At 68.6% G+C, this 449,600-nt stretch carries 435 protein-coding genes, 5 tRNA genes and 2 pseudogenes (1 of these 442 running past the window's edge); 158 read left to right on the top strand and 284 right to left on the bottom strand.

Annotated elements, in window-relative coordinates; genetic code table 11:
* Positions 1-426: 426 nt before the first annotated feature.
* Positions 427-1,710, bottom strand: a complete 1,284-nt coding sequence (gene tyrS / locus ACYVIO_RS00005) for a tyrosine--tRNA ligase (protein ID WP_460648548.1) — start codon at positions 1,708-1,710, stop codon at positions 427-429.
* An 88-nt stretch (positions 1,711-1,798) separates the two neighbouring features.
* A complete protein-coding gene (locus ACYVIO_RS00010) occupies positions 1,799-2,836 on the bottom strand; it encodes an App1 family protein (protein WP_460648549.1) in 1,038 nt (345 codons plus the stop codon).
* A gap of 75 nt (positions 2,837-2,911) precedes the next feature.
* Here ACYVIO_RS00010 and ACYVIO_RS00015 point away from each other — a divergent pair, with 75 nt between their 5' ends.
* The gene (locus ACYVIO_RS00015) at positions 2,912-3,859 is read left to right on the top strand and encodes an LLM class flavin-dependent oxidoreductase (RefSeq protein ID WP_460648550.1); all 948 of its coding nucleotides are present in this window, start codon (positions 2,912-2,914) and stop codon (positions 3,857-3,859) included.
* 354 nt (positions 3,860-4,213) lie between these two features.
* On the top strand, positions 4,214-4,759 hold the full coding sequence (locus ACYVIO_RS00020; RefSeq protein ID WP_460648551.1) for a phosphotransferase enzyme family protein: 546 nt from the start codon (positions 4,214-4,216) through the stop codon (positions 4,757-4,759).
* Between the two features lie 34 nt (positions 4,760-4,793).
* Here ACYVIO_RS00020 and ACYVIO_RS00025 read toward each other — a convergent pair whose 3' ends face one another.
* From ACYVIO_RS00025 to ACYVIO_RS00065, 9 genes are all read right to left on the bottom strand, one after another.
* Positions 4,794-5,531 (bottom strand): alpha/beta hydrolase family protein, encoded by a 738-nt coding sequence (locus ACYVIO_RS00025; RefSeq protein ID WP_460648552.1) that lies wholly within the window; start codon positions 5,529-5,531, stop codon positions 4,794-4,796.
* On the bottom strand, positions 5,528-5,968 hold the full coding sequence (locus tag ACYVIO_RS00030) for a GNAT family N-acetyltransferase (RefSeq protein ID WP_460648553.1): 441 nt from the start codon (positions 5,966-5,968) through the stop codon (positions 5,528-5,530). Before ACYVIO_RS00030 ends, ACYVIO_RS00025 begins: the two co-directional genes overlap by 4 nt.
* Positions 5,969-6,032: 64 nt before the next feature.
* Positions 6,033-7,085: a tRNA (adenosine(37)-N6)-threonylcarbamoyltransferase complex transferase subunit TsaD gene (gene tsaD / locus ACYVIO_RS00035; RefSeq protein ID WP_460648554.1), complete on the bottom strand. Its 1,053-nt coding sequence runs from the start codon at positions 7,083-7,085 to the stop codon at positions 6,033-6,035.
* Positions 7,082-7,603 (bottom strand): GNAT family N-acetyltransferase, encoded by a 522-nt coding sequence (locus tag ACYVIO_RS00040; RefSeq protein ID WP_460648555.1) that lies wholly within the window; start codon positions 7,601-7,603, stop codon positions 7,082-7,084. The genes tsaD and ACYVIO_RS00040 overlap by 4 nt, the downstream gene beginning before the upstream one ends.
* Positions 7,600-8,301 (bottom strand): tRNA (adenosine(37)-N6)-threonylcarbamoyltransferase complex dimerization subunit type 1 TsaB, encoded by a 702-nt coding sequence (gene tsaB, locus ACYVIO_RS00045; RefSeq protein ID WP_460648556.1) that lies wholly within the window; start codon positions 8,299-8,301, stop codon positions 7,600-7,602. The genes ACYVIO_RS00040 and tsaB overlap by 4 nt, the downstream gene beginning before the upstream one ends.
* Before the next feature lie 2 nt (positions 8,302-8,303).
* Positions 8,304-9,233: a tRNA (adenosine(37)-N6)-threonylcarbamoyltransferase complex ATPase subunit type 1 TsaE gene (gene tsaE, locus ACYVIO_RS00050; protein WP_460648557.1), complete on the bottom strand. Its 930-nt coding sequence runs from the start codon at positions 9,231-9,233 to the stop codon at positions 8,304-8,306.
* Positions 9,230-10,339 (bottom strand): alpha/beta fold hydrolase, encoded by a 1,110-nt coding sequence (locus ACYVIO_RS00055; protein WP_460648558.1) that lies wholly within the window; start codon positions 10,337-10,339, stop codon positions 9,230-9,232. Before ACYVIO_RS00055 ends, tsaE begins: the two co-directional genes overlap by 4 nt.
* Complete coding sequence (alr, locus tag ACYVIO_RS00060) at positions 10,339-11,466, bottom strand: alanine racemase (RefSeq protein ID WP_460648559.1); 1,128 nt, start codon at positions 11,464-11,466, stop codon at positions 10,339-10,341. The genes ACYVIO_RS00055 and alr overlap by 1 nt, the downstream gene beginning before the upstream one ends.
* Before the next feature lie 39 nt (positions 11,467-11,505).
* Positions 11,506-12,147, bottom strand: a complete 642-nt coding sequence (locus tag ACYVIO_RS00065; protein WP_460648560.1) for an HAD family hydrolase — start codon at positions 12,145-12,147, stop codon at positions 11,506-11,508.
* 112 nt (positions 12,148-12,259) lie between these two features.
* Between ACYVIO_RS00065 and ACYVIO_RS00070 the strand changes: the two genes are divergently transcribed.
* Entirely contained in the window at positions 12,260-13,027 is a 768-nt protein-coding gene (locus ACYVIO_RS00070) for an META domain-containing protein (protein ID WP_460648561.1), read from the top strand.
* Here ACYVIO_RS00070 and ACYVIO_RS00075 read toward each other — a convergent pair whose 3' ends face one another.
* The 3 genes from ACYVIO_RS00075 to ACYVIO_RS00085 are packed head-to-tail and all read right to left on the bottom strand — an operon-like array spanning position 13,028 to position 17,887.
* Positions 13,028-16,051 carry a sugar-binding protein gene (locus ACYVIO_RS00075; protein WP_460648562.1) on the bottom strand — a complete coding sequence of 1,008 codons (3,024 nt, stop codon included), beginning with the start codon at positions 16,049-16,051 and terminating at the stop codon, positions 13,028-13,030. It abuts the gene before it with no gap.
* Between the two features lie 59 nt (positions 16,052-16,110).
* Positions 16,111-17,535 (bottom strand): NAD(P)H-hydrate dehydratase, encoded by a 1,425-nt coding sequence (locus tag ACYVIO_RS00080; protein WP_460648563.1) that lies wholly within the window; start codon positions 17,533-17,535, stop codon positions 16,111-16,113.
* A 1-nt stretch (position 17,536) separates the two neighbouring features.
* The gene (locus ACYVIO_RS00085) at positions 17,537-17,887 is read right to left on the bottom strand and encodes a holo-ACP synthase (protein ID WP_460648564.1); all 351 of its coding nucleotides are present in this window, start codon (positions 17,885-17,887) and stop codon (positions 17,537-17,539) included.
* A 108-nt stretch (positions 17,888-17,995) separates the two neighbouring features.
* Between ACYVIO_RS00085 and coaA the strand changes: the two genes are divergently transcribed.
* Positions 17,996-18,964, top strand: coding sequence for a type I pantothenate kinase (gene coaA / locus ACYVIO_RS00090; protein ID WP_460648565.1), 969 nt, complete (start codon positions 17,996-17,998; stop codon positions 18,962-18,964).
* 239 nt (positions 18,965-19,203) lie between these two features.
* Here the strand turns inward: coaA and ACYVIO_RS00095 are convergent, their stop codons facing one another.
* The 6 genes from ACYVIO_RS00095 to ACYVIO_RS00120 all read right to left on the bottom strand — a co-directional run bounded on the left by ACYVIO_RS00095 (position 19,204) and on the right by ACYVIO_RS00120 (position 26,745).
* Positions 19,204-20,397, bottom strand: coding sequence for an MFS transporter (locus ACYVIO_RS00095; protein WP_460648566.1), 1,194 nt, complete (start codon positions 20,395-20,397; stop codon positions 19,204-19,206).
* A gap of 81 nt (positions 20,398-20,478) precedes the next feature.
* Positions 20,479-21,762, bottom strand: a complete 1,284-nt coding sequence (locus ACYVIO_RS00100; protein ID WP_460648567.1) for an aminotransferase-like domain-containing protein — start codon at positions 21,760-21,762, stop codon at positions 20,479-20,481.
* Positions 21,755-23,275: an alpha-hydroxy acid oxidase gene (locus ACYVIO_RS00105; RefSeq protein WP_460648568.1), complete on the bottom strand. Its 1,521-nt coding sequence runs from the start codon at positions 23,273-23,275 to the stop codon at positions 21,755-21,757. The genes ACYVIO_RS00100 and ACYVIO_RS00105 overlap by 8 nt, the downstream gene beginning before the upstream one ends.
* Complete coding sequence (locus ACYVIO_RS00110; RefSeq protein WP_460648569.1) at positions 23,265-24,158, bottom strand: alpha/beta hydrolase; 894 nt, start codon at positions 24,156-24,158, stop codon at positions 23,265-23,267. Before ACYVIO_RS00110 ends, ACYVIO_RS00105 begins: the two co-directional genes overlap by 11 nt.
* A 16-nt stretch (positions 24,159-24,174) precedes the next feature.
* Complete coding sequence (locus ACYVIO_RS00115; RefSeq protein WP_460648570.1) at positions 24,175-25,434, bottom strand: cytochrome P450; 1,260 nt, start codon at positions 25,432-25,434, stop codon at positions 24,175-24,177.
* Between the two features lie 6 nt (positions 25,435-25,440).
* Positions 25,441-26,745, bottom strand: coding sequence for an SGNH/GDSL hydrolase family protein (locus ACYVIO_RS00120; RefSeq protein ID WP_460648571.1), 1,305 nt, complete (start codon positions 26,743-26,745; stop codon positions 25,441-25,443).
* 193 nt (positions 26,746-26,938) lie between these two features.
* Here ACYVIO_RS00120 and ACYVIO_RS00125 point away from each other — a divergent pair, with 193 nt between their 5' ends.
* The 4 genes from ACYVIO_RS00125 to ACYVIO_RS00140 are packed head-to-tail and all read left to right on the top strand — an operon-like array spanning position 26,939 to position 31,424.
* Positions 26,939-28,492, top strand: a complete 1,554-nt coding sequence (locus ACYVIO_RS00125) for a class I adenylate-forming enzyme family protein (RefSeq protein WP_460648572.1) — start codon at positions 26,939-26,941, stop codon at positions 28,490-28,492.
* The gene (locus tag ACYVIO_RS00130) at positions 28,489-29,751 is read left to right on the top strand and encodes an MFS transporter (protein WP_460648573.1); all 1,263 of its coding nucleotides are present in this window, start codon (positions 28,489-28,491) and stop codon (positions 29,749-29,751) included. Before ACYVIO_RS00125 ends, ACYVIO_RS00130 begins: the two co-directional genes overlap by 4 nt.
* A complete protein-coding gene (locus ACYVIO_RS00135) occupies positions 29,748-30,449 on the top strand; it encodes an SGNH/GDSL hydrolase family protein (RefSeq protein WP_460648574.1) in 702 nt (233 codons plus the stop codon). The genes ACYVIO_RS00130 and ACYVIO_RS00135 overlap by 4 nt, the downstream gene beginning before the upstream one ends.
* Positions 30,450-31,424 carry a methyltransferase gene (locus ACYVIO_RS00140; protein ID WP_460648575.1) on the top strand — a complete coding sequence of 325 codons (975 nt, stop codon included), beginning with the start codon at positions 30,450-30,452 and terminating at the stop codon, positions 31,422-31,424. It begins immediately after the preceding gene.
* A 5-nt stretch (positions 31,425-31,429) separates the two neighbouring features.
* On the opposite strand, the gene ACYVIO_RS00145 is transcribed toward ACYVIO_RS00140, so the two are convergent.
* From ACYVIO_RS00145 to ACYVIO_RS00205, 13 genes are all read right to left on the bottom strand, one after another.
* Positions 31,430-32,791 (bottom strand): hypothetical protein, encoded by a 1,362-nt coding sequence (locus tag ACYVIO_RS00145; protein ID WP_460648576.1) that lies wholly within the window; start codon positions 32,789-32,791, stop codon positions 31,430-31,432.
* Positions 32,782-34,140 carry an ATP-grasp domain-containing protein gene (locus ACYVIO_RS00150; protein ID WP_460648577.1) on the bottom strand — a complete coding sequence of 453 codons (1,359 nt, stop codon included), beginning with the start codon at positions 34,138-34,140 and terminating at the stop codon, positions 32,782-32,784. The genes ACYVIO_RS00145 and ACYVIO_RS00150 overlap by 10 nt, the downstream gene beginning before the upstream one ends.
* Positions 34,141-35,106: an alpha-ketoacid dehydrogenase subunit beta gene (locus ACYVIO_RS00155; protein ID WP_460648578.1), complete on the bottom strand. Its 966-nt coding sequence runs from the start codon at positions 35,104-35,106 to the stop codon at positions 34,141-34,143.
* Positions 35,106-36,056, bottom strand: coding sequence for a thiamine pyrophosphate-dependent dehydrogenase E1 component subunit alpha (locus tag ACYVIO_RS00160; RefSeq protein WP_460648579.1), 951 nt, complete (start codon positions 36,054-36,056; stop codon positions 35,106-35,108). Before ACYVIO_RS00160 ends, ACYVIO_RS00155 begins: the two co-directional genes overlap by 1 nt.
* Before the next feature lies 1 nt (position 36,057).
* The gene (locus ACYVIO_RS00165; protein WP_460648580.1) at positions 36,058-36,843 is read right to left on the bottom strand and encodes a DUF3050 domain-containing protein; all 786 of its coding nucleotides are present in this window, start codon (positions 36,841-36,843) and stop codon (positions 36,058-36,060) included.
* 14 nt (positions 36,844-36,857) lie between these two features.
* Positions 36,858-37,766, bottom strand: a complete 909-nt coding sequence (locus tag ACYVIO_RS00170) for a phytanoyl-CoA dioxygenase family protein (protein WP_460648581.1) — start codon at positions 37,764-37,766, stop codon at positions 36,858-36,860.
* On the bottom strand, positions 37,763-38,836 hold the full coding sequence (gene hppD / locus ACYVIO_RS00175) for a 4-hydroxyphenylpyruvate dioxygenase (RefSeq protein ID WP_460648582.1): 1,074 nt from the start codon (positions 38,834-38,836) through the stop codon (positions 37,763-37,765). The genes ACYVIO_RS00170 and hppD overlap by 4 nt, the downstream gene beginning before the upstream one ends.
* 9 nt (positions 38,837-38,845) lie before the next feature.
* Positions 38,846-40,075, bottom strand: coding sequence for a beta-ketoacyl-[acyl-carrier-protein] synthase family protein (locus tag ACYVIO_RS00180; RefSeq protein WP_460648583.1), 1,230 nt, complete (start codon positions 40,073-40,075; stop codon positions 38,846-38,848).
* 71 nt (positions 40,076-40,146) lie between these two features.
* Positions 40,147-41,772, bottom strand: a complete 1,626-nt coding sequence (locus tag ACYVIO_RS00185; RefSeq protein WP_460648584.1) for a class I adenylate-forming enzyme family protein — start codon at positions 41,770-41,772, stop codon at positions 40,147-40,149.
* Positions 41,769-42,275, bottom strand: a complete 507-nt coding sequence (locus tag ACYVIO_RS00190; protein ID WP_460648585.1) for a beta-ketoacyl synthase chain length factor — start codon at positions 42,273-42,275, stop codon at positions 41,769-41,771. Before ACYVIO_RS00190 ends, ACYVIO_RS00185 begins: the two co-directional genes overlap by 4 nt.
* A complete protein-coding gene (locus ACYVIO_RS00195; RefSeq protein WP_460648586.1) occupies positions 42,272-43,264 on the bottom strand; it encodes a beta-ketoacyl-[acyl-carrier-protein] synthase family protein in 993 nt (330 codons plus the stop codon). Before ACYVIO_RS00195 ends, ACYVIO_RS00190 begins: the two co-directional genes overlap by 4 nt.
* Positions 43,265-43,367: 103 nt before the next feature.
* Positions 43,368-43,616, bottom strand: coding sequence for an acyl carrier protein (locus ACYVIO_RS00200; protein WP_460648587.1), 249 nt, complete (start codon positions 43,614-43,616; stop codon positions 43,368-43,370).
* Positions 43,616-43,870 carry an acyl carrier protein gene (locus ACYVIO_RS00205; protein WP_344181445.1) on the bottom strand — a complete coding sequence of 85 codons (255 nt, stop codon included), beginning with the start codon at positions 43,868-43,870 and terminating at the stop codon, positions 43,616-43,618. The genes ACYVIO_RS00200 and ACYVIO_RS00205 overlap by 1 nt, the downstream gene beginning before the upstream one ends.
* 224 nt (positions 43,871-44,094) lie before the next feature.
* Between ACYVIO_RS00205 and ACYVIO_RS00210 the strand changes: the two genes are divergently transcribed.
* Positions 44,095-44,613 carry a 4'-phosphopantetheinyl transferase family protein gene (locus tag ACYVIO_RS00210; RefSeq protein WP_460652041.1) on the top strand — a complete coding sequence of 173 codons (519 nt, stop codon included), beginning with the start codon at positions 44,095-44,097 and terminating at the stop codon, positions 44,611-44,613.
* Here the strand turns inward: ACYVIO_RS00210 and ACYVIO_RS00215 are convergent.
* The 13 genes from ACYVIO_RS00215 to ACYVIO_RS00275 form a co-directional block, all read right to left on the bottom strand.
* Positions 44,544-45,944, bottom strand: a complete 1,401-nt coding sequence (locus tag ACYVIO_RS00215) for a class I adenylate-forming enzyme family protein (protein WP_460648588.1) — start codon at positions 45,942-45,944, stop codon at positions 44,544-44,546. The genes ACYVIO_RS00210 and ACYVIO_RS00215 overlap by 70 nt on opposite strands.
* 237 nt (positions 45,945-46,181) lie before the next feature.
* The gene (locus ACYVIO_RS00220; RefSeq protein WP_460648589.1) at positions 46,182-47,210 is read right to left on the bottom strand and encodes a GNAT family N-acetyltransferase; all 1,029 of its coding nucleotides are present in this window, start codon (positions 47,208-47,210) and stop codon (positions 46,182-46,184) included.
* Between the two features lie 42 nt (positions 47,211-47,252).
* Positions 47,253-48,143 (bottom strand): N-acetylmuramic acid 6-phosphate etherase, encoded by an 891-nt coding sequence (gene murQ / locus ACYVIO_RS00225; protein WP_460652042.1) that lies wholly within the window; start codon positions 48,141-48,143, stop codon positions 47,253-47,255.
* A gap of 35 nt (positions 48,144-48,178) precedes the next feature.
* Positions 48,179-49,081, bottom strand: coding sequence for a MurR/RpiR family transcriptional regulator (locus ACYVIO_RS00230; RefSeq protein ID WP_460648590.1), 903 nt, complete (start codon positions 49,079-49,081; stop codon positions 48,179-48,181).
* 35 nt (positions 49,082-49,116) lie between these two features.
* Complete coding sequence (locus ACYVIO_RS00235; protein WP_460648591.1) at positions 49,117-50,802, bottom strand: serine hydrolase domain-containing protein; 1,686 nt, start codon at positions 50,800-50,802, stop codon at positions 49,117-49,119.
* Positions 50,803-50,840: 38 nt separating this feature from the next.
* Complete coding sequence (locus ACYVIO_RS00240; protein ID WP_460648592.1) at positions 50,841-52,133, bottom strand: exo-beta-N-acetylmuramidase NamZ family protein; 1,293 nt, start codon at positions 52,131-52,133, stop codon at positions 50,841-50,843.
* Between the two features lie 25 nt (positions 52,134-52,158).
* Positions 52,159-54,702 carry a glycoside hydrolase family 3 N-terminal domain-containing protein gene (locus tag ACYVIO_RS00245; protein WP_460648593.1) on the bottom strand — a complete coding sequence of 848 codons (2,544 nt, stop codon included), beginning with the start codon at positions 54,700-54,702 and terminating at the stop codon, positions 52,159-52,161.
* 5 nt (positions 54,703-54,707) lie between these two features.
* Positions 54,708-56,510: a glycoside hydrolase family 3 protein gene (locus tag ACYVIO_RS00250; RefSeq protein WP_460648594.1), complete on the bottom strand. Its 1,803-nt coding sequence runs from the start codon at positions 56,508-56,510 to the stop codon at positions 54,708-54,710.
* 61 nt (positions 56,511-56,571) lie between these two features.
* Entirely contained in the window at positions 56,572-57,660 is a 1,089-nt protein-coding gene (locus ACYVIO_RS00255) for a Gfo/Idh/MocA family protein (protein ID WP_460648595.1), read from the bottom strand.
* Entirely contained in the window at positions 57,653-58,429 is a 777-nt protein-coding gene (locus ACYVIO_RS00260) for a ThuA domain-containing protein (protein ID WP_460648596.1), read from the bottom strand. Before ACYVIO_RS00260 ends, ACYVIO_RS00255 begins: the two co-directional genes overlap by 8 nt.
* 19 nt (positions 58,430-58,448) lie before the next feature.
* Positions 58,449-59,264, bottom strand: coding sequence for a carbohydrate ABC transporter permease (locus ACYVIO_RS00265; protein ID WP_460648597.1), 816 nt, complete (start codon positions 59,262-59,264; stop codon positions 58,449-58,451).
* 9 nt (positions 59,265-59,273) lie between these two features.
* Positions 59,274-60,218, bottom strand: a complete 945-nt coding sequence (locus ACYVIO_RS00270; protein WP_460648598.1) for a carbohydrate ABC transporter permease — start codon at positions 60,216-60,218, stop codon at positions 59,274-59,276.
* Between the two features lie 5 nt (positions 60,219-60,223).
* Positions 60,224-61,450 carry an ABC transporter substrate-binding protein gene (locus ACYVIO_RS00275; RefSeq protein WP_460648599.1) on the bottom strand — a complete coding sequence of 409 codons (1,227 nt, stop codon included), beginning with the start codon at positions 61,448-61,450 and terminating at the stop codon, positions 60,224-60,226.
* A 159-nt stretch (positions 61,451-61,609) separates the two neighbouring features.
* On the opposite strand from ACYVIO_RS00275, the gene ACYVIO_RS00280 reads away from it, so the two are divergent.
* Positions 61,610-62,623, top strand: coding sequence for a LacI family DNA-binding transcriptional regulator (locus ACYVIO_RS00280; RefSeq protein WP_460648600.1), 1,014 nt, complete (start codon positions 61,610-61,612; stop codon positions 62,621-62,623).
* 1 nt (position 62,624) lies between these two features.
* Here ACYVIO_RS00280 and ACYVIO_RS00285 read toward each other — a convergent pair whose 3' ends face one another.
* The 5 genes from ACYVIO_RS00285 to rplM are packed head-to-tail and all read right to left on the bottom strand — an operon-like array spanning position 62,625 to position 66,299.
* Positions 62,625-63,434 carry an endonuclease/exonuclease/phosphatase family protein gene (locus ACYVIO_RS00285; RefSeq protein WP_460648601.1) on the bottom strand — a complete coding sequence of 270 codons (810 nt, stop codon included), beginning with the start codon at positions 63,432-63,434 and terminating at the stop codon, positions 62,625-62,627.
* Positions 63,435-63,494: 60 nt separating this feature from the next.
* Entirely contained in the window at positions 63,495-63,905 is a 411-nt protein-coding gene (locus tag ACYVIO_RS00290) for a glutaredoxin domain-containing protein (protein WP_460648602.1), read from the bottom strand.
* Between the two features lie 38 nt (positions 63,906-63,943).
* Positions 63,944-65,290 (bottom strand): phosphoglucosamine mutase, encoded by a 1,347-nt coding sequence (glmM, locus tag ACYVIO_RS00295; RefSeq protein ID WP_460648603.1) that lies wholly within the window; start codon positions 65,288-65,290, stop codon positions 63,944-63,946.
* A 7-nt stretch (positions 65,291-65,297) separates the two neighbouring features.
* A complete protein-coding gene (gene rpsI, locus ACYVIO_RS00300; protein ID WP_460648604.1) occupies positions 65,298-65,819 on the bottom strand; it encodes a 30S ribosomal protein S9 in 522 nt (173 codons plus the stop codon).
* A gap of 36 nt (positions 65,820-65,855) precedes the next feature.
* On the bottom strand, positions 65,856-66,299 hold the full coding sequence (rplM, locus tag ACYVIO_RS00305; RefSeq protein ID WP_344181488.1) for a 50S ribosomal protein L13: 444 nt from the start codon (positions 66,297-66,299) through the stop codon (positions 65,856-65,858).
* 280 nt (positions 66,300-66,579) lie between these two features.
* On the opposite strand from rplM, the gene ACYVIO_RS00310 reads away from it, so the two are divergent.
* Positions 66,580-67,866 (top strand): citrate synthase, encoded by a 1,287-nt coding sequence (locus ACYVIO_RS00310; RefSeq protein ID WP_460648605.1) that lies wholly within the window; start codon positions 66,580-66,582, stop codon positions 67,864-67,866.
* A 173-nt stretch (positions 67,867-68,039) separates the two neighbouring features.
* Here ACYVIO_RS00310 and ACYVIO_RS00315 read toward each other — a convergent pair whose 3' ends face one another.
* Positions 68,040-68,495: a nuclear transport factor 2 family protein gene (locus tag ACYVIO_RS00315; RefSeq protein ID WP_460648606.1), complete on the bottom strand. Its 456-nt coding sequence runs from the start codon at positions 68,493-68,495 to the stop codon at positions 68,040-68,042.
* Between the two features lie 124 nt (positions 68,496-68,619).
* On the opposite strand from ACYVIO_RS00315, the gene ACYVIO_RS00320 reads away from it, so the two are divergent.
* Together ACYVIO_RS00320 and ACYVIO_RS00325 are read left to right on the top strand one after the other, a co-directional pair.
* Complete coding sequence (locus ACYVIO_RS00320; protein ID WP_460648607.1) at positions 68,620-69,168, top strand: TetR/AcrR family transcriptional regulator; 549 nt, start codon at positions 68,620-68,622, stop codon at positions 69,166-69,168.
* Positions 69,169-69,203: 35 nt separating this feature from the next.
* Complete coding sequence (locus tag ACYVIO_RS00325) at positions 69,204-70,199, top strand: glycoside hydrolase family 18 protein (RefSeq protein WP_460648608.1); 996 nt, start codon at positions 69,204-69,206, stop codon at positions 70,197-70,199.
* On the opposite strand, the gene ACYVIO_RS00330 is transcribed toward ACYVIO_RS00325, so the two are convergent.
* A complete protein-coding gene (locus ACYVIO_RS00330) occupies positions 70,196-71,878 on the bottom strand; it encodes an ABC-F family ATP-binding cassette domain-containing protein (protein ID WP_460648609.1) in 1,683 nt (560 codons plus the stop codon). The genes ACYVIO_RS00325 and ACYVIO_RS00330 overlap by 4 nt on opposite strands.
* A 139-nt stretch (positions 71,879-72,017) precedes the next feature.
* Between ACYVIO_RS00330 and ACYVIO_RS00335 the strand changes: the two genes are divergently transcribed.
* Positions 72,018-73,193: a hypothetical protein gene (locus tag ACYVIO_RS00335; RefSeq protein ID WP_460648610.1), complete on the top strand. Its 1,176-nt coding sequence runs from the start codon at positions 72,018-72,020 to the stop codon at positions 73,191-73,193.
* 1 nt (position 73,194) lies between these two features.
* Here the strand turns inward: ACYVIO_RS00335 and ACYVIO_RS00340 are convergent, their stop codons facing one another.
* The 12 genes from ACYVIO_RS00340 to ACYVIO_RS00395 form a co-directional block, all read right to left on the bottom strand.
* Complete coding sequence (locus ACYVIO_RS00340) at positions 73,195-73,959, bottom strand: hypothetical protein (protein WP_460648611.1); 765 nt, start codon at positions 73,957-73,959, stop codon at positions 73,195-73,197.
* Positions 73,952-74,482 carry a SigE family RNA polymerase sigma factor gene (locus ACYVIO_RS00345; protein WP_460648612.1) on the bottom strand — a complete coding sequence of 177 codons (531 nt, stop codon included), beginning with the start codon at positions 74,480-74,482 and terminating at the stop codon, positions 73,952-73,954. The genes ACYVIO_RS00340 and ACYVIO_RS00345 overlap by 8 nt, the downstream gene beginning before the upstream one ends.
* Before the next feature lie 4 nt (positions 74,483-74,486).
* On the bottom strand, positions 74,487-75,110 hold the full coding sequence (locus tag ACYVIO_RS00350) for a class I SAM-dependent methyltransferase (RefSeq protein WP_460648613.1): 624 nt from the start codon (positions 75,108-75,110) through the stop codon (positions 74,487-74,489).
* Positions 75,103-75,915, bottom strand: a complete 813-nt coding sequence (gene truA, locus ACYVIO_RS00355; protein ID WP_460648614.1) for a tRNA pseudouridine(38-40) synthase TruA — start codon at positions 75,913-75,915, stop codon at positions 75,103-75,105. The genes ACYVIO_RS00350 and truA overlap by 8 nt, the downstream gene beginning before the upstream one ends.
* A 67-nt stretch (positions 75,916-75,982) precedes the next feature.
* Positions 75,983-76,684 (bottom strand): 50S ribosomal protein L17, sunset domain variant, encoded by a 702-nt coding sequence (gene rplQ, locus ACYVIO_RS00360; protein ID WP_460648615.1) that lies wholly within the window; start codon positions 76,682-76,684, stop codon positions 75,983-75,985.
* Positions 76,685-76,751: 67 nt separating this feature from the next.
* Positions 76,752-77,777: a DNA-directed RNA polymerase subunit alpha gene (locus tag ACYVIO_RS00365; RefSeq protein WP_012923657.1), complete on the bottom strand. Its 1,026-nt coding sequence runs from the start codon at positions 77,775-77,777 to the stop codon at positions 76,752-76,754.
* Between the two features lie 103 nt (positions 77,778-77,880).
* The gene (gene rpsD, locus ACYVIO_RS00370; RefSeq protein WP_184798727.1) at positions 77,881-78,489 is read right to left on the bottom strand and encodes a 30S ribosomal protein S4; all 609 of its coding nucleotides are present in this window, start codon (positions 78,487-78,489) and stop codon (positions 77,881-77,883) included.
* A gap of 24 nt (positions 78,490-78,513) precedes the next feature.
* The gene (gene rpsK, locus ACYVIO_RS00375) at positions 78,514-78,921 is read right to left on the bottom strand and encodes a 30S ribosomal protein S11 (RefSeq protein ID WP_012923659.1); all 408 of its coding nucleotides are present in this window, start codon (positions 78,919-78,921) and stop codon (positions 78,514-78,516) included.
* Positions 78,922-78,959: 38 nt separating this feature from the next.
* Positions 78,960-79,331, bottom strand: coding sequence for a 30S ribosomal protein S13 (gene rpsM / locus ACYVIO_RS00380; RefSeq protein WP_184798729.1), 372 nt, complete (start codon positions 79,329-79,331; stop codon positions 78,960-78,962).
* 198 nt (positions 79,332-79,529) lie between these two features.
* The gene (rpmJ, locus tag ACYVIO_RS00385; RefSeq protein ID WP_008361054.1) at positions 79,530-79,643 is read right to left on the bottom strand and encodes a 50S ribosomal protein L36; all 114 of its coding nucleotides are present in this window, start codon (positions 79,641-79,643) and stop codon (positions 79,530-79,532) included.
* 30 nt (positions 79,644-79,673) lie between these two features.
* Positions 79,674-79,895 (bottom strand): translation initiation factor IF-1, encoded by a 222-nt coding sequence (gene infA, locus ACYVIO_RS00390; RefSeq protein WP_012923661.1) that lies wholly within the window; start codon positions 79,893-79,895, stop codon positions 79,674-79,676.
* A gap of 147 nt (positions 79,896-80,042) precedes the next feature.
* Entirely contained in the window at positions 80,043-80,375 is a 333-nt protein-coding gene (locus ACYVIO_RS00395; RefSeq protein WP_460648616.1) for a winged helix-turn-helix transcriptional regulator, read from the bottom strand.
* Between the two features lie 80 nt (positions 80,376-80,455).
* Between ACYVIO_RS00395 and ACYVIO_RS00400 the strand changes: the two genes are divergently transcribed.
* Positions 80,456-81,322: an NAD(P)-dependent oxidoreductase gene (locus ACYVIO_RS00400; RefSeq protein ID WP_460648617.1), complete on the top strand. Its 867-nt coding sequence runs from the start codon at positions 80,456-80,458 to the stop codon at positions 81,320-81,322.
* On the opposite strand, the gene ACYVIO_RS00405 is transcribed toward ACYVIO_RS00400, so the two are convergent.
* The 30 genes from ACYVIO_RS00405 to rpsL all read right to left on the bottom strand — a co-directional run bounded on the left by ACYVIO_RS00405 (position 81,306) and on the right by rpsL (position 100,111).
* Positions 81,306-82,106 (bottom strand): hypothetical protein, encoded by an 801-nt coding sequence (locus tag ACYVIO_RS00405; RefSeq protein WP_460648618.1) that lies wholly within the window; start codon positions 82,104-82,106, stop codon positions 81,306-81,308. The two genes, ACYVIO_RS00400 and ACYVIO_RS00405, sit on opposite strands and share 17 nt — an antisense overlap.
* Positions 82,103-82,555, bottom strand: a complete 453-nt coding sequence (locus tag ACYVIO_RS00410; RefSeq protein WP_460648619.1) for a DUF1707 SHOCT-like domain-containing protein — start codon at positions 82,553-82,555, stop codon at positions 82,103-82,105. The genes ACYVIO_RS00405 and ACYVIO_RS00410 overlap by 4 nt, the downstream gene beginning before the upstream one ends.
* 100 nt (positions 82,556-82,655) lie before the next feature.
* Complete coding sequence (gene map, locus ACYVIO_RS00415; protein WP_460648620.1) at positions 82,656-83,480, bottom strand: type I methionyl aminopeptidase; 825 nt, start codon at positions 83,478-83,480, stop codon at positions 82,656-82,658.
* A gap of 97 nt (positions 83,481-83,577) precedes the next feature.
* A complete protein-coding gene (locus ACYVIO_RS00420; protein ID WP_344181519.1) occupies positions 83,578-84,150 on the bottom strand; it encodes an adenylate kinase in 573 nt (190 codons plus the stop codon).
* Positions 84,150-85,451 carry a preprotein translocase subunit SecY gene (gene secY, locus ACYVIO_RS00425; protein ID WP_460648621.1) on the bottom strand — a complete coding sequence of 434 codons (1,302 nt, stop codon included), beginning with the start codon at positions 85,449-85,451 and terminating at the stop codon, positions 84,150-84,152. Before secY ends, ACYVIO_RS00420 begins: the two co-directional genes overlap by 1 nt.
* A gap of 132 nt (positions 85,452-85,583) precedes the next feature.
* On the bottom strand, positions 85,584-86,024 hold the full coding sequence (gene rplO / locus ACYVIO_RS00430; RefSeq protein ID WP_460648622.1) for a 50S ribosomal protein L15: 441 nt from the start codon (positions 86,022-86,024) through the stop codon (positions 85,584-85,586).
* A gap of 1 nt (position 86,025) precedes the next feature.
* Complete coding sequence (gene rpmD, locus ACYVIO_RS00435; RefSeq protein WP_184798746.1) at positions 86,026-86,208, bottom strand: 50S ribosomal protein L30; 183 nt, start codon at positions 86,206-86,208, stop codon at positions 86,026-86,028.
* Positions 86,208-86,807: a 30S ribosomal protein S5 gene (gene rpsE, locus ACYVIO_RS00440; RefSeq protein ID WP_184798748.1), complete on the bottom strand. Its 600-nt coding sequence runs from the start codon at positions 86,805-86,807 to the stop codon at positions 86,208-86,210. The genes rpmD and rpsE overlap by 1 nt, the downstream gene beginning before the upstream one ends.
* A 31-nt stretch (positions 86,808-86,838) precedes the next feature.
* Positions 86,839-87,222: a 50S ribosomal protein L18 gene (gene rplR, locus ACYVIO_RS00445; RefSeq protein ID WP_460648623.1), complete on the bottom strand. Its 384-nt coding sequence runs from the start codon at positions 87,220-87,222 to the stop codon at positions 86,839-86,841.
* Positions 87,223-87,224: 2 nt separating this feature from the next.
* The gene (gene rplF / locus ACYVIO_RS00450; protein ID WP_460648624.1) at positions 87,225-87,767 is read right to left on the bottom strand and encodes a 50S ribosomal protein L6; all 543 of its coding nucleotides are present in this window, start codon (positions 87,765-87,767) and stop codon (positions 87,225-87,227) included.
* Between the two features lie 27 nt (positions 87,768-87,794).
* Positions 87,795-88,202: a 30S ribosomal protein S8 gene (gene rpsH / locus ACYVIO_RS00455; RefSeq protein WP_077019240.1), complete on the bottom strand. Its 408-nt coding sequence runs from the start codon at positions 88,200-88,202 to the stop codon at positions 87,795-87,797.
* Positions 88,203-88,296: 94 nt separating this feature from the next.
* Positions 88,297-88,482, bottom strand: coding sequence for a type Z 30S ribosomal protein S14 (locus ACYVIO_RS00460; RefSeq protein ID WP_012923674.1), 186 nt, complete (start codon positions 88,480-88,482; stop codon positions 88,297-88,299).
* A gap of 1 nt (position 88,483) precedes the next feature.
* Entirely contained in the window at positions 88,484-89,056 is a 573-nt protein-coding gene (rplE, locus tag ACYVIO_RS00465) for a 50S ribosomal protein L5 (RefSeq protein WP_460648625.1), read from the bottom strand.
* Positions 89,056-89,463 (bottom strand): 50S ribosomal protein L24, encoded by a 408-nt coding sequence (gene rplX, locus ACYVIO_RS00470; protein WP_344181535.1) that lies wholly within the window; start codon positions 89,461-89,463, stop codon positions 89,056-89,058. The genes rplE and rplX overlap by 1 nt, the downstream gene beginning before the upstream one ends.
* 1 nt (position 89,464) lies before the next feature.
* Positions 89,465-89,833: a 50S ribosomal protein L14 gene (gene rplN, locus ACYVIO_RS00475; protein WP_077019238.1), complete on the bottom strand. Its 369-nt coding sequence runs from the start codon at positions 89,831-89,833 to the stop codon at positions 89,465-89,467.
* 106 nt (positions 89,834-89,939) lie between these two features.
* On the bottom strand, positions 89,940-90,236 hold the full coding sequence (rpsQ, locus tag ACYVIO_RS00480) for a 30S ribosomal protein S17 (RefSeq protein WP_184798760.1): 297 nt from the start codon (positions 90,234-90,236) through the stop codon (positions 89,940-89,942).
* On the bottom strand, positions 90,233-90,529 hold the full coding sequence (gene rpmC / locus ACYVIO_RS00485) for a 50S ribosomal protein L29 (protein WP_184798762.1): 297 nt from the start codon (positions 90,527-90,529) through the stop codon (positions 90,233-90,235). The genes rpsQ and rpmC overlap by 4 nt, the downstream gene beginning before the upstream one ends.
* Entirely contained in the window at positions 90,529-90,948 is a 420-nt protein-coding gene (rplP, locus tag ACYVIO_RS00490; protein ID WP_344181539.1) for a 50S ribosomal protein L16, read from the bottom strand. The genes rpmC and rplP overlap by 1 nt, the downstream gene beginning before the upstream one ends.
* Positions 90,949-90,951: 3 nt before the next feature.
* Positions 90,952-91,806, bottom strand: coding sequence for a 30S ribosomal protein S3 (gene rpsC / locus ACYVIO_RS00495; RefSeq protein WP_460648626.1), 855 nt, complete (start codon positions 91,804-91,806; stop codon positions 90,952-90,954).
* Entirely contained in the window at positions 91,806-92,282 is a 477-nt protein-coding gene (rplV, locus tag ACYVIO_RS00500; RefSeq protein ID WP_460648627.1) for a 50S ribosomal protein L22, read from the bottom strand. Before rplV ends, rpsC begins: the two co-directional genes overlap by 1 nt.
* Before the next feature lie 51 nt (positions 92,283-92,333).
* On the bottom strand, positions 92,334-92,615 hold the full coding sequence (rpsS, locus tag ACYVIO_RS00505; protein ID WP_077019233.1) for a 30S ribosomal protein S19: 282 nt from the start codon (positions 92,613-92,615) through the stop codon (positions 92,334-92,336).
* Positions 92,616-92,632: 17 nt separating this feature from the next.
* On the bottom strand, positions 92,633-93,466 hold the full coding sequence (gene rplB / locus ACYVIO_RS00510; protein WP_460648628.1) for a 50S ribosomal protein L2: 834 nt from the start codon (positions 93,464-93,466) through the stop codon (positions 92,633-92,635).
* Positions 93,466-93,771, bottom strand: coding sequence for a 50S ribosomal protein L23 (gene rplW, locus ACYVIO_RS00515; protein ID WP_184798772.1), 306 nt, complete (start codon positions 93,769-93,771; stop codon positions 93,466-93,468). The genes rplB and rplW overlap by 1 nt, the downstream gene beginning before the upstream one ends.
* Positions 93,768-94,463, bottom strand: a complete 696-nt coding sequence (gene rplD / locus ACYVIO_RS00520; RefSeq protein ID WP_460648629.1) for a 50S ribosomal protein L4 — start codon at positions 94,461-94,463, stop codon at positions 93,768-93,770. The genes rplW and rplD overlap by 4 nt, the downstream gene beginning before the upstream one ends.
* Positions 94,460-95,116: a 50S ribosomal protein L3 gene (gene rplC, locus ACYVIO_RS00525; protein WP_425828843.1), complete on the bottom strand. Its 657-nt coding sequence runs from the start codon at positions 95,114-95,116 to the stop codon at positions 94,460-94,462. The genes rplD and rplC overlap by 4 nt, the downstream gene beginning before the upstream one ends.
* A 14-nt stretch (positions 95,117-95,130) precedes the next feature.
* Positions 95,131-95,439 carry a 30S ribosomal protein S10 gene (gene rpsJ, locus ACYVIO_RS00530; RefSeq protein WP_012923688.1) on the bottom strand — a complete coding sequence of 103 codons (309 nt, stop codon included), beginning with the start codon at positions 95,437-95,439 and terminating at the stop codon, positions 95,131-95,133.
* A gap of 379 nt (positions 95,440-95,818) precedes the next feature.
* Positions 95,819-97,012 carry an elongation factor Tu gene (gene tuf / locus ACYVIO_RS00535; protein WP_425828839.1) on the bottom strand — a complete coding sequence of 398 codons (1,194 nt, stop codon included), beginning with the start codon at positions 97,010-97,012 and terminating at the stop codon, positions 95,819-95,821.
* A 72-nt stretch (positions 97,013-97,084) separates the two neighbouring features.
* Entirely contained in the window at positions 97,085-99,196 is a 2,112-nt protein-coding gene (gene fusA / locus ACYVIO_RS00540) for an elongation factor G (RefSeq protein ID WP_460648630.1), read from the bottom strand.
* A 70-nt stretch (positions 99,197-99,266) separates the two neighbouring features.
* Positions 99,267-99,737: a 30S ribosomal protein S7 gene (rpsG, locus tag ACYVIO_RS00545; protein ID WP_184798782.1), complete on the bottom strand. Its 471-nt coding sequence runs from the start codon at positions 99,735-99,737 to the stop codon at positions 99,267-99,269.
* Entirely contained in the window at positions 99,737-100,111 is a 375-nt protein-coding gene (rpsL, locus tag ACYVIO_RS00550; RefSeq protein ID WP_012923692.1) for a 30S ribosomal protein S12, read from the bottom strand. The genes rpsG and rpsL overlap by 1 nt, the downstream gene beginning before the upstream one ends.
* 458 nt (positions 100,112-100,569) lie before the next feature.
* On the opposite strand from rpsL, the gene ACYVIO_RS00555 reads away from it, so the two are divergent.
* Together ACYVIO_RS00555 and ACYVIO_RS00560 are read left to right on the top strand one after the other, a co-directional pair.
* Positions 100,570-102,345 carry a DUF1800 domain-containing protein gene (locus ACYVIO_RS00555; RefSeq protein WP_460648631.1) on the top strand — a complete coding sequence of 592 codons (1,776 nt, stop codon included), beginning with the start codon at positions 100,570-100,572 and terminating at the stop codon, positions 102,343-102,345.
* A gap of 60 nt (positions 102,346-102,405) precedes the next feature.
* Positions 102,406-103,773: a DUF1501 domain-containing protein gene (locus ACYVIO_RS00560; protein WP_460648632.1), complete on the top strand. Its 1,368-nt coding sequence runs from the start codon at positions 102,406-102,408 to the stop codon at positions 103,771-103,773.
* Positions 103,774-103,842: 69 nt separating this feature from the next.
* On the opposite strand, the gene ACYVIO_RS00565 is transcribed toward ACYVIO_RS00560, so the two are convergent.
* The 14 genes from ACYVIO_RS00565 to ACYVIO_RS00630 all read right to left on the bottom strand — a co-directional run bounded on the left by ACYVIO_RS00565 (position 103,843) and on the right by ACYVIO_RS00630 (position 123,746).
* On the bottom strand, positions 103,843-105,126 hold the full coding sequence (locus ACYVIO_RS00565) for a nuclear transport factor 2 family protein (protein ID WP_460648633.1): 1,284 nt from the start codon (positions 105,124-105,126) through the stop codon (positions 103,843-103,845).
* A 212-nt stretch (positions 105,127-105,338) separates the two neighbouring features.
* The gene (locus ACYVIO_RS00570; protein ID WP_460648634.1) at positions 105,339-109,199 is read right to left on the bottom strand and encodes a DNA-directed RNA polymerase subunit beta'; all 3,861 of its coding nucleotides are present in this window, start codon (positions 109,197-109,199) and stop codon (positions 105,339-105,341) included.
* A gap of 68 nt (positions 109,200-109,267) precedes the next feature.
* Positions 109,268-112,753: a DNA-directed RNA polymerase subunit beta gene (gene rpoB, locus ACYVIO_RS00575; protein ID WP_425828828.1), complete on the bottom strand. Its 3,486-nt coding sequence runs from the start codon at positions 112,751-112,753 to the stop codon at positions 109,268-109,270.
* 255 nt (positions 112,754-113,008) lie between these two features.
* Positions 113,009-113,635 (bottom strand): hypothetical protein, encoded by a 627-nt coding sequence (locus ACYVIO_RS00580; protein ID WP_460648635.1) that lies wholly within the window; start codon positions 113,633-113,635, stop codon positions 113,009-113,011.
* Entirely contained in the window at positions 113,635-114,129 is a 495-nt protein-coding gene (locus ACYVIO_RS00585; RefSeq protein WP_460648636.1) for a hypothetical protein, read from the bottom strand. The genes ACYVIO_RS00580 and ACYVIO_RS00585 overlap by 1 nt, the downstream gene beginning before the upstream one ends.
* Complete coding sequence (locus ACYVIO_RS00590) at positions 114,126-115,418, bottom strand: MCE family protein (protein ID WP_460648637.1); 1,293 nt, start codon at positions 115,416-115,418, stop codon at positions 114,126-114,128. The genes ACYVIO_RS00585 and ACYVIO_RS00590 overlap by 4 nt, the downstream gene beginning before the upstream one ends.
* Complete coding sequence (locus ACYVIO_RS00595) at positions 115,415-116,650, bottom strand: MCE family protein (protein WP_460648638.1); 1,236 nt, start codon at positions 116,648-116,650, stop codon at positions 115,415-115,417. The genes ACYVIO_RS00590 and ACYVIO_RS00595 overlap by 4 nt, the downstream gene beginning before the upstream one ends.
* Positions 116,647-117,846 carry an MCE family protein gene (locus ACYVIO_RS00600; RefSeq protein WP_460648639.1) on the bottom strand — a complete coding sequence of 400 codons (1,200 nt, stop codon included), beginning with the start codon at positions 117,844-117,846 and terminating at the stop codon, positions 116,647-116,649. The genes ACYVIO_RS00595 and ACYVIO_RS00600 overlap by 4 nt, the downstream gene beginning before the upstream one ends.
* Positions 117,843-118,856: an MCE family protein gene (locus tag ACYVIO_RS00605; protein ID WP_460648640.1), complete on the bottom strand. Its 1,014-nt coding sequence runs from the start codon at positions 118,854-118,856 to the stop codon at positions 117,843-117,845. Before ACYVIO_RS00605 ends, ACYVIO_RS00600 begins: the two co-directional genes overlap by 4 nt.
* Complete coding sequence (locus tag ACYVIO_RS00610) at positions 118,853-119,887, bottom strand: MCE family protein (protein ID WP_460648641.1); 1,035 nt, start codon at positions 119,885-119,887, stop codon at positions 118,853-118,855. The genes ACYVIO_RS00605 and ACYVIO_RS00610 overlap by 4 nt, the downstream gene beginning before the upstream one ends.
* On the bottom strand, positions 119,884-121,203 hold the full coding sequence (locus ACYVIO_RS00615; protein ID WP_460648642.1) for an MCE family protein: 1,320 nt from the start codon (positions 121,201-121,203) through the stop codon (positions 119,884-119,886). The genes ACYVIO_RS00610 and ACYVIO_RS00615 overlap by 4 nt, the downstream gene beginning before the upstream one ends.
* Positions 121,200-122,027 (bottom strand): ABC transporter permease, encoded by an 828-nt coding sequence (locus ACYVIO_RS00620; protein WP_184798811.1) that lies wholly within the window; start codon positions 122,025-122,027, stop codon positions 121,200-121,202. Before ACYVIO_RS00620 ends, ACYVIO_RS00615 begins: the two co-directional genes overlap by 4 nt.
* 1 nt (position 122,028) lies before the next feature.
* On the bottom strand, positions 122,029-122,802 hold the full coding sequence (locus tag ACYVIO_RS00625) for an MlaE family ABC transporter permease (RefSeq protein ID WP_460648643.1): 774 nt from the start codon (positions 122,800-122,802) through the stop codon (positions 122,029-122,031).
* The gene (locus ACYVIO_RS00630; RefSeq protein ID WP_460648644.1) at positions 122,799-123,746 is read right to left on the bottom strand and encodes an ABC transporter ATP-binding protein; all 948 of its coding nucleotides are present in this window, start codon (positions 123,744-123,746) and stop codon (positions 122,799-122,801) included. The genes ACYVIO_RS00625 and ACYVIO_RS00630 overlap by 4 nt, the downstream gene beginning before the upstream one ends.
* A gap of 256 nt (positions 123,747-124,002) precedes the next feature.
* On the opposite strand from ACYVIO_RS00630, the gene ACYVIO_RS00635 reads away from it, so the two are divergent.
* Positions 124,003-125,247: an acyltransferase family protein gene (locus ACYVIO_RS00635; protein WP_460648645.1), complete on the top strand. Its 1,245-nt coding sequence runs from the start codon at positions 124,003-124,005 to the stop codon at positions 125,245-125,247.
* Positions 125,244-125,978, top strand: coding sequence for an acyltransferase family protein (locus ACYVIO_RS00640; protein WP_460648646.1), 735 nt, complete (start codon positions 125,244-125,246; stop codon positions 125,976-125,978). The genes ACYVIO_RS00635 and ACYVIO_RS00640 overlap by 4 nt, the downstream gene beginning before the upstream one ends.
* A gap of 70 nt (positions 125,979-126,048) precedes the next feature.
* Here ACYVIO_RS00640 and rplL read toward each other — a convergent pair whose 3' ends face one another.
* From rplL to ACYVIO_RS00670, 6 genes are all read right to left on the bottom strand, one after another.
* Complete coding sequence (rplL, locus tag ACYVIO_RS00645) at positions 126,049-126,435, bottom strand: 50S ribosomal protein L7/L12 (RefSeq protein ID WP_460648647.1); 387 nt, start codon at positions 126,433-126,435, stop codon at positions 126,049-126,051.
* Between the two features lie 67 nt (positions 126,436-126,502).
* The gene (rplJ, locus tag ACYVIO_RS00650; RefSeq protein WP_425828798.1) at positions 126,503-127,126 is read right to left on the bottom strand and encodes a 50S ribosomal protein L10; all 624 of its coding nucleotides are present in this window, start codon (positions 127,124-127,126) and stop codon (positions 126,503-126,505) included.
* Positions 127,127-127,363: 237 nt separating this feature from the next.
* A complete protein-coding gene (locus ACYVIO_RS00655; protein ID WP_460648648.1) occupies positions 127,364-128,551 on the bottom strand; it encodes an MFS transporter in 1,188 nt (395 codons plus the stop codon).
* Positions 128,552-128,602: 51 nt separating this feature from the next.
* Positions 128,603-129,007, bottom strand: a complete 405-nt coding sequence (locus tag ACYVIO_RS00660; protein WP_460648649.1) for a RidA family protein — start codon at positions 129,005-129,007, stop codon at positions 128,603-128,605.
* A 15-nt stretch (positions 129,008-129,022) separates the two neighbouring features.
* On the bottom strand, positions 129,023-129,757 hold the full coding sequence (locus ACYVIO_RS00665; RefSeq protein ID WP_460648650.1) for an IclR family transcriptional regulator: 735 nt from the start codon (positions 129,755-129,757) through the stop codon (positions 129,023-129,025).
* Positions 129,754-130,782, bottom strand: coding sequence for a sugar kinase (locus ACYVIO_RS00670; protein ID WP_460648651.1), 1,029 nt, complete (start codon positions 130,780-130,782; stop codon positions 129,754-129,756). Before ACYVIO_RS00670 ends, ACYVIO_RS00665 begins: the two co-directional genes overlap by 4 nt.
* 146 nt (positions 130,783-130,928) lie before the next feature.
* Here ACYVIO_RS00670 and ACYVIO_RS00675 point away from each other — a divergent pair, with 146 nt between their 5' ends.
* The 4 genes from ACYVIO_RS00675 (at position 130,929) to ACYVIO_RS00690 (ending at position 136,106) form a co-directional block, all read left to right on the top strand.
* Positions 130,929-132,239 carry a type III PLP-dependent enzyme domain-containing protein gene (locus ACYVIO_RS00675; RefSeq protein WP_460648652.1) on the top strand — a complete coding sequence of 437 codons (1,311 nt, stop codon included), beginning with the start codon at positions 130,929-130,931 and terminating at the stop codon, positions 132,237-132,239.
* A complete protein-coding gene (locus ACYVIO_RS00680) occupies positions 132,239-133,822 on the top strand; it encodes an N-acyl-D-amino-acid deacylase family protein (RefSeq protein WP_460648653.1) in 1,584 nt (527 codons plus the stop codon). The genes ACYVIO_RS00675 and ACYVIO_RS00680 overlap by 1 nt, the downstream gene beginning before the upstream one ends.
* Positions 133,823-134,013: 191 nt before the next feature.
* Positions 134,014-134,643, top strand: coding sequence for a bifunctional 4-hydroxy-2-oxoglutarate aldolase/2-dehydro-3-deoxy-phosphogluconate aldolase (locus tag ACYVIO_RS00685; protein ID WP_460648654.1), 630 nt, complete (start codon positions 134,014-134,016; stop codon positions 134,641-134,643).
* A gap of 74 nt (positions 134,644-134,717) precedes the next feature.
* The gene (locus ACYVIO_RS00690) at positions 134,718-136,106 is read left to right on the top strand and encodes a GntP family permease (protein WP_460648655.1); all 1,389 of its coding nucleotides are present in this window, start codon (positions 134,718-134,720) and stop codon (positions 136,104-136,106) included.
* On the opposite strand, the gene ACYVIO_RS00695 is transcribed toward ACYVIO_RS00690, so the two are convergent.
* Together ACYVIO_RS00695 and srmL are read right to left on the bottom strand one after the other, a co-directional pair.
* Positions 136,099-137,313, bottom strand: coding sequence for an MFS transporter (locus tag ACYVIO_RS00695; protein WP_460648656.1), 1,215 nt, complete (start codon positions 137,311-137,313; stop codon positions 136,099-136,101). The two genes, ACYVIO_RS00690 and ACYVIO_RS00695, sit on opposite strands and share 8 nt — an antisense overlap.
* A gap of 72 nt (positions 137,314-137,385) precedes the next feature.
* Entirely contained in the window at positions 137,386-138,504 is a 1,119-nt protein-coding gene (srmL, locus tag ACYVIO_RS00700) for a PheS-related mystery ligase SrmL (protein WP_460648657.1), read from the bottom strand.
* A 216-nt stretch (positions 138,505-138,720) separates the two neighbouring features.
* Here srmL and ACYVIO_RS00705 point away from each other — a divergent pair, with 216 nt between their 5' ends.
* Together ACYVIO_RS00705 and ACYVIO_RS00710 are read left to right on the top strand one after the other, a co-directional pair.
* Positions 138,721-139,785, top strand: a complete 1,065-nt coding sequence (locus ACYVIO_RS00705; RefSeq protein WP_460648658.1) for an alpha-hydroxy acid oxidase — start codon at positions 138,721-138,723, stop codon at positions 139,783-139,785.
* Positions 139,786-139,802: 17 nt separating this feature from the next.
* Positions 139,803-140,648: a methionyl-tRNA formyltransferase gene (locus tag ACYVIO_RS00710; RefSeq protein WP_460652043.1), complete on the top strand. Its 846-nt coding sequence runs from the start codon at positions 139,803-139,805 to the stop codon at positions 140,646-140,648.
* 63 nt (positions 140,649-140,711) lie between these two features.
* Here ACYVIO_RS00710 and rplA read toward each other — a convergent pair whose 3' ends face one another.
* The 5 genes from rplA to ACYVIO_RS00735 all read right to left on the bottom strand — a co-directional run bounded on the left by rplA (position 140,712) and on the right by ACYVIO_RS00735 (position 143,622).
* Complete coding sequence (gene rplA, locus ACYVIO_RS00715) at positions 140,712-141,431, bottom strand: 50S ribosomal protein L1 (RefSeq protein WP_460648659.1); 720 nt, start codon at positions 141,429-141,431, stop codon at positions 140,712-140,714.
* Between the two features lie 109 nt (positions 141,432-141,540).
* Positions 141,541-141,972: a 50S ribosomal protein L11 gene (rplK, locus tag ACYVIO_RS00720; RefSeq protein WP_184798850.1), complete on the bottom strand. Its 432-nt coding sequence runs from the start codon at positions 141,970-141,972 to the stop codon at positions 141,541-141,543.
* A gap of 9 nt (positions 141,973-141,981) precedes the next feature.
* Positions 141,982-142,851 carry a transcription termination/antitermination protein NusG gene (gene nusG / locus ACYVIO_RS00725; RefSeq protein WP_460652044.1) on the bottom strand — a complete coding sequence of 290 codons (870 nt, stop codon included), beginning with the start codon at positions 142,849-142,851 and terminating at the stop codon, positions 141,982-141,984.
* A gap of 400 nt (positions 142,852-143,251) precedes the next feature.
* Positions 143,252-143,494 (bottom strand): preprotein translocase subunit SecE, encoded by a 243-nt coding sequence (gene secE / locus ACYVIO_RS00730; protein WP_020388149.1) that lies wholly within the window; start codon positions 143,492-143,494, stop codon positions 143,252-143,254.
* Between the two features lie 55 nt (positions 143,495-143,549).
* Positions 143,550-143,622: transfer RNA gene (locus ACYVIO_RS00735), tRNA-Trp, on the bottom strand.
* Positions 143,623-143,903: 281 nt separating this feature from the next.
* Here ACYVIO_RS00735 and ACYVIO_RS00740 point away from each other — a divergent pair.
* From ACYVIO_RS00740 to ACYVIO_RS00750, 3 genes are all read left to right on the top strand, one after another.
* Positions 143,904-145,097: a pyridoxal phosphate-dependent aminotransferase gene (locus tag ACYVIO_RS00740; RefSeq protein ID WP_460648660.1), complete on the top strand. Its 1,194-nt coding sequence runs from the start codon at positions 143,904-143,906 to the stop codon at positions 145,095-145,097.
* Positions 145,098-145,216: 119 nt separating this feature from the next.
* Positions 145,217-146,272, top strand: a complete 1,056-nt coding sequence (locus ACYVIO_RS00745; RefSeq protein WP_460648661.1) for an adenosine deaminase — start codon at positions 145,217-145,219, stop codon at positions 146,270-146,272.
* Positions 146,273-146,348: 76 nt separating this feature from the next.
* On the top strand, positions 146,349-147,722 hold the full coding sequence (locus tag ACYVIO_RS00750; RefSeq protein ID WP_460648662.1) for a TrpB-like pyridoxal phosphate-dependent enzyme: 1,374 nt from the start codon (positions 146,349-146,351) through the stop codon (positions 147,720-147,722).
* A 3-nt stretch (positions 147,723-147,725) separates the two neighbouring features.
* Here ACYVIO_RS00750 and ACYVIO_RS00755 read toward each other — a convergent pair whose 3' ends face one another.
* Positions 147,726-148,235 (bottom strand): hypothetical protein, encoded by a 510-nt coding sequence (locus ACYVIO_RS00755; RefSeq protein ID WP_460648663.1) that lies wholly within the window; start codon positions 148,233-148,235, stop codon positions 147,726-147,728.
* Between the two features lie 34 nt (positions 148,236-148,269).
* Between ACYVIO_RS00755 and ACYVIO_RS00760 the strand changes: the two genes are divergently transcribed.
* Together ACYVIO_RS00760 and ACYVIO_RS00765 are read left to right on the top strand one after the other, a co-directional pair.
* Complete coding sequence (locus ACYVIO_RS00760) at positions 148,270-148,719, top strand: hypothetical protein (protein WP_460648664.1); 450 nt, start codon at positions 148,270-148,272, stop codon at positions 148,717-148,719.
* A 1,722-nt stretch (positions 148,720-150,441) separates the two neighbouring features.
* Entirely contained in the window at positions 150,442-151,770 is a 1,329-nt protein-coding gene (locus ACYVIO_RS00765) for a hypothetical protein (protein WP_460648665.1), read from the top strand.
* Positions 151,771-153,316: 1,546 nt separating this feature from the next.
* Here the strand turns inward: ACYVIO_RS00765 and ACYVIO_RS00770 are convergent.
* Genes ACYVIO_RS00770 through ACYVIO_RS00795 form a run of 6 tightly spaced genes read right to left on the bottom strand, consistent with a single transcriptional unit; the run spans position 153,317 to position 160,857 of the window.
* A complete protein-coding gene (locus ACYVIO_RS00770; RefSeq protein ID WP_460648666.1) occupies positions 153,317-155,533 on the bottom strand; it encodes an FAD-dependent oxidoreductase in 2,217 nt (738 codons plus the stop codon).
* An 11-nt stretch (positions 155,534-155,544) separates the two neighbouring features.
* Positions 155,545-156,432, bottom strand: coding sequence for a MurR/RpiR family transcriptional regulator (locus tag ACYVIO_RS00775; RefSeq protein WP_460648667.1), 888 nt, complete (start codon positions 156,430-156,432; stop codon positions 155,545-155,547).
* Between the two features lie 10 nt (positions 156,433-156,442).
* Positions 156,443-157,816, bottom strand: a complete 1,374-nt coding sequence (locus ACYVIO_RS00780; RefSeq protein WP_460648668.1) for a hypothetical protein — start codon at positions 157,814-157,816, stop codon at positions 156,443-156,445.
* 11 nt (positions 157,817-157,827) lie between these two features.
* On the bottom strand, positions 157,828-158,643 hold the full coding sequence (locus ACYVIO_RS00785) for a carbohydrate ABC transporter permease (RefSeq protein WP_460648669.1): 816 nt from the start codon (positions 158,641-158,643) through the stop codon (positions 157,828-157,830).
* Entirely contained in the window at positions 158,636-159,565 is a 930-nt protein-coding gene (locus ACYVIO_RS00790) for a carbohydrate ABC transporter permease (protein ID WP_460648670.1), read from the bottom strand. The genes ACYVIO_RS00785 and ACYVIO_RS00790 overlap by 8 nt, the downstream gene beginning before the upstream one ends.
* Positions 159,565-160,857, bottom strand: a complete 1,293-nt coding sequence (locus ACYVIO_RS00795) for an ABC transporter substrate-binding protein (protein WP_460648671.1) — start codon at positions 160,855-160,857, stop codon at positions 159,565-159,567. Before ACYVIO_RS00795 ends, ACYVIO_RS00790 begins: the two co-directional genes overlap by 1 nt.
* A 219-nt stretch (positions 160,858-161,076) precedes the next feature.
* Here ACYVIO_RS00795 and ACYVIO_RS00800 point away from each other — a divergent pair, with 219 nt between their 5' ends.
* The 3 genes from ACYVIO_RS00800 (at position 161,077) to ACYVIO_RS00810 (ending at position 162,658) form a co-directional block, all read left to right on the top strand.
* Positions 161,077-161,412, top strand: coding sequence for a helix-turn-helix domain-containing protein (locus tag ACYVIO_RS00800; RefSeq protein ID WP_460648672.1), 336 nt, complete (start codon positions 161,077-161,079; stop codon positions 161,410-161,412).
* Positions 161,409-162,209 carry a hypothetical protein gene (locus ACYVIO_RS00805; protein WP_460648673.1) on the top strand — a complete coding sequence of 267 codons (801 nt, stop codon included), beginning with the start codon at positions 161,409-161,411 and terminating at the stop codon, positions 162,207-162,209. Before ACYVIO_RS00800 ends, ACYVIO_RS00805 begins: the two co-directional genes overlap by 4 nt.
* Positions 162,210-162,274: 65 nt before the next feature.
* Positions 162,275-162,658, top strand: a complete 384-nt coding sequence (locus tag ACYVIO_RS00810; protein WP_460648674.1) for a pyridoxamine 5'-phosphate oxidase family protein — start codon at positions 162,275-162,277, stop codon at positions 162,656-162,658.
* A gap of 19 nt (positions 162,659-162,677) precedes the next feature.
* Here the strand turns inward: ACYVIO_RS00810 and ACYVIO_RS00815 are convergent, their stop codons facing one another.
* Genes ACYVIO_RS00815 through ACYVIO_RS00825 form a run of 3 tightly spaced genes read right to left on the bottom strand, consistent with a single transcriptional unit; the run spans position 162,678 to position 164,538 of the window.
* Positions 162,678-163,715, bottom strand: coding sequence for a UDP-N-acetylmuramate dehydrogenase (locus ACYVIO_RS00815; RefSeq protein WP_460648675.1), 1,038 nt, complete (start codon positions 163,713-163,715; stop codon positions 162,678-162,680).
* A complete protein-coding gene (locus ACYVIO_RS00820) occupies positions 163,712-164,119 on the bottom strand; it encodes a MaoC/PaaZ C-terminal domain-containing protein (protein WP_460648676.1) in 408 nt (135 codons plus the stop codon). Before ACYVIO_RS00820 ends, ACYVIO_RS00815 begins: the two co-directional genes overlap by 4 nt.
* Positions 164,116-164,538, bottom strand: coding sequence for an FAS1-like dehydratase domain-containing protein (locus tag ACYVIO_RS00825; RefSeq protein WP_460648677.1), 423 nt, complete (start codon positions 164,536-164,538; stop codon positions 164,116-164,118). The genes ACYVIO_RS00820 and ACYVIO_RS00825 overlap by 4 nt, the downstream gene beginning before the upstream one ends.
* A gap of 91 nt (positions 164,539-164,629) precedes the next feature.
* On the opposite strand from ACYVIO_RS00825, the gene ACYVIO_RS00830 reads away from it, so the two are divergent.
* Positions 164,630-165,376, top strand: a complete 747-nt coding sequence (locus ACYVIO_RS00830; protein WP_460648678.1) for a (2Fe-2S)-binding protein — start codon at positions 164,630-164,632, stop codon at positions 165,374-165,376.
* A gap of 84 nt (positions 165,377-165,460) precedes the next feature.
* On the opposite strand, the gene rpmG is transcribed toward ACYVIO_RS00830, so the two are convergent.
* From rpmG to ACYVIO_RS00900, 14 genes are all read right to left on the bottom strand, one after another.
* A complete protein-coding gene (gene rpmG / locus ACYVIO_RS00835) occupies positions 165,461-165,628 on the bottom strand; it encodes a 50S ribosomal protein L33 (protein WP_012923742.1) in 168 nt (55 codons plus the stop codon).
* 63 nt (positions 165,629-165,691) lie between these two features.
* Positions 165,692-165,768, bottom strand: a tRNA-Met gene (locus ACYVIO_RS00840).
* Positions 165,769-165,818: 50 nt separating this feature from the next.
* Positions 165,819-165,891 (bottom strand) — tRNA-Thr (locus tag ACYVIO_RS00845).
* A 136-nt stretch (positions 165,892-166,027) separates the two neighbouring features.
* Positions 166,028-167,071 carry an LLM class flavin-dependent oxidoreductase gene (locus tag ACYVIO_RS00850; protein WP_460648679.1) on the bottom strand — a complete coding sequence of 348 codons (1,044 nt, stop codon included), beginning with the start codon at positions 167,069-167,071 and terminating at the stop codon, positions 166,028-166,030.
* Complete coding sequence (locus ACYVIO_RS00855) at positions 167,068-167,832, bottom strand: DUF1684 domain-containing protein (protein WP_460648680.1); 765 nt, start codon at positions 167,830-167,832, stop codon at positions 167,068-167,070. The genes ACYVIO_RS00850 and ACYVIO_RS00855 overlap by 4 nt, the downstream gene beginning before the upstream one ends.
* Positions 167,829-168,938: an LLM class flavin-dependent oxidoreductase gene (locus ACYVIO_RS00860; protein WP_460648681.1), complete on the bottom strand. Its 1,110-nt coding sequence runs from the start codon at positions 168,936-168,938 to the stop codon at positions 167,829-167,831. The genes ACYVIO_RS00855 and ACYVIO_RS00860 overlap by 4 nt, the downstream gene beginning before the upstream one ends.
* A complete protein-coding gene (locus ACYVIO_RS00865; protein ID WP_460652045.1) occupies positions 168,928-170,883 on the bottom strand; it encodes an FAD/NAD(P)-binding protein in 1,956 nt (651 codons plus the stop codon). Before ACYVIO_RS00865 ends, ACYVIO_RS00860 begins: the two co-directional genes overlap by 11 nt.
* A 281-nt stretch (positions 170,884-171,164) precedes the next feature.
* Positions 171,165-172,481, bottom strand: coding sequence for an NtaA/DmoA family FMN-dependent monooxygenase (locus ACYVIO_RS00870; RefSeq protein WP_460648682.1), 1,317 nt, complete (start codon positions 172,479-172,481; stop codon positions 171,165-171,167).
* Positions 172,478-173,593, bottom strand: a complete 1,116-nt coding sequence (locus ACYVIO_RS00875) for an LLM class flavin-dependent oxidoreductase (protein WP_460648683.1) — start codon at positions 173,591-173,593, stop codon at positions 172,478-172,480. The genes ACYVIO_RS00870 and ACYVIO_RS00875 overlap by 4 nt, the downstream gene beginning before the upstream one ends.
* Positions 173,590-174,645 carry an NADPH-dependent FMN reductase gene (gene ssuE, locus ACYVIO_RS00880; protein WP_460648684.1) on the bottom strand — a complete coding sequence of 352 codons (1,056 nt, stop codon included), beginning with the start codon at positions 174,643-174,645 and terminating at the stop codon, positions 173,590-173,592. The genes ACYVIO_RS00875 and ssuE overlap by 4 nt, the downstream gene beginning before the upstream one ends.
* A gap of 12 nt (positions 174,646-174,657) precedes the next feature.
* Entirely contained in the window at positions 174,658-175,629 is a 972-nt protein-coding gene (locus tag ACYVIO_RS00885) for an ABC transporter substrate-binding protein (RefSeq protein WP_460648685.1), read from the bottom strand.
* Positions 175,630-175,639: 10 nt separating this feature from the next.
* On the bottom strand, positions 175,640-176,581 hold the full coding sequence (locus ACYVIO_RS00890) for an ABC transporter substrate-binding protein (protein WP_460648686.1): 942 nt from the start codon (positions 176,579-176,581) through the stop codon (positions 175,640-175,642).
* Complete coding sequence (locus tag ACYVIO_RS00895) at positions 176,581-177,333, bottom strand: amino acid ABC transporter ATP-binding protein (RefSeq protein ID WP_460652046.1); 753 nt, start codon at positions 177,331-177,333, stop codon at positions 176,581-176,583. Before ACYVIO_RS00895 ends, ACYVIO_RS00890 begins: the two co-directional genes overlap by 1 nt.
* A 5-nt stretch (positions 177,334-177,338) precedes the next feature.
* The gene (locus ACYVIO_RS00900) at positions 177,339-178,316 is read right to left on the bottom strand and encodes an amino acid ABC transporter permease (RefSeq protein WP_460648687.1); all 978 of its coding nucleotides are present in this window, start codon (positions 178,314-178,316) and stop codon (positions 177,339-177,341) included.
* 511 nt (positions 178,317-178,827) lie between these two features.
* Between ACYVIO_RS00900 and ACYVIO_RS00905 the strand changes: the two genes are divergently transcribed.
* On the top strand, positions 178,828-179,691 hold the full coding sequence (locus ACYVIO_RS00905) for a M23 family metallopeptidase (RefSeq protein WP_460648688.1): 864 nt from the start codon (positions 178,828-178,830) through the stop codon (positions 179,689-179,691).
* On the opposite strand, the gene ACYVIO_RS00910 is transcribed toward ACYVIO_RS00905, so the two are convergent.
* Genes ACYVIO_RS00910 through ACYVIO_RS00920 form a run of 3 tightly spaced genes read right to left on the bottom strand, consistent with a single transcriptional unit; the run spans position 179,688 to position 181,961 of the window.
* A complete protein-coding gene (locus ACYVIO_RS00910) occupies positions 179,688-180,182 on the bottom strand; it encodes a GNAT family N-acetyltransferase (protein WP_460648689.1) in 495 nt (164 codons plus the stop codon). The genes ACYVIO_RS00905 and ACYVIO_RS00910 overlap by 4 nt on opposite strands.
* A 25-nt stretch (positions 180,183-180,207) precedes the next feature.
* The gene (locus ACYVIO_RS00915; RefSeq protein WP_460648690.1) at positions 180,208-181,302 is read right to left on the bottom strand and encodes a sensor histidine kinase; all 1,095 of its coding nucleotides are present in this window, start codon (positions 181,300-181,302) and stop codon (positions 180,208-180,210) included.
* The gene (locus tag ACYVIO_RS00920) at positions 181,299-181,961 is read right to left on the bottom strand and encodes a response regulator transcription factor (RefSeq protein WP_460648691.1); all 663 of its coding nucleotides are present in this window, start codon (positions 181,959-181,961) and stop codon (positions 181,299-181,301) included. The genes ACYVIO_RS00915 and ACYVIO_RS00920 overlap by 4 nt, the downstream gene beginning before the upstream one ends.
* A gap of 88 nt (positions 181,962-182,049) precedes the next feature.
* Here ACYVIO_RS00920 and ACYVIO_RS00925 point away from each other — a divergent pair, with 88 nt between their 5' ends.
* On the top strand, positions 182,050-182,670 hold the full coding sequence (locus tag ACYVIO_RS00925) for a M15 family metallopeptidase (protein ID WP_460648692.1): 621 nt from the start codon (positions 182,050-182,052) through the stop codon (positions 182,668-182,670).
* Here ACYVIO_RS00925 and ACYVIO_RS00930 read toward each other — a convergent pair.
* Positions 182,667-183,191, bottom strand: a complete 525-nt coding sequence (locus tag ACYVIO_RS00930) for a GNAT family N-acetyltransferase (RefSeq protein WP_460648693.1) — start codon at positions 183,189-183,191, stop codon at positions 182,667-182,669. The genes ACYVIO_RS00925 and ACYVIO_RS00930 overlap by 4 nt on opposite strands.
* A gap of 39 nt (positions 183,192-183,230) precedes the next feature.
* Here ACYVIO_RS00930 and ACYVIO_RS00935 point away from each other — a divergent pair, with 39 nt between their 5' ends.
* Both ACYVIO_RS00935 and ACYVIO_RS00940 read left to right on the top strand, forming a co-directional pair.
* Complete coding sequence (locus ACYVIO_RS00935) at positions 183,231-183,800, top strand: helix-turn-helix domain-containing protein (RefSeq protein ID WP_460648694.1); 570 nt, start codon at positions 183,231-183,233, stop codon at positions 183,798-183,800.
* A 29-nt stretch (positions 183,801-183,829) separates the two neighbouring features.
* Entirely contained in the window at positions 183,830-185,086 is a 1,257-nt protein-coding gene (locus tag ACYVIO_RS00940; RefSeq protein ID WP_460648695.1) for a TerC family protein, read from the top strand.
* Between the two features lie 264 nt (positions 185,087-185,350).
* On the opposite strand, the gene ACYVIO_RS00945 is transcribed toward ACYVIO_RS00940, so the two are convergent.
* The 10 genes from ACYVIO_RS00945 to ACYVIO_RS00990 form a co-directional block, all read right to left on the bottom strand.
* On the bottom strand, positions 185,351-186,184 hold the full coding sequence (locus ACYVIO_RS00945; protein WP_460648696.1) for an alpha/beta fold hydrolase: 834 nt from the start codon (positions 186,182-186,184) through the stop codon (positions 185,351-185,353).
* A 27-nt stretch (positions 186,185-186,211) separates the two neighbouring features.
* Positions 186,212-186,634: a DoxX family protein gene (locus ACYVIO_RS00950; protein ID WP_460648697.1), complete on the bottom strand. Its 423-nt coding sequence runs from the start codon at positions 186,632-186,634 to the stop codon at positions 186,212-186,214.
* Between the two features lie 103 nt (positions 186,635-186,737).
* A complete protein-coding gene (locus tag ACYVIO_RS00955; RefSeq protein ID WP_460648698.1) occupies positions 186,738-187,583 on the bottom strand; it encodes an ABC transporter permease in 846 nt (281 codons plus the stop codon).
* The gene (locus tag ACYVIO_RS00960; RefSeq protein WP_460648699.1) at positions 187,580-188,545 is read right to left on the bottom strand and encodes an ATP-binding cassette domain-containing protein; all 966 of its coding nucleotides are present in this window, start codon (positions 188,543-188,545) and stop codon (positions 187,580-187,582) included. The genes ACYVIO_RS00955 and ACYVIO_RS00960 overlap by 4 nt, the downstream gene beginning before the upstream one ends.
* A 104-nt stretch (positions 188,546-188,649) precedes the next feature.
* Positions 188,650-189,243, bottom strand: a complete 594-nt coding sequence (locus tag ACYVIO_RS00965) for a PadR family transcriptional regulator (RefSeq protein WP_460648700.1) — start codon at positions 189,241-189,243, stop codon at positions 188,650-188,652.
* A 194-nt stretch (positions 189,244-189,437) separates the two neighbouring features.
* On the bottom strand, positions 189,438-189,941 hold the full coding sequence (locus ACYVIO_RS00970) for a YdcF family protein (RefSeq protein ID WP_460648701.1): 504 nt from the start codon (positions 189,939-189,941) through the stop codon (positions 189,438-189,440).
* Between the two features lie 227 nt (positions 189,942-190,168).
* Positions 190,169-191,002 carry a carbohydrate ABC transporter permease gene (locus tag ACYVIO_RS00975; protein ID WP_460648702.1) on the bottom strand — a complete coding sequence of 278 codons (834 nt, stop codon included), beginning with the start codon at positions 191,000-191,002 and terminating at the stop codon, positions 190,169-190,171.
* A gap of 2 nt (positions 191,003-191,004) precedes the next feature.
* Complete coding sequence (locus ACYVIO_RS00980; RefSeq protein ID WP_460648703.1) at positions 191,005-191,883, bottom strand: carbohydrate ABC transporter permease; 879 nt, start codon at positions 191,881-191,883, stop codon at positions 191,005-191,007.
* Positions 191,880-193,181 (bottom strand): extracellular solute-binding protein, encoded by a 1,302-nt coding sequence (locus ACYVIO_RS00985; RefSeq protein ID WP_460648704.1) that lies wholly within the window; start codon positions 193,179-193,181, stop codon positions 191,880-191,882. Before ACYVIO_RS00985 ends, ACYVIO_RS00980 begins: the two co-directional genes overlap by 4 nt.
* A gap of 2 nt (positions 193,182-193,183) precedes the next feature.
* Positions 193,184-195,007: a glycoside hydrolase family 127 protein gene (locus ACYVIO_RS00990; protein ID WP_460648705.1), complete on the bottom strand. Its 1,824-nt coding sequence runs from the start codon at positions 195,005-195,007 to the stop codon at positions 193,184-193,186.
* 137 nt (positions 195,008-195,144) lie between these two features.
* On the opposite strand from ACYVIO_RS00990, the gene ACYVIO_RS00995 reads away from it, so the two are divergent.
* Genes ACYVIO_RS00995 through ACYVIO_RS01010 form a run of 4 tightly spaced genes read left to right on the top strand, consistent with a single transcriptional unit; the run spans position 195,145 to position 197,777 of the window.
* Positions 195,145-196,140 (top strand): LacI family DNA-binding transcriptional regulator, encoded by a 996-nt coding sequence (locus ACYVIO_RS00995; RefSeq protein ID WP_460648706.1) that lies wholly within the window; start codon positions 195,145-195,147, stop codon positions 196,138-196,140.
* A gap of 51 nt (positions 196,141-196,191) precedes the next feature.
* The gene (locus ACYVIO_RS01000) at positions 196,192-196,533 is read left to right on the top strand and encodes a VOC family protein (RefSeq protein WP_460652047.1); all 342 of its coding nucleotides are present in this window, start codon (positions 196,192-196,194) and stop codon (positions 196,531-196,533) included.
* Between the two features lie 16 nt (positions 196,534-196,549).
* On the top strand, positions 196,550-197,389 hold the full coding sequence (locus ACYVIO_RS01005; protein WP_460648707.1) for a TrmH family RNA methyltransferase: 840 nt from the start codon (positions 196,550-196,552) through the stop codon (positions 197,387-197,389).
* 10 nt (positions 197,390-197,399) lie between these two features.
* Positions 197,400-197,777 carry a VOC family protein gene (locus ACYVIO_RS01010; protein WP_460648708.1) on the top strand — a complete coding sequence of 126 codons (378 nt, stop codon included), beginning with the start codon at positions 197,400-197,402 and terminating at the stop codon, positions 197,775-197,777.
* Between the two features lie 48 nt (positions 197,778-197,825).
* On the opposite strand, the gene ACYVIO_RS01015 is transcribed toward ACYVIO_RS01010, so the two are convergent.
* Both ACYVIO_RS01015 and ACYVIO_RS01020 read right to left on the bottom strand, forming a co-directional pair.
* Complete coding sequence (locus ACYVIO_RS01015) at positions 197,826-198,860, bottom strand: hypothetical protein (protein WP_460648709.1); 1,035 nt, start codon at positions 198,858-198,860, stop codon at positions 197,826-197,828.
* Positions 198,861-199,029: 169 nt separating this feature from the next.
* Positions 199,030-199,881, bottom strand: a complete 852-nt coding sequence (locus ACYVIO_RS01020; RefSeq protein WP_460648710.1) for a class I SAM-dependent methyltransferase — start codon at positions 199,879-199,881, stop codon at positions 199,030-199,032.
* A 131-nt stretch (positions 199,882-200,012) separates the two neighbouring features.
* Here ACYVIO_RS01020 and ACYVIO_RS01025 point away from each other — a divergent pair, with 131 nt between their 5' ends.
* The 3 genes from ACYVIO_RS01025 to ACYVIO_RS01035 all read left to right on the top strand — a co-directional run bounded on the left by ACYVIO_RS01025 (position 200,013) and on the right by ACYVIO_RS01035 (position 202,256).
* A complete protein-coding gene (locus ACYVIO_RS01025) occupies positions 200,013-200,558 on the top strand; it encodes an AAA family ATPase (protein ID WP_460648711.1) in 546 nt (181 codons plus the stop codon).
* Between the two features lie 84 nt (positions 200,559-200,642).
* Positions 200,643-201,341, top strand: coding sequence for an RraA family protein (locus tag ACYVIO_RS01030; protein WP_460648712.1), 699 nt, complete (start codon positions 200,643-200,645; stop codon positions 201,339-201,341).
* 9 nt (positions 201,342-201,350) lie between these two features.
* Positions 201,351-202,256: an aldo/keto reductase gene (locus ACYVIO_RS01035; RefSeq protein ID WP_460648713.1), complete on the top strand. Its 906-nt coding sequence runs from the start codon at positions 201,351-201,353 to the stop codon at positions 202,254-202,256.
* A gap of 114 nt (positions 202,257-202,370) precedes the next feature.
* Here ACYVIO_RS01035 and ACYVIO_RS01040 read toward each other — a convergent pair whose 3' ends face one another.
* Positions 202,371-203,264 carry an LLM class flavin-dependent oxidoreductase gene (locus tag ACYVIO_RS01040; protein WP_460648714.1) on the bottom strand — a complete coding sequence of 298 codons (894 nt, stop codon included), beginning with the start codon at positions 203,262-203,264 and terminating at the stop codon, positions 202,371-202,373.
* 93 nt (positions 203,265-203,357) lie between these two features.
* Here ACYVIO_RS01040 and ACYVIO_RS01045 point away from each other — a divergent pair, with 93 nt between their 5' ends.
* The 5 genes from ACYVIO_RS01045 to ACYVIO_RS01065 all read left to right on the top strand — a co-directional run bounded on the left by ACYVIO_RS01045 (position 203,358) and on the right by ACYVIO_RS01065 (position 208,244).
* On the top strand, positions 203,358-203,774 hold the full coding sequence (locus tag ACYVIO_RS01045; protein ID WP_460648715.1) for a MarR family winged helix-turn-helix transcriptional regulator: 417 nt from the start codon (positions 203,358-203,360) through the stop codon (positions 203,772-203,774).
* A gap of 55 nt (positions 203,775-203,829) precedes the next feature.
* Complete coding sequence (locus ACYVIO_RS01050) at positions 203,830-204,399, top strand: TetR/AcrR family transcriptional regulator (RefSeq protein ID WP_460648716.1); 570 nt, start codon at positions 203,830-203,832, stop codon at positions 204,397-204,399.
* On the top strand, positions 204,396-205,895 hold the full coding sequence (locus ACYVIO_RS01055) for an MFS transporter (protein ID WP_460648717.1): 1,500 nt from the start codon (positions 204,396-204,398) through the stop codon (positions 205,893-205,895). Before ACYVIO_RS01050 ends, ACYVIO_RS01055 begins: the two co-directional genes overlap by 4 nt.
* 39 nt (positions 205,896-205,934) lie before the next feature.
* Positions 205,935-206,876 (top strand): hypothetical protein, encoded by a 942-nt coding sequence (locus ACYVIO_RS01060; RefSeq protein WP_460648718.1) that lies wholly within the window; start codon positions 205,935-205,937, stop codon positions 206,874-206,876.
* A gap of 78 nt (positions 206,877-206,954) precedes the next feature.
* Complete coding sequence (locus ACYVIO_RS01065) at positions 206,955-208,244, top strand: hypothetical protein (RefSeq protein WP_460648719.1); 1,290 nt, start codon at positions 206,955-206,957, stop codon at positions 208,242-208,244.
* A gap of 78 nt (positions 208,245-208,322) precedes the next feature.
* Here ACYVIO_RS01065 and ACYVIO_RS01070 read toward each other — a convergent pair whose 3' ends face one another.
* Positions 208,323-209,495 carry a hypothetical protein gene (locus ACYVIO_RS01070; protein ID WP_460648720.1) on the bottom strand — a complete coding sequence of 391 codons (1,173 nt, stop codon included), beginning with the start codon at positions 209,493-209,495 and terminating at the stop codon, positions 208,323-208,325.
* Positions 209,496-209,595: 100 nt separating this feature from the next.
* Here ACYVIO_RS01070 and ACYVIO_RS01075 point away from each other — a divergent pair, with 100 nt between their 5' ends.
* Complete coding sequence (locus tag ACYVIO_RS01075; RefSeq protein WP_460648721.1) at positions 209,596-210,540, top strand: hypothetical protein; 945 nt, start codon at positions 209,596-209,598, stop codon at positions 210,538-210,540.
* Positions 210,541-210,546: 6 nt separating this feature from the next.
* On the opposite strand, the gene ACYVIO_RS01080 is transcribed toward ACYVIO_RS01075, so the two are convergent.
* Both ACYVIO_RS01080 and ACYVIO_RS01085 read right to left on the bottom strand, forming a co-directional pair.
* A complete protein-coding gene (locus tag ACYVIO_RS01080) occupies positions 210,547-210,918 on the bottom strand; it encodes a nuclear transport factor 2 family protein (protein WP_460648722.1) in 372 nt (123 codons plus the stop codon).
* Positions 210,919-211,025: 107 nt separating this feature from the next.
* Positions 211,026-211,103: transfer RNA gene (locus tag ACYVIO_RS01085), tRNA-Tyr, on the bottom strand.
* Positions 211,104-211,345: 242 nt separating this feature from the next.
* On the opposite strand from ACYVIO_RS01085, the gene ACYVIO_RS01090 reads away from it, so the two are divergent.
* Positions 211,346-212,119, top strand: a complete 774-nt coding sequence (locus ACYVIO_RS01090; RefSeq protein WP_460648723.1) for a hypothetical protein — start codon at positions 211,346-211,348, stop codon at positions 212,117-212,119.
* Here ACYVIO_RS01090 and ACYVIO_RS01095 read toward each other — a convergent pair.
* The 4 genes from ACYVIO_RS01095 to ACYVIO_RS01110 all read right to left on the bottom strand — a co-directional run bounded on the left by ACYVIO_RS01095 (position 212,116) and on the right by ACYVIO_RS01110 (position 215,375).
* Entirely contained in the window at positions 212,116-212,964 is an 849-nt protein-coding gene (locus ACYVIO_RS01095; RefSeq protein WP_460648724.1) for a hypothetical protein, read from the bottom strand. The genes ACYVIO_RS01090 and ACYVIO_RS01095 overlap by 4 nt on opposite strands.
* Positions 212,965-213,105: 141 nt before the next feature.
* Positions 213,106-213,603, bottom strand: a complete 498-nt coding sequence (locus ACYVIO_RS01100) for a hypothetical protein (protein ID WP_460648725.1) — start codon at positions 213,601-213,603, stop codon at positions 213,106-213,108.
* A gap of 48 nt (positions 213,604-213,651) precedes the next feature.
* Positions 213,652-214,185: a flavoprotein gene (locus ACYVIO_RS01105; protein ID WP_460648726.1), complete on the bottom strand. Its 534-nt coding sequence runs from the start codon at positions 214,183-214,185 to the stop codon at positions 213,652-213,654.
* On the bottom strand, positions 214,182-215,375 hold the full coding sequence (locus ACYVIO_RS01110; protein WP_460648727.1) for a helix-turn-helix domain-containing protein: 1,194 nt from the start codon (positions 215,373-215,375) through the stop codon (positions 214,182-214,184). Before ACYVIO_RS01110 ends, ACYVIO_RS01105 begins: the two co-directional genes overlap by 4 nt.
* Before the next feature lie 534 nt (positions 215,376-215,909).
* On the opposite strand from ACYVIO_RS01110, the gene ACYVIO_RS01115 reads away from it, so the two are divergent.
* The 16 genes from ACYVIO_RS01115 to ACYVIO_RS01190 all read left to right on the top strand — a co-directional run bounded on the left by ACYVIO_RS01115 (position 215,910) and on the right by ACYVIO_RS01190 (position 227,342).
* Entirely contained in the window at positions 215,910-216,155 is a 246-nt protein-coding gene (locus tag ACYVIO_RS01115; RefSeq protein WP_460648728.1) for a DUF6284 family protein, read from the top strand.
* A complete protein-coding gene (locus tag ACYVIO_RS01120; RefSeq protein ID WP_460648729.1) occupies positions 216,155-216,319 on the top strand; it encodes a hypothetical protein in 165 nt (54 codons plus the stop codon). The genes ACYVIO_RS01115 and ACYVIO_RS01120 overlap by 1 nt, the downstream gene beginning before the upstream one ends.
* On the top strand, positions 216,316-216,564 hold the full coding sequence (locus ACYVIO_RS01125) for a hypothetical protein (protein ID WP_460648730.1): 249 nt from the start codon (positions 216,316-216,318) through the stop codon (positions 216,562-216,564). Before ACYVIO_RS01120 ends, ACYVIO_RS01125 begins: the two co-directional genes overlap by 4 nt.
* The gene (locus ACYVIO_RS01130) at positions 216,561-217,529 is read left to right on the top strand and encodes a hypothetical protein (protein WP_460648731.1); all 969 of its coding nucleotides are present in this window, start codon (positions 216,561-216,563) and stop codon (positions 217,527-217,529) included. The genes ACYVIO_RS01125 and ACYVIO_RS01130 overlap by 4 nt, the downstream gene beginning before the upstream one ends.
* Positions 217,529-217,771 carry a hypothetical protein gene (locus tag ACYVIO_RS01135; RefSeq protein ID WP_460648732.1) on the top strand — a complete coding sequence of 81 codons (243 nt, stop codon included), beginning with the start codon at positions 217,529-217,531 and terminating at the stop codon, positions 217,769-217,771. The genes ACYVIO_RS01130 and ACYVIO_RS01135 overlap by 1 nt, the downstream gene beginning before the upstream one ends.
* A gap of 4 nt (positions 217,772-217,775) precedes the next feature.
* Entirely contained in the window at positions 217,776-219,350 is a 1,575-nt protein-coding gene (locus ACYVIO_RS01140; protein WP_460648733.1) for a DNA cytosine methyltransferase, read from the top strand.
* On the top strand, positions 219,347-219,586 hold the full coding sequence (locus ACYVIO_RS01145) for a hypothetical protein (protein WP_460648734.1): 240 nt from the start codon (positions 219,347-219,349) through the stop codon (positions 219,584-219,586). Before ACYVIO_RS01140 ends, ACYVIO_RS01145 begins: the two co-directional genes overlap by 4 nt.
* Complete coding sequence (locus ACYVIO_RS01150) at positions 219,583-221,868, top strand: cell division protein FtsK (RefSeq protein ID WP_460648735.1); 2,286 nt, start codon at positions 219,583-219,585, stop codon at positions 221,866-221,868. The genes ACYVIO_RS01145 and ACYVIO_RS01150 overlap by 4 nt, the downstream gene beginning before the upstream one ends.
* Positions 221,869-222,116: 248 nt before the next feature.
* Entirely contained in the window at positions 222,117-222,431 is a 315-nt protein-coding gene (locus tag ACYVIO_RS01155; protein ID WP_460648736.1) for a hypothetical protein, read from the top strand.
* A gap of 24 nt (positions 222,432-222,455) precedes the next feature.
* Entirely contained in the window at positions 222,456-222,608 is a 153-nt protein-coding gene (locus ACYVIO_RS01160; protein WP_460648737.1) for a hypothetical protein, read from the top strand.
* A 48-nt stretch (positions 222,609-222,656) separates the two neighbouring features.
* Positions 222,657-222,980 (top strand): hypothetical protein, encoded by a 324-nt coding sequence (locus tag ACYVIO_RS01165; RefSeq protein ID WP_460648738.1) that lies wholly within the window; start codon positions 222,657-222,659, stop codon positions 222,978-222,980.
* Entirely contained in the window at positions 222,977-223,324 is a 348-nt protein-coding gene (locus ACYVIO_RS01170; protein ID WP_460648739.1) for a hypothetical protein, read from the top strand. Before ACYVIO_RS01165 ends, ACYVIO_RS01170 begins: the two co-directional genes overlap by 4 nt.
* Before the next feature lie 174 nt (positions 223,325-223,498).
* A complete protein-coding gene (locus tag ACYVIO_RS01175) occupies positions 223,499-223,975 on the top strand; it encodes a DUF2742 domain-containing protein (protein ID WP_460648740.1) in 477 nt (158 codons plus the stop codon).
* 137 nt (positions 223,976-224,112) lie between these two features.
* On the top strand, positions 224,113-225,636 hold the full coding sequence (locus ACYVIO_RS01180; RefSeq protein WP_460648741.1) for a YfjI family protein: 1,524 nt from the start codon (positions 224,113-224,115) through the stop codon (positions 225,634-225,636).
* A gap of 69 nt (positions 225,637-225,705) precedes the next feature.
* A complete protein-coding gene (locus tag ACYVIO_RS01185; RefSeq protein ID WP_460648742.1) occupies positions 225,706-225,906 on the top strand; it encodes a helix-turn-helix transcriptional regulator in 201 nt (66 codons plus the stop codon).
* Complete coding sequence (locus ACYVIO_RS01190) at positions 225,903-227,342, top strand: tyrosine-type recombinase/integrase (protein WP_460648743.1); 1,440 nt, start codon at positions 225,903-225,905, stop codon at positions 227,340-227,342. Before ACYVIO_RS01185 ends, ACYVIO_RS01190 begins: the two co-directional genes overlap by 4 nt.
* Before the next feature lie 121 nt (positions 227,343-227,463).
* On the opposite strand, the gene ACYVIO_RS01195 is transcribed toward ACYVIO_RS01190, so the two are convergent.
* Positions 227,464-227,546, bottom strand: a tRNA-Tyr gene (locus ACYVIO_RS01195).
* Between the two features lie 98 nt (positions 227,547-227,644).
* Here ACYVIO_RS01195 and ACYVIO_RS01200 point away from each other — a divergent pair.
* A complete protein-coding gene (locus ACYVIO_RS01200; RefSeq protein WP_460648744.1) occupies positions 227,645-228,136 on the top strand; it encodes a YajQ family cyclic di-GMP-binding protein in 492 nt (163 codons plus the stop codon).
* A 65-nt stretch (positions 228,137-228,201) separates the two neighbouring features.
* The gene (locus ACYVIO_RS01205) at positions 228,202-229,266 is read left to right on the top strand and encodes a phosphotransferase enzyme family protein (RefSeq protein ID WP_460648745.1); all 1,065 of its coding nucleotides are present in this window, start codon (positions 228,202-228,204) and stop codon (positions 229,264-229,266) included.
* Here ACYVIO_RS01205 and ACYVIO_RS01210 read toward each other — a convergent pair.
* Positions 229,165-229,887: a hypothetical protein gene (locus tag ACYVIO_RS01210; RefSeq protein ID WP_460648746.1), complete on the bottom strand. Its 723-nt coding sequence runs from the start codon at positions 229,885-229,887 to the stop codon at positions 229,165-229,167. The genes ACYVIO_RS01205 and ACYVIO_RS01210 overlap by 102 nt on opposite strands.
* 10 nt (positions 229,888-229,897) lie before the next feature.
* Positions 229,898-230,683 carry a helix-turn-helix domain-containing protein gene (locus tag ACYVIO_RS01215; RefSeq protein WP_460648747.1) on the bottom strand — a complete coding sequence of 262 codons (786 nt, stop codon included), beginning with the start codon at positions 230,681-230,683 and terminating at the stop codon, positions 229,898-229,900.
* A gap of 111 nt (positions 230,684-230,794) precedes the next feature.
* Between ACYVIO_RS01215 and ACYVIO_RS01220 the strand changes: the two genes are divergently transcribed.
* Entirely contained in the window at positions 230,795-231,655 is an 861-nt protein-coding gene (locus ACYVIO_RS01220; RefSeq protein WP_460648748.1) for a phytanoyl-CoA dioxygenase family protein, read from the top strand.
* On the top strand, positions 231,655-231,963 hold the full coding sequence (locus ACYVIO_RS01225; protein WP_460648749.1) for a hypothetical protein: 309 nt from the start codon (positions 231,655-231,657) through the stop codon (positions 231,961-231,963). Before ACYVIO_RS01220 ends, ACYVIO_RS01225 begins: the two co-directional genes overlap by 1 nt.
* On the opposite strand, the gene ACYVIO_RS01230 is transcribed toward ACYVIO_RS01225, so the two are convergent.
* The 3 genes from ACYVIO_RS01230 to ACYVIO_RS01240 form a co-directional block, all read right to left on the bottom strand.
* The gene (locus ACYVIO_RS01230; RefSeq protein WP_460648750.1) at positions 231,953-233,266 is read right to left on the bottom strand and encodes a hypothetical protein; all 1,314 of its coding nucleotides are present in this window, start codon (positions 233,264-233,266) and stop codon (positions 231,953-231,955) included. The two genes, ACYVIO_RS01225 and ACYVIO_RS01230, sit on opposite strands and share 11 nt — an antisense overlap.
* 9 nt (positions 233,267-233,275) lie before the next feature.
* Positions 233,276-234,373, bottom strand: a complete 1,098-nt coding sequence (locus tag ACYVIO_RS01235) for a glycoside hydrolase family 172 protein (protein ID WP_460648751.1) — start codon at positions 234,371-234,373, stop codon at positions 233,276-233,278.
* Between the two features lie 132 nt (positions 234,374-234,505).
* Complete coding sequence (locus ACYVIO_RS01240; RefSeq protein WP_460648752.1) at positions 234,506-235,525, bottom strand: lactonase family protein; 1,020 nt, start codon at positions 235,523-235,525, stop codon at positions 234,506-234,508.
* Positions 235,526-235,718: 193 nt separating this feature from the next.
* Between ACYVIO_RS01240 and ACYVIO_RS01245 the strand changes: the two genes are divergently transcribed.
* On the top strand, positions 235,719-236,594 hold the full coding sequence (locus tag ACYVIO_RS01245) for an arylamine N-acetyltransferase family protein (protein WP_460648753.1): 876 nt from the start codon (positions 235,719-235,721) through the stop codon (positions 236,592-236,594).
* Here ACYVIO_RS01245 and ACYVIO_RS01250 read toward each other — a convergent pair.
* The 3 genes from ACYVIO_RS01250 to ACYVIO_RS01260 are packed head-to-tail and all read right to left on the bottom strand — an operon-like array spanning position 236,591 to position 238,424.
* Positions 236,591-237,535 (bottom strand): aminoglycoside 6-adenylyltransferase, encoded by a 945-nt coding sequence (locus ACYVIO_RS01250; protein WP_460648754.1) that lies wholly within the window; start codon positions 237,533-237,535, stop codon positions 236,591-236,593. The two genes, ACYVIO_RS01245 and ACYVIO_RS01250, sit on opposite strands and share 4 nt — an antisense overlap.
* Positions 237,532-238,047, bottom strand: a complete 516-nt coding sequence (locus tag ACYVIO_RS01255) for a GNAT family N-acetyltransferase (RefSeq protein WP_460648755.1) — start codon at positions 238,045-238,047, stop codon at positions 237,532-237,534. The genes ACYVIO_RS01250 and ACYVIO_RS01255 overlap by 4 nt, the downstream gene beginning before the upstream one ends.
* Complete coding sequence (locus tag ACYVIO_RS01260; RefSeq protein ID WP_460648756.1) at positions 238,044-238,424, bottom strand: hypothetical protein; 381 nt, start codon at positions 238,422-238,424, stop codon at positions 238,044-238,046. The genes ACYVIO_RS01255 and ACYVIO_RS01260 overlap by 4 nt, the downstream gene beginning before the upstream one ends.
* Positions 238,425-238,493: 69 nt before the next feature.
* Between ACYVIO_RS01260 and ACYVIO_RS01265 the strand changes: the two genes are divergently transcribed.
* Both ACYVIO_RS01265 and ACYVIO_RS01270 read left to right on the top strand, forming a co-directional pair.
* A complete protein-coding gene (locus tag ACYVIO_RS01265) occupies positions 238,494-239,006 on the top strand; it encodes a helix-turn-helix domain-containing protein (protein ID WP_460648757.1) in 513 nt (170 codons plus the stop codon).
* A gap of 10 nt (positions 239,007-239,016) precedes the next feature.
* Positions 239,017-239,631, top strand: a complete 615-nt coding sequence (locus tag ACYVIO_RS01270; RefSeq protein ID WP_460648758.1) for a hypothetical protein — start codon at positions 239,017-239,019, stop codon at positions 239,629-239,631.
* A 13-nt stretch (positions 239,632-239,644) separates the two neighbouring features.
* Here ACYVIO_RS01270 and ACYVIO_RS01275 read toward each other — a convergent pair whose 3' ends face one another.
* The 13 genes and pseudogenes from ACYVIO_RS01275 to ACYVIO_RS01335 form a co-directional block, all read right to left on the bottom strand.
* The gene (locus ACYVIO_RS01275) at positions 239,645-241,096 is read right to left on the bottom strand and encodes an NADH-quinone oxidoreductase subunit N (RefSeq protein ID WP_460648759.1); all 1,452 of its coding nucleotides are present in this window, start codon (positions 241,094-241,096) and stop codon (positions 239,645-239,647) included.
* Positions 241,093-242,652: a complex I subunit 4 family protein gene (locus ACYVIO_RS01280; protein WP_460648760.1), complete on the bottom strand. Its 1,560-nt coding sequence runs from the start codon at positions 242,650-242,652 to the stop codon at positions 241,093-241,095. The genes ACYVIO_RS01275 and ACYVIO_RS01280 overlap by 4 nt, the downstream gene beginning before the upstream one ends.
* Positions 242,649-244,412 carry an NADH-quinone oxidoreductase subunit 5 family protein gene (locus ACYVIO_RS01285; RefSeq protein WP_460648761.1) on the bottom strand — a complete coding sequence of 588 codons (1,764 nt, stop codon included), beginning with the start codon at positions 244,410-244,412 and terminating at the stop codon, positions 242,649-242,651. The genes ACYVIO_RS01280 and ACYVIO_RS01285 overlap by 4 nt, the downstream gene beginning before the upstream one ends.
* A complete protein-coding gene (gene nuoK, locus ACYVIO_RS01290; protein WP_460648762.1) occupies positions 244,409-244,723 on the bottom strand; it encodes an NADH-quinone oxidoreductase subunit NuoK in 315 nt (104 codons plus the stop codon). The genes ACYVIO_RS01285 and nuoK (ACYVIO_RS01290) overlap by 4 nt, the downstream gene beginning before the upstream one ends.
* Positions 244,723-245,223: an NADH-quinone oxidoreductase subunit J family protein gene (locus tag ACYVIO_RS01295; RefSeq protein ID WP_460648763.1), complete on the bottom strand. Its 501-nt coding sequence runs from the start codon at positions 245,221-245,223 to the stop codon at positions 244,723-244,725. The genes nuoK (ACYVIO_RS01290) and ACYVIO_RS01295 overlap by 1 nt, the downstream gene beginning before the upstream one ends.
* Positions 245,224-245,372: 149 nt before the next feature.
* Positions 245,373-245,588: pseudogene (locus ACYVIO_RS01300) on the bottom strand (4Fe-4S binding protein); the annotation flags it as partial.
* Positions 245,589-245,795: 207 nt separating this feature from the next.
* Positions 245,796-246,545 (bottom strand): methylenetetrahydrofolate reductase, encoded by a 750-nt coding sequence (locus tag ACYVIO_RS01305; protein WP_460648764.1) that lies wholly within the window; start codon positions 246,543-246,545, stop codon positions 245,796-245,798.
* A gap of 10 nt (positions 246,546-246,555) precedes the next feature.
* Positions 246,556-249,306 (bottom strand): X2-like carbohydrate binding domain-containing protein, encoded by a 2,751-nt coding sequence (locus ACYVIO_RS01310; RefSeq protein ID WP_460648765.1) that lies wholly within the window; start codon positions 249,304-249,306, stop codon positions 246,556-246,558.
* Between the two features lie 60 nt (positions 249,307-249,366).
* Complete coding sequence (locus ACYVIO_RS01315) at positions 249,367-250,866, bottom strand: alkaline phosphatase family protein (RefSeq protein WP_460648766.1); 1,500 nt, start codon at positions 250,864-250,866, stop codon at positions 249,367-249,369.
* Positions 250,867-250,953: 87 nt separating this feature from the next.
* Positions 250,954-252,147, bottom strand: a complete 1,194-nt coding sequence (locus tag ACYVIO_RS01320; protein WP_460648767.1) for an RNA polymerase sigma factor — start codon at positions 252,145-252,147, stop codon at positions 250,954-250,956.
* Positions 252,137-252,481: a YciI family protein gene (locus ACYVIO_RS01325; RefSeq protein ID WP_460648768.1), complete on the bottom strand. Its 345-nt coding sequence runs from the start codon at positions 252,479-252,481 to the stop codon at positions 252,137-252,139. The genes ACYVIO_RS01320 and ACYVIO_RS01325 overlap by 11 nt, the downstream gene beginning before the upstream one ends.
* Positions 252,482-252,523: 42 nt before the next feature.
* Complete coding sequence (locus tag ACYVIO_RS01330; protein ID WP_460648769.1) at positions 252,524-253,729, bottom strand: sensor histidine kinase; 1,206 nt, start codon at positions 253,727-253,729, stop codon at positions 252,524-252,526.
* Complete coding sequence (locus ACYVIO_RS01335; RefSeq protein WP_460648770.1) at positions 253,726-254,382, bottom strand: response regulator transcription factor; 657 nt, start codon at positions 254,380-254,382, stop codon at positions 253,726-253,728. The genes ACYVIO_RS01330 and ACYVIO_RS01335 overlap by 4 nt, the downstream gene beginning before the upstream one ends.
* Positions 254,383-254,514: 132 nt before the next feature.
* On the opposite strand from ACYVIO_RS01335, the gene ACYVIO_RS01340 reads away from it, so the two are divergent.
* From ACYVIO_RS01340 to ACYVIO_RS01355, 4 genes are all read left to right on the top strand, one after another.
* Positions 254,515-255,039, top strand: a complete 525-nt coding sequence (locus tag ACYVIO_RS01340) for a hypothetical protein (RefSeq protein ID WP_460648771.1) — start codon at positions 254,515-254,517, stop codon at positions 255,037-255,039.
* Positions 255,036-256,085, top strand: coding sequence for an efflux RND transporter periplasmic adaptor subunit (locus tag ACYVIO_RS01345; RefSeq protein WP_460648772.1), 1,050 nt, complete (start codon positions 255,036-255,038; stop codon positions 256,083-256,085). The genes ACYVIO_RS01340 and ACYVIO_RS01345 overlap by 4 nt, the downstream gene beginning before the upstream one ends.
* A complete protein-coding gene (locus tag ACYVIO_RS01350; RefSeq protein WP_460648773.1) occupies positions 256,082-256,744 on the top strand; it encodes an ABC transporter ATP-binding protein in 663 nt (220 codons plus the stop codon). The genes ACYVIO_RS01345 and ACYVIO_RS01350 overlap by 4 nt, the downstream gene beginning before the upstream one ends.
* Before the next feature lie 287 nt (positions 256,745-257,031).
* Positions 257,032-258,153, top strand: a complete 1,122-nt coding sequence (locus ACYVIO_RS01355) for an ABC transporter permease (protein WP_460648774.1) — start codon at positions 257,032-257,034, stop codon at positions 258,151-258,153.
* A 15-nt stretch (positions 258,154-258,168) separates the two neighbouring features.
* Here ACYVIO_RS01355 and ACYVIO_RS01360 read toward each other — a convergent pair whose 3' ends face one another.
* Entirely contained in the window at positions 258,169-259,119 is a 951-nt protein-coding gene (locus tag ACYVIO_RS01360) for a complex I subunit 1/NuoH family protein (protein ID WP_460648775.1), read from the bottom strand.
* Positions 259,120-259,200: 81 nt separating this feature from the next.
* On the opposite strand from ACYVIO_RS01360, the gene ACYVIO_RS01365 reads away from it, so the two are divergent.
* Positions 259,201-260,391, top strand: coding sequence for an NAD(P)H-binding protein (locus ACYVIO_RS01365; protein WP_460648776.1), 1,191 nt, complete (start codon positions 259,201-259,203; stop codon positions 260,389-260,391).
* Here ACYVIO_RS01365 and ACYVIO_RS01370 read toward each other — a convergent pair whose 3' ends face one another.
* The 3 genes from ACYVIO_RS01370 to ACYVIO_RS01380 form a co-directional block, all read right to left on the bottom strand.
* On the bottom strand, positions 260,392-261,246 hold the full coding sequence (locus ACYVIO_RS01370; RefSeq protein ID WP_460648777.1) for an NADH-quinone oxidoreductase subunit C: 855 nt from the start codon (positions 261,244-261,246) through the stop codon (positions 260,392-260,394).
* Positions 261,243-261,806 carry an NADH-quinone oxidoreductase subunit B gene (locus tag ACYVIO_RS01375; RefSeq protein WP_460648778.1) on the bottom strand — a complete coding sequence of 188 codons (564 nt, stop codon included), beginning with the start codon at positions 261,804-261,806 and terminating at the stop codon, positions 261,243-261,245. Before ACYVIO_RS01375 ends, ACYVIO_RS01370 begins: the two co-directional genes overlap by 4 nt.
* Before the next feature lie 134 nt (positions 261,807-261,940).
* A complete protein-coding gene (locus ACYVIO_RS01380; protein ID WP_460648779.1) occupies positions 261,941-262,687 on the bottom strand; it encodes an SDR family NAD(P)-dependent oxidoreductase in 747 nt (248 codons plus the stop codon).
* Positions 262,688-262,963: 276 nt separating this feature from the next.
* Between ACYVIO_RS01380 and ACYVIO_RS01385 the strand changes: the two genes are divergently transcribed.
* From ACYVIO_RS01385 to ACYVIO_RS01425, 9 genes are all read left to right on the top strand, one after another.
* A complete protein-coding gene (locus ACYVIO_RS01385; protein ID WP_460648780.1) occupies positions 262,964-264,430 on the top strand; it encodes a purine-cytosine permease family protein in 1,467 nt (488 codons plus the stop codon).
* A 1-nt stretch (position 264,431) separates the two neighbouring features.
* Positions 264,432-264,977, top strand: a complete 546-nt coding sequence (locus ACYVIO_RS01390; protein ID WP_460648781.1) for a cysteine hydrolase family protein — start codon at positions 264,432-264,434, stop codon at positions 264,975-264,977.
* Positions 264,974-265,693 (top strand): GntR family transcriptional regulator, encoded by a 720-nt coding sequence (locus ACYVIO_RS01395; protein WP_460648782.1) that lies wholly within the window; start codon positions 264,974-264,976, stop codon positions 265,691-265,693. Before ACYVIO_RS01390 ends, ACYVIO_RS01395 begins: the two co-directional genes overlap by 4 nt.
* Positions 265,694-265,748: 55 nt before the next feature.
* Entirely contained in the window at positions 265,749-266,792 is a 1,044-nt protein-coding gene (locus tag ACYVIO_RS01400; RefSeq protein WP_460648783.1) for an ADP-ribosylglycohydrolase family protein, read from the top strand.
* Positions 266,789-267,643, top strand: a complete 855-nt coding sequence (locus tag ACYVIO_RS01405; RefSeq protein ID WP_460648784.1) for a PfkB family carbohydrate kinase — start codon at positions 266,789-266,791, stop codon at positions 267,641-267,643. Before ACYVIO_RS01400 ends, ACYVIO_RS01405 begins: the two co-directional genes overlap by 4 nt.
* A gap of 147 nt (positions 267,644-267,790) precedes the next feature.
* Entirely contained in the window at positions 267,791-267,952 is a 162-nt protein-coding gene (locus ACYVIO_RS01410) for a hypothetical protein (protein WP_460648785.1), read from the top strand.
* A 305-nt stretch (positions 267,953-268,257) separates the two neighbouring features.
* Positions 268,258-268,389: a hypothetical protein gene (locus ACYVIO_RS01415; RefSeq protein ID WP_273482244.1), complete on the top strand. Its 132-nt coding sequence runs from the start codon at positions 268,258-268,260 to the stop codon at positions 268,387-268,389.
* A 14-nt stretch (positions 268,390-268,403) separates the two neighbouring features.
* Positions 268,404-268,571, top strand: a complete 168-nt coding sequence (locus tag ACYVIO_RS01420; protein WP_460648786.1) for a hypothetical protein — start codon at positions 268,404-268,406, stop codon at positions 268,569-268,571.
* Positions 268,572-268,741: 170 nt separating this feature from the next.
* Positions 268,742-271,657, top strand: coding sequence for a helix-turn-helix transcriptional regulator (locus tag ACYVIO_RS01425; RefSeq protein WP_460648787.1), 2,916 nt, complete (start codon positions 268,742-268,744; stop codon positions 271,655-271,657).
* 4 nt (positions 271,658-271,661) lie between these two features.
* On the opposite strand, the gene ACYVIO_RS01430 is transcribed toward ACYVIO_RS01425, so the two are convergent.
* A complete protein-coding gene (locus tag ACYVIO_RS01430; protein ID WP_460648788.1) occupies positions 271,662-271,937 on the bottom strand; it encodes a hypothetical protein in 276 nt (91 codons plus the stop codon).
* Between the two features lie 249 nt (positions 271,938-272,186).
* Between ACYVIO_RS01430 and ACYVIO_RS01435 the strand changes: the two genes are divergently transcribed.
* Positions 272,187-273,086: an ornithine cyclodeaminase family protein gene (locus ACYVIO_RS01435; RefSeq protein ID WP_460648789.1), complete on the top strand. Its 900-nt coding sequence runs from the start codon at positions 272,187-272,189 to the stop codon at positions 273,084-273,086.
* Here ACYVIO_RS01435 and ACYVIO_RS01440 read toward each other — a convergent pair.
* The 3 genes from ACYVIO_RS01440 to ACYVIO_RS01450 are packed head-to-tail and all read right to left on the bottom strand — an operon-like array spanning position 273,083 to position 274,873.
* Positions 273,083-273,658, bottom strand: coding sequence for an SMI1/KNR4 family protein (locus ACYVIO_RS01440; RefSeq protein ID WP_460648790.1), 576 nt, complete (start codon positions 273,656-273,658; stop codon positions 273,083-273,085). The two genes, ACYVIO_RS01435 and ACYVIO_RS01440, sit on opposite strands and share 4 nt — an antisense overlap.
* Positions 273,659-273,687: 29 nt before the next feature.
* The gene (locus ACYVIO_RS01445; RefSeq protein WP_460648791.1) at positions 273,688-274,044 is read right to left on the bottom strand and encodes an NADH-quinone oxidoreductase subunit A; all 357 of its coding nucleotides are present in this window, start codon (positions 274,042-274,044) and stop codon (positions 273,688-273,690) included.
* 10 nt (positions 274,045-274,054) lie between these two features.
* A complete protein-coding gene (locus tag ACYVIO_RS01450) occupies positions 274,055-274,873 on the bottom strand; it encodes a hypothetical protein (protein ID WP_460648792.1) in 819 nt (272 codons plus the stop codon).
* Between the two features lie 276 nt (positions 274,874-275,149).
* On the opposite strand from ACYVIO_RS01450, the gene ACYVIO_RS01455 reads away from it, so the two are divergent.
* Positions 275,150-277,093 (top strand): 2-oxoacid:acceptor oxidoreductase subunit alpha, encoded by a 1,944-nt coding sequence (locus ACYVIO_RS01455; RefSeq protein WP_460652048.1) that lies wholly within the window; start codon positions 275,150-275,152, stop codon positions 277,091-277,093.
* On the top strand, positions 277,090-278,169 hold the full coding sequence (locus tag ACYVIO_RS01460; RefSeq protein ID WP_460648793.1) for a 2-oxoacid:ferredoxin oxidoreductase subunit beta: 1,080 nt from the start codon (positions 277,090-277,092) through the stop codon (positions 278,167-278,169). The genes ACYVIO_RS01455 and ACYVIO_RS01460 overlap by 4 nt, the downstream gene beginning before the upstream one ends.
* On the opposite strand, the gene ACYVIO_RS01465 is transcribed toward ACYVIO_RS01460, so the two are convergent.
* The 4 genes from ACYVIO_RS01465 to ACYVIO_RS01480 form a co-directional block, all read right to left on the bottom strand.
* Positions 278,166-278,357, bottom strand: coding sequence for a helix-hairpin-helix domain-containing protein (locus ACYVIO_RS01465; RefSeq protein ID WP_460648794.1), 192 nt, complete (start codon positions 278,355-278,357; stop codon positions 278,166-278,168). The two genes, ACYVIO_RS01460 and ACYVIO_RS01465, sit on opposite strands and share 4 nt — an antisense overlap.
* 7 nt (positions 278,358-278,364) lie before the next feature.
* Positions 278,365-279,612, bottom strand: a complete 1,248-nt coding sequence (locus tag ACYVIO_RS01470; RefSeq protein WP_460648795.1) for a DUF445 domain-containing protein — start codon at positions 279,610-279,612, stop codon at positions 278,365-278,367.
* Between the two features lie 409 nt (positions 279,613-280,021).
* Positions 280,022-281,233 carry an MFS transporter gene (locus tag ACYVIO_RS01475; protein WP_460648796.1) on the bottom strand — a complete coding sequence of 404 codons (1,212 nt, stop codon included), beginning with the start codon at positions 281,231-281,233 and terminating at the stop codon, positions 280,022-280,024.
* A complete protein-coding gene (locus ACYVIO_RS01480) occupies positions 281,230-282,195 on the bottom strand; it encodes a hypothetical protein (RefSeq protein WP_460648797.1) in 966 nt (321 codons plus the stop codon). The genes ACYVIO_RS01475 and ACYVIO_RS01480 overlap by 4 nt, the downstream gene beginning before the upstream one ends.
* A 78-nt stretch (positions 282,196-282,273) precedes the next feature.
* On the opposite strand from ACYVIO_RS01480, the gene ACYVIO_RS01485 reads away from it, so the two are divergent.
* Positions 282,274-283,440, top strand: coding sequence for an alpha-hydroxy-acid oxidizing protein (locus ACYVIO_RS01485; protein ID WP_460648798.1), 1,167 nt, complete (start codon positions 282,274-282,276; stop codon positions 283,438-283,440).
* On the top strand, positions 283,437-284,093 hold the full coding sequence (locus ACYVIO_RS01490) for an HAD family hydrolase (RefSeq protein WP_460648799.1): 657 nt from the start codon (positions 283,437-283,439) through the stop codon (positions 284,091-284,093). The genes ACYVIO_RS01485 and ACYVIO_RS01490 overlap by 4 nt, the downstream gene beginning before the upstream one ends.
* Here the strand turns inward: ACYVIO_RS01490 and ACYVIO_RS01495 are convergent.
* Complete coding sequence (locus ACYVIO_RS01495; RefSeq protein ID WP_460648800.1) at positions 284,090-284,857, bottom strand: D-Ala-D-Ala carboxypeptidase family metallohydrolase; 768 nt, start codon at positions 284,855-284,857, stop codon at positions 284,090-284,092. The two genes, ACYVIO_RS01490 and ACYVIO_RS01495, sit on opposite strands and share 4 nt — an antisense overlap.
* Positions 284,858-285,072: 215 nt before the next feature.
* Between ACYVIO_RS01495 and ACYVIO_RS01500 the strand changes: the two genes are divergently transcribed.
* The 4 genes from ACYVIO_RS01500 to ACYVIO_RS01515 are packed head-to-tail and all read left to right on the top strand — an operon-like array spanning position 285,073 to position 288,658.
* Entirely contained in the window at positions 285,073-285,645 is a 573-nt protein-coding gene (locus tag ACYVIO_RS01500) for a SigE family RNA polymerase sigma factor (protein ID WP_460648801.1), read from the top strand.
* A complete protein-coding gene (locus ACYVIO_RS01505) occupies positions 285,642-287,057 on the top strand; it encodes a hypothetical protein (RefSeq protein WP_460648802.1) in 1,416 nt (471 codons plus the stop codon). The genes ACYVIO_RS01500 and ACYVIO_RS01505 overlap by 4 nt, the downstream gene beginning before the upstream one ends.
* A gap of 42 nt (positions 287,058-287,099) precedes the next feature.
* Positions 287,100-287,600, top strand: a complete 501-nt coding sequence (locus ACYVIO_RS01510; RefSeq protein ID WP_460648803.1) for a SigE family RNA polymerase sigma factor — start codon at positions 287,100-287,102, stop codon at positions 287,598-287,600.
* Positions 287,597-288,658 (top strand): hypothetical protein, encoded by a 1,062-nt coding sequence (locus tag ACYVIO_RS01515; protein ID WP_460648804.1) that lies wholly within the window; start codon positions 287,597-287,599, stop codon positions 288,656-288,658. Before ACYVIO_RS01510 ends, ACYVIO_RS01515 begins: the two co-directional genes overlap by 4 nt.
* A 1-nt stretch (position 288,659) precedes the next feature.
* Here the strand turns inward: ACYVIO_RS01515 and ACYVIO_RS01520 are convergent, their stop codons facing one another.
* Entirely contained in the window at positions 288,660-289,412 is a 753-nt protein-coding gene (locus tag ACYVIO_RS01520; RefSeq protein WP_460648805.1) for a sugar phosphate isomerase/epimerase family protein, read from the bottom strand.
* 117 nt (positions 289,413-289,529) lie between these two features.
* On the opposite strand from ACYVIO_RS01520, the gene rarD reads away from it, so the two are divergent.
* Entirely contained in the window at positions 289,530-290,438 is a 909-nt protein-coding gene (gene rarD / locus ACYVIO_RS01525; protein ID WP_460648806.1) for an EamA family transporter RarD, read from the top strand.
* 86 nt (positions 290,439-290,524) lie between these two features.
* Positions 290,525-292,594 (top strand): PhoX family protein, encoded by a 2,070-nt coding sequence (locus tag ACYVIO_RS01530; protein ID WP_460648807.1) that lies wholly within the window; start codon positions 290,525-290,527, stop codon positions 292,592-292,594.
* Between the two features lie 76 nt (positions 292,595-292,670).
* Here the strand turns inward: ACYVIO_RS01530 and ACYVIO_RS01535 are convergent, their stop codons facing one another.
* Positions 292,671-293,426 carry a DUF899 family protein gene (locus ACYVIO_RS01535; RefSeq protein WP_460648808.1) on the bottom strand — a complete coding sequence of 252 codons (756 nt, stop codon included), beginning with the start codon at positions 293,424-293,426 and terminating at the stop codon, positions 292,671-292,673.
* 45 nt (positions 293,427-293,471) lie between these two features.
* Between ACYVIO_RS01535 and ACYVIO_RS01540 the strand changes: the two genes are divergently transcribed.
* From ACYVIO_RS01540 to ACYVIO_RS01550, 3 genes are all read left to right on the top strand, one after another.
* On the top strand, positions 293,472-293,954 hold the full coding sequence (locus ACYVIO_RS01540) for an RrF2 family transcriptional regulator (RefSeq protein ID WP_460648809.1): 483 nt from the start codon (positions 293,472-293,474) through the stop codon (positions 293,952-293,954).
* A 76-nt stretch (positions 293,955-294,030) separates the two neighbouring features.
* Entirely contained in the window at positions 294,031-294,492 is a 462-nt protein-coding gene (locus ACYVIO_RS01545; RefSeq protein ID WP_460648810.1) for a cupin domain-containing protein, read from the top strand.
* 66 nt (positions 294,493-294,558) lie between these two features.
* Complete coding sequence (locus ACYVIO_RS01550; RefSeq protein ID WP_460648811.1) at positions 294,559-295,197, top strand: AAA family ATPase; 639 nt, start codon at positions 294,559-294,561, stop codon at positions 295,195-295,197.
* On the opposite strand, the gene ACYVIO_RS01555 is transcribed toward ACYVIO_RS01550, so the two are convergent.
* The 17 genes from ACYVIO_RS01555 to ACYVIO_RS01635 all read right to left on the bottom strand — a co-directional run bounded on the left by ACYVIO_RS01555 (position 295,181) and on the right by ACYVIO_RS01635 (position 314,011).
* Positions 295,181-296,203: a polyprenyl synthetase family protein gene (locus ACYVIO_RS01555; protein ID WP_460648812.1), complete on the bottom strand. Its 1,023-nt coding sequence runs from the start codon at positions 296,201-296,203 to the stop codon at positions 295,181-295,183. The genes ACYVIO_RS01550 and ACYVIO_RS01555 overlap by 17 nt on opposite strands.
* A complete protein-coding gene (gene nuoN / locus ACYVIO_RS01560; RefSeq protein WP_460648813.1) occupies positions 296,200-297,801 on the bottom strand; it encodes an NADH-quinone oxidoreductase subunit NuoN in 1,602 nt (533 codons plus the stop codon). Before nuoN ends, ACYVIO_RS01555 begins: the two co-directional genes overlap by 4 nt.
* Positions 297,798-299,321 (bottom strand): NADH-quinone oxidoreductase subunit M, encoded by a 1,524-nt coding sequence (locus ACYVIO_RS01565; RefSeq protein WP_460648814.1) that lies wholly within the window; start codon positions 299,319-299,321, stop codon positions 297,798-297,800. Before ACYVIO_RS01565 ends, nuoN begins: the two co-directional genes overlap by 4 nt.
* A complete protein-coding gene (nuoL, locus tag ACYVIO_RS01570; RefSeq protein WP_460648815.1) occupies positions 299,318-301,189 on the bottom strand; it encodes an NADH-quinone oxidoreductase subunit L in 1,872 nt (623 codons plus the stop codon). Before nuoL ends, ACYVIO_RS01565 begins: the two co-directional genes overlap by 4 nt.
* An 11-nt stretch (positions 301,190-301,200) precedes the next feature.
* Positions 301,201-301,500: an NADH-quinone oxidoreductase subunit NuoK gene (gene nuoK, locus ACYVIO_RS01575; RefSeq protein ID WP_077019076.1), complete on the bottom strand. Its 300-nt coding sequence runs from the start codon at positions 301,498-301,500 to the stop codon at positions 301,201-301,203.
* The gene (locus ACYVIO_RS01580) at positions 301,497-302,342 is read right to left on the bottom strand and encodes an NADH-quinone oxidoreductase subunit J (protein WP_460648816.1); all 846 of its coding nucleotides are present in this window, start codon (positions 302,340-302,342) and stop codon (positions 301,497-301,499) included. Before ACYVIO_RS01580 ends, nuoK (ACYVIO_RS01575) begins: the two co-directional genes overlap by 4 nt.
* Positions 302,339-302,887 (bottom strand): NADH-quinone oxidoreductase subunit NuoI, encoded by a 549-nt coding sequence (gene nuoI, locus ACYVIO_RS01585; protein ID WP_460648817.1) that lies wholly within the window; start codon positions 302,885-302,887, stop codon positions 302,339-302,341. The genes ACYVIO_RS01580 and nuoI overlap by 4 nt, the downstream gene beginning before the upstream one ends.
* Positions 302,880-304,211: an NADH-quinone oxidoreductase subunit NuoH gene (nuoH, locus tag ACYVIO_RS01590; protein WP_460648818.1), complete on the bottom strand. Its 1,332-nt coding sequence runs from the start codon at positions 304,209-304,211 to the stop codon at positions 302,880-302,882. The genes nuoI and nuoH overlap by 8 nt, the downstream gene beginning before the upstream one ends.
* Positions 304,208-306,637 carry an NADH-quinone oxidoreductase subunit G gene (locus ACYVIO_RS01595; RefSeq protein WP_460648819.1) on the bottom strand — a complete coding sequence of 810 codons (2,430 nt, stop codon included), beginning with the start codon at positions 306,635-306,637 and terminating at the stop codon, positions 304,208-304,210. Before ACYVIO_RS01595 ends, nuoH begins: the two co-directional genes overlap by 4 nt.
* Positions 306,634-307,935 carry an NADH-quinone oxidoreductase subunit NuoF gene (nuoF, locus tag ACYVIO_RS01600; protein ID WP_460648820.1) on the bottom strand — a complete coding sequence of 434 codons (1,302 nt, stop codon included), beginning with the start codon at positions 307,933-307,935 and terminating at the stop codon, positions 306,634-306,636. Before nuoF ends, ACYVIO_RS01595 begins: the two co-directional genes overlap by 4 nt.
* A gap of 2 nt (positions 307,936-307,937) precedes the next feature.
* The gene (nuoE, locus tag ACYVIO_RS01605; protein ID WP_460648821.1) at positions 307,938-308,771 is read right to left on the bottom strand and encodes an NADH-quinone oxidoreductase subunit NuoE; all 834 of its coding nucleotides are present in this window, start codon (positions 308,769-308,771) and stop codon (positions 307,938-307,940) included.
* The gene (locus tag ACYVIO_RS01610; protein WP_460648822.1) at positions 308,772-310,109 is read right to left on the bottom strand and encodes an NADH-quinone oxidoreductase subunit D; all 1,338 of its coding nucleotides are present in this window, start codon (positions 310,107-310,109) and stop codon (positions 308,772-308,774) included.
* Positions 310,109-310,816, bottom strand: coding sequence for an NADH-quinone oxidoreductase subunit C (locus ACYVIO_RS01615; RefSeq protein ID WP_460648823.1), 708 nt, complete (start codon positions 310,814-310,816; stop codon positions 310,109-310,111). The genes ACYVIO_RS01610 and ACYVIO_RS01615 overlap by 1 nt, the downstream gene beginning before the upstream one ends.
* A complete protein-coding gene (locus ACYVIO_RS01620; protein ID WP_184799101.1) occupies positions 310,813-311,367 on the bottom strand; it encodes a NuoB/complex I 20 kDa subunit family protein in 555 nt (184 codons plus the stop codon). Before ACYVIO_RS01620 ends, ACYVIO_RS01615 begins: the two co-directional genes overlap by 4 nt.
* 3 nt (positions 311,368-311,370) lie before the next feature.
* A complete protein-coding gene (locus ACYVIO_RS01625; RefSeq protein WP_184799103.1) occupies positions 311,371-311,730 on the bottom strand; it encodes an NADH-quinone oxidoreductase subunit A in 360 nt (119 codons plus the stop codon).
* 109 nt (positions 311,731-311,839) lie between these two features.
* Positions 311,840-313,153, bottom strand: coding sequence for a geranylgeranyl reductase family protein (locus ACYVIO_RS01630; RefSeq protein WP_184799105.1), 1,314 nt, complete (start codon positions 313,151-313,153; stop codon positions 311,840-311,842).
* A 159-nt stretch (positions 313,154-313,312) separates the two neighbouring features.
* Positions 313,313-314,011 carry a demethylmenaquinone methyltransferase gene (locus ACYVIO_RS01635; protein ID WP_460648824.1) on the bottom strand — a complete coding sequence of 233 codons (699 nt, stop codon included), beginning with the start codon at positions 314,009-314,011 and terminating at the stop codon, positions 313,313-313,315.
* A gap of 210 nt (positions 314,012-314,221) precedes the next feature.
* Here ACYVIO_RS01635 and ACYVIO_RS01640 point away from each other — a divergent pair, with 210 nt between their 5' ends.
* The 6 genes from ACYVIO_RS01640 (at position 314,222) to ACYVIO_RS01665 (ending at position 320,088) form a co-directional block, all read left to right on the top strand.
* On the top strand, positions 314,222-315,493 hold the full coding sequence (locus tag ACYVIO_RS01640) for an isochorismate synthase (RefSeq protein WP_460648825.1): 1,272 nt from the start codon (positions 314,222-314,224) through the stop codon (positions 315,491-315,493).
* A gap of 359 nt (positions 315,494-315,852) precedes the next feature.
* Entirely contained in the window at positions 315,853-316,473 is a 621-nt protein-coding gene (locus ACYVIO_RS01645; RefSeq protein WP_460648826.1) for an MBL fold metallo-hydrolase, read from the top strand.
* 67 nt (positions 316,474-316,540) lie between these two features.
* Complete coding sequence (locus ACYVIO_RS01650) at positions 316,541-317,464, top strand: ABC transporter ATP-binding protein (protein WP_460648827.1); 924 nt, start codon at positions 316,541-316,543, stop codon at positions 317,462-317,464.
* Positions 317,461-318,228 carry an ABC transporter permease gene (locus ACYVIO_RS01655; RefSeq protein ID WP_460648828.1) on the top strand — a complete coding sequence of 256 codons (768 nt, stop codon included), beginning with the start codon at positions 317,461-317,463 and terminating at the stop codon, positions 318,226-318,228. Before ACYVIO_RS01650 ends, ACYVIO_RS01655 begins: the two co-directional genes overlap by 4 nt.
* A gap of 13 nt (positions 318,229-318,241) precedes the next feature.
* Positions 318,242-319,471 carry a sensor histidine kinase gene (locus ACYVIO_RS01660; RefSeq protein WP_460648829.1) on the top strand — a complete coding sequence of 410 codons (1,230 nt, stop codon included), beginning with the start codon at positions 318,242-318,244 and terminating at the stop codon, positions 319,469-319,471.
* Positions 319,468-320,088 carry a response regulator gene (locus ACYVIO_RS01665; protein WP_460648830.1) on the top strand — a complete coding sequence of 207 codons (621 nt, stop codon included), beginning with the start codon at positions 319,468-319,470 and terminating at the stop codon, positions 320,086-320,088. Before ACYVIO_RS01660 ends, ACYVIO_RS01665 begins: the two co-directional genes overlap by 4 nt.
* Positions 320,089-320,409: 321 nt before the next feature.
* On the opposite strand, the gene ACYVIO_RS01670 is transcribed toward ACYVIO_RS01665, so the two are convergent.
* Together ACYVIO_RS01670 and ACYVIO_RS01675 are read right to left on the bottom strand one after the other, a co-directional pair.
* Positions 320,410-321,249 carry a GNAT family N-acetyltransferase gene (locus tag ACYVIO_RS01670; protein ID WP_460648831.1) on the bottom strand — a complete coding sequence of 280 codons (840 nt, stop codon included), beginning with the start codon at positions 321,247-321,249 and terminating at the stop codon, positions 320,410-320,412.
* The gene (locus ACYVIO_RS01675; protein WP_460648832.1) at positions 321,246-322,076 is read right to left on the bottom strand and encodes a GNAT family N-acetyltransferase; all 831 of its coding nucleotides are present in this window, start codon (positions 322,074-322,076) and stop codon (positions 321,246-321,248) included. Before ACYVIO_RS01675 ends, ACYVIO_RS01670 begins: the two co-directional genes overlap by 4 nt.
* 54 nt (positions 322,077-322,130) lie before the next feature.
* On the opposite strand from ACYVIO_RS01675, the gene ACYVIO_RS01680 reads away from it, so the two are divergent.
* Positions 322,131-322,757 (top strand): PadR family transcriptional regulator, encoded by a 627-nt coding sequence (locus ACYVIO_RS01680; protein WP_460648833.1) that lies wholly within the window; start codon positions 322,131-322,133, stop codon positions 322,755-322,757.
* Positions 322,758-322,862: 105 nt separating this feature from the next.
* On the opposite strand, the gene ACYVIO_RS01685 is transcribed toward ACYVIO_RS01680, so the two are convergent.
* Positions 322,863-323,606, bottom strand: a complete 744-nt coding sequence (locus tag ACYVIO_RS01685; RefSeq protein WP_460648834.1) for a barstar family protein — start codon at positions 323,604-323,606, stop codon at positions 322,863-322,865.
* A 346-nt stretch (positions 323,607-323,952) separates the two neighbouring features.
* Between ACYVIO_RS01685 and ACYVIO_RS01690 the strand changes: the two genes are divergently transcribed.
* Positions 323,953-324,279, top strand: coding sequence for a hypothetical protein (locus ACYVIO_RS01690; protein ID WP_460648835.1), 327 nt, complete (start codon positions 323,953-323,955; stop codon positions 324,277-324,279).
* Positions 324,280-324,376: 97 nt separating this feature from the next.
* Here ACYVIO_RS01690 and ACYVIO_RS01695 read toward each other — a convergent pair whose 3' ends face one another.
* From ACYVIO_RS01695 to ACYVIO_RS01705, 3 genes are read right to left on the bottom strand one after another with little or no spacing between them, the layout of a single operon-like run.
* Positions 324,377-324,844 carry a hypothetical protein gene (locus ACYVIO_RS01695; protein WP_460648836.1) on the bottom strand — a complete coding sequence of 156 codons (468 nt, stop codon included), beginning with the start codon at positions 324,842-324,844 and terminating at the stop codon, positions 324,377-324,379.
* Positions 324,845-331,588 (bottom strand): polymorphic toxin-type HINT domain-containing protein, encoded by a 6,744-nt coding sequence (locus tag ACYVIO_RS01700; RefSeq protein ID WP_460648837.1) that lies wholly within the window; start codon positions 331,586-331,588, stop codon positions 324,845-324,847. It abuts the gene before it with no gap.
* The gene (locus ACYVIO_RS01705; RefSeq protein ID WP_460648838.1) at positions 331,588-334,365 is read right to left on the bottom strand and encodes a LamG-like jellyroll fold domain-containing protein; all 2,778 of its coding nucleotides are present in this window, start codon (positions 334,363-334,365) and stop codon (positions 331,588-331,590) included. Before ACYVIO_RS01705 ends, ACYVIO_RS01700 begins: the two co-directional genes overlap by 1 nt.
* A gap of 255 nt (positions 334,366-334,620) precedes the next feature.
* On the opposite strand from ACYVIO_RS01705, the gene ACYVIO_RS01710 reads away from it, so the two are divergent.
* The 3 genes from ACYVIO_RS01710 (at position 334,621) to mptB (ending at position 338,042) form a co-directional block, all read left to right on the top strand.
* Complete coding sequence (locus ACYVIO_RS01710; RefSeq protein ID WP_460648839.1) at positions 334,621-335,709, top strand: ABC transporter ATP-binding protein; 1,089 nt, start codon at positions 334,621-334,623, stop codon at positions 335,707-335,709.
* Complete coding sequence (locus tag ACYVIO_RS01715) at positions 335,706-336,470, top strand: ABC transporter permease (RefSeq protein ID WP_460648840.1); 765 nt, start codon at positions 335,706-335,708, stop codon at positions 336,468-336,470. Before ACYVIO_RS01710 ends, ACYVIO_RS01715 begins: the two co-directional genes overlap by 4 nt.
* Before the next feature lie 90 nt (positions 336,471-336,560).
* Positions 336,561-338,042, top strand: a complete 1,482-nt coding sequence (gene mptB / locus ACYVIO_RS01720) for a polyprenol phosphomannose-dependent alpha 1,6 mannosyltransferase MptB (protein WP_460648841.1) — start codon at positions 336,561-336,563, stop codon at positions 338,040-338,042.
* Here mptB and menD read toward each other — a convergent pair.
* Genes menD through menE form a run of 3 tightly spaced genes read right to left on the bottom strand, consistent with a single transcriptional unit; the run spans position 337,945 to position 341,593 of the window.
* On the bottom strand, positions 337,945-339,573 hold the full coding sequence (gene menD / locus ACYVIO_RS01725) for a 2-succinyl-5-enolpyruvyl-6-hydroxy-3-cyclohexene-1-carboxylic-acid synthase (RefSeq protein WP_460648842.1): 1,629 nt from the start codon (positions 339,571-339,573) through the stop codon (positions 337,945-337,947). The two genes, mptB and menD, sit on opposite strands and share 98 nt — an antisense overlap.
* Entirely contained in the window at positions 339,570-340,511 is a 942-nt protein-coding gene (locus tag ACYVIO_RS01730; RefSeq protein WP_460648843.1) for an o-succinylbenzoate synthase, read from the bottom strand. Before ACYVIO_RS01730 ends, menD begins: the two co-directional genes overlap by 4 nt.
* Positions 340,508-341,593 carry an o-succinylbenzoate--CoA ligase gene (menE, locus tag ACYVIO_RS01735; RefSeq protein ID WP_460648844.1) on the bottom strand — a complete coding sequence of 362 codons (1,086 nt, stop codon included), beginning with the start codon at positions 341,591-341,593 and terminating at the stop codon, positions 340,508-340,510. Before menE ends, ACYVIO_RS01730 begins: the two co-directional genes overlap by 4 nt.
* Positions 341,594-341,654: 61 nt before the next feature.
* Here menE and ACYVIO_RS01740 point away from each other — a divergent pair, with 61 nt between their 5' ends.
* Entirely contained in the window at positions 341,655-342,527 is an 873-nt protein-coding gene (locus ACYVIO_RS01740) for a 1,4-dihydroxy-2-naphthoate polyprenyltransferase (RefSeq protein ID WP_460648845.1), read from the top strand.
* A gap of 44 nt (positions 342,528-342,571) precedes the next feature.
* Here the strand turns inward: ACYVIO_RS01740 and cds1 are convergent, their stop codons facing one another.
* Positions 342,572-343,681, bottom strand: coding sequence for an L-cysteine desulfhydrase Cds1 (gene cds1, locus ACYVIO_RS01745; RefSeq protein ID WP_460648846.1), 1,110 nt, complete (start codon positions 343,679-343,681; stop codon positions 342,572-342,574).
* Positions 343,682-343,761: 80 nt separating this feature from the next.
* Between cds1 and ACYVIO_RS01750 the strand changes: the two genes are divergently transcribed.
* The 7 genes from ACYVIO_RS01750 (at position 343,762) to ACYVIO_RS01780 (ending at position 348,710) form a co-directional block, all read left to right on the top strand.
* Positions 343,762-344,118, top strand: a complete 357-nt coding sequence (locus tag ACYVIO_RS01750) for a hypothetical protein (RefSeq protein WP_460648847.1) — start codon at positions 343,762-343,764, stop codon at positions 344,116-344,118.
* The gene (locus tag ACYVIO_RS01755) at positions 344,115-345,131 is read left to right on the top strand and encodes a M48 family metallopeptidase (protein ID WP_460648848.1); all 1,017 of its coding nucleotides are present in this window, start codon (positions 344,115-344,117) and stop codon (positions 345,129-345,131) included. Before ACYVIO_RS01750 ends, ACYVIO_RS01755 begins: the two co-directional genes overlap by 4 nt.
* 1 nt (position 345,132) lies before the next feature.
* A complete protein-coding gene (locus tag ACYVIO_RS01760) occupies positions 345,133-345,627 on the top strand; it encodes a hypothetical protein (protein WP_460648849.1) in 495 nt (164 codons plus the stop codon).
* A gap of 62 nt (positions 345,628-345,689) precedes the next feature.
* Positions 345,690-346,172 (top strand): GNAT family N-acetyltransferase, encoded by a 483-nt coding sequence (locus ACYVIO_RS01765; RefSeq protein WP_460648850.1) that lies wholly within the window; start codon positions 345,690-345,692, stop codon positions 346,170-346,172.
* Positions 346,173-346,232: 60 nt separating this feature from the next.
* Positions 346,233-347,114, top strand: a complete 882-nt coding sequence (gene hemF, locus ACYVIO_RS01770) for an oxygen-dependent coproporphyrinogen oxidase (RefSeq protein ID WP_460648851.1) — start codon at positions 346,233-346,235, stop codon at positions 347,112-347,114.
* A 41-nt stretch (positions 347,115-347,155) separates the two neighbouring features.
* Positions 347,156-348,310, top strand: a complete 1,155-nt coding sequence (locus ACYVIO_RS01775) for an SGNH/GDSL hydrolase family protein (protein ID WP_460648852.1) — start codon at positions 347,156-347,158, stop codon at positions 348,308-348,310.
* Positions 348,311-348,395: 85 nt separating this feature from the next.
* Positions 348,396-348,710 carry a hypothetical protein gene (locus ACYVIO_RS01780; protein ID WP_460648853.1) on the top strand — a complete coding sequence of 105 codons (315 nt, stop codon included), beginning with the start codon at positions 348,396-348,398 and terminating at the stop codon, positions 348,708-348,710.
* Positions 348,711-348,829: 119 nt separating this feature from the next.
* Here the strand turns inward: ACYVIO_RS01780 and ACYVIO_RS01785 are convergent, their stop codons facing one another.
* From ACYVIO_RS01785 to hemL, 9 genes are all read right to left on the bottom strand, one after another.
* On the bottom strand, positions 348,830-350,395 hold the full coding sequence (locus ACYVIO_RS01785) for an MFS transporter (RefSeq protein WP_460648854.1): 1,566 nt from the start codon (positions 350,393-350,395) through the stop codon (positions 348,830-348,832).
* A 60-nt stretch (positions 350,396-350,455) separates the two neighbouring features.
* Positions 350,456-351,067, bottom strand: a complete 612-nt coding sequence (locus ACYVIO_RS01790) for a TetR/AcrR family transcriptional regulator (protein ID WP_460648855.1) — start codon at positions 351,065-351,067, stop codon at positions 350,456-350,458.
* 209 nt (positions 351,068-351,276) lie between these two features.
* Positions 351,277-351,528 (bottom strand): DUF4229 domain-containing protein, encoded by a 252-nt coding sequence (locus ACYVIO_RS01795; RefSeq protein ID WP_460648856.1) that lies wholly within the window; start codon positions 351,526-351,528, stop codon positions 351,277-351,279.
* 12 nt (positions 351,529-351,540) lie between these two features.
* The gene (ccsB, locus tag ACYVIO_RS01800; RefSeq protein ID WP_460648857.1) at positions 351,541-352,506 is read right to left on the bottom strand and encodes a c-type cytochrome biogenesis protein CcsB; all 966 of its coding nucleotides are present in this window, start codon (positions 352,504-352,506) and stop codon (positions 351,541-351,543) included.
* Entirely contained in the window at positions 352,503-354,059 is a 1,557-nt protein-coding gene (gene resB / locus ACYVIO_RS01805) for a cytochrome c biogenesis protein ResB (protein WP_460652049.1), read from the bottom strand. The genes ccsB and resB overlap by 4 nt, the downstream gene beginning before the upstream one ends.
* Positions 354,060-354,099: 40 nt before the next feature.
* Positions 354,100-354,843 carry a cytochrome c biogenesis CcdA family protein gene (locus tag ACYVIO_RS01810; RefSeq protein ID WP_460648858.1) on the bottom strand — a complete coding sequence of 248 codons (744 nt, stop codon included), beginning with the start codon at positions 354,841-354,843 and terminating at the stop codon, positions 354,100-354,102.
* Positions 354,843-355,409, bottom strand: coding sequence for a TlpA family protein disulfide reductase (locus ACYVIO_RS01815; protein WP_460648859.1), 567 nt, complete (start codon positions 355,407-355,409; stop codon positions 354,843-354,845). The genes ACYVIO_RS01810 and ACYVIO_RS01815 overlap by 1 nt, the downstream gene beginning before the upstream one ends.
* The gene (locus ACYVIO_RS01820) at positions 355,409-356,032 is read right to left on the bottom strand and encodes a histidine phosphatase family protein (protein WP_460652050.1); all 624 of its coding nucleotides are present in this window, start codon (positions 356,030-356,032) and stop codon (positions 355,409-355,411) included. The genes ACYVIO_RS01815 and ACYVIO_RS01820 overlap by 1 nt, the downstream gene beginning before the upstream one ends.
* A gap of 58 nt (positions 356,033-356,090) precedes the next feature.
* Entirely contained in the window at positions 356,091-357,413 is a 1,323-nt protein-coding gene (gene hemL, locus ACYVIO_RS01825) for a glutamate-1-semialdehyde 2,1-aminomutase (protein WP_460648860.1), read from the bottom strand.
* A gap of 235 nt (positions 357,414-357,648) precedes the next feature.
* On the opposite strand from hemL, the gene ACYVIO_RS01830 reads away from it, so the two are divergent.
* The gene (locus ACYVIO_RS01830) at positions 357,649-359,016 is read left to right on the top strand and encodes a lytic transglycosylase domain-containing protein (protein WP_460648861.1); all 1,368 of its coding nucleotides are present in this window, start codon (positions 357,649-357,651) and stop codon (positions 359,014-359,016) included.
* A 123-nt stretch (positions 359,017-359,139) separates the two neighbouring features.
* Here the strand turns inward: ACYVIO_RS01830 and ACYVIO_RS01835 are convergent, their stop codons facing one another.
* A complete protein-coding gene (locus tag ACYVIO_RS01835; RefSeq protein WP_460648862.1) occupies positions 359,140-362,811 on the bottom strand; it encodes a S8 family serine peptidase in 3,672 nt (1,223 codons plus the stop codon).
* Positions 362,812-363,131: 320 nt separating this feature from the next.
* The gene (locus ACYVIO_RS01840; RefSeq protein ID WP_460648863.1) at positions 363,132-364,094 is read right to left on the bottom strand and encodes an LLM class F420-dependent oxidoreductase; all 963 of its coding nucleotides are present in this window, start codon (positions 364,092-364,094) and stop codon (positions 363,132-363,134) included.
* Positions 364,095-364,221: 127 nt separating this feature from the next.
* Between ACYVIO_RS01840 and ACYVIO_RS01845 the strand changes: the two genes are divergently transcribed.
* Positions 364,222-364,911 (top strand): hypothetical protein, encoded by a 690-nt coding sequence (locus ACYVIO_RS01845; RefSeq protein WP_460648864.1) that lies wholly within the window; start codon positions 364,222-364,224, stop codon positions 364,909-364,911.
* 271 nt (positions 364,912-365,182) lie between these two features.
* Entirely contained in the window at positions 365,183-368,248 is a 3,066-nt protein-coding gene (locus ACYVIO_RS01850) for a glycoside hydrolase family 3 N-terminal domain-containing protein (RefSeq protein WP_460648865.1), read from the top strand.
* A gap of 53 nt (positions 368,249-368,301) precedes the next feature.
* Here the strand turns inward: ACYVIO_RS01850 and ACYVIO_RS01855 are convergent, their stop codons facing one another.
* The 3 genes from ACYVIO_RS01855 to ACYVIO_RS01865 all read right to left on the bottom strand — a co-directional run bounded on the left by ACYVIO_RS01855 (position 368,302) and on the right by ACYVIO_RS01865 (position 372,117).
* Positions 368,302-370,458, bottom strand: coding sequence for an MMPL family transporter (locus ACYVIO_RS01855; RefSeq protein ID WP_460648866.1), 2,157 nt, complete (start codon positions 370,456-370,458; stop codon positions 368,302-368,304).
* A gap of 131 nt (positions 370,459-370,589) precedes the next feature.
* Positions 370,590-371,510: a GlxA family transcriptional regulator gene (locus ACYVIO_RS01860; protein ID WP_460648867.1), complete on the bottom strand. Its 921-nt coding sequence runs from the start codon at positions 371,508-371,510 to the stop codon at positions 370,590-370,592.
* Between the two features lie 7 nt (positions 371,511-371,517).
* The gene (locus tag ACYVIO_RS01865) at positions 371,518-372,117 is read right to left on the bottom strand and encodes a cysteine hydrolase family protein (RefSeq protein ID WP_460648868.1); all 600 of its coding nucleotides are present in this window, start codon (positions 372,115-372,117) and stop codon (positions 371,518-371,520) included.
* 349 nt (positions 372,118-372,466) lie between these two features.
* Between ACYVIO_RS01865 and ACYVIO_RS01870 the strand changes: the two genes are divergently transcribed.
* Complete coding sequence (locus tag ACYVIO_RS01870) at positions 372,467-373,552, top strand: aldose epimerase family protein (protein ID WP_460648869.1); 1,086 nt, start codon at positions 372,467-372,469, stop codon at positions 373,550-373,552.
* Between the two features lie 135 nt (positions 373,553-373,687).
* Positions 373,688-375,172, top strand: a complete 1,485-nt coding sequence (locus ACYVIO_RS01875) for an alpha/beta hydrolase (protein ID WP_460648870.1) — start codon at positions 373,688-373,690, stop codon at positions 375,170-375,172.
* Positions 375,173-375,175: 3 nt separating this feature from the next.
* Here ACYVIO_RS01875 and ACYVIO_RS01880 read toward each other — a convergent pair whose 3' ends face one another.
* Positions 375,176-376,351: an FAD-dependent monooxygenase gene (locus ACYVIO_RS01880; protein WP_460648871.1), complete on the bottom strand. Its 1,176-nt coding sequence runs from the start codon at positions 376,349-376,351 to the stop codon at positions 375,176-375,178.
* A 106-nt stretch (positions 376,352-376,457) separates the two neighbouring features.
* Between ACYVIO_RS01880 and ACYVIO_RS01885 the strand changes: the two genes are divergently transcribed.
* The gene (locus ACYVIO_RS01885) at positions 376,458-377,147 is read left to right on the top strand and encodes a TetR/AcrR family transcriptional regulator (RefSeq protein ID WP_460648872.1); all 690 of its coding nucleotides are present in this window, start codon (positions 376,458-376,460) and stop codon (positions 377,145-377,147) included.
* 37 nt (positions 377,148-377,184) lie between these two features.
* A complete protein-coding gene (locus ACYVIO_RS01890; protein WP_460648873.1) occupies positions 377,185-377,709 on the top strand; it encodes a GrpB family protein in 525 nt (174 codons plus the stop codon).
* Here ACYVIO_RS01890 and ACYVIO_RS01895 read toward each other — a convergent pair.
* On the bottom strand, positions 377,704-378,078 hold the full coding sequence (locus ACYVIO_RS01895) for a MerR family transcriptional regulator (protein WP_460648874.1): 375 nt from the start codon (positions 378,076-378,078) through the stop codon (positions 377,704-377,706). The genes ACYVIO_RS01890 and ACYVIO_RS01895 overlap by 6 nt on opposite strands.
* Positions 378,079-378,131: 53 nt before the next feature.
* On the opposite strand from ACYVIO_RS01895, the gene ACYVIO_RS01900 reads away from it, so the two are divergent.
* Both ACYVIO_RS01900 and ACYVIO_RS01905 read left to right on the top strand, forming a co-directional pair.
* Entirely contained in the window at positions 378,132-379,013 is an 882-nt protein-coding gene (locus tag ACYVIO_RS01900; RefSeq protein ID WP_460648875.1) for an NAD(P)-dependent oxidoreductase, read from the top strand.
* 106 nt (positions 379,014-379,119) lie between these two features.
* Positions 379,120-380,322 (top strand): cytochrome P450, encoded by a 1,203-nt coding sequence (locus ACYVIO_RS01905; RefSeq protein ID WP_460648876.1) that lies wholly within the window; start codon positions 379,120-379,122, stop codon positions 380,320-380,322.
* Between the two features lie 102 nt (positions 380,323-380,424).
* On the opposite strand, the gene ACYVIO_RS01910 is transcribed toward ACYVIO_RS01905, so the two are convergent.
* Positions 380,425-381,834, bottom strand: a complete 1,410-nt coding sequence (locus ACYVIO_RS01910; protein WP_460648877.1) for a hypothetical protein — start codon at positions 381,832-381,834, stop codon at positions 380,425-380,427.
* 286 nt (positions 381,835-382,120) lie between these two features.
* Between ACYVIO_RS01910 and ACYVIO_RS01915 the strand changes: the two genes are divergently transcribed.
* Both ACYVIO_RS01915 and ACYVIO_RS01920 read left to right on the top strand, forming a co-directional pair.
* Complete coding sequence (locus ACYVIO_RS01915; protein WP_460648878.1) at positions 382,121-383,029, top strand: phosphotransferase enzyme family protein; 909 nt, start codon at positions 382,121-382,123, stop codon at positions 383,027-383,029.
* A 164-nt stretch (positions 383,030-383,193) separates the two neighbouring features.
* Positions 383,194-383,859, top strand: a complete 666-nt coding sequence (locus tag ACYVIO_RS01920) for a hypothetical protein (protein WP_460648879.1) — start codon at positions 383,194-383,196, stop codon at positions 383,857-383,859.
* Positions 383,860-384,025: 166 nt separating this feature from the next.
* Here the strand turns inward: ACYVIO_RS01920 and ACYVIO_RS01925 are convergent, their stop codons facing one another.
* From ACYVIO_RS01925 to ACYVIO_RS01940, 4 genes are read right to left on the bottom strand one after another with little or no spacing between them, the layout of a single operon-like run.
* Positions 384,026-385,330, bottom strand: a complete 1,305-nt coding sequence (locus ACYVIO_RS01925; protein ID WP_460648880.1) for a Gfo/Idh/MocA family protein — start codon at positions 385,328-385,330, stop codon at positions 384,026-384,028.
* A gap of 22 nt (positions 385,331-385,352) precedes the next feature.
* Entirely contained in the window at positions 385,353-386,687 is a 1,335-nt protein-coding gene (locus tag ACYVIO_RS01930) for an ABC transporter substrate-binding protein (RefSeq protein WP_460648881.1), read from the bottom strand.
* A 39-nt stretch (positions 386,688-386,726) separates the two neighbouring features.
* Positions 386,727-387,611, bottom strand: coding sequence for a carbohydrate ABC transporter permease (locus ACYVIO_RS01935; RefSeq protein WP_460648882.1), 885 nt, complete (start codon positions 387,609-387,611; stop codon positions 386,727-386,729).
* On the bottom strand, positions 387,601-388,482 hold the full coding sequence (locus ACYVIO_RS01940; protein ID WP_460648883.1) for a carbohydrate ABC transporter permease: 882 nt from the start codon (positions 388,480-388,482) through the stop codon (positions 387,601-387,603). The genes ACYVIO_RS01935 and ACYVIO_RS01940 overlap by 11 nt, the downstream gene beginning before the upstream one ends.
* Positions 388,483-388,685: 203 nt before the next feature.
* Between ACYVIO_RS01940 and ACYVIO_RS01945 the strand changes: the two genes are divergently transcribed.
* From ACYVIO_RS01945 to ACYVIO_RS01985, 9 genes are all read left to right on the top strand, one after another.
* Positions 388,686-390,437: a hypothetical protein gene (locus ACYVIO_RS01945; RefSeq protein WP_460648884.1), complete on the top strand. Its 1,752-nt coding sequence runs from the start codon at positions 388,686-388,688 to the stop codon at positions 390,435-390,437.
* Between the two features lie 99 nt (positions 390,438-390,536).
* Positions 390,537-391,550 carry a LacI family DNA-binding transcriptional regulator gene (locus ACYVIO_RS01950; RefSeq protein ID WP_460648885.1) on the top strand — a complete coding sequence of 338 codons (1,014 nt, stop codon included), beginning with the start codon at positions 390,537-390,539 and terminating at the stop codon, positions 391,548-391,550.
* 3 nt (positions 391,551-391,553) lie between these two features.
* Positions 391,554-393,149, top strand: coding sequence for an FAD-dependent oxidoreductase (locus tag ACYVIO_RS01955; protein ID WP_460648886.1), 1,596 nt, complete (start codon positions 391,554-391,556; stop codon positions 393,147-393,149).
* Between the two features lie 24 nt (positions 393,150-393,173).
* Positions 393,174-394,424, top strand: a complete 1,251-nt coding sequence (locus ACYVIO_RS01960) for an ABC transporter substrate-binding protein (RefSeq protein ID WP_460648887.1) — start codon at positions 393,174-393,176, stop codon at positions 394,422-394,424.
* A complete protein-coding gene (locus ACYVIO_RS01965) occupies positions 394,421-395,359 on the top strand; it encodes a carbohydrate ABC transporter permease (protein WP_460648888.1) in 939 nt (312 codons plus the stop codon). Before ACYVIO_RS01960 ends, ACYVIO_RS01965 begins: the two co-directional genes overlap by 4 nt.
* A complete protein-coding gene (locus ACYVIO_RS01970) occupies positions 395,349-396,179 on the top strand; it encodes a carbohydrate ABC transporter permease (RefSeq protein ID WP_460648889.1) in 831 nt (276 codons plus the stop codon). The genes ACYVIO_RS01965 and ACYVIO_RS01970 overlap by 11 nt, the downstream gene beginning before the upstream one ends.
* A gap of 79 nt (positions 396,180-396,258) precedes the next feature.
* Complete coding sequence (locus tag ACYVIO_RS01975; RefSeq protein ID WP_460648890.1) at positions 396,259-396,726, top strand: STAS domain-containing protein; 468 nt, start codon at positions 396,259-396,261, stop codon at positions 396,724-396,726.
* Between the two features lie 53 nt (positions 396,727-396,779).
* A complete protein-coding gene (locus ACYVIO_RS01980) occupies positions 396,780-397,313 on the top strand; it encodes a hypothetical protein (RefSeq protein ID WP_460648891.1) in 534 nt (177 codons plus the stop codon).
* Positions 397,314-397,365: 52 nt separating this feature from the next.
* Positions 397,366-397,890 carry a dihydrofolate reductase family protein gene (locus ACYVIO_RS01985; RefSeq protein WP_460648892.1) on the top strand — a complete coding sequence of 175 codons (525 nt, stop codon included), beginning with the start codon at positions 397,366-397,368 and terminating at the stop codon, positions 397,888-397,890.
* A 15-nt stretch (positions 397,891-397,905) separates the two neighbouring features.
* Here the strand turns inward: ACYVIO_RS01985 and ACYVIO_RS01990 are convergent, their stop codons facing one another.
* The gene (locus ACYVIO_RS01990) at positions 397,906-398,769 is read right to left on the bottom strand and encodes a hypothetical protein (RefSeq protein WP_460648893.1); all 864 of its coding nucleotides are present in this window, start codon (positions 398,767-398,769) and stop codon (positions 397,906-397,908) included.
* A 140-nt stretch (positions 398,770-398,909) separates the two neighbouring features.
* Between ACYVIO_RS01990 and ACYVIO_RS01995 the strand changes: the two genes are divergently transcribed.
* From ACYVIO_RS01995 to ACYVIO_RS02010, 4 genes are all read left to right on the top strand, one after another.
* On the top strand, positions 398,910-399,674 hold the full coding sequence (locus ACYVIO_RS01995; protein ID WP_460648894.1) for an SDR family NAD(P)-dependent oxidoreductase: 765 nt from the start codon (positions 398,910-398,912) through the stop codon (positions 399,672-399,674).
* A 99-nt stretch (positions 399,675-399,773) separates the two neighbouring features.
* Positions 399,774-401,012, top strand: a complete 1,239-nt coding sequence (locus ACYVIO_RS02000) for an MFS transporter (protein WP_460648895.1) — start codon at positions 399,774-399,776, stop codon at positions 401,010-401,012.
* A gap of 46 nt (positions 401,013-401,058) precedes the next feature.
* Positions 401,059-401,934 carry an aldo/keto reductase gene (locus tag ACYVIO_RS02005; protein ID WP_460648896.1) on the top strand — a complete coding sequence of 292 codons (876 nt, stop codon included), beginning with the start codon at positions 401,059-401,061 and terminating at the stop codon, positions 401,932-401,934.
* 176 nt (positions 401,935-402,110) lie between these two features.
* On the top strand, positions 402,111-402,323 hold the full coding sequence (locus tag ACYVIO_RS02010; RefSeq protein ID WP_460652051.1) for a flavodoxin family protein: 213 nt from the start codon (positions 402,111-402,113) through the stop codon (positions 402,321-402,323).
* A gap of 553 nt (positions 402,324-402,876) precedes the next feature.
* Here ACYVIO_RS02010 and ACYVIO_RS02015 read toward each other — a convergent pair.
* The 3 genes and pseudogenes from ACYVIO_RS02015 to ACYVIO_RS02025 all read right to left on the bottom strand — a co-directional run.
* Positions 402,877-403,125 (bottom strand): annotated as a pseudogene (locus ACYVIO_RS02015) (hypothetical protein); the annotation flags it as partial.
* A complete protein-coding gene (locus tag ACYVIO_RS02020; protein WP_460648897.1) occupies positions 403,067-404,035 on the bottom strand; it encodes an aldo/keto reductase in 969 nt (322 codons plus the stop codon). The gene ACYVIO_RS02020 and the pseudogene ACYVIO_RS02015, both read right to left, overlap by 59 nt.
* Before the next feature lie 5 nt (positions 404,036-404,040).
* Positions 404,041-404,391: a carboxymuconolactone decarboxylase family protein gene (locus ACYVIO_RS02025; protein ID WP_460648898.1), complete on the bottom strand. Its 351-nt coding sequence runs from the start codon at positions 404,389-404,391 to the stop codon at positions 404,041-404,043.
* A 101-nt stretch (positions 404,392-404,492) separates the two neighbouring features.
* Between ACYVIO_RS02025 and ACYVIO_RS02030 the strand changes: the two genes are divergently transcribed.
* On the top strand, positions 404,493-405,365 hold the full coding sequence (locus tag ACYVIO_RS02030; RefSeq protein WP_460648899.1) for a helix-turn-helix transcriptional regulator: 873 nt from the start codon (positions 404,493-404,495) through the stop codon (positions 405,363-405,365).
* 25 nt (positions 405,366-405,390) lie between these two features.
* Here the strand turns inward: ACYVIO_RS02030 and ACYVIO_RS02035 are convergent, their stop codons facing one another.
* The 9 genes from ACYVIO_RS02035 to ACYVIO_RS02075 form a co-directional block, all read right to left on the bottom strand.
* Positions 405,391-405,645: a hypothetical protein gene (locus tag ACYVIO_RS02035; protein WP_460648900.1), complete on the bottom strand. Its 255-nt coding sequence runs from the start codon at positions 405,643-405,645 to the stop codon at positions 405,391-405,393.
* 207 nt (positions 405,646-405,852) lie between these two features.
* A complete protein-coding gene (locus ACYVIO_RS02040; RefSeq protein ID WP_460648901.1) occupies positions 405,853-406,707 on the bottom strand; it encodes a phosphotransferase family protein in 855 nt (284 codons plus the stop codon).
* A gap of 412 nt (positions 406,708-407,119) precedes the next feature.
* The gene (hemB, locus tag ACYVIO_RS02045; protein ID WP_460648902.1) at positions 407,120-408,106 is read right to left on the bottom strand and encodes a porphobilinogen synthase; all 987 of its coding nucleotides are present in this window, start codon (positions 408,104-408,106) and stop codon (positions 407,120-407,122) included.
* Positions 408,107-408,110: 4 nt separating this feature from the next.
* A complete protein-coding gene (locus tag ACYVIO_RS02050; RefSeq protein WP_460648903.1) occupies positions 408,111-409,844 on the bottom strand; it encodes a bifunctional uroporphyrinogen-III C-methyltransferase/uroporphyrinogen-III synthase in 1,734 nt (577 codons plus the stop codon).
* Positions 409,841-410,725, bottom strand: a complete 885-nt coding sequence (hemC, locus tag ACYVIO_RS02055) for a hydroxymethylbilane synthase (RefSeq protein ID WP_460648904.1) — start codon at positions 410,723-410,725, stop codon at positions 409,841-409,843. The genes ACYVIO_RS02050 and hemC overlap by 4 nt, the downstream gene beginning before the upstream one ends.
* Positions 410,722-412,008: a glutamyl-tRNA reductase gene (locus tag ACYVIO_RS02060; RefSeq protein ID WP_460648905.1), complete on the bottom strand. Its 1,287-nt coding sequence runs from the start codon at positions 412,006-412,008 to the stop codon at positions 410,722-410,724. Before ACYVIO_RS02060 ends, hemC begins: the two co-directional genes overlap by 4 nt.
* Complete coding sequence (locus tag ACYVIO_RS02065) at positions 412,005-412,760, bottom strand: redox-sensing transcriptional repressor Rex (protein WP_184799268.1); 756 nt, start codon at positions 412,758-412,760, stop codon at positions 412,005-412,007. The genes ACYVIO_RS02060 and ACYVIO_RS02065 overlap by 4 nt, the downstream gene beginning before the upstream one ends.
* 123 nt (positions 412,761-412,883) lie before the next feature.
* Positions 412,884-413,129 (bottom strand): glutaredoxin family protein, encoded by a 246-nt coding sequence (locus tag ACYVIO_RS02070; protein ID WP_460648906.1) that lies wholly within the window; start codon positions 413,127-413,129, stop codon positions 412,884-412,886.
* Entirely contained in the window at positions 413,126-414,574 is a 1,449-nt protein-coding gene (locus tag ACYVIO_RS02075) for a class I adenylate-forming enzyme family protein (protein ID WP_460648907.1), read from the bottom strand. The genes ACYVIO_RS02070 and ACYVIO_RS02075 overlap by 4 nt, the downstream gene beginning before the upstream one ends.
* Before the next feature lie 37 nt (positions 414,575-414,611).
* Here ACYVIO_RS02075 and ACYVIO_RS02080 point away from each other — a divergent pair, with 37 nt between their 5' ends.
* The 4 genes from ACYVIO_RS02080 (at position 414,612) to ACYVIO_RS02095 (ending at position 417,613) form a co-directional block, all read left to right on the top strand.
* Positions 414,612-415,499, top strand: coding sequence for an HAD family hydrolase (locus ACYVIO_RS02080; RefSeq protein ID WP_460648908.1), 888 nt, complete (start codon positions 414,612-414,614; stop codon positions 415,497-415,499).
* A gap of 14 nt (positions 415,500-415,513) precedes the next feature.
* Positions 415,514-416,086: a sigma-70 family RNA polymerase sigma factor gene (locus ACYVIO_RS02085; RefSeq protein ID WP_238356145.1), complete on the top strand. Its 573-nt coding sequence runs from the start codon at positions 415,514-415,516 to the stop codon at positions 416,084-416,086.
* Between the two features lie 254 nt (positions 416,087-416,340).
* Positions 416,341-417,390: a DUF5667 domain-containing protein gene (locus ACYVIO_RS02090; protein WP_460648909.1), complete on the top strand. Its 1,050-nt coding sequence runs from the start codon at positions 416,341-416,343 to the stop codon at positions 417,388-417,390.
* A 97-nt stretch (positions 417,391-417,487) separates the two neighbouring features.
* On the top strand, positions 417,488-417,613 hold the full coding sequence (locus ACYVIO_RS02095; RefSeq protein ID WP_460648910.1) for a hypothetical protein: 126 nt from the start codon (positions 417,488-417,490) through the stop codon (positions 417,611-417,613).
* Position 417,614: 1 nt separating this feature from the next.
* Here the strand turns inward: ACYVIO_RS02095 and ACYVIO_RS02100 are convergent, their stop codons facing one another.
* The 3 genes from ACYVIO_RS02100 to ACYVIO_RS02110 form a co-directional block, all read right to left on the bottom strand.
* Positions 417,615-418,781 (bottom strand): lysophospholipid acyltransferase family protein, encoded by a 1,167-nt coding sequence (locus tag ACYVIO_RS02100; RefSeq protein WP_460648911.1) that lies wholly within the window; start codon positions 418,779-418,781, stop codon positions 417,615-417,617.
* A complete protein-coding gene (locus ACYVIO_RS02105) occupies positions 418,774-419,766 on the bottom strand; it encodes an NAD-dependent epimerase/dehydratase family protein (protein WP_460652052.1) in 993 nt (330 codons plus the stop codon). Before ACYVIO_RS02105 ends, ACYVIO_RS02100 begins: the two co-directional genes overlap by 8 nt.
* Before the next feature lie 82 nt (positions 419,767-419,848).
* Positions 419,849-419,950, bottom strand: a complete 102-nt coding sequence (locus tag ACYVIO_RS02110; protein WP_008356322.1) for a 30S ribosomal protein bS22 — start codon at positions 419,948-419,950, stop codon at positions 419,849-419,851.
* 98 nt (positions 419,951-420,048) lie between these two features.
* Here ACYVIO_RS02110 and ACYVIO_RS02115 point away from each other — a divergent pair, with 98 nt between their 5' ends.
* Entirely contained in the window at positions 420,049-420,726 is a 678-nt protein-coding gene (locus ACYVIO_RS02115) for a class I SAM-dependent methyltransferase (RefSeq protein WP_460648912.1), read from the top strand.
* On the opposite strand, the gene ACYVIO_RS02120 is transcribed toward ACYVIO_RS02115, so the two are convergent.
* Complete coding sequence (locus tag ACYVIO_RS02120) at positions 420,704-421,222, bottom strand: GNAT family N-acetyltransferase (protein ID WP_460648913.1); 519 nt, start codon at positions 421,220-421,222, stop codon at positions 420,704-420,706. The genes ACYVIO_RS02115 and ACYVIO_RS02120 overlap by 23 nt on opposite strands.
* A 5-nt stretch (positions 421,223-421,227) precedes the next feature.
* Positions 421,228-423,177 (bottom strand): AfsR/SARP family transcriptional regulator, encoded by a 1,950-nt coding sequence (locus ACYVIO_RS02125; RefSeq protein WP_460648914.1) that lies wholly within the window; start codon positions 423,175-423,177, stop codon positions 421,228-421,230.
* Between the two features lie 134 nt (positions 423,178-423,311).
* Between ACYVIO_RS02125 and ACYVIO_RS02130 the strand changes: the two genes are divergently transcribed.
* Positions 423,312-424,187 carry an alpha/beta fold hydrolase gene (locus ACYVIO_RS02130; RefSeq protein ID WP_460648915.1) on the top strand — a complete coding sequence of 292 codons (876 nt, stop codon included), beginning with the start codon at positions 423,312-423,314 and terminating at the stop codon, positions 424,185-424,187.
* 65 nt (positions 424,188-424,252) lie between these two features.
* On the opposite strand, the gene ACYVIO_RS02135 is transcribed toward ACYVIO_RS02130, so the two are convergent.
* Together ACYVIO_RS02135 and ACYVIO_RS02140 are read right to left on the bottom strand one after the other, a co-directional pair.
* The gene (locus tag ACYVIO_RS02135; RefSeq protein WP_012923942.1) at positions 424,253-424,468 is read right to left on the bottom strand and encodes a helix-turn-helix domain-containing protein; all 216 of its coding nucleotides are present in this window, start codon (positions 424,466-424,468) and stop codon (positions 424,253-424,255) included.
* Positions 424,469-424,624: 156 nt separating this feature from the next.
* On the bottom strand, positions 424,625-425,800 hold the full coding sequence (locus tag ACYVIO_RS02140) for an acetoin utilization protein AcuC (RefSeq protein WP_460648916.1): 1,176 nt from the start codon (positions 425,798-425,800) through the stop codon (positions 424,625-424,627).
* A gap of 230 nt (positions 425,801-426,030) precedes the next feature.
* Here ACYVIO_RS02140 and ACYVIO_RS02145 point away from each other — a divergent pair, with 230 nt between their 5' ends.
* The 4 genes from ACYVIO_RS02145 to ACYVIO_RS02160 all read left to right on the top strand — a co-directional run bounded on the left by ACYVIO_RS02145 (position 426,031) and on the right by ACYVIO_RS02160 (position 430,772).
* The gene (locus tag ACYVIO_RS02145; RefSeq protein ID WP_460648917.1) at positions 426,031-426,687 is read left to right on the top strand and encodes a DUF4097 family beta strand repeat-containing protein; all 657 of its coding nucleotides are present in this window, start codon (positions 426,031-426,033) and stop codon (positions 426,685-426,687) included.
* Positions 426,688-426,708: 21 nt separating this feature from the next.
* Entirely contained in the window at positions 426,709-428,835 is a 2,127-nt protein-coding gene (locus ACYVIO_RS02150) for a S9 family peptidase (protein WP_460648918.1), read from the top strand.
* A 167-nt stretch (positions 428,836-429,002) separates the two neighbouring features.
* A complete protein-coding gene (gene trpS / locus ACYVIO_RS02155; RefSeq protein ID WP_460648919.1) occupies positions 429,003-429,983 on the top strand; it encodes a tryptophan--tRNA ligase in 981 nt (326 codons plus the stop codon).
* Between the two features lie 48 nt (positions 429,984-430,031).
* The gene (locus ACYVIO_RS02160; RefSeq protein ID WP_460648920.1) at positions 430,032-430,772 is read left to right on the top strand and encodes an endonuclease/exonuclease/phosphatase family protein; all 741 of its coding nucleotides are present in this window, start codon (positions 430,032-430,034) and stop codon (positions 430,770-430,772) included.
* On the opposite strand, the gene ACYVIO_RS02165 is transcribed toward ACYVIO_RS02160, so the two are convergent.
* The 8 genes from ACYVIO_RS02165 to ACYVIO_RS02200 all read right to left on the bottom strand — a co-directional run bounded on the left by ACYVIO_RS02165 (position 430,762) and on the right by ACYVIO_RS02200 (position 446,267).
* Positions 430,762-431,664, bottom strand: a complete 903-nt coding sequence (locus ACYVIO_RS02165) for a TIGR03560 family F420-dependent LLM class oxidoreductase (protein WP_460648921.1) — start codon at positions 431,662-431,664, stop codon at positions 430,762-430,764. The two genes, ACYVIO_RS02160 and ACYVIO_RS02165, sit on opposite strands and share 11 nt — an antisense overlap.
* Before the next feature lie 10 nt (positions 431,665-431,674).
* Positions 431,675-434,077 carry a glycoside hydrolase family 65 protein gene (locus ACYVIO_RS02170; protein ID WP_460648922.1) on the bottom strand — a complete coding sequence of 801 codons (2,403 nt, stop codon included), beginning with the start codon at positions 434,075-434,077 and terminating at the stop codon, positions 431,675-431,677.
* Complete coding sequence (locus ACYVIO_RS02175) at positions 434,074-434,802, bottom strand: HAD family hydrolase (RefSeq protein ID WP_460648923.1); 729 nt, start codon at positions 434,800-434,802, stop codon at positions 434,074-434,076. Before ACYVIO_RS02175 ends, ACYVIO_RS02170 begins: the two co-directional genes overlap by 4 nt.
* 69 nt (positions 434,803-434,871) lie before the next feature.
* The gene (locus ACYVIO_RS02180) at positions 434,872-435,444 is read right to left on the bottom strand and encodes a hypothetical protein (protein ID WP_460648924.1); all 573 of its coding nucleotides are present in this window, start codon (positions 435,442-435,444) and stop codon (positions 434,872-434,874) included.
* A gap of 79 nt (positions 435,445-435,523) precedes the next feature.
* The gene (proC, locus tag ACYVIO_RS02185) at positions 435,524-436,333 is read right to left on the bottom strand and encodes a pyrroline-5-carboxylate reductase (RefSeq protein WP_460648925.1); all 810 of its coding nucleotides are present in this window, start codon (positions 436,331-436,333) and stop codon (positions 435,524-435,526) included.
* Positions 436,334-436,457: 124 nt separating this feature from the next.
* The gene (locus ACYVIO_RS02190) at positions 436,458-436,640 is read right to left on the bottom strand and encodes a hypothetical protein (RefSeq protein ID WP_460648926.1); all 183 of its coding nucleotides are present in this window, start codon (positions 436,638-436,640) and stop codon (positions 436,458-436,460) included.
* Positions 436,641-436,869: 229 nt separating this feature from the next.
* Positions 436,870-437,229, bottom strand: coding sequence for a DUF6086 family protein (locus tag ACYVIO_RS02195; protein WP_460648927.1), 360 nt, complete (start codon positions 437,227-437,229; stop codon positions 436,870-436,872).
* Positions 437,226-446,267 (bottom strand): LamG-like jellyroll fold domain-containing protein, encoded by a 9,042-nt coding sequence (locus tag ACYVIO_RS02200; RefSeq protein ID WP_460648928.1) that lies wholly within the window; start codon positions 446,265-446,267, stop codon positions 437,226-437,228. Before ACYVIO_RS02200 ends, ACYVIO_RS02195 begins: the two co-directional genes overlap by 4 nt.
* 551 nt (positions 446,268-446,818) lie before the next feature.
* Here ACYVIO_RS02200 and ACYVIO_RS02205 point away from each other — a divergent pair.
* Positions 446,819-447,313 carry a hypothetical protein gene (locus ACYVIO_RS02205; RefSeq protein WP_460648929.1) on the top strand — a complete coding sequence of 165 codons (495 nt, stop codon included), beginning with the start codon at positions 446,819-446,821 and terminating at the stop codon, positions 447,311-447,313.
* A 33-nt stretch (positions 447,314-447,346) separates the two neighbouring features.
* On the opposite strand, the gene ACYVIO_RS02210 is transcribed toward ACYVIO_RS02205, so the two are convergent.
* A protein-coding gene (locus tag ACYVIO_RS02210) for a tetratricopeptide repeat protein (RefSeq protein ID WP_460648930.1) crosses the window boundary here: on the bottom strand, positions 447,347-449,600 show its 3' portion. 305 nt of this gene lie beyond the right edge of the window; the window shows 2,254 of its 2,559 coding nt (coding positions 306-2,559); its start codon lies beyond the right edge, outside the window; it ends in the stop codon at positions 447,347-447,349.

A 449,600-nucleotide genomic window follows, 5' to 3' on the forward strand; every position in this document is an offset into this window, starting at 1 on the left:
CAGAAAAATTACAAAGGAATCCAATCACGAACCACCAAAGATGGCCGTGAATGGGGGTTAATGCTAAATTTCGGCATTGACTTTCGGCACGCTGTTGAGTTCTCAAGAATCGGGCGCACACCGCGTCGGTGACCTTTCGGCCAGGACTCCGGGGCAACCTGCGTTACTCTACCGGATCAGATCCACCGAGTCAAGACCCAGTTTTTCTGACCATCTCCCCGCGCCAGATCCGCCGACCCGAGTCCGTGGACGCGTTTCGACTGCGCTAACTTCTGGGGGTTCGGAGCGACCGGCCGCTTTCGCGTCCCGCGCCTCGCTCCAACAAGAAGAACAGTACGTGGCTGCGAGGTAGCCGGTCAAATCGACGTCCGGTGGGCAGCATCACAACGGTGTAATTTGCCTCCGGCATCGACTCCGTGGGATACGTCAGCCGGCCAGAACCCCTGCGAACGAACGCTTCCCGCGCCGCAGCACCAGTGCAGCACCCGGCAGCAGGTCGTCGGTCGTCGGCACGTACTCGGCGTCGCTGACCTTCTCGTTGTTCAGGTACGCGCCACCTTCGGACACAGTCCTCCGCGCGGCCGACTTGCTCGCCACCAGACCGGACTGCACCAGCAGGTCCGTCACCGTCGGCATCGCCGCGGCAGACACCTCGGTGTGCGGCGCCTCGCGAAGCGCCGCGATCAGAGTCTCCCCGTCGAGCTCCCGCAGATCGGACTGACCGAACAGCGCCTTCGCGGCCAGCTGCACGTGCGCCGTGTCCGCAGCACCGTGCACCAGCGTCGTCACGTCCTCCGCCAGTGTCCGCTGCGCCTCCCGGGCGTGCGGCCGGTCGACTGTCGCCTTCTCCAGCTCAGCGATCTCGTCCGCCGTACGGAAGGTGTAGTACCGGACCAGCTGCATCACGTCGCGGTCGTCGGTGTTGAACCAGAACTGGTAGAACGCGTACGGCGACGTCAGCTCCCGGTCCAGCCACACGGTCCCCGACTCGGTCTTGCCGAACTTGGTCCCGTCCGCCTTGGTCACCAGTGGAGTCGCCAGCGCGTGCGCCTTGCCCGACTCCGTACGGCGGATCAGCTCGACGCCGGCCGTCAGGTTCCCCCACTGGTCGCTGCCACCGGTCTGCAGAGTGCACCCGTACCGCCGGTAGAGCTCCAGGTAGTCCAGCGACTGCAGCAGGACGTAGCTGAACTCGGTGTAGCTGATCCCCTGCTCGAGCCGGGCCTTCACCACCTCCCGGCCGAGCATCCGGTTCACCGGGAAGTGCTTGCCGATGTCCCGGAGGAAGTCGAGCGTGTTGAGGTCCTTGGTCCAGTCGTAGTTGTTCACCATCCGCGCCGGGTTCGGCAGCGAGGTGTCGAAGTCCAGGAACCGCTCCACCTGGCTCCGGACCCGCTCCACCCACTGCTGGACGACGTCCTTCGGGTTCAGCACCCGCTCGGAGGTCTCCTTGGGGTCACCGATCAGTCCGGTGGCTCCCCCGACCAGGCCGATCGGGTTGTGGCCGGCCAGCTGGAGCCGGCGCAGCGTCAGCAGCTGCAGCAGGTTCCCCATGTGCAGGCTGGGCGCGGTCGGGTCGAAGCCGACGTACGAGGTGATCGGTCCCTCCGCCATCGTGGCGCGCAGGGCGTCGGGATCGGTCGAGTGCGCGATCAGGCCGCGGCTGTCCAGGTCGTCGAGCACCTGCGTGCGGCTTGCGCTGTCGGTCACTGTCGGTTCTCTCCTCGGGTACGTCGGAACACCCCTTGAAACAGGACCAGCCTGCCAGGCGCGTCCCCGCCCAGCACGAGCGGACCGCCTACATGGCCTCCGGCCGAGACAGTACGGCGCGCAACTGCGCCACCAGAGCGTGCCCGTCCGGCCCGTGCACCGTGGCAGCGGTCGGGCGCTGCGGATCGTGGGCGCCCGGGTCCGGGTTGGGCACCGGGAGACCGTGGGACAGCACCTGCTCGGCAGGCGTCAGCTGGCGGATGCCGATGGCCCGGACGTGGTCCGGGTGGGTCTGCGCGAAGTCGCCGTACAGCTGCGGGTCGTGCTGGCCGTCGTCACCGACCAGGACCCAACGGACCGCCGGGAACTCCTTGGCCAGCCGGCGCAGCGCGGTGCGCTTGTGCTCCTGCCCACTGCGGAACCAGCCGGTGTTGGTCGGTCCCCAGTCGGTCATCAGCAGCGGACCGGCCGGGTACCCGTGGCGGGCCAGGAAGCGGGTCAGCGTGGGCGCCGTGTTCCAGGCGCCGGTCGACAGGTAGAAGATCGGCGCACCGGGCTGGTCGGTCAGCAGCTCGGCGTACATCTCAGCCATGCCCGGTACGACGCGACGCGCCTGCTCGTCGCGGACGAACGTGTTCCACGCGGCGATCAGCGGTCGCGGCAGCATCGTCAGCATCACCGTGTCGTCGATGTCGCTGACCAGGCCGAACGTCGCGTCCGGAGCCGGCACGTACACCTTGCCGCGGGCCTGCCGCTCGCCGTGCACCCCGAGGCTGATCTCGTGCCAGCCCGGCGGCAGCACCACCGGTACGGCGAGGTCGACGAAGCCGCCGCGGTCGGTCAGCGCGTCGAAGCTCTCGCCGGCGACGGTGACGGACACCTTGACCTTGGTGGCCGGCGCGGTGACGAACATCTTCCAGCCGCGCACCACCTGGTCCTCGTCGTACCGGGGCTGGTTGCGCGGGTCGCGGCTGAGCACGACTCTCGCGAGCACGCGGACGTACTCGGAGTTGCCGTAGCCGACGTGCGGGATGATCCGCTCCCGCCAGCCACGCCGGCGCAGGAGCGCGCCGATCCCGAGGTTGAACCAGTCCTCCAGCCGGGAGGAGTAGTGCGGACGGGCCATGTCCCGAACCTACCCGTCCACAGGGCCCGTACGCCTGCCGGGAGGACTGTCGGTGCAGACCTTTACGTTCTCGGTATGACATCGATCGGAATGTGCTTCCCGCGGACCTGGCCGGCCGCTCTCGTGACCGACGTCGCGCGCCGGCTCGAGGCCGGTGGTGCCGACGAGCTGTGGATCATCGAGGACTGCTTCTACACGGCCGGGCCGAGCCTGTCGGCGGCGGCGCTGAGCGTCACCGAGCGGCTGACGGTCGGGCTCGGCATCCTGCCCGCGGTGGCGCGTACGGCGGCGGTCACGGCGATGGAGATCGCGACGCTGTGCGCGCTCGCGCCGGGGCGCTTCCTGCCGGGTATCGGGCACGGCGTGCAGGAGTGGATGGGTCAGATGGGCGTCCGGCCGAAGTCGCCGCTGACCGCGCTCGACGAGGTCACCGTTGCTGTCACCCGCCTGCTCGCCGGGGAGACCGTGTCGATGGATGGCAAGACCGTCTACCTCGACAACGTGAAGCTCGACGCTCCTCCCGCCGAGGCGCCGCCGATCCTGCTCGGCGTCCGCGGGCCGAAGTCGCTGGCGCTCGCCGGTCGGGTCGGTGGAGGGGTTGTGCTGGCGGAGCCGGCGTCGCCGTCGTACGTGCGCGCTTCGGTGGAGAACGCGGGGTCGCCGGAGGGGTTCGTCGTGGCCGCGTTCAGTGCTTTCTGTGTGCGGGCCGACCGCAAGACGGCGTACGAGTGGACCGCACCGTGGCTGGCGGGCCTGCTCGAGGAGAAGAACCCGGCGCTGCCCTGCCTGCCCTTCTACGACGACCTCGTACGCCGGTACGACGAGCTCGGCGTCCCTGGGCTGGTGTCGATGCCCACCGAGTGGTGGCTGGAGCTGGGCCCGATCGGCACCCTCGACGACGCCGCCACGCACTTGGACGCACTGGAGGCTGCCGGAGTCCACCACGTCGGGCTGTTCCCGGACCCGGAGGTAGAGCACGGCCTACCGCAGCTGGAGCACGCACTCGCGTTGGCCAACCGGTAGGTGGGCTACGCCGAGGTCCCGTGGACTGCTGAGGTTGCTGAAGCGGTAGAAGCCGAGTGGGGCATTTCAGTAGTTGGCGCCGCTGAGCGGCTGACTGGAGGAGAAGAGTCAGCTGCCTACCGGGTGCACCTCCGCGGGGCCGGTGTCCGCGCGGTCGGGGCCGGTGGGGGCACGGCCTGTGTCGGCGGGGCCGACTGCGGGGAGGGGGTGGTTGTTCGGCTTGGGCCGGTGACGCGTGGGAGTGCGCTGGTTGAGTGGTGCCATCGGCTTACGGGGTCGGCTGGGGTTGGCGAGGTGGTGGTGCCGTTGCGGACTTCGAGCGGCGCTAGCGTCGTACGGGTTGGTGGGCGGCCGGTGAGTGTTTGGCCGTTTGTGGGTGGGCGATGGCTGGATGCGGGCGATGCGGCTGAGGTGGAGCAGGCAGCTCGGTTGTTGGCTCGGGTGCACTGGGGGCTGCGGGATGTGGTGATGCCGGCTCGGCCGGAGCGGTCGTTCCTGGAGTTCGGTGGGGGCGATGGGGAGTTGGATCGGTGGATGGCGGGGTTTGAGCGTCGGAAGCAGCCGCTGCACGGGGACTACTACCGGGGGAACTTGCTGGTCGACGGCGGGCGGATCAGTGGGGTGATCGACTGGGACGAGGCCTGGGTGGGGGCTCCTGAGGTGGAGCTGGCGGGGGCGGCGCGGGAGTTCGGGGATCACTGGTCGACGGATCTCGGGCGCGCGAAGGCGTTTGTTGCCTGGTACCACGACGAGGGTGGGACCGCGGGTGAGATGGATGACGAGATGTTGGTGCAGTTGATCCGGCATCGGTTGCGGGCTGAGGTCACCGCGTTCGGTGGGGACGGGACCGACGAGTACTACGACCGGCTGCAGGAGCTCTTCGTGAGGCTCCGGCCGTAGCGTCGGGAAGGGACGCGGAAGGACAGCGCCGGCGCTAGAGGCGGGCCACGACGCGGAGGGTCAGGCGGGTGCGGGCGATGTCGGCGATGGCACCCGGAGCAGCGTCGCCTGGGTTGCTCCTGGGGACGAGGTCTGTGCGGTCGGTGGTGGTGATGAGCGGGCAATCGGCTGGCTTCAGTGCATTGCTGACGAAGCGGCGGACGATGTCGTTCCAGTCGGGGGCTCTGTGGAGCATCGCGTGCTTCTCGCCGTCCAGGGAGAGCATCGCGACAGGGATCCCGGCGGCGCGGAGGCGGGCGGCGTACGACGTGGTGGCGACCGGGGAGGTGATGCGGTCAGCGGTGCCGTGGGCAAAGGCGACCGGGCCACGCAGGTGGACGAGCGGCTCGCCTTCGGGGAGCCAAGGCGCCAGGCCGAGCACTCCGGCGACCAGCGGATGATTGCCTGCAGCAACTACTGCGCGCCCACCCATGGAATGCCCGATGAGGATGACTCGATCAAACCGCGAGCCCACACGATCAAGCACGACGCGAAGGTCCGTAGCGGGATCAGCAGCGGTGCCGTTCCAGCCGCGGTAGCGGAAGCGCATCAGGCCTACCGCCGCGCCCGGCGCCGCCTTGCGGGCGACCGCTGCGAACGGCCACATGCGGAGGATCGGCGCCTTCCAGCTGGAGGTCGCGGCGGTGGAGTTCTCCATGCCGCCGTGCGCGAGCAGGATCAGGTCGCGGGCACCGGCCGGCGCGGCGACCAGGTCGATGCCGGGAGCACTCACTGGTAGAGGACCTTGGGGTCTTGGGAGATGTGCAGGAACGCATCCGGCTTCTCCAGCGGCTGGAAGCCGTACGACTGGTACAGCGTGTGCGCGTCGGCGGTCGCGAGCATCGTCCGGCGCAACCCCTGCAGTTCCGGGTGCTCCAGCAGCGTCGACACCACGAACCGACCGAGCCCGTGCCCGCGAACGGAGTCGAGCACGAACACGTCCGCGATCCACGCGAACGTCGCCCGATCCGTCACCGCCCGCGCGAACGCGACCTGCGCACCGTCGGCCGCATAGACCCCGACGCACAGGCTCCCGTCGATCGCCTTCTGCACCAGTTCCCGCGAGATCCCCGGCGACCAGTACGTCGTCCGCAGGAACCCGTGCACCACCTCGACGTCGATCCGCGCCCGGTCGTCGTCCGCGACGAACTCACCAGCAGTCCACTGCATCAGCAATCCCCCACAGTCGTTGTCATCGGCAACCCCCGTCGACACCCACCAGGTTAGGCAGGCATCAGTTCAGGACGGTCGTGATCGGCATCGACGAGTCCGCGGGCAGCCCGAGCGGCGACGGCGCCTTGCCCGCGCGCACCAGCTCCGACCCCAGTGCGGCAACCATCGCGCCGTTGTCCGTGCACAGCCCCGGCCGCGGCACCCGTACGGCGATGCCCGCCGCCGTACACCGTTCCTCGGCCATCTGCCGCAGGCGCGAGTTCGCCGCGACGCCACCGCCGATCAGCAGGTGCTCGTAGCCACGGTCCTTGCACGCGTCGATCGCCTTGCGGACCAGTACGTCGCAGACCGCCTCCTGGAATGCCGCCGCGATGTGGTTCACCGGCACGTCCTCACCGTCACGCCGCTTCGCCTCGACCCACCGAGCCACGGCGGTCTTCAACCCGGAGAACGAGAAGTCGAACCGGTGCCGCTCCAGATCGCGCTGGCTGGTCAGCCCGCGCGGGAACGTCACGTACGCCCGGTCTCCACCGTCCCGTGCCGCTTTGTCGACATACGGGCCACCGGGGAACGGCAGGCCGAGCACCCGGGCGACCTTGTCGAAGGCCTCCCCCGCGGCGTCGTCGATCGTGCTGCCCATCGGTTCGACGCCGTCGGTGATGTCCTCGACCGCGAGCAACGACGAGTGCCCGCCGGAGACGAGCATTGCGATCGCGCCCTTCGGCAGTTCGCCATGCTCGAGGGTGTCGACGGCGACGTGCGCGGCGAGGTGGTTCACGCCGTACAGCGGCTTCTCGAGCGAGAGCGCGAGGCCCTTCGCGGCGGCGACGCCGACCAGGAGCGCGCCGGCCAGGCCGGGTCCGCTGGTGACGGCGATCGCGTCGACGTCGGACGGTTTGACGCCGGCCGTCTCGCACGCGCGGCGGATGGTCGGGACCATCGCCTCCAGGTGCGCGCGACTGGCGACCTCCGGCACGACGCCGCCGAAGCGGGCGTGCTCGTCGACGCTCGACGCGATCGCGTCGGCCAGCAGCGTGTGCCCGCGGACCAGACCGACGCCGGTCTCGTCGCAGGACGTCTCGATGCCGAGGATCAGCGGCTCGTTCTCACTCATGAATTGTCTCCAGCGCGTTGCATGACGACTGCGTCCTCGCCGCCGGCGTAGTACCCGCGCCGGCGGTTGAGCTCGGTGAACCCGAACCCGGTGTACAACCCGATCGCCGCTTCGTTGCCAGCGGCAACTTCCAGCAGGACGGTGCGGGTCGGATGCTCGTCCAAGGCAGCTGCCAGCAGCCGTCTGCCCAGTCCAGTACGCCGGTACGCCGGGTCGACGGCGATCCGCAGCAGGTCGACCGGGTCCTCGTCGACCGGCGGCACCAGCAGTACGACAAACCCTTGAAGGCCCGCACTGCTTGATCCGGGGAAGACTTGGGAGGTTTCGCCGAGCGGAGCTTCTCGGTGACCGGCTGGCAGGACCGCGCCGGGCGGAGCTTCGGCGATCAGGATGTGGCGGTCGGCGCGTGCGAACTCGTCGGCCCAGGAATCGGAGCTCCAGGCGTCCTTCGGAAAGCACGCCGCGTCGAGCGCGACGACTGCTGGTTGGTCGGACGGTAGAGCCGGTCGGATGCTCACTTCGGCAGCACGCTCTTCGGGCCGCCCGACATGGTGACGTCCGGCCGCCGCAGGTACAGCGGGTCGGGAGCGGTGACCTGCAGAGTCCCGGTCGCGACGCCGGTGGCGAGCACCTCAGCCGATGGGTACTCAACAACCGACTCGGCGGCCGGCAGTGCATCGCCGGGGACTACTTGGGCGGGGACGCCGAGCACCTCGCCGTACAGCACAGCGCCCCGGCCGATCACCGGAAGGCCCGCCAACACATGCGCGACATCGGCGGGCTTGTCGACCGCCGGGCCTTCCAACCGCCGACGACTTCCGTCAGCAGCAGGGCCGTCGTACAAGGCCCAGTAGATCTCCTTGCGGCGGGCATCGGTCGCGACGGCGACCGGCAGTGCCAGGTTCGACTGCTTGGCGAGGATGTCCAGGCTGCACACCCCGACCACCTCGATGCCGAGTACGTCACCCATCGTCCGCGCCGTCACCAGACCGACCCGCAGGCCGGTGAACGGCCCAGGCCCAGCCCCGACCGCGATCCGCGTCAGTTCCTTCACCCCGCAGCCCGCGGTAGCGAGCACCTCGGCGATCGCCGGAGCCAGCAGCTCCCCGTGCCGCAGCGCGTCGACGGTCGTCGACGAGGCAGCGATCGCCCCGGAGACCGGATCGGCGAGAGCGACCGTCACCGCCGCGCTGGAGGTGTCAAAGGCAAGCAGCACGATCAGTTCACCTCAGCAGTAGCAGTCAAACGAACCCCGACAGCAGCCCAGCGAGCTCCAGCCGGTGCGATCCGCAGCGACCGAGTCTCGTCAACATCGTCATCGCCCCGCGTGATCGTCAGGTCCAGCCGATCAGGCGCGAGCGACTCGGCCAACCCGTGCCCCCACTCGACCACCGTGACGGCCTCGTCCAGCGAAGCATCCAGGTCCAAATCGTCGAGCTCGGCAATCCCACCCAGCCGATAGGCATCGACGTGCACCAACGCCGGCCCACCGACCAGCGACGGATGCACCCGCGAAATCACGAACGTCGGCGACGTGATGTCCCCGCGAACCTTCAGCCCGGCACCGAGCCCCTGCGTGAAGGTCGTCTTCCCAGCCCCGAGATCACCCGACAACACCAGTACGTCGCCCGCCCGCAGTTGCCCGGCAAGCTCCTCGGCCAGCGCCCGCATCTCCTCCGCGGTCGGCACCGTCAGCTCGATCGGCATCGCCTTCGCGTAGATCAGGTTCTGCCCGTCACGCGTCACGATCGAGTACCCGCGCCGCCGCCAGAACTCGACCGTCTCCGGCAGCTCCACCCGCGCGACCAGCCGCACCCGCGTCAGCCCACGGCTCCGCGCCGCATCCTCCGCGCACCCGACCATCGCCGACGCGACCCCACGCCCCTGGAAGCGCGGGTTCACCGAGACGCGGCGCAGTTCGAGCACGTCGCCGTTCACGTGGAACAGCATCGCGCCGGCCGGTTCGCCACCGATCCGCGCCAGCAGTCCGCCGTACGACGCGACCGCCTCGCCGACCGTCGTCGCGTTCTCCGACAGCGCGGTCGACGGCGGGTCGAGGGTCCGCCGGTTCGCGAACGCGTGATGGATCACGCCGACGATCTCGTCCACGTGCTCGGCCGTGGCGTCCACCACGTGCAGGTCGGTCATCTGTGTCCCAAGGATTGTTCGGCCCGCTCGATCATCCCGAGCAGGGCGGCGGTGAACTCGCGGTGGTGCTCGATCAGCCCGAGGTGCCCGCAGTTGCGGACCTCGACCAGCTCCGCGCCGGGTACGTGCCGGACGATCTCCTCGGAGTGCTCGAACGGCGTCAGGTGGTCGGAGTCGCCACCGACCACCACGCACTCCACCTTCTGCAGCGGCTCCAGCGACCCGGTCTTGTCGTGCAGCGCGAAGATCGGGTAGAACTCCGCGATCACCGAGATCGGGGTCGCGGCGATCATCTCGTTGACGAACTCGGTGAAGGCCGGCGGCACCTCGGAGCCGAACGAGTACTTCCGGGTCAGCAGGTAGCTGATGTCGGTCCCGGCCTTGCGGCTGCGCTCGACCACGTCCGGGATCCGCGCCAGCGCGGCGACGGTCGGGGTCGCGAGGGCACGGGCCAGCATGCCGACCTTGCCGGGGAACACGATCGGTACGCCGTCCAGCCCGGCCGCGCTGGTGGAGCACAGGCCGACACCGATCACCCGGTCGCCGAACAGCTCCGGGTGCTGCTCGGCCAGCGCCATGATCGCCATGCCGCCCATCGAGTGCCCGATCAGGATCACCGGCCCGGTCGGCGCGTACTCCTCGAGGATCCCGTACAGGTCCCGGCCGAGCTGGTCGATGCTGACGTTCTCCTTCGGCGACCGCCCGGACCGGCCGTGCGAGCGCTGGTCGTAGAAGACCATCGTCCCGATCCCGGCCAGGTCGCGGCGCTCGAAGTGCCAACAGTCCATGTTCAGCCCGTAGCCATGCGCGAAGATCAGCGTCAGGTCCTCGGGTACGACCTGCTTGCGCAGCCGACGTCGCTGCGGCGCGGGCCGGCGGGACCGCTTCAGCTCGTCCACCTCGACGTACAGCTCGACGCCGTCGTCGGCGGTGAACACGTGCGGCGTCCCGCGCAGCGACCCGAACGGCTCGGCCTCCAGCTGCGCGCGCTGACCGGACCGGCGGCCGATCACCTGCCGCTCGACCGCGACGCCGGCGGCCGCGCCCGCAGCCAGCACACCGACCGCCGCGCCGATCAGGCCGGCGGTGCGCCCTACCTTCGGCATCAGGCAAGCTCCTCGTTCACGTACCGGCGCGGGATGCGCGGGCCGAGCCGGGTGACGATCTCGTAGTTGATCGTGCCGGCGGCGTCGGCCCAGTCGTCCGCGGTCGGCTCGCCACCGGTACCCGGGCCGAAAAGCACGACCTCGTCACCGGCCGCGGCGTCGTCGTCCTCGAGGTTCACCACGCACTGGTCCATGCAGATCCGGCCGACGACGGTACGCCGGTGGCCGCGCGCCTGGACCGGACCGCCGTTCGACGCGTGCCGCGGCAGGCCGTCGCCGTACCCGATCGGGATCAGTCCGAGCGTCGACGGCCGCGGCGCCGTCCAGGTCAGTCCGTACGAGACGCCGGCACCGGCCGGGACCCGCTTGACCATCGCCAGCCGCGCCTTCAGCGTCATCGCCGGTCGCAGGTCGAGCTCCGACGCGGGGAGCGCGTGCCCGAACGGCGACAGTCCGTACGTCGCGATGCCAGGCCGGACCAGGTCGAAGTGCGTCTCGGGCAGCGCGAGCGTGCCGGCCGAGTTCGCCAGGTGCTTGAACCCCGGGTCGATGCCGAACGACTCGGCGACGTCGACGGCCGCGGTGAAGGTCTCCAGCTGCGCCTCGTTCGCCGGGCTCTTCGGCTCGTCGGCGGACGCCAGGTGCGACCAGATGCCGGTGATCACGACCCGGCCGGACTGCTGCTCCTTGAGCGCGGCCCGGATCAGCGCCGGCCACTCCTCGGGTACGGCGCCGCCGCGGCTCATCCCGGTGTCGATCTTCAGGTGCACCCGGGCCGGCCGCTCGGTGACGCCCGCGGCGATCTCGTCGATCTCCCAGGGCGCGCCCGCGGACAGGTCGATGTCGTTCGCGATCGCCTGGGCCAGCGGCTCACCCGGAGTGGTCAGCCAGCAGAAGATCGGCCCGTTGTCCCCGGCGGCGCGCAGCTGCAGCGCCTCCTCGAGCACGGCGGCGCCGATCCAGTCCGCGCCGGCCTGCCGGGCGGCCCGGGCGACCGGCACCATGCCGTGGCCGTAGGCATCGGCTTTCACCACGGTCATCAGCTCGGCCGAGGTCAGCCGGGCACGCAGCGTGGCGACGTTGTGCCGGATCGCGGCGAGATCGACAACAGCCTCGGCACGGGTCATCGAGGGCTCCAAGGACTCAGACATAGCCCTACCAGTGTCTCAGGCAGCCTCGATGAGGGCCGGGAGGGCGGTCATCTGGTGGAAGATCGCGTCCGCGGAGGCCAGTTTCGCCGGGTCGGTCATGGCGGCGTACCCGAAGACCTTCATGCCGGCCGCGTTCGCCGCGGCGACCCCGAGCGGGCTGTCCTCGACGACGACGCAGTCGGCTGGTTTCAGGCCGAGCGTGCTCGCGGCGTACAGGAAGAGGTCGGGCGCGGGCTTGCCGTGCTCGACGTCCTCGGAGCTGAAGATCCGGCCCTCGAACCGGTCCCAGAAGCCGACCGCGGTGAGCGCGGTGTGGATGCGCTTGTGGGTGCCGGAGGAGGCCAGGCAGTACGGCGTACCGATGGCATCGAGGTGGTCCAGTGCGGCGCCCACGCCCTCGACGGCCTGCAGGTTGGCGAAGCCGTCGAAGAGTCGCTGGTGGTAGCGGTCCTCCAGATCGGCGGGCAGCGGGCGGCCGAGCTGGGCCTCGGTCTTCTGCCGCATCGAGACCATGCTGCCGCCCATGAAGTCGCGGACGGCCTCCTCGAAGGTGTACGGCAGCCCGGCCTCCGTCAGCAGCTCGGCCAGGATCGTGTTGGCCAGCCGTTCGGAGTCCACCAGTACGCCGTCGTTGTCGAAGATCACCAGACCGGTCACACCGGAACCCTACAAACTGCACCGCCGGCCGACCTACCGGCGTCCGCTCCTCGCCCCCTGCTCCTTCTTCTTCTCACTGCAACGCCGGCCTGCTCGGCGGCGTCCTTGGGGTGTGAGGACAACTTTCGCGGTGATGGCAGCGGCAGGACTCGTCGTACTGACCGGATGCGGGCAGGACCTGGCCTCGAGTGGGCTGGGCGGCAAGACCTATCTGTCCACCGCGCTGACCGAGAACGGCACGCCGAAGAAGCCTGCGCCGAACACCCGGATCTCGCTCCAGTTCAAGGACGACGGCTCACTGTTCGCGAACGCCGGCTGCAACTCGATCGGTGGCAAGGTCTCGATCAGCGGCGACAAGCTGAAGGCCGGCGACCTGAACATGACCAACATGGCCTGCGACGGGCCCCGCCAGCAGCAGGAGGAGTGGCTGCTGGCGATCCTGAACAGCGAGCCGACCTGGAAGGCCGACGCGGACAAGCTGACGATCACCTCCGGCGGCTCGGTGATCCAGCTGCAGGACCGGGAGATCGTGCAGCCCGATGTCGCGCTCGACGGCACGAAGTGGGTCCTGGACAGCGTCATCGCCGGCGAGACCGTGTCCAGCCCGAGCAACGGCGGCGCCTACCTGACCATCAACGGCGACCGGGTCACCGGGTCGACGAGCTGCAACGACCTGCAGGGCGTGGTCGCGCGGACCGGCGACAGGCTGACCTTCGGCGAGATCGGCACCACCCGCCGGGCCTGCACCGGCCCGGCGGCCGAACTGGAGAAGACGGTCCTGGCCACGCTGAACGGTGAGGTCACCTACACCCTGGACGCGGACAAGCTCCAGCTCCGGACGCCGGCCAAGACCGGCCTCGACTTCAAGGCCGCCAGCTGATCACCGCCGGCTGAGCTTCACGTCGAAGGCCTGCACCTTGTTCTCCGGGGTCTCGTAGGAGAGCAGCAGGTGGCCGTCGGCCTTCAGCTTCGTCTGCTGGGCCGCGGTCAACGGCACCGACCAGTGCTGCACACCGCGCGTCAGCTGCTTGGACGACTGCTTGACGAGATGCCCGCTCATGTCGGGCGCCCACGGTGGGATCCCGCCGTCGGTCACCGCGCACGGCGTCAGGCCGTAGTCCGGCGGCGGATCAGTCGTGCAGCTCGTCGTGTAGACCGGAATCGCACCGAGCTCACCGGTAGTGAGGAAGGGCCGAGCCGTCCCAGGCCCGCTGGCCGCTGTGATCAGGTCAAGCGCCGGCGCACCGCCCGGCCGCGTCGCGGCCGCGCCTCCCGGCCGCAGTCCGGCGTACAGGATCTTCAAGTCCTCAGTGGGAACACGTCCAGAGATCGGCACATGGTTCCGCGCCGACTGCGCGATCGTCTGCGGCGAGAGCGCCCCGTTCAGGTTCGGGTTCGACACATCCGGCGGCGCCGGCGTCGTCGGCCGGTCGGCAGGCGGGGTGTAGCCCGGCATCGTCGCGCGCCCCCAGCGATAAGGATCGGACTGCACCGACCCGATCGCGGACCACCCGAGCCGCGTGCTCTGATCGATGTGCCGCAGCGTCGTCGTACCAGCCGCCGAGGTGTCGTCGTTGTCGTACGGCGTGATGTTGAGCCCGAGGTTCGCCGGATCGACAGCAGCCGGCAGCGTGGCCAGCGGGATCTTCACCTCGAGGTCGTAGCCCGTGTAGGTGTGCGGCACGGTCGTCTCGTTGCTGCCGACCCAGGTCGCCGTCGACGCGACCTCGACGCCAGGCGCGTTCCCGGTGTCGAGCGAACCGCTCGAGTAGCCCTGGTGGTTGTCGGCATCCCGCGACCAGCACGGCCCGTTGCCGGACGCGGCGTCGTTGCTGAACGGGAAGATGCCGAGCTTGAACGTGTTCGCCGTGTCCATCAGCGCCTGCGACGCCGTACCGCGCGGGTCGAGCAGGATCTCGACCGAGTCGGCCTGCCAGTGGCCGACGCACTCGGCCGGCGTGACGGCGTACGACTGGTAGTCGTCGCGGACGTGCACGAAGAAGTAGAGCGCGTCGTCGGACCAGCTGACCTTCGCCGTACTGCCGTCACCGGTCGCGGAGACGCCGCAGTCGTCGACGCCGGTGCAGGTGGACGCGCCCTGCCAGATCCGGCCGAGGTCGAGCGTCTGACCTGGGTACTCACCATCGGAGGCTTGGCCGTCGACGGTCGGCGCGGTCGTGGTCTGCGCGATCGCAGTGGTCGGTACGACGGACAGCGTGAGCGTCTCGCTGCCGGTACCACCGGCGTACGTGGTGGTGATCGGGACGTCGACGTTCTGCGTCGCGGGCAGGGTCGTGTCGGTGTTGGTGACCTTGAAGGTCACCGTGGTCTCGGCGCCCGGGGCAACGGTCGGATAAGCCTTCGTCGTCGCGTCGGCAGTGAAGTTCGGCGGCAAACCCAGCGAGACGTTGCCGCTCTGGGGCTCGGCCGACCAGTTGTGCACGACCACCGGTACGTCGAGCGTCCGGCCGACGCCGATCGACTGGATCGCGGGCGAGCGGCCGAGCCGGGTCGCCTGCGGCGCGGTCTGCGCGAGCCACTCGTCGTACTCCTGCCAGTTGCCCCAGCGCTGGAACCGGCCCTCGGTCGCGGAGACGATCCGGACCACGTTGTCGGTGTAACCCGTGGCCTTGCCGGTGCTGTAGACGGCGGAGATCTTGGCGAGCTGGTTCACCGGCGCGGTCGCCGACGGCGTGACCGTGAAGGTGATCGCGGCGTCCGCACGGCTCGGGACCTGCTTCGGCCCGTCGGTCGTCCAGCCGGCCGGGACGGTGAGCGTGAGGTTGCCCTTGGCAAGCTTTCCGCGTGGGGCCTGGAGATGGACCGTGGCCTGGAACGGTTCACCGGCGACGTTGGCGAAGCGGGAGAAGGTCAGGTACTGCAACGTGCCGACCGGCAGGCCGCCCGGGTCCGGCTTGGCCGCCCCGAACAGGATCGCGTCGTCGAGGCCCGCCTTGGGGTTCGGCGCCCCACCCGGCAGCGTGTTCGGCTGGAACGGCACGAACGCCTGGGTCATGCCGAAGCGCGAGCAGGCCGGCACCGACGTCCCCTTGAACATCACGCGGCTCTGCGTCGGGTACGCCGCGCGGCCCTCTTCGGCGACCTGCTGCCAGATCTTCGCCGTACCGGCTGGTTGGCCCTGGACGTTGCCGGCCGGCCATTTGTACGGCGAGTCGTAGCCGGTCCAGACGCCGGCGACCGTGTCCTGGCTGCTCGGGACGAAGCCGGTCGTGCAGTTCGCGGCCGTCGTCGTACCGCCGGTGCCTGCCGTGCTGCCGCCCGAGAAGACCTTCTTCACCTGCCAGGTGCTCAACGCATCTTTCCCGCGCAGTTGCTCCGGGAAGCGCGTCGGGTCGGCCGCGGCGAGCACGCCTTCCCAGATCAGGCGCCCGGCCTGCTGATGGTTGCCGTGACCCGCGGCGAGCGTCGGCGTGAAGCCGATGTAGATCTCCGGCTGGGTCGTCCGGATCACGCGAGTGACCCGGCGCAGCGTCTCCTCCTCGTCCCAGAAGTACTGCGTCAGCGGCGCGCTCTGGTTGTAGAAGAAGTCGATCCGGTCGAGGTTGAAGATGTCGACCGTGCCGGAGCGGTAGTGCGCGACGCGGTCCTCGTTCTCCCGGCGCAGGCCGAGGTCCGGGCCCAGCTCGGTGCCGACCGCGTTGCCGCCGCCCTCACCGCGCGTCACCATGATCACGCCGCACTTCACGCCGTACCGCTGGTGCCAGACTCCGCACGGCCCGATGATGCTGGTGTCGTCGTCGGGGTGGGCCCACTCCCCCATCACGTCGATCTTGGTTGCCCGGTCCGCCTTGTACGGCGCTGGTCGGGCTTGGGCCTGCGCCGTCGCCGGCAGGCCGGCGATCAGCAGGGCGACAACGGACAGCAACACACCAAGACGCTTCACGGGCGAACTCCCAGGGCGGCGGGGACACCAACAGAGTCCGTCCTATCCCGGAGAGTTCGTCAGTACAAGATCTGGCTGGTCGCCACGGGCAGAGCGCGCGCGATTGCCATCGCCGTGATAGGCCCTGCCTCTGACGCCAGCTGCGCCGCCGCGGCATGCAGGTAGGCACCGACGCTTCCCGCGTCCAACGGATCCAGACCGGCCGCCAGCAACGACCCACACAGACCGGCCAGTACGTCGCCCGAACCGGCCGTCGCGAGCCACGGAGTCGCGTTGGTGTTGACCCTGGTCCGCCCGTCCGGGCTGGTGATGACGGTCGTCGATCCCTTGAGCAGCACGGTCACGTCGTACTGCTCGGCCGCTATCCGCGCGTGCTTCAGCCGCTCGGCCTCGACCGTTGCCCGGTCGACGTCGAGTAACCGGGCCAGCTCGCCGGCGTGCGGCGTGATCAGCACGTTCGTGTGGTCGCCGGAGTCGTCGAGCGCCTTGAGCCCATCGGCGTCCAGCACGACCGGTTCCTCGGAGTCGAGCAGTTCGCGGACCTTCTTGATGTCCAGTTCGTCGCCGAGCCCCGAGCCGATGGCCCACGCCTGAACCCGGCCCTCACCGGCAACGATCTCCGGGTGCGCCGCGCGAACCGCTTCCGCGACCGCGTCCGGCCCGACGTACCGGAGCATCCCGAGCGGGCCCGCGAGCGCACCCGACGTCGCGATCACCGCGGCGCCTGGGTACTGCTTGGAGCCGGCCATCAGTCCGAGTACACCCCGCGAGTACTTGTCCGACTCGCCGCGCGGCACCGGGTACAGCGCCCGTACGTCGGACGCCTGCATCGCCTCCACCGGCGACGGCGGCAGGTCCAGCCCGATGTCGACCAGATGCACCGGCCCGCACGCTGCGGCCGCCGGATCCACGAAGTGGCAGATCTTGTGCGTCCCGAACGTCACCGTCAACGCGGCGCGGACGAACCCGACCGCAGCCCCCGTGCCCACGTCTTCCTGCGCCGGCACCTCGCCCGAGTCCACATCGACGCCCGACGGGATGTCGACGGCAACCACCGGCACGCCGTACTGCTCGGCCAGCCGGACCGCCTCCAGCGCCTCCGGCTTCAACCCCGGCCGTCCACCAATCCCGACCACGCCATCCACCACCACGTCGGCACGCGCGATCTCCTCCACCGCACCGACCCGTCCACCAGCCACTCGGAGAGCCTGCAGCCCCTCTGCGTGCACCTTCTCCGACAGCAGCACCGCAACAACGTGCGCACCCCGTCGGGCCAGCTTCTCCCCGGCGTACAACGCATCCCCGCCGTTGTCCCCCGACCCGACGAGCAGCACCACGCGAACGCCGTACGTCCGCCCCACAAAGTTGCCAATAGCAACAGTCAGTCCGGTGGCAGCCCGCTGCATCAGCGTGCCCTCCGGCAGCTTCGCCATCAGCTCGGCCTCAGCCGCCCGGACCTGCTCGACCGTGTGTGCCCGACGCATCTCAGCCCTCCAGTACGACGACCGCCGACGCGATCCCCGCGTCGTGACTCAGCGACAGGTGCAAGCTCTGCACGCCCAGCTCGGACGCCTTCGCCGCGACCGTCCCAGTGACCTCCAACCACGGCCGCCCGGTCTCGTCGGTGCGGACCTCCGCGTCGTGCCAGTGCATCCCGCCGGGCGCGCCGAGCGCCTTGGCGAGCGCCTCCTTGGCCGCGAACCGCGCCGCGAGCGACGCCGGCGGCCGGACCGCCTCCGTCGGGGTGAAGACCCGGTCGCGCAGTCCCGGCGTCCGCTCCAGCGTCTTCATGAAGCGCTCGACGTCGACGACGTCGATGCCCACGCCGACGATCACGAGAGGGGTCCGGACGGGGTTCCTGATGTGACAACTACCACACCCGCAGAGTCAGTGCCGCACATGCCGGTCAGCGTAGCCCGCGGTGATGTGGGAACAATGGGGCCCATGCTGCAGCCGCCGCGGGAGGTGACTCCCTACACCGAGCTGGACCGGGCCGCCTGGGCGCAACTGGCCGAGACCACCGAGTCGCCGTTGACCGCCGAGGAGATCGAGCGGTTGCGTGGTCTCGGCGACGAGATCGACATCGACGAGGTCCGCGAGGTCTACCTGCCGCTGTCGCGGATCCTGTCGCTGTACGTCCGGCACGCCCGCGCGCTGCACAACGACACCGAGGCCTTCCTGGGCAACACCTCGCTCGGCCCCTCGTCCGCGACCCGGACGCCGTTCGTGATCGGCATCGGCGGCTCGGTTGCCGTCGGCAAGTCGACCACCGCGCGCCTGCTCCGCGAACTGCTGGCCCGCTGGCCCGAGCACCCCCGCGTCGCCCTCGTCACCACCGACGGCTTCCTCTGGCCGAACGCCGAGCTCGAACGCCGCGGCCTGATGCTGCGCAAGGGCTTCCCGGAGTCCTACGACCGCAAGGCGCTGCTGCGCTTCGTCGTCGAGGTGAAGTCCGGCATGGACAACGTCGGCGCTCCCGTCTACTCGCACCTGCACTACGACCGCCTCGACGGCGTACGCACGACTGTCGAGCAGCCCGACATCCTCCTGCTCGAAGGCCTCAACGTCCTCCAGCCCGCTCCTCGTCATGCCGACGGCAAGAGCGGACTCGCGGTCAGCGACTTCTTCGACTTCTCCGTGTACGTCGACGCCGCCGCCGACGACATCCGCTCCTGGTACGTCCACCGCTTCCTGAAGCTGTGGGAGACCGCGTTCCGCAACCCCGAGTCCTACTTCGTCCGCTACGGCGAACTCAGCCGAGGCGAAGCCGTCGCCAAAGCCGAGTCCCTCTGGGACGGCATCAACGGCCCCAACCTCCGCGAAAACATCCTCCCCACCCGCTCCCGAGCCACCCTCGTCCTCCGCAAGGGAGCCGACCACGCCGTCCGCTGGGTCCGCCTCCGCAAGCTCTAACAAGCCGCCAGGACCAGCCCGGCCGGCCCCAGCCCCAGCTGGCCTCGGCCCACCCGAGCACACCCGGTCCGCCCGCTCCGGCGCGCAGCACCCCGCTCCTCCCCCACCCGGCTCCGGCGCGCAGCACCCCGCCCCTCCCCCACCCGGCTCGGGCCCGCCTAGCCTCGGACCGCCCGGCCCCGGCGCCCGCCCACCTCACCGAGGCCCAGCTCCCCCATCTTTCAAGTCGGCACCACCGCTCACAGTTCGACTCGCACCTCGGCCCGCGCGCCCACACCTCTGAGCGCAGGCACGATCGCCAGTGCGACGATCGCCGCGGTCAGGGCGAAGGCTGTCGGGTAGCCGATGCCGGCGACTACGAAGCCGAAGAGGATGGCGCCGGCGCCCCAGCCGCCGTCGTACGCGAGGTTCCAGAGGGCGCTGACCTGGCCGTAGCGGGAGCGGGGTGAGCGGTCGTACATGATCGCGAGCGTGAGGTTCTGGGCTGCGCCGAAGCCTAGGCCGAAGCAGGCTGCTCCGCCGAGTACTGCGGCTGGAGTGCCTACGAAGGCGAGTGCTCCTGCGCCGACGGCGGCCAGCACCAACGCTGGGGCCAGCAGGCGTCGGGGGCCGATGCGGTCGCCGAACCAGCCGGCGAGCCAGCGGGCGCCTGGCGCGGCCACGGCCTGGACGAGCAATGCAGCCGCGACGAGCGTGTGGTTCTGCGAGGCCAGCGGGAGGAAGGTGACGCTGATGCCTGCGGCAAGCGTCACCGCGGCGAAGACTCCGGCCGGCATCAGCAGTCCGCTGCCTCGGAGACCACCGAGCACCTTCACATGGTGCTGCTCGTCGTCGTCCGTGGCTCGGTCCGGGCCGCCCGGCAGCACGGCGAGGCCCATCAGCGAGCAGACCGCGGCGAGCACGAACAGGGTCTCGAAGCCGACGACACCGGTCAGGTAGACACCGAGCGGCAGTCCAAGGGCGGCCGGGAGGCCCACCACCACGCCGTACACACCGAGCGCCTCGCCACGGCGACCGGGAGGGGTGAGCTCGGCGACCAGCGCGACCGCGCCGACGACCATGATCGCCAGGCCCGCGCCGCGGATCACGCAGACCGCGAGGACCAGCGGCAGCGACGACGTGAGGATCAGCAGCAGGCTCGGTGCGCCGAGCAGGACCAGTCCGATCGCCAGCGTGGTGCGGTAGCCGAGGCGGCGAAGAGTCGCCGGGACGACCAGCTCGACGGCGACCGCGGCGAACATCATCGCGCCGGTCGACAGCCCGGCCCCGATCCCGCCGGATCCCGAGGCCGCCAGGTAGAGCGGGACGACCGAGGTCAGCAGGTACATGCTCAGGCCGGAGCCGAAGGTCACCAGGAGCAGCCGCACGAACTGCGCGGTGACGAGGCGGTCGGGCCGGAGCGCGACGATGGGTTCACAAGCGAGGCTGGTCATACCTCCACGCTAGGAACGAACCGGTCTCACAGACAGATCCAGTTGGACTGTCAGGTAGAGGACCAGTTGCGGCCGGGGCGGTCAGAGCTGGTCGCGGATCAGCGCTGCCAACCGGTCCAGGGCCGGCTCGATCTCGGCGGGCGTGACCGAGCTGCAGGACAGCCGCAGCGCGTGGATCGGGGCGTCGCCGTCATAGAAGTGGCCCATCGGGGTCCACAGCACGCCGTACTCCTGCGCGGACTTCGCGAGCAGGGCGTCGTCGACCACGAACGGGACCGTGACGACCAGGAAGAACCCGCCGGACGGCACGTTCCAGGTGACCTCGCCGTCAGGAAATCGAGCAGCGAGGCCCTCGGTCAGCGCGCGCAGGTTGGCGGCGTACGTCGAACGCTCCCGCTGATTCGCCGCGACCAGGCTGCAGTCGTGCTGGAGGAGCTTGCCGCCGATCATCGCCTGGCCGATCGCCGAAGTGTTGACGGTGACCATGCTCTTGATCTTCGACAGCTCGTCGGCGAGCAGGCTGGTCGTGCCGTCCGGGTGCGCAACGAGTTGGTCGGCGACGACGTACCCGACGCGTGCGCCCGGCAGCGCGGTCTTGGCGAAGGACCCGAGGTAGATCACCCGGCGATCGGTGTCGAGCGCCTTCAGCGTCGGCAAGCGGTCGACGCCATCGGCGGGGAACAGCCCGTACGGGTTGTCCTCGAGCAGCAGCAGGTCCTGCTCGGCCGCGACCTCGAGCAGTCGTTGCCTGGTCTCCAGATCGAGGCTCAGGCCGGACGGGTTCGCGAAGTCCGGCATCACGTAGCAGGCGCGTGGCCGCAGTCCGTCGGCCTTCGCCGCCTTGACCACGGCAACCAAATCATCCAGATCGATCCCGTCGTTGCCTCCGGCAACTGGCAGGACCGGCAGGTCGAGCAACCGCGCGGCGCCGGTGATGCCGACGTACGCCGGTTCAACCGCGAGCAGTACGTCGTTGGAGTCCTTGCGCAGGGCCCTCAGTGCGAGCACCATCGCTTCCTGGCAGCCGACCGTCACGACGAGCGCTTCGGGGTCGACGGTGATGCCCTCGTCGGCGAGCAGGTTGCGCGCGACCAGGCGGTGCACGATGCCCTTCGTCCGGCCGTACTGGAACACGGTCCTACGCACCGCGGCTTCGTCGTACCCGAGCTCGTCGCGCAGGTACTCGCAGAAGGTGTCGAGGTACGAGTGCAGGTCCTCGATCGCGTAGAACTCCTCCGCGGGCCGGCCTGCCGCGAGCGAGATCGCGTCCGGGTAGTGCTGCGCGACCTCGTTGAGGAAGTTCATCGAGTTCAGTGCTTTGTCGGTGAGCGCGCCGTGCAGCTCCGCGATGTCGAGGTCAGCCATCGTTCCTCCAGGTCAGTTCCTTGACGGCCGCCAGGTCGGCGCACCCCGCGAGCAGCATCGCGTCGGTGAGCTCGGTCCTCAGTAGCTCGAACGCCTCGTCGCAAGCGTCGACAGCCAATGCCCACAGCAACGGTCTTCCGACCAGTACGCCGTTCGCGCCGACGGCGAGGGCCTTCAGTACGTCGGTCCCGCTCCGGATGCCGGAGTCCATCAGCACGTCGATGTCGTTGCCCACTGCATCAACCACGGCCGGCAACGCGTCGATCGAGGCGATTGCACCATCCAGCTGGCGCCCGCCGTGGTTCGACACCACCACCGCACTGGCTCCGATCTCCACAGCCCTTCGAGCATCCCGCGGATCGAGAATCCCCTTCACCACCAGCGGAAGCTCGGTCCTGCGCTTCAACCATTCGAGGTCTTCCCACGACACCGTCGGCGAGAACGCGGACGCCGTGTGCGCCGCCACCGCCGACAACCCAGGCACCGCCGCATGCGCTTCTCTCGTGGTCTCCAGATTCGCCGCCACCACGTCGTCCGGCAACGCGAACTCGTTCCGTACGTCGCGCAAGCGCCGTCCCATCACCGGGACATCCACCGTCACCACCAACGCCGAACACCCCGCCGCCCGATCAACCAGCCGCTCGACCTGGCCCCGGTCCCGCAGCCAGTACAACTGAAACCAGCACTCCCCCGGGATCTTCTCCATCGGGTAGCTGCTCAAGGTGGAGATCACATACGGCACCCCCGCCGCTGCGGCGGCCCGAGCCAGCTCCAGCTCTCCCTCCGGATGCACCAACCGCTGATAAGCCATCGGCGCCACAGCAACCGGCATCGCTGCCCTCGTCCCCACAAGCCGGCCGCTCGGATCAACAGCCTCAACCCCACCCATCACCCGAGGGACGACCCGCACCCGATCAAGAGCAGACCGATTACCCCGCAAGGTCAGCTCGGCCCCGCTCCCACCGAAGATGAAGTCCCGGACCGCCCCAGGAAGCACCCCAGCAGCAAGCATCTCGTACTCGGCCAAGCACACCGCCCGCACAGGCCCAACGACCGGCGCGACCGTCCGCCCCGACGGCCCACCGATCTGGGGGTCGGCCAGGACGATGGCCGCGGGGGCAGGCGAGGAGGCGAGCGCGGACGCTTGCGCGCGGGCCGGGTCGGCGGGGGCAAAGCCCGGCGAGCCGCCGGGCGCAAAGGCCGCGTCTAGCGCAGGCGCAGGGGTCGGGTCGGCGGCGCGGACGGGGCCGGAAGCGGGTGAGGCTTCGGGCGCAGAGGCAGCGTCAGTCGCAGAGGCGGGGGCGAACGCGGAGGCCGGGTCGAGCGCGGGGGCAGGCGTGGGCGCAGGCGGCGGGGGCTGCGCGGCGGGCGCGAGCTGGGCGCCTGCCGCGGAGGCCGGGTCGAGCGCGGGGGCAGGCGTGGGCGCAGGCGGCGGGGGCTGCGCGGCGGGCGCGAGCTGGGTGCCGGCGCGCGGAGCGGGCTCGGCTTCGGGGGCGGCCGGCTCAGTCCCCACCGAATAGGTCCCTTAGCCAGGTTGCTGCTTCGGCGATCGCCAGGCGGCCGCCGTCCAGCGTCCCGGACATGGCGAAGAAGCCGTGGACCATGCCGTCGTAGCGGGTCAACGTGGTGGGGACTCCGGCGGCGTACAGCTTCTCGGCGTAGAACTCGCCCTCGTCGCGGAGGGGGTCGTACTCGGCGGTGATCACGAGGGCCGGCGGGAGGCCGGCGTGGGACTCGGCGAGGAGCGGTGAGGCCAGTGGATCTAAGCCCTGGGCTGGGTCGGTGAGGTAGTGCTTCCAGTACCAGTTGACTGAGGTCTGGTTGAAGAGGTGTGGGTCGACGCCGGCGCGCATGGACGGGGTGTCTGAGCCGTACAACGTGTTGGGGTAGACGAGCAACTGACCGGCCAGTGCGGGGCCGTTGTCTCGGGCGAGCAAGGTGGTGGCTGCGGTGAGGTTGCCGCCGGCGCTGTCTCCGCCGACGACAATGCGCTCGGGGTCGACGAAGGGGGCCTTGGCGATCCACGCCGTTGCTCGGTGGCAGTCGTGGACTGCCGTCGGGAACGGGTGTTCGGGGGCCAGGTGGTAGCCGACGGTGATGACCTGGCAGGCGGCGGCGTTGGCGAGGCGGCGGCAGATGCCGTCGGCGGTTTCGATGCTGCCGAGGGTCCAGCCGCCGCCGAAGAAGTAGACCAGCGTCGGCATCGGGCCGTCTCCGAAAGGCCGGTAGATGCGCAGTGGCAGACCGAGCTCGTCGACGTACGCGTCCTCGACGGAGTGGACGTGCTCGACCTCGCCACCGGCGGCCTGGATCGACGCGAGGTCCGCGGCGCGAGCTTCGGCGAGGGTCTGGGTGTAGAGCTGCGGTACGTCGTCCGCCGCGCGCTGAGCACGCATCGCTTCCACCTGCGGGTCAAGGGGCATCGCACACCTCCACTGGCATCGACTCGTACCCCCGAAGGAACTGCTGCGGGTACCGCACCGGCGCCCGCGCGGCCCTGAGCCCTGGCAACCGCTCCATCAACAACGGAAACGCCAACTGAGCCTCAGCCCGAGCCAGCGCAGCCCCCAGACAGAAGTGAGGTCCCGCCCCGAAGCTCAGAGGCCGAACACTTGCTTGAGAAGCTCTTCGTTCGGCTGTAGAGACGATCGGGTCAGCTGCGAACCGCATCGGGTCGAAGCGATCCGGCTCCGGATAGCTCTCCGGGTCTCGGTTGGCGGCGCCCAGCATGACGAGCACCACCTCCTTCGGCGGGATCGTCGTGCCGGCGACCTCGATCACGTCGTCGGCGTAGCGCGCCACGAACTGCACCGGGGACTCATACCGAAGGACCTCCTCGACGAACGGCTCCACCGGGCACGAGCGCAGCTCCGGATGCGCCAGCAGCAGCGACAAGCCGTTGCCCAGCAGATGAATCGTCGTCACGAAGCTGGCGTTGAAGAGGACGAGCAGGTTGCAGACCAACTCCTCGTCGGACACATCGGTGTCCTCGGCAACCAACCGGCTGATCAGATCGTCGGCAGGTGAAGCACGCCGTACGGCGATCAGCTCACGGTAGTAGTTGCTCAGCTCAACTGTTGCCTCGTCCGCCCGACGCAGGACCTCCGCGGTCTTCCCCGTCACGTCCAGGAACTCGTTGATCCGCTGCACCCGCGGCCGGAACCACGTCAGATCCTCGGCAGGGATCCCGAGCAGCGCCGCGACCACCGAGCTCGGCAGCAGGTAGGCGAACTCCGCCATGAAGTCCACCTCCCCCTCCGACGCCAGCCGGGCCTCCAGCCCGTCGATCAGCGACGAGATCTGCGCGACCATCGCCGGCTCCAGCTCCTGCACGCGCCGCGGCGTGAACACCTGCTGGAACAGCCGTCGCGCCCGCACGTGCCGCTCGCCGTTGCTGTACATCATCGAGTTGTTGAGTGCGGCCAGCAGTGGATGCTCCCGCCAGGCCGCGCCACCGTGCGAGTCCGTGAACTCGTCGTCGGTGACGCGCACCCGCGGGTCCCGCAGCACCTGGTTCACCGCGTCGTACCCGGTGACCACCGCCGTGTAGGGGCCGCTGCCCCCGATGAGGGAGACGGGACCGTGCCTTCGCAGATCGGCGTAGTACCGATAGGGGTCCTCGAGACCTTCTGCGCTGAACAGTCCTTGCAGCACCTGGGCGGCGGTGGTCATCTCAGCTCACCGGACCAGCTGCAACGGGATCGAGTTCGCCATCGCCTGGTAGCCCGCGTCGTTCGGGTGGATGTGGTCGCCGGAGTCGAAGGCGGCGTTCAGCTTGCTCGGCGCCGCGGGGTCGCGGACCACCTTGTCGAAGTCGATCACCCCGTCGAAGGTGTGCGAGTTGCGCAGCCAGGAGTTCACCGCCTGCCGGTTCGCCTCCTTCTCCGCGGTCCAGCCGCCCGGCGTCGTGAAGCCCTCGTACGGCGTGATGGTGGCGCCCAGGCTGCGGATCCCGCGCTCCTCGAGCTGCGCGTCGATCTGCTGCAGCGACGCGATGATCTGGTCGGCGGGCACGCCGTCCATCCACAGGTCGTTGATCCCGAGGTGGGTGATCACCGTCTCCGGCCTGGTCTGGGCCAGGACGTCCTCGTTCAGCCGGGCCAGCGCGCTCAGGCCGAGCTGCTCGAACCCGGGCGAGCCCAGGATCGGGGAGGTGCCGTCGCGGGTCAGCCGGTTGCCGGACAGGCCGACGTTCAGGACAGCGGCCGTGCCACGGCGGTGGTCGGCGGCCAGCCGCTCGGCGAGCTGGTCGGGCCAGCGGTTGTTCGCGTTCGCCGTACTGCCGACGCCTTCCGCGATCGAGTCGCCGAGCACGACGACCGCGCCGTCGGCCTCGGAGGTCTGCACGTCGACACCGGCCAGGAACGTCCAGCAGCACGGCCGGGTGGTCGTGTACGCCGTACCGGCGGTCTCGTCGGTCAGGTTGCCCGGACCGTAGTAGTTCTCCTGGAACGTCTGCGCGTGCCAGGTGGTCGGCCCGGTCGCGGTCGGGAAGTAGGCGCTGACGACCAGCGTGGCCAGGTCGGGAACCCGCAGGTTGACCGGGTCGCTGAGCAGCTCGGCGCCCTTGTTGATCGTGGCGGTGGTCTTGCCGCCGAAGGTCAGCGTGCGCTTCGAGGCCGGGTCGAGGTCGGACATCGCCGGGGTGGCGGCGTTCGCCTTGGCGACGGTCGCGGCGCCGATCTGGACCGGCCGGTCGCCGTAGATGTTGGTGAACCGGATCCGGACCTTGTCACCGCCGACCGACGGGCGGACGACGTACCGGGCGCTCTGGTCGGTCAGGCCGGTGGCGCTGAAGCCGGCGGTCTCGGGCTTGGTGATGCCGGCCGACCAGCTGCCGACCCACGTGGACCTGCCCCCCTGGCTGCCGTACGACGACGTGTTGGTGCTCTGGGCCTCGGATCCGGTGAAGACCAGTGCTGATCCGGCCAGCGACACGGCCGCGGCGAGCGCGGCCGTTCGGACGGTACTGGGAATGCGCATGGAACAACCCCCCATTGGGTTGAAGCGCGGCGGGCCAGAATTACCCGGCGCGAGTGGCGGTGTCGGAAACCTAGTTCCGGAAAGCTGTAACGTCAACGGATACTTTTAATCGGCCACTTGAATTCACCCGAAATCTGGCCGCCGGGTAATTCCCCGAGTACAGTCCTGCCCGGATCGAGAAGGGTGGGGTGCCATGTCGGTCGATCTCGTGGTGGGCGAAAACCTGGAGCATTCCGATTCCTACGTGGTGACCGCGCTCGGCCTGTTCGCCGCCTACGGCGAGCGGCCCGCGATCGTCGCCGGGGACCGTCGGCTGAGCTACGCCGGGCTCCGGGCTCAGGTGCTCGACCTGGCCGCGTCGCTGCAGGAGCGCGGCGTCGGTCCGGGCACCGGCGTCCTGGTACTGGCCGGGAACACGCTGGAGCTGCCCGCTCTCCAGCTGGCCCTGCACCTGGTCGGTGCGCGGAGCATGTGGATCGCTCCGATCGCCGGGCGCCGGGAGATCGAGGCGTTCGCGCGGCTGTCGAGGCCGGACGTGTTCGTCTACGACCCGGCGGGCAAGGCCGTGCTGGGCGAGCGGCTGGCCGTTCAGCTCGGCGTACCGGTGCACTGTCTGGGTCCTGGTGGGCTCGGCCCGGACCTGCTGCGGCCGCCGTCGGGAGCCTTCACAGCCGAGTACGACGACGCCGAGCCGGCCACCTGCCTGCAGACCAGCGGAACGACCGGCGAGCCGAAGCTGGTGCACCACCGGCAGGCGTTCTACGAGCAGATCCTCACGCTGGCCGCGGACTACCTGGCGGCCGGGCTGCCGGTGCTCCGGCACCTGTCGCACTCGCCGATGGCGTTCGCGAGCGGGCAGATCACCAGCTTCTTCAACCTGTTCCAGGGCGGCGTGCTGTACGTCGAGGACCAGTGGGACGCCGGCCGCGCGCTGGCCACGATCCAGCGCGAGCGCATCAACTCGACGTACGTGTCACCGCCGCTGCTGTACCAGCTGCTCGACCACCCGGACCTGGCGACGACCGACGTAAGCAGCATGTTCATGCTGAACGTCGGAGCCGGACCGGCCGCGCCCTCGCGGCTGCGGCAGGCCATCGCCCGGTTCGGGCCGGTGCTGCGGATCGTGTACGGGCTGAGCGAGGTCATCGTCGTCACGGCGCAGCCGGGGCTCACCGAGGACCCGGAGCATCCGGAGCGGCTGCGGTCGTCCGGTCTGCCGTACGGCGACGTGCGGGTGGAGATCCGGGGCGCTGATGGACAACCCCTGCCGGCCGGTGAGACCGGGGAGATCCACGCGACCAGCAAGCTGCGTTTCGCGGGCTACTGGGGGCGCCCGGACCTGACCGAGCAGGCCATCGTCGACGGGTGGGTGCGGACGGGCGACCTGGGCTACCTGGACGCCGACGGGTACCTGTACGTCGTCGACCGGGTGCAGGACACGATCGTTACCGGCGCGAGCAACTGGAACGTCTACTGCCGGCCGATCGAGGACCTCCTGCAGGCGCAGCCCGGAGTCCGTGCGGCAGCGGTGATCGGCGTACCGGACGCGGAGTTCGGTGAGGTGCCGCACGCGTACGTCGTCCGGTACGACGGGGCGTTCTTGGATGCCGCTGACCTGCGGGAAGCCGTCCGGGACGAGTTCAACGACATGTGGGTACCGCGGTCGATCGAGTGGCTGGACGAGCTCCCGCTGACGTCCGCCCACAAGGTCGACAAGGTCGCCCTGCGCGCCCGGCACGCGACATGAGCACCGGCCTCAGGCCCTCCCCGAGAGCGGCGCTGATCAGCCTGTTCACCGCGGACATCCTGTCCGCCCTGGGCACTCGGGTATCGGCCGTCGCGATCCCCTGGCTCGTCCTCACGACCACCGGCAGCGCCGCGAAGATGGGCGTGATCGCCGCCGCCGAGATGCTCCCCTACGCGCTCACCGGAGTACTCGCCGCACCGCTGGCCGACCGCTTCGGCCACCGCCGTACGTCGATCGTCGCCGACACCGGCAGCGCCCTCGCGCTGATCGCGATCATCCTGATCCCGGGCACCACGTTCCTCCAGCTCGCCCTGCTGGTGGCAGTGGGTGGCTCCCTCCGAGGCATCGGCGACCGCGTCAAGCACGTCATGCTCCGCCCACTCGCCGAGCAGTGCGATGTCTCGATGCTCCGCATCACCTCCCTGTACGAGGGCCTCAGCCGAGCAGCCACCCTGGTGGGCGCCCCGCTCGGCGGCCTGCTCATCGCCCTCCTGGGCACCCACGGAGCTCTCTGGGCAGACGCGTTCAGCTTCCTGGCCTGTGCGGTGCTGGTGGCGACCTTGGTGCACCTGCCAGCTGAGGCCACCACCGAAGAGACGCCGGCAACCGAGCCGTACTGGACTGCTCTCAGAGGTGGCTTCACCTTCCTCCGGGGCGACCGCGTGCTCATCGGCATGATGCTGATGACCTTCGCCATCAACGTGTTCGGGCAGGCCAGCGCGGCTGTCTACACGCCGCTGTGGGTGGAGGAGGTGGTCGGGACGCCGGTCGTGCTGGGCCTGCTGTTCGGTGGGTTCGCAGGCGGCGCTCTGCTGGGCAACGTCATCTTCACCGTGTACGCCGACCGCATCCCGCCGTACCGGGCGTTCGTCGTCGGGGCGCTGATCGGCGGGGCGCCGCGCCTGCTGACCATGGGGCTGTCGGACACGGTCTGGCTCGTGGTGTCGGTCAGCTTCCTGTGCGGCATCGCCAACGCCTCGCTCAACCCGGTCATCGGCGCCACCCTCTTCGGGCGGGTCCCGCCGGCCCTGCAGACCCGCGTGTTCGGCGTGATCGGCGCAATGACCTTCGCCGGCATCCCCGTCGGCAGCCTGCTCGGCGGCTGGAGCGCCTCGGCGCTCGGACTGCGCCCGGCCCTCCTCCTCTCCGGCGGCCTCTTCCTGCTCGCCACCCTCATCCCCGTCGTCCAGCTCTACCGCCGTCCCGACGCGGCCCCGCAGTTCAGCGGCAGCCGCAAGCCCGAGGAGGAGCCCGCTTGACCGAGGACACCGACCCCCACTGCCTCCGTCCCGGCGAGAGTGCTGAGCTCCTCGCCGACCACCCCTGGCGCCGCTTCGTCGTACTGGGTGACAGCGTGGCGGAGGGTCTCTGCGAACCCCTCGAGGGCTACAGCGACCTCCAGTGGGCCGACCGCCTCGCCGCTGAGCTGACCGCCGCAGCGCCCGAGCTGAAGTACCTCAACCTCGGCGTCAGCGGCCTCCGCGCGCACGAGATCCACCAGACCCAACTGGACCCGGCGCTGGCCTTCCAGCCCGACCTGGCCCTCGTGGTCGGCGGCGGCAACGACGCCTTCAGTGCCCGGTACGACGCCGACCGCGTCGACCGCGAGCTGACCGGGATGATCACCGCGCTCCAGGCCGCAGGAGCCGACGTGATCACGCTCGGCATGTTCGACGTCTCAGCCAGCCCGGCCGTCCAGGGCTGGCTCCGCCCGGGGCTGCACCAGCGCATGCGGCAGCTGTCCGAAAGGACCCGCGCACTGGCCGAGCAGCACGGCACGATCCACGTGCACCTGACCACGCACCCGCTGTCCACCGACCCCGGCCTGTATTCCAGTGACGGCCGGCACGGAAATGCGCGCAGCGACGCCGTCGCGGCGACCGAAACAATTCGAATTCTGGGCGCGCAAAAGCGTCAATCGAAGAAATACCCAAATACACCGCAGAGAGGCCGCTGAATGCCGAACCTCGGACTGCTCGAATTCTGGGCGATGACCGACCTGGTCACGCCGATGGCCTTACGGACCGTCGCGACTCTGCGCATTGCCGACCACCTCGCGGAAGGACCACGCGACCTCAAGGACCTGGCCCTCGCCACGAACGCCGACGCGGACGCCCTCGGCCGCGTCCTGCGCTACCTGGCGGCCCGCGGCATCTTCGAGGCCGGCGACGACGACCGCTTCGCGCTGGGCGAGACCGCGCGCTGGCTGCTCGACGACGACCCGAGCGCCGCCCGGCGCTGGCTCGACCAGACCGGGTACGGCGCGACGATGGACCGCGCCCACCTCGACCTGCTCGGCGTCACCCGACGAGGAGGGCCGGAGAGCGCCGCCAACAAGACCAGCCTCGACGCGACCGCTGCCGCGTCGTACGACCAGCTGATGGAGGCCAACACCCGCAACGAGGCGGTGCTGCTGGTCCGCGCGATCGGCTGGAGCCGCTTCGAGCACCTGGTCGACGTCGGCGGCGGCACCGGCGTCCAGCTGGCGGCGATCCTCGCGGCCACCCCGCAGATGCGCGGCACGCTGGTCGAGCTGCCGACCAGCGTCGACAGCGCCCGGCAGCGCTTCGAGCAGGCCGGCCTGACCGACCGCTGCGACATCCTCGCCGGCGACGTGCTGGCGCTGGAGCTGCCGAGCGCCGACGCGTTCCTGCTCCGGATGCTGCTGCACTCGTTCGAGGACGACCAGGCCGTCGACGTCCTGACCCGCTGCCGCCGGGCGCTGCGTCCCGGCGGCTCGGTCTTCGTCGCCGAGGCGGCCGACAGTCATCAGGCGGCCTTCACTGCGATGGACCTGATCGTCCTGGTGCTCGGACACGGCCGCGAACGCACGCTCGCCCAGTACGACGAACTGGCGGCCGCGGCCGGCCTGCGCCGCGCCGGCATCCACACACCACCGGCGGGACCACGCGCTCTCGAGTACACGGCCTGACCACGTCAATCGACCAGCAGCGGGCCGGTCACGTGCACGGCCCGCTTGAGGTTCAGCACCTCACCGTGCTCGTGCGAGCCGACCCGTAGGAAGCACCCGGCCGCCTGCCGCCCGAACGTGTACTGACCGACCGAGTACGGCACCTCTGCCTGCAACTGCTCGCCCGACTCCACGTTGACGAAGTCCATCGTCAGCCGGTCCGGCCGCACGTAGTCCTGCAGCAGGAACGATCCATTCCCGGCCACAGCAGCCGCCAGCCCGGCCCGCCACTCGTCGACCGGACACTCGTGCCCAACCAGTACGCCGGAACCGCCGTACTCGTCCGCCGGCTTCAGCACGAGCTCGGCCTGCCGCTCGGTCGCGGCCTCGACCAGCTCGGGCGTCATCACCCGGCTCCACGGGATGTGCCGGCGTACGAGCTCCTGGTCGTCGGCGGCGAGCAGGTCGAGGTCGTCCCACAGCCAGGCCAGCAGCAGCTTGTTCGCCAGCAGCCAGCCCGCCGACGAGGTGAACAACCGCGACTGACCGGACGCGACCGCTGCCTTCAGCGCCGCCTGCCCTTCGTTCTGCGGCATGTCCGTGCAAACGAAGAGCCGGAAGACCGACTCCACCAGGCGACCCTGGTTCATCAGCCGCCCCTCGGAGTCGGCCGACAGCCAGTGCACCGGCGCCACATCGACGTCGAGCCCGAACGCCTTGCCGCGCTCGATGAACGGGTCGAGCAGCTTGAGGATCGCCGGGATGTTGTCGCTGCCCGGGTACTCCCCCTCGGTCCGCAGCACCATCGTCAGCCGGCTCCCGGGCTCCAGCCCGAGCAGGTCGACGATCGCCTGGTACCGCTGGTCGACCGGCGACGGCGGCGCGTCCACCGGGACCAGCGAGTCGAGACCGCGCGACCGGAACATCTCCAGGAACCGCGTCGACACCCCCTCGGTGTCCCAGACGCACCCCACCTCGCTGCCGAGGTTGAACTCGACGAACTTCGGGATCCCACCACTGATCAGTACGTCGGGCCGCCCGGACTGCAGCAGGTGCTCACCGAGCAGCTCGTCGTCGTCCAGGTACTCGATCAGCCCGTCCGGTGTCCCGAGCAACTTCCGCAGCTCGCCAGCGGTGGTTGCCCGCCGCAACGCGGTCTCCAGGACCAGGCCGATCAGGCGGTCCATCACGCGGCCCAGTTCGTCGTACCGGCCGCGGTCGATCAGGACCGGCCGCAGCGGCCGCCAGGACCGGTTGAAGGTGAGCACCCGGTCGAAGACGCGCTTCCAGTCCTCGTGGCCGGCGGCAATGACCTTCTCGCGGGTTGCCGCGGGCACCTTCTCCCAGGCGTCGAACGGTTCGGCTCGCCAGTCGTAGCTCAGGTCCATCGCTTCAGCTCCGTTTCGTCCACGAGCAGCAGACCGCCGGTCAGCGCGCCCTGGGTGAGGTTCACGACGCCACCGGCGCCGGGTGGCGAGAAGCGGGTGAAGACACCCGCGGGGATCCGGTCGAACAGGTACGTCGACACGCAGTACGAGACCTCCGCCTCGACGACGTCACCCGTCGCCGGCTGGAGGAACTGCATCGTCAGCGCGTCGGCCTCGATCAGTTCCTGGACGATGTGCGGCCCGGCCGCCGCGTCGAGAGCGGCGACCCAGTCCTCGTCCGAGGTGAGCGGGCCGATGAACACGCCGTGCCCGCCGTAGTCGTCGGTCGGCTTGAGCACGAGCCGTTCCCGGTCGTCGATCGCACGCTGCCGCAGCTCCGGCCCGTACACCCACGTCCGCGGGATGTGCGCCCGGATCACCTCGGCGTCCTCGTCCGGCAGGCTGTCCACGTCGTCCCACAGCCAGGCGAAGATCGTCTTGTTGCTCAGCAGCCAGACCGCGCTCGGCAGGTACGTCCGGACCGTCCCGGCCTCGTGCGCGGCCCGTACGGCGTCCATCCCCGGGCTGTCGCTGACGTAGGTCGGGACGTACATCCGCCAGACCGCGTCCAGCGTCTGGTCACCGGCGACCAGTCGTCCCTCGGCGTCCTGCACGAGCCACTCGATCGGGTAGACGATCAGGTCGACCCCGAGCTCACGACCCCGGTCCGCGAAGGGCTGCAGGCGGTTGATCATGTAGTTCGGCCGGTCCGCGCCCGGGTAGCCGCCGCCCGCGGTGAACAGCATCGCCGTCACCTTGCCCGGCCCGACGTCGGCCCGGATCGCGTCGAACCGCGCGTCCACCGCCGACGGCGGCGCCGCCGCCTTGAGGTCGCGGAACATCGGCTCGTCGACGTACACGTCCATCCACCGCTTGATCACGCCGTCCGCGTCCAGCACGCCGCCGAGCGCGCTCTCCACGTTGCACTCGACCATCCGCGGGACGCCGCGTTCGAGCAGCAGGTCGGAGCGGATCGCGTTGATCAGCCGCCCGGTCAGCGGCTCGCTGTCGTCGAGCAGCTGGATCCGATCCTTCGGTACGCCGAGCAGCTCGCGCAGCTCCCCCGCCGTACGGGCGCGCCGCCGGCAGCACTCCAGGACGAGCCGGGACACCTGCTGGGTCACCCGGTTCATCTCGTCGTACGCCGCGTGCGTGGAGACCGGAGACCTCAGCGGGATCCAGTTCTGGTTCTGCAGGGCGACGTCGTGGTACACCTGCTCCCAGTACTTGTGGCCGTAGGCAAGCAATTTCGCCCGCACCGGCTCCGGCAGCACCGGCCACAACTCGGCGGCCGACGGTCGTTGAGTCACTTACTCCCCCTTCAGTACGGCGTGAATCGCGGCCACCAAGTGGTCCCGCCCCGGCTGCACCGCGCGATCGAGCGCCAGCGCGAACGGCAGCACCGCGCCGTCCGGCCGCGTCACCCGCCGCGGCGGCACGACCAGGTCGAAGCGCTCGGCCGCGACCGCGAGCACCTCCGCGGCGAACCCGCTGGTTCGGTTCGAGTCGTCGATCACTACCAGCCGCCGGGTCTTCGCCACCGACGCGGCGAGCCCGTCGACGTCGAACGGGTAGACCGTCCGCGGATCGAAGACCTCGACGCGACCGGGCAGTTCGTCGGCGACCGCCAGCGCCTCCTGCACCAGGTGGCCCAGGGCAACGACTGTCACGTCGTTCCCCTCGCGCACTATCTGCCCAACGCCCAGCGGCACCGCCTTCAGGTCGGCGTACTCGACGTCGTCCCGGATCCCCAACGCACCCGCCGGCGCGAAGACCACCACCGGGTCGTTGTCCCGGATCGCCGACAGCAACAACCCGTACGCGTCCGCCGGGCACGACGGCACGACGGTCTTCACCCCGACGTGCGCGAACAGGCTGTACGGATGGTCGGAGTGCTGGCCCGCCCACCCGGTCCGCGATCCAGATCCCGGTACGACGTACGTCACCGGCACCTGGCACTGCCCGCCGGTCATCAACGAGAACTTGTGCGCCTGGTTCGCGATCTGCTCGAACACCAGGAACAGCAGCGACGGGATCTGGAACTCGATCACCGGCCGCAACCCGGCCAGTGCGGCGCCGGTCGCAAAATTCGTGAACGCCTGCTCGGACAGCGGCGTGTCCAGCACGCGCTCCGGCCCGAACCGGTCGCACAGCCCGGCGGTCAGATTCGAGGCCGCCACCCGGACGTCCTCGCCGAGCACGAACACCGCGTCGTCGGCGGCCAGCTCGTCGCCGAGCGCGCGGTTCAAAGCCTTCAGGTAGGACAGTTTCGGCATCAGCGCATCACCTCCGGTGAGGCGTACAAGAACTCGAGAGCGGCAGCCGGGTCGGGATGGGCGGAACCCATCGCGATCCCGGCCGCCGCATCGAGCAGGGCCTCGATCTCGGCATCCACGGCTGCCCGTTCCTCGGCAGCCAGCCGTGCGCCCTGGATCTCCACTGGGTCCCGCGACCGCCCAGTCGAGAGCTCTTCGGTACTGCGGTAGTTCAGCCTGGCCCGGTGCTCGAACGTGTGGTGCGCGTCGAACCGGTACGTCGTGCACTCCAGGAACGTCGGCCCCTTGCCCGACCGGGCCCGGCCGACGGCGGCAGTGGTTGCCGCCAGCACCTTCTCCGGGTCCTGGCCGTCGATCGTGAAGGCCGGGATCCCGAACGCCCGGGCCCGGCCGGTGATACTGCCGGCCACGGCCGACTCGACCGGCATCGTGGTGGCGTAGCCGTTGTTCTCGCAGACGAACACCACCGGGACCCGCCAGAGCGCGGCCAGGTTGAAGGCCTCCAGCAACATTCCTTCGTTCATCGCCCCGTCGCCGAAGAAGCTGACGGCAACGACGTCCTTGCCCTGGCGCTGGTACGCCCAGGCGGCGCCGGTCGCGATCGACCCGGCGGCGCCGACGATCGCGTTCGCGCCGAGGATGCCCAGGCCGAAGTCGGCCGCGTGCATCGAGCCGCCGCGGCCCTTGTTCAGGCCGCTCTCGCGACCCATCAGCTCGGCCAGCATCCGGGCCGGGTTCGCACCCTTCGCGAGCACGTGACCGTGCCCGCGATGGGTGCTGGTGATCACGTCGTCGGGGCGCAGGGCCGCGCACACGCCGGCCGCGATCGCCTCCTGCCCGACGTACGGGTGAATGCCGCCGACGATCTCCCCGGACCGGACGAAGGAGATCGCCCGTTCCTCGAAGCGCCGGATCAGCCGCACGGTCCGGTAGAGATCGACGGTCGTCATGTCAGGCCTTGATCGCAGCCAGGATCGCGTCCCAGAGGCGGGCGCGCGCGGCCAGGGCGGTGTTGATGGTGTCCGCGCACTGGTCCCACTTGGTGTCGTCGTCACCGCACAGGTCCGCGACCATCTGCATCGCCATCGGGGTGTGGAACTCGCCGTCCACCTCGATGTGCCGTTCCAGGTAGTCGACGAACGTGTTCAGCTTCTTCGACCGCTCGTTCACCGCGACCACCTGGGTGAACATGTCCGGGATCAGGTCCTCGCGACCGAACGCGAACGCCGCCGCCTGGCAGTGCACCGGCGCCTGCTCGATGATCTGCCAGGTCGTCCCGGCGAAGTCGATCGACGCGTCCGGTACGCCGGCCGCCCGCAGCGACTCGACCACCGTGCCGCCGTCGCGGAGCAGGTCGATCAGCTTCTCGATCGCCGCGGTGTCGGCGCCGGCTTCCTTCATTCCGTTGACGTACAGCTCGAAGTGGCTGATGAAGCCGTTGCCGAGCTCGTCGCTCTCCTCGACCATGACGATGTCGTTGATCAGCCGGCGGCTGCCCGTGTGCGCGGTCGGGATCCACGGCACCGTGACGCAGGTCAGCTCGCGCTGCAGCGACTTGAGCAGCGACATGAAGTCCCACACCGCGAAGACGTGGTGCTCCATGAAGGTGACCAGCGACTCGTGCGTGTCGAGGTTCGCGTACAGCGGGTGCTGCACCACCGTGTCGCGGGCCTCGCTGACGGCCTTCTCCAGCCGCTCGATGCCCGGGTGGGTCTGACCCCAGTCGTAACGTGACATGACAGTGCTCCTTGTTAGCGGTCGGCCCAGAGGGTGGGGCAGAAGTCGGGATCGGCGTAGTCCGGCCGCCCGTCCGGCGTACGACGGACGACGGCGTCGTGGTTGTACGCCGCCAGGGATCCGTCGGACAGCGGGAACTCCCGGTAGGAGTTGCCGCCGTCCTGCAGGTGCAGGGAGATCGCGCGGCGCGGGCGGTCGCTGACGTTCGCGCCCGAGCCGTGGTAGGTCCGGCAGTGGTGGAAGTTCAGGTGCCCACGCGGGATGGTGACCGGCACCTTCACCACCTCGACGCCGTTGTGCTCGGCGTTCTCGGTCAGCATCTGGTCCAGCTGCGAACGGTCCCGCTCGGCGAAGTGCCTCACGACTGTGTCGTCGGCGCCGATCTCCTGCCAGCGGTGGCTGCCGTCGACCATCGTGATCGTGCCCATCTCGGGCGGGCAGTCGTGGAAGGGGATGAACGCGGTCAGCATCCGCTCCGAGGACGACGACGACCAGTAGTGCTTGTCGAAGTGCCAGGGCACGATGTTCGACGGCTCGCCGGAGATCGGCGGCTTGTAGATCAGCGTGGACTGGAAGATCCGGATCTCGTCCACCCGTGCCAGCCGGGCCGCGACCGCGCCGATCAGCGGCTTGCGCAGGATCTTCGCCAGGCCGTCGTGCTCGTAGTGCACGTAGTCGTTGTGCCGCTGGACGTCGCCCTTCGACGGGTCCCAGTACGCCAGCTTCGGCGGCGTCGCGGGCAGCGTCCGGTCGCGCTCGCCGGCGTAGTACCGCTCGCTGGCGTTGACCAACTCGTCGGTCTCGTCGTCGGTCAGCAGCTTCTTCGACAGGTACCAGCCGTGCTCGGCGTAGAAGGCGACGTCCTCGTCGGACGGCAGGAGGTCGACTTCTTCCTCGGAGAGCCGGAACTCCAGCGCGGTCATACCTCGACCCCCTGCAGCTCGCGCTCCTTCGCCTCGTACAGCGCCTTGATGTTGCCGCTGCCGAACGTCATCGCGCCGCGCCGCTCGATGATCTCCAGGAAGAGCGTCCGCCGGACGTGCATCGACTCGGTGAAGATCTGCAGCAGCTGGCCCCAGTGGTCGCGGTCGACCAGGATGCCGAGCTTCTCCAGGTCCTCGATCGGCGTCTCCACCTCACCGACCCGCTCGGGCAGTGCCTGGTAGTACGTCGACGGCGAGGCGAGGAAGTTCACCCCGCGCTCCGCGAGCGTGCCGACCGCCTCGACGATGTCGCTGGTCCGCAAGGCGATGTGCTGTACGCCGGCGCCCGCGTGCCAGGTGAGGAAGTCGTTGATCTGCCCCGGCCGGCGGTTCGGGTCGGGCTCGATCAGCGTGAACGTGACGTGCTTCGACGGGCTCTGCACGACCGTCGACTCCATGCCCTGCCCGGCGACCTCGATGTACTCGTCGAAGATCGGCAGGAACCCGAAGACGTTCTCGTAGAAGTCGACGGTCGGCTTCAGCTGCCCGGACGGCACGCAGATGGCCAGGTGGTCGATCTCGCTGAACAGCTTCTCGTCCGGCCCGCTCGACGGCTCGCTGATCTGGAACGCGCCGGGCAGGAACTCCCGCCGCGGCCCGTGCCGCTCGACCAGCCGGTGGATCACGTCGCCGAAGCCCGCGACCTCCGCGACCACGACGGTCGTCTCCTGCTCGTCCGTGTACGTCGTGGGCTCGGCGACCGACTCGGCGCCGCGACCCAGCAGCTCGGTGTAGGCGACGGAGGCGTTGTCGACCTCCAGGCCGACCACCGCGACGCCGTCCCCGTGCCGCTGCACGTACGCGGCCGCCGGGTGCTCCGACGACAGCCCCGAGGTGAGCACGATCTGCACCGCGCTCTCCCGCAGCAGCAGCGACCGCTGATCGGCCAGCCCGGTCTCCGGCCCTCCGTGGCCGTGCACCTGCAGACCGAAGGCGTGCGTCAGGTAGAACGCCGCCTGCTTCGCGTCACCGACGTACAGCTCCACATGGTCGATCCCGTAGATCTCCATCCCATCCCCTCACTGGTTGTTCTCTGTGCGCGGCGTGCTCGACGGTCCGAGCAGCAGGCTCACGTTCTGGCCGCCGAACCCGAACGAGTTCGACAGCGCGTACTGGGGCCGCGTCTCGCGCGGTTCCTTCCGGACGTGGTCCAGCGGGCATGCCGGGTCCGGGTCGTCGAGGTTGTACGTCGGGGGCAGCAGCCCGCGCTGCACGGCGAGTGCGCTCGCGGCGGCTTCGACGACGCCGGAGGTGCCGAGCATGTGTCCGGTCAGTGCCTTGGTGGAGCTGACCGCCGGCTGTGCGTTGCCGAAGGCGAGTCCGATCGCTGTCGACTCGGCGACATCGCCCAGCTTGGTGCTCGTTCCGTGGGCGTTCACGTAGCCGACCTGCTCGGGCGTGACGTTGCCGTTGGCAAATGCTCTCCACATACAGGCCGCCGCTCCCGTCCCGTCCGGGCGCGGGGCTGTCGGGTGGTGGGCGTCGGCGTTGACGCCGTACCCGGCGAGGTCCGCGTACCCTCGCGCTCCGCGAGCCTTGGCGTGCTCGGCGCTCTCCAGGACGAGGAGGCCGGCGCCTTCGGACAGCACGAACCCGTTCCTGCGCAGGTCGAACGGCCGGCTCGCCTGGGTCGGGTCGTCCCAGTTGCGGGCCAGCGCCCGCGCGTTGCCGAAGGTCTCGGCGAACGTCGGGAACAGCGGTGCCTCACTCGCACCGGCCAGTACGACGTCCGCTTCACCTGAGCGGATCAACCGCACCGCGTCGGCGATCGCCTGCGCGCCGGAGGCGCACGCCGTACCGACCGAGCTGGTGTAGCCGCGGAATCCGAACCGGATGGCGACCCGCGCGGCGGGCATGTTGGGCAGGATTCCGGTCAGCAGGTAAGGACTGACAGCAGCCCGCCCCCGCTCGGCCCGCGCCAGGACCTGGTTCTCGAGGGTGGCCATGCCACCCACGCCCCCGATGATCACGCCGATCCGCTCGGGATCCACGTTCTCTCCGACCACCAGCCCCGCGTCCTCGAGCGCGTCCTCGGCAGCGAGCTGCGCGAGAATCACCGTCCGATCCATCACCTTGCCGTCGGGGCCCTTGGTGATCTCCCCGGCGTCAACCTCGCCCAGGAACCCACCCAGCTCGACCGAGTTCTCTACGGGATGCCCTTCCGGCGGACGACTGATCCCGGACCGCCCGTGCAGCAAGGCATCGAAGACTTCCTCAACCCCACGCCCAACAGGAGTAAGCAGCCCCATCCCGCTGATCGTCACCGCCGAGCCGGACACACCACGTCCCGCTCCGCCCACCTCCCAAGTACCGGCGCCGGTCACGGTGTCGCCTCCGCAAGGCGGTCCTGCCGAAGCGCAACCTTCCGCACCTTTCCGGTCACCGTCACCGGTACGTCTTCAACCCCCACCACGCTGACCCGCCGGATCGTCGCGGCAACTTCTTCGCCAACGGCCGCCCGCACCTGCGTCTCCAGCTCTGCCTCAACGCCAGGCTTCAGCTCCAGCAGGACATCGGTCACGTAGCCATCGCCCTCAGGCACCACGATCACCGTGCAGTCGAGCACCTCCGGCAGCGCGGCGAGGATCCGCTCCTCCGACAGCGACGTGTACAGCTGCGGCCCGTCGAACCCGGCCACCGCGTCAGGAACTCGGTCAAGGTGGAAGAAATGCCCACCCGCATCCCTGTATGCCAGGTCCCCCGTCAGGAACCACCCGTTCAACCGGAACCGGTACGTGTTGACCGAGTCGTTCCAGTACCCCGGCGACACCGACGGCGACCTGAAGCCGAGCATCCCCGGCGTACCGTCCGGCAACTCGTTGCCCTCAGCATCCAGTACGGCGGCCGACGCGAACTCGTACGGCTTCCCGATGCACCGCCCGTAGTGCGTGCTGTCCGGCGTGTGCGTGACGTGGAAGCCGTTGTGCCCCATCTCGCTCGACCCGAGCCCGTCGATGAAGTGCGACCCCGGCGCCATCACGCGGCCCTCCCGCGTCACGGTCTCCCGCGACCCGGCCGCGACCAGCTTGCGGATGTGCGGCTCGTGCGCGCAGTCCCCCGTGTTGAACCACATCCGCACCGAGCTCACGGCGTACCGGCTGAGGTCCTCGCGCGCCAGCCCGGCCCACGTCACCGCGAACCCGTAGACACCGCGCGGTTTCCACCGCTCGATCGCCGCCAGCACGACCGGCGCGTCCTGACTGGACAGCAACAGCATCTCGGCGCGGTTCCCGAGCACCTGGTTGACCATCAGAATCGTCGCGGTGTGCGGAATCGGCAGCGCGTTCAGAATCCGATCGGTCCCCTGCGCTTGCGGCATCGTCAACAAGTGCTTGAGCGCCGCGTACAGGGTCGTGTGAGTGTGCAGCACAGCCTTCGGTACGCCGGTGGTTCCGCTGGTGTGCGTGATCACCACCGGGTCGTCACGGTGGTGCTTGTAGTGCACCGGCGCCTTCGCCGGATCCCCGGTCCCGAGGTCTTTCGGCGTCCCGAGAATCGGTGCTCCGTGCAACGAGCCCTGCTGCTCCGACTGACCTTCAAGCAACGCGCGATGCGCGCTGTCGGACAGGATGCCGTTCACCCGGAGGCGACGGATGTACTCCGATGCGATCGCCGGGGCCATCTTGCCGTTCAGCAGGGCGGGGATGGCGCCGACGCGGGTCAGGGCGAGGAAGCTCAGCACGATGTCGGCGGCGTCGGTCGCCCAGATCGCGACCACGTCGCGCCGGCCGATGCCGTGGGCGTGCAACCACGCCGTACGGGCCTGGACGCGGTCGTCCAGCTCGCCGAGCGTGAGCGGGTGCTCGGCCGGGAAGTGGTCGACCGCGGTGTCGAACGTCAGGCCCGGACCGTCGAGGTCGGCGCCGAGTGCGATCACCGTGGCCAGGACGTTGCCGGTACCGACGGACGGGTCCGCGGCCAGTTGGGCCCGGAGGCTTCTCTTCACTGTTCTCCCCCACTCACCAACAGGGCGACTGCGGTGTCGCCGGTGCTTGCTTGTTCGACCAGAACGATGAGCACCTGGTCGGCTTCCCCATCGGCCAGCAGCAGCGCGGCCTCGTCGAGACCGGCGCGGTGCGGGTCGATCGACGGACTGACGCAGACCACCGGGCCGTGCAGGCCGAACCGGCTGGCGACGTACCCGGCCACCGAGTTCGGCACGGACTGGAAGAAGTAGAGCGGACCGATTCGCTTGCCGTTGGCAACCGCTTCACGGACGTGCAGCGTGCTGTCGAGATCACCGGTGCGGCTGACCAGGACGACCCCGGTGCGCTCCAGCGGAGTCGTTTGCTCGAAGCAACGCTCCGCGACGATCGCGACCATCGGGCTGAACGTCGAGCCGACGAACCCCGGCAGCGCGGGTGGGCCTGCCACCGCGTCGTCGCCCGGCTGCGGCCAGTGACTGACGGTGACCACAATGGGTTCCGGGATTCCGAGCGTCGGGATCATGCAGCACGCACCAGCAGAGCCGTGTTGGCGCCACCGAAGGCGGCGTTCAGCGTCAGCCCGTACGCCGAACCGGCCGGACGCGGGGCGTCGGCGATCACGTCGAGCCGGCAATCCGGGTCCGCGGTGGTGAAGCCGGCGTTGACCGGGAGCTTTCCTTCGCGCAGGGCCTGGATGGTGAGGACCAGCTCCAGCAGGCCGGAGGCTTCGAGCGCATGACCGTGCACGGCCTTCGTCGAGCTGATCGGTACGTCGGTCGCGAAGACGCGGTTGATCGCGGCGGCTTCGGAAGCGTCGCTGTAGGTGGTGCCGGTCGCGTTGGCGTTGATGTACCCGACGACGTCGGGCGGGAGGTCGGCTTTCTTCAGGGCGGACTCGATGGCGCGCGCCAGTCCGCGGCCGTCCGGGTCGGGGCGGCACGGGTGGTAGGCGTCGCCCGCGCGACCCCAGCCGGCGATCTCGGCGATCCCTTCGCCGGCCTCCAGCACCACGGCTGCCACGCCGTCGCCCAACAGCAGTCCGCGTCGATCGAGACTGAACGGCCGAACCACTCCGTCATCAGCCAGCGCCCGGCCGGCGTCGAACAACGCGAACTGGTCAGCCTCGACCAGGTAGCCAGCAGCAACCACCACCCGATCGACCGCTCCCCGGCTGATCAGCGTCGCCGCGTCGGCGACCGCCGTACTGGCGGAAACACAAGCACTCGTGTAGATCCGTCCGGCTCGGCTAGCCAGTGCACGCACCTCGGACCGGTTGTGCACCGCAAGGAACAGAGGAGTAGTAGCCCGCTGCCCCGGAGTGAGGCCAGCGCCGGCACAAGCAGTCGCCACAGCCTCCAGCAGCTCTTCTTCCAACGCCCCCGCATCCGCGGCAGTAGCCGCCACCCGCACCCGCCGCTGCCCGGTGTCGAACCGCAACACCTCGTTGAACGCGGCAGCCCCCGTCAACGCCCCCGCCAACTGAGCCTCAGCCCCCCGCCCCAACGCACTCATCACCGAGACCCCGGTCACCGACACCGACCGCCGAGCCCCGCCTGCGGAGGCAGCACCCGCCTGCCGCCCTCCGGGCGGGGCGGGGGTTGGGGTGTGAGGAGAGTCAGACATGGGCGGTCAGCGCTTTCGCGAGGACGGCGACGGCGTCGTCGATGGTGTGGATGCGCTCCAGCTGGTCGTCGGTCAGCTCAATGGTGTAGCGCTGCTCGACCTGGTGGACGAGCCAGGCGAGTTCCATCGAGTCGATGCGCTCGTTGCCCGGCGGGCGTTCACCGAGGCCGGCGAGCCAGTCGACGATCTCCGCTCGCCCGGGCGGGGGCGGAGCAGCTGGAGGCGGGACGATCTGGCTCATCAGACCTGCTGCGCAACCCGGCCGGCCACCTCGGAGGTGAACTCACCGACGGTCATCAACGCCAGCTGCTCGGACTCGTCGTCGGAGAACCGGACGCCGAACTTGTCCTCCACCCGCACCGACAGATCCGCCAGCGCCAGTGACTCCAGGTCGACCCCGGCCGGTCCGAGCGTGGTCGAGTCCTCGATCCCCTCGACGTCGTAGTTCATGTCCACCAGCTGCGCGAGCACGAACTCGCGAACCTCGTCCCTCATCGCGTTACCTTCTCCCTGTGAATGAACCCGCGGGCCCCACACCGGAACCCGTGCACGTCTGGGTGAGCACCAGCACCGACACCCCCCGCGAAACCGCCCACCACCTGCTCCGCGAACTCGCCACGTCCCTTGGCCACGAGGGCCCCCTGACCCACACCCCCACCGGCCGGCCTTTGATCGAAGGCCTCCACATCTCCCTCACCCACACCACCGGCGTCGCGGCCGTGGCCGCCACCCACGCGGGCCCGGTAGGCATCGACGCAGAACTCCGCCGAGACTTCCCCGTCGAGTCCCTCTCCCGCCGCTGGTTCGCCCCCACCGAAACCACCAACTCCCCCGAGGCCTTCCTCCACCTCTGGACAGCCAAAGAAGCAATAGGCAAAGCCCTCGGCAGAGGCCTGAGAGGAAGCGGCCTCTCCCGCCCCATGCCCCCCGCCCTGGCGGGCGGGAGTGGGGGAAAGGAGCCGAGCGCCCCGGAGCCGATCGCCTCCGGCGATGGCGAGAGGACCGGCCGCAAGCTCGCCGCCGAAGGCGACGGCGGATCGGGCGAGCGTGCGCTCCCCCTCCACGCCCATGTCGTTCCGTCCGAGCGCGAGCTTGCGGTCGTCCATCTGCCGCTCGAACTCGTACTGGCTTTGGCTTTTCCTGTGTCCGTACAGGAAGTAGTTCTCCATCACGGGACCGCCTTGCGGAGCACGGTGAGGTCTCGGACGAGCTTTCCGGTGGTCGTGCGAGGGAGCTGAGTCAGCAAACGCAGCGCGCGGGGGCGCTTGTACGGCGCCAGCTGCTGCGCGAGTTCCGCTTCCAGGGAAGGGATTTCTCGGGGCTGGTTCAGCTGCACGTACGCCGTGATGGCGTTGTCGTAGACAACGACCGCCGACTCGACCCCCCGCAGCGTGCCCAGCGTGTACTCGACCTCCGTGAGGTCGACCTTCAGACCGCCGACCGAGACCTGCGAGTCGAGCCGCCCCCGGATGGAGACCAGGCCCGACGCAGAATCGATCACCCCGGCGTCCTTGGTGTGGAGCCAGCCGTCGGACCACCGCGCGGGATCGGACAACCCCAGGTACGGCGACTCCGGCCGCCGGATCTGCAGCTCGCCGTCGACGGCGCGGACCTCGAGGCCCGGCGCGGGGAGGATCTGCGGGCGGTGGGCTCCGAACAGATCGGTGCCGATGACACCGACCTCGGTCATCCCGTACATGTTGCCCAGCGGTACGCCGTACTTCTCCTCGAACGCGGACGACACCGACGACGGCACCAGCTCCCCGCCCGTGGTCATCCGTTTGAACTGCGGCAACGACGGCGGCTGCTCCACCGACGCCAGCAAGCCGATGTGGAACGGCACCCCGAGCACCGTCACCGGCTTCGAGCCAGAGGCGATCGCGTGCAGGATCGCGTCTCCGGTCAACCGCGCCGGCGGCACCAACTCGACGCCCGCGTGCAACCCGTACAGCAATCCACCGACGAGGCCGAGCACGTGCACCATCGACGGCAGCAGGATGATCCGCTCGCCGGGCTCCGGCACCCCGTCGATCTGCGTGTACCGCAAGACCTCCTCGACCAGGTCCTCAGCAGTCCGACCGATCACCTTCGACGGCCCGGTCGACCCCGAGCTCAGCTGTACGACGGCGTGCGAGGTCCCCGCCGGATGTCCCGAGTACGACGCGACGTCCGTGTCGATGTCCACGAACGTCCGCAGCCCGGAGGCGACCGGCCGCTGCGGCGACACGACGACCTGCGGCACCAGCCGCTCTATCGCGCGCCGCACCTCGTAGTCGGTCAGCCGGTGGTCGAGCAGGATCGCCTGCCCACCACTGCGCCAGACCGCCAGCAAATGCGTCACAAATGCCATTGACGGCGGTAAACGCAATGCGGCAGCTCCACCGGCACGTAAACCGGACTGGGCCAATTCCATCTGCCGGTCCCGCACCAACCGCCGCAGCATTCCGCGGTCGATCGGGGCAGGCAACGAAAAGCAGACGTCGCCTGCCGGTCCAGCCAGCAGCACGTCGTCGACCCACTGGGCACCCACGGTGGTTCCGGGCACCACGACAGCACCGTCCATGGTCATGAGGGCTCCGAGTTCGCCTTGAACACAAAGGATTCGAAGCACCAGCACCCCCACCAAGGCCTGGCGATGACGTGACGATACGACACGGAACGGAGCGTGCGCTACGGACCGAAAGTGATGGGCCTACTACCCAAAGCAACAGACAGCAGAGACCTTTGAAAAAGCCTCAGAAACCAAGCGCTGGATCGTAAAACAAACCACAGATATAGCACTTACAGGTTAGGTTTTACGAGTACTTCAGTTTCCCGCAAGGGTCTCGGTGCGCAGAAATTTCTGCCACTCCTCGTGCCGCTCGACGGGCTGGAAGCCGAGCTGGGCGTTGACCGCGTTCATCGCGGTGTTCTCCTCGCCGTTCCAGGTGTGCACGACCATCGGCCCACCGTGCACCTTCTGCAGCTCACGATGGTTACGGGCCTTGAGCCCCAACCCGAGCCGGTGCCCGCGGTGCGCCGGCGAGACCAGCGTTCCCCACTGGGACACCTTGCCGGGATCGTGCTCGCCTCTGACCAGTTCCGTGTGCCCGGCCAGCGTCCCGTCCGGCGCGATCGCGACCGTGGTCCACGAGCTCCGCCCCTGAGCGGTGTTCCGCTCCTCGTACAGCCGGATCCGCGCCGCGTCCCAGTGCTCGGCCTCGACCTCGAGGTCCCCTGTCGGCGCCTCCGTCACGAACGTGGTCTGCAGCGCCGCGAAAGCGTCCACCAGGTCGTCCGGGCAGTGATCCCGCCAGCTGCGCAGCGTGTACGCCTGGTGCCGCTCACCGGCCTTCGCCGCCAGCTCGTCCAGTACGGCGTCCGCAAGCGGCAGCTCGAGCACCCGGTGCACCTCGAAGTTCGCCACCGAGAACCCCAGCGCTGTCGCGAACCGCTGCCCCGGGGTCGCCTCCGTGGCTCCGATCGGCACCTCGACCTCGGAGACCAGCACCGACCGCCCGTGCTCAGCGGCCCGCTCGTCGAGCAGCTGCCCCAGCACCCGGCCGTGTCCTCGCCGCCGGGCGTCCGCCCGGACCGCCACGATCCCACTGATCAGCGACGTGTTGTCGAGCAGCGGAACCTCCAGCTCCAGCCCACCGACGATCTCGCCGTCCTCCCGCAGCGCCCAGATCTCCTTGGCCTTGTACGGGTTCTCCGTCGTCAGGGCGATTCGCAGCTCGTCGCGGGTCCACCCCACCGCGTACTGCCGGTCGTCGTTCAACGCCACGTCGAAGACGTCGTACCAGGCGTCGAACGCGGCTGAGTCGTGCGGGTCCACTCGCTCCGGTGTGCTCACCTACTCACTGTAGGGACGAGCGCGACCGGCCAGCGAACCGTTTTAGGCGGGCGCCCCGAGCTTGCCCAGCGCGACCGCCACACGCCCGTCGGCCTCGGCCAGCGCGCGGCGAGCATCAGCGACCGGGCTCCCGGTCAGCAGGTGCACCAGCGCCGGCTTGAGCTCGCCATCGGCCTCGACCAGCGCGGCAGCGCACGCGTCGGCGTCAGCGCCGGTGGCCTCGGCCAGGATCCGCAGCATCCGGCCGCGCAGCTTGTTGTTGGTGGCAACCATGTCGACCATCAGGTTCGACCAGGTCCGGCCGAGCTTGATCATCAGCGTCGTCGAGAACGCGTTCAGCACCATCTTCTGCGCGGTGCCGGCCTTCAGCCGCGTCGAGCCGGCGATGACCTCGGGCCCGGTGTCAGCAGCGATCAGTACGTCGGCCAGCGGCGCGAGCGGCGCCTGCGGGTTCGACGTGATCAGCGCCGTCGTCGCGCCGACCGACCGGGCATAACGCAGCGCGCCCGCGACGTACGGCGTACTGCCGGAGGCCGCGAGCCCGATCACCACGTCCAGCCCGGTGACCTCGGAGGCGTCGGCCGCGCCGCCCTCCTCGGAGTCCTCGACATTCTCGACCGCACGCAGCAGCGCGGGCATCCCTCCGGCGTGATGGGCGACCACCAGGTCGTCGGGCGCGTGGAACGTCGGCAGCAGCTCAGCAGCGTCCAGCACCGCCAGGCGGCCCGACGTACCGGCCCCGAAGTAGTGAACGCGTCCACCGGCCCTGACGGCCTCCACGGCCGCGTCGACGACCTTGGCGATCTCGGGCACGACAGCACCCACCGCGTCGGCGACCCGGGCGTCCTCGGCGTTCATCATCCGCAGGATCTCGGCGGTACCCACCGCATCGATCGCGAGCGTCCGGGGGTTGCGCGCTTCCGTGGGTGTCATCACACCCTCGATGTTAGTTTTCTACTGAAGATATTTCAATTCTGTTGATCGTTGACGGAACTCTTCACGCGGTGCCCACGGACCGCGGTCGCGGTCTCCTCGAGCGCCTTGCGGGCGTCCGGCAGCACCGACTGGGCCACGCCGATGAACAGGCAGTCGATCACCATCAGCTGCGCGATCCGGCTCGACATCGCGCCCGACCGGTACGTCGTCTCGCGCGCGGCCGTGGTCAGCACCAGATCGGCCGTCTGCGCCAGCGGCGAGCGCGGGAAGTTGGTCACCGCGACGGTGGTGGCGCCGTGCCGCTTGGCCTCCTCCAGCGCCTCGATCACCTCGACCGTGGTGCCGGTGTGCGAGATGCCGATCGCGACGTCCTCGTCGCCCAGCAGGGCCGCGCTGGTCAGCATCACGTGCACGTCCGACCAGGCGAACGCGACGCGACGGATCCGGTGCAGCTTCTGCTGCAGGTCGAGCGCGACGAACGCACTCGCGGCCGCGCCGTACAGGTCGACCCGCGGTGCCTTGGCGACCGCGGCGACGACCTTGCTCAGCGCGGCCACGTCGAGCTGCTGGGCGGTCTCGCGGACCGCCCGCTCGTCGGCGAACGCGACCTTGCCGACGACGTCGTCGAGCGAGTCACCCGGTTCGATGTCGCCGCCGACCTCGGGCCGGACCATCTCCTGCGCCGACTGGGCCGCCAGCTGCAGGCGGAGCTGCGGGTAGCCGGGTACGCCGATCTGCTTGCAGAACCGGATGACCGTGGTCTCCGAGGTGGAGGCCACCTCGGCCAGTTCGGAGATCGTCATCGCCGCGACGCCGCCCGGGTCCGCGAGGACCGCGTTCGCCACCCGCTGCTCGGCCGGGGCCAGCGCGGGCATCACCGCGCGGACCCGGACCAGCAGCGGCCCCGTGGGTTCTGGAGAGGTCGAGGTATTCATGACGCCACGGTACGGCGAATGACCACCGGTTGGGGTCACCGACGCGAAAGTCTCCAACCTGTTGCGGTGAAAGCCTCCGGGCTGCGCTCGCCGTCGAACAGCACCTTGCGGCCGTCGGTGAGCTTCACACCGTCCACGTAGACGCCACGGCCCTGGTACAGCGGGTCGGACGTGTAGCGCCAGCGCAGGGTCTGATCGCCGCCGGAGAGGTCTGCCGACACCTGGTGCCAGTGCCGGTCACCGGACCCGCTGGTCGAGCCGTCGGTGTCGATCACCGTGCCCCGGTCGCGGATGGTGAACGGGACCTTGGTCCACGTCGTCCCGTCCGTCGAGCTCTCCAGGTACAGCAGGTCGGTGTCCTCGGTGTCGACGAACAGGTCGAAGGCCAGCTTCGCCCCAGCAGCCGGTACGGCGACCGGCAGCGCGAGTGTGGTCGTCGCCGCGTCCGTCGTACCGGAGAACCAGGCGTCCTTGCCGTGGCGCGGTCCGACGCCGAGCGACAGCGCCAGGCCCTGGGCGACCGCGCGCCGGGCCGGGTTGTTGCTGCCCCAGTTCCGGCTCGGGTGCACCCGGTTGCTCAGCAGGATCGCGAACGACCGGGAGTCGAAGTCGATCACGAGCGACGTCCCGGTGTACCCGGTGTGGCCGGCCGCGCGGGGACCGGACAGACCGCCCATGTACCAGCGCTGGTTCAGCTCGAAGCCGAGGCCGTGGTCGTTGCCCGGGAAGCCCTGGTTGAAGTTGGTGATCATCGCGGTGACGGAGCTTTCCTTCAGGATCCGGGCGTGCCGGTAGCTGCCGCCGTTCAGGAAGGCCTGCGCCAGTACGGCGAGGTCGTCCGCGGTGCTGAAGACGCCGGCGTGACCGGCGACGCCGCCGAGCGACCAGGCGTTCTCGTCGTGGACCGAGCCCCAGACCATGCCGCGGGCCGGTGACACCTGGAACTCCGTCGCGGCGATCCGCTGCTTCTTCTTCGGGTCCGGGTTGTAGCCGGTGTCCTTCATCTGGAGCGGCTTGGTGATGCCGTCGGCGACCAGCTTGTCCAGCGTCTTGCCGGTCACCCGGTGCGCCAGCTCGCCGAGGGAGATCAGGTTCAGGTCGCTGTACAGGTAGGTGCTGCCCGGTGGGTTGACCAGCTTGGCGGTCAGCGCCATGTTCATCCGCGACGCCGGGTCCGGTTGCGCGCTCCACAGCGGCAGGAACGCGGGCAGCCCGGTGGTGTGCGTGAGCGCCTGCCGGACCGTGATCGCCGCCTTGCCGTTCTCGGCGAACTCCGGCACGTACGTCGCGATCGGCTCGTCCAGCGAGACCTTGTTCTTCTCCACCAGCTGCAGCACGACGATCGACGTGAACAGCTTCGAGACCGAGGCCATGTCGAAGATCGTGTCGTCGCGCATCGGGATCTGCTGGTCGGCCGGCAGCTCGGTGCCGCTGCCGTCGGAGTACTTCAGCGCGAGCCCGGTCGCCTTGCGGGTGACGATCTTGCCGTCGTGACCGAGCAGCGTGACGGCGCCGGCGTACAGGGGCTTGACCGTGCCGCTCGGCTGCGTCCAGCCCGCGACCTGGGCCAGCGCGGCGTCGATCGGCGCCGGGTCGAGACCGGCCTTGGCGGGAGTCGAGTCGCGCAGCAGCGTTCCCTTCGGCGCGTAGCCGGAGAACGGCTCGTCGAAACGTCCAGATTTGTTGCCCCCAGCAACTGCAGGGGCGGCCATGGTGAGCATCAGGGACGACACTACCGCTACGCCGAGTACTCTCGCCCTCACCGGTGGTCTCCCTTGTACAGCAGGTACTTCGCGCGCCGCGCGGTCCACGCGTCGGTCTCGGACTTCCAGGCCGCGACGATCTGCTCGGCGCTCGCGCCACCGTCCAGCATCGTCCGGAACCGGTCCGACCCGGTCAGCAGGTCGATCCACCGGCCGGGCGGGTTGTCACCGGTCCGCCAGGCGAAGCCCGGGTACAGCTTCTTCGCCTCGACGATCATGTGCGTGGCCGCGACGATCGCCTCGACCTTGTGCGGGTCGGTGATCTGCACCTGGACGCCGCCGCACAGCACGTTCGCGTTCTTGGAGATGAACGGCGTGAAGTACGCCTCGCGGAAGTCGATGCCCGGGATGTTCTTGGCCTGCAGTGCCTGCGCCCACTTGTAGTCGATGTACGGCGCACCGATCAGCTCGAACGGCCGCGTCGTACCGCGACCCTCGGACATGTTGGTCGCCTCGAACAGGCAGGTGCCCGGGTAGAGCAGCGCGGTGTCCGGCGTCGGCATGTTCGGGCTCGGCATCACCCAGGTCAGCCCGGTGTCGCTGTACAGCTGGTCGCGCTTCCAGCCCTCGACCTTGATCACCTGCAGCTCCTTGAGCCGGGCGCCGTTCGCGTCCAGCGGCAGGTACTCGGCGTTGAACAGCCGGGCCAGCTCGCCCACCGTCATGCCGTGCTGCTGGATGATCTCCTCCTTGCCCACACCGGAGGTGAAACCGGGCTTCATCATCGGCCCACGGGCGTACCCACCGACCGGGTTCGGCCGGTCCAGTACGACGAACTTCGCACCGGTCTGGACCGCGGCGAGCATCGCCTCGTACATCGTCCAGATGTAGGTGTAGAACCGCGCGCCGACGTCCTGGATGTCGAAGACGACGGTCTCCACACCGGACTTCTGGTACAGCGTGACGAGCTTGGCCGCGTTCGCGCCGTACGCGTCGTAGACCATGATCCCGGTGCGCGGGTCGACGTGGTCGCCCTCGGAACCGCCGGCCTGCGCGCTGCCGCGGAAGCCGTGCTCGGGGCCGAAGACCGCGACCACGTTGACCTTGCCGGAGGCGTGCATGGTGTCGACGACGTGGTTCAGGTCGTTCAGGATGCCGGTCGGGTTGCTGATCACGCCGACCTTCTGACCGGCCAGCGCCCGCCAGTTGTCCTTGGCCAGCGCCTGGGCGCCGGTCAGCACGCCCTTGCCGCCGTGCTTGGGCTGCTCGGCCGCGGAGGCGGCCTGGACGTCGATCAGCGGTGCGGCGGCCAGGGCTCCGGCACCCGCCAGCAGACTGCGGCGCTTCATCGGGTTCTCCTTCAGGCAGGGGAGGTTACGGGCGGAAGTACAGGCCGGCCACCACAGGGCGATGGTCGCTGGCCTCGGATTGTTCGGGTACGGCGGCGTGGGTGACGCGGAAACCGCGGCCGACGGTGACGAAGTCGATCCGCTTCACCGGGACACCGGCCGGGTAGGTCAACGGTCCACCGGTGGTCGACTCGGCGACGGTCCAGCTGTCGTCGAGCTTGCGCCACAGCTTGGCGAGCTCGGGAGCGTTGGCCTCGGCGTTGAAGTCACCGGTCAGGATCTGCAGGTCCTTCGACCGGTCCCGCGCGAGGATCTTCACCGTGTCGTCGACCTGCGCCCGTCGTACGGCGGGATCGGCGCGGTAGTCCAGGTGCGTGACGTAGACGTGCACACGGCGACCGCGGACGTCGAGCTCGGCCTCCAGGAACCCGGGCGCCGGCGCGGGCACCGGGTTCGGGTCCTGCGTGGACAGGCGCGTGATCGAATGGTTCTCCGTGCGCACCAAAGGGAAGCGCGACAGCAGCCCCACGCCGTACTGCCTGCGTGGTTGCCCGGCCGCGGGCGGATCGAGGTCGTAGATCGGCGCGAAGCCCGCGTGCATCCCGAGCTTCTCCGCCAGCAGCGCCAGCGTGTCGAGCCACTGGCTGCGCGCGTCCCAGTGCACGTCGACCTCCTGCAGGCCGATCACGTCCGCGTCGAGCGCCTTCAGCGCCAGCGCGGTCCGGTCGAGGTCGAACACGTTGTCCTCGCCGGCGCCCGCGTGGATGTTGTACGACGCCACCGTCAGCCGCGTTTCGCGCGCGTCCCAGGTGAGCCCGTGACCGAAGGGGTGCAGGGCCTTCGCCGGGTCGTCCATGGTCGGGATGTCCACCGGCAGCTTGCCGGTCGGCGCGATCTCCCCAGTCAGGACCTTCGCCAGCGCCTCCATCGACACCGCGGCGTACGAGTACGTCGCGAGCGTCGTGGCAGCAGTCGGGAAGCGCGAGACGTCGTACGGGTCCCGCACGGCGACGACGATCACGGGACGTCCGGTCGCGAGCAGGTCGTTGACCAGCTTCTGCTGCTTGGCCAGCTTGTCGGTGACCGCCGTGTCCCACGCCTTCATCGTCAGTACGACGGTGAGGTCGGCCGCCGCGGAGGCCGCGACGGCGTCGGCGATCTTCGCATCGGTCGGCGTCGCGCCGGTGTCCTTCACGGCCGTGGTGTGGCCGCGGCCCTGCAGGGCGGTGCCGAGGACGGCCGGGGTGTAGCCCGCCACCAGGATCGTGCGCGGCGCCGGCGAGAGCGGGAGCAGGCCCGCCTCGTTGCGCAGCACGGTCGTGGTGTGGTCGGCGATCTTCTGCGCGACGGCGTAGTTGGCCGGCGTACCGACGACCTTCGCGACCTGCGCGAGCTCGACGTACGGGCGGTCGACGACACCGGTCTTGAGCTTGAGCTTCAGCACCCGCTCGACGCTCTGGTCGATCCGCTGCTCGCTGATCCGGCCACTGCGGACAGCGCTCAGGACCGAGTTGTACGCGAGGTCCAGATCGACCGGCATCAGCAGCTGATCGACGCCGGCCTCGAGCGCGCGCAGCGGGATCTCGGCGTCGCCGTACTTGTCCCGAACGCCTTGCATCCCGAGCGAATCGGTGATCACGACGCCGTCGAAACGCAGCTGCTCGCGCAGGATGCCGGTCAGGATCGGCCGGCTCAGCGTCGCCGGGTCACCGGACGGATCCAGCGCCGGTACGACGATGTGCGCGGTCATGATCGAGTCGATCCCGGCCCGGATCGCCGCGTCGAACGGCGGCCGGTCGATCGCGTTCCACTCCTGCAGGGTGTGGCTGATCACCGGAATACCGGTGTGGCTGTCGGTCGCGGTGTCGCCGTGGCCCGGGAAGTGCTTGGCGGTCGACACGATCCGGCCGTCGCGCTGGTAGCCCTGCACCTGCGCGGCGGTCAGGTCCGAGACCAGCTTGGTGTCGGACGAGAACGAGCGGACGCCGATCACCGGGTTGAGCGGGTTCACGTTCACGTCGGCGACCGGGGCGAAGTCGGTCGTGACACCGACGGCCTTCAGCTCGCGGCCGCCGATCCCGCCGGCCTGGCGGGCGAACTGCGGCGACCTGGTCGCGCCGAGCGCCATCGCGCCCGGGAACTGGGTGGCCGGCGGGCCGACCCGGAACACGACGCCGTGCTCCTGGTCGGTGCTGATCTGCAGCGGTACGTCGCCGTTGCCGATCGCGGCCGACTGCAGCCCGTTCGACAGCCGCGCGATCTGCTGCGGGTCTTTCACCGAGTCGGTCCAGGCGAAGTAGATGACACCGCCGAGGTGGTACTTGCGGACCACCTCGGCCGGCGTCGCGACGCCGTACAGGTCGGTGTTGCGCGGATCGGCGGTGGCCGCGGTCGGGCCGTAGGCGTAGCAGACGAACAGCTGGCCGACCTTCTGCTCCAGCGTCATCGCCTGCAGGGTCTCGCGGACCCACCGGCTCCCGCCGGCCTGCGCGGGAGCGGTCGCACCGAGTGTCGTACCGGCGACGGCCGCTGCCGCGAGGCCGAGGGTCTGGCGTCGGGTGAGCTCCATCCGGGTCACCAGCTCAGGCCGTGGCCGAACGGGTAGAGCGGAGTGTTGGGCTGACCCGCCACCGGGATGTCGACCGGGAGCTTGCCGGCCGGCTTGATCTCGCCGTACAGGACCTTGGCCAGCGACTCCATCGAGACCGCCGCGTAGCCGTAGGTCGCCAGGTAGGTCGGCGCTTGGTCGAAGTACGCGATGTCGTACGGGTCGCGGACGGCGACGACGATCACGGTCTTGCCGGTGGCGAGCAGGTCCTTGACCAGCTTCTGCTGCTTGGCCAGCTTGTCCGTCGTCGTGGTGTCCCACGCCTTCTGGGTCAGTACGACGGTGACGTCGTTGGCCTGGGCCTTCGTCACCGCGTCGGTGATCGCCGCGTCGGTCGGAGCCGCACCGGTCTGCGCGACGGTCGTGGTCGCACCGCGCTTGGTCAGGCTGTCGGCGAGCGCCTGGGTCGTGGTGACGCCCCAGCCGGTGACGAGCACCTTGCGGGCCTGGTTGCTCAGCGGGAGCGTCTTGGTGGTGTCCTTGACCAGCGTCACGGACTTGTCGACGATCTTCTGCGCGGTGGCCAGGCTGGCCGGCGTACCGACCTTGTTCGGGATCTGGGCCGGGTCGGAGAACGGCGACAGCAGGCTGCCGTTCTTCAGCTTGACCAGCAGGACCCGCAGCAGGCTCTCGTCGATCCGGCGCTCGCTGAGCCGGCCCGACTTCACCGCGTCCACGACCGCCTTGAACTGCACGTCCGGAGCCGGCGGCAGCAGCAGCTGGTCGGCACCGGCCTCGAGCGCGCGGACCGCGACCTCGGCGTCGCCGTACTTGGCCCGGACGGCGGCCATCTCGAGCGCGTCGGTGATGATCAGCCCCTTGAAGCCGAGTTGGTTGCGCAGCACGCCGGTCATGATCGGCTTGCTCAGCGTCGCCGGGTCGCCGGACGGGTCGAGCGACGGGACCGAGATGTGCGCGGTCATGATCGAGTCGATGCCGGCCTTGATCGCGGCCTTGAACGGCGGCGCGTCGATCGTGTTCCACTCGGCCAGCGTGTGGTTGATCGTCGGCAGCGAGGTGTGGCTGTCGTCGCGGGTGTCGCCGTGGCCCGGGAAGTGCTTCGCGGTCGCCGTGATGCCGGCGTCGCGCTGGTAGCCCTGGACCTGGGCGGCGGTCATGTCCGAGACGAGCTTCGGGTCGCTGGAGTACGAGCGGACGCCGATCACCGGGTTGAGCGCGTTCACGTTCACGTCGGCGTCCGGCGCGTAGTCCTGCCGGATGCCCATCGCCTTCAGCTCACGGCCGGTGATGCCGGCCGCGGTCCGGGCGTCCGCCGTACTGCGGGTGGCGCCGTGGGCCATGTTGCCGCCGAACTGCGTGGCCGGCGGGCCGATCCGGACCACGACGCCCTGCTCCTGGTCGGTCGCGATCGTCAGCGGCAGGTGCAGGCCCGTCTTGATGGCAGCCGACTGCAGCTGGTTCGAGTACGTCGCCAGCTGCGTCGGGTTCTGCACGTTGTCGCGGGCGTTGAAGTAGATCCAGCCGCCCGGCTTGTACTTCGCGACGACTTCGGCCGGCGTCGCGACGCCGTACAGGGCGGTGTTGCGGGGGTCGGGCTTGCTCGCGTCCGGGCCGTAGGCGAACAGCACGAACAGCTGGCCGATCTTCTCTTCCAGGCTCATCCCCTGCATGGCCTTGGTGGCCTGCTGGAGGCTGGTGATCGGCTGCTTCGGTTCGGGCGGTGGGCCTGCGACCGCGGCCGCGGGCACGAGTGCGGCCACGGTCGCGGCGGCAAGACTGGCGATGGCAGAGCGGCGCAACGACGACATGACCGACCCCTTGAGGTAATTGAGTTACACGCGTGTCCCCCGCACGCGAAAGTTACCCACGTCACCCAGGTGGGTCAAGGGGAAACGGCAAGTCATCCTCCCAGGCTTTGAGGGCAGCCAGCAGTTCCGGCTGCTGAACCGTGTCGAGCGCTTCGGTGAACGCGGCGGCGACGACGTCGGCGATCCGGACCGGTACGCCGTGGGCGGCGGACTGGACGGCGGCCTCGACCATGGCGACGCTGATCACGTTGGAGTGGACCTCCGACTGCGGAGTTGCGCCTGACCTGACCGCCTCGACGAACTCGGCCAGCGAGCCGGCGATCTCTTCCGGTTCGTCGGGCAGTTCGGCGCCGAGCCCCTCGGAAACCGGTGGGTTGTCGCCGTCCCAGGTTGCGGTGCCGGCAGCGGTGACTGCTCGCCACCGGCCGTTCCACGAGGTCTCCTGGCCGGCGGCGCACCAGCTCCCGGTGAACGCGAAGCGGGTCCCGTTGGCGAACGTGAAGATCGCGTTCGCCGCCGCGTTCCCGTCGAACCAGCTCCACTCCGGGTTGTACGACTCGCAGTACACCGAGACCGGCTCGGAACCGATCAGTTTGCGGGCCAGGTCGAACTGGTGGATCGCCATGTCGACCAGCAGCGGCTCGGCCATCCGCTCGCGGAACCCGGAGAAGTGCGGCGCCTTGAAGAACTCGCACGACAGCGACCCGACCGCGCCGAGCTCGGCGATCTGCCGGCCGTACGCCGTCACGGCCCGGAAGTAGCGACGGGACTGCGAGACCATCAGCAGCTTCCCGCTCACCTCCGACGCGGCGACCATCGGCAGGCACTCGCGGACGGTCTCGGCCAGCGGCTTCTCGCTGAGCACGGGCAGCCCGCGGAGCAGCGCGTTGATGCTGACGGTCGGGTGCGCGGCCGGGACGGTCACGTCGATCACCGCGTCGGCCTCGACCCCCAGCTCGTCCAGCTCGTCGAGCGACTTGGCCACCGGTACGTCGGCGTGCCCGTGCTCGACGGCCGCCGTACGGGCGACGTCCAGGTCGAGATCGACCAGGCCGGCCAGTACGACGTCGTCGTTGGCGGCGATCGTGCGCAACCAGGCCCGGCCCATCCCACCGGCCCCGACCTGGATCAGCCGCAGTGGTTCAGGCATCGGCAGGCTCTTCGATCGCGCCCTGGTACCCCTGCCCGTTGAAGAAGTCGCCCGTCTCGTACCGCAGCAACGTCGGTACGGCGCGCTCCGGCCGGACCGTCTGCGCCCAGGCGACGCCGTTCGCGATCACCTTGCGGACGTCCTTGTGGTGGTAGACCGGGAAGTCCTGATCACCCGGCGAGAAGTAGAAGATCTTGCCGTGCCCGCGCCGCCAGGTGCAGCCGGAGCGGAACACCTCGCCGCCGGTGAACGACGACACGAAGATCAGCTCGTCGGGCACCGGGATGTCGAAGTACTCGCCGTACATCTCCTGCTGCTCGATCTCGATCGGGTGCGGAACGCCCTGCGCGATCGGGTGCGTCGGCGCGACCGTCCAGACCAGCTCGCGATCGCGCTCACTGCGCCAGCGCAGCGTGCACGACGTACCCATCAGCTTGCCGAAGATCTTCGACCAGTGGCCGGAGTGCAGCACGACCAGACCCATCCCGGCGAGCACGTGCTGGTGAACGCGGTCGACCACCTTGTCCTCGACCTCACCGTGGGCGGCGTGGCCCCACCAGACCAGGACGTCGGTGTTCGCCAGCACCTCCTCGGTGAGGCCGTGCTCGGGCTCGTCGAGCGTCGTCGTACCGACCACTGCCTGGTCGCCCAGGTTCTCCGCGATGCCGGCGGCGATCGCTCCGTGCATGCCGTCGGGGTAGAGCTCGGCGACGTGCGGCTCGACCTGCTCGTGCCGGTTCTCGCCCCAGACGAGGACGCGAATGCTCATATGCCTTGTCCTTACAGAGTTATTTGACCGCTCCGCCGACGGCGCCGGCGGCGATGTACTTCTGCGCGGCGACCAGCAGCACGACGGCCGGGATCGCCGAGAGCACCGCGGTGGCCATCACCGCGTTCCAGTTCTGCACCTGGGTGCCGAGGTACTGGTAGATCCCGAGCGTCACCGGCCGCACGCCGTTCTTGGTGGTCAGCGTCAGCGCGAACAGGAAGTCGCTCCAGGAGAAGAGGAAACTGAACAGTCCCGCGGTGATGAGGGAGTTCTTCGAGATCGGCAGCACGATCGCGACGAACGCGCGGACCAGCCCGGCACCGTCCACCCGCGCGGCCTCCACCAGCGACGGCGGCAGCGAAAGCATGAACGAGCGCAGGATCAGGATCGCGAACGGGATGCCGCTGCTGCAGTTGGCCAGGATCAGGCCCGGGATCGAGTTCAGCAGCCCGAGCTTCTCGTAGGCCTGGTAGAGCGCGTTGGCGATCACGATGCCCGGGATCATCTGCGAGATCAGGATCGCCAGCAGCCCGATCGACACCCAGCGCGAGCGGAACTGCGAGAGCGCGTACGCGCACGGCGTCGCGATCACCAGGCTGAGCACCACCGTCCCGGTCGCGATGATCAGGCTGGTGACCAGGTGCCCGCCCTGCTCGCTGAGCGCCCGGCGGTAGCCGGAGAAGCTCGGGTCGAGCGGCAGCAGGCCGGCCGACAGCGTGTTGCCGGACGGCTGCAGCGACGCGTTCACCATCCAGTAGACGGGGAACAGCATCACGATCAGGATCAGGACGCCGAGCACGGAGAACACCGTCCGGCGTACGGCTGAGTCAGTCATCGTCGGCCCCTACTCGTCGACGGCGCGGCGGGTGCTGCGCAGGTAGAAGATGGCGAACAGGAACGACAGGACGATCAGCAGGTTGCTCAGCGCCGCGCCCTCACCGAACTTGAAGTCGACGAACGACCGTTCGTACGACTGGGTGGCCAGCGTCTGCGTCGCGTTGGCCGGGCCACCGCCGGTCAGGCCGAGAATGATGTCCAGCACCTTGATCGTGTAGACGACCCCGAGCATCAACACCACGCTCGCCACGGCCCGCAGGTTCGGCCAGGTGATGTGCACGAACGCACGCCAGCCGGTCGCGCCGTCCAACTGCCCGGCCTCGTACAGCTCGTCGGGGATCTCGGTCAGCCCGGAGTACAGCAGCGTCACGTTGAACGGGATGCCGATCCAGACGTTCACCCCGATCACCGCGATCAGCGCCACCGACGGCGAGTTCAGCCACGGCACCGGGTCGTCCAGCAGGCCGGCCCCGATCAGCGTCCGGTTGAGGATGCCGTTGTCCTGCTCGAGGATCGAGCGCCAGGTCGCGCTCGACACGATCAGCGGCAGCAGCCACGGCAGCAGCAGCATCGACCGGAGGAACCCGCTGAGCGGGAACCGGCGCCGGAAGAACAGCGCCAGTCCCAGCCCGATCGCGAACTGGAAGGCGATCGACCCGATCGTGAACAGACCGGTGTTCACCATCGCCTGCGAGAACAGCTGGTTCTTCACCATCGCGGTGTAGTTGGCCAGCCCGACGAACGGCGCCTCGCCGGTGAAGAAGGTCCGCAGGCCGTAGTCCTGCAGGCTCATCAGCAGGTTCTTCACCACCGGGTAGCCGAACAGCGCGATCATCGCGAGCGCGGCCGGCAGGACGAACAGGATCTTCGTCAGCTCCTCGCCCCGGCGGCCGCGTCCTTTCGCGCGCGGCCACCGGCGTACGGCAGTACGGGTCAGCGTTCCGTCCGCCATCGCGCTCAGCCGCCGGAGGCCTGCTTGAAGGCGTCCTGGGGAGAGGCCTTGCCGGTCAGGGCCAGCTGGACCGCCTGGTAGATCACCTTGGCGGCGTCCGGCCACTTCTCACCCAGCATGCCGGTCCGGGACCGGGCGTTCTTGACCTGCTCGGTGAACGCGGCCATCGACGGCACGTCCTTGACGTAGGTGTCGAGCAGCGCGGTCCGGGTCGGGACGGTGAACCGGGCCTTCGCCCAGGTCAGCTCGTTCTCGTCCGAGGTCAGGCACTTCACGAAGTCCGCGGCCTTCTGCTGCTTGGCCTGGTCCTTGTTCAGCGGCACCGTCCAGGCCTCGCCACCGAGCGGCGCGACCGGGGTCTGACCGGCCTTGTTCACCGGGAACTGGACGACGCCCCACTTGACGTTCGGCGTGGTCTGCAGCGACGGGATCTGCCACGGACCGTTCACCATCATCGCGGCCTTGCCGGCGGCGAACTGGTCCTTCGCGTCGCCCTGGGTCCAGTTGACGACGCTCTTCGACGCCGACCCGGACTGCACGAGATCCGTCCACAGCTGCAGGGCTTCGGCCACCTGCGGGCTGGTCAGGTCGGTCTCGTCGCCGCCGTTGGTCCACATCGCCGGCAGGAACTGCCAAGCACCCTCGTACGTCGCGTTGGCGTTGAAGGCGATCCCGTACCGGCCCGGCTTGGTCAGCTTCTTCGCCGCGGCCTTCAGCTCGTCCCACGTCTTCGGCGGCTGAACGCCCGCCTCGGTGAGCATCTGGGTGTTGTAGAACAGCGCGATCGTGTTGACCACCGGCGCGAGGCCGTAGAGCTTGCCGTCGTACGAGCCGGCATCGACGATGCCCTGCGCGAAGCCCTCCGCGGTCACGCCCATGTCGTTCAGCGGAGCGAGCGCCCCCGTGGCGGCGATCTGCTGGACGTCGGGGTTGTCGAGCATCAGGACGTCGGGCAGCGTCTTCGACGACGCCTGCTGCAGCACCTTCTGGATCAAGGTGTCACCAGGCACCGTCTCCCGCTGGATGCTGATCCCGAGCTTGGTCCCGCAGGCGTCGAGGCCCTTCTGCACCAGGGCCTTGTCCGGGTCGTTGTTGTAGTAGTCGAGCACGGTGAGGCTGCTGACGGTCGCGCCGGAGGCGGACGGGCTGTCGCCGTTGTCGCCGCAGGCTGCCAGCAGGAGGGGGAGCGCTGTCGCCCCCGCCACCAGAGCGGTGATCCGCTTGCTGATCATGACATCGGACTCCTTCGGGGAATCGACGATCAAAGCGCTTGACCACGGCCGCGGAGTTGGTGATGTGTTCTTGCCGGGCGGGCGGTAAAGCGCTTAACTGAGATTCCAAGGACTATGTTCCTTGGGTCACGTGGCTGTCAAGGGTTCAAGGGGGCGTCGATGGCGACGATGCAGGAAGTCGCGGACCGCGCGGGGGTGTCGATCGCGACGGTGTCGTTCCTGCTGAACGACACCAAACCGGTCGCCGCCGCGACCCGCGCGCGGATCGAGCAGGCGATGGCCGACCTCGGCTACCGGCGCAACGTCGTCGCGCGGGCGCTGGCCAGTCGCCGTACGCACATCATCGCGATGGCGTACCCGGCGCTGGAGCACAAGTTCGGGACGTCGACCGCGGAGTTCTTCACCAGCGCGGCCGAGGCCGCGCGCGAGGACGACTACCACCTGGTGCTCTGGCCGGTCGGCAACGACGGCGTCGAACTGCGCGAGCTGCTCGGCCAGGGCTTGGTCGACGGGGTGGTGCTGATGGAGGTCCAGCTCGACGACGCGCGGGTCGGCGTACTGCGAGAGACCGGTACGCCGTTCGCGATGATCGGCCGCACCACGGAGCTCGAGGGCCTGACCCACGTCGACATCGACTTCGACACCACGGTCGCCGATGCCGTTGCCTACCTGTACGACCTGGGGCACCGCCGGTTGGTCCTGGTCTCCGGCGACCTCGACGACCCCCGCTTCCACGCCTACGGCCCGTGGGTCCGCATCGGCGACGCCTACCGCCGCATCGCCGCCGAGCACGGCCTGGAGATCGTCGTCGTCGAATGCTCCGACACCACCCGAGCCGGCCACGAGGCCGCCGCCCAGATCCTCCGCGACCACCCCGGTACGACGGCAGTCCTGGTCATGAACGAGTTCGCCGCCCTCGGCGTCACCGCCGGCCTCCAACGCCTGGGCCAAGACGTCCCCGGCGACCTGTCGGTCCTCCCCCTCCTGATGGTCCCCGAGACGGCCGCCATGAGTAACCCAGAACTAACCATCATGCGAACCCCCGGCCCCGAACTAGGCCGCCTCGGCACCCAGTCCCTCATCCGCCACCTCGAAGGCACCGCCCCCCTCCCCCCACAACTAGTCCCCGCCAAACTCCTCCCCGGCGAATCCGTCGCCCCACCCCGCAAGTAGCTCAGAGTTCGAAGGTTGCGGTTACTGGGAGGTGGTCGGCGGCGTGGGTGATGGGGGTGCGGGCGGACTTCGCCTTGAAGGCTGGGGAGTGGAGGACGTAGTCGATGCGGGAGAGGGGGAAGATCGCCGGGTTGGTGAGGCCCAGGCCGAAGCCGACCTCGGGCCAGGTGTCTTTCCAGGTGGCTGTCAACGCCTTGATTTCGGGGGATGTGGGGACGGCGTTGAGGTCGCCGGTGAGGAGGGTGGGGGTGGTGGGGCCGGCGAGGAGCTGGATGATTTTCTGGGACTGCTCGACTCGTTCGGCGGACGTGAGCTTGGACAGGTGGGTGTTGGCGAAGCGGACGTCCTGGCCGTTGACGTCGAGGGTGGCGACGGCGAGGCCGCGTTGCTCGCTGCCGGCGTACAAGGGGAGCAACGTGTTGCTGAAGTCCTTGATCGGGTAGCGCGACAGGATCGCGGTGCCGTACTGGCGGCGTGGGTCGCCGGGGGTGAGCGGGTCGAGGTCGAGGTTCGCCGCGAAGCGGTACTCCATGCCGAGCCGGTTCGCGAGCCAGGCGGCCTGGTCGACCCAGTTGCTGCGCTCGCTCCAGTGCACGTCGACCTCCTGCAGGCCGACCACCGCGGCCCCGGACTGACTGATCACGGTGGCAATGCGCTCGAGGTTCAGTACGCCGTCAACGCCTTGCGCGTGGTGGACGTTGTACGTGAGCACCGGCACGGTGGTGACCGCGCGGGGCTGGGCGACGGCGACGGTCGGCGTCACGACGAGCAGGGCGGCAACGGCCACGAGAAGGCGGCGGAATCTACGCATGCGCAGAAGCGAACCAGCCTCGCGGGCCAAGCCTCCAACGATTCGGTTCTCGTCGAATCGTCAGCCGAGCTGCTCGCGAACCCACCGCGGATCCGGGTTCACCCGTTGCTCCTCGCCGACCACGACCGTCGGCACGGTCTCGGACCCGCCCGTGATCGCGCGGACGGCAGCAGCACCGTCGGCGTCGGACCAGATGTTCACCCAGTACGCCGTACGCCCGCGCCGGCCGAGCTTGCGACGCAGGCGCAGACAGTACGAGCACCCCGGCCGCCAGTAGATGATCGGCCGCCCGTCGACAGCAGTCAGCCGCGATGCCTCGGCAGCTGTCGTCGTACGAGGAAAGGCCAACGGCGACAGAACAACCCCGACGGCCACGAAGGCGAGCAGCTCGAAAGCCCCGAGCAGCACCCGCCCCGACAGGAACTGGCTGCCGGACGTCAGCAGCCCGACAACGAAGAACGCCCCGGCCATACCCCACGTTCGGAGTACGCCGGGGCGTCCCATCGTGCTCAGAGCTTCAGTGCGCCCGCGACGACGTCGGCCAGCGAGTGCGCCACGTCGTGAGCGGTGTCCGAGGACTCGGCCTCGACCATCACCCGGACGAGCGGCTCGGTGCCGGACGGCCGAAGCAGGACGCGGCCCGTGTCGCCAAGACGCCGAGTGGCCTCCGTGACGGCGGACTGGACGGCCGGATCGGTCCCGGCGCGGGTCTTGTCGACGTTCGGGACGTTGACCAGGACCTGCGGCAGCCGCGTCATCACGGCGGCCAGGTCACGCAACGACTTGCCGGTCGAGGCGATGCGCGCGAGCAGCATGACGGCGGTCAGCGTGCCGTCGCCGGTGGTGGCGTGGTCGGACAGGATCACGTGCCCGGACTGCTCACCACCGAGCTTGTGGCCGCCGGCCTTCATCGCCTCCAGCACGTACCGGTCGCCGACCTTGGTCTGCTCGACCGCGATCTGCTCCCGGACCATCGCCTGGACGAAGCCGAGGTTGCTCATCACGGTCGCCACGACGGTGTCGTTGGACAACCGCCCGCTGTCGCGCATCGCGAGCGCCAGGACGGCGAGGATCTGGTCGCCGTCGACGAACTCACCGGTGTCGTCGATCGCCAGGCACCGGTCGGCGTCGCCGTCGAGCGCGATGCCGAGATCGGCGCCGTGCCCGATCACCTCGCGGCGCAGCCCCTCCATGTGGGTGGAGCCGCACTCGAGGTTGATGTTCAGGCCGTCCGGGCTGGCGGCGTACGTGATCACCTCGGCGCCGAGGCGGCGCAGTGCTTCCGGTGCCGTCAGGGACGCGGCACCGTTCGCGCAGTCGATCACGACCTTGAGGCCGTCGAACCGGTTGGGCGCGGACCGGACCAGGTGCGCGACGTACGTCTCGAACCCCTGGCCGTCGTCGAGCACCCGCCCGACGGCCTTGCCGGTCGGGCGCTGCCACTCCTCGCCCATCCGGGCTTCGATGGCGTCCTCGATCGGGTCGTCGAGCTTGATCCCGCCGCGGGCCAGGAACTTGATGCCGTTGTCCGGCATCGGGTTGTGGCTGGCCGACAACATCACACCGAGATCGGCACCGGTCGAACCGGTCAGGTACGCGACCGCGGGGGTCGGCAGTACGCCGAGCTTGAAGACGTCGACGCCGGCGCTGGCCAGACCGGCCACGACGGCGGCTTCCAGGAACTCACCACTGGCACGCGGATCCCGGCCCACAACGGCGCGTGGCCGGTGCCCTTCGAAGGCACCGGCCTCGCCGAGTACGTGAGCGGCGGCGACCGAGAGGTCGAGCGCCAGCTCCGCGGTCAGGTCCACGTTCGCCAGGCCACGGACGCCGTCCGTGCCGAACAAACGCGCCATCAGGTGATCAGCGCTTGCTGTACTGCGGAGCCTTACGGGCCTTCTTGAGACCAGCCTTCTTGCGCTCCTTGATCCGCGCGTCGCGGCTGAGCAGACCGGCCTTCTTCAGACCCGGACGGTTCGCCTCCTCGTCGGCGGCGTTCAGGCAGCGGGCGATGCCGAGCTGCAGGGCACCGGCCTGGCCGGTGATGCCACCGCCGTTGATCCGGGCGATCACGTCGTAGGAGCCCTCGAGACCGGCGACCACGAACGGCTCGTTCACGTGCTGCTGGTGAACCTTGTTCGGGAAGTACACGTCGATCGGCTTGCCGTTGACGGTGATGTTGCCCGTGCCGGGGATGAGGCGGACGCGAGCGACGGCCTCCTTGCGGCGACCGGTCGCGCCGGCCGGGTTGATCACCGCGACGCGGCCGGACTCGGCGCGCTGCTCCGGGCTCGGGTTCGTCTCGGAGGTGTACGCGACCGGGCCCTCGGTGTCGATGGGGACCTCGATGTCGTTCTCGGTCTCGGTGGTGGTGACGTCGCTCACGCTGGAAATCCTCGTTTACCTGGCTCGTCGATCGCTCTACTGGGCGATCTGGGTGATCTCGAACGGCTTCGCCTGCTGGGCCGCGTGCGGGTGCTCCGGACCGGCGTACACCTTCAGCTTGGTGAGCAGCTTCCGGCTCAGGCGGTTCTTCGGCAGCATGCCCCAGACAGCCTTCTCGACGGCCTTACGGGGGTCCTTGTCCAGGATCTCGCCGATCGGCGTGGCCGTCAGACCACCCGGGTGACCCGAGTGACGGTAGGCCAGCTTGTCCGTCCGCTTGCTGCCGGACAGGGCGATCTTGGACGCGTTGACGACGACGACGAAGTCGCCACCGTCGACGTGCGGGGCGAAGGTCGGCTTGTGCTTGCCACGCAGAAGAATTGCGATCTGGACGGCGAGCCGACCGAGCGTGACGTCGGTGGCGTCGATCACGTGCCACTCACGGGTGACGTCAGCAGGCTTCGGGCTGTACGTGCGCACGGTCGTTGACCTTCGTTTCTCAGAGGTTGACAAAAATAGGACGTCGGCGAGCGGTATCACCGAGGACCGGTGCAGACCTGGAACGCACAACAGCAGCCCAGAATACCGGCGGGGACACGTCGGGGTCAAAGTGAGCGTGAACGGCCCGGGGACCCCGGGTTGGAACCGAACTCCGACCGCACTAGTTTAGCGGTGAAGAACAGAAGTCCGAACCGCGTCCCGCCGCTGACGATCACCCTCACTGGCACCGGCGATGACGCCAGCTTCCGAAGAGGGCACCGTGACCGAACAGTCGCTCACCGTCCGGGACAACCGGACCGGCAAGGACTACGACCTTGCCATCACCGACGGCACCATCCGTGCCGCAGATCTCAAGCAGATCAGCGCTACCGACGGAGACGGTGGCCTGGCCACCTACGACCCCGGCTTCGTCAACACCGCCTCGACCCGTTCCTCGGTCACCTTCATCGACGGTGACAAGGGGATCCTGGAGTACCGCGGCTACCCGATCGAGCAGCTCGCCGAGCAGTCGAACTACCTCGAGGTCGCCTACCTGCTGGTCAACGGCAAGCTGCCGAACAAGGCCGAGTACGAGGGCTGGGCGCACGACGTGACGTATCACACGTTCGTGCACGAGAACCTGAAGACCTTCATGCAGGGCTTCCGGTACGACGCCCACCCGATGGGCATGCTGCTGGCCTCGGTCGGCGCGCTGTCGACGTTCTACCCCGAGTCGCGGGAGATCTTCGACGAGGAGTCGCGGGCGCTGCAGATCCGCCGGCTGATCGCGAAGATGCCGACGCTCGGCGCGTTCGCCTACCGCCACGCGCAGGGCAAGCCGTACGTCTACCCCGACAACGAGCTCAGCTACGCGGCGAACTTCCTGTCGATGCTGTTCAAGATGAGCGAGCCCAAGTACGCCGCCGACGACCGCCTGGTGCGCGCGCTGGAGATCCTGTTCATCCTGCACGCCGACCACGAGCAGAACGCCTCCACCAACGCGGTGCGCGCGATCGGCTCGACCCAGGTCGACCCGTACAGCGCCGTCACCGGCGGCATCGCCGCCCTCTACGGCCCGCTGCACGGTGGCGCCAACGAGGCCGTGCTGAAGATGCTGCGCCGGATCGGCAGCGTCGACAACGTGCCGTCGTTCATCGAGGGCGTGAAGAACGGCGAAGAGCGGCTGATGGGCTTCGGCCACCGGGTCTACAAGAACTACGACCCGCGCGCCAAGATCATCAAGAAGGCCGCCGACGACGTGTTCGAGGTGACGGGGATCAACCCGCTGCTGAAGATCGCCGTCGAGCTGGAGAAGATCGCGCTGGAGGACGAGTACTTCGTCTCCCGCAAGCTCTACCCGAACGTGGACTTCTACTCCGGCCTGATCTACGAGGCCCTGCAGTTCCCGCCGGAGATGTTCACCGTGCTGTTCGCCATCCCGCGCACCTCGGGCTGGCTGGCCCAGTGGCTGGAGAGCCTCGGCGACAGCGACCAGAAGATCGCCCGCCCGAAGCAGATCTACACCGGCGCCCGCGGCATCGACTACGTACCGATGGGCGACCGCTAGTACTTGCCCAAAGCAACAAAGGCCCCCACGGGATCCCGTGGGGGCCTTTCGCGTGTGAACACCGCGAAGACTCGTGCCGTGGTGCCGCTGAAAGGACTGCGGGGTTGAGGAATTGGGACGGCCCCGGCCCGGCATGGTTGCCGCGGACCGGGGCCGTTCTGCGCTTCTGCCGACTACGACGCAGCCACCGGGCCGCGCGGTTCCCGGGCCACCTCGAAGAGTTCGTCCAGCGTTCCCCGGGCCCGGGCCATCGCGACGTGGTCGATGTAATCGCGCGACTCGACGATCAGGCCGTCGCGGACCCGCAGGACGAACACGCACGGCGCGCTGAACGGCGTACCGGCCGCACCCGTCCCGGCGTACTCGAACTCCGCGACGACCACCTCGGGGTCGGTCGTCTCGTGGATCCGGACGTTCTCCGGCCGGTAGCTGGCCAACCCCGCGACGCGCGGCGCGTTGCGGCCGAAGTGCTCGGCCAGCGCCTCCCGGCTGAGCAGCGGGTGGTCGCCGCCGGGTGCCATCGGGTGCCGGACGTCGGTCTGTTCGGCGTACAGGGCGGGCAGTGCGTCGAAGTCGCGGTCGGCCACGCCGTGGACCAGGCGCAGGAAGACCTCACTGGGTGTCGTCATGTTCCCCTCCTCCTCGATATAAACGAAGTGATGACTCCGAATATATGGAGTCTGAACTTCGGTTACAACCGAATGGGCTCGGCGAGCGTCTCCTACGCTGTGCGGGACGAAGGAGGGTGGGCGGGTGCGAGCTGACGCGCGGGACAACCGCGAGCGGATCCTGACGGCGGCCGAGCAGGTGTTCGGGCGGTCGACGGCCGCCTCGACCGACGACGTGGCGAAGCTGGCGGGGGTCGGCATCGCGACCGTCTTCCGGCACTTCCCGACCAAGGTGGAGCTGCTGGAGGCGGTGCTGACGCTGCGGCTGCAGCGGCTGCGCGACACGGCCCGGGAGCTGTCCGGCGCGGGCAACCCCGGTACGGCGTTCTACGAGTTCTTCAACCAGGTGGTCGCCGAGGCGGGCTCCAAGCTGGCGATCGCCGAGGCGCTGGTCGCGGCCGGCAGCGCGCCTGGTGAGCACGCCCGGCAGGCCGGAGCAGAGATGCGCCAGGCCTTCGGTGAGCTGCTCATCAGGGCTCAGCGCAGCGGAGCGGTCCGCGCCGACGCCCAGTTCCCCGAGGTGTACGCCCTGCTGGTCGGAGCGTCCCGTGGTGCGACGGCGACCGGTCTGGACCTGGAGGTCCGCGACCGCATGCTCTCCGTCCTGTACGACGGGCTGCGGCCGCGCCGGTGAGGAAGCGGTGGAGGCGCTGGTCACGCCGGCGCCGGGTGATCACCGTCCTGCTGCTGGTCCTCCTGCTGGCGATCCCAGTACCTCTCGGGGCGTACGCCGTGTCGCTCCGACTCGACTACACCGGCGACCCGTCGCCGCAGGCTCTAACCCGCGGCCGGGACGCGCTCTGGCTCGGCCATGCCTGGGTGGACGGCCGCAAGACCGCGGCTGACGTCACCGCCTTGGCCAAACGACTCTCCACGACCGGTGTGCGCGACCTGTACGTCCACGCTGGCCCGCTGGAGCACGACGGCAGCCTGCCGCTGGCGGAGGTCTCCCCCAAGGCCCGCTGGTTCACCGACGCCATGCACAAGGCTGCACCCGGCGTACGGGTGCAGGCCTGGCTGGGCGACGTCGTACAGCCCGCCAAGAACCCCGGCATGGACCTGGACGATCAGGCCGTCCGCGACCGTGTGACCGCGTCGTCGGAGGCTGTGCTCGACCAGGGCTTCGACGGGATCCACTTCGACTTCGAGCCAGTCCACTCCGGGTCCGCGGGCTTCCTCGCCGTACTGGACCAGGTCCACAAGCTCACCGCCTCCCGCAACGTCCCGCTGTCGGTCGCTGCCGCTCAGATCGACCCGCTCTGGTCCCTGAACTCGGTCGCCCTGGCCATCGCCGACGAGGGCAAGTGGTGGTCCCAGGACTACTTCGCCGAGGTGGCCCGCCGGGTCGAGCAGATCGCGGTGATGTCCTACGACACCGCCATGCCCCTGGAGTCCCTGTACGGCGGCTACGTCGCCAAACAGACCCGGCTGGCCCTGGAGGTCACCCCCGACCGTGTAGACCTCCTGATGGGCCTTCCGGCGTACTGGGAGAACAACCCCAGCCACTGGGGCAAGGCCGAAACCGTCGAGGCCGCGGTCCGAGGCGCCCGTCTAGGCCTGGGGACCTCCACCAAGTACAACTTCGGCCTGGCGATCTACGTCGACTTCACCGCCACCGACGCCCACTGGAACGCCTACACAACCGGCTGGATCGGCAAGCCCTAGCGAGCGCGCTCTACCCGGCCCTCGTCCCAGACCGGCTCGGTGGACTCGTAGACCGAGCCGTCGGAGCCGAAGACCAGGTAGCGGTCGAAGTCACGGGCGAACCAGCGGTCGTGGGTGACGGCCAGGACCGTGCCGTCGAAGGAGTCCAGCCCCTCCTCCAGCGCCTCGGCCGACTCGACGTCGAGGTTGTCGGTGGGCTCGTCGAGCAGCAGCAGCGTCGCGCCGGACAGCTCGAGCAGCAGGATCTGGAACCGGGCCTGCTGACCACCGGACAGGCTGTCGAACGACTGCTCGGCGGCGTGCGCCAGCTCGTACCGGTCCAGCTTCCGCGACGCCAGTTCGCGGCCCATGCCGTCCCGGTGCTCGTCACCGCGGTGCAGGATCTCCAGCAGCGTCCGGCCGGCCAGCTCCGGGTGCTCGTGGGTCTGCGCGAACCAGCCGGGGCGCACGCGCGCACCGAGCTTGGCGCCGCCGGTGTGCGCGACCGACGGGATCTCCACCTCGCCGACCGGCTGGTGCTCGACGTCCGGGTCGGAGCCGCCGTTGGCCAGCAGGCGCAGGAAGTGCGACTTGCCGGAGCCGTTGGAGCCCAGCACGGCCACGCGTTCGCCGTACCAGACCTCCAGATCGAACGGCTTCATCAGACCGGTCAGCTCGAGCCCGGTGGTCACGACGGCACGCTTGCCCGTCCGGCCACCGGTGAGCCGCATGCTGACCTTCTGCTCGCGCGGGATCGCCTGCGGCGGACCGGCCTCCTCGAACTTGGCCAGCCGGGTCTGCGCCGCCTTGTAGCGCGACGCGAGGCCGTCGTTGTACGCCGCCTTGGTCTTGTACATCAGCACCAGTGCCTTGAGCTTCGCGTGCTCCTCGTCCCAGCGGCGGCGCAGCTCCTCCAGCCGCTCGAACCGGTGCTTGCGGGCCTCGTGGTAGGTCTTGAAGCCGCTGCCGTGCGTCCAGATCGTGTTGCCGGCCGCACCGAGCTCGACGGTGACGATCCGGGTCGCCGTGTTGGCCAGCAGCTCCCGGTCGTGGCTGATGTAGAGCACGGTCTTGGTGGTCGCGTTGAGCTGCTCCTCGAGCCAGCGCTTGCCCGGTACGTCGAGGTAGTTGTCCGGCTCGTCCAGCATCAGCACCTCGTCCGGGCCGCGCAGCAGCGCCTCCAGCACGAGCCGCTTCTGCTCACCGCCGGACAGCGTCTTGACCTCACGCCAGCGGCAGTTGTCGAACGGGATGCCGAGCGCGGCCGTCGTACAGACGTCCCAGAGCACCTCGGCGTCGTACCCGCCGACCTCGCCCCAGTCCGAGACAGCCTGGGCGTAGCGCAGCTGGGTCTTCTCGTCGTCGGCCTCCATCATCTTCAGCTCGGCCTCGTCGAGCTTGGCCGCGGCGGTCCGGATCGCGTCCGGCGCGACGCTGAGCAGCAGGTCGCGCACGGTCGAGGTGTCCCGCACCGAGCCGACGAACTGGCGCATCACGCCGAGCCCGCCGGAGCGCGCGATGCTGCCGCTGTGCGGTTTCAGGTCGCCCGCGATGATCTTGGTCAGCGTCGTCTTGCCGGACCCGTTCGCACCGACCAGCGCGACCTTGGCGCCGTCGCCGACCCGGAACGTGATGTCGTCCAGCAGCACCCGCCCGTCCGGCAGCTCGAACCCGATCCCAGCGACGTCCACGTGACCCATGCCCACAGTCTGACGGGCCGGTCGCTCGGACAGCGAACGGTTATCGCCTGCCGCCGGCCGGACGACCCTCCCGGACGGAATGATCTGCTGCGCCTGAGGTGAGCGACGGCCCTGCAGATCGAGTCCATGAGGAGCCCCGGTGAACGACGTACCGCAGCGCGGACCGGAGATTCTGCCCGGCACGTGGGAGCACGAGTGGATGACGCGAGTGGTCCGCGCGGTCGAGCAGCGGGCCGGCCGGTCGTCGCAGTGGAACGGCAAGCTGTACGAGGAGCAGTCGCCGGGTGGCGGCCGGATGGATCGCGACGGCAGCATGTCCGTCCATCGCGCCGCTGTGCTCGAGCCGGCCAGGGTCGCCGTCGCCACCACCGATCAGCTCCCGTCCGCGCAGGCCTCCGCCGCCGGGAACGCTGCCGCGCTCGGGGTGCACCTGGCCCACCTCTCGCTGTCCACGCCGGGTGACGACAGGCTGCCGGGCGCGACGGAGCTCGGGTCGCTCGAGGACGTGGCGCTCGACCAGGCGCTCGCCGACCGGTGGACGCAGCACCACGCCGACGAAGCGCTGTACGAGGAGATCGGGATCGGGTGGAACCAGGCGGTGCCCAGCGCCGTGGCACCGCGCTCGCCGGCGTACACGACGGCCACTGACACGATGATGTACAGCCTGTCCGGCCACAGCGGCGTACCGGTGGCCGAGTTGCGCGCGACGCTCGAGACGACCGGCCGCGCGCAGCGCCTCACCGCGATCGCCGACCGGATCATCGACCACAAACTCGAGGGCTTGATGCCGGAGGCGCACCGGGCAGAGGTCCGGGAGGCAGTGTCAGGGCCGGTACGGCGGGAGCTGCGCGGCCTGACCATGACCGAGCTCAGCGCGCGCACCCACCCCGGCGCCAAGAGCAACTGGGGGCACGAGTCCGCGCAGCTGGCGATGACGGAGCTCGAGGCGAATCTCGAGGACATCGAGTCGCACTACCGGGGGTGGCAGGATGAGCACCCCGGCACCGAGCCGCCCAGGATGCCGGTCGAGCTCCAGGACGCCTTCCGCGATCGCCAGGAGGAGGTGCGGGAGATCTGGGCCGACCGAGGGTGGCCGGCCCAGGAGCCGGTCCAGGGCTACGAGGACAACGCCGACCTGCCGAACCAGGCGTACCCGTCGCCGCGCGAGCAGGAGGTGGCCGACCTGCAGAAGTTCATGTGGTCCCACACCGCGCCCGGACCGCAGACGAAAGCCGCCGCGACCACGGGTGAGCGGGCCGCCGGGCTCGCGCAGCAGCTCGGCTCACGCCGGGACCAGGGCCGCGGCGTGGACTGAGTCACCAGCCCTTGAGGTGGTCCAGGTAGATCCCGCCGGCCGGGCGCACCGACCCGGTCATGAACAGCTTGAGCGGTGCGGCGAACAGCCCGTACGTCGTACTGCCGTTGAGGAATCCGGCCGTCGCGCACCCGTCGTACTGGACCCAGATCTCGCGGATGCCTTGCGCGGTGGTGAACCGCAGCACGATGGCCTCCGACGGGCGGGCCGCCTCGGGCGTGCACTTGAAGGCCGGCAGCGCCGGGTTACGTTCGGGCAGGACCTTGATCGCGTTGACGACCTGCTGGGCCACGTTGTCGGTGAAGCTCGCGGAGCCGAGCAGCTCCTGGTTGCCCGGGGTCAGCCGGTAGCGGCAGGCCTCCAAGCTGGTCACGGGGACAGTCAGGTCGAGACCAGTGGCAGCTGAAGGACCCGTGTCCCCGCTGTAGATGGCCGGCTTGGGAAGACAGCCCGTGGCCGTGTCCTTCTGCGGCTGCTGCTCCCCGGTGTACTCGGGAGCGTCCGCCGGGCCCTCGGCACTGCCTGCGCTGTTGGACGCCACCGGCGACGGCGAACCGATCACGGCCCACACCCCGCCACCGATCACCGCCACAGCGAGTACCGCCGCCGCGGCACCCAGCAGGTTCGTCCGGCGCTGCCGGACCCGGTACCGCGCCTTGGCAGCCATCCCCCGGCCCTGCGACCCGAACGAGGTGTCGGCCTTGGTCTTGAACGCGTCAGCCACGGCAGGGCCGAGCTCCTGCTCCTGGTCGTCGTACTCAGGCATCGTCGGCTCCTTCCTTGGTCAGCGTCTTCTTCAGTACGGCGAGCGCCCGGTGCACGTGCGACCGGGCCGTCGCCTCCGCGCAGTGCAGGAGCACGCCGATCTCGGCGTACGACAGCTCCTCGTAGAAGCGCAGCACCACCGCGGCCCGCTGCCGGTCCGGCAGGGTCTTGCAGAGCTCCCAGACCGCCTCGGCCTGCGCGCGGTCCGCCGTACCGTCAGGTGCCGCGGACGACCGGTCCGGCTCCGGAACCGGCGCCTCCCGCCGGCGAAAGCGCCGCCACCAGGAGATGTGCGCGTTGACCACCATCCGCTTGACGTACGCCTCGGGGTCGTCGGCCCGGCTGACCCGGCCCCAGCGCGCGCAGGCCGTCGTCAGCGCGTCCTGGACGGCGTCCTCGGCCAGCACCTTGTCACCGGTCAGCACGTAGGCGAACCGCAGCAGCGCGTCGGCCCGCTCGCCGACGAAGGTCTCGAAGTCGAGTGCGGGCGCGCTGGTCATCGGTTCGGCCAAGGCTGCCTCCATACCCTCAGGACGGCGATCCGCCCGGGTTCGTTGCAGCAGTCGCCCGCAGGATCCGAAAACCCTTGGCGCTGGCCACCCGGTCGCACGGGTAGCCCTGCTCGGTCAGCCAGCGCTGCAGCGAGTCGCCGCCCAGGTTCTTGCCGACCACCATCCAGCCCACTCCCCCGGGCTTCAGCCGGCCGTACCAGCGCAGCAGCATCTTGTGCAGCTCCGGCTTGCCGATGTGGATCGCCGGGTTGGACCACAGCTCGTCGAACACCACGTCGTCCGGTACGTCGTCAGGCTGCACCGCGTGCACCCGCTCAGCGACGCCCGCGGCCGTCGCGTTGAGCCCGGTCAGCTCCAGCGCCCGGTTGTTCACGTCGACCGCCCAGACGACTGCCTCCGGGACCTCCACGGCCAGCGCGCACGCGATCGGCCCGTAGCCGGTGCCGAGGTCGAGAATCGTCCGCGGACCCGCCACGGGCCGCACCTCGCGCAGCAGGATCGACGTACCGAGATCCAACCGGTCCCGGGAGAAGACTCCGCTCGCGGTGGTGAACTCATAGTCCCGGTCCCAGATCCGGGCTTGCACAGTACGCCGTACGTCGGCCGAGGTCGGGTCCTCCGAGAAGAAGTGGTCAGTCACGCCGGTACACCTCTCCACGGACCTGTCGGGTCTCCACGGCTCGCGCAGCCACCTGATCGTCCGCCGGGTAGCGCACTTCCTCCAGCGTCAGGCCGTGCGCCGGCAGGACCGTCACCGCCGAGTTGCGGACCCGCGCCGCGAGCACGCTGGCAGGCCAGTCGGCCTCCCGGCGTCCGTCGCCGACCGGGACGACCGAGCCCACCAGCGCCCGCACCATCGAGTGGCAGAACGCGTCAGCGATCACCGTGGCCTCCACGCGTCCCGGCGCGACCCTCGCCCAGGTGAACTCGCGCAGCGCCCGGACCGTGCTCGCGCCCTCGCGCCTGCGGCAGAAGGCGGCGAAGTCGTGCTCACCGAGCAGCTTCTGGGCGGCGTCGTTCATCCGGTCGACGTCCAGGGCAAGGCCGACCCGCAGGACCTCCTGCCGGCGGAGAGGATCCCAGCCGACCGAGTCGTCGCAGATCCGGTACACGTACCGGCGGAAGAGCGCCGAGAATCTGGCGTCGAAGCCTTCCGGAGCCTCCACGACCGAGATCACCCAGACGTCCTCGGGCAGCACGCCGTTGAGCCGGCGATGCAGCTCCCGGGCGGTCATCGAGGTGTCCAGGTCCACGTGGGCCACCTGGCCCCGGGCGTGGACCCCGGTGTCGGTCCTGCCCGCACAGGTCACGGTCGGGGCGAGCTCGATCCGCAGGATCGTCCGGAGGGCTTCCTCGAAGTCGCCCTGCACGGTCCTGAGCCCGGCCTGCTTGGCCCAGCCGTGGAATCCCGTCCCGTCGTATCTCAGGTCTATCCGCCAACGCACAGGGCAATCTAACGCAACAGCGCCCCCACACCCTGACGGGTGTGGGGGCGCTGTGACGTACTGGGTGTTACTTGTCCTCGGTCTCGCCGGCCTTCGTGAAGCCGGCGGCCGCGGCCGCCTCCTCGGTGGCGAACCAGACCTCAGCCTCGGTCTGGTCGTACCACGGGGAGTCGGTGGTGTGGAACTTCATCGAGTTCTCGTTGCCCTTGATGTCGAAGCCCTCGGGCGCCGAGCCGTCGGCCAGCGGAGCGGCCGAACCCTCGTACTTGGCGGCGACGACGTCCTGGACCTTCTCGTCCTTGGCCTCGTCGGCAACCGGCGCGTCGTCGGCCTTGGCGGCCGCCTTCTTCGCGGTGGCCTTCTTCGCCGGAGCCTTCTTGGCGGCCGCCTTCTTCGCCTTCGGCGAGTCCGCCAGCGCCTCGACCAGCTCGATCTTCACCATGGGGGCGTTGTCGCCCTTGCGGGGGCCGAGCTTGATGATCCGGGTGTAGCCGCCCGGACGGTCGGCGTACCGCTCACCGATCTCGGTGAACAGCACGTGCACGACGCTCTTGTCCTTGATCCGCTTCATCACCTGACGGCGCGAGTTCAGGTCGCCGCGCTTGGCCTTGGTGATGAACGACTCGGCCAGCGGCTGCAGGCGCTTGGCCTTCGTCGCGGTCGTGGTGATCGCGCCGTGCTCGAACAGCGACGTCGCGAGGTTGCTGAGGATCAGCTTCTCGTGCGCCGGGCTGCCGCCGAGGCGGGATCCCTTGGTGGGGGTAGGCATTGTCCAACTCCAGAAATCTCAGGCCCGGGTGCGGACCTTGGGAACAGGCCGTGAGGCCTTCGAAAGGTCAGTACTGCTCGGTCTCGGCGAAGCTCTCGTCCTCGTCCTCGGCGTCGTCACCGTAGGCCTCGGCAGCGGCGCGCAGGTCGAAGCCGGGAGGCGAGTCCTTCAGCGACAGGCCCATCTCGGCCAGCTTCAGCTTGACCTCGTCGATCGACTTGGAGCCGAAGTTGCGGATGTCCAGCAGGTCCTGCTCGCTGCGCGAGATCAGCTCACCCACGGTGTGGATGCCCTCGCGCTTGAGGCAGTTGTAGGACCGGACGGTCAGCTGCAGGTCCTCGACCGGCAGCGCCAGGTCGGCGGCCATCTGCTCGTCGACCGGCGACGGGCCGATGTCGATGCCCTCGGCCTCGACGTTCAGCTCACGGGCCAGACCGAACAGCTCGACCAGGGTCTTACCGGCCGACGCGACGGCGTCGCGGGGCAGCATCGACGGCTTGGTCTCGACGTCGACCACGAGACGGTCGAAGTCGGTGCGCTGCTCGACACGGGTCGCCTCGACCTTGTAGGTCACCTTGAGGACCGGCGAGTAGATCGAGTCGACCGGCATCCGGCCGATCTCGGCGTCGGCGGACTTGTTCTGGATCGCGGACACGTAACCGCGGCCCCGCTCGACGACCAGCTCCATCTCGAGCCGGCCCTTCTCGTTCAGGGTGGCGATCTTCAGGTCCGGGTTGTGCACCTCGACACCGGCCGGCGGCGCGATGTCGGCGGCGGTGACGTCACCGGGGCCCTGCTTGCGCAGGTACATGGTGACCGGCTCGTCGTGCTCGGAGGAGACGACCAGGTCCTTGAGGTTCAGGATCAGCTGGGTGGCGTCTTCCTTGACACCGGCGACCGTCGAGAACTCGTGCAGCACGCCGTCGACCTTGATGCTGGTCACGGCGGCGCCCGGGATGGACGACAGCAGGGTGCGGCGGATGGAGTTGCCGAGGGTGTAGCCGAAGCCCGGCTCCAGCGGCTCGATCACGAACCGCGAGCGGTGCTCGCCGACGACCTCTTCGGTCAGGGTGGGACGCTGTGCGATCAGCACGTTTGCTACTTCCTTCTTCTGTCGCGACGACCACTATTTGAGGTCGCGAGGTGAAGAACGACCGGACCCGCCGGCGGCCCGGAGGCCACCGGCGGGTGCCGGATCAGTTCTTCGAGTAGAGCTCGACGATCAGGTGCTCTGCGACCTGGGTGTCGATCTGTGCCCGGGTGGGCAGCTGGTGCACGAGGATCCGCAGCCGCTCCGGCAGGGCCTCGAGCCATGCCGGGACGACCCGCTCCGAGTGCGTCTCCCGCGCGATGATGAACGGGGTCATCTCGTTCGACTTCGCACGGACGTCGATCACGTCGTGGGCCGCAACGCGGTACGACGGGATGTTCACCTTGATGCCGTTCACGGTGAAGTGACCGTGCACGACGAGCTGACGGGCCTGACGACGCGTCCGGGCCAGACCGGCGCGGTACACGACGTTGTCGAGGCGGGACTCGAGGATGATCAGCAGGTTGTCACCGGTCTTACCCGGACGCCGCGAGGCCTCCTTGTAGTACAGGCTGAACTGCTTCTCGAGCACGCCGTAGGCGTAACGGGCCTTCTGCTTCTCACGGAGCTGAAGCAGGTACTCGCTCTCCTTGGGACGGCCGCGGCCGTGCATACCCGGCGGGTACGGACGACGCTCGAACGCCTTGTCGCCACCGACGAGGTCGACCCCGAGACGGCGCGACTTCTTGGTCATGGGTCCGGTGTAACGGGCCATTTTCGCTGCCTACCTTTCCTGGGATCAGACCCGGCGCCGCTTGGGAGGGCGGCAGCCGTTGTGGGCGGTCGGGGTGACGTCCTGGATGGTGCCGACCTCGAGGCCGACCGCACCCAGCGAACGAATCGCGGTCTCACGGCCGGAGCCGGGACCCTTCACGAAGACGTCGATCTTGCGCATGCCGTGCTCCATCGCCCGGCGCCCGGCGGCCTCGGCGGCCATCTGCGCGGCGAACGGGGTCGACTTGCGCGAACCCTTGAAGCCGACGGTGCCCGCGGAAGCCCACGAGATGACCGCGCCGGTCGGGTCGGTGATCGTCACGATCGTGTTGTTGAACGTGCTCTTGATGTGCGCGTGGCCGGCGGCCACGTTCTTCTTCTCCTTGCGGCGCACCTTCTTCGCGCCGGCCGCGGTGCGGCTCTTGGGAGGCATAAGTCAGTTGCTCCTGGGGTGGTCGACGGTCATCCGGGTCACTTCTTCTTCTTGCCGGCGATCGCCTTCTTGCGACCCTTCCGGCTACGGGCGTTGGTCCGCGTGCGCTGACCACGCACCGGCAGGCCGCTGCGGTGCCGGCGACCCTGGTACGACCCGATCTCGATCTTGCGGCGGATGTCCGCGGTCACCTCGCGACGGAGGTCACCTTCGATCTTGTAGTTGCCTTCGATCCAGTCCCGGAGCTTGACCAGTTCCTCGTCGCCCAGTTCGTGGACGCGCTTGTCACCGGAGATGCCGGTGGCTTCGAGCGTCTTCAGGGCGCGAGTACGACCTACACCGAAGATGTAGGTGAGTGCGACCTCGATGCGCTTGTCGCGCGGGAGGTCGACGCCAACGAGGCGTGCCATGTGGCGGTGTTCCTTTCGTCGGCAGAGGTGTGGGGGCGCGCCGCGTCCTTGCCCGCCTCGGTGTTGTTTCTGCTTTTGCGAGCAGAACACCGGCAAGGCCCCGGCCTCTGTTCCGGGGGCAACGTCCAGCCTGTTGCTGTGCTGGACGAGCGTGCGCGCTGTGGTGCGAAAGTGCCGTGGTGCGAGGTGAGGCTTGGATCAGCCCTGCCGCTGCTTGTGCCGCGGGTTCTCGCAGATCACCATGACCCGGCCGTGACGGCGGATCACTTTGCACTTGTCGCAGATCTTCTTGACGCTCGGATTGACCTTCATCGAGCTTCTTTCTTCGACAGGTGGCTGTGGTTACTTGTACCGGTAGACGATCCGACCCCTGGTGAGGTCGTACGGCGACAGCTCCACGACGACCCGGTCCTCGGGGAGGATCCGGATGTAGTGCTGCCTCATCTTGCCGCTGATGTGCGCGAGCACCTTGTGCCCGTTGGACAGCTCAACACGGAACATCGCGTTCGGCAAAGCCTCGACGATGGTGCCCTCGAGTTCGATGACTCCCTCTTTTTTGGGCATGTCCTCGCACTTCTGTAGACGACGTACTGAATGATTGGTGGTGCATGATCGCTGGGCCCGGAACGAGCGTTGGGCATAGCAACCAGAGGCTACAAAGAGCCAAGGGAAGAGTCTACGCCACCTACCGGTGAGAAACCCAATCGGGGCTCAGCGGGTGCACTCCAGCTCGGTCAGGTGCTCGGCACCCCAGGCGTCCAGCGGGGCCAGCGCGGCGTTCAGGGACTCCCCCAGCGGCGTCAGCGAGTACTCCACCTTGGGCGGCACCTGGTGGTAGACCTCCCGGTGCACGATCTCCCGGGACTCCAGCTCACGGAGCTGCTGGATCAGCATCTTCTCGCTCACCCCGGAGACCTCCTTGCGCAGCTCGGAGAACCGTCGGGGCCCGTGACTGAGCGCCCACAGGATGCGCGGCTTCCACTTCCCGCCGATCACGTCGGCGGCGGCGTCCAGGCCACAGGTGTACGGCGTCGGTCCGGCCATCTGATACTTACCTTTCGGTGAGTACCTGACTAATTAGTCGGTACTTGTCCACTCTACAGTCAAGGCGCCAGCCTGGACCCATGAAGACACCCGTGACCGTTCTCGGCCTCGGCGCGATGGGTACGGCCCTCGCCCGGGCCTTCACCGCCGCCGGCCACCCGACCACCGTCTGGAACCGCACCCCGGGCCGCGCGCCCGACCTCACCGGCGTCACCCGCGCGCAGACCGTCGCCGACGCCGTCAGCAGCAGCTCGTTGATCGTCGTCTGCCTGCTCGACGACGCCTCGGTCCAGGAGGCCCTGGCCCCGGCTGCGACCGAGTTCTCCGGCCGCACGCTGGTCAACCTCACCAACGGCACTCCCGCCCACGCCCGTCGTACCGCCGACTGGGCGACGCAGCAGGGCGCGGACTACCTGGACGGCGGCATCATGGCCGTGCCCGCGATGATCGGCGGCCCGGCCGCGTTCATCCTCTACAGCGGGTCCGAAGCCGCCTTCGAGAAGCACGGCGCAGCCCTCTCGACAGTGGCCCGGCCCCAGTTCGTCGGGACCGACCCGGGCCTCGCCGCGCTGCAGGACCTCGCACTGCTGAGCGGCATGTACGGCATGTTCGCGGGCGCCGCCCAGGCCCTCGCGCTGATCTCCAGCGAGAAGATCTCCCCGACCGCCTTCACCAACGAGCTCCTGGTCCCCTGGCTGACCGCGATGCTCAGCAGCGTTCCGGAGATGGCCAAGGACCTCGAGTACGGCGCCGAGCCCGGCGCTGCCGGTTCCAACCTGGAGATGCAGGCGGCCGGCTTCGTCAACCTGCTCGACGCGGCGCGCGCCCAGGGCGTCGACCCGAGTCTGCTGGTACCGATGGGCGAACTGCTCGACCGCGCCGTACGGGAAGGCCACGGCGACGAGGACTTCGGCGTCACCGTCAGGCTGCTCAGGACTGCTGGGTAGCCGCCCACTGCTCGCCGGTCTGCCACACGTGCTCGGGGATCAGCGCGAGCAGGTCGCAGGCGGCGTCCAGGTGGGCCAGTACGACCGAGGCCTCCCGGTACGCCGGGAAGATCGCGACGAACCGCCGGCCCTCGCAGCTGAAGCCGAACGGCGGCACCTGACCGAGTACGTCGACCGCCCGCCGGTGCAGCACTTCCAGCGCCAGATCCTCACGACCGTTGAACAGGCAGTACTTCTCCGGCAACCCGTCGACCGTCAGCTTCAGCGGCACCAAGCTGGCTGCGGCGACGGGCGCCAGCGAGGTGGGCAGCAACTGCATCGGCGGCAGTGGCCGGTCGACCTCCAGGTCCAGGAAGTCGAAGCCGAGCTGGCGACGCCGTACCTTGTGCCGGAACCGACCGGCGATCAGCTCACGGCCACGATGCCGGCCGGTCGTCACGTCGTACACCTCCGCCGCCGGATCGACGTCGAACGGCGGGAACGGCCAGCGGTCGACCAGGTCGGGATCGCCGGCGCTGACCTGCCAGCCGAGCTGCCGGGCCATGTCGGACCAGGCCCGGCGCTGACGGTTCTCGGAGATGCGGAACGCCGCGGTCAGCGCGACCAGCACCAGGAACCACGCGAGCACGAGCCAACCGACCCACCGCGGCTCCACCAGCAGGCCGACGACGACCAACGGGATCGCGACCAGGAACCACGCCACGTAGACCAGTGCGGAGCCCTGGCGCAGCTGCCAGGCCCAGTCCGGGCGCAGCCGCGACCCCTCGGCGCCGGTCTCGGTCACCGATGCTTTCCGAAGTGACCCATGCCCATCAGGGCCCACGGGATCAGCAGCCAGACCGGCCAGAAGTGCGGCCAGTGGCCACCGTTGGCGACACCGATGACGAACCAGATCATCACGTTGATCACGACGACGCCGGTGAAGCCGCCGAGCAGCCCCTGCAGGTTGCGCTGCGGCTGGTTCTCCTTCTTGCGTTCCGGGAAGGTGCCGGGCTCCGGGGTGGGCTGCACGTTCTGCACCACCGCGGGCGTCTGGTACGTCCGGACCGGCGGCAGGTCGCGCACCAGCGGCTCGAGCTCGCCGTAGGTCTGCGCGCCGTACAGGTCGTCGAGCCGTCGGCTGAACTCCGGCTGGTCCAGCCGCCCGTCCGCGAAGGCGTCACGCAACCGGCCGGCGATCTTGTCGCGATCGGCCTCGGTGAAGCGCTGGTGGGGCTGGTACGAGCTGGGCATGCCCCCAGTGTGCCTCAGCGCGGGACCGCGCGGCGTCCCCCGATGGGTTGACCCGCGCGTCCGCCGTACGGCTGCCCCGAAGTCTGCCCGGGCGAGCAGGTCAGTCGGCCAGCGGGCCGAAGGTCACACCGAGCTCGGCCAGCTTGGCCTCGCCACCGTCGAGCGCGGTCAGCACCCACGGGCCCTGCGGGGTCAGCGTGAACGTGTGCTCGGTGTGCGCGGCCACGGTCCCGTCGTCGGTGACGACCGTCCAGTCGTCCTCGAGCGTGTGGTTGTCCTGCTTGCCCAGCGTGATCATCGGCTCGACCGCCAGCGCCAGACCCTCGACCAGCTTGGGCCCCTTGCCCGCCTTGCCGAAGTTCGGCACGTTCGGCGGCTGGTGCATCGCCGACCCGATCCCGTGCCCGACGAAGTCCTCGACGATCCCGTACGACGAGTTGGCGCGCACGTGCGCCTCGACGGCGGCCGAGATGTCGGTCAGCCGGCCACCGAGCTTGGCGGCCGCGAAGCCGCGCCACATCGACTCCTCGCAGATCCGGGCCAGCTCGAGCAGCTCGTCGGACGCCGTACCGACGCCGACCGAGATCGCCGCGTCGCCGTGCCAGCCGTCGACGATCGCACCGCAGTCGATCGAGATCAGGTCGCCGTCGGCCAGCACCCGGTCACCGGGGATGCCGTGCACGATCTCGTCGTTCACCGAGGCGCAGATCGACCCGGTGAAGCCGTGGTAGCCCAGGAACGACGGCGTCGCGCCGGAGGACCGGATGTGGTCCTCCGCGATCGCGTCGAGCTCACCGGTGGTGATGCCGGGCTTCACCGCGGCCCGGAGCAGCTCCAGCGTGCGGCCGACCACCAGGCCGGCCTTGCGCATGGCCAGGATCTGCTCGCGGGTCTTGATCTCGATCCCGCGGTCCTTGAAGATCATCTGCTCCGTACTCCACTTCTGTGGCAGCCCGTGCGGGCCACCTTGGACAGCAAAAAGGTCCGCCCGGCGACGCGTGGTCGCCGGGCGGACCCGGAGTTCATTCGCCGATCGACTTGAGGGCGGCGAGCACGCGCTCGCTGACCTCGTCGATCTCGCCGACGCCGTCCACCTCGACCAGCAGTCCGCGCTGCGCGTACACCTGCAGCAGCGGCTTGGTCTCGGCGGTGTAGACGTCCTGGCGGTGCCGGACGACCTCCTCGGAGTCGTCCGACCGGCCGTCGATCTTGGCCCGCTTGAGCATCCGGTCCACCAGTACGTCGGCGTCGGCGGTCAACGCCACCACCGCGTCCAGCTTGTGGCCGTGCTCGGCCAGGATGTCGTCGAGCGTGCCGACCTGCGGCAGCGTCCGGGGGTAACCGTCCAGGAGGAAGCCCGCGCCGGCGTCCGCTTCGGACAACCGGTCCCGCACCATTGCGTTCGTGACCTCGTCGGGGACGTAGTTGCCCGCGTCCATGTACCGCTTCGCCTCGAGACCCAGCTCGGTCTCGTCCTTCACGTTCTGCCGGAAGATGTCGCCGGTGGAGACTGCCGGGATGTTCAGACGCTCCGCAAGCACCTTTGCCTGCGTGCCCTTGCCCGCCCCGGGCGGACCCATCAGCAACATTCTCATCAGCGCAGGAACCCTTCGTAGTTACGCTGCTGCAGCTGACTCTCGATCTGCTTCACCGTGTCCAGTCCGACGCCGACCATGATCAGGATCGACGTACCACCGAACGGGAAGCTCTGGCTGGCGTTCAAGAGCACCAGTGCGATCAGCGGGATCATCGAGATGATCGCCAGGTAGATCGCGCCGGGCAGCGTGATGCGGGACAGAACGTAGGAGAGGTACTCCTCGGTCGGCCGCCCAGCCCGGATCCCGGGAATGAAGCCGCCGTACTTCTTCATGTTGTCAGCAACTTCCTTCGGGTTGAAGGTAATCGAGACGTAGAAGTACGTGAAAAAGATAATAAGCGCGACGTACGTCACCATGTAGATGGGATGGTCGCCCTTGACGAGGTTGCCCTGGATCCACTGCGCCCACTTCTCGTCCTGCCGGAACTGGCTGACCAGGACGGGCAGGTAGAGCAGGCTGGACGCGAAGATCACCGGGATGACGCCGGCCTGGTTGACCTTCAGCGGGATGTACGTCGAGGTGCCGCCGAACATCTTCCGGCCGACCATGCGCTTGGCGTACTGCACCGGGATCCGGCGCTGCGCCTGCTCGATGAAGATGACCGCGGCCATGATCACCAGGCCGACCGCCAGCACGGCCAGGAACGTCGGGATGCCGTGGCTCTTGCGGATCGCCCAGAGCTGGGTCGGGAAGGTGGCGACGATCTGGGTGAAGATCAGGATCGACATACCGTTGCCGACGCCGCGGTCGGTGATCAGCTCACCGAGCCACATGACCACACCGGTACCGGCGGTCATGGTGAGCACCATGACGACGACCGGGAACCACTTGTCGCTGTGCAGCAGCTGCTCGTTGCACCCGTTGAACAGCCGGCCGGGGGTCCGGGCGAGCGCGACGAACGCGGTCGCCTGCAGGATCGCCAGACCGACGGTCAGGAACCGCGTGTACTGGGTGATCTTGCCCTGTCCCGCCTGGCCTTCCTTCTTCAGCGACTCCAGCCGCGGGATCACCACGGTGAGCAGCTGCAGAATGATGCTGGCGGTGATGTACGGCATGATGCCGAGCGCGAAGATCGCGAGCTGCAGCAGCGCACCGCCGGAGAACAGGTTGATCAGGTTGTACAGGTTCGCGTTCTCACCCTGCTTCGACGCCTGCAGGCAGATGTCCAGCGCCTGGACGTTGACACCGGGCGCCGGCACGACCGAACCGATCCGGAAGATCACGACGATGAAGAGCACGAACAAGATCTTCCGGCGCAGGTCCGGAGTCTTGAACGCGTTGGCAAAGGCGCCTAACACCCTGTCCTCCCACATTTATCCGATGCCCGGTCAGGGCAAGGGCCTAGCAAAGCAGCTGGGCAAGAGACGAACCAGGGCTCGTCCGACGACCAGCGCACAATATCAGCGCTGGCGCCGTACGAGCCCTGGCACTCACACCTCGGTGGTGGTGCCCCCGGCCGCCGCGATCTTCTCCTTGGCGGACTTGGAGAACTTGTTCACCGAAACCTGCAGTGCCACGGTCAGTTCGCCGTCACCCAGCACCTTCACCGGCTGACCACTTCGGACCGCGCCCTTCGCGACGAGATCGGTCACACCGATCTCACCGCCCTCGGGGAACAGCTGTCCGAGCTTCTCCAGGTTAACGACCTGGAACTCCACTCGGTTCCTGCTCTTGAAGCCCTTGAGCTTCGGAAGCCGCATGTGCAGCGGCATCTGGCCACCCTCGAACCACTCGGGGATGTTGTTACGGGCCTTGCTGCCCTTGGTACCGCGGCCGGCCGTCTTGCCCTTGCTGCCCTCACCACGACCCTTGCGGATCTTGGCGGTCTTGGCTCCGGGCGCCGGACGCAGGTGATGAACCTTGAGCGCCATGTCAGTCAACCTCTTCGACGGTGATGAGGTGGCGAACCGTGCGCACCATGCCGCGAACCTCGGGCTTGTCCTCGTGGACGGCGGTGTCGCCGATCCGCTTGACGCCCAGGGTGCGCAGCGTGTCGCGCTGGTTCTGCTTGCCACCGATGCCGGAACGGGTCTGCGTCACCTTCAAGCGTGCCATCAGGATGTCGCCTCCGCCCGCGCCTTCAGCAGTGCCGCCGGAGCGACGTGCTCGACCGGCAGGCCACGGCGCGCGGCCACGGCCTCCGGGGTCTCCAGGGCCTGCAGCGCGGCCACCGTGGCGTGCACCACGTTGATCGCGTTGGAGGAACCCAGCGACTTGCTCAGGATGTCGTGGATCCCCGCGCACTCCAGTACGGCGCGCGCCGAGCCACCCGCGATCACACCGGTACCAGGAGCGGCCGGGCGCAGCATGACCACGCCGGCGGCCTTCTCACCCTGGACCGGGTGCGGGATGGTGCCCTGGATCCTCGGCACCTTGAAGAACGACTTCTTGGCCTCCTCGACACCCTTGGCGATCGCCGCGGGCACCTCCTTGGCCTTGCCGTATCCCACACCGACGGTGCCTTCACCGTCGCCGACGACCACGAGGGCGGTGAAGCTGAAGCGACGACCACCCTTCACGACCTTGGCGACCCGGTTGATGGCTACCACGCGCTCGATGTAGGCGGTCTTGTCAGCTGCCTGACCGCGACCACCGTCGCGGCCACGGCGCTCACCACCGGCGCCGCCTCCGCGACGCTGCTGGCCTCCGCTCATTTCGAACTACCTTCTTCCCTTGTCGCCGTCATCAGAAGCCGAGCCCACCCTCGCGGGCGGCGTCGGCCAGTGCCGCGATGCGGCCGTGGTACTTGTTCCCGGCCCGGTCGAACACGACCGAGTCGATACCGGCGGCCTTGGCGCGGTCGGCGATCAGGCCGCCCACCGTCTTGGCCTTGTCGGTCTTGTTCGCCTCCGCGCCGCGCAGGTCGGACTCCATCGTGGAAGCCGACACCAGCGTCACGCCGGCCACGTCGTCGATGACCTGAGCGAACAGGTGCTTCGAGGACTTGCTGACCACCAGGCGCGGCCGGACGGCCGTGCCGTTGATCTTCTTCCGGACGCGGATCTGACGACGCAGCCGCGAAGCTGTCGTCTTGGCGGCGTGCTTGTTGTGCCGCAAACCGATCGCCATCGTTACTTACCAGCCTTTCCGACCTTGCGGCGGACCTGCTCGCCCGCGTACCGCACACCCTTGCCCTTGTACGGCTCGGGCTTGCGCAGCTTGCGAATGTTCGCGGCGACCTCACCGACGGACTGCTTGTCGATTCCCTGCACCGAGAACTTGGTCGGCGTCTCGACGGCGAAAGTGATGCCGTCGGGCGCGTCCACCGTGATCGTGTGGCTGTAGCCGAGCGAGAACTCCAGCTGGGTCGGTCCCTTGGCCAGGACGCGGTACCCGACGCCGACGATCTCGAGCTTCTTCTCGTAGCCGTCCGTCACGCCGGTCACCAGGTTGGCGATCAGGGTGCGGGACAGGCCGTGCAGTTCCTTGCTCGTGCGCTGGTCGTCCGGACGCGCGACGGCAATGGCGCCGTCCTCGTCCCGGTTGACCACGATGGGCTCAGCCACGACGTGCGAGAGCTGACCCTTGGGACCCTTGACGGTGACCGTCTGGCCGTCGATCGTGACGTCGACGCCGGACGGGACCGAGATCGGGAGCTTACCGATGCGAGACATGAATGTGGTCCTCCTTCCGGTTCTTCGTCACCAGACGTAGGCGAGGACTTCCCCGCCAACGCCCTTGTTCTTGGCCTGACGGTCGGTGAGCAGACCCTGCGACGTCGAGATGATGGCGACGCCCAGGCCTCCCAGCACCTTCGGCAGGTTGGTCGACTTCGCGTAGACCCGCAGTCCCGGCTTGCTGATCCGGCGCACGCCCGCGATGGAGCGCTCCCGGCTCGGCCCGAACTTCAGGTCGACGATCAGGGTCTTGCCGACGGTGCCCTCTTTGGGCTCCTCGACCTGGTAGGAGGAGATGTAACCCTCCTGCTGCAGGATGTCGGCGATGCCCTGCTTGATCTTGCTGTACGGCATCGAGGTCGACTCGTGGTACGCCTGATTGGCGTTGCGCAGACGCGTCAGCATGTCTGCGATCGGGTCGGTCATCGTCATGGCCTGGGGCCTCTTTCCCGCCGTGGTTTCGCCGGACGGCGACCTACGGTGACTAGATGGTGGGTGGAGAAAAGTTCGGTGCTGAAGAGCTCGGTCACCAGCTGGACTTGGTCACGCCGGGCAGCTCGCCCCGGTGCGCCATCTCCCGCAGGCAGATCCGGCACAGGCCGAACTTGCGGAAGACCGCCTTCGGCCGGCCGCACCGCTGGCAGCGCGTGTAGCCACGCACCGCGAACTTCGGCTTCCGGGCCTGCTTGACCTTGAGTGCTGTCTTCGCCACGTCACATCTCCTTGAACGGGAAGCCGAGCTGCCGCAGCAGCGCGCGCCCCTCGTCGTCGTTCTTGGCGCTGGTCACCACGGTGATGTCCATGCCCCGGACCCGGTCGATCCGGTCCTGGTTGATCTCGTGGAACATGACCTGCTCGGTCAGACCGAAGGTGTAGTTCCCGTTGCCGTCGAACTGCTTCGGGGACAGGCCGCGGAAGTCGCGGATCCGGGGCAGCGCGAGCGCCAGCAGCCGGTCCAGGAACTCCCACATCCGGTCGCCGCGCAGCGTCACGTGGGCGCCGATCGGCATCCCCTCGCGCAGCTTGAACTGCGCGATCGACTTGCGGGCCTTGGTGACCTGCGGCTTCTGACCGGTGATCGCGGCCAGGTCCTTGATCGCGCCGTCGATCAGCTTGGAGTCGCGAGCCGCCTCGCCGACACCCATGTTCACCACGATCTTGGTGAGCCCGGGCACCTGCATGACGTTCTCGAACTGGAACTGCTCCTGCAGCTGTCCGACGATCTCTTCGCGGTACTTGGTCTTCATCCGGGGCTGGACCTTCGCCTCGGTCACTGCGGTGGTCATCAGATCTCCTCGCCGGTACGCCGAGCGATCCGGACGCTCCGGAAACCGGTGTACGTCGAACCGTCCGGGCGCCGCTTCTGCACCTCGACGCGGTTGTACCCGACGCGGGTGGTCACCTTCTGCTTCTTGCCGTCCTTGTCGACCTCGACCAGGAGCATCACGTTGGAGACGTGGATCGGGGCTTCCTGGGTGACGATGCCACCCGTCGTGCCGCCGCGCTGGGCCTGCTGCACCTTGGTGTGCTTCTTGACCCGGTTCACGCCTTCGACGATGACGAGCTCGTCGTCGGGCTGGACCGAGATGATCTTGCCCTCGAGTCCCTTGGACTTGCCGGTGACCACGCGGACGAGGTCACCCTTCTTCACGTGCAGCTTGCGCTGCCCCTTGACTACGGACTTGTCTGCCATGTCAGAGCACCTCCGGAGCGAGCGAGATGATCTTCATGAAGCGCTTCTCGCGCAGCTCCCGGCCGACCGGCCCGAAGATGCGGGTCCCACGCGGCTCACCGTCGGCCTTGAGGATGACGGCGGCGTTCTCGTCGAAGCGGATGTAGGAGCCGTCCGGACGCCGGCGCTCCTTCACGGTTCGCACGATGACAGCCTTGACGACGTCACCCTTCTTCACGCCACCACCCGGGATCGCGTCCTTGACGGTGGCGACGATCGTGTCCCCGACACCGGCGTAGCGCCGACCGGAGCCACCGAGCACGCGGATGCAAAGAATTTCCTTCGCACCCGTGTTGTCGGCGACCTTCAGTCGCGACTCCTGCTGGATCATCTGTTGATCTCCTGGTTGTCTCGCTGGTTCTCACTCACGTGAGCCTTGCGGAACGAATAATTTCGATTGGGTACAGCTGGGCGTTGCCGTGACCTCGAGGCCTTGATTACTTGGCCTTCTCGAGGATCTCGACGATGCGCCACCGCTTGGTCGCCGACAGCGGCCGCGTCTCCATCAGGAGAACCCGGTCGCCGATGCCGGCGGCGTTCTGCTCGTCGTGCGCCTTGAGCTTGCGGGTGCGACGGATGACCTTGCCGTACAGCTTGTGCTTGACCCGGTCCTCGACCTCGACGGTGACGGTCTTGTCCATCTTGTCGCTCAGCACCAGACCCTCACGGGTCTTACGTGCGCCGCGCGCCTCGGTCGTGCTCACGGTCTCGTCCTTCGCTGTGTTCTCGGTCATGCCTTGCTCCCAGCCTTCTCGCTGTCGTCCGCGGTCTCGTCGGCCTCAGTCTCGGCCTCGGCTGCGGCGACCGGAGCGTCCACCTCTTCGGTGATGCCGAGCGCGCGCTCGGTCAGCACCGTGTAGATGCGGGCGATGTCCTTACGGACGGCGCGCAGCCGGCCGTGGGACTCCAGCTGACCCGTGGCAGCCTGGAACCGGAGGTTGAACAGCTCCTCCTTGGCTTCGCCGAGCTTGCTCAGCAGCTCGTCCTTGCCCAGGTTCCGCAGCTCGGCGGCGGTCAGGGTAGCCATCAGTTCTCACCTGCCTCTCGGGTGATGAATTTGCACTTCATCGGCAACTTGTGAATCGCGCGGCGCATGGCCTCGCGAGCGGTCTGCTCGTCGACACCGGACAGCTCGAACATCACGCGGCCCGACTTGACGTTGGCGATCCACCACTCCGGCGAACCCTTACCGGAACCCATGCGGGTCTCGGCAGGCTTCTTGGTGAGCGGGCGGTCCGGGTAGATGTTGATCCAGACCTTTCCGCCACGCTTGATGTGCCGGGTCATCGCGATACGCGCCGACTCGATCTGCCGGTTGGTGACGTAGTGGCTCTCCAGTGCCTGGATGCCGAAGTCACCGAAGGCCAGCGTGGTGCCGCCCTTGGCAGCGCCGGAGCGCTTCGGGTGGTGCTGCTTGCGGTGCTTGACCTTACGGGGGATGAGCACGGTTCAGCTCTCCGTTCCGGTCGTCTCGGCCGGCTTGTCCGCCGCCGGAGCAGTGGTGGCCTCCGCCTTCGGGGCCTCGTTGCGGGCGCCGCCGTCACGACGGTCGTCGCGACGTCCGCCACGGTCGCCGCCGCCACGCTCGCCACCGCGACCACCGCGGTCGTCACGGCGAGCCGGACGACGCTGCTGGTTCGCGGCGCGGGCCGCGGCCTGCGCCTCGCGCTCGGCGCGGGAGCCGGACACGTCACCCTTGTAGATCCAGACCTTCACGCCGATCCGGCCGAAGGTCGTGCGGGCCTCGTAGAAGCCGTAGTCGACGTCCGCGCGCAGGGTGTGCAGCGGCACACGGCCTTCGCGGTAGAACTCCGAACGCGACATCTCAGCGCCACCGAGCCGGCCGGAGCACTGGATCCGGATGCCCAGGGCGCCGCCACGCATGGTGGTCTGCATCGCCTTGCGCATCGCGCGGCGGAACGCCACGCGGCCGGACAGCTGCTCGGCCACGCCCTGGGCGACCAGCTGCGCGTCGACCTCGGCGTTCTTGACCTCGAGGATGTTCAGCTGCACCTGCTTGCCGGTGAGCTCCTCGAGGCTGCCCCGGATCCGGTCCGCCTCGGCGCCGCGGCGACCGATGACGATGCCCGGACGGGCGGTGTGGATGTCGACCCGAACGCGGTCACGGGTGCGCTCGATCTCCACACGGGAGATGCCGGCGCGCTCCATGCCCTTGCTCAGCAGACGGCGGATCTTGACGTCCTCGCCGACGTAGTCCTTGTACAGCTTGTCGGCGTACCAGCGGCTCTTGTGGTCCGTGCTGATACCGAGGCGGAACCCGTGCGGGTTTACCTTCTGGCCCACTAGCGGGTCCTGCCCTTCTTCTCAGCGGCCTTCTTGCCCTTGGCCTTCTTGGCGTCGGCCGCCGGCTTGGCGGTCTCTTCCTCGGCCCGCGGGCCGACGACCACAGTGATGTGGCTGGTCCGCTTGTCGATCCGGGTGGCCCGGCCCTGTGCACGGGGGCGGTGACGCTTCAGCGTCGGACCCTCGTCCACGAAGGCCTTCACCACGACCAGGTCGGCGCGGCTCAGGTGCTCGGTGCCCTCGGCGTTCGCCGCGGCGCTGTCGACGACCTTGTACACGGTCGCGGCAGCGGCCTGCGGGGCGAACTTCAGAGTGGCGAGGGCGTTGTCGATACCCATCCCACGCACCAGGTCCAGCACGCGACGCGCCTTCATCGGCGTCACGCGGACGAAGCGCGCGACCGCGAAGGCCCCGGGCTCGTCGCCCAGCAGGCTCTCGCGGCGGGCACTGACGGCCCTACGCTCTTGAACGCTCATGATGTTCGAATCTCTCCGTAGGTTGCTTGCGCGTCGTCAACTGACCAGAGGTCAGCGACGCCGTGACTTCCGGTCGTCCTTCTCGTGACCCTTGAACGTGCGGGTCGGGGCGAACTCGCCGAGCTTGTGCCCGACCATCGCGTCCGTCACGAACACCGGCACGTGCTTGCGGCCGTCGTGCACCGCGAGCGTGTGGCCGATCATGTCGGGAATGATCATCGACCGGCGGGACCAGGTCTTGATCACGTTCTTGGTGCCCTTTTCGTTCTGCACCTCCACCTTCTTGAGCAGGTGGTGGTCGACGAACGGGCCTTTCTTGAGGCTGCGTGGCATTTCTGTCCGGCTCCCTATCAGCGCTTCTTGCCGGCCTTGCGGCGCCGGACGATCATGCGGTCGCTTTCCTTGCGGGTGCGGGTGCGGCCCTCAGGCTGACCCCACGGGGACACCGGGTGACGTCCACCCGAGGTCTTACCCTCACCACCACCGTGCGGGTGGTCGACCGGGTTCATCGCGACACCACGGACGGTCGGGCGCTTGCCCTTCCAGCGCATCCGGCCGGCCTTGCCCCAGTTGATGTTCGACTGCTCGCCGTTGCCCACCTCACCGAGGGTGGCGCGGCAGCGCACGTCGACCATCCGGACCTCGCCGGACGGCATCCGCAGGGTGGCCATCCGGCCCTCCTTGGCGACCAGCTGAACGCTGGCACCGGCGGAGCGGGCCATCTTGGCGCCGCCACCCGGGCGCAGCTCGACGGCGTGCACCGTGGAGCCGACCGGGATGTTGCGCAGCGGCAGGTTGTTGCCCACCTTGATGTCGGCGGCCGGACCGTTCTCGATGATCGTGCCCTGCTTCAGGTTCGACGGGGCGAGGATGTAGCGCTTCTCGCCGTCGACGTAGTGCAGCAGCGCGATCCGCGCGGTGCGGTTCGGGTCGTACTCGATCTCGGCAACCTTCGCCGGGACGCCGTCCTTGTCGTACCGCTTGAAGTCGATCAGGCGGTACGCCCGCTTGTGACCGCCACCGTGGTGCCGCGTGGTGATCTTGCCGGAGCTGTTCCGGCCACCCTTCTTCGGCAGCGGGCGGAGCAGGGACTTCTCAGGGGTCGAACGGGTGAGCTCGACGAAGTCGGCCACACTCGAGCCACGACGGCCCGGCGTTGTCGGCTTGTATTTGCGGATACCCATTACGACTGGCCTCCGAAGATGTCGATGCGGTCGTCGCCGGACAGGCTGACGATCGCTCGCTTGGTGTCCGGGCGCTTGCCCCAGCCGGCACGGGTGCGGCGGCGCTTGCCCTTGCGGTTCAGTGTGTTGACGCTGGTCACGCGGACCTTGAACACCTTCTCGACCGCGAGCTTGATCTCGGTCTTGTTGGCGTCCGGAGCGACCTCGAACGTGTACTTCTGCTCGTCCAGCAGGCCGTAGCTCTTCTCGCTCACGACCGGCCGCAGCAGCACGTCCCGCGGGTCCTTGTTGACTCCGTGGCTCATGCTTCTACCTCCTGCTCGGCTTCGGTCGACGTCGCGACAGCCTTGACGGACTTGCCCTTGGGCGCGCCGGCGACGAAGCTCTCCAGCGCTGCCTTGGTGTAGACCACCGCGTCGCTGCAGAGCACGTCGTACGCGTTCAGCTGGTCGGCGGCGATCAGGTGCACGGTCGGCACGTTGCGCAGGCTCACCCAGGTCAGCTCGTCGTTGCGGTCGACAACGACCAGCACCTTGACGTGCTCGGTGACCTCGGCCAGCACCTTCAGCGCTGCCTTGGTCGACGGCGCGTCGCCGTCGACGAACTGCTCGACCACGAAGACGCGGCCGTCACGGGCCCGGTCCGAGAGCGCACCGCGCAGGGCGGCGGCGATCATCTTCTTCGGGGTCCGCTGGCTGTAGTCGCGCGGGGTCGGGCCGTGCACGACGCCACCACCGGTGAACTGCGGCGCCCGGGTCGAACCCTGACGCGCGCGGCCGGTGCCCTTCTGGCGGTACGGCTTGGCGCCACCACCGGAGACCTCGGCCCGGGTCTTCACCTTGTGGGTGCCCTGGCGCGCGGCGGCCAGCTGGGCCACCACGACCTGGTGGATCAGCGGGATGTTCACCTGGACGTCGAACAGCTCGGCCGGGAGCTCGACGGAGCCCTTCTTGCTGATCTTGTCGCCCTTGACGACGGTCACATCGACGGTGCTCACTTGCTCGCTCCCTTCGCGGCGTTGCGGATCAGCACAAGGCCGCCCTTGGGGCCGGGGACAGCGCCCTTGATCAGGATGAGGCCGCGCTCGACGTCGATGGCGTGCACCTTGACGTTCTGCGTGGTCACCTGCTCGTGGCCCATCCGACCGGACATCTTCATGCCCTTGAAAACCCGACCCGGGGTGGCGCAGCCGCCGATGGAACCCGGCGAGCGGTGCTTCTTGTGCACACCGTGCGTGGCGCGCAGGCCGTGGAAACCGTGCCGCTTCATGACACCGGCGAAGCCCTTGCCCTTGCTGGTGGCGGAGACGTCGACGATCTCGCCGGCCTCGAAGGCCTCGGCGTTGATCTCCTGGCCCAGCGTGTACTCGCTGGCGTCAGCGGTACGCAGCTCCAGCAGGTGCCGGCGCGGGGTCACACCGGCCTTGTCGAAGTGGCCGCGCAGGGGCTTGGTCACCTTGCGCGGGTCGATGTCGCCGAACGCGATCTGCAGGCCGTCGTAGCCGTGGGTGGACGAGGTGCGAACCTCGGTCACCACGCACGGACCGGCCTGGATCACCGTTACGGGAACGACTCGGTTGTTCTCGTCCCAGGTCTGGGTCATGCCGAGCTTGGTGCCCAGCAGCCCTCGCGTGTTCTTCTGCTTGCTCATAGGTCAGCGTTCCCTCAGAGCTTGATCTCGATGTCGACACCGGCCGGGAGGTCGAGCCGCATCAGCGAGTCGACGGTCTTCGGCGTGGGGTCGATGATGTCGATGAGCCGCTTGTGGGTGCGCATCTCGAAGTGCTCGCGGCTGTCCTTGTACTTGTGCGGCGAGCGGATGACGCAGAACACGTTCTTTTCCGTCGGCAACGGCACCGGGCCAGCAACCTTCGCACCAGTACGCGTCACCGTGTCGACAATCTTGCGCGCCGAGCTGTCGATGACCTCGTGGTCGTAGGCCTTCAGCCGGATGCGGATCTTCTGTCCCGCCATCGCTTCGCTTCGTCCTTCTCTATCGTCTTCGTTGCGTTGCTCCGACCCCCGAGGTCGGGTGTGTCGCGACCAGAACAAATATGTGCAGAGCACATACGTGCGCCAGTCACTGTTCGACCCTGGAGTGGAGATCGGGATTCGGTCTCGGACCGAACCTCGGCATGGTCTCCGGTCCGGCGCGACCTGCCAGACCCTGAATACGGTCTGGGGCGCGCCCCGGCGGCCTCGCCTGAGCAACCTGAATAGTGTGCCAGAGATCGGCACCGGAATGCCAATCGAGTGGCTTCACGCCTGGATCCGGCACCACCTGAGTGCCGGATCAGGCACAAAGCAGAGGTCCGCGGGGCTCAGCGTGCGAGCCCTCGCGGACCTCGTGAGATCACTTGATGATCTTGGTGACCCGGCCGGCGCCGACGGTACGGCCACCTTCCCGGATCGCGAACTTCAGGCCCTCTTCCATGGCGATCGGCTGAATCAGCTCGACCGACATGTCGGTGTTGTCGCCCGGCATGACCATCTCGGTGCCCTCGGGCAGCGTGACGACGCCGGTGACGTCCGTGGTGCGGAAGTAGAACTGCGGGCGGTAGTTCTGGAAGAACGGCGTGTGACGGCCGCCCTCCTCCTTCGACAGGATGTAGACCGACGCGTCGAAGTTGGTGTGCGGGGTGGTCGTGCCCGGCTTGATCACGACCATGCCGCGCTCGACGTCCTCGCGCTTGGTGCCACGAAGCAGCAGACCGACGTTCTCACCGGCCTGGCCCTCGTCGAGCAGCTTGCGGAACATCTCGATGCCGGTGACCGTGGTGGTCTGCTTGGCCTCGCGGATGCCGATCAGGTCGACGGTCTCGTTGACCTTGACCACGCCGCGCTCGATCCGGCCGGTGATGACCGTGCCGCGACCCGTGATGGTGAAGACATCCTCCACCGGCATCAGGAACGGCTTGTCGATCTCGCGCTCCGGCTGCGGGATGTACTCGTCGACCGCGGCCATCAGCTCGAGGATCGACTCGCCCCACTTGGCGTCGCCCTGCAGCGCCGGGTGAGCGGCGACGCGGACGATCGGCGCGTTGTCGCCGTCGAACTCCTGGTCCGAGAGCAGCTCGCGGACCTCGAGCTCGACGAGCTCCAGGATCTCCTCGTCGTCGACCATGTCGCACTTGTTCAGGGCGACAACCATCGCCGGCACGCCGACCTGACGGGCGAGCAGCACGTGCTCACGCGTCTGGGGCATCGGGCCGTCGGTGGCGGCGACAACCAGGATCGCGCCGTCCATCTGGGCCGCGCCGGTGATCATGTTCTTGATGTAGTCCGCGTGTCCCGGGCAGTCGACGTGGGCGTAGTGCCGGGCCTCGGTCTGGTACTCGACGTGCGCGATCGAGATGGTGATACCGCGCTGGCGCTCTTCCGGCGCCTTGTCGATCTGATCGAAGGCCGAGGCCTCGTTCAGAGTCGGGTACTTGTCGTGCAGCACCTTGGTGATCGCCGCGGTAAGAGTGGTCTTACCGTGGTCGATGTGACCGATGGTGCCGATGTTGACGTGCGGCTTAGTCCGCTCGAACTTCGCCTTAGCCACTGGGGCCCTCCTGGAAAATGTTGACTTACGCCGTACGCCGACGCGCTGTGGGTTGGTTGGTCCGGGGCGAGATTACTCGCCGCGGGCCTTCTTGATGATCTCTTCCGCCACGTTCTTCGGAACCTCGGCGTAGGAATCGAACTGCATCGAGTACGACGCGCGGCCCTGGGTCTTCGACCGCAGGTCACCGACATACCCGAACATCTCGGACAGCGGCACCGAAGCCTTGATCGCTCGGCTGCCACCGGGGCCCTCGTCCATCGACTGGATCGAGCCACGACGGGAGTTGAGGTCGCCGATCACTTCACCCATGTAGTCCTCGGGCGTGATGACCTCGACCGCGAACATCGGCTCCAGAATGACGGGCGTGGCCCGCCGGGCCGCATCCTTGAACGCCATCGAACCGGCGATCTTGAACGCGAGCTCGGAGGAGTCGACGTCGTGGTACGCACCGTCGGTCAGCGTCACCTTGACGTCGACCATCGGGTACCCGGCCAGTACGCCGAACTCCATCGCTTCCTGCGCGCCCTCGTCCACCGACGGGATGTACTCCCGCGGGATCCGGCCACCGGTGACGGCGTTCACGAACTCGTAGCCGCCCTCACCTCCGGCCTCGACGGCGGTCGGCTCGATGTTGATGATCACACGCGCGAACTGACCCGAACCACCGGTCTGCTTCTTGTGCGTGTAGTCGACCTTCTCGACCTTCTTCTTGATGGTCTCGCGGTAGGCGACCTGGGGCTTGCCGACGTTGGCCTCGACGCGGAACTCGCGCTTCATCCGGTCGACCAGGATCTCCAGGTGGAGCTCACCCATACCGGCGATGATCGTCTGGCCTGTGTCCTCGTCGGTCCGGACCTGGAAGGTCGGGTCCTCGTCGGCCAGGCGCTGGATCGCGACGCCGAGCTTCTCCTGGTCGGCCTTCGACTTGGGCTCGATGGCGACCGAGATGACCGGAGCCGGGAACTGCATCGACTCCAGGATGATCGGCTTGGCCGGGTCGCACAGCGTCTCGCCGGTGGTGGTGTCCTTCAGACCCATCACGGCGACGATGTGGCCGGCGCCGACCGACGCGATCTCCTCACGCTTGTTCGCGTGCATCCGGTAGATCTTGCCGATCCGCTCCTTGCGCCCCTTGGTGGGGTTCAGGACCTGGGTGCCGGTCTCGAGCTTGCCCGAGTACACCCGGATGAAGGTCAGCTTGCCCAGGTGCGGGTCGGCCGCGATCTTGTACGCCAGCGCCGAGAACGGCTCGTCGTCGGCCGGCTTGCGGCTGACGACGACGGCCTCGTCGCGGACGTCGTGGCCCTCGATGTCGGGCACGTCGAGCGGGCTCGGCAGGTAGGCGTTGATCGCGTCGAGCAGGGGCTGCACGCCCTTGTTCTTGAACGCCGTTCCGGTCAGCACCGGGGTCAGCTTGCTGGCGATGGTCGCGCGGCGGATGGCCGCGACCAGCAGCTCCTGGCTGGGCTCGTCGCCCTCCAGGTACAGCTCCATGATCTCGTCGTCGGCCTCGGCCAGCGTCTCGATCAGCTTGTCGCGCCACAGCGCGGCCAGCTCGGTGTGCGTGGCGGGGATCTCCTCGACGGTGTAGTCCTCACCCATCGTGGTCTCACCGCGCCAGGTCAGCGCCCGCATGCCGACCAGGTCGACGACGCCGATGAAGTCGGCCTCGGCACCGATCGGCAGCTGCAGCACCAGCGGCACGGCGGCCAGCCGGTCGACGATCATGTCGACGCAGCGCATGAACTCCGCGCCGGTGCGGTCCAGCTTGTTGACGAAGCAGATCCGCGGTACGCCGTACCGGTCCGCCTGGCGCCACACGGTCTCGGACTGCGGCTCGACACCGGCGACTCCGTCGAACACCGCGACGGCGCCGTCGAGGACGCGCAGCGAGCGCTCCACCTCGACGGTGAAGTCGACGTGCCCGGGGGTGTCGATGATGTTGATGGTGTGGTCTTTCCAGGTGCAGGTCGTCGCGGCGGACGTGATGGTGATGCCGCGCTCCTGCTCCTGCTCCATCCAGTCCATCGTGGCGGCGCCGTCGTGGACCTCACCGATCTTGTAAGTGATACCGGTGTAGAAGAGGATCCGCTCGGTCGTCGTCGTCTTACCGGCGTCGATGTGGGCCATGATGCCGATGTTGCGCACCATGCTCAGGTCGGTGGTGATTTGTACGGCCACCTCGGTGGTCTACCTCTCGATTCTGTCGTGCGTAAAAAGAGTGAGCTGGGGGCCCGGTGCGGGCCCCGCGTCACCAGCGGTAGTGGGCGAAAGCCTTGTTGGCTTCGGCCATCTTGTGCGTGTCCTCGCGGCGCTTCACCGACGCACCGAGACCGTTGGACGCGTCCAGGATCTCGTTCATCAGGCGCTCTCCCATGGTCTTCTCGCGACGCGCACGGGAGTACGAGGTGAGCCAGCGCAGGGCGAGCGTGGTCGAGCGGTTGGGCTTGACCTCGATCGGCACCTGGTAGGTGGCGCCACCGACGCGGCGGCTCTTCACCTCGATGCTGGGCTTCACGTTGTCCAGCGCGCGCTTCAGCGTGATGACGGGATCGGTGCCGGTCTTCGTCCGGGTGCCCTCGAGCGCCGTGTAGACGATGCTCTGCGCGATCTGCTTCTTGCCGTCCACCAGGATCTTGGAGATCAACTGGGTGACCAGCGGCGAACCGTAGACCGGGTCGATGATGACCGGCCGCTTCGGGGCGGGACCCTTGCGCGGCATTAGCTCTTCTCCTTCTTCGCGCCGTACCGGCTGCGAGCCTGCTTGCGGTTCTTGACACCCTGGGTGTCGAGCGAACCGCGAATGATCTTGTACCGGACACCGGGAAGGTCCTTCACACGACCGCCGCGCACGAGCACGATCGAGTGCTCCTGCAGGTTGTGGCCGACACCCGGGATGTAGGCGGTGACCTCGATGCCGCTGGTGAGGCGGACACGGGCAACCTTGCGAAGCGCCGAGTTCGGCTTCTTCGGGGTGGTCGTGTAGACGCGCGTGCAAACACCACGACGCTGAGGAGAACCCTTCAGGGCCGGCGTCTTGTTCTTCGACACCTTGTCCTGGCGGCCCTTGCGGACCAGCTGCTGAATGGTGGGCACCGCGTAGGTCTCTTTCTGTCGTCCGGTCAGTTCCTGCGCGCCTGACCCCCGCGGTCGGGTGTGTCGCGTGCGCACGGGCGTACCGGAGCCGTAATCTTTCTGACTGTCGGCAGAAGTCCCGTGCCACGCGCGCAAACCCGCGAAACGAGGGGCACGCATGACGGCCCAGGATGACCCGGGCACGATCGTTAAGACTAGCGGCTGCCCCATGCACGGTCAAAACAAGGCACCGTGCGGCAAGGGGACTAGGCCGCCCTATCAGTCTACCGGACTCTGGACGCGCTCCAAGCCAGTATCCCCAGGCGCCATCGCGATCGTGAATGTGTGATCGCGGTAAATCTCCCTCCGCACCCATGTAGCCCGCTCGTTCGCTGCGGCATAGTCACGCCCATCAGGTGTAACGGCCTGATAACGGGGATCCATTTTTCGTACGCCGTTCCGCCGCCCAGGAGCATTTTGTGGATCACGACCCTGTCCCCCGTCCCCCCGACTCCTCCCCCGTCGTCCGCCGCGCGGCGATCGGCACCGTGGCCGGCGTACTGGCCGCCGGCGGACTGGGTGCCGAGCTCCTGTCCCGCCGGGGCAGTCTGAGCGAGCGAGTCGCCGCGGCTCCCGGTGCACCCGACAGATCCGGTACGTCGCCCAGCAGGTCGGCCGTCGCGGAGCGGCCGGGCCTGGCGACGCAGGAGGACGACCGAGACTCCAGCTACGTCGCCGGCGACCAGCGGAAGAAGCCGCCGGCCCAGACCGGCTCCACCCGTGACTACGCCGGTTTCGCCGAGGCCGCGAAGGCCGGCCGCGTCGTACCGGGCCTGCTGGTCGACAAGGCCGGTCCGCTCACCGCGGCCCAGGCCCAGCGGCATCTGCTCAACCGGGTGACCTTCGGCCCGCGCCCGTCGGACGTGGAAAGCCTGGCGAAGCTGGGGATCGACCGCTGGCTGGCTGCTCAGTTGTCCCCGACAACGAAAGACCCGGCGGGCGACCAGGCCTGGTCGGCGTTCAAGCTCGCGGGCGCCGACGTGGGGACCGTACGACGGTCGATCGGCCAGTACTCGTGGGACGCGATGTTCCAGACCGGCTTCGCCACGCTCGGCCGGCAGGTGTTCGGCCGGCGGCAACTGTTCGAGGTGGTCGTCGACGTCTTCTCCAATCACCTGCACGTCTCGACTCCCTCCGACCGCGGCTGGGACGTCGCGCCGCACTACGCGGCCGCCGTCATCCGCAAGCACGCCTTCGGCCGGTACGCCGACATGCTCAAGGCCGCGATGCGGCACCCGGCGATGCTGCACTTCCTCGACAACGACACCTCCACCCGCGAGAGCGTCAACGAGAACCTCGGCCGCGAGCTGCTCGAGCTGCACACCGTCGGCGTCTCGTCCGGGTACACCGAGAAGGACATGCGCAGCAGCGCGTACGTGCTGAGTGGTCGCGGCTCGAACGACAACGGCGAGTTCGACTACAAGTCGGAGCGGCACCGGACCGGACGGGTGAAGGTGCTCGACTGGACTGCCGCCAACACCTCCGCCAAGGGCGGGCTGGCGCTGGGCGACAAGTACCTCGACTACCTGGCCAAGCACCCGGCCACGGCGAAGACGATCGCGCGGAAGCTCGTCGTACGGTTCGTGGACGACGTACCGCCGCCGGCTCTGGTCGCTCGGTTGGCGCAGGTCTACCTGAGCAACAACACGGCGATCCTGCCGGTGCTGACCGCGTTGTTCCGCAGCGGTGAGTTCTGGAACTCCCTTGGACGCAAGACGAAACGGCCGCTCGAGGACGTCGTCGGCACCGCCCGCGCACTCGACCTGCCGTTCGGTCCGACCACCGGCAAGGGCCTGGAAGCCATGTACTGGCAGCTGAACAACCTCGGGCACGCACCGCTCGCCTGGCCGTCGCCGAACGGCTACCCGGACGTCGCACCGGCCTGGTCGTCGGCCGGTCAGATGCTGGAGCGCTGGTCCTCGCACCGCGCCCTTTCGTACGGGTGGTGGGACGGACTGAAGCGCGAGAAGCTTCCCGCCGACCTGCGGCCGAAGTCCGGCGACACCTACCGCGAGTGGTTCGACCGGCTCGGCCTACGGCTGATCGGTCAGCGCCCGAACTCCCGGCAGCGCAGCGCACTGGCGACCTTCGTCGGCGCCAAGACCACGTCTCGCGTCGACCAGGGCCGGATGGAGTGGCAAGCAGGCCACGTCGTCGCCCTGGTTCTCGACTCTCCTCAGTTCCTCGCCCGCTGATCTTGGCCCGGCCGCGCCGCCCCTGCGGCCGGGTCAATCTCTTTGTAGGAGACCTGCTCGATGAAGCACTCGGAAACTCTCTCTTCCCTGCACCCCGACTGCCCTGACTGGCAGCAGCTCGGGCCGACACCTGCCGACGCCGCTGTGCGCGCCCAGGCCGCCGCCGTCTCCGCCGAGGTGGACGAGCGGCGCGAGAAGTGGAGCCGCGGGTTCACGCGGCGCCGGCTGCTGGCGGGTGGGCTCGGCGTCGGTGTCGCGGCTGTGGCCGATCAGCTGGTGACCACGCGCATCTCGTGGGCCGCGCCGGGCGCTGCGACGACGGGGACGTTGGTGGTGATCTTCCTGCGCGGCGGGATGGACGGGCTGTCGGTCCTCGTACCGGCGGACGATCCGCAACTGCTGAAGGCTCGGCCGGGCATCGCCGTACGGGGTGCTTCGCTGATCGAGTTCGGCCGGGACTTCGGGCTGCATCCGGCGATGGCGCCGTTGACGCCGCTGATCACGTCCGGCCGGCTGGCCGCCGTACCGGCTGTGTCGACGCCCGACCTGACCCGCAGCCACTTCCAGGCGCAGGACTGTCTGGAGCGCGGTGGGGCTGCGCGGTCTTCGGTGCAGTCGGGCTGGCTCGACCGGGTGATCGCTCAGTTGGGACCTGGTACGACGTTCCGCGGGCTCGGGATCGGTGCGCGGATGACGCGGTCGCTGCTCGGGCCGACGAACCCGGTGATGCTGACCTCGCTGAAGGACTTCAGCGTGAAGGGGATCGACGGGGTCGCGCCGCAGACGTTGAAGGCGCTGGAGACGCTGTACACCGGGCTCGACCATCCGCTCGGCACGCAGGGGCTTGCCGCGTTGCAGGCTTCGGCGAAGGCGCAGAGCTACCAGCAGGCGATCCAGACCGAGCCGAAGGACCGTGGGTATCCCGAGGGTGAGTTCGGGTCGTCGCTGGCGACGCTTGCGCAGCTGATCAAGAACAAGGCCGGCGTGCGGGTGGCGGCCGTGGACCTTGGTGGGTGGGACATGCACACGGACATCGGGAACGTCGACGGCGGTGATCTGACCCGGTCGTTGAAGACGGTGGCCGATGGGTTGGCGGCGTTCACCGCTGAGCTGGGTCCGGAGCTCGAGAACACGACGGTCGTGACGATGAGCGAGTTCGGCCGGCGCGTGGAGCAGAACGGCAACAGCGGTGCTGACCACGGACACGGTGGAGTTGCGCTGGTGCTCGGCGGCCGCGTGAAGGGCGGCGTGCACGGCAAGTGGGAGGGGCTGGAGTCGAAGGTCCTGGACCAGGGCGATGTGCCGGGGACGAACGACTACCGCGACGTGCTGTCCGACGTCGTGATGGGCCGCCTCGGGCTGAGCTCCGCGCAAGCGAGCAAGGTGTTCCCAGGCTGGAAGCCCAAGTCGCTGGGGATCATGGCCTAGGAACTGACGCGGCCGGGGAGCAGCATCGGCGCCGACCAGGATTGGCCGGCGCCGAGCTCCCCGAGACGGTCAAGCGAGGAAGCGGACCTCGACGATCAGGCCGTCCTGCACGCGGTACATCACGATCGTCGGCACCGGACCCTGGTCGGTGTCGTGGCGGACGGACTGCTCCACCACCCACTCGCCCAGCATCATCCGCTGCTGCAGCTCGGTCTTGCACTTGCCCGCGTCGAACAGGGGCCCGTAGTACTCCCGCAGGGACCGCCGTCCCCGCAGTACGGCTCCGTCCGCGAACTGCAGCTGAGCCGTTGGCGAGTACAGCGCCAGGAACGCCTCGAGATCGTGCGCCGCGTACGTCGCGTGCTCCCGATCGATCACCCGGGTCGCCGGGGTGTCGAACGAGAACGCCGTCGCCACCACGGCCGTCAGATCAGGCGCTGCTGACGGAACGGAGGTGGAGGGCTTCTCGACAACAGGTGCGGGAGTGGAACTTACTGGTGCTGCCTTCGGGGCCGGGGCCGGCTTCTTGGGGGCAGCGGTGGTCTTCTTCGCCGGTGAGCTGGCGGGGCTCACCTGGGAAGTCTCGGTCGGCGTGGGGATCGGGAGAGTGGAGGTGGAGGTCGCGGTGGGGTCTTCGCCCAGGTGGGCGATGGCCCAGTCCAGCGCCTTGGTGACCGCGGCGCGGGATTCTTCGGTGTGGTCGAGCATGTCGAAGCCGTGTTGCCCTTTCGGTACGTCGATGATGTCCAGCGCGGCGCCGCCGGCGGAGACGAGCTCCGCGACCGGACCGGCGAGCTCGGCGCGCTCGCGGCCGACCCTCGTCAGCAGCACCGGCAGGTCCTTGTGTTTGCCGATCACTTCGGCAGCGTTGACCAGTTCGTCGACACCGGGCGGGGTGGCGAGCAAGGGGTAGGTCAGCATGAGACAGCGCAGCCAGTCCGGGCGGCTGTCCAACCACTCCCCCGCGAGCAGTCCGGCCCCCGAGAAGAACCAGAGCGCGATGCGCCCCGGATCCACCCGCGGGTCGGCCCGGAGAACACCGACGGCGGCCTCCACGTCGTCGGCTGCGGTGACCAGCTGGTCGAAGCCACGGATCAGCCCGTGCTCGACCACAGCAGCCACCAGACCGCGCTGAGCAGCCGCGGTCGCGTATCCCTGGAACACCGGCCAGTCCCGAGGCGACGCCTCGAGGCCGGGCGGCATGGGACCCCCGTGCACGAAGAGAATCGCGCCCGTCCGGGCAGTGCCGGCGGGGTGGTAGAGGTCGACCTGACCGGCCCGTTCCACCCGCACCTCCCCGGCGTCGGCGACCGGTAGAACAAAGGGCCGCAGGTAGGGCGGGAGATCCGTCATGGAGTCATCTTGGCCTATCCCGCAGACACTTGCAGCCGCCACCCCGCGAGGCTTGCCCAGACCTGTACCGACACGCCGGAAACGACCGCAGACAAGCGTTTGAGGTAGCCCCGGCAGCACCCCGGTACGCCGGACCGCAAGCCCCCGGAAACGCCGCGAGGGCGGCACCCCCTGGTGGGAGTGCCGCCCTCGGCGGTGTGCGGAGCTTCGGCTCAGTTCTGGTAGGAACCGAGGTCGAAGTCGTCCAGCGGGACCGACTGCCCGGCGGACGGCCCGAAGTCGTAGTCGTACGACTCGTAGCCGACCATCGAGTACATCGCGGCCTTCGCCTCCTCGGTGGGCTCCACCCGGATGTTGCGGTAACGGTCCATGCCGGTACCCGCCGGGATCAGCTTTCCGATGATCACGTTCTCCTTCAGACCGACCAGGGAGTCGGACTTGCCGTGGATCGCGGCCTCGGTCAGGACCCGGGTCGTCTCCTGGAAGGAGGCGGCCGACAGCCACGACTCGGTCGCGAGCGACGCCTTGGTGATACCCATCAGCACCGGACGACCCGAGGCCGGCGTACCGCCCTCGGCCACGACGCGACGGTTCTCCGCCTCGAACATGATCCGGTCGGCCAGCTCACCCGGCAGCAGGTTCGCCTCGCCGGACTCGATCACCGTGACCCGGCGCAGCATCTGCCGGACGATGATCTCGATGTGCTTGTCGTGGATGGCCACACCCTGCGACCGGTACACGGCCTGGACCTCGTCGACCAGGTGCTCCTGCGCCTTGCGCACACCCAGGATCCGCAGAACCTCCTGCGGGTCGGGCGTACCCTGCGTCAGCTGCTGACCGACCTCGACGTGCTGACCGTCCTCGATCAGCAGACGAGCGCGCTTCGACACCGGGTAGGCGACCTCCTCGGAACCGTCGTCCGGGGTGAGCACCAGCTTCCGGGTCTTGTCGGTGTCCTCGATCGCGATCCGGCCGGCGGCTTCACCGATCGGCGCCTTGCCCTTGGGCTGGCGGGCCTCGAAGAGCTCGACCACACGCGGCAGACCGTGGGTGATGTCATCACCCGCGACACCACCGGTGTGGAAGGTCCGCATCGTCAGCTGCGTACCCGGCTCACCGATGGACTGCGCCGCGATGATGCCGACGGCCTCACCGATGTCGACCGTCTTACCGGTCGCCAGCGAACGGCCGTAGCACTTGGCGCAGGTCCCGGTCTTGGCGTCACAGGTCAGCACGGAGCGGACCTTGACGACCTCGACACCGGCCTCGACCAGAGCGGCGATGGACACGTCGCCCAGGTCGCTGCCCGCGGTCAGTACGACGGTGCCGTCGGCGCCCTCGACGTCGGTGGCCAGCGTCCGTGCGTAGGCGCTGGTCTCGACGTTCTCGGCGTGCACGACCTTGCCGTCCGGACCCTTCTCACCGATCTGCTTGGGCAGACCGCGCTCGGTGCCGCAGTCCTCCTCGCGGATGATGACGTCCTGCGACACGTCCACCAGACGACGGGTGAGGTACCCGGAGTCGGCGGTCCGCAGCGCGGTGTCGGCCAGACCCTTCCGCGCACCGTGGGTGGCGATGAAGTACTCGACCACCGACAGGCCCTCGCGGAAGTTGGACTTGATCGGCCGGGCGATGATCTCGCCCTTCGGGTTGGCCACGAGGCCACGCATACCGGCGATCTGCCGGATCTGCATCATGTTTCCTCGCGCACCCGAGTGGACCATCATCCAGATCGGGTTGGCCTTCTCGAAGTTCTCCTCCATCGCCTTGCCGACCTCGGCGTTGGCTCCGGTCCAGATCTCGATCAGTTCCTGACGCCGCTCGGACGAGGTGATCAGACCCCGCTCGAACTGCTTCTGGACCTTCTCGGCCTGTGACTCGTAGCGCGCCATGATCTCGGGCTTCGACGGCGGCGTGCTGAAGTCGTCGATCGACACCGTGACACCCGAGCGGGTGGCCCAGCGGAAACCGAGGTCCTTCAGCGCGTCCAGGCAGTTCGCGACCTGGACCTTGGAGTAGCGCTCGGCCAGATCGTTGACGATCGAGCCCAGCTGCTTCTTGCCGACCTCGGCGTCCACGAAGGTGTAGTCGGCCGGCAGCGCCTCGTTGAACAGGGCGCGACCCAGCGTCGTCTCCAGCGAGAACCCACCGTTGTCGAGCGCGAGCGAGCCTTCCGGCGCGGCCGCCTCGTTCAGGCGCAGGGTGATCTTGGCCTGCAGCGACAGCTCCTTGCGGTCGAAGGCCATCAGGGCCTCCGCCACGGAACCGAACGCCCGGCCCTCGCCCAGCACACCGTCCTTCAGCATCGTCAGGAAGTAGATGCCGATGATCATGTCCTGCGTCGGCATCGTGACCGGACGGCCGTCGGCCGGCTTCAGGATGTTGTTGGTCGACAGCATCAGGATCCGCGCCTCGGCCTGGGCCTCGGCCGACAGCGGCAGGTGCACCGCCATCTGGTCACCGTCGAAGTCCGCGTTGAACGCGGAGCAGACGAGCGGGTGGATCTGGATCGCCTTGCCCTCGATCAGCTGCGGCTCGAACGCCTGGATGCCGAGCCGGTGCAGGGTAGGTGCACGGTTCAGCAGGACCGGGTGCTCGGTGATGACCTCTTCCAGCACGTCCCAGACCTGGGCGCGCTGACGCTCGACCATCCGCTTGGCGGACTTGATGTTCTGCGCGTGGTTGAGGTCGACCAGCCGCTTCATGACGAACGGCTTGAACAGCTCCAGCGCCATCGCCTTCGGCAGACCGCACTGGTGCAGCTTGAGCTGCGGGCCGACCACGATGACCGAACGGCCGGAGTAGTCGACGCGCTTGCCGAGCAGGTTCTGACGGAACCGGCCCTGCTTGCCCTTGAGCATGTCGGACAGCGACTTCAGCGGCCGGTTGCCCGGGCCGGTGACCGGACGGCCACGACGGCCGTTGTCGAACAGCGCGTCGACGGCCTCCTGCAGCATCCGCTTCTCGTTGTTGACGATGATCTCCGGAGCGCCCAGGTCGAGCAGACGCTTGAGCCGGTTGTTCCGGTTGATCACCCGGCGGTACAGGTCGTTCAGGTCCGAGGTGGCGAACCGGCCACCGTCGAGCTGGACCATCGGCCGCAGGTCCGGCGGGATGACCGGGACGCAGTCCAGGACCATGCCCATCGGGCTGTTGTTGGTGGCCAGGAACGCGGTGACGACCTTGAGCCGCTTCAGGGCGCGGGTCTTGCGCTGGCCCTTGCCGGTCTTGATCGTCTCGCGCAGGTTGTCGGCCTCGGCCTTCAGGTCGAAGGTCTGCAGCCGGCGCTGGATCGCGGCCGCACCCATCGCGCCCTCGAAGTACTTGCCGAACCGCTCCTTCATGGCGCGGTAGAGGATCTCGTCGCCCTCGAGGTCCTGGACCTTCAGGTTCTTGAACCGGGTCCAGACCTCGTCGAGGCGGTCGATCTCGCGCTGCGCACGGTCGCGCAGCTGCTTGACCTCACGCTCGGCGCCTTCCTTGACCTTGCGCCGGACGTCGGCCTTGGCGCCCTCGGCCTCGAGCTGCGCCAGGTCCTCCTCCAGCTTCTTCATCCGGGTCTCGATGTCGTTGTCGCGCCGGTTCTCGAGCTGCTTGCGCTCGACGTCGGTCCGGCCCTCCAGCGACGCGAGGTCGCGGTGACGCGACTCGTCGTCGACGTCGGTGATCATGTACGCCGCGAAGTAGATGACCTTCTCGAGGTCCTTCGGGGCGAGGTCGAGCAGGTAGCCGAGTCGCGACGGGACACCCTTGAAGTACCAGATGTGGGTGACCGGCGCGGCCAGCTCGATGTGGCCCATCCGCTCGCGGCGCACCTTCTGACGGGTGACCTCTACGCCACACCGCTCACAGATGATGCCCTTGAACCGAACGCGCTTGTACTTGCCGCAGTAGCACTCCCAGTCCCGGGTGGGACCGAAGATCTTCTCGCAGAACAGACCGTCACGCTCCGGCTTGAGCGTCCGGTAGTTGATCGTCTCGGGCTTCTTGACCTCGCCGTGCGACCACTGGCGGATCTCATCCGCAGTCGCCAGGCCGATCCGAAGCTCGTCGAAGAAGTTCACGTCGAGCACGATGTGTTATCTCCCGATTGTAAAAATGGTCTGAGTGAGTTGGCTGTTGATCTCAAGCGGCAACCCGCTCAGACCTCCTCGACACTGTTCGGCTCGCGCCGGGACAGGTCGATCCCCAGTTCCTCCGCCGCGCGGAAGACATCCTCTTCGCTGTCGCGCATCTCGACCCGGCTTCCGTCGGACGAGAGCACCTCAACGTTCAGACACAGGGACTGCATTTCCTTGACCAGAACCTTGAAGGACTCCGGGATACCCGGCTCCGGAATGTTCTCGCCCTTGACGATCGCTTCGTACACCTTGACCCGGCCGACCACGTCGTCCGACTTGATCGTCAGCAACTCCTGCAGCGCGAAGGCGGCACCGTAGGCCTCGAGGGCCCACACCTCCATCTCGCCGAACCGCTGACCACCGAACTGCGCCTTACCACCCAGCGGCTGCTGCGTGATCATCGAGTACGGGCCGGTCGAACGGGCGTGGATCTTGTCGTCCACCAGGTGGTGCAGCTTCAGCATGTACATGTAGCCGACCCCGACCGGTGCCGGGAAAGGCTCACCCGAGCGGCCGTCGAACAGGTTGGCCTTGCCGGTGCTGTCGACCATCCGGTCGCCGTCACGGTTCGGCAGCGTGGAGCCGAGGAGGCCGGTGACCTCTTCTTCCCGCGCGCCGTCGAAGACCGGGGTGGCGACGTTCGTCATCGGCTCGGCTTCGCCGGCGCCGATCTTGATCAGTCGCTGCGCCCACTCCTCCGGGCTGTCCGGGTCGACCTTCCAGCCGCGGCTGGCGACCCAGCCCAGGTGCGTCTCGAGGACCTGACCGACGTTCATCCGGCCGGGCACGCCCAGCGGGTTCAGGATGATGTCGACCTGGGTGCCGTCCTCCATGAACGGCATGTCCTCGACCGGCAGGATCTTGGAGATGACGCCCTTGTTGCCGTGGCGTCCGGCGAGCTTGTCGCCGACCGAGATCTTGCGCTTCTGCGCGACGTACACGCGCACCAGCTGGTTCACACCCGGCGGCAGCTCGTCGCCGTTGTCGCGGTCGAAGACGCGGACACCGATGACGGTGCCGTTCTCGCCGTGCGGGACCTTCAGCGAGGTGTCGCGCACCTCGCGGGCCTTCTCACCGAAGATCGCGCGCAGCAGCCGCTCCTCCGGGGTCAGCTCGGTCTCGCCCTTCGGCGTGACCTTCCCGACCAGGATGTCACCGGTGGTGACCTCGGCGCCGATCCGGATGATGCCGCGCTCGTCCAGGTCCGCCAGCATCTCGTCGGAGACGTTGGGGATGTCGCGCGTGATCTCCTCCGGGCCCAGCTTGGTGTCGCGAGCGTCGACCTCGTGCTCCTCGATGTGGATCGAGGTCAGCAGGTCCTGCTGCACGACGCGCTGCGACAGGATGATCGCGTCTTCGTAGTTGTGACCCTCCCACGGCATGAACGCCACGAGCAGGTTCCGGCCGAGAGCCATCTCGCCCTCGTCGGTGCACGGACCGTCGGCCAGCGGCGAGCCGGTCTCGACCCGCTGCCCCGCGTCGACCAGCGGACGCTGGTTGATGCAGGTGCCCTGGTTCGAGCGACGGAACTTCGCCAGCCGGTAGGTCTGGTAGGTGCCGTCGTCGGCGGCGATCTCGATCAGGTCGGCCGAGACCTCCTTGACCACACCCGCCTTCTCCGACACCAGCACGTCACCGGCGTCGACCGCTCCGCGGAACTCCATGCCGGTACCGACCAGGGGGGCGTCCGCGGTGATCAGCGGAACGGCCTGGCGCTGCATGTTGGAGCCCATCAGGGCGCGGTTGGCGTCGTCGTGCTCGAGGAACGGGATCATCGCGGTCGCGACCGACACCATCTGGCGCGGGCTCACGTCCATGTAGTCGACGTCCTCGACCAGCACGAGCTCGACCTCACCGTGGCGCCGGCGAACCAGCACCCGGTCCTCGGCGAACACGTCGTCGTCGGTCAGTGCCGCGTTGGCCTGAGCGATGACGAACCGGTCCTCCTCGTCCGCGGTCAGGTAGTCGACCTGGTCGGTGACCCGGCCGTCGACGACCTTGCGGTACGGCGTCTCGACGAAGCCGAACGGGTTCACCCGGCCGTACGTCGCGAGCGAGCCGATCAGGCCGATGTTCGGGCCTTCCGGGGTCTCGATCGGGCACATCCGGCCGTAGTGGGACGGGTGCACGTCGCGGACCTCGAAGCCGGCCCGCTCACGCGACAGACCACCCGGGCCCAGCGCCGACAGGCGGCGCTTGTGGGTCAGACCCGCGATCGGGTTCGTCTGGTCCATGAACTGCGACAGCTGCGAGGTTCCGAAGAACTCCTTCAGCGCCGCCACCACGGGACGGATGTTGATCAGGGTCTGCGGCGTGATCGCCTCGACGTCCTGGGTCGTCATCCGCTCGCGGACCACGCGCTCCATCCGGGCCAGGCCGGTGCGGAGCTGGTTCTGGATCAGTTCGCCGACCGTACGCAGACGGCGGTTGCCGAAGTGGTCGATGTCGTCCTCTTCGACGACGATCTCGCCCTGCGGCGCGTCCAGCTCGGTCTTGCCCTCGTGCAGCGCGACCAGGTACTTGATCGTGGCGACGATGTCGTTGATCGTCAGTACCGCGGTGTCGTGCTGCTCGTCGCGACCGAGCTTCTTGTTGATCTTGTACCGGCCGACCTTGGCCAGGTCGTAGCGCTTGCCGTTGAAGTAGTAGTTGTCCAGCAGCGCCTGCGCGGCCTCGCGCGTCGGGGGTTCACCCGGGCGCAGCTTGCGGTAGATGTCCAGCAGCGCGTCGTCCTGCCCGGAGGTGTGGTCCTTCTCCAGGGTGAGGCGGATCGACTCGTACTCGCCGAACTCCTCGAGGATCTGCGCGTCGGTCCACCCGAGCGCCTTGAGCAGCACGGTGACGTTCTGCTTGCGCTTGCGGTCCAGCCGTACGCCGACCAGGTCACGCTTGTCGACCTCGAACTCCAGCCACGCACCGCGCGACGGGATGATCTTGGCCGTGAAGATGTCCTTGTCGGACGTCTTGTCCGGCGTGCGCTCGAAGTACACGCCGGGTGAGCGGACCAGCTGGGACACGACGACACGCTCGGTGCCGTTGATCACGAACGTGCCCTTGCGCGTCATCAGCGGGAAGTCGCCCATGAAGACGGTCTGGCTCTTGATCTCGCCGGTCTCGTTGTTCATGAACTCGGCGGTGACGAACAGCGGCGCCGAGTAGGTGACGTCGCGCTCCTTGCACTCGTCGACCGTGTTCTTCGGCGGCTCGAAACGGTGGTCGCGGAACGACAGCGACATCGTGCCGCTGAAGTCCTCGATCGGGGAGATCTCCTCGAAGATCTCTTCCAGGCCGGACGGGCCGGACAGTTCGGTCCGTCCCTCGGCCTCGGCGGCGGCCACACGGCCTTGCCAGGTTTCGTTGCCGACCAGCCAGTCGAAACTGTCCACCTGCAACGCCAAAAGGTCCGGCACCTCGAGAGGCTCGGAGATCTTGGCGAAGGAGATGCGGCGTGGTGAGCCGGAAACGTCGGTAATGCTGTCGGACTGGGGGTTGCGCGAGGCGACCAAGGGGCGTCCTTCCACGGGCTCGCAAACTTCGGTGCTGGGAGCGCACGCCGAACTCCCCTAGTCAAGTCTTGACCTGAGCCAGGGTGAGGAGAAAGGCAGCGCAAAGCAATAGGCTACCCGATCTGGACAGAGGAGTCCAATGGGGTCCAACACTATGCCGTCGGACCACCCACTGAGTCAAGGACCGACCCGGGATCTCGAGCGGGAGACACCCGCGAGCCTATCCGGTCAATCCGTTCCTCAGTCACCAGCAGACTACAGTCCGGCGATCTCCTGGACCAGCCATCGCGAGCCGTTTCGGACCATCGTGAAGCGGGTGCGGTTCAGATCGACCCGGGGTTTACCCTGCGTGATCGTGCTGGTGGTGGTCTGGTTCACGAAAATCACCAGCGTCACGCGGTTCGCGTCACCGTCCCGGACGCCGACCTCCCGCACCTCGGCACGCACCGTCGCCTTGGTCTTGGTCGCCAGCTCGCCGGCCACCTTCGCGGTCTCGTCGAACTTGCCCGCGAACTCCGGCGTCATCGTCCCGCGCGCGGCCGCGAAGCTCTTGTCCAGCGTGCGGTAGTCGTAGCTGAGCGCCGTCTCCGCCGCCGCCCGACCGGCGTTCACAGCCTGTCCCCGGGCGTCCTCGGCCTGCTGCCCCCGCCAGGCCTTGAGCCCCAGTATCCCGGCAAGAGCCAGCACCAGCACGATGAGCACGGACAAGCCCGCCGTGAGCACAAAACTCACCCGACGCGAGGCAACCGGCTCTACCTTCGCTGGCTTCTTCTCGACCTTCTTCTCTACTTTTTCTACTCGTACTTCTTTTTCCACGACCGGCTCGTCACTGACAGTGACAGGCTTCTCGTGACGCCGCTGGCCGGCGATCTTGCGGGCCATCAGCCGACCACCTGCAGGTCGGCGGTGAGCCAGCGGTCCGCGTCGCGGACCAGGTCGAGCTTGATCCGGTAGCGCCGCTCGACGCCGTCCTTGGCCGCGGTGTTGGTCACGACGGCGTTCACGATCACCAGCACCTGCGCGGAGTCCTTGTCGTTCGACACCACCGCGGCCTCCTTCACGTCACCCTTGGAGGTCGCCTTGTTCGCCACCACCTCGGTCTTCACCGAGTTCGAGCCGGCCTGGAACTCCTCCTTGAACTGGCCCGTCGAGTCGTTCAGCACCCGCTGCGCGTCGGCGTCCCAGCTGTCGTACTTGTACGTCGTGAAGTCCAGCGCCAGCTGCCGCGCGGCGCGCATCGCGCCGACCCGGTCCTCGTCGCGGACGTCCTGCTTGCGCAGCGCCAGCACGGACACCGTCACGGCGCCCAGGGCAACGATCAGCAGCACGCTCAGCGCCCACGCCAGAATCAGCGAACCCTTCCGCGACGACCTCACTTCGCGGTCACCGGTCCGAGGATGAGGCCCTTCCAGGAGTCCGACCCCAGGTACTCGGCCTGGCCACCGGTCGACCCGAGCACCATCTCGGGCATCCCGCCGGTGCCGCCGGCCTCGCCGGTCGCCGGGTCGTAGCCGACGCCGTACCCGGGCCGGTTCAGTCCCTCGCGCGACGACGGCGACGGCTTGTTCTGCGAGCCACGCACGTTCTGCCCGGTGCTCGGCCCGGCCGTGCACGAGGCCTTGGTGTTGGCCTGCTTGTCGGTCGTGTCCTGCGGCACCCGCTTGTCCGTCCCGTTGTAGCCCGCGCGGCAGGCCGGTGGTGAGAAGCCGAGCACCAGACCGAAGTGCGCGTCGTAGTGCCCGGTCCCCTTGTCCAAGCCCGGTACGACGTACCCGCCCATCGACACGGCCGGGTAGACCACCAGCAGCTGCTCGACGGCGTCCAGCCGGACGGCGGTCAGTTGGCTCACCGTCAGCAGATTACCGAGCAGCACGGCGATGTTCGCCCGGTTCTCCGAGATCAGCCCGGTCAGCTGCTCCGAGGCGCCCGAGCCCTGGTCGATGACCGAGCGCAGGCTGGAGTCGGAGCTGACCAGTGTGTCGGACAGCAGCGCGAGGTTCTTCGCCCAGGTCCGGATCGCGTCGCCGCTGGCGACCTGGGTGGCCAGCACGGTGTTGCCGTCGTTGATCAGCTTGATCGTCTGGGCGATGTTCGCGTCGGCGTCGTCGATCAGCAGCCCGGAGCTGTCGATGATCTTCTGCAGGTCGCTGCCCTTGCCGCGCAGCGCGTCGCCGAGCTCCTTGACCGTGGTCTTCAGGCTGGTCTTGTCGACCGAGTTCACCAGCTGGTCGAGGTTCAGCAGCAGCTCGGTGGTGTCGATCGGCAGCGCGGTGTCGGCCCGGGCGATCTTCGAGTTGTCCTGCAGGAACGGGCCGTCGTCGCGGCGCGGCTGCAGGTCGACGTACTGCTCGCCGATCGCGGACCGGTTGGCCACCACGGCGACCAGGTCGTTCGGGATCTTCTGCTTCTTGTCGATGTCCAGGTCGACCTCGACGCCGTCGTCGAGCAGCGTCAGCTCGCCGACCCGGCCGACCGGCTGGCCGCGGTACGTGACCTCGGCACCGGTGAAGATGCCGCCCGACTCGGCGAAGCTCGCGCTGACCGTGTAGTCGTCGTCGAACAGCAGCTGGTCGACCTGGGCGTACTTGCCGCCGACGTACGCGATGCCGACGACGGTGATCAGCAGGAACACCATCAGCTGGATCCGGACGGTCTTGGAGATCACTTGGCCACCCCCGGCATCAGGACCTTGGCCAGCTCGGGGTCGAAGGCCGGCCGGTTCAGCGTCGGCGTGCAGACCGGGAGACCGAGCAGCGTGATGCAGCTGGTCGCCGTACCGGTCGGCAGGGGCAACGGCGGCAGGCCGCCGGACTTCGGCGGGAACTTCGGCGAGTTGCGGAACGGCAGGCTCAGGTTCGCCGTCGGCAGCGCGGTCGGGCCGACGGTCGGCAGGTTGAGCCCGAGCAGGCCCTTCAACGCCTTCTGGGTGTCGACGTCCAGCGTGATCACCAGGTTCGTGAAGTCACCCTGTACGGCGTCCGCCGCGGCATCGGGGAACGGGTACGTGAGCAGGAGCTCCAGCGACTTCGGCAGGTTCTCCCCCGCCTCGGCCAGCTTGGTCAGCACCGGGTACAGCGACTTCAGGTTGGCGACCAGGTCCTTCTGCGAGGCCGTGATCACCCGGGTCGCGGTGTTGCCCAGGTTGGCCAGGGCCTGCAGCGTCTTGACCAGGGCGGCTCGCTGCTGGTCCAGGGTCTTGATCGACTTCGGCAGCGAGTCGATCGCGGTGGCCAGCGTCGCCTTCTGCGCGTTCAGCTTCTTCGCCAGCGCGTCGACGGCGGTGATCGCGGTGACGATCTTCTGCCGGTTCGTGTCCAGGGTGCCGACGAAGGTGTTCAGCTGGGTGAGCACGCTCCGGATGGCCGGCTCGTTCCCGGTCAGGGCCTTGTTCAGCTCCTGGGTGATGATCTGCAGCTGGGCCACGCCACCACCGTTGAGCAGCAGCGACAGGGCCGACAGGACTTCCTCGACCTCGACGTTGCTGGTGGTCCGCGACAGCGGGATCAGCTCGCCGTTCTCCAGCTTGCCGCGCGGCTTCTCGGTACCGCCGGGCGGCGCGAGCGAGACGAACTTCTCGCCCAGCAGGCTGGTCTGGCGGATCGTCGCACGGGCGTTGTCGGGCAGCTCGAGGCTCTTCGGCAGCTTGATCCGGACCTTCGCCACGAACCCGTCCAGCCAGACCTTCTCGACCGTCCCGACGGTGACGTCGTCCACCTTGACCGTCGACTTCGGGACCAGGTCGAGCACGTCGGTGAACTCCACCGTCACCGTGTACGACGGCCCCTTGATCTTGGCGCCACCGGGCAGCGGCAGCGAGTACACGCTGAAGTCGCACCCGGACAGCAGCGTCGCCATCGCGACCACGCCCGCCACGAACGCCGTACGGTGACGTCTCACTTGGCACCCCCGGGGAACAGCCCGCCGAGCGACGGGTCGACCGGGTCGGGCGTCGGCATCTTCGGCGCCGGAGCCGGCGCCCACGGCGTACCGGCCGGGCCGCCGCTGGCCGGAGCGCCGCCGGTGAGCTGGCTGAGCAGCGGCAGCTTCGGCAGCGCGTCGAAGATCGGCTTGAGCGCCGAGCACGCGGACAGCGGCTGGTTGGCCTGGATCAGCAGCGAGCAGATGAACGTCGCCGGGTCGTCCAGCTGGGCCAGGTTGATCCGCTGGTCCAGCGTGCCGAACTGCGGGTTGTAGACGCGGGCCAGGTTGCCCAGGCCGAGCGGCGCGGTGTCGATGATCTCGGCCAGCGCGGCCTTCTCCTTGACCAGGATCTGGGAGATGTCGGTCGCGCCGGAGATCGTCGTCTTCAGCAACGTCCGGTTGTCCTTGACGAACGACGCGACCTCGCCGAGCGCGGTGGCCAGCAGGTTCAGCGCGGCGGCCAGGTCCTTGCGCTCGCCGGCCAGCGTCGTCGAGGTGGCGGCGAAGTTGGTGTTGAACTGCTTCACCAGCGCGTCGTTCGCGGCCAGCGAGGAGACGAACGTCTGCAGCTGCCGGACGGTCGCGAACAAGCTCTTGGAGTTGCCCGCCAGCGTCTGGGACAGCTTCGACACGTCGGTGATGGTCTGGTTGAGCTTGGCGCCCTGGCCGTTCAGGTTCGCGGCCGAGACGTCCAGCAGCCGCGACAGCGCGCCCTGGTCGTTGGCGCCCTTCGGGCCGAGCGCGACCGAGAGGTCGTTCAGGCTCTGGTAGATCTGGTCCAGCTCCAGCGGTACGGCGGTGCGCTCGAGCGGGATCTGCGCCCCGTCGGCCATCACGTCGCCCTTGGAGTACGCCGGGGTCAGCTGGATGTAGCGGTCGGCAACGATCGACGGCGACGCGATCACGGCCTTCGCCCCGGCCGGCACCTTGTGCTTGGCCTCCCACCAGAACTTCACCCGGACGGTCCGCCCGGCCGGCGTGACGCTCTCGATCTCGCCGACCTTGATGCCGAGGATCCGGACGTCGGAGCCCGGGTAGACGCTGACCGCGCGCGGGAAGTACGCCGTGGCGCTGACCCGCTCCGGGTGCGGCCACAGGGAGACGACGCTGACGGCGAGGACCACCAGGACCACGCCGATCGCGATCAGCCGGGAGAACGACGCGAGCTTCATCGGCCACCACCGCCCAGGATCGGCGGCAGCCCCGGGATGAGCGGCGGCAGCGGGATCTCCGGGACCGGCGCCAGGTTCTGCACGTAGGTGTCGAACCACGGACCGGTGCCGAGCGTGTTCGTGAAGACCCGCGCGTACGGCGCCAGGCCCTTGATGCTCGCGTCCAGGGCGTTCTGGTTCTTCAGCAGGATCGCGAGCACCGCGTTCACCTTCTGCAGGGTCGGTGTCAGGTCCTTGCGGTTCTCCCGGACCAGCGCCGTCACCTGGGCGGACAGCTTCTGCGTCGAGACCAGCAGCTGGTGGATCAGCGCGCGCCGGGCCTGCACCGCCTGGAACACGGTGTTGCCGTCCTTCATCAGCTTGATCAGCTGCTGGTTCCGGTCGGCCAGGACCTTGGTGACGGTGTCGGAGTGCTTGAGCAGGGTCTTCAGCTCCTCGTCCCGCTTGGCCACGTTCCGCGAGAGCCGGGACAGCCCGTTCAGCGACGCCTTCACCTCCTCCGGCGTGTTCTTGAAGGTGGTCGACAAGGTGTCGAGGGCCCGCGCCAGCTGGGCGGTGTCGATCCGCTCGGTCGTGTTGGCCAGGTCGGTGAACGCGTCCACCACGTCGTACGCCGCGACCGTCCGCGCCAGCGGGATCGCCGAGCCTTCCTTGAGCTCGCCGGCACCGGCCGGGTTGAGCTTCAAGTACTTCTGGCCGAGCAGCGTCTTGATCTTCATCTCCGCGCCGGTCTGGTCACCGAGCTTCACGCCGCGGTCGACGACGAAGTCGACCCGGACGTGGGTGCCCTCGAGCTCGACCCCACGCACCTGCCCGACCCGGACGCCGGCCACCCGGATCTCGTCGTTCTTCTTCAGCCCACCGGCCTCGGAGAACTGCGCCGAGTACTTCGTCCCGCCGCCGATCAGCGGCAGGTCCTGCGCCTTGAACGCGGCCAGCATGATCAGCCCGATCACCGTCAGACCGACCACGCCGATGGTCACCTGGTTCTGCTCGCGGAATGGCTTCACCGGTGGTCACACCTCGCCGAGTTGTTGTCGTACGAGACCGGGATGCGGGTCCCGAGCGGCAGCGTGACGTTGCCGTCGAAGCCGCAGAGGAAGAAGTTGAACCACGAGCCGTACGACGCGGTCCGGGTCATCGTGTTCAGCTTGCTCGGCATCTTCTGCAGCGTCTTCACCCAGATCGCCTGGGTGTCGTCCAGCGTGGTGGACACCTGGCGGAGCCGGTCGAGGTCGGCCTTGATCGGCACCCGGGTCTGCTGCAGCAGGCCGGCGGTCTTGTTGTTCAGCGAGTTGATCGAGCCGAGCGAGCCGAGGATCGGCTGGATGTCCTTGCTCAGGCCGGTGATGAACTGCTGCAGGTTGACCAGCAGCTGGGAGAAGTTCTGCTGCCGCTGCGAGACGATCTGCAGCGTCGAGGTCAGGTTCGTGATCAGGTCGCCGACCACTTGGTCGGCGTCGGCGAGCGTGGTGGTGAGCGACGCCGTACGGGCGAGCAGGCTCTCGATCGTGCCGCCCTCGCCCTGCAGGACCTTGATCACCTCGAAGGCGAACTGGTTCACGTCGGCCGGGGTGAGCGCGGTGAACAGCGGCTTGAACCCGTTGAACAGCACCGACAGGTCCAGGGCCGGAGCGGTCCGGTCCTTGTCGATGGTCTCGTTCTCCTTCATCCGCTGACCGCCGCCGACGCCCTCGGTCAGCGCGATGTAGCGGTTGCCGACCAGGTTGCGGTAGCGCAGCGTCGCCCGGGTGCCGGTGTCGAGCACCTGCTTGGAGTCGACGCTGAACGTGATCAGCGCGAGCGAGTCGTCCTTCAGCGCGATCTTGTCCACCTGACCGACTCGGACGCCGGCGATCCGGATGTCGTCGCCCTTGTTCAGGCCGACGACGTCGGTGAAGACCGCCTTGTACTTCGTGGTCGGCGTGAAGCTGATGTTGCCGATCGTCACCGCCAGCAGCGCGGTCGCCACAGTCGTCACGACGACGAAGATCGCCAGCCGCACGCTGTCGATCGAGGTCTTCTTGTCGAGCAGCTTCACTTGAGGTTCACCTGCCCTCCGCGGACGAGGGGCCCGATCATCAGCGTCGCCAGATCCGGTACGTCGCCCGCCGGGACGCCCATCGCCGGTCCGGCGAAGGAGTTGACGACCTTCTGCTCAGCCGGCGTACCGGCACCGCCGGTGTCCAGCAGGAAGCCGGGAGCGGACCGGTTCAGCTGCAGGTTGAGCGGGAAGCGCTGGGTCTTGTTGTGGTCGCCGATCACGCCGTCCTCACCGGTGATGTACGGCGCCGGGTTGTCCTGGGTGTACGGACCCGGCTTCTCCCCCGGATGGCTGTAGTTCTTGCCCACGCAGGTCGGGCCGCGCTTGTCCTTGAACGCCGGCAGCTCGTTCGGCTGGTACGGCGTGGGCTGGTTGGTGATCAGCTCCAGGTTGATGTGCAGCGCGCCGTCACGGAACATGTCGTTCAGCACCGGAGCGGTGTCCGTCATCACCTTGAGGAAGCACGGGAACTCCGGGGAGTACCGCTCGAGCAGGTCGAGCACCGGCTTGCTCACTTCGCCGAGCCGGATGACCCGGTCCTCGTTCTCCCGCAGGAAGCCGTTCGCCGTACCGGACAACGTCTGGACGTCGGTGAAGAACTTCTGCAGCTGCTGCTCCTTCTCCACCACGGTGTTGCCGGTGATGGTCAGGTTGCGCAGGGCCCGGACCAGGTCGGGCGTCACGTCGCCGTACAGCTGGGAGACCTGGGTCAGCTTGGTCAGAGCCTCCATCAGCTTCGGGACACTCGGGTTCAGCTTCTTCAGGTACCCGTCGAGCTGGGTGAGCGTCTCGGCGATCTCGGTGCCGCGGCCCTCGAGCGCGGTGGCCAGCGTGTTCAGCGTCGCGTTCAGGTCGGCCGGGTCGACCGCCTGGAGCAGCGGGAGCGCGTCGTTCAGCACCTTCTCGATCTCGATGCCGACCGCGGTCTTGTCCCGGGCGATCACGTCACCGGCCTTGATGTGCCCGGTGTCCTCGCTGTCCGGCGGTGGAACCAGCGCGACGTACTTCTCGCCGAACAGCGTCTTGGGCAGGATCCGGGCGCTGACCGCGGCCGAGATCTCCTTGACCTGGTCGGGCTTCAGCGACAGGTTCACCGTCGCCTCGTCGCCGTCGGTGGAGACCGACCGGACCTCGCCGACGATGATGCCGCGCAGTTTCACGTCGGCGTGCGTGTTCAGCTGCAGGCCGATGTGGCTGGTCTTCAGCCGGACCTCGATGGTGTCGGTGAACACCTTGGCGTAGAAGGCGTAGGTCAGCCAGAGCAGGAAGCAGAGCACGCCGATGAAGGCGACTCCCAGTACGCGTCGCGTCATCCGGCCAGCCTCACGGTCGTCGTCGTCCCCCAGATCGCCATCGACAACAGCAGGTCGACCACGTTGATCACCACGATCGAGGTCCGGACCGCGCGGCCGACCGCGACACCGACGCCGGCCGGGCCGCCGGTCGCGTGGTACCCGTGGTAGCAGTGCACGAGGATCACCAGGACGGCGAACACCAGCACTTTGCCGAACGACCAGAGCACGTCGCCGGGTGGTAGGAACAGATGGAAGTAGTGGTCGTACGTCCCCGTACTCTGCCCGTAGAACTGGGTCACCGTGAGCCGGGTGGCGAAGTACGACGAGAGCAGGCCGACGACGTACAAGGGCACGACGGCGATCAGCCCCGCGATGATCCGGGTGGTGACCAGGAACGGCAACGACGGGATCGCCATCACCTCGAGCGCGTCGATCTCCTCGCTGATCCGCATCGCGCCGAGCTGCGCGGTGAAGCCGCAGCCGACCGTCGCGGCCAGCGCGATGCCGGCGATCAGCGGGCCGATCTCGCGGGTGTTGATGTACGCACTGACGAACCCGGCGAACGCCGAGGTGCCGATCTGGTTGAGCGCCGAGTACCCCTGGAGGCCGACCTCGGTGCCGGTGAAGAAGGCCAGGAACGTGATGACGCCGACGGTTCCGCCGATCACCGCGAGCGCGCCGCTGCCGAGCGTCACCTCGGCCAGCAGCCGCAGAATCTCCTTGCGGTACCGGGTGATCGACTTGCCCGACCAGGCGAGCGCCTTGATGTAGAAGGCCAGCTGCTCGCCGAGCCGGTCGAGCGAGTTCAGCGGCTTCTTGATCAGCACGTCCAGGGCCGACACGTCAGGCCCCCTTCGGCGGGACGAGCTGGAAGTAGATCGCGGTCATCGAGAAGTTCGCGACGAACAGCAGCATGAACGTGATCACGACCGACTGGTTCACCGCGTCCCCGACGCCCTTCGGCCCGCCGCCGGCGTTCACACCCTTGTACGACGCGACGACGGCCGCGATGAAGCCGAAGACCAGCGCCTTGGCCTGGCCCTGCCACAGGTCGGGCAGGTGAGCGAGCGCGGTGAAGCTCGCTATGTAGGAGCCTGGAGTCCCGTCCTGCAGTACGACGTTGAAGACGTAACCGCCCATCACGCCGACCACGCTGACGAACCCGTTGAGGAAGAACGCGACCAGCATCGTCGCCAGCACCCGCGGGACGACCAGACGCTGGATCGGGTCGATCCCGAGCACCATCATCGCGTCGAGCTCTTCACGGATCTTCCGCGAGCCGAGGTCCGCGCAGATCGCCGAACCACCGGCGCCCGCGATCAGCAGCGCGGTCGCGATCGGCGAGGCCTCCCGGACGACAGCCAGTACGGCGGCCGAACCGGTGAACGCCTGCGCGCCGAACTGCTTGATCAGCCCGCCGACCTGCAGCGCGATCACCGCACCGAACGGAATCGCGACCAGCGCGGTCGGGATGATCGTCACGCTGGCCACGAACCAGGCCTGCTGGAGGAACTCGCGCAGCTGGAACGGCCGGCGGACCGACGCCCGGGCGGTGTCCAGGGCGAAGGCGAACAACGAGCCGGCGGCCTTCAGCGGGGCGGTGGCGGACACTGTCACATGGCCCCCACCGATGCGGAGGCGAAGGAACCCGGGGGCGGTGTCACTCCGTTCTCCTCGCACCACTCGCCCGGCGGGCGCTGCGTCGGGCGGAGCATGCCGCTGCTGGGCAGCTGCTGCAACGGGATCGGGGGCAACGGCGGGAGCTCCTGGTCGGCCTCGGCCGCGAGCTCCTCGGCGTCCTTCTCCTCCGACATGCCGATCGGGCCGATCATCTGCGCGTTCAGGAACTGCCGGACGACCGGCTCCTCGCTGGACAGCAGCATCTCCCGCGGGCCGAACATCGCCAGGTGCTTGTGGTAGAGCATGCCGATGTTGTCCGGCACCGTGCGGGCCGTGTTCACGTCGTGGGTGACGATCAGGAACGTCGCGCCGAAGGCCTCGTTCAGGTCGATCATCACCTGGTTCAGGAACGAGGTGCGGACCGGGTCGAGGCCGGAGTCGGGCTCGTCGACCAGCAGGATCGCCGGGTCGAGCACCAGCGCGCGGGCCAGCCCGGCCCGCTTGCGCATCCCGCCGGAGATCTCGCCGGGCAGCTTCTTCTCGGCGCCGACCAGGCCGACCATCTCCATCTTCTCCATCACGATGGAGCGGATGTCGGACTCGGACTTCTTGGTGTGCTCGCGCAGCGGGAAGGCGACGTTGTCGTACAGGTTCATCGAGCCGAACATCGCGCCGTCCTGGAACAGCACGCCGAACAGGCGGCGTACCTCGTACAGCTCACGCTCGGAGCAGGTGGCGATGTCGACGCCCTCGATGAAGACGTGACCCTTGTCCGGCTTGAGCAGACCGATCAGCGTCTTCAGGAAAACGGACTTCCCGGTACCGGAAGGACCCAGCATCACGCAGATCTCACCGGCCGGCAGCGTCAGGGACACGTCGCCCCAGATCAACTGCTTACCGAAGGATTTCGTGAGTCCTTCGACGCGGACTTCTACGCCCACCGGTCCTCCTCACGGGAAATGTTGGCCCCCGACCGACGACGTTCCATCGGCTCAACGAGGGCGCGGTGCCCTAGGTTACGCACGAGTACAGTTTTCCGTAACCCCTGTATGTCAAGTGATGACGACCATGGAGTAACGCTCCGGTCACGCCGGGTGGGGTCGTGACGCTGTGCGGTCCCGGACCGGACCACTCTGGTCGGGTACAGTCCTGGCGTCGCCCTTCGAGGCGGCGTTGAGTCCATTGCCGGAGGAACTTGTGCCGCGGTCAGCTACCTGGTTGGACCGGCTGCGGCGCAGGCCGCCGCAAGGTATCACCTCGCCGCAGCACGGAGATCAGCTCCCGCATCCGCGCTCCGAGATCCTAGCGCTGACGGGTGTCCGGGCTGCCGCAGCACTCGCCGTAGTGCTTCATCACATCGGGTTACCAGCTTCGGCACCCGAACCGTTACGCAATCTCGTGCAGTCCGGGTACATCGGTGTCCCCTTGTTCTTCATGCTGTCCGGACTCGTGCTGGCCTGGAACTACTCGACGCTGACGGTCTCGTCGCCCGGCCGGCTCTGGCGCTTCTACGTCGCGCGGATCGCGCGCGTGATGCCGCTGTACTGGGTCGTGCTGATCTATCTGGTGCTGCAGCGCGCGGCGCACGGCGTACCGCAGGAATCGTTGTGGCGGCACCTGCTCGCGATCCAGGCCTGGTCGGGTGACTACGCGATCGGCCAGGCCAGCTACAACCCGCCCGGCTGGTCGATCTGCGTCGAGCTCTTCCTGTACGCCGTGTTCCCGTTCGCCGTGCCGCTGGTCGCCTTGCTGTCCAAGCGGTTCGGGGTCGCCGGGCTGCTCGGGCTGATCGCTTTCGCGTTCGCCGCCCAGGTGTTCCTGGTCGCGCTGTTCACGGCTGAGGGCTGGGCGTTCCTGTCGGTGAAGGATCCGTCGTCCGGGCATCGCTGGCTCTACCGGAATCCACTGCCGCGGCTGTCGGAGTTCGTGATCGGGGTGTCGCTGGCGTTCCTGCTGCTGCGCGGGTTCAAGCTGCGGACGCGAGTCGCGGGATGGGTGCAGGCGTTGTGCGTCGTGGTGGTGCTCGTGGTCGCCGCGGCCGGGCCTTCGCACGCGCGGTGGATGCTGCCCGCGTTCTACGGCGCGATGTGGACGCTGCCGTTCGCCGTACTGCTGCTGGCGCTGGCGGCGGCGCCCGGTGCTTGGCTGTCGCGGTTCTTCGCGACGCGGGCTCTGGTGACGCTCGGTACTGCCAGCTACGCCGTCTATCTGACGCATCGGCCGTTGCTGTCCTTCCTCGGGAAGGACCGCGGCAGCATGCTCGACGATCCGGCCAGTTGGGCGGCGTACGCCGGTGTTCTGGTGGTCGCTGCGTTGTGCCTGCTGATCGGTGAAGGCGCGCACCGGCTGATCGAGGTGCCGGCCCGTCGTTTCGTTCTTCGGCTGGTGCCGCGGTCACGTCCGGCGGTCACTGAGCGTACGACGTCGGAGGTGTCAGCGTGAGCGGTCTCACATCGGTCACCGAAGGCGCCGCCCTCTCGCACCCGCGGGACGAGCTGCTGGCCGCCACGGGCCTGCGCGGCCTGGCCGGGCTCGCGGTGGTCGCGTCGACGGTCGGCGTCTGGCGCGGAGCGCCGGGGTACCTGCAGGACCTGGTCGATCTGACGGCGTCGGTGGCTGTCGTCTTCTTCTTCCTGCTGTCGGCCTTCGTGCTCACCTACAACTATCCAGGCCTGTCCTACACCTCCGGCCGGCGCGTCATCGGCCGGTACGCAGCGGCCCGGGTGGCTCGCATCGTTCCGCTGTACCTGGTGGTCGGACTGGTCGTCCTGCTGCTCGGCAGGCTGAACGGCGGTGACTGGGTCCGAGCCGTGTGGACCGACCAGACCTGGTTCGTCGGTGCGCTCGTCCTCTTCTACATGGCGTTTCCACTGCTCAACCGGCCGCTGGCCTTCGTCTTCGACAGGACCGTCCGCCGGATGCCTTCGCTCCCCTGGCTGGCCCAGCCGTTCCTGGTCCGGCTCGGCGTGATCGGCTACCCGCTCTTCCTGCTGCAGACGCTGGTCCTGCACGGCTTCGGCCCGGTGCACGCCGGCACGATCTCCAACGCGCTGCTCGCGCTGTGCTGGATCGGTCTCGTCGTCCTGACCGCCGAGGGCGCCCACCGGTACGTCGGCGTACCGGCTCGCCGCGCACTGCTCGATCTCGCGCGCCGGCTCGACCGCCGGACATGACGAAGGGCGGCTCCCTCGCGGGAACCGCCCTTCGGCTTTACTGCTGGGTGTGCGGCCTAGGCCGCACAGGTCACTTGACGGAGACGGTGGCCCCGGCGCCCTCGAGGGCCTCCTTGGCCTTCTCCGCGGCAGCCTTGTCGACCTTCTCCAGGATGGCCTTCGGCGCGCTCTCGACGAGGTCCTTGGCCTCCTTCAGGCCGAGGCTCGTGAGGCCACGCACCTCCTTGATGACCTGGATCTTCTTGTCGCCGGCCGACTCCAGGACGACGTCGAACTCGTCCTGCTCGAAGGCCTCTTCGGCCGGGGCGCCCGGGGCACCCGCGGCGGCGGCGACGGCAACGGGAGCAGCGGCGGTCACGCCGAACTCCTCCTCGAACGCCTTTACGAACTCCGAGAGCTCGAGCAGGGTCAGTTCCTTGAACTGGCCGAGCAGCTCTTCGGTGCTGAGCTTCGCCATGGTGGCGGTCCTTCCTAAACGTCTAACTGGGTGATCACTGAATGGGGTGTTGCGTGATTCGAACGGGTCAGCTGTCAGCTGACGCGGTCTCCTCGGTGCTCGCCTCGGCAGGTGCGTCGGCGGGTGCGTCCTGCACCGCTTCGGCAGCCGGAGCCTCGTCCGCCACGGGGGCGGCCTCGGCCGGCAGCTTGTCCTGCAGCGCCGCGAACAGGCGCGCGGCCTGCGACAGCGGAGCAGCGAACAGCGACACCGCTTGCTGCGGGGCCGCCTTCATCGCACCTGCGAGCTTCGCGAGGAGGACCTCACGCGACTCCAGGTCAGCGAGCTTGTTGATCTCGTCGGAGCCGAGTGCCTTACCGTCCAGCACACCGCCCTTGATGACGAGAAGGGGATTGGCCTTGGCGAAGTCACGCAGCCCCTTGGCCGCGACCACCGGGTCGCCCTTGATGAAGGCGATGGCCGACGGACCCTGCAGGAGCGAGTCGAACGACTCCACCCCGGCGTCCTTGGCCGCGATCTTGGTCAGCGTGTTCTTCACCACGGCGTAGTTCACGTCGTCACCGAGCGTAGTGCGGAGCTGCCGCAGCTGCGCCACGGTGAGTCCGCGGTACTCGGTCAGCACGGCGCCGTTGGAGCTCTTGAAGTTCTCAGTGAGCTCTGCGACGTCGGCGGCCTTGTCCGGCCTCGCCATGGGTCTCCTTCCGCTCTGTCTTCCGACAGAGTTGGACTTGTCTGCCACACCGCCGACCCACAAAAACGAAAACGCCCTTGCGCAGGCGCAAGGGCGTGAACAAACAAAGCTGTCACACTTCCAAGTCAACCTGCGCGGGCCGCCCACCTTCGTGGGACCTTCAGTCGCTCGGGAGCGACAACCAGCGGTCTTCGGCAGTGTCAAGAGTAGCCGGGTGCGCGTGTCCCACCAAATCGGTTACTCGACGGGCCGTGGGCGGGGTGGGATCCAGCGCTTCATCGCCAGCGCGGCCGCCCAGCCGGTCAGGCCCATCACCACGATCGCCGGGGCCAGTGCGCTGATCGCCGTCACGGCCGACAGCAGGAACGGCCCGGCCGCACTTCCGGAGTCCGCGAAGAGCCGGAACGCGCCGAGGAACTGTGCCCGACCGACCGGCGGCGAAGCGTCCGCCCCGAGCGTCATGATCACGCCCGCGCCTAGCCCGTTGCCCACACCCATCACCATGGCGACCACGGTCAGCGCCCCCGCGGAGTGCGTGAACGGCAGCAACAGATGCGCCAGGCCGAGCACGGTCATCGACGGTACAGCGACCCACTTGCGCCCGAACCGGTCCATCACCGAGCCCGCCGGATAGAACAGCAACATGTCGACGGCGCCGGAGACACCGAAGATCAGGCTGGTCGTCTGTGGATCGAGCCCGATGTGCTCGGCCCACAGCGGGACGACCACCTGCCGCGACGCCCGGACCGCGCCGACGAGCAGCGCGCCGACGCCGAGCGTCCGCAGTACGGGCAAGTGCTCGCGGATCACGGCGCGCGTCGACTGGACGACGACGGGCCGGGCCAGGCGGTTGCGTCGTACGGACTCGATGTCGGGAAGGCTCAGCAGTACGACGCACGCCAGCGCGGCGGCGACCAGGTGGACCCAGTAGGCACCGTCGGTGCCGAGGAAGCGCATCACGAAAGCGCCGAGGAACGGACCGATGAACGAACCGATCCGCTGGACGCCACCCAGCGTCGACAGCGCCCGGGCCCTGAGCTCCAGGGGGACCGCTTCGCTCAGGTAGGCCTGCCGGGCCAGACCCCAGACCGAGCCGGCCAGACCGGTGGCACCGATCGCGAGCGCGAGACCCCAGACGTTCGGTACGACGAGACAGGCAGCGAGAGCGATCGACACGAGCACGGTCGCCAGCAGCATCGCGCGGCGCTCGCCGATCCTCGTGGTCAGCGTGCCGGCGGGGATGTCGCCGATCACCTGGCCGACCCCGGCGGCCGCGACGACCAGACCGGCGACCGCGAACGACGCCCCCAGGTCCCGCGCCGAGAGAGCGACAACGGGAGCGATCGCCCCCTGGCCGATGCCGTAGAGCAGCGCCGGCAGGTAGACCGAGGGGGCGATCTTCCAGAGACTGACGGGATCTGCCATCCCGCCTATCGTCCCACCTTCAACCAGTTGGTGAGACGGCGGTACTACTTCTTAAGACAGGACGGCCAGCGCGTCGATCTCGACGAGCATCTGCTCGAGCGGCAGGCCGGTGAAGACGGTGGTGCGCGACGGCAGCACGCCGCTCGGGGTGCGCTCGCCGACGAACTCGGCGTACGCCTCGTTCATCGGGACGAACAGGTCGCGCGACGTCAGGTAGACCCGCAGCATCACGACGTCGTCCATGCTGGCGCCGCCGGCCTTGAGGATCGCCTCGATGTTCTGCAGGACGCGGGTGGTCTGCGCCTTGACGTCGCCCTCGTGGACGAACGACCCGGTCGCCGGGTCGACCGAGCCCTGGCCGGACACCTGCAGGATGTTGCCCTTGCGCACCCCCTGGGAGAACACGGGCATCGGGGCGGGCGCGTCGGTGGTGGAGACGACGGTCTTGTCGGACATCAAGTGAAGGCCTCTCTAGTTGTAGTCGTTACCTATTGCAGCAGTGGTCGAGAGAAGGTCCGGCAGCAGCTCCAGGACCTGGCCGTAGTTGAGCAGCACGTCCGGCACCGAGATCGAGACCGCGCCGACGACCCGGCCGGAGCGTTCGGTGATCGGCGCGCCGATGCAGTTGATGAAGGACTCGTGCTCGGCCCGGTCGTGCGACCAGCCCTGGGTGCGGACCTTGTCCAGCTCGTCGCGCAGCTGGTCGGGCCCGGTGATCGTGTTCGGCGTGAACTGGTGGTACTCGATCGTGGTCAGCAACGCCTCGCGCTGCCGCTTCGGCTGCGCCGCGAGCAGCACCTTGCCGACCGCCGTGCAGTGCAGTGCGGCCGGGACGCCGACCTGCGAGTACATCCGGACCGACTGCACGCTGTCGAGCTTGTCGATGTAGATGACCTGCCCGTTCTCGTACGCCGCCAAGTGCACTGTCTGGCCGGTCCGCTGGTTCAGCTTGCGCAGGTGCGGCGCGGCGATGTCCCGTACGACGTGCTGCTCGCGGGACGCGTCGGCGAGTGAGAACAGCCGGGAGCCGAGGCGGTAGCGGTGCGCTTCGTCTCGTCGTACGAACCGCTCGGCCTCCATCGTGCGCAGCAGGCGGAGCACGGTCGTCTTGTGCACGTCGAGCTCGGTCGCCAGCTGGTCGAGCGAGCGATCGCCCTCCCCGAGGCTGACCAGGATCTGCAGGGCGCGGCCCAGACTCTGACTCACACGGTCACCCCCATCGGGCCGACCCTTGTCTCGGCCCACTCCTCGGCCGGGCACTGCAGCAGTGCTTGCCTTACTGAGGATTCCGGGGGCTCGGCGTGGTCGTCCGGGACGGTGAGGACAGCCGCGGCGCTCAGGTGGCCGGAGCGCAGGCGCTGCTCCATGGGCAGGCCATCGAGGGTCGCGGCGAGGAAGCCGGCGGCGAAGGCGTCGCCTGCGCCCACGGGCTCGACGACGTCGACTGTCAGTGCAGGCACCTCCGTACGGCGATCGCGGGCGGCCTCTCCGTTCTCCCCCGGACCCGTTGCCGGCTCCAACGCGAGCGCCACATGCGCGTCCGACTTCACGACGATTGTTGCTCTAGGCCCCAATAGTTCACGCAGCTCACCGGGATCGCTGGTCCCGGCGAACAGCATCGCCTCGTCCGCACCGATCAGCACGACATCTGCTGCTCGCAGCAACCGCCAGAGCGGCGCCGGGTCCTTGTCCCGCCACAACGCTGGTCGCCAGTTGAGATCGACACTCAACATGAAGCCCAGAGAATCCCTCAGCGCCGCGAGCCGATCGAGCATCGCCGCTGTTTCGTCGGACAGCGCGGCCGTGATCCCCGTCGTATGAACCAGCTCGGCACCAACCAACCGATTGCGCACAGCAGGCCGATCCAGGAAGTCGGCATCCATCGCCGACGCCGCCGAGCCCGAGCGGTAGTAGTGCATCCGCGTGCGCCCGCCGAGCGTGTGCTTCACGTACAGGCCGGTCGGCCTCACCGGATCGTCCTCCACGCCACCGACCTCGACGCCACGATCGCGGAGGTCCTGCAGCACGTGCCGGCCGAATCCGTCAGCTCCGAGCCGGGAGATCCAGCCGGTCGGGATCCCGAGCGCGGCCAGCCCGCCGGCGACGTTGCACTCGGCGCCGCCGACCGAACGGCGGAACGTCTCGACCTCCTCCAACGGGGCACCGGTATCGGCGGCGAGCATGATCATCGCCTCGCCGAGGCAGACCGCGCGGGGCACCAGGTCGACCATCGGGTGTCCTCTCTCGCAGTCCGTTGACGGGAGTTCTGGCGCGATGCTACAACCGAGGAGTCAGAATGCGCAACGCGCATTGCATAATACGCAATGCAGGCACTACCTGACCTGTCTCGTCGCCGTCCTTCTGGAGGAACCAGCCGATGTCAGCTTCCTACGACGCAGCCGTGGTCGCAGCCCTGGCGGACCAGCCGGTGAGTTGGCAGGACAAGGCGCTCCCCCCGGCGTGGTGGGGGCGGACCGTGCGCGAGATCCTCGCCGACCGGCCGCGCCTGTCCCAGCTGCCGACCCCGTTGCTGACGCTGTCCGGTCCCGGGATGGAGCACAACCTCGCGACGCTGTCCCGCTGGTGCAGCGAGCACGGCGTCGAGCTGGCCCCGCACGGCAAGACCACGATGGCCCCCGCCCTCTGGGCCGCGCAGCTCGACGCCGGCGCGTGGGCGATCACGCTCGCCAACGCGTTCCAGCTCGGCGTCGCCCGGGCTTTCGGCGTACGGCGGGTGATGGTCGCCAACGCGGTGATCTCCCCGCTGCAGCTCCGCTGGATCGCCGACCAGCTCGCCGCCGACCCGTCGTTCGAGGTGCTCGTCTGGGCCGACTCGGTTCGGACGGTCGAGCAGATGGAGGCCGCGCGTTCGGCACACGTCGGCGCGGACGCGCGGCCGCTCGACGTACTGGTCGAAATCGGCGGTGCCCACGGTCGCACCGGAGCCCGTGACGCGGAGACCGCCCTCGCTGTCGGTGAGGCCATCGCCGCCTCCTCTACTCTCCGCCTGGCCGGAGTCGCCGGTTACGAAGGCGCCATCGCCCACGGTGCCGACGAGGCCGGCCTCCAACACGTCCGCGCGTACCTGCAGTCCCTGGCCGACGTCCACACCCAGCTCGCCGACCTCTACCCCGCGGACGTCACCCCCGTAGTCAGCGCCGGCGGCAGCGCGTACTTCGAACAGGTCGCCAAGGTCCTGGGCCCGCTGTCGTCCACCGGCGCCCGGGTCGTGTTGCGTTCCGGCGCCTACATCGCCCACGACGACGGCTACTACCGCGAGATCTCGCCCCTGGGCTCAGCCCCGCGCACCGACGGCGACCGCCTGATCCCGTCCATGCACGGCTGGATCCGCATCACCTCCCAGCCGGAACCAGGCCTCGCCATCTTCGACGCCGGCAAACGAGACCTTCCTTTCGACGAGGGCATGCCCGAGCCCCAACTCCTGCGCCCCCGCACCGAAGGCGAGTCCCCCACACCGCTGAAGGGCCTGGAGGTCACCAAACTCAACGACCAGCACGGCTTCCTCCGCTTCCCCGAAGGCGAGCCCCCCGTGGTGATCGGCGACGAACTGAGAGTCGGCCTCTCCCACCCCTGCACCGCCTTCGACAAATGGGGCCTGATCCCCGTCATCGACGACCCCGACGCCGCAGACCCGGTGGTCGTCGACCTGGTCAGGACGTTCTTCTGATGCTCCAAATCAAGAACGCCACCATCTTGGACGGCACCGGCTCCCCGGCGTACCAGTCGGACGTCACCATCGACGACGGTCGCATCGCTGTCATCGGAACAGCAGCACCCACAGAAAAAACTCTTGATGCTTCTGGGCTCGTGCTCTCGCCCGGCTTCATCGACATGCATGCTCACTCCGACCTGCAGATCCTCGCCAACCCCGACCACACCGCGAAGGTCAGCCAGGGCGTGACTCTCGAGGTGCTCGGCCAGGACGGCCTCTCGTTCGCCCCGATCGACGACCCGACCCGCGCGGCCGTACGACGGCAGATCGCCGGGTGGAACGGCGAGCCCGACGACTTCGAGTTCTCGTGGGACACCGTCGAGGGCTACCTCGCCCGCCTCGACCAAGGCATCGCCTGCAACGCGGCGTACCTGGTCCCTCAAGGCACCCTCCGGATGATGGTCGTCGGCACCGAGAACCGCCCCGCCACCCGAGCCGAGCTCGACGAGATGAAGCGACTCCTCGCCGAAGGCCTGCAGCAGGGCGCGGTCGGGATGAGCAGCGGCCTGACCTACACCCCCGGCATGTTCGCGACCACCGACGAGCTGGTCGAGCTGTGCACGGTCGTCGCCGAGTACGGCGGCTACTACAGCCCGCACCAGCGCTCGTACGGCAAGAACGCCCTCGACGCGTACGGCGAGATGATCGACGTCGCCCAGCGTTCCGGCTGCGCCCTCCACCTCACCCACGCGACGATGAACTTCGAACCCAACCGCGGCCGCGGCGTCGACCTCCTGCAGATGATCGACGAGGGCCTCGCGCAAGGTGTCGACATCACTACCGACACCTACCCGTACTTGCCCGGGGCAACAACTCTCGCCGCGATCCTCCCGAGCTGGACCGCCGAGGGCGGTCCCGACGCGCTGCTCGCCCGCCTGCAGGACCCGCAGGACCGCGAACGGATCGCCCACGAGCTCGAACAGGTCGGCACCGACGGCTGCCACGGCTGCGTCACCGACTGGAACACCATCGAGATCGGCGGCGTGAAGAACCCCGAACTCTCCGGCGCCGTCGGCAACACGATCGCCGAGATCGCCGCGGGCATCGACAAGCCGCCGTCCTGGGTCTACTTCGACCTGCTCGTCCGCGACAACCTCGCGACCACGATCCTCCAGCACGTCGGCCACGAGGAGAACGTGCAGGCGATCATGCAGCACCCGACCCACACGGGCGGTTCGGACGCGATCCTCGTCGGCGGCAAACCCCACCCACGCGCCTGGGGCACTTTTCCCCGCTACCTCGCCCACTACGTCCGCGAGCTCGGCGTCCTCGACCTGGCCGACTGCATCCACCACCTCACCGGCCGCCCCGCCCGCCGCCTGGGCCTCACCGACCGAGGCCTCATCCGCGAGGGCTACCACGCCGACCTGATCCTCTTCGACCCCGCAACCGTCAAGGACACAGCCACCTTCGCCAACCCCCGCCAGCAAGCCGAGGGCATCCCCTGGGTCTTCGTAGCCGACGAACCAGTCATCGAAAACGGCGTACGAACCGAAGCCCTCCCCGGCCGAGCAATCCGCCGTACGCCGACCACCTGACCCCACCCCCACCGCCCGCGCCCCAACCCCAAGTCCCGACCGAGCACTCACGCCCCGCCCACCGCCCACACCCCGGCCCCGCCCGAGCCCCAAGTCCCGACCCACCGCTCCCGCCCCAAGTACCGACCCCCGACCCGGCCCCTCGCCCCGACTCCTCTCCCCCTGACCGCCCCCACGAAAGGACCCACCGCATGACCACCCTCGACCTGCTCCGCGCCGACCGGGTGCTGAGCGTCGTCCGCGCCCCCGAGATCGGCGACGCCCGCGACCTCTGCTCCGCGCTCGTTGCCGGCGGCATCCACGTGATCGAGCTGACCTTCACCACCCCCGACCTCCCGAAGCACCTCGAGCGCGCAGCCTCCGGCGACACCGGCGCGGTCGTCGGCGCCGGCACCGTGCAAACCGCAGCCCAGGCAAGGACAGCAGTCGAAGCCGGCGCAAAGTTCCTCGTCACCCCCGGCCAAGGCCCCGAAGCCGCCGCGATCGTCGCCGCCGCCCACGAAGCCGGCGTACCGATCGTGCTCGGCTCCCTCACCCCCTCCGAGGTGATGACCGCCGTCGCCCTCGGCGCCGACGCGGTGAAGATCTTCCCCGCCCACCAGTTCGGCCCGAAGTACCTGAAGGACCTCAATGGTCCCTTCCCCGGCGTCCCCCTCGTCCCGTCCGGTGGCGTGAACGCGACCAACGCCCGCGCCTTCCTCGACGCCGGCGCACTCGCCGTCAGCGCCGGCACCGACGTCGTCTCCCCCGCCGACGTCGCCACCGCCAACTGGTCCGACATCACCACCAAGGCCAAGGCCTTCTGCGCCGTACTGGCCTGACCACCACAGCACCAAGAGCACCACCCCGTACTGCGGCGTCCCGGCCGCAGTCCCTCCCACCCCTCGGAGTCCCCATGTCCGGAGCCGTCGACTGGCTGCACACCAGCACCCCAGGGTTGCTGCTGCTGTGCGTGGTAGCGATCGCGCTGCTGCTGTTCCTGATCATCAAGGTCAAGCTCGAACCGTTCATCTCGCTGCTCGCCACCAGCCTCTTCCTGGCGCTGGCGGCCGGCCTGAACGTCCGCACGATCGTCGGTACGGCGCTCAAGTCCAGCGATTCCCTGCTGGAGAAGGGCTTCGGCGGCATCCTCGGCCACATCGCCGTGATCATCGGTCTCGGCACGGTCCTCGGCGCGCTGCTCGAACGCTCCGGCGGCGCGGACGTCCTGAGCCGGCGCCTCCTGAAACTGTTCGGGCCGAAGGGTACGCCGGTCGCGATGGGCCTGGTAGGCCTGATCTTCGGCATCCCCGTCTTCTTCGACATCGGCATCTTCGTGCTCGCGCCGCTCGTGTACGTCGCAGCCAAGCGCGGCGGCAAGTCACTGGTCCTGTACGCGCTCCCGGTCCTCGCCGGCCTCTCGATGACGCACGCCTTCCTCCCACCGCACCCCGGCCCGACCGCGGTCGCCGGACTGCTGCACGTCGACATGGGCTGGCTGATCATCATCGGTCTCGCCTGCGGCCTGCCCGCGTTCGCCGTCGCCGGCATCCTCTGGCCGCTCTACATCGCCCCGCGCGTGCCCGTCAGCGTCCCCGCCGACTACGTCGTCGAGGAAGAGGAGTCCCGCCCCGAACCCCCGCTGGCCCTGGTCATGAGCGTCATCCTGCTCCCCCTGGTCCTGATCCTCGGCGCCACTTTCGGCACGCTGATCCTCGATCCGGACCGCGACCTGCTCAGCGTCCTCACCTTCCTCGGCAACCCGGCCGTCGCGCTGCTCATCGCCGTACTGCTCGCCTACTACCTCCTCGGCGTACGGCGTGGGATGAGCAACGCAGAGTTCAGCGAACTGAGCAGCAACTCCCTCAAGCCGGTCGGCATGATCCTGCTCGTCGTCGGCGCCGGCGCCTTCTTCGGCGCGGTCATCTCGGCGACCGGAGTCGGTGCGGCACTCGCCAAGAGCCTGTCCAGCGCGGGCCTCCCCGTCCTCCTGCTGGCGTACGTCATCTCCTGCGGCCTCCGCATCGCCCAGGGTTCGGCCACGGTCGCCATCGTCACCACCGGCGGCATCGTCGGTCCGCTGCTGACCGCCGACGGCTACTCCCAGGCCCACCTGGCCCTGATCGCCGCGGCCATCTGCGCCGGGTCGATCATCCTCAGCCACGTGAACGACGGTGGCTTCTGGATCGTCGCCAAGTACTTCAACATGACGGTCAAGGAGACCCTGCTGACCTGGTCGGTCCTGGAAACCGTCCTGTCTCTCGTCGGCTTCGGCATGGCCGCCTTGCTCTGGGCCATCATCTGACCGCCAACCGCTTGCTCGCGGCAACAGCCAGCGCCCCAGCAAGCAGCACGGCACCAACGAGATAGGGAGCAGAAGCCCGTACGCCGTACAGCGCGGCGGCGGCAGTCGGTCCGACGATCGACGCCACCCCGTTGAACGCGTTCGTCAGCCCGGCGACGCTGCCCTGCTCGTGATCGCTCACGAGCAGGGTCGGCCCGGCCGAGTACCCCGGAATCGCGAACGCGTACCCGAACCCGACCACCGCGGTCGCCGCCACGATCACGACGAAGTTCCCCGCGAGCGCCAGCACCACGAACCCGCTCAGCACCAACGGCAGCCCGCACCGCAGCAGCCAAGCCGGCGGCCAGGCGAGGCGGCGTACGAAGAACACCTGCCCGATCAGCGAGGCCACGCCCGAGGCAAGGAACGCCAGCCCGCTCAACCGCGCGGTCTCCTCCGCACTCAGCCCGAGCCGATCCTGCAGCACGAATCCCAGCAGCACCCCTTGGATGCTCAACGTCGAGAACAGCACGAACCCGATCACCAGAAACGACCGGATCCGCGGATCCAGCGGACTCAGCCGCCCGGGCTTCACGTCCGGCGGCGCGATCACCGGCGTCGTCACCCGCAGCTTGAACCACAGCAAGCAGCCGATCGCGGCGAGCAGAACCGGTGGAACGTAGAGCGGCACCAGCAATCCCTGCAGGGCAAGCAATCCACCGAGCGACGGCCCGACCACGCCCGCGATCCCGAACGACGCACCGATCATCGCGAACGCCCGGACCCGCGACCGCCGATCGGTCGTCACCGCGACGACGTACGACTGCGTCGCGATCGGCGTCGCCGCGCTGGTGACGCCGTACAGCACACCCCGGAGCAGCAGCGCCAACGCGAATGTCACCGCGGCCGGCAGGATCCCGAGCAGCCCGAGATGAGCGACCACCGCGAACCCGAGCAGCCCGAGCGACGCCCCGAAGATCGACGAGATCAGCACCCGCCGATGCCCCCACCCCGTCACCTTGCGCCCCCAGAACGGGCTGATCAGGATGATCGTCAGCGCGGACGTCGACAGGATCAGCCCGATCTGGAACGTGCTCAGGCCGATCTCCCGCGACAGCGGAGCCATGATCGAGGCCAGCAGCTCGCGGCCGGTGTAGACGCCGATGATGCCGCCGTACACGTAGGGCGTCAGTGAGACCGCCGGGTGCTGCGGTTCTGGCCCGGACACCCAGCGATCCTCCTGACGCACGACGGCCGAACCATCGACCCTGCGCGACTCACGACTCCGCTGTCAACGGATCTACCCGATCAGCTCGACCACTGCTCCTTCGTGCAGCTCCTCGTAGACCCGGTCGCGCAGCTGGTTGGCCTCGGCATCGGTCAGCGTGTGGTCGACCGGGCGAAGGACCAGTCTGACCAGCACGTTCCGCTGCCCGGGCGCGATCTGGAGCCGGGTGCGCGCAGCCTCCGGCAGTTCGTCGTACGACGTCTCGCTCAGCACCTCGACCGACTCGGCCGCGTCGGCCGCCTCGCCCAGTGCCGCCCGCAACCGGTCGCCCAGCAGCTCGGGAGACAGATCGGTGTCCGCGCCGACGACCACCGACAGGTCCCGGCGTACGGCGGGCATCGCCGAGACCGCCTTGTACGGCAGGAGATCCAGCATCTGACCGGCCACTCGCGGATCCGTCGACCGGAGCAACCGAATGTCGCGGATCCCCTTGCGCAGCATCATCAACCGGTCGAGCCCGGGCCCCATCGCGAGCCCGGTCCACCGCTCGTCGAGTCCGGCCCGCCGCAGTACGGCAGGCGCCGCGACCCCGCACTCGCCGATCTCGATCCACTGGTCGTCGAGCAGTACGTCGATCTGCCGCCCGTGCGTCGTGTACGGATGGACGGCAGGCACGGTCCGGTAGGTCTGACCGGGCAGGACCGTCGTGACGAGCCGCTCGATCATCGCCTCGAGCTCGGGCTCGCCCAGCTGGACGTCGCGACTGATCCGCCACAGATCCAGCTGGTGCGGCGTACCGGTGTGCTGCCAGTCGACCGAGTCGCGGCGGTAGCAGATCCCGGCGCAGATCATCAGCACGTCGGTCGACTCGGACTGGGCGAGCTCGCGCAGCGCCGGCGGGATCATCGCCGAGGTGTGGCTGCGCAGGACCTCACCGGCCGAGGCGTAGCGGGTGTAGCGAGCGTCCCGGGTGACCGCGTCGCCGGCGTACCCGAGGTTGTCGTAGTTGTCGGCGAGCGGCACGACCGGGTGGTCGCGCCGGATCCAGGTCTCGGTGTACGGCCAGGCCTGGCCGAGCGCTGCCTGGATCGAGTCGACGATCAGCTGGAGCGCGTGCGGGCCCTGGGCGGGATCGGTGAGATCGCGCAGAGCCAGGGCAGCGTGCAGTTCGGAGGTGGTGAGGACAGCCATGGGAGTTTCTCCTGAGGTGAGCAGGTACGGGGGAAACGCACACCCCGACCGGCCGCGGTCACCTCAGGGAGAGAACGCAGCAGCGGCCCACCCCGTCGGCACCGCTGTGCCGGCCGGGGCGCGGAAATCGCTGCCCGTGCTGCTGCATGCCTCTACTTTACCGGGCGCGCGAAAATGCCGCTTGCGGTTATCCCCAGGGGTGCGAGGATCGATGTCATGCGATGGATCGACACGTTGGAAGCGGCCGCGGCGGAGAAGCTGCCGGAGGCGGTGCACAGGTACTTCCGGCAGGGCTCGGCCGGCGGGGTGAGTGTCGGCGAGGCGGTCGACGCCTGGTCGTCGTACCGGTTCCGCCCGCGAGTGCTCACCGACGTGTCCACGATCAGCACCGGTACGACGGTGCTCGGGACTCCCGTCGCCGGGCCTGTGCTGGTCGCGCCGACCACCCTGCAACGGCAGGCCGATCCCGACGGCGAGGCGGCGATGTCGGCCGGAGTCGCGGCAGCCGGATCGGTCCTCGGAGTCTCGAGCAACGCCGGTACGACGTACGCGGAGATCGCTGCGGCGGGAGCGCCCTGGTGGCTGCAGATCTACGTGACGCGGAACCGCGACTACACGCGGCAGATGCTCGACGCGGCGGTGGCGGCGGGCGCGCGGGCCGTCGTACTGACTGCTGACACGCCGGTCGTCGGCCGCAAGGAGGACGACGGGCCGACGGTGTGGGAGCTCGTCCAGCCGGGTCACCTGCGCGCGAACGTCGACGAGTCGGCGTACTCCGACGACGACCTGGCCAAGGCCGACGACCTCACGCCGGACGTGATCGACTGGCTCGGCGCGCACACCGGGCTCCCGGTGGTGGTGAAGGGCGTGTTGCGCGGCGACGACGCCCGCCGCTGTGTCGACGCGGGCGCGGCCGGCCTGATCGTCTCCAACCACGGCGGCCGCCAGCTCGACGGCGCGATCGCCACGGCCCACGCGCTGCCCGAGGTCGTGCAAGCCGTCGCCGGGACCAACGCCGAGGTGTACGTCGACGGCGGCATCCGCCGCGGCGAACACGTCCTCACCGCGCTCGCGCTCGGCGCCCGCGCCGTCTTCGTCGGCCGCCCTGCCCTCTGGGCCCTCACCGTCGGCAGCTCCCCTGGCGTCACGCGCCTGCTCACCGACCTGTACGACGAGCTCGCCCACGCCCTCGCCCTGACCGGGGTCCCCAGTCCAGCCGCGCTCACTCCGGATCTGATCACCCCGGCAACATCTCGCCGCGTCTCCGGCGAGATTCACTGACGGTGCAACCATTGACCATGCTGCGAATCGTCACCCTGAACACCTTCCAGGCCGGCTACCGCGTCGTCTCGGAGTGGGCCGCGCGCAACGGCCACGAGATCGTCCTGCTCGTCACCCTCCCGGCCGGTGGTGAGCGGTACGACGAGACCGCGCCGCCGCTGGTCGCGAGCGTGCCGCCGGAGCTCGACGTCCTGGTGACGAAGAAGCTGCGCGGCGTCGCCGCTCCGGTGATCGAGGCGCTGGAGCCGGACCTGATCATCTCCGCGGCGTTCCCCCGGCTGATCCCCGACGAGGTGCTGAAGCTCCCGCGGTACGGCGCGCTGAACTGTCACCCGTCGCCACTTCCGGCCGGCCGCGGCCCGAATCCGCAGCGGCTGATCTACGAGGGAGCCGACGAGGTCGCGGCGAGCGTCCACCGCACCGAGCCCGGCTTCGACACCGGCGCGGTCCTCGCCCAGCGCTCGATGCCGCTGCCCGACGACCTCAACGGTGGCCCGCTGATGGAGTCGTGGCGCACGCTGCTGACCGCGTGCCTGGACGAAGCCGTCCCGCGCGCGGTCGCCGGCGATCGCGGCGAGCTCCAGGATCCGTCGAAGGTGACCGAGGCTCCGGCGTTCACGCCCGAGGAGTACGTACTCGACCTGGCCGAGCCGGCGGCCGCCGTACGGCGAAAGGCCGCAGCGCTCAACATCACGGCGGTGCGTGCCCGAGTACTGCTCGACGGGGTCGAGTACCTGGTTGCGCGGACCGACCCGGCCGAGGCTGCGGCTGGAGATCCGGGGAGCATCGTGGCCTCGCACTCGGACGGCTTCACGGTACGGACCGCCGACGCCGCGCTCCGGCTCACGGCCGCTCGCGTCTGAGGAACAGCAAAAGGCCCCGGTCGGTCGACCGGGGCCTTTCGGGTGCTACAGGTGAGCCGAAGCTCAGGCGTCGTCCTCGCCCAGCATGTTGCGGGTGATGCTGGGGTCCACCTGGACGCCCGGACCCATCGTGGTCGAGATGACGGTCTTCTTGATGTAGCGGCCCTTCGAGCTGGAGGGCTTCAGCCGGAGAATCTCCTCCAGCGCGGCGCTGTAGTTCTCCACCAGCTGGGCCTCGTCGAACGAGCCCTTGCCGATGATGAAGTGCAGGTTCGCGTGCCGGTCGACGCGGAACTCGATCTTGCCGCCCTTGATGTCGGTGACAGCCTTCGTCACGTCCGGGGTGACCGTTCCGGTCTTCGGGTTCGGCATCAGACCACGCGGGCCGAGCACGCGGCCCAGGCGGCCGACCTTGCCCATCAGGTCGGGGGTGGCGACGACGGCGTCGAAGTCGAGCCAGCCGTCGGTGACCTTCTTGATCAGGTCGTCGTCGCCGACGAAGTCGGCGCCGGCGGCCTTGGCGGCCTCGGCCTTCTCACCGGTGGCGAAGACGAGGACCCGTGCCGTCTTGCCGGTGCCGTGCGGAAGGTTGACGGTGCCGCGCACCATCTGGTCGGCCTTGCGGGGGTCGACCCCGAGGCGCATCGCGACGTCGAGCGTCGAGTTGAACTTCTTGCTACCGGCCGCTTCCTTGGCGAGCTTGATCGCCTCGAGCGGGGTGTAGAGGTGATCGAAGTCGATCTTCTCCGCGATGTTGCGGTAAGCCTTGCTGCGCTGTGCCATTGCTTTTTCTCCTGAATGCGGACGCTGGTCGCGTCCGTTGTGGTGGTGGCGGACAACTTTCGTCGTCCTTCCACAACTGCTGTGAAGTACTACGGGCGAGCCGGACGGCTCACTTGTCGACGGTGACGCCCATCGAGCGGGCGGTGCCCTCGATGATCTTCATCGCGGCGTCGATGTCGCGGGCGTTCAGGTCCGGCATCTTGGTGGTGGCGATCTCGCGGACCTGGTCCTTGGTGATCTTGCCGACCTTCTCCTTGTGCGGGACCGGCGAGCCCTTCTGCAGGCCTGCCGCCTTCTTGATCATCTCCGGCGCCGGCGGCGTCTTGGTGACGAAGGTGAAGGACCGGTCTTCGTAGATCGTGATCTCGACCGGCACGACGTTGCCACGCATGGACTCTGTCTGGGCGTTGTACGCCTTGCAGAACTCCATGATGTTGACGCCGTGCGGACCGAGAGCGGTACCGACCGGCGGTGCCGGCGTCGCGGCACCGGCTTGCAGCTGCACCTTGACCAGGGCAGCGATCTTCTTCTTGGGAGGCATTTCGGGTCCTTAGACTTTCTGGATCTGGCTGAAGCTGAGTTCCACCGGGGTTTCCCGGCCGAAGATCTCCACCAGCGCCTTGATCCGCTGGGCGTCGGCATTGATCTCCGTGATCGTGGCGTGCAGGGTCGCGAACGGCCCGTCGACGACCATGACCGAGTCGCCCACACCGAAGTCGGCGACCTCGACCTTCTTCTTGGCCGCGGTCTTGGTGGGTGCGGCACCGGTCTCGGCTGCCGCCGCCTCGGCCGCCGCCACGACGGCCGGAGCGAGCATCTTCTCGACCTCTTCGAGGCTGAGCGGTACGGGCTTTTGGCTGTTGCCGACGAAGCCGGTCACCGACGGCGTGTGCCGCACGGTCGACCAGGACTCGTCGGTCAGGTCCATCCGGACCAGCACGTAGCCGGGGAGCACGGTGCGCTTCACCATCCGGCGCTGCCCGTTCTTGATCTCGGCGACCTCTTCGGTCGGCACGACGATCTCGAAGATGTAGTCCTCCATGTTCAGGGAGGTGATCCGGTTCTCCAGGTTCGACTTGACCCGGTTCTCCATCCCCGAGTACGTGTGCACCACGTACCAGTCGCCGATCTGGGAGCGCAGCGTGGCGCGCAGCTCCTCCAGCGGGTCGCCCGGCTCCTCCGGCTCGGCCTCTTCCTCGGCCTCGTCGGTGTCGTCGTCGGCGTCGTCCGCGGCGGCAGCCGGTACGGCGGCCTCGGCGTCGTCGTCCTCGTCGTCATCTTCGTCGTCGTCGGAGTCGGCCCCGGCGGAGAAGACGACCTCGTCGTCCTCGACCTGCTCGGTAGTGTCGTCCGGCGCGGTCTCGGCGGTCTCGGTGGCCAGCTCGTCGGTCGCGTCGTCGACGTCGGCGGCGGTGACCACCTCGTCGTCCTCGGCGTCGTCGGCCGCGGCCACGATCACCACCGGCTCGTCGTCGGAGTCGTCCGCGTCGGCGTCGCCAGCCTCGGCGTCGTCGTCGGCGGCGTACTCAGCCTCGGCCTTGTCGTCGACGTCCGCGAACGGGTCGTCGTCGTCATCGGCGATCACGACGTCGTCATCGTCGTCGTCGTCGATGTCCAGCTCGAGATCCAGATCCAGCTCGACGTCGTCATCGTCGCCGGCCACAGCGGACACGTCGAAGTCGTCCTCGAAGTCGAGGACCTCGTCGTCACGCTCGGACACGTTGTACTCCGTCATCTCTGCATCGGGTGTTGTCTGCGGGCCTGGGTCGGTCAGCTCGGCGCGGGACCGGACGGCCGGTGGATCGCTACGGCGAGGGCGGTCAGCCGAAGATCTTGAACATCGCCCAGCCGAAGGCGAGGTCGAGCACCGACACGATCGCGATGACGAACACCACGAAGGTCAGCACGACCACGAAGTAGGTGGAGAGCTGCTTGCGCGTCGGCCAGACGACCTTGCGGAGCTCGGCGACCACCTGGCGGTAGAAACGCAGCAGCCGGTTTCCCGACTTGCTCTCCGCAGGCTTGCCGGCGCCGGACGGTGCCGGGGTGCGCGTCTCCGTCACGACCTACCTCTTTCGCTAGCGGCGGCCTGACCGGCCCAGCGCCGATCAGGAGTTGCAGGGCACGAGGGACTTGAACCCCCAACCTTCGGTTTTGGAGACCGATGCTCTGCCAGTTGAGCTAGTGCCCTCTGCAATCTCTCCCGGACGCCGCTGACCTGATCTCGGGCATGCCGGATCAGGGCCATCTACGCCCGGACTAGAAGAGTGTACGGGGTGGAAGCCACCTGGTCGAACTGAGGCCTACCCCGTCACGACCCCACCGGGCGCCGTACCGCGAGCAGAACCTTACAGCCTTCACCGGGTACAAACGCCACCCACCCCGGGATGGTTCCCGGTCTCCCGGCAGCTCGCGGTGTCACCAACCGATACCGAGATGTCACCACGGGAGCAGTGGTGCCAGGATGGGGGTATGGCTTCCCGCATCTCTGCACGGATTGGTGCAATCTCCGAGTCGGCCACGCTGGCGGTCGACGCCAAGGCGAAGGCGCTCAAGGCGGCCGGTCGCCCGGTGATCGGCTTCGGCGCCGGCGAACCGGACTTCCCGACGCCCGACTACATCGTCGAGGCCGCCGTCGTGGCCGCCCGCGATCCGAAGAACCACCGCTACAGCCCGGCCGGTGGTCTGCCCGAGCTCAAGCAGGCGATCGTCGAGAAGACCAAGCGGGACTCCGGCTACGAGGTCGAGGCGGCCCAGGTCCTGGTGACCAACGGCGGCAAGCACGCGGTCTACAACACCTTCGCGACGCTGCTCGACCCGGGCGACGAGGTGCTGCTGCCGGCGCCGTACTGGACGACGTACCCGGAGACCATCCAGCTGGCCGGGGGCGTCCCGGTCGAGGTGCTGGCCGACGAGAGCCAGAACTACCTGGTCACCGTCGAGCAACTGGAGGCGGCCCGGACCGAGAAGACCAAGGCGCTGCTGTTCTGCTCCCCGTCGAACCCGACCGGAGCGGTGGACACCCCCGAGGCGATCGAGGCGATCGGCCGCTGGGCGCTCGAGCACGGCATCTGGGTGATCACCGACGAGATCTACGAGCACCTGACCTACGGCGACACGAAGTTCACCTCGCTGCCGGTCGCGGTGCCCGAGCTGGCCGACCAGACCGTCGTGCTGAACGGCGTCGCCAAGACGTACGCGATGACCGGCTGGCGGGTCGGCTGGATGATCGGCCCGAAGGACGTCATCAAGGCCGCGACCAACCTGCAGTCGCACCAGACCTCGAACGTGAACAACGTCGCCCAGCGGGCCGCGATCGCCGCGCTCACCGGTGACCTGTCCGCCGTCGACGAGATGAAGGTCGCGTTCGACCGGCGCCGCAAGCTGATGGTGTCGATGCTGAACGAGATCCCCGGCGTCGAGTGCCCGGAGCCGACCGGCGCGTTCTACGCCTACCCGTCGGTCAAGGGCGTGCTCGGCAAGGAGATCAACGGCCGGACCGCGACCACCTCGGCCGAGCTGGCCGCGATCATCCTGGACGAGGCCGAGGTCGCCGTCGTCCCGGGTGAGGCGTTCGGCGCCCCCGGCTACCTGCGCCTGTCGTACGCCCTCGGCGACGACGACCTGACCGAAGGCGTCTCCCGGATCGCCAAGCTGCTCGGCTGACATCTGCTCGTACGACGGCCCGCCGGACCTCGTCCGGCGGGCCGTCGCTGTTCCCTCGCCAAACAGTTACGGGACCGCCCGGTTTCCTGACTCGCGCGATCTGTCGGTAACCTTCTGTGATGGCGCCACGCGACCTTCGGCTGCTGCCGAAAACCCATCTGCATCTGCACTTCTCCGGGTCGATGCGTCACCTCACCCTGGTCGAGCTGGCCGACAAGCACGGCGTACGGCTCCCGGACGCCCTGCGCACCGACTGGCCGCCGGACCTGTCCGCCGCCGACGAGCGCGGCTGGTTCCGCTTCCAGCGGCTGTACGACATCGCCCGCTCGGTGCTCAGGACCGAGGACGACGTACGCCGTCTGGTCCGCGAGGCCGCCGAGGACGACGCCGCGGACGGCTCCCGCTGGCTGGAGATCCAGGTCGACCCCTCCGGCTACGCGAACCGCTTCCACGGCATCACCGAGTTCACCGACCTGGTCCTCGACGCCGCCCGCGACGCCGCCGCGACGACCGGCATCGACGTCCAGGTCGTGATCGCCGCCAACCGCACCCGGCACCCCCTCGACGCCCGCACCCTGGCCCGCCTGGCTTCCCAGTACGTCGGCCGAGGCGTAGTCGGCTTCGGCCTCTCCAACGACGAACGCCGCGGCACCACGTCCGAGTTCGCCGCAGCCTTCCGCATCGCCCGCAACGCCGGCCTCCTGGCCGCCCCACACGGCGGCGAACTCTGCGGCCCGAGCACCGTCCGCACCTGCCTCGACGAGCTCGGCGCCGGCCGCATCGGCCACGGCGTCCGCTCCGTAGAAGATCCCGACCTCCTCAAGCGCATCGTCGACGCGCAAGTTGCCCTGGAAGTCTGCCCAGCCTCCAACGTCTCCCTAGGCGTCTACCAACGCCCCGAAGACGTCCCCCTCCGCCAGCTCTACGAAGCCGGCGCCCGCATCGCTCTCGGCGCCGACGACCCTCTGTTGTTCGGCTCCCGCTTGGCCGAACAGTACGAAACCGCCCGCACGGTCCACGCCTTCACCGACGCAGAACTGGCGGACCTGGCCCGAGGCTCAGTCCTGGCCTCAACGGCTCCGGCCGACGTCCAAAAAGGCTTGCTGTCCGACATCGACGACTGGCTCGGCGCCGACCTGAACTCGCCCACCACAGCCCCTGCGACGACGTACTGACCAGGGCCTGAAAAGTGCGCTGAGAGTTCCTGTGCGGTGCATTGCCCGGGCAACCCCGCGGCTCTAACTTGGCTGCATGACGACGCCGACGAAGATCCTGTTGCCCGAGGACGAGCTGCCGACCCGGTGGTACAACGTGCTCCACGACCTGCCGACGCCGCCACCCGCGGTGCTGCATCCGGGCACCGGGCAACCGATCGGCCCGGAGGATCTGGCGCCGCTGTTCCCGATGGACCTGATCATGCAAGAGGTCTCCCAGGAGCAGTACATCGACATCCCGGGCGAGGTCCTCGACGTCTACCGGCTCTGGCGACCGAGCCCGCTCTACCGAGCGCACCGCCTGGAGAAAGCCCTCGATACCCCGGCGAGGATCTACTACAAGTACGAAGGCGTCTCCCCCGCCGGCTCCCACAAGCCGAACACGGCCGTCCCGCAGGCGTACTACAACGCCAAGGCCGGGATCCAGAAGCTCACCACCGAGACCGGCGCTGGCCAGTGGGGCACCGCGCTCGCCTTCGCGTGCGCGCAGTACGGGCTGGAGTGCGAGGTCTGGCAGGTCCGGGCGTCGTACGACCAGAAGCCGTACCGACGCGCGATGATGAAGGTCTTCGGAGCAACCGTGCACCCGAGCCCGTCAGACCTGACCGAGGCCGGTCGCAAGATCCTCGCCGAGAACCCGGCATCGACCGGTTCGCTCGGCATCGCGATCAGCGAGGCCGTCGAGATGGCCGTGCAGGATGAGTCCGTGCACTACGCGCTCGGCTCCGTGCTCAACCACGTGCTGCTGCACCAGACGATCATCGGCGAGGAAGCGTTGATGCAGCTCGCGATGGTCGGCGAGACGCCCGACGTGATCGTCGGCTGCACCGGCGGCGGTTCGAACTTCGGCGGCCTGGCGTTCCCGTTCCTGCGCGAGAAGTGGGCCGGCCGGCAGTCCCCGGTGATCCGCGCGGTCGAGCCCGAGGCCTGCCCGTCGCTGACCCAGGGCACCTACGCGTACGACTTCGGCGACACCCTCGGCATGACGCCCCTGATGAAGATGCACACCCTCGGCCACGACTTCGTCCCGGACCCGATCCACGCCGGCGGCCTGCGGTACCACGGGATGAGCCCGCTGATCAGCCATCTGTACGAGACCGGCGAGATCGAGGCGATCGCCAAGCCGCAGTCGGAGTGCTTCGCCGCCGGTGTCCTGTTCGCCCGCACCGAGGGCATCGTCCCCGCGCCCGAGCCGACCCACGCCCTGGCCGCCGCGATCGAGGAAGCCCAACGCTGCAAGGAGTCCGGCGAGGAGAAGGTCATCCTCACCGCGCTCTGCGGCCACGGCCACCTGGACCTCGCGGCGTACGACGCCTACCTGTCGGGCGCGATCACCGACCGCGCCTGGGACGACGCCGACCTCCAGGCCTCGGTCGCCGCCGCCCTCGAAAAGCTCCCCGCCGTCAACTGACGATCAACGGCCGCGCTTCCACCACGGCTTCGGCTGCTTCGGAAGCGCGGTCAACCAACTCTCCGGAATCTCCCAGCGCTTCGCCTCGAGCGTCGCGAAGTACTGCTCCTTCAAACTGTCCGGCAACCAGTACGTCGCCCGGTGGTGATCCACCACCTCGAAGTACGTCGTACTCCGCCCCCGGCTCCACACCGTCGCGGCCGACGAGCAGTAGGCCAGCCGCGTGTAGTCCCACCGCGCCTGATCGTCGTCGAGCGCGAACCGCCGCTCGTGCACGGTGAACGGCCCCCACTTCTCCGCCGGCCACCCCGCCGACTCCTCGATCAGCCCCTGCACCAGCGCCCGATCGTCGGTCATCTCGTCCGGCAGCAACAACCGCCGGGAATCCAGCACCGCCTCGACCCCCCAGGCCCCCGCCACCTGCAAGAACGTCTCCAGCAAAGCGAACCCGATCTCCGCCCGCCCGAACCCACTCAACTCAGCCCGCAGCGTCGTGATCGCTTCCTCCGGCACGTTGCCCAGCTTATCGGGCGGGTACCGCGTCCCCATGAGCGACGACCAACAGCAATCCCCGCGCCCCAGACCCCCAGGAGTCGACGACCGAACCGTCCAGGCCGTCGGCCGCCTCACCCACGCCCTGGAAACCGTCAACCGCGCCCGCGGCTACTTGTACGGCTTCCACGAACTCACCGGCCGAGCCGACAACGAGCTCGACGAGGTCCTCCACCTCTTCCGCACCGCCGGCCACGAGGAGTTCGCCGCACAGCTCGAACGCGACCTCCTGGGCCGCAACGTCATCGAAGACCGCTGGACCTTCCAAATCGTCGACGACTACGACACCGGCTACTACGCCCTCTTCACCGCCCTCGAACAACAAGCCCGAGACGCCTTCTGCGAAGGCACCCGCCACCTCCGAGAAGCCGAAATGAAACGCGACCGCCGAACCCCCGGACACCCGAACCACACCCTGAAACCCGACAACGACCACCCCAAATAACCCATCGCCTCGGCTCATCGATCACCCGCCTCCCGCCGCATCCGCCGTACACCGGACCACGCCCGGTCCCTCCACAACGCCCGCGACCTCCCAGCCCAGACCGAACCCACCAGCCCGTCCAAGGGATGCCGCCCTACAGCCAAGCCCGACAGACACGGCCCCGCTTCAGCAACCCCCCGCCTCCCCAGGCGTCCCCGCTGCCCCACCCCGAACGACCGCTGCCCTGCCCAAATGCGACGCCCTACTGCCCTCCTCCCGGGCGATGCCCTGCTGCCCTCCTCCCGGGCGATGCCCCGCTGCCCTCCCCCGGCCGATGCTCTGCTGCCCCACCCGCGTCACGACCTGTCTGATCCAGGCGACCACCTCCTCGCCTCGCCGCAGCCGGCCGGGGCAGATCACCGCGACAGCCGCAGTACAACCGCCGCACGCGAGACCCTCAGCCACCGTCGGGTCGATCCACCGCGAACCCGCCAACGCCGAGCACCCCGCCGAGCACGGCCTGCCAAGCCCAGTGCCAGACCGCCTCGCTTGGTAAACAGCCGGCCCGCGCGGCGCCCCTGCCACCCGGCCCCGAGTGGCTGCCTGCACTACCGGTTGACGGTGACCGCCTGCCCGCGCGGACGGCTGACCGCCCCGCCCGAGAGGCAGCCCGCCCGACCCCGCACTGCACCTGCCCTGCCCTGCCCTGAGCCAGAACCTGCACTGCCCCGAGTGATAGCGCCGGCCTGCTCGCCGTACTGGTACCGGCTGGGGCAGATCGCCGGGACAGCGGCAGTACACCTGCCGCAACTGTCGGCGTACTTGTCCGGCGAGCCCGTGACGCGGCGCGGGCTTGGAGATCGCTGGCACTGGCTGGTGGGAACCCGCCTACTTTGGCCTGCAGGTGTCGGGTTGCCTGCGGCAATCGCTGTCGCGCTGTCTGCCCCGGGGACTGCTGGGCCAGAGTGCGGCGCGGTGGTGTCCTGCGGATTGGCGCGGGCCAGCTGGCTAGCGAGGCGCTGCGAGAGGCTGACAGCCGGGGCCCTGGGCTTGCCACGCATTGCGGGGGCCAGCCGTGGTCGCCAGTTCTGTCGGCTACCGGGTACAGAGGGGCCCGAGGGGGGACGCGGCTACTGGCAGTCGAGCACTCACTGAACTCCTGGGGCAGATCGGGGCATCCCCGGGCATGCCGGGGCAGGCTGCAAGCTATCCCCGATAGGTACCGGGGTGTACCAGCAGCTCCTCGGGCTGCTCCCGCAGCGTCCCCACTGCAGCTCTTCGGGCTGCTCCCGCAGCGTCCCCACCGGGGGCGGAGACGGCGTGCCGGCCAGCGTTGTCTCGGCGTACTCGCCAAGGGGCCAGGCTGCGCGCCGGCCAGTGGTGCCCTCGGCGTACTCGCCAGGGGTGCAGGCGGTGTGCAGCCACCGTTGCAGGAGCGGCGTACTCGCTCGGTCTTAGGCAGCGTGCCTGTCAGCGTTGCAGGGGGCCTGCTCACCAGGAGGCAGGTGGTTCTGGCCAGCGTGCAAGCGGCCTACTGCTCAGGCTGCTGGCGGCGAGCTCGCCGGGGGTGCGGCTGTAGTGCCCACGGGTAGACGCCGGGCCGTGCTGATCGCCCTTCTAGGACAGGTGTTTGGGGCAGGTTGGGGCAGATGGGCGGGGCAAGCTGGGGCATCGTGGGGCAGTTCGTCCACAGGGGTGGTTTTTGTGGTCACCGAGCGTGGTCGCGCTCCTACAGTTGCGGGCATGTCGGAGGTGAACGGATTGTTGCGGGATGCCCGTGAGCGGACGCCGTCGCGGCGGGCGCCGGGTGAGTACATGTCCAGGGGCGAGCTCGCCGAGGCGGTCTGCGGATGGTTGTGGGAGACGACCGGGATCGAGTACGACCTGGACGGGCACTACATCGCGAAGCTCGAGCGTGGGGTCGTGCGCTGGCCGGGTGCGGCGTACCGGGCCGGCCTGCGGCAGATCCTCAACGTTGCTACGGACAACGAGCTCGGCTTCTCACCGGGGAGCAGGCCGGGGCTGGGTGAGCTCGACACGAGCATCTCGTCGATGGTCGGGCTGGACGACGAGATGGTCCGTACGGCGGACGAGTCGGTGTCAATCCTGCCGCTCGCGGAGACCTCGAACGTCGGCGAGTTGACCGTCGAGCAACTGCAGGCCGACATCGAGCGGGTCTGCCGGCAGTACCTGCGCGTGCCGACCAAGGGTCTGTTCCTGCGCACCCGCGCGATCCGCGACCGCGCGTTCGAACTGCTGGCCGGGCGCCAGTCACCGGCGCAGACCCGCGACCTCTACACCGCGGCCGGCTGGGCGCTCACCATCCTCGGCTGGATGTCGGTCGACCTCGGCCGCCCGGACCTCGCCGAGAACCACACCCGTACGGCGTGGGCCTGCGCCGAGGCCGCCGACCACGGCGACCTGCGCGCGTGGGTGCGCGCAACCCAGCACACCGCCGCGTTCTGGCAGGACGACTTCACCCGCGCCGCGGAGTACGCCGAGTCCGGGCTGCGGCACGCCGTCGGCTCCTCCAAGCTCTTCCTGGCCAGCGCCTTGGCGGTCGACCTGGCCCGCACCGGCCGCATCGACCAAGCCCGTACGGCGCTCGCCGACGCCCAGCGGATCTGCATCCCACTCGGCGGGCAGGAGCTCTTCGGTTTCCTCCTCTGCACTCCCGCCCGCGCCGAGGGCCTCTGGTCGGACGCCCACCTGGCCCTCGGCCAAGCCCGCGAGACCCTGGCCTGCGCCGAACACAGCACCGCGCTCTTCGAACGCGCCCCCGAGTCCAAACGCAACGCCGGCGCCGAACGCATGGTCCGCCTCCAGCAAGTCAAAGCCCACCTCGAACTCGGCCAACTCGACGGCGCCCTCGAGTCCCTCACCCCCATCCTCGACACCCCCGCCGAGTTCCGCGTCCGCCCCCTGATCCACCGCATCGGCGAAATCAGCGCCATGACCCGCACCGACCGCTACACCGGCGAAGCCCTCGCCGCCCAGATCCACGTAGCCACCCGAGCCTTCCTCCGCCTCCCCAAACGCCCCCGCCCCACCGACCTAGCCGACACCGCCTGACCACGCGCTAGCTTCCCCCGCCCGGTCCCGACTCCAGCCAGACAGACCATCCGCCGCACCACAGCCAGCCAGCCGACGGACAGCCGCGACTCAGCACTCCCCGGTCCCCGGTCCCGCTTCCCGCTCCGGCTCAGGCTCCCGGCTCCCCGCTTCCGGCTCCCTTCCGGCTCCGGCTCCCTTCCGGCTCCGGCTCCCGGCATCCGGCTCCGCTTCCGGCCCCCGCTTCCGGCCCCCGCTCCCGCTTCCGGCTCCCGGCATCCGGCTCCCGCTTCCGCTTCTGCTTCCGGCTCCCGCTTCCGGCCCCGGCTCCCGAAGTACATCTCGTCACAGAGCCGTAGCGCGTAGCCCTCAGCCGGCAGTCACTCGACAGGTCGCGCTCTCGCCCAGCCCGCCACCTCCTCGCGCCACCGCGGCGCCGTTCTCCCCGCGTCTGTTGCGCCCTCCCGCAGCGCCGAGCCAGCCGAACAATCCGTAGCCGCCACTTCTTGTCGCCGCGATCGCCGCCAACGCCTGCATGAGTCGACTCGCCGACTACCCCCGACGACGTGCCGCTCGGGTGGCCGATGTGGCAGCTGACCGCGATGGCACCGATGCTCGTCGACCCACGCCGGGTGGGAGTTCTACGACCGCGGATGCGCAGCACTCAGCAACCTCCGCCCGCGGCGTCAGACCGGCCAGGGCAGGCGTTGGATATGCACGTTTGGGTGGTGGCGAGTGGCTACAGAGCCCGGACTCGCCGCGGGCGAGCCAACGCGAGCGCGCGACGCCGGGGCCGGGGCCGGGGCCGGGGCCGGGGCCGGGGCCGGGGCCGGGGCCGGGGCCGGGGCCGGGGCCGGGGCCGGGGCCGGGGCCGGGGCCGAGAGTGAACCCGCAGCACTCACCAACCGCCAGCTCGCCGGACCAGACTGGCCCGGCTGAGCGGCGGGTGCTGCGGGAGCCCGGGGTGGTGGGTGCTGCGGGAGCCCGGGGTGGTGGGTGCTGCGGGAGCCGGGGTGGTGGGTGCTGCGGGAGCCGGGGTGCTGGGTGCTGCGGGAGCCGGGGTGCTGGGTGCTGCGGGAGCCGGGGTGGTGGGTGGTGCAGGTCCGGGGTGGTGGGTGGTGCAGGTCCGGGGTGGTGGGTGGTGCAGGTCCGGGGTGGTGGGTGGTGCAGGTCCGGGGTGGTGGGTGGTGCAGGTCCGGACTCACCACGCGCTGGGCGACGGGTGATCGCGGTGACGGCGACCCTCGCGTGCAGGGTCAGGCGTCGGAGGTGGGGGCTGGGTTGGCGAATGGCGCAGGTCCGGGCTGGCTGCAGACGAGCGCGGGCTCGGCTCCGGAGCCGAGGGCAGACGTGCAGTTGGCAGCAACCCTCCGCCGGGGAGCGGGTCGCCGGGGAGCGGGCCGGCGGGGGTTGGTGGTGGGTGGCGGGGGCTAGCGGGGGTGGCGTGCATGGCGTGGGTTGGTGCCACCGCTGCGGGTTGATGAGTGGTGCAGGGGTCGGCCTGTGGGCGGCGGGTGTGGGGCCGCCGCCCGGCCGCCGCCTGGGCGGCGCCTGGCTGGTGCAGGAGTTAGTACACGCGGATGGAGTTCACGTGAGCCCGAGGGGCGCCGTTGGTTGTAGCGGTGGTTAGGCGGAGGGACGTGAGCGTCGTGGGCGCGGGGAGGGGGTGGCGGTTGAGGCGGCGGCGGTTGGAATCGACTGTGGTTAAGGGGTGCCAGGTGCCGTCGGGGGTGCAGTAGTCGAAGGAGTAGTCCCGTAGCAGCGTCGGGAGGGTTTCGTACGGCGTGCGGTGGTGGTGGAGGTTGATGAGGTCCTCCTCGACGTCGTCGTCCAGGACGACGACCACCTCGGTGATCTCGACCGGGGAGGGCCAATTCAACGTCAACGTCGGCGTCGGGTCCCAGGCGAGGTCTTCGGAGGACCAGAGGTTGGGGCCGCCGTACGGGCGGGAGTAGCCGCCGATGACCTTTGACGGGGAATAGGCGTCGGTGGAGCCCAGTACGCGGTAGCAGAGGCCGGCGCGCGGGAGGATGTGTTTCCAGGAGCGGAACTGCTCGGTGTACTGCTCGTCGGGGGCCGGGTCTCGGTGCGAGAAGCAGAGGGTGCCGGGGAGGGCGGTGGCTGCGGTGTGGACGGCGACAGAGGAATTGCGCTTCAGGACTACGACTGCGTTGCTGGGCGCCGAGGGGTGCCAGGAGAGCGGGACGGAGACCCAGCGCTTCTCGCCGGCGGGCACAGTGACCTCGCAGGAGGAGAGAAGCGCAAGGGGCAGGTAGTTCTGCGGCTTGAGGGGGTCGTGGAGTTCAACAACCAGAGTGGTGTCCTCGGCGGCGTCGACGAGGAACTCCAGGCCGTCCAGAGAAGGATCGACGGGGAGGACCATCGCCAGGTCTGCGTCGAGAGCAAGCAAGCCGTCGGAGACTTCGACGGCCAGGCGGCGCAGGGTGGACGAGGCCGTGGCGGTCGCCGCCAGAGCGAGGTTGGCGGGGTCTGTGTCAGCAACACCGAGGACCGACGCGTCCGCGCGGTGCAGGGCGTTGCGGACCAGGTCGAAGTGTTCAGTGGCCAACGCCCGCGGCGTCAGCTCATTGCCTAGGGCAACAGAAGCGGCGACCCCGACAGCCTCGCCGAGGACAGCGCAGGTCGCCATCACTCGCGTCGTACCGAAGGCTACGTGGCTGGCGGAGATGTTGCGGCCGGCCATCCACAGGTTGCGGACGTTCCGCGAGTACAGCGAGCGCAACGGGATGTGATAGTTCCCGTCCGGGTGCCAGTGCTTCGACCCGCGCTCGGTCGCGTACATCCCACCCGGCGGGTGCAGGTCGATCGACCAACCACCAAACGCGACCCGGTCGTCGAACAGACGCTGCTCCAGTACGTCGTGCTGCGTCAGCACGTGATCCCCGACGAACCGCCGGTACTCCCGCTTCCCCGGCACCGCCCCGATCCACTCCAGCGTCAGATTGTCAGCATCAAAGAGCCCGGAGTTCTTGATGTGATCCCAGATCCCGTACACCGCCGCCTGCAGCTCGTCCCGGATCGCTTCGTTGTCGTCGACAACATCCAGCGAACCGCCCCACTCGATCCACCAGTACGCACACCCGTAGGCATCGGTCCGGATGATCCGCCGTTCCGGGATCGACGTCTTCGTGATGTCGCGCGCGAACGACGGCGGCACGAACCGCACCGGCTCCCCGGCGTCCTTGGTGTAGAAGAGGATCGTGCTGCCGAGCGTGTTGTCGTCGGGCACCTCCGGCGCCCACGATTCGTCGTACGCCGACCGCGGCTCGCGCCCGGTGCGGAACTCGGCGCCGGCCAGGAACCCGATCAGTCCGTCGCCCGAGCAGTCGGCGTACGCCGGACTGCGGAAGGTGATCTCCTTCTCCGAGCCCATCTGCCAGCCGGTCACCGAGCGGATCTCGCCGTCGGCGGCGTCGACGGTGCGGACGTCGGTGTTGAGCCAGAGCTGGATGTTCGGCTCGGCACGGACGGCTTCGAGGACGACGAGGTCCCAGTAGTACGGGTTGCCCTGCGGGTTGCGGTACTGGTTCTCGACGAACAGCTCGCCCATGATCCCGGTCTCGCGGGCGAAGTGCTGGACGCCGTGCGCGGTCGCGCCGCAGACCCAGACCCGCACCTCGCTGGAGGAGTTGCCGCCGAGCACCGGCCGGTTCTGCACCAGCGCGACCGTGCGGCCCTGCCGCGCGGCGCCGATCGCGGCACAGACTCCGGCGAGACCTCCGCCGACAACGGTCAGATCGGTGTGGACGTCGAGCTGCTGCATGCAGGAACCTCTCAGGTGTCAGGGTGTACGACGGGCTGGCCGGGCCCGCCCGGGTGGTTGGCGGTGAGGTGGTCGGGGACGCGCTGCGCGACCAGGACGAACAGCAACCCGGCGGTCAACGTGTCGCTGGCGCGTCCGGCGAAGAACTCGGTCCAGGTGCCGCCGGCCTGCGTACCGGTGTCGAGGGTGACGTCGGCCAGCTCGCCGACCGGCGACGAGACGACGCCGGTGATCGCGACCGTCAACGCGCCCTGCCCGGCCGACCGCCGTACGAAATCCAAAGTCGTCCCATCGGTGCCTGACCGGGTGACGACGAGCCCGACGTCCCCGGGCCCGAGCAGCCCGCCGGCGATCTGCGCCGACTGCGGGCCGTCGAAGAACCAGACCGGGATGCCGATCCGCAGCAACCGGATGTACAGCTCGCGCGCCGGGATCGCGTCGCCCCACTCGCCGTAGATGTGCGTACGACGGGCGCCCGCGATCGCGTCCGCGACCCGGGTGGCGTCGTTCAGGTCGATCGACGCGAGCGCGTTGCGCAGCGCGTTGGCCTGCGTCGAGGCCAGCACGTTGAGCACCTGCTCGGGCGGATCGGCCGGGCCGATCGCGTGCCCGATGTCGCTGGCCCACCCGGCCTCCAGACCGCGCCCGACCTCCATCGCGAGCGCGGCCCGTAGCGCCGGGTACCCGGCGAACCCTAGGTGCGTGGACAGCCGCGTCACCGTCGCGGCCGAGGTCTGCGCGGCCTCGGCCAACTTGGTGATCGAACCGCGCGCGACGTCGTCCGGGTTCGCCAGGATCTGCTCGGCGACCCGCAGCATCGCGCCGTTCAGGTCGGGCAGCGCGCGTTTCGCCAGCTGCAACGGGCTCGGGGTACCAGCTCTGTCCACGTCGTTTCCCATCCCGCGATCATCACGTATAGACGAACTGGGCACTCGCGATCCCGTCGGTGTCGCTGACGACCCGGACCCAGTGCGCACTGAACCCGGACGGGAACACGTGCGTGTACACGGCTTCGGGCTCGACGGTGAACGAGGACGACGCCCCGAACCGCCCGTGCCCGTGGAAGTCGATCTCCAGCGTGACCGTCATCGAAACAGTCCCGAGGTTCTCCAGGTGCAGGCACTTGTTGTCGAAGCCCGTCATCAAATAGGGGTCCGAGGGCACCCCCGCGGAAACCGGCGTCTCCCACCAAGGACCGCCCCAACCAGCGGGTTTGCCGAAGTTCCACAGGTCGTCGGTCTTGCCGAACCACAGTCCCGACTGCGGCTCCGCGGTCGTCGGGTTCAGCCCGTGACTCGGCGACGCGTTGTCAGCACCGGCGACGAACATCCCGCGCCACGAGCAGAAGTCCCCGAGCACCCACAGATGCGTCGAGATCGGCCGCACGCCCCAGATCCGGCCGCCGTACGCCCAGGGCGACAGCTCGTAGAACATCCCGTGGTGGTCGAGCATCAGCCGCTCGTGCTCGACCTCACGGATCCGCGGCCACTCGGTCTGCCACTTGTGGTCGAAGGTGTGCGACGCCTTGGGCAACCGATAACGGGTCCAACGACCATCCGCCTCGGTGAACACCTCGAGGATCGCCGAGGCCTGGTCCCAGCCGGAGGCGAAGATCGTGCCGCCGAACTCGTGCCGCCCGCCGATCGCGGTGAACGGCTTGCGGGCCAGGATCCGCCACTCGCTGCCGTCGTACTCGGCCAGCCGGCCGCGCGCCTGACGCCCGTCCCAGTCGGCCTCCTCGTACTCGTTCGAGCAGACCACGAGCCGGCCGAAGCTGGTGTAGCAGTCCTTGTAGTGCACCTTCATCTCGCCGTCGGTGCCGAGCTCGTCGTTCAGGTCGAAGACCTGCACACACTCGTACGTCGTGAGGTCGAGCTCGAAGACCTCGCCCTCCATCGCCAGCACGTACACATGTGTGTCGGGCTTGGTCAGGTGCCGCGACGTCCCGCAGACGCGATGCGGCGTCAGCTCGGGGATCGTGGTGATCTTGTGCTCGCGGTCGATCACGTGCGGGCCGAGCACGAGCTGCGACGTCGGGAAGTGCACGAACCGGTTGGTGTAGGTGCCGTCGACGCCGAGCGTCTCGGGCACGATCTCCATCGACAGGTCGGCGTCGATCCGGCGCAGGCTCACCCCTCCCCCGCTGTGCGCCTTGTGCGAGTTGTAGTTCTGGACGTAGAGCATCCCGTTCCACGGCATCAGCGAGCCGACGCCGAGCTCGCTGCGCGGCGGACCGAAGTCGCCGACCTGCGCGAGGTCCGGAAAGACACCTGAGACGTTCACTGTCGAACTCCTTACTTGATGCCCGTATGGGTCATCGCGGCGATGAAGCGGCGTTGCAGCAGGACGAAGACGAGCAGCACCGGCACGATCGAGACCACCGAGGCGGCCATCGTCAGACCGGGCGCGATCGCACCCTGCTCGTCGACGAAGTCCGTCAGCCCGAGCGGGAGGGTGTAGTTCTCCGGACTGCTGATCAGCACCAGCGGCGTCTCGTAGTCGTTCCAGGACCAGACGAACGCGAGGATGCCGAGCGCGCTGAGCACCGGCGTGGCCAGCGGCAGGTAGATCCGGCGGAAGATCTGCCACTCGTTCGCGCCGTCCATCCGGGCCGCCTCGGCGAACTCGGCCGGCTGGGCGACGAAGAACTGGCGCATCAGGAACGTGCCGAGCACGGTGAACATGCCGGGCAGGATCAGCGCCCACAGCGTGTCGTACAGGCCTAGCTTCTGGAAGTAGATGAACCGCGGGACGAGCAGCAGCTGGGCCGGGATGATCGCGGTCGCGAGGTAGAGCAGGAACAGCTTGTCGCGACCCTTGAACGTCATCCGGGCGAAGGCGTAGCCGGCCATCGTCGCGGTCAGCAGCTCGCCCGCGACCCGCAGTACGGCGACGAAGACGGACCGGCCGAACGCCGGCAGCACCGAGGTCTCGCCGACCAGCACGGTCTTGAAGTTGTCCCACTGGAACGGGTCCGGGATCCACTGCATCGGGATCTTGTACGCGTCGAGGTCGGCCTTGAGCGCGGTCGAGATCATCCAGGCGAACGGCGCGAGGAAGGCCAGCGCGAGGATCCACAGAGGAATCCCCCACATCCACTTCTTACTCATGCAATGCCCTCCCTCGCTGGGCGCGCCAGGTCAGCAGCGTCAGGACCAGTACGCCGGCGAACGTCACCAGGCCGATCGCCGAGGCGTAGCCGAACCGGTAGAACTGGAAGCCGGTCTGGTACATGTAGTACGAGATCGTCGTGGTCGCGTCGCCCGGACCGCCGGCGGTGATCAGCGCGATCAGGCCGAACCCCTGCGACGCCCCGATGATCAGCGTGACCAGCAGGAAGATCGTTGTCGGCAGCAACGACGGCCAGGTGATCGTGCGGAACTTCGCCCACACCCCGGCGCCGTCGATGTCGGCCGCCTCGTACAGCTGTTTCGGCGCGTCCTGCAACGCGGACAGGTAGATCAGCGAGCAGTACCCGACGCCGCCCCAGACCGCCATCACGATCAGCGCCGGCAGTGCCCAGTGCGACGAGGCGAACCAGCCGGGCTCGAGGCCGAAGGCGCCGAGCACCTGGTTGACCAGGCCGGCCTTCGGGTTCATCAGCATCAGCCAGGTCATGCCGATCGCGACCGTGTTGACGATGTACGGAAGGAAGAAGATCGCCCGCAGGATCGCGCGACCGGGCAACGGCCGGTTGAGCGCGATGCCGAGCGCCAGGCCCAGTACGACGGTCAGCGGCACGCTCACCCCGACGTACACGAAGGTCAGTCCGACGGCGTTCCAGAAGCCGGGGTCCTTGGCGATGGCCACGAAGTTGTCCAGGCCGGCGAAGCTGATGCCGCCGAAGCCGGAGACCAGGTTCCAGTCGGTGAACGCGAGCAGGATCACGCTGATCAGCGGGATCAGCGTGAACGCGACCACCCCGAGCAGGTTGGGGGCGATGAACAGGAAGCCGATCCAGCCGCGCGGGCTGATGCCGGGCGCCTTCTCGGTCCGGACCGCGGGCGCCGCGGCGACAGTGGCCGTGGTCATCACGAGCTCCTCTCGGTACGGGCGATCGCGGCGTCGGCCAGACGGCGTACGTCGCGAATCGCTGGGCCGGGGTCCTTCTCGCCCAGCCAGCACAGGTCACGCTGCTGGCCATGGGCGAGGCTGATCTCGGGGAAGCCGGCCAGGCGGGTGTCGGTGGCCAGCTTCGGCTCGGCGCCGAGCACGACCCGGCGGAACGAGTCGACGTCGAAGTACTTGTCCGGCTCCTTGCCGAGCACGCCGGTGATCACCTGGTCGTCGATGACGTTGCCGAGCGTCGGCAGCTTGCCGCCGGCCAGCATCGGGCCGGAGCCCTCGGTCAGCCAGAACTTCACGAACTCCCAGGCCGCGTCGGCCTTCGGGGACTTCGGGTTGACCATCACGAAGTTGTTGTACGAACCGCCGTTCCAGTCACCGCCGTCGACCGTCGGCGGCGGCGCGAAGGCGACCTTGAAGTCGTGCGGGTACTTCTTCGCGTCGTACAGGTAGCGCAGGTTGAACGGCGCGGTCGACCAGAGGTGGAACTCCTGCTGGAGGAACGAGTTCTGCTGGTACGCGTCGAGGTGGCGGGCGAGCACCTCGCGCCAGGGGAAGGCCGAGCCGTCCGCGATCATCTCGCGGCCGAGCGCGAACGCCTGCTCGAAGTGCGGGTCGCCGAAGTTCGAGCGGTTGCCGTCGTACCAGTAGTTCGGGCCGAGCTTGATCCGCGGGACGTCCGGGATCGTGTAGCAGCCGTAGGTCTGCGCGGTGGTCAGCTTCTTCGCCGTCGCGCGGTAGTCCTCGATCGTCCAGGCCTGTGGGAGCTCGACGCCCGCCTGCTCGCGGAGCTTCTCGTTGAACAGCACGAAGTACGGCTCCCGCGCGGTCGCCAGGGCCTTGATCCGGCCGTTGTCGAGGAACGCCCGCGGCTGGTCGGTGTCCAGGAACACCTTCAGCTCGGGGTCGGCCTGCACCCGATCGGTCAGGTCCGCCGCCAGTCCGGACCCGGCCCGCAGCGCGAGATTCGCCTGCGCGTAGGTGAAGTACACGTCGATGTCGATCCCACCCTGCAGGGCGGTGTCGAGCTTCAGGTTGCCGCGGTCGTCGTTGACGAACCGCGTGTAGTTCACCTTGTACTGCGGGAACTTCGCCTGGAACGCGTCCACCACCTTCTGCGGCCCGGACGCCGCCGGCACGCCACCCCACACCTGCAGCACGCTCGACTTCGACCCATCCGACGACGAGCACCCGGCCGCAGCCGCCGCCACCGCACCCACCCCAGCGAGAAACCCACGCCGGGACAACTCGTTCCGCATCCTCACACCAACCCCTCACCGTGGATTGCTGCAAGACATTATCCAGATCACCTCTTCTTGCCAACCCTCTATGCAAATCTTTTTCAGACCGCGGTGGGTAACCGCCGGCGCCGCCGGGTTACTCAACTCTTCGGCAGACCGCCATCGACGCTCAGAAAGTACGCAACAAATCTCCTGCCTGCCGAGGGGCAAGCAGTACTTGATAGGACCCAGAAACCCTTGTTTTGTTGGAGAACTGGTCGTACCGACGGCTCCCCGGTCAAGGCCTTCGCTGCCGGGCTGCGGCGCCTTCGGGCGTCCGCCGGCCTGACCTACCGCCAGTTGGCCGTCGACGCGCACTACTCACACACCAACCTGGTCCGTGCCGCGAGCGGCAGGGCGCTGCCGTCCTGGGAGCTGGCCAGGGCGTACCTGGTCGCCTGCGGCGTGTCCGAGCTTGGGATACCCGCCTGGTACGAGGTCTGGCTGGCGATCGACCAGCTCCCGCCGGGCTACCGGGTGTCGACCGTCGTGCTCGACCGGATCGACGCGCTGAGCGCTGGTGTCCGCGTATGACGGTCAAGTGGGAGGACCGGAGACACCAGGCTCCGCGGGTGCTGGTGGCGCCGCACGACAGCGAGCTGCCCGCCGAGACTCCGGCTGGTGAGTCCTGCATCCCATCACTCAGCTTCAGCCTCGCTGAGCTGAGCAGGCTGTACCAGCACCTGGAGGACGGCACCTACCTGCCGAGCGCCGCTCCCAGCGGCGGCAGCGTCTTCCACGGCGTCGAGATCAGCTGGAAGCGCGGCGGGAAGACCACCTGCGGTGCCCACGACCTGCTGGGGGTCCAGCGGCCTGCGGACATCTCCACGCTCGAAGGCAGAGCGGTGTACGCCGACGGCAGCAGCCTCACGTTCCTCTTCCGGCCGGGTCGCCGCGGCAAGCGCTGCGTCGGCCGGATCCAGTGGATCGGCACCGGCGAGGCAAGGTCGCGGGCCGGAGCACTGGACGCGTACGCCGAGGAGCTGTGCCGCGGGCACCGCGGGTTCACTACCGCAGTCGCCGACCAGCCACGGGTCGCCATCCTGGCGATCGGCGTGCCCACCGTCATCGTCGCGCTCGTCGTCGCGTACGTCGTACGGGCGCTCAGCCTGTCCCCGCAGCACGACTCACTCGCCTGGACGATGCTGCCGCTGCCCATCGGCGCGATCGCGGGCGGGCTGTGGCTGCTGCTCAGCAACCGGCTCTTCCTGGACGGCCGGCTCGTGAGGTCCCGCCCGATCCCCGACTGGCAGGCCGTCGGCACACTGGCCAGCGTCGTAGGCGTGGCTCTGTCCAGCGCGATCGCCCTGCTGGCCATCCTGGTCGGCTGAATTCGGAGGCGAGCGCAGCGGATCGTTGAGAGAGTCGCAGTCATCGAGTTCCGAGGAGGCAGGCAGTGCAGACAACGCCCGAGATCGAGGCCACGCTCGCCAAGCCGCTGCACGCGGTGGTGGGGTTCAACCGGCCGGGACGGCCGCCGCAGCTGAGCGTCGTCTGGTTCGAGTGGGACGGTACGACGTTCCGGCTGTCCACGCTGCGGACCCGGCTGAAGTACCGGTTGTTCAGCGCGAACCCGCAACTGTCGCTCATCGTCAACGACCCGGAGTCGCTCACGTACGTCGTCGCGACCGGCGAGGCGCACGAGGAGGACGGTCACGCGGAACTGTCGGGGCGACTGTTCGCGCGCTACCTGCCCGGCCGCGACCCCGGCGACCGCCCGGCCGACCCCGATCGCGTCGTACTCGCGCTGACCCCCGAGCGCATCACCTCGGGCGCCTAGTTCGTCGCGCAGTCGTCGGTCAGAGCGAGCAGTTCACCAGGACCGGCTCGTTCACGAGCGTGATGTTGAAGGCGTGCTGGACCTGGGCGCGGACGTGCGCGGCCAGGGCGAGCAGTTCCTTGGCGGTCGCGCCGCCCTGGTTGGTCAGGGCGAGTGTGTGCTTGGAGGAAACCGCCGCGTTTCCGATCGCGAAGCCCTTGGAGATGCCGGCGTGCTCGATCAGCCAGGCGGCGCTGGTCTTCACGCGGCCGTCGGGCTGAGGCCACTGCGGAGCACCAGCCGGTACGTCGGCAGTGGCGTCGAGCAACGGGTTCGTGAAGAAGGACCCCGCGCTCCACGTGTCGTGGTCCTCGGCGTCGAGGACCATGCCCTTGCTGCGCCGCAGGCCGAGGACGGCCTCGCGAACGTCCGTCATCGGCGCGCGCGAACCAGGCTCCACGCCGAGGACGCGGGCGAGCTCGGCGTACTCGATCGGGGCGGACAGGTTGCCGAGCTTCAGCTGGAAGGCGACCTCCAGTACGACGTACCGGCTCGGGTCGGCCTTGAAGCGGGAGGTGCGGTACGCGAAGCCGCAGTCGGCGGCGAAGATCGTGCGGAGCTTGTTCTCGACGCGGTCCCAGACGCGGACCGAGGCGATCGACTCCGACACCTCGTGGCCGTACGCGCCGACGTTCTGCACCGGGGTGGACCCGGTCAGCCCGGGGATGCCGGACATCGACTCGAGCCCGACCCACTCCTCGGCGATCGCGCGCTGGACGACCGTGTCCCAGTCCTCGCCGGCCTGCAGGTGGATCATCGCGCCGGAGCACGCGTCGGCGTCGACCTTGATCCCCTTGGTCGCGATCTTCACGACCGTGCCGCGGAAGCCCTCGTCGCCGATCACCACGTTGCTGCCACCGCTGAGCAGCAGGACGGGCTCCTTGGCCGCGTCCGCCGTACGGACGACGTCGACCAGCTCGGCCTCCGTCGTCACCTCGACCAGCTTGTCGGCCGGTCCACCGATCCGCAGCGTGGTCAGTTCGGCCAGCCGCAGATCTGTCGTTTGCTGGGTGTTCACCGGACGTGCACGACCGCTCGCGCCCGGCCGAGGACCTTCTCCTCGCCGGCGAGCGCGGTGATGTCGATCTCCGCGAGACCGTCGGCGACCTTGTCGATCTTCGCCGAGAAGGTCACCGTGGCGCCCTTGTCGTCGTCCGGTACGACGATCGGCTTGGTGAAGCGGACGCCGTACTCGACCAGGTCGGCCGGGTCGTCCAGCCAGTCCGTCACGACGCGCGCGGCCGAGGCCATCGTCAGCATGCCGTGCGCGATCACGCCGGGCAGGCCGAGTGCGGCCGCCATCCGGTCGCTCCAGTGGATCGGGTTGAAGTCGCCACCCGCCCCGGCGTACCGGATCAGGTCCTCGCGCCGGAAGGTGACGGTCAGCGCGGGCAGCTCGGTGCCGATCTCGACGCTGCTCATGCGTCCGCCCGGTTGTGCGTGACGGTCGCGGTCGAGGTGACGAGCTGCTCGCCGTCGCCGCTGGTCAGGACGGTCTCGTACATGATCACCTCGACGTCACCTGCTTTGCGGACCGTGGTGATGGTCGCCGTGGCGCCCACCTCGTCCCCGGCCTTGATCGGGCGGACGTAGTTGAACTTCTGCGCGCCGTGCACGATCCGGTCCAGCCGCAGCCCGAGGTCGGGGTCGGCGAGCAGCAGGTCGAGGGCGGGCGCGCTCAGCACGAACGCGAACGTCGGCGGTGCCACCGCGTCATCACCGCTGTACGCCGGGTTGGTGTCCCCGATCGCGGCGGCGAACTCCTGGATCTTCTCCCGGCCGACCTGGTAGGTCTCGGCGGCCGTGTAGCTCCGGCCGACCATCGTGGCGTCGATCGTCATGTCCAGTAACCCTACTGGCAGTATGGGCGGGCGGGTGCCGCCACCCACTCCGCGAAGATCACTGGGGATCTGACGCAGGAAGGGCACGACTGTGACGGCAGTGGCGGCTTTGAGCCGGTACGCACCCCGCTACGCGCTCCGGATCGGGGTGCCGAGCGGTGCGGAGTGGTTGCGGGTGGACCACGTTCTCGAGCCGGACGGCCCTGAGCTGACCGAGCTGCTGAAACGCGATCACGACGCCAGCGGGCACACGTCCGCGCACGCGAACGCGCTCAGCCTGATGTCCTTCTACGCCGGTCGCGCGCCGGCGGCGGCGCTGCTGCTGTGGGCGCTGGAGGGCCGGGTGCTCGACGTCCGGCCGGAGAACGTCTGGGTCCGCCCGCACGACGGGCACGGCCTGGCCGAGGTCGCGATCCGCTCCGCCAACTTCCTGCCTGGCGGGCTGCAGACCCTGTACGACGTGGTGCTGACGCAGCACCTGCTCCCGCTCTCGGCTGAGCTGCACCGGCGTACGCGGGCCGGACTGCGGCAGCTGCACGGTGGGGTCGCGGCGGGTTGCGCGATGGGTTTCTGCGCGGCAACGCGGGAGAAGGAGACGGTGCCGCCGGGTCATCTGCTGGAGCGGTGGCAGACGTTCGTCGCGAAGGCGCCGGGTGGATTGGCCAGGCTCGGGGAGGTCACCGAGGCCGGTGGGAAGCTCGTGTACCTGCGGAACACGTGCTGTATGTACTACACGAGCGACAAGGGCGCGGACACGTTGTGCGGCTCGTGCTGCCTGACACCGCGAGAGGACCGCTTGGCGGCGTACGAAGCAGGCCGTCCGATCATCACGGTGTAAGAGGGCACAGCACTGTGCTTTTCGGGCACAGCGAAGGGGCCGCTCTGGTGTCCAGAGCGGCCCCGACGCGAAGTCTGCTGAAGGTCAGCGGGTCTCGCGGTGGTCGGTGTGGTCGTTGCAACGAGCGCAGTACTTCTTCATCTCCAGGCGGTCCGGGTCGTTGCGCCGGTTCTTCTTGGTGATGTAGTTGCGCTCCTTGCAAACCGTGCACGCCAGCGTGATCTTCGGGCGGATGTCGGTTGACTTGGCCACTGCTGCCTCTTTATCTCATGAGTACGCAACTTGGTGATCGCACTCTCGAAGTACTGCCTTGCGTGGTAGCGGGGGCGGGAGTCGAACCCGCGACACCACGATTATGAGCCGTGTGCTCTAACCACCTGAGCTACCCCGCCAGAGAGTCCGTCACTCCACCCGGCGGACCGGGTGGTGCAGCGTTTCTCAGAGCCCCTTTACGGAATCGAACCGTAGACCTTCTCCTTACCATGGAGACGCTCTGCCGACTGAGCTAAAGGGGCGGGCCGAGGAGAGAGATTACACGGTCCCTGGCCCCGATGTGAAATCGAGGGCCGGAGGTGTAGTTCCCCCTCTGTCCGACCAGAGAATCATACCGGGTCCCAGGAGTGCTTCCGACCAATTTTCGGGTCGATTTCGTCAGCTCCAGACCCGGCTCGGGTACGTCGCCCGCAGGACCGGCAGGACGTCTGTGACGAAGCTCTCGACCGAGGCCCGGTTCTCCGCATCCGGCAGGCCCGGGACCTCCAGGGAGACGCCGGACAGCTCGTGGCTGAACGCCTCCTGGTACCTGCCGAACTTGTCGATCACCTCCTCCGGCGACCCGACCAGCACCGACCCACCGGCCAGGAACTCCTCCAGCGTCTGGAACGGCAACTGGTTGTGCTTGGCGCCTGGTGAGTCCATGAACGCGTCGAAGATCGGCCGGTACCCCTCGACGGCGTCCTGCGAGTTCTTCCGGACGTACAGCCCGTTGAACCCGGCCCCGACCACCGCGTCGGCCGGGTCGTGCCCGTACGCCGCCCAGCGCTCCCGGTAGTGCCGGATCAGCCCGGCGTACTTCTCCATCGGGTGAAAGCCGTTCGCGGAGAACAGCGGCTCTCCCCACTTGGCTGCCAGCTCCGTGGACTCCGTGGAGCTGGCGGAGCCGTGCCAGATCGGAATGCTCGGCTGCTGGAGCGGTCTGGGCTGCGTGGTCGCGTTGACCAGCTCCGGCCGGTACTGACCGCTCCAGCTCACCCCCGTCTCCCGCAGCAGCCGCCGGAGCAACTCGTACTTCTCTCTGTTGCGGTCCCACTGCCCGTCCAGGTCGTAGCCGAACAGCGCGTTCTGGTCCGGGTCGTTGCCCTTGCCGATGATGATGTCGAGCCGGCCTCCGGACAGCTGGTCCAGAGTCGAGTAGTCCTCAGCAACTCGCACCGGGTCCAGCAGTGACAGCACGGTCACTGTCGTCAGCAGCCGGATCCGCTTGGTCGCCGCGGCGATGTAGGCGAGCACCACCGGTGGCGACGAGGAGACGAAGCGCTGCGCGTGCCGCTCCCCCACGCCGTACCCGTCGAAGCCCAGCTCCTCGGCCCACTGCGCCTGCTTCACCACGTGCTGGAAGCGCTCGTACGTCGTGAGCTGCTGCCCGGTGATCGGGTCGGGTGAGTTGTCGATGAGGGTGTAGGTGCAGAACTTCACCGGGGCCTCTTCTCGCCTGCTGTGACGGGGAGGGCGACTCGGTTGCCTGCTGGGGGCGCCGGACAGATGCCGTGGGCGGTGAAGGCGGACGGTGGGTTGATCGCTCGGTTGAAGTCGAGCAGGACCGACCCGTCGCGCTGGACCTCGCCTGCTGTCACAGTGCGCCAGCGGGCGGTCTCCTCGCCGTTTGTCTCGTCGTGGAACGCCAGGTTGAGCTTGCCGTCTCCACCTGCGGTCACGGCCAGCTCGTACGCCGTACCGCCTAGTGCCAGGTGCACCGCACCGACCAGCTTCAGCTGGGCGCGCAGGTCAGGGCGGGCTGTGTCCACCTCAGCCCGCTCGACCTGGTTGTACGGCGTGTAGTGGCCGGTGACTACCCAGGCTGGGTCGACTGGGTAGATCGGTACGCCGGTGAAGCCGGTCCTGGTCGCTGCTGAGGGGTCACGCTGGCGGAGGGCGTACCTGCCGTCCCGGACCAGCAGCTCGACCAGGACCTCGCCGTACAGGAGCCAGCTGAGTGAGGCGCCCTCTGGTACGCCGGCTGACGTCGTACCGACCAGGGGCTCGCTGTGGAGGGTCAGTTCGCCGCCGGCACGGACGTGGGCCTGGCCGTCGGCTGTCCACCAGGTGCCGGGCAGGCCGGGCACCCGGGCCGGTGAGTCGGTCAGCCAGTCGAAGGCGGAGACGGTGAGCCAGCCGTACTTGGTGGCGAGCTCCTGCTCGCGGGTGGCGTGCCAGTCCTCCTGGGTCGTCACGGTCATGAGGCCAGCTCCTGACGGTTGCCGGCTTCACGGCGGGCTACCTCTTCTCTCACCAGGGGGATCACGTAGCGGCCGAAGTCGATCGCGTCGTCGTAGATGTCGTAGCCGCGAGCGGAGAAGATCCGGACGCCGAGGTCGTAGTAGTCGAGCAGCGCAGCGGCCACTGTCTCCGGCGTACCGACCAAAGCGGTCGAGTTGCCGCCTCCGCCGGTCAGGCCGGTGGGCGCGGTCCACAGGGCTCGGTCGTGTCGCTCGCCCGCGTCGACCGCCGCGAGCAGGCGACGTGAGCCGGCGTTCTCGGGGGTCTTACTGGCGTCGCGGCGGCGGTTCGTCGTACCGGCCTGGACTGATTTGATCCGACCGAGGATCGACTCGGCCTTCTCCCAGGCCAGTTCCTCCGTCGGCGCCAGAATCGGCCGGAACGCGATCTGGATCGTCGGGCGGTCATCACGCCCGGCCTTCGCCGCCTCGGCGTCGATCGTGGCCAGCTGTTCCTTGGTCCCGGCCAGCGGTTCGCCCCAGAGCGCGAAGATGTCCGCCTCGGCAGCTCCGACGGCGTACGCCGCAGCCGACGAGCCGCCGAACGAGATCCGCGGCCGCGGCTGCTGCACCGGCTTGATGTCGGCGACGAACTGCTCGAACTGGTAGTGCTGACCGGCGAAGTCGAACCGCTCGTCCGACGTCCAGGCCTGCTTGAGGATCTGGATGAACTCGCGCGTCCGTCCGTACCGGTCGTCCTTGGGCAGGAAGTCGCCCTCGGCGGCCTGGTCCGCGGTCGAGCCGCCGGTGATCACGTGCACCTCGAACCGGCCGTTGCTGATGTGGTCCAAGGTCGCGAAGGTCTTCGCGGTCAGCGTCGGGTAGGCGACGTTCGGGCGGTGCGCGACGACCAGGTTGATCCGCTCGGTCCGCGTCGCGACGTACGCCGCGACGGTCGACGGGTCGGGCGAGCCCGAGTGGTAGGCGAACAGGATCCTGTCCCAGCCGTTGTCCTCGTGGGCTCGGGCGAGCTTGCTCGTGTACTCGAGGTCGAGCGGGCCGCCGGTCCGCGGGGTGACCTCGCTGGCCGGGTTCGTACCGGCGATGCCGAGGAACTCAACTGCCATGGTGACCTGCTTTCGTCGAGGTGGTCAGGAGCTGGAGCAGGCGCCGTGCGACCGCGTCGTTCTGGCGGAAGCCGGGACCGTTGAAGTACGGACGAGAGAAGCCGGAGGAGCCGGCCGACCCGGAGACGGACGGGCCGAGCAGGAACAGTTCCGGGTGGACGGTTCCGTCGGCGCGGATCGCGCGGCAGTGGCTGTCGGCCTTGAGCTGGCCGCCGCCGAGGCTCGTGCCGTCTCCGGCGATCAGCTCGTCGGCAGCTAGGAGTCCGTTGTCGAGCAGACCTTTGAGCAGTGGGTCGGTCGCGGCCAGTACGTCGGGGCGCGGGAGCCTTGCCTCGACGAACGCACGGGCGCGGATCTCGCCGGGTACGGCGGGACTGCGACCCACGAACTGATTGTTGTCTAGGGCAACTGTCAGGTCGGGGCCGGTGAAGTGGATCAGGCCGGCGCGATGGAGAGCGAGAAGCTCCTCCAGGCGGCGCGGCGGCGGACCACTGGCGACGAAGGAGAAGAAGCCGTGCCAGTCGGTCTCGACGTGGCGGACGCGGTCCTCGTCGGACAGCCGGCCTTCGGTGATCGCGACCGAGAGGACGCTGTAGACGCTGAGCAGGGCGTTGAAGACGGCGAGATCGGACGAGTGCTGGGGGTCGGCCCTGCGGAGCAGGTCGTTCTCAATCAGCTGTACGACGGTCTGGTCGAGGTGCTCCTCGCTGGCGAAACCGACGCCGGCCAGTGGGCGGTCGACGGCGGCGAGATCGAAGTGGTCGTCCTCCGCCGGGACGGCCTGAGCTACCGCCGTACGGAACTCGTCGTCGGTGGGGAAGGTCTTGTCGAGGACGGTGAAGAACTCGTCCCAGGTCCAGGTGGTGCGCTCGGGGTGGGCGGTGAAGAGCTGACGGTAGTGCGCGTAGGTCAGCTCCTTGTCGATGAGTGGGCGGAGCTGCTGGGTGTAGTCGAGGACTTGGGCGCCGAGACTGTCGAGGGCTTCCTTGGTCAGGTAGCGCGTGGGGACCGGAGTGGTGCCGGCGACGGTGTAGCCGAGCTTCGCGTGGTACGGGACGCCGCGGCGCGAACCGGCGTACAGGATCGGTTCGTCGCCGCTCGGGTGGTAGGTGAGCAGGCCGGAGCACTCGTCGTACCAGCCGCCTCGGCCCTCGGTCAGCAGCACCATCAGATCGATGAACGCCTGGCCCAGGCCGCGGACGATGACGTTCTCACCTGCGCGCAGGTCGGACAGGTCGACGTCGGCGGTGTACCCCGGCGGAAGGTACGTCAGTCCGCGGCCCTTTGCTGTGTTGCCCCAGGCAACTTCTTCCGCGGTCAGCTCGCGGTCCAGGTATCCCAGCGCAAGCACGACTAGGTCCGCCTGAATCTCCCGGCCGGACTCCAGCCGCACCGTCTTCTCTTCACTCAACTCGACAGCACGCTCGAGATGCGTCTCCACCAGCACATTCGCCGGCAGTGAGTCGACGACGCGATCCCAAACCCAAGCCAGGTACTCCGCCTGCACCAACCGAGGCGGAAAGTCCATCGCCCCCGGCGGCTCGATCCCCGCCTCCTCCAGCACGGTCGCACCCGCCCCCACCACCCACTGATCCAACGCAGGCCCCGCCACCACCGGCCCCTCACACTCCACCGACTCATCGGTGAAGATCGTGACGTCGGAGGTCATCGAGTTCATCCACAACAACCGCGACTGCTCCCGCCGCCAGATCCGCCCCCCACCCGCCGGATACGGATCCACCACATGCACCCGAACCGGCCGCTCCCCCAACAGCTCAGAAGCACTAGCCGCCACCCGCTCCAACACCCCAACCGTCCGAGGCCCACCCCCCACAAACACCACAGTCGCCGGGCTTCCGGGCTCGCGGACTCCGCCCGCCTCGCCCCCAGGAAAAGCGGAGTGATGAGCCGGAGCCCCGCCCCCAGGCTCGTGGGCTTCGCCCACCTCGCGGCCGTGGGGAGGCGTGTTCTTGGCCTCCGCGACACCACCACGCGACTCGCGGTTGTCGCCCTCCGCGCTCGCGCGGGGTGACGGAATCGGCTCCGCCGTACCCCGCGATGACGACGGCCCCGCACTCACCACCCGCGACTCGGGCTCGCGGGCTCCGCCCGCCTCGCCCCCAGGAGAAGCGGAGTGATGAGCCGGAGCCCCGCCCTGCGGCTCGTGGGCTTCGCCCACCTCGGGTGGCTGGGCTGGACCGGCGTGCCGCGCCGGCACCGTCGTCGTCATCTGGTGAGCCCCAAGTGGTCGCGGAGTGTGGTGCCCTCGTACTGCGTGCGGAAGACACCTCTCTCCCTCAGCAGGGGGACGACTCTGTCTACGAAGTCGTCCAGCCCGCCAGGGGTCAGGTGCGGGACCAGCACAAACCCATCCGCCGCGTTTTCCTGGACGTGGTGGTTCATCGCCTCGGCGACCGTCGTCGGGCTGCCGATGAACGTCTGGCGGTTTTGCTGGTTGATGACTGTTTGGCGGAGCGACCAACCATTTGCCGCAGCCTGGGCTCTCCATTCGGAAATGATGGGGCCGGGGTCGTTGTAGCCGACCCGCCCTTGGGTGACGGAAGAGCCGACGACCGGGTCCTCGGTGGGGAGCGGGCCATCCGGGTCGTACGTCGAGAGGTCCCGGCCCCACAGCAACTCTGCGAGGACGATCGCGGTAGGCCCGGAGACCTGTTGTTCGCGGATGTGGTGGGCCTTGTCGACGGCCTCTGCATCGGTGTCGGCGACGACGACCGTGACGGCGGGCATGATTTTGAGGGAGTCCTCCGCGCGGCCGTGGCGCGGGAGGCGGGACTTGACGTCCTTGTAGAAGGTCTGGCCGGCCTCGAACGACCCATGCCGACTGAAGATCACATCCGCGCCCGCGGCAGCGAAGTCGCGGCCCTGGTCGCTGTCGCCGGCCTGGATGATGACGGGGTGACCTTGCGGCGACCGAGGCAACCCGAAGCGACCCTCGATGGTGGAGTGGTCGCCGTCGTCCGCGAAGGCCCCGGCGCCTGCGCGGGCGAACACCCCGGCGGCCTGATCGAGCTCCAGGTCGTCGTCGGTCCACGCGTCCCACAGCGACCGGACGATGCGCAGCGACTCCTCCGCCCGGACGTACCGGTCGGACTTGTCGAGATACCCACCGCGCCGGAAGTTCTCCCCCGTGAACGCGTCCCACGACGTGACCACGTTCCACGCCGCGCGCCCGCCGGACACGTGGTCCAGCGTCGCGAGCCGCTTGGCGAGTTCGTACGGCTCGTTGAACGTCGAGTTCACCGTCGCCGCCAGCCCGAGATGTGTCGTGACGGCGGCCAACGCGCTGAGCACGGTCAGCGACTCCGGCCGCCCGACCACGTCGAGGTCGTGGATCCGCCCCTTCACCTCGCGCAGCCGCAACCCCTCGGCCAGGAAGAAGAAGTCGAACGTCCCGCGCTCCGCCGTCTCCGCCAGATGCCGGAACGACGCGAAGTCGATCTGCGACCGCGACTCCGGGTCCGACCACACCGTCGTGTTGTTCACGCCCGGAAAGTGCGCGGCCAGATGGATCTGCTTGGTCATCGCCGGCTCCCCTCGTAGCGGTTGGCCGGGCGAGGAAGCCCCAGCCGACTCCGCAAACTCCCCGGCCGAGCAGCGCCGACCAACTTCCGGTCCCGCAGCAACGGCAGCAACGCGTCGGCGATCAAAGGCACGTCGAGCTCCAACGACGCGGGCCGGAGATGCACGCCATCGATCCCCACAGCAGCCCACTCCTCGATCAGATCCGCCAACCGCGCGACCCCACCGATGTGGTCCAGCTCCTCAGCACCATCAGCACGCCGTACGGCGGACGCCGTGTCCTCGTCCAGCAGCACACTGATCGACAGCAGCACCCGCCCAGCACCAGCAGCCCGTACGGCGGCCACCCGCGCCTCGACATCAGTTGCCCCTGGCAACAGCACCAGGTCCACATCCCCGACAACCTGGACGGCGTCATCGGACGAGACCCGCAGCGCCGTCACCGGATGCCCCTGCGGCGGCCGCGGCACGATCGACGGCCCCTTCACCGAGAACGACGGGCTCTCGAAGTCGACGTAGTGGATCCGCTCCCGGTCCACGAACCGCCCGCTCGGCGCGTCCCGGATGATCGCGTCGTCCTCCCACGAGTCCCATAGCCGCCGACTCACGTCCACGACGTACCGGGCCTCGCGCCACGTGTCCGCCTCAACAGCCGGCTCCCGCCGTCCGATCACCGCGGCCGCCTCCGCCGAGGACGACACGTCGACCAGCCACCCCGCCCGCCCCGCCGATACCCAGTCGAGCGTCGCCACCGAGGCCTGAACATGGAACGGCTCGGTGTGCGTCACCGTGATCGTCGGCACCAGCCCGATCCGCTCGGTCGCCGGCGCGATCCGCGCCGCCAGCCCCAGCGCATCCAGCCGCGCACTCACCCGCTCCGGTACATCCGCCGGCGCCTCCAGCGCATCGGCGAACGTCGCGAGATCCACGCCGGCCGCCTCGGCGCGCTGCACAGCCCGCAGCGCCAACTCCCCGGTGAGGATCGCCGAAGGATCCACCTCTGCGCCACGCCAGGCCCCCGGGTGCCCACCGGCACCGTCGATCTCCAGCGCCGTGATCAACCCGGTACGACGCGCCCGATCCGCGGCGTCCGGCCGCCGCACTCCCCGGCTCACGACGCCACCTGCAGCCGGACGCCCAGATCCTTCACGAACGGCAGCGGCCCGATCGACTCCGGATCCGCCTCGACATCGAACTGTGGCTCGAAGCCCACCGACAGATACAGCCCCGCCGCCTCAGGCTGCCGCGGCCCGGTCGTCAGATACAGCTTCCGATACCCCAGCTCAGCCGCAGCCCGCTCCAACTCCTCCAGCACCCGACGCCCCAACCCCTGGCGCCGATGCAAGTGCGACGTCCACATCCGCTTCACCTCCGCGGTCTCCTCGTCGTACCGCCGGATCGCCCCACCCGCGACGGTCTCCCCGCCGTGCCGCAGCAGCACGAACGCCCCGCCCTGCTCCCGGTGGAAGTCCGACGCCGGGACCTCGGTGAGCTGCGTGTTCTCGTTCGTCCGCCCGTACCGCGTGCTGTACTCGACCACCAGATCCGCCAGCAGCGGCGCCGCCTCCGGATCCTCAGGCCGCGCGAGCACCGTCTCCAGAGCAGCGGTCTGGATCGGCGCACTCTCCACCACCGCCGAACCTTCGACCGTGGACAGGAACGCCTCGGTCACCTGATAGAGCGGCGCCGATGCCGCCTGATCGAGCAGCAGCCCGCCTCCGTCGTACAGGCGCACGTGCGACGACAGCACGAACCACCCCTGCCCGATCGCCCCCGCACCCAGACTCGTCAGCACCGGCCGGAGCGCGTAGTCGATCACCAGCACGTGCGCCGGCGTACCGCCTGTTGCCAACGGCAACACGGTCTTGCCGCGCAGCGCGTACTGCGGCAGCAGATCCAGGAACACCTTCAACAACCCCGAGTACGCCGCCTTGTACACCGGCGTCGTCACGACCACAGCGTCAGCCGCGGCCAGTACGTCGATCGCCGCCCGGATCGCCGGATCGTCCGCCCGCCCGCGCAGCAGCGGCTCGGCGGGGAGGTCGCGCAGCACGATCGGCGTCACCACGTGCCCGTGGCTCAGCAGCCGCTTGGTCACGTACGACAGCACCGCGTCGGTGCGGGAAACCTCAGAGGGACTGCTCGAAATGGTTGCAATGGTCGCCATTCAAAAGCCCTTCTACTTCTGCTTGTCTTTTGGCAGCCCGGGCGGATTCACGAGCGATTTCTGCACGGCCTCGGTCTGCAGGCCCCACTTGGCCAGGACCTTCGCGTAGCTGCCGTCGGCGATCGCCGCGTTCAGCGCGTCGGCGACCGGCTTGGCCAGCCCGGCGTCCTTCTTGCTGGTGACGCCGACCAGCCCCTGCACCGGGTAGCTCGACGAGACCGTGCCGACGATCTCGGTCTTGCCGGCGGTCGCCACGTGGTACGTCGACGTCGGGTTCGGTCCGAGGTACAGATCGATCCGGCCGGACTCGAGCGCCAGGTAGTAGTCGGTCGCGGACTGGTAGTACTTCGGGGTCGCGGGCTTCAGCCCGGCCGCGACGTTCTGCTTGTTCCAGTCGAGCAGGATCGCCTCCTGCAACGTGCCCGAGCTGACCGCGACCGTCTTGCCGGCGATGTCCGCGGGTCCCTTGACCGTGATCCCGGAGCCCTTCTTCGCCTCGAAGGCGTGCAGGCCCAGCCGGTACGTCGCGAAGTCGTACTTCTCCTTGCGCAGCTCCGAGACGCCGATGTTCGAGATCCCGACGGCGTACTTGCCGGAGTCGATCCCGAGGAACAGGTTCTCCCAGCTCGTCGTCTGCACCTCGACCTGCAGCCCGAGCACGCTCGCGACCAGGTGCGCGATGTCGATGTCGACACCGATCGGTGTCTTGTTGTCGTCGGCCGTGAATCCCAGCGGCGGCAGTCCGCCTCCGGCCGAACCGCTGCCGACCACGAGCTTGCCGCTCTCGCGGATCGCCGCCGGCAGTTCCGCCGCGATGCTGTCCACCTTCGCGGGCGTCGGGCGCTCCTGGTCGGCTGAGGTGTCGAACTTGACCGGCGCGGCACCCCCTGCGGCGGGCGGCCCGGCGGCCGGCTCGGTGACCGGGTCCGCGCAGCCGGCCAGCGCCAGCAGGGCGACGAGGACAACGAATGCTTTCTTCTTCATGACAGGTTCCTCAGCTCGTCAGCGGGAGGCCGGGCGGATTGAGCTCGGACTTGGCGATCGCCTCGGTCGAGACGTTCCAGCGCTCGAGGACCTTGGCGTAGCTGCCGTCGGCGATCACGGCGTTCAAGGCCGCCTGGTACGCCGGCGCGAGGCCGCTGTCCTTCTTGGTCGTCGCGGCGATCAGCCCCTGCAGCGACGGCCCGGCGCCGGAGAACTTGCCGATCGTCTCGGTCTGGCCACCGGTCTTCACGTGGTACGCGATCGACGGGTTCGGCCCGAGAAAGGCGTCGATCCGCCCCGAGCTCAGCGCCAGGTAGGTGTCGGGCTGGTTGTTGAAGTACTTGATCGTGGCCGCGGGCAACCCGGCCTTAACGTTCGCGTCGTTCCAGTCGACCAGGATCTTCTCCTGGTTCGTCCCCGACCCGACCGCGATCGTCTTGCCGGCCACGTCCTTGCCCTCGGCGACCTTCCAGTCGCCGCCCTTCTTCGCCTCGAACGCGATGTCGTCCTTGCGGTACGTCGCGAAGTCGTACTTCTGCTTGCGCTTCTCGGTCACGGTGATGTTGGAGAAGCCCGCGTCGTACTTCGCCGAGTCGAGCCCGATGAACAGGTTCTCCCAGCTGGTCACCTGGATCTCGGGCGTCAGTCCGAGCGCGCCCGCGACCAGGTGGGCGATGTCGACCTCGATACCGATCGGTGTCTTGTTGTCGTCGGCCAGGAACCCGAGCGGCGGGTTGCCGCTGCCGAAGCCGGCGCCGACGATCAGCGTGCCGCGCTCCCGGATCTTCGTCGGGACGAGCGCGGCGGCGGCCTCGTTCTTGGTGGTGGTGACGCGCTGCTGGTCGACGGAGGTGTTCACTCCCGAGGCCGCGGCGTTCTCGGTCTGGGGATCGGCGCCGCAACCGGCGACCAGGACAGTGGCGGCCGCGACGGCCGCGAGCAGGAGTTTCATCACAGGACCTTGGAGATGAAGGCGCGGGTGCGCTCGTGGGTGGGGTTGTCCAGGACGTCGTACGGCGGGCCGGACTCGACGATCACGCCGCCGTCGATGAACACGACGGTGTCGGCGATCTCCCGGGCGAAACCGATCTCGTGGGTGACGACGACCATCGTCGAGCCGTCGCGGGCGAGTTCCTTGATCACGTCGAGGACCTCGCCGACCAGCTCCGGGTCGAGCGCGCTGGTCGGTTCGTCGAACAGCAGGACCTTCGGCCGCAGCGCCAGCGCGCGAGCGATCGCGACCCGCTGCTGCTGCCCGCCGGACAGCTGCCGGGGATAGACGTCGGCCTTGTCGCCGACGCCGACCCGTTCGAGCAGCTTGCGCGCCTCGGGTTCGACGTCGCGGCGCTTGCGGCGTTGTGCCGAGACCGGCGCCTCGACGACGTTCTGCAACGCGGTCAGGTGGCCGAACAGGTTGAAGTTCTGGAAGACGAAGCCGACCTGGGAGCGCTGGTGCAGGATCTCGCGCTCGCGCAGCTCGTGCAGCTTGTTGCCGCGGCGGCGGTAGCCGATCAGCTCACCGTCGATCCGGACCAGGCCGCGGTCCACCTTCTCCAGGTGGTTGATCGACCGCAGCAGCGTCGACTTGCCGGAGCCGGACGGACCGAGGATCACCGTGACGGTGCCGGCCTTCACCTCCAGGTCGACGCCCTTGAGCACTTCCAGCGTGCCGAATGACTTGTGCACACCCTTGAGATCCACCATCACGGTCATCCGCCGGCCCCCGATCGCGCCGTCGCCTTGACCGTCAGGCCGTTCCACGTACGCCGTACGCGCTGCAACGGAGTCGGTGGGAGCTCACGCGTCGTACCGCGAGCGAAGTGCCGCTCGACGTAGAACTGCACGACCGACAGCAGGGTGGTCAGCACGATGTACCAAACCGTGGCCACCATCAGCAAAGGGACGACCCGGCTGTTGCGGCCGTAGATCACCTGGACCTGGTAGAAGAGCTCGGGGATCGCCATCACCGAGACGATCGACGTGCCCTTGAACAGGCTGATCACCTCGTTCGCGCCGTTCGGCAGGATCGCCCGCATCGCCTGCGGCAGCACGATCCGGAAGAACTGCCGCGACCGCGGAATACCCAGCGCGGCCGCCGCCTCGGTCTGGCCCTGGTCGACCGAGACGATGCCGCCGCGGATGATCTCCGCGGCGTACGCGGCCTGGTGCAGAGCCAGGCCCAGTACGGCGGCGCCGAGCGGGCCGAACAGGTTGTTGGTACTGAACCGGACGAACTCCGGCCCGAACGGGATGCCCAGGCTGAGCTCGTTGTAGAGGTAGGCCAGGTTGAACCAGAACAGCAGCTGGACGATCAACGGGATCGAACGGAACGCCCAGATGTAGCCCCAGGCAACTACTTGCAGGAACGGGCTGCCGGACAGCCGCATCGCGGCGATCACGCCACCGAGCGCGAAGCCGAGCACCGTGCCGTACACGGTCAGCTGGATCGTCACCCACAAGGCGGACAGAACTGTCCGGGTGGTGAAGAAGGCGAAGAACGTCGGCCAGTCCCAGCCGGGATTGGTGAGCAGGCCGTGCACGAACATCGCCAGCAGGGTCAGGACGACGGCGACGCCGACCCAGCGCCACGGGTGCCGGTGACCGACGACCGGGAGGTCGGCATCGGCCAGAAGATCGGAGTCAGGGGGATCGGCCGCGCGGGCCGACGTCAACGAGCTCAGGGACACGGTCTACTCCAGGGCGGTGGGCAGGCGGCAACGGGCGCGCGCCCGGTCTGCGGACACAGCGCGGCAGACGTCCCCGGATAGAGGACGCCGTAGAGATCGTCGGCTTCGTCAGACCAGTATCGAATGTGAAGTAAGTCGGTCGACTAACTTCTCATATGATGGACGCCTTATAGCCGATCCGGAGGGCTGCTCGGCGCCATGACGCCCGTGACGCTGGCCACTACGATTTTCAACTACCCACCCGTCGGATTCACGCTCAGAGGCGACTCCGGGGCGATCACCCGTCGCTCTGCGTAGCCGATTTCGGTGATCTGGTCGCAATGCGCGTTTGAGGCGACCGTGATCTCGTCGTTATGGTCGATGGGCCGCTGCGGGAGAGATCCGTGGCGGCAGGCTGCTGCGGGTCTCCGTGGCAGCGCCTCGACTTGGAAGGCCCCTCCCCGTGTCCCCTCACCATGACGTGCCGGAAGCAGAACGGCCGGCACCTCGTCGCCCGGTCGCTCCCCGTCGGGTGGCCAAGCACCGTTCCACCCGGCGAAGTCAGGTTCGCGGCCTGCAGCTGGTCGGCCTGACGGCCGCCCTGGCCGCCGCGGCCGGTACTGCCGCCGCGGGTCTCGCGACCCCGTCCACCTCGGCCTCGGCCGGAACCACCCTCAGCGCCGCGCAGGCCGAGGCCCTGACCACCGCTCGGGTCGAGCGGCGGGACCTGGGCTCTCGCGACCTGTCGCGCTTCGAGCTCTCGCTGGCGTCGACCCAGAAGGCAGCGCAGGACGCGAAGGCGGCGCAGGTCGCCAAGGCTCGTGCCGCCCAGCTCGCCGCGAACGCGACGCTCACCGAGCGCCGTGCACTCGCACTGGCGGCTGCCAAGGCGACCGCCGCGAAGAAGGCCGCCGCTGCGACCAAGGCTGCCGCCGCCGCGAAGGCCGCCGCTCTCGCCAAGGCCGCGACCGAGGCGAAGGAGCGGGCCGCCGCGTCGAAGCGGATCACGCTGCCGACCACCGGGTACCACCTGACCGCGCACTTCGGGCAGGGCGGCAGCCGCTGGGCCAGCAACCACACCGGCCTCGACTTCGCCGCTCCGATGGGTACGCCGGTGCGCTCGGTGCTTCCGGGTGAGGTCATCCAGGCGGAGTTCGCCGGCGCCTACGGGCGTCAGGTGAAGGTCCGTCACGCCGACGGCACCGTCACGTCGTACGGGCACATGTCGGAGTTCACCGTGAACGTCGGCGACGTCGTCGCGGCCGGGACCCAGGTCGGTTCGATCGGAATGTCCGGCAACACGACCGGCCCGCACGTGCACTTCGAGGTCCTGCTCGGCGGTAGTGAGCAGGTCGACCCGGAGCCGTGGCTGCGGGATCACGGGGTCAACCCCTAAAGCATCAGGGCCAGGTCGAGACTGTCGACGTACTGGCCGTCGATCAGGAACTCTCGTGGGTGAGTTCCTTCGACGACGTAACCGTGGCGCTCGTACAGACGCCTTGCGGCGGTGTTCACACCGTGCACGTGCAAGGCGATCTTGCGGGCGCCACGGCGTTTCCCCTCGGCGGCGACCGCCTCCATCAGCACCGAGCCGACGCCCTGCCCGCGCGCGTCGAGCGCCACGGCGAGTCCGTTGATCGACAACACCCCCGCGCCTTCCGGGAACGGGTACTTCTCCTGCAGCCGGATGTAGCCCACCACGCGCCCATCGAGCTCGGCGACGATGAAGGCGTCCGGCCCCCATCGCTCAGCAAAGAACGTGGACCGCTCCCCTGCCGTCAGCGACGGGAACCCAGAACTCGCATCCCAAGCAGTCATCTCGATGTCGAGCAAGGCGGCCTCATCAGACGCAACCGCTCGGCGGACGGTCACACGGTTGTCGCTCACCTCTCCATCTTCAGATATTGAGAGGTCAGAGGGTTGCTGGTCGAAGTGTTGCTGTCACCGTGAGGCCTCCGGTGGGGTTGGGTTCGAGGTCCAGCTTGCCGTGGTGGGTTTCTACGATGCGGGCTACCAGTGCCAGGCCGAGGCCGTGGCTGCCGGTGTGGCGGCCGGTGGTTTTGGTGAAGGGCTCCGTGAGGGTGCTGGTCTGGGCCGGAGTGAGGATCGGGCCGGTGTTGGTGACCACCAAGTGGCGGTCGCGGGTGGTGATGGTGAGCGTGCCGCCGGGGCCGGTGTTGTGGCGGATTGCGTTCTGGCCGAGGTTGGTGACCAGCTGGTGCACGAGGATTTCGTTGCCTAGGACAAGGGTTTCCTCGAGGTCGGCGGTCAGCGTGAGGCCTGCGGCGGTCGCCTCAGCCTGAAGCTCGTCGACGGCCTGGCGAGCGGTCGTGGCCAGGTCGAGCGGGTCCAGCTCGATGACGCGATTGTCGACCGACGCCAGCGTGAGCAGCGCCTCGACCAGGTCGATGCCGCGCTGGTTGGTCTCCTGCAGCCGACGCGACAGTTCGCGGACGTCCTGGTGCTCGGGGTCGGCGATCGCGACCTCGAGCATCGTCTTCATCACCGCGTGCGGCGTCCGCAGCTCGTGCGAGGCGTTCGCCGCGAACCGCCGGTACTGCTCGAACGACCGCTGCAACCGGTCGAGCATCTCGTCGAAGGTGTCGGACAGATCGGTGAACTCGTCCTTGATCCCGGTCAGCCCGATCCGGTGATCCAGCGATCCCTCGGCAGCGCGACGCGCGGCGAGCGTGATCTCCTGCAGCGGCCGCAGCATCCGGCCGGCCAGGTACCACCCGCCGGCCATCCCGACGATCGCGAGAAAGATCAGCGCGTACGCCGACAGCGTGACGATCGTGTCGAGCAGGTCCCCGCGCGTCGGCACCGGCGTCTGGTCGCGCGGGTTGGCGGCGGTGAGCGGGTAGTTCGGGATGTACCGCATCACCCCGTAGATGACCGCCGCGACAACAGCACCCGCGATCACCAGCAGCCCGGCGTAGCTCAGCGTCATCCGCAACCGAACGGTCAACCGAGGACGCCAGGTCACCAGCGGATCCGTCGTACTCACGGCTCACCAACGCGGTAACCAACGCCAGGCACCGTGTGGATGACCCAAGGATCACCGAGACGTTTACGCAAAGCCGAGATCGTGATCCGTACCGAGTTGCTGAACGGATCCGCGTTCTCGTCCCAGGCCTTCTCCAGCAGCGTCTCCGCGCTGATCACCCCACCACGCGCGGCCATCAGAACCTCCAGCACCGAGAACTGCTTGCGGGTCAGCTTCACGTACCGGTCGAACCGGTACACCTCCCGTCGGAACGGATCGAGCTTCACCCCGGCGTACTCCAGGACGGTCGGCATCGACTCAGCCGGCCGCCGCGCCAGCGCGCGCAGCCGCACCACCAGCTCCCGCAGCTCGAACGGCTTCGTCAGGTAGTCGTCCGCGCCGACCTCGAACCCGGCCACCTTGTCGTCGAGGTCGCCGGCCGCGGTCAGCATCAGCACCCGCACCGGCAGGCCCTGGGCAACGATCCGCCGGCAGACCTCGTCGCCGTTCGGCCCGGGGATGTCGCGGTCCAGCACCACCACGTCGTACTCGTTGACGCTCACCGACTCCAGCGCCGCGTCGCCGTCGAAGGCGAGGTCCGCCGCGATCGCCTCGAGCCGCAGCCCGGCCCGGATCGCCTCGGCGAGATAGACCTCGTCCTCCACGACCAGCACCCGCATACCGCCCATTGAAGCAGACACCGGATATCGAAAACGTAACCAGAAACGCTGACGCTCCGGCAACACGCGCGCCTGTGAAGTAGTGGCCATGACTGCAGACGAACTCGTTGCCACCCGCAAGAAAGAGCGCCGGCTGACGGCGTACGCCGCACTCGCGGTGGTGGTCGCCGTCGTCGCCTTCACCCTGGTGTCCTGCGGCGCGCTCGACTCCACCGACTCTGGCGCCCCGGCTTCATCCAGTACGCCGAACGACATCGGCGACCACAAGGGCCCGGCGAAGGCGGCGGACGGCGTACTGCCGGACAACGCTTCGCCGTACGACACCTCGCTGCCGGGCATCGCGAAGCTCGACCCGGCGCTGCTGAAGGCGGTCCAGCAGGCGGCCGAGGCGATGAAGGCCAACGACATCAAGCTGCACGTGACGACGGGCTGGCGGTCGAAGGCCTACCAGCGGCAGCTGCTGGACGAGGGGATCAGGAAGTACGGCAGCCTGGAGAAGGCGCGCGAGTTCGTCTCGACGCCGGAGGAGTCGCACCACGTCACCGGGCACGCGGTCGACATCGGGCCGACCGACGCGGACGACTGGCTGATCCGCAAGGGCTCGCGGTTCGGGCTGTGCCAGACGCTGTCGAACGAGATGTGGCACTTCGAGCTGATCGTGAAGCCCGGCGAGGACTGCCCGGCACCGAAGGCGTCGGCGGACAGCTAGCGGGTCTCTTCGGGCGGGTCCGCAGCGACGGCGAGCGTCCGCTGGGCCCACGCGACGTCGTGCCAGGCGCCGTTCTTCCAGCCGATCCGGCGGTACGTGCCGATCGGCTCGAAGCCGAGTGCTTTGTGCAGGCCGACGCTCGCGTCGTTGGGCAGCGTCATGCCGGCGATCGCCGTACGGAATCCGCGCTCGGTCAACCGCTCGAAGAGCGCTTCGTACAAGGCCCGTCCACCGCCGGTACGACGCCGGCCGAGCTCGAGGTAGATGCTCACCTCGCACGACCACCGGTACGCCGCGCGCTCCTTCATCGGCCCGCCGTACGCGTACCCGACGATCCGCCCGGCGTCGTCCTCCAGCACCAGCCAGGCGTGGCTCTTCTGCGCGGCGATGATCCGCTCCGCCAGCTGCGCCTCGCTCGGCGGCTCGACCTCGAAGGTGGTGGCCGTCTCGCGGACGTACGGCGCGTAGATCGCCGCACAGGCGGCCGCGTCCTGCTCGGGCACCGCATCCCTGATCTTCATGCCACCATAGTAGCCACGACTGCCGCTATAGTGGCAAGCATGGACCAGCTCTCCGCTTCCCTGGCCGCGACCCTGCAGGCCGCCCGGCACGACCGGGACCTGTCGGTGAACGCGCTGGCCGAGCGCTCCGGCGTCTCCCGCGCGATGATCGGCAAGATCGAGCGCGGCGAGGCGCAGCCGACCGCCGTACTGCTCGGGCGGCTGTCCGGCGCGCTCGGCATGACGCTGTCGGAGCTGGTCGCCCGCGCCGAGCAGTCCGACGGCGACGAAGGCCGCGTACGCCGTACAGCCGATCAGCCGGTCTGGACCGACCCGGCGACCGGCTACCGCCGCCGCGCGGTCTCCCCCGGCACCGACTCGCCGCTGGAACTGGTCGAGGTCGAGCTCCCGCCCGGCGCGTCGGTCTCCTATCCGGCCGACGCGTACATCTTCAAGAGCCAGCAGCTCTGGGTCCTGGCCGGCCGGTTGCGCTTCCACGAGGGCGACCTGGTGCACGACCTGGACGCCGGCGACTGCCTCGAGCTCGGCGTACCGTCGCCGACCACGTTCCACAATCCTTCGACCGCCGTCTGTCGCTATCTCGTGGCACTTGTCAAGACTCGTTCCTGACCGGGGTCCGGTCGTGGTTGAGTACGTCCATGGAGGTTTCACCGCTGGTCTGGATCCTGACCATCGCCGGCATCCTGGGGCTGCTTGCCTTCGACTACTTCTTCCACGTCCGCCGCGCGCACGTGCCGCAGCTGCGCGAGGCCGCGGTCTGGTCCAGCGTGTACGTCGGGATCGCGCTGCTGTTCGGCGTCGGGACCTTCGTCTTCGGCGGGACCGCGATGGGCTCGGAGTACTTCGCCGGGTACGTCACCGAGAAGGCGCTGTCGGTCGACAACCTGTTCGTGTTCCTGATCATCATGACCAGCTTCCGGGTGCCCCGGGAGGACCAGCAGAAGGTGCTGCTGTTCGGCATCATGTTCTCGCTGATCGCGCGGACCGGGTTCATCCTGCTCGGCTCGGCGCTGATCAACACGTTCGCGTGGGTGTTCTACCTGTTCGGCCTGGCCCTGCTGCTGACCGCCGGCAACATGCTCCGCCCGTCGACCGAGGAGTCGCACTCGGCGCAGAACATCGTGGTCCGGCTGAGTCGCCGGCTGTTCCCCACGACCGAGACCTACGACGGCGACAAGCTCTTCACGCTCGTCAACGGCAAGCGCGTGATGACCCCGATGCTGCTCGTCATGGTCGCGATCGGCGGCACCGACCTGATGTTCGCCCTGGACTCGATCCCGGCGATCTTCGGCCTGACCCAGAACGTCTACATCGTCTTCACTGCCACGGCCTTCAGCCTGCTGGGCCTGCGCCAGCTCTACTTCCTCCTCGACGGCCTGCTCGACCGCCTGATCTACCTGTCCTTCGGCCTCGCCGCGATCCTCGGCTTCATCGGCGTCAAACTCGTCCTGCACGCCCTCCACGAGAACAACGTCCCGTTCATCAACGACGGCAACCACATCGAGGTCGCCGAAATCAGCACGGGCCTCTCGCTGGTGGTCATCCTGGTGGTCCTGGTCTTCACCGTCCTGGCGTCCCTCCTCAGCACCCGAGGCCGAACCCAGACCGCCATGGCCAACGCCCGCCGCGACGCCACCGCGTACCTGGACTCCGAGTACACCGACGACCCGGTAGAACGCGAACGCATCTACCGCCGCCTGATCGAGTCCCGCGACCACATCATCAAACTCGGCCCCAAAGCCAAACAAATCGTCAAGAACGAGCCAGAACTCCTGGAACTCTGCGGCCGAGCAGCCCTGAGCCACGACGCAGCGATCGCCAGCGGCCAACACCCGGACGACGACGTACTCGGGCCTGACCCAACACCGTTCTACGGTCCTCAGAAGAAGGTCTGAGTACACCCCACGCAGCAGCCTCCGCGCGGGGTACGACCGACGACGGAGCCGATGAGCAGCGAGTAGGCCAGGTCGAGTTCCACTGAAGCCCAGGTCAGTACGACGGCCCGGCCTTGCGTGGTGACGAGCACGCCCAGGATCAGGCCTGTGATGCCGCCGACGACATCAACCTCGACACCACCCTGTCCGCCCCGTGTCCCTGGCGCGACGAAGATCTGCTTGCGCGGTGCCTAATCGGTCTTCCCGCAACACCTCGCAGGCCCCTCAGTGTTCGCTGCTGAAGAACCGTAGCAACAGCGGGCCGACGGTCTGTGGGTCGACGACGTGATCCGGCACCTCGAGGGTCTCCCGTTGGGCGTGGGGTAGTAGGTCTGCGAGCTCGTCGGCTGCGCGGTCGAAGAAGTCCGAGGACAGGCCTGCCATGTAGGGGACCGTGATCGGTCCTCCGGTGGTGACCAGGACCGGTTGGGTGACCGTTGCCAGTCGATCGGCCGGCAATTGGTAGCGGTTGAGGAAGACGCTGTCGTGGACCAGCGTGGGCGCGAGGGCGACCGAATCCGCCCAATGCGCCGTCTGCTTGCCTGCCGCTTTCCTGGCCGCGATGTTGTCGTCGGAGGCGCCGCTCAAGCGCATGAACAGTTCGAGAACCTCCTCGTCTCGCCCGGCGTCGAAGGCGCGTCGGGTGTCCGCGACGTACTCCTCGAATCGCTGGCGGATGTCGTCCCCGACCGCGTAGGGCACCTCCCACACGGCGATCGTGTCGATGGCTGACCCGGCCGCGGCCGCTTCCAGCGCCAGCGCGCCACCAGAGGACGCCCCGAACAGGTGTGCCGAGCCGCCCGCCTCCGCGATCAACGCATCCAGGTCCTCGATCTCCCTCTCCACGGCGTACGGCTCGGTGAAGCCGCTCGCGCCGCGTCCCCGACGGGCATAGTTGTAGACCGTGAAGTGCTCGGCGAGAGCCGGCGCCAAGGGAGCGTTCTCCACCCCCTCGTCGAGTGCTCCGCCCACCAGAATGACGGCCGAACCGCTTCCCTTCCGGTCATAGGCGATGGTGGTGCCATCGTTTGATGTCACGCGAAAGGCCATCTCGTTCATCTCACATCTCCGTTCGAGAGGTTTGTCTCAGCGCCTGAGCAGCGTGCCGACGACGGCCTCGGTGCGCGACCACCGCGTCCTTGCGATCACGGCCGCCAAGATGAGTAAGGCGAGCGGCAGCCAGGGGCTCTGCTCGAGCACGAACTGATCGGTGATGACAGCACCGGTCAGCAATGCCGCCAACCCGAGACTGGCCAGGCCCGCCAGAGCCGGGATCAGAAGTCCAACCCCTCCCGAGACCTCCAGCGCTCCGACCAGGTACCGGAGCCACTGGCCAGCCCCGATGTCGGCGAACATGTTCACCATGACCGGGTCGCCGGCGAGCTTCGAGATTCCGCCGCCGGCGATGATCGCCGCCAGCGCGACGTGCAGAATCCAGACCCCGAAGCTGATCGCCCGCCCGGGCGTGTGCGCAACGGTTTCCGAGTTGTTCTTGGGGATGGTGCTCATTCGGCTCTCCTTGTCGTGTCCGGGCCTGGTACCGGTGATGGCGTTGGCCGAGTGGGCCGGGTTGTCGGAGTTGATTTCGACCAAGTGCTCGCGGTAGCGGCATCTACTTCTTGTTGCGGTAGAGGACCATGGTGATGGGACCGAACACCGCGACGAGAAGTACGGACGAGACGAGCACCCAGCCGATCTCCCCGGCGGGCACCGAGCCGTGCATCAGGCCGCGCACCACGGTCGCCAGGTGGGTGATCGGGTTGACCTCGACGACCGCCTGCAACCACCCGGGCATCGTCTTCGGGTCCACGAAGATGTTGCTCACGAACGTCAGCGGGAACATCACCATCATGCTGACCCCCGCCACCGAGTTCGGCGTGCGCAGGATCAGGCTGAGCATCGTCCACAGCCACGACAGGCAGAACGAGAACACCAGCAGCAGCACCACCGAGAGCACCACCCCGACGGCGCCACCCTCCGGCCGGAACCCTAGGACCAAGCCGAGCGTGATCACTATCGCCGACCCGATCGAGTAGCGCACCAGATCGCCGAGCAGGGCGCCGACCAGCGGGGATGGTCGCCACACCGGAAGTGACCTGAACCTGTCGAACACCCCCTTCTGGATGTCGGTGTTCAGCGTGATGCCGGTGTTCATGGTGATCATGACGTTCGCCTGCACCAGGATGCCGGGCAGCAGGAATTGCAGGTACTCCTGAGTCGACCCGGCGAGCGCGCCACCGAACAGGTAGGTGAACATCAACGTGAACATGATCGGGAACATGGTCACGTCGACGAGCTGCTCGGGCACGTGCTTGATCTTCAGGAGGGCGCGCCAGCCGAATGTCAACGAGGTGCTCACCGGACCGGGTCGGGGCGGGCGCTCACCGGCCGACAGCACACTGCGCAGCGCGTCCTCGGTGACCGGCGCCGACGCCTGCTCCGTGGACGTGGCATTCATGCGGCATCCTCCTCGGGTGTCTCCTCGGCGGCGTGTCCGGTCAGGGCGAGGAACACCTCGTCCAGGCTCGGCTGACCGAGCGCGAACTCGGTGACGTCGATGCCGCTGCGGGACAGCTCGGCCAGGGAACGGGCGACCCGCTCGGGGTCGGAGATCCGCGCGGACAGCGCGGCCGGGTCAGCGGACGGCTCGACCGGCACCTCGAGGACGCCGGCGAGGACCCGCTCTGCCTCGGCCCGCTGCTCGGGCGCACCTAGCCGTACGTGCAGCGAGCCGGCGCCGACCGATGCCTTGAGCTCGCCGCTCGAGCCCTCGGCGACCACCTTCCCGTGGTCGATCACCGCTATCCGGTCGGCCAGCTGGTCGGCCTCGTCGAGGTACTGCGTGGTCAGCAACACGGTGGCGCCCTCGGCGACCATGCCCCTGACGATCTCCCAGACCTGGTTCCTGCTGCGCGGGTCGAGCCCGGTCGTGGGCTCGTCGAGGAAGATCAGTTCGGGGGTGACTACCAGGCTCGCCGCGATGTCGATGCGCCGGCGCATCCCACCGGAGTACTTCTTCACCTGCCGATCGGCCGCCTCGGCAAGACCGAACGCGTCGAGCAGGTCGGCCGCCCGCTCCCTGCCTCGGCGGCGTGAGTAGCCGAGCAGCCTGGCGAGCAGCAACAGGTTCTCCACCCCGGTGAGGTCCTCGTCGACCGACGCGAACTGCCCGGTGAGGCCCACCCTGCTCCGCACCGCCCGGGCGTCACGCACGACGTCGTAGCCGAGCACTTGCGCCTCTCCGGCGTCGGGGTGCAGGAGCGTGGCCAGCATGCGGATCGTGGTGGTCTTGCCCGCCCCGTTCGGACCGAGCACGCCGTACACGCCCCCGGCGCTCACGGCCAGGTCCACACCGGCGACCGCGTGGGTCTTGCCGAAGCTCTTCTTCAACCCTCTCGTCTCGATCGCGAACTTTCCCATGGGTTCGACACCTTCTCTCGGTGTTGCGAACGGATTGGTTGAGCGCTAGTCAAGCTTGAGTACTTGGCCAAAGTACATGAGGAGGAGCGACTAGTAAAGGTTGATTAGAAGCGCATCTTGAGGGGATCGTGGACCGTTCGCCACGAACCCGGATCATCGGCCATGGTGTACGCGCCCTCAGACAGTCGTTTGCTCAGGCTCTTCGCCCACTCCAGTTCGGTGCGTGCGTGTCCCGCCCACAGTTCGGCCTGATCGCGGACGTGCTCGGGAATGTCGGGGTTCGGGTTCTCCCACCCCTTGGCCTGCTCTACGAGCTCCGCTTCCAGGCGCGCGACTCGCGCGTTGACGTGCGCGATGGCATCTGTCCTGGTCAGCATGGGCAACATGGCGATGGCCGCGTCGAGCATGGTGGGGTCATGGGGGCGCCGCAGACCGTCGCGGACCAGTTCGACTATCTCGTCACGTCCCCGAGCTGTCGCGCGGTACAAAACGCGCTCCGGCCCGGAGTTGCCCGGCTCGGCGTGCTCGGTGAGGAGGCCATCAGCCGCCGCCTTCTTCAGCGCGTGATAAATCGAGCCGGGCTTGATCTTGGCCCAAATCTCCGCACCCCAGCTCTGCAGTTCGGACCGCACCTGGTAGCCATGCGCGCCGCCGGAGAGGTGCACGATACCGAGTACCAGGAGCTTCGTCGCCGACATGCGCCCACCTCCGCTCAATCTGCTCGGACTCGCTCCGCTTGCGCGCCCGCCAGGGTCGTGTCAACTCCCACCAACACTAGGGTGCCCTCCTGGTCCGGGTGGTGTCAGCACTGACCTACAAACGGTGCTGGTGGAGACCTCCAAAGGCACGGTGCCAACCGCGCAGAGGCCGGGACCAGTTTGCTGTCACTTCGTCAGCCGCCTGACATAGCCGGCTCGGACGCACAAACGACCTCGACCTCCGGCCAGACCTTCTGACAGGTCGCGAAGGCTCTGCGCTCCATGTAGGGCTTGGAGATCAGCAGCACCGATCCGACCGGCCTCCCGACGTCAGTGAGGATCTCGCGGGCGAACGCGATGTTCTGGCCGATGTTCGTCGCTCGCGGCTCGACCACTACCGCAGAGTCCGGTACGCCGAGCTCGATGGCACGTTCGCGGTAGTGAACCGCTTCGCCGCGGGGGACCTGTGCCGCCGTCGTACGGCTGGTCCCTCCTGTGAATACAAGCGACGGAAAGAAGCCCCGGTGATAGACATCGGCTGAGAAGGTCGCAACCCCGAGGTCGTGACTGCCGAGGCCGATCCCGACGTCGACCTGCCTGAGCGGTTGGTGCATCTGGTGGTAGTCCCAGATCAACTGGGCGTCCTTGAGGTGATCTTCGGTCGGCGCGCTGCGGGACGTGTTGATTCTTGCCTCCATCCGCTGCTGGTGCTGTCGGCCAAGGGCACTGATTGGGCAATTCCACACCCTCACCGTGGCGAGGTGCGAAGCGCATGGCCGTACGCGGTAATACCACCTGCTAGCGCGTAGGCCGATGCGCGGCCGCGCATCCTCCGGCGCGGTAGCGCCGCCTCCGCGCGGTAGCGCGGTACTTCAGCGCGCCAGCGCGCACTTGAAGCGGGCGTAGCGCCGCGTGGGACAAGTACTCAGCCTTTGACCGCGCCGGAGGCCAAACCGGTTACGTAGAAGCGTTGGAGGCCGACGTACAGGACTACGCACGGGATCATCGCGATGACTGAGCCGGCTACCAGGGAGCCGAAGTTGACCTCGCCGTAGGCGCCTGCTTGGACGTTTACCAGGGCTACGGGGAGGGTGTAGAGCTCGTCTTTGGTGAGGAACGTCAGGGCGCCTAGGAATTCGGTCCAGGCGGCCAGGAAGGCGTAGAGGGCGACTGTTGCCGCGCCGGGGGTGACCAAGGGGCGGAGGACCGAGGCGATCATGCGGAGGGTGCCGCAGCCGTCTACGTGGGCGGAGTCTTCTAGCTCGGCGGGGACGGACGAGAACGAGTTGCGCATGACGAAGACGCCGAAGGGGAGATTGACGGTGGTGTAGAAGAGGACGAGGCCGAGCAGGCTGTCGGTGAGGCGCATGACGTTGAGTTGCAGGTAGAGCGGGGTGAGGATCGCCTGGAACGGGATCATCATCGACACGACGACCAGCGCGAACAGCAGCGGGCCGGAGCGGAAGCGGAACTTGGCGAAGCCGTAGCCGGCGAGGGTTGCGAGGAGAGCAGTCAGTACGGCGGTGCTGATGGCAACGACCAGACTGTTGCCGACTGCCCGCAACAAGTTGCCCGGGCCCTCGATCAGCGTGCGGAAGTTGTCCCAGGTCAGCTGGAAGAACGTGGCCCGGTCCGGCGCTGCGACGATCACGTCGTTCGGCTGGACCGAGCGGAAGAGAGCCCACAGCAACGGTACGGCGAAGACCAGCAGCGCGCCGAGGCCGCCGACGACGTAGAAGACGTTCTTGAGGCGCAGCATCGTCAGTCCCTCTCCCGGAGCAGCCAGAACTGGGCGGCGGTGACCAGGCCGACGACGACCACCAGCACGATCGACAGCGCGGTGGCGGCGCCGAGCTGGAGCTGGACGAAGGCACGGTTGTAGATGTACTGGACGACCGTCGTGGTGTCCGTGCCCGGCCCGCCGCGGGTCAGGATGTAGAACTGCGAGAACGCGAGCAGCGAGCCGACCACCGAGATGACGACGGCCATCGCGATCGTGCGGCGCAGGATCGGGATCGTGATCTCGCGCTCTTGCTGCCACCAACCAGCACCGTCGAGTTCGGACGACTCGTAGAACTCGCGCGGGATCGCCTGCATCCCGGCCATCAGCAGCATCATCGTCAGCCCGGAGACACCCCAGATCACCAGGACGCAGATCAGCCCGGTCGCCAACGGGCCGTCGACCAGCCAGGCCGTCGTACCGTCGGTGATGCCGAGACCGCGGAGCAGGATGTTGATCGCGCCGCTCTCGGGCTGCGCCTCCAGGACCGTGACGAAGCTCAGCGTCGACAGGCCGACCACAAACGGCAGGAAGAAGATCGTCCGGAGCAGCGTGGAGCCGCGGCGCTTACGGCGTACGAGGACGGCCAACCCGTAGCCCAGCACGAGGATCGGCCCGGTGACGATCACCGTGTAGAGGAGCGTGTAGAGCACGGACTTGGCGAACGCCGCGTCGGAGGCGATCGCGGTGTAGTTCTTCACGCCGCTGAAGCGGACGTCGCCGATCAACGGCCAGTTCGTCAGCGAGATCACCAGCGCAAAGCCCAACGGCACCAGGACGAACACACCCACGAACAGCACCGCCGGCGTCACCAGCAGCAGCCCGGTCCGCGGCGGATGGGTCAGCGACGCGCGGTTCATGCCTGGCCCTGCGCAAGGATCCGGTCGTACGACTCCTGGGCTTCGGACATCGCGGCCTCCAGCTCGCCGTCGAACACGGCCCGGCGGAACATCTGCAGCCACGGCCCGTCCGGCTGGTTGTAGAGCAGGTTGTACGACAGGGTGGTCGGCGCGTAGCCCTCCTCGATCCGCTTCAGCGGCAGCGTCGCGAGCGGGAACTTCTTCGCGAACTCCGGTGTTGCGACGTCGGACCGGACGGGCGTGTACCCGCCCGCGGGCAGATCGGTCTGCTGCGGCAGATCCAGAGCGAACCGGACGAACTCCCAAGCGCCAGAGGCGTTCTCGGCGCCGCGCGGGATGCACATGTTGTCGCCCCCGTCGAAGAACGCCGATCCGCCGTCCGGTCCGGAGAGCAGCCGCGGTGTCACTTTGGCGTGGAACGCCGGATCCGAGCCCGACACAACGACGCTGTAGTTCGACGGGAAGATCCCCACCACGCCGGCCCGGAAGTCACTCCCCCAGCGCGACGCGTCGTCGGAGAAGTTTGCCCTCGGCACCAATCCGTCGACCCACAGCTGCCGGTGCAGCTCGAGCATCCGCTGGACGACGGAGTTGCCCACGATGTTGCCCTCCTGCTGCCCGACCTCGCCCCGGATCAGGTCGGTGTCGGCCGCCCAGATCATCGGCTGGACGACGAACCCGAGCGCGCCCGGGCTGTTCGCCGGGAAGCTCCACGCGTAGATGTCATCGCCGAGTTTGCGCAGCCGGCGCGCGGCGGCGAGCAGTTCGTCGTACGACGTGATCGCTTGATCGGGATCGACGTCCGCACGGTCGCAGAGCTCGGTGTTGAACCAGAACATCGAGTTGTCGGCCAGATACGGTACGCCGTACGCGCGACCGGCGCGGGTCGCCAGCCGCAAGTGCCCGGGGCTGAGCTTGGCCCGGAAGTCCAACGCCTGCAGGGCTTCGGTGAGATCCGTGAACGCATCGCGGTAGATGAACAGCATCGAGTTGATGTCGTCGATGTCGACCAGATCCGGTACGCCGCGGCCGCGGATCGCGGTGGCCAGCTTGGTCACGTACTGCGCGTCGAGCACCGGCGTCAGCTCGACCCGCAGCCGGTCCTGCGACGCGTTGAACTTCTCCACCAGGCTGGTCAGACCGGTCTGGGTCGCCGCCCTGCACCACACCTTCACCGTCCCGGTGGCGCCCGTACCGAAGCCGGGCGCCGCGACGTCCGGCTCAGGCAGGACCGAGCTGCAGCCCGAGATCCCGGCGAGCGCGGCCGCCGTACCGAGGAATCGCCTCCTGGTCAGCATGGTCAGCCACGCGGCAGCCAGACCCGCATGGCGCCGATCTCGCGATTGGCCCAGGCGTAGTACGGGACGGCCTTGATCTGCGTCGGCGCGTCGACGCGACCTTGGGTGGTGAGCACGGTGACGCCGTCGAGCAGGTCCGGATCGTGGTGGGCCGTGATCGGGGCGTCCACCAAATGCAGGTCGTCGACGTTCGCTTCCTGGTCGACCTGCTCGACGGCGTACACGAGCGGGCCTCGTTCGATGGCGACACAACCTCGTACGGCGTCGACGCGCGGCGCCGCGGTGACGGTCCGAGCTGTGAGCGGGAGGTGCAGCTCGACGGTGTCACCAGGCGACCAGGTCTGCTCGACGCGGGCGTACTGGCCGGCGTCGACGGGCTTGCCGTTGAGGGTCGCGCCCTCGGCCCACGCCGGGATGCGGAACTCCAGGGCGACACTGACGTCCGGCGCCTTGTCGACGGTGATCCGGATCGCGCCGTCCCAGGGATAGTTGGTCTCGACCCGCAGCTCGACGGTGTCGGTCGCGATCGTGCCCTCGGCGTACTGGTGGAGCTGCACGCCGTCCGCGGCGCTCGTCGCCAAGTAACCGTCGAGGCTGGCGAGCGTCCGCATGATGTTGGGCGGGCAGCACGCGCAGTCGAACCATCCGCGCCGGCCGTGCGCGGGGCTACGGTTGTTGTCGGCATGCGCGCTTCCCCTGTGCTGCAAGGGATTCACGTAGAAGTACTCGCTGCCCTTCAGCGAGACGCCGGCGAGGAACCCGTTGTAGAGCATCCGCTCGACAGCGTCGGCGTAGAAAGGGTCGTTCGTGGCCAGCAGCATCCGATGCGCCCACTGGATCCCACCGATCGCCGCGCAGGTCTCGGCGTACGCGCGGTCCGGCGGCAGCTCGTGCTCGTCACCGAACGCCTCGCCCTCCCAGCGCGCGCCGAGGCCGCCGGTGACATAGGTCTTCGTGGCCCACATGTGCGCGAACTGACCCTTGAGCGCATCGAGCAGTGAAGTGTCGCCGGTCTCGACCGCGACATCGGTGGCACCGGCCGCCAGGTACACGGCCCGTACGGCGTGCCCTTCGACCGTCGTTGCCTCGCGCACCGGACGGCGGTCGGAGAAGTACGTCGCCTCGTGGCCGTGCTCGGCGATGATCCCGTGCCCGCGCGCCTCGACGAACCAGCGCGCGAGGTCCAGGTACGCCGTCGTACCGGTCTCGCGGTAGAGCTCGACCAGGGCCATCTCGATCACCGGGTGACCGTCGACATCGCGGATCTTGCCGTCCGGGGTCTCGCCGAAGGTCGCGACCAGGTGGTCGGCGAGCTTCGTCGCGACGTCGAGCAACGCGGTGTCACCGGTGCAGCGGACCTGTGCGACCGCGGCCTGGATCAGGTGCCCGGCGCAGTAGTGCTCGTGACTCCAGACGAGCTTCTGGTAGCGACCTTCGTCGCCTTCGCGTAACTGGACGACCGAGTCGAGGTAACCGTCCTCGCGCTGCGCCGCGGCGACCACCGCGGTGAGTTCGCGCTGGCGGCGGAGCAGGTCCTCGGACGGGTTGCGCCCGTACTCCCAGGCAACGGCCTCGAGCCACTTGTAGACGTCGGAGTCGGCGAAGACCGGCCCGATCGCCTCGCCCTCACCGATGCCGGCGGCCAGCCGCAGGTTCTGCAGGTTGCCGGCGGTTTCGAGCTGGTCCTGGCCCGACGGGATCGCGTTCTCGGCGTTGCGTTGCTGGCGCGGGGCCCAGAAACCGCCGGTGATCCGGGCCCGGCCGAGGCCGATCGGCTGGAGCACGGCGCGGGTGGTCGCGACTGGGGAGAGCTGGTCCTTCGGCATCAAAGCGGCTCCTCGCGGAAACGGACGGAACACGTTTTCCTGATCGACCGTAAGCACCTGGTCGCGCTTGGTCAAGGCTTCGGCGCCCGCCGATCCGCTACTCTGACGGAAATCCGGAAATGCTGGGAGGGTGGCAGATGGCGTCACGGGGACCGGTCGTGCCGCGGATCACCGACGTCGCCGCCCTGGCCGGCGTCTCGACCAGTACGGCGTCCAAGGCGCTCAACGACACCGGCCAGCTCCGCGAGGAGACCCGCGAGCGCGTACGGCGTGCGGCCGAGCAGCTCGGCTTCACCCCGGACAGCCGCGGCCGGGCGCTGTCGTCGGGCCGCAGCTACACGGTCGGGCTGATCACGACCGACAGCTCCGGCCGGTTCAGCATCCCGATCATGCTCGGCGCCGAGGACGCGTTGAGCGCGGGCGAGATGGCGCTCGTGCTGTGCGACACTCGGGACGACGCGCTGCGCGAGTCGCATTACCTGAAGTCGCTGGTGGCCCGGCGGGTCGACGGGATCATCGTCACCGGACGCCGGACCGAGCCGCGCGCGCCGATCGACGTACCGATGCCGGTGGTCTATGCGTTCAGCCCGTCGACGGATCCGGCCGACACGTCGGTGGTGATGGACGATCACGGTGGCGCGGCGTCCGCCGTACGGCATCTGCTGTCGTTGGGACGGCGGCGGATCGCGCACGTGACCGGGCCGGCGACGCATCGCAGTGCGGTGGTTCGGGCTTCGGCAACGCGTGAGACAGCGGGCGACGCGTTGGTGGGTGAGCCACTGCACGGAGAGTGGAGTGAGCGGTGGGGGCGGCACGCGGTCGACGTACTGCTGCGGACGGGTGACGTGGATGCGATCTCTTGCGGGAGTGATCAGATCGCGCGCGGGGTGTGCGATCGGCTGCGGGAGTTGGGGCGGGCGGTGCCGGACGATGTCGCGGTGACCGGGTTCGACAACTGGAGCGTGATGGCGCTCGCGAGCCGGCCGCCGCTGACGACGGTGGATCTGCGGCTCGAGGAGCTGGGACGGCGTACGGCGCAGTTGCTGCTCGAGCTGATCGGTGGTTCGTCGCCGTCAGGGCTGATCTCGATGCCCACGGAACTGGTGCCGCGGGAGTCGACGCTCGGGACCTGAGGGTTTCGTCGTGGGCACAGGTCGGGGACCGACCGAGGAGGCAGCGTGACGATGCGTACGGTTCTGGCCGTGGTGCCGGTGCAGGAGATCGACAAGGCGATCGAGTGGTACTCGGGGTTCTTCGGGCGTGACGCGGACACCCGGCCGATGGACTCCCTCGCCGAGTGGCACCTGAGCGAGCTCGGGGTCGTGCAGGTCTTCGCCGATCCGGAACGGGCCGGGCGTACGGCGGTGAACGTGACGGTCGACGACCTGGACGCCGAGCTGAGGCGGCTGTCGGAGCAGAACATCGAGTCGACGGATCCGCAGCTCGTGTCCGGCGGGCGGCAGCGGCTGGCCGTCGTACAGGATCCTGACGGCAACAACCTCGGACTGATCCAGTCGCTCAGCTGATCTACTGTTGGGGGCTATGGCGACGCGGGTCAGTAGTCGGAATGCACGGTTCCAGGTGTGGCAGGCGTTGCTCGGCAATCGCAACAAGCGGCAGCGGGCCGGCGAGTTCCTCGTCCAGGGCGTGCGGCCGATCAGCTTGGCGGTCGAGCACGGGTGGACGGTCAACGCGCTGATCCAGGACGCGTCGCGGGTGCCGTCGCAGTGGGCGCGCGAGCTGCTGCAGAGCCAGCGGCAGGCCGAGCGGGTGCTGATGGAGCCGGAGCTGCTGGCGGAGCTGACGGAGAAGTCCGAGGCTGAACTCGTTGCTGTGGTGGCGATGCCGCCGGATGATCTGTCGCGGATCGCTGTTCAGAGGGATTTCTTGGGTGTGGTGTTCGATCGGCCGACCGGACCGGGGAACATCGGGTCGATCATCCGGTCGGCGGACGCGTTCGGTGCCGACGGGTTCATCGTGACCGGGCATGCGGCTGATGTGTACGACCCGAAGGCGGTGCGGGCCAGTACGGGGTCGCTGTTCGCGTTGCCTGCTGTGCGGGTGCCGTCGCAGCGTGAGGTGATGGAGTGGGTCGCCGCCGAGAGGGCTCGCGGCGTACCGATTGTTGTGGTGGGCACCGATGAGCACGGGTCGGTGGATGTGTACGACTTCGACTTCACGCAGCCGACGTTGCTGCTGGTGGGGAACGAGACCTCTGGGCTTTCGGCAGCGTGGAAAGAGCTGGCTGACGAGTTGGTGCGGATTCCGATGGGTGGGGCTGCCAGTTCGTTGAACGCGGCGAATGCGGCGACGGCAGTGTTGTACGAGGCTTCGCGGCAGCGTGCCCATTTGTCCAAGACTTCCCCGGGCGGGACGGCTTAGCGTCGGTCGCATGACGCTTTCGGTGAGACCGCAGCCGTTGCTGGCGGTGCGCGACGTGGAGAAGAGCAGTGCTTGGTACTGCGGGGTGCTGGGCGGGGTGAGTGCGCACGGCGGGCCCGAGTACGAGCGGGTTCACGTGGACGATCAGCTGGTGCTGCAGTTGCACAGGCTGGAGGTCGGGCATCATCACGGGAACATCGGCGATCCGGAGCTGCCGTTGGGGAACGGGGTTGCGGTGTGGTTCGAGGTGGATGATCTGGACGCGATGGCTGGGCGGGTTGTCGCCTCGGACGTTCAGACCGGGGTGCACGAGAATCCGAATGCCGGGCATCGGGAGCTGTGGGTGCGGGATCCGGATGGGTACCTGGTGGTCTTCGCGGGCAAATGAAACCGGCCCCCGATCTGCTACTCGGGGGCCGGTTGCTTGGGGCAAGGATCAGTCGGTCTCGCAACCGATCCCGTCGTGGTCGCTGCCATCGAAGTTGTGCGGATCCGGAGCGAGCACCTTGAAGCGACGATAAGGGATGTCGTCGCAGTTGAGATCCGGCGGAGGCGGCGGGATGCAGACCGTCGGGTACGACGGGTCGCAGGGCGGCGGCGGAGGCGGAGGCGGCGTCACGTTGACCTGGTACCGCAAGTACCAAGTCCCGTTCGACGGCCGCCAGACCGCCTGGTCGGTCGCCGTCGTACCGGCGTAGTTGCCGGCGAACGGGCGGTCGGCGGTCTGGCCCCAGACGAAGCTGCCCCCGCCGCGGATGAACCAGGTGCCCCGGCGGAACACCGAGAGATCCGCCTTGGCGTTGCCGACAAAGTTCGCCGGGACCGGTACGTCGCCGTTCACGCCGTACACGATCTGCGCCGCGCCGCGGATGAACCACCGGCCGAGCGACGGACGCCAGACCGCGAGATCGCTGTGGCTGTCGCCCACGTAGTCGGCGGGCACCGGGATGTCGCCGTTCGCACCCCAGGAGATCTGAGCGGCTCCCCGGATGAACCAGCGACCGAGCGACGGGCGCCAGACGGCGGCCTCGGCGCGGCTGTCGCCGACGTAGTTCGACGCGGCCGGTACGTCGCCGGCCTGGCCCCAGACGAACTGGCCGACGCCACGGATGTACCAGTAGCCGTTGGACGGACGGAACACGGCGAGCTCGGCGCGGCCGTCCCCGTTGTAGTCGGCCGGGACCGGGATGTCGCCCGCCTGGCCGAACTTGATGTTCGTCCAGCCACGGATGTACCAGGTCCCGTTGCTCGGGCGGAAGACGGCGAGCTCGACCTTGCTGTCGCTGACGTACGAGCGCGGTACGGCGATGTCGCCGTTCTGCCCCCACGGGATCGCTGTCGTGACCACTCTGGTCGCGGCGACCGCCGTACTGGCTGTGCTCTGCAGCGGCCGGGCCTCGGCCGGTGCGGTCAGGCCGACGGCAGCGAGAGTCGCCACCGCCAGCCCGAGAGCTGCGGATCTGTAACGCATGAAGTTGTCCCCCTCGGACACTCAGAGGCGGCCGTTGCGCCGGCCCTTCCCTCCCCAGGGCCCCCGGCCGGCGTACCGCCAACACCCCTCTATCGACGTTCCGAGTTGATCGTTACAACGCGTGAGCGGATTTCTGCCCAGCGGACACTCGCATCACGCTTCGTTATGGTCAGGCGATGGCGACGATCTCGCCGTGCAGCAAGCTCAGGAAGCCGTCCGGCGCCGCGGCCCAGGTCCGCCACGCGGCCGAGATCCGTTCCAGCGCAGCCTCCGGTACGCCGGACGCCCGCGCCTGGTCGGCCATCGCGGACTGCAGCACCCGGTCGGCCCACATGCCGCCCCACCAGTCGCGGTCCTCGACGTTCACGAAGGTCCAGTTGCTCGCCGTCGCCTCGATCTGCTCGAACCCGGCCTCGCGCGCCCAGGACAGCAGGCGGCGGCCCGCGTCCGGCTCGCCCTGGTTGACGCGGGCGAGGCGTTGGTACAGGTCCATCCACTCGTCGAGCTCCGGCAGCTCCGGGTACCAGGTGAAGGCGTGGTAGTCGGAGTCGCGCGCCGCGACGATCCCGCCCGGCTTGCAGACCCGGCGCATCTCGCGCAACGCCTGGACGGGATCAGCCACGTGCTGCAGGACCTGATGGGCGTGCACGACGTCGTACGAGTCGTCGGGAAGGTCGAGGTGGTGCACGTCGCCCACGACGAAGTCGACCTCGATCGCCGGCCCGTCGGCGGGTCCTGCGACAGCGTCGCCGCCGGCGGAGCTCGGCGCGATCCCGCGCTCCGCGAAGGTCGCGCGGGTGATGGCGAGCGCGGACTCGCTCGCCTCGAGCGCCGTCGTCCTTCCGGGCGCGACCAGCGCCGCGAGCTCGGCGGTGATCGTGCCGGGACCGGCGCCGACGTCGAGCAGGCTCTGGCCGGGACGCAGGCGCGGCAGCAGGTAGCCGGCCGAGTTCTCGGCGGTACGCCAGCGGTGCGACCGCAGGACGGATTCGTGGTGGCCGTGGGTGTAGACGTTGTTCATCGCGGACTCCTTTGTCTCCCGCTCAGACTAGACCCGAATCTTGCTTATTGAGACCCCACGTCTTGAATAGCGAGACATACTGTTGCTGAAGGCAACGAGCAGGGTCGGCCCGGAGCCGCTAGGGTGCCGCGGTGCCTGTACTGCCGATGCTGATCGTGGTGAGTGGACCGCCGGGAACCGGCAAGACGACGCTCGCGCACCAGATCGCGGCCGGCGTCGGCTGCCCCGCGATCTGTCGCGACGAGATCAAGGAAGGGATGGCGCACGCCACCCCCGGCTTCGTGCCCGGCCCCGCCGATCCGCTGACGATGCGCACCCTCGCGACGTTCTTCGACGTACTCGGTCTGCTGGTCGGACGCGGTACGTCGGTCGTTGCCGAGGCAGCGTTCCAGGACCGGCTCTGGCGGCCCGGGCTGACCCCGCTGATCGGGCAGGCCGAGTTCCGGATCGTGCACTGCACGGTCCCGGCCGACGTCGCCTTCGCGCGGATGACCGCTCGCTCCGGCAGCACGCCGTCGCGCGCGGCGCACGAGGACAGCCAGTACGACGAGCAGCGGCGTCGTACCGTGCACGAGTCGTTCGACCCGATCGCGCTGCCGGTGCCGACACTCTCCGTCGACACGAGCGACGGCTACTCCCCTGGTCTACCGGAGATCCTGGCCTTCCTGGACCGCTGAGTCTGGAACGCTGAGTACGGCGGGCCTCTGGTGGCGTATCGATCGGCTGCATAGGGTCGGTGCTCGACCCAGGGGAGGCACTTGATGAAGCCGGACGAGTTGACCGCGCGGTTCGCCGAACTGACCACGGCGCACGTCGCCGATGCGTGTGTACGGGCTGGCGTCCCGGTGCGATGCGTCGGTTTGAGAGCCGCACTGCCGGGACGGCTGGCCGGGCGAGTGCTGCCGGCGCAGCATGTCGGCAGCGTCGACCTCTTCCTGGAGGCGTTCGGACAGGCCGAGCCGGGCGACGTGCTGGTGGTCGACAACGGCGGCCGGCTGGACGAGGCCTGCGTCGGCGACCTCGTCGTACTGGAGGCGAAGACGGCCGGGCTTGCCGGGCTAGCGGTGTGGGGGCTGCACCGGGACTCGGCCGACATCCGCACGATCGGGTTGCCGGTCTACAGCCTCGGATCGTTGCCGACGGGACCGTTGCGGCTCGATCCGTTGCCTGCCGACGCGTTGACGACGGCAACGATCGGGGAATGGGCCGTCAGCAACGAAGACGTCGTACTGGGTGACGACGACGGCATCGTCTTCGTCCCGGCCGCGCAGGTCGAGGAGCTGTTCGCGCTGGCGGAATCGATCCGCGACACCGAACGCCGGCAGTCGGCGCTGATCGCGGGCGGCACGTCGTTGCGCGAGCAGGTCGGCTTCGACGAGTACCTGGCAGCGCGGGCCGCCGACCCCACTCTGACGTTCCGGGCGCATCTGCGAGCCAGGCGTGGCGCTATCGAGGAATAAGGTGGGCGGATGCCTGAAAACAATTCCGCAAATCTTCCCGCGGCTGCCGCGGGTACCTGGAAGCTGGGCGATTTCACCGTCAACCGACTCGGGTTCGGCGCGATGCGCACGACCCCGAACCCGGATCGCGCCGTCGCGATCCGGGTCCTGCGCCGGGCCGTCGAGCTCGGCGTCAACCACATCGACACCGCCGCCTTCTACGCGTCCCCCGGTGGGACGATGGGCGTCGGCGAGGGACCGATCCGCTACGCCAACGAGCTGATCCGCGAGGCGCTCTCGCCGTACCCGGAGGACCTGGTGATCACCACCAAGGTCGGGCCGGGATCCCACCCCGAGCGGGGTTTCTACCAGGCGACCACTGCCGACGAACTGCGCGAGCAGGTCGAGCTCAACCTGCGCCAGCTCGGCAAGGACGTGCTCGACGTGGTCAACCTGCGGATCATCAAGAAGCCCGGCGAGGACTCGATCGCCGACCGTTTCGGCGCGCTCGCCGACCTGGTCGACGCCGGGCTGATCCGGCACCTCGGGCTGTCCAACATCCGGGTCGACCACCTGGACGAGGCGCAGCCGATCGCGCCGGTGGTCTGCGTGCAGAACTCGTACGCCCTCGACACGCATCGCGACGACGACACGTTCGTGCCGGTCTGCGGTGAGCGCGGGGTCGCGTACGTCCCGTTCTTCGCGATCGCCGGGGCTTCGCGTGAGGGGACGGCGACGAACGAGCACTCCGACGCCGTACGCCGGATCGCCGCCGCCAAGGGCGTGTCCGAGCAGCAGCTCCGGCTCGCATGGACCCTGCACCAGGGCCCGCACGTGCTCGCGATCCCCGGTACGGGCAACCCGGCGCACCTGGAGGAGAACATCGCGGCAGGCACGATCGAGCTGTCGGCCGACGAGCTCGCCGAACTGAGCTGATCCGGGGACCGACGCCCACCACTGATCAAGCACCTGTTCTCGCTCGGATCGGAGCGCGCTCGAGCGTGAACCCGCCGACCCGAGCGAGGTTGGTCAGTGGTGGGCGTCGGCGCCTCAGGCCTGGTGCGGTCGCGTCTGCTCCCGGACCGCCGGGGCGATCTCCTGGGCCCAGCGGTTCGCCGAGCTCTCGTACGACGCGTCGCCGCGGGGGAAGTACGTGAACCCCGCGGCGCCGTGCTCCAGCACCGCGCCCGTCAGCTCCTCCACCCACTGGCCGACCGATCCGCCGATCCAGCGACCTTCGTCGTCGCGGGTGCGATCCAGCGGGCGGTCGGTGATCGCGCCCGGGAAGTTGTAGATCGTCGCAACGTCCGACGGCTTGCGGCCCAGCTCGAGAGCGGCCGCGTCGATGATCGGCCGCGACTGCTTGTAGACCTCGCTCAGCCAGTCGGCCGCGTGGCCGGGGATCCAGCCGTCCGCCCGTCGACCGGTCGCCGCGAGCGACCGCGGGCCGTTGGAGCCGGTCCAGATCTGCAGCCCCGGCGCCTCGACCGGCGGGATCCCCTTCACCGGGTAGTGCGGCCCGACCGACGTCACCGCCGAGCCAGGCGTGGTCAGCGACCGGATCAGCACCATCGCCTCCTCGAACGCCTCGACGGCCTCGCGCGGGCTCTGCTGCCGGCCGCCCATCGCGGTGATCCGGTCCGGCGCTCCCCCAGCGCCGAGGCCGAGCACGAACCGATCGCCGGACGCCGCCGCCAGCGTGGACGCCGTACGGGCCAGGATCGGTGCCGGGCGCAACGGCAGGTTGGTGACGTTGACCAGCCCGCTGATCCGCTCGGTGCGCGCGAGCACGAACCCGATCGCTGCGTACGCGTCGAGCGCGTGCGCGCCGTACGGGTGATCGGCGATCGAGACGTGGTCGAGGCCGTCGCGGTCGGCCTGCTCGGCGGTGCGGAGCAGCTCGGGCAGCGCCGACGGGGCTCCGATTCCGAATCTGACGGTCATCGCGGGTCCTCCCAAGTAGTTCGTAGACCTAAATAGTAGTACACCGAAATATCAGGCCTGCTGACATTCCGAGGAGCGGACTACGATGGCGGCATGGCCGTTGCACAGGACACCGAACTGGTCGGCTCGCTGGTCCAGCTGATGCACAAACTGCAGGACCTGTACGCCGAGTCGAGCCGGCCGCTCGGGCTGACGCCGCAGCAGGCGCACCTGCTCTGCGTGCTGCTCGCCGGGCCGTTCGGGATGACCGAGCTGAGCCGGATCATGAGCATCGAACGGTCGAGCCTGACCAGCATGGTCGACCGACTGGAACGGCGGGAGCTCGTCGAACGCCTGCGCGACCCCGCGGATCGGCGGGCCTGCCGGATCGGCCTGAGCGCGACGGGGACCGAGCTCGCTCACCAGGCGCACACGGCGTACACGGATCGGATCGCCGAACTGACGGCCGGGCTTCCGGCGGCTCAGCGGAAGGCTGTGGTCGCGGCGGTAGGCGTGATCGTCGAGGCCTGAGCGTCTCAGATGAGACCAACTTGTCTCAAACGGGACAACCGTGTCTACTTGGAGCATGCTGACTCGTTCCCAGGTGCTTGATGCCGCCCTGCGGCACCTGAACTCCGACCCGACCACCTCGATGGCCGATCTCGCGGCCGCGATCGGGATCGGCCGGGCGACGCTGAACCGGCACTTCGCCTCCCGCGACGCGCTGCTGCGCGAGATCGGCGAGCGCGCGCTCGACCACTGGTCGCGGTCGCAGGACGAGACCGGCATGGTCGCGGCCGGCGAGTCCGGCGATCCGGAACGGATCCGCGCCTGTCTGCGCGACCTGACCACGTGGTTCGTCGAGAACGCCGACGAGTTCGCGTACGCGCTGGCCAACAACCGGATGGAAGCGATGCCGGAGCTGATGACGCGGACCAACGAGCTGATCGACCGCGAGGTCGAGTTCTACGCGGGCGCGCAGCGGGCCGGCGTACTGCGCTCCGATCTGCCGGCGCGCTGGATCGAGCACACCGTGTACGGCCTGATGATCGCCGCCCGTGAAGCGCTGCGCCGCGGCGACGTGGCCCGGCGCGACCTCGACGCGCTCGTTTTCTCGACCCTGCTGACTGGCACTGCGACTGGAGATTCCCGATGACCGCCGGTACGACGTACACGCCGCCTTCGACACCCAGCGTGCGACGGCGCTGGGGTGGGCTTGCGGTACTGTCCGCCAGCCTGCTGGTGGTCGTGATGGACATGACGATCCTCAATCTCGCGCTGCCCGCGATGGCCGAGGACCTGCGGCCGAGCTCGGTCGAGCAGCTGTGGATCGTCGACGTCTACTCGCTGGTGCTGGCCGGGCTGCTGGTCACGGCCAGCGCGCTCGGCGATCGCCTCGGGCGGCGGCGGATGTTGGTGGCCGGGTTCGTGATCTTCGGGGCGGCGTCGCTCGGCGTACTGCTGGCGGACAGTCCTGAGTCCGTGATCGCGATCCGCGTGCTGCTCGGCGTTGGTGGCGCGATGATCATGCCGTCGACGTTGTCGCTCATCCGGTCGTTGTTCCCGGATGCGCGGGAGCGCGCGACCGCGCTGGGGATCTGGGGTGCGACCGCTGCTGTGGGTGGTGCGCTCGGGCCGATCGTGGGTGGTGCGCTGCTGCAGAACTTCAGCTGGCACTCGGCGTTCTTGTTCAACGTGCCGGTGATGGTTGTCGCTGTGGTCGCCGCGTTGGTGCTGCTGCCGGAGAGCCGGTCGGATCGTCCGGGACGGCTCGATCCGGTGGCGACCGGGCTGTCGATCGTGGGGATGGTCGGGCTGGTCTATGCGATCAAGGAGCTCGGCAAGGACGGTGTCACTGTTGAGGTCCTGGTCATTGGGCTGCTGGGCGCTGCGCTGCTCGCTGGCTTCGTACTGCGCTGCCTGCGGGCGGCCGAGCCGATGCTGGAGATCCGGTTGTTCCGCGGGCGTGGGTTCACTGCCGGCGTGCTCACTGCTCTGATCACCAGCTTCGCGATGGTCGCGGCGCTCCTGCTGATCTCCCAGTGGCTGCAACTCGTCCAGGGCTGGTCACCACTCGCCTCGGGCGTCGCCCTTCTCCCCATGGCCGTTGGCGGTCTGATCGGTTCGCCGCTCGCGCCGGTCGTTGCCCAGCGCATCGGTGCACGCACGGTCCTGGTCGCCGGCCTCGTCGTCGGGGCCGTCGGCTTCCTGCTCCTCTTCGTGCTCCCCCAGCCGTTGTCGTACGCCGGAATCGCCGCGTCCCTGACCCTGATCGGCATCGGCACCGCACCCCTGGCCGTAGCCTCCGCCGTCATCATGGCCGGAGCGCCGGTCGCCAAGGCCGGCAGCGCCGCCGCCATCGAGGAGAGCAGCTACGAGATCGGCGCCGCCCTGGGCATCACTGTCCTAGGCAGCCTCGCCGCCGCGGTCTACCGCGCCGGGCTTCCCGCGGACGCCCCTTCCCAGGCCCGCGAGTCCCTCGCCGGCGCCCTCACCCTCGACAACCCAGTCCTGTCTCGCATCGCCCAGACAGCCTTCACCGACTCCCTCACCTGGTTCGGCCTAGCCGGCGGCGTCCTGTTGCTGGCCGTCGCGGGGTTGGTCCTGTACCTGACACCGCGTTCCCTGGACCTCTCAGCCACCCACCACTGACCCCTGGCGGCGCACGGCCCGGCCCGCCACAATCGGCGAATGCCAGACGTCGCCGTCGTTCGAGCCAACCAGCCGTACACCGCCACCTCCGCAGTCAAGCAGAACCGGGCGAGCGCACTCGAACTCGTCCGGCAACTGCTACTGCTCACCGGTGTCACTCCGCAACACCACAACGAGCAGCTCAGCATCGGGTTGTGGAAGTGGACCGAGGCCGAGGGCGTATCGCCGTACGCGAAGTACAACACCCGGTACATCTCTGCCGGGGTGAAGAACGCGACGGCTCCGGCGAGCATCAACCACGAGCATGTGTGGACCCGCAAGGAACTCCGCGAGAAGCTGCTCGCCAAGCCGCGGGACGTGGAGGAGCTGGAGCAGTTCCTCACGACGTACGGCGTCGCCTGCATCGTCACCGTCCAGGAACACGGCAAGCTCAGCACGAGCAAGAAGGCCGGCTGGCTTCGGTACGTCGAGCAAGGTATCGCGGTGTGGGATCGGCAGACCGAGGGCTGGGTGGACCCGGCCGGGCTGATGCCCGAGCGCTCCGCCGTGGTCGTCGAGCCCGAGCCCAGCGCGACGTACGACGCTGAGCCTGTGCCGGTCGAGGTCTCGGTCTCTGTAGCCGATTTGGTGGCGCTGAAGAGCACGCCTGAAGTTGCCGAGAGACTGCACGGTTTCCTGAAGGTCGTCGGCTGGCAGCAGGCGGTGGCGGTCCCCTCGTACCGGAAGTCCGGGGAGGTCAGCGACTACTTCCGGGTCTACGACGCTCTGGTTGGCGAGCCGACGCGCGTGGTCGCGTACGTCCACTGGAGCGGGAAGATCGACTACGCGCTCCAGGCAACCGATCTGCCGGACAAGCCAGCGGTCGGCCGACTCGAGAACCGGGTCTACGGCGTCACCAGCAGCCTGGCGACTGCCGAGTCGCTCGACCTCGCCGGGGACCTTCTCGCGTTGGCCTTGGAGAAGGTGCGCACCGAGATGTGAGTGTGCCGCGCACGCCGTGGCGCGTCGGTAACTTCCGCTCTCGCCCGTGCATCGAGCAGGTGAGAGTGGAGTGGTCCTGTGCGGACAGGTGTGCTGGCGGCGACTTTGGGGCTGTTGATGACGGTCGGGCTGGTGAGTCCGGCTCAGGCGGCGGACCCGGCGCCGACGAATGTGAAGGTGGCGTGGGCCAGCGCTGCGCACACGCACGTCCGGGTGACCTGGAGTGAGACGGGGTCGGTGCCGAATCGGGTGTTTCCGCAGTACGCCGGTGGTCTCGGCTGGTTGACGCCGGTCCCTGCGGCCGCGGGGAACCAGGTAGATCTGGAGGTGGCCCAGTTCTCCTCGGCGGCCCTGGTCAGGGTCGCGGTGTACGTCGGAGGGAACGAGCCGACCAGCCCGGCCGGGTTGTCCGTCGCCTTCGACACGCTGCTCCGGGGCTCACCGGTGATCGACTCGCTCACCGCGGCCGCGACGCCGGTCGGCCAGTACACGATGAAGTGGCACGCGGGTGCTGAGCCGGTCGATCCCAACCCGGGTGATCCGCTGGATCTTCCGCTCGGACCGCACCGGTTCCAGGTGCACGCGAGTCAAGCGAAGGCCACCGTCTGGGACCTGATGGTCGACGCCGGGGCCGGGACGTCGGCAACCTTCACGCCGACCGATCCGGCACCCATCGTGGTCAGTGTGCGCGACTACAACGAGTGGTCCGACTCGTGGTCCGCGGACAGCGTCGACGTCGAGCGGTTCGGCAGCGTGTCCGTGCCGGCTGCGACGACGTACGGGCAGCCGACGGTGATCACCGGGCAGCTGCAGCGGCTCACGCGCCAGTGCGATCTCGGGCCCTGCTGGGCGGGGCAGACCGCCGAAGCGTCTCGGCCGGTTGTGCTGCACGCGCGAGCCGACGCGGCCTCGCCCTGGTACGTCGTGGGGATCGTCCAGAGCACGGCTACGGGAACGTTCCGGTTCGCGCCGGTCGCCTGGGGAACGCGGCAGTACCGGGTCGCCGTACCGGATCACTACGCCAACGGCAGCTTGGGGCTGGGCGTGATCGGCGGCGCCTCGACCACGCTGACCCGGCCAGGCGTCCGCGGCGGCTTCACCGACTCCACGGCGACGTACGGGCAGCGCGTGACGACCCGGGTCACGCTGGTGCCGCCCGCGAACGTGCGGACGACGCTGCAACGCTGGGACGGCCAGGCTTGGCGCGACCTGAAGTGGGTTGCCACAAGCAACGGTTCCGGCAGCTACACGTTCACCGCCACGCAGCGCGGCAGGTACGCCTACCGCTACCTGGCGCCGCCCTTCACGTACGGCGGCCGCCCGCTGAGATGGCAGGTGTCCCCGAACTTCGTGCTGACCACCAGCTGAGGTCATCGCGTACTGCGCATCCGCGACCGGCGGCAGCGCTCTCAGCGCGACCCGTTGGGCCGCGCTGAGAGCGGGGACCTACGGCATCGTCGCGATGCTCGTCGGGCCCGAGTCGGCGCGGGTCGCCGGCGACGCCGACTTCGACGCCAGGTGAACGCGGAGGAGGGTGTCGTAGTCGACGACCTCCAGGGACGACGCCGTCTTGGCAGCCTGGGGGAAGTCGGCGGCCGAATCCTGCGTGCCGACGACCAGGACCGTGCGGGCGTCGGTGATCTCCACGCCGTACTTGGTCTTGGCGAAGGCCTGGTTCTCCGCGGTGGTGAAGTACTTCTGGTACGCCGCCAGACGCGTGGCGCCGGCGGGGAGGTCGAGGGAGCGGCGGTGCTTCTGGCCGGTCTCGCGGAGCGGGAGGGCGAGGTCGCCGACGACGTGGGTGCCGTCCTCGCGTTCGAGGATGAAGTCCGGCGTGATCGTGCCCTCCGACGACTCCAGCGACGGCTGGACGATCAGGCGGGTCGCGTCGAAGGCCGACAGCAGCACGTCCTCGTGCTTGGCGAGGAACTCGGCCGTGGTCAGCTTCGCGAGGCCGTGCAGGTACGTGCTGGCGAACTGGTCCGCCTTCAGGGCCTGCTCGACGTCCCCACCCCGCGGTACGGCGAAGGTGCCGACCGGGTCGAGGTGCTGCGAGTTGCTGACCAGCCGCTGCAGGAAGTCGCGGTACTTGTCCGCGGGCTCGGAGCGGTGGATCGCGATCGTGAAGAAGTTCCACTTCAGCCGTACGGCGAGGCCGGACGACTGGGCCAGCAGCACGCGGTCCAGTACGGCGTAGTTGCCGGGCTGGAACTCCAGCAGCCGGTCGCTCGGGCCGACCATCTCGTTGCCGAGCAGGCCCTGCGTCGCGGGGTACGAGTCCGACAGCGCGTTCTTGCCGCGCTCGCTGGCGATGGTCGCGTCCTTCACCACGCTTTCGTCCGGCAGCGCGACGACGGCGGCGGCGCCGGCCGTCGTACCGAAGTACTCGTCGATCCCGGCGGCCTTCTGCCGGCGGACCTCCAGGGAGCGGTACTCGCGGCTCACGCCGGCCAGCTCCAGGATGTTCCAGTCGGGGGTCTCGGTCAGGATCATCAGCCGCGGGTAGAGCAGCGGGCCGGGCAGTTCGCGTGAGTGGCTGACGGGCAGGTGCTCGCTGACACTCTTCAGGTGCTCGCCCCAAAACTGAGTGTTCACCTTGACGAACTCGGTGGGTTTCATCGCCCGCTCTTCTCCTCGATCACTTCATGGGTCTTCCACAACCAGCAACTCCGGTCCGCCCGCCGCCTATTCCCCGGCATCGTGCGGCAGGATGCGCGTCATGGATGCGCATGGGGATGGTACGCCGGAGGGCCGCACCGCGGGGACGGTGTGGGACGCGTGGAAGCAGGCCGACGAGGCCGGGGACGCCGAGGCCGCGGGCCGGCTGGCGGCCGAGATGCTCGAGCTCGTGCCGGGCTTCTTCGAGATCTGGTTCGAGGCCGGGATGTACTCCAAGGCCCGCGCCGACTGGGCCGAGTCGGCGGCGCGGAACCAGCGCGCGGTCGAGCTGTTCACCCCGGAGAACGCGGCCGCTTTCGACGGCGTGAACCCGGCCGCGTGGAACCTCGGCATCGCGGCGACCGCGATCGGCGACTGGGCGACCGCGCGCAGCGCTTGGACGGCGTACGGGATCGACGGCGTCGAGGCGGGGGCCGAGCCGATCGACATGAACTTCGGCTCCGTGCCGATCCGCGTCAACCCGGACCGCCCGAGCCTGCCGCACCAAGTGGTCCCCGACTTCGGCGACACCGAGGTGATCTGGTGCTGGCGCCGCAGCCCCGCCCACGCGGTGATCGCGAGCGTGCCGCTGCCGGCGTCCGGGCACCGCTTCCGCGACGTCCTGCTCCACGACGGCGAGCCGAAGGGCACCCGCCTGCTCGGCGAGCAGGAGGTCGCCGTCTTCGACCAGCTGGCCCGGCTCGATTCGTCGGACCTGCCGACCTGGCAGGCCCAGGTCCTCGGCGCCACTCCCGCCGACCTCGACGCCCTCGCCGACCTGATCGGCCCCGCCGGCCTAGGCCTCGACGACTGGTCCAGCATCCGCCTGATGTGCGCCGACTGCTCCCACGGCTCCCCCGGTACGGCGCACGCCCACACCCCCGCCGCCACCGACGCCACAGTCCTCGGCCTCGCCGGCCCCGAGGCCGACCTCCGCGCCTGCCTCGACCCATGGCTCGCGGCACGGCCGCACGTCGTACTGGCCGAACTCACGTTCCTCTGGTGAACGGCCTCAGCCGGACGCGTCGGTCTTCTGGCTGAACGCACACCGCCAGCGGCCGTCCACGCGGACGTAGATCTCGCTGATCCACTCCTCCACCGCGTACGGCGTCCCATCCCAGGACCCCGAGCTGGCTTTCCGGGCGGTCAGTACAACGACGTCGCCCACCTGGGCCACCCGCTCGGTCCCGACCACGCGCATGGTGTCGTGGACGAGCCGCCCGGACGCGATCCAGCCGAGGATGTCCTCCCGGGGAGTCGCTCCCGACGGCCCGACGTACACCCAGTCGTCGGTCATGAACCGCCCGATCGCGTCCGCGTCGTTCTCCACCAGCGCCGCGTCGAACGCCGCCGACACCGCCCGCACCTCGTCCTCGACCGCCATCCGCCCGCCTCCTCCGTCCCGGCCGAGGCTAGGCCACGACAGGCGCAGCGCCGTACGAACGAGAACAGCCCCTGATCCAGTGGATCAGGGGCTGTCACTTGCCCTGTGGCAGGTGCAGGGTTCGAACCTGCGTAGGCATAAGCCGACAGATTTACAGTCGAGATGCGCACCCGCAGATGACCTGCGGAAACACGATCTAAGTCCCGTGTTCTGGGGGGCAGTCGGGACCAGGCAGCTCGTGCGATCGCTGGGATATGAGTGGCCCGGGGAAGGTCTCCGTTGTTCCGGTCAACTGGCAACTGATCCGGCGCACGACTCCGGAGGACTTGCCGTTCGTCTCTGGTGCCCACCACCCTCAGCGACGGCGCGACTTACCAAGCCACGGGATCTCACGCATCAACGGACTGCTACCTGCATCATGGGCCCTATGACAGACGACAGATCCAGCCGCCACGAGGTCAAGCCGACATTCTTCCGCGCTGCTCAGAGAGTCGAACGTGCAGCGCAGCGCTACAACGACCTCGCCGCGACCGTAGGCCGGGTAGTTCAAAGAGCGCAGAGCAATCCGCTTACGCTGACTATGGACCGAGCAACGTTCGAGCGCCGGGAGCGACCGGAGATCGACATGTCGCAGATCAGCTTCGCGACATCAGAGGATCAGAAAGAAGTCCGATTGCTCTCAAGTGAGATCCTCAATCATCTCCGGACAGCGCTTGATTATGTCGCGTACGATCTTGCCTGGCTGGACTCGGGGAAGCGCCAACAGAAAACCAGTTTCCCGATGCAAAAGAATGACATCAAGTACGGCGACGTCGCGCGCAAATCACTACCGAAGGTAACAACCGCACATCGCGACCTTATCCGCACCTATCAACCCTTCGAAGGCTGCAAATGGACCTCAGATCTCTCGGAATTGAATAACCACGATAAGCATAATCAACTAATCGTGGTCAGCCTAACATTAGGTTTCAACTTCAATATTTCCGAAGAGAACGTCCGCCCGGACCCCACCAACGCCGACCAACTTTTGATCGATATCCGTGAACCTCAAATCGGATTGATGTTAGACGATGGTCGCGACGCTGCGGAACTATTTCAGAACTTGCTGAGAGAAGTTACGAAGGTGGTTAACATATTCCGCGCGGAGATAAATGAACCAACGCTTGAGTTCTACACGACACCCACTCCCCCACAGACCTAGTCTTTCGCTTGCAACCAGAGCTTTACATTTCTGAGTCCTGTCTGCTCTAAGCGGTCCAGAGATTCAGACCGCTCCTTGGTCCAAGTTGCCAAGCTCGCGACTTTGTGGGACTCGTCCGCAAATGCCATCAACTTCCCACCACCATGCAACATAGGTCCGCGGATCCTACCTGCGAGACTTCTTCGCGCCTCATTGATCTGATGCTGCAGTTGAAGAATGTCGAGATCAAGGCTGAACATATTAAGATGGTCGTCGCCGAAGAATAGCTGACCCACTTCAGGAATGAATGCTCGAAGACCTAGTGGAGGCCTTGTCCGCGCATCCTCCGCCGGCGTTACAAGCATCATTCCGTCAGACAGGTACCAATCAGAGAAGCCCCCCACCTCATCTCCACTGGTAGTGCGGTCCAGTCGCTCGTCGATATGCTCCATCGCATTACGGATTTTACGAACTTCAAAGATCCTGGTTGCGCCAGGTTCGGGCTCCGGAAGACTCAAGAGGCCGCGTAATGCCTCGGAGCGCTCGACGGCAATCCGCGTCGCCTGGGCCTTGCTACAACCAGGCCAGCCGTGGGCCTCTCCACGAAAATCAACTATTCGGTTGATAACGATGGCCGCAAACACGGCCGATTGCAACTCACGCCAACTCTCTTCCGCATCATTATCGACGAGCGCTGCATCCATGGCATTTGAGAACGAACGCGTAAATATTCGCGATTGACGCTCAATCTCATCCAGGTAGGCGGCTAAACGCAGCGCGCTCGAAACCTCACCAGTCGTCCCGTGAATAGTTTGAGATGGGATACGACGTTTGATAAATGCATGCGGCCATCGACTATCTGACATGTGCCACCTCTTGCGTCAGGAGTGATCATGAGAGTAGATATCATATAATCCAGGAATCGAGAGCGCGCATCATCGACTAATTCCCCTAGATCACATGACCCAAACAAGGGAGGTCACGGCAAGCGTCATATCAATCCGCCGCTATTCTTCTGTCAAACGAGCAGCGAGGGCACTATGCAGACTGCTCGCCAGTGTATTGAATTCGGCCATAGCCGCCTTTTTCGCTTCCTCCCCCTTGCTGCTGGCCACAGCCCAGGCAGCTTCCGAGACTTCGTCCCACGCCTGCTGGACCTCGCTATTCAATAAAGCAACACACGTAAATTTCGCAGTTCCAAGCTCTCGCAGGATGGCCTCAGCGTTCCTTCGCCCATCACGAACGTAGCCAGGAACATTGCCCCCCAGAAAGGCGAATCGGAACCGCAGGTCTGCAGCTTCTGCCATGGCCACCCCGAGCACGTGGAGTGCATCAGAGATCGCGGCTCGACGGGCAGACTCACGCATCGCTCCACGCTCAGCTGCCATCTCCTGCTGAAACAGAGCCAGATCGTGGCGCAGTGTCGTCCGCGTCTGAACCCAAGCGACTATTGAAGCTAGGATGCCGCCGAATACTGCACCTACTGCTGCAGATACTAGATCCATCTCTCATCCCGACTTAGATCTACCTGTGCCGCAACTATGCCAGTGAAATCACCTGCCCAACATGTGCATCACCCAGTCCCATCGAAACGCAGATGAGACTTGATCACCTGTGCCGGAGCGTACGGGGTTGAGCGACGAACTCGATCCGGTATGTGGATCAACGATCGTAACGCCGGCGTACCGCAGCACCGCGAGAGAAGCCAGCCACGCTGGGTGTCCAGCCAAATCATGCTTAGCAAAGGGCACAGCGACAGCAGTTGTCCTAGATCCCAGAGCAGAGCACAAGGTCGTCAAGGGGTAAGTGTTCGCATTGCCGTTGGCCCAAGCATTGAGAGTGTTGAACGTGGCCGGAACCACAGCGACGGCATCGGCCTTAGGAGTGCGCTTCTGACCACCGGGTTCGCGGTTGCCAGTAAGGACTGGAACGTCATCCAGGTCTTGTCCATCAAGCCACGGGAGGGCGGCATCGGTCGGGATAACATAGGGGTCCCATCCCAATTCACGGGCAGAGCGCACTCCGTCTCCAATGCGGCTAGCTAGGGGCGCCCCGCAGGTGACGAGATAGAGGGTGCGGTTGGTCACGCGAGGACTCCTGCGCGGGTTGCGATGGCGGTTAGGGCTGGGGTCGGTTTGCGGGAGCGCTTGAGGAGTTCGCGAACGAGCTCGCGCGCGATGGTGTGGTAGCGGATCGACTCGGGGGCAACTCGTTCGGCCTGCTTGAGGTGCAGGATTGCTTCCATGTCGTTCTTCGCTTGGGCTTGCGCCCATGCGAGGTCGATATGGAGGCGCGATCGGCGGCCTTGCAGGCCCTCCGGGAGCGAGTCAGTGTCGATCTCGGCCGCGACGCGGAGCACGCCAGACGGATCGCCGAATTCAGAGGCGACGGACGCTCGGTGGATCATGACATTGGTCGGCCCGAAGGCGGTCCACCAGTGGTTCCCGTCGTGGGCCAGTAGGCCGGCGAGCTGGTCGGCTGTCGCCAAGCGTTCGGTTGAGGTCGCTCGGTCCGAGCGGCGGGCGGCGATGACTGAGGAGATCAACCACAGCGATCCCGCGAGCGAGACCGCGTCGGGCGCGTCGGAGCCGGTCGCGGACATGAGTCCCTCGGCCGAGCGGACTGCGATTCGTTCCGCGTCGTCGGTCCGCTGGCTGCGCAGGAGGGCGCAGACGACCTGGTAGGCAGCCATCCCTTGAGCGGTCTTGGACTCGGCCGCCATGGCGGCGTGAGTTGCTCGATCGGCGGCGAGCCAGCCGAGCTGGTGCTCCCCCACCTTGGTCAGAAGCTTTGCCGCTGCGGAGTAGACGGAGCAGCGCGCTAGGTGGGTCTCGCGGCCATCTCGGCCCTGGTAACCGTCGTACGCATCGGCGGCTTGGATTAGGTCGGGAAGCATTGCCGTCGCGGACTGGTACTTCGCAGCCTGGTAGGCCTGATGCACCTGCACAGCGCCGTTGCGGAGTTGCGGAAGCGGCCAGGGGATCGCCCGCTCCCCCAGCAGGTGGTGGTAGCCCGCGAGTTGGCTGCGCACTGCGTCGACGGCGCTCACTTGCTCCGAAGCATCTGGAGCGAGCACCCAGTCACGACCGATGAGGTCGGCGACGTCGATGCGTAGGACGGTGGCTAGGTCGTTCAGGGTGGACAGTCGGTCAACGCCCCGGATGCCGCGCTCGACCTGCGACAGCCATGACCGCGACATTCCGATGAGGCCGGCCAAGGCGTCTTGGGACATACCGCGTCGCTTGCGGTAGGCCCCGATCCGCTCTCCTACATGCATCTGCGCTTCCCCTCAGCTCGCGTGGCCCCTCTAGTGAACCCCCGGAAGGCCAGGCCATTGCGCACAAAAGTACGCAGCCTGGCGAGTGCGCTCCGCTCCCCAGAATCGGCCCGACGCTGAGGTCATGAACGCCCCGACTCCCCCACTGCAGCCCGCTTCGGACCAGGCGGCGCGGGCGGAACTCCCTCAGCTCGCGCGACCTTCCGAATGTAGGCCGCCGTGAAGGGCGACAGCCGCTCGACTTCAGTCGGCGTCACGCCAGCTCGTAGGGAGGCCAGAACCGCGGCCAGTACCTCCTGCCGAGCCTCCTCGTGCGCAGCCTCGGTCTCGCGATAGCGGCGTGTAGCCGCCGACAGGTCATCTCGTAGATCAGCCACGCAACAAGAGTACCGCGCCCCACTTGCGCAACCCTGAATCCATCCGCTAGCTTGTTGCGCAACACAGTTTCGCAACTGAGTTCATATGACGCCCCGGCGGCGGCTACCGCCGAGGCGTCTGGGTCGCACACATCTGCTTGAGACAGGAGCACAACCCGTGAACATCATCCACCTTCAGGCTGTCCAGAACGAAGAGCCGAACGCTGCGGACCTGGCGGCGATCGACGCCGAATGGCCGGTTGTCGCGGCTGAGCTGGACGTACTGGACGCTGAGATTGCGCTGATCACCGCCGGGCCGGCCGCGTCGGTGCTGGACCGCCGCCGGGTACGCCGCGCCGAGCGCCGGGCTCTGGTCGCCCGCCGCGAGCTGTCCGCCGACCAGGTCGAGGACGGTGCGGCGTGATGAGGAAGCCGAACAAGCCGCGCAGCGACGGCAGCCGGCGGACCGGTGGTTGCGCCGCGTGGTGCAGCCCGAAGCACTACCAGTTCTGCGGATCGCCGAGGTGCTGCCCGCACCTGCACACCGACCGCTCGAACAGCTCGACCGGCAAGGCGGGCAAGCGATGAGCCGCCGCGCCGCGGTGACCCTGCCCGAGGTGTGGGCGGAGCGGCTCGGGATCGATACCACCGGCGACGTGGCTCAGGAGCTGGCTGCTCGGTTCGAGCACCTGACGCGGTTCGTGCTGACTGGCGAGATGTCGCGCGCCGGGGAGGTGTCCGCCGAGGCCGCTACCGCTCACGGCGACCTGTGGGTCGTCGCGGGATTCCTGGCCGACGCCCGTACGGCGATGACGCAGGAGGTCAACCGATGACCGCCGAAGCAGTGACCGCGTCGGCGCAGACCGAGCCGAAGTCGAGCGTTCAGCGGCTGCGGACGGCTGCCGCCGAGGCGTCGCAGGTCCGGACGCTGTCCACTCACCCCGACGTGGTGGCGCTGCGGGTCGAGTCGATCCGCACGCAGGTGGACGTGTTGATGTGGGTCGGGATCGTGCTCGGGCTGGCCTTCACGATGGTCAACGTTCAGGCGTTCGCCGCCGACGGTGCCCCAGTTGGGTCGCTGCCTTGGATCGCGGCGTGGCTGCTGGACCCGATGGTCTCGCTGGTCCTGATCGCGGTGCTGCGGGCTGAGCAGATCACCGCCCGGTACCAAGTCAGCGACACCGGCAAGTGGATCTCGCGGACGAAGCGGTTCGCGTTCGGCGCGACCTTCGTCATGAACACGTGGCACTCCTTCGCCACCCGCGACCTGGCCGGGATCGTGCTGCACTCGGTACCGCCGCTGCTGGTGTTCTGCGCGGCCGAGACCGCACCGGTTCTGCGCGACCGACTCACCGAAGCCGTCCTGCGGGCCGAGCAGACGGCAGCTTTGGCCGACCCCCAGAAGGCCGCTGAGCCGATCGTCAGCGCCCCGGAGGCACCGTCTCACGTGGCAGGGGAAATCGCTCAAATCGCCGCACAGCCGTCCGATACCGCGTCGGTGACCAACTCCGCCGCCGGTACGCGGAAGGCGTCACCGAAGCCACGCAAGAAGGCGGCGGCCAAGCCCGGCCGCAAGCTGCTGGCCGACTACGTGAACGAGGCGTTCGCTGCGCTCGACGGCGAGACCGACCCGGCCTCGATCACTCCGGCATGGGCGCGCAAGACCACCGGCTGCTCGGCCGGACTGTCGCCCAAGGTCGCGAAGGCCACCCGTGCCCTGCTGGAGCACGACCTCAACCTGCCTGCCGCCGTCGCGGGCGACGCCGCCGTGCAGTCGATCGAGAGGAAGGCCGCCTGATGCCCATCCCGAATCACGACCCCAACGACTACCGAGGCAACTGGCCTGGCCCGCTGGGCGACGACGACCGTCAGGTCCGCGCTCGGATCCTGCTCGCCTCGCAGAAGCTCGCGAACTTCGGCGTCACGTCGTGGCCGGTCTTCGACCCCGAGGACGGCACCTACTGCGGGCTGATCGCCGTCGACCCGGACCAGTTGTTCGACCTGCTCAACGACCTCGACCTGCGCGCTCTGGAGGCCTGATCCCATGTACGACTGGACTGACTTCTTCTGTGGCTCCGGCGGTACCAGCTCGGGCGCCAAGAAGGTGCCCGGTGTGGAGATCGTGATGGCCGCGAACCACTGGCGGCTCGCGGTCGAGACCCACAACACCAACCACCCGACCACCGACCACGACTGCGCCGACCTGTCGCAGGTCGATCCGCGCCGCTACCCCCGCACGATGGCGGCGTGGTTCTCCCCGGAGTGCACGAACCACTCGATCGCCAAGGCCCGCAAGCGCAACATCGACCGGACCCCGGACCTCTTCGGCGAGGTCCTTCCGGACGAGGCCGCTGAGCGCTCGCGGGCGACGATGTGGGACGTGGTGCGGTTCGCCGAATTCCACCGCTACCCGGTCGTCATCGTCGAGAACGTCGTGGACGTGGCCAAGTGGGTGCTGTGGGGCACGTGGCGCACCTCGATGGAGGCCATCGGCTACTGCCTGCACGTCGTTTACCAGAACTCGATGCACGCCCAGGCCGGCGGGCTGCCCGCCCCGCAGTCCAGGGACCGCGTGTACGTCGTGTGCCACCAGCGCGGCACCCCGCACCCGGACCTGGACCGGTGGACCCGCCCGCTGGCCTACTGCCCCGGCTGCGACGAAGTCGTGCGGGCCATGCAGGCCTGGAAGAACCCCGCGAAGGCGTGGGGCCGCTACCGCGCCCAGTACGTGTGGCGCTGCCCGCGCGTCACCTGCCGCAACGCGGTCGTGGAGCCCGGTTGGCTGCCTGCCGGGTCGGCGATCGACTGGAGCCTGCGCGGGACGCGGATCGGTGACCGGACGCGCCCGCTGGCCGAGAAGACCATGCAGCGCATCGTGGCCGCGCTGGAGAAGCAGGCGCGCGGCGGCGTGCCGATGGTGGTCCCGATGGAGGGCCGCGACGGCAAGCGCCCGTTCCCGGTCACCGCGGTCCTGCGGACCCAGACGACACGCAACGAGAACGCGCTGCTCGTCCCGGCCGGCGGCACCTGGAACAACGACGCCAGCTCGGTGCTGGACGTGATGCGGACCCGCACCACGACCGAGTCCGAGGCGCTCGTGGTGCCGCTGCGGGCCAACAACACCGCGAAGACCACCGGGCAGGTGTTCGACACCTTCGCTGCCTCCGGCAACCACCACGCCCTGCTGGTGCCGTACTACGGCAACGCGACCGCCCGGACCACCGACGAGCCGCACGGCACGTTCACCACCCGTGACCGGTTCGCGCTGGTGATGCGGAACAACTCCAGCCGGGGCGACGGGTCGGAGATGAGCACGCCGGTGAACGAGCCATTGCGCACGCTGACCACCGCCGGGCATCAGTCGGTACTCGAGTACGGCACCCCGAACGTCGAGGACTGCGAGCTGCGGATGCTGGAGCCGCGCGAGCAGGCCGCCGGGATGGCGTTCACGCCCGGCTACGTCGTGCTCGGCACCAAACGCGAGCAGGCCCGCATGATCGGCAACGCCGTCTGCCCGCCGAACGCCCGCGACCTGGTCGCCTCCACGGTCGTGTGCGTCGGCCACGACCTCGATGGCTGGGACGGCACCGCAGAGCTGACCGAGCGGAGCGCGGCATGACCAGCCACCGCACCATCAACGGCGCACCGGCCAGCGGCACGGTCGGGGTCCGGCTGATCGGACAGGCCACCGACGTGGCCGCCGTCCTGGCCGACCTGACCGCCGCCGGAGTCGAGATCGTCTCCATGCCGTCGCGCCCCTTCCGCAACCGCCGCACGTCGGCGATCCGGGTCTACCTGATCGCCCGGCCGGCCACCCCGCACATCGCCCCGGACACCGACCGGAGGAACGCATGAACAGCCACCACGACCACCCCGACGACACCGGCCACGACAACGTGCACCGGCTTCACGCCGACGTTCACGAGACGGTTCACGACACCGACCACGGCATCGTTCACGAAACCTCCGAGCGCATCGACACGACCGACGCTCACGGCGACGTTCACGAAGTCGTGGACGCCGACGTGATCGAGGGTGAGGTGTTGAGCGAGGAGGAGTCGGCCGCGCTCGACCAGCGGCTCGCCAACCGCGGGACGCTGGTCCGCCGAGCGGTGAGCACCGGGCAGGTCGCCAAGCGGGTCGCGACGCACGACCGCACCAAGACGACCGGCAAGGTCACTGCGCGGGCAGCGTACACGGTCGTCAAGGGTGGTGAGTCCTACGCTAAGCGGGCGTGGGACGCCGGGACGATGGGCGTCTACCGGCGTCAGATCAAGGCCGCTGAGGCCGCCGGTGATCGCGAGGCGCTGAAGGAGTGGACCGCCGCCAAGGAGCTGGCCACCGAACGCCGCCACAACCGGCTGATGGACGCTCCCAAGCTGGCATGGGGCGTGCTGAAGGTCGCGGTCGGTGCAACGCTCGCGACGCCGGTGATCGTGTTCGTGATCGCGGTGTTCGCCAAGCTCACCGGGTCGGGATCGTTCAGCGGCGTGTGGGCTGGATTCTTCGCGCTCATCGGTCTCGTGATCGCGGTCGGTGGGGTGGCGTGGACGGTGCTCACGTTCGCGCTGCCGGTGCTGGTCGTGATCGCCCTGTTCCGCGAGGGCAAGCGCATCGCGGAACCGCCCGCGTGGATGGTCACTACGGCCGACACCGAGCTGGACATGGCGATCGATGAATCCACCATCGCGCAGGCGCTGGACTCGCTGCGCATCCCGAACATCACCCGCTACCTGAAGCAGGGCTACAAGCTGCAGTTCATCACCCCGGCACGCCAGCAGGGCCGTGGCACGCACGCGCTGATCCGGCTGCCTGGCGGTGTGCCCGCCGAGGAGATCTCCAAGCGTCGCGTCGCGCTGGCGACAAGCCTGCACCGCGCCGGCTCCGAGGTGTGGCCGACCACCGGTGACGAGGCCGGGATCTTGGACCTGTGGGTCGCCGACAAGGGAGCGCTCGCCGGGGGTCCCGGCAGCTACCCGCTGCTGACCGAGGGCCTGGTGGACGTGTTCAAGGGCGTCCCGGCGGGCAAGACGCTGCGCGGCGACGATCTGCGTGAGCCGGTGATGGGCCGCAACTCGATCGTGGGTGGCGCGCCGGGACAGGGTAAGTCGTCGGCGTCGAAGACGTTCATGGCCGGGTGCGCGCTGGACCCGACCGTGGAGATGCGGATCTGGGTGCCGGACCAGAACTTCGACTTCGAGCGGTTCAAGCGCCGCTGCTCGCGCTACGTCATGGGCGCCGACGACGAGTCGATCCGCCAGATCCGCGACGACCTCAAGGAGATGTTCGAGGAGATGGAGCGGCGCGGTGAGCTGCTCAAGACCTACCAGGTTGAGCACGTCACCCGCGAGCTCGCGGACAAGAACGTCGGCCTGCACCCGCTGGTGGGTCTGCTCGAAGAGGCGCACGTGGCCTTCCAGCACGAGGAGTACGGCGCGGACATCGCCAAGTACGCCATCGGTCTGGTGAAGCTCGGCCGCAAGCGCGGCATGCACTTCCGGGTCTCGACCCAGGCCCCGACCGCGACCTCGCTCCCCAAGGACGTCACCCGCAACGTCACCAACAACGTCGCGTTCTACGTGCAGGACTACGTCGCCAACGACGGCCTGCTGGGCCAGGGCGCGTTCAAGCAGGGCGTACGGGCCACCGACCTCATCCCCGGCGAGAACCGCGGTACGGCGATCGTCAAGGGCTTCAGCGCCGCGAAGTACGAGACGCTGCAGTGGTACTTCCTGGACGGTGCCGAGGGCAACGACCAAATCACGCCGGTCATCGACCGTGCCCTGGCCGCGATCGCCAAGCGCAAGCTGCCCGCGCCCAGCGAGGCCCGACGCCCCGAGATCGAGAGCCGCGACCTGCTCGCCGACCTGGACGAGGTCCTCGACACCGATCCCGTCGCGATCGCCGACGTGCCCGCCCTGCTCAAGCGGCTCGCGCCGACTTGGACGCCGTACCAGAGCCTGACCGGCAAGGCACTGCGGGAGATCCTCGCGGCCGAGCACGGGATCAAGGTCCCCTCGACCGGCAACCGCTACCCCCTCGATCCCGCTACGGTCCGTGATGCGATCGTGCTCCGCGAGCGCGACGCCGGCGCGGCCGACGACACCGAAGACGACGCCGACCCGATCGCCAGTTAGCTCGGCAACCGGGGGCCGCGAACCGCTCCAGACCGGCTCCGACCAGCGGTTTCCGGCCCCCGGTTAACCCACCTCACTCGCTAACTAACCGCAGGTCAGAGCCGGATTAACCCCCGAGACGGCTCCGGGTTAGAGACCTAACCCGATCACCGCCAGCTAACCAACCCCGACCAACCGATCCGGCGGCCCGCCAACAGGCAACCGCCTCCCCCAAACACGCCCACTCGCCGCTACAGAGAGTGATGATCATGACTGATCCAGTTCACGCCGTACTGCTCGCCAGCTCCGGCCTGATGCTCGCCGCAACCACCGCCGCCGACGCGACCGAAGCACTCAGCCGGCCCGAACAGGTCGCCGTCTTGGCCGTCGCCGCGCTGATCGTCGGCGGACTGTACCTGCTGGCCTGCGCCGTCTGGCCGTACGCCACCTGCGGGCGCTGCGACGGCGCGGGCAAGTCCCGCTCCCCGTCGGGCAAGAAGTTTCGCAACTGCCCCCGCTGCAAAGGCACCGGCCGCCGCAAGCGCATCGGCCGCCGCCTCCTCGACCACCGCAACAACCAGTGACCACACAGAACAGGACCTACCGCAATGGCTAAGCCCAACACCCCGTTCTGCCCCTGCTGCAGCATGCGCCACTCCAACCCGGGCAGCTCCGGAGCGCACTGCACCTGGTGCATCAACCACCCCAAGGCCAACCCGCGAAAGGCCAGCAAGCCGACCAAGCGCAACCGGATCTGGTGACCGCCACCCGACGACCGCTGAACCGCTGACTGCAAGGAGAAACCAGCCATGAACACCCCCACCACCCAGCCGCACGTGGTGACCATCTGCGGGTCCACCCGCTTCCGTGACCAGATCGCCGCCGCGAACCGTGAGCTGACCCTGGCCGGGAACATCGTGCTCGCGCCCGGCGTGTTCGCCCACGCCGGCGACGCGGTGACCGCCGACGACAAACAGCGCCTCGACGCACTGCACCTGACCAAGATCGACCTGGCCTGCTGGGTCCTGATCGTCAACCCCGGCGGCTACATCGGCACATCCACCCGCCGCGAGATCGAGCACGCCCACCGCACTGGCAAGCCCGTGCACTACCTCCACGAGGCCGCCGCATGACCGGCGTCGGCGCGGCGACCTTCGACCCGTTCCGTCCGCCGATGATCGGCGCTGCGACCTGGCAGACCGTGCTGTCCGGTGCGGGATGGCGCTGCGAGTGCACCGGCCGGTGCGGCAAGCCCCATCGCAAGACCGAAGGCCGCTGCGGGATCGTCCACGGTGTCGCGCACCGGCTCGCCGCCGTCCCCGCTGACCCCACGGTCACTCTGACCGCCGCCGTCACCACCGCCGCACTGGTGGCGCTGTGCGCGGGCTGCGAGACCGCCACCCGGCGCGCCGCGATCAACGCCCAGACCGCCACCGACCCCGACCAGCTCGACCTGTTCGGCGACCAGGCCGCCTAGCACGCCGACCTCCTGACACAACTGACAAAACCGACACAACCCCCGCCGGGAGGGCCGCGCACCTCCTGACAGAACCGACAGAACCCCCAGTTGTGTCAGTTCTGTCAGTTGTGTCAGGCCCTCCCGGCACCCAGCACCAAGCCAGTACGCGACGCGAGCGAAGGAGTCCGACCGATGTTGCCCCCACGCTTCACCCCCACCGAACCGGCCCTCACCCACGAGCGCACGTCATGGGCGAAGACGATGGTTGCCCACATCAACGACCGGCCCCGCTACGGCAGTCCTGCGTGGGCGCGGTTGGACGACACCGACCCTCGCAAGCTCGCCGCCGCAATCGTCGCGGCCGAGTGCTGGGCCACCGCGCGCGACGACCTGCCCTCGCAGCTCGCGGCCGAGCTGGACGCCCACCGCGCGGCCGAGCAGACCGCGTGGGAGCAGTGGCGAAGCGACCACGCCGGCGAGCACGCCGCGTTGGCCCGGCGGATGGTCCGCAGCCTGCTCGACCCGTCGATGCGCGAGCTCGGGCGACGGCTGTCGATGACCGAGGCGCAACGGGTCGCGGAAGCCCGCAAACCACGTCCCGGCGACTACCAGCCCCACCCGACCACCAACGCCCCGCAGAACGCCGCACAGGAGGGCCAAGCCGCATGAGCGCCGCTGAACTCCCCGACTGGCTGCCCCCGATCACCGAGCCGCCCGAAGACGACCCCTGGACCCCCGAACCGGCGGCACCGGTACAGCTCCACCGACCCGGAAAAACTCAGCACACACCTAGGCATCACGATCAGATGGCGTCGGTGGCCGAGGCCGGCGGACTGGTCTGGGACGGTGCGCCGGTGCCCCTGCGCACCGACCGGTTGCTGCGCCCATTCCCGGTCGAGGTGTTCCCCGGCTGGCTGGCCGACCAGGTGACCGCGGTGGCCGAGGCGACCCAGACCCCGATGGACCTGGCCGCGTCGGTAGCGCTGGCGTGCTTGTCCACCGCCGCCGGCGGCCGGGTCCTGGTCAAGGTCGACAGATCGTGGACCGAGCAGGTCAACCTGTACACGGTGACCGCGCTGCCGCCCGGCTCGCGCAAGTCGCCTGTGTTCCGGGCAATGACCTCTCCGCTGTCGTCCGCCGAAGACGCCCTGCGCGAGCTGGTTGCAGAGCAGCGGGTCGAGGCCGAGCTGGCGTCGCGGGTCGCGTGGGCACGCGCCGAACAGCTCGCCAAGAAGGCCGAGACCGCACAGGCCAACCCGACCGAGGCACTGGCCGACGCCACCGCCGCCGCGAAGGAAGCCACCGGCATCGTCGTACCGGAGCTGCCCCGGCTGATGACCGACGACGTCACACCGGAATCCTGCATCTCGCTGCTCGCCGCCCACGGCGGCCGGATGGCGGTCCTGTCGGCCGAGGGCGACGTGTTCGCCACCCTCACCGGCACCCGCTATTCCGCCGCGCCCAACCTCGGGGTGTTCCTCAAGGGCCACGCCGGCGACAAGCTCCAGGTGGACCGCAAGGGCCGCCCGGCCGAGACCATCGAGCGCCCCGCACTGACCCTCGGAGTCACCACCCAACCCGGCACCTTGGCCGGCCTCGCGGCGATGCCCGGATTCCGCGACCGGGGCGTCCTGGCACGCATCCTGTACAGCCTCCCGGCCAACACCGTCGGCTCGCGCAACAACCAGGCCGAACCGGTCTCCGAAGCCGTGGAGACCACCTACGCCGACGCGCTGCGGACGCTCGTCCTGGTGCTCGCTGGTGACCAGTACAGCAACCCCGACGACGGCCCGCGCCAGCTGGAGCTGACGCCTGACGCCCGACGGGTCCTGCTCGAGTTCCAGGACTGGCTGGAGCCCCGACTCGACCCGCGCACCGGGCAGCTCGCGCCCATCACCGACTGGGCCTCCAAGCTCGCCGGCGCGACCGTCCGCCTCGCCGCACTCCTGCACGTCGCGCACACCTTCCACCACGGCTACGCCCAGCCCATCACCGACGAAACCATGCGCGCCGCCGAAGCCGTCGGCCGCTACTACCTCGACCACGCCCTCGCCGTCTACGACCTCATGGGCCACTCCGACCCCGACCTCGACGACGCCCGCACCGTCCTGGACTGGATCCGCAAACGCGACCTCGACACCTTCACCCGCCGCGACGCCCTACGCGGCCTCCAAGGCAACCGATTCGCCACCGCCAAAGACCTCGACCCCGCACTCACCCTGCTCACCGAACACGGCCACATCCGCCCCCGACTGACCCAGACCACCAGCAAAGGAGGCCGCCCCAGCACGACCTACGAAGTCCACCCCGCCATCCACACCACCCCCTGACCAGGCACCGGTTTTGTCAGTTTTGTCAGTTCTGTCAGGCCACATCTCAACTCCGAAGGAGCCACCTGCGTGACGACGGCAACCCCGATACAGCGGGCACACCTGACGATCGCCGACGTGTGTTCCGAGCTGGGCGTAGCCCGCTCGACTTTCTACGACTGGCGGGCCGCCAAGAAGGCTCCCCGCTGCTTCAAGCTTCCTAACGGTGAGCTGCGAGTCCGTCGTACCGACCTCGACAACTGGCTCGATTCTTTGCAGGAGGCAGCGTGAACAGCGGCCACAAGATGGACCTCACCTACGACGTGCGCTTTCACAAGATGGAGGTCTACAAGGGAAAGACCAAGACCACCTACCGCCCTCGCTGGGTCGTCGCCGGCGAGCGATTCGGAGAGAGCTTCACTCACAAGAAGCTCGCCGAATCGTTCGAAGCCTCACTGCTCGCGGCAGCCCGGGAAGGCGTCCCGTTCGACAAGAAGAGCGGGCTGCCCGCACCGATGGCGAGGAAGCTGTACAGCCGGACGTGGTTCCAGCACGCCTGCCAGTACGTGGACGTCAAGTGGCCGCACGTTTCCCCTGGCCACCGACGCGGAATCTCCGAGACCCTGACGCAGGCAACCTTCGCCTTGCTCACTGACCAACGGAATCGCCCCTCCGATGCGCAGATCCGCAAGGCTCTCCACGGTTGGGCCTTCAGCAAAGCCGCACGCGACGGCCAGTCGCTCGATCATGCCAAGCCGCCCGCTGCCATCGCGAGCACGATTGACTGGTTGATGACCGGCACGCTGGAACTGTCGAAGTTCGAGGACGCCGAGATTGTGCGGAACGTCCTCGACAAACTGGCCATTCGCCAGAACGGCAAGGCGGCGGCACCGAGCACAATCACCCGACGCCGGGCCACTCTGCACGGCGCGTTGCGGTACGCCGTAGAACTGAAGCTGCTCCAGACGCATCCATTCGACACGGTCAGTTGGAAGGCACCACAGCACGACGAAAAGGTCGATCCCCGCGTGCTGGCGAATCCGGAACAAGTCCGTTCCCTGCTGGCGGCAGTCCGGGAGATTTACCCGTCACTGGAGGCGTACTACGGCTGCATGTACCTCGCGGCGATGCGTCCAGCAGAAGTTCGCCACCTCGCAGAATCACACCTCTTGAGCCTGCCCGAGGAAGGCTGGGGCGAAATGTTGCTCGACGGTTCGACACAACAGACCGGTCAGACCTGGAGCGACACCGGAGAGGTCCGGGAAGAACGGCCGCTGAAGCACCGAGCCGAGAACAGCACGCGGCGCGTGCCTATCTGCCCCGAGCTGGTTGCCCTGCTGAGGCGACACCTCGAAGTCCATGGGTCCGGCCCGGGTGGTCGCTTGTTCGTGACCCGCGTCGGTCGCTTCGGACGCGTCCCTCCGAAGGCGTACTGCAACCCAGTGCATCCGAACACGCTCTCGCGCACCTGGGCGAAGGCTCGCAAGAAGGCGCTGACCGAACAACAGTTCCTCTCACCACTAGCTCGCAGGCCGTACGACCTTCGTCACGCCGGCGTGAGCCTGCAACTGAACGCCGGCGTTCCCGCGACGCTGGTGGCGCAATGGGCCGGACACAGCGTGAAGGTCCTGCTGGACGTTTACGCCGGATGCATCGACGGTCAGGAGGAAGCTGCGCGCCGGCGGATCGAGGCAGCCCTCGCGACGCTGCCCGCGGTGGCCGCCTGAGAGTTTGGGACGCATTCGGGACGGACGGCCGTAGATCCCCAATGACGGCCGGTGACGGCCGGACACAGCGAAAGAGCCCCTGGCCTGCGTTTCCGCAGGTCAGGGGCTCTTTTCAGCCCTGTGGCAGGTGCAGGGTTCGAACCTGCGTAGGCATAAGCCGACAGATTTACAGTCTGCTCCCTTTGGCCGCTCGGGCAACCTGCCAGGGTGATGCCGGTTCGTGAACCGGCGTGAGAGACGATACAACAGACAGTGCCCCTGACAGCAAATCGTAAAGACAGCAACTCGGAAGGGAAGTGCCCATGGCTTCGGAGTCCTCCTTCGACATCGTGAACAAGGTCGACCAGCAGGAGGTGGACAACGCCGTGAACCAGGCGGCGAAGGAGATCAGCCAGCGGTTCGACTTCAAGAACGTCGACGCGGGGATCAAGCTGTCCGGCGAGGCGATCGACCTGCAGGCCAACACCGAGGAGCGCTGCAACGCCGTCCTCGACGTGCTCAAGGACAAGCTGGTCAAGCGGCAGATCTCGCTCAAGGGTCTGGAGGCCGAGGACCCGAAGCTGAGCGGCAAGATCTACAAGATCAACGCCACGATCAGCGCGGGGATCACCCAGGAGAACGCGAAGAAGCTGTCCAAGCTGATCCGCGACGAGGGCCCGAAGGGCGTCAAGGCGCAGATCCAGGGCGACGAGCTACGGGTCTCCAGCAAGAGCCGCGACGACCTGCAGACGGTCCAGTCGCTGATCAAGGGCCAGGAGCTCGACTTCGCGGTGCAGTTCGTCAACTACCGCTGACCGCCGCGGGAGACGCCCGGCCAATTCGCTCGCCGAACCGCCCTTGGCCGGGCATCCTGAGCGCCGTGAACACACCGGCGCTGCAGCACTGGCTGCTCGAGGACCACGGACTCGATGTGGCCGAACTCACTCGCGTGCATGGGGGTGCGGACCTGGCGGCCGCTGTGTGGAGGGTCGAGGCAGGCTCAGCCGCGGTCGGGGCCGGGGTGGATGGTTGCCGTGGCGGCCTTCGCTCGTACGCCGTCAAGTGGTCTGGCGGCGGGACCGATGCCGGGCCGCTGGTGACGGCGGAGCTGGCGGCTGCGGGAGTCCCTGGCGTTGCCGGACCGGTGCGGACTCGGGCGGGTGGGTTGTGGAGTGTGCGCGACGGGCGGCGGTTGACGGTGATGCCGTGGGTCGACGGGCGGCAGGCGTCCGGAAGCGGGCTCAGCGACGCGGAGTGGACGGCGTACGGCGTACTGCTAAAGCGCGTGCACGCGACCGAGCCGTCGGATGAGCTGCGGCGAGTGCTGCCGCGGTTGAATCCGGTGAACGCTCGGATGCCGGGGCTGCTGCGGGAGCTGGATGCGCGGCTGACCCAGCAGCCGCCGGCCGACGATGTCGAGGCTGACCTGGGCGCGCTCTGGAGGCAGCACCGGGACGCAATCCTCGGGCTGCTGGAGCCGGTCGACGAGCCGCACGGCGCAGCGGTGATCTGCCACGCCGACCCGCACCTCGGCAACGTGATCGTCGGCGCGGACGGCGTCCACCTGATCGACTGGGACGACGCCGTACTGGCGCCCCGCGAGCAGGATCTGATGTTCCTCCTCGGCGGCATGGGCACCCTCGGCCCGACCGCGACCCAGCAGCTCGACGCGTTCTTCACCGGGTACGGCGAGGTCGCCGTGCACCAGCGCAATCTCCACCACTACCGCCACGCCAGAGCCCAGGAAGACATCGCCCTCTGGGCCGAGCAAGTCATCACCGGCCCCGACCGCGAGGGCTCCTTGAGCATCCTCCGCGGCGTACTAGGCCGTGACGGACTGCTGCTACGCGTGACGGACCCAGATGTTGGGTTCGGTGTAGGTGCCGACGCCGTTGGTGATGGTGAGGGTGGAGAGGCCGGCGGGGATGGTGTAGTTGCCGTCTGAGGGGAGGGCCATGCCGGTCCACTTCTCCCAGTCGGCGACTGTGCCGGTGATGGTTTGGGAGGCGGGGGCCGGGGCGAGGATCGTCGCGCCGAGGCGGACGTGGGTGCGGAGCCACGGGTCCAGCGGGAGACCGTCGTCGCGGGTCCAGGTGAGGTACGTCGCGATGTCGGTAAGGGGGTAGCGGGTTTTGAGGGTGGGGCGGAGGGGCGCGATCACCTGGGTGAGGCCGGCGGCGACGGCTCGGTCGCGGACGGCGGTGATGAGCGCGGCGGCTGTGCCTTGGCCTTGCTGGTCGGCTCGGACCGCGGCGGCCATCAGGACGAAGGTGTTGGGTTCGATGCCTTGCTCGTACGACGTGACGCTGCGGGCCAGGGCGTCGGTGTAGCCGCCGGGGAGGTCGGGGACGTATCCGTCCCAGGCGAGAGGGACGCCCCAGCAGCCTGCGATCAGACGACGGTGGGGAGAGACGAAGTAGAACTCCCACTGCGGGAAGAACCGGGACCGGCGGTCGTTGTACTGCTTGGCCAAGGCGTCGTGGAAGATGAACTCCGGCCAGCCTTCGGCGAAGACGGTCGAAGCCTCCTCGTCGAACTCAGGGGCGTCGGCGACCGGAATCAGCATGACGCCGAGGCTAGGACGTACCGCCGCCGGCGACCACTGCATTTCGGACCGCCCGCGGTGAGCCGCCGAGCTCGCGGTGGCAGGCCTTGTTGAAGGCCTGCAGGTCGGGGATGCCGACCGAGGCGGCGACGGCCGGGATCGACAGGGTCGATGCAACCAGGAGGTGCCGGGCGCGGGTCAGCCGGCGGCGGCGCAGGTACGCGATCACCGTCGTACCGGTTTCGGCGTGGAAGAGCCGGGTGAGGTGGTTGTGCGAGACCCCGGCCGCGCGCGCTAGCTCGGGGACCGTCAGAGGTCGAGCGAGATTGGCTTCGATGTAGGCGATCGCCGTCGCGACCGCCGGATGGGTGCCGCGCTCGGAGTCCGCACCGGCGGACAGCTCAGCGATGCGCCAGAGCGCGGTCCACACCTCCGCGACCACGCGCGCGGAGCCGGTCGGCGACGCCTCCAGCGCCGAGCGCAGCAGGTCGGCGAGCACCGGCGCGGCGGCGCCCGCGTCCTGGACTTCAGGCACGTACGACGGCTCGCCGCCGGACCGCGGACGGAAGTGCACGTACAGGTGCTCCGAGCGCCCGCGGTAGTCGAACTGCACCTCTGCCCCGGCCGGCGTCAGGCTGACGAAACCGGGCGCCACTGCGTACGTCGTACCGTCCAGCGTCAGGTCGGCCGAGTAGCTGTAGAGGTGCAGCTGCCACAGGTCCGGGAGCCGGAACACGTCGCGGCGCCGGTGGACGCCGTGCACGCCCGCGCCGACGTTGACGACCTCCGGCGGTTGAGCCAAGGCTAACCGAAGCATGGTGAGAAATTACCACCAGTGGTGATTCAGGCCGACGCGAAAACAGGAGAAACCTTCTTAACCTGGACGAGTAGGAACCACCAAGGACCAGTCGCCCCGAGAGGGAGAGACATGCCCCACCCGCATCGCAAGAACCTGCTCACCTCGGTTCAAATGGCTCATTTCGTCGCCACCGGCGCGTTCCGGATGGACGCCGTCGTCCCGGACGAGATGAACCAGCAGGCCCTCGACGTACTCCAGGCCGGCGTCCCCGGCGTCCCGTACGGCACTCCGCTCTCGGAGGCCTTCACGAGCAGCGAGTTCGTGGAGCGGCTGGTGCAGCTGCCCGAGATCGCCGGCGCGATCCACAGCCTGGTCGGCCCGGAGCCGACCGTCGACCACCACGCCGTGCACATCCGCAAGGCCAACGAGGGCGAGGCGCAGAACCTCCACGGTGACGCGATCATCGACGTCCGCGAGGACGCCTTCGACGTGCAGCTGATGTACTACCCGCAGGAAGTGACGCTCGAGATGGGCGGCACACTCAGTGTGCCCGGCAGCCACCTGCGCCGGACCAACGAGTCCGACACCGGCCGCTACCAGAACCTGGCCGGCCAGACCCGGCTGACCTGCCCGGCCGGCACCGTCGTCTTCCTGCACCACGGCATCTGGCACGGCGGCCGCAAGAACGACAGCGCGATCGACCGCTACATGTTCAAGATCCGCTTCAACCCGACCGTTCGCCAGGTCCGGCTGTGGGATCTCGAGGACCTGTACGACGAGCAGGTCGCGGCCGAGCTCAAGCAGACGTTCCCCTGGTACGAGAACGCGACCGGCCGGCTGGAGATCTACAACCGGGTCAAGCTCTGGCAGGCGCTGACCGGCGACGACACCTTCGACCCGGACTACTGGGTCACCCGCGTCTCGAACCGCCCGCAGCGCGTGATCTCCCAGCGCAGCATGAACCCGCACGCCGCGAAGAAGGATGCCTGATGACGACGACTGCCCCTGACACCACCGCAGCCGGTACGACGGTGCGCCAGCAGGTCCTGGTGCTCTACCTGGCCTCGTCCGCGCTCGACGCGCGCACGGTCGGCTGGTCGACGTACGACGGCACCGGCGCGACCTCGCCGACGACCGGCGACAGCGACGTCCCGCCGTACGCGACGGGCCTCGACGCGCTGAAGGACGGCTGGCGCCTGTTCCAGGCCGCGCAGCTGCTGCCGCCGCAGCACGGTCACGAGTACGACGTGTCGTTCCTCAAGCACGAGTTCTTCTTCGAGAAGCTCGTCACGGTCTGACCCAGCTCGACTCGAGTTGGTGCAGAGCCAGTGTCTGCACCTGCAGCGGGCCGTCGGTGACGAGTTCGATCTCGTCGCCGGCGGCTTCGCTGTCGAAGTCGACGTTCAGGCAGATGTAGGAGAGGCCGGAGAAGATCGCGAGCTGACCCCGGTCGACGAGGAGCCGCAGGGTGAGGGTTCCATCGGGGGCGACCGGTACGTCGTAGCCGTCGAGCTGTCCTGCTTGGACGTCGTAGACGAGGTCGTGGCCGCGGAGACGGAGAGTGAACGTCCGGGCCTGGGAGGCGGCGAGATCGAAGGTCGCCTCCAGTTCGAAGGTCCGGCCCGACCCGAGCAATGTGTTGCCTGGAGCAAACAATGTCGGGCCCCAGGCAACTGTTGACTCGCGCAAGGAGCTGAGTTCCTCGACGGGCTCACTGAGCAGGCGCGGACCCTCCGGGGTCTGCACGAGGCGTTGCTGCACCGGGAAGCTCGCGTTACCGGTCCAGACCGAACCCTTGTTGCGCCCCTGCCAGCCCATCGTGACGACACGGCCGTCGGGCAGGTTCTCGAACGACTGCGCCGCGTAATAGTCACCGGCCGCGGGACCCGGGTTGCGGGTGATCGTCTGCGCCTCGGTCCAGGGCGTACTGAAGGTGCGGCCGTCGAACTCCCCGACGACGTACGAACCGCGCGCGTCGCGCAGCACCCACATGGTCTCGCCGTCCAGCTCCATCGGGGTGAAGTCCGGGCACTCGAAGAACCAGTCGGCGACGTACCGGCCGGTCCTCTCCCACACAAGCAGATCGGGCGAGACGAACACGTCGACACCGTTGCCCTCAGCATCGGACCAGACGACCATCGCCCAGGTCGCCGTCGGTGCATGCCAGACCACCTTCGGGTCGCGGCTCTCGCGCCCGCTCGGCTGCGCGATCACGCGGCCGTCGTCGTACGGCGTGAAGGTGTAACCGCCGTCGAGGCTGTAGAACATCCGCACGCCCTGGGTCCCGGAGAAGACCAGGATCGGGTCCTCGTCGCCGTCCTTGAGCCCCGAGGTGTTGCCCAGGTCAACCACTCCCCCGCCGGACCACAGGTCGCCGGGATGAGTCGCCGGCTCGAGCGCGTTCGCCTGCTGGGTCCAGTGCACGAGGTCGGGACTCGTCGCGTGCCCCCAGTGCATCGTGTCCCAGACCAGGCTGTCGGGCGCGTGCTGGAAGTAGAAGTGGTACGTACCGCGGTAGTGCAGCAAGCCGTTCGGGTCGTTCATCCAGCCGGCGCGGGGACTGAAGTGGACCTGACCGCGGTTCGGTTCGTCGTACGGCATGGAGGCTCCTCAGCGGGGACGGCGGTGGGCGCGGGGCGGGAGGGAAACCACAGAGTTTTCGCCGGTCGCCTGGTACCAGTAGGCGACCGTCGAGATGTCGTCGCTGCGTTCGAAGTGCCCGTGGTCCCAGGCGCCGATCTGCTGCAGCGTGACCTTGAGGCGATCGCGGAAGATGATCGGATCGGGCAGGTGCCAGCGGTACATCCCGTGCGACTGCAGCGTGCTGGTCAGGAAGGGCGAGGCCCCGGTCGTGTCCGTCGCCGAGTAGAACGGATAGCCGCAGTACGGCGCACTGAACGTCAGCGCGACCGGCGGCGGATCCACGCGCAGCGCGTCCTGGAAGGCCCATGCGCCGCCGGCGTAGTCCTCGAGCCCGGTGCTGCACTGCGACGGGTAGTCAGTGTCGTCGTCGAGGTAGAACTTCACCTCGCCCTCACCCCACCAGTACCGCTCCAGCGCGGTGAGGCCGATGTACGTGCCGACGTAGTTGCCGCTGCCAACGATCCCGTCGAGGATCACGTGGTCCTCGGCGAGAGCGGTCGAGGCGTTGCTGCGGCGCCACTGGGCGTGAAACGTCGCCGTGTCCTCGGGCAGCTCGTCGTCGACGGTGTAGTCGAGTTGGTAGTAGATGCCGTCGACCTGGCCGGGGTGTTCGTTGGTGAGCTCGATGCGGGCGTGCTGCCGGAAGGGCATCGGGAAGTAGCAGTTCATGCCGCCGGTCGGGGCGACGACGATCGGGACCGAGGTCACGAGCGCGCGCTGGCCGAAGCCGTTGCAGAAGAAGTCGCCGAGCGGGACCTCGACAGCGGGCGCCTCGTCGTCGTCCCAGAAGATGCGAAGGACGAGGTCACGCAGGACCCAAGGGCCGGCTGCGGTCTTGTCAGGGACGGTCATCCAGATGTGGCGGATGGTGCCGGGGCCGTCGATGTCGGCGAGCGTCGCGGTCTCGCCTGGCTCCAGCGAGATCGCCGGCCGGCCTTTGCGGGAGGGGCCGAGTGCCGACGCCGTCATCGCCGCCCGGCCGGGCGCTCCGGTCGGGTTCTCGGCGTTGATCGAGCGGCTCCGGCTACGGCCGGGCGCTCGGGTCAGGGCTGTCCAGTCGGTCACGGCGTCCTCCTTGCGGCGGCAGACGGCCGACGGTAGGCGGACCGCGGTCGGCCGGCGGGCGGTAGGCCGCCGTGCGGGTCGCCGACGGCCGCCGACGGCCGGGCCGCCGGTGGCGGCGGCCCGGCGTACGGGTCAGACGGGCAGGATGCAGACCGGTTTCGGCCAGGACAGCGGCGTCCCCGTTGCGGTGAGGGCGCCGCTGGACTGGTCGATCTCGAACACCGCGACGGCGTCGGAGCGCTCGTTCGCGGCGTACAGGCGGGTGAAATCGTTGCTGAAGGCAAGGTGTCGGGGCCAGTCGCCGCCGGAGCTGATGGTCTGGATCAGCTCGACGCCGAGACCGTCGGCTTCGGTCGCGAAGACGGCGATCGTGTTGTCGCCGCGGTTCGAGCCGTACAGGTAGCGGCCGTCCGGGCTGATCAGCAGTTCGGCCGGGAAGTTCTCGCCCGCGGCGCCGTCCGGCCGGGTCGACACGGTCTGCGTGACAGCGAGCTTGCCGTCAGCGTAGCTGGCGACGGTGAGCGTCGAGTCGAGCTCGTTGATCACGTACGCCGCGCCGCCGGCCGGGTGGAACACGAGGTGCCGCGGTCCCGCGCCCGGGTGGACCTTGAGCTGGCTGACGTCTTCGAGGCGGCCGTCCGCGGTCAGGATGTTGACGTAGACGGTGTCCGAGCCGAGGTCGACGTCGAACGCGTACGCGCCGGCCGGGTCGAACGCGACCTGGTGGGCGTGCGGGCCCTCCTGGCGCTCGGCGTTCGGGCCTGTGCCCTCGCGCTGCAGGATCTGCGTCGCCGTACCGAGTGAACCGTCGGCGGCGATCGGGTGGATCGCGACGTTGCCGGAGCTGTAGTTGGCGCTCAGCAGGTAGTTGCCGGAGGGGTCGATCGTGAGGTGGCACGGGTGCGCGCCCTCGGTCGGCTGGTCGTTCAGGAACTCCAGCGAACCGTCGCCGCCGACCGCGAACGCGCTGACGCGACCGGTGTCCTGCTCGTTGGTCGCGTACAGGAACCGCCCGTCGGCCGACCTGGTCAGGAACGACGGGTCCGCCGTCTCGACCGCGACTACCAGCTCCTCGACGGTCCCGAACCCGATCCCGGTCCCGCCACCGTCCTGGCTGGTGTAGCTGCCCACATAGATCCGCTCCGAAGTCATGCCCCTACCCTGCCAGGTCAACCACTTGAAGGCACCCGCTGTCCCAGCATGCAACGCGCCGGGACCGTGAACACCAAGCGGGGAGCTCGGACAACCTATGAGGTGTTCAAGGTGCCCGTTTGGTGTTCACGGTCCCCGGGGTTGGCGCGTAAAGGCCCGGCCGTTGGGCTGCGTTCGGTCGTACGCTCGGCTCATGACGAGCTTGGAGTTCCTGCGGCGGATTGGGTTGGAGGGGGCTCCGGCGGGGCCTAGCGTGGAGGGGTTGTTCGCGCTGCAGCGGGCGTTTGTGGTGTCGGTGCCGTACGAGTCGGTTCAGTACCAGCTCGGGCGGGGTGGGCCGCTGGATCAGCGGGCTGTGGTCGAGCGGATGATCGCGCGGGAAGCGGGTGGTTACTGCTTTCAGATGAACGGTGCGCTGGCCTGGTTGCTCGAGGAGCTCGGGTATCGGGTGACCATGCATCGCGGTGGGGTGCAGACGCGGACGATGCCGGAGCCGCGGGTCGACAGCACGCATCTGGTGCTGACTGTCGACGGCCTGCCTGAGGACCCGGAGCGCGTCTGGTTGGTTGATGCTGGGCTCGGGGACGGGTTCTTGGAGCCTATGCCGCTTGAGGTGGGGACGAGTCGGCAGGCGCCGTACACCTTCGACCTCGGCCCGTCGTCGATCACCGATGGCTGGCGGCTCGAGCACGACGCGCGGAGTGTGATTGCGGGGATGGATTTCGAGGCCGCTCCTGCCGTCATCGGCGACTTCGCCGAGCAGCACGCCTACCTGTCGACCGCGCCCGGCTCACCGTTCCTCCGCGTGGCGTCGGCCTTCCTGCGCCGGCCCGAGAGCGTGCTCGCCCTTCGCTCCATCGAGCTCGCTGAGACCTCCGCCGATCGCATCGACACCACGCTGATGGAAACACCTGCCGAGTACTACGAGCTGCTGGCGGACGTGTTCCACCTTCCCCTCCACCACCTCGACAAGGCCGACCGGGACCAGCTCTGGCGCCGGGTCGTCGAGCAGTACGAGTCCTACCAAGCCCGCCTCGCCGCAGCCGGTGAACAGCCCGCGCAGGCTTAACCCGCGCTGCCCGCGCTGCCCGCTCCGCCCGCAAAGACCGACGCCAGGCGACGCCGTACGGCGGTTGCGAACTCGTCGGGCCAGGGGACCTCCGTACGCCGGCAGAGGTCCTGCGCCAACGGGACGAAGGCGTCGAGGCAGGACCGTTGGAAGTCGATCGCGGACTCGCGCGTCGCGGCGATCGGGGGCAGGGCCTCTAACGTGCGGTAGTGCTCGGGGTCGAGCAGCGTCGACAGGTGCAGGGCGCCGCCGCGGTCTTCCACCTCGACCGACTCGACCATCAGCTGGATCAGCATCGTGCGCATCAGCGTCGACCCCGACGCGGCGACGACGTAGTCCTCCCGTCCCAGCGCGACCGGCAGCAACGCGGCGACCCGGAGGAACTCGGGCACGACCTTCGCGACGACATCGGCCGACGGGCTGGTCACCGCGCCCTCGGTGGGCAGGGTGTCGTCGAGCCCGTCGTGGTCGAAGACGAGCTTCGCTGTACGGCGTGAGCGGCCGCGCAGTACGTCGGGTGGACCGACGAGCAGGTCGAAGCGGAGCCAGTCGTCGCCGACGATGTGGTTGACCACGAGCGTCGGGCCGAAGTCGAGGACCTGGTGGTAGACCAACGGCATCGCCTGCCGAACGGCGGTGAGCCAGGCGTCGAGGAACGCGCCCGCGGGCGACCCGCCGTCGTTGACGACCGCCACGAGATCCAGGTCGCTGAACGCGTCGGCCGTGCCGCGCGCCGTACTGCCGGTGATCCACAGCCCGCGAACCCGCTGGTCCCGCCGAAGCTGCTCGGTGACCCAGCCGAGCAGGTCCATACGGCGAACACGGGGGAATTGGCCCGCGGCCTGACCGCGGTACGGCGGTACGACTGGACGATCCTCGCCGACCAGATCGTCGTAGTTGCTGCCCGAGGTGGATGGCCGCGCTGCGTCGTCGCGGTTCATCGCGTCAGGTCTTTGCCGTACAGCGCGGCGTCCGGGGTGAGGTTGGGGAGGAGGACCTGCCAGCCCTTGCGGCGGTAGAGCCTCGGGGCGGGGCGGTCGTCGGCGTACGTGCTGAGGAGGGCCTTTCGATGCGGCAGGTCCGCCATCAGCGCGTCGTGGAGCTCGGCGCCCAGGCCCTGGCGCTGGGCTGACGCGGCGACGGCCAGTTCGACGAACTCGAAGTGCCCGCCGACCCACTCGTCGGCGATCTCGGGCGCGACCTCGGCGATGCGGTCGGGCCACCACTGGCCGCGGTCGCCGGTGAACCCGTACGCGAACCCGGTGACCACACCCGCCGACCGGGTGACGACGAGCTTGAAGCCCGGCCGGGTGGCGTGGGTCGGCAGTTGCTCGGCGGCGAACTGGTCGGCCTTCTCGGCGGGCTCGTCGTACCCGGGCGCGCCGAAGGCGGACAGGTACACCTCGCGTAGCTCGTCAGCGACCGCCAAGGCAGCGGTCGGGTCGAGAGTCATTCCACGAGGTTAGTGGGGACCAGCTCAGCGGCCAGGGCCTCGGCGTTGGGAGTGCTGACCAGTACGACGTCGTAGCCGGTCAGGTCGGCACCTTCCGGGGTGAGGGTGAGGCGGACGGCCGGGCGGTTGCGGCGGACGCTGACGAAGTGGCGTACGCCGGTGCCGAGGCCCCACCGGCCGACCTTGAGGACGCCGGTGACGACGAGGCCGGAGCGGCCGCCGGGGGTCGCGGTCCAGCGGGTCGGCTGGTTGACGACGCCGACCGTCGCGATCGCGTCGACCGGGATCGCCAGCCGTGGGCGGCCGGCGGCGAAGAACCGCTCCCACCAACTCAGGCCTACGGTCACCGTGGTGTCGTTCGCACGTACTGTCGCCATGTCAGGTCCTCCGCTCCTAGACTATTTCCATTACTGGGAATATTACCAAGATTGGAATCGAAAGACCAGATGACCTCTCTTGTCGACCTGCTGCACCACCCGTTGCGGTGGCGGATCACGCAGTTGCTGATCGGCCGGTCGCTGACCACTCGCGAGCTGGCCGAGCTGCTGCCCGACGTCGCGACGACGACGCTGTACCGGCAAGTCGGCGTACTGGTGAAGGCCGGCGTGCTGATGGTTTCCGACGAGCACCAGGTGCGCGGTGCGATCGAGCGGACCTACACGCTGAACGCGCAGGCCGGCGATTCCGACAACGACGGGGTCGACCACGACAAGCTGCGCACGATGTTCACCGTGTTCGTCGCGGGCATCGGCGGGCACCTCGACCAGTACCTCGCCCGCCCCGAGATCGACCCGATGGGCGACGGCGTCAGCTTCCGGCAGACCGCGCTGAACCTGTCGGACGAGGAGTTCACCGAGTTCCTCACGGCGTACGGCGAACTGCTCAGCCGGTACGCCGGGAAGCCCGACGCCGCGGATCGCAGGCGCCGGATGCTCTCCACGCTCGTCGTCCCGGACTAGGGTCTCGTGGGTGATCACTGACCAGCAGCGGCGTGACCGCGGACTCCGGACGGTCGCCGAGATCCTCGAACTGGCCGAGAGCGGGACCGTGGTGCTCGACCCGTACTCGGTGCTGGTCGGCGCCCGTGTTGTCCTGGGCAAGGAAAACGTTCTGTATCCCGGGGTCGTGATCGAGTGCGCCGAGGACGGCGTGTGCGTGCTGGGTGATCGGAACACGTTGCTGCCGGGGACCTTCGTCTCCGTCGGGCCCGGCGGATCTGTTGCTATTGGCAATGATGCGAGGATCGGTGAGGGCGGCGCCCGGATCGTTGCTGCCGGCGATGAGGTGACGATCGGGAACGGTGCGAGGTTGAGCAGCGGCGCGCTGGTGGTCGCCCCTGCCGAGCTCGGGGACGGCTGTCAGATCCTCGGGCAGATCACCGCGCAGGACGTCGTGCTGGCCGGAGGCACCGATTACACCCACCCGGATCCCGATCACCGAGGCGCGGTCCTCAAGGGCTTCGGCAAGGCGCAGGGTGTGCAGCTAGGCGTCGGTGAGGTCGTCAACGGCGCCGGCAACTTCGACGACGCCCCGGTCGAGCGCCAACGTCATTACCACCCGAACGCACCCCACCTGAGCGAGTAAGCGGAGCCGCAGCTCAGTTGAGCAGCGCGAACAATGTTGCCGGCAGCACCGAGAACACCACGGCGACCGCCGTACAGGCAGTGATGACCGTGACAGCAGAGTTCTCGATGTTGACCGAGAACGGGGTGTCCTCCGGCGTCCGGAAGAGCTCGGCGACCCAGCGCAGATAAACGGCCAGGCCGATCATCACGTTGACGGCCATCACGATCGCCAGCCACGGCAGGTGGGAGTCGATGACGGACTGGAACGCCGCGAGCTTGGTGAACAAACCGGCCAGGCCCGGCGGGAGGCCGGCGAGGACGACCAGGAAGAAGACCAGCGCGGCGGCCAGCCCCGGCTCGGAGCGGAGCATCCCCTGGTAGTCGGTCAGCAGACCGCCGGGGCGGTGACGCTGGACCACGGCGACGGCGCCGAAGGCTCCCAGGGTGACGACGACGTACGCCGCCAAGTACGCGACAACAGCCTGGGCGTCGCCGACGGCGAGCGGCGCGAGCAGGAAGCCGACCTGGCCGATCGACGACCACGCGAGCAGGGGTACGGCGTAGCGCTGGCGCAGGGCGGCGACGTTGCCGACGGTCATCGTGACGGCCGCGAGGATCCCCAGGGCGAGGCGGAGGTCGACGCCGCTCGGTGCGATGCCGTAGATGACCAGCACCAGAAGACCAGCAACGCCGGCCGACTTGGAGACGACGGCGAGGAACGCCGCGACCTCGACCGGCGCACCGGCGTACGTGTCGGGAAGCCAACCGTGGAACGGCACCGCGGCGATCTTGAAGGCGAAGCCGACGACCACGAACAGCACCGCCACGAAGGCGACCCGGCGCAGGTCCCCGTCGAGTCCGGGGACCCGCGAGGCGAGGGTCTGCAGATAGAGAGTGCCAGTCACGCCGTACAGGTACGAGATGCCGAAGAGCATCACGGCCGTCGACAGGACCGAGACGAAGAAGGCCTTCAGCGCACCCTCGGAGCCGCGGCGATCCCGCCGCAGCGCGACCATCGCGAAGCTCGGCAGCGAGACGACCTCGAGCGCGATCACCATCGTTGCGAGGTCGCGCGCACCGGCGAGCACAGTCGCGCCGACCAGCGCACTCAGCAGGAGGAAGTGGTACTCCCCCACCGGGATGTCGCGATCGAGCAACTGGTACGCCGAAAGCCAGACAACCCCGAGCCCGCCAAGCAGCAGCACCGCCCACAGCCCGGCCGTCAGCGGCTCGAAGACCAGGCTGCACTCGGCCGGCCCCTCGACCGCCGTACGGCAGAAGCCCGGGCGGAACTCGTTCTGCTGGGTCACCACGAAAGCCAACCCGAACAGGATCACCCCGCTGCTCACCAGCGAAAGACTCAGATGCCGCCAGCGCGACGAGCCGGCACCCCAGAAGCTGTCGATCATCAGGACGGCGACGGCGCCGACCGCGAGGACCAGCGGGACGATGATCGCCTGCCAGTCGGTCCAGGTCATCGTCATAGGAACGTCCAGTGGTCGAGCAGCAGCCAGGGACAGAACCCGAGCACCACGGTCAGCACGACCAGCGGCGCCCAGGTCACGAGCTCGATCCGGCTCAGGTCGACGGCGAACGCAGTCGCCGGGTGCTCGGCCGGGTCACCCTGGCAGAGGTTGCGGATCAGGCGGAGGAAGTACGCCGCGGTCAGCACGGTCCCGAGTCCGGCGATCGCCATCATCACCAGGTACGTCGTACGCGGCAGGCCGTCAGCGGGTCGGTACGCGCCCATCAGCGCGAGCATCTCGCCCCAGAACCCAGCCAGCCCGGGCAGCCCGAGCGAGGCCAGGCAGGCGAACGTCAGCAGCGCGCTGATCCGCGGGAGCCGTGCGTACAGCGCCCGGCCGATCGCGCGCAGGTCGCTGGTGTCGTGCCGGTCCTTGATCGCGCCGGCCAGGAAGAACAGCAGGCCGGTGATCACGCCGTGCGCGATGTTCGCGAACAGGGCCCCGGCGACGCCCTCGGGCGACATCGTCGCGATGCCGAGCCCGATGAAGCCCATGTGCCCGACCGAGGAGTACGCGATCAGCCGCTTCACGTCGGTCTGCGCGAGGCAGGCCAGCGAGCCCGCGACGATCGCCATCGTGGAGAAGCCGGCCAGGTACGGCGCGATGGTCGCGGTCGCGTCGGGCAGGACGGGCAGCAGGATCCGGACCAGGCCGTAGCTGCCGAGCTTCAGCAGTACGCCGGCCAGCAGGACCGAGCCGACCGTCGGCGCCTTCGCGTGCGCGTCCGGGAGCCAGATGTGCAGCGGCCAGAGCGGCATCTTCACGGCCAGCCCGAGCGCGATCAGGATCGCCGCCGCCAGCGCCGTACCGTGTCCGCCCTTGACCGGGAACTCGCCGAGCAGCTCGAGGTCGAAGGTGCCGGAGCTGCGGTGGATCAGCAGGAAGCCGAGCAGCATGACGGCCGAGCCGAGCACGGTCATCAGCACGAACGTGGTCGCCGCGCGGCGCCGTCCGGCCGGGTCGTGGTGGTCGCCCCAGATGTCGATGATCAGCCACATCGGGATCAGGACGACCTCGAAGAACAGGAAGAACAGGATCAGGTCGGCGGCCGCGAAGGTGCCGATCACGCCGGTCTCGATCACCAGCAGCAGCGCGATCAGCGAGCGGGTGCGGCCGATGCGTGGGGTGATCCGCAGGGAGTAGATGCAGCAGAGGAAGACCAGGAGAGCGGTCAGCATGATCAGGGGCAGCGAGATGCTGTCGACGGCCAGGTGAAAGCGGACGTCAAGAGCAGGGATCCAGGTGAGATCTGTTTCGGCGAACGGAAAGAGCCGCCCGGGCATCGCGCTGGGCGGTGCGTCGGACAGTGCTGCGAGTCCCAGGGTGACCGGACCGGACGGCCGCGCGAAGCGGAGGTACTCGATCCACAGCACGACCGAGCCGACCAGGACCAGTCCCGAGATCACCGACCCGTACAGCGCCGCGATCCGGTCTCCGGTCGAGGACGGCAACGCCCACAGAGCAAGGGCCGCGAGCACCGGCAGCGAGAGGATGCTCAGCAGTACGCCGTTCACGCGCTGATCACCCCCGCCAGGATCGCCAGCGCGATCACGCCGGCGACCGCCAGGGTCAGATACGTCTGCACGTTGCCCGTCTGCAGCATCCGGAAGCCCTGCGACGCGAGCGTCCCCGCCCGCCCGATTCCGCGCACGTACCCACCGACGACATCCCGATCACCCAGGACGGCGAGCTTCGCGAACCACCGCACCGGCACGACCACAGCCTTCCCGTACGCCGCGTCGACGCCGAACTCCTTCTCCAGCACCACCGGCCGCGGGTCAGCGCCGCGCTGCCACAGCGAGTACGCCGGAAGCGCACCGAACACCGCCAGCGCGGTCGTCAGTCCGGCAACCGGCCAGCTCACATGCACCCCGTCGACGTACCCGAGTCCGATCGCGCCGATCGCCAGCAGCACCAGCGGCCCGAGCATCAACCACGACCCGTCCCGCAGCTTCGAGAAGTCGGGGTCCTCGACGTCGGCCATCGCGTCGTCGTCCTCGAACGCGCCGAGCGCCCCGGCCAGCGCGGGAGTCCGGAAGAAAGTCCACAGCCACAACCGCACGCAGTAGAACGCGGTCATCGCTGCGGTCAGGCAGACCGACACGAGCACGACCCAGCCGATCGTCGACCCGTCGCGCGCGTGGTGCCAGGCGGCCTCGACGACCGAGTCCTTCGAGAAGAACCCGGCGAACCCCGGTACGCCGGCGAGCGCCGCGAGCCCGATCGTCATGGTCACGAAGGTCACCGGCATCGCCTTGCGCAGCACACCGCGGCGCGTGTACCGCCGGAGTACGACGAACGCCGCGCTGCCGACCTGGTGCAGCAGCACCCCGGCGCAGAGGAACAGCAGTCCCTTGAACGCGGCATGCGTGACCAGGTGGAAGAGCGCGGCGTGCCGGCCGTCCGCCGTACCGAGGGAGAGCCCGGCGAACATGATCGCGAGCTGGCTGACCGTCGACCAGGCCAGCACCCGCTTCACCTCGACCGCGGCCATCGCGCAGAGCGCGGCGAACAGCATCGTCACGCAGGCGACCACGGCCAGGATCTTCAGCGTCGTCTCCGCCGCCACGAACACGTCGTACAGGCGGGCGATCAGGAAGACACCGGCGGCGACCATCGTCGCCGCGTGGATCAGGGCGCTGACCGGGCTCGGACCGGGCATCGCGTCCGGGAGCCAGGTCTGCAGCGGGACCTGCGCCGACTTGCCGACCACGCCGACGAGCAGCAGCACGGTCCCGGTGGTCAGCGCGGCCGGGGAGATCTGTGACCCGCTGAGCTCGGAGATCCGGAAGGTGCCGGCGCCGAGGCCGAGCACGAAGATGCCGAACAGGAACCCGACGTCGCCCAGCCGGGTGACCAGGAAGGCCTTCATCGCGCCGGCGCGGGCGTCGCGACGCTCCCAGTAGTGACCGATCAGGAGGTACGAGCACGCGCCCATCACCTCCCAGCCGATCAGCAGCAGGAAGAGGCTGTCGGAGATCACCACGGTGACCATCGCGGCGGTGAAGAGCGTGACGAGTGCCGTGTACGACGCGACGCGGTCGTGCAGGTAGCTGATCGAGTAGACCTGGACGCAGGTGGAGACCACGCCGACGACGGCCAGCAGCAGCACGGTCAGGTCGTCGGTGCGGAGATCGAAGGTCCAGTACGCCGAACCGGCGCCCGTGCCGGGGAACGACGTGACCTGCGGGTCCACGCCGTACAGCAGGATCGCGCTGAGGACCACGAGCAGCGAGAAGCCGACGCCGAGCACGCGCCAGGTCGTGGCGATCACTGGTCGACCTCTTTCAGATCCCGCGCCGCGTCCACGTCGACGTGCCCGTGGCCGCGGAACAGCAGCAGCACGATCGCCAGGCCGAGCCCGATCTCGGCCGCGGCGATGGTGATCACGAAGATCGCCAGCGTCTGCCCGGTGGCCAGGCCGTCGAGGCGCCAGGCGTCGAAGGCGACCAGGTTGAGGTTGACGGCGTTGAGCATCAGCTCGAACGACATCAGCACGGTGATCGCGTTGCGGCGCGCGAGCACGCCGTACACACCCAGGCAGAAGAGAACGACCGCGAGCAGCAGCGGGAGAACGAGCGGCATCAGTTCTCCTTCTTGCCCGAGCGCTGTGACAGCACGATCGCGCCGATCAGAGCAGCCAGGAGGAGAACGGAGAGGACCTCGAACGGCAGCACCCAGGTGCGGAACACCGCGTTCCCGATCGCTTCCGCCGATCCGTCGGGGACCGGCTTGATCTTCTCGTTGCCGAAAGCAACAACTACGCCGGCGCCGAGGACCACGGCCAGTACGCCGGCGACGACCGCGGCGAAAGGACTGCGGTGCGTGGTCAACGCCGGCAGCGGGTTGGTCGGAGCCTTGGTCAGCATCAACGCGAAGAGGACCAGTACGACGATCGCCCCGACGTACACGAGGATCTGCACCAGCGCGACCAGCTCGGCATGCAGCGCGCCGAAGCAGCCGGCGACGGCGCCCAGTGCGACGACGAGCCAGAGCGCGGCGTGCACGATCCGGCGCGAAGTGACGACCATGATGCTCGCGAACAGCGCCACCGCCCCCGCGATGGAGAAGAGCGCTGTGGTCACTCGTCGCTCCCCGGCTCGATCACCGGCTCGACGACACTCGGCCCCGGGTCGATCGGCTGCGGCGCGGGCACGGTCCACATCCAGTCGCGCAGCTTGTCCTTCTCGTGGGTCAGGTTGCGCAGCTCGGTCTCGGCGTACTCGAACTCCGGCGACCAGAACAGCGCGTCGAACGGGCAGGCCTCGATGCAGATCCCGCAGTACATGCAGAGGCTGAAGTCGATCGCGAACCGGTCCAGCACGTTCCGGCTGCGCTCGCGGGCCTGCTCACCGACCGACGGCGCGGTCTCGGTGTGGGAGTCGATGTAGATGCACCAGCTCGGGCACTCGCGCGCGCAGAGCATGCAGGAGGTGCAGTTCTCCTCCATCAGCGCGATCACGCCCCGGCTGCGCGGCGGCAGCTCGGGCTGCACGTCCGGGTACTGCTCGGTGACGGCGCGGCGGGACAGCGTCTTCGCGGTGACCTTGAGACCGTCGATCAGACCCTTGCCGGGTACAGCCACGCCTCCTCCTCCGTCAGTAGTTTCTGAACGCTGACACTAACCGGTCTCAGCCGGTTACGCCGCGAGCAGGCGTCAGAGTTCGCGTTCGAGCCGGGCAGCCACCTGACGGTACCGGCTCACCGGCACCAGGTGGACCCCCTCGAAGGCACCGCTGTCCCGGATCTTCAGGACCTGTTCGCAGGCCGCTTCGACCCCGGCGTCGCGGTCCCGGTCGACGGCCTCGACGAGGGCGTCGGGGATCGCGAGCTGGGGCAGACCGGCCAGGTTCTGCGCCATCTTCGCGCTGGCCAGCACCATCACCCCGGCGTACACGGGGATGGTCAGGTCGACGCTCTCGCGCCAGCGCAGCAGCGTCTCGAAGTCGAAGCTGACCTGGAGGAAGAGGAAGTCGGCCTCCTTCTTCCAGGTCGGGACCTTGCCGAGCCGCGCGGTCGCGCCGACCTGGAACGGGCCGAGGCCCGGGAAGCTGGTCGCGCGGGTCTCCTCGAGCATCGTGCGGACGGTCAGCTGGCTGGTCCGGCCGCCCTCGCTCGGGTCGTCACCGTGCACGAAGAGGAACTGCTCGACGCCGTACGCCGCCGCCGTCAGCAGGTCGCGACGCAGACCGAGCAGGTTGCGGTCGCGGGAGTTGAGGCAGGCGATGCCACGCGCGCCCATCGCCTGGACCTCGTTCGCGACCGCGACGCTCGACACGGTCGCGCGGCCGATGTGGTTGTCAGGGATCAGGAAGCCGTCGGCGATCGGGCTCATCACGCCGATCTGGTGCCGGACCTTCTTCAGGTCCGGCCGGGTCGGCGGTTCCACCTCGCAGATCAGCTCCATGAGCCAGACCCTATGTGGTGTACCTGACCACGTCGTTGCGTAGTACGGAGCCTGAGACCTTCACGATCCGCAGGGTGTGGTCCGCGCTGGTCAGGCCGGTCCGGTTGAACACCTGCTGCTGGGTCTTTCGCGAGGCGGCGTTGAGGTTGACGCGGGTGATCAGCGTGCCGTCGACGTAGACGTCGGCCTCACCCTGGTCCGGACCGAGCGCGGTGAGCCACTGCACCGAGGTGCCGTGGAAGGTGAAGTCGAGCGATGCGCCGTTGGCCGTAGCGGAGTGGATGTCGTCGCGGTAGTCGCCGCGGACATTGAAGGTCAGTACGACGTTCCCGGCTGGCTGGGCCGCGAGGTACGCCTTCTTGATCGTGACCGTCTGGCCCGCGACGGTGTAGTCGGTGCCGTTGATCAGCGCCGTGCCGGCCTTCGTGACCGAGACCAGCTCGCCGGCGACCTGCACGCTGACATCGGCCTGGGCTGCCTTGCTGAAGGAAGCAGTGTCCGGGCTGACCAGACTCACCTGCCGCACGTTCAGCTTGTCGACCAGCATGAACTGGCCCGACTTCTTCACCCCGCGGATCGTGTGGGCGCCGTTCGACAGGCCGGAGATGCTGTAGACGAGCTGCTGCGCTCCGCGGCCTTCAGGGCGACTCGTGTTGACGGTCTGCTTGAAGACGCCGTCGATGTAGAGGTCCACCTCGCCCTGGGAAGCGTGCGTCTCGGTCACGTAGTCGACGCCCGTGCCGACGAAGGTCGAGCTGAACGCATCGCCGTTGGCCTCCGTGTACTGGACGTCGTCCTGGTAGTCGCCCATCCCACGACCGGTGCTCCGGCCCCACGACCCCGTGTAGGTGATCCGCGCGTCGTCGTTGTTCAACGCAAGAGTCCGTACGCCGGCGGGCGCCCGTACGTTGAACTTGTCGAGCAGCAGGAACTGCCCGGTCTTCTTCACCCCGCGGATCGTGTGGATGCCGTTCGTCAGGCCCGAGATGCTGTAGACCGCCTGCTGCGCGCTGCGCCCAGAGGCCTGGAAGGCGCTGACCGTCTGCTTGAAGACGCCGTCGACGTAGATGTCGACGTCCCCCTGCGAGGCGTGCTTCTCGGTCACGTAGTCGACCCCGGTCCCGGCGAACGTGTACGAGAAGGCGTCACCAGCGGCTTCGGCGTACTGGACGTCGTCCTGGTAGTCGCCGAGCCCACGACTCCAGCTGCGGCTCCACGCACCCGTGTAGTTGATCGCCGGGTCGTCGTTGTTCACCTCGGTCGTCCGTACGCCGGTCGGCGGCAACGTGCCGCTGTCCACGACCGCGACGGTCAGCGGGTCCGAGACCGCGACGACCTCACGGTTGCCGTTGCGCTGCCAGGCGCCGCCGTACGAGATCCGCTGATCGTCGTCGTTCACGCTGATCGTCGCGGTGGTTGACGGTGTGACCTTCAGCAGCCGTACGCCGTGCGCCGGCACGGTCGCGCTGAAGCCGGTCCCGAACGAGCCCAGGTTCTGCTTCGCCCACAGGTCACGCACGGTCGAGGAGCCGCTCAAGCCGAGGTCGGACCAGTTCGCCGTCACCGACGACGCCGCGCCGCCGAGGTTGAACAGGGCAATGGTGTAGGTGTTGTCGGCGTTGAGCGAGTACCAGACCTGCTGGTCGGTCGTGGTCGAGACCGGGCGCGCCGGACGGCCGGCCTGGTTGACCGCGATCACCTCGGTGTTCGTCAGCAGGTCGATGCCGAACTGGTCGAGCTTGGTCATGTCGTTGCCGATGTAGAACGGCGCCGAGGAGACCGCCCACAGCGTTGCCGCCGTACGACGTTCGTCCTGCGTCAGGCCGTCCATCGCGCCGTTGCCGACGTTGAGCGAGTCGAGGTCGTTCCAGCCGCCCGGACCGCCGTGCCGCCACCAGTCGGCGAGCTTCGGGAACAGCCTGCTGATGTTCGGCCAGGCGGTCAGCGCCTGCCCCGGGCAGTAGCACTCGACGTCCCAGTCGATCCGCCAGCCGTTCGCGTACTGCTTCCAGTAGTCGGCGTAGTTGAGGTCGAGCGCCCAGGACAGCTCGAACCAGATGCCGTGCGGGGTCAGCGCCTGCGACCAGCCCTTCACCTCGTCGCGCGCGTCGAGCGAGAGGTCGTTGTGCCCCGAGCCCGGCGTCACGCTGTCGAACTTGAGGAAGTCGATGCCCCAGGACGCGTACAGGTCGGCGATCGAGTTGAGGTAGTACTGCGAGCACGGCTTGGTCATGTCGATGCGGTGACCGAAACCCCAGTAGTCGGCCTGCTGCAACGGCATGACCGCGAGGTCGCCGGTGCGGCACTCGGGGTGGCCGAAGACCGGGAGGTTGGCCTGTCGAACCGAGGGCGAGATGCCGGGGATGCTGTAGATCCCGACCTTCTGGCCGTTCGCGTGGATGTGGTCGATCACGTCCTGGAACCCGTTCGGGAACAGCGACGTGCTCGGCACCGGACGCCCGTAGCCGTCGACACCGTCGTTCCAGCCGGCGTCGATGTTGATGTACTTGTAGCCGAACGGCTGCAGCTTGGTGTGCATCGCGTCCGACTGCGCCTTGATCTGCGCCGCCGTGATCCACCCGCCGGCGGTCGGCTCGTACACCTGCATGCTGTAACTGCTCCAGCCCATGTACGGCGTGCGCGCCGCCTCCCCCGCCGGACCGGTCAGCGGATCTGACGCGGGCGCGGCGGAGGAGGTCGTCACCGGCAGGAGCGCGGCAAGGAGAAGCATCGGCAGGATGCGGCGAACGGCTCTGATCATGAGCACATAAATAGTTCACGCCGTTCAGAAAAGAAATAGTTCACGGCGTAGAGAAAATTGTCAGCCTTTGCTGAGCGCGGGCGCGTCGACCGCCCAGTACCAGTCGTTGTCGCCGTTGGTGAGCGACCAGGTAATGCGCACCGAGCGCGCACCGGCCGGGACTGGCAGGCTCAGCCGCTCGATTTTCGCGATGGTGTCGGCGGTGTAGGTGAGCAGCGTCGAGGTCGCGCCGGTGTCGAAGGTGGCCGTGACCCGGGCGGTCTCGTTGCCGCTCTTCAGGTAGTGCGACGAGAAGCTGAGCGTTGCTTTCGAGGCTCCTGCAACGTCGTACGCCGGTGAGGTCAGCCGGCTGTTGAACAGTCCGCTGCGGGTCTTGTCGGACCACTCGTCGGAGTCGGCTACCGCGAAGACACCCCGCGCTCGCACATTGCCCTCACGCGACTGGTCGGCAGCGGCGCGGGTCCAGAAGTCATCGGTCGTGAACGACCAGCCCTGCCACTCACGGACCCCGCCGGTCCCGAGACCGGTGTTGTCGATGGTCCAGCCGGACGGCGTCGTGTGGGTCCAGCCGCGGACGTCGGCCGGCACGCCGGTCTCGTCCAGGCGTCCCTGCAGGCCGCTGGCGAGCGAGTCGAAGGGGTCGGCCTTGAGGGTCGCCTGGCCGTCCAGATCCGAAGAGCTGACGCCGAACCGGTCGAGCGCGATCGCCGCGAGATCCACGTTCTTCGGCGCGATCGCCGGCGTACCGGTCCCTGCTCCCGGACCCGTGCGGATCAGGAACGACGACCGCTCGGCCACCGAGCTACCGCCGTGTCCGCCGCTCGGCGTGTGGCCGTGGTCGGCGGTGACCATCACCGTCCAGTCCTCCTGCGCGTACGTCGGTCGCGCCTTCATCCCGGCGAGCACGGTCGCGATGTGCTGGTCGGTCTTCTCCAGAGCCGTGCGGTAGCAAGCACCGTCGGCGCCACAGCTGTGGCCGGCGATGTCGACGTTGCCGAAGTACACGAACGACGCGTCCGGCCCGGTGTTCTTCAGGTACGCCGAAGCGTCGGTCGCGATCTTCTGGTCGGCCTCGGCCCAGCCGAGCGCGTCACCGTCGTACGTGACCTTGCGCTGGATCTCGTCGGAGAAGATCGCCTGCCCGGCGCTGTTCGTGGTCAGCGGCGTCCAGTCGGCGATCGCGTACGTCGTCCGGCCGGCGCGGGCCAGGCGGGTGAGGAAGTCGGGGTAGCGGGTGAGCGCCGTACCGGTGCCCCAGCTGTTGCTGGTCACCTTGTGCTTGTCCGGCCAGACGCCGGTCGCGTTGGTGGCCCAGCCGGGACCGGACAGTGTCGGCGCGAACGGCTGCGCGTAGAGCGTGGTCCGGCTGCTGGAGCCGGTGGCGATCAGGCCCTTCAGGGCCGGGGTGTTGAACGCCTGGATCTTGCTGAGCAGGGCGCCGTCGATGCCGATCACGAGCACCTTCTGCGGACGGGCCCGCGGTGCTGCGTCGGCGGGAGCGGACAGGGTTCCTGCGGTGAGAGCGGCGGCCAGAGCGACCAGGGCGGTGGTTCTCCGCACGATTTCCTCCAGATTGGTCCGGACCAACTGTGGCGATCGGGCGGTCCGAGATCAACAGCTCGGATACGACTGATTGGTGAACAGCCGTTAGTCGAGTGCGGCCAGGCGGTGGCGGAGGAAGGCCTGCTCGGCGGTGTTGTCGGTGAGGTCTAGCGCGGCCTGCCAGGCGGCTCTGGCCTCGGCGGGGCGGTCCAGCCGGTGGAGGAGGTCGGCTCGGATGGCGTGGAAGAGGTAGAAGGTGTCGAGGTCCAGCTTTTGCACCAGGGCCAGGGCTTCGGCTGGGCCGTGGAGCTCGGCTACGGCGACCGCTCTGTTGAGTGCGACGACCGGTGTGGGGGTCAGGGCGAGCAGGTGGTCGTAGAGCTGGACGATCTGCGACCAGTCCGTGGGTGGGTCGCTGTGGACGGCGTTGATGGCTGCCTGGAGTTGGTACGGACCTGGCTGGTCGCGGCGGAGGCAACGGCGTACCAGGTCTTGGCCCTCGGCTACGAGCTGCTGGTCCCACAACTGGCGGTCCTGCTCGGGCAGCGGGATCAGCTGGCCGTCTGCTGAGGTGCGGGCCGGCGTGCGGGAGTGCTGCAGGAGCATGAGGGCCAGCAGGCCGACTGCCTCGGGCTCGTCGGGCATCAGCTCGACCAGGAGCCGGCCGAGCCGGATCGCCTCGGTGCAGAGGTCGCTGCGGACCAGGTCGTCGCCGGACGAGGCGGCGTACCCCTCGTTGAAGACCAGGTAGACGACAGCCAGGACGCCGCGCACGCGCTCGGGCAGGTCGGCGTCGTACGGGATCCGGTACGGGATGCCGGCGGTGCGGATCTTCGCCTTGGCCCGGACGAGCCGCTGGGCCATCGTCGGCTCCGGGACGAGGAAGGCGCGGGCGATCTCCGCCGTACTGAGTCCACCGAGCAGGCGCAGAGTCAGAGCGACCCGGACGTTCAGGGCGAGCGCCGGGTGGCAGCAGGTGAAGATGAGCCGCAGGCGGTCGTCGCGCACCGGGCCCTCCTCCACTGGTTCGTCCTGGGCGTGCAGCAGCGCTGCCTGGGCGTACTTGTCCTCGCGAGCGGCCTCCCGGCGGAGGCGGTCGATCGCGCGGTTGCGAGCGGTCGTGATGATCCAGCCGGCCGGACTGGGCGGCAGGCCCTGCTCCGGCCAGCGCTCGAGCGCCGTGGTGAACGCCTCCTGGACGGCGTCCTCGGCGATGTCGAGGTCGCCGAACGAGCGAGCCAGTACGGCGACCGCCCGGCCGTGCTCGCTCCGGAACACCGCGGCAACGTCAACCGACAAAGGGTCGAACCTCCACCGGCAGCGCAACCAGGATCTTGGCCAGTCGCCGCGCCCAAGTCAGCGCCGCGTCCAGGTCCTCGACGTCGATCACCGTGAACCCACCGACGTGCTCCTTGCCCTCAGTGAACGGCCCGTCGGTCACCAGCAGCTCGTCACCCTGCTGCTTGACGACGGTCGAGGACTCCGGCGGGTGCAGCCCCGCGCTGAACACCCACGCACCGGCCTTGCGCAGGTCGTCGTTCCACACCGACAGCTGCTCCATGACAGGCGCCAGGAACTCGTCGTCCGGCACCACGCCGTCCGGCTGGTAGATGCTGAGCAGGTACTGCGTCATCGCGACCTCCTGGTGAGTGTTGTACCCACTACACGAACAGCATCAGTCCGGATCGACAGGCAGCGACACCACAGTCTTCAGCCCGCCGCCGTCGCGGGGAGAGGCCTGCACGGTCCCGCTGTGCGCCTCGGCCACCGACCGCACGATCGACAGGCCCAGCCCGGCCCCCTTCGTGCCGACCATCCTGTCCGCGCCCAGCCGCCGGAACGGCTTGAACAGCCCCTCCACCTCGTACGGCGGAACGTCCGGCCCGGTGTTGCTCACCTCCACCTCGACCCGCTCGCCCGGCACGGTCCGACTGGCCACCCGCACCCACCCGTCGTCCACGTTGTGCCGGACCGCGTTCTCGACCAGGTTGTGCACGAGCCGCTCGAGCAGCAGCGCGTCACCGACCGTCGGAGCATCCCCCGGCTCAGCAGTCACCCGTACGCCGGCAGCAGTCGCCTCTCGGGTCAGCTGGGCGACGACGTGGGTGATCACGTCGGCCAGGTTGACCGGGTAGACCGCGGTCAGCTCCTTCTCGGAGTCGGCCAGCACCAGCAGCCCGCTGATCAGCTGCTCGTGCCGGGTGTTGATCTCCAGCAGGCTCTCGCCGAGCTGCTGTACGTCGGGCGAAGCCGTCTTGCGGTGCATCGCGATCTCGACCAGCGCACGGCCGAGCGTGAGCGGCGTACGAAGCTCGTGGGACGCGTTGGCCACGAAGCGGCGCTGGCCGTCGAACGAGTGGTCCAGCCGCTCGACCATGGTGTCGAAGGCGTCGGCGAGGTTCTTCACCTCGTCGTCCGGGCCGTCGAGCGCGATCCGCTCGTGCAGACCGCGACCCGCTGCGGGTGCTGCCGCGATCCGGCGGGCGGTGTCGGTGACCCGGTGCAGTGGGGTGAGGACGCGGCCCGCGACGATCCAGCCGAAGCCTGCTGCCAGGCCGCCGACGAGGACCAGTGCGATGCCGCCTTGGACCAGCAGGGACTGGGTTGCTGCGGCCTTCACCTGCTTGCGCTGTGCCTCCATCACCCGCTCGGCCTCCGGCCCGGTCAGGACGTCGCCGTCCTGGTTGAGCACGAACACCTCGTTGTCCGGCGGGGCCTTCGGCGTCGCGCCCGGGGTCGTCTGGAAGGTCCCGCGGATCAGCACTCGGTGGTCCTTGCCGAGCTCCTGGGTGAACAGCAGGTACGTGACGCCGAGCAGCAGCACGCCGGCGACCATGAACAGCCCGCCGTAGATCAGCGTCAGCCGTGTCCGCAGCCTCATGGGATCCGGTACCCGACGCCGGTCACGGTCTCGACCACACCGGGCTCCCCCAGCTTCCGCCGCAGCTTGAGGATCGTCAGCCGGACCGCACCGGTGAACGGATCCACGTGCTCGTCCCACGCCTTCTCCAGCAGTTGCTCGGCCGACACCGTCGCTCCATCCGCTCTGAGCAGCTCAGCCAGTACGGCGAACTCCTTCTTCGACAGGGGGACGTACCGACCGTCCCGGAACACCTCGTGCCTGGCCGGGTCGAGTGTCAGCCCGGCACGGCGTAGTACAGGTGGATCAGCCGGCCTGCTGCGACGCCCCAGTGCCAGCACCCGGGCCGCCAGCTCGGTGAAGGCGAACGGCTTGGTCAGGTAGTCGTCGGCGCCCAGTCCGAGCCCTTCGACCCGGTCGGTGACAGCTGCTGCGGCGGTGAGCATCAGGACCCGGGTCGGCGAGCCGGACTCGACCAGCTGGCGGCAGACCTCGTCGCCGTGCACCACCGGGATGTCGCGGTCCAGCACCAGTACGTCGTACGCGTTGATGCTCAGCCGGTCCAGCGCGGCAGCGCCGTCTCCGGCGAGGTCGACCGCGTGGGTCTCGTCGCGCAACCACTCGGCGATCGCTGCCGCCAGCAACGGTTCGTCCTCGACCACCAGTACCCGCACGCCTCGCCGCCTTCCGTTGCCACCATCATCCCCGACCGCGGTGTTTCCTCCGTGTTTGCGGACGTGGAAACGGTCGCGAAACGGGCCGCTGGCTTGGCTGGTGCACACCGAACCACCATCCGAGGAGCACTCATGAAACGACTGTCCGTCCTGGCCGCGATCGCACTGCTGGGCGGCCTCGCCCTGACCGGCTGCGGAGCCGAGCCGGAGACCAACGAGATCGCGTCCGGCGGGACCGCATCGACGGAGCCGAGCAGCAGTTCTGGCACCGAGGCCGCGCCGGAGAACCTGAGTCAGGACGAGAAGGGCGTGAAGTTCGCGCAGTGCCTGCGCGAGCACGGGCTCGACATCGCCGATCCCGAACCGGGCAAGGGGATCCAGCTCAAGGTCGGGCCCGAGTCCGGGCTGAGCCGCGAGCAGGTCGACAAAGCGATGGAGGACTGCCGCAAGTACAACCCGCAGGGCGAGGGCGGGCCGAATCCGCAGCAGGAGGAGAACGGCCGCAAGTTCGCCGCGTGCATGCGGGAGAACGGCGTGGAGAAGTTCCCGGACCCGAAGCCGGGCCAGCGCGGCATCATGATCGACCAGGAGACCGGCAAGGACCCGGACCTCGAGAAGGCGCAGGCCGCCTGTCAGAGCATCCTGGCGGGCAAGTGAGGTCTCGGACCACCTGGACTGCTGCCGCCGTACTGGCTGCCGGCGGCGTGCTGAGCGCCGTACTGCTGACCAGGCCCGACAGCAGCCAGGCCGCTGACCAGACTGAACCGCTGAGCACGGCCAAGGTGACTCAGCAGACGCTGAAGGACACCGAGTCAGCTGATGGTGAGCTGGGCTACGGGACGACGAGCACTGTGGCCGGGCGGCGCACTGGGACGGTGACTGGACTGCCGGAGAGTGGGCAGCTCTTTCATCGCGGGCAGACGCTCTACTCGGTCGACAACGCACCGATCAGCTTGATGTACGGCGCGCTGCCGGCGTACCGGCGGCTCTCTGTCGACAGCGAGGGGCCGGACGTGTTGCAGCTCGAGCAGAACCTTGCGGCGCTTGGGTACGACGGTTTCACGGTGGATGACGAGTACACGGCCAACACCGCCGAGGCTGTCGAGGAGTGGCAGGAGGACCGGGGGCTGTCGGAGACGGGGGCCGTTGAGCTGGGGCAGGTGGTGTTTGCTGCCGGGCCGGTGCGGGTGGACAGCGTTTCCGCTCGGGTGGGGGCGCCGGTCGGGCCTGGTCAGACCGTGCTCACGTACAGCGGGACTCGGAAGGCTGTGACGGTGCGGCTGGAGGCTGCTGATCTGCGGCTGGCCAAGAAGGGGGCCGCGGTGAGTGTTTCGCTGCCGGACGATTCGACCGTGCCGGGCAAGGTCGAGAAGGTGTCGACGGTGATCGTGCCGGCCGCCTCGCAGGACAAGGAGCCGACCACCGAGCTCGAGGTGATTGTTGCCATCGACAACCAGGAGGCTCTGGCCGCTTATCCGACGGCGGCGGTCGACGTGACGTTCGTTGCGTCGGAACGGCGGAACGTGTTGACGGTGCCGGTGGCTGCGCTGCTGGCGTTGAGCGAGGGCGGGTTCGGGGTGGAGGTGAGTGACTCCTCCGGGTCGCGTTACGCGCCGGTGAAGACCGGGTTGTTCGCCGGCGGTCGGGTGGAGATCTCCGGTGGCGGGCTCAAGGCCGGGGACGCCGTGGGGGTGCCGAAGTGATCACGCTGGAGGAGGTGACGAAGGTGTACCCGGGTGGAGTGACGGCGCTCGGTGGGGTCTCTTTGCGGATCGACCCCGGGGAACTCGTCGCGATCGTCGGGCCTTCGGGATCGGGCAAGTCGACGATGCTCAACGTCCTCGGCACGCTCGACCGCCCGACCTCGGGATCCGTGCGGATCGACTCGTACGACGTCTCGCGGCTCTCCGACGCAGGGCTGTCCGCTCTGCGGGCCAGCCGGATCGGTTTCGTGTTCCAGCAGTTCCACCTGTCGTCCGGCGTACGAGCGATCGACAACGTCGCCGACGGGCTCCTGTACTCCGGCCTCCGCTCGGCCGAACGTCGCCGCCGAGCCGCCGCGGCGCTGGAACGCGTCGGCCTCTCCCACCGCCTCGACCACGAGCCCCACGAACTCTCCGGCGGCGAACGCCAACGAGTAGCCATCGCCCGAGCCGTAGCCGGCGACCCGGCGATCCTGCTGGCCGACGAGCCCACCGGAGCCCTCGACTCCCACTCCGGCGCGGGCGTCATGCACCTCTTCCACACCCTCAACGAGACCGGCACCACGGTCGTCATCATCACCCACGACCGAGACATCGCAGCCTCCCTCCCCCGCCAGGTCCACATGAGAGACGGCCACATCACCGAGGAGCTCCACTGATGCCGCCGCCGGATTCCACGGACCACCCCAGGCCGGGGGCCGACTCCAGCGACTCCGGGATCACCGAGAACGCCGGGAGCAGTCCGGAGCCGGCCAAGGAGGATCCTCTCGGCCTCAAACACCCCTCGCTCTTTCCGCCGGCCGCGGCGGGAAGTTCCAGCGACGCGACCCGGCGGGACAGCGGCGGCCAGCCACGAGCGGGTTCTCGGCGTGAGCGGTTGCAGCCGGCGCGGCTTTGGCCGGGGGACGTGCTCAAGGTGGGGGCGGTTGGGTTGAAGACTCGGCCGATGCGGGCGTTCCTTTCAGCGCTGGGGATTGCCATCGGGATTGCGGCGATGGTGTCCGTGGTGGGGATCTCGTCCTCGTCGCGGGCTGAGCTGGATGCGACGTTGGATGCCCTGGGCACCAACCTGCTGACCGTCGAGCCGGGGACCCGACTGACGGGTGAGCAGGCCGAGCTGCCGATGGCGGCGGAAGGGATGGTCGGGCGGATCGGACCCGTGCGGGCGCAGTCGGCGATCGGGCGGGTGGACGATGCCAACGTGTACCGGACCGGCAAGATCCCCGTCGTCGAGACCAACGGCATCGTTCCGTACGCCGCCAGGACGGATCTGCTCGACACCATCGGCGGCACGATCCGCAGCGGCAAGTGGCTCGACGCCGCGACCGGGTCGTACCCGGCGACCGTCCTCGGCGCGGCAGCGGCCGAGCGGCTCGGCATCACGCGCGCCGGGCCGGACACGCAGGTGCTGATCGGCGACGAGTGGTTCACCGTGCTCGGCGTACTGGCTCCGGCCGCGCTCGCTCCGGAGCTCGACTCGGCTGCGCTCATCGGCTGGCCGGCGGCGGGAAGCACCTTGGGTTTCGACGGGCACCCGACGAAGATCTACACCCGCTCGGCCGAACGCCAGGTCGACGCCGTCCGCGCAGTCCTCGGCGCCACCGCCAACCCCGAGGCGCCGAACGAGGTCCAGGTCTCCCGCCCGTCCGACGCGCTCGCCGCCCAACAGGCGGCAGGTGAGGCGTTCACCGGACTCCTGCTCGGACTCGGCGCGGTCGCCCTGCTCGTCGGCGGGGTCGGCGTCGCGAACATCATGGTGATCTCCGTCCTCGAACGCCGCGCGGAGATCGGTCTGCGCCGTTCGCTCGGTGCGACCCGCGGGCAGGTGCGGACCCAGTTCCTCACCGAGTCGCTGCTGCTGTCCGCCCTCGGCGGCCTCGGCGGCGCCGCCCTTGGCAGCGGAGTCACGGCCGTCTACGCGGCGTACCAGGGCTGGCTCACGGTCATCCCGCTCTGGGCCGTCACCGGCGGCATCGCGGCCACGCTGGTGATCGGCGGCGTCGCCGGCCTCTACCCCGCGATCCGAGCGTCCAGGCTCTCCCCGACGGAGGCCCTCGCCACACCCTGACGCCAGTGGTCCAACTCAGAGGAAGACGACCACGCCGATGCCGGTGAGCGCGAGCTGGATCAGCGCCACCGGCACCAGGCCCTGCCACGCGAGCTTCTGCAGCTGGTCGGCGCGCAACCGCGGGAACGCGACGCGCACCCAGATCACCACGAGCGAGACGATCGCGATCTTCAGCAGCGCCCAGATCCACCCGATCGAGTCCGGCCCGGGCCCACTCCATCCGCCGAGGAACAGCACGGTCGTCAGCGCCGCGAGCACCACGATCCCGGCGTACTCCGCGAGCAGGAACAGCGCGAAGCGGAGCCCGGTGTACTCCGTGTACGGCCCGAAGATCACCTCGGAGTCCGCGACCGGCATGTCGAACGGCGGCCGCTGCAGCTCGGCCAGGCCGGCGATGAAGAAGACCACGAGACCCGGCAGCTGCCAGAGCAGCCACAACGGGTTCCACGCTTCGATGATCCCGGTGAAGCTCAGCGTCCCCGCGGCGACCGCGACGCTCGCCGCCGACAGCACGAACGGCAGCTCGTAGCTCATCAGCTGCGCGGCGACGCGCAGTCCACCGAGCAGGCTGTACTTGTTGCCGCTGGCCCAACCGGCCATCAGCGAACCCAGGACGCCGATGCTCATCACCGCGAGCACGAAGAACAGTCCCGCGTCGAGATCCGCGCCGACGATGCCCGGCGCGATCGGGATCGCGGCCAGCGCCGCCATGTACGGCAGGATCGCGACAACCGGCGCCCACTCGAACACGTGCTTGTCCGCGGCGGCCGGCGTGACGCTCTCCTTCTGGACGAACTTCACCCCGTCCGCGACCAGCTGCGCCCAGCCGTGGAACCCACCGGCGTACATCGGCCCGAGCCGCGACTGCATGTGCGCCATCACCTTGTGCTCGGCCTGACCGACCACCAGCGGCGCGACGAGGAACGCGACCAGTACGCCGACGACCCTCAGTACGAACTCGAGCATGTGCGCACCCTACCGACTCCGGCTTGACCTCAACCAATGTTGAGGCCCAAGGCTGGGGACAACCGAGCGAAGGAGCAGCACATGATTCTGGTCACCGGGGCCACCGGCAACGTCGGACGGCACGTCGTCGACGGCTTGCTGGCGAGCGGCGCCGACGTACGAGCGCTGGTCCGGCAGCCGTTGCTGGCCGGGCTGCCCGCCGGCGTCGAGCTGGTCGTTGGAGACATCACCGATCCTGAGGCCGTACGGAAGGCCGCGGCGGGAGCCGAGGCAGCGTTCCTGCTCTGGCCGTCGTACAGCGCGGACGGCGCGGCGCCTGTTGTCGCGGCGTTGACCGAGCAGGTGGCGCGGGTTGTTTATCTGTCGGCGCTGAACGTGGACGATGAGCAGCCGGCGTCGCTCAACGGTGTTTGGGGGCAGGTCGAGCAGCTGCTCGTGGAGTCGGACGCCGACTGGACGTTCCTGCGGCCCGGTGGGTTCGCTTCGAACACGCTGGAGTGGACTGAGGAAATCCGGTCGGGTGGAGCCGTCGCGATGCCGTCGCCGAAAGCGGGTCGGTCGCTGATCCACGAGCGGGACATCGCGGACGTCGCGGTGCTCGCGCTGCTGGACGAGGCACACAGCGGGAAGAAGTACCTGCTGACCGGGCCCGAGGTGCTGACGCAGGCGGAGCAGGTCGCGACGATCGGCGCGGCGGTCGGCCGTGAGATCTCGGTCGAGGAGCAGTCGGCCGAGCAGGCCCGCGCGGTGATGCTGGCGGCCGGCGCGGATCCGGTGTTCGTCGACTCGGGTCTCGCGTACTGGGAGTCGTTGGTGGACAGTCCTGAGCCGATCCATCCGACGTACGCCGAACTGACGGGACGGCCCGGGCGGACCTATCAGGAGTGGGTGGACGAGCACCGCGACGAGTTCCGGGTGCTGTCGACCGAGGAGGTCGCGGCGGAGTTCGTCGGGGCGTTCCGGACCGGGGAGTTCGCGCGGGGGACGAAGCTGCAGGCGGCGGACGTCGTACGGGTCTCTCCGTCGGAGTACGCCGGGGAGCTGGTCGGGCAGCTCGCGATCATGGAGAACGCCGTCCGGGCGTTGGAGGGCCACCAGATCACCACCGTCGACATCCTCGGCCCGCTGGTCTCCCCCGACCACTTCGCAGCCCGCTTCACCTTCCACTTCGCCGGCGAGGAACCTGAGACGACCAAGCTGTCCCTGTACACGGTCACCGACGGCAAGATCACCCGCGAGGAGGTCTTCTACTTCACAGAACCGGTGAACTGATCAGCTCTCGGCCGGCGGGGCGGTGGGTTCGGCCGGTGGGGTGGGCTCTGCTTGTTTGCGGGCTCGGCGTTCGCCGGGGGCGCCTGCTCTTCTAGGGCGGGCGGGGGTGGCGGCCGCTTGGGCGGGGGCCAGCGGGTCCGGGTCGGGGGAACCGGGTGGGCGGGGGCCCCAGGTTTCCGGGTCGGGGACGCCGGGTGGGAGGGTACGGCGGCGGGACGGGGCGCCGGTTTTGGGAGCGGCGTGGTCGGACTCGCCGGGTTCCTTGGCGCCGGGCCAGGGCTTCGCCACGCGGGAGGCCAGGACGAACTCCTTGCGCAGCGGGTTGCCCTCGAACTCGTCGGGCAGCAGGAGCGGCACCAGGTTCGGGTGGCCCGGGAAGTCGATGCCGAACATCTCGTGGGTCTCGCGCTCGTGCCAGTTCGCGCCGGCGTACACCTCGGACAGCGTCGGCAGCGCGGCCTCGGCGCGCGGGATCAGCGTGCGGACGAGCAGGTGGTCGACGTGCGCCCCGCCCCAGAAGTCGGCCAGGTGCGTCACCAGCCGGAACCCGTCGGTCAGCTCGTCGCTCGCGGTCAAGAAGTCGAAGAAGACCAGCCCGACCTCGTCCCGCAGGATCTCGTGCGCGGCGACCCAGGCATCAGCCGGTACGTCGACAGTCGGTACGCCGAAGCTGTCCGACCCCGTCGCCGCGATCCCGGCGTCGGTCAGAGCAGTCAGCATGTGCCCGGCCTGCTCACCCCGCTCAGCAGCGCCGGCCTCCGGCGAAGCCGGCTGCTCCGGGCTCCCGCCCCCCGGCTGCGCGTCGCCTTCAGGCGTTGCGGCGGCGGGCTGCTCCGGAGCGCCCTCTTCGCTCACTTCGGCTCCACCAGCCCGCGGGTCAACGCCTGCGCGCTCGGCTCGTAGCGCGACGTGACGTTCTCGCCGGCGATCTTCTCCTGCAGCTTGAGGATCCCCTGCAGCAACGCCTCCGGCCGCGGCGGGCAGCCCGGCACGTACACGTCGACCGGGATGATCTGGTCGACGCCCTTCGTCACGCAGTACGAGTCCCAGTACGGGCCGCCGGAGTTGGAGCAGGAGCCGAAGGAGATCACGTACTTCGGCTCCGGCATCTGGTCGTACAGGCGCTTGATCGCCGGCGCCATCTTGTCCGTGACCGTGCCCGACACGACCATCAGATCGGCCTGCCGCGGCCCGGGCGCGAACGGGATCACGCCGAGCCGGATGAAGTCGTGCCGCCCCATCGACGCGGCGATGAACTCGATCGCGCAGCAGGCGAGCCCGAAGTTGAACACCCAGAGCGAGTACTTGCGCCCCCAGTTCAACAGGTACCGCACCGGCTCGGGCGCGAGCCTCGCAAGCGCACCCACAGCCGGCCGTACCGTCGGCATCGGCAGGTGGACCGCTTGATCAGCCATGGCGTCAGCCTAGTCTCAGAACCTCGTCGACGAGCACTCCCGCGGAAACAACGGGTCGAACTCGCGCCACACGACGGCCGGACCGTGGCCCGCTCGGTCGTAGGCCAAGCGGAATCCGTCCACCGCGTCGCCCGTCAGCTGATCAGGTGCCCTGGTCCTGTGGTCAGGCCGCCTTCGACCGGGAGGGTGATGCCGGTGATCCAGTTCGCGTCGGTGGAGGCGAGGAAGGCGACGGCGGCTGCGACGTCCTCGGGCTGGCCTACTCGGCGCAACGGGTAGATGGCCTTCAGCTCCTCGAGCACCTGCGGGTCCTTGAACGCGCGGGTGGCGACCGTGGCCGGGGCGACGATGTTGAAGCGGACGCCGGTCGGGCCGTGGTCGGCGGCGAGGTTGCGGACCAGGCTGCTCAGCGCGGCCTTCGCCGCGGCGTACGGGTTGGTGCCTAGGGCAACGACTCCGCTGATCGATCCGACCAGCACGACGGCGCCCTCGGTGGTCACGAGATGCGGCAGCGCGGCCTCGATGCAGCGGACGGCGCCGGTGAAGGTGAAGTCGTACTGCTTCGCCCACTGCGCGTCGCCCGGCTCGACCGCCTGGCGGTTCGCGAGGTTGTGGCCGGCGACCTGCGCCAGTACGTCGAGCCGCCCGAACCGCTCGACCGTCGCCGCGACCGCCGCGTCGACGGACGCGCGGCTGGTGATGTCGCACTCGACCGCGATCCCCGGCACGGCCAACTCGTTGACCACCTGCTCGGCGGCCTCCAGATCGACGTCCGCCACAGCGACCGACGCACCCTCCGCCGCCAGCCGGACGGCCGTCGCCCGGCCGATCCCGTGCGCGGCGCCGGTGACGATCGCGACCTTGCCCTCGAACCGATTCACAGCAACTCCCCTCTCGCAGCGTCTGACCCCAGACGCTAGGAGCTAGACCCCGCTCTAGGTCAACCCGACGGCGGCCGCGACGGCCTACGGGTGACGACGGCGTACGCCGAGGACGCGGGACCTGGGCCGGCCATGCCGACAGTGCGCGGGACGGGAGTGGAGCGCAGCGCGGGCGCCGAGCATCCGTCGTACACCCAAATTCCTTGACCGCCCCGCCGCGTCGACCTAGCCTCGACTGGACAGGACTGAACAGGTTCACTCAGGTGGGAGACGGCCGTGGCCGAGCAGGTGGACGTGGGGGTTGAGCCGAGGGCGCTCGCGGTCGAGAGCAACGGGCTGAACGTGATCGACGACGCCGAGCGGAAGGGGCGGCCGAGTCAGCTGTTCTGGCCGTGGTTCGGGGCGAACGTGTCGGTGCTGGGGCTGAGCTACGGCGCGTTCGCGCTCGGGTTCGGGATCTCGTTCTGGCAGGCGGTCATCGCGGGCGTGGTCGGGATCGTGTTCTCGTTCCTGCTCTGCGGCCTGGTCGCACTGGCCGGCAAACGCGGTTCGGCGCCGACGCTCGTGCTCAGCCGCGCGGCGTTCGGGGTCCGCGGAAACAAACTTCCGTCGCTGGTCTCCTGGCTGCTCACCGTCGGCTGGGAGACCGTGCTGACGATCCTCGCGACGCTCGCGACCGCGACGGTGTTCGAGCGTCTCGGCTGGGGCGGCGGCGCGGTCACCAAGGTGATCGCGCTGGTTGTCGTCGGCACCTTGATCGTTGCCTGCGGCGTGCTCGGGTTCGACCTGATCATGCGGATGCAGACGATCATCACGATCGTCACCGGCGTACTGACGGTCGTCTACATCATCCTGGTCGCCGACCAGGTCAGCTGGACCACCGTCTCGGCGCTGCCCGGCGGCTCGGGCCAGGAACTGATCGGTGCCCTGGTCTTCCTGATGACCGGCTTCGGCCTCGGCTGGGTGAACGCGGCCGCCGACTACTCCCGCTACCTCCCCCGTACGGCGTCCAGCCGCGGCGTCGTCGGCTGGACCACGTTCGGCGCGGCGCTCGCCCCGATCGTGCTGCTGATCTTCGGCCTGCTGCTGGCCGGCTCGTCGACCGACCTGAGCGCGGCAATCGCGGCCGACCCGATCGGCGCGCTCGCCGAGGCCCTGCCGACCTGGTTCCTGGTGCCGTTCGTGATCGTCGCCGTCCTCGGCCTGGTCGGCGGCGCGGTGCTCGACATCTACTCGTCCGGCCTGGCCCTGCTGTCGCTCGGCATCCCGGTCCCCCGCTACGTCGCGGCGTTCATCGACGGGCTCGTGATGATCGCCGGCACCATCTACGTGGTGTTCTTCGGCGACGAGTTCCTGGGCGAGTTCCAGGGCTTCCTGATCACGCTCGGCGTGCCGGTCGCGGCCTGGTGCGGCATCATGCTGGCCGACGTCGCGACCCGCCGCGGCGACTACGCCGAGGCCGACCTGTTCGACCGGCGCGGCCGGTACGGCGACGTCCGGTGGTTGCCGATCGCCACCATGGTCGTTGCCACCGGCATCGGCTGGGGCCTGGTCACGAACGCCAGCGCGAGCTGGCTGACCTGGCAGGGCTATCTACTCTCCCCGCTCGGCCTCGGCGCCAAGGACGGCGCCTGGGCGTTCGCGAACCTCGGCGTCCTGATCGCCTTGGTTGGGTCGTTCGTCGTCGCGATCATCGGCTGGTACGTCGGCCGCCAACGCGCCGTACAGGCTCGGGAGGGCTGACATGGTGCTCGCCCTGATCGACCTGCAGCGGATCTTCGCCGAACCCGAGAGTGGCTGGGCGACGCCGAACTTCCAGCGCGTGATCAAGCCGACGCAGGAGCTGGTCGAGCTGTTCGCGCCGCAGGTGATCTTCACCCGGTTCGTCGCGCCGATCGGAGAACCGACCGGTTCCTGGATCCCGTACTACGAACAGTGGCCGTTCGCGCTGCAGCCGCCCGACTCGTACGCGTACCAGCTCGTCGACGAGTTCCGCGGAGCGCCGACGCTCGACAAGCCGACGTTCAGCAAGTGGGGGCGCGAGCTTGCGGACGCGGTCGCGCCCGACGGGCGGCTGGTGCTCGCGGGCGTGACCACGGACTGCTGCGTGCTGACGACTGCGCTCGCGGCCGTGGATGGCGGGGCGCGCGTCCAGGTCGTCGAGGACGCGTGCGCGGGCGTCGACGAGGAGAGCCATCGGAAGGCGATCGACATCATGCGGCTGTACGCGCCGATGCTCGAGATCGTCACCGTCGACCAGCTGCGATCCTCGGGCGGTCTCGGCCAGTGACCTCCGGCATCACCCTCAAGCACGAGCGGATCGCGGCGATCCTCGCCCGGGAGATCAAGTCCGGCCGGGTCGGCCACGGCAACCGGCTGCCCGGCGAGGTCGAACTCGCCCGGCGGTTCGCCGTCAGCCGGAACACGGTCCGCTCCGCGCTCGCCGTACTGACCGCGGACGGGCTGATCACGACGCGGACCGGGAAGGGTTCGTTCGTCCTGTTTGACGGGCGGCCGCTCGATGACCCGCTCGGCTGGACACACGCGTTGGCCGAGCAGGGGGTGGAGACTCGGGTCCGGATTCTGCGGTTGGAGCTGGATCAGGATCCTGAGCTGGCGGAGCAGTTGGAGCTTGATTCGCCGGAGGTGATCGTGGTCGAGCGGATTCGGTCGCTGGTCGACGGTGAGGCGATCTCGCTGGAGCGCAGCCGGCTGCCTGCGATCGAGGAGCTGCGTGATCTGCCGGCGCGGGGGTTGGACGACGGGTCGATCATCTCGACGTTGACTCGGGCTGGGCTGCATCTGGCGCAGGGGGAACAGCGATTGCGGGCGCGGCCGCTGTCGTCGGAGGAGGCGGCGTTGCTGGGGCGGCCGGAGAACACTTGGTTTCTGCACAGCCGTCGTACCAGCTGGACGGCCGACAACCAGTTCGCCGAACAGGTCGACAGCTTGCTGGATCCGCGGCACTTCGAGCTCAACCTGACCTACAGCGAGACGCCGCGATGAGGGCGCGCGAGGTGTTGGGCTGCGGTCGGGCGACTGCGGTTGAGGCCGCCGGGCGATGACGTCGACTGAGGCGCGGGCCGTGGGAGCCCTGTACGGGTTGGCGATCGGGGACGCGCTCGGGATGCCGACACAGTCGTTGCCCAGGGCACGCATTGTCGAGCTGTACGGCGAGGTGGTGGACGGGTTGCGCCCGGCGCCGGACGACCAGCCGCTCGCCGCGGGAATGCCGGCCGGCTCGATCACCGACGACACCGAGCAGGCGATCCTGCTGGGCCGATTGGTCGTCGAGGGCAACGGCTTGGTGGACGGTCACGAACTCGCCCGCCGGCTGCTCGCATGGGAGGACGACATGCGAGCGCGCGGTTCACTCGACCTGCTCGGACCGTCGACCAAGCGCGCCCTCGACGCTCTGCTCGCCGGTGGGGACATCACGCAGACAGGCCGCTACGGCACAACCAACGGCGCCGCCATGCGCATCACGCCGGTGGGCATCGCGACGCCGCCGGACCTGCTGATCGACCGAGTGATCGCAGCCAGCGCACCAACGCACAACACAGGCCTGGCGCTGGCCGCCGCCTCCGCGGTTGCCGCCGCCGTCAGCGTGGGAGTCGACGGTGCCACGGTCCGCGAAGCGACCACCGCCGCCGTCGCCGCCGCCCGCGAGGCCGCGTCACACGGGTTCTGGGTGGCAGGCGCGGACGTCTCGCGCCGCATCGAGTGGGCGCTCGAGGTGCTCGCCGCACCCGGGGATGCGAACGGGAGTGGACACGGGGACCAAAGCGGACGCGCGGCGGTGTTGGAGCCGGGAGTGGCGGCTGGGTTGTTGTACGAGTTGGTGGGGACGAGTTTGGCCGCTCAGGAGTCTGTGCCGGCGGCGTTTGCTGTGGCCAACGGGTTTGATGATCCGTGGATGGTGGTGCGAGTGGCTGCTTCCGTCGGTGGGGACACGGACACGATCGCGGCGATCGCGGGGGCTGTTGTGGGCGCCTGTCACGGCGTCGACGGGTTTCCGGAGGACGTACGGCGTACGGTCTCGGCGGTGAACGGGCTGGAACTGGAGTCGCTCGCCGGTGAACTGTTGAAGGTCCGACGCGGATGAGGCTGGTCCACCTCGGGAACGTCGTGGTCGACCTGGTGCTGACGGTCGACGCGTTGCCCGAGCGCGGGGGTGACGTGCTCGCGGGCTCGACGATGCGGGCGACGGGCGGTGGGTTCAACGTGATGGCCGCGGCGAGCCGGTTGGGCCTGGCGACGTCGTACGGCGGAGTGCTCGGGACCGGGCCGTTCGGCGATCAGGCGCGCGAGGACCTGCGGCGGGAGGGCATCGACTTCCCGCAGCCGCAGCATCCCGCGTTGGACACCGGGTTCGTCGTCGCGCTGGTCGAGGCCGGTGGTGAGCGCACGTTCGTCACCAGTCCAGGCGCCGAGGCCACGCTGACCACGGTCCCCGAGACGACCGCCGAGGACTACGTCTACATCTCCGGCTACAGCCTCCTGCACAAACTCAACTGCGCCACACTCGTGCAGCACCTCCCCCGCATCCAGGGCACCGTCTTCTTCGACCCCGGCCCCCTGGTCAGCCAGATCCCCCACGACGCGCTCCAAGCAGCCCTAACCCGAGCCGACTGGCTCAGCTCCAACACCCAAGAAGCAGCCGCCCTAGAAGAACTACAAGGCCCAAAACACATTCTGGTACGCCAAGGCCCCGAAGGCTGCACGCTAGACAACCAACCGGTTGGTGGCTTCCAAGTAGAAGCGGTGGATCTCAACGGTGCCGGCGACGCTCACTCGGGAGCGTTCCTCGCCGCGCTCGCCGCTGGGTACGACCCGCTGGAGGCCGCCCGCCGAGCCAACGCCGCCGCCGCGCTCGCCGTCACCCGCCGCGGCCCGGCGACAGGCCCGACCCAGGCCGAGCTCGACGCCTTCCTCCGCCGCCCGACCAACGCCTAAGCCCGCCCGGCCACCGCCTGAGCGGCGTACTAAGGCCCTTGAGCGCGGCCTAAGGGTGTGAGCCCGCGCGCCTAGGGAGTAGTGCGGATGTGCGGCGCGTCCTCAGAGGCGGAGTGTCGGGGTATCGACGAACCCCGGAGGTCCAGCATGTTGCAGTTCAGCCCCGACTTCGTTCAGGCGCAGATCTCGTACCGCCAGGAACTGCTCCGGCAGGAGTACCAGCGGCCGAGCCTGTTCCGGCGCTTGCGCCGTACGCCGGTGGCGCCCGTGCCGCGGGCGCAGGTGGTGCGGGCCCGGCACGCGATGTGAGGGCACGATCCCCGCCTGACCACCCCTTCGACCCAGCGCGACCGAGGTTCTCCGGAACCCGGTCGCGCTGCTGCGTTCGGAGCGCTCCGACGGACCCGCTCCCCGCGCTCCGACGACCAGCCGACTCGGCGCCGTCGTACGCGGGTCGGACGAGCCCGTTCCAGCCCCCTAGGGACCGCGTACGGCGTACTAGGGACCCCAGCCCCCAGGGATAGGGAGGAAGTCCGATGTGCCGGGTCTCCTCAGACGCGCAGATTAGGGCTATCGACAACGAGTCGAGGAAACAACCGCCCAGGAGGCACCCGATGTACACCACCGAGTCGGTCAAGGCAGAGGTCAGCTACCGCAAGGAGCGCCTCACCCGCGACTTCAGCCGCGCGAACCGGAGCACCCGGGCTCGCCGGCACCTCACCCACCTGTTCACCCGGAACGTCTGAGAGGAGGAGACACCATGATGTTCACGACTCAGCAGTCCGTCCAGGCGGAGACCGCCTACCGGCAGGAGCGCCTGAAGCGCGACTTCCAGGCCGTCAGCCGCAAGCAGCGCACGGCGCCGGCGCAGCAGAAGCCGACCTCGCGGAACGCGCGCCGCTTCCTGCGACCCTCCACGGCCGCGTGAGCGCCGTGCACGCCGTCCCTGACCCGCAAGCGGTCAGGGACGGCGTTTCACTGTCCGGGGCCGGTACGGCGTACAAGACCGGTACGGACAGTCACCGAACACCGATTCTGCGCTTGGACGACGAGCGTGGGCCGGGCTGCCGTCGATTTGTGTCGGCTCCAGGGGCGAAGATGGACGACGTGCCCTGGACCTCGACACCTCTCGTCGGCCGCTCGACCGAGATGGCCGCCATGCTCAGTGCCGTCGACGACGCCAAAACGCGTCGCGCCGGTGCCATTCTGCTGTCCGGTGACGCCGGGGTCGGCAAGACCCGGCTGCTGGACGAGGTGGCCACCGGCGCGCACGAGCGCGGGTTCGGCGTGCTCGTCGGGCACTGCACCGACTTCGGCGACGCCGGCCTGCCGTACCTGCCGTTCAGCGAGATCTTCGGCCGGCTCGCGGGCGAGCGCCCGGACCTGGTCGAGAGCGTGCTCACCAACTTCCCGGCGATCGGCCGGCTGCTGCCGACGCACCGGCTGATCGGCGCCCAGCCGGTCCCGCAGGACGGTCCGCTCGACCGGGCCGCGCTCTTCGACGCCGTACTGGGTGCGCTGACCGCGCTGTCGACCAGCGAGCCGCTGCTGGTGATCGTCGAGGACACCCACTGGGCCGACGACTCCACCCGGGACCTGATCGGCTTCCTGCTGACCCGACTCACCTCGCAGCGGCTGGCGCTGATCGTGTCGTACCGCAGCGACGACCTGCACCGCCGGCACCCGCTGCGCCGCCCGATCGCCGAGTGGTCGCGCAATCCGCGGGTACGACGGGTCAGCCTCAACCCGCTCGACGCCACCGAGTCCCGCGCCCTGCTGAACGCGCTGGTCACCGAGCGCCTGCCGGAGGACGAGGAGCGCCGGATCCTGGACCGTGCGGGCGGCAACGCGTTCTTCACCGAGGAGCTGGTCGCCGCGGCCTCGATGGGCGACGGCAGCGCCGTACCGCCTGACCTGGCCGACCTGCTGCTCGTCCGGCTCGACCCGTTGTCCGACGACGCTCGCCAGGTCGCCCGGGTGATCGCTGTCGCCGGCCGCCGCGTGTCGCACCAGCTGCTGACCGCCGTCGCTGGACTGCCCGACCGCGAGCTGGAGACCGCGCTGCGCGAGCTGATCGACGCGCACATCATCGAGCACCCCGGCAACGCCAGCTACTACTTCCGCCACGCCCTGCTGGCCGAGGCCGTGTACGACGACCTCCTGCCGGGTGAGCGCGTTCGTCAGCACGCGGCGTACGCGAAGGCCCTGCAGGACCAGACCGTCGCCGGTACGGCGGCCGAGCTGGCCGGGCACGCCACGCGCTCGCACGACCTGATCACCGCGTTCGAGGCGCGGGTCCGGGCCGGGCAGGAAGCGCTGTCGGTTGCTGCGCCGCAGGAGGCGCTGAAGCACTACGAGATGGCGCTCGAGCTGTTCCCGAGCGATCCGGCGGCCAGCTCGGTCGACCGGACCTGGCTGATCGTCGACACCGCGATGGCGGCGACGCTGTCGTCGCAGCACCTGCGCGCGGTGAAGCTGCTGCGCAAGGCGTTGGCCGACCTGCCCGCCGACGCACCGATCCAGCAGCGGGCCGAGCTGCTGCTGCCGCTGTCCGACATCTCGCTGGTGATCGACCACGACCAGGAGGCGAACGAGGCGGCCTCACAGGCGTTCCGGCTGGTCGCCGACGAGCCGGCGAGTGCGTTCAAGGCCAAGGTGATCGCGCTGTACGCCCGCGTCTCGGACGCGCTCGGCCGGCCGATGGAGGCCGAGCGCTGGGCGCGCGAGGCGCTGCACATCGCGCGGGAGGTCGGCCAGGAGTCGGCGGCGGGCGATGCGGGAATCACGCTGGCGCAGCTGCGGAAGCGGGCCGGCGATCCGGTGGCCGCGGCGAAGCAGTTGGAGGAAGCCGCCGTACGGGCTCAGCTGGCGGGTGACGCTGCTGCTGAGGTGCGGAGCCGGTACTTGCTGGGCTCGAACCACTTCGATCTGGGTGAGCTGGCTGCCGCGAAGACGGCTCTCGAGTACGCCGCGCAGCGGGCCGGTGAGCTGGGGCGGCAGTGGGCGGCGTACGGGTTTGATGCTCGGCGGATGCTCGCGCTGACGCAGTTCACGCTCGGCGAGTGGGACGAGGCGGCCGAGACGGCTCGGGCTGACTCGATGACTCCGTCGGCCGCTGCGGCGGGGCTGCGGAGTGTCGGGCTGATGGTTCGCGGTGGGCGGGGTGACACGTCCGTTGCCGAGGACCTGCAGGCGATGCGGAAGTGGTGGTCGCTGGACGTGATGCTGCCGCTGATCGGGCTGCAGCCGGCGGTCGAGGCGTACCGGCAGCTCGATCAGGTGGCCGAGGCGGAGAAGCTGATCGCTGAGGTGTCGGCGCAGCTGGAGTACGTGTTCCAGACCGAGTGGTACATGGCGAAGATCCGGTTCGCCGCGCTCGGACTGCAACTGCTGTGCCATCGGGTGGTGAGTGAGCCGTCGGCTGCGGCCGAGCTGGTTGCGCGTGGGGCTGAGCTGCTGGCCGAAGGGCACGCGACGGCGGAGAAAGGACTGCCGCCGGGGCGCGTGCTCGGTGTCGAGGGGATCGCTTGGCTCGCGCGGCTGGAGGCGGAGTGGGAGCGGCTGCGCTGGCTGGCCGATGTGGATCCACCAACTGCCGAGGAACATGTGGCGACCTGGCAACGGACTGCTGATGCCTTCGGGTACGGCTTCGTCATCGAGCAGGCGTGGTCGCGGGCGCGGCTGTCGTCGGCGCTGCGGGCCGCTGGGCGGGTCGCAGATGCGAACGAGCAGGCGCAGCTGGCTGCTGACGTCGGACGGCGGTTGGGTGCTCAGCCGCTGCTGGACGAGCTGGGCAGTGCGGCCGATCCGGCTGGGTCTGCGGCGTTGACCGCTCGCGAGACCGAGGTGCTGGCGTTGCTTGCCGAGGGCCGCACCAACCGGCAGCTGGCTCGGGAGCTCTACATCAGCGAGAAGACGGTCAGCGTGCACGTCTCCAACATCCTGGCCAAGCTCGGCGTCCGCTCGCGGACCGAGGCCGCCGCCGTAGCCCGCCGTGACGGGCTACTCGACTGACGGACTAGTGCCGGCTGCGGTGGCTGTGCGCCGTACGCGGGACGAAGGTCGTCCGTAGCTGATGGCGGCCGCGGTGGCGGGCCAGTTCGTCGACGCGCCGCGCGGCGACCTCGGGCCGGCGCTCGACCTTGGCCGGCTGCTCAGACAGAGCGCCGGTGTGCGGCTCCATCGAGTCGATCAGTTCGTCCAGCACGTGCTGAGCGCTCCGGAAACGCGCTGTCACCAGTACGACGACACCGGCCACCGCGATCCCTACCAATACCCAGAGTTGCCAAGTCATTCCCCACCACCCTGCGATCGCCCCGTTCCCCCTGGTAATCACCATAGACCCGTCTTCATCAGATGGCGATAGGTTCATCGCAATCCGTTACGAAGTGAGGTTTTGGAACCTTCGAATGTTGTCGAGCGCAATCACTTTGAGGTGATCAGGCAATGAACTCGGACCGCGACCGAATGTGACGCTCCGTAATATCGCTCGGTCAGCGGCATCCAGGAGCCGCCCGAGACGGGCGGCACTAGGGTGCTGGTGATGAAGATCTTCAGTGGGGACGAGGTCCGCCGGGCGGTGTCGATGGCCGCGGCCGTGGAGGCTGTGCGGGAGGCCTTCGGGGAGCTGCGGGCGGGGAACTTCGTGCTGCCTGCGCGGCAGGTGTTCGGGGACGGCGCGGTACTGGTGATGTCGGCGTACCACCCGCCGACGCGGACCGCGGTCGTGAAGAAGATCGGGATCGCGCTCGACCAGGTGCCGGCGATCCGGGCAACGGTGATCTGGACCGGCGCCGGGGAGCAGCTCGTCGCCGACGGCACGTCGATCACGACGCTGCGGACGGGCGCTGTGGTCGGGGTTGCGACCGATCTGCTGGCGGACGTGGAGGCGACGCGGCTGACGGTGATCGGGACCGGAGCGCAGTCGGCCGATCAGGTGCGCGCGGTGCTGGCCGTACGGCGGATTGCCGAGGTCACGCTGGTCGGCAGGGATGCTGGGCGGGCCGGGGCGCTGGCCGGTGCGCTGGGCGAGGAGTTCCCGGAGGTGAAGTTCGCCTCGGGGACGGATATCGACGCCGGGGTCGCGGAGGCTGAGGTGATCTGCTGCGCGACGTCGTCCAGTACGCCGCTCTTCCGCGTGGACGCGTTGCCCGACCGGGTCCACGTCAACGCGATCGGCGCGTTCCGCCCGACGATGCGCGAACTCCCCCGCGAGCTGCTTGCCACCGCTGAGCTGGTCGTCGTCGACCAGGAGGAAGCCGCGCTGGAAGAGTCCGGCGAGATCATCGACGCCGTCGAGGCGGGCGTACTCGCCCGCAGTTCACTGATCGACCTCGGCAACGCCCTCGCCGATCCGCCCACGCGGTCCGGCCGCACGGTCTTCAAGTCCGTCGGCGTCGGTGCGCAGGACTGGGCCATCGCAAAACTGCTCTCCGAGAGCTAGTCGTACACCTGAACCCAGTGCAGGTACGCCGCGTCCACCTCCGGCAGGTACGGCACCCCATGCCTCGTCATCGGCCGCCGATCCGCCATCGCCCCGGCCACGTCGTCGAGCATCTCCCCGACGCTGCTCCACAGCTGCGACCCACCGCCCCCGCCCTCCGGGTACCACTCACACACAGCCCCGTACGACGGCCCGTCGCTCAGGTCGACGTACAGAACTCCTTCGTCAGCCGCATCCGCGATCGGCAGGTAGTCGTCCAGCCACCCGGGGATGTCCGCGCCGGAGAGACGTGGGTCGGTCCAGATCTTCTGCAACATCCGCCGGATCGCCAGCATCTCCATCACCGGCACCAGGTTGTAGTGGAACGGAATCACCGAGCCGCGGATCGCCCGGTGTTCGGTCCCGTTCGCCAACTGCAGCAGCTCGACCAGGTCGGCGGGAAGTGGGCGGTTCATCGCGGCCTCGAGGTAGCGGAGGTCGACGGGAGTGGCCGGCGGGTTGATCAGCCGGCGGGTCGCCGGGACGAGCCAGCCGGCGATGCGCGCCCACGAGGTCGCCACGGGATCAGTCACCGAAACCGCCAGAAGGTCATCGCACGACCTTAGGTCCAGGCGAGGACCTTTTTACGGTAGGCGTAGAGCAGGCCGATGGTGACGAAGGCCAGGAAGACGAACATCTCGATCAGGGACGAGACGCCGACCGTGGCGAAGACCGTGGCCCAGGGGAACAGGTACACGGCGTCGACGGCGAAGATCACGTACAGGTAGGCGAACAGGTAGTACCGGATGTGGATCTGGGCCCAGCCCTCGCCGACCGGGTCGACGCCTGACTCGTACGTCGTGAGTTTCTCCGGCGTCGAGTACGTGATCGTCAGCGCGCGGTTCAGCGCGAAGGCGCCGACCAGGCCGCCGAGGCCGAGCAGGACGATCGCGATGACGACACCGTAGGCCTCCGACACGGAGCCAACTCTAATTGGTGCAGAGCAGCATGGAGTCCAGCGCGACCTGCGGGCCGTACCCGGACTTCAGATCCGTGACCTGGACGCGCAGCCGGTTGACGCCGGGGATCTGGCGGTTGAACCACGCCTCGGTCTCCTGGGTCTGATCGACCGAGCCGACCACGGCCGCGCCGTTCAGCAACGACACCCGCACGGTCCCGTCGGTGATGTTGCCGAGCCAGTTCTTCACCCAGGAGCAGCCGGCCGAGTTCACGTCGCCCCAGACCACACCGCCCTTGTCGGCGAGCAGTTCGGCCTCGGCCCGCCGAGGCGACTCCGCCGCCGCGACCACGTTGAACGCGGGATGCCCCTTGCCGCCCGACGCGAGCAGCGGCTTCGCGAAGATCCCACGCCACTTGAAGTGCGAGTACCCGTACGCCGCTGACGCCGCCGCGGCGTACGGCGCCTGCGGGCCGATCGCCAGCCGGTAGGTCCGGATCGACCCGGGCTGCTTCGACGAGATCGTCACGTTCGCGCCCGCCGGCGTCCCGTGGCCGATCTCCTGCCAGCCCTTCACCGCGTCCCAGCGCTGCAGCGCGACCCGCGACCCGGCGGCCGGCGCGGGCGTCAGAACACCGCTCACAGTCAGTACGCCGGCCGTGTAGTCCGTCGTCCGCACGCTGCTGATCTTGACCGTGCGAGTCGGCGCGGCCTGAGCGGTCTCGGCGGCGCGGGCCGTGTCGTTCGCGACCATCGCACTCTGGGCCGGCGCGACCACTCCTGAGCATCCGGCGAGCAGCAGAGCCGCCCCAAGCGTCGTACCACCGAACAAGAAGGCACGAACGCCCATGGTCAAAGCTCCCTCGAGACCGGGTTCACCCCGGGTGGATCGCAGCAGTCGACAGACACATTGCCTGCTACGGCAACAGAAGGCAAGCGAGCGACTCCCCTACGTCACGGCACAGCGTTGCGCTACCACCTGTCCCAGGCTGTGGACCGGCGGGGCCGACCACTGGTTCGTGGCAAAAGCCGAACTAACATTGGGTTATCGCCCTGACCGGGGGGATCGGCGGTTCGCTCGAGGGCGTCCGCCGGGCCCAAGCTCGACTTGGAGATGACAGAACAGATGGCCATCGAGGTCAAGCAGCTGGACCGCGTGGTGATCCGCTTCGCCGGTGACTCCGGTGACGGGATGCAGCTCACGGGGGACCGGTTCACCGCGGAAACGGCATCGTTCGGCAACGACCTGTCGACCCTGCCCAACTTCCCCGCCGAGATCCGGGCACCTGCCGGAACTCTGCCGGGAGTCTCCTCCTTCCAGCTGCACTTCGCCGACCACGACATCCTCACCCCGGGTGACGCGCCGGACGTGCTGATCGCGATGAACCCGGCGGCGCTGAAGGCCAACCTGCGCGACGTGCCGCGCGGCGCCACACTGATCGTCGACACCGCGGACTTCACCGCCCGCAACCTGAAGCGGATCGGGTACGACGCGAACCCGCTGGAGACCGGCGAGCTCGAGGCCTACCACGTCGTCGCGCTGAACCTGACCGGCATGACGGTCGAGTCGGTGAAGGAGTTCGGGCTGTCCCGCAAGGACGCCTCCCGGGCCAAGAACATGTACGCGCTCGGCCTGGTCTCCTGGCTGTTCCAGCGCCCGGTCGAGTCGACGATCGAGTTCCTGCAGACCAAGTTCGCCGGCAAGCCGGACATCCGCGACGCCAACATCGCGGCCTTCCGCGCGGGCTTCAACTTCGGCGAGACCGCCGAGGAGTTCTCGGTCCGGTACGAGGTGAAGCCGGCCAAGATGGCGACCGGCACGTACCGCAACATCTCCGGCAACCTCGCGCTGGCGTACGGCCTGGTGGCGGGCGCGCAGCGCGCCGGCCTGCCGCTGGTGCTCGGGGCCTACCCGATCACCCCGGCGTCCGACGTACTGCACGAGCTGTCCAAGCTGAAGCGGTTCGACGTCACGACGATCCAGGCCGAGGACGAGATCGCCGGCGTCGGCGCGGCGCTCGGTGCGTCGTTCGCGGGCGCGCTCGGCGTGACCACGTCGTCCGGTCCGGGGATCAGCCTGAAGTCCGAGACGATCGGCCTGGGCGTGATGCTCGAGCTGCCGCTGGTGGTCTGCGACATCCAGCGCGCCGGCCCTTCGACCGGCATGCCGACCAAGACCGAGCAGGCCGACCTGCTGCAGGTGATGTTCGGCCGCAACGGCGAGGCGCCGCTGCCGGTGCTCGCGGCGCAGTCCCCCGCGGACTGCTTCGCGATCGCGGTCGAGGCGGCCCGGATCGCCGTCACCTACCGGACGCCGGTCTTCGTGCTCTCCGACGGGTACCTGGCCAACGGCTCCGAGCCGTGGCAGATCCCGAAGGTCGAGGACCTGGTGAAGATCGACCCGAACTTCACCACCGAGCCGAACGCGACGACCGACGACGGCAAGCCGACGTACCTCCCCTACCTGCGTGACCCGGAGACACTCGCCCGTGCCTGGGCAGTGCCCGGTACGGCGGGGCTGGACCACCGCATCGGTGGGCTGGAGAAGGAGGACAAGACCGGCAACATCTCCTACGACCCGGCCAACCACGACCTGATGATCCGGACCCGGCAGGCCAAGATCGACGGTGTCAGCGTCCCGCAGCTCGAGGTCGACGACCCGGACGGCGCGAAGGTGCTGGTCCTCGGCTGGGGTTCGACGTACGGGCCGATCGGTGCCGGCGTACGGCGGGTGCGCAAGGTCGGCGGCAAGATCGCGCAGGCTCACCTGCGGCATCTCAACCCGTTCCCGGCGAACCTGGGCGACGTGCTGAAGTCGTACGACAAGGTGCTGGTCCCGGAGATGAACCTGGGTCAGCTGGCGATGCTGCTGCGCGCCAAGTACCTGGTCGACGTCGTCTCGTACGCGCAGGTCCGGGGCATGCCGCTCGGCGCCGCCGAGCTGGCCGAGGTGATCGGCAACCTGGTCGAGGAGACCGCCGGGATCGACGACGACGCGCGGCACCTGGGCATCGACGCGGCCAACCTGAAGCACGGCGAACAACTCGAGCAGTCGGAGGGAGCACGATGAGCACCGTCGACCTGGGACTGCCCGGTCTGCCGGGTGGGCTTCGCGGCGTACCGGCAGCGACCGAGCCGCAGAACCGCAAGGAGTACGTGTCGGACCAGGAGGTTCGCTGGTGCCCTGGGTGCGGCGACTACGCCGTACTGGCTGCTTTTCAGGGATTCCTGCCCGAGCTCGGGATCAAGCGCGAGAACGTCGCGATGGTGTCCGGCATCGGCTGCTCGTCGCGCTTCCCGTACTACCTGTCGACGTACGGCATGCACTCGATCCACGGGCGCGCGCCGGCGATCGCGACCGGGCTCGCGGTGGCGCGGCCGGACCTGAGCGTCTGGGTGGTGACCGGTGACGGCGACGCGCTGTCGATCGGCGGCAACCACCTGATCCACACCCTGCGGCGCAACGTGAACATGAAGATCCTGCTGTTCAACAACCGGATCTACGGGCTGACCAAGGGGCAGTACTCGCCGACGTCGGAGCCCGGCAAGGTCACCAAGTCGACGCCGATGGGCTCGGTCGACAACCCGTTCAACCCGGTCTCGCTGGCGCTCGGCGCGGAGGCGACGTTCGTGGCGCGCACGGTCGACTCCGACCGCAAGCACCTCACCTCGGTGCTGAAGGCGGCCGCGGAGCACCGCGGGACGGCGTTCGTGGAGATCTACCAGAACTGCCCGATCTTCAACGACAACGCCTTCGACGCGTTCAAGAACCCCGAGACGCGCGACGACGCGATCATCCCGCTCAAGCACGGCGAACCGATTCGCTTCGGCACCGACGGCCACCTCGGCGTCGTCCGCGACGGCTTCGCGTCCCTCGCGGTCCGCGAGGTCGCCGAGCTCCCCGGCGGCGAGGCCGACCTGGTCGTGCACGACGCCCACACCGAGGACCCGGCGTACGCGTTCGCCCTGTCGCGGTTGACCGACGCCGGCGTACTGCACCAGGCACCGATCGGTGTCTTCCGCCAGGTCGACCGCCCGGCGTACGACGACCTGGTCCGTCAGCAGGTCGAGACCGCCAAGGAAACCAGCGGCACCGGCGACCTCCAGTCCCTGATCACCGGCTCGGACACCTGGACCGTCGCCTAGCTGGTTCTGAAGGCGAGCCCCAGGGCGGTCAGCTCCTCCTCGAGGATCCTGACCGCCTTGGGCCCGACCCCGTGAATGGCCAGCAGCTCCTTGGCGCTGACTGTCGTGAGCTGCTCGTACGTCGTATAGCCGTTCAGCGCCAACTCCCGCGTAGCGACCTTGCCGATGCGAGGGGTGTACTCCGACATGGTCCTCCTAGAGCCATTGGCTGGCGGTGTGGATGATGAGGCCTACGAGGGCTCCGACGACCGTGCCGTTGATGCGGATGAACTGGAGGTCCCGGCCGACGTGGAGCTCGATGCGGGCTGAGGCCTCGCGGCCGTCCCAGCGTTCGATGGTGTCGGAGATGACCGAGACGATCTCGCTGCCGTAGGTGCGGACGACGTACGCGACGGCCTCGGTGGCGCGGGCGTCGACCTTGGCGCGCAGCGGGTCGTCGGTCTGGAGGCGGGCGCCGAGGTCCTTGATCGCCTGGACCGCGCGGGTCTGGAGGGGGCTGGTGGGGTCGGCGATCGCGCCGATCAGCGCCGTACGGACCGCGTCCCAGACGGCGGTCAGGCTGGGAGCCAGGTCGGGGTGGTCGAGCATGCGGCGCTTGAACGCCTCGAAGCGTTCCATCATCTCGGGGTCGCGCTGCAGGTCGGCGGCGAACTTGCTCAGCAGGCGGTCGACGGCCTGGCGCGCGGGGTGGTTCTGGTCGTCCCGTACGCCGGCCAGCCAGGTGAGCGCCTCGCGGTGGATGCGGTCGACGACCAGCGAGTCGACCCAGCGCGGCGACCAGCGCGGGGCGCGCGGGCCGACGACCTCGGCCAGTACGTCGCGGTTGTCGCGGAGCCAGTCGTACGCCTCGTCGAACACCAGGTCGAGCAGCGCGTGGTGTGCGCCGTCGTCGACGACCGACTCGAGGAAGTGGCCGGCGATCGGGCTCAGCGGTTCCTCGGCGAAGCGCGGGAGGAGGCCGCCGCGGACGAACGCGGTGACATCGGAGTCGCCGAGCTTCGGCAGTACGACGCCGATCGTGCGCGCGCCCTCGGCAACGATCCGCTCGGCGTGGTTTCCGTCGGCGAGCCACTCACCGGCCCGCTTGCTCACCTCGGCCGACGCCATCTTGCCGGCGACGACGTCCTCGGACAGGAAGTTCTCGGTGACGAACTGCTCGAGGCTCTCGGCCAGACTGTCCTTGCGCGTCGGCACGATCGCGGTGTGTGGGATCGGCAGCCCGAGCGGATGCCGGAACAACGCGGTCACCGCGAACCAGTCCGCCAGCGCCCCCACCATCGCCGCCTCGGAGGCCGCGTTCACATATCCCCAGGCGCCGTCGCGGTGCAGCGTGACGATGTAGACGATCGCCGCCAGCACCAGCAAGGACAGCGCCACCAGCCGCATCTGCCGCAGCCCCCGCCGCCGCACCAGATCAGGCCCACTCAGGGTCATCGTCGCCATACCCCCATCCAACCAACCCCCTGGTGAAAACCCGCTCAGGAGACCACCTGGTTCTCCCCTGAAGGTCCGGTACGCCGGGGAGCTCCGCGGCTGGGTTCGTCGGGGGCGCGGCCTGAGGTCGGCGGCAATGCGGCCGGACTCGCCCGCGGTGGCTAAGACCGCGGCGGCCGGAAACAGCAGGGGAGGCTGCCGGGGGCGGTGAGCATCGGAGTGGGGATCGCCCGCGACCGGAAACAGCAAGGGACGCTGCCAGCGGCGGTGGGCGCCGGAGTGAGGATCGCCCGCGGCCGGAGGCCGCAGGGCCCGGGGGCGGACGGCTTCCCTCCCCGTCCGCCGGCCCGGCGGGAGTGCCCGCGGCCGGAGGCCGCAGGGCTCGGGGCGGCCGGGCTCCCTCCCCTGCCCCTGGGTACTACTGGGTGACTGGTGCCCCGAGGCGGGCTGTGCGGCGGTCCATCAGGCCCGACGCCAGAGCGAGGAGCAGGCCCAGGATCGCAAGCCCTGCGCCGAGGCGGCTGGGCCATTCGTAGCCGTAGCCGGCTGCGAGGACCAGGGAGCCCAGCCACGCGCCTAGTGCGTTGGCGATGTTGAGGGTGGAGTGGTTGAGGGACGCCGCGAGGGACTGGCCCTCGTGGGCTACGTCCATCAGGCGGGTCTGGAGAGCGGGGATCAGGATGCTGGAGGAGAAGCCCAGCAGGAAGACGGCGAGGAGCGCGGTCGGGCGGGTGTGGGCGAGCCAGCCGAAGGTGGTGAGCATGATGGTGATTGCCACCAACCCGCCGTACAGGCTGGGCATCAGGGCGCGGTCGGCGAGGCGGCCGCCGACGAGGGTGCCGCCGGTCATGCCGACGCCGAAGACCGCGAGCACGATCGTCACCGCGCCCTCGCTGAACCCGGCCAGCTCGGTCATCGTCGGCGTGATGAACGTGTACGTCGCGAACATCCCGCCGAAGCCGACCATCCCGACCAGCAGCGCCATCCACACCTGCGGCCGGGCCAGTGCGCTCAGTTCGCTGCGCACGTTGACCTCGCTGCCGACCGGCTGCGGCGCCACCCAGAACCAGACCGCGACCAGCGTCAGCAACCCCAGTACGCCGACCAGCACGAACGGCAACTGCCATCCGAAGTGTTGCCCGAGCAGCGTCGACGTCGGTACGCCGACGATGTTCGCGATCGGCAGCCCGACCATGATCATCGAGACCGCCCAGGCCCGCCGGTTGGCCGGCACGAGCGACGCGCTGACCACCGCGCCGATCCCGAAGAACGCGCCGTGCGGCAGCCCGGACAGGAACCGCGCGGCCATCAGCAGCTCGTAGCTGTTGGCAACGGCCGACAGCACGTTGCCCAGCACGAACACACCCATCAGCCCGAGCAGCAGCCGCTTCCGCCCGGTCCGAGCGCCCAACGCGGCGATCACCGGAGCACCGACGACAACCCCCACGGCGTACGCCGAGATCACGTGCCCCGCCGTCGGGATCGAGATGTCGACCCCCTCGGCGATCTGCGGCAGCAGCCCCATCGTGACGAACTCCGTCGTCCCGATCGCGAACCCACCCGTCGCCAGGGCGAACAGCGCCAGCCCGACATGCCGGTAGCGAGTGTCAGGAGTCACCGAAGTTGTCACACCTGAATTGTCGCATCCGCCGACCGGCCCGACCGAATCCAGCAGAGCACCAGCAACCCCACCGCCAGCACGGCGAAGACCACGTTCCCGGCCAGATCAACCCCCTTCGAGGCGTCCACGACCGGATGCTCCGGGAAGGCGTGCCACGCGTACGTGAGCAACGTCCCACCCGCCAGCGCCATCGAGTGCCGAGCCGTCCACGCCGTACGCCGCGACCATCCCCGTACGACGACCAGCGCCACCACGAACAGCACCAGCATCGCCCCCACCCGCACCCACGCGCCGAGGTCGACGTCGTTCACCACCATGAACGCCGACGACACCACGAGCCCGAACACCCCGACGACCCAGTCCGCGGGCACCCCTCCGGCCTCGCGCACCACCTTCCGCCGTCCCACCCGAGCAGCCAGCGCCACCAACACCCCGATCGCCACCGCCACCCCCGCGAACTGCCCCGGAGAAGCCACGAACGAGTCGCTCTGCAACTGGAACGCGGTGGTCGCCAGCACCCCAAAACCGAAGATCACGCAGAAGACCACCACCCCCTTCCGCCCGAACCACGGCCTGCGAGAAGACACCGATTCCACCAGCACGATCGGCACCGTCACGCTCCACACCGTGTGCAACGCGAGCACGAACAACGTCCACGGCACCCCCATCCCCAACCACCCGACATGCCCCGGATCGAGCAACCGCAGATCCGCGTAGTTCGGGTTGAACAGCGACTGCGTGGTCACCCCTTCCTCCAGTACGCCGTACGCGAGCGCCAGCAGCACCACGCTCGGATACCCCCACTCGCGATGGCGGACCAACTCGCGGATCAGCACCGCGCCCCCGCCGTACAGCGGAGCGAGCGCGAACAGCGCGAACAGCGACGTGATCGGCAGGTTCCCCAGCAGGAACTCGGCCACCAACGGCGACAGGACGAACAACCCAAGGGCCGGCAGGATTTTTCTGGTCACCTCGTCAGCATCACGCCGTACAGACGATGAGACAGGTGCCGGACGGCCGGATCAGGCGCTGACGGATGTCATGCGTCTGTGAAAACATCCGGCATGGCCAACTTCGGTGATCATCAGCTGGCGATCTACGTGCAGGGCATGTTCCAGGACACCAAGCCGGAGATCACCACCGATCTGTCCCGGCTGGAGGCGCAGGCGGCGGCGAACCTGTCCGCCGAGGCAATGGGCTACATCGTGCCCAGCGCCGGCAGCGGCTCGACCGCTCGAGCGAACCTGGCCGCCTTCGAGAAATGGCGGCTGGTCCCCCGGATGCTGCGCGGTTCCAACGAGCGCGACCTGTCCTGCACGATCCTCGGCACGAAGATGCCCGCGCCCGTCCTGGTCGCGCCGATCGGCGTACAGACCCTCGCGCACCCCGAGGGCGAGCTGGCGACAGCGCGCGCCGCGAGCGCGCTCGGGCTGACCTACACGCACTCGACCCAAGCGAGCCACGCGTTCGAGCAGATCGAGGCCGACAGCAAGTGGTACCAGCTGTACTGGCCGACCGACCGCGACGTCTGCCTCAGCTTCCTGAACAGGGCAAAGGCCAGCGGGTACGGCGTACTGGTGGTCACTCTCGACACCGGCACGATCGGCTGGCGCCCGGCCGACCTGGACCGCGGCTTCCTGCCGTTCCTCAAGGGTGAGGGCCTCGCGAACTACTTCAGCGACCCGGCGTTCCAGGCGAAGCTGGCCAAGCCGGTCGCCGAGGACCCGACCGCCGCGGTGATGCACTGGGCGCAGATGTTCCCGAACGTCGGGCTGGGCTGGGACGAGCTGTCCTTCCTGCGCGACAACTGGGACGGCCCGATCGTGCTGAAGGGCATCACGTCGGTGGACGACGCGAAGCTGGCTGCCGAGCACGGTGTCGACGGCGTGGTCGTGTCCAACCACGGTGGCCGCCAGGTCGACGGCGCGATTGCCTCGCTCGACGCACTGCCCGCGATCGCGGATGCCGTCGGCGAGCAGCTCACGGTCCTGTTCGACTCCGGCGTACGGACCGGCTCGGATGCTGCGAAGGCGCTGGCGCTGGGCGCGAAGGCGGTGCTGCTCGGGCGCCCGCTGCTCTACGGTCTCGCGCTGGCCGGTCAGGCCGGCGTCGACCACGTCCTGCGCTGCTTCCTCGCCGAGCTGGATCTCACGCTGGCGCTGTCCGGGTACGCGAACCACCGCGAGCTCAACCGCGACTCGGTGACGCAGGGATGAAGGCGGTCATCTTCGACCTGGACGACACACTCTTCGACCACACGACCTCGGCCGGTACGGCGCTGAGGCGCTGGGTGGCCGACCTCGGCATCGACTGGTCCGACGAGTTGTCGGTGCGGTGGTTCGAGATCGAGCAGGAGTGCTACGACCGCTTCGTCACCGGACAGCTGACCCACCAGGGGCAGCGGCGGGCGCGGTTGCACGCGTTCCTGCCGGTGCTCGGACGACCGGTGCCGAGCGAGGACGTGCAGCTCGACGAGATCTTCGAGGGCTACCTGCGGCACTACCGCACCAGCTGGGCGGCGTTCCCGGACGCCCTGCCCGCACTGGAAGTTGCTCAGGGCAACGGCTGGCGGGTCGGGGTGCTGACGAACGGGAGCACCGTTCAGCAGAACGCGAAGCTGGCGGCGATCGGGCTGGCGCCGTACGTCGAGGTCGTCGCGACCACCGAGTCGCTGGGCTTCGGCAAGCCGGTCCCCGAGGCGTACCTGAGCACCTGTCGTCAGCTCGGCGTGGAGCCTGCCGACACGTTGATGATCGGCGACAACTTCGAGCTGGACGTGCTCGGCGCTCGAGCCGCGGGGCTGAGCGCCGAGCACCTGGATCGCCCGGCGGGGATCACACTGGCTCAGCTGGTGAAGCCGGTGCGCTAGATCCCGCAGTTCGGCGCCGACCAGGAGTTGCTGGTCCGGATGTCGACGTGGGTGTGGTCGTTGTGGCCGGGGTAGCCCGGTCCGAAGATGCCGCCGAACCCGTGGTTGCGCGCCTGCTGGGCGAGCTTGCAGAACGAGTGCACGCCGGTCAGGTCGGCCGAGCGTCCGTACAGGTGCTGACTGTTGCTCGCGCCGCCGACGGAGGCGTTGCACGGCGTACTGCGGAAGCCGCTGCTGATGTTGAGCGCCTGGTCGCCGAGTGCGTGCCGCATGGCTTCCAGTTGCCACATGGTCTGCAGTGCGTTCGCGCGGGTCGCTGCCTCCGACAGCGGGCCGCCGTCGTATCCGGAACCTCCACAGCCGTCGTCGAGCTCGGCGTAGGTGAAGTGGATCGGCGTGCAGTCGTCGTCCTGCAGCGCGTACAGCTTGGTGAACGTCCCCGGACCGGCGATGCCGTCGGCGGCCAGGCCGTACGCCTGCTGGAACCTGGTCACCGCGGCCTTCGTACCGGGGCCGAAGGCACCGTCGACCGCGACATGCCCGCCGTACCCGGGGTAGCCGGCGACGCGGACCTGCAACTGGCGGACGTCCTCACCGCTGGCGCCCTGGCTGAGCGTGCGGCTCCAGGTGTAGCAGCCGTCGGCGTGCGCCTTGGTCGCGGTGACGACCTGTGTGGTGACCGCCGTACCGGCGACGGCGGCGAACAGGGCCAGGATCGCGAGGATCCTCGGCAGGGGTTTGGACAAGAAGGTGCGAACGGACATCGGAGAACCTCCGGGAGACGCGATCGGGGCGAAAACGCGCTGTCACCGGCCAGTTTTGCGGCATCATCTGCCGCTTGGCCAGACCTCGGCGGAAACTTTTTGACCAACAGGCAACCAAATCCGCGGGCCGACTGGTCAGCCATGATGTGACCATCGATGAGAGCACGCTCACTCTGCGTGCCACAGCTGAGCTTGCTGGAGACGGGGAGCGATCGGTGACGGCTGAAGACAGCTTCGACGCGTTCGTGCTCGCGCGGTCCGGCAGGTTGCTGCGGACCGCCTACCTGCTGACCCAGGACCATGCCCTGGCCGAGGACCTGCTGCAGACAGCACTGGCCAAGGTCTGGTTCGCGTGGTCCAGGATCGAGGGCGGCGACCCCGAGCCGTACGTGCGCAAGGTCCTGGTGAACACCTACTCCACCTGGTGGCGACGCCGCTGGAACGGCGAGCAGCCGACCGACGAGCTCCCCGAGTCCGCGGGGCCGGAGGGAGTTGGGACTGCTGAGCGCACCGATCTGTGGCGCGCACTGCAGCAGCTCCCGCGGCGGCAGCGGGCGGTCGTCGTACTGCGGTACTACGAGGACCTGAGCGAGGCCGAGACGGCTCGCCTCCTCGGCTGCTCGGTCGGCACCGTGAAGAGCCAGGCCAGCAAGGCCTTCGCCAAACTCCGCCTCGACCCCAACCTCGTCGATCCACCCGAGCACTCAGCCGGCCCGGTCACCACCCACCAAGCCGGTACCACCGACAGCCAGTCCGCCGATCTCGCCGACAAGGAGACCTCGCGATGAATCTCACCGACCTGCGCGACGAGCTCTCCCACCGCGCCGACACCGTCGAAACCCCCGACCTGCTGCCCGGCGTCCGCCGCCGCATCCGCACCACCAAGCGCCGCCGCGTAGCCGGATCCCTCACCGCCGTCGCCGCGGTCGTTGCCCTGGGCATCGCTATCGCGCCGAGCCTGACCACCAGCGCGCCGGACCCGGCCGAGAACACCCCGGACGACTACGTCAAGGACTCCGTCACGATCAGCGGGATGGTCGGCAAGGACCGGCTGGACAAGGCCTGGGTCGGCAACATCGGCGAGACCCGGGGCACCTTCAGCTGGACCCCGACCACGCGGGACATCGTGATCCACCCCTACTGCAGCGGCGCCGGCTTCGACACCCGGTACGCCGTACAGATCGGCGGCCGCAACGCCGCCTCCGGCACCTGCGGCGTGGACCGGACCACCCCGGACGACTCCGGTCTGATCAAGTCGGACGCACCGCTCTGGCTCGACGTACCGCTGAACCAGGCCACCACCGTCAACGTCCAGCTCATCGACAACGACGGCAAGGTGATCGAGGACAACAGCGCCCAACTCGGTATCGGCATCTACCAGGCCGGCAAGCGCGACCCGATGCCCGGCGCCACCGACGCGACCCCGACTCCCGCCCTGGGCGACCGCGAGGAGAACGGCCTCAAGTTCCGCGCCAAGGTCGGCGGCGACCGGCTGCTGGCCGGTGCCGCCGGCAAGCCCGGCGTCGCCACGATCACCGCCACCTACACGGCGACCGACCGGCGGATCCTGCTGCGCTCCTTCTGCACCGCGAACGACCTGGTCCCCGGCTACCGGTACCAGCTGCGGATCTACGTGAACGGCGTCGAGCGGGCGACGGACTGCTACTCCCAGTCCGTCGACCTCGGCCAGGGCGGCGGCGTGGTCCTGTCGGGCGTCGGCACCGTCGGCGAGGAGGTCCGCGTCACGGCGGTGCTCACCGACAAGTCCAACAGCGCGGCCACGGTCCCCGGTGCCCGCATCGGCCTCGCCGTCTACGAGAAGGGTCCGCAGCGGGTCTACGACGACGCGACCCTGGACGAGCGCACCGAGTACCTCGGGACGACGTACGAGCTCGCCGACATCAAGGCCGTCGACGCGACCACCAACCGCAAGGTCGAGCTCGAGACCCCGGCCGGCACCCCGTTCCTGGTCTCCTACGGCAGCTCGAACCTCGGCGCCAAGGGCGTCATCAACGGTACGCTCGACGGCCTCTCCGGCCAGAACATGCTCAGCACCGACCAGAGCAGCTCCATCTCCAGCTGGGGCATCGGCACCGACGGCAACTGGGCCGGCCCCAGCAGGACGGTCACGCTCAGGATCAGCGAAGGCACCCCCACCAAGGGCAAGCTGATCCTCGCCATCTACACCCCCGCGAAGTGATGCAACCTCCTGGGCGGTCCAGCCGCTCGTGACAGTGTGCGGATGACCAGACAAGGCCGGGTGGAGTTCGAGGACTTCGCCTCCACCCGGTACGGCGGCCTGCTGCGGACCGCCTACCTGCTGACCCAGGACAGGGCGCTGGCCGAGGACCTGGTGCAGGCGACGCTGGCCAAGTGCTGGCTCGCCTGGCACCGGGTCGACGACCCCGCGGCGTACGTCCACCGGACGATGGTGAACACCTACACCGCCTGGTGGCGCCGCCGCTGGAACAGCGAGTACCCGACCGAAGAGCTACCGCAGTACGGCGCCGACGGCGGTCAGGCCGGCACCGAGCTCCGCACCGACCTCAGCAGCGCGCTCCGCCGGCTCCCGCGCCGGATGCGCGCGGTCGTCGTACTGCGCTTCTACGAGGACCTGTCCGAGGCCGATACCGCTCGAGTCCTCGGCTGCTCGGTAGGCACCGTGAAGAGCCAGACCAGCCGGGCTCTCGCGAAGCTCCGCATCGATCCCGCTGTCCTCGACCAGGCCCTGGAGCAGTCATGAACCTCGACGAACTCCGCGACCGGCTGCACGACCAGGCCGACGAGATCGACCTGGCCGAGCCGGCCCCGCTGCACACCCTGCGCCGACGGGCCGGCCGGATCCGCCGTCGCCGGATCGCCACCGGCGCCGGCGTCGCGGCCGTCTGCTGCGCGGTCGTCGCCGCGGCGGCCATCGGCAGCAGCAGTGGGATGCTCGACCGGACCGAGCCCGCGACCTCGCCGACGCCGTCGGTCAGCGTTCCCACCGCGGCGCTGCCCGACGGCCTGCCGAGCGCGAAGATCGTCCCCTCGCCGAAGGACTACGTGAAGAACGGCATCCGGTACCAGGCGAAGGTCGCCGACGCCGAGCTGCTGGACGCTCAGATCGGCGGCAGCTCGGTCTCGTTCCAGTTCGACGCGGCCCAGGAGCTGGTCGACTTCCGCGCGTTCTGCGCGCTGCCTGGCGAGCCGGCCGCCGCCGAGCTGGCCAAGGTGGTCGTCCGGATCGACGGCCGGGCCGTGACGTCACGCCCTTGTACGAGGTTCCCCGAGCCGCAGGCCGGCGAACAGCCGGGGATCGGCGTACCGGGCCTCGGGATCCAGCTCGCCAAGTCGTACCAGGTCACCGCGACGGTGGTCGACGGCAACAATCGCCCGATCGTGCGCGACGGCATGGTCACCGGCGTCGGCGTCTACGCCCGGGGCCCGGGCCGCGAGGTCCGCGAGGGCTACTGGCTGCCCCTGCGCATCCAGCACCACGGCCGGATCTATCGGTGGGCCGACAGCATGACCGCACCGGTCGTCTCAGGAGCAGGCCCACAGGGCGCGGGACTCGACACTCCGGGCTTCACCCCGTGCCTGGTCGCCTTCGGCACGGTCGGCGTTCCCGGGCCGCACTCGTTCGAGATCGCAGGGACCACCGGCGGTGAGCAGTTCACCGTCCACCCGGCCGATGGCGCCGCCGGCTCGATCTTCTTCGACGCCGTACCGTCCCAGGCCGCCGGCTCCTTCGAGCTCCGCCAGACCGGCAAGACCCCGACTGTCGGCGACCTGGTGGTCGCGATCTACCTACCCGAGTAGCTCAGACCCAGGCGTGCAGGTTGGCGGCGTCGGTCGCGAGCTGGTCGACGGAGTCGTCGGCGACGAACTCGAGGAGGGCGTTGATCTCGCGGTCCTCGGTCGACAGGCGGTGCAGGACCGGGCGCCACAGGGACTCGCGGCCGGTCAGAGGGAGGCGGTTGTTCGAGGGCCACCAGGAGAAGACGTGGACGGTGCTGAGCCACGGCATCAGCGCCTCCAACTGCTCCAGGCACGCGGCGTCGTCCAGGTCGACCGGCGGCTGCCAGTACGTCGTGAGGTTGGGCGCGCCGACGTCCAGCAGCAGGGTGATCGTGGAGTCGACCTCGTCGGTCAGCGTGCCGCGGTGGAACTCCATCGCGATCTCGATCCCGGCTCCGGCCGCGACGTCGGCCAGCTCGGCCAAGCCGCGGGTCACGGCCATCCGGTCGCCGACGCCGGCTTCCGCCGTACCGACTGTGCCGGCCCATACCCTGATCCGGGGCGCACCGAGCTCGGACGCGGTGGTCACCGCGGTCCGGATCTCCTCGCGGTCGACGCTGCCGGCCCGCAGGTAGGACCCGTACGCCGCGATCGCCAGCCCGCGCTCCTCGCAGAGCGCCCGCGCCTTCCGGGCGGCGGCCAGATCGCCGAGCGGGACGTGCACGTCACCACCCCACTCGATCGCCGCCAGACCCGCCTCCGCGGCGACGTCGACGACCTCCTCGACGGCCAACTGGCGGAACGTCACCGAGACCAGACCGGTCCTCACACCCACTAGCGCCTCCTGTGCTCGACTCCATCCAACCGCATCGCACCAGCGCGGCCCCGCGATCGATCTCACGTCATGAGCAAAATCTTTGTACGACCCTGACTCAGGGCTTAGGCTCACGACGTGTCAGAGCAGCGCAAGGGCTTCCTCCAGGGCTTCGCCGCGTACGTGCTGTGGGGACTCTTCCCGCTCTACTGGCGCTTGCTCGACCACTCCGGCGCCATCGAACTGCTGGCCCACAGGATCGTCTGGTCGCTGATCTCGATCGCCCTGCTGGTCGTCGTACTGCGGCACTACGGGCAGGTCCGCGCGATCCTCGCCGAACCGCGGCGGCGCTGGCCGCTGGTCGTCGGCGCGGTGCTGATCTCGGTCAACTGGGGTGTCTACATCTGGGGCGTCGAGCAGAACCGGGTCGTCGAGACCTCACTCGGGTACTTCATCACTCCCCTGTTCACCGTCCTGCTCGGCGTCTTCGTGCTCGGCGAACGGCTGCGGGCGATCCAGTGGACCGCGCTGGCGATCGCGTTCGTCGCGGTGGTCGGGCTGACCATCGAGGCCGGGCGGCCGCCGTGGATCGCGATCGCGCTGACCTTCTCGTTCGGGTTCTACGGGCTGGTCAAGAAGAAGGCCAATGCCGGCGCGCTGGAGGGAATGGCCGTCGAGTCGGCGACGATGGCGCCGGTCGCGGTGATCGCGATCGTGGTGATGTCGCTGCAGGGCCACTCGACGGTGACCGAGCACGGTGGCGGGTACCTCGCGCTGGTGCTGCTGAGCGGGCCGATCACCGCCGTACCGCTGCTGCTGTTCGGCTCCGCCGCGACGCGGATCCCGATGACGACGCTCGGACTGCTGAACTACATCGCGCCGATCATGCAGTTCGTCGTCGGCGTGACGCTGTTCCACGAGCACATGTCGTCGATGCGCTGGGCCGGGTTCGGGCTGGTCTGGATCGCGCTGGCCCTGTTCACCTGGGACGGGCTGGTACGACGCCGGCGGACCCCCGTGGTCGACGTTGCCGCCTCGGCCGCCTAACTGTTCACCTTTGCTTCACTTGACTTCTGTCTGGGCTCCCTAGGCTCGCGGCCACATCCCCCTGTGAGAACCGGAGAGCCGCCGCCGTGAGCCCCAAGTTCCTGCCGCTGATCAGCCAGCTCGGCACCCGCCACGGGTCGCGCACCTACCGCACCTGCGCGCTGAAGTGCGCCAGCCAGTGCGACCATGCGACGCCGAACACCTCGGACAACACCGACTTCCAGACCGTTGCCCGTAGCACCTTCTCCCGGCGCGGCATGCTGAAGCTGGGCGCGGCCGGTGTGGCCGGCGCCGGTGTCGCGACGCTCGCGGCGAACCTGCCCGCCGCCGCGGACTTCTCGTCGGCGCTGAGCGGCGATCGTGGCAACGGCGCCTTCCCCGGCTTCGGTGGCCCGCACGGCGAGCTGAGCCACAGCGTCGTACCGCCGAACCGCAAGGACGACATCGTCGTACCGAAGGGCTACGACCAGGCGGTCGTGATCGCGTGGGGCGACCCGGTCGCGCACGGTGCGCCGAAGTTCGACGTGAACAAGCAGACGCCGGAGGCGCAGGCCAAGCAGTTCGGCTACAACAACGACTACACGATGATCGTGCCGCTCAAGGACGAGCGGAAGGCGCTGCTGGTCTGCAACCACGAGTACACCGACGAGTACCTGATGTTCCCGACCGGCAAGTACGACGCCAAGACGGTCGCGAAGATCGGACTGGCCGCGCACGGCATGTCGGTGGTCCAGATCGAGCGCGTCGGCCGCGGTGGCCAGTGGCGCCGCGACAAGGACGGCAGCCGCTACAACCGGCGCATTACCGCGAACACCAAGTTCGAGGTGACCGGCCCGGCCGCCGCCGACAGCCGCGTCGGGAAGGTTGCCTACGGCACCTTCGGGAACTGCTCCGGCGGCGTCACGCCGTGGGGCACGATCCTGTCCGGCGAGGAGAACTTCAACGGGTACTACGACGTCACCGGCGCGATCCCGGCCGAGTACACCGACAGCTACAAGCGGTACGGCGTACCGACGACGGTGACCAAGTCCGAGCGCGAGTGGAGCATCGTCGACCCCCGCTGGGACCTGGCCAAGACGCCGACCGAGGTGTTCCGGGCCGGCTGGGTGGTCGAGGTCGACCCGTACGACCCGAAGGCCGCGCCGAAGAAGCGGACCATGCTCGGCCGGCTCAAGCACGAGGGCGCGACCACCACGCTCACCGCCGACGGGCGGATCGCGGTGTACCTCGGCGACGACGAGAAGGGCGAGTACATCTACAAGTTCGTCTCGACGGGCAAGTACGACGCGGACAACCGCAAGCGCAACTTCGGCCTGCTCGACGAGGGCACGCTGTACGTCGCGCGCTTCGCCGGTGACGGCTCCGACGACGGCCTGTACGACGGGACCGGACGCTGGCTGCCGCTGACCACCGACAAGAAGTCGTTCGTCGACGGGATGTCGGTGGCCGACGTACTGATCAACACCCGGATGGCCGCCGACAAGCTCGGGCCGACCCGGATGGACCGGCCCGAGGACGTCGAGCGCAACCCGGTCAACGGGCGGGTCTACGCGGCGCTGACCAACAACGACAACCGTGGCGTGAAGTTCCCGGCCGACGAGGCGAACCCGGTGGTGACGTCGCACGTCCGCGACACCCTCGGCGGGCCGCTGGTCGAGAAGGCCGGCAACCGCAACGGGTACATCCTCGAGCTCACCGAGGAAGGCGACGACGCGGCCAAGACCGGCTTCTTCTGGACCCTGTTCCTGGTCTGCGGCGACCCAGCCGCGCAGGAGACCTACTTCGGCGGCTACGACAAGTCGAAGGTCAGCCCGATCTCCTGCCCCGACAACGTCTCCTTCGACGGCTCGGGCAACCTGTGGATCTCCACCGACGGCAACGTGCTCGGCTCCAACGACGGCATCTTCACCGTCCCGGTAGCCGGCCCGAAGCGCGGCCAGGTCAAGCAGTTCCTGTCCGTCCCGTTCGCCTCCGAAGCCTGCGGCCCACTGGTCTCCGAGGACGACAAGACCGCGTTCGTCGCCGTCCAGCACCCCGGCGAAACCGACGACGCAACCTTCGAAAAGCCGGCCTCAACCTGGCCACACACCCACACCTACCCGCGCCCCGCGATCTCCTGCATCTGGCGCAAAGACAACGCCCGCATCGGCAGCTGAAGTCCCGTCGGAGAGTTGCCGCTCGGCACCCCGTACTTTCTTCTTCTCTTGGTACGAGGTTGCCGAAGGCAACGAGTCAGTCCGCGAGGTTGTCCGATCGTCCAGCTTGCAAGCGAGACCACTGGGCGGTTGGGCGGCCGTCGACCTGGTGCAGGTCGGGCTTCTCGTCGGTGCCCCACGTCCGCGGCCAGCCCTCGGGTGAGTCCTCGTGCTGTTCCTGCCGGCCGTGGACAGTGAGGTCCATCAGCGAGTAGCTGTTGTCCATGACCTCCACGCCGCGGTTGGTGGTCCACCAGGTCTCGAAGACCCGATCACCGTCGCGCACGTAGCAAACCAGGTGCATCATCCCCACCGTCCGCCCGACGAGCAGCTCAGCCTTCGACGGATCGGCCGAGTACCAGGGCATCGTCCACCCCATGAACTCGCGGTAGCGCCGGCTCTCGCCGTACGGCCCCTGCGCGAAGACCGCGAACGTGATGTCGCGCGAGTGCAGGTACGACAACTCGGCAACATGCGTCGTGCACCACGTACACCCTTCGCACTGCTCGGACGCGGGATGGCCCGGATGCCACATGAAGTAGTACGCGATCAGCTGGCTACGCCCCTCGAAAGCGTCGAGCAGCGTGGTCGGGCCGTCCGGGCCGGTCAGTTGCAGACCCGCGTCGACCTCCACCATCGGCAACCGCCGTCGCGCGGCAGCGATCGCGTCGCCTTCCCGCATGTGCGCCTTCTCCCGCACCCGCAGTTCGTCGACCTGCTTCTGGAAGGTGGCCCGGTCGACCACCCGCGGAAACCTCGTCTGTGCGTTCATGTCCGGTACGTCGGAGCCCATGGAACGATCTTGACACGTCTATTCTGGACATTTAGGATCTAGGTTATGAAGATGAACGAGGGCGTCGAGTGGGCCCTGCACAGCTGCGTGAACCTGTGCTGGATCCCCGGTGAGACCGTCACCGCGAAGAAGCTCGCCGCCTTCTACGAACTACCCACGGCCTACCTGAACAAACAGCTCCAAGCGCTCTCCCGAGCCGGCATCATGTCGTCGACGTCAGGCCCGAAGGGCGGTTTCCAGCTGGCCAAGCGGCCGGAGGACATCACGCTTCTGGACGTCGTCGTCGCGATCGACGGCCCGGAGGACGCCTTCCGCTGCACCCAAATCCTGAAACAAGGGCCAGGGGCCGACCCGAAGGCCGACTACCGCAAGACCTGCCTGGTCTCCAGCACGATGCGCCGCGCCGAGGTCGTCTACCGCCGCGAACTGGCGGCCCGCACGATCGCCGACCTGGTCGCCGACGTCGAGCGCGGTTTCCCGCAGACCCCGGAGAGCACGCGCGCCTGGTTCGCCAACCTCAAGTCCTGAGCTTCGCCCGTACGGCGCTCAGCATCACGTCATCACCTAATTCTGGACATTCATCATCTATGTTAGGAGTCACACCATGACCGCACCGATCATCGTCCGCAGCACCGACGCCGAGGTCCTGTCCGCGAGCGGCGTCACCCTGCTCGCCGACACCCCCGCCACCAACGGCCACCTGACCAGCCACCGCTCGATCTTCCAGCCCGGCAAGGAAGGCGCTCCCCCGCACCTGCACCGCGAGGCCTCCGAACTCTTCTACGTCCTCACCGGCAACCTCCGCGTCCTCACCGACGAAACCCTCACCACCCTGCACGCCGGCGACTTCCTCGTCGTCCCGCCCAACACCCCGCACGCCTTCGAAGCCGCCGGCGACTCCACCGCCGAGGTGCTCTTCGTCCTCACCCACGCCAAGCCCCGCTTCGACTACTACCGCCTCCTCGAAGGCGTCTACCGCGGCGACACCGACCCCGCGATCCTGGCCACCACCTCCGACACCTACGACAACCACTACGTCGAAAGCCCCACCTGGATCGCGCGGTAGAAAGCCACTCTCAGTTGATTCCAAGGAAGTTCTCAGAGCTGTGCGTCACCATCGTGCAAAGCGGCGATGGGAGACGCGGTGGCTGGTACGGCGGTGGCGACTGGGGTGCTTCGGTACCCGGCGGAGTCGGTGGTGGTGCTGGCCGGGATTCCCGGGGCCGGGAAGAGCACGCTGCTGCGGCGGGTGTTCCCACCGGGCAGCGCAGTGCGAGTGCTGGATTCGGCGACCACGCGCGATGAGTGGCGGCCGGTGTTCGGGAGCGTGCCGTACGCCGTGTGGCGGCCGCTCGTGCACCTGACGTACTACGTGCGCGTGGTGCTTGCGATCCGGCGGGGTGGGCCGTTGGTGATCCACGACTGCGCGACCCGGCCGGTGGCGCGGCGGTTGATCGGCTGGGCAGCCCGTACGGCGGGGTTGCCGGTGCACCTGATCATGCTCGACGTACCGGAGGAGGTCGCCCGGCGCGGACAGGAGGACCGGCAGCGCGTCGTACGGGAGACCAGCATGGCCAAGCACAGCAGGCGCTGGCCGGAGCTGGTCCACCAAGCAGCCAAGGATCCTGCGTTGGTGGTGCCGGGAGCGCTCTCCGCAAGAGTGCTGAGCCGAGGACAGGCTGATCAGGTCAGAGAGATCGTCTTCACGACAGAAGATGCCGGGGTGAAGGAGGAACTGCTCACCCCGGCAGGTGTCAGACCGAGCGGGTGACGACCAGGTCGCAGAGAGACTCGAGCGCGTCGCGGGCGATGCCCTCGGGGAGCGCCGCCAGGAGCTTGCGGGCCTCGTCGGCTCGACGGCGTACGTCGTCCTCGGCCTGCTGCAGTGCCGGGTGGGCCCGCAGCGCGGACAGAGCCTCGGCCAGGCGCGCGTCGTCGGTGAGGTCGGCGGCCAGGAGCTCCGTCAGGCGGGCGTCCTCGGGCTTGGACGGGTCGGCCTGCGCCTCGAAGATCAGGACCGGAAGCGTGGGCACACCCTCGCGAAGGTCCGTGCCCGGCGTCTTGCCGGACTGGCCGGACTCCGAGGTGACGTCGAGGATGTCGTCGGCGAGCTGGAAGGCCGCGCCGATCTCCTCGCCGAACGCGCGCAGCGTCTCCTGGATCTCCTCCGAAGCACCGGCGAACCGGGCCCCGAAGAGTGCCGACGTCGCGATCAGCGAGCCGGTCTTGTCGGCAACGACCGACAGGTAGTGCGCGAGCGGGTCCTGTCCCTCGCCGACGCCGAGCGTCTCCCGGATCTGCCCCTCGACCAGCCGGCCGAACGTACGGGCCTGGATCCGGACGGCCTCCGGCCCGAGCGAAGCGACCAGGTCGGAGGCCCGGGCGAACAGCCAGTCCCCCGCCAGGATCGCGACCGAGTTGTCCCAGGCGGCGTTCGCGGTGGACGCACCGCGCCGCAGCGCCGCCTCGTCCATCACGTCGTCGTGGTGCAGGGTCGCGACGTGGGTCAGCTCGACCACAACGGCCGAGTCGACCACGTCGGAGGCCTCAGGGTGAGGCCCGAACTCCGCGGCCAGCAGGACCAGCAGCGGCCGGAAGCGCTTGCCTCCGGCAACCATGACGTGCTGGGCCGCCTGGGTGACGAACGGCGCCTCGGACTGGGTGGAGTCGCGCAGCGCCTGCTCGACCCGTTCCAGCCCGGCACGAACCCGGGACTCGAGCGCCTCGTCGGCGAACGCGAATCCCAGGCTCTCGGCCGGCAGCGGAGTCGGACTCAACGGATGAACTCACCCGCACGGGCCGCCAGGTCGAGCATCGGTCCGGGAACCAGACCGAGCACCACCGTGGCGGCGAGACCCAGGGCGACGGCGGCCGTGGTCTGCCACCCGGGCAGCACCACGTCCGGAGCGTCGTCCGGCAGGTCGGAGAAGAACATCAGCACGATCACGCGGACGTAGAAGAACGCGGCGACCAGGCTGCAGAGCACGGCGATCACGACCAGCGGCCACGCGCCACCGGTCCAGGCCGCGGTGAACACGGCCCACTTGCCGGTGAAGCCCGCGGTCAGCGGGATGCCGGCGAACGACAGCAGGAAGAAGGCGAAGATGCCACCGAGCAGCGGCGACTTCTTGCCCAGTCCGGCCCACCGCGACAGGTGGGTCGCCTCGCCGCCCGCGTCGCGCACCAGCGTGACGACGGCGAAGGCACCGATGGTCGGGAAGCCGTAGGTGACCAGGTAGAACAGCACCGCCTGGGTCGAGGTGATCCCGTTCAGCACGCCGCTGCCGGCCTGGGCCAGCCCGATGAACGCGGTCAGCAGGAAGCCCGCGTGCGCGATCGAGGAGTAGGCCAGCATCCGCTTCACGTCGGTCTGCGTGATCGCGACGATCGAGCCGACCACCATGGTGAGGATCGCGACGATCCACATCATCGGCGCCCAGTCCCAGCGCGTTCCGCCGAGGGCGACGTAGAAGACCCGCATCAGGCCGACGAACGCGGCGATCTTGGTGCAGGCCGCCATGAACCCGGTGACCGGCGTCGGCGCGCCCTGGTAGACGTCCGGCGTCCACGAGTGGAACGGCACGGCGCCGACCTTGAACAGCAGGCCGACCCCGAGCAGACCGGTACCGGCCAGCAGGATCGCGTCGCCACCGGTCTGGGTGGCCAGCGCGTCGGCGATGCCGCCGAGCGACATGGTGCCGGCGTACCCGTAGAGCAGGGCGATGCCGAACAGCAGGAACGCCGAGGCGAACGCGCCGAGCAGGAAGTACTTCATCGCCGCTTCCTGCGAGATGAGCCGGCGACGCCGGGCCAGACCGCAGAGCAGGTACAGCGGCAGCGAGAAGACCTCGAGCGCGACGAACAGCACCAGCAGGTCGTTGGCCGACGCGAACAGCATCATGCCGCCGACCGCGAACATCGTCAGCGGGAAGACCTCGCTGTGCTCGACCTTCGCCGCGGTGCCCTCACGCTCGGCCTCACTGCCCGGTACGGCGGCCGCCTGGCCGGCGAACGCCGACAGGCCTCCGTCGACCGAGCGCTCGGCGAACAGCAGCAGGCTGATCAGCGTCAGCGCGAGCAGGATCACCCAGGTGTACAGCGCGGGGCCGTCCACGGAGATCGCGCCCTCGGCCGTGACCAGCTTCTTCTCGTCGGCCATCAGCAGCACGGTCAGTACGCCGGCCACGACCACGCCGACGATCGCGATCGCGACCTGGACCAGGTGACGCCAGGTGCGCGGGAGGAACGCTTCGGCGAGGACGCCGATGCAGGCCGCCCCGAAGACGACGAACAACGGCATCAGCTCGTTGTACTCGATCTTCGGTGCGACGAAGTCCGCCAGCGGCAGAACCTGCGCCGTCAGCACTGCACTCACTTCTGTCCCTCCGTCACGGGGATCTCGGGGGCCTTGTCGGTGACGCCCACGATCTGCATCGTCGACTCCACCGCCGGCTTGATGATGTCGACCACCGGCTTGGGGTAGATCCCGAAGCCGACGATCAGCAGCACCAGCGGGGCGATCGCGAACACCTCGCGGAAGTTCAGGTCCTTCAGCTTCTCGATCCCGTCCCGTACCGGACCCGTCATCAGGCGTTGGTACATGATCAGGATGTAGAGCGCGGCCAGCACGATACCGACCACCGCGATCACGGCGATCACCTTGTGCTTGCTGAAGGTGCCGGCGAGCACCATGAACTCGCTGATGAACGGCGACAGCCCCGGCAGCGCGAGGCTGGACAGGCCGGCGAACAGGAACGTCCCGGCCAGCACCGGCGCGACCTTCTCGACGCCGCCGTAGTCGGCGATCCGCGCCGAACCGCGGCGCGAGATCAGGTACCCGGCGACCAGGAACAGCGCCGCCGTCGACAGGCCGTGGTTGAACATGTAGAGCGTCGACCCGGTCAGCCCCTGCGAGGTGAGCGCGAAGATGCCCATCACGATGAAGCCGAAGTGCGAGATCGAGGTGTAGGCGATCAGCCGCTTGATGTCGGTCTGCCCGATCGCCACCAGCGCGCCGTACAGAACGCTGATCAGCGCGAGCACCAGGACCACCGGGGTGGCCCACTTGGAGGCCTCCGGGAACAGGCCCAGGCAGAACCGGATCATCCCGAAGGTGCCGATCTTGTCCAGGATGCCGACCAGCAGCACCGACGTGCCCGGCGTCGCCTCGGCGGCGGCGTCCGGCAGCCAGGTGTGGAACGGCACCATCGGCGCCTTCACCGCGAAGGCGAAGAAGAAGCCGAGGAACAGCCAGCGCTCGGTGTTCTGCGACATGTCCAGCTTGATCATGTCGGTCAGCAGGTACGACGGGTCGCCGGCCTTGGCCGACACGACGTACAGGCCGATCACCGAGGCCAGCATCAGCAGCCCGCCGAGCAGCGAGTAGAGCAGGAACTTCACCGCGGCGTACGAGCGCTGCGCGCCGCCGAAGCCACCGATCAGGAAGTACATCGGGATCAGCGTGGCCTCGAACAGCACGTAGAAGAGGAACACGTCGGTGGCGGCGAAGACCCCCAGCGACAGCGCCTCCAGCACCAGCAGCCAGACGAAGAAGGACTTCTCGCTCCAGCGACCGGTCTTCGCGTCGTTCCACGAGGCCAGCTGGACGATCGGGGTGAGCAGTGCGGTGAGCACCAGCAGCACCAGTCCGACACCGTCCAGCCCGAGCGCGAAGTGCGCGCCGAAGGCCGCGATCCAGGTGTGGGTCTCCTCGTAGTCCGCCGCACCGTTCTGGTGGTAGCCGACGGCGATCACCAGGGTCAGGACCAGCGTGAGCAGGGAGAAGACCAGGGAGACCTGCTTGGCCAGCAGGGCCTTGGCCTTGGGCACCGCCAGGGTGACCAGGGCTCCCACGAGAGGCAGGAGCAACAGATACGTCAGCCAACCGATGTTCACGACAACCTCACCGCGAGGAGGGCGACGACCACGAGAGCGGCGCCGAAGACCATGCTGAGTGCGTACGAACGGACGAAGCCCGTCTGGAACCGGCGGAGCCGGCCGGACAGACCGCCGAAGAGTGCGGCCAGGCCGTTCACCGAGCCGTCGACGCCCCGGTTGTCCAGCCAGACCAGCGTCCGGGTGAGGTACTGGCCCGGACGCATCAGGACCGCCTCGTTGAGCGCGTCGCCGTACAGGTCACGGCGGGCGAACGTGGTGACCGGCGAGACCTTGACCGGCGCCTCGCGCGGGATCTCCTGGCGGTAGCGCAGGTACCCGACGGTGGCGCCGACCAGGACCACGGCGACCGTGATCAGGGTCATCACCAGCGCGCTGACCGGCGGGTGGTGCTCCTCGTGCCCGACCACCGGCTCCAGCCAGTGCACGATCCACTCGCCGGCGAAGTACAGCGCACCGCCGCCGATCGACAGGATCGCCAGCACGATCAGCGGGACCGTCATCGCCTTGGGCGACTCGTGCGGGTGCACGTCCTCGGCCCAGCGCTTCTTGCCGAAGAAGGTCATCATCATCAGCCGGGTCATGTAGAACGCGGTGATGCCGGCCGCCAGCAGGGCGCACAACCCGATCACGAAGTTGTCCGCGAAGGCGGCCTCGATGATCTTGTCCTTGCTCCAGAAGCCGGCGAAGCCCGGGAACCCGATGATCGCCAGGTAGCCCATCAGGAAGGTCGCGAAGGTGATCTTCATCGACGTCCGCAGGGCACCGTAGTGGCGCATGTTCACGTCGTCGTTCATGCCGTGCATCACCGAGCCGGCACCGAGGAACATGTTGGCCTTGAAGAAGCCGTGCGTGATCAGGTGGAAGATCGCGAACACGTAGCCCGCCGGGCCGAGACCGGCGGCGAGCATCATGTAGCCGATCTGGCTCATCGTCGAACCGGCCAGCGCCTTCTTGATGTCGTCCTTGGCGCAACCGATGATCGCACCGGCCAGCACCGTGACGGTGCCGACGATGACGACCGCGGTCGAGGCGACCTCGGTCTGCTCGAAGATCGCGTGCGAGCGGGTCACCAGGTAGACGCCGGCGGTGACCATGGTCGCCGCGTGGATCAGGGCCGAGACCGGGGTCGGGCCCTCCATCGCGTCCAGCAGCCAGGACTGCAGCGGCACCTGCGCGGACTTGCCGCAGGCCGCGAGCAGCAGCATCAGGCCGACCAGCGTGGCCCAGGTCGACGTCATCCCCTCGGCCCCGGCGTTCACCGTGGTGAAGGCGGACGAGCCGAACAGCGCCCACATGCTCATCACCGCGAGCGAGAGGCCGATGTCACCGACCCGGTTCACCACGAACGCCTTCTTGGCGGCGGTGGCGGCCGAGTGCCGGTCCTGCCAGAAGCCGATCAGCAGGTACGACGCCAGACCGACGCCTTCCCAGCCGACGAACACCAGCAGGTAGTCCGCGGCCAGCACCAGCAGCAGCATCGCCGCGATGAACAGGTTCAGGTAGGCGAAGAAGCGGCGCCGGCGCGGGTCGTGCGACATGTAGCCGATCGAGTAGATGTGGATCAGCGACCCGACACCCGTGATCAGCAGCACGAACAGGATGGACAGCTGGTCGACCAGCAGGGTGACGTCGACGTGCACGCTGCCCACCGAGAACCACTCGAACAGCTTGACCGTCTCGGACCGCTCCTCGGCGCCGCTGCCCTGCATCTGGACGAACAGGACAGCACCGCAGACGAAGGAGGCCAGCGACGCCGCGGTGCCGAGCAGGTGTCCCCAGGCGTTGGTGGCCTTGCCACCGAGCAGGAGGATCGCCGCCGACACCGCTGGGATCGCGACCAGCAGCCACGCGAGCTCATGACTCATCGGTGATTACCTCAGTACTTGAGCAGGTTGGCGTCGTCGACCGAGGCCGAACGACGGGTGCGGAAGATGGCCATGATGATCGCCAGGCCGATCACGACCTCGGCCGCGGCCACCACCATCACGAAGAAGGCGGCGATCTGGCCGTCGAGATTGCCGTGCTGGCGGGCGAAGCTGACGAACGCCAGGTTGCAGGCGTTCAGCATCAGTTCCACACACATGAACACGACGATGGCGTTGCGGCGTACGAGAACACCGAGAGCACCGATGCTGAAAAGGATCGCCGCCAAGATGATGTACGGCTCGGTGCTCACAGCTTGTCTCCTTCGCCGTAGCCGGTCAGGTCCGTGCCCTCGGGCTCGGACGGGACCTGGTCACCGGGGTCGCCTTCGCTGATCCGGCGGACCGTGTCGATCTCGTCGCGCTCCTCGTTCTCGGGGAACACGGTGCCACGGGCCTGCAGGACGCGCGAAACCGAGGTCGGCGCGATCGACCCGTCCGGCAGCAGCGCCGGGGTGTCGACCGCGTTGTGCCGGGCCAGGACACCGGGCGTCGGCAGCGGACCGGGGTGCACGCCGTGGTCGGCGTACTTGCGGATCCGCTCCTCGGCCAGGTCGCGCTGGGTCTTCCGGCGGGTCAGACGCTCGCGGTGGGCCAGCATCATCGCGCCCATCGCGGCGGTGATCAGCAGCGCCGAGGTCACCTCGAAGGCGAACACGTACTTGCCGAACAGCAGCTGGGCGATCCCGTGCGGGTTGCCGTCCGGCTGGGCCTGGCTCAGCCCGACCGGGTCGCCGTACACGGCGTTGCCGACCGCGAAGACCAGCAGCACGCCGATCCCGAGGAAGGCCAGCCCGGCGAGCAGGCGCTGTCCGCGAATCGTCTCCACCAGGGAGTCGGACGCGTCGACACCGACCAGCATCAGCACGAACAGGAACAGCATCAAGATGGCGCCGGTGTAGACGATGATCTGTACGGCGAACAGGAACGGCGCGTCCTGCGCGGCGTACTGCACGGCCAGGCAGACCATCACCGTGGCCAGCAGCAGTGCCGAATGCACCGCCTTGCGGACCAGGATCATCGCGATCGCGGCCAGCACCATGACCGGCGCCAGCATCCAGAACGCGACCTGGCCGCCGGTGACGAGGCTCGTCACTTGTCGCCACCACCCTCGCTGGGCACCGCCGCGCCGGTCAGGCCGCGGTAGTAGTCCTTGTCGGTGGTGCCGAGCTGCATCGCGTGCGGCGGCTCCTCCATGCCCGGCAGGAGCGGCGCCAGCAGGTCCTTCTTCTCGTAGATGAGGGACTCACGGCTGCGGTCGGCCAGCTCGTACTCGTTGGTCATCGTGAGCGCCCGGGTCGGGCACGCCTCGATGCAGAGTCCGCAGAGGATGCAGCGCAGGTAGTTGATCTGGTACACCCGGCCGTACCGCTCGCCGGGCGACATCCGCCCACCCTCTTCGTTGTCCGCGCCCTCGACGTAGATCGCATCCGCGGGGCAGGCCCACGCGCACAGCTCGCAGCCGATGCACTTCTCGAGGCCGTCCGGCCACCGGTTCAGCTGGTGCCGGCCGTGGAACCGCGGGGCGGTCGGCTTCTTCTCGAACGGGTACTCCTCGGTGAACACCTTGCGGAACATCGTCCGGAAGGTGACCCCGAATCCCGCTACGGGATCCCAGAGGGATTCTTTGACGCTAGCCACGGCTGCCTTCCTTGCTACGACTGTTCGTCTCGGTTCGGCTCGGGGTGTTGACGAGCGGTGGGGGAACCGGGAACCCGCCGGCGAACGCGTCGAACTCCGCGTCGTCCACCTCGGGTTCGGGGTCGGTCTTCTTCTGCGGCAGGAACATCGTGATCACCGCGACCAGCGCGACGGCCCCGGCGGCCAGCAGCAGCCAGTTGCGCTGGAACTCGACCTCACGGCCGACGGCGCGCACGGTGGCGACCAGCACGATCCAGCCCAGCGAGACCGGGATCAGGATCTTCCAGCCCAGCTTCATGAACTGGTCGTAGCGCAGTCGCGGCAGCGTTCCGCGCAGCCAGATGTAGAAGAAGATGAAGCACATCATCTTGCCGACGAACCACAGCACCGGCCAGAAGCCGGAGTTCGCGCCGTCCCAGATCGAGATCGGCCACGGCGCTCGGTACCCGCCGAGGAACAGCGTGGTGGCCAGCGCCGACACGGTCGCCATGTTGATGTACTCGGCCAGGAAGAACATCGCGTACTTCATCGACGAGTACTCGGTCAGGAAGCCGGCCACCAGCTCGCCCTCGGCCTCCGGCAGGTCGAACGGCGCCCGGTTGGTCTCGCCGACCATCGAGATCACGTAGATCACGAACGACGGGAACAGCAGGAACGCGTACCACCCAGGGATCGGGATGTCGGCACCGAACAGGTTGACCGACTGGTGCGAGCCCTGCGCGGCGACGATCTCCGAGGTGGACATCGAGCCCGCGAACAGGAACACCGTCACCAGCGCCAGGCCCATCGCGACCTCGTACGAGATCATCTGGGCGCTGGAGCGCAGACCACCGAGCAGCGAGTACGTCGAGTTGGACGACCAGCCGCCGAGCACGATGCCGTAGATGCCGATCGAGGCGATCGCCATCACGTACAGCACCGAGACCGGCAGGTCGGTGATCTGCAGCCGGGTGTAGGTGTCGGTGAACGGGATCTTCACCGTCGGGCCGAACGGGATCACCGCGAAGGTCAGGAAGGCCGGGATCGACACGATCACCGGCGCCGCGACGTAGACGAACTTGTCCACGCCCTTCGGCATCAGGTCTTCCTTGAACATCAGCTTCATACCGTCGGCCAGCGACTGGAGCAGACCGAACGGGCCGTGCACGTTCGGGCCGACCCGGTGCTGCATCCGCGCCACGACCCGGCGTTCCCACCAGATGTTGAACAGGGTGAGGACGACCAGGAAGACGAAGACCAGCAGCACCTTGAGGCCGACGACCCACCAGGGGTCGTTGCCGAAACCGGCGTCCGGTACGTCGGCCAGCGGGACGACGAGACTCATGAGTTTCCTCCGGCGATGGTCACGATCGAGCCGTGGTCGGCGTGCAGCGCGCGCCGTACGTGCGAGTCGGCCGAGTTCGTCGGCAGCCAGACCACGTTGTCGGTCATCGGGGTGATCGCGACCGGCAGCCGGATCGAGCCGGCGTCGGTGCTCACCACGAGCTCGTCGCCCTCGGTCACGCCGACCCGGTGCGCGGTCGTCAGCGACAGCCGGGCGACCGGCGTGCGCGCGGTCGCGACCAGGTGCGGCTCACCGTCGTTGCCGCGGCTGGCGTCGATCAGCATCCGCCAGGTCGACAGCCGGGTCGAGTCGAACGCGCCGAGCGACGGACCGGCCTGGTACGTCGGCTCCTGCGCGCGGTCGCCGTCCCAGCGGCCGAGCTCGTCGTACTCGCGCTTGGCACCGGCCGGGGTGCTGAACCCGAGCGACAGGTCCATCTCCTGGGCCAGCGCGGCCAGCGCGCGGACGTCCGGCATCGCGGCCGGCACCTTGAGCACGACCGGGAACGGCCGCTCGCGGCCCTCCCAGTTCACGAAGGTGCCGTCCTTCTCGGCCGGCGGTACGACGGGGAAGATCACGTCGGCGTGCTCGGTGACCTGTGAGCTGCGGACCTCGAAGCTGACCACGAACGGCGCGGCCTCGAGGGCGGCCAGTGCGGCCGCCGGGTCCGGCAGGTCGTCGATCTCGACACCCGCGACGACCAGGGCCGCCAGCGATCCGGCCGAGGCCAGGATCTCGCCGGTGTCCCGGCCCGCCGCGGTGGGCAGGCTCTCGACGCCCCACGCGGCCTGCAGGTCGACCCGGGCCTGAACGTCCGAGACCTGCCGGCCACCGGGCAGCAGGCCCGGCAGGCAACCAGCCTCGAGCGCACCCCGGTCACCCGCACGACGCGGGATCCAGGCCAGCTGGGCGCCGGTGTCGAGCGCCAGCCGCAGCGCCGCGGACAGTGCACCAGGCACAGTCGCGAGCCGCTCACCGACGATGATCACCGCGTCCGGTCCGAGCGCTGCCTTCGCGGCCGCACCGGTGTCGCCCTGGTTGCCCAGGTCACCCAGTACGGCGGCTTCAGTGCCCGGCGTGGTCGAGACCACGACGCCGTCGAGCTTCTCGACACCGCGCGACGCGAGCGACGCGACCGTGAACACCTTGGTGCCGCGGTTGCGCACGCCCTTGCGGAGGCGGAGGAACACCGTCGGCGCCTCCTCCTCGGGCTCGAACCCGGCCAGCAGCACCGCACCGGCCCGCTCCAGGTCGGCGAACGACGTACCCAGACCCGTACCGGCGACGGCGGCGGCCAGGAAGTCGGCCTCCTCCGGCGAGTGCGGGCGGGCCCGGAAGTCGATGTCGTTGGTGCCCAGGGCAACACGGGCGAACTTCGAGTACGCGTAGGCGTCCTCGAGGGTCAGCCGGCCACCGGTCAGGACGGCGGCGTTGCCGCGCGCGGCGGTCAGCTTCTTCGCCGCGAAGTTCAGCGCCTCCGGCCAGGACGCCGGCCGCAGCTCGCCGTCCTCGCGGATCAGCGGGTGGGTCAGCCGGTCGCCGGTGGTCGCGTAGTTGAACGCGAACCGATCACGGTCGGAGATCCACTCCTCGTTGACCGCCGGGTCGTCGCCGGACAGTCGCCGCATCACCTTGCCGCGGCGGTAGTCGACGCGGATCGCCGCACCGGAGGAGTCGTGCTCGGCCACCGACGGCACCGACACCAGGTCGAACGGCCGCGAGCGGAACCGGTACGCCGCCGAGGTCAGCGCGCCGACCGGGCAGATCTGGATCGTGTTGCCGGAGAAGTAGCTCTCGAAGGGCTCCTTCTCGTAGATCCCGACCTGCTGCAGCGCGCCGCGCTCGATCAGCGCGATGAACGGGTCACCGGCGATCTGCTCGGAGAACCGGGTGCAGCGGGCGCAGAGCACGCAGCGCTCGCGGTCCAGCAGCACCTCGGCGGAGATGTTGATCGGCTTGGGGAAGGTCCGCTTGACCGCGTCGAAGCGGCTCTCGCCGTTCCCGTTGGTCATCGCCTGGTTCTGCAGGGGGCACTCGCCGCCCTTGTCGCAGACCGGGCAGTCCAGCGGGTGGTTGATCAGCAGGAACTCCATGATCCCGTGCTGCGCCTTGTCCGCGACCGGCGAGGTCACCTGCGTGCGGACCACCATGTTGTCCGCGACGGTGATCGTGCAGGAGGCCTGCGGCTTCGGCATCCCCCGGCCGTTGCCGGCGTCGGGGATCTCGACCAGGCACTGACGGCAGGCGCCGACCGGGTCGAGCAGCGGGTGGTCGCAGAACCGCGGGATCTGGATCCCGGCCTTCTCCGCCGCCCGGATCAGCAGGGTGTTCTTCGGGACCTTGACCTCGATGTCGTCGATGGTCACGGTGACGAGGTCGACCTTCTCGACCTCGGCGCCCGAAGGAGGATTGGCTTGGATGGTCATGCGCTTGCTCCAGCGGTCGCGAAGACGGTGGACGCCATCGGGTCGAACGGGCAGCCGCCGTGGGTGAAGTGCGCGAGGTACTCGTCCTTGAAGTGCTGGATCGAGCTGGTGATCGGCGCGGTCGCACCGTCGGCCAGCGCGCAGAACGAGCGGCCGGTGATGTTCTCGCTCAGGTCCAGCAGCGTCTCGAGGTCGGCCTCGCTGCCCTGGCCCTTCTCCAGCCGCTCCAGGATCTGGACCAGCCACCAGGTGCCCTCACGGCACGGCGTGCACTTGCCGCAGGACTCGTGCTTGTAGAACTCGGTCCAGCGCAGCACCGAGCGGACCACACAGACGGTCTCGTCGAAGATCTGCAGCGCCTTGGTACCGAGCATCGAGCCGGCCGCGCCGACACCCTCGTAGTCCAGCGGGACGTCGAGGTGCTCCTCGGTCAGCAGCGGCGTGGACGAACCGCCCGGGGTCCAGAACTTCAGCTGGTGCCCTTCGCGGACCCCGCCGGCCAGGTCGATCAGCTGGCGCAGCGTGATGCCGAGCGGCGCCTCGTACTGGCCCGGCCGGACGACGTGCCCGGACAGCGAGTACAGCGTCATGCCCTTGGACTTCTCGGTGCCCATCGTGCCGAACCAGTCCGGCCCGTTCTTGATGATGGCGGGAACAGAGGCGATCGACTCGACGTTGTTGATGACAGTGGGGCAGCCGTACAGACCGGCCACGGCCGGGAAGGGGGGACGCAGCCGGGGTTGACCGCGACGACCTTCCAGCGAGTCGAGCAGCGCCGTCTCCTCGCCACAGATGTAGGCGCCGGCGCCGGCGTGCACGATGACGTCCAGGTCGTAGCCGGAGCCGAGGATGTTCGTGCCGATGAAACCGGCGGCCTTGGCTTCCTCGACGGCCTGCTGCAACCGTCGTACGACGTGCAGCACTTCACCGCGGACGTAGATGAACGCCGTCGACGCACGGATCGCGTACGACGAGATGATGACGCCCTCGACCAGCGTGTGCGGCGAGGCCATCATCAGCGGGATGTCCTTGCAGGTGCCCGGCTCGGACTCGTCGGCGTTGACGACCAGGTACTTCGGCTTCGGGTTGTCCTGCGGGATGAACGACCACTTCATCCCGGTCGGGAAGCCCGCGCCACCGCGGCCGCGCAGACCGGAGTCCTTGACGGCGGTGACCACGTCGGCCGGCTGCATCCGCAGCGCGGTCTGCAACGCGTCGTACCCGCCGGAGCGCTGGTACGACGAGAGCTGCCAGGCGCGGATCTGGTCCCAGTTGTCGGACAGTACCGGGGTCAGCATGGTCAGTCCTCCTTCCGGGAGTCGGGGGTGGCCGGGGAACCGGTGCCGGACTCCTTGCCCGGCTGGTCCTCGGGCCGCGGGCCGGAGGCGGCCTCGGGCGAGACCGTCTGCTCGGCGGCCGCACCGCCGCCACCGTGGTTGCCGTTCGGCGCGGTCCAGTTGCGCTCGCGGGCCAGCCGGAGACCGGCCAGCGTCGCCTTGCCACCGGTCGGGCCCTCGTCGGCACGGCCGTCGGGGAACCCGGCCAGCACGCGCTCGGCCTCGCGCCAGGTGCAGATGGTGGCGCCGCGCGGCGACTTCACCTCGGTGCCCTCGCGCAGGTCGTCGACCAGCTGGGTGGCCGACTCCGGCGTCATGTCGTCGAAGAACTCCCAGTTCACCATCATCACCGGCGCGTAGTCGCACGCGGCGTTGCACTCGAGGTGCTCGAGGGTGATCTTGCCGTCCTCGGTGGTCTCGTCGTTGCCGACGTCCAGGTGGGACTTCAGCCGCTCGAAGATCAGGTCGCCGCCCATCACCGCGCACAGCGTGTTGGTGCAGACGCCGACGTGGTAGTCGCCGACCGGGCGGCGCTTGTACATCGTGTAGAAGGTGGCGACCGCGGAGACCTCGGCGCCGGTCAGCCCGAGCACGTCGGCGCAGGCCTCGATGCCCTCGGGGGTGACCCGGCCCTCGACCGACTGCACCAGGTGCAGCATCGGCAGCAGCGCGGAACGGCCGACCGGGTACCGGGCGGCCAGTTCGCGCATCTCCGCGATCGTGGTCTCTGAGATCTTCGAGTCGCCGGTGCTGTAAGGCACCTGCTTGTCGGTCGCCGTAGCGTGGTTCTCGGCCATTTAGCGGTCCACTCCACCCATCACCGGGTCAAGGCTGGCGACGGCCACGATCACGTCGGCGACCTGTGCGCCCTCGCACAGGATCGGCATCGCCTGCAGGTTTGCGAAGGACGGGTCACGGAAGTGCGCCCGGTACGGCTTGGTGCCGCCGTCGGAGACCAGGTGGCAGCCCAGCTCGCCGCGCGGCGACTCGATCGCCACGTACGCCTGGCCGGCCGGTACCCGGAAGCCCTCGGTGACGAGCTTGAAGTGATGGATCAGTGCTTCCATCGACTCGCCCATGATGTGCTTGATGTGGTCGAGGGAGTTGCCCATCCCGTCGTTGCCGACGGCCAGCTGGCTCGGCCAGCCGATCTTCTTGTCGGCCACCATCACCGGCTCGCCCTCCATCTTGGCGAGGCGCTCGGCGCACTGCTCGACGATCCTGAGCGATTCCCACATCTCCTGCAGCCGGACCCGGAAGCGGCCGTACGAGTCGGCGGTGTCCCAGGTGGGCACGTCGAAGTCGTAGGTCTCGTAGCCGCAGTACGGCTGGGTCTTGCGCAGGTCGAGGCCGTAGTTCGCGGCGCGCAGCGGCGGGCCGGAGATGCCCAGCGCCATGCAGCCGGCGAGGTCCAGGTACCCGACGTCCTGCAGCCGCGCCTTGAAGATCGGGTTGGCGTTGCAGAGTTCGGCGTACTCCGGAAGGTGCTTGTTCATCCAGGTGATGTAGTCCCGGATCTTGTCCAGGGCACCCGGCGGCAGGTCCTGCGCGACCCCGCCCGGACGGATGAACGCGTGGTTCATCCGCAGGCCGGTGATGAGCTCGAACAGGTCCAGCGTCATCTCACGCTCGCGGAACCCGATCGTCATCACGGTCAGCGCGCCGATCTCCATCCCACCGGTGGCGATGCAGACCAGGTGGCTGCTGATCCGGTTGAGCTCCATCAGGAGCACCCGCATCACGTTGGCCTTCTCGGGGATCTGGTCCTCGATCCCGAGCAGCCGCTCGACGGCCAGGCAGTACGCCGTCTCGTTGTAGAACGGCGACAGGTAGTCCATCCGGGTGCAGAACGTGACGCCCTGCGTCCAGGAGCGGAACTCCATGTTCTTCTCGATACCGGTGTGCAGGTAGCCGATGCCGCAGCGGGCCTCGGTCACCGTCTCGCCCTCGATCTCGAGGATCAGCCGGAGCACGCCGTGCGTCGACGGGTGCTGCGGGCCCATGTTGACGACGATCCGCTCTTCGGGCTCGTCGGCCAGGCCGGCCACGACCGAGTCCCAGTCCTGACCGGTGACGGTGAAGACCTTGCCCTCGGTGGTGTCCCGGGTGGTGGCGTAGGGGTCTGTAGTGGTCATTAGTTGTACGACCTCCGCGTGTCGGGCGGCGGGATGACGGCGCCCTTGTACTCGACGTCGATGCCGCCGAGCGGGTAGTCCTTGCGCTGCGGGTGGCCCGGCCAGTCGTCGGGCATCTGGATCCGGGTCAGCGCCGGGTGCCCGTCGAAGACGATGCCGAAGAAGTCCCAGGTCTCGCGCTCGTGCCAGTCGTTGGCCGGGTACACACCCACGATCGACGGGATGTGCGGGTCGGTGTCCGGGCAGGACACCTCCAGCCGGATCCGCCGGTTGTGGGTGATCGAGAGCAGGTGGTAGACCGCGTGCAGCTCACGGCCGGTCTCGTTCGGGTAGTGCACCCCGCTGACGCCGGAGCAGAACTCGAACCGCAGGGCCTCGTCGTCGCGGATGTGCTGCGCGACCTCGACCAGGCGCTCCCGGCGTACGTGCAAGGTCAGCTCGCCGCGATCGACGACGACCTTCTCCAGCGCCTGGTCACCGACCAGGCCCTCGAGCCGCTCGGTCGCGCCGTCGAACCAGGAGCCGTACGGCTTCGCGCTGCCACCGGGCAGCGCGACCTGACGGCGCAGGCCACCGAAGCCGGAGGTGTCACCGGTGCCACGGACACCGAACATGCCCTCGCGCTGGTCGACGACCTCGGCCGCCGGCGTCTGAGCGTCGCCGCCGGTCGTGGTGGCCGGAAGGTTTTCAGGTTGGGTGTCGCTCACCGGAGCAGACCCTTCAGTTCAAGCGTCGGGGACGCGGTCAGCGCGGCGGCCTCCTGCTCGGCCTGCAGCGCCTTCTTGTTCGCGCCGAGCTTGCCGTTCTGGATGTCCTCGTGCAGCTTGAGGAAGGCGTCCAGCAGCATCTCGGGCCGCGGCGGGCAGCCGGGCAGGTACATGTCGACCGGTACGACGTGGTCGACGCCCTGGACGATCGCGTAGTTGTTGAACATGCCGCCGGACGAGGCGCAGACCCCCATCGCCAGCACCCACTTCGGGTTCGGCATCTGGTCGTAGATCTGGCGCAGCACCGGAGCCATCTTCTGGCTCACCCGGCCGGCCACGATCATCAGGTCGGCCTGACGCGGCGAGGCCCGGAAGACCTCCATGCCGAACCGGGCGGCGTCGTAGCGCGGCGCACCCGTCGTCATCATCTCGATCGCGCAGCAGGCCAGCCCGAAGGTTGCCGGCCACAACGAGGCCTTCCGCATGTACCCGGACAGGCCTTCCACGGTGGTCAGCAGTACGCCGGCCGGAAGCTGTTCCTCAACACCCATAGGTCAGTCCCACTCCAGTCCGCCGCGGCGCCACACGTAGGCGTAGGCGACGAAGACGGTTGCGATGAAGATGACCATCTCGATCAACCCGAACAGTGCCATCTGGTCGAAGGCGACGGCCCACGGGTAGAGGAAGATGATCTCGATGTCGAACACGATGAACAGCATCGCGGTGATGTAGTACTTCACCGGGAAACGGCCACCGCCGACAGGCTGCGGGGTCGGCTCGATCCCGCACTCGTAGCTGTCGAGCTTGGCCCGGTTGTAGCGCTTCGGGCCGACCACCGCGCTGGTCACCAAGGTGCCCGCCACGAAGATCGCCGCCAGTACGCCGAGCACGAGGATCGGTACGTAAGGGTGCATCGGTCGGTGCTCCCTCCTTCTTGCGTCGTCCTGCCGCCTGATTTACCTGTTGCGAGTCAGCACTGTGTTATCAGTACCGCTGTGGCTCACGTCACTCGCCCCGCCGCTTTTACGCGGCCGGGGCCACCTTGGTGAGTCCGTTGATGATCTTGTCCATCACGTCGCCGTCGCGCGGGTCGGTGAGGTTGGCCAGCAACTTCAGCGTGAACTTCATCAGCGTGGTGCGCGGCAGACCGTACTTCGTGCACAGCCGCATCACCTCCGGATTTCCGATCAGCTTCACGAAGACCCGGCCGAGCGTGTAGTAGCCGCCGTACTCCTGCTTCAGCGCCTTCGGGTACGCCGACAGCGCGCGCTCGCGCTGGTTCGGCTGCCGGCGCAGCGCCTGCGCGGCGACCTCCGCGGCGAACGCCCCGGACTCCATCGCGTACGGGATGCCCTCGCCGTTGAAGGGGTTCACCATGCCGCCGGCGTCACCGAGCAGCATCAGGCCGCGGGTGTAGTGCGGCTGCCGGTTGAACCCCATCGGCAGCGCCGCGCCCCGGATCGGGATGGTCTGGAACTCGTCGCGGAACTGCCACTCCTCCGGCGTGTTCTTCAGCCACTGCTTGAGCAGGTCGGCGTAGTCGACCTTGCCGAAGGCGTCGGAGGTGTTCAGGATGCCGAGGCCGACGTTGACCGTGCCGTCGCCCATCCCGAAGATCCACCCGTAGCCCGGCAGCAGGTTGCGCTGGCCGGGGTTGTTCGGGTCGTCGGTCCACAGCTCCAGCCACGACTCGAGGTAGTCGTCGTCGTGGCGCGGGCTGGTGAAGTAGGTGCGCACGGCCACGCCCATCGGGCGGTCGTCGCGCTTGTGCAGGCCCATCGAGACGCTGAGCCGCGAAGAGTTGCCGTCGGCAGCCATCACCAGCGGCGCGCGGAACTCGACGTCCTCGCCGGCCCGGCGGCCGTTGTCGTCGACCGGCTTGGCCGTCACACCGACGATGAAGCCCTTGTCGTCGAGGATCGGCGCGGTCACGTTGGTCCGCTCGCGCAGCTGGGCGCCGGCCTTGACGGCCTGGCGGGCCAGCATGTCGTCGAAGTCCATCCGGTTGCGGGTCAGCCCGTAGTTCGGGTGGCTGGCCAGGTCGGGCCAGTCCAGCTGCAGCTGGTGCCCGGCGCCCTGGATCCGCAGGCCGTAGTTCTTGATCCAGCCGGCCTCTTCGGAGATGTCGATCCCCATGTTGATCAGCTGCTTGGTCCCGCGCGGGGTGAGGCCGTCGCCACACACCTTCTCGCGCGGGAACGCGGTCTTCTCCAGCAGCAGGACGTCGAGACCGGCGTTGGCCAGGTGGTACGCCGCGGCCGAGCCTGCGGGCCCGGCGCCGACGACGATCACATCAGCGGTCTCGGCCTGCTGCCTGTGCGGCACGCTCTGGCTCATCTCATCCCGGCCTGGAGTTGGGGCAGTTGGTCTCCGGACCCTCGTGAATCGCTTCACGAGGTCTGGTCACCCGACAGTCTAGGACTGCCTGACGAGGACGCGAAACCGACCCGGACTCCCTTGCCCGCAAGCGATTTAGGTCCCGCTTTCCTTGCGTAATTAACTCGGCTTCACGCCTCGGTGGATGGCGACCAGACCACCGGTGAGGTTGGCCCACTGGACGTGGGTCCAGCCCGAGGCCTCGATCGCGCGGGCCAGCGGCTCCTGCGGCAGCCAGGCGCGGGTGGACTCCGCGAGGTACTCGTACGCCTCGGGGTTGGACGACACCAGCCGACCGACCACCGGCACCGCGCGCATCATGTACTCCAGGTAGGCCACCCGGAACGGCTTCCACGTCGGGTGCGACTGCTCGAGTACGACGAGCCGCCCGCCCGGCCGGGTCACCCGGAGCATTTCCTGCAGCGCGACCGTGACGTCGTTCACGTTCCTGAGCGCCCACGAGATGGTCACCACGTCGAAGCTCTCGTCCGCGAACGGCAGGTGCAGCGCGTCGCCCGCGATCAGGGCGAGCTCGGGGTAGCGCCGCTTGCCGACCCGCAGCATCCCGACCGAGAAGTCGCAGGACACCACCTCGGCGCCGGCCTCGCGCAGCTTGATGCTGGACGCGCCGGTCCCGGCGGCCAGGTCGAGGATCCGCATCCCCTTGCGCGGGGCGATCTCGGCCAGCGTCGCCGGCCGCCAGACCAGCTTCTCCAGGCCCATCGTCGCCACCGCGTTGGTCCGGTCGTAGCCCTCGGCCACGTTGTCGAACATCGCGGCCACGTCGTGCGGCTGTTTGCTCAGGTCTGCGCGGGTCACCGGTTCAGTGTTGCGCAGGACGCGCGCCACCGGGCAGCCGGGGTTTGTCCGGTGGATCACGGTCGGCCTGTCTGGTTGATCACGGCTCCGGGAGGCACCGAAATTCACTGGACACGGACCAGGCATACGCTTGCATGCCGTGAGGGAGCGTCAACCAGCCAGATCGGCCACCGTGACCCGGGACCGAGCCGAGCAGCGAGGAGCGTTGTCGTGAGCTTGCCTGACCCGGTCCACCCCGGTGCCGAGCCGGTCCCGCACCTGGTGGTGCGCAGCCACCCGGTCGACGGCGTCTCGAAGTACCTGCTGGACCACCTGCCGGCCGACGGAGCACTCGCCTGGGTACGCCGGGGCGACGGCCAGGTCGGCTGGGGCGTCGCAGCCCGGCTCGACGTTGCCGGGAGCAACCGCTTCGAGACGGCCCAGGAGTGGTGGAAAGCACTCACCGCGGCAGCCGTCGTACGCGACGACGTCGGCGTACCAGGGTCGGGACTGGTCTGCTTCGGATCCTTCGGTTTCACCGACCAGGACCCGGCCGGGCTGGTCGTGCCCGAGGTGATCGTCGGGCGCCGCGGGCGCACCACCTGGGTGACGACGATCTCGCCCGCTTCGTCGCTGGCTGCGCCGCCCGAGCTGACCGTGAACGACCCGGCTCCGGTCGGCGAGATCGCGTTCGCCGACGGCGCCCGGTCCGGGACCGAGTGGTCCGCGATCGTCGCCGACGCGGTGAAACGCATCACGTCCGGCGAGGTCGACAAGGTCGTGCTCGCGCGTGACCTGGTCGCCCAGTCGGACCAGCCGATCGACCTGCGCTGGCCGCTGAAGCGGCTCGCGTCGGCGTACCCGAACTGCTGGACGTTCTCCGTCGACGGCCTGATCGGGGCCACGCCCGAGCTGCTCGTACGCCGGGAGAAGGGTCTGATCACCTCCCGCGTCCTGGCCGGCACGATCCGCCGTACGGGCGACGACGCGCACGACCTCGCGCTGGCGGCGTCGCTGGCCAGGTCGAGCAAGGACCTGGAGGAGCACGAGTTCGCCGTCCGGTCCGTCGCCGAAGCGCTCGAGCCGCACTGCAAGTCGATGAACGTGCCGGAGACGCCCTTCGTCCTGCACCTCCCGAACGTGATGCATCTCGCGTCCGACGTCGCCGGCGTCGCCGCCAACGGCGCCTCAGCCCTCGGCCTCGCCGCCGCACTGCACCCGTCGGCAGCGGTCTGCGGTACGCCGACCGACGTCGCCCGCGACCTGATCGCCGAGGTCGAAGGCATGACCCGCGGCCGCTTCAGCGGCCCCGTCGGCTGGATGGACGCCTCCGGCGACGGCGAGTGGTGCATCGCCCTCCGCTGCGGCCAGGCCGACCCCGACGACCCGACCCGCATGCGCCTCTACGCCGGCGCCGGCATCGTCGCCGGCTCCGACCCCGACGCAGAACTGGCGGAAACCAACGCCAAACTCGTCCCCATGCGCGACGCGCTGGGAATCTGACCTCTCCAGCCCACGCGTCCTCCGCTCCCACCCACCCCCGGCTTAGCGCCGTGCGTTCAGTTCCGGCTAGCGCCGGGGTGTGCGGCTAGCGCCGGAGCTTCGGGCTAGCGCCGGAGCTGCGGCTACCGGCTAACGCCGGGTGCCTCCGGCTAGCGCCGGGCTGCGCGGCTACCGCCGGAGCTTCGGCTAGCCCACTCGTCGTACCGGTGCATGGCGGCGGATGCCGGCCCGCTCCCCCTCACCACCGCGCGATGTCGGCGTGCTGGAAACCCGCGGCGGATCGCCGAATATCGCGTTTTCACCCCGGCGTAGGATTCCCGACGCGCTAGGAAGCTGACACTTTCGTTGGGAGTCCGACTGTGAAGTTGACCAAGTTCACGCACGCCTGTGTCCGGATCGACAAGGACGGCAAGGTGCTGCTGATCGACCCGGGCACGTTCAGCGAGGACGCGGTGTTCGAGGCCGCGGACGCGATCCTGGTCACGCACGAGCACCCGGACCATCTCGACATCGAGCGGCTCAAGGGTCTCGATGCGCCCGTCTACACCAACGCCGGTGTCGCCTCGCAGCTCGGGGAACTGGGCGACCGGGTGCAGGTCGTCGAGGGCGGTCAGGCCTTCGACGCGGCTGGGTTCGCGATCCGTGCCTATGGCAAGGACCACGCGGTGATCCTGCCGGAGCTGGGCGTGCCCTGCCAGAACATCGGGTTCCTGGTCGACGACGCGGTCTACCACCCGGGCGACTCGTTCACCCAGCCGGACCGCCAGGTGCACACCAACCTCGTACCGGTCTCCGGCCCGTGGTTCGCACTCCCCCCGGCGGTCGAGTACGCCCGCGCCGTGAACGCCCAGCAGACGCTCGGCATCCACGACGCTCTGCTCAGCCCGATCGGCCAGGGCATGATGCAGCGCTTCCTCGACGGCCAGGCGGACCGCCCGTACAAGCTCGCCCAGCCCGGCGACTCCTTCGAGATCAACTGACATTTGTCACCACTCCTGGTGACGCCTGCACACGCAGGAGGCCGCTCGGCGCCCCAAGCTGATTGCTATGGACCAGTCAGCTGTCATCAGCGCCGAGCGGCTCACCCGCCGCTTCGGCGGCAGGCCAGGCCACGAAGCCGTCCGCGGCATCGACCTCGCCGTACGCCGGGGTGAACTCTTCGCGCTGCTCGGCACCAACGGCGCCGGCAAGACCTCCGCGCTGGAGGTGCTGGCCGGCCTCGCGCAGCCGACGTCGGGGACCGTACGGGTTCTCGGTCAAGATCCGTTCCGCTCGCGACGCCTGGTGCGGTCGCGGATCGGCATCATGCTGCAGTCGCGCGGCTTCGCCGCCGACCTGACCGTCGCCGAGACCGTCAGCACCTGGGCCGGGACCCTGACCTCTCCCCGTCCTCTCGACGAAGCACTCGAACTCGTAGGCCTGTCAGCGCGCCGCAACGTCCGAGTCCGGCAACTCTCGGGCGGTGAACAGCAGCGCCTCGGCCTCGCCCTCGCGATCCTCGGCAAGCCCGAGGTCCTCTTCCTCGACGAGCCGACCGCCGGCCTGGATCCGGCCGCCCGCAAGCAGACCTGGGCCCTGATCTCCGAGCTCCTGCACTCCGGTACGACGGTCCTCCTGACCACGCATCAACTGATCGAAGCATCCGCGCTGGCCGACCGCCTGGCGATCCTCCGCAACGGTCGCATCGTCGGCCTGGGCACCCCCGAGCAACTCGCCGCCACCCGCCCCGCCCGGATCACCTTCCACGTCCCCGCCGTACCGCCACTCCCGGACCTCCCTCAAGTAGTTGCCGCCATCAACAATTCCGGGGCCGTCACCCTGGAGACCCAAGACCTCCAAAGCACCCTGACCGAGATTCTGACCTGGGCCCGCAGCAACGACCTCCAGCTCCACGACCTCACCGCCAGACCCGCCTCCCTGGAAGAAGCCTTCCTCGCCATCACCGAGTCCTCCGAGGAGGTGGCGGCATGACCCGAGTTGTTGCCGTCGGCAAGGCCGAGGGCATCCTCCTGCTACGCAACGTGATGATGCTCCTCACCGCCCTGCTGCTACCGATCGGCGCGATCCTCGTCCTGCAGTCCTCCCCGGAGCTGCGCGACGTCGTCGGCGCCGGGAGCGGCGCGGCCATCATCACCGCCGTGACGGTCGTGACGCTGGACCTCTTCGTCTACCACCAACTGGTGACGGCGCTGGTCGCCCGGCGCGAGGACCTGGTCCTCAAACGGCTACGGACCGGCGAGCTGTCCGACTGGGAGATCCTCGTCGGCGCCGCGTCGCCATCGGTGGTCATCGCCTGGGCCCAGATCCTCCTGTCCACAGTGGCCGCCGCCATCTGGTTCACGCTCGACGCTCCGGTGAACCTCCTGCTGGTGCTCGTCGCCGCACTGCTCGGCACGCTCGTCTTCGTACTGCTCGCAGCAGCCAGTACGGCGCTGGCTCCGACGGTCGAGGTCGCACAGGTGGTCACGGCGCCGGTGATGTTCGTCGTACTGACGTTCAGCGGGCTCTACATGCCACTCAGCGGTCCGCTGGAGTACGTCGGCCGCGCGCTGCCGTTGTCTCCGGTCGTCGAGCTGCTCCGGCTCGGTCTGTCGGGCACTACCCGGGACGGCGGGACTGTGGGCCGGGGTGGGTCGTTCGCGCACGCCGTACCGGCTGTGCTCGTGTTGCTGGGGTGGGCGGTCGTCGGTGCTTGGGCGACGCGCCGGTGGTTCCGCTGGGAGCCGCGTCGGTGACAGGCTGGCGCTCATGAGGTCAGTGCGGGGGTGGTGGAGCGGGCTGAGCCGGGCCGAGCGCTTCGACATCAGTCTCCGGTGGCCGCTGTACGCGCTGATCGGGATGGAGCCGCTGTTCGCGCTGCTGCTGTTCATGTCGGCGGCGGAACCAGTCGGCGTGCGGATGGTCGGCTTCCTGGTGGTGGCGGTCGCTCATGCCGTCGTCGGCCTCCTGATCCTGCGGGCCGGGGTTGCTGCGTACCTGGGTGGCGCTGGGCCCGGTCGGCGACTAGTTGCTCTCGGCGTCGGTCTCGGCCTGGTCGGCGTACTGCTGTCACCGGACTGGGCGCTCGGACTGGTAGTGATGGGCGGGGCGCTGACGCTGGTCCTCACCCCGGTGCTCTGGCTGTCGGCTGTGCTCGGGCTGGTCGTGGGTGGCGCTGTGCTTGTGGGCCTGCTCGGCGGTGAGGTCGCCGGCGGGTTCAGCTACTTCTACGGCGTCGGGCTGCTCGCGTTCACCTGCCGCATCTCGGTGTGGATGCTGCGCCTCGGCTGGGAGATCGACAAGTCCCGTGAGGTCAGCGCGCAACTCGCCGTCGCCCAGGAGCGCCTCCGCTTCGCCCGTGACCTCCACGACGCTCTCGGCCGCAACCTGTCGCTCGTCGCCGTCCAGAGCGAACTCGCTGCTCGCCTGGCAGAACGCGGGGATGCCGCTGCTGCCGGCCAGATGCTCGACGTACGCCGAATCGCCCACGAGTCGCTGCGAGAGATGCGCGCGGTCGTAGGCGGCTACCGAGCCACAGACCTGGGCACGGAGCTGGCGGGCGCCCAGTCCGTCCTCCGCTCAGCAGGCATCACCTGCCGAGTCATCGGAGATGGCAGCACCCTCCCACCAGCCACGCAGACCGCGCTGGCGTGGGTGGTCCTCGAGGCCACTACCAACGTCCTCCGCCACAGCAACGCCACCACCTGCAAGATCGAACTGGAAGCAGACAAACAGTCTGTTGTACTTCGCGTGTCGAACGACGGAGTACGCGGCGACCGCGCAACTGACGGAGCCGAGGCGGACGCGGCGAATGCCCCCACCGGCAAAGCCGAGGTGGGCGGGGCGGCCTCCTCTCTCCCCTCCGAATCCGCCCTTCAGGCGGGCAACGGGTTGATCGGGTTGCGGGAGCGGTTGGCCGGAGTTGGTGGGACGTTGAGTGCGGTGACGGAGACGGGTGGTTGGTTCGTGGTGCTGGCTCGGTTGCCGGGGGTCGCGTGATTCGGCTGTTGCTGGCGGACGACGAGAACCTGATCCGGTCGGCGCTGGCGGCGTTGCTCTCCCTGGAGGACGACCTCGAGGTCGTAGCCCAGGCGGCCTCCGCGGGCGAGGCGCTGGCGATGGCGCGCTTGCACCGACCTGACGTCGCCGTACTCGATCTCCAAATGCCAAGCCTCCCAGGCTCGACGACCGGCGGCATCGGAGTCGTCGAGAAGCTGCGCGACGACCTGCCGGAGTGCGCCGCCTTGATCGTCACCGGCCACGGCCGCCCAGGCCACCTGAAGCACGCCCTGGCCGCGGGCGCCCGCGGCTTCCTCCCGAAGACCGTCTCGGCCCAGGTTCTCGCCGACGTCATCCGCACCGTCCACACCGGCGGCCGCTACGTAGACCCGGAGCTGGCCGCCGAAGCCATCAGCGCCGGCGACAGCCCCCTCACCGCCCGAGAAGCCGACGTCCTGGAGCTGGCCGCCGACGGCGCCCCCATCGAAGAGATCGCCCGCCGAGCCGCCCTCTCCCCCGGCACCGTCCGCAACTACCTGTCCTCAGCCGCCAACAAACTAGGCACAACAAACCGCCACGAAGCAGTCCAAGCAGCCCGCACCCACGGCTGGATCTAGCACCCCACGAATGGGGAAGCGGAGGGAGGGGCAGGCCGCCCCGCCGCGGAGCCGGCTGCGCCGACCCGCCCACGTAGCACCCGCCCAGAGCCGGCTGCACCGACCCTCCCACCCAGCACACCGCGCCCGCCCGGCGCCGCTCAGTCACCACCCGCCCGCGAAGCGCGGCGCCTCGGGCGCCCGCCCCACTACTCCCTCCCCGGCCGGCCCCATGAGGCGGGAGAGAGGAGAGAAGAGGAGGGGGCGGGGAGCGGGAAGAGCAGGTCGCCCCCGCCGCGGAGCCGGCTGCGCCGACCGCCCACCCGGCCGGCCCCCACGCGCTCAGCTCATCGCGTACCGGACGAAATCCACCACCTTGCGGTAGCCGATTCGGGCGTAGAGCTTGTTGGAGGTCGGGTTGGCCAGGTCGGTGAACAGGCAGGGTTGGGTGCCCTCGGCGAGAAGGTGGTGGGTGAGGGCTGCGGTGAGGGCGCCGGCGTAGCCGTTGCCTCGGGACTCGGGTGGTGTGTAGACCGAGCCAATCCGCGAAGCGCCGAAGACGTTGCCGTTGTGGGCGGCCATGCTGACCGCGCGATCGGCGTGCTCCCAGACCCAGAGGCGACCGAGCCTGATGCGGTCGCGGGCCCAGCGTTCCTCCTCCTCGGCGGTGATCCGGCCGCCGATCGCCTCGCCGAAGCCGGCGATCATCTGGGTGACCTCGGCGAGGTCCGCCTCGACCGCGAGCCGCGCGTGCCCCTCGGCGTCCAGCGGAGTGAAGTCGACCAGCCGGTGCAGCCGCGTCAGCCGGTCCTCGGTGAACTGCTTGCCGAGCTTCCCGGCGTACTGCGAAGCAAACGCCAGCGTCACCTCCGGCACGCCCTCGACGTACTTCACCTCCGCGCCCGACTCGACCACAGCCGCGAGCACCAGCGGCAGGTACGCCAAGTCGAGCTCACCGAGCATCACGCCGCGCAGCGCCGTACAGCACACGACGCCGACCACCTCATCACCACGATGAACCGAGACGAACACCGGCGGCGCCGGGTCGTACAGCAGGTCGTCGACCCGTCCCTGGATGTTGCTGATCAGCACCGAGTTGAGCACCGGATCCCGTTGCAGGAAAGGGAAAGCGACCGCCTTGAACGCGGCCGCATCCCCCGTCGTACGGACAGAAAAACTCATCGGTCGAACGTCAGATCCACGAAGTCGGCGAGCGGCTTGTACCCGGCGAGCCGGTAGATCTTGTTCGACGTCGAGTTCGCCAGGTCGGTGAACAAGCACGCCTGACTCCCCGCCGCCAGGATCTCACCAGTGACGTACGCCGTGAGCGCCCCCGCGTACCCGTTCCGCCGGAACTCGTCCGGCGTGTACACCGGCCCGACCCGGCACACCCCGAAGATCGGCAGGTGATGCCCGACCATGCTCACCGGCGTACTGTCGTCCTCCCAGAACCACAGCGTCCCGTCGGCGATCTTCTGCTCCGCCCAGGTCAGGTTGCTGCCGGGGATCTCGTCGTCGAAGTCGATCGAGATCCACTCGGCCGCCAGCTGCGCCTCGTCCTCGGTCGCCAGGCGTGGACCGCCCTCGGCCTGCAGCCGCAGCAGCTCGTCCAGCTTGTGCAGCCGCGTCCCGCGGGTCTGAGTCGCTCCGACTCCCCGCAGCTCGGTCCAGCGGCTCATGAACGCGTCGGTCGCCTCACGAGCACCCGCCACCCCGCCCGCATCCGGGACCTTCTCGGCGTACACCTCGGCCACGGCACCGGCGTACTGCGGCTCCAGAGCGCCGAGGTAGACCGGCCGGGACGGCGTCCGCATCGCCGCGCCGACGACCTCGCCGGCGTCGTCGTGGACCGAGACGAAGACCGAGTCACCCTCCTCCGGACGGTAGCTGCCCTCGGCGCGCTGCTCGACGTTGCTCAGGATGATGGTGTGCAGTACGGGATCCCTTTCCAGGAAGGGAAACACCGTGGCCCTGAACTCGGCCGGATCGTCGGTCACGCGCATCGTCATGGGCCAAACCTAGTCGTCCCCGCCGACAGCGGGATGCGAATTACACTGCGTCTCATGTCCACCACGCGGTTGCTGCTGCTCGGCGTCGTCCGGATCTTCCAGCCGGCCTACGGGTACCAGCTGCGCCGCGAGCTGCTGACGTGGAACGTGCAGCAGTGGGCGAACATCAACCCCGGCTCGATCTACACCGGTCTCCGCACGCTCGCCAAGCACGGTTTCCTGGAGGAGCTCGCCGAGGGCAAGGGCTACAAACCCGGCCGTACGTCGTACAAGCTGACCTCCGACGGGGAGACCGAGTACTTCTCGCTGCTCCGTCAGGCGCTGTGGACGGTCGACGGCTTCCAGCCCGGCCAGATGCAGGCGTCGCTGAGCTTCCTGTGGTCCCTCAAGCGCGACGAGGTCGTCGCCGCGCTGGAGTCCCGGATGGTGCAGCTGGAGCAGCACGAGAAGGCCGCGCCGTTCCACGAACGCCAGATCGAGCAGGACCCCGCCACACCGAACCACGTCGTCGAGATGTTCCGCATCGCCGTCGCCCGCGACCGCGGCGAACTCGAGTGGACCCGCTCCTTCCGCGAGCGAGTCCTAGCCGGCGCCTACTCCTTCGCCGGCGAAACCCCCGACTGGATCCCCGGCCCGGAGGCCGCCGAACAGTGGCGCAACCTGCCTGAACCCCCGGAATGAGCCCTACCGATCGACTCCTCGGATTCGGTCAACAGAATGTACTCCGCGGACCTGGCAGACAGCCCTCGGCGCCAACTACTCACTCTAGAGCACGGCGGTTGTCGCCTACTCGATGAGGAGCTCGACACGAAAGTCATGCATCAGAAGCTTGACTGAATCGACGAAAGCATCATCCAGGAATTCCCGTGACGACTGGAAATCTCGCCAGACAACCTTTCTCGGTCGACCTTGAACCGAATTCGTCCGAATACAGTCCGCGAGAGCGTCCAGATTCGATCCGAAATATCCTCCCGGCCCACTCACGGCCTCACCCAATTCACAGAAGAATGCCGACCTGCCCGCGATGTGTGCTCCGTCGAGATACACGACGTCCGCGATATTGCAGACAACAGCATCGCGCCCGGAGGCGAACCAAGAGTTCTGTACGACATGGAGCCACGCGCTCTGATCACGCGAAGGCCACTGAAGCCACTCACCTTTCGATAGAGCTGTTCCCGATGCCCACCGCCGCCAGATCCTGCGAGCCGCACTATATTCACAACGGTTGCCGAAGTACCTGCATACGACAGACGAGGGGCTTCGATCAAAGATCATGTCGGTATCGACAAGAATTACGCGACCAATATAATAGTCGCCAATCTTGTCTCCTCGTTGATTCACGACCTGCAGTACAGCATTCTCCACCTGCCGCCTTCGCCTGTCGACGTCATGGACCCCAAGAAGAATCACATCCGGCGACTCGTCTTCAGGGACGACAAAGAATCCTTCGACATCTTCGGCCGAAACAAGCACATCACCGGAATCGTCATTCGACACCACAAACATTGGGAAATTAATTCCGTCCGTCACGGGAAACTCCGCTTCCGTTCCGTCGTTCGCTCACTAGTTCCATCCTGAGTCAGGGAAATGCGGCGCACTGAAGCGTTGGATTTTTTGATAGTGCGTCGACGTCCACCCGTAAACCTTGGCGCCGTTCGGCAATTCCTTCTCCAAGATCCTGTCGGTTTCAGGCCTACCGGGCACCCGGTACTCCTTCGCCCCTGCCCACCAGCGGTGCTCACGACCGCCATACACGTCGTGCGACGAGATTCGTCCCGCCCTCACGTCATACAAGCTGACAGCGGACGGCGAGACCGAGTACTTCACGCTCCTGCGCCAGGCCCTGTGGACCGTCGACGGCTTCCAGCCCGGCCAGATGCAGGCGTCCCTGAGCTTCCTGTGGTCCCTCAAACGCGACGAGGTCGTCGCCGCGCTGGAGTCCCGGATCGTGCAGCTCGAGCAGCACGAGAAGGCCGCGCCGTTCCACGAACGCCAGATCGAGCAGGACCCCGCCACACCGAACCACGTCGTCGAGATGTTCCGCATCGCCGTCGCCCGCGACCGCGGCGAACTCGAGTGGACCCGCTCCTTCCGCGAGCGAGTCCTAGCCGGCGCCTACTCCTTCGCCGGCGAAACCCCCGACTGGATCCCCGGCCCAGAGGCCGCCGAACAGTGGCGCAACCTGCCTGACCCCCCGGACTGACCCCCGCCATTCCGCGACCGCTCAAATGCGAACGTATTCCGAAACAAGCGGCGGTAGATGATTAGCGCCTTCTATCGTCATGATCACTCGTTCACCCTCAGCGCCACTCAGCCACCAAGTCGGCACTGACCACGCGGATGGTTCCACCAGTGAAGCCAATTTCATGGAGACATCCAGCTCCCTGCGGAAGGATTTCATCAAGCTGAACATCTCCGAGGCGGCGAGTTTCGGGCCAAACCTCACCTAGCAAGTCTTCCTGCGACGCCTCGATCGACAAGTTCACCATTCCTGCATATCGAATCACCAAACCGGAATCATGTGTGAACTTATTTGGAGAAAATGAAATCTGAAGAGATAGCGCGCCATTCCCGTCCAGAATTTCCATGCTAAATAGTCTAAGATCTTTAATGCACCGTAATGCAGAAAGATCGTAATGTTCGGGATCCTCGGCGAATGTGCGAGCGCCAGGCGGAAGATGCGGCGCGACGGTCTTCAACTCCTTGATATATGCGCGCGGATCCAAGAAATATCCGCCATCTATCTTATCAATTTTGACAAATTTCATTCAGCAGTCTCCTGTAAGGCGCGGCAATTTCCACTTTTCACCCTTGACATCCTGGGTTCCTAGCGCCCCAATTCGGCCGGATCCTCGCATCTCCTCGATAGCCTTACCCTTAAGGCGATTGTAGACATCACTCGGAACGTCTACATCTACAGCAGCCTTGCTATGCTTATCGAAGAAGCCGTTGCTTCCGAATAGACCTACCTCAACCCCGCGGTTATACACGTGTATCTCGAAATCCGTGCCGTGCCCCATCGGGAATCTATCCAGCCGACCCGTGTAGTCACTTCCCAGCCCAATCGGATCGGAGTAGCCATCTCGCTGATTGTGGACGAGAACCGGCGTGTCACCAGCCATCACGTAATACGTGTGAGGGCCACCAACAGTCAGATTATATACCCGCCTGATTTCGGTCGAGTAATTCACCTCGAGGAGGCGGGCAGATCGAGTTCCCCACGCTTGAAGTATGTCGCCGATCTTCAGATTCTCGGCTTCGACCCATCCGCCGCTCGCGGGCACATAAAACGGGTGCCCATCTGTCGCCGTCAGGATATGCGAACGTTCAACTCCTGCATCGTCTTTCGCTGCAATCGTAAGTGCGACCAGATTCTTGGCTCCCTGGCCAATGATTGTCGCGACAACGGGTTGGCTGGTCGTCTCTCCGCTAGCTGGATCGGTGGCCAAAACTTGGTCGCCGAGCTTGAGTTTATCGATTGGCCTACTCGTGCCGTCTGCCATGAGAACCATGGTGCCTGGAAGGAACGAGTTCCCAGTAACGCACTTCTTTGCGGCTGTTTCAGCCAGCTCTTTGCCGGTTAGGTTGCGGACAGCGACTTCGGCAGCTTCGGCTTCTGCCTTCGCGGCGGCGCGTCCCACTGCCGGCAGCACAGACTTTGCAAAGATTCCGGCTTCCGGTCCCGCGGCGGGGATGAACCACGACGCCCCCTCGACAACGGTCAGGTTGCAGGCGATCTGGCCGCTTTGACTCCGTGGGCCCATGCAATTGTCGGCGAACCTGTGGCCGTAGTCGACGACCTGATCCTTGGCATAGTCCTGGAACCAGTCGCTGCCGTGCGTGCCTATGTACTCGCCGACGTCGCGCGCCTTGTCCTCGGCAGCGTGGCCGAGCCATCTTTCGGCGTCGCCGCGCGCCTTGCTCGCCTTCTTGAAGACGCTGCCGATTTTCTGGAGAGGACCCGTCTTCTTGGGCGGATCCGCGGCCGGCGGCGGCTGATTTCCACCACTGGTCGGCAGCGTTCCGCCGGAGTAGTGCTCAAGCATCTCCATCATGCCGCTGGGGTCCGAGGCCGTGACCGGGTTGTTGCTCGCGTACGCATAGGCGTTGAGCTGCTGCGGGTTGGTCACGTCGGCTAGCGGATCTACTGAGATGAACCGCCCCAGACCGGTGTCGTACTCGCGTGCTCCGAGGTGTGTCAGGTTCGTCGACGTATCGATCTGGCCACCGACGAAGCCACGAATCGTCGGCTGCCAACCCGTGTACTGACCTCGCGGTGCCCCGAACGGATCGAGCCAACGCCGCGTGACCGCCAACGAGAACCGATTGACGCTGACCGTTGCCGTGCCATGGTTGTCAGAGAGCAGCAACTCGACCTGCGCCCCGTTTCGCATGGCGACTGTGGCACCGTTGAACTGGTAGTACCGCGTGGAGGTCACGGTGTTGGTGGCCTTGGTCCACCTGACCTCGTCCTGTCCGAGATAGAGCGTGGCCCCGTCCGGGTCGTGCTTGATCAGACGGTCGCCATCCGCACCGTAGATGAACGAGGTCGGGTTTGTGCCACCGGCGCCGCTCAGGCTGGCTAGCTCCCCTTCCACATCCCAGGTGAGCGTCTCGGTGTTGCCGCCACGGGTCCGGCTCGACATGTTGCCGGCCGCGTCGTATCCGTAGCTGCTGGCCGAGGTTCCTGACGGTCCACTCGTCGTCACTCCCGTGACGGCGTGCGGCCTAGGCGAAGCGCCCGAAGGGTAGGCGTATGACTGGGTGACGTCGCCTGCAGCCGTGTGATCGATGACCTTGGACCGGTTGCCCGACTTCCAGTACTCGTAGTCCCGCCAGTACGGGTAGGTGCCGCCCAAGGTGGTCGTAGACGGCGGAGTTGCACACGATGCACCGGATGTCGTCCGTGCCTGAGTCAGGCGCCGGAGGTAGTCGTACGTAAAGCACTGGCGATCGCCACCAGTGCCCTGATTGTAAGACTGACCAACCGACAAGACATTCCCCGCATTGTCGTAGCCGTAGGTGAAGGTATCGTCCGCCACAGTTTGCCCTTGACGCTGAACCTGCATCGTCTCGGGCCTTCGGGTGCCGAGCTGGTACGTGAACAACTGCGAGACGGCCTTCGCGTTCACGACGTCGCCCATGGTGTAAATGAGTGGCTCACCGTACGGCGAGTACTGGACATCGGCCAGATACGACCCGTAGCCACCACCCATCCCGACGGGCGCATCGATGAGCGGATTGGAGCTGTAGTGCATCTGCAGCGCCTCGGTCGGCAGACCGGGCACCGTCGGAGTGACCACCTTGTCGATCGCACCGTTCGGCAGGTAGCTGGTCGACGAAACGTAGGTGCCGGCGAGCTTTCCCTCCCCGGCGGGAATGGTGGTCTTGGTCCCGGTGGCGCGCCCCAGCGCGTCGTAGCTCGTGACCTCCGACTTGTAGCTGTTCGCGCCGACTGTGCGAGTCGAGGAGGTCAGCAGCCCCTTGGCAACAGTGTCATACACCCAAGACGTCAGCACTGGGCCGGTCGCGCTGCCGCTACGAACCGCCGTCTTTCGGTCCAAGTTGTCGTAGCCGAAGAACAGCGACTGATTGCGTGCGTCGACGACAGACAAGACGCGACCAGCTGGGTCGTACGTCGTCGAACTGGCGCCCTTATCCGGATCGCTCGTCGCGATCTGCCGGCCGCGCTGGTCGTAGGTGTAACTCCAGGTGCTTCCGCCCGCGTTCTTCACGCTGGCCAGCTGATCAGCGTCCGTGTAGGTGTAGAACGTGCTGTCGTAAGCCCCGGTCGCGGAGGCACCGACGTACTGCCGCAGCTCGATGGTGTTTCCGCGGATGTCTTCGACCGTCGTCGTCGGGGTGTCGCCGGCCGGAGGGTCTGTCGAGACCCAGTTCCCTCCGTACGTCGTTGTCGTCCGCCATTTCTCCACGGCCATGCTGCGAAAGATCGAGGCAGTGACCCGGTTCGCGCCGTCGACCTCGTAGATGGTCTGCGCAGGCAGTTCGGTTTGAACCACCTTGAACAGTGAGGTCGTCGGGCCGCTCGCGTCGTTGTAGTAGGGCGCGGTCTCGCTTGCCGTACCACCCCGCTCGTCGTAGCGGGTCTCAGTGAGCATGCGGCCGACGCCGTTGCCCGCAACTTCCTGCGCCTGTCGCTTACGGAGGAAGCCGTCGAAGAGCGCTGTGGACGACCGGTAGGACCCTGTATGAGTCAGCGCCTGCGTAGTGACCGCGCTCGGCTGCGCCGCGGTGTTGGACAGTTTGTAGGCAAAGGTCGACGAAGCGGTCTGCGCTCCTGCCTTGGACCGATCCGGAAGCCACACAGCGGTGAGACGACCGGTTGGATCGTACGTAAGATCGGTCCGCTTGTTGCCGACATCGATCTTGGTCGTGGGCAGGCCCCAGGCCGGCTGGAGTGTGGTCGTCGCGACGTTTCCCGCAGCGTCAGTCACCGACGTTCCGGTGACCGGCCCCGTGGTCGCCGGCGTGAAGGCGGTCTTGCTGACCAGTCTGTCGAGACCGTCGTAGGACTCGATGACACGTCCCAAGGTGTCGTGAACTGTCCGCTCGACCTGTTCGTAGACAGGGCCGCCGCCGTTCCAGCCGTTCATCGTCTGGATTCGGGAAGGGATGCCGTCTGTCGGAGGCGCCGTGATCGACGTGTTCTGGTCGTAGTAGGTGCGATTGTCGGAGATCACCTGGCTCGGGCGGCTCGGAGTACTGGCGCAACTGACAGCAACTGTCTCCTCGCCACTGACCGTGTCCATGATCCAGGCAGTCGAGTTTCGGTTGTAGGTCGTGCGCGTACAGCGGTCGTCGTCGCCGCGGCTCACGTCTCCGAGGTCGCTCACCTCGGTCGGCATGCCGTACTCGTCGTAGACCGTGTTGACGCCTCCCGTGCGGTACGTACCGTCAGACAGCCGGACCCGGGAACGCGTGTACGACGTCCCGAGAAGAACCGCCGCGCGTCCTCCGCCAGTTCCGGTCTGCAGCAGCCAGGGAGTGCTGATGGTTCCGGAGACCTCAGCGCCTCCACTGCCGTTGTAGGTGATCTGCTCACGGACAAAGCCGTTGAGCCGATCGAAGTCGTCGTAGTCGGCACCGGTGGTGTCGCGGATCGAGGTGGACTTTGTGCCGCCGCTACCGTCCCGGTCTCCGTACATCCCGCGGAAGAACAGGGACCTGGTCGCCGTCTGATTGCCCAGCGAACCCTTGAGAACAGTGACGTAGTTGTAGCCGCGCCAGTCGCCCCACGTCCGGTTCTCAGGCTTGGCGAACTCATCGTCGTAATAGCGCCAGGCCGGGCTTCCCCCGTAGGTGTAGCTCGTCACCTGGTCCGGCGCGTCGGTGACGAGATCGTCGTCGACCACGTTCGAGACGACGTACTTCTGGAAGTAGTTCATCTGCGGCGCCGTGCCGCCGTCCCGGGTGAACCACACCGGGAAGCAACGCATGCCGTTGCTCGCCGGCGCTGTCGGCTTGCTGTTGACGTTGCACTCGGACGGCAGGTAGTTCACAGTCGTCTGGGCGCCGGAATCGGTCTTGATGATGTGCATTCGGAGCTTGTTCATCGCCAGCGCGCCACCCATGACGCCGTCCACGCGATTGGGCAACGAGACGTAGTCGAAGGTGGTCGACGGATCGGTCACCGTGCCACCGACAAGGCCCTTGTGGGTGATGGAGTTCAGCCACAGGATCTTGCCGGAACCATCTCCCGGATCCTCGTAGCTCTGCCCGAAGGTCCAACTGTCGACATTGGTCGTCGTGGCACCGGAACGGATCTGCGTGGTGACAGAGGTCAGCCTCTTCCGGGTGAAGAAGGTCGGCGAGACCTTGTCCGGGCAGGTCGTGGACGAGGTACAGATCTGGTCGAACGGCACGTCCGGCCAGGAGTTCGCGTTGGCCGACGTGAGTTGGCTGGGATCACAGGTGATCGCCCCACTCGGCAAACACCTCTCGGCGACGGCGAACGTCACTTGTGCGGGAGGCGTTCCTTGATCCGCCCCTTCGCGCTCGCCGTACTCGATCGTCGTCAGGTAGCTTGCGCGGTCGTAGGTCGAGACGTGAGCGTTGTTGTTGCGGCCGTAGTTGTTGGTCTCCTGCGCATAGCGATACGTCACCTGGTTGGCCGACGTGTCCACCACGCGGTCGAGGCTCCAGCGCCACGGCAACTGACACGACGAGGTGTCGAACGTCGATGCGTTACAAGGTTCGTCGGTGTTGTTGCCGAAGACGGTGACCTTCGAGACGGAGTTCGTTCTGGCGCTGCTGTCTGCCAAGGCGTTCAGGCCGAAGTAGTAGCGCGTCCCGTCGGTCGTTGTGAGCAACCAGTACCCGCCGTTCCTGACATCTTCGTCGACGAGGACTCGCTGAATGCGCGAGCCGTCGTCGTCAGCGAGTTTCCACTCCTTCTTCGCCGCATCCCAGAGGAGATCACTAGAGTGCCCGTCCAGCGAAAGCGTCGCATTGTCAGACTTCCAGCACAGGTCGCCGGTCTTGACCGTGTTGTTGGCATTACCACCCATGTCGTCGGAGCATGCGATGTACTTGCGCTCCACGAACCCCGTTTGCAGGTCCTGCCCCTGGCCGAGCCAAGAGGTCTGGTTGTTGGCCGAAGCAACTTGTCCGTCGACCGAGCCGGACGAGTACTTGATGGCGAGGTCGGGCTTCGGCCCGACGGTTCCTGGTGGTACCCGCATCGGGTAGCTCCAGTTGAACTCACCTGTCTGAGCACCGACGGACCAGGCAGAGGACGCAGCCAACGAGGTGGCGGCGTAAGTGCCGTTGTCTCCCGACGCGCCTGCCGCCAGGGCAAAGGTGGACAGTGCCTGTGTCGCGGTGACCTCGGCGGTGTAGCGCCCTGCCTTGGTCTCGTTGGACCCGTTGGCCACCGGCGTCGACGTGCACTGGGCGGGCGTCGAGCACGTCAGCTGGACCAGACGAAGACGACTGGCCCAGTCACCACCGAACGCATAGCGGAACCTGGAATAGTCGATCTGCAGCTTGACTCGGCCAGCCGACGCTAGGCCGTCATTTCGGGCCACGCGGACGGTCAGTCCGTTAACACCGAGCTGTTGTGACGCGGACTGATCGAGCAGATCCACCCGAATCGACGCCGGCCCGACACCAGGCTTGCCTGCGGCTGCAACCGACACGGGTGATTCGCCGACTCGACGTAGAGCGGGAGCGCTCTTGGATCCGGCGATCGTCTGAGACGTAGGCTCGTTGAGGGATACAGATTCCGACGTTGCCTTCGGCCACGTCGGTTCTGCAGTCGCTGCACCGGGTTTCCGTTGAGTCGTTTTCGGCGCATCTGCTGTGAAGTCGGAGCCAGGCACTGAAGCAACCTTCTGCAACCCGAATTCCGGCAGATGAACTGCCTCGGAGCGGGTTGCTCCAGCCGCTGAGGCCCCGGCAACCACGCCGGCGAGAAGACTGACACTCAGGGCAAAGGTCAGCGCAGCCGTTCCACGTCGCATCAGTGATCCCCGCGAAATCGTCTTGGCCATCAGCTGTCTCCATCGCTGTAGGAGCGGATCAGGGCGTCGCTCACAGAACCGTCGTAGACGATCAGGTCGTCGAGGTAACCGCGGTAGAAGTTCGTCACGGCGCCTGCCTCGATACCGAGGCCGGTGCGCAACGGCCCCGCGCCATCGACCACCGTGCCGGTCACTTGACCGGCACGCCAACTGCCGTTGACGTAGAGCGTGGCCGTGTTGGTTCCCTTGTTGTAGGTGGCGATGAGATCTACCCACCGCTCGGTCTCCGCTACCGCTGCCGCGTCGTAGGAGATCGGGATTGTTTCCAGCCGGAACGTGCCCGTGGACGTCGCCAAGGTGAAAGCCCAGACGATCTTCCGATTGTCCGGATCGTCATCGCTCGGATCGTTCGGCGTGTTCTTGCCCGTCCAGGTCATCGAGGTGGACCCGAGGGTGAAACCGCTGTTCCCGGGACGATCCTCGCTGACGATGACCTGCTCATTGCTCTTGATGTCCGGCCTGACGCGGACTGCGACAGAGAAGTTCTCGGTCGTATCGACGACATCCGTCGCGGTGGTCGCCGTCGTGCCCCCCTCGGTTTGCAGGCCTGGTATGAACAGAGCTTTGTCCGGGACAGGCAGTGCCCATTCACCTTGGTCACCGGTGCCCCAGGTGACGGTCGGGCCGAGATACATCGTGCGATTGCTCGCCGAGACGTCCGCCGTACTGGTGCCGGCGCCCTCGTCCATTCGCCAGTGGCCCGTCGCTGGACGATCGGCCGCGATCAGTTTGAGCGAGGTGGGCGCGAACGATGTGTTGCCTGCTTGATCAACAGCCCATGCTCGCACCACCTGAGGACCGAAATGGGTCGAGGTGAACGTCGCCGTACCCGGCGACCGCGGGATCGACGCCGATGGGACCGCGTCGACATTGACGGTGTACTTGAATTCCACTACATCGCTTGTGCTGGTGCCGAACTTGACCGTGATGGGACTGCCGACGGTGTAGGGCCCAGCAGTAACAGCAGTGATCGTGGGCGACGGAGGTCTGGTCGTGTCGAGGAAGAAGTAGCAGTCAGTGCTCCACGGCGTGTAGGCGGTACCGTCGGTGGCGCGAACCCGCCAGACGTACGTGGTCTTGTTCCAAAGGTCGGTGCTCGGTGTGAAGTCGAACTCGGACGACACACCACCTGCCTTGAAGGCAGTACTCCCGGTGAACGACGGGCCCTCGTCGATCGCTCGCCGGATCTCGAACTGCGCCTGGAGGGAGTTGCTGTCGGAGTCGGTGACCGCAACCGTCAGCTTGGGCCGGACGCTGCCGATGTAGGGCTGGCCGGTCATGCTCGTCGTGCATGGCGCTTCTGGGTCCGCGATGTGCCTGTTGTGCAACACCGGCGCGAAGTTGTAGTTGACGGTCAGAACGACGTCGTACCGGAATCGCTTCCAGGCGTTCTGATCCGACTCGTCGGCGACTCGCATCCCCAGATAGATCGAGGCTGAGTTCGCTGCCGCGCCTTCGGCCACGGCTGTCTTGACGTTGAACGGAACCGGAAAGCCACCGGGTTCACAGCCGTCCCGGCCGTAAGCCACCGTGGCCTGCGCCAGCTTCTGCTGCCACACGGTGGAACCCGAGCCCGAGTTCCACGTCGTGTTCTCGGTTGGTCGCGCTGTCTTCCAGACCTCGACAACCTTCGGAGTGCAACTGGCCGACCAGGTTTCGAAGGCGATGAAGTTCGCCGAGATGATCTGTGAATTCGCGATCTTCGCGGTGCTGAACCCGAAGAAGAGCCGCTTCCGGCTCCACGGCTCGAACGCCTGGTACCCGACCCCTTCGTCGCCGCCCCAGTTCCAGGTCGGAGTTGTCGGGTAGTGCTCGTTGATCATCGCGCGGGCGATCCGAGGACCGCTGAAGGGGGGATCGATGTGCAGCGGATACTTCGTCTGCGGATCCTTGACCAGAGCTTGGTCGGGCTGGATCACCAGGCTGCTCGAACTCACCTCAACGGCCATCGGTGCCACGGTGTCGCCTTCGAGCGGCTCCGCTGTGCGGTCAGCCGTCTCGGGCTGCGCCAATCGAGCGCCTGAGGAGTCCCACATCGTCGGTCGGGGTGCGTGGAACACCACCTCGCCGGAGTCACCGACCGCCTCGACACCACCGGTCGAAGTGCGGCGCACCGTCATCCCTGGCGCCTCGAGGCCCATCTCGATCTGCTGGAGCTCGGGCGATGCGGCAGCCGCCGGCGTACGGACCACCAGCACCTGCGCGAAGGTTTCCTTGGTGACGTTGATCTGAAGGTCGACATCCGGATAGACCGACGGGTAGACGAGCTTTGCGCCGTCGATGACCGGCTCGGGTAGCGGCTCGGGCCAGGACAGGCTCAACCGTTCACCGCTGTCGGTGAACGACACCAACTCGTGGTCGCCTCCAGCGGAGAACTCCATGTCGATCGCGGTCGCAGCCGGCCGAATCTTCTCTCCGGTCTTCGACAAGGCCGGGTCGAGCTCGACCCAGCTGCCCTCTCGACGCTTGCGAAGCGGCGACGCCGATTGCTCGAGAGTCATCGAGCCATCCGGATTGGCATACGTCTTGGCCGTCTCGGTGCGGTCTTCCTCGACCTCTACACGCTGTCCGGACTCCGCTGCACGCTGAGTGGCCGACTTCTCCGGCTGCTTGGCGGCGCTGACCGCAGGCTGCGCAACCGCGTCGACAGGCCTCGCATGCAATCCGCCCACGCTCACCACGGCGGCGATCACCGCCACGGCAGCAATAGTGCGGGTCGCGCCAGCGGGCGACAGGAATTTGGGCATGACGGTGCAACCCCCAGGGGCGTGGACGACCTAGAAGACAGGCTCTGGGGTCCCCCGACCCCTCCAGTGGCGACGCGTAACTTACCAACTGCATACCGTCGACCGGTAGAAAATTGCAGCAACCCGTCAACTTTGCGGGAACCTGTAACGCTCCAGACAGAGCCGATCCCCGGCGCCGCTCACCTTGCCAGAGGCTCCTCTGTCCGCTTGAATTCAATGTTGACTATTCAAGATTGATCAACCATCCTGGTCGGCATGATGATCGAAGCTCGCGGACTTGTCCGCACCTTCAAGACCAAGCGCGGGCCGGTGCAGGCTGTGCAGGGGGTAGATCTGGACGTGGCCGACGGGGAGATCGTCGGCTTTCTGGGGCCCAACGGGGCCGGTAAGACGACAACGATGCGGATGCTGGCGACGTTGATCACGCCGACCAGTGGGTCCGCGACGGTCGCGGGGTGCGACCTGGCGAAGGATCCGGTCGGCGTGCGTCGCCGGATCGGGTACGTGCCGCAGAGCGGCTCGACGTTGCCGGAGGCCGTGGCGGGGGACGAGGTCGTCGACCACGCTCGTCTGTACGGCGTACCGAAGGCGAAGGCGATCGCCGACGGGCAGCGGCTGTTCGAGGAACTGGATCTGCCGGGGCTGTGGCGGCGGCAGTGCAAGACGCTGTCGGGCGGGCAGCGGCGGCGCCTCGACATCGTGATGGGGCTGATCCACGACCCGAAGCTGATCTTCCTGGACGAGCCGACCACCGGGCTCGACCCGCAGGCGCGGGCCAACCTCTGGGAGCACATCCGCGGCCTGCGGGACCGGGGCGCCACGATCTTCCTGACCACCCACTACCTCGACGAGGCCGACGCCCTCTGCGACCGGATCCTGGTCATCGACCACGGCCGGATCGTCGGCGCCGGTACGCCGGAAGCGCTCAAGCAGCAGGTCTCCGGGGACGCCGTCCGGCTCCGCCTCGCCGACCACAGCGCCGGCCACGCGGAGGGCCTCGTCGACGGCCGCGCCGCCGACGCCGGGGGCCGCACCGACGCCGGCGCCGGGCGTTCGCGGCGTACGAACGTGACCGAGACGGTGATCCGGATCGTCGAGAAGCTGGATGGGGCGGTTGACGTCGAGGCGGTCGCCGACGGGGTGAACTTCCGGATCCCGCGCGGCGGTTCGGTGCTGCCGGGGCTACTGCGGCAGATCGATGCCGAGGGCATCGAGTTGGACGGTGTCGAGGTGCACCGGCCGACGCTCGACGACGTGTTCCTGACGATGACCGGGCGGTCGCTGCGCGACGACAGCCCGGCGCCGGCCGACGAGCCGGAGAAGCAGAAGGAGGCCGTGGCGTGACCGTGCTCCAGGAGACGTGGATCGTCTTCCACCGGCAGATGCGGCTGTCGCTGCGCAATCCGATGTGGTCGATCCTGATGCTCAGCCAGCCGTTGATGTACCTGTTCCTGTTCGGCCCGTTGCTGAAGCCGATCACCGCGCAGATCAGCCAGGGCGCGACCACCAACGCGTACCAGGTGTTCATCCCGGGCCTGATCGTGCAGCTCGGGATGTTCGGCGCGATGTTCGTCGGCTTCGGGCTGATCGCGGAGTACCGGGCCGGCGTGATCGAGGCCGACCGGGTGACGCCGGCGTCGCGGATGGCACTGATGGCAGGGCGCGTACTGCGTGACGTCGTCGTACTGGTCGTCCAGTCGGTGCTGCTGCTCGTCGTGTCGATCCCGATGGGCCTGCGGGCGCCGTGGGGTGGTGTGCTGCTGTCGCTGGTGATCGTGGCTCTGCTCGGCGCGACGTTCGCCTCACTGTCGTACTCGGTCGCGCTCATCACCAAGAGCGAGGACGCGCTGGCCCCGCTGCTGAACGGGATCGCCATGCCGCTGCTGCTCCTGTCCGGCATCCTGCTCCCGATGCAGATCGGTCCGACCTGGCTGCAGCGGCTGTCGGACATCAGTCCGCTCAAGCACGTGGTGAACGGCGTACGGGCCCTGTTCCGTGGGGACATCGGCAGCAGCGCGTCGCTGTGGGGGCTGTTCTGGGTCGTGCTGCTCACGGTCGTCGGCCTGGCGGTCGGCGCGCGCACGTTCAAGAAGGAATCCGCCTGACAACCCCGCCGCCCGCCTCGCACGAGGCGGGCGGCGGGGCGTTCTTCTGCGGTTCATCGGCGCTTCTTCTGGGGCGGTTACCGTCCGGCCATGCGGGTTCCTTCGCCATTGGTTCGCGGGGTGGTGGGGAGCTGGGTCGTAGCCGCCTCGGCGCTGGTGACGTCGGTCGTGCCGCAGTCCTCGTGGATGGCGTCGATGCCGTTGCGGGACTCGCTGGCCGGGCGGATGACCGGGCTGACGTTCATGGTGTTCGGGCTCGGCCTGATGGTCTGGGCCTGGCTGGAGGTCGGCCGTGAGGTGCTGTCCGGCGTACGGCATCGGCTGATTCGACTGACCGTCCTCTGGAGCCTGCCGCTGCTGCTGGCGCCTCCGCTGTTCAGCCGGGACGCGTGGAGCTACGCAGCGCAGGGCGCCCTGGTCGCCAAGGGTTTCGACCCCTACACCGTCGGCCCAGCTGCCCTGTCCGGCCGTGTGGTCGAGGCAGTCGACCCGATGTGGATGAACACTCCAGCGCCGTACGGTCCGATCCCTCTGGCGTACGGCGGCCTCGCGGCTCACGTCACCGACAACCCGTACGTCCTCATGCTCGCCCACCGCGGCCTGGCCCTGCTCGGCATCGTCCTGATCGCCTGGGCCGTGCCGAAGATCGCCGTAGCCTGCCGAGTCGACCCCAGCGTCGCCACCTGGCTGGTGGTCGCCAACCCGATCCTCATCACCCACGGACTCGGCGCAGCGCACAACGACGTCCTCATGCTCGGCCTGGCCTGCTCCGCCTTCGCCGTAGCCCTCACAGGTCGCTGGGGCACAGCAGCAGTCATCGCCGGCACCGCAGCAGCAGTCAAAGCGCCAGGTGGGCTGGTGGTCATCGCCATCGCCGCAGTGATGGGCCCGCTGGCCGGCAGAGCCCTGAAACGCCTGGCCAGCTTGGCGATCGCCGGTGCGGTGTCAGTGCTGACTCTGGTGACCGTGGGAGAGCTGACGGGCATCGGCTCGGGTTGGCTCAACGCGCTGGACGTGCCAGGCCTGGTGATGTCTCCACTGTCGATCGCCAACCTGATCGGCCTGGGCACCTCCGGCGTACTGGACTGGTTAGGAGCCGAGGACGCGGCTCAGCAGGCCCTGCAGATCATCCGGCTGCTCGGCATCCTCACAGCGCTCGGACTGATCGCCGCACTGGGGCTGCGCTCGCACATCCACCAGGCAGCGCGTGCGGTCGGCGTGGCCATGCTGGCCGTCGTACTGCTCGGGCCGACCGCGCACGACTGGTACTTCCTGTGGTGCCTGCCGTTCCTGGCCGTCGCACGACCCGGTCGGCGCATGATGACGGCCGTGGTCGGCGTCAGCCTGATCCTGACGATCGCCGCACCGCTCAACTCGTCGCTGCGCGGTGCGGTCGTCCCCATCCTCGTGACGACGTCGCTGGTGCTCGTGGTCGTCGGCACGCTGCTCGGCCGGCTCCGCACGCTGCAGCCGGCTAGAGCGCCGCGTTCACCGCTGCCTGCAGTTCCTGATGCAGCGTTGTCGGCCGTGGCAGCCGCACCTCCACCACGTCCACACCCGCAACAGTCCTGACCAGCGCGGTTCGCAGCTCGTCGGCCGTCGTCACCAGCGTGTACGGCGTACCGGTCGCTGCCGCCAGCGCGGCGAAGTCCGTCCCGTGCGGCGTCCCGAAGACCCGCTCGAAATCGGTCGTCCCGGCCTGCTCCAGCGTCGAGAAGATCCCGCCACCGTTGTCGTTGACCACGACGATCCGCAGGTCCGGCCGCGCCTCGGCCGGGCCGATCACCAGCCCAGTGAAGTCGTGCAGGAACGCCAGGTCCCCGATCAGCGCGTACGTCGCGCCGGCGTTCGCCAGCGCAGCACCGACCGCCGTCGAGATCGTCCCGTCGATCCCCGCGAGGCCGCGGTTGGCCACCGTCCGGATCGGTACGACGGGCGCCAGGTCCAGGTCGCGCACCGGGTTCGACGAGGCGACCACGAGCATCCCGTCAGCCCCGACGGCCTCACCGACGATCGCCGCGATGCCCGGACCGGTCAGCTCACCAGTGAGCAGCTTGTCGATGGCCGGCCGGGCCAGCTGGTCGGCGTGCTGCCAGCGGGCGAGCCAGTCGGTGCTGTCGGCGCCGGTGACCTCCAGACCGGTCAGCACGGTCGCAGCACGTCGTACGGCGTCCGGCCAGGAGCCGGTCGGCGCGACCACGATCACCTCGACATCCGGGCGGCCCAGCAGCTTGGTGATCGGCCGGGACAGCGTCGGGTGGCCGAACACGACCACGCGCTCGATCTCCTCAGCCAGCTTGGTTGCTCCGAGCAACAACCGGTACGACGGGATCACCGACGGCCCGATCCGCGCGCGACTGGACGGCTCCGCGAACAACGGCCAGTTCCCCGCCTCCGCGGCAAGCCGTGCCGCCTGCGAGGCGCCGTCTCCGGCAACCACGACGGTCTTCGGCCCGGGCGACAGCGACGACGGCTGCCCACCGGCAGCCCGCACGCTCGTCCACGGCCCGCTGGTCCGGCCATCCAGCGACTCCGGCCAATCCGGCCCGTCGGTCGGCACCAGCGGCTCGCTGAACGAGCAGTTGAGCTGGACCGGGCCCGGGTCGTGGCTGCGCACTCCAACGGCCGCTGCCACAGCCCGCGAGACCTGCGACCGCCAGTACGCGACCTGGCCGACCTCCTGTCGCGGCACGCCCATCTCGTGGAACAGACGCACCGCACCGCCGAACACCTTGAGCTGGTCGGTCGTCTGGTTCGCACCACTCCCCCGCAGCTCCGGCGGCCGGTCCGCGCTCAGCACGAGCAGCGGCAGCCCGCTGTGCGAAGCCTCCAGTACGGCGGGGTGCAGGTTGACCACCGCAGTACCGGACGTGGTGACCACCGGCACCGGCAGACCGGTCCCGCGGATCAGTCCGATCGCCAGGAAGCCCGCCGTACGCTCGTCGATCCGTACGTGCAGCCGGAGCCGGCCTTCGCGGTCGGCAGCGGCCAGTGCCATCGCCAGCGGCGCACTGCGCGAACCGGGGGCGAGCACGACCTCCCGGACGCCGCACCTGATCAGCTCGTCGACGACCACGGTCGCGAACGCAGTGGACGGGTTCATCCCTTACTTCCCTTCAGTGCTTCGACTCTGGCCAGCCGTGCTTCCCAGCTGGCGGTGGTCTCCTGCGAGGCGGTTGCGGCAGCCAGCAACACCGGGTCAGGGACGAGGCGCTTCACCGGAAGGAAGCCGTCCACCGGCAGCAGCGGCTCGGCCACGACCTCGCCAGTGAACATCGCCACAGTCGCCAGCCCGCACGCGTACGGCAGCTCCGGCAACGCAGCAGCCAGCGCAACGCCCGCAGCGATCCCCACCGACGTCTCCAGCGCCGACGAGACCACCACGGGCAGTCCGATCTGCTCGGCGATCTCCAAGCACGCCCGGACCCCACCGATCGGCTGCACCTTCAGTACGGCGATGTCGGCCGCCTCCAACTCCCGGACCCGCAGGGGATCCTCGGCCCGCCGGATGGACTCGTCCGCGGCAACCAGTACGTCGGTACGCCGTCGTACCAGCGCCAGATCCTCCACCGTCCAGCACGGCTGCTCGACGTACTCGAGGTCGAACCTCGACAGCTCCTTCAGCGCGGCCAGAGCCTCGTCGACCGACCAGCCGCCGTTGGCGTCGATCCGGACCCGGCCGTCAGGGCCCAGGGCGTCCCGGACCGCCTCGACCCTGGCCAGGTCGTCGGCCAGGGTCTGGCCGGGCTCAGCGACCTTGACCTTCGCCGTACGGCAGCCGGAGGCTCGGACGATCTCGGCTGCTCGCTCTGGTCCCAGTGCGGGCACAGTGCAGTTCACCGGGATCTGCTGCCGCACTGGCTCGGGCCAGCCGTCGACAGCGGCCTCCTGTGCAGCGCGGAGCCAGGAGACGCAGGTGGCGTCGTCGTAGTCCAGGAACGGGCTCCACTCGGCCCAGCCGGCCGGGCCCTCGAACAGCATGCCCTCGCGGACGGTGATCCCGCGGAACTTGTTCTTGAGCCCCAGCGAGTAGGTGATCACCGCACACCGTCCAGCAACCGCTGCCGGTCGACCTTGCCGGAACCGAGCATCGGCAGCTCGTCCAGCCGGACCAGCTCACGCGGAGCCCAGGTGCGGGGCAGTGTCTCGGCCACGTGATCCCTGAGCGTCTCCAGCTCGGCCTGGCCCACCACGAAGGCCACTACCCGGCTGCCCCACTCCTGGTCGGGCACACCGAGTACGACGGCGTCCGCCACGTCCGGGTGCTCCAGCAGCCGCGCCTGCACAGCAGTGAGGGTCACGTTGACTCCACCAGAGATCACCACGTCGTCCACGCGGCAGACCACCTCCAGCCGCCCGTCGACGAACCGGCCACGGTCCTGCGTCCGGAACCAGCCGTCCTGCAGCACCTCCTTGGTCAGCGCGGGCTGCAGGCGGTAGCCGGAGAACAGCGTCGGGCCCTTGATCAGGATGCGTCCGTCGTCCAGCGCCAGCTCGGTCCCGTCGAGCGGCAAGCCGGCGTACACGCAACCGCTGCCCGTCTCGGTCATGCCGTACGCCGGGATCGCCGTCACGCCCGCTGCCGCGGCCCGGGCCTTCAGCTCGGCGCCCATCGACGCACCGCCGATCACGATCGCGTCGAAGCTGCGGAGCGCGTCGGGTGCGGTGTCGAGGTAGCGGGTCAGCTGGGTGGGGACCATGGCGGTGTAGCGCCGGGCTCCGGTCATCTGGGCGACCGCGGCGATGTCCTGGGAGACCACTGGCGTCGTACCGGCCAGGAGCGAGCGGGTGAGGATCTGCAGCCCGCCGACGAAGTACGGCTTCATCGGGAGCAGCCACTGGCCCGGTCCGCCGAGCCTGTCGTGCGTGGCCGTGGCGGAGGCGACCAACGCGTCCCTGGACAGCAGCACGCCCTTCGGCTCACCGGACGACCCCGACGTGGTCAGTACGACGGCGCAGTCGTCCTCCAGCGGCTCGTCCGGCGCGGCGGCCCGGCGTACGCGCTCAGCGGCGGCCGGATCCGGGGGCACCGGAGCGAAGGGCTGCCCAGTGCCGTCCAGCACCTCGGACAGCGCGGCAAGGACGGCCTCGGGCGTGCCTGGCACCAGACGCAAACTAGACATACTCCGCTGAGCGTAGCCCCGACGCTCATTCGCCGATCCGACGGCTGACAGAATCCCGTTCATGGCCAACCTTTCTCAGTGGATCGAGGGTGCCCGTCCCCGGACGCTGCCTGCTGCCGTTGCTCCGGTCCTCGTCGGAACCGGCGCGGCCGCCTACCTGGACGGCTTCGTCTGGTGGAAGGCGCTGCTGGCCCTCGGGGTCGCCCTGGCGCTGCAGATCGGCGTGAACTACGCCAACGACTACAGCGACGGCATCCGCGGCACGGACGAGGTCCGAGTCGGGCCGCTGCGGCTGGTCGGGTCGAAGGTGGCCACACCGCGCGCTGTGAAGACCGCTGCGTTCACCTGCTTCGGCGTGGGCGCTGCGCTGGGGATCGTGCTCTGTGCGACGTCCAGCTGGTGGTTGCTGGTCGCGGGAGCGGCTTCGCTGGTCGGGGCGTGGTTCTACACGGGCGGCAAGTCGCCGTACGGGTACCGCGCGCTGGGCGAGGTCAGCGTGTTCCTGTTCTTCGGTCTGGTCGCAGTGCTCGGTACGACGTACGTGCAGGCCGAGCGGCTGCACTGGACGGCCGTGGCCGGGGCCGTCGCCATCGGAGCGATCGCCTGCGCGCTGCTGGTCGCGAACAACCTGCGGGACATCCCCACGGACAGCACGACCGGCAAGCGCACGCTGGCCGTGGTCATCGGCGCTGCGCGCTCCAGGCAGCTGTACGCCGGGCTGATCGCGCTGGCGTTCATCCTGGCGGTGCTGTCGGCCCTGGCGACGCCGTGGACCCTGCTGGCCCTGATCGCTCTCCCGCTGGCCATCAAGTCAGTCCGGGTAGTCGTCAGCGACGCCGTCGGCCCGGCCCTGATCCCGGTACTCAAGGGAACAGGCCTCACCGAGCTGGTCTACGCCGTGGGCCTGGCCATCGGCTTGGCGCTGGGCAGCTAGGCCTCCGCCGGCCGCGCAGCGGCCAGGCGCTCGGCGGGCGCGCTCTACTCCCTCCACAACCCCGTTTCGGCGAAGCCTCGGAGGGTCTCCTCGTACGGGGCGATGTCGATGCTGTTGCCCCGCAGCCAGTCGTCGTCGTAGTACGTGTTCGTATACCGCTCACCGCCGTCGCACAGCAGCGTGACGATGCTCCCGCGCTGACCCATCCGGCGCATCTCGGCCGCCAGCCGCAGCGAGCCCCACAGGTTCGTCCCCGTCGAACCACCGACGAGCCGCCCGGTGACCCGCGAGCAGAACCGCATCGCCGCGATCGACGCGGCATCGGGGACAGCGATCATCCGGTCGACGACCCCCGGGACGAACGACGGCTCGACCCGCGGCCGCCCGATCCCCTCGATCCGCGACGGCCGACCGGTCGCGAAGTCGCTGTCGCCGGCCTCGAAGCCGGGGAAGAACGCCGACCCCTCCGGATCGACCACCGCGACCGACGTCGCGTGCCGCTGGTAGCGCACGTACCGGCCGATCGTCGCCGACGTACCGCCGGTACCGGCCCCGACGACGACCCAGCTCGGCACCGGGTGCTGCTCGAGCGCGAGCTGCTCGAAGATCGACTCGGCGATGTTGTTGTTGCCCCGCCAGTCGGTCGCCCGCTCGGCGTACGTGAACTGGTCCATGTAGTGCCCGCCGGTCTCCTCGGCCAGCCGCTTGGCCTCGCCGTAGATCTGCCCCGACCGCTCGACGAAGTGGCACCGCCCGCCGTAGAACTCGATCAGCTGGATCTTCTCCGGGCTGGTCGACGCCGGCATCACGGCGACGAACGGCAGCCCCAGCAACCGGGCGAAGTAGGCCTCGCTCACCGCGGTCGACCCGCTGGACGCCTCGATGACGGTCGTCCCCTCGCGGATCCACCCGTTGCACAGCGCGTACAAGAACAGCGACCGAGCCAGCCGATGCTTCAAGGAGCCCGTCGGATGCACCGACTCGTCCTTCAGGTACAGGTCGACCCCGCTCATCGCCGGCATCGGGAACACGTGCAGATGCGTGTCCGCACTGCGGTTGGCGTCCGCGTCGACCACCCTGACCGCCTCGGACACCCACGCCCGCTGCTTGTCGTCCCGTCGATCCACTTCCTTGCACGCCAACAGCTCACTCATGGCCACAGGCTAGGGCTACTCCCCGGATCTTGAGTATTCCTACTCTCTGCAACCATCGGCCGTCCCGGCACGATCGAGTCATGATCCCACTGGGCTTCGAGTTGCATCTGTCGGCGACCGAGCAGATCGTGCTGCTCGTCGTACTGGGGCTGCTGGCTACCGCCGCGGCGATGCCGGCGAGCGTGCCGCTGGCTGCGGTGGGGGTGCTCAGGGCTCGGCGGGACGGGCGGTCGACGACCGGGCGCGGGGTCTGGTTCTGGGCGTGGGGTACGGCGCTGAGCTGGGCGACGATGATCGGCGGCTTCAACCTGCAACTGGGCTGGTGGTCGGTGCCGTTCGGGTGGGTGCCGGGACTGGTGGCCGCTTGGCTGCTACGGCCCGGACCCTCGGGGCGGCTACTTTGGGATGAAGCACGCCGACCCGTGGGGGAACGATGACCGACAACGACGAACGGCCCACCCGCCAGCGGGTGACGCTCACCGACATCAGTTCGCGGGCCTGGGAGCACCCGGCCGACCGCGGGGCCCTGGTCGCGCTGCGGCAGCTCAAGGGGTTCGACTTCGTCCTCCGGAAGATGTCCGGGCTGATCAACGAGCGCGCCTTCCGGCTGCAGTTCCTCGGATCGGCGATCAAGGTGGACGAGCGCCAGTTCCCGAAGGTGCACCGGCTCTACACCGAGGCGGCCGCCACCCTCGACGTACGGCAGCTGCCCGAGCTGTTCGTCACCAACAGCCCGATCTGGAACGCGGTGACGATCGGCATGGACCGGCCGTTCATCGTCGTGAACAGCGCGCTGGTCCAGGGCCTGGACGAGGAGGAGCTGCGCTTCACCCTCGGCCACGAGCTCGGCCACGCGCAGAGCGGTCACGCGCTGTACCAGTCGCTGCTGCTCTGGCTGATGCGGCTGACCGGCGCGATCAACTGGATGCCGATCGGCGCGCTCGGGATCCGGGCCATCATCGCCGCCCTGCACGAGTGGTCCCGCAAGGCCGAGCTGTCCGGCGACCGGGCCGGTCTGCTCGCCGTACAGGACCCTGCGGTCGCGCTGCGGGTGCAGATGAAGCTCGCGTCCGGCGGTCAGCTCGACCAGCTCGACACCACCGCGTTCCTGGCCCAGGGCACCGAGTACGAGAGCTCCGGCGACCTGCGCGACTCCGTGCTCAAGCTCCTGCTGCTCGAGGCGCAGACGCACCCGCTGGCCGTCATCCGCGCGCACGAGCTGCGCCGCTGGGTCGACGAGGGCGAGTACACGGCGATCGTCTCCGGCGACTACCCCAAGCGCCAGGACGACGGCGACGCCTCGATGACCCAGGAGGCGAAGAACGCGGCCAAGTCGTACTCCGACGCGTTCGCCCGCTCCCAGGACCCGCTGGCCAAGTTCGTCCGCGACCTCGGCGAAGGCCTAGGCGGCGTCCGCGACTGGGTCAGCTCCAAGTTCCCCCCGCGCTGACATGCCGGACTGGTCAGCCGAAGACCAGGCCGAACTGAGCCGGATGCGGGCGGCGGAGGCCGTCAAGACGCAGCTCGACCTCGACGCCCTGCGCGCCGAGGCGGCCTCCTCCGTGCCCTCCCACGAGCGAACCGCCGCGCTCGTCCAGCTGTACTGCGCCGACCACGCCGCCATCGGCAACGGCTGGGACCGGGCCGCCGGCACGTTCGTCATCCGCCTCGCGGCCGACGCCACGACCGCGGAAGCTGAGCCGCTCGACGGGGTGGTCGTCGCCCGGAGCCGTCACACACAGGCGGAGGTCGACCTCGTCCTGGACGAGCTGCGCCTTCGCCGCTGGCACCCGGACGCGCGCACGTACGCGTACGGTTTCGCGTACGACGCTGTCGCCGACCTGATCGACGTCGGCACTGACGCCCCGCCGGAGGTAGTGGCCCCGCTTCTCGAGCGCTATCCCGGCACCCTGGCCGTCCGGCATGGCCGGGCCACTCGCCGCTGACACCCGGCCTCGGGCCGGCAAAACGGTGTGACCCGCAGGGCTGAATCGGTAATGCTGGGCCGGTGATCGAACTGCAGGAACTCACCCCCGACGACTGGAAAGCCTGGCGCGAGCTGCGGTTGGCGGCGCTCTCCGATGCGCCGAGCGCCTTTGGGTCGCGGTACGAGGACTGGGTCGGCGCTGGCGAGGACCGCTGGCGGGCGCGGCTGTCGGTGCCTGGCTCGTACAACGTGATCGTGTCCGTCGACGGTGCGCCGTCAGGGATGGCCGGCGGGATGCCCGCTGACGAGGAGGACACCAGACATCTGGTGTCGATGTGGGTCGCACCGGCGGCCCGGGGGCACGGACTCGGCGATCGCCTGATGGGCGCTGTCGAGACCTGGGCGCACGGCCAAGGAGCCGTCGCGGTCGAGCTGTCCGTTGTCCAGGGCAACGACCAGGCCCACGCGCTCTACCTGCGGCACGGCTACGTCCTCACCGACAAGCTCGGCGATCTCATGCCCGACGGCATCCACTGCGAGCTGGTTCTCCGCAAGCAGCTCTGACCTTTCCAGCTGGCTCGAAAGGTCCTGGTCGTGCCCCCGCGAGCGGGTAGGACGGAGGCGATGACTGGCCAGGTGGACGACGTCGCGAACGGGTTCTTCGCCGCGCAGGCGCGACTGCTGACGACGTTCGAGCAGTACGACGGACAGCGGACCTTCGACCGCCGCCCCTGGGTCCGCGACGATCTCGGCCGCGGCACCGTCGGCATCCTGGAAGGCGGCGCCGTTTTCGAACGCGCCGCCGTGAACGTTTCGGACGTGGCCGGCGCCAAGGTCCCCGAAGCGATCACCGCCACCCGCCCGCAGCTCGCCGGCCGGCCGTTCCGGGCGACCGGGATCTCGCTCGTGTTCCACCCGCTCAACCCGTACGCGCCGTCGTTCCACGCCAACTTCCGGTACTTCGAGGCCGGCGACGACTGGTGGTACGGCGGCGGCCTAGACCTGACGCCGATGTACGGCTTCACCGAGGACGGCCGGCACTTCCACCGCACCCTGGCCGACTGGTGCGGCCGGCACGCGGACGCGTCGTACGAGCTGTGGAAGGCCGAGTGCGACCGCTACTTCACCATCCCCCACCGTCGCGAGATGCGCGGGCTGGGTGGCGTCTTCTTCGATCGGCTGAACAGCCCCGCGGCCGCCGAGGTGATTGCTGACGGCATCGAGACGATCGGGCCGGCGTACCTGCCGCTGCTCGACCGGCGCTGCAAACTCCCGTACGGCGAGCGCGAGCGCCGGTGGCAGCTGCACCGGCGTGGCCGGTACGTCGAGTTCAACCTCGGCTACGACCGCGGCACCCGCTTCGGGCTGCAGACCAGCGCCAATATCGAGGCCGTCCTCATCTCATTGCCGCCGCACGCGACCTGGACCTACGACCACTCCCCTGAACCCAGCACTCCTGAAGCCGACACCCTCGAGTTGCTTCAGCCGCAGGACTGGCTCGCGTAACTGACTTGCCCGAGGCAACCAGGGCGGGCAGGGTCGTGGGTATGGCCGATTGGATCAGCACGCCCATCACCCCTGAGCTCGTGCGTGGCGCCGTCGAGTTGGAGCAGACCTCGTACGGCGTACTGCCGCACCGGCTCGGAGCACTGGGCCGGAAGCAGAACGTCGACGCTCAGCTGGCGATGGTCGAGGCTCAGCCGTCGGGTGTGCGGCTGGTCTTCAGGAGCACGGCGACGGAGATCGAGCTCGACGTTCTGCCGACGAAGATGGCGTTCGTCGGCGCACCACCGCGTCCGGACGGTGTCTGGGATCTGCTGGTCGACGGCGAGCTGGCCGCGCAGGGGACGGCCGGTAGCGGGAACGTGCTGACCATCGACCTGGCCACCGGGAGCAGGGAGACCACGGCCGGGCCGGCCGGGACCGTACGGTTCAGCGGTTTGCCGGCCGGGGCCAAGGACGTCGAGATCTGGCTGCCGCACAACGAGATCACCGAACTCGTTGCCCTCCGCACCAATGCTCCGATCGAGGCCGCCGCCGACCACGGACGTCGTACCTGGTTGCACCACGGCAGCTCGATCAGCCACGGCTCCAACGCCGACAGCCCGACCCAGACCTGGCCCGCGGTCGCCGCGAAGCTGGCCGGTGTCGAACTGACCAACCTCGGCTTCGGCGGCAGCGCGTTGGTCGACCCGTTCACCGCCCGCACGATGCGCGACCTCCCGGCCGACCTGATCAGCGTCAAGTTCGGCATCAACCTGGTGAACGCCGACCTGATGCGCCTGCGCGCCCTCGGCCCCGCCGTCCACAACTTCCTCGACATCCTCCGCGAGGGCCACCCGACCACGCCGCTGCTGGTCGTCTCGTCCATCTACTGCCCGATCCAGGAGCACACCCCCGGCCCGCTGGCGCCGGACTTCGCCGACGGCCAGGTCGCCTTCAAGGCCACCGGCAACCCCGAAGAAGTTGCCTCCGGCAAGCTAACCCTCACCGTCGTCCGCGCCGAGCTCGCCCGCATCACCGCGGCCCGAGCCGCCGACGACCCCAACCTCCACTACCTTGACGGCCTCACCCTGTACGGCGAAGCCGACCACGCCGACCTCCCCCTCCCCGACCGCCTCCACCCCGACACCGCCACCCACCACCGCATCGCCGAGCGGTTCGTCGAGCACGCGTTCACCGAGGGGCCGTTCAAGGCCTGAAGCCGATCCGGCGGCGGCCCGCCGACGCCGAGGCGGTCGGGCGGCGTCGGGCGTACGGAGGCCGTTCGGCGGGCACTGGCAGAGCATGTCAGCTCCCACCACACCGGACGGCCACCACGTCGTCGTCAACGGCCGCAAGTGGCGAGCCACCGACCCCGCGATCCCAGCCGAGGCGCGAGCCCAGCTCCAGCACGCCCTGATGGCAGCCCGCCGAGCGATCGCGCAGTCCCACCGCGACGAGGACCCCGAGGCGGAAGCGCGGGCGAGATCCCGCGTGCAGCTCGCCAAGGTCGCCCTGGGCGAACGAGGCGGCCCCTGGTGGGAGCAGTCCGACCAGGAGCGCGAGCAACGCTGGACCAACGGCCTCCGCAAGCTCGGCGTCGCCGACGACGAGGACTGACCCACGGCGGCCGGCATCGCTCCAGCCGCATGAGCCTCCCGCAGTACCGCCGTACCTAAAAACGACGAAGGGCCGTATCTCCCGCCCCCGGGGATACGGCCCTTCTGTCTGGTGGTGGGTCAGCCGATGTGGACGCCGCCCGGTTTGCCGTCGTTGGCCAGGTCCTTGGCCTTGACGGACAGCCCCAGCAGCGTGATCAGTGCCGCGCCGAGGATGATGAACGCCGACACCGTGAACGCCCGGGTGAACCCGTGGGTGGTCGCGACGGCGGTGAACTGGCCCTCGAGCTGCTTCAGCTGAGCCGGCGACTGGCCGGACTCCGCTGCCTTCTGCAGACCCGGAGCGAGCTCGGCGAACTTGTCCTTGATCGCGTTCGCCGACACCGTGCCCAGCAGCGCCAGACCGACCGCGCCACCGATCTGCTGCACCGTGTTCAGGACGGCGGAGCCGACACCCGAGTCCTCGTTGGCCACACCCGACACCGCGGTCAGGGTGAGCGGCACGAAGATCAGGCCCATGCCGAACGACAGCAGCAGGATGAACGGCATCACGTGCGTCAGGTACGTCGAGTCGACCTCGAGCCGCGAGAAGCCCCACATGCCGACCCCGGCGAACACCGCGCCGGCACCGGCGATCCAGCGCGGGTCGATCCGGGCGATCAGCGTGGAGGCGATCTGGGCCGCGACCACGATGCCGAGGCTGAACGGCAGGAACGCGAAACCGGTCTTGAGCGCGCTGTAGCCGAGGATGTTCTGGATGTAGATCCCGAGGAAGTAGAACATCGAGAACATCGCCGCACCGACGATCAGCATCACGAAGAAGCTGACCCCACGGGTCCGGTCGGCCAGGATCCGGAACGGCATCAGGGCGTGCTTGGAGCGCGCCTCGATCGCCAGGAAGATCCCGATCAGGGCCAGGCCGCCGAGGATGAAGGCCAGCGTGACCGGGTCGCCCCAGCCCTTCTCCGCCGCGTGCGTCAGGCCGTACACCAGACCGGTCAGACCGACCGTGCCGGAGATCGCGCCCGGGATGTCGAACTTGCCCTGCTGACGGGCCGACTCCCCGAGGTAGCGGATCGCCAGTACGGCGACGATCAGGCCGATCGGGGTGTTGATGAAGAAGGTCCAGCGCCACGAGGCCTCGGTCAGTGCCCCACCGAGGATCAGGCCGACCGCGGCACCCGCGCCCGACATGGCGGCGTACACGGCCATCGCGCGGTTGCGCTCCTTGCCGGCCGGGAAGGTCGTGGTGATCAGGGCCAGGGCGTTCGGCGAGGCGGCCGCGGCCGCGACGCCCTGCAGGATCCGGCTCGCGAGCAGGATCGTCTCGTTCTGCGCGATGCCCCCGACGAACGAGGCGACGCCGAACAGCACGACCCCGAACATGAACACCTTGCGGCGTCCGAGGATGTCACCGATCCGGCCACCGAGCAGCAGCAGACCGCCGAAGGCCAGCGCGTACGCGTTGACCACCCACGGCAGCGAGGCGTTGGTGAAGCCGAGATCGGTCTGGATGTGCGGGAGCGCGATGTTGACGATGGTGCCGTCCAGCACCACCATCAGCTGCGCCATGCTGATCAGCGCGAGCGCGATCCCGAGGTTGCGGTGACCGTGGGCCGCGGGCTCGGCTCCCGTGTCGACCGGCCGCCCCTCTGGCGGATCGGCCTTGACGACGTCTTCGGACATAACTGGAAATCCCCTCTTGGGTGGTACTGGCTTCTGGGTCGCCGACCGGCCCCACACCGGTCAGCTCGCCTGCGACCCCCGCGCCGCAGGCAGGATCACGTGGTCGATCACACGCAGGATCAGGTCCTCGGTCGGCTCGACGCCGAGGACGAAGGCATGGTGGATGATGACGGCGGGCAGCGTCTGGGACAGCAGCTCGACGTCGACGTCGGCCGCGATCTCGCCGCGCTCGACGGCGCGGGTGTAGATCCGGCCGGTCAGGCCGAGCCGCGGCTTCAGGAAGCGTTCCTTGAACGCCAGCTGGAGGTCGTCGTCGCGGTGCAGCGCGGTCAGCAGACCGGCCATCACCGACATCGGCATCTCGTCGGTGAACCCGCCCTCGTTGCAGGACAGCGCGATCAGGTCGCCGCGCAGGCTGCCGGTGTCGACCTCTTCCGGGATCGGGCAGCCCTTGGCGCGGCTGATCGCGTCGACGACCAGCTCGGCCTTGCTCGTCCAGCGCCGGTACAGCGTCGCCTTGCTGGCCTTGGCGGCCGTGGCCACCGCGTCCATCGTCAACCGGTCGTACCCCAGCTCCGCGACCAGTTCGACGGTCGCGTCGAGGATCTCGTCCTCACGCCCACCCTCGACCCGCGGACGCTGGCGGGGTCCGGCCTCGGCAACTTCGGTCATGTTCACCCTGTGTGATCGAAAAGCGACAGATAGAACGAAACGGTTTCGTTTCATCCACCACGTTACGACTCATGTGAAGGAATGCACAAGCGATTTTCGGGCAAACTTGCAAGTGGCCTGGGTCACTCTGCGTACCACTAGGTCAGCTGGTACGCAAAACGAAAGACCCCGCCGACCTGATGGTCGGCGGGGTCTTCACAACCCGTGAGTCAGTCCTCGTCCTCGGCCTTCCGGGCCGCTTCGAGCCGCTCGGTCATCCGCGCCGCCCGCGTCTCGATCCGCGCCGCCAGCCGGTCCCGCCAGGCCCGCAGCACGAAGATCGACAGGATCGACGACACGATCAGCGCCAGCAGCAGCAACGGGAAGACCGACAACCAACTGTTCAACGCGAACCACAGCACCGCGAACGACGCGGCGAACAACGCCAGCCGCAACCCGGTGTAGACAGCGAATTCCTTCATCCCCGCACGCTCCTACAGACCCGAGTAGGCGTGGAAGCCCGAGAGCAGCAGGTTGACGCCGATGAAGTTGAACAGGAAGACGACCCAGCCGGCGATCGCGACCCACGCGGCGCGGCGGCCTCGCCAGCCGGCGGTGGCGCGGGCGTGCAGGTACGCGGCGTACACGACCCAGGTGACCAGCGACCAGACCTCCTTGGGGTCCCAGCCCCAGGCGCGGCCCCAGGCGTAGTACGCCCAGATCGGGCCGGCGACCAGGACGCCGAAGGTCCACAGCGGGAAGGCGAACGCGTGCACCTTGTACGCGACGGCGTCCATGCCGGCCGACGACGGGACGCGGCGCAGCGCGGCCGACATCGGCTTGCCGTCCGCCTCGCGCGCCTCGGCGCGGCTCTTCACCAGGTAGAGGATCGACGCCATCGCACCGACGGTGAAGCCACCGCCCGCGATCGCCGCGGCCGACACGTGGATCACCAGCCAGTACGAGTGCAGCGCGGGCAGCAGGTCGGCGGCCGGTACATACAGCGCCAGTACGGCGATGCCCAGCGTGGCGGCGATCACGAAGGTGACCAGGAGCCCGAGCCACTGCAGGCGCTGGCGCGTGAGCAGGACCAGGTACACCGCGGCGACGGCCAGCGAAGCAGTGATGGAGAACTCGTACATGTTGCCCCACGGCACCCGGCTCACGGCCAGACCGCGGGTCAGCACCCCACCGGCGTGCATGACGAACGCCAGCACCGTCAGCAGGACGCCGATCCGGCTGGCCTGCTCCCAGCGCTGCGACCGATCCTCGTCCACCGGCGAGGCATCCGAGGGGACCTCGGCGCCGTCGGCACCGACCAGCACCTTCTGCGCGGCCGGCTGACGAACCCGCAGGCCGCTCGACCACTCCACGGTGTGCGCCAGCAGGGCCAGCGTGTAGATCACCGTCGCGGTCGGGACCAACAGGTTCGACACCGAGGCGAGGGTCGAGGAGTTCATGCCTGCTCCCGCTTCTTCTTCAGAATGGTGGAGATCGCGTCGATCTCGTCGCCGAGACCACGCTCCGGCCCCCGGTCCAGACCGGCGACCTCGACCACGGTACGCCCGTCCTCGGTGCGGACCCGCACCCAGGTACGGCGCGGATGGATGAACAGCGAGCCCATCAGCCCGAGGATCGCGAGCAGGATCCCGGCCAGCGCCAGGTTCAGCCCGGGGGTGTGGCTGATCTGCAGCTTCACCCACTGGTCGTAGGAGTCGAACGACAGCGAGCCGCGGCCGTCCGGCAGGTCGATGCTCTGCCCGGGCGCGAGTTGGAACCGCAGCTTGTCGCCCTTGCCGTCGTCGAACTGGGTCAGCTTGGTCTTGTCCAGCTGGTAGACCGACTGCGGCTTGCCGGTCTCGTCGGCCGGGCGTCCGTAGTACGCCGTGAGCACGAGCGCCGGGTTCACCGCGTCGGGGAAGACCGAGACCGGACCGCGCTGGTCGATCACCGCGGTCGGCAGGAAGAAGCCCTCGAAGCCGAGCTGCTCGGGCCGCGCGTCCGGGGCCTTGATCACGCCGAACGACGAGAAGTTCGCGTCCTGCGGCAGGAACGGCGACGGGCCGGAGTAGGCGATGTCGCCCTTGCCGTCGCGGACCGTCACCTTCGGCGCGTAGCCGTGGCCGAGCAGGTGGACCTTCGTGCCGTCGACCGACAGCGGGTGGTTCACCTGCAGGTCGTACGACTGCTCCGGCGACTCCGGTGTGACCTGGTAGGTGACGCCCGCATCGAAGGACCGCGCCGCGCCGCGCTGCGGGCCCTCGGTCTCGAAGGTCGCCTTGAAGGTGTTCACCTTCAGCGTGAACGGCGGCAGGTCGTCCGGCGTGAACGCCCGGCCGGGCGTGAAGTCGTCGAACTGGGCAACGGCGTTGGAGAAGCCTTGGCCACCGACCACGACCAGCACGGTGCCGCGGTAGCCGAACAGCGAGCCCCACGCGATCCCGACCAGCGCCAGGATCAGCGAGAAGTGGAACACCAGGTTGCCGGCCTCGCGCAGGTAGCCGCGCTCGGCGCCGAGCGCGCCGTCGTACGCCTCGACCCGGAAGCGGCGCTTGCGCAGCTCCTGACGGGCTGCGGCCAGCACCTCGGCCTCGGTCGCGTCGGTCTCGAACTGCTGGTGGCCGGGCAGGCGGACGAGGTTGCGCGGGGGCTTCGGCGGGCGGGAGCGCAGGGCCTTCAGGTAGACCTGCAGCCGCGGGACCACACAGCCGATCAGCGAGATGAACAGCAGCAGGTAGATCGCGGAGAACCAGACCGACTTGTAGACGTCGAAGAGCCCGAACTTGTCGTACCACGACGCCAGACCCGGATTGGCGTCGTAGAAGTCCGACACCTTGATCGGGTCCACCGGGATCTGCGGGATCAGCGAGCCCGGCACCGCGCCCAGCGCCAGCAGGAACAGCAGGATCAGCGCGGTCTTCATCGACGTCAGCTGACGCCAGGCCCACCGCAGCCAGCCGACCAGGCCCATCGCCGGCGGGTCAGGACGCTCAGGCGGCTTGCCGCCGGACATGGTGGCTTCGGGCTCGACCTGTTCCTTGACGTCGCTCACGTCAGACCGCCGATCCGAAGTTGGCGACCCACTGGCGAAGATCGGCGGTCATCGTGTCCCACACTCCTGTCAGCAGCAGGAGACCCACCGCGATCATCAGTACGCCGCCGATCCGGATCACCAGCAGCTGGTGTTTGCGGACCCAGGCGACGGCGCCGAGCATCCGGCGGAAGGCCAGCGCCGCGACGATGAACGGGATCCCCAGTCCGAGACTGAACACCAGCGCGAGCACCGCGCCGCGACCGGTGCTGCCCTCGGTGGCGGCCAGGCTCATCACCGTGCCGAGCGTCGGGCCGATGCACGGTGTCCAGCCGAAGCCGAAGAGCACGCCCAGCAACGGCGCGGCCGCGATCCCGATGGCCGGCACCCGGTGCACGCGAACGTCCCGCTGCAGAAAACCGAACCCACCCAGGAAGATCAGCCCGAGTACGACGGTCGCCCCGCCGAGCACCTTGGTGATCAGCGACTGGTGGTCGAGCATCGCGTTGCCGATGGCACCGAACAGCACCCCGGTCAGGATGAACACCGCCGAGAACCCGGCCACGAACAGACTCGTCCCGGCCAGCATCCGCCCGCGCTGCTTCGAGCCGAGCTCGGCCGCGGACAGGCCGGTGACGTACGAGAGGTAGCCCGGCAGCAGCGGTACGACGCACGGCGAGAAGAACGAGATCGCACCGGCCAGCACCGCGATCGGCAGTGCCACCAGCATCGAGCCCGTCATCGACTGGGCGAACCAATCACCCATCAGCTTGCAGCGTCTTTGACCATGCCGAGCAAGGTTTGGGTGGTGACCGAGCCGATCACCCGCGAAGCAACCTTGCCGTCCTTGTCGATCACCAGCGTGCTCGGGATCGAGCTCGGCGAGATCTGCCCACGGAAGCCGAGCAGCTGCTTGCCGCTCGGGTCGTACAGGCTCGGGAAGCCGACGCCGAACTCCTGCACGAACTTCTTCGCCGGGGCCTTGTCCAGGTCGCGGGTGTTCAGCCCGATGAACTCGACGCCCGCGCCGAGCTGCTTGTGCGCGGCGACCAGGTCGGGCGCCTCCTTGCGGCACGGCGGGCACCACGAGCCCCACACGTTCAGGACGACGATCTTGCCCTTGTGGTCGGCCAGCTTCCAGGCCTTGTCGTCCAGGGTGTCGCCGCCGAAGTCGGGCGCCGGCTTGCGGTCGGCCGCGGCGAAGCTGGAGACGTTGCCGTTGCCGCTGACGAAGCCGGTCTGGCCGCTGCGGTTCTCGTTGGTCGACTCACCCGAGCTGCAGGCGGTCGCCAGCAGCGCGACCGCGGCGACCACTACCGCCGTACGGCGCATCAGGCACCGCCCACGAACTTCTTCGGATGCTTGACCGGCAGCAGGTCCTTGGCCGGTTCGGCGTACCCGACCGAGACGATCTGGTCGCCGTGGAAGGTGAAGCTGGTCAGGCTCGCCAGGCTGCACTGCCGCTTGCGCGGGTCGTGCAGCATCCGGCGGTTCTCGATCGCGGACCGCACGATCCAGATCGGTAGCTGGTGGGACACGATCAGCGCCTCGTGGCCGGCGGCCTTCTGCCGAGCGGTCTCGATCGCGTCGCGCATCCGGCGTACGAGCTGGCTGTACGGCTCACCCCAGGACGGCTTCCACGGGTTGCGCAGCAGCCACCACGCGCTCGGCTGCCGCAGGGCACCGTCGCCGACGCCGAACTTCTTGCCCTCGAACAGGTTCGCGGCCTCGATCACCCGCTCGTCGATGTCCGGGGTCAGCCCGAACGTGGCGGCGATCGGCTCCATCGTCTCCTGGGCGCGCTCCAGCGGGGAGCTGACCAGGTGCACGATGTCGCGGCCCGCCACGTGCTCGGCGACGCGGTCGGCCATCTTCCGGCCGAGCTCGGACAGGTGGTAGTCGGGGATCCGGCCGTAGAGCACGCCCGCGGGGTTGTGCACCTCGCCGTGTCGCATGAGGTGCACGACCGTTGTCTCGGTCACCGAGTCCCCTCCATCAAATCCAACACAGCCTTCAGTTCTGTACGGCGGCCGCCGCGCGAGCGGCCGGAGCGAGTGCGGTCTCGAGCCGCGACAGGGCGTCGTCGTCGATCGCGGCACTCACGAACCACGCCTCGAACGCACTCGGCGGCAGGTAGACACCGGCGTCCAGCATGGCATGGAAGAAAGCGGCGAACCGTGGCAGCACCTGCGCTCCGGCATCGGCGAAGTTCCGGATCGGACCGCTTGCCTCCTCCGACTCCACGAAGAAGACGCTGAAGAGGTTCCCGGCGGACTGGATGACGTACGGCACACCTTCCTTGTCCAGCGCCGTACCGACCAGGCGCTGGATGGTGGCCGAGGTCTCGTCGAGCTTGGCGTAGACCTCGTCGGTTGCCAGCCGCAACGTGGCCAGACCGGCCGCCGTGGCGACCGGGTTCCCCGACAGCGTGCCCGCTTGGTACACCGAGCCCTCGGGCGCGAGGTGGGACATCACGTCGGCGCGACCGCCGAAGGCCGCGGCCGGGAAGCCGCCGCCCATCACCTTGCCGAACGTCATCAGGTCAGGCTGTACGCCGTCCACGCCGTACCAACCGGACCGCGTGATCCGGAAGCCGGTCATCACCTCGTCGGAGATGAACAGGGCGCCGTTGGACTTGCAGACGGCGGCGAGGAACGCGTTGAAGTTGTCGTGCGGCGGTACGACGCCCATGTTGCCGGGCGATGCTTCGGTGATCACGGCGGCGATCTGGTCGCCGTACTGCCGGAAGGCGGCGGTGACCGCGTCGTGGTCGTTGTACGGCAGCACGATCGTGTCGGCGGTGGTCGCCTCGGTGACGCCCGGCGTCCCCGGGATGCCGAGGGTGATCACGCCGGAGCCGGCCTGGGCCAGCAGCGCGTCGACGTGACCGTGGTAGCAGCCGGCGAACTTGACGATCTTGTCCCGCCCGGTGAACCCACGCGCCAGCCGCAGCGCCGACATCGTCGCCTCGGTGCCCGAGGAGACCAGCCGGACCTTGTCGACCGGCGTCCGCCCGACGATCTCCTGAGCGAGCAGGACCTCGGTCTCGGTCGGCGTACCGAACGACGTCCCGCGGGAGACCGCGGCCTGGACGGCGGCGATCACCTCGGGGTGCGCGTGACCGAGCAGCATCGGGCCCCAGGAGCAGACCAGGTCGAGGTAGGTGTTGCCGTCGACGTCGGTGATGTGACATCCGTCACCCGAGGTCATGAAGCGCGGGACCCCGCCGACGGCGCGGAACGCGCGGACCGGGGAGTTCACGCCTCCAGGCGTGACCGCGGTGGCTTGGTCGAACAGAGCGGCGGAGCGAGCGGTGTGGTCTGACACGGCCGCCATTCTCCCCGACCGGTCAGGCAGTTGAGTGGGCGGGCAGGGCGCGGGGGGTTCCGTTGAGCGTTGTTACGCGCCAGTATGGGTACCCGGTGACCGCTTGTGCACAGTCGACGCCCGCTCCGTAACCCACGCACGGGACAGGCGTTAGACCAGGTGAACGCGGTAATCGGGGACCGACTAAGAGACGTGTCTGCAGCGTGGGGCAGGACAGGTCGATGAGTCACGGAGGGGATCATCGATGGCGAAGGGCAAGCGCCGCGCCACTGCGGGCGGGTGGCGTCAGGTGGCGCCGCTGGTTCCGCTGGCGTTGTTCGCGAGCGCGTTCACCGTCAGTGCGACCGACGATCCGGCGGTCGCGACCGCCGCGCTGGACCAGGGCCTCGGCCCGAACGTTCCGATCGTCGTACCGAAGCAACCGATCAGTGATCCGGCCAACGTGCCGGTCAACGGCTCGGTCGGCAACGGTGTGGACAAGACCGAGCAACCGACCCAGGTGGTCTCCGGGCTCTCCCGCAACGGGATCCCGACGTCCGCGCTGAAGGCGTACTCGCGGGCCCAGCAGGTGCTCGCGCAGGCCGACCCGACGTGCCACCTGCCGTGGACGCTGGTGGCCGCGATCGGCCGGGTCGAGTCCAACCACGGCCGCTTCGGCGGCAACTCGCTGACCACCAGCGGGATCGCCACCCCGGGCATCTACGGTCCGCGCCTCGACGGCGTGACCACGGCCCGGATCAGCGACTCCGACGCCGGCCGGCTCGACGGCGACGGTGCGTTCGACCGCGCGGTCGGGCCGATGCAGTTCATCCCGGCCACCTGGCAGGCGATGGGCGTCGACGGTGACGGCGACGGCGTGAAGAACCCGCAGGACATCGACGACGCGGCGATGTCGACCGCGGTCTACCTGTGCTCCGGCGGGGTCGACCTGACCCGCGCCGGCGACCTGAACCAGGCCGTCCTGCGCTACAACCACTCCCAGGCGTACGTCGATCTCGTGGTCAGCATCGCCAAGGCGTACGCCGGTGGCAGCTGGATGGTGGTCGGCAACGGCACCGAGGACGACGACCAGGGCGTGGTCCGCGCCGACGGCCGGACCGGCGACGACAACATCGACGCACCCGCCGACCAGGACCTGCCGAAGGCGATCGACCTGCCGGTCTACCCGCCTGGCAAGCCCGGCAGCACGACGAAGCCGACGCCCGAGGACGGTGGCCAGGACAAGCCGACCACCAAGCCGACGCCGGGTAAGCCGACCGCGAAGCCCACCCCGGGCAAGCCGACGACGAAGCCGACTCCGGGCAAGCCGACTCCGACCAAGCCGAGCACCCCGCCGCCGAGCACCCCGAACGGCGTGGCCACGCTGCAGACCGCGGCCGGCCTGGTCGTCGGGACCGTCGGCAGCACGCTCACCGAGCTGACCAAGGCCACGCAGTACTGCCAGAGCGAGATGGCCAAGGTCACGATCAAGAACCCGACGCAGGCCCAGCTCCAGAAGTGCGTGACCGCCTTCCAGACCGGTGGCACCGCCGCGGTCGACCAGGTGATCCGCAACCTGCTGTCCCTGCTCGGACTGCTCGGCATCCTCGGTGGAGGACTGCTCGGCAGCTGACCAACCCCCTAGACGGCGCGCCGCCCCCACCCCTCCCTTGGCGCGCCCCCGGCGACGCCACGGAGCACCCCCCCGCTTCGTGGCGTCGCCCTTTCAGTGGTCAAGCGCTTACTTGAGACTTCCTCACTTTGCCGCCCAGGGCTTCTCGATCGTCTGCGTGAGCTTGTTGCCGAGCAGATCGGTGGAGATCACCCGGAGCTTGGCGACCGAGCCGGACGGCACCGTGGTGATGACCTTCCCGCTCAGACCGGCCGGCCACAGCCGGAGCGACTGCCAGTGCTTGCCGTCCACGCTGACCTCGGCCGTCGTACGGAAGAACCCGAGGCCTCGAGCACCCGGCTGGTAGCCCGGCTTCAGCTCCAGCTGCCGACCGCTCAACTTGTAGTCGACCTGCACCAGCGGCAGCACCTCACGCGTCTTCACCGACCCCGAGCGGAACCGCCACTCGGTCTGCGTCGCCGTCGATGTCTTCGCCCAGGTGTCAGGCGCCCGGCGTACGTCGAGACTCAGCTCATACCACGCACTCTTCGCCGGTACGGCGAACTGCGCGACCGACCAGTCCTTCCGCCCGAGCTCCTTGCCGCCACTCGTGAGCTTCAGCAGCGTCTCGTCGCCGCGCATGTCACTCCAGCCGTAGACCGTCCGGTCGCCGTTCACGTGCTGCGGAATCGCGATCCGCAGCGCGTTCTCGAACCGTGCCACCGGCAACCCGTCGATCTCGCTGCCCGTCGCGTCGGGAATCGCCGGCCTCGCGATCGGGGCCCACACGTCGCGGGTCACCCGCTCGTTCGGACGGTAGCTCCGCGCCAGGCTGTACTCGAAGCCCGATTCGTTCCACTCCCCTGCCGACGTCTTGTCGTCCCAGGTCGTACCCGGTGCGTCGGACGCCAGATAGTCGGTCCGGGTCACCGGGCCGGCCACCAGCCGAGTCGATCCCAGGCCTGCGCTCACCCCGGGGAGGTGCGCCGACCGTTGGTCGAAGTGCAGGACGTTGGCATCGACCTTGGCGAAGTTGGTGGTGACGACGGCCGGACGCAGCTTGGCGAAGTCGTAGGTCAGCGGACCCTTGACCTGCTGCGGCCCGACGACGAGGTCGTAGCGGTAGGTGCTGTCCTTCAGACCGGTCAGCTTGACCTGCACCGGGCGCTGCTTCAGCAGCTGCAGCAACCGCGCTCCCTCCTCCTGCCGGAAGAGGTAGAACGGCAGGCCGAGCCAGGCGCCGTCGCTCCAGAAGCCGGGCTGCTCGTTGTACATGAAGACCGCCTTCGCGCCAGCTGCCTTCGCCGCCTCGACCTGCGGCATCGTGTGCTCGAAGTCCACGTAGCGGATCAGCGCGATCTTGCCGCGGACGTCCTTCAGATCCTCCGGCCGTCCGTCGCCGGCGTTGACGAGCTGCAGCGTCTCGGTGCCGACGTACCCGACGTCGCCGCCGTCCCGCGGAGTCGGCAGTCGGAAGCCACCGGTGCCGAGGACGTCGGCGGTCAGCTTCGGCTGCGCCAGGTCCCAGCGCTGGACCGCGCGGGCCGTACCGTCCTGCACCTTGCCGAAGTCACCGACGTACACGTTGCCGCTGACTTCCCGGTCGTAGCCGAACCCCGACACGGCCTCGCGCTCACCGGTCTTGCGGTGCCAGGCGATGCCGAAGTTCTCCAGCTCGGCACGCTGCGGCGTCTTCACGGTCACCAGATGGGCCTTGCGGGCGTCGAAGACGAACGTCCGGTCGCCGCTGATCCTCACCTCCGGCGCACCGAGCAGGGCGACGCCGTTGACCCAGCCGGTCTGGTCGGCACTCATCACGTACGCCATCACGGCGTACCGACCGGTCGGGACGTCCAGCGTGCGCTGACCGTTTTCGTCGAAGACGATGCCATTAATGTCGCCGGTGTCGAGATTCCACAGCTGGACGCCGCTGTTCGCCGCGACGGTCGGCCGCGCGGGCTTGCCGTTCCGGCCGATTCCCTTCACGGTCACCTGGTGCAGGCGACCGCCGGCGGCAAAGCCCAGACCAGTCCTGTACGACGTACCGCCGGCTGCGCGGGCGACCAGCTCCCCCGCGTACTTCGCGGGCCCGGTCGTCGCCAGATCGAGCCGCACCGTCGCCGCGGCCGACCCTCCCGCCGGAACCACAAGTCTGCTCGGCGTCACAGCAAGGGACGCGCTGACGCCGCCCGGCGACTTGGCCTCCACGGACAGGTCCAGCGTCACCGCCTTGTCAGATGTGTTGCTGTAGGCAACCTTCCGCTCGACCGGCTTCGGGGCCGTACCGGTCCAGGAGACGTCACCGAAGAACACGTTCGCCGTGTCCGCCAGGATCTTCGGGTCCAGCGCCCGCGGAATGTCGATCCGCCCGAGCCCCTGCGCCGCCGTCGCCGTGCCCTTGCTCGGCACCGCGGTCGTCGCCAGCGCCGCCTTCAGCTGCTGACCGGTCCACTCCGGGTGCCGCTGCGCCAGGATCGCCGCCGCGCCGGCGACGTGCGGCGTCGCCATCGACGTACCGCTCATCGCCGTGTAGCGCTCGTCGACGATGTGCCCCTGCTCGGTCCCGGCCGCGCGCGCCGCCACGATCTCGACGCCCGGCGCGGTCACCTCCGGCTTGAGCGCTCCGTCGCCGAGGCGCGGTCCACGGCTGGAGAACGGCGCGAGCTTGTCGTCGCGGTCCACCGCGCCGACCGTCAGCGCGGCCGCCGCCGCCCCCGGCGTACCGACGGACTCCTCCATCCCGGCGTTGCCAGCAGCAACGACGAACAGCGCGCCGCTGGACTCCGACAGCCGGTCCACGGCCTCGCTCATCGGGTCGGTGCCGTCCGACGGCAGACCGCCGAGGCTCATGCTGACCACCTTGGCGCCCTGCTGGACCGCCCACTCCATCCCGGCGATCGCCTCGGAGTCGAGCCCGCCGCCGCTGTTGTCGAGGACCTTGCCGACCAGCAGTTCAGCACCTGGCGCGACGCCCTTGCGCTTCCCGCCGGACGCCGTACCGAGTCCGGCGACGGTCGACGCGACGTGCGTGCCGTGCCCGTGGCCGTCCTGGACCGTCTGCTCGGGGACGAAGCTGGCCTCGCCGATCACCTTCTTCTTGAGATCCGGGTGGCCCGCGTCGTACCCGGTGTCCAGCACGGCGACCTTCACGCCGCGTCCGTCGTACGACGAACGCCAGGCGGCCGGCGCACCGATCTGCGCGGTGGAGCGGTCGAGCGTCGCGTGCGTCCGGCCGTCGAGCCAGATCTTGCCGACGCCGCTCGCGCTGCTCAGGGTCTGGTTGCCCGCGATCCCCTGCCAGAACTGCTTGGCCTGCGCCTTCTCGATCGAGACGGCGGTGGTGCCGACGCTCGCCAGGGTCATCCGGCGGGTCGTGCCCTCGGGAGCGGCCGGCGCGCTGGAGCCGCTGAGCAGGACGGGCAGCTTGGCCGTGCTCGCGTCGTCGTACCCCTGCTCGGCGAGCAGGCTCAGGTTGAAGAGGCGGCGATCCAGCTTCCCGGCGGTGAACAGCGAGTACGCCGCCGCCGGGACGACCGTGAGCTCGCCGTCGAAGTCACCGAAGTAGTAGTTGCTGCCGTCCACCAACCGGCCGCTGCGGCTGCCGTCGGCGGAGACGGTCAGCTCGGCGACGTCACCGGTGACCAGGGTGATCCGGTACGACGAAGCACCCGGTGTGGCGTGACCGGTGGCGCCGGTTCTGGGAGGGGTCCCGGCGCCACCGGTGGACTGTGCTCGGGCCTGGAGCGGTACGACGACCACCAGGGTTCCGACGATCACCGAGCTGAGCATGCTGGTCGCGCGTCGTGACCACCGCATCGTGGGGCTCCTCACCGGGGCCCGACGGGCGCGGGGCCACCGATTCTCGAGCCTCGCAGTTGCCTTCGGCCACGGTCCACGAATCGGGCTGACCTGAACCCGTCATGGCCGGTACCAGTCACCCGACCCCGTACGCCCTCCGCCCCGCTCCCACCCCGGTTGGGCCCCCACCCCCAACCGCAACCAAACCGAGACCGCCGCACTCCCCAGGCCGCATTTCATGGGTTAACCCATGAAATGGACCGTTGGCCCGCCGAATTCCGGTGGGCCAACGGTCCATTTGGTGGGTTAACCCACCAAACGCCCAGGGGTCGCGTCGATCAGGCGAAGCGCTTGGCGACCCGCTCGACCCGGTCGACCAGGTCCAGGTCGTAGGCGACACCGGGCACGTAGAAGATCACGTAGTCGGCGCCGGCCTCGAGGGCGGCCTCGACCTTGAGCGCGATCTCGTCCTCGGTCGCGATCGTGTTGTCGTTGCTGAACTTGTCCCAGTTCTGCGGACCGCGGGCCTTCTCGGTCGCCTTCTTCGGGTCGTCACCGGCGTCGATCGGGAACACGTTCAGCCCGGTCGACTTGGTGATCTCGTCGTAGTCGCGGCCGACCTTCTCGCAGTGACCGCGCAGGATCGCGGCCTTCTCCTTGATCACCTCGGGGTTGCCGCCGCCGATGTTCGCCGCGTCGGCGTACTGGGCGACCAGCTTCAGCGTGACCTGCGGGCCACCGCCGCCGATCCAGAACTGCGGCCGCGTGTTGCCGGCGCCCTTCGGCAGGTTGATCGGGCCGTCGATCGAGTAGTGCTTGCCGTTGTAGACCGGCTTGTCCTCGGTCCACATCTTCCAGATGATCTCGGTGGCCTCACGGAACGCGGCCATCCGCGGCTTCACGTCGGTCCACTCGTAGCCGTAGGCCTTCCACTCGTGCTCGTACCAGCCCGCGCCGATCCCGGCGTACAGGCGGCCGTGGCTGGCGACGTCGACGGTGGACGCGATCTTCGCGTAGAGCGCCGGGTTGCGGTAGCCGTTGCAGCCGACCATCTGGCCGATGTTCACCCGCTTGGTGTCGCGAGCGAGCGCGGCGGTCGCCGACCAGCACTCGAACGTCGTGTTGTCACTCGGCTCCGGCACCGTGTGGAAGTGGTCGAACAACCAGATCGAGTCCCAGGATCCCTCGTCGGCCCGCTTGGCGACGTCCGTCATCGCCTCCCACTGCTCGACCGGGTCGGCGATCCCGGTCAGGTCCATCTTCCAGCCTTGCGGAACAAAAATCCCGAAACGTGAAGTCATGCCCCCATCCTTTCCCGGGCCGCTGAACCGGTCCACCACCTGACGGACGGGATTCCTTCTCAGTTCCAGCACCGCGGCTTCTCAATCAGCCCGAACCCAGGGCCCGTACGCGACGTCGTACCCGGCGATGAACAAGTTCGATCACCTCTTCGCGACCGCCGGTCCGCTGATCGCCGCCGGGCAGCACGGCGTCGACCTCCCCCTCGTCGAGAACGGCGAACGCTGGCCGGTCAGCGCGGTCTTCCGCGTCGCCCCCACCGATCCCGTCGCCCCGCGCCTGGACGCACTGACCCTCGAGGCCGCGTCGATCGCCGGCCCGGGCCACCTCCAGACGGGGCAACTCGGCTCCGCCCACTTCACCATCCGAGCCCTCGAGCGCTACCGCGAGGTCGTCGACCCCGCCGAGCCCCTCATCCAGCGCTACACCACAGCCCTCCGCACCGCCGCCGCCCAGGTCGGCCCCGCCCGCTTCACCCTCACCGGCCTGATCCTCACCCGAGGCACCGTGATGGTCTGCGCGCGTCCCCTGGACGACCAGCCCGACCACCTCCAGAAGCTGTACGCCGAAGCCCTGGGCCCCGACGGCTGGCTCGAAGGCGACGAGCCACGCGACATCTGGTACATCAACCTCCTGCACTTCGCCGCCCCCATCCCGTCCCCCACCGCCCTGATCGACTGGGTCACCACCCACCGTGACCACCCCCTCGGCGAGCTCACCATCCCCACCGCCGAACTGGTCCGCTTCCGCCACGAGGACGGGCCCAGGCCGTACCGCCGTCCCGAGCAGCTGACCACCGTCCGCCTCTCAGGTACCTGACATACACGAGGAGAGCGCCGCGCGTGACCGGTCTTGCGGTGTGAGAGCGCTCTAGTTCCGGAACCGGTGGGCTCTTGACCGCGGGGTTGGGAGGGCTGAGCATCGGGCGCGACACGGGTGTGAGGCACCTGTGCGGAGAAGTCAGGAGTCGCCCATGCCCAGGTGGCCAGGTGTTCGTGTTCGGCGTCGGACGGTGGGGGTGACGGCTCTCGCGGTGGTGGCGGGGTTGTTGCCGTTGGGGGTGGCTTCGCAGGCTGCGGCGGATGACCCTGTGCCTACGGTGCTGGCCGCCTTCGAGGGGGCTGAGCCGTTCGCTTCGCCGCCCAACCCGGGGATCTTCGGGTGGGGCAGTGACGCCGACGACCCGCCGACGATGGAGCTGCAGGCTCGCGACGATGCGCCGGCCGGCGAGAAGGTCCTGCACGGGACCTACAACGTCAGCGGGTACGGCGGGTTCAGTCACGACATCACGTTCGACCAGAACCCGGGCAACTGGTCGGCGTACAAGGGCCTCCGGTTCTGGTGGTACGGGCAGAACACCGCGCCGCTGCCGCCCGGCTCGGGCAAGCGGATCTTCTTCGAGATCAAGGACGGCGGCGCGAACGCCGAGGCGTCGGAGCTGTGGAACACCAGCTTCACCGACGACTGGCAGGGCTGGCACCTGGTCGAGATCCCGTTCAGCGACCTGGCCTACCGCGGCGACTACCAGCCGGTCGGCGGGATCGACCAGATCCTTAACCTGACCCAGATGTGGGGCTACGCGTTCACGATGCCGGTCGGGACTCCTGGTGAGTTCGCGATCGACCAGATCGAGATCTACGGCAAGGCCGACCCGGCGCTCAAGGCGAGCGTGGTCACCGACGCCGGCGTCTACCCGGTCAAGGAGGGCGGCACCGCGCAGGTCAAGGTGTCCGTCGCGACCACCGGCAGCACGCCGCTGGAAGAGCCGGTCACGGTCGACTTCCGCAGTGGAACCGGTACGGCGGGCGCCGACGACTACAACCCGGTCTCCGGCGCGTTCACCTTCCCGGCCGGTACGCCGTCCGGTACGTCGCACACCGTGCAGGTCGTCACCCGCAAGGACCGGTCGGCCGAGGCCGCCGAGACGATCCCGGTCGAGCTGACCGTCACCGGCGCGAAGGCCCCGGCGACCCAGCCGGTCGTCGTGATCGACGCGCACGACCTGCCGTACCTGAACAAGAACCTGCCGATCAAGACCCGGGTCAACGACCTCGTGCAGCGGATGACACTGGCCGAGAAGGTCGGCCAGATGACCCAGGCCGAGCGGAACGCGGTCCGGACCAAGTCCGACATCGCGACGTACGCGCTGGGTTCGCTGCTGTCCGGCGGCGGCTCGGTGCCGACCCCGAACACTCCGGCCTCGTGGGCCGCGATGATCGACAGCTTCCAGCTGAACGCGCAGGCCACCCGCCTGCAGATTCCGCTGATCTACGGCGTCGACGCGGTGCACGGGCACAACAACGTGATCGGCGCGACGATCCTGCCGCACAACATCGGCATGGGCGCCACCCGCGACCCGGACCTGTCCCGGCGGACCGGTGAGGTCGCTGCGACCGAGGTGCGCGCGACCGGCATCCCGTGGGACTTCGCGCCGTGCGTCTGCGTCGTCCGCGACGACCGTTGGGGCCGTGCGTACGAGGGCTTCGGCGAGGACCCGGCCCTGGTCAAGGCGATGGCGACCGTGATCACCGGTATGCAGGGCAAGGCCGACGGCAGCCAGCTCAAGCAGAACAACCACGTGCTCGCGAGCGCGAAGCACTACGTCGGCGACGGCGGTACGACGTACGGCTCGTCGACGACCGGCTCGTACAAGATCGACCAGGGCGTCACCGAGGTGACGAAGCAGGAGCTCGAGGCGATCCACCTCGACCCGTTCAAGACGTCGGTCGACCTCGGCGTCGGGACCGTGATGCCGTCGTACTCGAGCGTCGACATCATCGGTGACGACAAGGGCCCGGTGAAGATGCACGGCAACGCCGAACTGATCAACGGCGTGCTGAAGAACCGGATGGGCTTCGACGGTTTCGTGATCTCCGACTGGCAGGCGATCGACCAGCTGCCGGGCGACTACGCCAGCGACATCCGGACGTCGATCAACGCCGGGCTGGACATGATCATGGTGCCGACCCGGTACCAGGAGTTCACCCAGGGCCTGACCACCGAGGTCACCGATGGCCGCGTCGCGCAGTCCCGCGTGGACGACGCCGTACGGCGGATCCTGGAGCAGAAGTTCAAGCTCGGCCTGTTCGAGAAGCCGTACTCCGACACGAGCAAGCTGGCCGAGATCGGTGGCGCGAAGCACCGGGCGGTCGGTCGCGAGGCTGCGGCCAAGTCGCAGGTACTGCTGAAGAACGACGGCAACGTGCTGCCGCTGAAGTCGACGGCCAAGGTGTACATTGCCGGAAGCAACGCCAACGACCTGGGCAACCAGCTCGGCGGCTGGAGCATCAGCTGGCAGGGCGGTTCCGGCACGCCGACGACCGGTACGACGATCCTGGCCGGCATCCAGCAGAACGTGCCGACGGCAACGTTCAGCCAGGACGCGTCGGCTCCGCTCGAAGGCCACGACGTCGGTGTCGTGGTGGTCGGCGAACGCCCGTACGCCGAGGGAATCGGTGACGTCGGCAACGGCCACGACCTGTTGCTCAGCGACGCCGACAGGGCCGCGGTCGACAAGGTCTGCGCGGCGATGAAGTGCGCTGTCCTCGTGGTCTCCGGTCGGCCGCAGGTCGTCGCGGACCAGCTGGGTGAGATCGACGCGCTGGTCGCGTCGTGGCTGCCCGGCACCGAAGGCGCCGGCGTTGCCGACGTGCTGTTCGGCAAGAAGCCGTTCAGCGGGCGGCTCCCCGTCACCTGGCCGAAGTCGGAGGCGCAGCAGCCGATCAACGTCGGCGACGCGTCGTACGACCCGCAGTACCCGTACGGCTGGGGTCTGACCACGCAGGCGGCGGCTCGGCAGAAGTTGCTGGACGCAAAGATCGCCCTGCTGCGCAAGGGCCTGCTGGACCCGAACGTGCTGGTCGCGGCGATCTCGATCGACGTCGCGCTGCACGTCAAGGACTGGTCCGGGCCGCAGGCGACGACCGCGCTGGCGGCGCTGACCGCGGCAGGCAAGGCGTTGCAGCGCAGCCGGGTGGACGGGTTCGCCGAGGACGACGCGGTGGTCGCGGCGGCCCGGTGGATCGCGCAGGACCAGATCGGGCAGAACCTGGACGCCTCGGTGTCCAAGCTCACCGCCGACGCAGAGCACCTGGCGCTGACCGGTGATCTGGGCGGTGCGATCGCGAAGCTCGCGGCGGCGTACAAGCTGAAGTAGAACGTGACGACGGGGGCCCTGGGCAGCAGTTGCCCAGGGCCCCCGTCGTTCTGTCAGACCGTAACCAGCTCGCGTTCCGGCCGCTCGTCCTTGGCGACCTTGACCAGCTTGTTCGGCCACCAGGCCTTCCGGCCGAGCAGGACCAGGATGGCCGGCAGCATCACGATCCGGACCAGCGTCGCGTCGACCAGTACGGCGACCGCCAGGCCGACGCCCATCTGCTTCATCTCGATCATCCCGAGCGTCGCGAAGAGCGCGAACACCGAGACCATCACCGCGGCCGCACTCGTCACGACACCGGCCGACTCGATGATCCCCCGGCGGACGGCCTCGGCCGGAGCCAGGCCTTCCTGCACGGCCTCGCGGATCCGGCCGAGCACGAACACGTGGTAGTCCATCGACAGCCCGATCAGGATCACGAACAGGAACAGCGGGATCCACGAGATGACGAATCCGGGCGAGGTGAAGTCGAGCAGACCCTCGGCCCAGGTGTGCTGGAAGACCAGCGACAGGGCGCCGAAGCAGACGGCGACCGAGGCCAGGTTGAGCAGCGTCGTGACGATCGCGATCGCCGGGCTGCGGAAGGTGAACAGCATCATCAGCAGCGTCAGTCCGAGGACGAACGCGATCACGTACGGCAGCTTGTCGCGCTGGTTGGCGCCGTAGTCGACCCCGCTGGCGGTCTCACCACCGACCGCCCAGGTTGCTCCGGGCACCTTGTCGAACGCTGCCGGCACGAGCGTGTCCCGCAGCTGGTTGAGCGCGACCTTCGCGTCTTCGCTGGTGTCCGGCAGGACCGAGACCAGGGTCAGTACGGCGGTGTCGCCGGCCGTCCGAACCGCCGGGCCGGGCGGTACGACGAACTGTCCGTTGGCGACGGCTGCGCGCTGCAGAGTTGCCAGGGCCTCGACCGGCGCCTTGCCCTCGCCCTTCGCGACGACGTCGTACGCCATGCCCTCGGAGGGGAAGTTCGCCTGCAGTTGCTGCATCGTCTTCACCTCGGGAATGCTGTCCGGCAGGGTGTTCAGGCCACCCGGGTCGGTCTTCATGCCGAGCGCCGGTACGGCGAGCGCGACCACTGCGGCGGTCGAGATCAGCAGGGCGAGCTTCGGGAAGCGCAGAACCGGGGCGACGAGGCGGCGGCTGATTCCGCCGGGACCGATGCGCCTGTTGAGCCGCCAGATGAGCGGGACGCGCGGACGGTCGACGCGGTGGCCGAGCTTGGCCAGCAGGGCCGGCAGGACGGTGAGCGAACCGAGTACCGCGACTGCGACGACGACGATGGTGGCGGTGGCCATCGAGGAGAAGACCGGGTCCTGTGCGACGTACAGGCCGGCCATCGAGACGATGACCGCGAGACCGGAGACAACCACCGAGTGTCCCGACGTGGCCGCGGCGATCTCGACCGCGTCGACGGTGCTGTGACCGCGGCGGCGTTCTTCGCGTTCGCGCTTGAGGTAGAACAGCGAGTAGTCGACGCCGACCGCCATGCCGATCAGCAGGACGACGTTGGCGACCGAGCCGCCGTCGGGGAACAGGTAGGACAGCGGTGCGTAGAAGCCGAGGGCCGCACCGACGGCCGAGAACGCCAGCAGGACAGGGATTCCGGCCGCGATCAGGGCACCGAAGACGAGCAGCATCAGGGCGAAGGTGATCGGCAGGCTGAGCTTCTCGGCCTTGGCCAGGTCGCTGCCGACCTGCTTCCAGATGCCCGCGTCGAGGGATGCCGCGCCGGTCTGCTGGATGGTCAGGCCTTGGTTGGTCTTCTGTACGTCGGTCGTCGCGGCGACGAGTTTCTCGACGTTGTCCGCGGCGTCGTCGGCGCTGCCCTTCAGCTCGATCGGGAGCAGGGCGGCCTTGCCGTTCTCAGCCCAGACCGGGTCGCCGACGGTGTCGACGGAGTCGATCGCGGTCAGCTTCTGCTTCAGCTGCGCCAGGGCGGTGGTCGCCTCGGCGCGGTTGAGCGGTCCGTCGGGATCGGTGACCAGGACGGTCTCACTCGGCTTGCCTTCGAGGCCTGCCTTCTGGATCAGCTCCGCGGCCTGCCCGGACTGCCCGACCCAGGTGTCGGCGGCTTTCGTCGTCTGCTTCGGAACCATCACGGACAACCCGACCGCGACGGCGACGAGGATCAGCCACAAGCCGATCGCCCGCCAAGGATGGGTAGCACTCCACCGCGCGGCCCGCACGGTCACGGATCCCCTGCTCATACTTGCGCCCTCTCGCCAACCCCGCCCGGACTCTCTGCCCGCCTACCAAGAGCCTGTCGGCAAACAGCACAGTTCTCAGGAGACGCAGCCCCCCATGAGAGGTAGGGGAAAGTCCACCCTGCGGCAGCAGCTCAGGCTGTTGCCGCCGGCGTGCGGGAGCGGAGGCGGCGGAGCATTCGGGGGTCTTCGAAGCCGACTACTCGCGAGGCCGACTCGACTGTGGTGCCGTGGGCTATGAGGTGTTCGGCTCGTTCCAGCCTCAGGAGTTGCTGGTAGCGCAGGGGTGTCAGACCGGTAGCGGCGGTGAAGACTCGGGTGAGGGTGCGTTCGCTGACGCCGGCGGCTCGGGCGAGGTCCGACAGCGGCAGGCGGTCGGCGTACCGGCTGTCGATGACGTCCTGGACCCGGTGGGCGAGATCGCTGAGGTGACCGCGGTGGCGGAGCATCGCGCTCTCCTGGAGCTCGTCACCGTTGCGCCGGGCGTAGACGACCATCTCCCGCGCGACCCTGGCCGCCGCGACCGCGCCGTGCTCGACGGCGACCAGGTGCAGCGCGAGGTCGATCCCGCTCGCGATCCCCGCGGACGTGATCACGCGCTCGTCCATCACGTACAGGACGTCCCGCACGATGCTCGCCCTCGGGTACCGCGCCGCGAGCTCGTCGGTCAGATCGTGGTGCGTCGTATAACGCCGCCCATCAAGCAACCCAGCGGCACCCAACGCGTCAGCCCCCGAGCACACACTCGCGACCGACCCACCCGACGCGTGATGCGTCCGCAGCACCTGCTTGGTGCGTGCCGAGATCGGCGGCCACGGCGACAACCGCGGTGACCGCCAGCCCGGTACGACGATCAGGTCGTCCCGCCCGAGATCCGGCCACGACAGCGACGCCTTGACCGGTACGCCCTGCGCCGTCGACACCTCCTCGACCTCGGCGACGTAGTGCAACGTGTAGCCGTACCCGAGATCGGCGGCCGTCGAGAACACCTGCGCCGGCCCGGCGAGATCGAGCAGGTGCAGTCGGGGGACCAGGAAGAAGACAACCTTGCGCATGATCCGGTCAGGATCCCACAAGGATCCCGGCCTGCTCGTCGAGCGTCCGGATGGTGGCGAACCGTCCCGCCAGCGCGTACTCCGTCCGCTCCACGACCACCGCCGGCATCAGCGTCCGCGGGTCAGCCAGCACCTCTTCCAGCGAGGCGTCGAACGGCAGCGTCCAGTGCGGCAGCGGTGTCGTCGCGGTCGCCTCGGTCACGAACACCACGTCGTACCCGAGATCCGACGCGACCCGCGTGGTCGTCTCGCAGCACTGCTCGGTGCGGATCCCGCTGATCACGACCTCGCGGATCCCGTGCTGCGTGAGCACCTGCTGCAGATTCGTGGTGGTGAAGGCGTTGTGCGACGTCTTGCGGATCACCGGCTCGCCGTCGCGCGGCTCGAGCCCCTCGATCAGCCGGACGTGCCCGTTCTCCGGGTCGAACGCGCCGCCGGTCCCGGGCTCGGCGTGCAGCACCCACACGACCAGATCCCCGCGCTCACGCGAGGCGGCGACGAGCCGGTTGACCCGGTCGGCGATATCGGGGTGGTTCACGGCCTGCCAGTTCGGCCGGACGCGGAAGGACTCCTGGACGTCGATCACGATCAGCGCTGTCTGTGTCATGCCTCCAGCCTCCTCGTACGACTTACGACGCGACAGGCATCATCGCGCCGCGCGGCGGACCGATCCGGTCAAACCATCGACCACCGATCGACCGCGCCGCCAGTCATCGGACGAATCCGAACGGTTACGAACTGTTCCAAACATCGCGCAACGGTGCTTACAGTGCCCGGGGCGGTGTGAGAACGCTCTCGCCGCCCACCGCCCAACCGACTGAGGGGACTTCATGACTGATCACCTGCCTCGTCGCCATGTCCTGCGAACCGCCGGCGCGCTCGGCCTCGGCGCCGTCACGGCCGGGGCCCTGACCAGCCCCGCCGGTGCCGAACCGGCGGCTACTACAGTCGCGTCCATGGGTTCACACCACGGCCGCCTGTCCATCCGCAAGGACCCGTTCGGCACCACCCCGGAAGGGGTCGGCGTCGACGTGTACACCTTCAGCAACGGTCGAGTGACCGTTTCGATGCTCACCTGGGGTGCCACCATCCAGCGGGTCGAGACCCCGGACCGCCGGGGCCGCACCGAGAACATCAGCCTCGGCTTCGACAACCTGCCCGACTACGCCGCACTCAGCCCGTACTTCGGCGCCACCATCGGCCGGTACGGCAACCGGATCGCCAAGGGCCAGTTCTCGATCGACGGGAACGACTACCAGATCCCGGTCAACAACGGCGAGAACGCGCTGCACGGCGGCACGCTGGGCTTCGACAAGAAGGTCTGGAAGGCGAAGGTCGTGCAGACCTCGTCGCACGTCGGGGTCGCGTTCAGCTACGTCAGCCCGGACGGCGAGATGGGCTTCCCGGGCACGTTGACCACCACGGTCACGTACACGCTCGACTTCGACGACGACCTGCGGATCGACTACCACGCGACCGTCGCGGGCAAGCCGACCATCGTCAACCTGACCAACCACGTCTACTTCAACCTCGCCGGTGAGGGCAGCGGCTCGATCGAGGGCCACGTGCTCGAACTGAACGCCCCGTCGTACACGCCGGTAGACGCGGGCCTGATCCCGACCGGCGAGATCGCCCCGGTCGCCGGTACGCCGTTCGACTTCCGCCGGCCGACCGCGATCGGCAAGCGGCTGCGTGAGGACCACCCCCAACTGGTGGTCGGGCGTGGGTACGACCACAACTTCGTGCTCGCCAGCAAGACCGACCACGACGGACTGCGGTTCGCCGGCCGGTTCTGGGAGCCGGACAGCGGCCGGACGGTCTCGGTCCGTACGGCGGAGCCCGGCGCGCAGTTCTACAGCGGCAACTTCCTCGACGGCACCTTCCAGGGGATCGGTGGCAAGACCTACCGCCAGGGCGACGCCTTCGCGTTCGAGACGCAGCACTTCCCCGACTCCCCCAACCAGCCGAACTTCCCGTCGACGGTTCTGCGCCCCGGCCAGACCTACTCGACCCGCACGATCTACTCCTTCGGCACCAAGTAGCCCGTCGGCCCCGGGGCGAGCGCCCCGGGGCCGCAACTTTCGGTGGACGGAGAAAGGGTCGCCCGGGGGACGTGCCGGACGGGGTGGTTCGCGAAGAGTTGGTCGCGTCCACAGAGTCGTCCGGAGGGATTCTCGATGCGATCCGCAGTTCCGTTGACCGTTGGCGCCGCCTTGGTGGCCGCCGCCCTGGTGCCGGGGGTGTCGCAGGCCGAGCCTGCGGCGGCCAGCGGCATCAGCTGGGAGAAGTGCCCGGCGGACATCTCGCCGGTGCCGCTGCCGGAGGGCATGCAGTGCGGCACCTTGAAGGTCCCGCTCGACTACCGCGCGCCGAACGGCAGGACGATCGACATCGCCGTCTCGCGACTGGCGAGCACGAAGCCGGACAAGCGCCGCGGCATCCTGCTGACCAACCCCGGCGGCCCGGCGCCCGGGCAGAACTATCCCGCGTTCCTCGTCGCGATGGGGCTTCCACAGAGCGTGCGCGACGCGTACGACGTGATCGGGTTCGATCCCCGCGGCATCGGGAAGAGCACGCCGGTGACCTGCGACCTCACCCCGGAACAGCAGGCCGCCGGCAACATCCCGCCGTACGCGAAGAACTCGGCCGACGTCGCGAAGCGCGCCACCGAGGTCAAGCAGATCGCCCAGCAGTGCGCGACCTCGAAGACCGCGTGGATGCTGCCGCACGTCAACCCCGCCAACACCGCCCGCGACATGGACTCGATCCGCGCCGCGCTCGGCGAGTCGAAGCTCTCGTTCGCCGGCGCCTCCTGGGGAACCCATCTCGGCGCGGTCTACACGACCTTGTTCCCCCAGCGCAGCGACCGGATCGTGCTCGACAGCAATCTCGGCCCCGGCGGCTGGGACTACCCGAGCGACCGGCTCTGGTCGCAGGGTGTCGAAGACCGCTTCCCGGACTTCGCGAAGTTCGCCGCGGCCAACCACCGCGAGTACGGTCTCGGCCGGACGCCGGCACAGGTGAAGGCCAAGTTCTTCGAGCTGGCCAAGCGACTGGACCAGAAGCCGATCCAGACACCGGACGGCCCCTTCGACAGCGCCACCTTCCGGCTGCTCAACTTCGGTTTTCTGTACGGCCCGACGCAGCTCCCGGTCCTGGCCGGCATCTGGCGGGCCGTGGACGCGAACCAACCGCCACCCCCGCTGCCGGGCGACGTCAAGGACGCCGAGAACCTGATCTCCGGCCGGTACTACATGATCTGCAACGACGCCTCCTGGCCGAAGTCGGTCGCGACCTACCAGCGCAACGTGGCTGTCGACCGGATCAAGTACCCGCTCTTCGGCGCGGCCGGGGCGAACATCACGCCGTGCGCCTACTGGCCGGACCCGGCCGAACCGCCGGTGCGTATCACCGACAACGGTCCGTCCAACGTGCTGCTGGTGCAGAACCTGCGCGACCCGGCCACCCCGCTCGCCGGGGCCCGTCAGCTGCGCAAGGCCTTCGGAGACCGAGCCATGATGGTGACCGCCGACCAGGGCGGGCACGGCGTCTACCCGGGCGGCAAGAACCGCTGCGCCAACTACGCGGCGACGACGTTCCTGACCACCGGCGAACTGCCGAAGCGGGACTATCACTGCACGGCCGACGCCGAGCCCCGGTGAGGCTCAGGCGCTGACCTTGACCGGGTAGTCGCGCAGATCGATGTCGTTGGCGGCCTTGTCGGCGTACTTGATCATCAGCTGGAACATCCGCGAACCCACGAACCAGTTACGCAGCTTGATGCCGGTCGCTGTCCTCGGAGCGAGGAAGCGGCCGGCGTTGCTGTTGCCGGCGATCTTGGCGTAGCGCTTCATGATCTCGTCGTACTGCGCGTAGGCCTCGACGTGGTTGCCCTGAGCAACCGCTAGCTCTCCGGCCAGCACGTAGGCGCCGACGACCGCGAGCCCGGTGCCGAATCCGCCCAAGGTGTTTCCGTACGCCGAGTCGCCGACCAGCGCGACCCGGCCCTTGGTGTACCGGCCGTTCAGCCGCACCTGGCTGAGCGAGTCGAGGTAGAAGTCGTCGAACCCGTCCATGTCGTCGAGCATCTCCGGCACCCGCCACTTCACATCGGCGTAGGCGTTGCGCAGGATGGCGCGCTGAGCCCGGGTGTCGTCGCGGCTGTAGTCGAGCTCCGGCGAGGCGAACATGTAGAGCTGCTGGGCCTTCGAGCCGCCGGTGACCGCGAGCCGGCCGGGAACATTGTGGCCGTGGGCAACCTGCCGCTCCCGTGACCCGTTGCCGCTCCACGGGCTCGCGCCGGCGACGCAGTAGTAGTGGCCGAGGTACTTCACGAAGTCCTGCTCCGGACCGAAGGCCAGCTTGCGCACCCGGGAGTGGATGCCGTCGGCACCGATCACGAGGTCGAAGGTCCGGGCCGCGGCGTGCTCGAAGGTGACCTCGACGCCGTCGTCGGTGTCGACGAGTGCGCTGATCGAGTCACCGAAGAGGTACTCGCACTCGTCGGCGGTCCGCTCGTAGAGGATCTCCGAGAGGTCGCCGCGCAGGATCTCGACGTCGCCACCGGTGAACTCGCCGGAGATGACGGCCAACTCCCGGTCGTCCTGGTCGACGTACACGGTGTCGGTGGTGCCGGTCCGGCGCCGGTGGACCTCGTCGAGGATGCCCATCCGCTCGAGGACGTTGAAGTGGGTGCGGCCCTTGAAGTCGACGGCCTGGCCGCCGGGGCGCAGCTCCGGCGCCCGCTCGACGACGGTGACGTCGAAGCCGTAGCGGTTCAGCCAGTAGGCGAGTGCGGGTCCGGCGATGCTCGCGCCGGAGATCAGGACGGACTGGGTCATGGCGACCTCCCAAGAATTGTGTCTGATGGAATCTGTTTCCGGTGGACACGAATTAGAGTATGGTAGACACAGTTCGACGTCAACACCGATTTCGAGGAGGCCCGCGATGCCGGCACCGACAGCGCTCGAACTGCTCTGGGGCACCCAGCAGCGGGCCCGGCGAGGACCGAAGCCCGCGCTGTCCCTGGACCGGATCGTCGGGGAGGCGATCGCGCTGGCCGATGCGGAAGGGCTGGCCAACCTGTCGATGCAGCGGCTGGCCGAGCGGCTCGGCTTCACCAAGATGTCGCTGTACCGCTACGTCCCCGGCAAGGCCGAGTTGACCGCGCTGATGCTCGACACAGCGATGGGTACGCCGCCCGCACCGACTCCCGACTGGCGCGCCGGGCTGCAGATCTGGGCGGACACGATCTTCGCCCGCTACAGCGCCCATCCCTGGGCGATCGACCTCACCACCGGCCAGCGTCCGGTCGGCCCCAACGAGCTGGGCTGGATGGAGACCGCGCTCACCGCGCTGGCCGGCACCGGGCTGACGGGATCGGAGCGGCTGGACACGATCGTGCTGCTCAACGGCCATGTCCGCAGCCTGGTCGAGCAACTCGCACCGCCGAACACGTCCTCCGAGGCCTACGCCACCCAGCTCGCCGAGACGATGGGCGCGGTCGGGCACCTCTACCCCGCCGCCACCGCCGCCTTCGCCGAAGAAGCCGTCGACGGCCAGACCGGCAACGCCCTCCAGTTCGGCATCGACCGCATCCTCGACGGCCTCGCCGTACTGATCGCCAGCCGCGCATGACAGCGTCCTGACATCACCGCTGACTAACCTCACCGACATGACAGTCCTCGCCGACTACGACTCCAGCTGGCCCACCCAGTACGCCGAAATGGCCGCCCGCCTGACCGCCGCCTTCGGCGACTCGGTCGACGCCATCGAACACATCGGCAGCACCGCGGTCCCCGGCCTGGTCGCCAAGCCCGTCATCGACATCGCCGCCCGCGCTGTCGCCGTGGACGTGGACTTCGACGACAAGGCCCTCGCCGACCTCGGCTTCGAGTACAACCCCGACGGCCCACCCAACCGGCGTACGTACACGCGGGTCGTCGACGGCGTCCTCACCCACAACCTGCACGTCTTCCCCGCCGCCGCCTGGGACCACCTCAACCAACGCCTGCTCCGGGACTACCTCCGCGACACCCCCGACGCCGTACGCCGCTACTCCGACCTCAAACGCACCCTCGCTGCCGAAGGCCTCACCGGCCTCGACTACACCAAGGCCAAAACCACCCTCATCCAAGAACTCACCGACCACGCCCGAGCCCGCCACGGTCTCCCGTCGGTCCCGGTCTGGGAGTCATGACGCCTGGTAGACGCCCTCCGGGAGGGGTGCCGCGATGATGGCCGTCAGGGCGGTGCGGGCTGTTTCGAGGGACGTGATGGTGGCGGTGATGCGTTCGCGTTCCTTCTCGAACTGGGGGACGAGCTCGGGGCAGATCGCGACCAGGTCGCCGTCGGACTCGGTCATGCACGGGAGCAGCTCGGCGATCGTGGTGGTGCCGAGGCCCGCGCCGAGCAGGACGCGGATGTGGCGGACGCGCTGGACGTCGGCCTCCTCGTAGATCCGGTAGCCGGTCGAGGTGCGGTCCGGGGCGAGCAGGCTCTGCTCCTCGTAGTACCGCAAGAGGCGGCCGCTGACGCCGGTCCGGCGGGACAGTTCACCGATGCGCATCTGGTCTCCCGAGGTTGACTCTCACACTGATGTGAATGTCTAGCGTGCCGGACATGACCGACAATTCCCGCACACCAGTGACTGTTCTCGGCCTGGGCCCGATGGGCAAGGCCCTCGCCGCCGCGTTCCTCGCCGCCGGCCATCCCACCACCGTCTGGAACCGTACGCCGGGCAAGGCCGCCGATCTCACCGGAGCCGTGGTCGCCACCAGCGCCGCCGAAGCCGTTGCCGCGAGCCCCTTGGTGGTCGTCTGCGTGATCGACTACGACGCCACCGACGCGATCCTCGACGCCGCCGCCGAGGAGCTGAAGGGCCGCACGGTCGTCAACCTGACCGCGGACACCCCCGAGCGCGCACGTCGTACGGCGGAGTGGGCGGCCGCGCGCGGAATCGACTATCTCGACGGCGCGATCATGACCCCGACCGTCACCATCGGCGGACCGGACGCGGTCTTCCTCTACAGCGGACCGCGAGCCCTGTACGACGACCACACGCCGACGCTCGACGCGCTGGGTGGAAGCGCGACCCATCTCGGCGAGGACCACGGCCGGGCCGCCGCGCACGACGTCGCACTGCTCGGCATCTTCTGGACCGCGATGACCGGCATCATGCACGCGTTCGCGCTGGCCAAGGCGGAGAACATCGCCGCCGCGGACCTGGCCGGCTTCGCCCGCGGCATCAGCGACCTGCTGTCGCCGAGCCTGGACGCACTCGCGGCGAACATCGACAGCGGCGACCACCCCGGCACGTTCTCGAACATCGCCTCGGCGGCCGCAAGTCTCGAGCACATCATCCACGCCTCCGAGCAGCACGGCCTCGACGCCGGAGTTCTCAAGGCCGCCCACGCCGTCGCCCTGCAGGCCATCGATGACGGCCACGGAGGTGACGACTACAGCCGCCTCGCCGACACCCTGCGCACCCACGCGACCCGCTGAGCCCCGACGTCCGGCGCCCACGCGACCAGCTGAGACCCGACGCCTGCACTCACACGACCCGCTGGGACGTCGAGCGAAGGGTGACCTAAGTACATAGGGTCGAGCCATGACGGAGACCGTGCTGAACATCCCGTTCGACGACGCGTTCCGGTTCGATCCCTCGCCGACCTTCGCGGAACTGCGGGAGAACCGGCCGGTGGCGCGGGTGCGGACGCTGGCCGGGGCCGAGGTCTGGCTGGTCACCCGGTACGACGACGTGAAGCTGGTGCTGGCCGACCCGCGGTTCTCGCGGGCCGCGGTGGTCAAGCAGGGCGCGCCGCGGGTCGCGCTGGCCAAGCCGATGCCGAACAGCCTGACCACGACCGATCCGCCCGAGCACAGCCGGCTGCGCAAACTCGTGTCCACGACGTTCGCGCACCGGCGGATCGAGCGGACCCGGCCGTGGGTCGCGGAACTGTCGGCACAGCTCGCGGACGACGTCGCCAAGGCGGGTGACGGTGCGGACATCCGGCAGCTGGTCGCGCTGCCGTTGCCGATCCAGGTGATCTGCCAGCTGCTCGGCGTACCGTACGAGGACCGCGAGCAGTTCCGGGAGTGGACCGAGCTCGGCTACAGCATGAAGATGGCCGAGAAGGACCTGGTCGAGAACGCGATGACCGCGCTGACGGCGTACATCGAGGAACTGGTCGACCGGAAGCTCGCGAACGCCGACAAGCCGGCCGAGGACCTGCTCGACGAGTTGGTCCGCGCGCGGGAGGCGGGAGATCGGCTCAGCCAGGAGGAGCTGATCGCCTTCGGGGTGAACCTGCTGGTCGCCGGCCACGAGACGTCGGCGAACCAGATCTCCAGCTGCGTCGCGACGTTGCTGCGCTGGCCGGAGAACTGGGCGCGGCTCGTCGACGACCACACGCTGGTGCCGTCAGCGGTGGAAGAGCTGCTGCGGTTCAACCGCTTCTCGGAGGTCGGGCAGCTGCGCGTCGCGGTCGAGGACCTCGAGCTGCACGGCGTACAGATCAAGGCCGGTGAGGGCGTGATGGCCGCGCTCAACTCGGCGAACCGCGATCCGCGGGCCTTCACCAACCCCGACGAGCTGCAGCTGGACCGCAAGGAGAACAAGCAACTCTCCTTCGGCTTCGGCCCGCACTTCTGCCTCGGCGCCCAGCTCGCTCGCATCGAGCTCCAGGAGTCTTTGCTGGCCCTGCTCCGCCGCTTCCCCAAGATGTCGTTGGCCAAGCCCGCCGAAGAACTCGAATGGCGAAGAGTCCTGGTCAGCGGCCTCGCCGAACTCCCCGTCAACCTCGGACACTGAACGGCCGCGGGCTTGCCCGCAGGCCTCGGGGCGGCGCTCCCCTCCCCCACAAACACCCGACCCCCGCTCCGGCGCAGCCGGAGCGGGGGTCGGGTGAGAGGCTCAGTTCTGTGAGACCAGGTCGTGCTCGGTCTCGTACTGCTCGATGAAGCGGCTGGCCATCGGCTCGCTGCAGCCGATCGCCTCGGCGAGCTTCTTCGCGTTGCGCTCGTGACCTTCCGGCCAGTCCGAGAGCATGTTCCACGCGCGCATCCGGCGCTTCTCGAGGTCGGTCGGCTCGGGCTCGCCCTCGGCCGCGACGACCTTCGGCGCGGGCTTGGCCTTGGCCGGCTTGGCCGGCTCGACGACGACCGGCTCCGGGAGCACCGGCGGCAGGACCGACTCGACAGGCTCCGGTACGCCGGGGCGCGCGACCTGGTCGGCCGGCGCGAACGGTGACGGCTCCTGCGGCTTCTGCACCACCGGCGACGCCTTCACGGGCTTCCGCGATCCGTTGACCACGTGCTCGGCCTCGTCCTCGACCACCTCGGCCTCGGCGACACCCTCGGCGTTGACCGGCGGGTCGACGATGGCCATCAGCTCACCGGTCATCGCCTCGCCCCAGGCGTCCTCGTCGCGGATGTTGACGCCGCCGTCGGCGCGCACCTGCTGCGCCTTCAGCGCCTTGCCCTCGACCACCCAGACCGCTGCGCGCAGGTCGTTGCGCTCCTCGGCCGGCGGCTCCTCCGGCGGCGGCGAGATGGCGCGGGTCAGCTTGTTGGTGACGACCTCGTAGTTGATCCGCTCCTCGAGCATCCCGGCCAGCCGGTCCGCGTCGTAGGTCGTCTCGGCGATCTTGGCCAGCCGCTCGTCCTGGTGCTCGGAACGGATGTACTCCGCGACCGTTCCGGCGATCGCGTTCCGCCGGGCCGCGTTGCGGACATGGTCACGGGCCGCCCGCAGGCTCTCGAACATCCCGTAGCCGTGCTCGATCGCGAGCGACCGGGCCTGCCAGGTCAGCCGCGGCTCGCGCATCCACTGCACGACGCCGTACACAGGTCCGGTGTTGGCCATCTGACCGGCGACGCGCAGCGCGTCGCGCCGGCGGGCCGAGCTGTGGATCAGCCAGAGCACGTAGGCGAACGCGGACAGGCCGCCGAAGCCGAAGGCCAGGAAGCGCTCCTCGGGCCGCCAGTGGCCGACGACGTTGAAGACGAGGGCGACGATCGCCGCGAACAGCGACATCGCGCGGTAGGCGTAGGCCTGCTCGCCCTTGCGCCGGCGCAGGTCGGCGAGCGCAGCGGTCGCCACACCGCCGAGCTCGATGACGGCGACGGCGGGAGTGACGAGGGCGATCTTCAGGAACGTCGAGAAGCCCTCGTCGGGCCAGGGGATGTGGGTGACGCCGGCCCAGACCTGGCCGACGAGTGCGGCCGTGGCCGCGGTGGCGTAGAAGGCGTAGGCGACCTTGTCCGCACCTGTGAGGGGTACGTTTCCGAGTTCGCCGGAACTGGTGCTGGTGTTCTCCTGCAAGACGTGATCTCCTGACCGGTTTGGGCTCTCCGGCAGTTCGTCGGTGGTGGTCGTCGTACCGCGACCGTCTGGGCCTCCCCAGGCATGTACTGCAGCGGCTGCACGAGGCTACCGGTTCCTGGGGCGTTCAGGGGAGGTGAATCCGTACAACGATTCCGTCCTACCCCTCGAGCCTCATCCGACCCGCAGGAAAACCCGCTTCCTGCGAGGCGCCCGAGTACGGAATCGTCTGCTTCAGTACTCTCCAACGCCTGCCACCCCCGCGACGTCACGCAAAGGACATCACATGGTCCGCACCCTGAGATCGTTGCCCCACCCCGACGGCCTGCGCGACCACCTCGCGGAGGTCTACCAACTGCCCTTCACCGGGTGCGTGCTGCGCCGTTCGCTGGTCAACGACGTGTACGAACTGACCACGCCGGCCGAGGCGTTCGTCCTCAAGCTGTACGCCGGCCGCCCGCTGGCCGACATCCGTTGGGAGGCAGGACTTTCCGGTCATCTGCTCGGCAAGGTCGCGACGCCGCCGGTGCAGCCACTCGCCGACGGTGCGTCGACCGGCGTACTGGCTCTGCCCGAAGGTGATCGGCCGTTCGTGCTGACCGCGTTCGTCGAGGGGCGCAAGCCGCAGCCGCCGTTCAGCGACGAGCTCTACCTGGCGTTCGGGGAGTTGATCGCGCGCTTCCACCTCGCGGCCGAGACCTACACACCGGTACGCCGGGCCGCCGAGCACCCGGACGCTCTCGGCCGAGTCGTCGGCGAGATCGTGCCGCTGGTCTCGCCGGCTGATGCGGAGGTCGTCCAGGTGCTGGCGGCCGCCGTACCGGGGAAGGTTGCCGAGGGCGCGAGTCGTGGGATCCGTCATGGGGACGTGTCGATGGACAACGTGCTGGTCACGCCGGAGGGGCTGAACCTGCACGACTTCGACCTGGCCGGTGAGGGGTTCCTGGCGGCCGACTTCTGCGGTGTCGCCTCGACGCCGTACTGGCCTTCGTTCCTTGCCGGCTATCAGCGTCATCGCGAGATCCCGATGGCGGATCTCGCGGCGATCGACTGGCTCGGGGTGGTTGGGCGGATCTCGAACCTGTACTTCCATCTGGTGCGCAAGCCACAGTGGTACGGCACCGAGTCGCGTGGAGAAGGCTGGGCGGCCGGCGAACTGGCGGAGCTTCGCCTGGCCGCCGGGCGCCTACTGTGAGGCCTGGTCTTGAGCGCGAAGACGCGGCACGACATGCTGTTCGCCTGCAGTTTCGTCAACAGGAAGACTACCTACTAATGAGTCCTGACACAGGTCGTAGACCAAAGCTGACTCGCGTAAACCTCTCAGCGATTGGTCGAAAACCACGCGGCTGCCCATCTCAAGTGACGCCGAGCTGGGTACGTCTCGTTGCCACACACAAGGCGATCTGTGGCCTGTTCGACACCCTTCATGTTCTTCGCGAGCGCGCCGCAGAGGAGGGGAATCCACGTCGGCTCACGGATGACCAGCTCGACCAGGTTCGTGCCGCGATCGTCTTCACGTCCGCCGGGTTGGACGCCTGCCTTCGCAGGCTCCTCCGTGATGTTCTTCCGGTTCTGATCAAAGCGGGAGGGCCAGCGAACGGCAAATTCATCGGCTATCTGCACGAGAGTCGGCTCCAAGGCAACCTCACCAAGGCAACCAAGAACGCCATCACCGCAGACGATCCACGCGCGCAACTGATCGACCTCTACGTCGAGGATCTCGCGGGATCGAGCCTTCAGTCTTGGACGGACCTCCAGGCGGTACGCAACGCCCTCGGGCTATCTGATCAGTATCTAGACGACCAGTACCTTGAAAGCCTGAAACCCTTCTTCGCCGCTCGCAATGAGATCAGCCACGAACTCGACCTGCTGGATCCCTCCGGTCGAGGGGACCGCGGCCGTCGTCATCGGGACATGACTGCAGTCGGCAAGCAGTGCGACTCTGTCATTCAGGTCATTGAGTTGTTCCTGCGTGAGACCGCCGCAGTAGTCAATTCAAGTGTAGTCCCCGCAGCCCTTCCCTGAGAGCCGTTGTCGGAACCTTCCGTACTCCCGCCAACGGACGGCTTGGCATAACCGACTTCGCCGGGGCAACCGCGATGACGTACTGGAATGGCTTGACGCCCGACTACCAGCGGCGCTGCGGATCCTTGCACGCGAACTGGCGGAGCTTCGCCTGGCCGCCGGGCGCCTACTGTGAGGTCGCCCAGGGGGCGTTGAGCTCGCTGAACAGCGCGAGGTTCTCGGCCGCCTGCTCGGCCCACTTGTTGACGTCGGTGACGGACGGGTGGCGTTGTTGTCCTTCGCCTTGCCAGGTGATGTACGCCGGGTCGATCAGCTGCGGTGGTTTAGCGAGTCGTACGGCTTCGAGGACCTTGGTGAAGCCGCCGAGCTGTTCGAGCGGTGCGAGCAGTTCGACGGTCGGGTCCTCGCGGTGCTCGATCAGGTTGAGCAGCAGGTCGTCGCGTTCGGACGGCGTACTGGTGGTGGTGATGCCGTCGACGGTCAGGTCCAGGCGGTCGGACGAATACGTCAGTACGGCGCGGCCGCGCGAGCCGTGCACGATGATCCGCGGGTCGCCGCCCGGCGGCTCCGCGGCCAAGGTGAGCGCGGCAACGATCGTCGTACCGCGGGTGGTTCGGATCCGGACGGTCGAGGTGTCGTCGGACTCGATCGGGTTCGCGCGGTACAGCTCGGTCTCCACGCTGGTCACCTGCTCGGCCGTCCCTGATCCGTCGACCAGCAGAGCAGTCGCCGACGAGTGCGCGAACGCGTTGGTCACCGCGCCGTCCACCACGGCGACGCCGTCGAGCTCGCGCCGCCCGGCCCATCGGGCGCGCTGCCAGTACTCCTGTTTCCGGATCCAGGTGCCCACGGTCCCGATCCCCCGTACTTCACCGAGCCGCCCGTCCGCCACCCACTGCTTCATCGTCCTCGCGGCTATGGACCCGTGCACCTGGAACCCGACCTGACACGCTCGCCCGGTCTCTTCCACCACCTCCAACAACCGCTGGAACTCCCCGAGCGAAGCAGCAGGAGGCTTCTCCAGCAAGACATCCGCGCCGGCGCGCAAGGCCAACTCCGCCAAGGGGACATGGGTGTGAATAGGTGTGCTGATCACCACCACGTCGACCTCGACACTCGCCAGCAAGCTCGCCAGATCGGCGAAGACTTGAGTGCCCTCGGGCAAGTCCTCCACCCGGGTAACCCGCCCGCCCCCGGCTGCGCCGGGGGCGGGCGGGGAGGAGGGGGAGGGCGCGGCGCCCCCGACGCCTGGCTTCGCCGGCGAGCCGGGCTCGGCCGCCCGGCCGGACTCGGCACCCAGCCCCGCTGGCAGGGCAGGCTCGCTCCTCGCTCCCCCGACGCCTGGCTGGGCGAGCTGGGGGTCGGCGACGGCGGTGAAGTGGATCCGGCCTGTGGTGTGCAGGTCGGAGCAGTGGCGGACGTGCGTGGTGCCGTGTCCGTGCACGCCCACCACTGCGATCCTCGGCTTCATCTGGCGGTTGCCTCCTGCACCGTTATTTGGCGAGCTCGTTGTTCATCTCGTCGAGGAACTTCTGGGCGGCGTCCGCAGGTGACAGACGGCCGAAGAGTACCTCGGTGGTGTAGCGCTGGATGATCTTCTCGACCTGTCCTCCACCGACCGGCGGGGGCGGCGACGGCTTGCCGAGCTCCTTGGCGATGGCCTGGATGAAGGCCGCGGAGGAAGCATCGGCGGGCTGCAGCTTCGAGGTGACCGCGGCGCGGATCTCCGTGTTCGGCGGGACGCCCCGCTCGGCGAGCAACAGGTTCCCGGCGGTCGTGTTGTTGGCCAGGTAGCTGACGAACTTCGCGGCCTCCTTCGGGTGCTTCGACCGCGACGAGATCGACCAGAACATCGAGCCCTTGTAGTAGGCCCCGTTCTCGGTCGCCTTGCCGGTCGCGCTCGGCAGCCGCAGCAGCTTGAGCTGCTCACCCGACGCCTTGCTCAGCGCGTTGAGCTGGTTGCTCCAGGCGTAGCCCATCGCGAGCTTCCCGGTCGCCATCCCGGACTGGTCGAGCGGCGCGGTCATGTCCTGCGAGGTGAACTCCGCCGACGGCGTCGCCTTCGACGACTGCAGCGCCAGCAGGTTCGTCCAGTACTGCGCGAGCTTGTCCTTGCTGACCCCGAGCTTGCCGTCCTCGGTGAACAGCGACTCGCCCTGCTGCCGCGCCCACATGTTCAGGCTCGCGTCGTTCGTGCCGTACGCCGCCGTACCCCAGCCCTTGCCGTTGAGCTTCTGGCTGATCTCGGCCGCGGTCTTGGCGTAGTCGTCCCAGGTCCACTTCGTGTCGTCCGGGATCGCCACCCCGGCCGCCTTGAACACGGCCGGGTTCGCGACGATCGTGAACGCGTTGATGCCGGCGTTCAGCCCGTACAGGCCGCCGTCGAACTCGCCGGCGCCGAGCGTGTCCGGCTCGAACTTGCCGGTGTCCAGCCCGTCGGCCTTCTTCAGGTCGAGCAGCGCACCGCGGTCGGCGTACTCGCGCAGGTACTTCTCGTCCATCTGGATCACGTCGGGCGCGTCGTTCGCGGCGACGGTGGTGGCGAGCTTGTCCCAGTAGCCGGCCCACTCGCCGAACTCGCCCTTGATCTTGATGTTCGGGTTCTCCTTCTGGAAGGAGTCGATCACCTGCTGGGTGATCTTGTGGCGGGTGTCGGACCCCCACCAGTTGAACCTGAGGGTGACCTCTCCACTGGCGGAGTCACCGCCGCCACCGCCGGAGTCGCCCCCGCAGGCGCTGGTGGCCAGCAGGGCGGCGGCCATCGCGACGGCGGCCAGGGCCCGCACCCGCCGGCGCGGCGGTGCGGTCAGTCGGGGTAGCGGCCTCATGGTGGTGAACCTTTCTGATGAGCAGAACTACTACGGGGACTACTTGATGCCGGTGGTCGCGATGCCCTTGATCAGGAACCGCTGGCCGAGCAGGAACGCGAGGAAGACCGGGACCAGTGAGACCACCGACATCGCGAACAGCGATCCCCACGACGTGCTCGCGGTGGCGTCGACGAAGGCCCGCAGCGCGACCGGGACGGTGTACATCTTCGGATCGGTCAGGTAGATCAGCTGGCTGAAGAAGTCGTTCCAGGTCCAGATGAACGTGAAGATCGTCGTGGTCGCGAGCGCCGGCACCATCAGCGGCAGGATCACCCGCAGGAAGATGCCGCCCTTGCCGCAGCCGTCGATCCGGGCCGCCTCGTCCAGCTCGCGCGGGATGCCGCGGATGAACTGGACCATCAGGAAGACGAAGAACGCGTCGGTGGCCAGCAGCTTCGGCACGATCAGCGGCAGGAACGTGTTGATCCAGCCGGCCTGGCTGAACAGGATGTACTGCGGCACGATCACCACGTGGATCGGCAGCATGATCGTGACCAGCATGATCGCGAACCAGAACCTCTTGCCGGTGAAGTTCAGCCGGGCGAACGCGTAGGCGGCCATCGAGCAGGACACCAGGTTCCCGACGATCGACCCCAGTACGACGGCCGCCGAGTTCAGCAGGTAGCGGGTGAACGGTTCGGTCAGCGCGTTCCAGCCGACCCGGTAGTTCTCGATCCGCAGGTCGCGGACCAGGATGCCGGGGTCGCGGAAGATCTCGTTGCCGGGCCGCAGTGAGCTGACCACCATCCAGATCACCGGGTAGAGCATCACCACCGCGGTCGCGGCGAGCGCGAGGTGGGTCAGCGCGGGCCGGACCCGCCGCCAGGCGAGCGTCGTACCGGAGGTGGCCGGGACCGACCGGGGCAGGGTCTCAGTCGTCATAGAACACCCAGTACTTCGAGGCGACGAAGTTCGCCGCGGTGAAGACCCCGATGATCACGAGCAGGAACCACGCCATCGCCGAGGCGTAGCCCATGTCGAAATTGCCGAAGCCACGGTCGTAGAGGTACAGCGTGTAGAACATCGTCGAGTCCGACGGACCGCCCGTACCGCCGGACACGACGAAGGCCTGCGTGAACGACTGGAACGCGTGGATGATCTGCAGCACCAGGTTGAAGAAGATGATCGGGGTCAGCAGCGGCATGGTGATGCTCACGAACCGCCGCAGCGCGCCGGCGCCGTCGACCGACGCGGCCTCGTAGTACATCGACGGGATCTGCCGCAGGCCGGCCAGGAAGATCACCATCGGGGCGCCGAAGGTCCAGACGTTCAGGACGACGAGCGTGCCGAGCGCCGTACTGGGGTCGGAGATCCAGCCCTTGCCGTCGAAGCCGAGCGGGGCGATCACCTGGTTGAGCAGGCCGTCGGTGCCGAACACCTGCTTCCACAGGATCGCGATCGCGACGCTCGAGCCGAGCAGCGACGGCAGGTAGAACACCGAACGGTAGAAGGCCATCCCGCGCACTCCGCGGTCCAGTACGACGGCCAGCAGCAGGGCGACCGCGAGCTGGAGCGGGACCGAGACGAAGACGTAGGTGAAGGTGACCTTCAGCGAGTTGTGCAGCCGCTGGTCGGACAGCATCCGGGTGAAGTTCTCCAGGCCGATCCACTGCGGGGCCTGGATCAGGTTGTAGTCGGTGAACGCCAGGTAGAGCGACGCGATCATCGGCCCGACCGTGATGACGAACAGGCCGACCAGCCACGGGGACAAGAACAAGTAGGCAGCAACATTGTCCTTCTTCTGCCCACTCACTTTCTTTCCTCCAGTAAGTACTAGGCGACATTGGAAAGCGTTTACCCGGAGCGGTTAAAGTAGTGGAGCGAACCGGTTCAGACAAGACCTCGCCAGATGAATGTGTGACCGATTCCGGACACCTGCGAAGTCTTGACAGTGCGGTGCCGTCGAAGAACAGTACTGGGCATTTGGCAATCGCTTTCCCAGCCTGTGGAGGCTTCATGCAGCGTCGTACTTTTCTGGCCGGATCGCTCGCTGGGCTGTCAGCGGGCACCGTTCTGCCGAGCATCGCCAGTGCAGCCCCCGCGGCTGCCGACGAGGAGCTGCTGACGCTTCTCACCCGCGTGAACGAGACGCAGATCCCGCTCGTGCTCGGCAACTACCAGAGCACCGGCGACAGCGTCCGGAACGTCGCGCGCAAAGCCCGCCGCCTGGTGTCGGGCTACATCTGGAGCCGCTCGCGTTTCCACCACGACGCCACGCTGCTCACGCCGCTGCGTTTCCTGGTCGACAAACTCGAGAGCACGCAGAACGACGACGGCACGTACGACGTCGGCAATCTGCACTCGCCGCCGGACAGTGCGTTCGCCGTGCAGGACTTCTGCACGGTCTACTCCTTGCTGGAAGCCGACGGCAGCGCGGACACCGAACCCCATCGCGCGGTCCTCGAACGCGTCATTCGCAAGGCCGGCCCGGCGCTGGCCTCCGGCGGCGTCCACACTCCGAACCACCGGTGGGAGGTCTCGGCGGCGCTCGCCCGGACCCATCACCTGTTCCCCGACCGCCGGTACGCCGCCCGCATCGACGACTGGCTGGACGAGGGCATCGACGCGACTCCGGACGGTATCTACAGCGAACGGTCGGCGACGTACGCCTCGGAGGTCACCAACCCGAGCCTGCTGACGATCGCCTGGCTGCGCCACAAGCCCGAGCTGCTCGGCTTCGTCCGCCGCAACCTCGAGGCGACACTGCACCTGCTGGAGCCCAACGGCGAGGTCGACACGATCGCCTCGCGGCGCCAGGACCAGACCCGGGCCCGCGAGGTCTGGTGGTACCTGACCCAGTTCCGTGAGCTCGCGCTGCACGACCGCGACGGCCGGTTCGCGACCGTTGCCAAGGACATCGAACGGCGCGGGACCGGTGAGCTCGGCGACTTCCTGGCCGAGGTGCTCGAACGGCCCGAGCTGGCCGCCGCACTGCCTGGCTTGAAGCCCGCACCTGCTGACTTCGTGGCCGAGTACCCGGCGCACTCGCTGGCTCGCGTACGACGAGGCGACCGCACGGCGACCGTCTTCGGCGGGACGGACTTCCACGACATCCCGGTGATCGCGTCCGGGCTGTCCACCAACCCGACGTTCTTCAAGCTCCGCCAGGGCGCCGCGATCCTGGAGTCGGTCCGGCTGTCGCCGCAGTTCTTCAGCACCGGGCACTTCCGCAGCGACGGGTTACGTCGTACGGGGTCGCGCACGTTCCGACTCGAGGACGAGGTGAAGGTCCCGTACCACCTGCCGCTGCCGAAGCGGTACCGGCGCAAGGACGGCGCGTACGCGCTCACGCTCGACGGCCGGTTCTACGCGTCGATGGACTTCCCGCACCGGCCGAAGCAGTTCCGGACGCTGCGGACGACCGTCACTGTCGCCGAGACCGGCAGCGGTTTCGACCTGACCTTCGAGCTGGACGGGTCGGCGGTTCCGTTCGCGATCGAGCTGTGCTTCCGGGCCGGCGGGACGCTGACCGGGGTGGAGTCATTGGGTGCCCCTGGCAACTACCAGCTGGTCGAGGGCACCGGCTCGTACGCCGTCGGCAGCGACCGGATCGAGTTCGGCCCGGGCAACGGCGCGACCCGCGTCGCGATGGATCCGGGCGAGCGCTACACCCAGCTCAACGGCTCGCTCGTCCCCGACGGCCAGCGCGTCTACGTCACCGGCCGCTCCCCCGGCCGGGTCACCCTGCGCCTGAGTACCTCCTCGTAATCCTTGCTAATCCGTATTACCCGGGAACTGTAGTCTTGACGCCCTAGGCTGGGCGCTCTACCGTTCCTGGGCAATACGTATTAGCAAGGGAGATCGACAGTGCGACTGACGCAACGGGACATCGCGCGGCTGGCGCGGGTGAGCCAGACGACGGTCTCCCTGGTGCTGAACAACCGCGCCGACGCCTCCGCGCGGATCCCGACCGAGACCCGCGACCGGGTGCTCAAGGTGATCCGCGAAACCGGGTACGTCGCCGACCCGCTGGCGCGCCGGTTGCAGCAGCAGCGCAACCAGATCCTCGGCGTCTTCACGTACGAGTCGGTGTTCCCGAGTGCGAGCGCGGACTTCTACCACCCGTTCCTGAGCGGGATCGAGGAGAGCGCCGAGGAGCGAGGCCTCGACCTGCTGCTGTTCACGAGCGCCCCGGTCACCGACGGCCGCCGCCGCGTCTTCCACGCCAACAACCGCCTCCGCCTGGCCGACGGCTCACTGCTCCTGGGCCGCCACATCCCAGCCGAAGAACTCGCGCGCCTGGTCACCGAGAACTACCCGTTCGTCTCGGTCGGCCGCCGCGACAACCCGGACAGCTCTGCTTTGGTTCCGTACGTCGGCGCCGACTACGTCTCGGCGACCGCGACGCTTGCCGAGCGCGCGTTGGGGCTCGGCCACCAGCGGGTCGCCTTCGTCGGCCCCGGCGAGGGCGCCGAGTCCTCCGCCGACCGCCTCCGCGGCTTCCGGCAGATCGCCGCGCGCGGACTTCACGTCGCCCCAACCGATCGCCCGCTGACCGACGTACTGGACGAACTGCTGGCCAAGCACGTCACCGCCGTCTTCGTCGAGGACCTCGCCGACGCCGACGCGTTGGCCGAGGCTGCTCGCGGCCGCGGGCTGACCGTGCCCGGCGACCTGTCGGTCGTCGCGCTCGGCGACGCGAGCCGGCCGGTGCCGAGCGACGTCGACTACTCCGGCTTCCACATCCCGCGCAAGGAGATGGGCCGCCAAGCGGTCGGCCTGCTCGAAGCGATCCTCTCCGGCGACACCCCCGACCTCCAGCAACTGCTGCCGTGCGAGCTCGTCGACGGCAGCACTCTCGCGCCACCGAAAGGTCTCTGAGCGATGCATACCGAAGTACTCGTCATCGGCGGCGGTCTCGGCGGAGTGGCGGCGGCGCTGTCCGCCCTGCGCGCCGGCCGCGACGTGGTGATGACCGAGGAGTACGACTGGATCGGCGGCCAGCTCACCAGCCAGGCCGTCCCGCCGGACGAGCACACCTGGGTCGAGCAGTTCGGCGTCACCGCGTCGTACCGGTCGCTCCGCGACGGGATCCGCGACTACTACAGCCGCCACTACCCGCTCACCGAGGCCTCACGGGCAGCCTCCGAGCTCAACCCGGGCGCGGGCTACGTCTCCAAGCTCTGCCACGAGCCGCGCGTCGCCGTCGCGGTGATGGAGGCCATGCTCGCGCCGTACCGGGCGAGCCGGCAGCTCCGGATCCTCCAGCCGTACAAGCCGATCGACGCGACCACCGACGGCGACACCGTCACCTCGGTGACGGTCCAGCACCGCGAGACCGGCGACGAGCTGACCCTCACCGCGCCGTACGTCCTGGACGCGACCGAGACCGGCGAGCTGCTGCCGCTGACCGGCACGGACTACGTCACCGGCTTCGAGTCGCAGGCCGACACCCAGGAGCCGAGCGCGCCCGCGACGGCGCAGCCGCTCAACATGCAGGCGGTTTCGTACTGCTTCGCGGTCGACCACGTCGACGGCGACCAGGTCGGCGACAAGCCCGCGAACTACGCGTTCTGGCGCAACTACCAGCCGCCGTTCTGGGGCGACCGGATGCTGTCGTGGAACGCTCCCGATCCGCGGACGCTGCAGACCTCCCGCCGGACGTTCACCCCGAACCCGGACGACGACCCGCTCGCCGTCGTCGCCGACCAACGCCGTACCGGCGGCGACACGAACCTGTGGACCTTCCGCCGGATCGCCGCCCGCCGACACTTCCGGCCGGGTGCGTACGCGAGCGACATCTGCCTGGTGAACTGGCCGATGATCGACTACCTGGAAGGCAACGTCCTCGACGTCCCCGACGCCGAGCGGCACCTGCAGGGCGCGAAGGAGCTGTCCCAGTCGGTCCTGTACTGGCTGCAGACCGAGGCTCCGCGTCCCGACGGCGGCACCGGCTTCCGCGGGTTGCGGCTGCGCGGCGATCTGCTCGGCTCGACCGACGGGCTCGCGCAGGCGCCATACATCCGGGAGTCCCGGCGGATCCTGGCGGAGTACACGGTCGTCGAGCAGGACCTGTCGGTCGCCGTACGAGGTGATGCCGGTGCGGTCGAGTACGACGACAGCGTGGGCGTCGGGATGTACCGGATCGACCTGCACCCCTCGACCGGTGGCGACAACTACATCGACGTCGCGAGCAGTCCGTTCCGGATCCCGCTCGGCGCGCTGATCCCGCGCCGGGTCGAGAACCTGCTGCCCGCGAGCAAGAACCTCGGCACCACGCACATCACCAACGGCTGCTACCGGCTGCACCCGGTCGAGTGGAACATCGGCGAGGCCGCCGGAATGCTCGCCGCCTTCTGCCTGGACCACGGGGTCAGCCCCCGCGCGGTCCGGGCCACCCCTGCTCTGCTCAGCGACTTCCAGGCACGACTGGTCGCCCAGGGCGTCGAACTGAGCTGGCCGGCCATCTCAGGTTATTGAGTTCCGGCTACTGATGGAGGACTGATGCGATCTCGTTCCTTGACCGCGGCGAGTGTCGTCGCGGCGATGCTGGCGCTGGCCGGCTGCGGTGGTGGCTCCGACGATGCCGGCGCGTCCGGCCCGGCCGACCTGCGAATGACGATCTGGAGCGCGAACGCCAAGCACACCGCGCTGTTCGAGCAGATCGCCGCGGAGTACAAGAAGACCCATCCGGACGTCGGCAAGATCACCTTCGAGTCGATCCCGTACGAGAACTACACGACCGCACTGACCACCCAGATCGGCGGCGGCAACGTCCCGGACCTGGCCTGGATCCTGGAGAGCACGGCGCAGGACTTCGTCACGTCGGGCGCGCTCGCGCCGATCGACAAGGACCCGGACCTGGTGCCGAGCACCACCAAGACCTGGGAGCAGGACGGCCAGCTGTTCGCGTACCCGTTCTCGACCTCGCCGCTGGGCGTCTTCGTCAACACCGACCTGGTGACGGCGGCCGGACGACCGACGCCCGCGCAACAGGTTGCCGCTGGCAACTGGACTTGGGAGCAGGCGACCGCCACCGGCGCCGCCGTACAGAAAAGCGGCAAGGGCGGCATCGTGGTCGGCGACTTCGACTACAAGGGCTGGGACACGCTGAACTCGATCTGGGCCGGCTGGGGCGCGCGGCCGTGGAGCGAGGACGGCAAGACCTGCGGGTTCGACCAGCCCGAGATGGTCGCCGCGATGACCGCGATCCACAAGATGGTGTTCACCGACCAGGCGATGCCCGGGCCGGGCGTCACCAAGGACTTCTTCGCCGGCGACGCCGCGATGGTGCTGACCCAGATCAGTCGCGCGGCCCTGCTGGAGAAGGCGAAGTTCAAGTGGGACCTGGTCCCGCTGCCGAAGGGTCCGGCCGGTGAGTACGCCGTGGTCGGGCAGGCCGGGATCGGCGTTCTCAAGCGCGGCAAGCATGTCGACGCCGCGAAGGACTTCCTGGCCTTCTTCAGCAACCAGGAGAACTCGGCCAAGCTCGCCGCGTTCTTCCCGCCGCCGCGCAAGTCGCAGCTGACGACCGCCGTACTGGCCAAGGCGAACCCGTTGCTCAAGCCCGCCCAGCTGCAGAGCGTCGTGATCGACGGCATCGAGCGCGGCGACATCAAGACCAGCCACACCGGGTACGCCGAACTGCAGCAGACCGTGCGCGCCGCGCTCGATCCGCTGTGGAAGCCGGACGCCGACGTGAAGGCCGTGATGTCCGGCGTCTGCGGCAAGATCAACCCGCTGCTGGCCAAATGACGTTGCTGGACACGAAGCCCGCTCCTCTGGTCAAGTCGCCGGAGCGGGCGCCGTACTGGACGATGCGGCGGCGCGACGAGCTCGCCGGATGGTTGATGGTCGCGCCGCAGCTCGTCGGGATCGTTGCCTTCGTCATCGTTCCGCTCGGGCTGGTGGTCTGGTACAGCCTGCACGAGTGGAACGTGCTCGCCGGCACGTTCGACTTCGTCGGGGCTGCGAACTTCGAGCAGCTCGCCTCGGACCCGCGGCTGGGTCCGGCGTTGCGGGCGACCGGGTTGTTCTCGGTCGGGCTCGTCGTGCTCAACCTGAGTCTCGCGCTGTTCCTCGCCGTACTGCTGAACCAGAAGCTGCGCGGGACCGTGGTGTTCCGGACGCTGTTCTTCTCGCCTGTGGTCGTGACACTGGTTGCCTGGACGATCGTCTGGGGCTTCCTGCTGCAGGACAACGGCGGGATCAACGGCTTCCTCGACCTGATCGGTCTGGACGGCCCGAACTGGTTGCGCGGTGACGCCACCGCGATGATCTCGGTGATCGTGGTCCAGCTGTTCAAGGGCGTCGGGCTGAACATGGTGCTGTTTCTCGCTGCCCTGCAAGGCGTTCCGGCCGAGCTGTACGAGGCCGCGCGAATCGACGGCGCGTCGGCGTGGGCGCGTTTTCGCCGCGTCACCGTGCCGTTGATCAGCCCGACGATCCTGCTCACGTCGATCCTGACCGTGGTCGGGTCGCTGCAGGTGTTCGCGCAGATCGCCGTACTGACACAAGGCGGCCCGGGCACGTCGACGACGGTGCTCGTCTACTACCTGTACCAGCAGGCGTTCCAGTTCCATCACTTCGGCTACGGCGCGACGATCTCGCTGCTGCTGTTCGTCATCGTGCTCGCTTTGACTGTCCTGCAGTGGCGGATGCGGCGGAGGTGGGTGTTCCATGAGTCGTAGGCTGAAGTTGCTCGTGTACGGCGTGCTGCTGGTCTGCTGCGTGCCGTTCGTCTTTCCCACCTGGTGGATGGCGACGACGTCGTTGAAGCCGGTGAACGAGATCTTCGCGTTCCCGCCGCGCTTGTGGCCGCGCGACGTCACGTTCGACGCGTACCGGCAGGTGTTCGCGTTGCAGCCGTTCGGGCAGCAGTACCTGAACAGTCTCTACATCGCCGTACTGGTGACGCTCGGGACGCTGGTGGTGTCGTCGCTGGCCGGGTACGCGTTCGCGCGGATCCCGTTCCGCGGCTCGGGCGTCGTGTTCGTCGTCGTACTGGCCGGGCTGCTGGTGCCGAACGAGGTGACGATCATCCCGCTGTACCGGATGTTCGACGCGCTCGGCATGGTGAACACGCACTGGCCGCTGATCCTGATCCCGATGCTCGGGGCACCGAGCGTGCTGGCGACGTTCATCATGCGGCAGTTCTTCATCACGCTGCCGCGCGAGCTGGAGGAGGCCGGCCGGGTCGACGGGCTGGGCCGGTTCGGGCTGTTCTGGCAGGTCTCGCTGCCGCTGGCGAAGCCGGCGATCGGCGCGGTCTCGATCTTCACCTTCCTGCACAGCTGGAACCTGTTCCTCGAACCGATCGTTTTCCTGTCCAGCAAGGAGCGGTTCACGATTCCGCAGGCGCTGACCCAGTACGTCGACGCGTACGGCGGCGCGCTGTGGAACGTCCAGCTCGCGGCCGCGACGCTGAGCGCGTTGCCGGTGCTGGTGATCTTCGTGCTGGCCCAACGGCAGTTCGTGGAGGGTTTGGCCCAAACAGGGCTGAAAGGTTGACGGTTCGTGGTGAGTGCTTGACGCTCCGCGCTCAACGGCGTCTCGGCGGGTGTGGATGGTTGAACTGTCGGTTCGACGGGTGATACTGCTCGCACCGGCGGTTCAGTCCCGAGCCGCCGTCGTCGCGACCGTCAGCCTGACGGGCGCAGCCGGCGCCGACCGCCGACAACCCGAGGAGTATCAGATCGTGGCTGCCGACAGCGCGGATCTGTCCGTCCAGGTCGACCATCTCGGCCCGCACCCGCTGGTGCGGCTGTCCGGGGACGTCGACCTCGAGGCGGCGCCCGCACTGACCGAGACCCTCCGGGCGGTGCTGGACACGATCGGCACGAAACCGCTGGTGCTCGACCTGACCGAGGTGGAGTTCATGGACTCCAGCGGCCTCGGCGTACTGGTCGGCACCCACCAGCAGGCCGCCGTACAGGGCAGTGCGCTGATCCTGGCCGGGCTGCACCCGCGGGTCGCCAAGATCCTGCGCATCACCAAGCTCCACAAGGTCTTCACCATCGTCGACTCCGTCGACGAGGCCATGGCCCCCGAGGTCTGACCGGAACCTGCCGCCCGTCAGGGCCTGCCCCTGGTCCACGGGATGCTCGGGGGATGGACGACTGGGAGCGGGCCGAAGCGATCGCGGCGGAGGCTCGCGCCGAGATCGATCCCGCCGTCCGCCGGATGCGGCGCTGGATGCGGCTCGAACAGGTCGACGACTACGAGTTCCTCGAGCTGCCCTGGCCGATCCCGCGCCGCAACGAGCAGTACCTGGCGATCCGGACGGATCGCGAGTCCGACGCCGACTACCCGAACCTGACCCGGCACATCGCCCGCACTCCCGGGTACAGCTGGCGACTCGGGCGGAAGACCGGTGGGGAGATCAGCGCCGCTGTGAGCGTCACGCTGGTCGTCGCTCCCGACGGGCGCGCTGAGCTCCGGAGCGGCAAGCAGAGCGGACCGGCGACCCCGGCGTACTGGCAAGAGCTGACGGAGGAGGTGCTGGTCGCGCCGGCCGTCCGGATCCGGCGGCTGTTCACGCTGCCGTTGCACCTGTTCGTCAGCGGCATGGGGTTCGTGACGGTGAGCCTGGTCCCGATCCTGCTGATCGTCGGCCTGATCCTTCTCCTCACCAGGTGTGGTTGAGCTGCTCCGGCGACGTGGAAAACTAGGAGTCCACGGACAGACGGGGAGCAGAGTGAGCTTTCACGCGGCGGTGTTCATCGCGGTCAGCCTGGACGGGTTCATCGCCCGCCCCGACGGCGCGATCGACTGGCTGACCGAACGCGGCGAACGAGCCGGCGAGACCGGCTACGACGAGTTCATGGCGGCGATCGACACCGTCGTGATGGGCCGCAACACCTACGAAAAGGTCCTCACCTTCGACTTCTGGCCGTACGACGGCAAACAGGTCGAGGTCCTCAGCACAACGCTGCCCTTGGACGCCGACGAGCGCATCATCGTCCATCGCACGGTCGACGCGCTGGTCCAAACCCTCAACGACCGAGGCGCCAAACGCATCTACGCCGACGGCGGCCGCATCGTCCAGACCTTCCTCCGCGCAGGCCTCCTGAACGAACTCACCATCACCACGGTGCCTGTGCTGATCGGCGCGGGCATCCCGTTGTTCGGTGCTCTGGAGCAGGACATCACCCTCAACCACAACGCGACGCGCACGTTGAACGCAGGCTTCGTCCAGTCCGACTACACCATCCACCGCTGACCCTTACTACTTTTTCTAGCGGTTGCGTTCCTGGGTCGGGGAATCGGGGCCGCGGGTTGCTGCGTGGGTCGGCGAGGCCGAGCCTGGGGTGACCTGTTGGGACTTCGGGGTCGGGTTGGCGGCTGCCTGGGCTGCCTTCGCCAAGGTTGCGTCCGCGCCTGCCTTGGCGAGGGTCCCGTCCTGGCCGGCCTGCTCCAGGGCCTTGGTCTCCTTGGTTGCCTCGTCCCGGACCTTATCGACGGCAGTGAGCGTCGTACTGGCCTTGGAGAGCGCCTCACCGACCCCATCGAACCCCTCACGCAGGCCGGTGTGAGCAGTGCGAATCTTGCTCGCCGTCCCCTGCCGGTCGGCCCGCAGATCGCTGTTGAGCAGCTGGCGTACCGACCCCAGCGCACCATCGACCGACCCACGGGAACCGGCGAGCGTCTTACCGGCCGCCTCGACCGCGCCACTGAGATCCGTCAGCCGCTTGCCCAACTCCTTGATCTCCGGCGTCTCCACACCCAGTACGTCGACCAGCTCGGCCCGCGACTTCGCCCCGGCCCGCAGGTGCTTCCCGGCTTGCTCGAGGTCCTGCGCAAGACCGCCGACCTCCCCACCGGCCCGCCGCAGCCGGCCGCCGATCCCATCGGCATCCTGCATCGCGCCCCGCAGTACGTCCGCCTGGGTCCCCTCCGGCACCTGCAAAGCCTGATCCGCCCGCTGCCTTAGACCCTCCAGCTCCGGCCGGTGATCCCGCTCGATCTGCCGAGCCAACGCGGTCGCGTTCCGCCCGACCGCCTCGATCAACGGCACCGCCGCACTCACCGCGCTCGCGACGTCCTTCGACAGCTTCTCCAGGTCACTCATCCCGCTCGGCATCTCCCTGTCGTCCACCACGGCCAACCCACGGTAGTCCCCCGCCCGGTCCGGCCCCGCAATGGCGTAGAGATGCCAACTCCCCACCTTCCGACACCGATCGGTTTCTCCTACATTGAGGTAATTCAATCTTCAACTGCCTACGAAAGGCGTGACCGACTATGCCCACCCCACTACTCCCCAGCGACCTGGCCGGCAAGGTCGTGGTCGTCACCGGCGCGAGCGCCGGCATCGGCCGGGCGATCGCGGAGACGTTCGGTGCCTGCGGCGCCGACGTCGTCCTGGTCGGCCGCGATCTCGACCGTCTCACCCAAGCCGCCGACCAGGTGAACGCCGCCGGCGGAACCGCCCACCCCGCCGTACTCGATCTAGCGACCGAAGACGCGGCAGAGGACCTGATCGCAGCCTCGCTCGCGCGCTACGGCCGGATCGACGTCATCGTGCACAACGCCGGCATCTTCGACTTCCAGCCCTTCGACCAGACCCCAGCCGCAAGCCTGGACCGCCAGTGGGCGACCAACCTGCGGACGCCGTACAAGCTCACCCAGGCGGCCCTCCCCCACCTGGGCAAGGGCTCGGCCATCGTCTTCGTCGGCTCGAACGCCGCCCAGATCGGCATCCCGAACACCGCGGCGTACAGCGCCACCAAAGGCGCCGTCGAGGCGATGGCCCGCGCACTCGCCGTCGAACTGGCACCGCGCGGCATCCGCGTCAACACGGTCTCGCCCGGCATGACCAGGACCCAGATGACCTCGCGCCTCGACACCGACCCAGAGCTGAACCGAGCCGCCGTCGCGGCGACTCCCGCGGGCTTCATCGGCGACCCGCAGGACGTCGCGAACGCGGTCGTGTACCTCGCCAGCGACGCCTCTCGCTACTCGGTCGGCGCCACGCTGCTCGTCGACGGCGGCAACGCGGTCGCCTGACTGCCGCGGTCAGCGTCTGCCTCTCGAAGGTCCTGGGCGCCCCCGTCGACCGAATAACCCGATTGCCCGGCTCCTCCATCAGGACGAAGATTGCTCCTTGTGCCCCGACGACGGTTGTTCGCCGACCTGAGTCCGCTGCGGGAGTCGGTCGACTTCCGGTGGCTCTGGGCCGGGCAATCGCTCTCGGCCATCGGCAACGTGATGACCATGGTCGCGGTGTCGATCCAGGCGTACGACGTGACCGGCTCCTCGATCGCGGTCGGCGGACTCGGGCTCGCCAACCTGATCCCGACGCTCCTGCTCGGCCTCTTCGGCGGCTCGATCGCGGACGCCGTCGACCGCCGTCGCCTCGTCCTGCTCACCAGTACCGGTTTGATGGCCGTCGGCATCTTGTTCGCCGTACAGGCGTTCCTGCACTGGAACAACCTGTGGCTCCTTTACTTGCTGACAGCAACCTCCGCGGCCCTCGCCGCGGTCGACGGCTCGGCCCGGCGAACGTTCCCGCCGCGGTTCCTCCCGGTCCGCCTGCTCCCGGCCGCCGCAGCCCTCAACCAACTGTCGTTCCAGGTCGCGATCATCGCCGCACCGCTGTTCGCCGGTGTCCTGATCGCCACGGTCGGCATCGGAGCGGCGTACGCCGTGGACGCCGTCACGTTCCTCGCCGCCCTGGCCGGTGTCCGGCGACTCCCACCCATGCCACCCGTCGGCGGCGGCGCCACCTTCGGCCTCCGATCCGTTGCCGAAGGCATCCGGTACGCCGCGCGCCACCCGTTGATCGGGATGATCTTCCTCCTCGACCTCAACGCGACCGCACTGGCGATGCCGACCGCGCTGTTCCCGGCCCTCGCCGACACGCACTTCGGCGGCGGCCCACAGACCGTCAGCTACCTCTTCGCCGCGATCGGCGTCGGCGGCATCGTCGCCGCCACCCTCTCCGGCCCGCTCGGCCACCTCCGCCACCAAGGCCGAGCCATGCTCATCTCAGTCGCCCTCTGGGGTACGGCGATCGGCGCGGTCGCGCTCACCACCCACCTCTGGCTCGGCCTGATCTGCCTGGCCATCGCAGGCGCCGCCGACATCATCACCACCGTCTTCCGCGCCACCATCCTGCAGGCCAACACTCCCGACGACCTGCTCGGCCGCGTCAGTTCCCTCGACCTGATGGTCGGCATCGGCGGCCCCAACCTCGGCAACCTCCGAGCCGGCACCCTCGGCGGCCTCCTCGGCCCAGCCCCCGCCCTCCTCCTCGGCGGCCTCACCTGCCTCCTCGGCGCCGGCATCCTCACCGCCTCCTCCAAGCCCTTCCGCCAGTACGACGCGTCGCGCGCTGAGGGGTAATGCCAGGGCCTGTCTGGGCGTCGTACTGGCTGCCTACCGTGGGGGCATGGACCTCATCACGCTCAACAACGGTGTCGAGATGCCGGCCATCGGGCTCGGCGTCTTCCAGACCCCGCCGGACGAGACGACCGCGGCGGTCGAGGAGGCGCTGCGGCGCGGGTACCGGCATGTCGACACGGCCGCGGCGTACGGAAACGAACGCGAGGTCGGCGAGGGCATCCGCCGGGCGGGGCTCGGCCGGGACGAGGTATTCGTCGAGACGAAGATCTGGATCAGCGACTACGAGTACGACGCGACGCTGCGCGGGTTCGACAAGAGCTCCGGCAAGCTCGGCATCGAGCAGCTCGATCTGCTGATCCTGCACCAGCCGTTGCCCTCGGCATTCGACCGCACACTCGAGGCGTACCGGGCGCTGGAGCAGCTGCTTGCCGACGGCAAGGTTCGCGCCATCGGCGTCAGCAACTTCATGCCGCACCACCTCGACCGACTGCTGGCCGAGGCGTCCGTCGTACCGGCGGTGAACCAGGTCGAGGTGCACCCGTACTTCCAGCAGCCCGCGGTGCAACGCGCCGACGCCGAACACGGCATCCTCACCCAGTCCTGGTCCCCGATCGGCGGCATCACGTCGTACCGCGACGCCGAGCGCGCCACGTTCGACGACCCGGTCCTGCTCGAGATCGGCCGCGCCCACAACAAGACCGCCGCCCAGATCATGCTCCGCTGGCACCTGCAGCAGGGCCGCTCGGTGATCCCGAAGTCCACCAAGCCCGCGCGGATCGCCGAGAACTTCGCCGTCTTCGACTTCGCCCTGAGCGCCGATGAGCTCGCGGCGATCGACGCCCTCGACACCGCCGTCCGCGGCGGCCCCGACCCGGACTCCATCACGCTCGAAACCTTCAACCTTCAGATCCCCGAGGCGTGAACCCAGTCGATCGCCGTACCGTTCTGAAGGCTTTGGGGGCCGGCGCTGTGCTCGGCGGCTGCGGCAAACCCGCCGCCGAGCCAGGCCGTACGCCGGCGCCGTCCTCGCCTTCGGCCCCTGCCTCCTCGAAGGTGCTGCTCGGCAGCCCGATCTGGAACGTGCAGCCGCCGATGATCATGCGGACCTTCGTCGAGAGCGTCGACCTGACCGGCAAGCGGGTGTTCCCGTTCGTCACGTACGCCGTCAGCGGGCTGGGCCGGACCATCGACGACTACAGGCGGCTGTGCCCGCGGTCGACAATCGGCGAGGGGCTCGCCGTCCAGGGTGAGCGAGCGAAGGGCGCGGGTGCGCAGGTCGACGCGTGGATACGCCGAATCGGCCTGAGCTGAGGCTCAGGCCGATCGGGATGCGTGGATCTACGGCTTGACCAGCACCTCTGAGGGCGGTGCGGTCGTTCATCGCTTGGTAGCCTTCGGCAACCTTATCCAGGGCAACCTCCTGGTCGAAGACCTTGCCTGGGTCAACCTTGCCGGACAGTACGTCCGGCAGCAGGGTTTCGATGTACGCGCGGGCCGGGGCCGGGCCGCCGGTGAGGGTGATGTTGGGGCCGAAGAGGCTCGGGAAGCCGACCGGCGCATCGTCGTACTGGGGAACTCCGACGCGACTGATCACGCCGCCGGCGCGCACGACGCCGATGGCCTGGTCGTACGCCGGGCGACCGCCTCCAGCACAACGTGCGTGCCGACGGCGCCGTCGCCGATCACCGTGACGGGTCGTGCGCGCGGTGACCCCGGCCTTGATGGCCGCGTGGTAGCCGGTGCCGTACACGTCCGACAGCGTCAGCAGCGCCGGGATCAGCGGCGACGACTCCTCCACCGGTACGGCGACCAGCGTGCCGTCGGCGAGCGGGACGCGGACGGCCTCGACCACGCCAACGAACTCATGACCCATCGACCTGCCATCCGTTGCCGCAGGCATCGAGTGGTACGGGTGCAGGTCGGACCCGCAGACGCAGGCCCGGACGACGCGGACGACCGCGTCGGTCGGCTCCTTGACGATCGGGTCGGGGACGTCGACGACGCGCACGTCGCCGGCGCCGTACAGGTAAGTCGCTTTCATGTGGTTCCTCTGCTCAGAAGCTTGCGGGGGCGCGCGGGGTGCAGGCGTCCTCCACAGCTCGGATCTCGTCATCGGTGAGGGTCAGCTCCAGCGCCGCGGCGGCGTCGGGGAGGTGGTGCTCCTTCGTGGGGCCGACGATGGGCGCATTGACGCCAGGGTGCTTCAGCACCCAGGCCAGCGCGATCTGCGCCATCGGTACGCCGCGCGCCTCGGCGACCTTCTGTACGGCGTCCGCCACCGGCCGGTCGGCCTCGCTAAAGCGCCAGTCGGCGACCGGATCGTTGCCGGCTCGCGTCGTCTCCGTGCCCCACGGCCGCGCGAGGCGACCCTTGGCCAGCGGGCTCCACGGGATCGACCCGACCCCCTGGTCGGCGAGCAGCCCGAACATCTCGCGCTCCTCCTCGCGCTGCATCAGGCTGTACTGGTTCTGCATCGAGACGAACTTCGTCCACCCGTGCAACTGCGCGACGTACTGCAGCTTCGAGAACTGCCAGGCCAGCATCGACGACGCGCCGAGGTAGCGAACCTTGCCGGCTTTCACCACGTCGTGCAGCGCCTCCATCGTCTCCTCGACCGGCGTCTCCGGGTCGAAGCGGTGGATCTGGTACAGGTCGACGTAGTCGGTGCCGAGACGGTTGAGCGAGGCATCGATCTGTTCCATGATCGCCTTGCGGGACAGGCCGGAACCACCCGGTCCATCGTGCATCCTGAAGTGCACCTTCGTCGCGAGCACGATGTCCTCGCGCCGCGTGTACTTGCGGATCGCGCGCCCGACGATCTCCTCGGAGCTGCCGAAGCCGTAGACGTTCGCGGTGTCCCAGAAGGTGACGCCCAGATCGAGGGCCTGGCGGAAGATCGGCTCGGCACCGGCATCGTCGAGCGCCCACGTGTTGAACCCGCGCGAGGTGTCGCCGAAGCTCATGCACCCGAGCGCGATCCGGCTGACCTTCAGCCCGGAACTGCCGAGTCTGGTGTACTCCATGGTGCTCACTCCTTGGCTCCGAAGACGTCCTTGGCGACGGTGATCGCCGACATCGCGCGCGGCCACCCGGCGTAGAAGGCGAGGTGGGTGATCAGTTCCTTGAGGTCGGTCTCGGTGAGACCGTTGCTCTTGGCCCGTCCGAGGTGGTGGCCCAGCTGCTCGGTGTTGCCGTTGGCCACCAGTGCGGCGCAGGTGATCAGGCTGCGGTCGCGCGGGCTCAGCTCGGGCCGGGTCCAGACGTCGCCGAACAGCACGTCGTCGGTCAGCTCGACCAGCTTGGGCGCGAAGTCCCCGACCAGGCGTTGCGCGGGGGTCAGGTCGTCGGACATGGTTTCCGGGGTCCCTTGGGTCTGCATGCCACCCAGTCAACGCCCCGTCGTACGGGCGCGGGAGTCACTGGTCTTCCGGGTAATGCCAGTACCTCCTTCGGCCCGCGGGCACCGATTACGGTGGAGGCATGGACAACCGAGCCGAGATCCGCGAGTTCCTGGCCTCCAGGCGCGCCCGGATCACGCCTGAGCAGGCCGGCCTTCCGGCGTACGGCGGAAACCGGCGCGTCAAGGGGCTGCGCCGCGAGGAGGTCGCGCTGCTCGCGGGGGTCAGCATCGACTACTACGTCCGGATGGAACGCGGGAATCTGGCGGGCGCTTCGGACGCCGTACTGGAGGGTCTGTCGCGTGCTCTCCAACTGGACGACGCCGAGCGAGCGCATCTGTACGACCTCGCCCGCGCCTCCGCGCCGGCTCCGGCCCGCAAACGCAAGCCCGCTCCGGCCACGGTGCCCGCGAGCGTGCAGCTGGTCCTCGACACGATCGGCGACGCTCCCGCGTGGGTCCGCAACGCCCGGCACGACATCCTCGCCGCGAACCGGATGGCCCGCGCGCTCTACTCGCCCGTCCTCGCCGACCCCCGGCGGCCCGCGAACACGGCGCGTTTCGTGTACCTGGATCCGGCCGCCCAGGACTACTACCCCGACTGGGACCGCACCGCCAACGACATCGCCGCCATGCTCCGCTCCGAGGCCGGCCACAACCCGCACGACAAGCTCCTGATCGAGCTGATCGGCGAGCTCTCCACCCGCAGCGAGGAGTTCCGCACCCGCTGGGCCGCCCACAACGTCCGCTTCCACCGCACGGGCCTGAAGAAGCTCCACCACCCGGTCGTCGGCACGCTGGACCTCACCTTCGAGGCCCTCGAGTTCCCAGCGCACCCCGGGCTCACCCTGCTGGTCTACACCGCCCCCGCCGGCAGCCCCACCGCCGACGCCCTCAAGCTGTTGTCGAGCTGGGCAGTCACCACTGAACTCGCCGGCGAACTCGCTTCCCACTGATCTGCTTGCCCTGGGCGACAGTCCGTCACCACAGCTCGTCAAGCCGCGCCAGCCGGGCCCTCAGCCGCCGGGCATCCCGCTTCGGCAGGTGATGCTCGACGACAGTGAGCACCGCGCGCACTTCATCGACAGGCGCGCAGCAGCCCCACTCGCCGCACCCCTCGTTCTGCAAGTCCAGCAACCGATGCTCCGGCCGCCGTACCAGGATCTCCCACTCCCGCAACGCGATCCCGATCTGCCCCGGAAAGAACCGCGTCCGCTCCAGCCGCGTGATCACCACACGCGCATGCGGAGACAACCCCGCAATCTCCGAGATCCCCCACCGAGGACCGCCCTTCCACCGCCGAGCCAACCCATCGGCCGCCACCTGCGCAGGACGCCTACGCGGCATAAACCTTTCGTGTGTTCAGCATCCGCCGATGCTCTCACCCGGGCCTCACGGTCTGCAAGCGTCCGTCTTCCGGACTGGGAGTGCCTCTCGATTGATTTAGTGGTGGGCGAGTGCGGTCAGCGCCGTGTACAGGAAGGCGTCTCGGCGGGCGGTTGCTGTTGCGTCGTACAGGTCGGTCGGGGTGTTGAGTGCGGCGACCGCGTCCCAGTAGGAGACGTGGTCGGCCTTGGTGGAGGTCGTTTGTTCGTAGCCTTGGAGTACTTCGGCTGGCGCCTCTGGGCCGAACGAGATGGCGGCCTGTTTGCGGAGTTCGCAGAGGTCGACGCCTCGGGCTCCCACGCCGGCGGTCTTCCAGTCGATGAGCGCGGCGACGTCGTCGCCGAGCCAGATGAGATTGCCCGGCCAGACGTCGCCGTGGAGGAAGACCTGCTCGCTGGGTGGCACGCCGTACGCCGTAACCACCTCGTCGGCAGTTTGCAGAAGTGGCGTCGTCGGCAGGCGCCCTTCGCGACGGTCGGTCGCGAAGTCGTCGACGGCGATCGGCCGCGGGCGAAACGGCAGTTCGTCGTACGGCGTGATCGAGACGGTGTGGATGCGAGCAAGTACGGCGCCCGCCGCGCGCAGGCGTTCGACGGACGAAGGCGCCGCCCACTGACTGCTGCCCGGTACGACGGACTCGAGAGTGACGGGCACGCCAGTCGTCTCACCCGGCAGGTCAGCACCAAGCAGTCGCGGTGCCGGCAGCCCATGACGCGCGGCCACCTCAAGAGCAGCCGCTCCGGTGGCCACCATCGCCGCGCCAATCCGCGGAGTCGGCGCCCGCAGCACGGCCTCAGTCAGCCGCCCACGACTCTCAACCCACAGCAGCCACGGCCCCTGCCCCTCGTGCAGAGCGCGAACCCCAACGACCCTCGCGTCGCCATCAACCGCCGCAGCTGCCCAATCCAGCATTCGCTCGGTCGGCTGATCGCCGCCTGCGCCCTCAGTTTTCCCGCACACATCCAGCCTAGCGATCGAGCTCGGCTCACGTGCCAGAACGCCTTGCCAGCCAGCGGCAGATCCGGCACACAGGCAGCGGCAGAGAAGGCACACCGGCGGCGGCAGAGAGCGCACTCGAACACCAGATCGGCGGCCAGGCCCGTGGTTCGATGCAGCTGACTACGCCCGGCGACCACCGGTTCAGCTTCGATCGCGGTAGCTAGTACGACCGTCTCGGCCCGTCACGAGCACGCAGCGGATCCACACTGGCTCCCGCCCACCTGCACTCGCTTCAGGGCGCTAAGCCCGCACTCAGGGTGGGCGGGAGCGGACTGCGTAGGTCGCGACGAAGGAGCGACCGGAGCCGGCCGCGTGGGAGAGGCCTTCAGCGGTGGTGCGACAGCAGTTGAGCAGCCTCGGCGGCCCAGTACGTGAGGATCGTGTCGGCGCCCGCCCGGCGGATGCTGGTCAGGGTTTCCATGATCGCCTTTTCGCGGTCGATCCACCCGTTGGCGGCGGCTGCCTCGACCATCGCGTACTCGCCGGAGATGTTGTACGCCGCGACCGGGACGTTCACGTGGTCGCGGACCTGGCGGATGATGTCGAGGTAGGCCAGGGCCGGCTTGACCATGACGAGGTCGGCGCCTTCGGCGATGTCGAGGTCGACCTCGCGGATCGCGTCGCGGGCGTTGCCGGGGTCCTGCTGGTAGGTCTTGCGGTCGCCCTGCAGGGACGAGCCGACGGCCTCGCGGAACGGGCCGAAGAAGGCGGACGCGTACTTCACGGCGTACGCCAGGATCACCGTGTCCTGGAAGCCTTCCGCGTCGAGCGCCGAGCGGACGACGCCGACCTGGCCGTCCATCATCCCGGACGGGCCGACGACGTGCGCGCCGGCGGAGGCCTGCGCGACACCCATCTCCGCGTAAAGCGCCAGTGTCGCGTCGTTGTCGACGCGCCCGGCGGAGTCCAGTACGCCGCAGTGCCCGTGCGAGGTGAACTCGTCGAGGCACAGGTCGGCCATCACCAGCAGGTCGTCGCCGGCCTCGGAGACCGCGTCGCGGATCGCCACGTTGAGGATGCCCTCGGGATCGAGCGCACCAGACCCAACAGCATCCTTCTCGAGCGGTACGCCGAACAGCATGACCCCACCGAGCCCAAGCTGCACAGCCTCGGCGACGGCCTTCCGCGCGGTGTCGCGGGTGTGCTGGTAGACGCCCGGCATCGAACTGATCGCGATCGGCTCCCGTGCGCCTTCCCGGATGAACATCGGCAGGATCAGCTGCCGCGGCTCGATCGTGGTCTCCGACACCAAGCGTCGGACTGCCGCCGACGACCGCAGCCGCCGCGGACGAACACCCGGGAAACCAGTCACAGCATTAGCTCTTCCTGCGCGAGCCCGAGCGACGCTCGGACGGACGGGTGACGGGCTCCCCCGCCTCCACCATGGTGTCACGCCGGTCCGCACCGAAGCGGGCCAGTGCGTCGGCCAACTCCTCGGCGGACGGCGCCTCGGCCATCGCGTCGACGCGCAGGCCGTGCTCCTCGGCGGTCTTCAGGGTCGCCGGGCCGATCACCGCGATCACCGTCGACGCGTGCGGCTTGCCGGCGATGCCGACCAGGTTCCGTACGGTCGAGGACGAGGTGAACACGACCGCGTCGAACTTGCCCGACTTGATCGCCTCGCGGGTCGGCGCGGGCGGCGGGGCGGCCCGGACGGTCCGGTACGCCGTGACGTCGTCGACCTCCCAGCCGAGATCGGTCAGGCCGGCCACCAGCGTCTCGGTGGCGATGTCCGCGCGGGGCAGGAAGACCCGGTTGATCGGGTCGAGCACCTCGTCGAACGGCGGCCAGTCCTCGACCAGTCCGGCGGCCGACTGCTCGCCCGAGGGCAGCAGGTCGGGGCGGATGCCCCAGGCGGCGATCGCCTCGGCGGTCTTCTCGCCGACCGCGGCGATCTTCAGCCCGGAGAACGCCCGCGCGTCCAGCCCGTACTCGTCGAACTTCTCGCGGACGGCCTTGACCGCGTTCACCGAGGTGAAGGCGACCCACTCGTACCGGCCTTCGACCAGGCCACGGATGGCCTTGTCCATCTGCTGCGGGTTGCGCGGCGGCTCGACGGAGATGGTCGGGACCTCTTCCGGCATCGCGCCGTACCGGCGGAGCCGATCCATCAGCGGTCCGGCCTGGTCCTTGGTGCGCGGCACCAGGATCCGCCAGCCGAACAGCGGCTTGGTCTCGAACCAGCTGAGCGCCTCGCGCTGCTCGACCACGGAGCCGACCACGATCACGGCCTCGCCGACGACCTTCGCGGACCGCAGGTCGGCGACGATCGTGCCGAGCGTGCCGACGACGCTGGTCTGTGCGGTGGTGGTGCCGCCGACGGTCGCGCAGACCGGCGTACCGGCGTCGAAGCCGGACTCGACCAGCGCGGTGGTGACGTCCTTCAGGATCTCGACCGCGTTCAGCAGCACGAGCGTCTGCTTCGGGTGCAGCCGGCTGAAGTCGAGCTTGGCCTCGGCCAGGTCGAGGACCGTGACCTCGCGCTCGCTCTTCACGGTCAGCGGAATGCCCGCGTACGCCGGTACGGCGCTGACCTCGCTGACGCCCGGGACGACGTTGAAGCTGATCCCCGCCTTGCGGCAGGCGGCAGCCTCCTCGGCGCCGCTGGAGAAGGTGAACGGGTCACCGGTCAGCAGGCGGACGACGTTCGACGCGGTCTTGGCGGTCTTCACCACCAGGCGCGCGCGAGCGGCGACCCGCAGCGCCCGGCTGCCCTCGGCGCCGGAGCCGTCGATGACCTCGACACCCGCCGGGCAGTAGGCCAGGAAGGCGTCGTGCTCGGGGCCCTCGACCACCACGGCGTCGGCGTTCGCCAGGACGTCGCGCCCGGCGATCGTCAGCAGGGCTGGATCACCCGGACCGACCCCGACGAAGGTGACGTGCCCGAGCGGTCTGGTCTGCTTGGCTGTGCTGCTTGTCGCCGCGGCCTTCGCCGGCACCTTCTGCGGAGTCTGGGTGGCCGCTGCTGTCTTCGCGCTGCTCACGTCTGCCGTCGCCTTCGCCCTTGTCTTGCTCGTCTTTTCCGTCGTCGTGCCCCGTGCCGGTGTCATGTCTGCTCCAGCAACTCGTGCGCCAGCGCCCGTCCGACCGCCGCTGGATCGTCGACCGATCCGTTGGCCGACAGCCGCCGTACGCCGCCGCCGTCCTCACCGAGTGCTCCCCGCAGCCACAGCTCCGGGCCGTCCTCACCTTCGACCACCTCGGCGAGCGCCCCGACCGGCGCGGTGCACCCGGCCTCGAGCGTTGCCAGCAACTGCCGCTCGGCGGTCACGGCGGCCCGGGTGGCCGGGTCCTCCAGCGGCGCCAGAGCAGCCAGTACGACGGTGTCGTCGCTGCGGCACTCGATGCCCAGGGCACCTTGTCCCGGAGCCGGCAGCACCTGGATCGGGTCGAGGGTCTCGGTGATCTCGGCGAGCCGGCCCAACCGGGCCAACCCTGCCCTCGCGAGCACCACCGCGTCCAATTTGCCATCGGCCACCATGCCGATGCGGGTGTCCACGTTGCCGCGGATGCCGGTCAGCTCGACGCCGAGCCCGAGTGCCTCGATCTGCGCGACCCGGCGCGGTGAGCCGGTGCCGATCAGGGCGCCGCTCTGCAGCTCGCCGAGCGTCAGCCCGTCACGGGCGACCAGCACGTCGCGCGGGTCCTCGCGGACCGGGATCGCGCCGAGGGTCAGGCCCTCGATCGGCGCGGTCGGCAGGTCCTTCAGGGAGTGCACGGCGATGTCGATCTCGTGCGCCACCAGGGCGTCGCGCAGCGCGCTGACGAAGACGCCGGTGCCGCCGATCTGCTCCAGCGGCGCCCGGTTCGTGTCGCCGGTGGTGACGATCGGGACCAGCTCGACCTCGTGCCCCAGGGCCCGCAGCGCCTCGGCGACGTTGGTGGCCTGCGCGGTCGCGAGAGCCGACCGGCGGGTACCGAGCTTGATCATGCGGACTCACCTCCGGTGGTGGTCTTGGGGGCGGTGACCGCGTCGACGGTCGCCGGGTCGAGCGCGAACAGCTCGCGCAGCGCGTCGGCGTACGTCGGGCCGCCCGGGTCGGCGGCCAGTTCCTTCACGCGGACGGTGGGGGTGTGCAGAACCTTGTCGACGACGCGCCGGATGGTCCGGGCGACCTCGTGGCGCTGGTTCTCGTCCAGGCCGGGCAGGCGGCGGTCGAGGCGGGCCAGCTCGGAGTCGACGAGCTCGGAGGCCATCGCGCGCAGGGCGACGACGGTCGGCGCGACCGAGGCCGCGCGGCGGGTCGCCTCGAAGGCGCCGGTCTCCTCGCCGACGATCCGGCGGACCTCGTCGATGTCGTGCTCGCTGCCGCCCGCCGTACCGGCCAGGTCGGCCAGGGTGACGAGCGTGACGCCGGGGATGCGGGCAGCGCCGGGCTCGACGTCGCGCGGCAGGGCCACGTCCAGTACGCCGAACGGCCGCCCGTCGGTGGCGGTGCGAATCATTTCCTCGGTCAGCACGGTCCCGCGGGCGCCGGTGCAGCTGACCACCAGGTCGGCCTCGGCCAGAGCGTCCGGTACGCCGGCCAGCGGGATCGCCGTACCGCCGATCCGTTCGGTCAGGGCGACGGCGCGGTCGTGGTTGCGGTTCGCGATCGTGACGCTCGCGGCGCCGCCGTTGATCAGGGTCTGCGCGGCCAGCGAGGCCATCGAACCGGCGCCGACGATCAGCGCGCGGCGGCCCTCGAAGCCGCCGACGGCGTCCAGCCCGGCGGTGACCACCGAGCGGCCGGCCGAGTCGATGCCGGTCTCGGTACGAGCCCGCTTGCCGGTCCGCAGCGCGTGCTGGAACAGGGCGTTCAGGCCGGTGCCGATCGTCTCCAGGTCCTGGCCGACGCGCAGCGAGTCCTTCACCTGGCCGAGGATCTGGCTCTCGCCGACGACCATCGAGTCCAGCCCGACCGACACCTGGAACAGGTGCGCGACGGCACCTTCCTCGAAGTGCACGTACAGGTGCTCGGCCAGGTCGAGCAGCGGTACGCCGGTGATGTCGGACAGGATCGCGGTGACCTCGTCCATCCCGGCGTGGAAGCGGTCGACGTTGGCGTAGACCTCGGTGCGGTTGCAGGTCGCCAGTACGGCGGACTCGCTCACGGCGGGACTGTGCTGGACGGTGATCGCCAGCTTGGTCGCCGCGTCCGCGTCCAGCGCGACCCGCTCCAGAACCGAGATGTCCCCACTACGGTGCGAGATCCCGACGACCAGGTAGCTCACGCGCCGACACCTCCCCCAACGCTGGGCAGATCGGGCAGGCCGTTGATCGCTGGTAGTTCGGGCACCTCGGGGAGCGCCGCCTCTCCGGACTTTCGTTGTTCGTGGTACGCCAGGATCTGCAACTCGATCGAGAGGTCCACCTTGCGGATGTCGACGCCGTCGGGCACGGACAGCACCACCGGCGCGAAGTTCAGGATGCTGGTCACCCCGGCCGCGACCAGCCGGTCGCAGACCTCCTGGGCCGGACCGGCGGGAGTGGTGATGACACCGATCGAGACCCGGTCGGCGGCGACGATCTCCTCCAGCTCGGCGAAGTCGCGCACGACCATGTCGCCGATCCGCTCACCGACCAGCTCAGGCGCCGCGTCCAGCAGGGCGACGATCCGGAAGCCGCGGGTGCCGAAGCCGGAGTAGTTGGCCAGCGCGTGACCCAGGTTTCCGATCCCGACGATGACCACGGCCCAGTCCTGGGTGACGCCGATCTCGCGGGCGATCTGGTACCGCAGGTACTCCACGTCGTACCCGACCCCGCGGGTGCCGTAGGAGCCCAGGTACGACAGGTCCTTACGGAGCTTGGCCGAGTTGACGCCGGCCGCGGTCGCGAGGTCCTCGCTCGACGCGGTGGCGATGCCACTGTCCGACAGCGCGGTCAGGGCCCGCAGGTACACCGGCAAGCGCGCGACAGTGGCCTCGGGAATGCCGCGTTCGGTTCGCGTCGGCGCGCCGGGGCGACGGCTGCGGGCAGGCGTCACAGTTCTCCTGGAAAGGTGGTTCGCGAGTCACTCGCCTCACGGCGGGCGACACCCCCACTCTAGGAGCTTGTGAACGTGAGAACAAAATCGGCGACGGCCCCATGACGGACGTCACGTCGAAACTCACGCCGTTGTCAAGGCCTTCTTCAGCCTGGCCGGGTCGACCCGCCAGAAGTCGTGCTGGCGCCCGTCGACGAAGGTGACGGGGATCTGTTCGCCGTACTCGCGGAACAGCTCGGGGTCGGTCGTGATGTCGATCTCGGTCCAGCCGACGCCCAGCTCGGCGCAGACCGCGGCGACGATCGCCTGGGCGTCCTCGCAGAGGTGGCAGCCCGGTTTCCCGTACAGGGTGACGCGCGGTTCGCTCACCGGTCGGCCTCGCGGAGGCGGCCCTTCGCGACCTTGCCGGTGACCGAGTGCGGCAGGTGGTCCACCACCTCGACCTCGACCGGGCACTTGAAGCGGGCCAGCCGCTGCCCGGCGTACTCGAGCAGCTCGGCGACGTCGATGGACTCACCGGTGGCCGGTACGACGAACGCCTTGACGGCCTCGCCGGTCTCGTCGGACGGGACGCCGATCACGGCGGCCTCGCGGACGCCGGGAGCGCCGACCAGGACCTCCTCGACCTCGCTCGGGAAGACGTTGAAGCCGCTGACGATGACGAGCTCGCGGAGCCGGTCGACCAGGTAGAGATCGCCGTCGGCGTCCAGGAAGCCGACGTCGCCGGTCCGGTACCAGCCGTCGGCGTCCGGACCGTCGACCCCGTCGGGCCAGTACCCGGAGAACAGGTTCTTGCCGCGGATCAGGATCTCGCCGGGGTCGTCGCCCTCGACGTCCTCGCCCTGCTCGTCGGCGATCCGCAGGTCCACGCCCGGCAGCGGGCGGCCGACGGAGCCCGACTTCGGCTCCTCCTCGCCGAGCGTCGTGGTGACACCCGGGGACGCCTCGGTCAGGCCGTAGCCCTGGTGGACGAACAGGCCGGTCGCCTGCTCGAACCGGTCGGCCAGCGCGCGGTCCAGGCTGGACGCGCCGGTCAGCACGACCTTGACCGAGGCGAGCCGCTCCCGGAGGTCGTCGCGGGCCAGCAGCGCGTGCAGAGCCGGCGGGGCCAGCGGGAGCCGCGTCACGGCGTACGAGCTGATCAGGTCGAGGGTGCCGGTCGAGTCGAACCGCCGGTCGACGACGAGCGCCGCGCCGGTGGCGACCGCCCAGCCGAGGACCGCGTTCAAGCCGAACGCGTGGAACATCGGGAGGACGCCGAGCACGAGGTCCTCGGGGCCCATCCGGTCCTCGCCGAGGCCGGCCAGGTTCTCGACATTCGCGGCCAGCGCTCGGTGCGTCAGCATCGCCGCGCGCGGGTCGCCGCTGGTCCCGGACGTGTAGAGCAGGACCGCGAGGCTCTCCGGGTCGGTCTGTGGCGACAGCGGAGCGTGACCGTCGAGCTCGCCGGCCCGGACCACTTTCACGCCCTCGGCCTTGTCCGCGAGGTCGCCGTCGGCGACCACGAGACGCGCGCCGGAGTGCTTCACGACGTTGCCGATCTCGGGCTTCGTCAGCCCCGTGTTCAGCGGTACGGCGACGAGGCCGGCGCGCAGACATCCCAAGTAGGACGTGACAAAGTCGATGCTGTTGGCCATCAGCAGGACGACCCGGTACCCGGGCACGAGACCGGCACCGGCGTACCCCTGGGCAGCCCGCTCGACGGCCTCGTCGAGCTCGCTCCAGGTCAGTCGCCGGTCACCGTCGACCAGCGCGAGACGCTCCCCATGACGTCGCGCTGTGTCACGAAGAACATCCGCGAAGTTGAAGTTCACCAGGCGAGTCTGTCATGTTCCCGTTAAGGTGCTCAGAGTGACTCGGGACCTACGCGCCAGGTCCGTGCTGGCCGGTGAGGCGAGCGCGGCCGCGGCCGAACTGGAAGCGGCGCTGGCGACCCCCTCGGTGAGCCACGCCGCCGCGTTCTTCGACGTCGACAACACGCTGCTGCAGGGCGCCTCGGTGTACCACCTGGCCCGCGGTCTGTACCGGCGACGGTTCTTCACTTTCGCCGAGATCGCCGCCAAGGCCGGGCAGCAGCTCGCCTTCCGGCTGCGTGGCGAGACGCCGGACTCGGTCGCCAAGGCCCGCTCCTCGGCGCTGTCGTTCATCGCCGGGCACCGGGTCTCGGAGGTCGAGATCCTGGTCGAGGAGATCTTCGACGAGCTGATGGCCGACAAGATCTGGCCGGGCACGAAAGCGCTCGCCCAGCAGCACCTGGACGCCGGCGAACGGGTCTGGCTGGTCACCGCCGCACCCGTCGAGGTGGCCCGCGTCCTGGCCCGGCGACTCGGTCTGACCGGCGCGCTGGGAACGGTTGCAGCCCAGCGTGACGGGGTCTATACAGGTGTACTTGTGGGCGATATTCTGCACGGCCCGGCCAAGGCGGAAGCCGTCCGGGCGCTGGCCAAGCACGAGGAGCTGGACCTGACCGCGTGCTCGGCGTACTCGGACTCGGCGAACGACTTGCCGATGCTGGAAATAGTGGGGAATCCGTGGGCGATCAACCCTGACAGCAGGCTGCTGCGGCATGCCCGGACGGCCGGCTGGCAGGTCCGGGACTACCGGACCGGACGGAGGGCGACGCGCCTTCTCCTGTTGACAGCGGGTGCTTCAGGCGTAACGCTCGGTGCTGTCTCAGCCGCTGTGGCCATCCAACGATGTCTCAGTCGGGGATGTGCAAGTCGTAGACGTGTCAGTTGAAACGGGGAGAGATCTTGACGACGCCGGAGCCGAGCCCGGACGGGATGAGACGTGCGGAGCTCGTCGATCGCGCCCAGGCTGGAGACGTCGGTGCATTCGGTGAGCTGTACGACGAGTACTCGCTCACCGTCTATCGCTACATCTACGCGCGGGTGTCGTCCTCGGCCCTGGCCGAGGACCTGACCAGTGAGACGTTCGTCCGGGCGCTGCGCGCGCTGGACTCGTTCCGCTGGCAGGGCCGGGACTTCGGTGCCTGGCTGGTGACGATCGCCCGCAACCTGATCACCGACCACTACAAGTCGGGCCGCGTGCGGCTCGAGGTGGTCACCGACGAGATCGAGACGCACGACCGGCAGACCGAGGGGCCGGAGGTCGACGTACTGGCCGCCGCGACCGCCGAGGTGCTGCGGGACGCCGTCGCGGCCTTGCCGGACGAGCAGCGCGACTGCCTGACCATGCGATTCTTCGCCGGTCTGTCGATCGCCGAAACGGCCAAAGCGCTGGAGAAATCCGAAGGCGCGGTCAAGCAACTGCAGTTGAGGGCCGTCAGGCACTTGGCGAAGGTAATCCCCAAGGACTTGAGGTGAGACGGGTGACAACGAATGTCTTCCGTAACCAGTCAGGGAGTTTCCTCGTTTGCCTGGTGAGGACCTGTCGGTGACCCCGACTGGACCATTGAGGAGAACGAGAACTCATGAGTGACCTAACCAGGGCTCGAGCGCGCGCGGATGCATTCGCGCACGCCGTCGATCACGGGCCCCGTCACTCTTCGCGACTGAGCGATGACCCTGAGTTGCTGGAAGCTGTTGAACTGGCCGGGCGGCTGAGGACCGCCGGGGCAGTGGCACCGCGACCGGAGTTCAGCGCCGAACTGAGGCACCGTCTGCTGGAGCAGGCGGCCGCCCGGGCGGCAACGACTCCGACCGTGGTGCACAGCTCGCCGGACAGCGAGGAGGACTTGCCGCCCCGCGAGGACGACGAGGCGTCCGTGATACCGATCCGTCATCGCCCCGGCCGGAGGATCCGGCTGGTGGCGAGCACCGCCGCACTTGTCCTGCTCGGAGGTGGCATCGGTTCCGCTGCCGCCGCCCAGCAGGCGATGCCCGGCGACACGCTGTACGGGATGAAGCGCAGCATCGAGAACGTCTCGACCAACGTCAGCGTGGGGGACGACTCCCGCGGCCGGCGTGATCTCGAGCACGCGATGACCAGGCTGTCCGAGGTGGACGCGCTGGTGTCGAACGGTGGCAGCACAGCCTCCATCGACAGCACGCTCGGTCTGTTCTCGGATCAGGCCCGCAAGGGCGTGTCCCGGCTCGTCGCGTCGTACCAGCAGGACGACGACCCCAGCTCCATCACGGCGATCACGACGTTCATCACCAGCGCCCGCCAGGCTCTCGGTGAGCTCGCTCCGAAGTTGCCGCCGGAGTCGCTGAAGTCGGCCGTCGAAGCGGTCGCCGCGATCGACGAACTGACCCGGCACACGTCGCTGGCCTGCCCCAAGTGCGACCAGCCGAAGCCGGTCAAGGGCTCGATCCAGCCGAGCACGGAGCAGCCGAACGGCCGGCCCAACGACCCGGAGGACCCGATCAAGTCGGGCCCGACGGTGCCGTCGGCGAAGCCGAGCGTCAAGCCGAGCACGGCGCCGACCGACGTACCGGACACCACCAAGGTGGAGGAGCGGAACACGACGCAGCCGACCAAGCTGCTGACCCCGCCCGGCACCCAGCCGACCGGAAACCCGACGACGACACCGTCGGGCACCCCGCTCCCCTCCCTGCCCACCCCCGGAACGCCCAGCTGGCCCTGGCCGTTCCCCAGCCTGAGCCTGCCACTGCCGACGATCAACCTGCCCGGCGTGATCCAGACTCTGCTACCTCCCTGGAAGTAGCACCCCGCAGTACGCCGAAGAGCCCCGGTCGACAACTTGTCGCCGGGGCTCTTCGCTTGGGTGGAACGTTCGGTGGGGTGGTGGACAAGTACTGGGTATGGCGTCGACCAGCGGTTCCGATCCGGACGGGCGCGGCGATCGGCTCGAGGTGTTGTTCGACGTGCTGACCGCGGTCCTGGCCGTCGTACTGGTGGTGATCGCGCTGCCGCTGCTTCCCCGGTAGGTCAGAAGAAGACGCTGCGGCGTTGCATGAGGAGGGCGTAGAGGGTCTGCTGGATGGTTTCGCGGACCTGGTCGGTGACGTTGAAGACCAGCATCGGGTCGTCGGCGGCGCCCTCGGGGAAGTCGTCGGTGCGGATCGGTTCGCCGAACTCGATCAGCCACTTCGACGGGAGCGGGACCAGGCCGAGCGGGCCGAGCAGCGGGAAGAACGGCGTGACCGGGATATAAGGGACGCCGAGCAGCCGGGCCAGGGACGCGATGTTGCCGACCAGCGGGTAGATCTCCTCGGCACCGACGATCGAGCACGGAACGATCGGTACGCCGGTTCGCATGGCCGCGCTGACGAAGCCGCCGCGCCCGAACCGCTGCAGCTTGTACCGCTCGCTGAACGGCTTGCCGAGTCCTTTGAACCCCTCCGGCCAGACGCCGACCAGGTTGCCGGCGCGGAGCAGCCGCTCGGCGTCGTCGTTGCTGGCCAGCGTCGCGCCGGCCTTGCGCGACATTTCGCCGACGAACGGCGTACGGAACACCAGGTCGGCGGCGAGCGTGCGCAGCGGACGGTTGGTGTGGTCGGCGACGATCAGCTGGGTGATCAGGCCGTCGAGCGGCATGGTGCCGGAGTGGTTCGCGACGATCAGCGCGCTGCCGGTGTCCGGGATGTTCTCGATCCCGCGCACCTCGACCCGGAACCATTTCTCGGCCAGCGGCCGCAGCCCCGACAGCAGCACTTGGTCGGTCAGCTCGGCGTCGTACCCGAACTCGTCCACCTCGTACTGCCCGGTCAGCCGCCGGCGCAGGAACGCCAGCCACTCCGCGACCTTCTGCTCGCCCGCAGCTCCGAACAGGTCCCGCACCATCCGCTCGAACGCCACGAAGTCGGGGGCACCCGCATCGGCCGGGCTCGCCTGCTCGCCCACGATCCAGGGCTCATTCGCGCCTGGCCCGCTTGGCCCGGCCGGCGCACTCGACTCGTCCGGCGTGCCGAGCCTGCCCCGCCCGGTAAGCGGGGCGGAGGCCTCGACCTGCTCAGGCTCGGGGGCGCGGTCCTTTGAAGCCTTCTTGTTCTTCCCCGCCAGCGATCGCGCGGCGGCCGACGGCGTCGTACGCCGGGCGCTGCCGCGACCGGGCCGGCCGCCGGAGCCGATCGGGATGACCTCGGCGTCAGCCACGCAGCGCTCCCAGTCCGGCGGTCAGCAGCTTCGAGGCCGCGGCCATCGCGCCGGTGCCGATCGAGGCGCGGAAGTCGTCGAAGGCTTCGGCGGTCGTGTACTGCGGCTCGAAGGCGAACTCGGTCCGCATCCGGGTCGTGTCGACCGCGCGGCCGTAGGTGAGGAAGGTGATCTGGTCCGGCGAGAAGTCCGCCAGCCGCGCACGCCGTACGACGGCCGCAGTGCTCGACGCGGTGAAGGAAGGCAGCCGCACGACCGGCCGACCGAGCCGGCGGATCGCCTGGGACAGCACGAGAACGCCATCGCCGGCCAGGTTGAACGTGCCGGGAAGGTCTTCGACGGTCGCGTGGTGGATCGCCTCGACGCCGTCGCTCTCGTGCAGGAACTGCAGGCGCGCGTCGTACCCGAAGACTGTCGGGACCACCGGCATCGCGAAGTAGCGGGTGATCGGGGAGTCGGTCTGCGGGCCGATCCAGTTGGCCATCCGCAGGGTGCTGACCGTCACGTCAGGACGGCGCCGGGCGAACCCGCGCACGTAGCCCTCGACCTCGACGGCGTCCTTACTCAACCCGGTGTGATGGGTCGCCCGCGGCGCCATCTCCTCGGTGAACATGGCGGGGTCGCGCGGACCCGCGCCGTACACCGTGGTCGACGACTTGACCACCAGCTTGCGCAGGCCGGGCGCCTTCTGGCACGCGGCGAGCAGCTGCATGGTGCCGATGACGTTGATCTCTTTCATCGACGACCGGCCACCGGCACTGCCAGGGGTCGCCACCACGCCCGTGTGGACGACAGTGTCGACGTCCTCACCGGCGATGACCTTGGCGATCACGGGGTTGCGAATATCGGCCCGGACGAACCGGACCCGGCCGAGCTCGGCCCGTGGCGGAACCACATCGATTCCGATCACGGTCCCGATGGACGGGTCCGCGGCCAGTCGCCGCGCACACCGAGCGCCGGCGTCTCGTGAGACGCCGGTAACCATCACTACCTGTGCCACGAGTGACCCCCAGCCAGACAGCAACCCCGCACAACGCCGCTCTGGTGACCAGAGCGGCTGGAACTGCTTACTTGCCGAGCTTGCGGCGCTGCACCCGCGTCTTCTTGAGCAGCTTGCGGTGCTTCTTCTTCGCCATACGCTTACGGCGCTTCTTGATTACCGAACCCACAGTTGGACCTTCCAAACTTAAAGAGAGCGTCGGCAAAGCCTACCTGCAAGTCTGCTGGTCACCTAAGTGAGGTGCCTGGGAGTGGGTAGGAAGGAGTCATGAGAGCTCGCTACAACGGAGTCGCCGACTGGTACGCCGCCCGCAGCACGAACTGGGCCGAGGACAACAGGGAGGACCTGCTCGAGTTGCTCGGGCCGGGAGAAGGCCGGCGGTGCCTGGATCTCGGGTGCGGGACGGGGAACTACTTCGGGATGATCGCGGAGACCGGGCGGCGGGTGGTCGGGCTGGACCGGTCGTCGGACCAGCTGCGGTTCGCGCGGGAGAAGGGCGACGTACCGCTGGTCGAGAGCGACGCCGCACGGCTGCCGTTCGCGGCGGGGAGCTTCGACGACGTACTGGCGTTGTGGATCTCGACCGACCTGGACGACTTCGCCGGGACGCTGCGGGAGATCGGGCGGGTACTGCGGCCGGACGGGTCGTTCTACTTCTACGGGGTTCACCCGTGCTTCAACGGGCCGCACGTCGAGTACCAGGACGACGGCGGCCGGCTGGCGCACCCGACGTACCGGCAGTCGGGCTGGCACCAGCCGTCGGCGTGGTGGGCCGGCGAAGGGATCCGCGGGACGGTGGGGATGCGGCACACGCCGCTGGCCGAGTTCCTCAACGCGTTCTTCACGGCCGGATTCGTGGTCGAGCACGTGGTCGAGCCGGGCGACGGGCCGGTGCCTGGCGCGCTGGCCGTGCGGGCTCGGCTCAGTTCAGGTGCTCCCAGGTGAGGAGCTGGAGGTCGCGGCCCTTCTCCATCAGCCGGGTCGGCGGGAGATCGGTGAGCGTGTAGCCGGTCCGGGTGGCGACCGATCGGCTGGCCTGGTTGTCGGGCTCGATCTCGAGGATCAGGCGTGGCAGTCCGAGCTCGCCGTGGGCGTAGTCGGTCAGGAGGGTCAGGGCCCGTACGGCGAGGCCCTGGCCGCGGTACGCCTGACCGACGACGTACCCGAGCGAACCGGTCTTCTCGTTCACCATCACCTCGCCGAGCGGCTGCTCGCCGTCGGTCGTGATCGCGAGGTGAGTGCGGCCGTTGTCGGTGTGCGCGGCGTCGTAGTACGCCTCGGCCGCGGCCAGGTCGAACGGGGTGCGCAGCGGGGTCCAGTACGCGACCTCCGGGTTGTCGAACAGCTCCGACATCGCCGCCAGATCGCCGCGCTCCCACTCGCGCAGCACCAGCCCGTCCCCCACGATCCGCACCCCGGGGCCGCCGTACCTGATCGTCATGCGGCTCAGTCTGCTGTACGACGGGCCCGGAGGCGATCCAGGGTTTTCGCTGTTGGACCTAGGGTGATCAGGCCACTACCGGCTGTTTCTTCTGCTGCCGCTGGAGAGAGAGCCTTCTCTGCTCTGGCGATGGCCTGTTGGTTGCCTTGGGCAAGCGCTGCTTCGGCGATGAGAGTCCAGAGGAGTTCCTGCAGGAGGTCCTTCGGCGGATCCGGAACCGAGTCGAGCCCTTCGCCGGTGATCAGCGGGCGCACCCACGGCTCGTACGGGCCGTAGTCCGCCTCGGCGTCCAGCGGCCGGCCTTCGTCGAGCCTGACGGTCAGTACGGCGAGTTGCAGCAATCCCCCTTGCAGGCCAGGCATTCCAGCGCCGTCGAGCAACTTCGCGGCGTCTCGGTAGGCGTCCTCGCCGGGGTCACGCAGTACGGCGTACCAGCGGGTGAACACGCCGACCAACGGTGACTCGTACTTCTTGGCGAGCTGGTCAGCTGCCGCGGCGTGCTGGTCGGCAGTGCCGAAGTCGCCGAGGGCGCTGAGTGCCTGGATGCGGATCAGGTGCCCGAGCACTTCGTACGTCGCCAGCCCGTGCTTGCCGGCGAGGTCGATCAGCTCCACGCCGATCGCATCCCGCTCGGGCGCGAGGCCGGTGCGGTAGAACGTCTGCAGGAACAGGCCGTTGAGCGCGAAGGCGAGCACGCCGGGATCGTCAAGCCTGCGGGCGAGCTCGACTGCGGCCAGCGCGGCCCTTTGCGCCTGAGGCGAACCACTCCCCCGCGACTCCATCGCGATGGTCGCGAACAACCGTGCCTGCAGAGATGTCGCGGCAACTGGTTCCACACCTGGATCCGCTGCGGCCGCGCGGTGGTCGAGTGCGGCAAGAGTGCGCCATGCCGCAGCAACGACGGCGGCGGCTTGGTCCTCGTCGTCCGAACGCGTCCAGATCGCCGGTACGTCGTACGCGCCGATCACCCGGGCCGTCAGTTCAGGATCGCCGAGCTCCTCCGCGGCGGTGATCGCCGCGAGCCGATGCTCGCGAGCCGCCACCAGGCCCTGGCCTCCGGTGATCGCCAAGCTCCGCAACAACCCGACCGTGGATTCCAGCCGGGCCTGCGCACCAACCCCTTGCTCGTACGCCGCCACCGCGCGATCCCACACGGTCGCCTCGCCGGACAGATGCCCGGCCTGACGCAGGATGTCCGTCTCCAACTGCCGAAGATCCGGCCCTGGGTCGATGCCCAACTGATCTACCAACAGTGCGCGAGCTCGGCGGAGTACATCGAGTGCTTCACCCTGGCGGCCTGATCGATACAAAGCCAACGCCAGCAACCGCCACGCCTCTTCACGCCACGGGTGCTCGGTGACGTGCGCATCCAACTCAGGCACCGCCTCCGCCGCCCGCCCGGCACTCAGCCGTGCAGCCGCGACCTGCTCAACAGCCCGCAACCGCAACTCGGTCAGCCGCCCCCTCTCCGCCCGAGCCCACCCCTCCTCCGCAAAGTCCGCGTACGCCGGCCCGCGCCACCACCCCAGCGCTTCCTCAACCCCAACCCCAGCCCGAACCGCCGCCTCGAACCGCCAGGCGTCCACCGCATCCGCCGGAAGCCGCAGCGCATACCCCGGGCCCTCGGTCACCAGCACCCGCGGCGTCGCCCGAGCCGCCCGCTCCGGCTCCAACACCCGCCGAAGCGCCGCAACAAACGTCCGCACAGCACTCACCGCCCCAGCCGGCGGCGCGATCCACAAGTCGTCCACCAGCACGTCGACCGGCACCACCCGCCCCCGCGCCACGATCAACCGCCCGAGCACGGCCCGATGCCGAGGCCCCTTCAACGCCAGCAGTTCCCCGTCCTTGCCCCAAGCAACAACCGCCCCCAGCACCCCGAACCCAGGCCCAGCCCCCTCTGCACCGCCACGCCCGCCCGAACCCCCAGCCCCCACGCGCGGTTCATCACTCACCCCACCCACGCTAGCGCTCCACCCGCGAGCGGACGGCGACGACGCGGAGGCAGGGCACGGGTCCGTGCTCATCGGGTGCTCATCCGCGGCAGGCAGGCTCGGGCTTCGTACTGGTGTTTGGTGATGGGAGTCTGATGAGCGGGATCGCAGGGTTTGCGTATCAGCGGGTGGGTGTGGCTGATGGGGTCGAACTGAATGTGGCGGTGGGTGGGGCTGGGCGGCCGGTAGTGCTGTTGCACGGGTTTCCTCAGACTCACCTGATGTGGCGGCAGGTGGCGGTGGAACTGGCGGCGGACTACACGGTGATCTGTCCGGATCTTCGGGGGTACGGGGACAGCGACAAGCCGGTGGAGGACGGAGAGGACACGTACTCCAAGCGGACGATGGCGGCTGATGTTGTGGCGGTGGCCAAGGCGCTGGGGCACGAGCGGTTTGCGTTGGTGGGGCACGATCGCGGGGCGCTGGTGGCGTTTCGGGCGGGGATGGATCATCCGGACGCCGTGACGCACCTGGCGAGTCTGGATGTGTTGCCGACGCTCGACATGTGGTCGGTGATGCAGGGGACCTCGGCGGCGGTGGGGTTTCACCTGTACCTGATGGCTCAGCCACCTGGGTTGGCGGAGACGATGATCGCGGCGAGCTCGGACGCGTTCTTCGGGTACTTCCTGGATCTGTGGGTGAAGGATCCGGCGGCGATTCCGGCGGAGGTTCGTACGGCGTACTTGGATGCTTGCCGCGTTGCCGTGCCGTCGATCGTGGCGGACTACCGGGCGAGCGCGGGCGTCGACGTACGGCACGACGAGGCTGATCTCGCGGCCGGGCGGAAGCTGGCGATGCCGGTGTCTGTGGTGCAGCAGGACTGGGGCAGCGCGCTCGGGTTCGACGCTGCCGCGCGGTGGCGAGCCTGGGCGCCGGATCTTGTGCACAGTACGACGACCAGCGGGCACTTCATGGCCGAGGAGTCACCCAAGGAGATCACCGAGATGATCAGGGACCTGCTGAAGCGCTGACCATCGCCTGGGCAAGGCGCAGCGGCCGGTCCTCGGGAGGATTCCGGCCGCTGTGCTTCTCGTAGTTATCCGGCCTGGAAGAAGGCGCCTTTGAGGTAGTCGTGCACCGCGTCCTCCGACACCCGGAACGACCGACCCACCCGCACCGCGGGCAGCTCGCCGGAGTGCACCAACCGGTACACCGTCATCTTGGACACGCGCATGGCCGTGGCGACTTCAGCCACGGTCAGGAACTTCACCTCGGCGAGCGGCTGCTCACCACCGGACTTCTTTGATGCCATAACGCACCGCACTTCCAGCACGGATCGTGCGCCGGCTTCCCCTCCGGCACCTCCGCCCGTGCATGAACCGAGCGTAGTGGCTGATGGTACGAATGGGAAAGAGGGTGTCTGGTGTGACTCGATCCCAGGCTCGTTCCAACGCTCGATTCAGGGAGATCAGTACGTCGGGTCGAGCCCGAGCAGCGGGAACGACACGTCCCGGGTCGCCTTGATCGACCGATCCAGCCACGTATCCGGGTTGTAGCCGCTCGACCAGGACTCGTACGAGCCGTCGTTGCCGTCGGTCATCCGCGACGGCGCGATCCGCGCGTAGCGGATCTTGACCTCCTCGCGCCACGACTCCGGCACCGCGGTCGTCGGCTCGATCGGCTTGCCCGCGACGATCGCCAGCAGGTGCGTCCACGCGCGCGGCACGACCTCGATGATCGCGTAGCCGCCACCGCCGGTCGCGACCCACTTGCCCTCGCACACCTCGTGCGCCAGGTCGTGCAGAGCCGCGTACGCCGCGCGCTGCCCGTCGACGGTCTTGGTCAGGTGCGCCAGCGGGTCCTCGACATGGGAGTCACACCCGTGCTGAGTCACCAGTACGTCGGGCGCGAACGCCTTCACCACGTCCGGGACGATCGCGTGGAACGCCCGGAGCCAGCCGGAATCGCCCGTGCCCGGAGGCAGCGGGATGTTGACCGCGCTGCCCTCGGCGCCAGGCCCGCCGGTCTCCCCCGCCGTACCGGTCCCCGGGAAGAGCGTGGTCGGTGACTCGTGCAGGCTGACGGTGAGGACGCGCGGGTCGTCGTAGAAGACCGCCTGGACGCCGTCGCCGTGGTGCACGTCGACATCGACGTAGGCGACCTTCTGAGCGCCGTGGTCGAGCAGCCACTGGATCGCGATCGCCGGGTCGTTGTAGACGCAGAAGCCGCTGGCCTGCGAGCGCATCGCGTGGTGCAGCCCGCCGGCGATGTTCGCGGCGTGCAGGACCTCGCCCTCCCAGACCGCGCGCGCGGCCTCGACGGACGCGCCGACGACGTGGGCCGAGGCGGCGTGCATGCCCGGGAAGCAGTAGGTGTCGTCGGTCCCGAGCCCGTGCCGCAGGTCCGGTACGTCGGGATCCTGCCCGGCGCGTTTCACCGCGGCGATGTACTCCGGCGTGTGCACGGTCCGCAGCAACTCGTCGGACGCCGTCGGCGCGGGGACCACCTTCAGCTGGTCCAGCACGCCCAGGGCGCGAGCCAGCTTGACGGTCAGGTCGACCCGCACCGGGCTCATCGGATGCCCGTGCCCGAAGTCGTACGCCGTCAGCTCTTCGTCGAACACCAGCATCGCCTCACCACTCATGCCCAAAACCTTAGCCCCGGCCCGGCGAACACGCCCGCCGGAGCGTTCACTTCCACCCCAACGCAACGACCGAGCCCAACGTCATTGCGTTAGATTTCAAACCGTTGCAACGAAAATCATGCTCTGACCTGCATAAACACTTCGCAGCAAGAACATTCTTGTTGCGCGAATCATGAACGCAACGTAGCGTTTCACCTATCAGAAACGACACCACGAACAAGGGAAACATCATGCAGAAGTTCACCACCACCAGCCCGATCACCACCGTCCTCGACATCCCGGCCGGCCGGATCCAGTTCATCGCCGCCGACCGCACCGACACCACCGTCGACGTCCGCCCGGCCGACGCCTCGAAGAGCCGCGACGTGAAGGTCGCCGAGCAGACCACGGTCGAGTACGCCGACGGCGTGCTGCGGATCGTCGCCACGGCCAAGAACCAGATCCTCGGCAACTCCGGCTCGATCGAGGTCACCGTCCAGCTGCCGACCGGCTCGCAGGTCGAGGCGAAGGCAGCCGGCGCCGAGTTCCGCGCCGTCGGCCGGTTCGGCGAGGTCGCCTTCGAGGCCGCGCAGGGCGAGATCAAGGTCGACGAGGCCGCGAGCGTCCGGATCAGCACCAAGGCCGGCAACGTCTCGATCGGTCGCCTCACCGGCTCCGGCGAGATCACCACGATGCAGGGCGACCTGAAGATCGACGAGGCCGTCAGCGGCACCGTCGTCCTGGCCACCCAGGCCGGCAACATCTCGGTCGGCTCCGCGGCCTCGGCCTCCCTGGACGCCGGCACCACCGTCGGCCGGGTCCAGAACTCGCTGAAGAACAGCGGCGAGACCGACCTGACCATCAAGGCCACCACCACCCAGGGCGACATCACCGCCCACAACCTCTGAACCAGAAGGACACCCCAGCAGATGACCAGCACGCAGGACTACCAAGCGGCGGAGCAGTTGCTCCGCCGCCCGGCCCGCCCCGGCGAACTCGTGGTGGGCGACAAGGTCAGGCCGCAGTGGATCGACGGCGGCGCCCGGTTCTGGTACGCCGTGAACACCGGCACCGAGCACCGGCTCGTCCTGGTCGACCCCGCCGCGGGGACCCGCGAAACCATCACCGCACCGCCCGCGTCCACCGCGCCGGGCAGCCCGTCCGCCAACCCGCTCGACGTCCCGTCGCCCGACGGTAAGTTCGCGGTCTCCCGCCGGGGCCACGACCTGTGGGCGGTCTCCGCCGACAGCGAGTGGGCCCTGACCACCGACGGCGAGGCCGACTACCAGTACGGCGCCGGCCCGTCCTCCACCGCCAACCCGACGCTGCTGCGCAAACTCGGCATCCCGTACCTGCCGCCCGCGGCGGCCTGGTCGCCCGATTCGACGAAGGTCCTCACGCACCGGACCGACGAGCGCAACGTGCGCCAGACCCACCTCCTGGAAGCCCGGCCCGCCGACGGCAGTGCTCCGACCGTCCACACCCAGCGATTCCCGTACGCCGGTGACGAGCACCTGCCCCTGGCCGAGCTCGTCGTCCTGAATGTTGCTGACGGCAACGTCGTCCGTGCTCAGGCCGAGCCGCTGCAGACGCCGGTGATGTCACCGGTCACCGCCCAGTGGGCGTGGTGGGCCGCGGACGGCTCAGCGGTCTACTACCTCAGCCGGCCGCGCGACCTGCGCACCCTGACGCTCCACCGCCTCGACGCGACCACCGGCGAGGTCACCACGGTCCTCAGCGAGTCCGGCGACACCCGCGTCGAGCCCAACCAGTTCATGACCGAAGCGCCGATCATCAAGCTCACCGGCGACGAGGTCCTCTGGTACTCGCAGCGCGACGGCTGGGGCCACCTCTACCGGTACGACGTACGCACCGGCGAGCTGCTCGGCCAGGTCACCACTGGCGAGTGGGCCGTCCGCCAGATCCTGCACGTCGACGAGACCGAGCGGGTCGTCTACTTCACCGCGTCCGGCCTGGTCGACGAGGACCCGTACCGGCGTACGGTCTGCCGGGTCGGCTTGGACGGCTCCGGCTTCGCCAAGGTGACCGACGACGACCTGGACCACATCGTGACGGTGTCGGCGAACCAGCAGTACTTCATCGACTCCGCCTCCACCGTCGAGACCGCGCCGGTGATCACGGCCCGCGACTGGGACGGCCGCGTGCTGGTCGAGCTCGAGCGCGCCGACATCAGCAAGCTCGTCGCGACCGGCTGGACGGCGCCGGAACGGTTCCGCGTGAAGGCCGCCGACGGCGAGACGGACATCTATGGCGTCCTGTACCGGCCACACGGGTTCGAGTCCGACCAGCGCTACCCGATCGTCGACACGCTCTACCCCGGGCCACAGGTCACTCGAGTCGCACCCTGCTTCGACCCCGGCGGCATGGGTCTCGACGCGGAACCCCTTGCAGCGCTGGGCTTCGTAGTCATCGCGCTCGACGGGCGTGGCACGCCCGGCCGGAGCAAGGCGTTCCACGACGCGTCGTACGGGCACCTCGGCGACGCGGGATCCCTGGACGACCACGTCGCCGCGCTGCAGCAGCTGGCTGCTACCCGGCCGTGGATGGACCTCGACCGGGTGGGCGCGTTCGGCCACTCCGGCGGCGGGTTCGCGGCGGCGCGAGCGATGCTCGACCACCCGGCGACGTACAAGGTCGGGGTCACGATGTCGGGCTCGCACGAGCCGCACTTCTTCAACGCGGGCTTCGCCGAGGCGTACGACGGCGCGAACAACCCCGAGGCCTGGACCCGTTCGTCCAACGTGCAGCTCGCGGACCGACTGGAGGGCAAGCTCCTGCTGATCCACGGTGAGATGGACGACCAGGTCCACCCGGACCACACGCTGCGGCTGGCCGACCGGTTGATCGCGGCCAACAAGGACTTCGAGCTGCTCGTCGTACCGGGGGCCGAGCACTCGTTCCTCGACTGCCTGGCCTACGTCCGCGGGCGCTGCTGGGACTTCCTGGTCCGCGAGCTGATGGGCACGCAGCCTCCGGGGTACCGGCCCGAGCCGATCGTCATCGGCCCGGAACTGTTGGCGGAGATGTTCGCCTGATCTATGCTGTGCGTGTGAACAACCTGACCTTGCAGCAGTGGTGGGCCGCCTGACGGCGGACCCCCAGCGTTCACACGCATCCAGAGGCCGCCTCGCCGAGGCGGCCTCTTCTGTTTGCCCTCGGACGGGGTGGCGTCTCCACTCCCCACGAAGAGGACGAACACACGATGACTTCGGTATCCGGCATCATGCCGACCGGCCGGCTGACCCTGGGCAACCACCTGGGCGCGCTGCGCCGCTTCACGGACCCGAACGGGTTCTACTTCGTCGCGAACCTGCACGCGATGACCATGCGCCACGTCCCACGACGGCTGGCCGAGCTCACCCGCGAGACCGCGACGCTGATGCTCGCGGCCGGATCCCCCGAGGGCACGGTGTTCGTGCAGTCGGAGGTCCCCGCGCACGTGCAGCTCGGGTACCTGCTCGAGTGCACCTCGTACGTCGGGGAGCTGTCGCGGATGATCCAGTACAAGGAGAAGGGTCGCGACAAACCCATGACCCGGGTCTCCTTGTTCACCTATCCGTGCCTGATGGCGGCGGACATCCTGCTCTACGGCACCGATCGCGTCCCGGTCGGTGACGACCAGGACCAGCACGTCGAGCTGGCCCGCGACGTGGCGATCCGGTTCAACCGCGAGTACGGCGAGACGTTCGTCGTACCGGAGCTGGCGAAGGCGGCGTTCGCGACCCGGATCAAGGACCTGCAGACGCCGACCGCCAAGATGAGCAAGTCCGACGTGGACGACGCGATCGGCACAATCCGGCTGCTCGACCCGCCGGACGTCATCCGCCGGCAGGTGATGAAGGCGGTGACGGACTCCGAGAACGTCGTTCGGTACGACCCATCGGCCAAGCCGGGCGTGACGAACCTGCTGGAGATCCTTGCCGCGTGCACCGACGGTGACCCGGAGGAGCTTGCCAAGGGCTACCAGGGCTACGGCGACCTGAAGACCGACGTCGCCGACGCGGTGCTGAGTGTGATCGAGCCGCTGCAGCGCCAGTACGCCGTACTGGCATCGGATCCGGCGACCGTCGACGCGATGCTGGCGGCCGGACGGGACCGCGCGATCGAGGCGAGCGCACCGTTGTTGCTCTCAGCAACCACTGCGATGGGGCTCAACCCGGGCCGGGTGTCCGCGATGGCTTGAAGGCCGGGGGGCGGCCGGGAGTCGTTCGGCGTTTGGTTGGATCGAGGGGTGAGTGTGCAGCTGCGGGTGGCGACGTTCAACATCCGGAACTCCTCGGCGCCGGACGGCGACGACTCCTGGCCGGTACGGCGGGAGGCGACGGTCGCGGCGATCGAGGAACTGGCGGCCGACGTGGTCGGGTTGCAGGAGGTGCTGCCGGACCAGCTCGCCTACCTGCGGGAACGCTTCAGCGACTGGGAGATTGTCGGCGCCGGGCGGGACGACGGCGTGGCGGCCGGTGAGCACTCGGTGGTGATGGTCCGGCCTGGCGCGTGGACCGTTGCGTCGTACGAGACGCGGTGGTTGTCGCCGACGCCGGAGGTACCGGGATCGGTTGGGTGGGACGCGGATCTGACGCGGATCGCGACGCTGGTCGATCTCGAGTCAGCGGGTCAGCGAGTCGGTGTCATCAACACTCACTACGACCACATGGGAGAGACCGCCCGAGTTGAGTCGTCCCGGCTGCTCGATCAGTGGGCGACGGCCGATCGGCCGTGGATCCTGATGGGCGATCTGAACGCCGAGCCCGCGTCCCCGCCGCTGAAGGTGCTGACCGCCGCCGGCTGGACCGATGCGCTGCCCAGTGAGGCCGGCGGGACGTTCCACGACTTCACCGGCGAGGCCGACGAGCGCATCGACCACATCCTGGTCAAGCAGCTGCAGGTCGTGGACGCGTCCGTCTCGCACCACCGGCCCGGTGGCCGCCTTCCGAGCGACCACTGGCCGGTCGTGGCGACGCTCAGAGCTTGACCAGGACCTCTTCGCGCAGGCGCTCCAGCGCGTCGAAGCGCTGGTTGCCGGAGCCGTAGAACGAGTCCGGGATCAGCAGCTCGTCGATGCCGGCCTCGGGGTACTGCGCGATGGTGTCGAGCACGTAGTCGGCGGTCCCGATGATCGTCGGGCGGCCGGCGGCGATCAGGCCGTCGCGACGCGCCTCGGCCTCGGTGTCGCCCGGGTCGATGACCTGGATCATCGCCTGGGTCGAACGCCGGACGGTCGACGGATCGCGGCCGATCTTCTCGCAGTGGGCACGGAAGACCTCACCCTTGTGTCGGGCCACCTCCGGGACGCCCCAGTGGTTCCACTCGTCGGCGTACCGGGCGACGATGCGCAGCGCGACCTTCTCGCCGGAGGCGCCGATCAGCAGCGGAAGCTTGCCCGGCTTCGGCTCCAGAGGGGCACCGCTGAGCTGGTAGTACTTGCCGTCGAAGCTGAAGCGGTCCTCGGTCAGCAGCCCGCGGAACACCTGGCAGGCCTCCTCGAACCGCGCCAGCAGCTCCTTCACCGCGGGCAGCTCGATCCCGTACACCTCGTGCTCGTTGACCTGCCAGCCCGCGCCGACGCCCAGCACGAAACGGCCACCGCTCATTTGGTCGACCGTCGCGGCCCAGTTCGCCACGACGGCCGGGTGCCGGTACGTGTTGCCGAGCACCATCGACCCGATCCGGACCCGCTCGGTCCGCGCCGCCAGCCCGGCGAGCAGCGCGAGCGCCTCGTTCACCGGGATCGACAGGTCGTCGCCGTTCTGCATGAAGTGGTCGGCGATCCAGACGCCGTGCCACCCGGTCCGCTCGGCGTACTCCGCACCTTCGAGAATCTCCTGCCAGGTCCGCGACGCGGCCGGCCACAGGGAAAAGTCCATATGGCCGACTCTATGCCTCGCCTGCGAGGTGCTTCTCGCGGTTCTCCTTCGGGTGCTTGGTGACGGCCGACATCGGCTCACGACCGACCGGTTGCGGCGGCCGAGGCAGGAGCGGCTTGCGCTTCTTCAGCGCCTTCGTCACCGGCTGGTCCTCGGTCACCCGGACCTCCTCGCCCGCGTGCAGGAAGGTGATCTGAGCGCCCGGTCCGTCGTGTACGGCGTACGTCACCTGATGGTGCTGGACCTCGACCCGCAGCCGGACCCCACGCCAGCGCACCCGGAAGACCAGTCCGTCGAGCCCGTCCGGCAGCGCCGGATCGAAGCTCAGCTGACCCCTCCGCTCCCGCAGCCCACCGAAGCCCGCGACGAGCGCCATCCACGCACCGGCCAGCGACGCCATGTGCAGCCCGTCGCCGCTGTTGTGGTGGAGGTCGAGCAGGTCGATCAGCGCCGCCTCGTACGCGTAGTCGTAGGCCAGGTCGAGATGCCCGACCTCGGCCGCCGCGACCGCCTGGACGCACGCCGACAGCGACGAGTCCCGGACCGTCAGCCGCTCGTAGTAGTCGAAGTCGCGAGCCTTCTCCTCGGCCGTGAACGACTCACCGCACCAGTACGTCGCCAGGATGAGGTCGGCCTGCTTGACCACCTGCTTGCGGTACAGCTCGAAGTACGGCGCGTGCAGGAGCAGCGGGTACTTGTCCTTGGATCCCTCGAAGTCCCACTCCGCGTACCCGGTGAAGCCCTCGGACTGCGGGTGCACGCCGAGCTTCTCGTCGTACGGGACGTAGACGGCGTTGGCCGCGTCCCGCCAGGCGGCCTCCTCCTCGGAGTCGACCTCCAGCTCGCGGGCCTTGGCCGGGTACTTCGCCGCGAACGTCGCCGCGGCGCGCAGGTTCTTGGCGGCCATCAGGTTGGTGAAGACGTTGTCGTCGGCAACAGCGCTGTACTCGTCCGGACCCGTCACGCCGGGCAGGTGCCAGCGGCCGTCACGGTCGTGGTGCCCGAGCGAGATCCACAGCCGGGCGGTCTCCACCAGCAGCTCGACGCCGACATCGGTCATGAACTGCTCGTCGAGCGTGGCGCAGTAGTACCGGGTGACCGCCTCGGCGATGTCGGCGTTCAGGTGGAACGCCGCCGTACCGGCCGGCCAGTACCCCGAACACTCCTGCCCGCGGATCGTCCGCCACGGGAACGCCGCGCCCTTCAGCCCTAGTACGCCGGCCCGCTCCTTGGCCTGGTCAAGAATCGAGTGCCGCCAGCGCAGCGCGTCCGCGGCAGCGTCCGGCATCGTGTAGGTCAGTACCGGCAGCACGAAGCCCTCGGTGTCCCAGAACGTGTGCCCGTCGTAGCCCGCGCCGGTCAGGCCCTTCGACGGGATCGCTCGCCGCTCGGCCCGCGCGCCGGCCTGCAGCACGTGGAACAGCGCGAACCGGACCGCCTGCTGCAGCTCGGCGTGGCCGTGCACCTCCACGTCGGCGGCGTCCCAGAAGTCGTCCAGGAACTCCTTCTGCTGCGTCACCAACCCGTCCCAGCCGGTGAACTGCGCACCGGCCATCGCGGCCGCGACCTGGTCGGCGACCGCCGTCTCCGACCGCAGGCTGGACCAGCCGTAGGCGACGTACTTGACCACGCGCAGCTTCTCGCCCGGCTGCAGCTCGCAGATCACCGTGTTGCGCGCCCAGTCCTCGCGGACGTCGAGGTCGACCTTGAACCGCGTCGGCGTGTCCACCTCGTGGGCCATCCCCGCCGCCATCAGCTGGTCACTCTGCCGCGTGCGGTGCACCAGTACGACGTCCTCGGCGTCCCCGTGCTGCGAGACCGGCTCGAGCGGGTTGTCCAGCACCGCCGCGACCCGCGGGTCGGCGGACAGGGTCGGCTGGGACTCGTTCGCGACCAGTTCGGACTGGACGACGATCCGGGTCGGCTGGTCGACCGCCTCGACGACGTACTCGATCGCGGCGACCGCGCGCTGCGTCAGCGAGACCAGGCGGCGCGACCGGATCTTGACCCGCTTCCCGGCCGGCGACGTCCAGTCGGCGTCGCGCTGCAGGATCCCGGTCCGGAAGTCGAGCACGCGCTCGTGGCTGTGCAGGTCGCCGTACCGGACGTCGAACGGCGAGTCGTCGACGAGCAGCCGGATCAGCTTGCCGTTGGTGACGTCGACGAGCGTCTGGCCGGACTCGGGGTAGCCGTAGCCGGCTTCGGCGTACGGGAGCGGGCGGCGCTCGTAGAACGAGTTCAGGTAGGTGCCGGGGATCGCGAACGGCTCGCCCTCGTCGAAGTTGCCGCGCAGGCCGATGTGGCCGTTGGACAGCGCGAACAACGACTCGGACTGGGCCATCCGGTCGAGGTCCAGCCCGCTCTCCCGCAACGACCAGGGCTCGATCGGGTGCTCCGCGGCGCGCTCGGTCACTTGTCGTCTCCGTCCAGCAGCTCGGCAAGATCCTGTACGACGACGCTCGCGCCGTGCTTGCTCAGGGCATCGGCCTGACCGACGCGATCGACGCCGACGACGTACCCGAAACCGCCGGCCTTCCCGGCCTCGACCCCGGCCAGGGCGTCCTCGAACACGACGGCCTGGGACGGGTCGACACCGAGCTGTTTCGCCGCGGCGAGGAACGTGTCGGGAGCGGGCTTGCCGCGGAGGTTGTCGGTCCGGATGGTGACGCCGTCGACGCGGAGCTCGATGTACTGGGCGAGGCCGGTGACCTGCAGGACCTCTTCGGTGTTCGCGCTCGACGAGACCACCGCGCGGCGGAGCCCGGCCTGCTGCGCGGCCTGGAGGTAGCGGCGGGAGCCCTCGAAGACGCGGACGCCGTCGGTGCGGATCCGGCGCTGGACCGCGTCGTTCTTGCGGTTGCCGAGGCCGTTGATCGTGCTCGCCGTCGTCGGGTCGTCGTTCGAGCCCTCGGGCAGCTTGATGTCGCGCGACGCCAGGAAGTCCCGGACCCCGTCGGTCCGCGGCTTGCCGTCGACGTACTCCTCGTAGTCCTGCGTCGTGAAGGGCGGATCGCCGCGGTCGGTCAGGAAGGCGTCGAACATCTCCTTCCACGCGGCCATGTGCACGGCCGCCGTGTCCGTGAGCACGCCGTCGAGGTCGAACAGACAGACCGTCACCTGCGCGGGCAGTCCCAGCATCGTGCACCTTCCCGTTCGCTATCCGGTGCTGTCGAGACTAGCCCGGCGGCGTGAACGGGTGGGGGAGGTTCAGATGAGGTGCCAGCGGATCAGGAACGCGCCGACCGAGAGGACCAGGTAGAGCAGGACGAGCAGGACGCCGAGGCCGGGGCGCGGGCGGGACCGGCGTACCGGCTGGTCGGCGGCGGCGTCACGAGCGGCCTCGATGTTCTGGGCCACCTCGTCGGTGCGGCCCTCGGTGATGCCGTTGATCTCGTTCTCGTCGCGGCCCGAGCTGAGCACGACCGAACCGTCGACGACCTCGACCTTGTCGACGTCCTGCCACGCCAGGCTGCGGACGAGCAGGCTGGTCCGGGCCTTCAGCGTCGCCTCGGTGATCTCGACCTTGTAGAGCACGACACCGCCCGCGACCCGGACGACCGAGGCGCCGATCAGCGTGAACAGGCCGACCGCGAGGAAGTCGCGGGCGCCCATCCACAGCCACGAGTTGAGCACCGGGACCGCCACGAAGGGCAGGACGAACAGCGCCCACGCCCACCAGGGCGCCCGGTCGAGCGGGACCCGCCACGGCAGCGCAGGCAGCCCGGGCACCCGCCCGGCGGCCGACGCCGTGGCGGCCGGGTCCACCGAATGGTTGTTCATGGCCGGGACCATAGTCGTCTCATCCTTGGAGTGGCAGGAAACCGCGACGACAACACTAACGGTGACCCGCCGTACGGTGTTACTCCGCGGCGAGATCTCGTGATCTGTTGCGGGCCGCTTCGATCGCGGACAGGAACGCGGCGCGGACCTTATGGTCCTCCAGTTCCCGTACGGCGGCGGCCGTCGTACCGCCCGGTGAGGTGACTCGCTCGCGCAGGACGGTCGGGTGCTCGCCGGTCTCCCGCAGCAGCTTCGCCGACCCGACCACGGTCTGCACGACCAGCTCGGTCGCCGTACTGCGCGGCAGGCCCATGTGCACGCCGGCCTCGATCATCGACTCGACCACGAAGAAGATGTACGCCGGCCCGGACCCGCTGATCGCGGTCACCGCGTCCTGCTGCTTCTCCGGCACGCGCACGACCTTGCCCGTCGCCGCCAGCAGCCCCTCGGCGAGCACCAGGTGGCTCTCGTCGCAGTGCGCGCCACGGGAGATCGCCGCCATCCCCTCGTCCACGAGAGCCGGGGTGTTCGGCATCACCCGCACGACGGCAACCCCCTCAGGCAGCCGCGACTCGATGAACCCGGTCGTGATCCCCGCCGCCAACGAGACGATCGTCTGCTCGGCCCGCACCGCCGGCGCGATCTCCTTGAGCAACTCCGGCATGTCCTGAGGCTTCACCACCAACACCAACGTGTCAGCCTTCGCCGCAGCCTCGACGTTGCTCACCACATCAACGCCGTACCGCTCCCGCAGCTCGGTCGCCCGCTCTTCCCGCCGCTCGGTGATCAACAGCTCCCCCGGCTGCCGCCCGGCCCGCAAGAGCCCCGACAACAGGGTCTCCCCCATCACACCAGCGCCAAGAATCGCCACCTGCCCGTTCGCACTCATATGGCCAGGCTAGTGCTTTCCTCCCACACGCCTGCCTTCATCCCACGCGCCGACTACGCCCGCTCCTACGTCGCGTGCTACGCGGCGCTCCCGCCCACCCAGTTGAGGTGCGCGCTGGCGCGCTTCAGTACGCGCTGTCGCGCTGAGTCACGGGCTTACGCCCGAGTACGCGCTGGCGCGCTAAGTGCGGGCCGGCCTTCTCCACACCTGCCTTGACCTTGTCCGGGTTCTGCTTGACGACCACCAGCCCAGCGACACCAACCCCGCACGCCGCGACGCACACACCAGTAGCTGCGAGCACCACCACGCCGCGACCATCCGGGCACTATCGCCCGAGGGCGCGCTACCGCGCGGAGATGCGGGCTACCGCCCGGAGGCGCGCAACCGTCTGAGGTGCGCTCCCGCGCTGACTCAGGTGCCGGCGGCGCCTTCGTTCAACGTCAAGTGAGACCGTGCATTCCGAGCCTGAGAGCGCCTCGACCTGATCATCTCAGGAGCTGACTCCAACACCGCCGGATCACCAGCCGAACCAGCCCTCAACGCGCCATCGACCGGCCGAGTGTGCGCGCGTCCGCCAGCAAGGCTCGAGCGTGATCGGAGGATGCGTCGACCGGAAAACCAATGCGTTCAGCAAGTACAAGGCTCGGACGAATCACTCCGCCCAGCAAATCACGGAAAACAGCATGATTCGTATCACCGTAAGCAGCAAGCACAGCCTCGACAAAGGCGCCGAACTGCGCACGGTCGATCTCACAAGCATCATTGAAGGGTTCACTGATCCCGGTCGGCACGCCAAGCATGTCGCTGACGTCTTTCGCCATCGCCAGGTACAGACGCGCCGGCCCCTGCGAAACATCCCAAACTATGTGATCCGCAACCTCGAACAGATAGCTCACTTCAAGAACTCCAGCCTGATGTCGACACCTGGATTTGCCTCACGCAACTTGTTGACATGATTTTCGACCGCTGTCCGGAATCGCGGGTCGACCGGCTTCTCGAAACGGAATCCAATCGGAGCGTTCTCGTAGCTCGGCAACTGCTGCCTTGCCTTGAGATACAGATCGACCTTCCTGTCTAGGTGCTTCGTCAGCCATCCTTCGTCGGCGTACTGTGCGGACTTCAGCTCCCACAGAACACCTCGATCTACCTGATCGATATCCGTAATTATATTTCGAGTCTGAGGATCGTACACATCGTAACCCTTCTTTCCCTCCAAACAATGCTCCGGATCGCTACAGGTGCCGCCACCTTCGCCTCCGATCCCACTCGAGGATCCGGACTCGTCATCGGAACTGTGATGCAGGATCCCACCAAGAGGCCCAAGGATTGATAGATCCTTGGCCAGTTGCGCGAGCATGACCCCAATCCCCAATCCCCCCACAACTTCAGGACTGACGGGAATGCCACGGAGACCGCCGGGGCCCATACCGCCGCCGCAGCCACCCAGTTCGCAGGGAATGTTGTTCCAGGGCGGCATCATCGCGCCGGTCATCAGCGAGCCGAGGGAGCCTGTTTCACTCACGCCGCCGATGGTGGTGCCGAGGGTGGTGACGGCGTTTTGGTAGGCGAGGTCAGCGGAGCCGCCGGTTTGGGTGGTGCGGTCTACGTAGCCGCCGTTCTGGTCGGCTGGGCGGGTGGGGTTGCGTGGGCAGAGGCTTGGGTTGGCGGCGCTGCAGGTTGGACTGCCAGGAGGAACGACCGGGTTGTTCCTAGCGCGATCTTCCTGGTCCTGGAGGGCCTTCTCTGTCCGCTCGCGGTCCTCTTTCTCCTTCTGCTTGCGCTTGCACTCGGCATCGCACTTCTTCGGCGGCGGAGGAGGATCACAGTTCCGCTTGCACTTCTCCACCGGGCAGGTGTTGGTCTTGCGGCAGTCCTTGATGGGCGGCGGGCAGAGTTTCGGGTTGGTCTTGCAAGTAGGCCCTGGCTTGTCGCAATCCGTCTTCTTGCAGTCCCGCTCTGTGTCGCAGTTCTTCTGGCAATCGCTTGGCGGAGGGGTGTAATCCCAACCAACACAGTTCCAGAAGTCGCCCTCTCCGATGTTCTCAAGTTCGCAATGCGGGTCGTACTGACCACCATCGGGATCGAAGGGCTTGTTCCCGGTCGGATCGTTCAAAGTTGTTGGGTTGCCGGCGGCGTACGCGTACAGGTTCGGCAGGGACGAGGCCGAGCCCGCCGCGTGGCTGATGGTGTCGCGGGAGTTGAAGGTGCCGGATTCGGTGTTGTACCAGCGGGCGCCTTGGTTGACGTCGCCGCTGCGGGGGTCGGTCCAGTCGCCTTGGTAGCCGATGCGGTACTTGAGGCCGTTGGCGGCGGTGGAGTTGCCGAAGGGGTCGTAGCTGCGGGAGTCGGGCAGCCCGGCGGCCAGCGTGGTGTCGGTGGGGTCGAAGCCGCCGATGATGTCGCCGTGGCGGTCTGCGAGGACCAGGCGCTTGGTTGCGTCGTAGCCGACGGAGAGCAGACCGTCGCTGGCGCTGCGACCGAACGACTGGGTGCCGTCGGTGACTACCTCGTCGCTGAACCCGGCGTACCGCATCCGGGCGGTCCCGGCAGCCACAGGACGGTCCAGGGCGTCGTAGGTGAAGTCGCGGTCGGAGCTCTTGATCATCCGGTCGAAGGCGTCAAAGGTGAACGCCTCCGTGGTCGCGCCCGCCTTCTTCGACAACAAGCTGCCACGCGCCGAGTAGGTGTAGTCGGACGTGCCGTCGTTGATCAGCCGGTTGCGCTCGTCGTACGTCGCGAGCTTTGTGCCGGCCTTGGTCCGGTTGCTCGCGGCGTCCCAGCCGTATTCGGTGGTCTTGGTCCCGGCAGTCCAGGAGGTGAGCCGGCCGAGCTGGTCGTAGGAGTAGGTGTTGTCAGCAGCGCCGGCGACGCCGGTGGTCTTCTTGCTGGTGATGTTGTTGTCGGCGTCGTAGCCGTACGTCATCGAGGAGACGACGGTCTGGCCTGCCTTCAGCGTGTCGGCGTTCATCCGGCCGTAGGCGTCGTAGCCGACGGTCCGGAGCCGGCCGGACCCGTAGTCGATGGTGCTCAGCTGGCCGGCGGTGTTGTAGCCGAGCGTCTGGGAGGTGCGGGTGACCGGGTCGGTGACCGTCGCCGGACGGCCGTTGAGATAGGTGAAGTCGGCAGTGCCCGCAGCGTCGATCCGCTGGGTCAACTGCCCGTCGGCGTCATAACCCTGGGTCGAGGTTCCAGACGGGCCGTCGGCACGCAGGAGCATGCCGCGGTCGTTGTAGTTGTAGGAGTTCGCGCCGTCGATCGAGCTGCTCGAGGTGAGGCGTCCGGCGAGGTCATAGCCGAGCTCGCGGGTGGCGGTCGAGGCCTCAGCGCCAGTTCCCTCCTCCTTCAGCAGCCGTCCGACGGCGTCGTAGGTGCGAGTGCGCTGGACTCCGCCTGGCGAGAGCAGCAGCGAGGAGTTGCCAGCTGCATCGTACGAGGCGGTCCAGGTGCGGTCGGCCGGCGCCGGATGCGCGGTGGTCGACGGTTCGATCACCTTCTCGGGGAGTCCGAGAGTGTTGATCGTGTACGTCGTGGAGTTGCCACGCCCGTCGGTGTAGCGCGTGCGGTTGCCTGCGGCGTCGTACCCGTAGCCGATGGTGATCGACTGGGTCGCCGACACCGGGTCGACCTGCTGGGTCAGCCGGCCGAGCGCGTCGTAGGTGTATGTCGTCGCGCGGTTGCCACTGGCCGGTGTCGAACTGACGAGGTTCCCGTCAGCGTCGTAGCCGAGCTGCGTGGTCCCCAGCGAGTTGTTGGCCGCGTCGAGCACCTTGCTGGACACGAGCTGACCAGCCTTGTTGTACGACGCGATGCTGCTTCGGCCGAGCCCGTCACTGCTCCGGACCTGACGGCCCGCGTAGTCGTAGCCCAGCTTGGTCAGCACGCTGTTCGGGTCGGTCGACTGCGTGAGCTGGCCGAGGGTGTCGTAGGTGTTCGTTGCGATCGCGCCCGACGGAGTCTGCGCCTTCACGACATTACTCAGGTCGTCGTAGGTCAACCGGGTGACGAAGTTCCCGGCGACCGGCTTCCGCTCGACCGCCGTGGTCGTGACGGGACGGTCCAGATCGTCATAGGTGTACTTCGTGACCGCGCCGAGCGGATCCGTCGCCGACTCGACCTCGCCGGTCGGCGTGTAGGTCAGCTTGGTGAGCGCGCGTTCGTCGTTGGTCTTGCCAGGTGCGTCGACCTGGATCTGCCGGCCGAGAGGGTCGTAGGTGAATCGTGTGGCGTTGCCCCGTTCGTCGATCTGCGCCAGCACGTTGCCGACCGCGTCGTATTCGACGGTCGCCTTGGGTGTCAGCGCCTGTCTGCCTGGTGGCGTGTACGGCGCTCCGCTGACCTCGACGGGACGGCCGAGCTTGTCGAACACCGTCTTGCTGATGTTGCCTAGAGCATCCTTCACGGACGTCTGCTGCCCGAAAGCGCCATAACCCACAGCTGCGGTCGGCTGAACCGCAGCAGCGGGGTCACCGTTCTGCTCGGCCTGGACCTTCGGCGCTACCGTCCGGATCTGGCGGCCGAGCTCGTCGTACTCGAACTTGGTCGTGAAGTCCGCCTTGACCGCTCCCGCGACGTTGCCGCGAGGCTGGGTCTCGGTGAGCCTCAGGCCACGCTGGTCGTACGTCGAAGAAGTGGTGAGGAGGGAACCGTCGGTGTTCTGGACCTTGGTCTCCACCGGACGCCCCGCCGTGTCGAACACGTAGCTGACGACGTCGGTCACGGTCGTCGGGCCGGCCAGATCCGCGTTCGACCAGGCTCCCGTTGTCTCGCGCTTGGTGACATTGCCCGCGAGGTCGTGGGTATCGGTCGTCTTCCGCTTCAAGGTCTGCGGGTCGCCGGTAGTGGTCGCCACCCGGCCGGCCAGGTCGTAGGTGTAGTCGATCGTGGTTTTGCCGTTGTCGGTGACCGACCTGGTCCGGTTGCCCGCCTTGTCGTAGGTGTTGCTGGCGAGAACGAAGTCGCGGGTTGTGCCGTCGGGGTTGTGGAATCCGACCAGCGTCGCGGTCTTGAGGGTGTCGTCGCCATTGTAGATGTAGTTCGTGACCCGCTTCATCGCGTCGATGTCGACCGACTTGCGGCCAGCCGGGTCGTACCAGGTGGTCTGCTGGATCGTGTAGTCGACGCCCTCGGTCGGGCCGTCCTCAGGAGTGTCCTCCGGGTCGTCCGGAGTGTCGCCCGGCATGTTGAAGTCGCGGACCTCGGTCAGCAGGTTGAGGTCGTTGTAGGCGTACTCGAACCGCGCGCCGTTGGCGTCCTGCGACCAGGTCTTGTTGCCGAACTGGTCGTACCCCTGCTGGGTTTCCTTGCCGGTGGCGTCGACCGTGCGAATCACGCGGCCGCGATCGTCGTACTCGAAGGTGGTGACCCGCGGTTCGTCGTCGGTCAGCACGTCCTTGGCGGTCGACTTCGCGACGTTGCCGTCGTCGTCGTACTCGATCTCAGCCCGCTGCTGATGCTTGTCACCCGTCACCGCGTCGGTCGTGACCGGACCAGTAACGCTGATGACACGAGACATCTTGTCGTAGGCGTACGTCGAGGTGACGCCGGCCGGAAGGCTGTCTGACACCTGCGTCTCGGTGAGCTTGCGGCCGATCTCGTCATAGGTGTACTTCGTGACCAGCCCGGACGGAGCGGTCAACTGCGCCACTTGGCCGTGCTGGGTGTAGAGGTACTGCGTCTGCGCGGTCGTGGTTGCCGTGACCTTGCTCGTCGAGGTGCGCAGCAGACCGGCCGGCATCGGTTGGCCATCAGCGCCGGTCGCTACGCCGTCGGTGTAGGTGTAGTTGACCTCGCCACCGTCGGGACTGCGTTCCGTGATGAAGTCACCGGCCGCGTTCAGCGACGTACTCCGCCGGTAGGTGTCGTCCGTCGCGCTGCTCGACCTGCCGTCCCGGTAGATCGCCACCTTGTCCCACCGTGGGTCAAGCGGACTCCACGCCGAGTTCGCGTGGTACACGTTGAACTCGGTCCGGCAGTCCGTCGCCGTCCGGCAGGTCTTCGTCGACGCGACGTTCCCACGAGAGTCGTAGGTCATGCTGACCTCGGCACCGACCTCGTTCGTCACCTTCGTCATGACGCCGGTCTTGTCGTAGGTGAAGCTTCTGATCCCGTAGCCCGATCGCGGCCAGTCCACAGCGACCTCGGGAGCCGGTGCGCTCGGATGGTCCTCCGCCCTCGTCCGCGCACCGAGCGGACGACCAACTCGCAGCAACCTGCCCGCGAGCGCGTCGTACTCGTAGACGTACGACCGATTGGCCGGGTCGGTCACGCGGACCGTACGCCGAAGGTCTGTGTCACCGCCGCTGATTCTGGCGATGTCCAGGTCCCACGAGCCGCCGTTGGCGTCGACGTACTCGGTGATGCGGTCGTCGGCAGGGTTGTACCGAAGCTGGGCCAGCGTGCGTCCGCCGGGAGTCGTGATCGATGTCAACTGGTCGGCGGCCGTCTTGCCCAGCTCGTAGTGGCTCTGGATCTCCTTGGCCGAGATCGGATGTGAGTACAGCGAGACTTCGTCGATCAATCCATCGAAGTACCGGGTCGTCTCCGTACCCCACCCTGGCCAGTCAGGGGCCCGCGCGGTCGCCGCCGCACCGATCTGGCCGATCGGGAAGGGATCGTTGTTGATCGACGGACCGTCCAGGCTGCCGACCAACCCACCGTCCAGGTACAACGTTTGGAAGCCGTCGGACGCGTTCAGCGCTACGTGGTGCCACTGGTTGTCGTTCACCAGCGCCGACGAGGTGATCGGCGCTGCCGCTCCCTGCCAGAACTGGCCTCGAAGCTTGCCGTCGCCGCCGACGTACAGCAGTGGCATGCCGGCGGTCGGGGCTGTTCCCAGCGCCTTGTTCTGATAACCGATCAGCGGCTGCGAGCCAGTGGCGCCCGTCTTGAACCACATTTCGACCGACGCGTCACGACTGCGATTCAGCATGCCGTTCCTCAGTCCGACAGACGACTTGGCCGTCGCGCCACCGAATCCGGTCGACTTGTCCGCGTCGCCGACACCCGCCAGCGCGGACCCCTGCCCGAGGGTTGTCTGGCGGTGCGACCCGAAGTCGGTTCGTGGCGCGATGTCGACCTCGTTCGACGCGATCCCAACAGCATCGGACAACCGGTAATAGACATCGGGCTTGCTGTCCAGCACCGCACTGCGATAGTGCGATCCTTGCTCGAAGCCGTACGTCGTGCACTTCTGCTCGGAGTTGCACGCCTTGGTCAATGCGTCACCGGTGTACTCGTACGTCCACGTCAAAGGTGTGCCACCGACCGGCTGGGTGCTGACCGACGCGACGTGCTTACCGTCTTGTGTCCAGGAGAAGGTGAGCTTGCGGCCGGCGCCGTCCTGACTCGCGACCGACTGCAGTTTGGCCGTCACCTCAGCGCTGTCGTAAGTCAGTACGAGTGGCTTGCCCTGCGCACCGGAGATCTTGCTCAGTCGTCCACTCGTCGCAGCGAACTCGTACTTCGTACCGGGCGCGATCTGCAGGGACCACGGCCCCGAGATCGCTCCGGTCAGAATCGCCTTGGAACCACGCGGAGCGGCGTAACTTCCGTCGGTGTTTCGCGCGAATCGGACCTGGCGCCCATCGGGGTAGGTCACCAGCGCGCTGAAGATGCCATCGACCTTGACCCGCATGTCGTAGCGGCTCGACCAGCCGGCGCCGAACAGTCCGTCACGACGTGGATCGAGACCGTTGTACGTTCGCGCAACGTTGAGCTCTGGTCCCGCAACCGGAACGACGACGTCCAGCGCCGCCGTGGTGTAGTTGCCGGCCTGAGGGTCGAAGGGCTTGTCGCCGGGCTGGGCTTCACTACTGGCAAGGTGCGAAGTGATCACCGGCTGCGGAACGTCGGTGAACATCGTGATCGGCTGGATGGTCTTCACGACACCGTCGTTGTCGCGGATCCAGGGCCGCCACTCGTACTCCTTGTTCCAGGCAAGCTTTCCGAACGGCACGACCCACGTCTTGGCCGCGCCGTAGTCGCCGCTGGTGAAGCAGTTCACGCGGTGATCGGTGCCGACCACCTCACACACCTCGAAACGGTACTGAATGCTCGTCTCAGGCGCATCCGGATCGACCGCGTCCGCCCACACCTGCGGCCTCAACGTGGTTGCCTGAGCCCCGTTCAAAGGCCACACCCCGGCCGGATCAACGACCGGCGGAACGTTCTTCACCACGACCTTCAGCACCAGCGGACCGATCCCCCAGTCCGTGAATGTCCTTGGAATGCTGCCGTCTTGATGAACCATGGTGAACTCGACGAAGTACGTGACGCCGTCCGCACTACCAGGAAGTTTCTGCACCGAAACGGGCAGCGTCATACCTCCCAGGTGGGAGACGATCGTCGGGAACTGAGTCTTGTGCGCGTCCTCGGTGTGCACCTGGTTGCCGGCTTCGTCAAAGACCCGATAGGTCATGAAGTCCACACCCGGCTGCCAGGTGTACGCGCCCAGGTTCTTCACGTAGATCGGGAATTTGCCAGGCTTGTCCTGGGTGATGAAGTCAGCAGGGTTCTGCGGCATCGCCGTGTACGACGCCCGGTACGGCGAGTGCGTCACCACCAGCCGCGGCGGGTTCGCGGTGTCGACACCGGCGAACTTCTTCCACGACGCCGAGTCGTTCTGGTTCCGGGCGCGCACCGCCAGGCCCCAGTTGTCACGCGTCCCGTCAGCCAGGCTCTGGATCCAGTCGCGGCCGGCGGCCTGAAGCTCGATCGGCTGGTAGCCGGCCTTGCACGCCGACGAAGTCTGGCCCGTCGCGATGTAGCCCTTCGCGAAGCCCGCACCGCCGAAGGCGGCTGGTGTCACCGGCGGACCGGGGAACTTGAGCTGCGCTTGCGGGATGTTTTGCCACGCCTGGGTGACACCGTGCACATCGACCCAACGTGCCGCACACGAACCGGATTCATAGTTCAGCAAGTCGAGCCGAGCCGTGAAGATCTTGTGATAGCGAAGGGCCGGCACCAGGCTCGGGAACGACAGGTATGACGCGAACACGTTCCAGCCCGTGCTCGGGCAGGTGGTCTGCCCTGGCCCCGGACGGCAACCGATCTGCAGCGACTGGCCACCGTCGATGCCGCCGCTCAAGCCGGCGCTCACCGCGTAGCTCGGCTTCTGGGACTCCGTCCAGTAGAAGGTCGGGTCGACCTTCACCGGGTAGACCCGCGCCGGGTCATCGAGCCAGGCATCGTCAACGACGACCTTGATCGCCGGCTTGCCGTCGACCGTCACCAGTTCGTACTCGATGGCACTCGACGTGGCCGGGCTGCCGTTCGTCGTACCGCTGTCCTCCATCACACCGGCCGGGATCTTCCCGCGCTGAACGCCGTTCTCGTCGGTGAGGACGATTTCCTTGCCGACCAGCGACGGCGTGAGGTTGTCGGTCAGCTGCAGCGGGAACGTGTACGTCCGGCCGGCAGTCTTCGAACTCAGGACGATGGTTTCCTTGATGCCCGTTGGCTGCGACTCCAGTTCCAGATCCGCGCCAGGCGCAACACCCGAGAACAGAACCTTGTTCTCCGTCATCTGGCCAGCGACGTCACCAGCTCCGGCCAGGCTCCACCCGAAGTTGTGACCGTTCCCCAGCTCCATCTGGACCAGCGGAGTGCTGTTCGCCTTCGGAGCGATCCACGAGTAGACCTCGTTGGAGATCACCTCCCAGCCGCCCTTGCCATCCGCCGGCGCCAGATCGGCGTCGATCTTGGCCCACGAACCGTCCGGCTTCTTGAAGTTCAACGGGCCCTGAGACAGCACAGTCGTCTCGGTCTTGTCGGCGTTGACGAACGTCTGCGAGAACCGGTCGCGACGCTCGGGCAACTCCTTGCTCGTCTTCTCGCTGAAGCTGTTCGCCGGATCCTTGGGCTCCGCCGCCGGAACCACCTTCGGCGGCGTCTGCTCGACCTTGTCCGACGGCTCTTTCCTATCGGTCGGGAACATCGACCGCAGCGACGGCGGCGTCACCGTGTTTTTGCCGACTGGGGGCTCCGCCTCGGCCGGATCCGTCGTACCCGCCTGTTGGGTTGGCGCCGAGGCCTCACCGCGCCCAGCCATTGCCGCCTGCGGTATGGCTGCCGCTGCGACGGTCGGGACGTTGGCGGAGCTGAGTCCACTCAGCGGAACCGCTAGGGCAATGGCGATCGCGAGAGCCTGGCCAAAGCGAACGCGGGCACGACGATTACGGGCAGACGGCCGGGACTTGGCCATGGTGTGTTCCCCCAGGGGCATGGATGACCTTTTGACAGGCCCTGGGGTCCCCCGACCCCTCCAGCGGCGCCCGCGACCGTATCAAGCGCTAGACATCATTCGCCAGTTATGTGCAGGAAGCTGCAAGTCTCAGAAAATCTGTAACGCCAAGCTGTGGGTCAGGTCAGTTCAGCCTCGCCCCGACTGCCCCTGATCGAGTTCGATCGAAAAGTGGGACGGGACCAGGGGGATCGGCCGAGGGTGGAGGAGACAGCACAACCTCCGCCCGAAAGGTCGTTTCTGGAATGAGAAAGATTCTCGGTACCACCAAGCGTGTGTTCGCTTTGGCCGCCGGTGTGATGCTGCTGGGGGCCACTGCGGCCGGTACGGCGGCAGCGGCGCCGGGCCCGGTCGATCTGCGGGACGCGGTGGCCTCCAAGGGTGAGGCCGTCAAGGTGATCGGTGAGGGGATGGGGGTCGCGGCGGCGCCGCCGGCTGGGTGTGTCGGGATCTACACCAGCTGGGGTGCGACCTGTTTCCAGTGGGACGGTGACGACCAGTGGGTGGTCGACCTCGACGCGAACGGCTGGACGACCGTGGCCGGTGTGGACACCAACTACGGCAAGGAGCGTGACTGCGCGGCTCCGGCCGCGGCCGACGGGTGGAAGGAGTGCAAGTACGACCACCGCGAGGGCACCTGCGTGCGTTTCTTCCTGTACGAGAAGAAGGCCAGCGGCGCACTGAACCGCGTCAGCGCGTACTCGGCGTGGTACTCCACCTCCAACGGCGCTCGCTGCTGAGCTGACCTCCCGTCCGCCTGGCCAGTACGGCGGTCAGGCGGACGGGAGTTGCCTTCGTAGGATCGTGTGGTGGCCGGCCGTCGCCAGCCGGCTGCCGACTACCGTGGCCTCCGGGCAGCCGAGGTCCAGGAACGCCGTGTACGCCCGCCACCAGAAGTCCGCTGCCGCGCTCATCAGCCCTTGTGCGGCAAGGATCTCACCGATCCCGGCACAGGCTCGCCCCAGCTCGTAGCGGTCGTCGATGCGGTGCGCCTCGGACAGCACGTACTGGTGCCGGTGCATCCCCTCCGCGAACCTCCCGGCCCGGGTGAGCGCGAAACCACAGTCGTTGGCGACCTCCAGCGTCACCGGCAGACTGCCCACCTCGACAACGAGCTCCAGCGCCTCGGCGTGCCGGGCGAGGGCTTCGTCGATCTCCCCGGCGGCCCGGTGTAGCCGGCCGAGTCCGTTCAGCGCTTCGGCTTCGGCCAGCGGAGCTGCCAACCGGCGAGCCTGGGCGACGGCGGCCTGGAACCCCTGCATCGCCTCGGCGCGCAGGCCGAGGGCCGCGCTCGCCTCCGCGACGTTGGTCAGCGCTTCGGCCTCGTCGCGGGTCCGCTCGCCCAGCTCCTGGCTGATCGCCAGTCCACACCGGAAGTGTTCGAGCGCCGACGCGGCCAGACCGAGCCTCAGCTGGGACCAGCCCAGTTCGGCCAGCGCCGTGGCCTGCCCCGATTTGTTGCCACTAGCATCGAACAGCGCGAGCGCCTGCTGGGCCAGGCGGATCGCGTCGGCGTACCCGCCGAGCCGCCGGTTGCACATCCCGATGTTGACCACGCTGCAGGCCTCACCACCGGGGTGGCCGATGCGGCGGGCCACGGCGAGCGCCTGCTGGTAGGCGGCCCGCGCGTCGCCGTACCGGCCGAGCCGCCAGTAGGTGCACCCGAGGTTGTTGTACGACCGGCCCCGCAGCCGGTCGGTCTCCGCGCAACGCACCGCCTCACGGTGCAGCGCCACCGCGTCGTCGTAGAACGCGGCCGTGTCCAGGTAGCGCTGCAGGATCATCGACAGATCGGTCGCGTACGACGGGTGGCCGAGCTCGCGCGCGGCCAGCGCGGTGGCGATCAGGTTCTGCCGCTCGGCGTCGAGCCAGTCCTGCGCCTCGGGCAGGTCGGCGAACGTGGTCGCCGGGTGCTCACGCAGCATGTCGAGCTGGTTCCGGTCGGCCGGTGCGTACGCGGAGGCGGCCGCCGCGACCAGCGACCGGTAGTGCGTCAGCAAACGGACCACAGCTGCCCGCCGTACTGGCGCAGGGTCCTCGTCCCGCACCCGGTCGGCCGCCAGCAGCCGGACCAGGTCGTGCAGCTCGTAGCGACCGGACCGCTCCTTCAGCAGGCTCGCGTCCAGCAGGTCGGTCAGGTGAATCAGCGCCGTCGACGGCGACACCCCAGCGAGTGCAGCCGCTGCATCCAGGTCCAGGTCGCGACCGGGATGCAGCGTGAGCAGCCGGAGCATCTGGGCGCTGGCCGGCTCGAGTGCCTGGTACGACATCGCCAGCGCGGCAGCCACGCCGTCGTCCAGCCGCAGCCGAGCCCGGTGCCCCAGCAGCCGCTCCAGGTGGTCAGCAGCAGACCAGGACGGCTGGGCGCGCATCCGCGCCGCCAGCACGGCCAGTGCAAGCGGCAGGTGCCCGACCACCTCGGCCAAACGCGCAGCGACGTCAGGCGCATCGTCCAGCACAGCCGCCGTACCGGCTGCACTCCGCAGCAGCGCAGCCGACTCCTCCGGCTCGAACACGTCCAGTCGAACGCGCAGCGCATCAGCCGGGCCAACCAGCCGGCGCCGACTCGTCACCAGCGTCACGCAGGTCGGACTGCCGGCCAGCAACGGCTCGATCTGGTCCTCCGACGCCGCGTTGTCCAGCAGTACGACGGCCCGCCGGTCGCCGAGCAGCTCCCGGAACAACGCAGCCCTCGCACCGAGGCTCAGCCCATGGATCCGGCTGCCGGGCACGTTCAGATGCCGCAGGAACCCGTCCAGTACGGCGGCGGGATCAGCAGGCGGCCGGGCCGGGTCGTAGCCGCGCAGGTTGACCGACAGCTGCACCTCCGCGTCGTGCACAAGCCGGTTGGCCAGGTGCACGGCCAACGTGGTCTTGCCGACGCCAGGCATGCCGTGCACCAGGACGACCTTGCCGCAGCCGAGCCCAGCCATCACCTCAGCCACCGTCTCGTCGCGACCGACGAACGCCTCAGCCTCACCATCCACCGAGTCGGTCACCCGAACGACCGCAGCCTCGGCCGCCAGC

It is taken from the genome of Kribbella endophytica, assembly GCF_054781295.1.

Bases quoted from the DNA above. Each gene is read 5' to 3' on its own strand.
- ACYVIO_RS00010 (WP_460648549.1), bottom strand. From the start codon at position 2,836: ATGGCCCGTCCGCACTACTCCTCCCGGCTGGAGGACTGGTTCAACCTC.
- ACYVIO_RS00015 (WP_460648550.1), top strand. From the start codon at position 2,912: ATGACATCGATCGGAATGTGCTTCCCGCGGACCTGGCCGGCCGCTCTC.
- ACYVIO_RS00030 (WP_460648553.1), bottom strand. From the start codon at position 5,968: ATGCAGTGGACTGCTGGTGAGTTCGTCGCGGACGACGACCGGGCGCGG.
- tsaD (WP_460648554.1), bottom strand. From the start codon at position 7,085: ATGAGTGAGAACGAGCCGCTGATCCTCGGCATCGAGACGTCCTGCGAC.
- tsaE (WP_460648557.1), bottom strand. From the start codon at position 9,233: ATGACCGACCTGCACGTGGTGGACGCCACGGCCGAGCACGTGGACGAG.
- ACYVIO_RS00055 (WP_460648558.1), bottom strand. From the start codon at position 10,339: ATGCCGAAGGTAGGGCGCACCGCCGGCCTGATCGGCGCGGCGGTCGGT.
- alr (WP_460648559.1), bottom strand. From the start codon at position 11,466: ATGACCCGTGCCGAGGCTGTTGTCGATCTCGCCGCGATCCGGCACAAC.
- ACYVIO_RS00080 (WP_460648563.1), bottom strand. From the start codon at position 17,535: ATGCGTCGGGCACACACGGTCGAGCAGGTCCGGGCGGCTGAGGCCGAG.
- coaA (WP_460648565.1), top strand. From the start codon at position 17,996: ATGCTGCAGCCGCCGCGGGAGGTGACTCCCTACACCGAGCTGGACCGG.
- ACYVIO_RS00095 (WP_460648566.1), bottom strand. From the start codon at position 20,397: ATGACCAGCCTCGCTTGTGAACCCATCGTCGCGCTCCGGCCCGACCGC.
- ACYVIO_RS00100 (WP_460648567.1), bottom strand. From the start codon at position 21,762: ATGGCTGACCTCGACATCGCGGAGCTGCACGGCGCGCTCACCGACAAA.
- ACYVIO_RS00110 (WP_460648569.1), bottom strand. From the start codon at position 24,158: ATGCGTGCTCAGCGCGCGGCGGACGACGTACCGCAGCTCTACACCCAG.
- ACYVIO_RS00115 (WP_460648570.1), bottom strand. From the start codon at position 25,434: ATGACCACCGCCGCCCAGGTGCTGCAAGGACTGTTCAGCGCAGAAGGT.
- ACYVIO_RS00120 (WP_460648571.1), bottom strand. From the start codon at position 26,745: ATGCGCATTCCCAGTACCGTCCGAACGGCCGCGCTCGCCGCGGCCGTG.
- ACYVIO_RS00125 (WP_460648572.1), top strand. From the start codon at position 26,939: ATGTCGGTCGATCTCGTGGTGGGCGAAAACCTGGAGCATTCCGATTCC.
- ACYVIO_RS00130 (WP_460648573.1), top strand. From the start codon at position 28,489: ATGAGCACCGGCCTCAGGCCCTCCCCGAGAGCGGCGCTGATCAGCCTG.
- ACYVIO_RS00140 (WP_460648575.1), top strand. From the start codon at position 30,450: ATGCCGAACCTCGGACTGCTCGAATTCTGGGCGATGACCGACCTGGTC.
- ACYVIO_RS00145 (WP_460648576.1), bottom strand. From the start codon at position 32,791: ATGGACCTGAGCTACGACTGGCGAGCCGAACCGTTCGACGCCTGGGAG.
- ACYVIO_RS00155 (WP_460648578.1), bottom strand. From the start codon at position 35,106: ATGCCGAAACTGTCCTACCTGAAGGCTTTGAACCGCGCGCTCGGCGAC.
- ACYVIO_RS00160 (WP_460648579.1), bottom strand. From the start codon at position 36,056: ATGACGACCGTCGATCTCTACCGGACCGTGCGGCTGATCCGGCGCTTC.
- ACYVIO_RS00165 (WP_460648580.1), bottom strand. From the start codon at position 36,843: ATGTCACGTTACGACTGGGGTCAGACCCACCCGGGCATCGAGCGGCTG.
- ACYVIO_RS00170 (WP_460648581.1), bottom strand. From the start codon at position 37,766: ATGACCGCGCTGGAGTTCCGGCTCTCCGAGGAAGAAGTCGACCTCCTG.
- hppD (WP_460648582.1), bottom strand. From the start codon at position 38,836: ATGGAGATCTACGGGATCGACCATGTGGAGCTGTACGTCGGTGACGCG.
- ACYVIO_RS00180 (WP_460648583.1), bottom strand. From the start codon at position 40,075: ATGGGGCTGCTTACTCCTGTTGGGCGTGGGGTTGAGGAAGTCTTCGAT.
- ACYVIO_RS00190 (WP_460648585.1), bottom strand. From the start codon at position 42,275: ATGATCCCGACGCTCGGAATCCCGGAACCCATTGTGGTCACCGTCAGT.
- ACYVIO_RS00195 (WP_460648586.1), bottom strand. From the start codon at position 43,264: ATGAGTGCGTTGGGGCGGGGGGCTGAGGCTCAGTTGGCGGGGGCGTTG.
- ACYVIO_RS00200 (WP_460648587.1), bottom strand. From the start codon at position 43,616: ATGAGCCAGATCGTCCCGCCTCCAGCTGCTCCGCCCCCGCCCGGGCGA.
- ACYVIO_RS00205 (WP_344181445.1), bottom strand. From the start codon at position 43,870: ATGAGGGACGAGGTTCGCGAGTTCGTGCTCGCGCAGCTGGTGGACATG.
- ACYVIO_RS00215 (WP_460648588.1), bottom strand. From the start codon at position 45,944: ATGACCATGGACGGTGCTGTCGTGGTGCCCGGAACCACCGTGGGTGCC.
- murQ (WP_460652042.1), bottom strand. From the start codon at position 48,143: ATGACACCCACGGAAGCGCGCAACCCCCGGACGCTCGCGATCGATGCG.
- ACYVIO_RS00230 (WP_460648590.1), bottom strand. From the start codon at position 49,081: ATGAATACCTCGACCTCTCCAGAACCCACGGGGCCGCTGCTGGTCCGG.
- ACYVIO_RS00235 (WP_460648591.1), bottom strand. From the start codon at position 50,802: ATGCTCACCATGGCCGCCCCTGCAGTTGCTGGGGGCAACAAATCTGGA.
- ACYVIO_RS00240 (WP_460648592.1), bottom strand. From the start codon at position 52,133: ATGAAGCGCCGCAGTCTGCTGGCGGGTGCCGGAGCCCTGGCCGCCGCA.
- ACYVIO_RS00245 (WP_460648593.1), bottom strand. From the start codon at position 54,702: ATGGAGCTCACCCGACGCCAGACCCTCGGCCTCGCGGCAGCGGCCGTC.
- ACYVIO_RS00250 (WP_460648594.1), bottom strand. From the start codon at position 56,510: ATGTCGTCGTTGCGCCGCTCTGCCATCGCCAGTCTTGCCGCCGCGACC.
- ACYVIO_RS00255 (WP_460648595.1), bottom strand. From the start codon at position 57,660: ATGCCTGAACCACTGCGGCTGATCCAGGTCGGGGCCGGTGGGATGGGC.
- ACYVIO_RS00260 (WP_460648596.1), bottom strand. From the start codon at position 58,429: ATGAGCATTCGCGTCCTCGTCTGGGGCGAGAACCGGCACGAGCAGGTC.
- ACYVIO_RS00265 (WP_460648597.1), bottom strand. From the start codon at position 59,264: ATGACTGACTCAGCCGTACGCCGGACGGTGTTCTCCGTGCTCGGCGTC.
- ACYVIO_RS00270 (WP_460648598.1), bottom strand. From the start codon at position 60,218: ATGGCGGACGGAACGCTGACCCGTACTGCCGTACGCCGGTGGCCGCGC.
- ACYVIO_RS00275 (WP_460648599.1), bottom strand. From the start codon at position 61,450: ATGATCAGCAAGCGGATCACCGCTCTGGTGGCGGGGGCGACAGCGCTC.
- ACYVIO_RS00280 (WP_460648600.1), top strand. From the start codon at position 61,610: ATGGCGACGATGCAGGAAGTCGCGGACCGCGCGGGGGTGTCGATCGCG.
- ACYVIO_RS00285 (WP_460648601.1), bottom strand. From the start codon at position 63,434: ATGCGTAGATTCCGCCGCCTTCTCGTGGCCGTTGCCGCCCTGCTCGTC.
- ACYVIO_RS00290 (WP_460648602.1), bottom strand. From the start codon at position 63,905: ATGGCCGGGGCGTTCTTCGTTGTCGGGCTGCTGACGTCCGGCAGCCAG.
- glmM (WP_460648603.1), bottom strand. From the start codon at position 65,290: ATGGCGCGTTTGTTCGGCACGGACGGCGTCCGTGGCCTGGCGAACGTG.
- ACYVIO_RS00315 (WP_460648606.1), bottom strand. From the start codon at position 68,495: ATGACGACACCCAGTGAGGTCTTCCTGCGCCTGGTCCACGGCGTGGCC.
- ACYVIO_RS00330 (WP_460648609.1), bottom strand. From the start codon at position 71,878: ATGGGTCACGTGGACGTCGCTGGGATCGGGTTCGAGCTGCCGGACGGG.
- ACYVIO_RS00340 (WP_460648611.1), bottom strand. From the start codon at position 73,959: ATGCCTGAGTACGACGACCAGGAGCAGGAGCTCGGCCCTGCCGTGGCT.
- ACYVIO_RS00345 (WP_460648612.1), bottom strand. From the start codon at position 74,482: ATGGAGGCAGCCTTGGCCGAACCGATGACCAGCGCGCCCGCACTCGAC.
- rplQ (WP_460648615.1), bottom strand. From the start codon at position 76,684: ATGCCTACCCCCACCAAGGGATCCCGCCTCGGCGGCAGCCCGGCGCAC.
- rpsD (WP_184798727.1), bottom strand. From the start codon at position 78,489: ATGGCCCGTTACACCGGACCCATGACCAAGAAGTCGCGCCGTCTCGGG.
- rpsK (WP_012923659.1), bottom strand. From the start codon at position 78,921: ATGCCTCCCAAGAGCCGCACCGCGGCCGGCGCGAAGAAGGTGCGCCGC.
- rpsM (WP_184798729.1), bottom strand. From the start codon at position 79,331: ATGGCACGCCTCGTTGGCGTCGACCTCCCGCGCGACAAGCGCATCGAG.
- rpmJ (WP_008361054.1), bottom strand. From the start codon at position 79,643: ATGAAGGTCAATCCGAGCGTCAAGAAGATCTGCGACAAGTGCAAAGTG.
- infA (WP_012923661.1), bottom strand. From the start codon at position 79,895: ATGCCCAAAAAAGAGGGAGTCATCGAACTCGAGGGCACCATCGTCGAG.
- ACYVIO_RS00395 (WP_460648616.1), bottom strand. From the start codon at position 80,375: ATGGCCGGACCGACGCCGTACACCTGTGGCCTGGACGCCGCCGCCGAC.
- ACYVIO_RS00400 (WP_460648617.1), top strand. From the start codon at position 80,456: ATGAAGACACCCGTGACCGTTCTCGGCCTCGGCGCGATGGGTACGGCC.
- ACYVIO_RS00410 (WP_460648619.1), bottom strand. From the start codon at position 82,555: ATGCCCAGCTCGTACCAGCCCCACCAGCGCTTCACCGAGGCCGATCGC.
- map (WP_460648620.1), bottom strand. From the start codon at position 83,480: ATGATCTTCAAGGACCGCGGGATCGAGATCAAGACCCGCGAGCAGATC.
- ACYVIO_RS00420 (WP_344181519.1), bottom strand. From the start codon at position 84,150: ATGAGAATGTTGCTGATGGGTCCGCCCGGGGCGGGCAAGGGCACGCAG.
- rplO (WP_460648622.1), bottom strand. From the start codon at position 86,024: ATGGCGCTCAAGGTTCATCACCTGCGTCCGGCGCCCGGAGCCAAGACC.
- rpmD (WP_184798746.1), bottom strand. From the start codon at position 86,208: ATGGCACGCTTGAAGGTGACGCAGACCCGTTCCGGCATCGGTGGCAAG.
- rpsE (WP_184798748.1), bottom strand. From the start codon at position 86,807: ATGAGCGGAGGCCAGCAGCGTCGCGGAGGCGGCGCCGGTGGTGAGCGC.
- rplR (WP_460648623.1), bottom strand. From the start codon at position 87,222: ATGGCGATCGGTTTGCGGCACAACAAGCACGCCGCCAAGACGACAGCT.
- rplF (WP_460648624.1), bottom strand. From the start codon at position 87,767: ATGTCTCGCATCGGTAAGCTCCCGATCTCGGTCCCGTCCGGCGTCGAC.
- rpsH (WP_077019240.1), bottom strand. From the start codon at position 88,202: ATGACGATGACCGACCCGATCGCAGACATGCTGACGCGTCTGCGCAAC.
- rplE (WP_460648625.1), bottom strand. From the start codon at position 89,056: ATGACCACCGCAGTGACCGAGGCGAAGGTCCAGCCCCGGATGAAGACC.
- rplX (WP_344181535.1), bottom strand. From the start codon at position 89,463: ATGGCAGACAAGTCCGTAGTCAAGGGGCAGCGCAAGCTGCACGTGAAG.
- rplN (WP_077019238.1), bottom strand. From the start codon at position 89,833: ATGATCCAGCAGGAGTCGCGACTGAAGGTCGCCGACAACACGGGTGCG.
- rpsQ (WP_184798760.1), bottom strand. From the start codon at position 90,236: ATGACCGAGAACACAGCGAAGGACGAGACCGTGAGCACGACCGAGGCG.
- rpmC (WP_184798762.1), bottom strand. From the start codon at position 90,529: ATGGCTACCCTGACCGCCGCCGAGCTGCGGAACCTGGGCAAGGACGAG.
- rplV (WP_460648627.1), bottom strand. From the start codon at position 92,282: ATGAGCGTTCAAGAGCGTAGGGCCGTCAGTGCCCGCCGCGAGAGCCTG.
- rpsS (WP_077019233.1), bottom strand. From the start codon at position 92,615: ATGCCACGCAGCCTCAAGAAAGGCCCGTTCGTCGACCACCACCTGCTC.
- rplB (WP_460648628.1), bottom strand. From the start codon at position 93,466: ATGGGTATCCGCAAATACAAGCCGACAACGCCGGGCCGTCGTGGCTCG.
- rplW (WP_184798772.1), bottom strand. From the start codon at position 93,771: ATGAGCCACGGAGTCAACAAGGACCCGCGGGACGTGCTGCTGCGGCCG.
- rplC (WP_425828843.1), bottom strand. From the start codon at position 95,116: ATGAGCAAGCAGAAGAACACGCGAGGGCTGCTGGGCACCAAGCTCGGC.
- rpsJ (WP_012923688.1), bottom strand. From the start codon at position 95,439: ATGGCGGGACAGAAGATCCGCATCCGGCTGAAGGCCTACGACCACGAG.
- rpsG (WP_184798782.1), bottom strand. From the start codon at position 99,737: ATGCCGCGCAAGGGTCCCGCCCCGAAGCGGCCGGTCATCATCGACCCG.
- ACYVIO_RS00560 (WP_460648632.1), top strand. From the start codon at position 102,406: ATGAAGCACTCGGAAACTCTCTCTTCCCTGCACCCCGACTGCCCTGAC.
- ACYVIO_RS00565 (WP_460648633.1), bottom strand. From the start codon at position 105,126: ATGACGGATCTCCCGCCCTACCTGCGGCCCTTTGTTCTACCGGTCGCC.
- ACYVIO_RS00580 (WP_460648635.1), bottom strand. From the start codon at position 113,635: ATGGCCCGCAAGATCGCCGGCCAGCGGCGTCACGAGAAGCCTGTCACT.
- ACYVIO_RS00600 (WP_460648639.1), bottom strand. From the start codon at position 117,846: ATGAAGCTCGCGTCGTTCTCCCGGCTGATCGCGATCGGCGTGGTCCTG.
- ACYVIO_RS00615 (WP_460648642.1), bottom strand. From the start codon at position 121,203: ATGACGCGACGCGTACTGGGAGTCGCCTTCATCGGCGTGCTCTGCTTC.
- rplL (WP_460648647.1), bottom strand. From the start codon at position 126,435: ATGGCGAAGCTCAGCACCGAAGAGCTGCTCGGCCAGTTCAAGGAACTG.
- rplJ (WP_425828798.1), bottom strand. From the start codon at position 127,126: ATGGCGAGGCCGGACAAGGCCGCCGACGTCGCAGAGCTCACTGAGAAC.
- ACYVIO_RS00655 (WP_460648648.1), bottom strand. From the start codon at position 128,551: ATGGCAGATCCCGTCAGTCTCTGGAAGATCGCCCCCTCGGTCTACCTG.
- ACYVIO_RS00660 (WP_460648649.1), bottom strand. From the start codon at position 129,007: ATGTCCGACAAGACCGTCGTCTCCACCACCGACGCGCCCGCCCCGATG.
- ACYVIO_RS00670 (WP_460648651.1), bottom strand. From the start codon at position 130,782: ATGGTCGACCTGGTGCCCCGCGCGGTCTGCCTCGGCGAGGCGATGATC.
- ACYVIO_RS00675 (WP_460648652.1), top strand. From the start codon at position 130,929: ATGTCAGCTTCCTACGACGCAGCCGTGGTCGCAGCCCTGGCGGACCAG.
- ACYVIO_RS00680 (WP_460648653.1), top strand. From the start codon at position 132,239: ATGCTCCAAATCAAGAACGCCACCATCTTGGACGGCACCGGCTCCCCG.
- ACYVIO_RS00685 (WP_460648654.1), top strand. From the start codon at position 134,014: ATGACCACCCTCGACCTGCTCCGCGCCGACCGGGTGCTGAGCGTCGTC.
- ACYVIO_RS00690 (WP_460648655.1), top strand. From the start codon at position 134,718: ATGTCCGGAGCCGTCGACTGGCTGCACACCAGCACCCCAGGGTTGCTG.
- srmL (WP_460648657.1), bottom strand. From the start codon at position 138,504: ATGGCTGTCCTCACCACCTCCGAACTGCACGCTGCCCTGGCTCTGCGC.
- ACYVIO_RS00705 (WP_460648658.1), top strand. From the start codon at position 138,721: ATGCGATGGATCGACACGTTGGAAGCGGCCGCGGCGGAGAAGCTGCCG.
- ACYVIO_RS00710 (WP_460652043.1), top strand. From the start codon at position 139,803: ATGCTGCGAATCGTCACCCTGAACACCTTCCAGGCCGGCTACCGCGTC.
- rplA (WP_460648659.1), bottom strand. From the start codon at position 141,431: ATGGCACAGCGCAGCAAGGCTTACCGCAACATCGCGGAGAAGATCGAC.
- rplK (WP_184798850.1), bottom strand. From the start codon at position 141,972: ATGCCTCCCAAGAAGAAGATCGCTGCCCTGGTCAAGGTGCAGCTGCAA.
- ACYVIO_RS00740 (WP_460648660.1), top strand. From the start codon at position 143,904: ATGGCTTCCCGCATCTCTGCACGGATTGGTGCAATCTCCGAGTCGGCC.
- ACYVIO_RS00745 (WP_460648661.1), top strand. From the start codon at position 145,217: ATGGCGCCACGCGACCTTCGGCTGCTGCCGAAAACCCATCTGCATCTG.
- ACYVIO_RS00750 (WP_460648662.1), top strand. From the start codon at position 146,349: ATGACGACGCCGACGAAGATCCTGTTGCCCGAGGACGAGCTGCCGACC.
- ACYVIO_RS00760 (WP_460648664.1), top strand. From the start codon at position 148,270: ATGAGCGACGACCAACAGCAATCCCCGCGCCCCAGACCCCCAGGAGTC.
- ACYVIO_RS00765 (WP_460648665.1), top strand. From the start codon at position 150,442: ATGTCGGAGGTGAACGGATTGTTGCGGGATGCCCGTGAGCGGACGCCG.
- ACYVIO_RS00770 (WP_460648666.1), bottom strand. From the start codon at position 155,533: ATGCAGCAGCTCGACGTCCACACCGATCTGACCGTTGTCGGCGGAGGT.
- ACYVIO_RS00775 (WP_460648667.1), bottom strand. From the start codon at position 156,432: ATGGGAAACGACGTGGACAGAGCTGGTACCCCGAGCCCGTTGCAGCTG.
- ACYVIO_RS00785 (WP_460648669.1), bottom strand. From the start codon at position 158,643: ATGAGTAAGAAGTGGATGTGGGGGATTCCTCTGTGGATCCTCGCGCTG.
- ACYVIO_RS00790 (WP_460648670.1), bottom strand. From the start codon at position 159,565: ATGACCACGGCCACTGTCGCCGCGGCGCCCGCGGTCCGGACCGAGAAG.
- ACYVIO_RS00795 (WP_460648671.1), bottom strand. From the start codon at position 160,857: ATGCGGAACGAGTTGTCCCGGCGTGGGTTTCTCGCTGGGGTGGGTGCG.
- ACYVIO_RS00805 (WP_460648673.1), top strand. From the start codon at position 161,409: ATGACGGTCAAGTGGGAGGACCGGAGACACCAGGCTCCGCGGGTGCTG.
- ACYVIO_RS00820 (WP_460648676.1), bottom strand. From the start codon at position 164,119: ATGAGCAGCGTCGAGATCGGCACCGAGCTGCCCGCGCTGACCGTCACC.
- ACYVIO_RS00825 (WP_460648677.1), bottom strand. From the start codon at position 164,538: ATGACGATCGACGCCACGATGGTCGGCCGGAGCTACACGGCCGCCGAG.
- ACYVIO_RS00855 (WP_460648680.1), bottom strand. From the start codon at position 167,832: ATGACCGTGACGACCCAGGAGGACTGGCACGCCACCCGCGAGCAGGAG.
- ACYVIO_RS00860 (WP_460648681.1), bottom strand. From the start codon at position 168,938: ATGGCAGTTGAGTTCCTCGGCATCGCCGGTACGAACCCGGCCAGCGAG.
- ACYVIO_RS00870 (WP_460648682.1), bottom strand. From the start codon at position 172,481: ATGACCAAGCAGATCCATCTGGCCGCGCACTTTCCGGGCGTGAACAAC.
- ssuE (WP_460648684.1), bottom strand. From the start codon at position 174,645: ATGGCGACCATTGCAACCATTTCGAGCAGTCCCTCTGAGGTTTCCCGC.
- ACYVIO_RS00885 (WP_460648685.1), bottom strand. From the start codon at position 175,629: ATGAAGAAGAAAGCATTCGTTGTCCTCGTCGCCCTGCTGGCGCTGGCC.
- ACYVIO_RS00890 (WP_460648686.1), bottom strand. From the start codon at position 176,581: ATGAAACTCCTGCTCGCGGCCGTCGCGGCCGCCACTGTCCTGGTCGCC.
- ACYVIO_RS00895 (WP_460652046.1), bottom strand. From the start codon at position 177,333: ATGGTGGATCTCAAGGGTGTGCACAAGTCATTCGGCACGCTGGAAGTG.
- ACYVIO_RS00920 (WP_460648691.1), bottom strand. From the start codon at position 181,961: ATGCGGGTGCTGGTCGTGGAGGACGAGGTCTATCTCGCCGAGGCGATC.
- ACYVIO_RS00925 (WP_460648692.1), top strand. From the start codon at position 182,050: ATGACTGCAGACGAACTCGTTGCCACCCGCAAGAAAGAGCGCCGGCTG.
- ACYVIO_RS00930 (WP_460648693.1), bottom strand. From the start codon at position 183,191: ATGAAGATCAGGGATGCGGTGCCCGAGCAGGACGCGGCCGCCTGTGCG.
- ACYVIO_RS00935 (WP_460648694.1), top strand. From the start codon at position 183,231: ATGGACCAGCTCTCCGCTTCCCTGGCCGCGACCCTGCAGGCCGCCCGG.
- ACYVIO_RS00940 (WP_460648695.1), top strand. From the start codon at position 183,830: ATGGAGGTTTCACCGCTGGTCTGGATCCTGACCATCGCCGGCATCCTG.
- ACYVIO_RS00945 (WP_460648696.1), bottom strand. From the start codon at position 186,184: ATGAACGAGATGGCCTTTCGCGTGACATCAAACGATGGCACCACCATC.
- ACYVIO_RS00950 (WP_460648697.1), bottom strand. From the start codon at position 186,634: ATGAGCACCATCCCCAAGAACAACTCGGAAACCGTTGCGCACACGCCC.
- ACYVIO_RS00955 (WP_460648698.1), bottom strand. From the start codon at position 187,583: ATGAATGCCACGTCCACGGAGCAGGCGTCGGCGCCGGTCACCGAGGAC.
- ACYVIO_RS00960 (WP_460648699.1), bottom strand. From the start codon at position 188,545: ATGGGAAAGTTCGCGATCGAGACGAGAGGGTTGAAGAAGAGCTTCGGC.
- ACYVIO_RS00965 (WP_460648700.1), bottom strand. From the start codon at position 189,243: ATGTCGGCGACGAAGCTCCTGGTACTCGGTATCGTGCACCTCTCCGGC.
- ACYVIO_RS00970 (WP_460648701.1), bottom strand. From the start codon at position 189,941: ATGGAGGCAAGAATCAACACGTCCCGCAGCGCGCCGACCGAAGATCAC.
- ACYVIO_RS00975 (WP_460648702.1), bottom strand. From the start codon at position 191,002: ATGCTGCGCCTCAAGAACGTCTTCTACGTCGTCGGCGGCCTCGGCGCG.
- ACYVIO_RS00980 (WP_460648703.1), bottom strand. From the start codon at position 191,883: ATGAACCGCGCGTCGCTGACCCATCCGCCGCGGACCGGGCTGCTGCTG.
- ACYVIO_RS00985 (WP_460648704.1), bottom strand. From the start codon at position 193,181: ATGCTGACCAGGAGGCGATTCCTCGGTACGGCGGCCGCGCTCGCCGGG.
- ACYVIO_RS00990 (WP_460648705.1), bottom strand. From the start codon at position 195,007: ATGCCGAAGGACCAGCTCTCCCCAGTCGCGACCACCCGCGCCGTGCTC.
- ACYVIO_RS00995 (WP_460648706.1), top strand. From the start codon at position 195,145: ATGGCGTCACGGGGACCGGTCGTGCCGCGGATCACCGACGTCGCCGCC.
- ACYVIO_RS01000 (WP_460652047.1), top strand. From the start codon at position 196,192: ATGCGTACGGTTCTGGCCGTGGTGCCGGTGCAGGAGATCGACAAGGCG.
- ACYVIO_RS01005 (WP_460648707.1), top strand. From the start codon at position 196,550: ATGGCGACGCGGGTCAGTAGTCGGAATGCACGGTTCCAGGTGTGGCAG.
- ACYVIO_RS01010 (WP_460648708.1), top strand. From the start codon at position 197,400: ATGACGCTTTCGGTGAGACCGCAGCCGTTGCTGGCGGTGCGCGACGTG.
- ACYVIO_RS01015 (WP_460648709.1), bottom strand. From the start codon at position 198,860: ATGCGTTACAGATCCGCAGCTCTCGGGCTGGCGGTGGCGACTCTCGCT.
- ACYVIO_RS01020 (WP_460648710.1), bottom strand. From the start codon at position 199,881: ATGAACAACGTCTACACCCACGGCCACCACGAATCCGTCCTGCGGTCG.
- ACYVIO_RS01030 (WP_460648712.1), top strand. From the start codon at position 200,643: ATGAAGCCGGACGAGTTGACCGCGCGGTTCGCCGAACTGACCACGGCG.
- ACYVIO_RS01035 (WP_460648713.1), top strand. From the start codon at position 201,351: ATGCCTGAAAACAATTCCGCAAATCTTCCCGCGGCTGCCGCGGGTACC.
- ACYVIO_RS01040 (WP_460648714.1), bottom strand. From the start codon at position 203,264: ATGACCGTCAGATTCGGAATCGGAGCCCCGTCGGCGCTGCCCGAGCTG.
- ACYVIO_RS01045 (WP_460648715.1), top strand. From the start codon at position 203,358: ATGGCCGTTGCACAGGACACCGAACTGGTCGGCTCGCTGGTCCAGCTG.
- ACYVIO_RS01050 (WP_460648716.1), top strand. From the start codon at position 203,830: ATGCTGACTCGTTCCCAGGTGCTTGATGCCGCCCTGCGGCACCTGAAC.
- ACYVIO_RS01055 (WP_460648717.1), top strand. From the start codon at position 204,396: ATGACCGCCGGTACGACGTACACGCCGCCTTCGACACCCAGCGTGCGA.
- ACYVIO_RS01060 (WP_460648718.1), top strand. From the start codon at position 205,935: ATGCCAGACGTCGCCGTCGTTCGAGCCAACCAGCCGTACACCGCCACC.
- ACYVIO_RS01070 (WP_460648720.1), bottom strand. From the start codon at position 209,495: ATGAAACCCACCGAGTTCGTCAAGGTGAACACTCAGTTTTGGGGCGAG.
- ACYVIO_RS01075 (WP_460648721.1), top strand. From the start codon at position 209,596: ATGGATGCGCATGGGGATGGTACGCCGGAGGGCCGCACCGCGGGGACG.
- ACYVIO_RS01080 (WP_460648722.1), bottom strand. From the start codon at position 210,918: ATGGCGGTCGAGGACGAGGTGCGGGCGGTGTCGGCGGCGTTCGACGCG.
- ACYVIO_RS01090 (WP_460648723.1), top strand. From the start codon at position 211,346: ATGACAGACGACAGATCCAGCCGCCACGAGGTCAAGCCGACATTCTTC.
- ACYVIO_RS01095 (WP_460648724.1), bottom strand. From the start codon at position 212,964: ATGTCAGATAGTCGATGGCCGCATGCATTTATCAAACGTCGTATCCCA.
- ACYVIO_RS01100 (WP_460648725.1), bottom strand. From the start codon at position 213,603: ATGGATCTAGTATCTGCAGCAGTAGGTGCAGTATTCGGCGGCATCCTA.
- ACYVIO_RS01110 (WP_460648727.1), bottom strand. From the start codon at position 215,375: ATGCATGTAGGAGAGCGGATCGGGGCCTACCGCAAGCGACGCGGTATG.
- ACYVIO_RS01120 (WP_460648729.1), top strand. From the start codon at position 216,155: ATGAGGAAGCCGAACAAGCCGCGCAGCGACGGCAGCCGGCGGACCGGT.
- ACYVIO_RS01125 (WP_460648730.1), top strand. From the start codon at position 216,316: ATGAGCCGCCGCGCCGCGGTGACCCTGCCCGAGGTGTGGGCGGAGCGG.
- ACYVIO_RS01130 (WP_460648731.1), top strand. From the start codon at position 216,561: ATGACCGCCGAAGCAGTGACCGCGTCGGCGCAGACCGAGCCGAAGTCG.
- ACYVIO_RS01135 (WP_460648732.1), top strand. From the start codon at position 217,529: ATGCCCATCCCGAATCACGACCCCAACGACTACCGAGGCAACTGGCCT.
- ACYVIO_RS01140 (WP_460648733.1), top strand. From the start codon at position 217,776: ATGTACGACTGGACTGACTTCTTCTGTGGCTCCGGCGGTACCAGCTCG.
- ACYVIO_RS01145 (WP_460648734.1), top strand. From the start codon at position 219,347: ATGACCAGCCACCGCACCATCAACGGCGCACCGGCCAGCGGCACGGTC.
- ACYVIO_RS01150 (WP_460648735.1), top strand. From the start codon at position 219,583: ATGAACAGCCACCACGACCACCCCGACGACACCGGCCACGACAACGTG.
- ACYVIO_RS01155 (WP_460648736.1), top strand. From the start codon at position 222,117: ATGACTGATCCAGTTCACGCCGTACTGCTCGCCAGCTCCGGCCTGATG.
- ACYVIO_RS01160 (WP_460648737.1), top strand. From the start codon at position 222,456: ATGGCTAAGCCCAACACCCCGTTCTGCCCCTGCTGCAGCATGCGCCAC.
- ACYVIO_RS01165 (WP_460648738.1), top strand. From the start codon at position 222,657: ATGAACACCCCCACCACCCAGCCGCACGTGGTGACCATCTGCGGGTCC.
- ACYVIO_RS01170 (WP_460648739.1), top strand. From the start codon at position 222,977: ATGACCGGCGTCGGCGCGGCGACCTTCGACCCGTTCCGTCCGCCGATG.
- ACYVIO_RS01175 (WP_460648740.1), top strand. From the start codon at position 223,499: ATGTTGCCCCCACGCTTCACCCCCACCGAACCGGCCCTCACCCACGAG.
- ACYVIO_RS01180 (WP_460648741.1), top strand. From the start codon at position 224,113: ATGGCGTCGGTGGCCGAGGCCGGCGGACTGGTCTGGGACGGTGCGCCG.
- ACYVIO_RS01200 (WP_460648744.1), top strand. From the start codon at position 227,645: ATGGCTTCGGAGTCCTCCTTCGACATCGTGAACAAGGTCGACCAGCAG.
- ACYVIO_RS01210 (WP_460648746.1), bottom strand. From the start codon at position 229,887: ATGCTGATTCCGGTCGCCGACGCCCCTGAGTTCGACGAGGAGGCTTCG.
- ACYVIO_RS01215 (WP_460648747.1), bottom strand. From the start codon at position 230,683: ATGCTTCGGTTAGCCTTGGCTCAACCGCCGGAGGTCGTCAACGTCGGC.
- ACYVIO_RS01220 (WP_460648748.1), top strand. From the start codon at position 230,795: ATGCCCCACCCGCATCGCAAGAACCTGCTCACCTCGGTTCAAATGGCT.
- ACYVIO_RS01225 (WP_460648749.1), top strand. From the start codon at position 231,655: ATGACGACGACTGCCCCTGACACCACCGCAGCCGGTACGACGGTGCGC.
- ACYVIO_RS01230 (WP_460648750.1), bottom strand. From the start codon at position 233,266: ATGCCGTACGACGAACCGAACCGCGGTCAGGTCCACTTCAGTCCCCGC.
- ACYVIO_RS01240 (WP_460648752.1), bottom strand. From the start codon at position 235,525: ATGACTTCGGAGCGGATCTATGTGGGCAGCTACACCAGCCAGGACGGT.
- ACYVIO_RS01245 (WP_460648753.1), top strand. From the start codon at position 235,719: ATGACGAGCTTGGAGTTCCTGCGGCGGATTGGGTTGGAGGGGGCTCCG.
- ACYVIO_RS01250 (WP_460648754.1), bottom strand. From the start codon at position 237,535: ATGAACCGCGACGACGCAGCGCGGCCATCCACCTCGGGCAGCAACTAC.
- ACYVIO_RS01255 (WP_460648755.1), bottom strand. From the start codon at position 238,047: ATGACTCTCGACCCGACCGCTGCCTTGGCGGTCGCTGACGAGCTACGC.
- ACYVIO_RS01260 (WP_460648756.1), bottom strand. From the start codon at position 238,424: ATGGCGACAGTACGTGCGAACGACACCACGGTGACCGTAGGCCTGAGT.
- ACYVIO_RS01265 (WP_460648757.1), top strand. From the start codon at position 238,494: ATGACCTCTCTTGTCGACCTGCTGCACCACCCGTTGCGGTGGCGGATC.
- ACYVIO_RS01275 (WP_460648759.1), bottom strand. From the start codon at position 241,096: ATGACGATGACCTGGACCGACTGGCAGGCGATCATCGTCCCGCTGGTC.
- nuoK (WP_460648762.1), bottom strand. From the start codon at position 244,723: ATGCCGCTCGTTCTCCCGCTGCTGCTCGCGGTCGTTCTCTTCTGCCTG.
- ACYVIO_RS01305 (WP_460648764.1), bottom strand. From the start codon at position 246,545: ATGGAGCTGATCTGCGAGGTGGAACCGCCGACCCGGCCGGACCTGAAG.
- ACYVIO_RS01310 (WP_460648765.1), bottom strand. From the start codon at position 249,306: ATGATCAGAGCCGTTCGCCGCATCCTGCCGATGCTTCTCCTTGCCGCG.
- ACYVIO_RS01325 (WP_460648768.1), bottom strand. From the start codon at position 252,481: ATGACGCAGTACCTGCTCAGCATCTACCAGCCGGACGGCGTGGTGCCG.
- ACYVIO_RS01330 (WP_460648769.1), bottom strand. From the start codon at position 253,729: ATGAGGCTGCGGACACGGCTGACGCTGATCTACGGCGGGCTGTTCATG.
- ACYVIO_RS01340 (WP_460648771.1), top strand. From the start codon at position 254,515: ATGAAACGACTGTCCGTCCTGGCCGCGATCGCACTGCTGGGCGGCCTC.
- ACYVIO_RS01355 (WP_460648774.1), top strand. From the start codon at position 257,032: ATGCGGGCGTTCCTTTCAGCGCTGGGGATTGCCATCGGGATTGCGGCG.
- ACYVIO_RS01360 (WP_460648775.1), bottom strand. From the start codon at position 259,119: ATGCTCGAGTTCGTACTGAGGGTCGTCGGCGTACTGGTCGCGTTCCTC.
- ACYVIO_RS01365 (WP_460648776.1), top strand. From the start codon at position 259,201: ATGATTCTGGTCACCGGGGCCACCGGCAACGTCGGACGGCACGTCGTC.
- ACYVIO_RS01375 (WP_460648778.1), bottom strand. From the start codon at position 261,806: ATGGCTGATCAAGCGGTCCACCTGCCGATGCCGACGGTACGGCCGGCT.
- ACYVIO_RS01390 (WP_460648781.1), top strand. From the start codon at position 264,432: ATGGTGCTCGCCCTGATCGACCTGCAGCGGATCTTCGCCGAACCCGAG.
- ACYVIO_RS01400 (WP_460648783.1), top strand. From the start codon at position 265,749: ATGACGTCGACTGAGGCGCGGGCCGTGGGAGCCCTGTACGGGTTGGCG.
- ACYVIO_RS01405 (WP_460648784.1), top strand. From the start codon at position 266,789: ATGAGGCTGGTCCACCTCGGGAACGTCGTGGTCGACCTGGTGCTGACG.
- ACYVIO_RS01410 (WP_460648785.1), top strand. From the start codon at position 267,791: ATGTTGCAGTTCAGCCCCGACTTCGTTCAGGCGCAGATCTCGTACCGC.
- ACYVIO_RS01415 (WP_273482244.1), top strand. From the start codon at position 268,258: ATGTACACCACCGAGTCGGTCAAGGCAGAGGTCAGCTACCGCAAGGAG.
- ACYVIO_RS01420 (WP_460648786.1), top strand. From the start codon at position 268,404: ATGATGTTCACGACTCAGCAGTCCGTCCAGGCGGAGACCGCCTACCGG.
- ACYVIO_RS01425 (WP_460648787.1), top strand. From the start codon at position 268,742: ATGGACGACGTGCCCTGGACCTCGACACCTCTCGTCGGCCGCTCGACC.
- ACYVIO_RS01430 (WP_460648788.1), bottom strand. From the start codon at position 271,937: ATGACTTGGCAACTCTGGGTATTGGTAGGGATCGCGGTGGCCGGTGTC.
- ACYVIO_RS01435 (WP_460648789.1), top strand. From the start codon at position 272,187: ATGAAGATCTTCAGTGGGGACGAGGTCCGCCGGGCGGTGTCGATGGCC.
- ACYVIO_RS01450 (WP_460648792.1), bottom strand. From the start codon at position 274,873: ATGGGCGTTCGTGCCTTCTTGTTCGGTGGTACGACGCTTGGGGCGGCT.
- ACYVIO_RS01455 (WP_460652048.1), top strand. From the start codon at position 275,150: ATGGCCATCGAGGTCAAGCAGCTGGACCGCGTGGTGATCCGCTTCGCC.
- ACYVIO_RS01460 (WP_460648793.1), top strand. From the start codon at position 277,090: ATGAGCACCGTCGACCTGGGACTGCCCGGTCTGCCGGGTGGGCTTCGC.
- ACYVIO_RS01465 (WP_460648794.1), bottom strand. From the start codon at position 278,357: ATGTCGGAGTACACCCCTCGCATCGGCAAGGTCGCTACGCGGGAGTTG.
- ACYVIO_RS01470 (WP_460648795.1), bottom strand. From the start codon at position 279,612: ATGGCGACGATGACCCTGAGTGGGCCTGATCTGGTGCGGCGGCGGGGG.
- ACYVIO_RS01490 (WP_460648799.1), top strand. From the start codon at position 283,437: ATGAAGGCGGTCATCTTCGACCTGGACGACACACTCTTCGACCACACG.
- ACYVIO_RS01495 (WP_460648800.1), bottom strand. From the start codon at position 284,857: ATGTCCGTTCGCACCTTCTTGTCCAAACCCCTGCCGAGGATCCTCGCG.
- ACYVIO_RS01505 (WP_460648802.1), top strand. From the start codon at position 285,642: ATGAATCTCACCGACCTGCGCGACGAGCTCTCCCACCGCGCCGACACC.
- ACYVIO_RS01510 (WP_460648803.1), top strand. From the start codon at position 287,100: ATGACCAGACAAGGCCGGGTGGAGTTCGAGGACTTCGCCTCCACCCGG.
- ACYVIO_RS01515 (WP_460648804.1), top strand. From the start codon at position 287,597: ATGAACCTCGACGAACTCCGCGACCGGCTGCACGACCAGGCCGACGAG.
- ACYVIO_RS01535 (WP_460648808.1), bottom strand. From the start codon at position 293,426: ATGGGCTCCGACGTACCGGACATGAACGCACAGACGAGGTTTCCGCGG.
- ACYVIO_RS01540 (WP_460648809.1), top strand. From the start codon at position 293,472: ATGAAGATGAACGAGGGCGTCGAGTGGGCCCTGCACAGCTGCGTGAAC.
- ACYVIO_RS01545 (WP_460648810.1), top strand. From the start codon at position 294,031: ATGACCGCACCGATCATCGTCCGCAGCACCGACGCCGAGGTCCTGTCC.
- ACYVIO_RS01550 (WP_460648811.1), top strand. From the start codon at position 294,559: ATGGGAGACGCGGTGGCTGGTACGGCGGTGGCGACTGGGGTGCTTCGG.
- nuoL (WP_460648815.1), bottom strand. From the start codon at position 301,189: ATGAGTCATGAGCTCGCGTGGCTGCTGGTCGCGATCCCAGCGGTGTCG.
- nuoH (WP_460648818.1), bottom strand. From the start codon at position 304,211: ATGAGTCTCGTCGTCCCGCTGGCCGACGTACCGGACGCCGGTTTCGGC.
- ACYVIO_RS01595 (WP_460648819.1), bottom strand. From the start codon at position 306,637: ATGACCATCCAAGCCAATCCTCCTTCGGGCGCCGAGGTCGAGAAGGTC.
- nuoF (WP_460648820.1), bottom strand. From the start codon at position 307,935: ATGCTGACCCCGGTACTGTCCGACAACTGGGACCAGATCCGCGCCTGG.
- nuoE (WP_460648821.1), bottom strand. From the start codon at position 308,771: ATGGCCGAGAACCACGCTACGGCGACCGACAAGCAGGTGCCTTACAGC.
- ACYVIO_RS01610 (WP_460648822.1), bottom strand. From the start codon at position 310,109: ATGACCACTACAGACCCCTACGCCACCACCCGGGACACCACCGAGGGC.
- ACYVIO_RS01620 (WP_184799101.1), bottom strand. From the start codon at position 311,367: ATGGGTGTTGAGGAACAGCTTCCGGCCGGCGTACTGCTGACCACCGTG.
- ACYVIO_RS01625 (WP_184799103.1), bottom strand. From the start codon at position 311,730: ATGCACCCTTACGTACCGATCCTCGTGCTCGGCGTACTGGCGGCGATC.
- ACYVIO_RS01630 (WP_184799105.1), bottom strand. From the start codon at position 313,153: ATGAGCCAGAGCGTGCCGCACAGGCAGCAGGCCGAGACCGCTGATGTG.
- ACYVIO_RS01650 (WP_460648827.1), top strand. From the start codon at position 316,541: ATGGACCAGTCAGCTGTCATCAGCGCCGAGCGGCTCACCCGCCGCTTC.
- ACYVIO_RS01655 (WP_460648828.1), top strand. From the start codon at position 317,461: ATGACCCGAGTTGTTGCCGTCGGCAAGGCCGAGGGCATCCTCCTGCTA.
- ACYVIO_RS01660 (WP_460648829.1), top strand. From the start codon at position 318,242: ATGAGGTCAGTGCGGGGGTGGTGGAGCGGGCTGAGCCGGGCCGAGCGC.
- ACYVIO_RS01670 (WP_460648831.1), bottom strand. From the start codon at position 321,249: ATGAGTTTTTCTGTCCGTACGACGGGGGATGCGGCCGCGTTCAAGGCG.
- ACYVIO_RS01675 (WP_460648832.1), bottom strand. From the start codon at position 322,076: ATGACGATGCGCGTGACCGACGATCCGGCCGAGTTCAGGGCCACGGTG.
- ACYVIO_RS01680 (WP_460648833.1), top strand. From the start codon at position 322,131: ATGTCCACCACGCGGTTGCTGCTGCTCGGCGTCGTCCGGATCTTCCAG.
- ACYVIO_RS01690 (WP_460648835.1), top strand. From the start codon at position 323,953: ATGCAGGCGTCCCTGAGCTTCCTGTGGTCCCTCAAACGCGACGAGGTC.
- ACYVIO_RS01695 (WP_460648836.1), bottom strand. From the start codon at position 324,844: ATGAAATTTGTCAAAATTGATAAGATAGATGGCGGATATTTCTTGGAT.
- ACYVIO_RS01700 (WP_460648837.1), bottom strand. From the start codon at position 331,588: ATGGCCAAGACGATTTCGCGGGGATCACTGATGCGACGTGGAACGGCT.
- ACYVIO_RS01705 (WP_460648838.1), bottom strand. From the start codon at position 334,365: ATGCCCAAATTCCTGTCGCCCGCTGGCGCGACCCGCACTATTGCTGCC.
- ACYVIO_RS01710 (WP_460648839.1), top strand. From the start codon at position 334,621: ATGATGATCGAAGCTCGCGGACTTGTCCGCACCTTCAAGACCAAGCGC.
- mptB (WP_460648841.1), top strand. From the start codon at position 336,561: ATGCGGGTTCCTTCGCCATTGGTTCGCGGGGTGGTGGGGAGCTGGGTC.
- menD (WP_460648842.1), bottom strand. From the start codon at position 339,573: ATGAACCCGTCCACTGCGTTCGCGACCGTGGTCGTCGACGAGCTGATC.
- menE (WP_460648844.1), bottom strand. From the start codon at position 341,593: ATGTCTAGTTTGCGTCTGGTGCCAGGCACGCCCGAGGCCGTCCTTGCC.
- ACYVIO_RS01740 (WP_460648845.1), top strand. From the start codon at position 341,655: ATGGCCAACCTTTCTCAGTGGATCGAGGGTGCCCGTCCCCGGACGCTG.
- cds1 (WP_460648846.1), bottom strand. From the start codon at position 343,681: ATGAGTGAGCTGTTGGCGTGCAAGGAAGTGGATCGACGGGACGACAAG.
- ACYVIO_RS01750 (WP_460648847.1), top strand. From the start codon at position 343,762: ATGATCCCACTGGGCTTCGAGTTGCATCTGTCGGCGACCGAGCAGATC.
- ACYVIO_RS01755 (WP_460648848.1), top strand. From the start codon at position 344,115: ATGACCGACAACGACGAACGGCCCACCCGCCAGCGGGTGACGCTCACC.
- ACYVIO_RS01760 (WP_460648849.1), top strand. From the start codon at position 345,133: ATGCCGGACTGGTCAGCCGAAGACCAGGCCGAACTGAGCCGGATGCGG.
- hemF (WP_460648851.1), top strand. From the start codon at position 346,233: ATGACTGGCCAGGTGGACGACGTCGCGAACGGGTTCTTCGCCGCGCAG.
- ACYVIO_RS01775 (WP_460648852.1), top strand. From the start codon at position 347,156: ATGGCCGATTGGATCAGCACGCCCATCACCCCTGAGCTCGTGCGTGGC.
- ACYVIO_RS01780 (WP_460648853.1), top strand. From the start codon at position 348,396: ATGTCAGCTCCCACCACACCGGACGGCCACCACGTCGTCGTCAACGGC.
- ACYVIO_RS01785 (WP_460648854.1), bottom strand. From the start codon at position 350,395: ATGTCCGAAGACGTCGTCAAGGCCGATCCGCCAGAGGGGCGGCCGGTC.
- ACYVIO_RS01790 (WP_460648855.1), bottom strand. From the start codon at position 351,067: ATGACCGAAGTTGCCGAGGCCGGACCCCGCCAGCGTCCGCGGGTCGAG.
- ACYVIO_RS01795 (WP_460648856.1), bottom strand. From the start codon at position 351,528: ATGAAGGAATTCGCTGTCTACACCGGGTTGCGGCTGGCGTTGTTCGCC.
- ccsB (WP_460648857.1), bottom strand. From the start codon at position 352,506: ATGAACTCCTCGACCCTCGCCTCGGTGTCGAACCTGTTGGTCCCGACC.
- resB (WP_460652049.1), bottom strand. From the start codon at position 354,059: ATGTCCGGCGGCAAGCCGCCTGAGCGTCCTGACCCGCCGGCGATGGGC.
- ACYVIO_RS01810 (WP_460648858.1), bottom strand. From the start codon at position 354,843: ATGGGTGATTGGTTCGCCCAGTCGATGACGGGCTCGATGCTGGTGGCA.
- ACYVIO_RS01815 (WP_460648859.1), bottom strand. From the start codon at position 355,409: ATGCGCCGTACGGCGGTAGTGGTCGCCGCGGTCGCGCTGCTGGCGACC.
- ACYVIO_RS01820 (WP_460652050.1), bottom strand. From the start codon at position 356,032: ATGCGACACGGCGAGGTGCACAACCCCGCGGGCGTGCTCTACGGCCGG.
- hemL (WP_460648860.1), bottom strand. From the start codon at position 357,413: ATGGCGGCCGTGTCAGACCACACCGCTCGCTCCGCCGCTCTGTTCGAC.
- ACYVIO_RS01830 (WP_460648861.1), top strand. From the start codon at position 357,649: ATGGCGAAGGGCAAGCGCCGCGCCACTGCGGGCGGGTGGCGTCAGGTG.
- ACYVIO_RS01835 (WP_460648862.1), bottom strand. From the start codon at position 362,811: ATGCGGTGGTCACGACGCGCGACCAGCATGCTCAGCTCGGTGATCGTC.
- ACYVIO_RS01840 (WP_460648863.1), bottom strand. From the start codon at position 364,094: ATGACTTCACGTTTCGGGATTTTTGTTCCGCAAGGCTGGAAGATGGAC.
- ACYVIO_RS01845 (WP_460648864.1), top strand. From the start codon at position 364,222: ATGAACAAGTTCGATCACCTCTTCGCGACCGCCGGTCCGCTGATCGCC.
- ACYVIO_RS01855 (WP_460648866.1), bottom strand. From the start codon at position 370,458: ATGAGCAGGGGATCCGTGACCGTGCGGGCCGCGCGGTGGAGTGCTACC.
- ACYVIO_RS01860 (WP_460648867.1), bottom strand. From the start codon at position 371,510: ATGCGCAAGGTTGTCTTCTTCCTGGTCCCCCGACTGCACCTGCTCGAT.
- ACYVIO_RS01865 (WP_460648868.1), bottom strand. From the start codon at position 372,117: ATGACACAGACAGCGCTGATCGTGATCGACGTCCAGGAGTCCTTCCGC.
- ACYVIO_RS01870 (WP_460648869.1), top strand. From the start codon at position 372,467: ATGGGTTCACACCACGGCCGCCTGTCCATCCGCAAGGACCCGTTCGGC.
- ACYVIO_RS01875 (WP_460648870.1), top strand. From the start codon at position 373,688: ATGCGATCCGCAGTTCCGTTGACCGTTGGCGCCGCCTTGGTGGCCGCC.
- ACYVIO_RS01880 (WP_460648871.1), bottom strand. From the start codon at position 376,351: ATGACCCAGTCCGTCCTGATCTCCGGCGCGAGCATCGCCGGACCCGCA.
- ACYVIO_RS01885 (WP_460648872.1), top strand. From the start codon at position 376,458: ATGCCGGCACCGACAGCGCTCGAACTGCTCTGGGGCACCCAGCAGCGG.
- ACYVIO_RS01890 (WP_460648873.1), top strand. From the start codon at position 377,185: ATGACAGTCCTCGCCGACTACGACTCCAGCTGGCCCACCCAGTACGCC.
- ACYVIO_RS01895 (WP_460648874.1), bottom strand. From the start codon at position 378,078: ATGCGCATCGGTGAACTGTCCCGCCGGACCGGCGTCAGCGGCCGCCTC.
- ACYVIO_RS01900 (WP_460648875.1), top strand. From the start codon at position 378,132: ATGACCGACAATTCCCGCACACCAGTGACTGTTCTCGGCCTGGGCCCG.
- ACYVIO_RS01905 (WP_460648876.1), top strand. From the start codon at position 379,120: ATGACGGAGACCGTGCTGAACATCCCGTTCGACGACGCGTTCCGGTTC.
- ACYVIO_RS01915 (WP_460648878.1), top strand. From the start codon at position 382,121: ATGGTCCGCACCCTGAGATCGTTGCCCCACCCCGACGGCCTGCGCGAC.
- ACYVIO_RS01925 (WP_460648880.1), bottom strand. From the start codon at position 385,330: ATGAAGCCGAGGATCGCAGTGGTGGGCGTGCACGGACACGGCACCACG.
- ACYVIO_RS01930 (WP_460648881.1), bottom strand. From the start codon at position 386,687: ATGAGGCCGCTACCCCGACTGACCGCACCGCCGCGCCGGCGGGTGCGG.
- ACYVIO_RS01935 (WP_460648882.1), bottom strand. From the start codon at position 387,611: ATGACGACTGAGACCCTGCCCCGGTCGGTCCCGGCCACCTCCGGTACG.
- ACYVIO_RS01945 (WP_460648884.1), top strand. From the start codon at position 388,686: ATGCAGCGTCGTACTTTTCTGGCCGGATCGCTCGCTGGGCTGTCAGCG.
- ACYVIO_RS01955 (WP_460648886.1), top strand. From the start codon at position 391,554: ATGCATACCGAAGTACTCGTCATCGGCGGCGGTCTCGGCGGAGTGGCG.
- ACYVIO_RS01960 (WP_460648887.1), top strand. From the start codon at position 393,174: ATGCGATCTCGTTCCTTGACCGCGGCGAGTGTCGTCGCGGCGATGCTG.
- ACYVIO_RS01965 (WP_460648888.1), top strand. From the start codon at position 394,421: ATGACGTTGCTGGACACGAAGCCCGCTCCTCTGGTCAAGTCGCCGGAG.
- ACYVIO_RS01970 (WP_460648889.1), top strand. From the start codon at position 395,349: ATGAGTCGTAGGCTGAAGTTGCTCGTGTACGGCGTGCTGCTGGTCTGC.
- ACYVIO_RS01980 (WP_460648891.1), top strand. From the start codon at position 396,780: ATGGACGACTGGGAGCGGGCCGAAGCGATCGCGGCGGAGGCTCGCGCC.
- ACYVIO_RS01995 (WP_460648894.1), top strand. From the start codon at position 398,910: ATGCCCACCCCACTACTCCCCAGCGACCTGGCCGGCAAGGTCGTGGTC.
- ACYVIO_RS02005 (WP_460648896.1), top strand. From the start codon at position 401,059: ATGGACCTCATCACGCTCAACAACGGTGTCGAGATGCCGGCCATCGGG.
- ACYVIO_RS02010 (WP_460652051.1), top strand. From the start codon at position 402,111: ATGCGGACCTTCGTCGAGAGCGTCGACCTGACCGGCAAGCGGGTGTTC.
- ACYVIO_RS02020 (WP_460648897.1), bottom strand. From the start codon at position 404,035: ATGGAGTACACCAGACTCGGCAGTTCCGGGCTGAAGGTCAGCCGGATC.
- ACYVIO_RS02025 (WP_460648898.1), bottom strand. From the start codon at position 404,391: ATGCAGACCCAAGGGACCCCGGAAACCATGTCCGACGACCTGACCCCC.
- ACYVIO_RS02030 (WP_460648899.1), top strand. From the start codon at position 404,493: ATGGACAACCGAGCCGAGATCCGCGAGTTCCTGGCCTCCAGGCGCGCC.
- ACYVIO_RS02040 (WP_460648901.1), bottom strand. From the start codon at position 406,707: ATGCTGGATTGGGCAGCTGCGGCGGTTGATGGCGACGCGAGGGTCGTT.
- ACYVIO_RS02050 (WP_460648903.1), bottom strand. From the start codon at position 409,844: ATGACACCGGCACGGGGCACGACGACGGAAAAGACGAGCAAGACAAGG.
- hemC (WP_460648904.1), bottom strand. From the start codon at position 410,725: ATGATCAAGCTCGGTACCCGCCGGTCGGCTCTCGCGACCGCGCAGGCC.
- ACYVIO_RS02095 (WP_460648910.1), top strand. From the start codon at position 417,488: ATGGCGTCGACCAGCGGTTCCGATCCGGACGGGCGCGGCGATCGGCTC.
- ACYVIO_RS02105 (WP_460652052.1), bottom strand. From the start codon at position 419,766: ATGGTTACCGGCGTCTCACGAGACGCCGGCGCTCGGTGTGCGCGGCGA.
- ACYVIO_RS02115 (WP_460648912.1), top strand. From the start codon at position 420,049: ATGAGAGCTCGCTACAACGGAGTCGCCGACTGGTACGCCGCCCGCAGC.
- ACYVIO_RS02120 (WP_460648913.1), bottom strand. From the start codon at position 421,222: ATGACGATCAGGTACGGCGGCCCCGGGGTGCGGATCGTGGGGGACGGG.
- ACYVIO_RS02130 (WP_460648915.1), top strand. From the start codon at position 423,312: ATGAGCGGGATCGCAGGGTTTGCGTATCAGCGGGTGGGTGTGGCTGAT.
- ACYVIO_RS02135 (WP_012923942.1), bottom strand. From the start codon at position 424,468: ATGGCATCAAAGAAGTCCGGTGGTGAGCAGCCGCTCGCCGAGGTGAAG.
- ACYVIO_RS02140 (WP_460648916.1), bottom strand. From the start codon at position 425,800: ATGAGTGGTGAGGCGATGCTGGTGTTCGACGAAGAGCTGACGGCGTAC.
- ACYVIO_RS02145 (WP_460648917.1), top strand. From the start codon at position 426,031: ATGCAGAAGTTCACCACCACCAGCCCGATCACCACCGTCCTCGACATC.
- ACYVIO_RS02150 (WP_460648918.1), top strand. From the start codon at position 426,709: ATGACCAGCACGCAGGACTACCAAGCGGCGGAGCAGTTGCTCCGCCGC.
- trpS (WP_460648919.1), top strand. From the start codon at position 429,003: ATGACTTCGGTATCCGGCATCATGCCGACCGGCCGGCTGACCCTGGGC.
- ACYVIO_RS02165 (WP_460648921.1), bottom strand. From the start codon at position 431,664: ATGGACTTTTCCCTGTGGCCGGCCGCGTCGCGGACCTGGCAGGAGATT.
- ACYVIO_RS02175 (WP_460648923.1), bottom strand. From the start codon at position 434,802: ATGCTGGGACTGCCCGCGCAGGTGACGGTCTGTCTGTTCGACCTCGAC.
- ACYVIO_RS02180 (WP_460648924.1), bottom strand. From the start codon at position 435,444: ATGAACAACCATTCGGTGGACCCGGCCGCCACGGCGTCGGCCGCCGGG.
- proC (WP_460648925.1), bottom strand. From the start codon at position 436,333: ATGAGTGCGAACGGGCAGGTGGCGATTCTTGGCGCTGGTGTGATGGGG.
- ACYVIO_RS02200 (WP_460648928.1), bottom strand. From the start codon at position 446,267: ATGTTCCCGACCGATAGGAAAGAGCCGTCGGACAAGGTCGAGCAGACG.
- ACYVIO_RS02205 (WP_460648929.1), top strand. From the start codon at position 446,819: ATGAGAAAGATTCTCGGTACCACCAAGCGTGTGTTCGCTTTGGCCGCC.